This is a genomic window from Dyadobacter sp. BHUBP1 (assembly GCF_050587785.1).
Classification (GTDB): Bacteria; Bacteroidota; Bacteroidia; order Cytophagales; family Spirosomataceae; genus Dyadobacter.
This window is the reverse complement of the sequence record NZ_JBOBIH010000003.1, coordinates 403,701-865,073: the sequence shown is the minus strand read 5'-3', so window position 1 is coordinate 865,073 and position 461,373 is coordinate 403,701. Positions and strand designations below refer to the sequence as shown.

Genomic DNA, 461,373 nt, shown 5'->3' with positions numbered 1-461,373 from the left:
CACAAAAAAGATCCTTTCCGACTCCAAGCAGCTTGAAGAACCCAAAGATCCGGATAACGACATTACCTTCCAGCTTTACAGCCTGGTCGCAAAAGAATCGGATGTAGAAACCATGCGCCAGAACTACCTGAACGGCGGCTACGGTTATGGACACGCCAAGCAGGCACTTTTTGAATGCTTTATGGAAGTATTCGCTGAGCCGCGCCGCATTTTCAATTATTATATGGAAAATACGGAGGAGCTGGAAGGGATTCTCGTGGAAGGTGAAGCCAAAGCGCGCGAAATAGCCCAGGATACAATCGGCAAGGTAAGAAAAGTGCTCGGTTTCAGTTCATGACGGATGCGGTACATAGCATAGTGCGCGCCGACCAGGAGCTGTTTTTATGGCTCAACGGCTTTCACACGCCCTGGCTCGACACGGTGATGTACTGGGTTACCTACAAATTCACCTGGGTTCCGCTGTACATTCTGCTGATCGCACTAACTATCCGCGCCGAAGGTTGGAAAAAAGGTGGTTTCATCGTGATTGCCGTGGTGCTGGCGGTCGCCTTGGCCGACAAGGTTACTTCCGGATTTATGAAGCCCTACTTTTTGAGATTAAGGCCCTGTCACGATCCTACAATCACCACGGTAATGCACCATGTGACCGACTGCGGCGGCTTGTACGGCTTTGCATCATCACATGCATCCACCAGTTTCGCATTAGCGATCGCCTGGTTTAGTCTGTTAAAAAATCAGGTGCCGCAAATGGCTTTTTTGTTCCTCTGGGCGGTCGTTTATGCGTATAGTCGCGTATATGTAGGCGTACATTACCCGCTCGACATCCTCGTCGGAGCATTGGTCGGGCTGCTGGTCGGATACTGCGTCGTACAGCTTTATTATATTTTTTTAAAAAGATACTATCTTAATTAACTGGTTTTATTTAATTTTGCGCAAATTTTAGTTTGGCCATGGGTTCATTCAATACAGTAAAAATATTTTCGGGGAGTCAGTCCGAATATTTGGCCAAAGACATTGCCAGGTATTATGGTAAGGAACTGGGAGGCTACACGTTGCGGAAATTCAGCGATGGTGAGTTGTCACCAAGTTTCGAGGAGTCGATCAGAGGTTGCGATGTTTTTTTGATCCAATCTACATTCCCTCCTGCCGATAACCTGATGGAGTTGCTGCTGATGGTGGATGCGGCCCGTCGTGCTTCGGCGCATTATGTGACGGTGGTGATCCCCTATTTCGGCTATGCACGCCAGGACAGAAAAGACAAGCCACGCGTGGCGATTGCAGCGAAAGTCGTTGCGAACCTCCTTACGGCAGTGGGAGTTGACCGCGTGATGACCATAGACTTACACGCCGGACAGATCCAGGGCTTTTTAGACCTGCCTGTCGACCACCTCGAAGGAACCTCGATTTTTGTTCCTTATATCAAATCCCTGAACCTTAAAAATCTGCTGATCGCATCGCCTGACGTAGGCGGCGCCGCACGCGCACGGAATTTCGCCAAATTCCTGAACGCGGACATGATCCTGTGCGACAAGCACCGAAAACGCGCCAACGAAATCGCGAGCATGCAGGTGATCGGAGATGTGGAAGGGATGGACGTAGTGCTGGTAGACGACCTGATCGACACGGGTGGTACGCTTTGTAAGGCAGCCGAGATTATCATGGAAAAAGGTGCGACATCCGTCCGAGCGATCAGCACACACGCGATCATGTCGGGCAAGGCGCATGAAAATATTGCCAATTCGGTGCTGGAAGAGCTGATAGTAACAGATACTATCCCTCTAAAGCAACAGAATGATAAAATCCGCGTACTGTCTGTTGCAGAAATTTTTGCAAAGGCAATAGGGCGGATCCGCGATCACGAATCTATTAGTTCATTGTTTATAAATTCTCAGTAAATTTTCTTTTTATTTAACTTTCTTATAAAAATCTTATGAAAAGTCTTGAGATTGTAGGGTTTAAAAGAGCGAATCTCGGCAAGGTGGAATCACAGAACTTGCGCGCTCAAGGATATGTTCCATCTGTGTTGTACGGAGGAGCCGAACAAGTGCATTTCTATGCTCCGGCTATGTTGTTCCGTGAATTGCTTTTCACACCAGATATTTTTAACGTTACCCTGAACATCGAAGGTACCCTGTACAATGCGATTCTTCAGGAAAAACAATTCCACCCTGTGAATGACTCGTTGATCCACGCGGATTTTCTTGAAATCATTCCTGGCAAGGAAATAAAAGTTGAAGTTCCTGTTAAATTGACAGGTACATCCGCCGGCGTTATGAAAGGTGGTAAAATGAACCAAAAATTGCGTAAATTGCGCGTACAGGGTCTTGCGGAGAACATCCCTGACTATGTAAATGTTGATGTAACTGAACTGGATTTAGGAAAATCTGTGAAGGTTGGTGCACTCAAAGCTGAAAATTTTGTTATATTGACAGCGGCAAGCAACCCGATCGCATCAGTTGAAATCCCACGTGCGCTTCGCGGTACACTTGGCAAGTAAGTATTTTATTTTTCATGGCTAATAGATGCAAACGTGCCGACCATTGGTCGGCATATTTGTTTATAGCCAGTTCCGGATTTGCTCAACCAGTACTTTATTGATCCGGACATAACTCTCATGTGTCCAGCCTCCGATGTGCGGTGTAAGCACCACGCGATCCGACGCACATAAATAATCAAAAACGTTCTGTTGCTCCGCCGTCAGCTTCCCGATCTTCTCATTTTCAAGCACATCCAGGCAAGCACCTCTGATTTTACCACTCTCTAGTGCCTCGGTTACCGCCTTTAATTTCACCACTTCACCTCTGGATAAGTTCAATAAATAAAATGGCCTGGCGAAGCTGCGAATAAACTCGTCATTAACCAGGTAGCGGGTAATGTCCGTCAATGGAATATGCAGGCTGAGAATGTCGGCTTCGCGCTGGATTTCCTCTATTGACGATTCGGTCGCGAATGCGTCGCCGTAATTGTCACGGTATTTATCATACGCAAGTACTTTGCAGCCAAAACCGCTGAGCCTCTTCGCAGTAGCAGAGCCATTATTTCCGTAACCGATCAACCCGACAGTTTTGCCCATCAACTCCACTCCCCTGTTGCCTTCACGGTCCCAGATTCCGTTCCGTACCTGCCGGTCGGCGCGCAGAATGTTGTTAAAAAGCGCCAGCAGCATACCAACTGCCTGTTCTGCAACGGCGTCACGGTTGCCTGTACCCGCATGAAATACCTCGATATGCAGCGCTTTGGCCACATCCAGGTCGATCAGATCGAGCCCCGCGCCCGCCCGTGCGATGAAGCGCAGGCTTTTCGCATTTTCGAGCATTTCACGATCCAGGAAGGTCTTACTGCGGATCATAAGCCCGTCGTATCCGGGCAGTGCGTTCTTTATGTCTTCTCTTTTGTATTCTGGATGGTAATCGTATTCCCACTTTTGCTCGGCCAGCATCTCGAATAATGACGGATGCATGGAGTCTGCGATCAGGATTTTCATAGTAGCACAGGATTTTTTGTAACTTGCCGGTTGAACCGTCCGGCAAAAGTAATACAGAATTACGCAGGAGAACACATAGAACAGCATTTACCTACATGAGCGAACAACACAGTGATAAACCGGTTATCGGGATCACAATCGGCGATTATAACGGCATTGGCCCGGAAGTAATCCTTAAAGCATTAGAGGGGAACCAGTTATCAAAATTGTGCACACCAATCATTTACGGCTCCCTGAGAGTATTGAACCAGTACCGCAACCTGCTTGAAATGAAAGACTGGAATCTGCACGGTATCCAGAAACCCGAGCAGGCCAACCATAAACTCACGAACGTCATCACTTGCTGGCACGACCACCAGACAGAAATACAGCCCGGCAAAATTACCGCAGAAGCCGGCCAGGGTTCTTTTGCCTCATTAAAACGCGCCGTAGAAGACCTGAAAGAAGGGAAAATACAAGCCCTCGTTACCGGCCCTATCAATAAGGACAACATTCAGAACGAAGATTTTAAATTCCCCGGCCACACCGAATTCCTCGCGCAGGCATTCGGCAAGGATGATGCGCTGATGTTCATGGTGGCAGGCGACCTGCGCGTAGGCGTTCTCACCGGCCATATCCCCTTGCAAAACGTTCGCGAACACATCACGGCGGAAAAACTCACCGCCAAGATCGAGCAGATTTTACAGTCGCTGAAAGGGGATTTTGGTATTAAAAAACCTAAACTGGCAGTGCTCGGCCTTAATCCGCATGCCGGCGAGAATGGCTTGCTGGGCTCGGAGGAAATCGAAATCATCCAGCCGGTGATCAAGCAGTTTAAAGAAAAAGGCCATTTGGTAGTAGGGCCCTTCCCCGCTGACGGCTTCTTCGCTGCCGGTACTTACCGCCAGTACGACGCCGTGCTCGCGATGTATCACGACCAGGGCCTGATCCCATTTAAAACACTGGCATTCAACGAAGGTGTGAATTTCACCGCCGGACTTTCGGCCGTGCGCACCTCGCCCGACCACGGCACAGCTTACAATATTGCAGGCAAAAATATCGCAGAACCCGGCTCGTTACTCCAAGCGCTGTACCTGGCCTGCGACGTATCCAGGTTCCGTATTTTCAATGCCGATATGGAAAAGAATGCACTGATCTCGAAGCCGCAACCATCTGAAAGTCAACATCCGGCGAAATCGGGTGGCAAGCAGCGATTTAATTAACCCGTTCCTTAACCGGAACCAACGCACATTCTTATGTTAAAATCAATGACCGGATACGGTGTATCCAACATCGAATCCGAATCGATCAATGTCACGGTGGAAATCAAGACATTGAACTCTAAATTCCTGGATATTTATTGTCGCGTACCACGCAATTACTCCGAAAGGGAGATCGAAATCCGTAACCTCATTACCCAGTCGCTGGAACGCGGTAAAGTGGAGTTTACGCTCACTGTCCAGCCAGTGGGGAAGACGGTCGCTTCGACTTCGGTGAACAGGGCGCTAGTCAGCGCCTATTACCAGGATCTGTCGCAAACAGCGACCGACCTGGGCTTTACACCGGATTCGACAGAACTGCTTCGCATTGCATTGCAAATGCCCAATGCATATAACAACGAAACGGTGGACGAGACCAGCAAAGAAGACGACTGGGCGCAGATCAAAGTGGCCGTGATGGAAGCGCTCCGTAAATGTTCTGTTTTCCGCGAGCAGGAAGGCCGCATGACCGCCGACAAATTCGCTGAATACATTGCTACCATTCAGAATCTCCTCGACCAGGTGGCCGAACAGGACAAAACCCGCATTCCGGCTGTCCGTGAACGCATCGAAAAACAGATGAGGGATTTGCTGACCGACGATAACTTCGACCCGAACCGTTTCGAGCAGGAACTGATTTATTATGTCGAGAAATTCGATATTTCGGAAGAGAAGATCCGTCTGGCAAACCACCTTACCTATTTCATTGAGACGATGAAAGCTTCGGAAAGCAACGGTAAAAAGCTCAATTTCATAGCGCAGGAAATCGGCCGGGAAATCAACACCATCGGCTCGAAAGCCAACGACGCCACGATCCAGCACCTGGTGGTCCAGATGAAGGACGAGCTTGAAAAAATTAAGGAGCAAACGATGAACATTATCTGATGCCCGGAGAGAAGCTTCCTCTTTCCTTCTTCTCCGATTATGATACCCGTACTCTCGCGCAGAAATTGTTGGGCTGCGAACTGGTGCATGAAAGCCCGGACGGCCTTACGAGCGGCATAATTGTCGAAACGGAGGCCTATTTGCAGGATGATCCTGCGTGCCATGCATTCAACCGGCGTACTCCACGCACTGAGCCGATGTATGGCATCGCCGGCACGGTATATGTCTACCTGATTTACGGCATGTACCAATGCTTCAATATTGTCAGCAATGCCGAAGGTACCGGGGAAGCGGTGCTGATCCGTGCATTGCAGCCTACGGCCGGTATCGAACTCATGGAAATGCGCAGGCTGATCCGGCCCGGAAAAACACCCGGTATGTCCCCGACCGGTAAGATAGCCCTTAAAGAACTTTGCCGCGGCCCGGGCAAACTGGTGCAGGCCATGGGCATTGAGCGTGACAAACATAATGCGACCCTTCTCACCGGCGAAGCATTGTACCTCCGCGCACCAGTCGCTGCTCCTCAGGCGATTACAGCCGGCCCTCGTATCGGCATTAATGTCGGCCGCGAACTTCCTTACAGATATTACATAAAAGACAATATTTTTGTAAGTAAAGGCTAATGGCCCGCGTCTTATTAAACCAGCCTTCGACAACCCGCTACGCACCTAACTATCAAGAGATCAGTGCTATATGAATGAATTCTACAAACTAGTTCTCCTCTTCTCGTTAGGATGCATTCTCTCTTTTAGCCAATGCACTTCCACCGGACAGGGCAACGGCGCAAAAAGAAGTACCGAAGTAGTGGAATCCAAGCCACAGGAAGGCTTTGCCGAAGACACTGTCCTCATTCGCAAATACCATAAGCTCGCTTCCGAGTATTTGTTTCAGGATGCGGAAAAGTCAATGTTCTATTCCAAACATGTACTGCGCCTTTCTCAAAAACACCAATGGGCGAAAGGGAAGCTGCTTGCCTACAACCTGCTGAGTACCTATTATTTGCTGGATGGCAGCTACGACGTTTTGCGGGAGCTTTCCAATGAAACGATTACCCTATCGAAACAGTTGAATATGCCGATGTTCACTGCTCATGGCAAACGTTTCCTGGGTGAAAGCTACTCCGAATACCGCCAATGGGACTCTTCCCGGATCAACTACGAGCATGCCATACAGATTTTCACCCAACTGAAAGCCGATAGCTCGCTCGCGTTGAGCATCGAGAACCTGGGTAACTGCTACCGTGAGAAAAGTAGGTACGATGTGGCCATGAAGCTGTACAACCAGTCGTATAAGATGTTCGATAAAATGAACTCAGACTGGGGCCGTGCTACCGTTCTGCAAAGCATTGGTTACATGAATGTGCGCACGGCCAATTATGCAGTAGCCGAAAAGTATTTCTTGCAAAGTATTGCGCTGTTCCGCAAAATCCAGAATCGATACGGAGAGCTGAACTGCCTGAACGACCTTAGCAATATCTATTATTACCAGAAGAAATACGACAAGTCCATTGAGGCCGGCCTCAGGGCATTGACTTATTCTAAAATCTATCATTCCACCCAGCAAACCAACTGGGCACTCGTAACGCTTTCCCGCTCTTACAAGGCAAAAGAGATGTATGATGTTGCCTTGAATTACAGCCAGGCGGTCAACTATACACGCCGGATGATCCATGACGAGACGATCAAGCGCCAATACACGATGTACCAGCTGATGTACGACAACGAGCTGATGGACTCCGAGATCCAGCAGAAAATCATCAGCGAGCAGCGCACCGTGCAGCGGTTCCTGATCGGCTTCTCCTGCCTTGTTATTCTGTTTGCAATTTTCCTTTGGTTCAATAACAAAAAGCTCCGCAGGAAAAATGCTGAAATACAGGCCGCACTCATTGAAGGGCAGACAATCGAAAGAAAGCGCGTCGCAGCCGAACTGCACGACCATCTGGGTGGCACATTGGCATCGCTGAACTGGTATTTGTATGGAATTGATAAAAAAGTACTTTCCGCAGAAGAACAAAAGATCTACGAAAGCGTACACCAGATGGTCGGGGCCGCTTATAAGGAAGTAAGGAGCCTTTCCCACAACCTGATGCCTGCTGAGCTCGAAGAACACGGACTGATCATGGCCCTGCAACGGCTTATCAGCAAACTGAACGAAAACAAGAATATCGCATTTACATTCAACCAGAAAGGGATGAACAACCGGCTCAACAACAAGATCGAGTTTGAGCTTTACAGCATTGTATTGGAATTGACCAACAACATCATCAAACACTCCGGCGCCACCGAGGCAACAGTTGACCTGACTGAAAACCTCAAAACGATTGTCCTCGTGGTGAGCGATAACGGTACCGGGATGATCGAACCGAGCCGACAGGGAGTTGGTTTGAGAAATATCAAAAGCCGTGTGGAAAGTCTGCACGGTAAAATACAGATTCACAGCGAGGACCAAAACGGCATTCGTGTCGAAATCGAGATTCCCAAAGTAATCATCAAGTGATTTCCCCCCGCAACGAGACTGTAACGGCACATTTGCTCGTTACATTTTATAGAAAAGATTGAAGCACCCTCATGAATGTTACCGAAAAGGCTCAGGAATTCATTACCGAGAGCAAAAATAGTCTCTATAACGGCTCGTTCGTCAAACTCTCGCTCGGCAACTACCACGGCGCCGACGAAAGCCTGAAAAATATCTACATCAAGAAAGTCCTTATCAAGAAAGAGCCGCGGTTAAGCCTTACTTACCGCCACAAAACACGGGACATTACCAAAAACCACACGTACGAAGAGGTGATCGGGATGCTTGCGCAATGGCTCGGCAGCGATTTCCGCGTGGCGACTTTACAAATGACGGATTCGGACGTGCTTTTTGAAATGCACCCCAGCGGCAAGGCTACCTTGAAGAAAAAGGCCGTCGCCAACCGGGATGCGCCTTCTCTGAGCCACGACAAGAACAAAAACCGGCTCATTTCATCCAACGGCAAAAGCTACCTGTTCGATCTCAAAATCACCGATCAGCAGGGTAATGTGTTCCATAATGCCCAGGACAAATTCCGGCAGATCAATCATTATATCGACATTCTGAGCAGCCTGATTAGGGAAATCGACCCGGAAAATACAGTCAGGGTGGCGGATATGGGCTCGGGGAAGGGTTATCTCACATTTGCCTTATACGACTACCTTAAAAATGTACTGAAACTCACGCCGGAAGTGACCGGCATCGAATTCCGGGAGGATCTGGTGACATTATGCAACCAGATCGCTCAAAACGCCGGTTTCGAAGGACTGTCATTCCGGGAAGGTACGATCGACCAGTTTGATGCTGCCGGCACGAATATCCTCATCGCGCTGCATGCCTGCGACACAGCCACCGACGACGCCATATTCAAAGGCATCCAGGCCGAATCCGATCTGATCGTAGTCGCCCCCTGCTGTCACAAGCAAATCCGCAGGCAGATCGAGAAACATAAGACTGAAAATGACGTCAGTTTTCTGACCCGGCACGGTATTTTCCTTGAAAGGCAGGCGGAAATGGTAACCGACGGTATCCGCGCGCTGGTACTGGAATATTTTGGGTACAAAACGAAGGTGTTCGAATTTATTTCCGATGCCCATACCCCTAAAAACGTCCTGATAGTGGGAACAAGGGGCAGCCGGACGGAAAAATCGCAGGCGGCAGCGCTCGAAAAGATCCGGGAAGCCAAGCGGTTCTTTGGCATTGAGTACCATCATCTTGAGAGATTGACCGGCATTTGAAGCGTCAAAAATGCCCCTTTTTCCCTTCGTAGTAGCTATATTTGCAACTTTTTGTGAACTGAATAATTAATTATGTGGAATAAAATAGCAACTTACATCATCCGCTACCGGCTTTTGTGGGTTGCATTAGTGTTAGTATCGACGGTCTTCATGGCCTATGAAGCCAGCAAAATTGAACTCTCCTACAATTTCGCACGCATCCTGCCCTCCAACGACCCCGTAGAGAAAGAATACCAGGACTTCCGCAAGCTTTTCGGCGAAGACGGTAGTGTGATGGTGATCGGCTGGCAGGACCCGCAGCTTTTCGAGATCAACAAATTCCGCGACTGGTGCAAACTCTCGCAGCAAATTAAGGAGACGGAAGGTATCAAGAACGTGCTTTCGTTGGCCAATGTTTACAAAATCGCCCGCAACGACAGCCTCACCCGTTTCGATTTTTCCCCGGTTATTCGCGATATTCCCAACACCCAGGCAGAGGCCGACAGCATTAAAAAAGAGATTGCCAACCTCCCTATCTATGAAGGGTTGGTACTCAACAGCAAAACTAACGCGACGCTGATCGTTATCACCTTCAACGATAAGGAGCTCAATTCGAAACGCCGTCTGACGATCGTCGACGATATTGAAAAAATGTCCGAAACGTTCGCCGCCAAATACAATACCGATCTGCATTATTCCGGGATGCCTTATATCAGGACAGTGAATATGAAAAAGATCTCCGGTGAAATGGAGCTTTTCATGGGGTTGGCGGTATTCGTCACGCTGCTCATTCTCTGGGCTTTTTTCCGCTCGTTCCGCCTTACTTTGCTCTCCATTGTAGTAGTGCTCATCGGCGTGGTATTCTCAGTGGGAATTTTGCATTTATTTAACTACAAAATCACCGCCCTCACCGGCCTCATACCGCCGCTACTCATCGTCATCGGGGTCCCCAACTGCGTATTCCTGATCAATAAATACCAGGCAGAGCTCGTGTCGCATAACAACAAGGACGAGGCATTACGCGAAATGATCCGGCAAATCGGATTATCGACCTTCCTGGCGAATATGACGACGGCGATTGGTTTCGGTGTGTTTTATTTCACCAATAGTATTCTGCTTGTGGAATTTGGTGTGGTGGCAGCCATCAGCGTGATGGTCACTTATGTGCTTTGCCTGGTGCTACTGCCGATTACCCTGCATTACATGAGTACACCCAAGCCCCGCCATTTGAAGCACCTTGAAGGAAAATGGGCATTCGGGTTCCTTAGGATGGTTAACAGCCTGGTCCACAACCGCCGGAAAGAGATTTACATTGCCATGGTGGTATTGATCGTCGTTTCGGCGTTCGGTATGACCAAGATCCAAACGATCGGTTATGTGGTGGATGATTTACCCAAAAAAGATGTGGTGTACACCGACCTCCGCTTTTTTGAGAAGAACTTCAATGGCGTATTGCCTTTCGAGGTGATGATCAATACCCAACAACCCAACGGCGTGTTTGCGGACCAGGCCAGGACTTTGTACAAGATCAAGGCTTTGCAAAACGAAATGGCGAAGTTTCCCGAGTTCTCGAAACCGGTTTCCATTGTCGAGGCATCCAAATTCCTCTACCAGGGCTACCGCGGCGGCGATGCCAAATATTACGCGCTGCCCGGCGTATTGGAGCTGAATAAAATGGCCCCTTATCTGCAAAGCCAGCAAGGCGCAGCAAAGCAGCTGACTTCATTCCTGAACGAGGATAAAAGCGTTACCAGGGTTAGTTTTCAGATGGCCGATGTTGGTTCTGAGCGCATTAAGGAGCTGATGGCCCGCATCCGCCCGAAAGTCGATTCGATTTTCAGTCCAGAGCAATACAAGGTGGGCCTCACCGGCCACAGCCTGGTGTTCCTGAAAAGCAACGATTACCTGCTCAGCAATTTGTACGAGAGCCTCATCATTGCGATCGTCCTGATCGCGATTGTGGGCATGGCGCTTTTCCGCTCCATCCCTATTATCCTGCTATCCAAACTCCCCTGCCTGATCCCGCTCGCGTTGACGGCCGGTATCATGGGCTATTTCGATATTTATTTCAAACCGACGACGATCCTGATTTTTAGCATTACGTTCGGTATCGCGTCGGACGGAACGGTTTACTTCCTGACACGTTACCGCGAAGAGCTGTACAAAAAAGGCCTTACCCCGTCGAAGGCGGTGACCGCGTCTATTTTCGGGACCGGTTTGAGTATGATCTACACGGCAGTGATCCTTTTCTGCGGGTTCTCGATTTTCGCGGCGTCCAGCTTCGGCGGAACGGCTGCGATGGGTGTCATGGTGTCGATCACTTTGCTGGTGGCGATGTGTACCAACCTGATCCTTTTGCCTGCATTATTGCTGTCAATTGCCAAACGTCAGGGAAAAGATGTGAAACCGAGCTAAATGGAGTTCAAGTTTTATGAGTTTAGAGTTTAAAGTCTACGAGTTCAGAGTTTATGAGTCCAAAGTTTAATTATGTTTACTTTAAACTCATAAACTTTGAACCTATAACTCTAACAACTCCAAAACTCCTGTCACCAAATGAAGAAATTCTTTACAGCGCTATCCCTTTCCATTACGGGGATAGCGTTTCCCGTTTCGGCCCAAACCGACTTCGAAGCCGACTCTATCTTTATCCGTAAAATTTACAACACGGCACTCGGGGAAGGCAAATCCTACGAATGGCTCCGGCACCTGACCCAGCAGGTCGGGCCGAGGCTGAGCGGCTCGGAAGGTGCTGCCAAAGCTGTCGTTTATACCAAATCGGTGATGGAAGGCGAGCGTTTCGATCATGTGTTCCTGCAAAATGTGATGGTTCCGCATTGGGTGCGCGGAGCGAAGGAGAAAGCGCAGATCATTGTTGGCAAACAAAAAACGGAGGTTCCCATAGCGGCACTGGGCGGTTCGATCGCTACTCCCAAAGGTGGTATCAAAGGCAAAGTAATCGAGGTGAAGAGCTTCCAGGAGCTTCGCGACCTGGGCACCGAGAAAGTAAAGGGTAAAATTGTGTTCTTCAATCGCCCGATGGACGCTACCAAAATCAATACCTTCGAGGCCTACGCAGGTGCGGTAGAGCAACGCGCCGCGGGCGCGAGCGAAGCCGCCAAACTGGGTGCGATAGGTTCCATTACCCGTTCCATGACAACGCGCCTCGACGATTTTCCACACACGGGCAGCATGCGCTACGCGAGCGGCGCGCCGATGATCCCGGCGGCGGCCATCAGTACAAACGGCGCCGAATTGTTGTCCAGAACATTGAAAGCAAATCCAGAAACAGAGTTCTATTTCGAACAAAGCTGTGAAACACTTCCGGATGCGCCGTCGCACAATGTGATCGGGGAATTAAAGGGGCAAACCACTCCCGACAAATACATTGCGGTAGGTGGTCACCTCGATTCGTGGGACTTTGCCCAGGGCGCGCATGACGACGGCTCCGGCTGCGTGCAGTCCATCGAGGCGGTGCGCATTTTAAAAGCATTAGGCTACCAGCCCAATAACACGTTGCGTGCGGTTATGTTCATGAACGAGGAGAATGGGATGAAGGGAGGCGTTACTTACGCCGATTCTGTCAAATCCAGAAAAGAAATCCATATCGCTGCCATTGAATCCGACCACGGAGGGTTTTCACCCCGCGGCTTCGGGATTGTAGGTACACCAGAGCAAAAAGCCAAAATCCAGCGATGGACAAAACTATTTGCGGCTTACGGGGTTCACGAACTGGGACCCGGCGGCGGCGGCGCGGATATCGGACCGCTGGCGCAGCAGGGTACGGTGCTATTGGGGTTAATGCCCGATACGCAGCGGTATTTCGACTACCACCATGCGGCCAACGATAAGTTTGAGGCTGTCAGCAAGCGTGAATTGGAGCTGGGAGCAGCTGCCATGGCTTCTATGCTGTACCTTATCGACAAATATGGCCTTTAGGCCATCCCTTGTCCCAGGGACTGAAGTCCCTGGATGGAGATGTGTCGGGCCGCTGGCCCTTGTTAACGGCGAAGGGGACTTTTAGTCCCCTTTGCTATTCCAGTTTTTCGAAGGTTTTCTCCATCCATTCTTCGGGGATGTCGTCCAGCGCCTGTTTAAGCTTTTCGGCCCAGATTCTCGATATCTCTTCCATATCTTTCTGTTCGTAACGGTGTTCGACGATGGCGAAGCTATCCTTTTTGTACAATACCACATCGATTGGAAAATCGACATCGTTGTTGCTCACGCGTGTGGAGTCGAATGAGAGAAACCCCGCTTTCAGCGCCTGTTTCATCGTCGAATTTTCATTGAGTACGCGATTCAATATAGCCTTCCCCTGACCGGAGTTACCGATGATTACATACGGCGAGCCTTCGTCAAGCTCCACCCAGTTGCCTTCCGAATAAAGGAGAAACAGCTTGTGCTCCTTGTCGTCTTTCAGCTGGCCGCCCACAATGGTATTAAGGTTAAATTTCAAGCCCGACCTTTCCAGGCTGGCCTTATCTTCTTCGGCTACCCGTTTGATCTGCTCTCCAAATGCGTTTACAGCCTTGTACAGCTTGTTGTAAACGACGCCTTCGCTGATCAACTCTTCAAAATAATGCACCGCTTTGTCGCGTACGGACCTCAACCCGCTGGTCATAATGAACATCGAATAGTTGTCCTGCTGGGTGACATACATCTTCTTTTTAGTAGTGGTATTGGTACCTGCGGTGATCCGCGTATCGGCCAGGGCAACGAGGCCTTCTTTTACTTTTATTCCTAAACAATAAGTCATTTTTCTGCACTTTGAACCGGCCCAAAAATACCAAATCACATTCTGAACATCACAACAAATCCCTTTTTCATCGATATTTAAAGCCAAATAAGTCCACACCGCCGCCATGATCCACACCGTTCACCTGTTTGCCGAGCTCGACGAACACCTTATTGCATTACTTAAATCCCTCAAGTCCGAAGATTGGGAGAAACCGACCGTCGCCCGCCTGTGGAAAGTCCGCGACGTCGCCGCGCATTTGCTCGACGGCAATATCCGTGTAATCTCCATGTACCGCGACGGCCATTTCACCGCGCCCGACCGGGAAATCAACAGCTATGACGATCTGGTAGCTTATCTGAACCAGTTGAATGCGGATTGGGTAAAGGCCTCGAAACGAATGAGCCCTGCCCTCCTTACCGAATTGCTCGAAAGTACCGGCAAACAATATTCACAAATCATGGCAGAACAGGACCTGGAAGCCGATGCGATTTTTTCGGTATCCTGGGCTGGTGAAACCGTTTCCAAAAACTGGTTCCACATTGCCCGTGAATACACCGAGAAATGGCATCACCAGCAACAGATCCGCGATGCGGTAAATAAACCCGGCATTATGACGCCCCGGCTGTTTCGTCCGCTCATCGAAACCTTCCTGCGCGGGCTCCCGTACACGTACAGGCACACGCAGGCGCCCAAGGGCACGGCCATACGCATCCGAATTGAGCTGGACGAGCAGTTTGAATGGTTTTTGATTAAAACAGAAAATGGCTGGATAATCGATGAAAGTTCCGGAAAAGCACCCGAAGCATCGCTTACCCTCGACGCCGATACCGCCTGGAAGCTTTTTACCAAAGCCATTAAACCGGACGAGGCATTAACAAATGCACATTTAACTGGAAATAAAGAACTTGCAGGCATTACATTAAACCTTATTGCAGTAATGGCCTGAAAACTAAAAACCTCCGCTGGCCATTCAGCGGAGGTTTATGTACTATTATTCCAAAATTCTAATAACCTTATTTCAAGCTTCCTGTAATGCTTTCAGGCGAAACACCAACCCGTCCATTTCGTCGGACGGCCGGAGCTGGCATGAAAGCCTGCTGTTACTGTCGGCATTCGGCAATGTATCCAGCGTATCGAGCTCCTGGTCATTGGATTCCGGCAACTTTTCCTTGCCTTCCAGCACTTCGATATGGCAGGTTGCACAGAGGGCCATTCCGCCGCAGGTAGCCTGGATGTCGTATTCGTATGCTTTGAGGATTTCCATCAGGTTGAAGCCCATATCGGTGGGTACTTCCAGCGCCTGGCGCTCTCCTAAATCGTTCTCTATGAATATATTGATCATGGCTAAAATGGATTAACACCGTTAACAGTGGTGTATTTGAAACTTAATTTCTGATCGGGGTAAACGTATTTGAATGCGCTCTGCATCATAATTGCCGCTTCATGAAAACCGCACAAAATGAGTTTCAGCTTGCCCGGATAGGTATTGATATCACCGATCGCGTAAATGCGCTCGACATTTGTGGAATAATCGAAGGTGTCCACAATCACCGCCGACTTCTCGACGCCCAGACTCCAGTCGGCAATCGGGCCGAGTTTGGGACTAAGACCAAAAAGCGGGATGAAATCGTCGGTGGGAATCGTGGTAACTGATTTATCATTTCCCAAAATGGATACCTCTTTAAGCACGCCATTACCCCCGAGTTTGTTTACCTGTGCTTGCAGAATGAGGTCGATTTTGCCCTTTCCGGCCAGGTCATACACTTTTTCGGCCGAATCCGGCGCGCCGCGGAAGGTATCACCCCGGTGTACGAGCGTAACGCGGGAGGCGATATCAGCGAGGAAGATCGTCCAGTCGAGCGCGGAATCACCGCCACCGGCCAGCACCACATTCCGTCCGCGGAACTGCTCCGGCTTTTTCACCATATAATGCACGCCCTTACCTTCGAAATATTCGAGTTGCTCCACGGCCGGCTTCCGCGGCTCGAAGCTCCCGAGCCCTGCCGCAATAACCACCACCTGGCAATGCACGTCCGTTCCCTCGTTGGTTCGTACCACATAACTGCCGTCGTCCTGTTTTTCGAGTGCTTCCACTCTTTCGCCCAATGTAAATCCCGGTTTGAACTCCTCGATCTGCTTCATGAGGTTGTTCACAAGATCTTCGGCAATGATGGCCGGCGCACCGGGAATATCGTAAATAGGTTTTTGGGGATAAATTTCAGCAAGCTGGCCGCCCACTACGGGCAGGGCATCGATGAGGTGGCAACGCATTTTGAGCAATCCGGCCTCGAAAACCGCGAAGAGCCCTACCGGCCCCGCTCCAATGATGCAAATATCTGTATGGATCATAATTCAATGTGAATGAGAACTTTGGAAAAATTTGATATTCCAAAAGTAGTGCTCATTCACATAGTTAGCCAATCACAATTGGTTATCCGCTATAACCAAAAGTTATAGCACTAGCCCTCTGTGATCATAAATTGCAGCATATCAGGCAATATTTCGATCTCCACTTCTACGGGCACTTCGATTTTCAGCCGCTCGTCATCGATATGTGCGTCTTTTCCGTCCCAGAAAATCTTCACCTTCCTGGCGCGAATGGTCGAAAAACTGAACTCCTTGTCCTCATCGTTAATGCGGCTGAGCAGAAACGACTCGAATTTGCTGCGGCTTTCTTCCGAAACCATCACCACATCGAGCATCCCGTCGCCCGGATCGGCCTCACCCGCGAGCACGAGGTTTGGCCCGATGGAGCGGATATTCATGATTTCCACCATCATATAATTACCGGAATGCTCCACACCGTCAGCCACAATAGTGCAGGGCCGGGCTTCATAATTTTGCACGATTTCGAGCAGTACGGCACGCGCTGCTTTGAGCTTTTCCTCAGCGGTATCGCCGATATCGCCTTCTATTTTGCTCATTACCTTCATCAGGCGCGGGAAAATACCGTAACCAAATGCTTCCAGGAAAAACAAGTCTTCGCCCACGCCATGTACGCGGCCGATATCGAACGGTTTGAGCCGGTAATGATGCCAGTGCGGAATAATTTCCTTTGGATGCCCTTCAATCTGCAATGCGGTGGCGATATTGTTGGCGGTCCCATGCGGCAATAAGGCCAGCGGGTATTGCTTGTCGAGCCGCTTGCGTTTCATGAGCGCTTTGGCCGCCCGCCGGACAGTTCCGTCTCCTCCGGCCACGATCAGGAAATCGGTGTCATTTTCGAAAGTATCCCAGCCTTCCTCCTTTACGGACGAATAGGTGCATTCGAAGCCTTCTTTCTTAATCAGTTTGACCAGCTCCTTCTTGGAAAAGTCATTATCCCCGGCTGTCGGGTTGTGTAAAAGGGTCGTTTTTTTCATATCAGGATGTATAGCATACCCCGGCTTTATAAAAAACATACCAGGCATAATTTTATTAATAATCACCCGAAAACGCTATACGTTATGAAAATCCTGGTAACGAACGATGATGGAATATACAGCCCGGGCCTTGCGGCGCTTGCCAAAATTGCCTCGCGGTTCGGAGAGGTGAAAATAGTAGCCCCGGATGTGGAACAATCCTCGATGGGTCACGCTATTACGGCGTCCAGGCCGCTTTCCTATAAAAAGTCCCCGATCGAATTCGAGGGTATCGATGCCTACCGCGTGAACGGCACACCTGCCGACTGCGTGGCATTGGGGCAACACTTGTGGGACAAACCCGACGTGGTGCTGTCGGGTATCAACCTGGGACCTAACCTGGGGAATGCGATGTGGCATTCGGGCACGCTAGCAGCAGCCAAACAGGCAGTGCTCTTCGGCATTAAAGGCATCGCATTGAGCACGCCTACCGACGTCGAACCCGATTTCGAGAAACTCGATCCGTTTGTGGAAAAGGCGCTGGACCTGCTTTTCAAGAACCCGCACCTGAATCTGGTGAATGTCAATTTCCCGCACGACCCCAAAGGCGTGCGCTGGACACGGCAATCGGTGCGGCTGTACGACAACAATATCGTCCCGGCGCTCGATCCGATGGGCCGCAAGCATTACTGGTTTACCGTGGTTCCGCTGGAACCCGCCGAAGAAGGCACCGACCGCTGGGCCATTGAAAATCAATTCGTCTCCATAACTCCCCTCCGCCTCGACCTGACCAATGAAGCGGAGCTCATGAAGGCGCAGCTGGCTTACCCCATTACATAAGTAAATCCAGCCACACCACCACTTTGAAAGTAAAGTGTGGTTAGAATTATTTGCAAAACGTTTCTTCTATAACCCCGATCCCGCGCCCCAATCCGGTGCGGGATCTTTTTTGTTCAAGTCTTTTGCAAAACCATTAAGGGGTAGAATGGGAAAAATGTAGTCTTATCTGCAAGACAGACGTATTTTTACAAATTCCTGAATCCAAGAAATCAGTTTTTCCTCATCATGAAACAAACCAATATTGGCAACTATCGCTGGGTTATTTGCGCATTACTCTTCTTTGCAACCACTATCAACTACATCGACAGACAGATTCTTGGATTATTAAAACCTACCCTCGAAACAGAATTCAACTGGACAGAAAGCGACTACGCGAACATCGTGATGGTTTTCGCTGGCTGCTATGCCGCCGGTTATATCGTGTTCGGTAACATCATCGACAAGATAGGCTCGAAACTCGGATACGCCGTTTCCATTATCATCTGGAGTATCGCTGCGGTGGCGCATGCATTTGTGAAAAGCACATTCGGCTTCGGGGCTGTGCGTGCCATACTGGGCCTCGGCGAGGCAGGTAACTTCCCGGCGGCGGTAAAAGCGACGGCAGAATGGTTCCCGAAACGCGAACGCGCGCTCGCGACCGGTATTTTCAACTCCGGTACGAGTATCGGGGCCGTAGTTGCACCTATTCTCGTCCCCTGGCTATTAAGTACTTACAGCTGGCAGGGCGCGTTCATCATCACCGGCGCAATTGGCTTTATCTGGTTGATATTTTGGTGGTTGATGTACGAAATACCTTCCCGCCACAAGAAAGTAAGCCCCGAAGAATATGCGTTTATCCACAGCGATAACGAAGCCGGCGACGGCGAGAACCAGAAACCCATTCACTGGACCAAGCTGGTAACGCTTCCGCAAACGTGGGTTTTTATTATCGGAAAATTTCTGACAGACCCGGTATGGTGGTTCTTCCTTTTCTGGCTTCCATCTTACTTCGCTACCACATTTGCATTGGATCTTAAAAAGCCTAGTCTGCATTTGGCGATCGTCTACACAGCGACCACATTCGGGAGCATCGGCGGCGGTTATCTGTCGTCCTATCTGATCAAAAAAGGCTGGACGCCGCTCCGTGCCCGTAAAACCACATTGCTCGTGATGGCATTCGCCGTGATGCCGATTATCCTCGCACAATTCGCGACGGACATATGGACTGTCGTAGGCATTATCGCCATCGCTACTGCTGCGCACCAGGCCTGGAGCGCGAACATCTTCACCATTGTATCCGACATTTTCCCGAAACGCGCAGTAAGCTCAGCGGTAGGTATCGGCGGTATGGCCGGCTCCCTCGGCTCGACATTCTTCCCGCTGCTTGTAGGCGCATTACTCGACCATTATAAGGGAACAGGTAACATCGGCGCGGGCTACAACATCCTGTTCATCGTTTGTGGGCTCGCCTACATCGTTGCCTGGCTTGCCATCCATTTCCTTACGTCCAATATGAAACCGGTGGAAGAATCGTTAAACAACTGATCTACCAAAAATCACCAAGCTGTTAATATTGCTAGCATAGCATTCTGATGAAGAAGTACCATTATCCCCTTTTGATCCTGGCTGTTTCGTCCATGTTGGTGTATTGTAAAACCAACAAGCAAACCAGCCAGCAAACCTCCTCGGCCACGACAACTGTTGCAAAGGAGGAGAAACCCTCCTCAAATGCCGGAAAGTCTCCTTTTATCCCTGCCTCCGAAACCATCGGTAAAATGGTCATCGAGGATGGTTTTGAAGTCAGACTCGTTGCCGCGGAGCCGCTCGTGAGTGCGCCTGTGGCTATGCAGTTCGACGACAAAGCCAGAATGTGGGTCGTAGAGATGGTAGGCTACATGCCCGACACCATCGGTACCGGCGAGGACATCCCGAATGGTAACATCGTGATCCTCGACGACAAAAATAAGGACGGCGTTTACGACGACCGAAAAGTGCTGATCGACTCGCTCGTGCTTCCACGCGCCATCTGCCTGATCGAAAATGGTATCCTCGTGGCCGAGCCGACCAATCTCTGGTTTTATGAACTGAAAAATGACCAGGTGGTCAAAAAGACGCTTGTAGACCCTAAATACACTGAGGGCGGCAACGTGGAGCACCAGCCCAATGGCCTTCTGCGTGCGATGGACAACTGGATTTACAATGCCAAATCCGACAAACGATACCGTCATATCGGGGGCAAATGGGTAATCGAGCATACCCACTTCCGTGGCCAATGGGGCATTTGCCAGGATAACTACGGCCGTCTTTATTATAACAACAATTCCCAAAACCTCCTGGGCGACTATTTCCCTGCCGGCCTCGGTGCCTGGAACAAAAACCAGCGAGGTGTTGCCGGTTACAATGAGAAATCGGTAGCCAATAATAAGGTATACCCACTGCATCCCACACCGGGTGTGAACCGCGGCTACATGAAGAATGTCCTGGACGACAGCCTGCGTTTGAATGAGTTTACAGCAGCTGCTGCTCCCGTCATTTATCGCGGTGATCTGTTTGGAAAAAACTACGATTTCAATGCATTTGTACCGGAGCCTTCCGCAAACCTGATCAAACGGGATTTTCTGAATGAAAAAGGATATGTGGTAAAAGGTGATATCGCTTACAAAGGCAGGGAGTTCCTCGCCAGCACCGACGAGCGTTTCCGGCCTGTAAGCCTCTACAATGCACCCGACGGCAGCCTGTTCGTACTCGACATGTACCGCGGCATTATCCAGCACAAAACTTACCTGACGCCTTACCTGAAAGACCAGATCGGCAAGCGCGACCTGACGCAGCCCCTTTCGGCAGGCCGCATTTACAAGATTGTTCCAAAAGGCTCGAATCCTAAACCGGTAACCATTCCGGATGGTGCCCAGGAATTAGTGAAACTGCTCGGCCATCCGAACGGCTGGGTCCGTGACCGGGCCCAACAAAAATTGATCGACGGCAAATACAACCAGACGGTACCCGCGCTTAGGGAAGCTATTAAACAAACAGCCGACCCATTACTGGCCATCCACGCATTGTGGACACTCGAAGGTTTGAATTCCCTGAAACCCGAAGAGGCACTGAGCTGGATCCGGCAATCGGCCTGGACTTTCCGAGCACAGGGGCTGTATGCATCCACGTCGGTGATCACCCCTACTTCCTACCAGCAATTTGCCACCGCATTTGACGGCATAGTCGACTCGGGCGATACACTCGCGGCGCCTTACATTGCATTCCTTGCCAAAAGCATCGAAAAGTTTGACCAGAATGCATCCCGCGGCCTGCTCAACAAGCTGGCCGCCAAATACCCGAACAACCGCTACGTGTCCGACGCAATTATCAGTAACTTGCAGGATCAGGAAGAAACCTTTCAGAGCGCCATTTCTGCCACTGTGTCCGATCAGAATGCGGTGCTCAACAAGCAACTAACACGCGTAGTGACTGCTGTCCGCAATGCACAGGGTAACCGCAACCCGGAAATGCTCAAAAAAGAATTTCCAAAAGGCGAGGCATTATTTACTTCAGTATGCCAGACCTGCCACGGTGCCGACGGCGGCGGCGTAAAATCACTCGCACCGCCATTGAACCAATCGGAATGGGTGACCGGCAACAAGGATAAACTCATTTCCATCGTCCTTTTCGGCCTTACCGGCCCGGTCAAGGTGAACGGCCACGTGTACCAAACACCGGAAGTAAGTGGCGACATGCCCGGCATCGGCTACGACAAAGGCATGCCCAACGAAGACATCGCACAGCTGCTGAGCTTCATCCGCCGCTCATGGCGCAACAATGCCGATAAGGTAACCACTGAAGAAGTGACCAAAGTCCGCACAAAACTCACCGGCCGCGAAAAAGCATTCACCGAAGCCGAACTGAACGGCATTTGATGGTATGTTGTTGATTATGAATGAAAGGCGCCTCGAAAGGGACGTCTTTTTTTGCTAAAAGAGGGTTATGATATCCCTTCTAGCGAAGTTTGACTGTTGGGTGGGAGTAGCGAGGAATCTGCATGACTTATCAGGCCAAGCAATAGACTAATTTCCCGGTCGGTAAAAACGATCACTCTGTCGCACTCAGGGCCTACAATGGACATTCTTACGTCGCTTCCCTCGAAATTGGCCATATTATTTACGAGCTTTTCAAGTTGTATTCTCAAAGAGTCTTGCCGGGCATTTAACAGCCGAAGCTGGTAAATGCCCAACAAATGCACTCTTGGAAGAATTGAAGATTTATTGTTTCTCCGGACAAAGTCTATCAACTTGGCGTCGCCAGTATTATCGAACTTCATTAAAATGATGAGTCCTAGCAGTTCTTTTTCAGTAAGTTGCCGAATTTCGCCGTTCATTTCCTTAAATCCCTAATACTCTAATCTGTCTAAATCTCCGGACCTTTCAACAACCACCTCCCGACCAGGATCACATTTACAATCACCGTCGCCAGCTGATTTTAAAATGAAAGCAAGCCCATTTAACAGGTCAAAAGAGATAAACTTCTAGTTGGCTGTCTTATTTATTTCAAATGAGCAGTGCTTGTAAGTTAGTAAGCGATTGCCGTCAAAGCCGACAATCGCATCTTCAACCTCCGACTTCGCTATGTCACAGCTTCCCTTCTTTTTAAAAAGGCCTCGCTCCCAAATTTGGCCGTTTTCAGAAAAAATATTTGCATTAATGGTGGTGGAAGTAACCGACACAAATTCTACCCATACGCCACCGTCGGGGCCACCTTTCCAAACCGCAGTTTCCGGTACAGTTATTGGCCTCGACCGTCCAGTTTCGCTGCAACCCGAAATCCAAACTGTCAGCGCTCCGAGAATAACCCATTTCATGTAATAAGAATTTTAGCACTGCATCGCTAACAATTTAATACAAATCAAATTTTCAGCAAAAAATGTCACAAATATGAGACATTCCACTACCTTTGTAAAATCATGAAAGACACTGAGCAAAGTATTATCGAAGCTGCGATCCTGATTTTCAACGAGGATCTCTCTGCACCACTGGAAAAAGTGGCGGATCAGGCGCAGGTGACCCGCAGGACTTTGCACCGGTATTTTAAGGACCGGAAGGAGTTAATGGATAAATGCCAGAAGGAAATCCGCAGAGCCTGTGCCGTAGCGATGTTCAATGCATATAATACGACCGAAAATCCCCGGGAGCGGCTCGAAGCGATGTTTTATGCCGGACTCGATTGCGGTTCCAAAAACACTTTTTTACACAAACTACACACGTTGCACGACCATAAACACCAGGCAGCCAATGAAGCATGCTCCAAATATGACCATACATTCGAGCTCTGGAAAACTAATCTGCAACGGCTGCTCACCGAGGGCGTGATCAACCAGGCCATGACCGTCGACTGGATCCACAATTTCTTTCAAAGCGTAGTAGTGGTATTCATTAACTCGCAGCAAAAAGGGACGCTCGGTCGCGCCGAGGCACGCGAACTCGCCTGGTTTTCATTTAGTAAGGGAATAGGTATTTAAAATTTTTTGTCCAACCATGTCTCATTTTTGAGACATTTATGCATTTCAAACATGACTAATCAACAACTATTCGACGTCGCGATTATTGGCGGCAGCTACGCCGGGCTTTCGGCTGCCATGACATTGGGCCGTGCCCGCCGTAAGGTAATCATCATCGACAGCGGAAAACCCTGCAACCGACAGACGCCGCATTCGCACAATCTCATTACCCACGACGGCAAGACGCCCGCCGAAATCTCGGCCCTCGCACGCGAACAGGTACTCGCCTACCCGACCGTACAGATGTGCGCCGGCCTGGTTACGCAGGTAACAGGCGCGGACGGCGCATTCACCATGGCCGTGGACGAGGAACATACATTGCAAGCCAAAAAACTGATTTTCGCCACCGGTATCCGCGACATCATGCCCGATATCCCCGGCTTTGCCGAAAGCTGGGGTATCAGCGCCATCCATTGCCCTTACTGCCACGGCTACGAATACAGCGACGCCCGTACCGGCGTCCTTATGAATGGCGAAATGGCATTGGAATACCTTAAAATGATCCGCCACTGGACCGCCGACCTTACCCTCTATACCAACGGCCCCGCCACATTCGACGAGGCGACGCGCCAAAAAATGCTCGCATTCGGTGCAGAAATCGTGGAGCAGCCCGTTGCCTCACTGGATCATGAAAACGGTTACCTGAAATCGCTCCGCCTCGCCGACGGTACTACCCGCGACATTACCGCCCTTTACCACCGCCCCGCATTCGTCCAGCATTCGCCGATACCCGAACAACTCGGTTGCGAGCTCAATCCGCAGGGCTTTATCAAAGTGGATGAAGCACAAAAAACAACCGTAGCCGGCATATACGCAGCCGGCGATAACAGCGGCGCATTCAGGGGGTTAACCGGCGCTATGGCCGCAGGAACAACCGCCGGCGCAAGGCTCAATCACGAATTAATCAATGAAGAGTACTGATTGGCTTGTTGCAATATGGTAGATTTGTGGTTATCGGCAGTCGGCCATCGGCTGTCGGCTGTCGGCGGTTAGCTGCTGGCAATCGAATTGTCATTTTTGTTTTACTAAAAAAGCCGACGGCCGAAAGCCGAAAGCTGACTGCCACAATATGTTCAAAACCTCCGCCCCCATTATCATTACTTGTTACAAACGCCTCGCGCCGTTCCTCGAAAAGGAGGTGACGGCATTGGGCTACCGGGTGGAAGAGACATTTGCTACCGGCGTCCGGCTGCGGGGTACGGTCAACGACTGCATTAAATTGAACCTGAACCTCTACTGTGCAAGTCAGGTGCTTTACAGCCTGGGCACATTCAACGCCCAGCACCCAGACGATGTATACCGGTTTTTGTCCAAAATGCAATGGGAGAATATCCTGGCCGACGACGCGTATTTCTCGGTTACCAGCAATGTGATGACCGCGACAGTGAACAACACCATGTTTGCGAACCTGCGCGTGAAGGACGCCATCGTGGACAGGCTCCGTGACAAAAAGGGCGTAAGGCCGTCGACCGGCTCGGAGCTGAAAGGAGCCGTAGTGCATTTGTTCTGGAAGGACGATCGCGCTGAAATCTTCATCGATACTTCCGGCGAAACGGTGGCGCGGCACGGCTACCGCAAAATTCCCGGCAAGGCACCTATGCTGGAAGCCCTCGCGTCGGCGACGATCCTGGCCAGCCAATGGAACCGCAATTCGGCATTTATCAACCCCATGTGCGGCTCGGGTACGCTCGCAATCGAAGCGGCGCTGATTGCCACCAATAGCCGCCCCGGGCTTTTCAGGGACAATTACTCGTTCATGCATTTGCTCGGTTACGATGAGGAAGTGTATTTCAGCGCGCAGGATAAGCTGGAAGCGCAGATCATCGAAGCGCCTAAAATGCGCATAATTGCCACGGACTACGATCAGAACGCGGTTACCAATGCCAAAAAGAACGCAATCGCAGCCGGCGTAGCCGATATGATCGAGTTCGGGCTCTGTGATTTTGCGGACACCGAAGTGCCACGGGATACCAAAGGTGTCTTCTTCGTAAACCCGGAATACGGCGAGCGCCTCGGCGAAATCAGCGAACTTGAAGAAACTTATGGACGGATTGGTGATTTTATGAAACAAAAGTGTGGAGGATATTACGGATATGTGTTCACCGGAAACCTCGATCTGGCCAAAAAAATTGGTCTTAAAGCCAAGCGCAGAATCGAATTTTATTCCGGTAAAATCGATTGCAGGCTGCTGGAATACGAACTTTACGAGGGTTCGAGAAGAGTATAGTCCCAAATCCGCGAAATGCTGCTAAACATAGTTTCTCGCTCGATAACTTTGGCACAATATCTCGATAACTTTGGCACAATATTTAGATAATATAGGGCATAACCATTTAGAAAAATTGTCATGAAACAGTCACAAAGTTCAGGAACCATGCCGCAAGGCCAGGTCCGGAACAGGCCTGAAAACAAAGACAATCTGGATAGCAGGCATCGTGAGGAAGAAATGGTAAAAGGTAATCATATTACCAGCAACCAGAAAGAGAATCACAGTCTGGGAAAACAGCGAAGGTAGCATTCGATGCACCTTATTAAATGGTTCCTAAGTTGAGACGAAGTCCGCATGAAACGAACATCCGGACTTCGTTTTTTTGTGCTTGTTTATAATGTCCTTTGGCAGAAATTACTGTAACGGTTATCTCGTTTTCATTGACAGCGTACACGAGGCCATGTTCTTGGTTAATCCTTCGCGACCAGAGACCTGCCATATCGTACTTCAACTGCTCCGGCTGCCCGGTACCGGTGTACGGATGTTCAGTGAGCTCGTCGAGCAGTTTACGAAGTTTTATGAGCGCAGGCTTGTTCCCTGACTTTTTAAGCTTTTCAATCCCTTCCAACGCCTTGTCAGTGAAAGCAAGCTGATAACTCATAATCCAAGCAGTTTATCCAAATCCGCCTTATTTACTTTTTTGGTTTTCCCGGCACGGTACTGCTCTATTCCTTCCCTGATCTCGGCCACGACTTCAGGGTCCATGAAGTAACGGTCCTTTTCACTCACCGGTGTCAAGGCATAGGCTTTTCCCTTCCCTCTCTGTATGATGACCTGCTGATTATTATCGGCGAGGTCCATATATTTTTTTTGATTGTCGCGGAATTCGCGTGAGCTGATCACAAGCATCGTTTTTCATTTTTATGTACCAATTTGATACACAATTTACACACAATTAATTTCATTTCCCACGGCTAACATACCCCCACCGTCTCAATTCCCAGCAATTTCCCCAGCTTATCCCATGCTGTTCTATCATATTGATTCTAAAATTGTTGCCTTTTAACAAAGCACCAATTCGGCAGTCTTACTCACAGAATGTATAGATATGACACTATATTTTGCTTCAAAAATTACCTTCGCCGGCCATTGCTCATCCAATTTTCGGCCCGATTGTACGTTCCTATGCTGAATTTCGGTCGATAGACCGATATTTACATTAAAAACCAGAACCGATGAAACGATACCTGATGGCGCTCACCCTCCTGATCGGCGCTGTATCCTGTGATTGGATCGGCAATACGCCGAGTTTTGGGGATGATTTCATTACTTATGATATCAAGGCAGGCAACCATGAAGTAGAGCGCAACCTGAATACGCTGTTTACCGGCTCATCCATGCGTTTTCAGGCGCTCTTCGATAGTAGTTGTATTTATAAAACGAGCGTTCCTGAAAACCAGAACGATATCAATAAACTATACGGATTTTCGGACTGCAGTTCCCAGCACCATAACAACAGTGCACGTTTCGGTTGGAACTGGCGCGAGGGTGCGTTACGTATTTACGCGTACACATACGTGAATGGCGTCCGCCAGGAACGGGAACTTGGTACGGCCGAATTGAACGAAGTCACCAGCTTCCGGATCGATATCCGGGAGAATACTTACGCGTTCACCTACCATGGAACCGAAACCGTGATGCCACGCCATTGCTCGGGCGGCGTGGGCGTAGCTTACAAACTGCTGCCCTACTTTGGCGGTGATGAAGTTGCCCCGCACGACATCCGGATCAAAATCAGGAATTTGTAGGATTGGATTAAACCATATTCTAAAAACTGTCTTCCACATCCGGGCGGAAATTCCCCAACCACCTCCCGAACCGGGGTTTTAAACTGGCTTTTCTCTCGCAACCGACGAATAGTTCCTGCTTTCAGGCAGGTCATTACGAAAAACAGCCCACGGAGGTTTTGACTGGTATAATTTTTGTGCGACGCACCTATCACACACTCGGGAAGACTTGTACACACACTAGGAAATTTTGTGTCTCAGCGAGCTGACCGTATATATTCCGGCGCACCGAAGCCTGTTGGCCGACGCCCGACATTCGGCATATTCCTGATTAGTGCCTACTTTACCCAAAAACATGATCCTTATTGTCGACGACAGGCCGGAAAACATCTTACCGCTTAAAAAAATCCTGGAACTCCACAATTTCAAGACCGACACCGCGGAGTCAGGCGAGGAAGCCTTGAAGAAGGTGCTCAATAAGACCTACTCAGTGATCATTCTCGATGTACAAATGCCGGGCATGGACGGCTTTGAAGTGGCAGAAGCCATTGCAGGCTTCGGGAAAGCGAAAGACACACCCATTATCTTCCTTTCGGCCGTCAATACAGAAAAAAAATTCATCACAAAAGGCTATACCTCAGGCGGTATCGATTACCTCACCAAGCCCGTCGATCCCGACATTCTGTTGTTGAAAGTAAAAACGTTCTACCGGCTTTTCGAACAGCAGCAGGAACTCAAGGCCATTCAGGAATCGCTCCGGCATGAAATCGATATCCGCAAACATGCACAGGAAGAGCTGGCAGCCAGGATGGACGAGCTTCGCTTCATTCTTGAATCGCTGCCGCAGATCGCATTCACGATCCGTAATGATGGGAAGATCGAATATGTAAACAGGCATTGGTTTCAATACGCTGCCGATGCCGGCGCATTTCCGGAAACTCACCCCGATGACCATACTTATAAGCGTTGGAATGAACATTTCCTGAATGGTCTTGAATTTTCCGGAGAGGCCCGGTTACGGCAGCTGGATTCGGACGATTACAGGTATTTTCTGCTTAAGATCATCCCAGTTCTGCAAAATGGCATCATTGTGCGGTGGGTAGGCACTTTTACCGATATTCACCAGCAAAAGATGGCGAACGAGTTGCTGGAACATAAAGTGGAACTCCGCACTAAAGAACTTGTCGATAAAAACTCCGAGCTCGAAACAACGAACCACGAATTGCAGCAATTTGCATGGGTGGTATCCCATGACCTGAAAGAACCGCTTCGTAAAATTCAGACTTTCAGCCATTTGATTAAAGACAAATACCTATCCGGCAACGAAGAGGCGATCTCTTATCTCGACCGGTCGATCAGCTCTTCGGCCAGAATGTCGCGGCTCATCAGCGATCTGCTCGACTATTCACGACTCTCTGTGACTGCCTATTTCCAGCCTACCGACCTGAATGCGCTGGTAGATGAGCTGCTTGCCGATTTCGACGAAACAATACGGGAAAAGAAAGCCAGCATCCGAAAGGACACTCTTCCGGTGGTGGAAACGATCCCGAGCCAGATCCGCCAGGTATTCCAGAACCTGATCAGCAATGCCCTGAAATTTTCGAGACCCGATGTGGCACCTGTCATCGATATTCGGTGTGAGATTATTGAAGAAAAGAACCTTTCCAGCCTCGCATCGGCCGAAGGTCCCTATTGCAGGATTACCATTGCAGACAATGGCATTGGCTTCGACGTGAAGTTCCTCGACCGGATATTTGTCATTTTTCAAAGGCTCAACAACATCAATGCCTACGAAGGAACCGGGATCGGACTGGCCATCGCCAAGAAGATCATGGACAAACACAATGGCATTATTTCCGCCCGGAGCACCGAAAACCAGGGTTCCGAATTTATTCTTATACTTCCGTTCGTGCAGGAACATGCGCCGACGACCATTAAAACCGACATTTAGCTGACGCCCATTTTATGAAGAAAGTTTCCAATTCGATCGTCCAGCAATTACAGATCGTATTTTCCTTCTCCATCCTGCTTCTTTTTTTCAGCCTTTTGGCCTCTTATTATGCCACACAGAAGCTGATCAATAATTCAGAGCTGGTCAACCATACGAATGAAGTGCTCATCGAGGCCGAGGCCGTCATGTCGCATATGAAAGATGCGGAGACCGGCCAGCGGGGCTACCTGGTTACGTCCGACCCGCAATTCCTTGAGCCCTACGAAGGCGCTTACGAGAAAACCACTAACAGCTACAACAATCTGTTGGAGCTTACTGCCGACAATCCCGCGCAGCAAAAAAACCTGCGAGAGGTAAAAGCGCTTTATGAAGCCAAATTCGGCCAGATGCAGAATATCATCGATATGGCGAAAAAGGACCCCAATTTCGTGCACGATACCGATGCCCGTCTGCGGGAAATGGTTCGGGGGAAAAAGATTATGGACGACCTCCGGCTCAATACGGAGCGAATCAAGGAAGAGGAAAGTGCCAGGCTGGCCGAACACCTCGAACAGCAGCAGATCTATATCAAATACACGCCCATTCTGGTGGTTGTAGCCGCACTTATATCGATCCTGATCACCATCTCCTCCTACCTGCGCATTCGGAAAGATATTGGTAAGCGAATAGCACAACAACAGCTCGACGAGGAAAAGTATGCCGAAACAAGCCGCCGGATCAGCCATATCGAAAAGGTTACGCAAAGAATCTCAGAAGGCGACTATTCAGCACGCAGCATGGACGAATCCGACGATGAGCTCGGCCGGATTTCCACTGCTTTGAATAACATGACCGGCTCGCTGGAGCAAACTTTCAATGATTTGCATAACCAAAACTGGCTGCAAGCGGGAGAAGTAAAAATCAACGACGCGATACGGGGCGAACGTGTGCTCAAAAAACTATCCGGAAATCTCATCAATACGCTGGCCGGCTATGCCGGGGCGAACCTCGGGACTATCTATATTCTCGATGCCGACTGGAATTTCCGGATTACCGGCAGCTTCGCGGCTCAAAATGCACCGGAAACCATCGTGCCGGGACATGGCCTATGCGGGCAGGTTATCGAAACAAAGAAGCCGGTCCTCGTACGCGATGTACCTGCGAACTACCTCAAAATAACATCCAGCCTGGGCGAAACCAGCCCTGCTGCGCTCGCGATCCTCCCGCTCGTGTATTCCTATGAATGCATAGGCGTGATCGAACTCGGATTCTTGAAAACCCCGGATGATCTCACTATGCGTTTCCTGGAAGAAAACCTTGAAACAATGGCCAGCGGAATCAATTCCGCCATCGACTATGTAAAACTTCAAAACTTCCTGGAAGAAACCCAGGCCCAGGCCGAAGAGCTGCAAACGCAGCATAACGAGCTCGAAAACCTGAATGCGGAGCTCGAAGCACAATCGCAGAAACTGCAGGCTTCGGAGGAAGAGTTGCGCGTGCAGCAAGAGGAGCTGCAGCAAACCAATGAGGAATTGGAAGAACGGAGTGGCCTGCTGGAAGAAAAGAACCTTGAAATACAGAAAAAGGCGGAGGAGCTGGAACTCACCACCCGGTACAAATCCGAGTTCCTCGCCAATATGTCGCACGAGCTTCGGACACCGCTGAATTCGATCCTGCTTTTGAGCCGGCTGCTTGCCGAAAATGACGACAAGAACCTGACCAGCGACCAGATCGAATATGCGACGGTTATCCAGTCATCGGGCAACGGCTTGCTGGGCCTGATCGACGAGATCCTCGACCTATCGAAAATCGAGGCCGGGAAGATGGAACTGGATTACGTGAGTGTATCCTTGAAAGAGATTTACGATGACATGAAGGGGCTTTTTGCTCCGATCGCGCGGGAAAAAGGGCTCGAATTCTCGGTTACCATCGCGAACGATGTTCCGCCGGTGATCGAGACGGACAAAATGCGGATGGAGCAGATCCTGAAAAATCTGATTTCCAATGCATTGAAGTTCACCGCACAGGGATCGGTGGATATTACCATCAAGCTGAACGACGGAAATGATAAAATGCTGTGCTTCGTCGTCCGTGACACGGGCATAGGCGTCCCGCCTGAAAAACAACACCATATTTTTGAAGCATTCCAACAGGCCGACGGCTCCACGAAGCGCAAATATGGCGGCACGGGGCTGGGATTATCGATCAGCCGGGAGCTGGCCAAGTTGCTGGGTGGAGAAATATCGCTCACAAGCGTGCCTGGTCAGGGCAGCGAGTTCACGCTGTTCCTGCCCATCGGACCGGCGTACATTGGTTCCGAACCGGAAAAGGCCAATTTCTTCGAAAATTACCAGGAGGAAACCGCAACTAAACCGTCTCCTGCGACGCAAAACCGGTTTATCAGCACCGTCATTCCGGAAAGTATCCCCGACGACCGCTTGACGGCAAAAGATGCCGCGAAAACGATCCTGATCATCGAAGACGATACACTTTTTGCCAAATCACTCCTGGATTATACCCGGAAACAGGGCTACAAGGGCATTGTAGCCGTACGCGGCGACGAGGGCCTTGAACTGGCACGGACGTTCCGTCCCATGGGTATCCTGCTTGATATTCAACTGCCGGTGGTGAGCGGATGGGACGTGATGGACCAGCTCAAAAACGATCCTGAAACGCGACATATTCCGGTACATATCATGTCGTCGCACCGGATGAAAAACGAGAGCTTGCAGAAGGGTGCAATCGACTTCATCGACAAGCCGGTGGCGATCGAGAAGATGGAGGAAGTTTTCCGGAAAATCGAATATGTGATCAGTAAGAAATCGAAAAAGGTGCTCATTGTCGAAGACAATTCAATGCACGCCAAAGCATTGGCCTACTACCTGGGCACATTCGACATTCATTCGGAGTTGAAAAGCGATATCAATGAAGGTGTCAGCGCGCTTTCCAACAACGAGGTCGACTGCGTGATCCTCGACATGGGGATTCCCGATAAGAAGGCCTATGACATGCTCGAAGAGGCGAAAAAGAATCCCGGCTTTGAGCACGTACCGATCATTATTTTCACGGGCAAAAGCCTTTCCATGACCGAAGAGCTGCGGATCAAACAGTATGCCGACTCGATCATCGTCAAAACCGCACATTCCTATCAGCGGATGCTCGACGAGGTGTCACTGTTCCTGCACGTGGTAGAGGAAAACAGGAAAAATGCCCGCCAGAGCGTCGACGCTTACAAGCTCGGCGGACTCGGGGAGATTTTGAACAATAAAACAGTACTCATAGCCGATGACGACGTCCGGAATATTTTCTCACTTTCGAAATCATTGGAAAATTACAAAATGAATGTCCTGACGGCACTCGACGGCAAGGAGGCGTTGCAAAAGCTCCGCGAAAACCCGGAAGTCGATGTAGTACTGCTTGACATGATGATGCCGCAAATGGACGGCTACGAAACCGCAAAACGCATTCGCGAAAATCCGCATTGGCGCAACCTGCCGGTGATCGCCGTTACCGCCAAAGCCATGACCGGCGACCGCGAAAAATGCATTAATGCCGGCGCTTCTGACTATATTACGAAACCAGTGGATATCGACCAGCTCATGTCGCTGCTGCGCGTGTGGCTTTATGAAAAATCCTGACCCCGCACCATGGAAAAGAAAAAGATCATGATCGTCGATGACGACGCCCGGAACATTTTCGCGCTCAGGGCGACCCTTAAATCGAAGGGGTTCGACTGCATTTCCTGCTCCGCCGCAACGGAGGCGCTCGACATCCTGAAAACCAGTGAACCGGTGGATGCCGTGCTGATCGATATGATGATGCCCGAAATGGATGGTTACGAGGCCATTCCGCTGATCAAGGACCTGGAAAACAGGCAATCGGTACCGGTGATTGCCGTCACGGCACAAGCCATGGTAGGCGACCGTGAAAAGTGCCTTGATGCCGGTGCTAACGATTATATTTCCAAACCGATTGATGTCGACAAGCTTTTGAAGATACTTGGTAACATCTGATCCCATGATTGAAGAGGAAGACATCGATCTTTTGCTGAATGACTTGTTCGATCTCTACGGATACGATTTCACGCGGTACTCTCGCGCTTCGTTGAAACGCAGGATCACCCGGCTCTGCTCTCTCGATAAATTCCCCAGCTTCGCCGAGTTGCGTTACAAGGTCCGCAACGATCCGTCGTATCTCAAACGATTCGTAGAAGAAGTGACGGTCAATGTCACCGAAATGTTTCGTGATCCTGCATTTTACAGGTCCCTGCGCGAGGAAGTACTTCCGGTATTGGGTACCAAGCCGTTTGTCCGTATCTGGCATGCAGGCTGCTCAACGGGCGAAGAGGTATATTCCATGGCCATCCTGCTCAAAGAGGCCAATCTTCTCCGGCGCTCACTGCTGTATGCGACCGATCTCAATCCGAGCGTGCTTGAAAAGGTCAGAAAGGGCATATTTCCACTCTCGCTGATGAAACAATACTCCGAAAGCTACATTTTATCGGGTGGCACCGCGGATTTTTCTACTTATTACACGGCCCAATACGGACAAGCCAAGTTCGACAACGAACTTTCGGAAAAGATCATTATTTCGACCCATAACCTGGTATCCGACAGCTCTTTCAATGAATTCGATCTGATTCTCTGTCGTAACGTACTCATTTACTTTGACAAGGAATTACAAGACAGGGTCCTGCAACTATTCGATGCGAGTCTCGGCACATTGGGTTACCTTGCATTAGGGACGAAAGAGACCCTGAAATTCTCGGCTGTACAACACAAGTTTAAGCAACTGAACCGGGAGAAAATATGGAAGAAAATCATTTAAACCATACTTGCGAACTCCTGTTGATCGGAGGCTCGGCGGGGAGTCTGGAGGTCCTGTTCAGGCTGCTTCCGTTGTTACGCGCCGACTTGCCGTTCCCGGTGGCGCTGGTATTGCACCGCCGTAGTTCCGGTGATTCCTCCTTATCCGAATTGCTGGCTTCCAAAACCTTAAATCCAACCCAGGAAGTTGAAGACAAAGAACCTGTTACACCCGGAACGATCTACCTTGCTCCTGCCGATTACCATCTACTCATCGAACATAACCGCACTTTTTCACTGGACTATTCCGAAAAAATCAATTTCAGCCGGCCGAGCATCGACGTCACGTTCGAATCGGCTGCTGAGGTCTACGGACCGGGGCTGGTGGCGATATTGCTCTCAGGTGCTAATGAGGACGGTACCAGCGGTCTCACTGCCGTAAAGAAAGCCGGAGGTATGGCTGTCGTGCAAAATCCCGATACCGCCCAAATGCCCTTCATGCCGCACCATGCCCTTACCCATCTGCACATCGACCGTGTGTTCGATACCATAGAAATGGCCGCTTTCATCAACTCATTGAGGCAGGCTTACTAACCGATCGTTGATTTCTACCACAAAAGCGAGATCCAGTCTTTCTTTTTAAACAGGCTATTGAGGAAATTTGTATAGAGTTTAAAACAGTAAGATCATGGCAAAGCCCAATAAAATATACAGCATTTTATTCAACAAATGCCCCCAATGCGGCGAGGGCGACTTTTTCATTACAAAAAGCGCCTATAATCTGCGGAATTTCGACAAAATGAACCGCCATTGCCCTCACTGTGGTGCCGACTTTGTGCCTGAACCGGGGTTCTATCAGGGCGCATTGTATATCAGCTATGCCCTCTACGTGGCATTCATGGTGATTTACTTCCTGATTTTCGTCAATTTTTTCAGACAATACCTCGATTATTTCCTGGTAAGCATCATTCCAATCCTGGTTATCCTGACACCGCTCTTTTACCGCATGGCGCGCCGCACCTGGCTTGCGTTGTTCATCAAGCCGGTGTCTTCCGAAGAACGGGCGTAAAGCATTTATAAGGCCGGGCTCTTCCGGAAATCTTCCGGCGTCATGCCGGTTTCTTTCCGGAAGAACTTGGTAAAGTAGGAGTTATCGTTGAAATTCAGCTTGTAAGCGATTTCCGAAACGGTCAGATCCACGTTGATCAGAAGTCTTTTTGCCTCCAAAACGATCCGGCTGCGGATCAGCTCTCCCGCCTGCATTCCCAGGTGCTCTTTACATAGCGCATTCAGGTGATTAGGCGTCACATTCAGCATTTCGGCATACTGGCCGGGCAGTCGCAGTTGGTCGTAATGCTTATCGATGAGGCGGATGAAGTTCCGTACCGTCGCATTCTTCCCCTTTTCAGCATTCTTTTTGCGGTCTACCGAATCGCTCTGTTCGATGATCAGGAAAATTTGGAGTAGTAAAACACGCACCATATCGTCGCGCCACGCCGTCGCGCGGGCATTTTGGCTCAGCAATTCCTCGAACAGCCTGCAGACATGCGCGCGAATCGGTTCGGACAGCATCAATACATTATTGCTGCTATCCTGATCGAGAAAAGAGAACGAATCGAGGTATTCCGGTTGCAGCAGGAAGGATTTGAAAAAAGTATCCGAGAAATTGACCACGTACCCTTCCATTTCCCCTTCAAAATCCCATGTATGTACCTGTCCGGGAATCATGAAATAGATCTGATAAGGCGTAGCTTGAAAATGGTGGAAATCAATCGTGTGCCGGCCACTGCCTTCGGTAAAAAGTACCAGATGGTAGAAACTGTGGCGATGCGGAAAAACAAGGCTCTGATGTTCATGAACATAATCCGAAAACCGGGCGATCATGATATGGTCTTCGCGGTATTCGGATAGCGGGCCGATGTCGAGCCGTGGAAATGAACCGTGCATGGCAATTCGAAAATTGGGTCAGAGTTGGCAATTTAATGCTAATTCGTGATTTGACGCCTCTTCTGTATCTTGCATAAGTTTCAAAACCCTTTTCTGTCCGATGCGGAGAGCGCTTGCATTATGTATGGCATTGTTACTGCTTGCTGCGGCATCCCGGCAGGAAAGCATTGGCGTACAAAACTGCACGGACCGCTTTCGAACCGATGCCCCGGCATTTGCCGCCGCCGTAAGACAAATGCGGATGGCGATCGAAAAAATAGATACTTCCGATGTCCAGAGCATTGCACATGCAAAACAAAAGCTGAGAGAAACCCGGCTGGCTTACAAGCGGATCGCATTTTTCCTGGACTACTTCTTTTTTACCTCGTCGCGCATCTACAACCGGCCGCCCAAGAACGAAATCGAGGAGCCACACCTCGAATACGGAGCTCCTACCGGGCTCCAATATATCGAAGCGCTGTTGCTCGACAATCCCGGTTTACATAAGGAGGAAATCGTGCAACAATGTCGGTTTCTCGAAACTTCGGCAGAAGATCTGCCCGCACTGCTCTACAATTTCAAAACCACCGACGCGCAGGTACTGGAAAGTGTGCGCCTCGAACTGATCCGTGTCATAACACTGAGCATCAGCGGTTTCGATGCGCCATTACTTAAAAGCGGCCTCGACGAAGCGTTGGTTTCACTTCAAGCGCTTCACGAAGTATTGAATCCCTATTTAATGCATTCCGATGAAGGCTCGGTCCGAAAATTGCTGATTTCCTGCGAGATTTATCTTACCGGAAAAACGGATTTCGACCAGTTCGACCGGTTGTTCTTTCTGACTAACTATGCGCTGCCATTGCAGGAAAGTCTTGGCCTGATGATCAGCGGAATGGGTTTGGAGGTCAATGAGAAGGGTATTTTAAATTACAACGCCCGGAACATTTTCAGCCGGGATGCTTTTGCAGAACCTGCTTTTACCGGAGGGGCCAACACCAATCCTGCATTTGCCGAGTTAGGTAAAAAACTATTTTTCGAGACGCGTTTATCGTCCAACGGCACGCGCAGCTGCGCATCGTGCCATAACCCCGCTCTGTATTTTACCGACGGGCTCCCCCGCAGCATAGGCATTCACCCTGGCCAGGCGGTGCGGCGGAATGCACCTTCCTTATTATATAGTGCATTCCAACACGCTCAATTCTGGGACGGACGCGCCAAAACGCTGGAAGAACAGATCCGCACGGTGATCCGCGACAGCCTCGAAATGAATGGCAAGCCAGGAGAAGTGATACGAAAACTGGCCAGAGAACGCCCCTATCGCCGTCTGATCCGAAAGATATCTCCGAAGCGGGGGACTTTGAGTGATACGATCATTTACAAGGCCATTGCGGCCTATGTACGCACTTTGCAGCCATTCAATTCGGATTTTGACAGGTACATTGCGGGAGATAAAGCAGCACTCACGGATCGTCAGGTGAATGGCTTCAACCTTTTTATGGGTAAGGCTCAATGCGGCACGTGCCATTTCGCACCGCTTTTCAACGGGCTGATCCCGCCCACTTACACGCTCACGGAGTTTGAAATACTGGGCACTACCGCGTCGGATGATCTGCTCCACCCAAAAACGGATCCCGACCAGGGGCGCTTCGAAACCCGCCCTACCCCCTATTATCGCGGGGCATTTAAAACGCCCACCGTTCGCAACGCCGCCGTAACAGCTCCCTACATGCACAACGGCGCTTTGGGAAGCCTCGAAAAAGTCATGGAATTTTACGATAAAGGAGGCGGGGCCGGCCTGGGTCTCGATATTCCTAGCCAAACGTTACCGGCAATACCGCTTAATCTTTCGGACCAGGAAAAGTCTGACATCATTGCCTTTCTACATTCACTTACCGACCGTCTATGAAAACATATTTACCCGCCTTCTTGCTGTTCTTCGCATTCATCGCCGCACAGGCGCAAGGTACGCTCCTGCGCGGCCCCTATCTTCAGGTAGCGACGCCCACGAGTATCGTTATCCGTTGGCGTACCGATAAACCCTCCGAATCCGTCGTCAGAATTGGCGGCAGCTCGCAGTCACTCGCCCAGACTTTTGCCGACGATACCCCTGTTACCGAGCATGAAGTGAATGTCACCGGCCTGCAAGCGGAAACACGTTATTACTATTCCATTGGTTCGCAAAGCGCAGTTTTACAAGCCGGAGAGCACAACTATTTCCAGACTTCCGCCGTGGCTGGGAAAGCGGGAAAATATCGTTTCGGACTGTTGGGTGATTGCGGCACGAACTCTGTCATACAAGACGAAGTGCGGGCAAGGATGATGGACTATCTCGGCTCCAACTACATGAATGCCTGGCTTTTGCTTGGTGATAACGCCTATTCTTTCGGGCGTGATGCCGAGTACCAATCCAATTTTTTCAACCGGTATAAAGACAACCTGCTAAAAAAATATCCGCTCTTCCCCTCACCGGGTAACCACGACTACGACAACGACAATCCGGCCCGGCAGAACGATCATAAGGTCCCCTACTACGATGTTTTCACCATGCCAACCCGGGGCGAAGCAGGCGGTGAACCGTCCGGTACCGAAGCATTCTATTCTTTCGACTATGGTAATGTCCATTTCCTCTCGCTCGATTCGTACGGCCGGGAAGACAACGCGACGCGCCTGTATGACACGCTCGGCAGGCAGGTACAATGGATAAAAAAAGACCTCGCGGCCAACAAAAACAAAGATTGGGTCGTGGCTTACTGGCACCATCCTCCCTACTCGAAAGGCTCTCGGGAATCGGATGGCGATCCCGAAATGACGGCGATCCGCCAGAATTTTATCCGGATTCTCGAACGCCTGGGGGTTGATCTGATCGTTTGCGGGCATAGTCACGTGTACGAGCGGTCGCGCCTGATGGGCGGTCATTACGGGTACAGCAACACTTTCGACGCGTCCAAACACATCATTGACGCCTCTTCTGCCCGGTACGATGGTTCGGACAATTCGTGCCCCTACATCAAAAACTCCCCTCAAAGCCGGGGAACGGTATATGTGGTAGCCGGTTCCGGGGGCCAACTCGGCAATCCAAAGCCCGATTTCCCACACAAAGCCATGTATCATTCCGACGCCGAACACGGCGGAGGGCTTATGCTGGAAGTGGAAGGCAACCGGCTGGATTTGAAATGGATCGCAGCAGACGGCGTAATCCGCGATAAATTCACGATGGAAAAGGGCGTGAACAAGGAAACAACGCACGAAATCGCACGCGATCAATCCATCGAGCTTAAAGCCTCGTTTGTAGGCAATTATGTATGGAGTGATGGTTCAAAAACACGGACGATCACCGTAAAACCTACTGAAAGTACAGATTATACGGTGAAGGATGGCCGGAACTGCGTTCAGGATGTGTTTCATGTAAAAGTGGCCGCTCCTAAGCCTGATCCTGCCACATTCATTGGTTTCAATGCAAAGAAGGACGAAAAGAACCTGGTAACATTGGCCTGGATAACGAGTGCCGAAAATGAACTCGCCTATTTCGCTGTACAACGATCTACCGATGCCAAAAACTTTACGCAAATAGCAAAGGTCCCCGGCGGCCCAATCTCGCAACAGAACAAGAATTACATGTTCGAGGATAGTGAAAGCACTAAGTTGCCTGTAAACGCGCGCTATTATTATCGGGTCGTTGCGACATCAACTGACGGACGACTGCTGTACACTCCCATCATGCAGGTTTCTCTTTTTGAAATTGTACTTGCAGCCGAGCCAAACCTGTCGCTCGACGTCGAAATCATCCCTAACCCATCAACGGCAAGCCAAATGCAGATCCGCATCGCCAGACAAACCACGCAGGTAGCCGAACTGACGCTTACCGATGTTTCAGGAAGGACATTAGATACCCGTAAAATGACGATCAGCCAGACGCCCGTCACGTTCCTGCCCGGCCAGCTCAACACCGGGATTTATTTTCTGAAAGTGAGCATAAATGGCCGGCGTACCGTCAAAAAGCTGGCGATTCAATAGCGATCATTTCTTGACAAACCTGCGGGTATGCTCGGCACCGTCGGCATAAATACAATCCGACACCAACGGAAGAGAGGTTGCTCAATGCTAAAATGGTCCTCAGGCTATCGCTGTCGCCAATAGTGAGATGGTTGCCGATGGGAGTCTGATCATCGAACGCCCACAGAACCGATCGTTGATAACGAGTTCGGCGGGACGTTGAGCAAGTGCGGCATACGGCAACAACGCCACCAGTAGGAGGTAGAATTTTCACAAAAAGAAGGGTTTATGTTTACCAAAAGCTTTTCAGGCTATTATAGCTAAAAACCTTTGAAACACAAGCCCTTATTTGTAGCATTAGTTTTGCATTTCATATACCGGCAGGTGACCTGAACGTGCCTATACCGGCTACGCCTCCGTGCCGGACTTTTTGAGAATCAACGCAGAAATGAGTGTAACCACCAGCCCTACCGGCAGGATTTCTGCATAAGTCCAGAGAATAACCATCAGCGGGTTCTGGTACATCTCTTTGTATCCGGCCAACTCAACAACCTTCGCGTCAAGCTCGGCGGCCGTCGGCCCCTCGGTCTGGAACTGTTTCAGTAAATGCGCCGTGTATTTATCCATGAAATCGGGGATAAAGAGATAGTAGTCAATCAGCCAGACGATCACGTACACCGTAGAGGCTACCGATGTAATATACAGCCCGATTTTGAATGCCTTTCCGAAAGACACCGAGCCGCCGTTGTACTTGTCGCGATAGTTTTTGATCCCCACAAAAACCATGGAAAACGACAGCAACATAGCCGCATAACCCAGCAGCATGTTGCCTTCGAAAGCCTCCTTCTGATAGCAGACCGCCATCGAGCAAACCATGAAAGTTGACACCAGCGCACCCGAAATCAGCCCGCAGATAACGATGATCCTGTTCATATCATTTGATTAAATGTCCGATAATGCTGCGAAATTGAAGCGTATAGGCCGTTTTAGAGTCATACTTTCGGGTGATTTTACATTCGACAGGTCTTTTGGTCAGATGTTGTCATGAATGGTCAGGTGTTGTCATGAATGGTCAGGCGTGGTCAGAAATGGTTGGGAATTTTAATCTAATAAGACGTTGACAACACATGACCACACTTGACTACACTTGACAACACTCGACCATACTTGACCACATTTGACTACACTTGACCACACATGACTACACTTGACCACACATGACTATTCCTGACCATACCTGACAACACTTGACCACCATCGTTCCCATACCGCATCAGACGATAAGCCCAAGGCGCCTCGCGCGCTCGACAGCCTGCGTGCGGTTGCGGACTTCGAGTTTTTCGAAAATCCGTGAGGAATGCGTCTTCACCGTATTGAGCGATACGAACAACCGGTCGCCGATTTCCTGATTGCTTAACCCTTCGGCCACCAGCTGCAACACTTCCAGCTCACGGTGACTGATCCCCAGCCGCGTCCGCTCCGATTCATTGACGGTAAATTCATTGACCGCTGTTACATACACCGCCCGTTCCACGATCCGTGTCTCCACTTTGGGCGTGGTAAGCTTGTGCGCGAGCCAGATGCCCAGTCCGGTGAATAGCAACGCAATGGCGCCTACGTAAATTTCGATAATGTGGTTCATGACCAGAAACCGCAGTTCGAGCCACCGGAGCACAAAAAGCAACAAGGCAAGCGATACCCCATAGAGTAGCTCCTGCCTGTGTTTGTGGTAAAAAGCGGTGATCGTTTTGGAAACCATTTGTAACCAGTCTGTTGGTTTACCAAAAATAAAAATTTTCGGACACCGGTCTAATTCGAACGGGAGTTTTCCAGACGGCTGTTTTTGTGATTATGTTTCAGAATGACATCCTTAACACCTTCGCAAAGGTTTTTAACCCGATGGTAGGAATCTCGGCTGTTTTCCTCTTTGTCTAGATACACCATCAGTTCGCCAGGTGACGATTCAATGGTCAATCGGGTTTGGTCCGGTAAAACGGTGACAACCTTGGAGTCCTTCTCCGGATCGATCCGCACGGTCGAAAGGTGCTCGTTCAGAAACTCGCTCACATCAGGCGACAGGTTGTCATCGAACTGGGCCTTGAAGCGGTAGTAGTCGTCCTCATCCTTTACGGCAATGCTAACATCACCATTATTGCAGGAAACGAGCATGACGAGCATAATCATCGGAGAGATCAGTAGTGATTTCATTTTCATGGCTAAAAATTGTTTTACAAGGTACTATGCAATATATAGTACTGATCTTAGATCTGCAAGAGGGATGTGATAAGCGGCAATGCCGGAGCGACTTATCAACTTCAAAAAAACGCCCTTAGCTGCGATTGTATGGCGTTTTGTGTTAAATTGGCTAAAACTAATCCTGCAACCGCCTTGAAAACAACCTTACTTCACTCCTTAATTTGCCGGTTCACGAAACATTCCCGCTTGACCTTGGTCCTTGTTTTTGCGATCCTCGCAGGTACAAACGTATACGCCCAAACCACCCCAAAAGAAGATTCCCTCTACATCCGCGAACACTATACCAAAATCGAGCGGCAGATTCCGATGCGCGACGGTGTGAAGCTTTTCACTTCCATTTATCTGCCGAAGGATATTTCAAAAAGCAAAACCTACCCCATCCTGCTCAACCGTACGCCTTACAGCGTGGCGCCGTATGGAGAAAATTTATACAAAACCGCGCTCGGGCCGAGCATGCTCTTTGCGCGGGAAGGTTATATTATTGTATACCAGGATGTAAGAGGCAAACTCATGTCGGAGGGTGATTTCGAAGCTTACCGCCCGTTTATCCCTGTCAAGAAAGGCAAAACGGATATCGACGAAAGCTCCGACACTTACGATACGATCGAATGGCTCATTCAAAACATTGAGGGAAATAATGGCAAAGTGGGCACCTGGGGCATTTCGGCGCCGGGGTACTATGCTACCATGACGGCCGTGGACGCGCATCCCGCATTGAAAATCGCTTCACCGCAAGCACCGGTTACCGACTGGTTCATGGGAGACGACCGGCACCACAACGGCGCATTTTTCCTGATGGGTACATTTGCATTCCTGTCGTCGTACGGTGCTCCGCGACCCGTGCCGACCCCCAAAGCCTCGCCGCAGTACTCCTCCTACGGCACACCGGATTCCTATGAATTTTACAAGAAAATGGGGCCGCTGAAAAACTTCAACGAACAGATTTTCAAAGGGCAGAACCGCATCTGGAACCAGATGATGGAAAATGAAACCTACAACGATTTCTGGAAAGCCCGCACGCCGGTACCGCATTTGAAGAACGTCAGACCGGCCGTCATGGTCGTGGGCGGCTGGTTCGACCAGGAAGATTTGTACGGGCCGCTGAAAACTCACCAGGCTGTGGCATCCCAAAACCCGCAGACGCCGAGCTGGCTCATCATGGGCCCGTGGATTCACGGTGGCTGGGCGCGGGGCACGGGAGAGTCGCTGGGAAATATCCGGTTTGGTGCTAAAACCAGCACATTTTACCAAAAGGAAATCGAGCTCCCGGTTTTTAACCATTACCTGAAAGATCAGCCGGATCCCAACCTGCCGAAGGCCTATATTTTCGAAACCGGGGCAAACGAATGGCGTAAGTACGACCAGTGGCCGCCGAAAAATACCGTGGAGAAAAAGCTCTACCTGCATCCGGACGGCACATTATCCTTCTCGCCCACTATGACGACCATGCAGGCAGGCGCGAAACCGGCTTTTCACGAGTATCTCAGCGACCCGGACAAGCCGGTACCGTACACCTCCGAAATCCGCATTATCCGCGGCAGCGATTTTATGTACGAAGATCAGCGCTTCGCCGCCTCGCGACCGGACGTGCTCGTGTATGAATCTGAAATTTTGAAAGAAGACGTAACCATTTCCGGTAATGTATTTGCCGATCTTTTCGTATCCACAACCGGCACCGACGCAGATTTCATAGTAAAACTCATCGATGTTTACCCCGGCGACGCGCCGAACGACAGCCCTATTAACCCAACTATGAAAATGGGTGGCTTCCAGCTGCTGGTCCGGGGTGAGGTAATGCGTTCCAAATTCCGCAAGAGTTTTTCCAAACCCGAGCCTATGAAGCCGGGCAAGATCGAAAATGTGAAATTCGATATGCAGGATGCCGCGCACCGTTTCAAAAAGGGGCACAAAATCATGGTGCAGGTGCAAAGCTCGTGGTTCCCGCTCGTGGATCGCAACCCGCAGAAGTTTGTAAATATTTACAAAGCCAATGCGTCCGATTTCCAGAAGGCCACACACCGGGTTTACCTCTCGGGCCAGGCATCCTCGTACGTGGGTGTGCGGGTGATCGAGTAACAACAAAAAAACAGCCCCGGCCGGGGCTGTTTTTACTTACCGATGCTTGCATCGAACTTAGCCCCGGTGCCGCTCTCCTTTAATCCCGCGACCATCTTCTTTACCGACTCCATATCTTTTTCCAAACGGTGGATTACCGCGTTCTTTTCGTTAAGCTCCTTCACCGCTTCGATCAAATGTGGGATTAGGCCTGTATAATCAACCGATTTGAACCCTTCTGAATCGGTTGTAACAAGCTCGGGAAAGATCTTTTCGACTTCCTGGGCGATCACGCCGGTTTGAAGCCGCCGATTTGCTTGCTGGCTCTTCCAAAAATAATGGTATCCTCCCAACTCGCTGATCTTAGTCAAACTGCCAGTCAAAGGAGAAATATGATATTTCAAACGGCGATCGGAATATTCGTGCATTTTGCCGTAGAGGTACAGATCTTTATGAACCCTGAGGTCTTCACTGATGTCCATCGCTCCATAACATTCCATATTCTGCTGTATCCTCACACTTCCATTTTTAAACATCTTAATAAACCAGCCGGCGTCATTTGAATAAAAGCCCACCGCTCCTTCGTCGATGGTCCCGACGAAAAAATTGGATTTGTAACTGGGGCTGTCGAGCCAGAGTCCGGCAGTTTGCCCGGCGCTATGGCGCAACCGCATTCTTCCTCCAACGTCGAGAAGGTGTTCGGGATTGGTAACGCCGGCGCCGATCCCGACATTTCCGTTTCTCAGGATGGTCAGTGCGTTGGACCGGTTGACATCGCTTGTTCCATTACCCACCTGGAAAATTCGGTTGAGAGGGCTCGATGCCACGACCGGGTCTGATTGGTTATTGTAAGCACCCAACGCAACGCCGCCAAAAGATTTGGCGATCGTACCCGCTCCAATGGCGGTCGACTGTGCGCCCGATGCAATCGCAAGCGAACCCATGGCCACTGACTTATAACCGGTGGCGTGAACGCCCGTGCCCAATGCAACGGTTCCTTCGGCAGCCGCCTCCGAACCGCTCCCTATCGCGACGGCGTTTTCTGCATTGGAAAACAGATAAGAGCCGATCGTTACGGAATTAATGCCTGAGGCAAACGACATTTTACCCATAGAAATCGCCCCCTCCCCGGAAGCCTTGGTATCCAATCCGGTGGCAAAGGAATAATTCCCAACCGAGGCATCATTCCAATACGAGGTACTATTTATATCCAGCGCCCCGGCCCGGAAAGCTGCCTTGCGGGGATACCAGATCAGGTTGGCGCCAGCTTGCAGGCCGGGAAGAACAGGTCCTGCACCCAGGATGCCTTTCTGTACGACCGGGTACCCGTTCATCCATTGCTTCGATACCATTGCATAGGGGACGCTCTGCAACTGCGTCGTGCCCATGTCTGTGAAACTATCAGCCCCGCCATTCCCATCGAGCTCCGATTGCAGGAAAAACTCCTTGGAACCCCAGTCGATGCTGAGAAAGGCATTCGTTCCCACTACAAGGTTGTAGATGCCCGCCGCGTTTGTTTTCGGGGAATCGGTTTGCTGGTAAACAACCGGGCCGTCGGGCGCATTCTCGTGGATTGTAACGCGCACCGAAACGGTCGCATTGGCGATCACATTGCCTGCTCCGTCGCGTGCAAGTCCCTGGTAAGCAAACTTGAAGGGATTCTGAGCGGGAGCAACCGCCGCCGTAAGCAGCACCAGCGACAGGCTGCGAACTAACGCCCTGCACCGTAAAAAAAACTCGGTGCGCTGCATCATAAAGCTTTGGGGTAGATTTCTTGTTCTCATATAGCTTTCGTTGATTAATGTTCCGGTATTACAGATACGGGAGCATTTTATCAGTCGCGATGATGAAAAACATATATAATGTGTAAACGGATGGCCCAAAAAACCGAACGGCCAACGACACGGCTGCGAAGATTCCCTCAGCCTCAAAAAAGCTTCAATTTGAATCCTACAAAAGACTTCCAGTAATACGACGCTCGGTTAAAACTAGATAGATTGCAAACCTTGCTCCGCCTTTTTCAAGACAATCGTGAAAGTACTCCCCGCTCCCAGTTCGCTTTCGACGGTGAGTGTGCCGTCCTGGGCTTCCATAAATTCGCGGCTGATTGCGAGGCCCAGGCCGGTTCCTTCCTTGGTGGAGCCCGGCACACGGAAATAGCGGTCGAAGATCTTATCCTTGTATTCCTGTGAAATGCCCTGCCCGCTGTCTGCTACTGCAATGCGCACAGCTTGCTCGTCTTCTTCCAGGATAATGCGGATGCTGGAATGGTCGTAAGAATAGCGGATCGCATTGGACACCAGGTTGGTAAGTACCCAGGCCGTCTTCTCCGAATCGGCCAGCACGCTGGCGCGCAGGCCTTTGTCCTCAATTTGCAGCCGAATGTCCCTGCTTTCTGCCTGGATTTCGTTGGCCGCAATGGCATATTGCACGATCTCCCGGACCGACGTGCCGGCGATATTGAGCTGTATCTTCCCGCTTTCCACCTGAGTAATATTCAATAGCTCACCGGTAATTTTCAACAGTCGGTCGGCGTCCTCACGGATGCTGTCGAGCAGGCTCCGCTGCTCGTCGTTGGTGTTGCCCACGCCCTCGTTACGAAGGAGATCAAGGGTTATTTTAATGGAAGAAATAGGAGTTTTGAGCTCGTGTGAGACGTTGGCAATAAAATTCGTCTTAGCAAAATCCAGCTCTTTATACGGCGTCACATTACGCAGAATGATCACATGGCCGATCGAACGCGGTTGCTGCTCACCAGTCGGCACGATGGAAATATCGACGTATTCTTTTTCAAAATAGCTTTCTTTCTCGTCGGCGTAGATTTTCATAGCGGCACTTTGGCCGTTACCCTTTGCCTGCGGTTCGAAAAGGTCTTTCACCAGCGAGCGGACGAGGTCGTTGTGCAGCGCAACGTCGGTCGCATTGCAGCCAACCAGCTCGGATGCCTGCAAGCCCGTTACCTTTCTGGCAACTTCATTGGCAAATATCACCTTCCGGTTTTCATCCAGGCCTATTACCGGGTCGTGCATGTTGTCGATCAGCGTTTCTACCCGTTTCTTCTCGATCATCAGCTTCGCCAGATTGCTGTTATTGTACTCTTCCAGCTTCTCGGCCATCGTATTGAACGACTGCGCCAGCTGTCCGTATTCGTCGTGGCTACCGAAATGCACCCGCTCCGTATAATTTTCATTGGCTATCTGGCGGATACTTTCGGTGAGCTCACGGATTGGATTAGCGATGTTTCCCGGCAGGTTCACAAACAATGTAAATGCAATTATGAAGCACAATGTGCCCGTGATACCGATCCACACCATAGAGCTTTTGGCCGTCTGGCCAGCAATATGGCTTTTGCGGTTGATCGCGTCGAGGTTAATGCTCATAATTTCCAACACATCGTTTCGGATCAGCGCTATGATCTCCTTGTCGCGGACGTTGATTTTCAGTTTTTCAAAATGGCCTGTCAGCTGTGCGGTAAGCTCTCTTTCCCCTATTTCCGTGATATTCTTCTGCTGCGCTTCGAGGTTCTTTTTAAATAGATCCAATGCCCCGGCATGTACTTCCAGCTCGTCGAGTGCATGGAGCATCTGGCGGGAGTATTCCAGCGAATTATGGTTGGCAATAAGAATATTGCGCGAATCGGCTGAAAGCAGGCTCACCTGCCTGATCCCCACCACGGCCAGCACTGTGATCATGGCGAAAAGCAGGCCGATGCCCAGCCTCAGTTTGGTTTTGATCTTCATTTCAGGAAAGTATTACGAGGTCAATGTCGGAAGAAGACATTTTATTTAAAAGCCCGTTAAACACATTCGTGGCCAGAATGACCTTGAAAAGGTTCAAATGGGGCTTTCCGATACATATAGTGGTGATCTTGTTCTTTTCGGCCACTTCCACGATCGTTTTGGCGACGCTGCCGCTCTCCATTTTGATCACATTCCCACCCAGCTCGGTAGCCAGTTTGAAATTGTTGATCAAATGCCGCTGCTTTGCGAGTCCAATGCGGCTCGCCGATTCGCCGGGTGTCTGTACGTACAACAAGAACCAGCTGCTATGGTAGTAATTGGCCAGCCGGGCCGTTTTACGGATCACATTCCGGGCCGTCTTTTCATTACTGCTAATGCATGCGAGAAAACGCTCGTGTTTGAGCACCATGCCGGGCTGTATTTCGCTTTCTACCTTCCGTTCCACCTGGGAAGCCACCTCTTTCAACGCCAGCTCGCGGAGCTGGAGAATGTGCTGCGGCTTGAAGAAGTTTTGTAAAGCAGCCTGGATCTTCTCCTCCCGGTAAATTTTACCTTCTTTCAAGCGGGTAATGAGCTCGTCGGCGGTAAGGTCGATATTCACGACCTCGTCGGCCAGGCCCAGTACCTTGTCGGGAATGCGCTCGGCCACCTCCACACCGGTAATCTCGCGCACTTCCTGGTTCAGGCTTTCGATATGCTGGATATTCACGGCCGAAATCACGTTGATCCCCGCTTCGAGGATATCCAGCACATCCTGCCAGCGCTTGGCATTTTTACTACCTTCAATATTCGAATGTGCGAGCTCGTCCACGATCACTACCTCCGGCCGCAGGGTAATCACGGCCTGCACATCGAACTCTTCCAGCTCTTTCCCTTTGTAAAACAGCTTCCGTCGCGGGACCACCGGCAGCCCATCGAGCAACTCGTGGGTTTCTTTCCGGTTATGGGTTTCTATATAACCGATCTTCACGTCGATGCCCGTACGCAGGAGCGCGTGGGCCTCCTGCAACATCCGGTAGGTTTTGCCCACTCCGGCACTCATACCGATGTATATCTTGAATTTGCCCCTCCTCGACTTTTTGATCAGTTCCAGGAAATGTTCGGCGCTGTTTTCCATTGTGCTATGAGTTGAGGGTCGATGAGTTCAAAGTTGCGGGTAGTTCCTTGCCAGGCTGTTTAGTTTAATGCAAAGATCAAGGCGGTGGTCAGATAGGTTTTGTTTTTGGATAAATCATTGCCCTTGCCATTGAAAATCGCATCACGGCTGCTAAGGTTACGCGCCTCGATGCGCCACAGGACCTGCGGGGCGATCTGATAATCGAAATTGAGCGATGTTCCGAAGGTCTGGAAGCCATGATCCGTACCGGTGGCGATGATCACACCATTTTTGTCATGGTAATACTCGCCTCTCGCCGCGACATTAATCCTGGAAGAAGGCGAAAAGCGCAGGATCATTACCGGCACGTAAACGGTGTTGTACGCGCTGCTGCCCTTCGCTTTCTGCTCGCTGCCAATGTCGAAGCCGGTGGTAAGGCCCCATTTGTCCGATAGTTGGAACACCCCGTAAATGTTATGGTAATACCGCATTTGCCGGGTGCTATCCGGCTTGTCGCTACCGACGAACGTGCTGTAATTCAGCGTAACGGCTGCATTGGGTTTAAAAGTGACCTGTGTACCGAATGCGGGCGTCGAGTTGCCATCCATCCGCTGAATCCGCTGCCAGCCATTAAGGTAGGTTGCCCCGAGGTACCATTTCGAGTCCTGGGTAGTGTATCCCAATTTTACGCCGGTTTCGAAATAGGGCGTATTTTCCGCTACCAGACTGCGCGTCAAGGCCCAGTTGTCCTTTCCAATCGCGCTTTCGAAGCCAATGTGTGACGGCATAATACCTGCATCGAGCCAGAGATTGTGGTCTTTCGCAATCTTCACACCCGCATTCGCCTCGAAGACGTTCCTCAGCACGCCCGGCTCCGCTGCGTAGTTCGCATTCATATAAGTCCCGGCCGCCAACGCCAGGTTCGCCCGCACACGATCGCCCGTGTAAGAACCTTTCAGAAACGCCAGATTCAGATTCACCTCGCCGGTGCGGTTGTGGTTATAAATAAAACCAGGCATGGTGTGGTTGTCATTTTTGCGGAAATCGTGCAGGTAATACGACTCTACATAAGCGCTCACCGCAAATGGTGATGCATTGCCGGCGGCAGCGGTCGAATCCTGGGCATTAGCGTGTGAAACGGAGACACTGGCAAGCGCACTTAAAATCAAGGTTTTCATAAAATGGTAATCTGTTCAATCCTAGCCGCGCGGTAAGAAGAAGCTTGGCCCGCTGCGACGGCACTGGAAACGGGCGGCGTTTTTAATGGGTTATTTCAATTGATCCAGCGCGAGGTTCAGTTTCAGTACATTGATCTTCGCCGGACCGAACATTCCGAACAATGGTCCGCTGACGTGCTCTTTCACCAGTTGCTCCAACTTTTGCTGCGGCAGGTTACGAACTTTCGCAATACGTTGTAATTGCACCAGCGCGGCTTTTTCGGAAATATCGGGGTCGAGGCCGCTGCCGCTGGCAGTTACCAGCTCCACGGGGATGTCTGCCTTTCCCACGCCTGGATTGTGTACCAGGAACGTATCGATGCGGGCCTGCACTACGCCCAGGTACTCTTCATTGGAAGGCCCTTTGTTGCTGCCGCCGCTGCCGGCCGCATTATAACCGACCGCCGAAGGCCGCGAATTGAAATACTTGTCCTCCGTAAACGACTGCCCGATATTGGCATAATACCGTTTCCCATTTTGCTCGATCAGCTCGCCTTTACCATGGTTCGGAAAGAGCTGGGCCATACCCAGAACCGCCAGCGTATACACGCCTGAGAAGAATATCAGCGTCACGATCGTCAGCCGGATCGCTGGGAGAATGTGTTGTTTCATGGTTTTTATATTTTTATTTTTGAGAAAAAAGAAATCTTATGGATGCCGTGTTAAGGATTCAATCTTCGGAATTCACTGATGAATTGATCGAGAAGATCAAGGCGTTGATTCGTGTGAAAGAAAACTCCGAGATCACCATCAGCATTAGTGAACGTTCATCCAAAGGAATCCTTCGTGAGGAAACCCGGGAAGAATATTTTGCCCGTTTGGAGAGAGCCGTTGACGATCTCGAAAAAGGCAATGTGATTACTTTCAACGGAGATTCGCTTGAACTATTCATCAAACACCTCGAGGAAAAAGAATGAAAAACACGGTTTTCGATCCTATTGCGTTCGAAGACCTTGCCCGATGGTCCAAAATTGAACCCAAACTGGTACGAAAGGTTTTCGAGCTTATTGCCGACATTCACAAGCATCCATTCGAAGGGCTTGGCAAACCCGAAGGATTGAAACACCAGTTCAAAGGATATTGGAGCCGTAGGATAACTGATGAACACCGTTTGATTTACAAAGTCCTTACCTCCGGAGAGATTTACGTGATGAGCGTCCATGGCCACTACGAGCAATAACTCTAAAACCAAACACTCACAATCAAATCAATCGCCTTAATCCCCGCAAAAGGCACCAGTACCCCACCCAATCCGTAGATCAGCAAGTTCCGTCTCAGCAATGCACTGGCACCGATGGGTTTGTAAGCTACGCCTTTTAATGCCAGCGGGATGAGTAGCGGAATAATCACTGCATTAAAGATAATCGCCGAGAGTATCGCGCTTTCAGGCGTGTGGAGGCGCATGATATTGAGTCCTTGGAGGGCCGGAATGGATGCGATGAACAATGCAGGCACGATGGCGAAGTATTTAGCGACGTCGTTGGCAATGCTGAATGTCGTAAGCGTACCGCGGGTCATGAGCAGTTGTTTCCCGATTTCGACGATTTCGATCAGTTTGGTCGGGTCGTTATCCAGGTCGACCATGTTGCCGGCTTCTTTCGCGGCCTGGGTGCCGGAGTTCATGGCGACACCTACGTCGGCTTGTGCAAGGGCCGGCGCGTCGTTGGTACCATCACCCATCATGGCTACCAGTTTCCCTTTTTGCTGCTCGGCTTTGATGTAATTCATTTTGTCTTCCGGCTTGGCTTCGGCGATGTAGTCGTCGACACCGGCTTTTTCTGCAATGAATTTGGCTGTCAGCGGGTTGTCCCCGGTTACCATCACAGTTTTGACGCCCATTTTACGCAACCGTTCGAAACGCTCCTGAATGCCCGGTTTGATAATATCCTGCAACTCGATCACCCCGATGATCGCCTCATTTTCAGCCACTACCAGCGGCGTACCGCCATTGCTGGAAATGTCCCTTACTTTCTCTGCGATATCGGTCGGAAATGCGTTGCCCGCTTTCTCGCTCAATTTGCGGATCGCGTCCGACGCACCTTTGCGTATGCGCGTGTCCCGGAAGTTCACACCGGAACTTCTCGTTTCAGCCGTGAATTCTATGAATGTAGGATTTTCGACGCGGAGCTGATCAGGGTGCAAATCAGCAAGCTCGATAATTGATTTTCCCTCAGGGGTTTCGTCTGCCATGGAGCTCAATGCGGCTGCTTTAATGAAGTAGTTTTTGTCGATGCCTTTGGCAGGCCAGAAGTTGGTCGCTTTACGGTTACCGATAGTGATGGTACCGGTCTTGTCGAGCAGCAGGGTGTCGATATCACCAGCCGTTTCCACGGCCTTACCGCTTTTAGTAATCACATTGGCGCGCAATGCGCGGTCCATACCCGCAATGCCAATAGCCGAAAGCAAACCGCCGATCGTTGTCGGGATCAGACAAACGAACAACGAAATGAAAGCCGAAATGGTAATGGGCGTGTTCGCGAAATCGCCGAATGGCTTCAAGGTGATGCATACGATAATGAATACCAGGGTAAAACCGGCCAGCAGGATCGTCAATGCAATTTCGTTAGGCGTTTTCTGGCGGCTGGCACCTTCTACCAAAGCAATCATTTTGTCGAGAAAACTTTCGCCCGGCTCCGTAGTGACTTTTACCTTAATGCGATCGGAAAGCACTTTGGTACCGCCTGTGACGCTGCTTTTGTCACCACCCGCCTCGCGGATAACAGGAGCGGATTCGCCGGTAATGGCGCTTTCGTCAATCGTAGCTAAGCCTTCGATGATTTCGCCGTCGGTAGGGATAATGTCACCCGCTTCGCACAGGAAGATATCTCCCTTGCGCAGCTGCGAAGAAGGGACGACTTTAACCTCATTTACATACATTTCACCCACAGTCTGGATCCATTTGGCGGGTGTTTCCTCGCGGGTTTTACGCAGGCTGTTGGCCTGTGCTTTGCCGCGCGCCTCAGCAATGGCTTCGGCGAAATTGGCAAACAAGAGGGTAAGCAAAAGAATCAGGAATATCACGAGGTTGTAAACCACACTCCCCTGCGACTTCTCGCCCGATATGACCCAGATATTCACAATCAGCATGACAAACGTACCGATCCAGACCGTGAACATCACCGGATTGCGGAACATGATCCGGGGATTGAGCTTCACAAAGGACTGCGCCAGCGCCTCCCGTACGAGGTCTCCTTGAAAAAGGGATGTATTTTGAGCTTTCATTTCTGCTATTCAGTTAATTAGTGCATTGAAAAATATTCGGCGATCGGCCCGAGGGTCAATGCGGGGAAAAAGGATAATGCGGTGATGATCACGATCACAGCGAACACCATGATACCGAATGTACCGGTATCGGTTTTGAGCGTTCCGGCGCTCTCAGGGACATGCTTTTTGGACGCGAGGATGCCTGCAATCGCTACTGGACCGATGATCGGGATGAACCGCGAAAGAATAAGCACGATGCCGCAGCTGATATTCCACCAGGCGGTATTGTCGCCCAGCCCCTCGAAGCCGCTGCCATTGTTAGCGGCTGAGGAAGTATATTCGTACAGCATTTCGCTGAAACCGTGGAAACCGGGGTTATTTAATGTACTGGCGGTCAGTTCCGGCATTGAAACGCCCAATGCGGTGGCAGCCAGGATCAGCAGCGGGTGCAGCAAGGCGACGATCATCGCGATCTTCATTTCCCTGGCTTCAATTTTTTTTCCCATCAATTCAGGCGTACGACCGACCATCAGACCACTGATAAACACGGCCAATATTATGAATATGTAAAAGTTGAGGATCCCCGCACCCGCGCCGCCGTAAAATGCATTGGTCATCATAGATAGCATCTGAGTCATTCCCGACACCGGCATAAAGCTGTCGTGCATAGAGTTCACAGATCCTGTGGAGATAACGGTAGTGGCTATACTCCAAAACGCAGAGGCAGTAGTCCCGAACCTGGTCTCCTTTCCCTCCATTGCGCCGGAGCCCATATCGACGCCCATTTGCGCGATTTTAGGGTTGCCGTGTAACTCGGTGACGATCGTCGGGACGGTCAGCAGCAAAAAGCCCAGCGTCATCACGCCGAAGATCATCCAGGACAATCTTCTTCTTTTGACGTAATAACCCAATGCAAAAATCATGGCCAGTGGAATAATCAACTGGCCGAACATTTCGGTCATATTCGTGGCGTAACTCGGGTTTTCCAGCGGGTGTGATGAGTTGGCCCCGAAGAACCCGCCGCCATTCGTACCCACGTGCTTGATCGGCACAAATGCGGCCACCGGACCGGTCGAAACCTGCACGGTATCGCCCTGCACAGTGTACATGGTATCCTTGCCGTTGAATGTCATCGGCGTACCGTTGGCTAGCAGGATCAATGCGATCACGAATGATACGGGCAGGAGAATGCGGGTGCAGGACTTTACAAACAGGTCATAAAAGTTGCCCAGCTTGTCGGCTGTGCGCTCTTTGAGTGCGATGATGACAACAGCGGCGGCGGCCATACCCGTGCCTGCGGTCACGAATTGGAGGAACATCAGGAACAGCTGTCCGAGGTAGCTCATGCCCGTTTCACCGGAATAGTGCTGCAGGTTGCAGTTAACAACAAACGAAATGGTGGTATTAAACGCCAGATCAGCCGATTGCGACGGATTACCATCCGGATTAAGCGGGAGCCAACCCTGGTTCATCAGTACGAACATGCCCAGGAAGAACCAAACCATGTTGATCGTCAGCAAGGCGAACAAATGCTGTTTCCAGTTCATCTCAACATTCGGGCGAATACCGCTCAAACGGTAAAACCCCCGTTCCAAGGGGCCAAAAATGGGATCCAGGAGTGTCCTTTCTCCTCCATATACTTTCGCGATGTACTTGCCGAATGGCACCGCCAGAGCGACCGTTACGACGAACAACGCGATAATGCCAAATAATTCAGTGTTCATTGGATCAGGTGTTTTTTAGAATTTTTCAGGCTTCACGAGCACATAGCACATGTACACGAAGACCAGGATCGAGACGATGAATAGCGCAAGCATGGTTCAGATCTTTTCGAAGTAGTGAACGGTTTTGTAAAACAGGGCGAAACTCAGAGCGCCGGCTGCCAGAAGAAGGAGTGTTGTCATTGTTTCTAAATTTTTTATAAACTCATGACACCATATAGCAACTCCTGTTCCGTCGACTTAAGTCGACGGCATGGGTGTTGATTTACAGATAGATGCTTTTTATGCGCTGTTTTGGGCATAAAAAAAGCCTATCAAAATGATAAGCTTTTTTATCAGAATGGAAATGCCGGCACTATTGTGGCAATCTGAGCTTGTACTCGTCGATCTTGCGGTAGAGCGTTGCGATGCCTATTTCGAGCAGCCTGGCGGCTTCGGCTTTGTTGCCGTTGGTGTAATTGAGGACTTTTTGCAAATGCAGTTTTTCGGAGCTGGCAAGCGAGAATGCCGACATGTTTTTCCCGCCGTCTTGCTTTGGATGTTGCATTTCAAAAGGCAGGCTCTCGATATCCAGCACGGGGCCGTCACTGAGGATTACGCTACGCTCGATCACATTTTTAAGCTCGCGGATATTGCCGTTCCAGGGATTTTTCTCCAATGCATGGATAAAGTCCTGCGACAGCGAGGTAATCTTCTTATTGGTTTTCAGTGCAAACTGCGTGGCGAAATTGTTCGCAAGCGCGCCTATGTCGGCTGATCGCTCCCGTAACGCGGGCAATGTGATCTGGAAAACAGAAAGCCGGTAAAATAGATCGCTGCGGAACTCACCTGCCTCCATTTGTTTGGGCAAATCACGGTGCGTAGCTGCAATCACCCGCACATTCACTTTGGTGGGATGCGTCTCCCCTATCTTGATAAATTCCCCCGATTCCAGCACGCGCAGCAGCTTGGCTTGTAATTCCGGCGCCAGTTCCCCTATTTCATCAAGGAAGATGGTACCGTTATTCGCTTCCTCGAAAAGCCCTTCTTTGTCACGCACCGCGCCCGTAAATGCGCCGGCCTTATGCCCGAACATCTCGCTTTCCAGCAAGTCCTTCCCAAATGCCGAGCAGTTAATCGCCACAAATGATTTCTTGGCCCTATTGCTGGCCTGGTGAATGGATTGAGCAAATACCTCCTTCCCCGTACCGGTTTCACCCAGCAGCAGCACGGTCGTATCCGTAGGTGCTACGCGGCGCGCAAGGTCAATGCAAGCTTGCAAATTTCTGGATTTGCCGATAATCGCATCAAATGACCTCCTTTCACCCAACTGTTTTTCCAGACTGGCCACCCGGCGGTTCAGTTCGGTTTTTTCGATGGCCTTATACAGCAACGGGATGATCTTGTTGTTGTCGTCGCCCTTGGTAATGTAATCGAACGCACCGTTTTTAATGGCCTGCACGCCGTCGGGGATATTGCCATAGGCTGTCAGCAGGATCACTTCCAGCAAGGGATATTTTTCCTTCAAACCCTTCGAAAATTCGACGCCATGCCCGTCCGGCAGCTTCACGTCACAAAGCACCACATCGATATCCGACTGGTCAAGCTTTTTCCAGGCCGTTTTAATGTCACCTGCTTCGACCACCTCAAAGCCTTCCAGCCTGATCACGCGGGCCATCAGGCCACGCAGTTTTTCCTCGTCGTCGACGATTAGTATCTTCTTCATGCAGTCTGCTTGCCCCGGACTTAAATCAGGGGTTAATGAAATGGCTAATGATAATGGTTGGGATGCAGGCAATAAGCCCAATAGTCGTATATCACCCGTATCCTCGCTTTCAGTTCCCCGAAGCTATTTTCCTTCTTAAAAAAACCCTGAATGGTCGACTCGTACGCCGTCTCGATCACGAGTGGGTTATCGGCCGTGCTCAGAAACACAAACGGGATCGATTTCCTGCGCAGGTATTCGTTCTTGTCAATCCGCTCGCGAAGTTCCAGACCGTTCATGACGGGCATATTGATATCGCAAATGATCAGGAATGGCTGGTCACGCGTGGTTTCGAGGTAAAGCAAGGCTTCAACACCGTTACTGAAAAATAAAAGCTCGTTGGGTATGTCAAGCTCCTCCATTACGCTTTTGATTAGAAACTGATCATCGGCGTCGTCTTCGATTGAAATAATGGGTCCTTTGATTGACATTTCCCGTAGCTTAATGACTAAAATCCTCGTTGCAAATAACGCAATAAATGCTTCCAATACCAATCGACCAGTGATTGTGTCAAAATCCGTCGCGCGTAGTTTTTCATCCGTTCCGCGTAGGCTGCGACAGAAAATCACTCCTTAGTTTTGCATCAGAATCAAAATCAGCCATGAAAACAAATCAAACCATGAAAAAACAATTTCTAACACTGTTAACAGTTGCAGCGATGTTCACAAGCTGCACCGACCACGATGGCCCTGTCAGCACTACCAACTACCATCTCGATGAAACCTCGGTCGCGGAATGGAAAGGTTATCTCAAAACGGGTTACTTCAATGAAGGTACGATCGAAGTGGAAAGCAACAGTCTGGTAATCGAAGCGGGTAAAGTAAAAAGCGGGGCATTTACCCTCCCGCTTGCATCGATCGTCAATCTGAACCTGCCCACCGACGAACTGAAACACCAACTGGTTCACCACCTGCAAAGCGCCGATTTCTTCAATATGGCGCTCCACCCTAACGTAACCTTTGAAATCATGAGCGTAGCACCCTACAACGGAGGCGGGCCTGGTGTGGTTTCCGGGGCGAATTTCGAGGTGACAGGTCATTTAACACTGTTAGGCAAGAGCAATCCGGTCACATTCCCTGCCCGGATCGATCTGAACGGCGACTCCTTCCAATTGGAGGCAACCACCACGTTCGACCGCACACTATGGGGCATGAATTATGCCACAGAGCCCGGCCTTCCGGACGAAGCGTCCATCAAACCGGGCATCGAGGTCCATCTGAAACTCTCTGGTAACAAGATCTAACAAAGAGAGAACTGGTCAACACGAAGCCGTCGCAGATTTGCGACGGTTTTCCCATTTTAAAGGAACATCCCTCCCGAAACTTCGATCCGCTGACCGGTGATCCAGCGCGCGTCTTCCGAACACAGGAACGCTACCACACCACCAATATCATTGGGCTCGCCCACGCGCCCCAGCGCGGTAATGCTGCTGATAAAGTCCGTCAGGCCAGGGTGGCTGTCGAACGACTCGCTGTTGAAATCGGTATAGATCGCGCCCGGAGCCAATGCATTTACGGCAATGCCCCTGCCGCCCAGTTCTTTGGCCATATAGCGTGTGAGCGTGTCGATCGCCCCTTTCATGGATGCGTACGCAGCGTACCCGGGCGTGGAAAAGCGTGCGAGGCCCGTGGAGAGGTTCACGATCCGTCCGCCGTCCGCCAAAAGCGGCAATGCTTTTTGTGAGAGGAAATAAACGCCCTTAAAATGCACGTTCATCAGGTCATCGAAATCCTGCTCGCTGGTTTCTGCAAATGCGGAGGGACGGCTGATACCCGCATTATTTATCAGAAAGTCGAAAGAAGTGCGATTCCATTTATCTTTCAGAATGACGGAAACCTGAGAAAAGAAACTATCGAAGGACTTTACATTCGCTGTATCCAGCTGAATCGCGGCCGCTTTCTGGCCCAATGCCTCAATGGCCGCTACTACCCCGGCTGCTTCCTGCGCCTTGCTGCGGTAAACGATGATCACATCGTTCCCTTTCTCTGCCAGACGCAGCGCCATATTTTTTCCCAAGCCACGGCTGCCGCCGGTTACCAATGCTATTTTACTTGCTGATTCCATCTTTTTCGTTTGTTTAAAATTGATGGAACAAAGGTACCCGGTGCTAGCCTGCCGGGTTTGCGGCTTTCAAATCAAAACTTACGAAATTCAAATCTAGGCCCTGAATGCACGCGGGCTGAGTGCGGTGTGTTTCTTGAAAAGGTTGTTGAAATGAGAAGCTTCCTCGAAACCCAGGCAGTATGCGATCTCCGACACATTCCAGTCGGTGTGCTTCAATAGTATCTTCGATTCCTTGATGATACGCTCCGTAATGAGCTCGGTAGTGGTTTTTCCGGTAGTTTCCTTCAAAACCTTATTGAGGTAATTGACGTGGATCGAAAGCTGGTCGGCATAGTCCTTGGCTGAGCGTAAACTCAATTTCTGATGCGGCGGCTCCACCGGAAACTGGCGTTCGAGCAGTTCGATAAAGAGCGACGATACACGTTTGTAGGCATTTGTTTCAGTAAAAAGAGTGGTTGCAGGCTGCAATTTCTGTCCGAAATGGATAAGCTCGATCACATAATTGCGCAGCAAATCATATTTGTAGGCATAATCCGACTCGATTTCGCGGAACATCTTCCTGAAAATGTATTTAATATCGTCGATCTGCTCGTCGTTCAGGAAAAAGATCGGATTTCCGCCGGGTTTGAAAACCGGCAGTTCGCGCAGGCGCACGCCGCTGTTGTCCTGTGTGAGGAAATCTTCTGAGAAAATGCAGAAAAAGCCCGCCTGGTTCTCGTCCTGCGGCACATAGTTGTAGGGTATCAGTGGCGTCGCAAAAAGTAACGCATTATGCTCTATATCAATCACTTTATCAGCATACTCCGCCCTATTGCGCCCAATAATCAGGCTGATTTTATAATAGGCCCGGCGGTTGTAGGGCATTACCCTGTTCTTCGCCGCCACACGATACAATTCATCCGTCCTGAAAATATTGAAATGCCCCACCTCCTTCTGAACCTGCGCAGGTATCAGCATGGAAGTGTCCCGATAAAATTGTTCGATAGTCGCGGATTTCGTCATGGAGCAAAGTTACGAAATTCAATTTTGAATGATTGAATGATTGAATGACCGAATGACTGAATGACTGAATGACTGAATGACCGAATGACTGAATGACTGAATATGTGAATGAGTGAATGAGTGAATGAATAAAATAGTCATTTGAACAGGGGTGGTCATGAATTGACAAGATTAATTTAAACACCACACCCAACCACACCTGATTTATTCACTCATTTGCTCATGCAATCATTCAATCATTCAATCATTCAATCATTCAATCATTCAATCATTCAATCATTCAATCATACTCCACAAACGCCTCGTCCTTATAGCACCAGAGCCACTTTTCCCCCGGCTCGGCTGAGGAGGCTACGGGGTGGCCAGTGCGGTGGAAATGCCTTGTCATGTGCTTAGACGGCGAGCTATCGCAGCACAGGGTGGCGCCGCAGGTCTGACAGGTGCGCAAGTGTACCCACCAGCCATCGACCTTCTTACATTCCTCGCATACCAGCTCGTCGGCTACCTTAATCTCCTGAATATCTTCTATATGCTTACAAACCTGGCTCATTATACTTCGCTTAGATATTGGTGAACAAAACTGATGGACATCGACCCCTCGCCTACCGCGGACGTCACGCGGTTCATCGCACCTGCACGTACGTCGCCCGCGGCAAAAATGCCCGGTGAGCTCGTTTCAAGCAGATAAGGATCACGATCGGCCTTCCAGATCTCCTTGAAATGCTCGTAATTCTTCATTTCACGGCCTGTCTCAATAAAACCCTTCTTGTTTTTGATGATTTCGAGGCCTACCCATTCAGTATAAGGCTTGGCACCGATGAAAATGAACAGAGCGTCAGCCGAAACGGTGCGCTCTTCGCTCGTATTCAAATCTACGAGTTTCAGTCTCTCAAGGTGGCCGTCGCCCTGTGCTTCGACGATTTCCGTGCAGCCCAGCACACTGATATTCTCCGTACCGGCGATCTGGTCGATCAGGTACGACGACATGGACGACGTCAGGTCATTTTTTCTGATCAGGATATACACATTGCGTGCGAATTTCGACAAATACATAGCCGCCTGCCCGGCCGAATTGCCACCGCCCAGCACATACACATCCTTGTTCCCGCATGAGCTCGCTTCGGTACTGGCCGCTCCGTAGTAAATACCTTTTCCTGTAAAATCCTCTACCCCGCTGGTATCCAGTTTACGGTAATCGACGCCCGTCGTGATCACGACCGCCTTCGCATTCACTTCACTGCCGTCACCCAGCACCACAGTTTTATATTTATCCTTCAACTTAATCTCTTTCACAAACTGTGGAGACAGGAACTCGGTCCCGAATCGCGTCGCCTGCGTGATCGCGCGACGCGTCAGTTCGGCACCGCTCAAACCGGTCGGAAAGCCGAGGTAATTCTCGATCCGGGAGCTCGTACCGGCCTGTCCGCCAGGCGCTTTCCTTTCGATCAATAACGTACTTAAACCCTCCGAAGCACCATACACCGACGCTGCCAGACCTGCCGGGCCCGCCCCGATGATAACCACATCGTAAATCTGCTGCTTCGTCTTGGGATTCAGGCCAATGCGCTCGGCAATATCGATCAGCGACGGCGTTTTCAGCAAAGAACCATCTTCAAAAATCACTACCGGAAAATCGACCGGGCATAGGTTATTGCTCTCTGAAATCTGCCGACCGGTTTCGTTCGATTCGGCGTCCAGCCACAGGTAAGGCACCAGGTTACCCGCCAGGAAGTCCTTGATTTCATGCGCTTTGGGCGAGAATTGATAACCTATCACTTTAATACCCTTGAAATCGGGGCGGTAGTTGCCCTGCCAGTCGCGGAGCAGTTCGTCGATCGCCGGGTAGAGCTTTTCTTCAGGCGGGTCCCAGGGTTTCATCAGGTAATAATCGAGCTGGACATCGTTGATCGCCTTGATGGCCGCCTCGGTATCCGAATAGGCCGTAAGCAATACCCTTTTGGCGAACGGGAACATTTTCATCGCCTTTTGAAGGAAATCCACCCCCTGCATCTCAGGCATCCGCTGATCGGAGATGAACATCGCCACCTCGTCGCCGCGGTTCTGCAATTCGAGCAGGCTTTCCATTGCCTCGGCCACGGAAGTCGTACTTAATATCCGGTATTTTTCGCGGTAATGAGATTTCAGGTCGCGACTGATCGCCCGGAGCACCTGCGGATCATCGTCAATCGAAAATATAATAGGCAGAGCCATGGGAGCCTTTTTTAAATATGAGTTGAGAATTAAAATTATCCATTAAACGGGAAACATACCACAAACTCGGTGCGGCCGGTTTGGGAATGCAGCGTCACGGTGCCCCGGTGCTGGCGCACGATCCGGTTCACAACGTCGAGGCCCAATCCAGTGCCTTTCCCGACCGACTTGGTGGTAAAAAACGGATCGAAGATCTTCGAACGTATCTCGACCGGAACACCCGGGCCATTATCGCACACAGTTACCTTCACAAATTCCTTGTCACGCCGCGTAATGAGCGTCAGTTCCGGATTCGGTTGATTTTCCAGGGCGTCGATCGCATTATCGATCAGGTTCGTCCAGACCTGGTTGAGCTCGCCGACCATCGCTTTCACAGGCGGCAAAGTCAGGTCAAAATCCTCCGTCACTTTAATATTGCCCTTTTTCAATTTATAGTTCAGCATAATGAGCGTGTTACGGATACCAACGTGAATATCCACGTACTCGCGCTCGCCCCCGCGGTCCATATGTGTGAAGGTTTTCACAGATCCAACCAGCTCCGCAATGCGTTTGGATGCCTCCTGAATGTCCGCCACCATACGCTCGGTCGTCAGACTGTTGTTGATCCAGGTCAGCACAGGCGATAAGTCTTCGTGGTTGATTTTGCTTTTCAGCATTTCCAGATCGGCTTCTCCTACCCCGAACTCGACGAGATTATCCGCAATATCCTCGCAGCCCTCGATATTATTCATGTCGAGCCAGTCGAGGATTTCGTCCTCCTTCTCCGAGCGCTTCATCATGGACAGTACCGGTCGATTGGTATTGTTGAGCAAGCTCACCATTTTACTGTTTAAAAGGTCGATTTCCTCGTGCGACAAATGGATCGAAAGCAGCGATTTGAACGAATCGGGCTGCATCAGCAAATGCTCTTTCAACGACGCGGAACTCCGCACGATCGCCGCTGCGGGGTTATTCAGTTCATGGGCCAATCCGGCCGAGAGCTTGCCGAGCGCCATCATCTTCTCATTCTGCTGTTCCAGCTCCGTGAACTCTCTTACGCGCGAGGTCATCACGATCACCAGCGCCTGCGTGAGCTCGTAATGCGAGGTCACAAGGTCCCGCAATAACTCTTTCGGAAACGTCATCAGCTGGGCTGTTTCGAGGCACACGCCGTAAGCAATGGCTATTTTCCCACGCGAAAACGGTAGAGCGCCCGTGACGGTACCCGGCAAAAGTTCGGCGATAATTTGTTTGGTATTATTTTGAAGCCGGTACAGTTCGATCCGGCCCGAAAAAATGACATGCGTGCCCACCAGCGGTTCCCCAGGCCTGATCATCATATCGCCCTCCTGCAATTCGTAATGCTGGCTGCGATCTATCATCCATTGTAGCTGGTCTTCCGGTACTTCGCGAAAAACCTCGATGGCTTGCAAATCCTTTACGCCGATATCCTTCATAATAGAACCAATGCTTGTGATCAATGCAGCCAATTTCGAAATAAATCGGCATTAAAGCAGCGTTTTTGAGATTTACACCCGGACATCAGTCACTATCGTAAGGAATGTGCTCACTATCCTTCGGTACGATTATTGCTTTCATTGGCTCCACAACGAATTGATAATGAAAGTGGAGCGAAAGATACACATAGGCACCTCAGGTTGGAGCTACAAACATTGGAAAGGCATTTTCTATCCGGAAACGGTAAAGCCTGCGGACTACCTGGCATTCTACGTCCGACATTTTCCGGTTTCGGAGATCAACAACAGCTTTTACAAAATGCCGACCAAAGAGATCGTGGCGAAGTGGGTCGATACGGTACCCGAAAATTTCCGTTTCTGTCCTAAAATGAGCCGGTACCTGAGCCATTTGAAGAAGCTTCACGATCCAAAGGAGCCATTGGAGCGCTTTTTCAGTGTTTTCGGTCCATTTAAAAAACACCTTGGCCCTGTACTCATTCAATTGCCTGCCAATTCCAGGTACCATGCCGATGTAGCCGGCGCATTTTACGAGGAAAACGATCAGTACAAAGATTTCCGCTTCGCGCTGGAAGTACGGCATGCGTCCTGGTTTTCGGAGGAAAGTATCCGGCTGATGAAAAAGCATCGCATTACGCTCGTTTTTTCGCAAGCCGACCGTTTCCCCTACCAAGAAGAAATTACTGCCAAAGACATTTACGTGCGTTTCCACGGACCGTCGTCGCTGTACAGCTCGTCCTATTCCGACGACGTACTCGACAACTACGCCGAAAAATTCACCGCCTGGGCCGACAACGGGCATCAGGTATGGGCATTTTTCAACAACGATGTCGGCGGATACGCCCTGGATAACGCCAGGAAATTGCAGGAACTGGTCGACGCCAATATCCACGAACTGGCACGTTGAAATTGAATGATTGAATGATTGAATGATTGAATGATTGAATGATTGAATGATTGAATGATTGAATGATTGAATGATTGAATGAAATAAATAAGAACTTGTAAATAATCATATGATCTAATTGATACTCGTCTCGTTGAATCGCTTATTCAGTCATTCAGTCATTCAGTCATTCAAAATTATCATCCATTAACCGCATCGCCGCCATGAGCCTTACCAAATACAACGAAAAACGTTCCTTCGACAAAACGCCGGAGCCGAAAGGCGGCAAAGCGGCCAAAGACGAGCTCATTTTCGTGATACAAAAACACGACGCCACGCGCCTGCATTACGATTTCAGGCTGGAAATGGATGGGGTACTCAAAAGCTGGGCAGTACCGAAAGGCCCGTCGACGGATCCGTCGGTCAAGCGTCTGGCGATGATGGTAGAAGACCACCCTTATGATTACAAGGATTTTGAAGGCATTATTCCCGAAGGAAACTACGGCGCGGGAACGGTGATGGTCTGGGATTTCGGCACTTACGAGCCTTTGGAAGAAAAGAACGGCCAATTGAAAGGTGTTAAAGGCAAAAAGGCACAGGAAAAACTCGCGTTGAAAGAACTGTATTCCGGCTCTTTAAAAGTACGGCTGAACGGCAAAAAATTGAAGGGGGAATATGCTCTGGTGAAAACAAAAGGCATGGAAGACAATGCCTGGCTGCTCATTAAGCACCGCGACAAATATGCCTCCGAGGAAGATATTACCGAAAAAGACCGCTCAGCTGTATCCCGCAGGACTCTGAACGGTATCGAGAAAGCCGGCGACGCAGTTTGGGAAAGTAACCGCGAAGAGAAGAAATCTTCAAAAACCAAAGGGTCTGTTAACTCAAAAGCCGAAGCCAAAGATCCGGCGGAAGACGCAGCAGAAAAAAAAAGTCCGGACGTAGACATAGCGGACATTCTGAAAAAGGGCAAAAAGCAAAAGTTTCCGGATGATATGCAGCCCATGCTGGCCACACTGGTCGACGGACCGTTTGACGATCCCGGTTGGGAATACGAGGTCAAATGGGACGGATACCGGGCATTGGCATACCTGAACAAGGGCGAGGTACGCCTGCAATCGCGGAACAGGAAATCGTTCAACGACAAGTTTTATCCGATTTACCAGCAATTGCAAAAATGGAAGATCGACGCCGTGATCGACGGGGAAATTGTGGTCATCAACGAAAACGGTCTCTCCGATTTCAATGCATTACAAAACTGGCGGAGTGAGGCGGACGGAGAACTGGTCTACTATGCATTCGACATTCTGTGGATGGAAGGCAAGAGCCTCATTCATTTGCCGCTAAGCGAACGGAAAGCCATTTTGCAAAGCATTGTAGATGAAAACAGTCCCGTTCAGCTGGGGTACAGCATCGCCGCGGATGGCAAGGCATTCTTTGAGGCGGCACAAAAGATGGGGCTGGAAGGCATTATGGCCAAGAAATCGGACAGTGAATATTACCCGGGCATCCGCACGCGCGACTGGCTCAAAATCAAGATCAACAAGCGGCAGGAGGTGATTATTGCGGGCTATACCCTGAACGAAGGCTCCTCCAAGCTATTCAGCGCATTGCTTTTAGCCGCTTACGACAAAGGCGAGCTGCGTTATGTCGGCAAAGTAGGCACGGGTTTCAAAGAAAAACAACAGAAGGAAATGATGGCGCTTTTCAAACCATTAGTTACCCCTAAAAGCCCGTTCAAGGAAACGCCCGACTACAATAAACCCTCGCGCTTCCGCCCGAACCCGCCGCATGCGAACGCGACCTGGCTAAAACCGGAGCTGGTATGCGAAATCAGTTTTACCGAAATCACCCAGGATGGGGTGTTCAGGCATCCGTCGTTCGAAGGTATGCGGGAGGACAAATCGGCGAAGGAAGTGGTGCGCGAAATAGAAAAGCCGGCTGAGGAATTGATCGATGAACCCGAAAACACAGGGAAAGAAATCATTAAAAAGCCGGCCAAAGCCAAAAGAAAAAGCCTTTTGAACCCGAAGGATGAAACGCAGGTCCGGAAAATCAATGGGCATGAGGTCAAGTTCTCGAACCTGGGGAAACTCTACTGGCCCGACGATAAAATCCAGAAACGCGAATTAATCAACTATTACTACCAGGTCGCGCCATTCATCTTGCCTTACCTCGAAAACCGCCCGCTGTCCCTCAACCGCTTTCCCAATGGCATTAAAGGCAAAAGTTTTTACCAGAAAGACGTCACAGGCAAAGTACCCGACTGGATCGAAACGACACCTTACATCTCGGAGGGCGAGCACAAAAATTTCATGCTCTGCAACGACGAGGCCACATTGCTGTATATGGCCAACCTGGGGGCCATCGACGTGAACCCCTGGAACAGCCGCGTGGAAACTCCCGACAATCCCGACTGGTGCCTGCTCGACCTCGACCCAGACACCGGCAACACATTCGAACAAGTGATAGAAACGGCGCAGGCCATCAAAAGCCTGCTCGATTCCCTGAGTGTACCCTCCTATTGCAAAACCTCCGGCTCAACCGGCCTGCATATTTACATTCCGCTCGGCGCCAAATACAGCTACGACCAATGTCAGCTCTTTGCCGAATGGGTGGCGGGCCAGGTACAACAGCAGCTCCCCGATTTCACCAGCGTGGAGCGCCTCACCAAAAACCGCAAAGGCAAGCTCTACATCGACTATCTTCAAAACCGGCCCAAGGCCACACTGGCCGCGCCCTATTCGGTACGCCCAAAGCCCGGCGCTACCGTTTCGATGCCGCTGCATTGGGACGAGGTAAAGAAGGGATTGCAACTGAAAGACTTCACGATTTTCAATGCGATGGAACGTATTCAGCACGAAGGCGACCTCTTTAAGCCGGTTTTGGGCGAGGGTATCGACCTCGAAGAAGTGATCGGCAAAATGGATTTAACTGCCGGCTAAAAGTCAAAATCCTCCTACTTTTTGTTAATAAATAACCAGCAAACCCCTCATTGTAGTAGTAATGTAGGGGCGATTTTTCCGTGAAAACATTTCACTTGTGCAATATGAGGTAGTAATGTAGTAATGCTTTGCTACCCTGCTGCCTCTTTGTGCTCCTACCTTTGCCAGCGATACCACAAGTATTACTTTTTCAATAATTAATTGGGCAAAGATCATTTGCCGCTTCTACTAATTTTTAATACTAACATTTATGAGCAAAAGATTTGTACTATTATGTAGTGTGCTGATGCTATATGGCCTGGTACAGACCGCCTTAGCCCAAAGCCGGGTAATCAAGGGTAAAGTGTCTGTCAAAACAAAGGGCGAAGAGCTGGTAGGCGCTACCGTGGTAGTAGAAGGCACCAACTACGCGACTATCACCGACGCAGCCGGTAATTACTCGATCGAGGTGCAACCCAACTCCGTATTAGTAGCCAGTTTCATCGGGATGGTCACCCAAAAAGTCCCTGTGGGTAACCAATCCGAAATCAACTTTCAACTCGAAGAATCCGTCGATAACCTCAACGAAGTAGTAGTGGTAGGCTATGGTGCGCAAAAGAAAAGCGTCGTTACGGGCGCTATTTCGAGCGTGAAGGCCTCCGATTTACAATCAATGCCGATTAACCGTTTGGAAGAAGCGTTGCAAGGCCGGACTTCCGGCCTTACAATCGCTTCAAACTCCGGTCAACCGGGTTCGGCCGCGACCGTGCGGGTACGCGGGGTCACGACACTGAACAACAACGATCCATTGTACGTGGTGGACGGTGTGGTGGTCGACAACGGCGGCATCGGATATCTGAACCAGTCTGATATTGAGTCGATTGAAGTACTAAAAGACGCTGCCTCGCAAGCCATTTACGGCGCACGGGCTGCCGCGGGGGTGATTTTGGTTACCACTAAAAAAGGAAAGGCGGGCGGCATTCGGGTAAATTACAATGGCTACATCGGCGTACAGGCACCTGCACGGAAACTCGACCTGCTAGACGCTACCCAATATGCGACGATCCGCAACGAAGCGGCCGTGAATGCAGGCCAACCGGCTCCATACGCCAACCCTGCGGCATTCGGCAAGGGTACCGACTGGCAGTCTTTGATCTTCAACAACAGCGCCAAACGCCAGAACCACGAGCTGAGCATCAGCGGCGGCACGGACAAGTCAACTTTCTATCTTTCATTCGGTTACCTCAACCAGGAAGGCATCGTTGCGACCGACATTTCAAAGTACAAAAGAACCAGCATCCGCCTCAATTCGGAGCACAAACTGGCGAAATGGCTCACATTCGGCCAGAACCTGGGTTATGCGCACGATAAATCGGTGGGGTTAGGCAATACCAACAGTGAATTCGGAGGGCCATTGAGCTCGGCTATTAACCTCGACCCTATTACACCGGCAGTAATCACTGATCCTGCAGTAGCCAACGCGGCGCCGTATACCAACAAAGGCATCCGTCGCGATGCGAACGGTAACCCTTACGGAATCTCTCAGGCGGTAGGCCAGGAAATGAGCAGCCCGCTTGCGTATATCAAAACACGTCTGGGTAATTACAGCTGGTCGGACAACGTCGTGGGTAATGCTTACCTGATGGCCGAGCCGATCAAAGGCCTGCAACTGAAATCGACCATCGGTAGCAAGCTGGCGTTCTGGGGCAACGAGAGCTTCACTCCTATTTCATGGCTGAATGCAGCTTCGGTGAGCTCACAAACGAGTTTCAACCGCACCAACAATCGCCGTTTCGACTACAATCTGGAAAACACCATCTCTTACACCCGCCCTATCGGCCTGCATAATGTGAACGTGCTTGTAGGACAAGGTGCCTACCTGGATAACAACACCAGAATGACGAGTGTGACATTCTTCAACGTCCCGGCCGACAACTTCGATGACGCTTCTCTGAACTTCAAAGTACCGGCCGACCAGCGTAACTCCGACGGCTCTGAGGGCGCAAAACACACCGTAAGCTCGCTTTTTGCCCGGTTGAACTATGATTTTGATGAAAAATACCTCGTGCAGGCATTGGTTCGCCGTGACGGCTCTTCCCGCTTCGGTTCGAACCACAAGTACGGTGTCTTCCCCTCATTCTCCCTGGGCTGGGTGCTTTCGCGTGAGGCTTTCTTCCCCACCAACAATGCGGTTAACTTCCTGAAATTCCGCGGAGGTTACGGCGTGGTGGGTAACGACGGCATCGGCGACTTCGCTTACCTGTCGACCATCGGCAGCGGCCGTAACTACACCATTGGTACCTCGGGCAGCTACATCATCGGTTACAGCCCCAATGCACCCGCCAACCCGGATCTGAAATGGGAACAGACCAGCCAGACCAACATCGGTTTCGATGCGACGATCTTCAACAATGTGAATGTGACTTTCGAGTGGTTCAAAAAAGCGACCAAGGATATTCTGCAAAATCCACGCATTCCGGGCTATGTAGGCGCCATTTCCAACCCGGCCGCCAACATCGCCGATATGAAAAACACAGGTGTAGAATTGGAATTGGGCTTCCGCAAACGCCTCGGACAAGTTGATTTCTCCGTCAACGGAAACGTTTCCTATATAAAAAATGAAGTAACAAACCTGGGTAATGGTGTGCAGTATTTGTCGGGCGGCGCGAGCTTCCAGGGAGCGCCCCCGATTACGCGCACCCAGGTGGGCCAGCCGATCGGCTCCTTCTTTGGTTATCTAGACCAGGGCATTTTCCAGACGCAGGAAGAAGTGGATTCACACGTTTCCGCCGAGGGCAAGAAAATCCAGCCGAATGCCAAACCGGGCGATTTCAAATGGGCCGACCTGAATGGCGACGGTGTGATCACCGAAACCGACCGTACGTTCATCGGTAACCCTACCCCGAAATGGAACTATGGCTTGACTTTGAATGCCGCTTACAAAGGTTTCGACATCGTGGTATTCGGCCAGGGCGTTGCAGGTAACCAGATCTTCCAGGGGCTTCGCCGCCTCGATATCGCCAATGCCAACTGGCAAACCGACGCCCTTGACCGCTGGACAGGCCCGGGTACTTCCACCACTTTCCCACGCATCGTGAACGGCGACCCGAACAAGAACTTCCAGAACCCGTCGAGCTTCTACCTGGAAAAAGGCGACTTCTTCCGTCTGAAAACGCTGCAAATCGGCTACTCGCTGCCTACGGCAATCATCAGCAAAGTGGCCATGAAAAAGGCACGTGTGTATGTAATGAGCCAGAACTTGTTTACCCTCACCAAATACACCGGCTATGATCCGGAGATCGGCGGAAGCGTGCTCAGCATCGACAAGGGCATTTACCCGCAGGCGCGCAGCTTCATGGTGGGCTTGAACATTGGTTTTTAATTGATTAATACAAATAAAATGAAATTGAGATATAACAAATTCGTGACTGCCCTGGCCTTGACGGCCGGTTTGCAGCTCATGTCCTGCTCCGACAGTTTCCTCGACGTGAAACCCAAAGGGCTGAACCTCGAAGCGAACTATTACCGTAACCAGGAAGAGGCATTCAACGGCCTTGTGGCTGCCTACGACGTGGTGGGCTGGCAGGGTAACGGCTACGTTTCCACGATTGCTACCATGAATGCAGCTTCCGACGACCACTACGCGGGCGGCGGCGGCCCGAGCGATATCATGGATTTCCAGGTCATTTCCAACTATACCCTAAACCCGACCACCGGACCACAGGGAGAGCTATGGAGAAAAGGCTTCTCGGGCGTGTTCCGCACGAATGCCATTCTTGAAAAACTCCCTGGGGTACCGATGGATGAAACCCTGAAAAAGCGCTACACAGCCGAGGCCAAATTCCTCCGCGGGTATTTCTATTTCGAACTCGTAAGGTTGTTCAAGAATGTGCCGCTATTCACCCGCACGATTTCCACCCAGGAAATGTACGATGTGCTGCAAGCAACCCCGGCGGAAGTTTATGCACAAATCGAAAAGGATTTGTCGGAAGCTATCGCCGATCTGCCGGTTATCATCAATGTGGCAACGGAAGGCGGGCGCGCAGGACAAGGGGCAGCGCATGCGATTTTGGGTAAAGTGTATTTGTATCAAAACAAATTCGCGCAGGCAGCACAGGAACTGGCGAAGGTAAACGGTACCCCGGGTGGTAATAATGCCTATGGCTACAAGTTGCTCGACAACTTCGGCGACCTGTTCAAGACCAAGAACAAGTTCAACAGCGAATCTATTTTTGAACTTTCGTACACCAATACCTCCGCCGGCGGATGGAGCTGCGTGTCGTGTACCGAGGGGAACGTGATGAATATCATTACCGGCCCGCGCGGCTATAACCGCAAGTCGGATGCCGCACCGGATTATGTTTCCGGATGGAGCTTCCTACCGATCACACCGTCGCTGTTCGAAGCCATCCATTTCGACCCGCGTTACAAAGCGACTGTGGCCAACCTGGACAGCCTCGAAAAAGCAGGCGCTGTGAGTTATGAGAAAGGTTATATGAATACGGGTTATTTCCTCGAAAAATTCGCGGGACGGCAATCCGACCGCTGGACCGGCGCCGGTGCCCCCGAGCTGAACTTCCCGCAGAATATGTACGATACCCGCCTGGCCGATACCTATTTGCTGGAAGCCGAAGCCCTCGTACGCGGCGCGGGCGACCTCACACGTGCAGCCGCCCTCCTGAATGCGGTACGCGCCCGTGTAGGCCTGAAACCGGTGGCTGCCACATTTGAAAACATCAAAAAAGAACGTCGCCTCGAACTCGCCGGCGAAGGCCATCGTTGGATGGACCTCGTGCGCTGGGGTGATGCACCTGCCGTGCTCGGGCCAAAGGGCTTTGTAGCCGGCAAGCACGAAATTCTTCCGATTCCTTTGCTGGAACTGGAAAACACGAAAATCGAGCAGAGTAAAGAATGGGGCGGAACAAGGTAGCGTGTTCCACACCCAGATCAGAAAGGCTTGGAGCACTGCTCTAAGCCTTTTCTTTTGACTCGTCGATATGAAAACCGAGAAAAAAGTTGAACATATTCACCTCGGTGGGCAGTTGCAATTTCTTGCGCAACCGGTAGCGCCCCACCTCCACCCCTCTCAGCGAAATGTTCATGAGCTGCGCGATTTCCTTACTGGACAGATTCATGCGCAGGTAGGCGCTCATCTTCAACTCATTGGGCGTCAGGTTCGGATATTTCTCTTTCAACGCAATGAGAAAATTGCTGTGCACGCTATCGAAATGCTTGGAGAACTGGCCCCAGTCCTTATCGACCTTGTTTTCATCGGCCACGACCTTGATCATCTTTTTCAGGTCATCATTAATCTTCTCGTCCTCAGCTGTTTTGGTGATTTTAACCAGATCCGTTTTGAGTTTGGAAAGCAACTCCGCTTTTTGCACCAAATGCATGGCTGATGTGGCCAGATCGGTGTTTTTGTGCAGGATTTCCGCTTCCAGCTTTTCGTTTTTGAGCTTGATGATCTCCTTTTCGTTCTTTTCGAGCTCCAACTGATGCAGGTATTGCAGCCGTTTCTGTTCCTCCAAATGCTTTTGCTGCTGTCGCAGGAAGCGTTTTTCCTGCCATTTATAAAACAGCCAGGCCAGACCTAGAACCAGAATTCCATAACCGAGGTACGCCCAGATCGTCCGGTACCAGGGCGGCAAGATCATAAACGAGTAACCGGCTATTTCCGATTCGCTGCCGAAATTATTGCGCGCCTTTACTTTAAACGTGTAATATCCCGGCGGCAAATGCGTGTATTCCTTCGAAGTACGCGCCGACCAGTTCGACCAATTGCCGTCAAAACCGTCCAGGAAATAGGCGTATTCAATGCTGGATTGCTGGCTGAACAGGGTGGAAGAAAACTCAAAACCCACGGAATTCAAGCGGTTTGCCACACGAGGTACCTGATCTTCGGATTGCTTCTTCACCTCATTCACTTCCCCGAAATACCCGCCGAAGAGTAATGAATCCGTACCGAATGAGCGCATCGCGCTGATCTGCACATCGATATGGCTCTTATTCTGCTTGTATTTTTTGTAATTGATATGATAAATACCTTTCTCGCTCCCTATGAGGATATTTTCTTCATTTAATGGATAAATATATTCGAAACCGGAGACCATTTTGTGATTGATCTCGGGGAGGAAGATGATCTTCGGACTACCGCCGCTCATGTCGAGCACACCCAGTTCTTTCCCGCGTACAAACCAGACGTTACCAGCGTGATCTTCTTTCAGATAGCGTACGCCGAGATCCTGAAATATCCCGTTATAATAGGAGGAAGCTATAAATCGGTCGGTAGCAGTATTGTATTCGTAAATGCCCTTTTCCGTAGCGACCAGGATCTTGTTTTTGACCTTGTATATATAATTATTGTTCAGCGAAAGCGGCAGTCCATCCTTGTGCGTGTACCGGCGTGCCCGTGACTTTCCATAGTCCGACAATGTCACCCTGTACACCCCTCGATAGGGATGCGACGTCCAGATCACATTTTCCTCACGGACGTCGGTACACAGGAAACGAGAGGCGACGTCAAAGCCCGAAACCGCGCCCGAAGGCCGGAATGTACTACCATCATATTCCAGGAAATTGACTCCATTATAATTCCCTACCGCTACTCTTTTGACCGGGTAGATCCGCGAGAGCGGCAAAAAGCCCCAGAAACCGTTGCGCTTCTCGATCGGTCGCGCCTGCTTACCTTCCACTTCGAAAATACCCTCGTGGTGTGCCATCAAAAGCCGGCCATTGATCTCGGAAAGACCCCATACCTGCCCTCGCGAATGCTCTACGTAGGTAAATGCACCTTTGACATAACTCAGGTCGCCGAACTGCCCCACTTCCACCGAATACAAGCCATTGGACGTACCTACATACAAGCGGCCTTTGTAAATCACGGAAGCATACCCGGCTTCATCTTTGGTCGCCGCAGGGTACATGGTTTTAATGGCGTTATCGTAAGCAACGAAGTCGATGCCGTTATCAAGCCCCAGCCAGAGATTTTTATCCTGATCCCCGAAAACGCTGAGTACATTATTGTTCTGCAAACCATCGGCCCGCGCGAAGCGGTGCACAAACTCGCCCTCGTTGGTGACGATGTAACAGCCGCCCAGGCTTGTAGCGAGGGCTATCAACTTGTCGTTCACGCGCGTTGCGGCATATATGCGCTCGCCTTTTATCCGGTCAATGAATGCGGATTGCAAGCGGGCGGCGCGCTCGCCCGACAGCTTGTACAGGCCCGCATCCATTGTGACGAGCAGTGCATTCTCCTTGTCAACAGGCAGCAGACCCGTCGTGAGGTATTCGGCAGGTAGCCCACCCGTCGTGATCCAGGGGATCCAGCGGCCATTGTCGTAGCGCAACAAGCCGCTCGCTGCGTCCTGAGCCACGGCAATGCCATTGCAAACACCCATAAAGCGCCAGTGCGAGCCGCTGCTGAACACACTGACCGCTTTATCCTGATACACAAAAATGCGGTTGCTGGCCCTGAAAAACACGCTTCCATTGAGCACAGCCACATTCCAGATGTCGGCAAAACCACGGTCGCGCTCATGCACGAGGTCGCGCAGGGAGACATAATGCAAAGCGCCTCGCTGGTCGGGCGTGAAGTAGCCGAATTCGTTCTCACCGCCAATGTAAATGCGGTTATCCGTACCAATTTCCAGCGACCGCACCTTCGTTTTATTCGGCAACGGATAGGTTCGCCAGTAAACGCCGTCAAAAGTGAGCAAGCCCTCATTGTTGGCAAAATACATCACGCCGTTCTTTCCCTGGCGGATCGCCCAGTTCTGGGTTCCGGCATGGTAGGTTTGTTTGGAATAATTAACCACTTCGGGCAAGCCGATGGTATTTTGGGCATGCAACCGCGGGATAAACGGGACGAGAAAAAGCAGAGCGGCCACCCGTATCATATTACAGCATTGCAGTACTCCGATGTGGGGATTGACGTAGTGGAGAACTGCGACAGGGTATTTATTTCGCAATTTTTGTAGGGTTGTTGTAGTAATGTAGTAGCCCGATACGCACATTGTTGTGCAGGTTGCCCTACATTTGGACTCGCAATATATTACATTATTTTCAGTGTATTTCAATATGAGTTGAGAGTTCAGAATTCAAAGTTCAGAGCTCAGAGTTCATGAGTCGAAGGTGCACTGGCCTGTCTCGATGAACTTCTGAATTTTAACCCATAGACTTTAAACCGCAGCGGCAGACCGCTCATACATTCTAAACTTAAAAGCATGAAATTCTTCAATCCTAAACCTGCATTATTGCTGAGCATTTACCTCCTAACCGGCCTGGTAGCTTTCGGGCAGTCGAAAAAGGTCGATTTCTGGCTGACCAATCTGGATAAATCGGCCCTATTTCAGCAGCAGGCTGCTTTAACTTTGAATAGACATGAAGTTCTCGAAGTGCCGGTTGTCAGTATCAATGCAAAGAAGAGATTTCAGGAAATCGACGGCTTTGGCTTCACCCTCACCGGCGGCAGCGCGCAGCATTTGATGGCTATGAGCAAAACTGCCCGTGCCGCATTGCTGAAAGAACTTTTTTCAACAACCGGTAACGGCATAGGCATGGCCTACCTCCGCGTGAGCATCGGCGCCTCCGACCTGAATGAGAAGGTATTCTCCTACGATGATCTTCCGCAAGGCCAAACCGACCCGGAAATGCAGCATTTCGATCTCGGTCCGGACCGCAACGATGTGATCCCTATTTTGAAAGAGATATTGGCCATTAACCCGAAAATGAAAATCCTTGGCTCGTCCTGGTCGCCGCCGGTTTGGATGAAGGACAATGGAGACACCCGCGGCGGAAGCCTCAAACCGGAATGGTACGACGCATATGCTAAATATTTTATGCGCTACATTCAAGATATGCAAAAAGAAGGGATTCGTATCGACGCTATTACTGTGCAAAATGAACCATTACACCCCGGTAACAACCCGAGCCTGCTGATGCTGGCGAAAGACCAGGCAGTTTTTGTTAAAAACCATTTGGGCCCTGCATTCGAGAAGGCTAAAATCAATACAAAAATCATCGTTTACGACCATAATGCAGATAAACCAGAATACCCGATCTCGATTCTCGACGACCCGGAAGCCAAAAAATACGTGAACGGTTCGGCATTCCACCTCTACGGCGGCACCATCGATGCGTTGTCGAAAGTCCGCGACGCACATCCCGACAGGCACCTCTATTTCACCGAGCAATGGATGGGCGCTCCGGGTAATTTTGAAAAAGATTTCCCTAACCATATTAAGAACCTCACCATCGGCGCCACGCGAAACTGGGCCCGTACCGTTTTGGAATGGAACTTGACTAGCAACCCGCAAAACCGTCCCTTCACCGACCGCGGAGGTTGCGACCGCTGCCTGGGCGGCGTGACGATCGACGGCGACAATATCACACGCAATGCCGCATATTACGTCGTCGCGCATGCTTCCAAATTTGTGCTCCCGGGTTCCGTCCGGATCGACTCGGGTACGAATGCGACAATCGGCAGAAGCCCAGACGACAAATTGTTGAATGTAGCGTTTCTGAGGCCCGACGGCAAGAAAGTGTTGATCGTCATGAACGATTCGGATACGGAAAAGAAATTTACGATTCGGGACGGAGCGAATTTCGTGGTCGCCAGCTTAAAAGCTGGGTCCGTTGGGACGTTTGTGTGGTGATGGTTTGTTTAGGTTATCTAAAATGCAATCTCGCGCGAACGTCCGCTGAAATCGATCAACACAACCTTCTTCAATCCATCACGCGGCAAGGTTGCAATTCGGCTCGACTGTGATAAATATCCCGAACCATATGCTAATTCAAAACGCTTCGAACGGCCATCCGCATAGGTTGCAATCAGGATAGCATCCTGAGAAACTGGCTTAATGTAAACCATTTTCTCCCCTGTCCCAGCTGCAAACGCCAACAAAGGCGCATTGTTTTGCGCGGCGAGGACGAGCGAGCTGCCATCACCTAATTGTAAATGCGCCATTCCCTTGGCATCGCCGGGGACGAAAACACCGCTCTGCGCGGCTGTTAACGGTTTGAAGCCGCCTTTGCCATTACCCAGCATGAGAAGTCCGTTCAATCCGTCCAGCCGGCCACTGATTGACTCAGTAGCATGGCTGTTGCCCGATAGCAACAGATCCAGATGACCGTCGTGGTCGAAATCTTCTGCGAGCAGACCATATACAGGACCCATTTGGGCTGCCGATGGCAGGTTTCTCCATGCAAACTTTCCGCCTCCCTTGTTTTCGAGCATGACCGATTGCATGGCTTCACAAACCAGTTTACGGGCGCCTTTCAGTTCTTCGGGTTTGAAAATGTCCGTGATTTTGGCTTTGGAGTAGTCGGCGTAATAGACGAAGCGCTTTTTGAGGAAGTTCATCTGGCTTGTCATTTCGTCGCGCGGGTGCGCAGGATACAAGTCGTTGCCGATGTAGCGGACCATTACCGGATCCATCGTCCCGCTTTTGTCGAAATCCTTGGCCAGTAATGTCAGAGGTTTGTCAATAGAGGGCTTTCCTTCACTGTTCAACCCCACATTGCCCAGCACATAGTCGGTATCCCCATCCTCATCGAAATCGCCGGAAACGATGCTGTTCCACCAGCCCGTCGTGTTTGTCAGGCCAGTATGCGCGCTCGCGTTGATCAGTTTGCCCTGATTATTTTTATAGAAAACAATAGGCATCCATTCGCCAGCGACGATGAGATCGACCCAGCCGTCCCGGTCGAAATCGGTCCACAATGCAGTGTTTACCATTCCAATACTTTGGATTTCAGGACAAATCTGCTGTGTTACTTCCGCAAACTTGCCTCCGTCGTTCCGCAATAAGTAACTTTCGCCGGGTACCGGATATGCACCGGGAGAAAGTCTGCCGCCCACAAAAAGATCGAGGTCGCCGTCGCGGTCAAAATCAGCTGCATTTACTGTGGAACCGCTGGCAAAGAGTGGTGGTAGTGCCTCCGCATTTAGCTTAAAATTACCTTTTCCGTCATTAATGTAAAGCCTGTCCTGGTAGTAACGGGAACCGGCTTCAAACTCATTGCTGCCGCTCACAACATACAAATCCTGGTCACCATCTCCATCCGCATCGAAGAAAAGCGTGCCCATATCCTCCTCATACTTCTGGCCGGTTATCAGCGTTTTCGAAGTGAAGTGTTGTCGTTTGCTCTGCACAAAAATACGACCTGACTGGTTAAATGCTCCACCCACATAAAAATCGTCGAGGCCATCGCCATTCACATCTGCCACCGCAATGCCGGGGCCGCTTTGGGATAGCAAATGGGGTAACAGCGGCTGTATTTTGAAATCAATGTAGAGATCATCTTTGTGCCGAAAATCAATGCCGCTGTTTTGCAATGCTGCGAATAGAGAACGGCTTGCCTCCGCCGCCGGACGATTTACGGATGCGTTGCCATTTGCGTGATCCAGTTCGAGGATCTGGTCAGCCTTTACATTTTTCAACACCTGAATCTTCGAATCGGGCCAGATGATCATCAGGCTATCCATTTGCAGAACATTACCAAGTCCGAAATGTTCACGGTTCGGTTCCGTCGCCGACTGGTAGCCGCGGTAAGGCGAATGCTCAGCATACTGCTTCCCTTTGGCAGTCCAAAGCCAGATTTTCGCTCCAAAACCATCGCGATTCAGGGCGGGGCCTTTCAGTTTGACTGTCAATGAATGTTGTTCGGGTTTCCGCTCCGAATGGTTTTCATACAAAAACGCTTCGCGGTCGATGTTATTCATCGCTACATCCAGGTCACCATCGTTGTCGAAGTCGGCATAAACGGCGCCATTCGAAAATGAGGGAATATCAAAGCCCCAATCGGCTGATTTGTTGGTGAATGTAAGGTCGTGATTATTGGAAAAAAGGTAGTTAGGCACGTGCGCACCTTCGACTTTCTTCAATGCATCGGCTAACTTGCGGCTGTCACCACTACCCGAACGCATCTGCATTTCGTACTCGGCCATGCGGTAAATCACGAAATCCCGATTGGTAATGTCCTTAGGATAGCCATTAGTGATCATCAGGTCGCGGAAACCGTCGTTATCATAGTCAGCAAACAACGCCCCCCAGCTCCAATCGGTGGCTTCCACGCCGGCATACCGCCCTATTTCACTGAATGCAGGCTGGCTTCGTCCCGGAACTTTGCCCTCGTTGTGCTGCAGTGTATTTCGCATGAATTGCGGCTCATAACCCATGCGCAGTTCCGACAAATGCCGGTCATAGTTCATCAGCCCGAACATATTCTTGCGGCGGACCGGATCTTCGGGCAGCATATCCACTGTGATGAAGTCGATGAGCCCATCGTTATCGATATCCGCCGCGTCGTTTCCCATCGCTGAGTAGCTTTGGTGTTTGAAATAAGCAGCTATTTCATTTTTAAATGTACCGTTCTGCTGGTTGATGTAGAGCAGGTCGTTGGAAACGTAATCATTTGAAATGTAGACATCCGGCCAACCGTCGTTGTTCACATCGGTAACTGCAATACCCAGTCCGTACCCTTCTTCCAGAATGCCTGCTTCCCTCGAAATGTCGGTAAACGTGCCGTTTCCATTGTTACGAAAAAGGCGGTCGGCATTGGCTGACGAGCCGTCGCTTACCTTCGCGCGGATGTTGTTCGGCCCGCGCATGTTCATCACATTTGTGGCGAGGTAGGCATCCAGGTCGCCATCGTGATCGTAATCGAAGAATGCGGCTTGCGTGGTGTTGCCGCTGTAATCCAACCCATAAGCGCTGGCTTCCTCCTTAAATGTGTTGTTTTTCTGATTGATGAAGAGCAGGTTCGATAGTTTGCCTGCCTGCGCAGGTCCCGCGCGGCAAACGTAAATATCCAGAAAGCCGTCCGCATTGATATCCACCATCGCTACGCCCCGGGCCCAGCCTTCGGGAACTTCAATGCCCGATGTTGCGGTAATATCCTCAAATTCAATTCGCTGGTCTTTACTCTTGTTGATGTACAACCTGCTCTCGGTCATATTGCCGGTGAAAAACAAGTCGGTAAGTCCATCGTTGTTGATATCGCCTGCACCTACCCCGCCGCCATTGTAAAAATATTCGTAGGTGAGAATGTTGAGCTGGTCGTCCTCATGGAGCCGGTTATTGAAATGAACACCGGTTTCGTCCGGAGAAAGCAGTTCGAACAGCTTTTGATCGTCTTTGCCGGAAGTACAGGCTCCAATAAGCCAGGCAATACAAACAAACAGGGATAGCGGGCGGATCATGGGCGAATGTAATTACTGTGACCCTGCGGTAGATGCGGCGTGGATTTTAGTAAAAAACCGGACTTCATACAGCTCCTGATTTTTTCCGGGAAGGTAAGGCTTCTGCGCCTTTTTCAATATCAAATGCTCATCCGACAATTTCACAATCTGAAACCCGCTCAGCCGATGGCCCGTCGAATCGGTATAAACAAGCGAATCAGCGGTCGGAAGCTGGTAACGGTAAGTTTTAAACTTCTCCTTTTTTCGCTCGGTCATTACGCCATCGGCGCCATACTCGAACGTCGACCAATGCTCGTCGAATGCATTATTGGTAAAACTGAACCCATTCACAAAGTTACGGATCGAATCCGTCCGCCATACGCCTTCAAGCGCACGCTCGCGGGTCTGGCAGGATGCGAGGAGGATGGTAAGTAGGATTCGGGTTAGACGCATTGTGTTTCTAATTTTGAATGACTGAATGACTGAATGACCGAGTATTTTTCTTTCAATCATTCAATCATTCAATCATTCAATCATTCAATCATTCAATCATTCAATCATTCAATCATTCAATCATTAATAATTACTATTCTGCTTCAAAACCCCATTACTCAAATCCACCTCGCGCTGGGGAAGGGGGAAATAATAGTGTTTAGGTTTGATAAAATTGCGGCTTGGCTTGAACGGCCCGCGGGCGATTTTATAATGTGCTGCGATGTCGATCAGTCCGGCTTTATCCCAGCGCATCAGATCCTGGTGACGCTCGTTTTCACCGGCCAGTTCCACGCGGCGCTCGTGCATGATATCGGCCATTTTCGCACCGGTTTTAGCGGCTAGCCCCGCACGTTTCCGCACTGCATTCAATTCGGTATCGCCACTTTGACCAGAACGAATTTTCGCCTCAGCCACGAGCAGATACACGTCCGCCGAGCGCAGGAAAGGGGCGTTCAGGCTTTGGCTCATGTCGCCGGCATCGGTAAAACTGGTGTATTTACGGAACGAGTAGCCGGTTACGCGGGTCATATTCGCCGCGAAAGTTGTCGTTCCCGCCGAACCGCGGTTAACCTTGTCACCGGGACTATAAATGGAGTAAGAGCGGCGAGGGTCGCCTTTTTCGAACTCCTGCACGAGGTCTTCGATCGGCTCGTGGAAGCCCCATCCACCGAATGCCTGCGGCGTGTGGTAGAAGGTCGGTGAGTTGTCGGTCGTCCAGCCGGTTTCATATTGTAATGAAAACAGGATCTCAGGGTTGTTCTCGGTCGTGAGCTGGAAGTTTTCGTCGTAGTTGGTTGCGAGTTTGTAAGCGGCATTTCCAATCACTTTCTGTCCCGATTCGATTGCCTTCGCCCAGTTTTCCTGGTACACATACAATTTGGTCAAAAACCCGTTCGCCGAGCCCTGCGTTACGCGGCCCGACTGCGCATCGTCATAGCTTACCGGTAGCAGCGCAGCCGCCTTCTGGAAATCCGATTCAGCCTGGGCGCGTACCTCGGCAAGAGTTGCTTTCGGTTTGTTATAATTATTGTTCAGCGCATCTTCTTCGAGAATGATAGGCACTTCGCCGTAAATCAGCGAAAGCCGCCAGTATACAAATCCACGAAGGAAATACGCCTCGCCCAAACTGCGGTTACGCAATGCCTCGTCCATCGTCACTTTCGGGGCGTTAATCAGCACCGCATTCGCACGGGAAATCACCTCATATTTGGTCGACCAGGTCGCGAGAATGTGCGAGTTGGCCGCGTCGAAAGTGAACATTTCGAGGGAAGTCTCGTCAGAGTGGTCGCCGGCTCGGTTCATATCGTCCGAGCAGTTATCGAAAGTATACTCCGTGTGGGCAAAACCGTCTTCGTTCAGCAGCGGAGCGTAAATGGCGTTGGTAGCAGCCACCACGTCGTCGCCATTGCGCCAGAACTGCTGGGAGGTAACCTGTCCGTATGGCGTGCTGTCGAGCAGGTCGTCGTTACAACTGGTTGCGGCCATCAGGAAAAGCCATCCGGCCATTACATATATCTTTTTCATATCGTGTTCTCTTTGAGAGCTGGTGTGGGTTGATTAAAAGGACAAAGTTGCGCCGATCGTCCAGGTACGTGCCTGCGGATACTGCGCGTAGTCAACATTCAGCTGATTGTACAATCCTGCTGCCTTGTCTCCGCCTACATACCCCAGCTCGGGGTTCAGACCGGTGTATTTGGTCAGCGTAAACACGTTCTGTCCGGTAACGTAAATCCTTGCCTGGGTCAATTTCACTTTCTCGATCACAGTTTTAGGGATGGTGTAGCCTAATGTGAAGTTTTTCAGACGGAAGAAATCCCCTTTCTCGATAAAGAGATCTGAAGGACGGAAGTTGCGGTTCGGGTTGTCGATACTCAGGCGCGGCACGGTGTTGCTGGTACCGGCGCCATTCCAGCGCTCGCCAGCCTCTTGATACAAATTGAACGAATAGCTCGCGTCCAGGCCCTGCATACGGTCGGCGTTGAAGATCGAAACGCCGCCAACACCTACGAAGAACAGGTTAAAATCAAATCCTTTGTAGTTCAACCCCGCATTCAAACCATAGTTGATTTTCGGCTGAGGGCTTCCGATGATGGTCCGGTCCTTGTCGTCAACAATGCCGTCGCCGTTCAAATCCAGGAAGCGGACATCGCCCGGGTGAATCTGTCCATTGGTTTTGCGCGAATCGTTGGCAATGTTAGGGTCGCCATCGATTTCAGCCTGGCTTTGGTAGAGGCCGTTGGTTTTATAGCCGTAGAACGTACCATAAGGATTGTTCTCATACGTACGCACGATCTCCTGCTGGCCGCGGCCGTACAGCTGCGAAGCGAGGAAGCCGCCCGGGGTGGCGAGTTTTGTAATGCGGTTTTTAATCAATGTTGCGTTACCACTCAGATTCAGGGTCAGATCGCCGAATGAATGACGGTATGACGCCTCGATTTCCACACCCTTGTTGCGCAGCTGACCGATATTCTGGTCGGGAATAATAGAAGTACCAATCGTTCCGATAGACGGCGGCGCCAGCAGCATTTTCTTGGTATCCTTGATGAAATAATTGACTGACAAATACAATGCATTCTTCCAAAGCCCCGCTTCCACACCGAAATTGCTCATTTCGGCCGTTTCCCAACCTATTTGCAGGTTCGCCAGACGGCTTTGCGCGGCACCCGAGACCGGGTTTTGTGTGCCGCCTGCACCCAATGCATAGCGGTACGACGAGTTGATCAGGGCCAGATATTGCAATGAATTTACATTCTGGTTACCCAGCTGGCCCCAGCCGCCCGTCAGCTTGAAGTTACTGAACACCGGCAATGCATTCTTGAAAAAATCTTCTTCTGACAATCTCCATCCCAACGAGAATGCCGGGAAATAGCCCCAGCGATTGCCAGGCGCGAATTTGGAAGAACCATCTGCACGGAATGTGGCCGTTAGCAGGTAGCGATCCATAAGCGAGTAATTGGCACGACCGAACCACGAAGCCAGCGCGTCGTAGCTGCGGTTACCGTCTTCTCCCGCCACCGATACGATTGTTCCCGCATATTGCAGATAGCGCAGCGTAGGGTCCTCGCTCGCAAAATCGCGGCCGCGTTGCTTGGATGAGATGCTGTTGAACGTCTGAGAAGTGTAACCACCGACAAGGTTCAGGCTGTGCGCACCGACTTTCTTGTCATACGAAAGGAAATATTCCTGCAAAAACGACCAGTATTTGCCATGCGTCAGGTCCAGCTGATTGTAAGAATTGGTACGGAACTGATCGTTGATTTTTACGTCAAAATTTGTGCTTTCCGAAAATGTCGCATCCATAGCCAGGTTGGCGCGCAGTTTCAGGTCTTTCAACAGTTCCAGCTCGCCGGTGAGGCTACCCAGAATGCGGTTGCGGATATTATTCTGATCCTGCGTATCGACCGTGAAAATGGGGTTGTTAATATCCCCGAACGCTCCTATGCCCTTGGTTGAACTGTAAGAACCATCGGCATTGCGGATCGGGAGGCCCGGATGAAAACGAATGGCGCTCCAAAGCAAACCGGTTTGCGAGGAAGTCGTATTCGGCGCCGTATTATGCGTGTTCGTGAATTGCAGGTTCTGCCCTATTTTCAGCCTCGAACCGATCTTGTGATCCGAGTTGACGCGGAATGTATACCGTTTGTAATAGGACTTGCCGATAATACCTTTTTCATTATAATAACCACCCGAAATCGAGAATGACGAATACTTGCCGCCCCCGCGGATCGCTGCGTCGTAATTTTGGGTAACCCCTTGCTTGAGCAATGCATCCTGCCAGTTGGTTTTCTGGGTTTGGTACTGGGCATCTTCCCAAATCGGTGGCACGGGTAAGCCGTCGTTCTTATAAGCTTCGCGTTTCAGCGCCGCCAGGTCGGGCGCTTCCAGCATATCAAGGGTTTTAATGCGGTTGCTGATACCCGCATAGCCATTCAATGTTACACTAATCGGCTTATCGAAAGTGCCACGCTTGGTAGTGATGATCACTACGCCGTTTGCCGCACGTGTTCCGTAAATAGCGGATGCAGATGCATCTTTCAGGATTTCAATGGACTCGATATCGTTCGGGTTCACGTCGTTCATAGAACCGGCAGGAACGCCGTCGATCACCACCAGCGGGTCGGCATTGTTCACTGTTCCGAAACCACGGATCTGGATCGTACCTGCATCGCCCGGTGCACCGCCGTTACGGATCACGTTCACACCCGCCGCACGACCCTGTAACGCCTGCTGCGCCCCTCCCGATGGGAGATTCTGAAAATCAGAACCTTTTACAGAAGATACCGCACCCGTTACATCCTTCTTTTCCTGCGTTCCGTACCCAACTACCACCACTTCTTTCAACGCGCTCACATCGGGAGCCATCGTGATGTTGATGACGGAGTTGTTGGCGACCACCGCATCCTGGCTGACATACCCGATGAAGGAAAAGCGGAGTGTGGCGCCATTATCCGGCACATTGAGTTGGTACTGACCGTTCTGATCAGATGTGGTGCCTTGCTGGCTGCCTACAATGAGAATATTCACGCCCGGCAAGCCGTCGCCTTTCTCGTCCACTACCTTCCCGGTAATCGTCCGATCGGCTATGATGCCCGCTGTTCTGGCGCTAAAGGGCGCTGCGCTTTGCGGGTCGTTCTTTTTTCTGAGTAATATCCTCGAATTGCCCACTACCTCGTAGGAGACATTGAGCGGTGTGAGCAGCTGATCGAGTACACGGTTCAGTGACCCCTGAAGCTGCTTTGCCGCCACTGTGCTCCTGCCCTGGATACTGCCCGAGCTGTATACGAATTTGACGTCGGCCTGTTTTTCAATTTGACGCAATACCTGCCTGATTTCCAACGATTCGACTTTTAGCGAAATCTCTTTATTCAGCAACTCCTGGCTATAAACGCCGTGTGCCATCGATATTCCGCAGCATATCAAAGCAAGCAAAAGTTGTTTAGCGCTAGTACTCATGACTTTGTAAACAACCCTTTTGTAGGGTATTTTTTTATGCATAATTTTAAAGGTTTTTGTGAACTGAACAACTCAAAAACAAACAGTATCCTTCTGCCAGGAAGGGTATTCAAAACGGCCGGACATGTTAGCGCATGGCCGGCATTTTATAAAACTTACTTTCTTTCATTCCTTAATTGCCGCACCCTTCACCCGAAATAAACAGCGAAGCACCGCGGCGCTCATATTCTGCATTCACGGCCTTACAGATCAGGTCGAGCTGATCGAACATCGGTAGTTCGTTAAGGTCGCCCGTGAAGAGGCAATTCCTCAGGACGTCGCCCTCGACGACAATATCAATTCCGTAGGTCTTTTCCAGCAATGCCAGCACATCCATTGCAGGTATTTCGGCAAACTCAAACCGCGTGCCGGTCTCGGCCGGTTTGACGGCCACCGGATTCTTCACAATGCCCAGTTCCATTTTCCGCGATTCCTTATCGAATATCACCTTCTGGTTAGGCGTCAGTATGAAGCCGTTCTTGCTGGCCGTCTTACTGCCGGAATTTTCATAAACGGAAACACGTCCGGTAGCCACCTGCACCTCGATCGAGCCGGCTCCATCGTAAGACTTCACATTGAAACTCGTCCCCAGAACCTGTGTAGCCAGATTTTCCGTCGAAACGATAAACGGCTTGGTCACATCTCTTTTTACTTGAAAAAAGGCCTCACCGTGCAGGTAGACTGTTCTTTTCCGTTCTCCGAAATGCTCGGGATAGCTGATCCGGCTGTTGGGTTGCAGGATTACCACGCTTCCATCCTCCAAAGTGAGCCGCTGGGGCTTGTGCGAGGTATTGCTTACGGCAAAACCTTCGCTATCATCGTTCCAGGCCCAGATTGAACTCAATACCGGGAAATAAGCAGCCCGTTTGTGGCCATTGTACCAGAATACGCCTGCCAGCAACGCCACCGACGCGGCAGCGGCGGCCCACCAGCCTATTTTTACGGACTTTCTCGTCGTATTGGCCAGAAGCTTCTGCCGGATACGCTGGCCGATCTCGTCTTTTTCAGCCAGCAGCACCTCGGAGTCCTGCACGGGATTCTCTTGCAGGTATTGCTCCACCTGCAAGTCCTCTTCCGCCGTGGTTTCCCCGGCTATATATCTTTGTATCAGTTGGTCGTAGCTTTCAGGTGTCATTTACGGAGGCGTGTATAGGTTTTAGTTGCTGGAATAATACATCCAGAGATTTTCTCTCAATGCTTTCAATGATTTGGTTATATGGTATTCCACCGCTTTTTCAGAGATATGGAGCTCCTCGGCAATGTCTTTTACCGGACGATTTTCAAACCGGCTCAACTGGAACACCCGGCTGGTCTTCTCGGGAAGCTTGCGCATCACTTCGTCCACCGCACGCGAAAGGTCCGAGAACTGCACGATGTCGTCGGTTGAATAGGTCTCCTGGATTTTATTGAGGATCAGGTACTCCTGATATCGCCGCCAGGTAATCTGTGACTTGATAAAATTCGTGACCCGGTATTTCATTGCTATCACCAGGTACGTTGCCAGGTTCCGGATTTCGGTATCCGACCGCTTGTTCCACAGGCTTTCGAATATATCGTGCACCAGTTCTTCCGACTCCTCCTTCGATCCCACCTGATGATAGGAAATGCAGAACAGTTTGTACCAGTAACGGTCGTAGATCTCCTCGAAAGCACGCTTGTTGCCTTCGCGGAGCTGTGTTACCAGCTGTTCGTCGGTTAGAATTTTAGTCATCAGGGTGCTCCTTTACTCGGATCTGTATGTATAGTCAAACAACTTCCGTCAATCCCTAAAACGGTTTATCATTTTTTTGAGAAAAATTATTTCAGCAGAAATTGCCGGAACTCCGAATCGATCTGAAATTCGGTCACGCCATAGGCCAGCATACGCTCGCAATCTTTTTTTGCGTCGGCCATCATGTCGGCCGATTTGCGGTAATGGTATTTGTTAATTGCCGCTATCACGCGGATGTTATGCTCCTGCGCCCAGGCCACGTCCTCGCGCGTGAGGCTGGCCGGCCTTTCGAACAGGTAGTAATGATCCGGCCGGTAGCCGGGCTTTTGCATATTTCCTTCCAATTGCTTCCGGGAACAGCTAAGCCGTACCTTTCCTGTAAAAAATTCGGTGGATTCGTCGGTTCCAATCATGATCGCTGTTTCGCGAAGATGGAAGCGGTCCAGCAAGGCGACCAGCCCGGAGAAGAGGACAGAGTCCAGTCCGGCGATCTTGTTATCGAGCATGACAGCCATTTTATTTTCGGCGCAAAACCTGAATACATCTTCGAGGAGCATTGGGTGGTTACCATCCAGCTTGCTGGCCAGTGTGCGGGCATCCGTCCATTTTGTCTCCGTTACCTTGCGTGGATCGCCATAAAACCGTTTGAAATCAGCATCGTGGTTGGCGATCAAAACACCGTCGGCCGTTAGGCGCATATCCGTTTCGACCATCTTGTAGCCCTGTCGGGCGGCTTCCTTCAATGCCGGCAGCCCATTTTCCGTAAACGTGCTATCCACCACCCCACCCCGGTGGGCGATCAAACGGACCGTCGTATCCTGGGCATATACGTGGGCAGAGTACCTGAATGGAACAAAGGCGAGAATCAGCGAAAAGAGTTGCTTCATGGGAGATCTTTTTGAGATTGCAAAGGTATCACCGCCGAGCTTCCGAAAACACCCTTAACAATAACATAAAGTCCGTAAAACGGGCTAATCGGCATGTGATTTACCGATTGATAATTCGGTTCAGCCTCTCATTCAACAAGTTTGGGAAGGTCAATTTTAGGTGGTTGATTTGTAACAGTCAGCCTGACCTGCTATACACATCACAGGCTGTTACACACACCTACTCGTGAAGCACTATGCACATACTTAATTTTTGTACTACTGGTTTTCATAAATAATAAAGGGCCTTCCGGCCCTTTATTATTTATGAAAACCAGTAAAGTCAGAAATTAAATCAAAGTCTCTGCCATTTGGAGGAAAATCGCTCTTTTGTAGTATTCGGGGTCATACTTAACGAGTACTTGCGTGCCTTTGCGGAGAGAGTCATATTTGGCAAAAGGAAGAACCTCCCGCATCTCCGTTACAAAATCATTACCAGCCTTTGGTTTTACCTGCACCTGCACCTGAAACTCGGGCAGATTGTTGAGGTATTCGCCCGTCGGCCGGATGGCCAGAACGGTAGCGTTCGCCTGAACGCCTTGTTTGAGAATCTTCTTCTTTCTCTCTTCTGCGATCCGCCTGCGGATAGACGATAAAGTCCAAAAAGCTACCATGCAGACAAGAATAAGTGTAGCGCCGATTTCCCTGTTATTAAATTCCACAGCTAAATTTTAGTTAAGAGTGTGATGCCCAAAAATAATGGAATAACTCTAAAAAAAGTACTATTTCATTTATTCAACGGTCGATCTTGTGATCAAAAGGCAAAAGTCATTCATTTGAGCCAAGTATTTCATGGTAAAAAGCAATTCCCGTAAGGCGGTTCCGCTCCGGGCGAAGTAGGACGAAGGGTTGTTTTAACATGATTTTTTTATAAAATTTATTAAAATAATTACTAATATCATAATGGCACGATTTTCCTGCGTCCTAAAACCAATTGATCAACATCTTATTCACCATGTCCATGGAAATCAAATCCAACCACTCAACCGGAAACCGCCCGGAGGGCGACCGTATCCTGGATGCACCATATGTATTCAGCGATATTCCTACTTACCTTGAACAGCTTAGATCAGAAAAATCATGGGCGAAAAATGATCGGAACGCCATTACCGTCTACAAATCAGACAAAATCACTATCGTGATCGCGATACTCAAATCGGGCGCGATCGTTAATGACCATTCGATTGACGAATGGCTCACATTCCAGGTATTGGCCGGAGAATTGAAAGTTGAAACCGAAGGACGGGTATTTTACACCACAGCCGGTCAGATGATGTCCTTCCATGCTCATCTGCCCCATTCGATCAAGGCGATGGCGGATTCTGAAATACTCATTACGACTTATAAGGAATGACTAAGTTCCTGGGCGAAGAGCCCAGACGATCAGACAACTTGTCGGGAACATCGGCAACAAGCAAATTGTGATGAAAATCGGAGATAAATTATTAAAAGAGCTTTCCAAGCGTTACGAGCCGGAAAGCACGGTCGACAAAAAGTTTGGAAAGTACGATCTTACCTTTCGCACGGACAAGGAAGGTAATCCTGTAATGCTTTTTATCGGCCACCGCAATGAAAATGGCCGCATCACAGGCGACCGATTCACCACGGTCATCGCCCGCGATCCGGCGGGCAAAGTGATCAAAGATCATTGGGACGCGAAAGGCCGCGCATGACGGGTATCATTTTTGTTCATAAGGCCTATCAACAAACAAAAGATCCTTATGAATCGACTAAAAGTTAACATGACAATGCTGAGCCTTGCCGCCTCGACAATGCTGGCATCGTGCGATACTACTAATAACCGTAAAACGACCATTGAAGGCTCGGGAAGCCGATCGGAAACGACGCCTAATGACAGTAGTGGCGCCATGAGCAGAAAAGATATCGGTGTTGGCGCCGACAATCAGGATGATTCGCTCGGCTATCCCAGCAACCAGTCTAATCTGAATGCCGATTCCACGCGAAAGAAACATGATGATACGGTTAGACAACCGAAACGTAAAAATTAAAAGAGAGGCCGGCGATTTGCCGGCCTCTCTCGTTTGCTGATAAACTGTAATCTGATTTTTAATGATAAGCGTTTTCTGCATCGCGAAGTCGCTTGATCGTATCGTGGCCGCTTTTCAGCGTCGCTTTCTGACGGGTAATCAGCGCACGGAGCTCGGGTGTCAGTTCGTCGGATTCAAGTGCCGAATTATACGCTTTCTGCGCCGCATCTTCCCCGAATTCCGAATTTTCCAGTGAGGTTTTGCGGCCATCGCTGCTGAATGCAGCCCGGACATCCATCCAAACCCTGTACAATTTACCTGATACCATTGTTCCAGTGGCGGGCTCACCGCCCAGTGCGGTAACCTCGCTGCTCAGTTCGGCTACATTGTCACGGCTGTGGTTTGCGAGACTGTTATAAACCGAACGAAGGTCAGTGTCGGCTGCATCCGTTTCATCATAAGCTTTTTCGTAGCCTGCGATACGGTCGTTGTTGATCAGGATCAGATCATTCAGTGTTTCTATGATTGCTGCATTTGCCATGATTATTCATGATTAGTGATGCAGCATTAATAAAAATTATTGTTCCAAACCGCTTACATGCGGCCTGACGTGGTCAAGTCTGTGATTTGTGGATGTTTTTGCGCCGTATATGCAGGCAATCAGCCGCTTGCTAACTCAGGTAGGCTATTTTTCGCTCAGTTTTCTTCGCACCTTGCTTAAAAATTCAGGAGAAAAACCGAGGTACGAGGCGATGTAATGCTGCGGAACGCGCTGCGGAATGGCAGGATACCGGGCGAGAAAATCAAGATACTTCTCAACGGCACTGGTAGAAATGGTTCTAAACAATCGCTCTTGCGTTTGCGCGAGATTGCGCTGTACCATGAGCCGGAACATCCGTTCGAAACCGGGGACAGTCGCCAGTAGCTTCTCCTTAGTTTCAGGTGTGAGAATGAGCACTTCGCAGTCTTCGAGCGTTTCGATATAAACATGGCTCGGGGTCTGGTTATGGAAACTGGTAATATCACTTACCCACCAGTCCTCAATGGCGAATTGCAGCGTCACCTCGGCTCCTGCACTATCGATAAAATAGGTACGGATACAGCCTTTGAGAATATAGGCCTCAAACTGACAAACTTCCCCTTGCTGTAAGAGGAAGGTCTTTTTGGAGTATTTTTTGAATTGGAGGAGCGAATCGAAAAATTCTAGATCTTGTGGCGTAAATGGCAAACACCTCAGAGCGTAGCTGTTAATTTTTTCAAACATATTTGGTTAATCGGTTAGCCACGAGCGGTTAGACACGGGCCGTTAGCCTCCGCCCAACGCATGCCGTATCTCAGAATACAATAGCCCGCTGCCGCCGCCGAAGTGGCGCAGGCAGACTATCCTCGGGTCGATGGATTGACAAAGCGAAGTGATTCTCTCGCCCGTTTCCTCATCCACACCGACCCCCAAAAGTACTAAATCGACCGAATTTAAGCGCAGTAATTCCTCAGCTTCTTCCAAAGAACCGGCAGGTATTCCATGCCAAAGTTCGTTCTGATTGATCAACCGGATAATTGTTTCCAGGATTTCGGGATGGTTGGCTACTGCCAGAATATTGATTTGCGACATATTACCAATCAATTCAAGTTCATATTCTACCACTTTTCAGGAACCTCGATCACGAGCAGAGAACTTTTCTCCAGCACTTTCACCGACACCGCAGACTCGGGCCAGAAACCGTAACCGTCACGTGTCGAAAGCAACTGCCCATTCAACTCCGCTTTCCCGTCAATCACAAACATATACACGCCGTTCCCCTCCTTTTTTAACTGATATTGGGCTTCAAAACCCGCATCAAATTCTGCCAGGTGGAACCATGCATCCTGGTTGATCCACACTCCGTCATCGTTAGGGTCGGGCGACAAGATTTGCTGAAAACGGTTATGCCGGTCACCGGAAGCGTATTCCATCTGGTCGTAGCGTGGCGCCACATTCAGTTTTTTGGGATACAACCATATTTGTAAAAATGTAACGGGTTCGTCCGGGTCCTTGTTAAATTCGGTATGGTAAACACCGGTGCCAGCGCTCATGACCTGAATTTCTCCCCGACGGATGACCGCCACATTACCCATGCTATCCTGGTGTTCCAGGGTGCCTTCCAGCGGAATCGAAATGATTTCCATGTTGTCGTGCGGGTGCCGCCCGAAACCTTTGCCGCCGTTGACGGTATCGTCGTTTAAAACCCTCAACGCTCCAAACTGGATGCGTTGAGGATCGTAATTTCCGTGAAAACTGAAAGTCTGTGCACTTTGGAGCCATCCATGGTCGGCGTAAAAGCGCGACGCTGCCGCGTGTAATACGGAATTTTTCATGATTACTTCAAAATCGTATTGTTCACCAAGTGGATTTCCTCCCCTGAAATCGTGTGCGGCCGGCCGGGGTAAATCACTTGGTTGACCGTCGCATTCATATCTTCCAGGATCGTCACGCTCTCCTGTACCCGCGATACTGGCACGTGGGGGTCTGGGTTACCGGTCGAAATAAACACCGGCGTCTGTTTAAAATCTCCGTTGTAATTGTCGATCTCCAACTCCTTGCCTACCAGCCCGCCTGTAAAAGCGATGATTCCCCCGTACCTACGGGCATTGCGCGAAGTATATTCCAACGTAAGGCAAGCTCCTTGAGAAAAACCGGCGAAATAAATCTGATCGGCAGGAATTCCTGCTGCCTCTATTTCAGCCACCACATTCCCTACCAATGTCAGTGCCGAATCCAATGCAGGCTGGTTTTGCGCAACCGGCGCCATGAAACTGTAAGGATACCAGCTATTATTGGTAGCCTGGGGTGCATAAATCGCAAAATCGCTCAGATTCAAAACCCTTTGGAGGGAGATAATATCAGCGGCGGTCCCACCCCGGCCATGCAGCATAATGATCGCCCTTTTGGCCTGTTGAATGGGTAACCCACTCGTAATGAATTGTTTGCTATGGGTATACATGATGGATTTTAATTTTGAATGATTGAATGACTGAATGACTGAATAGTAGTATTCGGTCATTCAATCATTAGTCATTCGACATTAATTAAGTACCGGCAACACTTTCACGATTTGCTCTCTGCGAGGTTCGTATTGAGGAGGCAACATTAAACCTGAACCCAATTGCTCCACAGTCTCGTCGGTTGCAAAGCCTGGATTGTCACTTGCGATTTCGAACAAAACGCCTCCTGGTTCGCGGAAGTAGAGCGAGTAGAAGTAGTTTCTGTCAATTTTATCGGTGATCTGCAAACCTGCGTCCAGTACTTTTTTGCGGAACTCCATCAGAATATCGTCATTGGCAACGCGGAATGCGATGTGGTGCACCGAACCTTTGGCCACATGACCCGCCCTTTCACCGGGAGCTTCCACGAGGTCGACGATATTGGCATTCTCAACCGCGTCGGTCACAAACCGGAAGCGGTTCACATGCTGTTCAGCCAGGCGGTAACCGAAAATGTCGGTCAATACTTTGGCAGTCTCTTCGATATTGTTCGTCGTGATAGTCACATTATGAAAACCACGGGTCGCATATTCCGCCGCTACTTCTGAAGTTGTCCATGGAATACGGTTATCGGTAATTTTGGGGACCGTCAGTTCAAATTTCAAACCATCGGGATCCAGGAAGGTCAGATACTGTTCCCCGAATTTCTCGGCAGGTTTGTTGTAAGTGATTTTATTGGCCTCCAATCTTTTCAACCAGAAATCCAGGCTGCCTTCGGGCACCGAGTAACCGATCTCGGTAGCCTGGCGGGTTCCGCGGCGTCCGGCAGGGATCTGGTTGCCCCATGGGAAGAAAGTCAGGATCGAACCGGGCGTCCCGTTTTCGTCGCCGTAATAAAAGTGGTAAGTATTAGGATCGTCAAAATTGACGGTTTTTTTCACCATTCTAAGGCCTAATACCCTTGTATAAAAATCGTAGTTGGTTTTAGCGTCACCAGCGATAGCTGTAATGTGGTGGATGCCGTTGATTGTATTTTCCATTGTCTTGTTCAGTTAAGATGTTTCTTTGTTTTTGATGATACAAAGGTATATCCCCGGGCAGGGGCAGGGCATTGAACTAGGACAAGAAAAACGGAATTTGGAAAATTATTCGAGCGGGCTCAGCAAACTTAACACCGCATCCTCTTCCACTACCCTGCCGGCCGCTTTGGCCGCTTTCAGGTAGACGCTCATCGGATATTTCCCATCGAATGCAGGGTCCGTTTCTACCATCGGTACTTTCAGGCGCGCGTGTTTAAGGCTTGCAAGATCCGACAGCGACACGTAACTCAGCTCCGGATTGCCCTGCCCCAGGTCGCAAAGCCCGAAAGCGATATTATTAACAGGATCGAGCTCAGAAAGCAGCCAAATGGCCTTACCATATTTGGAATGCAACTTCACAACGGGTGCATGATCCTTCGCAAGCTGGTTTTGTACCTCTTGCGCATTGTGGACCATTATTTCAATCAGGTTTTGTGGAATCATTTTTGACATGAGGCAAATTTAAAGGTTTTGCCCGGGGACGGAGTGCCAGGGCGCCATAAAATAAATGGAACCAGCCGCGGCTGTGTTTCGGATCACTTATTTGCCTAAATTTCGATGAGAATAGTCCTTCAATAACTTATCGGAAACTGATTATGCGCTCCTGATAGGAATGTAGAGGCAGCCTTTGGCATTTTAAAACGTGTTTCAAACAAACTAACTCGGTCCATTCATTTAAAAAGTAACGTATGAAAAAAAAACTACCACTCCTTATTTTATCACTAATATTAGTCACATCACACCAGATCTTATCCCAGGTTGTAATATCTTTTCCAACCGAAAGGGCCGTTTTTCAGCGCAACAACGCAAATGAAGCAGACGTATATATAGGTGGGTATATCACGCAGCCCTACCAGAAGATCGAGGTGCGGCTGACGCCCCGCGTGCCCGGCGAGGGGGAGCCTTTTCCCACAGGCGGAGGTTGGGCAACGCTCGATGACCAGATTTCGGCAGGGCAGTTCCTCGGGTCTGTGCATCTGAAAGGCGGCTGGTACCAGTTGGAGGCGCGGGGTGTGGCAAATGGCGGAGGTACTTCGGCAATCGCTACGCTCTCCCGGGTAGGCGTAGGCGAGGTATTCGTTGTAGCAGGCCAATCCAATGCGACGGGTGGCGACTCCAATCCGAACGGTCCCGGCGCAGCTCATGATCAGGTAAACAGTGTCAATTTCCAGAATGTAGATCCGGTAACGTCATCCATTACTCCCTATTCAAACGTCCAGCTCCCCTGCCCCGAGTTTGTACACCTTGATGCCAACGTCAAAACGGCTCCGTTTGGTAACTATGCGTGGTGTTGGGGTTCTTTTGGAGACAAGATTTATGAGAAACTACACGTGCCGGTGATGATATTCAACAGCGGCTGGTCGAGCACCGGGGTCGACAACTGGAAACAAACCATTGATCCCAACGGCGTAACTACCAGCGCATTCGGCTACACTTTCCCGGCGGGGCTTCCATTCGGGCATTTACGGCTTGCATTGAACTATTATATTGCCCAATTAGGCGTGAGAGCGGTTTTATGGCACCAGGGAGAATCAGACAACTACCTTGAACAGCCGGGCGATAATACTTACAACCGGTACCTGTCGGCGCTTTGGGATGTGGTCAACGCAAGCCGCAACGTCACCGGCAAACCGAATCTCGCCTGGGTTGTCGCGCGTGCTTCGCGGTTTACCGTCAACGGTGCCACCCGCGTTTCGGCCAATGTGGTAAATGCCCAAAATGAACTGATCAACAACGACGGTCTCTACCCGCACGTGTTCCAGGGGCCAGATACTGACCCCTATTACACCATTGAATACCGCCACGACGAAGTACACTTCCGCGGCGACGGCGTTACCCCCTCTCCCGATGGACAGATCTATTCAGGACTCATTTCTCTTGCCGGCTTTTGGGCGGACAAAATCACGCCCGATTTCCTCAGCCAGTCCAACCCCTATGCCGCGACGCCCCCACCGGCTGTCGACGCAGCAAACGTACCGGGCGGTTCGCAGGTTACATTTACTGGCCCTTCGTTGCCGGGTGGCTACCAATACAATTGGCTCAACTTCGGCGATTGCAACCAGGTACAAAACACTGCTCAGCAATGGACGGTCGGAGCTGGTTTGTATAAACTCAAAGTGATTGATTCCAACCGCAACACCGTTTTCTCGCCTGCATTGAATGTATTGTCAACCCCGCTGCCGGTTACCTGGCAATCGTTCAGCGCGCGTATGGGCAATAACGGGCGCGTAACGCTCGACTGGGCGACGGCTTCGGAGATAAATGCCTCACACTTCGAGGTGCAGCGGAGTAACGACTCCCGGACATTTGTGACCATTAAGACCGTCAATGCCATGGGTAATTCCCGAAACACCTCTTTTTACCAATATGAAGACGAATTTCTCCCCAAAGGCACCTATTACTACCGCTTGAAGGAAGTTGATGCAGATGGCCGGACTGACCTGACGCGCATTGTAAGCATTCGCGTCGATGGGAATGAAACAGTACGTGTTTTCCCTAATCCCGCCTCGGATTTGATCACGGTAGAATCCGGTCAGGCATTGAACGGCATTGCTATTTTTAACAGCGCGGGGAAACTGGTGCAGAGTGCCCAAACCGGAGAAAAAGTTATTCGCCTGAACATTGCCGACCTTCCAAAAGGTCTCTATGTGATATCGGTAGACGGTCGCGAGCTGAAAATCGTGAAATAGAACTCCCCTAAATCACCGCAAAAGCCCCGCGCCGGTATTCGAGCGGGCTCATACCACGGTGCTTTCTAAAAGTCTTAATGAGATGGCTGTCGTCTGTAAAACCCAGTTCGGCAGCTATTTCATTAATACGCATATCACTGTGTTTCAAGCGGATCTCCACCAATGCGATTTTATAGTTGATAATATATTGCTGCAACGTCTCGTGCGTATGCTTTTTGAAATACTCGCTGAGGTAATTGAGGGAAATATTGAAATGGGAAGCGATACGCTCGGCCCGCAGCATTTCGGGGTTGTAAATATTTTGGTGAATGTAATGGATAATGTCCAGGGAAGTGTTCTGCGCAAGCTGCGTCTTCTCAGGAATATGGGTGGTAATATTCCTTGCAACCACCGTAAGCAGGGTATTGAGCAATTGCTGGACAAGCTCTTTATGCAGCGTCTGCCGGTTGGCATACTCCTGCCTGATCGCTTCCATCAATGCCCTTACGAGCGGCTTGTCGTGCTGGTTCCTGAGAATGCAGCCTTGCAAGTGATTATTGTTATGGAAGATATATTCCAATTTATGGATCCAGTCGCCCAGATTACTATACTCATCGCGCGCCTTTTGAGCATTCAGATAGATATTATTGAAGCGGATAAACATAAATGCCGTCGTCTCTTTCACCTCGGTATAATGCAAATCCATCGGCATCGCCAAAAACAGGTTTTCCTTCTGATACCGGAACTCGTTCTGGTTAATATGGTATATCCCCGTTCCATCGAACATATACACCAGTTCGATAAAAGTATTCTTATGCTCCTTAATCGGGCATTCGTCGACCGTCACGAGCAGGACATCGAAAGGTTGATGGATATGATGAATACGCATACCCGCAAAGGTACCGATTTAACCCAAATTTTTACAACTCACAAAAGCGCCCTGCCGGCGAAATTTGCAGACATCAAATCAAAACAATGCAAATTATGAAAGCCATCAAATTAGCGAAAAACGGAGGGACTGAAAACCTGATATTCACTGAAATACCGACACCTGAAATCAAGGAAAACGAAGTACTGGTACGCGTCAAAGCCATAGGCATCAATCCGGTCGACGCCTTTGTAAGGACCCATCCATTCGCCCTGGAAATGTTCCTCCAACCTCAGCCCGGCGAAACGGTCATTCTTGGGTGGGACATTTCGGGGGTGATCGAAGCCGTCGGCAAGGAGGTCACGCAATGGAAAACCGGCGACGAGGTATTCGGGATGGTCAATTTCCGGGGACATGGTAAGGCATACGCCGAATACGTGGCGGCTCCCGCAGACCAGCTCGCATTGAAGCCGGGCAACATTACGCATGAAGAGGCTGCCGCCGCCTCGTTGGCCGCACTCACGGCCTGGCAGGCGTTGGTTACTTATGGAAAAGTAAAAGCGGGGGAAAAAGTATTGATCCACGGGGCTGGCGGGGGCGTCGGACATTACGCCGTGCAAATTGCCAAGCATTTCGGCGCTTACGTCATCGGCACCGGCTCCGACGCCAAAAAAGACTTCATTCTGGGCCTGGGCGCCGACGAATTCATCGACTATTCGGCTATCAAATTCGAAGATGTCGTTCATGACGCCGATATTGTGATCGATTCGCTCTTCGGTGATCATATATTCCGTTCTCTGGAAGCCGTGAAGGAAGGCGGCCGGCTCATCGCGCTACTGGTGCCTTTCACGGACGAAAAACTGATCCGGAAAGTGCAGGAGAAGAAAGTATATGCCCACACGCTCAATGTTGCTTCAAACGGTGAGGACATGCAGCAACTCGCCACGCTCCTCAAATCCGGAGAAATACGATCCCACGTTTCTGCTATCTACGCATTTGGAGACATTGCGAAGGCGCATGACGAAATAGAGGCCGGCAAGACCCTTGGCAAGATTGTGCTGACTTTACCTTAATGCGTATCATGCCCTTTTGGCGTGCTACATTTCCGTAGTACGCCAGTTTGGCATTTACAATCGGCTGGATAACTTTTTGAACGGGCTTTATCAAAACGATATCCAGCAGCTATGGACACCTTTTCAAGTATGATCATCGGCGCGGTTGATCAGATCAAAAATGCCGTTGTAAAAATCGATATATTCAAGACAATCAATGGGAAAATACGACCCGCAGGGTCCGGCTCGGGGTTCATATTCTCTTCCGATGGGCTCATTTTCACCAACAGCCACGTAGTCGACGGCGCGGAGAAAATTATGGTAAGCCTTTTGAATGAGAACGAGATAGAAGCAACACTCGTAGGCAAAGACCCGGACACCGACCTGGCTATCCTCAAAATATACGCCCAGGGTTATTCGGTAGCCAAGTTTGGCGATTCGGGGGCATTGCAGATCGGGCAGTTTGTGATCGCGATCGGCAATCCTTACGGCTATCAACATACGGTCACAACAGGCGTAGTAAGCGCGCTCGGCAGGACTCTGCAAACACAATCGGGGCGGTTCGTCGACAATGTAATACAGTCGGACGCGGCATTGAACCCGGGAAACTCCGGCGGTCCGATGATCAACACCGATGGTGAAGTAATCGGCGTAAATACGGCTGTCATTCAGGGCGCCCAAGGGTTGAGCTTTTCCGTGGATATTAATACGGCGAAGGAAATTGCACGACAACTTATCCGTGACGGTAAGGTATTCAAGGCATATCTGGGTCTCCAATTGCAGGATGTCTCCCTGAATGAACGCGTTCGCCAACACCACAAGCTTCCCAACCACGAGGGAATCTTCATCACGCATATTGAACCGAACACTCCGGCATCGCGGTCGCAGCTTATGGAGGGCGACATTATCGTCTCATTCAACGGCAAGCCGGTTCGTAATTCCAATGAACTGTTCAAGGCGCTCACAACGCGCGACATCCTCCGTGTTACCGACATTTCAGTGATCCGGCACACGGAGCTGCTCAACTTTATTGTGGTTCCGGTTGAGAAGAAGGTTTAGTATCGCGCAAATGGCTATAAGGTGTTTCAATCAGTTTGATTTGAAGCACCTTTTCCATTTTACAAATGGTTTGCAACGTAAGGTTTTCTGAGCCTTTCAGGATTTTGCCGATGTATTGCGGCGAGCAGCCCATCATTTCAGCAAGGTCTCGTTGCGTCAGTCCCCTTTTACGCAAGGTTCGCAAAACAGCCAGGGCAATGTCAGACGACACATCCAGCCAATATTCATTCGCCTCCCGGAATGCCGCTTCTTTTATCCATTCGGTATCCGGCACTGCCATTAGTTTTAACTTAGTTAATGCGTCCATCACATTTCAAGGTTTTAGAACAGCTCAAACAGCCCAAATTCATCTTTTTGATCTCCCTTCAAGAAACCACAAACTTCTTCCAGTTTCTTCAACTCTTCATTCAAGTGCTCGCGTTCATTCATAGTTCTCGTCAGTTTGATCGCGCCACCGCTTACCACAAACCGATTCATACCCAATCTGATCGCATAAATACGTAACCAACTGTGCTTCCTAAATCCCCTGGCTTTACTTTTTTCAAAGTTACCCAAACGCCACGCCTCTGGATGTAACGGTCTGAAAATCCCAGATAAATTCACAGAATCGCCTCGAACGCCGGCACGCGCAGCTGCTAACAATGTTCTGTTAAGTCTATGCGCTTCTGCTTTGGTAATCTTTACAGCTTCCTCGACCGACATATATTCCCAAAATCTCAATAAATCGCCGTAATGCTCCTCAAAAAAACATTCGAGGTATGTCATATCTCTCCAAAGCCGGAAGGTTCTCGAAAATTCATGATCGGGCTCACCCGCAAACTGAACAGCATACAAACTATCCGGCACCACTTCAAATATACCGTTTATCTCCATAAAAAATAAACTTATAGGTTTACACTTCGGCCCCTCATTTATTCTTGATACGGTAAGATCCAGTTTTGGTAACAGACTTCTACAAACCCAAAAATCAAACGGTCCCAAACAATGTCTTTCAATTCACGCGATGAAGCAGAACGCCTGATTTACGCTTTGAGACACTTTGAAACCACTTTTTCAATTTTAATGGAATGAAAACCGACACTTTGCGTGTTGTGCAACCTGTTGCAAATAGTTTGACGAAATTTTTAACAGGTTATGAACTGGATTACTATTAATAGTGAAGAAGAAGTAGATAACATTTATCAATCGGCCGATTACTCTATTATTTATAAACATAGCCCCCGTTGCGCAACCAGCCTCATGGCTTACCGGCAACTTAAATCAGAAGTAAATGCCGCTGCCGACATTCAGATACCCATTTACATTGTGGACGTCATCCAGAACCGCAAAGAATCCCAGGCGATTGCAAGTAGCTTTGGTGTTGTGCACGAATCTCCACAAATTCTGGTCGTGAAGGGTGGACAGTGCATTTACGACGCGTCGCATGAGGACATTTCCCTGCGGGATTCGCTGGCATCTTTGAACTGAAAACCAAAAAATAGCTCGTAAAGAGTGCTGTTCCAGCGCGTGTTGAAAATATTTTTATGGATTATATCCATTCGTTAGGAATAATTCCATTATATTTGTTCCATCAACAAACAGGAACTACGACGACCTGCACAATTCAACCATCAAAATGGTATGGATTTTGTACCAGGCAGATACGTCGAAACTTATTAGCACTTCATCACAAACAGACGCAAAAGAGCAGCCCAGAGCTGCTCTTCTTGTTTTACCAGATTTTTTAAATCGTCAGGCATTATATATTACCGGACGCACGCGGTTCCAGGCGGGCAGCCCATTTTTGGAGCAGCAGTACCAAATCGTCCAGAATAACCGGCTTGCTAAGGTAGTCGTCCATTCCCGCTTCGAAGCACTTGTCTTTGTCCTGCTGCAATGCGTTGGCCGTCATGGCGATGATAAATGGATGTGCAATATTCCGCGCCCTGATCTGCCGTGTCGCTTCCAGCCCGTCCATTTTCGGCATTTGCATATCCATCAAAATAACGTCATAATCGATTTTCTGTATCTGATCGAGCACTTCTAAGCCATTTTGCGCCAAATCGGCTTGGTAACCAAGTTTGCTGAGCGTATTCATGATTACGATCTGGTTCACTTTATTGTCCTCAGCCACCAGGATTGCCATCGGGTGCCGGCTGGCAAAATCGGCGTGAAGTTTCTTTTCCACATTGTCAATTCCGGACGTAGTTTCTTCCAGCTCGGGCACATCCGGAGCAACTTTTGCGGTAATCCAAAACCGGAAGCTGGTGCCCTTGTGCAACTCGCTTCTCACTTCAATACCGCCCCCCATCAGCGCGGTCAGTTTTTCACAAATCGCCAGGCCCAGGCCGGTGCCCCCGTACTGCCGCGTTGTGGATGAATCGACCTGTGAAAAAGGCTTAAACAATTTGTCCAGCTTATCTTCCGCGATTCCAATGCCGGTGTCTGTGATCTCAAATCCCAGTTTGGCCTCCCTGTCCTCGCGCCCGATCACATACACGTGTACCCGAACCTCGCCTTTAGGCGTAAACTTAACCGCGTTGCCTACGAGGTTTGTCATAATCTGGCCAAGCCTCAAACGGTCACCCACGATACGTGTCGGCACGTTTTCCTCAATTTTCAACGTCAACTTCAGCGGCTGGGTGGCGGTTTTAGCACGGAAAAGATCCATTACTTCACCAATGCAGATCTTCAAATCAAACTCCTTTTCTTCGAGCTCCATGTTACCCGATTCAATTTTGGAAACATCGAGAATGTCGTTGATCACATTTAGCAAATCCCTACCGGACGTCTGTATGGATTTGGTGAAATTACGCTGCTCCTCGGTCAGCTCGGTTTCGGCAAGCAGCGAAGCAAGGCCAATCACCCCATTCATCGGCGTCCTGATTTCATGGCTCATCGTCGCCAGGAATGCACTCTTGGCCCTATTGGCCAATTCCGCCTTCTCTACTGCCATTTGCTGTTCGCCGATCGCCCGTTCGAGCTGCTTTGTCCGCTCCTGTATCTGTTGCTCAAGGACTCGTTTTTGTTTACGGATCGTATAAGTCCGGATCTGATAAAGGGCCAGAATCAGCGCGACAATCACTGCGACGGTCAGCAACCGGAACCACCAGGTGAGCCAGAAGGGTGGCGTGATGATCAGCTCTATGGCGACACCCTTTTCATTCCATAACCCATCGTTGTTGGAGCCTTTCACCCTGAATACGTAAGTACCGGGATCGAGGTTGGTGTAAGTAGCCGTGCGCTTGTTGCCGCTATAATTCCAGTCGTCGTCGAAACCTTCCAGCATATATGCGTACTGGTTCTTTTCCGCGACGGTGTAACTCAATGCCGCGAATTCGAAGGTGATCACCGACTGGTCGTGCCGAATCGTAATGGATTTGGCTTCACTGATCTGTTGATCAAGAATATGGTCGATGGCTCCCGTAACGACCGATCGGTTAAATATCTGAAAGTCAGTAATGTACACAGGCGGCACAAAATCGTTGTAGCGGAGACTGTCGGGGTAAAAACTGATAAAACCATTGATACCGCCAAAGAACATCTCTCCGTCGGCTGTCTGAAAGCGGGAGTTGTCCCGAAACTCATTGCCCGGAAGCCCATCAGCAATGCCGTAGTTGCGAAAACTGCTGGTCATGAGGTTAAATTTAGAAATGCCCTTATTGGTGCTCAGCCAGAGATTATTTTTATTGTCCTTCTGAATCCCAAACACCACATTACTCGCAAGCCCGTCCTTTTCGCTGAACGACTTGAATGTCTGTTTTTTCTGATTAAAATAGCAAAATCCACCTCCTACGGTCCCTACCCAGAGATCTCCGTTTTCAACTTCCAGAATCGATTGTACTTTGTTGTGGGAAATACTAGCGGGGTCATTCGGCCTGTTGCGGAAATGTTTGAAACCACTGCGATCGGGCAGCAGCAAATCGAGGCCATTGAACGTCCCTACCCAGATGTTCCCCTTTTTATCCTGAAAAATAGTGGTAATAATATCGCCGCTGATACTCGCCGGATCGGTGATGTCGTGCCGGTAGTGCGTATATTCTTTTGTTTTGACATTGTAAAAATTAAGGCCACCCTTCCAGGTACCGATCCAGAGATTACCATCGCGGTCGCGCATCATATTGTTGACGTCCGCGATTGACAGGCTATTGGGATTACCTTCTTCGGGTAAATGGTGCTCGATCGCACCGGTTTTGACATTCAGAAAATCAAATCCGCCATTGTGGAATCCCAGGGCAAGCACGTCTCTGGCGAGCCAGACCACGGAAATGACATAGTCATTTGAAATAGAACGCGGGTCGCCCACCCGGTGCCGGTAAAATGTAAAATTCTTTGTTTTACGGTTGAACCTGTTGAGCCCCCCTCCATCGGTCCCGATCCAGATATCGTCGCCGGTACTGTCGCCGCAAATGGCCAGTACCGCATTGTTGCTAAGACTGTTGGGGTTACTAATCATCCGTCGATAAGAATCAAACTTTGGTCCGAACTTCGGCAAGTAAGATACCCCACCCGAATAGGTACCGACCCACATGTTCTCCGCATTGTCGTGGTAAATCGTGTATACCGAATTGTTGCTAAGCGAAAAGCGGTCATCAGGATTGTTTCTCACGGAGAAAAAGCGGTCCATAGCAGGGTCATAAATGCTGATACCTCCATTCTCAGTACCAATCCAGAGCTTACCGGTGCCATCCTGGGCCATAGAGAGGACATCATTGTGCCCCAGGCTCCACGGATCGGCGGGCTTGTGTTCAAAACGTTTTACAATGTTGTCAGACGAATCAATAATCGAAACGCCTCCGCCATGCATTCCCACCCATAAATTTCCTCTCCGGTCATAACGCAGCACTTTGATCCAGTCGGATTTCAATGCGTTGCCCGTACTACCCACATGAGTACCTCCTCCGCTTGCGCGCGCACCGTGCTCGTACGCCGCGAGCACGCCCGATTGCACATCGAGTTTAAACAGCCCGTTCTCCGTACCAACCCATAACACGTATCCCTTTCCTTCCGCAATACTGGTCACAAATTCACTTCCCTGCCCGACATCCCTTCCAGGATACCTAAACAGCTGGTAGGTTCCGCGGCGCCGATCAAACAGGTAAAGCCCCTGGTCCGTCCCCAGCCAGAAACGATTACGGCTATCCCGAAAAATAGTATTGATCGCCAGATTGCGCCTCGGATGCGGAAAATGAACGAAGTTGTCCGTTTCCCGATCATACTGGTCCAGGCCAGTGGAGGTTCCCACCCACAATTTGCCCTCCTCGTCTTCCAGCAGTGACAATACAAAACTGTCATGAATAGAAGCCGGATTGCCGGGATCGTGCTTATAATGCGTGTATTTATAGCCATCAAACCGGTTGAGACCGTCTTCCGTTGCGAACCACATAAAGCCCCTCCGATCTTTCAGGATCGCGCTCACATGGCTCTGGGAAAGCCCCTGGTCCGTAGTAAGCCGCCTGAACCTGGGCCTCAACTCCTGTGCTAAAACCTGCTGAAAGCATAGGATGTAAAGCAGCACAACCTTGCAAAATATGGCCTTCATGGCACTTCATCAATTCTGGATAAGAAACGTCGATTATCGGTTTAAATGTAGAAAAATTATGACCCAATGCAACATAGAAACCAATTCTTACTCTTTGGGCTATACGGATATTAGCCATTTATGAAAAGAACACTACTCAGCCTGCTAATTCATGGACTTTCCTTTGCCGGCTTCGCCCAGACCTTCACGGTAAGCGGCCTTGTTAAAAATCAACAAAATGAGGCTGTCGGGTTTGCCGCAGTTTCCATCAATCAATTCAAAGATTCCACCCTGGTAAAAGCCGATGTCGCCGACGAACAGGGCTCTTTCAAGATAGGCGGTATCCCCGATGGTAAATATTTCGTACGCATTTCGGCGGTAGGCCTACAAATGTACCACTCGGCGGTGTTCGAGGTGGCCGGCCAGGACGTAAAATTGCCTGCAATCTCCATGTCACCGGAGTCTAAGCAACTGAATGAGGTAAAAGTAACCGGCACCAAACCACTCATCGAAGTCAAGAACGACCGGATGGTTTTCAACGTCGAAGCAAGTATTAATGCTACCGGTTCCAATGCGCTCGATCTTTTGCAACGCTCGCCGGGCGTACAGGTCGACAGGGATGAGAATATCCTGGTACGAGGCAAAACCGGCGTCCGCATTTACATCGACGGCCGTCCCTCCCCTTTGGCAGGAAAAGACCTTGCTTCCACATTAAAAAGCATGAATTCGGCTGACATAGAAGCCATTGAAATCATCACGAACCCTTCCGCCAAATTCGACGCCGCGGGCGATCTCGGTATTATCAATATCCGTCTCAAGAAAAACGCCAAGCTGGGCACCAACGGCAATGTCAGCCTTGGAGGCATGTTTGGCATAACACCTAAATACAATGCGTCGCTGAACCTGAACCATCGCGACAAGAAGCTCAACCTATTCGGCAATTACGGTTTCAACCAGGGCGCATGGCACAACACGACCTACGACGACCAGATCCTCAACCAGGTAGCTTACAACAAATTGTGGCATGGCATCTGGCGCGACACGACGCATAGTGCCAAAATCGGGGCCGATTATTTTATCAATTCCAGAAATACCATCGGTTTCAGTGCCAACGGCCGTATCAGCAACCACAACGGCGGCGGAGAGAGTGAAACTTTCATCAGCAAACGCAACAATCTGACTGCCGATTCGCTCATCCTGTCGTCGCGGACCTCGAACCCAGAGAAAAACAAAAACCTGAACGTGAACGTGAATTATCGCTATGCCGATACCACCGGGCATGAACTGAACATCGATGCCGATTACGGCCGGTTCTCTTCGCGGGGGATCAGTTACCAACCCAACCAATACCACTTTCAAACAACCAGTGACGAACCTATCGAACGGAATTACGTTTCGAAAACACCTGTGGATATCGCCATTAAATCCTTCAAAATCGACTATGAACAGCCATTCAAAAAGGGAAAACTCGGGTACGGTGTGAAGTTGTCGGACGTAAAATCGGACAACACATTCAATTTTTTCAATGTTTTTCAAAATGTTGAAGTGATCGACACCAATCGCAGCAACCGCTTCAAATACCTCGAACGCGTATACGCAGCTTACGTCAATTACAATGTTTCCCTTGGTAAAAAATGGGACTTGCAAGCCGGTCTCCGCGCCGAGCACACCAAATCATTGGGCGACCTGACCAGCTACAAACATAACGACCTCGATAAAGTCGATACGACTTATCTGAGCTTCTTCCCAAGTGGGGCCATCTCGTTCCGCGCATCCAAAAACCACACCTGGAACCTCAATTACAGCCGACGTATCAACCGCCCGAGTTATCAGAACCTCAACCCTTTCGAATACCGCATTGATGAGCTGGTGTATTCAAAAGGGAACCCGTTCCTGAAACCCGAATACGCCAATAGTTTCAAACTCTCGCACGTGTACAAGGGCATACTTACTACCTCGTTCGGGTACCGGCGCACCAGGTTTCCGGTTGTGGGTTTACGCATTCCTTACGATAGCAGCCGTACCTACTTCATTACCGAGAACCTCGATTACTCGCAAGGTTTCAGCCTGGACATAAGCATTACCACACCGATCACGAAATGGTGGGAGCTCAATTTCAATATCAGCGGGTACCACAACCTCTGGAAGGCCGCACTGGATAATGGCGTGGTGGTCAACAACCGGACAACGGCATTCAATCTCAATGGCCAGAATACTTTCAAACTCAAAAACAGCTGGACGATCGAGCTATCCGGCTGGTACAATTCGCCCTACCGCCGTATCGATTACAACTGGCAAATGGGGATGGTGGACATTGGCGTCCAGAAGAAATTCTGGAAGGATAACGCCAGCTTGAAAGCAACATTCAGCGACATTTTCCATACGGCGCGCGGCGGGTACACGTCGGCCTATGCGGGTATCGAAACGCGCCTCCGGTTCCGTTTTGAGGGCCAGATGCTGCGAATCAACTTCAATTACCGATTTGGAAGCAAGGAGATCAAGGCCGCGCGCAGCCGAAGATCCGGGTCCGAAGATGAGTTGAACCGCATCAAGGGCTAAATATATCTCCACACGCCAATTAATATTAATTCTACTTGCGTTTAATGAAAATGCGTACGTTATATTTGTAGGAAAGAAACCCTACACATCTTGCCTCTCAAAGATTCAATCTATCGAACATGGATCAATTTATCCGGCGACCCGTCAGTGTTTCCGATGAATGCACGTATATTCCATTCGGTATGCCTGATATCAACGTTCGCGCTGTTATATAATGTACCATTCAACTATGCGATAGGGCTGCCCAAAATAGCATTGGCCAGCCTTATTGTGTTACTGATCACGATGGGGCTGTATTATGCCTCCCGCTTTAAAAACATGATCAGTATCAGCACATTGATCGCCAACATTGTTGGGTTATCACTGTTCCTGGTCAACTATTTCCTCAACTCCGGCCTGCGCGGGCCTACCGACCTGTTCTTCCTGCTTTTTCTGCTGCTCAGCATCGCCATCAGCCCTGTCGATCAGTATAAAGTATGGATACCGATCAATGTCACAGTGCTGATTATCCTCAATCTCATCGAATTCTATTATCCTCACCTGGTGCCGGACACGTACACTACGCGGGCCAACCGGTTTGTCGACCATATGTCGGCCTACGCAGTGGTTGCAGCGATCACTTATTTCTGCATTCACTATATCAGGGGGAGTTATGAAAGCGAAAAGCTATCCACACTCGAAAAATCGAAGGCGATCGAGTTGCAGAACGTCCGGATTGTCAAGCAAAATGAAGAGCTCGAAAAACTGAATGCGGAGAAAAACAAGCTGATGTCCATTGTCGCGCACGACCTGCGTTCGCCATTGGCCAGCATCCAGAATTTCCTGGAACTGCTTACCCAACACGAGTTGGAAGAAGAACAAAAGCTCGACATCGAAAACGAACTCCTCAACTCGACCAAAAACACGTTGGCAATGCTCTCCAAGCTGCTCGACTGGTCGAAATCACAGCTGCACGGGGTTTCGGCGCATATGGAATATCTGAATGTGCAGTCGCTTTTCGAGCCTACCCTTAACCTGGAACGTAACATTGCAGCCCGGAAGAACATCACCCTGGAATACTATTTCGACCCTTCGGCCAGTATTTACGCCGACAGCGACATGATGCAGCTCATCCTACGGAACATCGTCGGAAATGCCATCAAGTTCACGGGCACAGGCGGCCACATTATGGTGAGAGCCGAAACGCAGGGCAACTACTGCCTGATTTCTGTACAGGACGATGGCATTGGAATGTCGTGGGAAAAACAGCAGTCCGTCTTTTCGCTCAATGTCGAGTCGACTTTCGGTACCGATAACGAGAAAGGGGTTGGTCTGGGCCTGATGCTCTGTATGGAATTTATCAAGGCCCAGAAAGGAAAAATCTGGTTGGAAAGCACGCCGGGAGCCGGAACTTGTTTCTACATCTCGGTGCCGATGTACGACAAAAACAAAACACGCCAACCCAATTTGCTCTGATTACCCGCAACCAGGCACGTCGGCGAGGTGGTAGTAAATCTGCAACCCGCGCTCACGTCCGATTCTTATATCTTCGTCAGCGCCTTTTGACTCCCCTTCCAGTCTGAGGATCGCATCGCATTTTTGCAAAAGGCGCCCGGCCACCGGATACAAAATCTCTTCATAAGGCTCGTCGCCCGGCACTTTGGAACCGGCGAGTTTGAGTAACGGCAACGCCACCCATTCCCCGATCACCGGCAAATGCCCGGCGCGGAACAACTGCAACGTCACCGATTCGAGCTTATCGAGGTTTTTACGCATTAAAGCGGGGTCGTCATTCGTCCCCGACCGGTACGGCCCGGCCACCAGGATCATTAATCCACTCATGGCTAATGTGATTTAAAGTGAAAAGGTTTTATTAAAAATGATCAGATATACTACTTTTGGCGAGCATAAACACTATTCAAGGCTAATAGATTTGATTACTTTTAATCAATTTTGATTATTTTTGACCAAAAGTAAGCATTTACGATGAACTTTCAAGAACGTAAGAAAAAAATTCTCGCTGCGCTGGACAACGCCGAGAGCCTCACCGTGTTCGAACTGGCCGAAATACTGGAAGCTTCACCGGCAACGATCCGCCGCGACCTGGGCGACATTGCGGAAGAAGGATTGCTGATACGCACGCACGGGGGCGCCATGAAAATAGAAAACCCTGTGCTGACAGGGTTTTCTGAGAAGTCGGGCGTGAATAATCCGGCCAAGGAGCAGATTGCCGAAAAAGCGACCTCTTATGTGCAGGATGGCGACATAGTCTTTCTCGATTGCGGCAGCACAGTCTTTCAAATGTGCCGCTTTTTGAAGAAGAAAAGTATTCGCGTGATAACCAACTCCCTGCCTGTTCTGGCTGAGCTTATTGATGTCCCCTCCATCCAGATTAACCTGATCGGCGGGGAACTGAACAAGGCACGGAAAGCCATTCACGGCGACAAGGCAGTCCAGCATATCAACGGCTACCATGCGCACAAGGCGTTTATCGGTGTGGACGGCTTGTCCGCAGAAAACGGCCTCACCGCGCACAGCGAGTACGAATCAACCATCACCAACGCATTTATCCGCAATGCAGGCCAGGTAATGCTGCTTTGCGACGGCTCCAAAATCGGCAGGGATAGCTATGTAAAGTTCGCCGAACTTTCGGCCGTTCACACACTTATTACAGACGCTGGCGCCGACGCCGAAAAGGTAGCCGCATTGCAGCAAGGCGGGCTAAATGTAGACATCGCGAGCTGAATATGAGATTTCAGGCTAGTCAGACGAGTACCGCGCCACCGTCAGTAACGAGGATTTGTCCGGTAACGAAAGGCTGTTTCATAAGGTAAATATAAGTTTGCGCCACCTCTCCGGCCTCGCCCACGCGGCGCACGGGTAATCCAGCCGCGATCTGTCCGTAGAATGCATCCCGCTCTGCATCATCCATTGACGACCACAAATTTGTACGGATTACGCCGGGCGAAACCAGGTTCACGCGTACCGGCGCCAGCTCTATGGCCATAGCCCGCGTAAAACCGTCCATCGCGGCGCAAATGCTCGCGCCTATGGACCAGCCCGCGTTCGGGCGCGCACTCACAATCCCGCCCGTCAGCACGATCGATCCACCCGCATTGATCCCCGGTGCAGCATATTTAACCGCCATGAACGCGCCCCAGTATCGGAGATCGAAAAACGCGCGTGCCGTGGCAAGTTCCGTATCGGCTATATTGCTTAGCAAAAGGCTTTCGCCAGCCGTGAATACGAGGTGGTCCAACGTGCCGATTTCTTCAAAAAGCTGCTTTACAGATGCTTCGTCGGAGAGATTGCATTGCATTCCGAAACCATTACCCGGCAAGTCTGCCACTGCATTTTGTACCCGCGCCGCATTGCTTGATACGATGATCACATTTGCGCCTTCTGCCGCTGCCGCTTTGGCCGTAGCCAGGCCCAGTCCCGAGCTACCGCCCAGGATCACTACTTTTTTCCCATTGAGAGAGAATGCTGCATTCAAAGTTTCCATTTGTACCGATTGTTTTGACAATACAAATCTCCATTACCGGGCTGCCAAAGCACTTAACAAATGGTAAAAACGATTTTCAGCGCAGGTTTCTCCGAATACGGCTAAGCGACTGTGGCGTAATGCCCAGGTAAGAGGCTACATCGGAAAGCGGCACGCGTGTGGCGATATCGGCCTGGCGCGCAAGAAATTGCCGGTACCGCGCAGCCGAATCCTGACCGAGATACGCATTACGGATCTGGATTTTTTCGAGCAGCGTCCGGTTGGTAATCGTGTCGATCACCGATTTCAGGTAAGGTAAGCGAGTGTAAAGCGCCCACAAACCGGCTTTGGTAATACTCAGTACCTGCACGTTGCAGGCGGCGCAAATGCTCTCGTGCGCCGTCACGTGGTTATTGAAGCTATTCAGGATCGTGCAAAACTGATTTTCCTTCAAAAAGTAATGCGTTACCTCGTTGCCTTTCTCATTGGTAACCATAATCCGCAGCACGCCATTCAATACAAAAAACATTTCCTGGCAAATTTTCCCGCCCTTGAACAGCACATCGCCCTCGCAGAACTGCTGCATGGTAAATGCACTCAGGATCGCTTCCTGATCTGCTGGCGGAATCGCGTGGGTGAGTTGGAGGATCGAGATCAGGCGCTGCGGCATGGTGCTTTTTTAGAATATCATGTCAAATATAATACGCTCCAAAACAAAAAGCCCTGCGCTTAGGAGGCGCAGGGCGATGTAATAGTCCGGTTCAGGTTTTAGTAACCTTCGTTCTGGTACATTTTCTCCGGGTTCAGCTTGGTTTCGTCAAACGGAATGGGATAGTAACGGTCTTTTTTGCCAAAGTTGCTGAGCTTCGCGATACCGAAATTCTCTTGCTTTTTACTTTTGAAATAGGCCACGAGCTCATCGGTCGTAAAGAAGCGCAGCAAATCGAACCAGCGATGGTTCTCGAATGCAAGCTCCACGCGGCGTTCATGCAGGATAGCGAGTTTCAATGTCGGGTATTTGGCTGCGTAATCTGCATTGGCTTTCGAAGCTGCGTATTTCGGCAAGCCGGCACGCTCGCGGACCTGATCGAGGAAACTGATAGCGGTCGGTTCGTCGCCCAGTTGCATATGCACTTCGGCGAGCATCAGGATCACATCGGCGTAGCGGATCAGGATCCAGTCATTGCCGCCGTAACCGTTGGTCGTTGCTGCCGGGCTGGCATCGCGGTATTTGGTGATAAAATAGTCCTTTACGATCGGGTCGTTGGCAAATTTGATCGAAAAGTCTTTTCTCAGATCACCTTCCTCATAATCCTGCACGAGGTCAGGCGTAACATTACCGCCCGAACCCGACGACGCGAACAATGAGTTGATCGTCTCTCCTTTGGCCTGGTTGTTACGGGCAATCGAAGATGAGAAGTTGATATCGCCTTGCTTGTTCACCACCTGAAAGATCGTTTCCGCATTCGTCGACTTCTTGGCCACGTCAAATACATCCACATAAGGCACTTCCTTCAAATCCCCGAAAGTGCGCAGGTTATACGACGCCATCAGGTATTTTTTGGCCTCATTCAGATTGGCGGTGCGGTTGGCAGCATCCAGGGTGGTCGCCATAGTGAGGTACACTTGGCCTAGCAATGCATTAACGGCAGCTTTCGTTACCTTACCCTTCGTGTTGGCAGTCTGCTTATCCGGCAAAGTCGAAGCTGCGGCGTCTTTCAGGTCCTGCGCGATCTGGTTGTAAACTACATCCTGTTTCTCACGAAATGTTGCGGCCGTTACCTCATCGGTGCTGAGCAATTCTTTGGTTACCAAAGGCACGTCGCCCCATTTGCGCACGAGGTGGAAGTAGGTCAGCGCCCGGATGAATTTCGCCTCGGCCTTATATTGCTCTTTCAGATTGGCATCTGTAAACGTCACGCGCTCAATGCCGGCCAGTACCTGGTTGCAGCGCGTTACCATCTGAAACAACGTCAGCCAGTGATTTTTCAAATAGGTATTGCTGGGTAACAGCGAAAAATCGTTGAACTGGAACGGCTCGCCCGCATTCGACTGGTTATCGTTACGGCCGGTGTTGTCCGACCGTTCCTCGCTGAACAGTCCGCTGTTTTCCCCGATGCCGTTGCCATCGCGCAGCGAGTTATAGATACCATTCACGGCCAAAGCCACGTCGTCGGGTGTCCGGTAAAAAGTGGGCGCCGACACTGCATTCGGGTTTTCCTGATCGAGGAAATCGTTGGAACACCCCGCGAGGGCTGCCAGTCCGAATGCTGAAAACAATGTATTGAAAATGTATTTACGCTTGATCATCTCTTCTGCTGCTTAAAATGTAATACGGGCACCGATGTTGTAGGCACGCACGAGCGGATATTTTCCATAGTCGACGCCCGGAGTCAGGTTAGCCCCGTTGTTGTAATCCACCTCGGGGTTATAGCCCAGGTATTTGGTCAGAGTGAATGCATTATCCACGCCTACGTACACCCGCAATGCGCTGATGGCATTGTTGGTCAGGCTGCCGATGCTGTTCATGTTGTAGCCCAACGTCAGGTTGGTACATCTTAGGAATGAGCCGTCCTGCAAATAGAAGGTCGACAAACGCGTGCTGTTGCTTTGCGTCCCCCCGCGTGAGGCGCGGTACACGTGCCCGTCACCCGGCTGCGACTCCGAACGGTAGCGGTTAGCCACTTTGGCATACTGGTTACCCGAGCCTTCCATATTATAGAGATAATAATCCTGTCCGTCGAGCACCTTGTTGCCGTAGGTTCCGTTGAACGACGAGCTGAAATCGAAGCTCTTGTAACTTGCCGTGATCGCAAAGCCATAAGTGAATTTCGCATGCGGCGAACCGATCACCCGCTTGTCGGCATCGTTTACAACACCATCGTTGTTTACGTCTTCGAAATATAAGTCGCCCGGACGAAGCGGGTTGGTGGAAGCCGTAGAGCGCGCAGGTCCTTTGAGCTGGTAACCAGCCGGGAACGACTGCGTAGAAGCATTGTACGCCGCATTATCAGCAGCAATATTCTCCATATCCTTCTCGCGCACCATTCCTTTCACCTTGAAACCGTAGAACATACCGATCGGCTGGCCTTCCTGCGTGATGTGCGTCAGGTAGGAACGCTCGGCGCCGTTGGTAATGATCGTGCTCGCACCACCCATATCGAGTACTTTATTCCGGTTCACGGAAATGTTACCGGCGATGTTCAGGTCAAAATCCTTGGTCGAAGTCACGCGGGCATCCACTTGCAGGTCTATACCCTTGTTCTGTACTTTCGAGTTTCTGAGGTTGGTCAAAATTGTCGAGGCACCGGAAATCGCCGACAGCGGCTGGTTGAACAACAGGTTGAACGAGCGACTGATGTAGTAGTTCGCCATGATCGACAAACGGTCGTTGAACAACCCCAGGTCAGCCCCGAAGTTATACTGCGAGGTCGATTCCCAGCCCAGGTTCAGATCTTTGATACCCGTAGCCCACAATGCGGTATTGACCGAACCGTTTCCATACACCACACCGCCGGGGGCTGCCATGGTTTGAAGGAAGTTGTAATTACCGATGTTGTTATTACCACTCAATCCCCAGCTTGCACGCAGTTTAAGTGTAGAAGTATTGCCTAATGCATTTTTGTAAAAGTCCTCGTTGGAAATGTTCCAGCCGGCAGACACCGACGGGAAGTTACCCCACCGGTTATTCGGGCCGAAACGTGAGGAACCATCGGTACGGAAAGTGGCTGTCAGATAATATTTGCCATCGTAGTTATACGCTGCCCGCGCCAGGTATGAAAGCAGTGTCCAGTTCACTTTACCGGTTTGGTCGGCCCCGGTATTCAGTGCGAAAAAGGTAGCATCTGCTCCTTTTCCGGTTATTTCTTCGATGCGGTCATTAGAAAATCCGCGAGCAGTTACAGAAACGATGTCACGGTTGTTTTCCTGGGCCGTATAACCCACCAAACCATCTATACTGTGCTTGCCGAGTTGTTTTTTGTAATTCAAAGTAAACTCCGCCAGTTTGTCCATTTGCGTGGTCATCTGCGATACTGCATTCGCGGCAGCAATCGCCTGCGGTGATCCCGGAGGATTCGCTCCGCTGCTCAGGCTGGTAGGAGCATAGAACTCGTACTTCTCATTATAGGTCTGCAAACCGAGGTTAACCTTGAAATTCAGGTCGGGAATAATCTCGTACGTAGCAAAACCACTGAAAGTACCACGCTGCCCCCTGCGGTTGATATGCGTTTCGGTCGCCAATGCCACCGGGTTTTCGATCGATTGATAGCCATAAGCCGAGCTCAGCGAGGCTGCCTCGTTTTTTGCCAGACTTCCATCTTCATTATAGGCTTTGAATATCGGCATGTAAATCAATGCGCCAAGGATAGGGCCTTTATCGAAGCGCCCTTCCTGCACCTCGCGGTTGGTATTATAGGTGAATGCGAGGTTTGCACCTACTTTCAGCTTCTTGTTAACATCCGCATCTAGGTTCGTCCGGAAATTGGTCCGGTGCTGGCCGGTGCTTAGAATAATACCCTGCTGGTTGAGCTGACCGCCGCTGATCGCGTACCGCAGGCCATTCTTTCCGCCTGAAAACGAAATATTATGGCGGTGCACCGGCGCATTGCGGTAAAGTTCGTTCTGCCAGTCGGTATTGTATTTCGGAGTAATCAGCTTCTGATTCGCGAAATCATACAAATCGGTAGGGATGCTTACAGAACCCGCATTGCCCACGTTTTTGATACGGGTTGCATTGTCGTCGGAGTACATGCCGTCGTTCCAGGTCTTACCCGCATTCACCATCAAATCGCGATAGCTCGCATTGCGGCCGTCGATCATCAGCTGGCCAAATTCGGAGGCATTCAAAAGATCGACCTTCTTGCTCAGCTGGTTCACGCCAAACTGGTATTCATATTCGAGCCGGCCTTTGCCTTCCTTACCTCTCTTGGTGGTGATCAGCACGACCCCACCCGCAGCACGTGAGCCGTAAATGGCAGCCGAAGCAACGTCTTTGAGGATGTCGATCGACTCGATATCGTTCGGGTTAATGAAAACGTCGTTACCAGCCGGATAGCCGTCAATCACGTACAATGGATCCGAACTCGCATTCACCGAACCCACGCCACGCACACGGATCTTCGTGCCCACGTAAGGCGCGCCGCTTACCTGCGAGATCTGCACGCCGGCCACTTTACCTACCAATGCCTGCCCGATAGTGGGCGTACTGAGGTTCAGCTCTTTTGCTTTAACGCTCGAAATAGCGCCGGTAAGGTCGCTTTTGCGCATTGTCGAATAACCTACCGCTACAAACTCGTTCAGCATCATCGCATTCTCTTTCAAAGTGATGGCCAACGGCCCGTTGCCCGAAACCACCACCTCCTGCGCGATGAAGCCCACAAATGAAAAAACCAACGTAGCGCCGGAGCTCGCGTCAATCGAGAACGTACCCGCAGCATCGGTTACGGTACCTTTGTTGGTTCCTTTTTCCAAAACCGTCACACCGAGCAACGGCTGACCGGTCTCATCCACCACCTTACCCGTCACGGTCAATGCACGGGTCGGCCTTTCAAACATCATCCGGCCCTTACCGGAAGCCACTGCATGCCTGCCCGGACTGAAAACCAGGATACCTGTCATTACCAACGGAACAATTGGCAGTATCAGTTTCTTCATAATAATTTTAAAAATTTAACAAAAACAAGAAAACACGCTGCAATTCACTTTAAAGCCCATCTATTTCGTGCTCAAAAATCGAGCGTAAAAGTATTTTTGGACTATTAAGCGAATCGAACGTGTTTATTATGAAAATGTAAAGTTTTCAAGAATCAGAAGTAACCGATTACCATACTACACGCACCTGATGGACATTGCTCTTGCGGGACGACGTCACCGCGATGCCCTTCGAAGAACCACCTGAGAATATGAAGCCTTCCAGCTCATCGGCTTTGTCGATATCCACCGAGTTAAGTACCCGCCGGGTGATTGATTACATCCATGGCATCGACCGTCAGCCGGATTTCCTTTACTGTGTCATGCAGGGAATCGCCCTTCTGGCTAAATTAGCGCACCATTCCTACTTCGCGGTCTCCGTACAAATACACTTTCCCATCCAGATAGGACGCGCCCTGGCAAGCGCCGAGCGAATCGACGGTGTCGGAGGAAACAAGTGACACATCCGGCTTGTCTGGTACAGTAAATGCGAGAAGGATTACAGCAGCCATCGACGCCGCGGCCAGGAATTTCAGTAGTTTCATTTTGATGTAGGTATTAAAAAAATTGCGGGTGCAGAGCAACGCCCCGTACCCGCTTGAAAAAGTCGAATTATTACCAAAGCGGTTGTTTTAGCTTCACAAAGTAGATCGTGTTGCGATCGACTGCGCCGGTGGCAGGCAGGATTTTCTGCGCATACACGCCGCCTGCATCTACCACGCCGAAATCGTCATCGTTCGAAATAGCAACGGTAGTGGAATTGATAATCGCTATTCCCTCCGCTTTGTCATGCGGGTAAAGGGTCTGCATGTCGGTCATCAAATCCGCCACGAGCGTCTTGGTTACGGGTTTGATGCCATTCGCAGCCAGGTTGGAAGCGGTTTTCAACTGCTCTACGGTAAGTCCGCCGTACAACTTGCCGTTCACCCCATTAGCTGGGTCCGAAATATCGGTAGCATTACCCAGGTCGATTTTATACACTTTTTTGATTACCGTTGCGCGGTTGGCATTGGTAGCGTATTCACCATCGCGTTCGAGGACGAGGAATGTCGTATTGTCTATCGCCACGATTTCGCTGTTCGCCTGCAAATTGGCGCGGTCGATGAGGTATACGTATTCCTTGCTGACGCCGGTAGTAATGTCAAAGCTCAGGATGCGCGTCACGAGAGAACCCGACACATCTGACGCCGACGGATTGTACAACGGGAATTGCATGATACCGACGAGTGTTTTGCCGTCAGGCGTAATTGTAAGTCCCTCCATTCCGCGGTTCGGACGTCTTTTGGCGAAAACCAGCGGGATTTTACGGCCGCCCAGGCCATTCCCGAATGGATTGATACGCTCAATTGTCTTACCGCTCGCATCGAAATGCACGATATGCGGGCCATATTCGTCGCTCACCCAAAAGGTGCCATCCTTCGCAAGTGCGAGGCCTTCCGAATCCAGCCCGTCGATGCTGTTGGGCAGCGCATTATTGTTCACATCCAGCGCCAGTTCTCCCGTGTACCCGAATCCGGGAGGGTTAGGGAGGCCATTCAACTTCGTACCATTCTCGTTTTTCAGCTCAATAGTCTTTTCCAGCACCAGCTGGTTACCTATCAGCCGGAACTTGCCGATTTGCGGCGCAAAGCCCGGATCTGCGAATACTTTGGAATCGGCAACCGTCCCATCGATATTGGAACCGCGGTCGGTGAGCAGGTAAAATGCCATGTGGTCGGTCGGGTCCTGCATCACAGCGGACCCGAAGCCGCCGTTATAAACCTTTACATTACCGACCTGCGTAACAACTGTCGGATTTTGCGCTTCTGCCTTGTCGGGGTAATGTTCGGTGGGGAGACCGTGGTCTGTGCAGCTATTCAATATCGCGACGGCCGTGGCTGTCGAAATAAGGGAAAGTAAAAAGGGTTTCATCTGTGTCCAGGTTAGTTTGCGTAAAACTACACCGGCCGATTTTACCCAAAAGTTAATTCACAATACTTCAAATCAACATATTGTTAAGGCCTATTTCCGCGCTTTACCCCTGAAACTGGGCGGCTGAACGTAAAATTCGACCGTGGCTGCCAACCCGGAAGTGCGTACGGGAACGGCATTTTGCACCATCTTATTGGAAATATTCTTGCGGTAACCGCCAAAAACCTCTACACCGGCAAAATTCCCGAATTTACGGTTATAAGAAATGCCCATATCGACGTCAATCCGGCGGCATACGTCGGGGGTACCTTCGGCTACACGGTTAAGGTAATACGTCCGAGTAACGGCTTCAGCTTTGAAATAGAGCCGGTCGTTAGGCGAGAGGTTATGCCGCCAGGCCATTTTCTTGGGCAGCATAATTTCGACGCCCTCTTTCTCCGAGAGATTGTAGTTAAAAACAAAAACAGGCAGGAATGTCAACTTATAGCTTTTGTTGAAAATGATCCCTGCACCGATTTCCTTGTTGGGAGAGGTTCTTTTCAAATAGGAAGCTGAAACCGTGTAGTTCAGCGGAATTTCCTTTGCGGAAAGCATCGCGAAATTACCCGTCTTGTTAATATGCGAGGTCAATAAAATCCAGGATGTGCTATCCAGCCTGATAAACGAGTTCACATCCAATGCAAACGTGCGGAGGTTCCACCCTTCGAACTTTTTGGCCGGATTTTCGCCACTGCTCTTGAATTCAAGCTGTTCCGTGCGGTAATTGGGACCGAGAACAACCGCGAAGTTCTTTTTATTGACCATAGGCAACCACGCTCGGACATACATTTCTTCGTTTGTAAAAGTCTTGGTACCTCCGTTCGCGAACCGATAAACCTTTCCCGGCGCATGCGTCATGCGGAAGGTAATCCATTTGGACGGAGCCATACCCGGCAAACCGGGCTTCTGGGCACAACAAACCATGCTTATGCCCCACAAGGATAAGAAAAACGCAAATGCCTCCGGCTTCCGAAATTGCATACTTCGCCTGTAAATGGTTGTAATAGTTCTAAGTTGCACTAAATTACTCGCTATGAGCCGGTAACGAAGCAATGTATAAATTAAGTTCCGCACCTGAATCCGGGCGGGAACGCATCACTTATATACGTCTGGCCGACATGAATTAATAAACGACCAGGAAACCATTTCAGATATACGAATCTGTTTATTTTAATGGAGGCGAATGCATCAGTACACACTCCCAAAAAAGAAAGTAAGCGAAAACGGGGCCACAAAAGGCATTGTTTGAAAACTATAAGCATCGATTTGAAAGTATTAATCCCGATAGCAAGCTGCCTGCTAATTTTGTGATCGAATTAAACCCCTTTTTCTGACATGATACAAGCAAAAGCATACGCAGCCCAAACCCCCGAGACCGATCTGGCTCCGTGGGAATTTGAAAGAAGGGATGTCGGCCCGCACGACGTTCAGATCGAAATCCACTATTGCGGCGTCTGCCACTCCGATCTTCACCAGATCAAGAACGAATGGTTTCCGGGCGTATTCCCGATGGTACCGGGCCATGAAATTGTCGGAAAGGTCACGCAGGTAGGCGCACACGTGAAGAAGTTCAAAGCAGGTGATCTAGCCGGCGTTGGCTGTATGGTGGATTCTTGCCAGGTTTGCGAAAATTGCAAGGACGGCCTGGAACAATACTGCCTCGAAGGCAATACGCAGACCTACAACAACCTCGACCGCAGCGGTGTACCCACATATGGTGGTTATTCCAATACCATTGTAGTGCGCGAGGAGTTCGTCCTTTCCGTTTCCGACAAATTGCCGTTGGCAGCCACAGCTCCATTGCTGTGCGCGGGTATCACTACTTATTCCCCGCTGCGCCACTGGAAAGTAGGCAAAGGTCACAAGCTGGCGGTACTTGGCCTCGGCGGCCTTGGCCACATGGGTGTAAAATTCGGTGTTGCATTTGGTGCCGAGGTAACCGTGCTTAGCACCTCTGCTTCGAAGGAGCAGGCCGCAAAAGACCTTGGTGCACATCATTTCGTGGTTACCTCCGATCCCGAACAGGTAAATGCTGTTAAGGGCAGCTTCGATTTTATCCTCGATACGGTTTCCGCGGTGCACGATATGGATCTCTATCTGTCGCTGCTTCGCACGAACGGAACGTTGATCAATGTCGGTGTCCCGACCGAGCCATATTCCGTTCAGCCATTTTCACTGCTGACCGGCCGTCGGAGCATGGCAGGTTCAGGTATCGGAGGCATAGCCGAAACACAGGAAATGCTGGACTTCTGTGCCGAGCACAACATCGTATCCGACATCGAGCTGATTGACATCAAGGATATCACCGCTTCCTACGCACGCATGCTCAAAGGCGACGTTCGATACCGGTTCGTGATTGATATGGCTACTTTGTAAGATTCTCCCCCGGCGTCGAAACGGTGCCGGGGTTGTAAAAACTCATCATATTCCTTCCAGCACAATCATTCTCCGCTCATGAATGGCATTCCTGTAATTCTTGATTCTCAATTCGATCTCCCGAACATCCTCACGACATAATCCCGGTTTCACTTTCTCTATTTCCAGCTCAACGATGTGTTTTTTGGCTTCATATTCGTAATAAGCCAGACGCCCATGCGCACTCAATAATTTCCACGCAATAAATGTAAGATACCCGAAAACGGGCGCACAAACAGAGATAAGTCCTTTCAGCTCAAATTCTGGAAGTTGAAGAAATAGTGTGGAATAGAACGAGGCAACCGCAGTAACGGTACTGTTAGCTTTACTAACCGGGCTCCTTTTCCTGCTCTTCTGTAAATGCATTTATTTCCAAAAATCTAACATTTCTTTGTCAAAATCTTTCGGGGGATGTTTTCTGAATGTGATCGTCTTGCCATTCTCAGGGTTATAGAATGTAACTTCATCCTTGAAAAAAATAGAGAAGGCCTTGACGACTGAATATATCCCCCAGCTACCTGTTCCTATCAGCACGGCCCAGGAAAAATAATTGGTCAACTCTTCATAATTTATCGGGCTCATAAAAATGTCGTTTAGTTGATTAATTACCTTTGTTTCAAGCAAATGTATAATATGCCTTATGCCATTCAAAGCAAATAAAATACCGTTTATCCTACGGTGACCTAAGTAGCTGTTTATAAGCAAAAGTGCCGCCCGGAAAATGTCCGAACGGCATACTACTTCGAAAGTGATGTAACAGTTTTACTCTCCCAGAAAATCAATCGCTTCATGCACGAACCGATCGGCGTACTGGCAGAATGCGGCATGGCCCGCGTCGGGGTATACCACCAGGTTGGCGTTCGGAATACTCTGCGAAGCATTGATGGCATTGATCACCGGAACCGGTACATCATTTTTCCCTTGCACATACAACACCGGCTGTTGGATCGCTTTCAGCTCATTCAACGCGTCGGGAGAAGGCTTTGCCCAGGCGAGTACCGCCGTCAGCTGCGCACCGCCCGCCTGTTGGCTAAGAGGTTGGTCGCGATCGATTTTACGTTGTTGAATGCGCTGGTACGACGCTTTTCCGGCATTCAAGCTTGCTTCGGACTTGGTGAAGCCGAATGTCAGGAAGGTTTCTTCGGGGGTAAGATTGGCCGTCGATGCGATGATATTCGGCAGATTCGCAAGCCCTTCGCTTCCCTTCGGCCCTGTACCGGTGAGAATGGCTTTGTGAACTAACGATGGTTCGGTGAGGAGGATTTGCTGGGTAATGAAGCCACCCATCGAGAAACCCATCAGGTCTACTTTCGTAAAACCCATTGCCTTAATAAACGCCACGGCGTCGGTGGCCATTTCTCCAATGGTGGCAGGTACCTGGCCCGTAGAACTTCCCACGCCGCGATTGTCGAACAAAATCACTTTATGTTTCTGCGCCAGCCCATTGGTAATTGCAGGATCCCAATCGTCCATCGAGCTGCCAAGTGACGCCAGCAGCACCAGCGGAATGCCGGGCTGATCGCCGAGGACGCGGTAGGCATATTTCACACCACCTGCTTCGACAAATTGTGTTTTAGCCGTCTGATGGTAGTCTACTGCTACCGGTGTTGGTTGATTGCCCGAGGCCTCATCATTGTTGCAGGAGAGAAGCCCGAATGCGAGCAAAGCGGAAAAGAATACAGATTTTAAAGAAACACCCGTGTTGATTTTCATCATTTTAATTGTTTGGTATGTGAATGATTGACGGGTCAAAAGTAGGTTCACATACCAGCACGGGAAATCGGGATAACGCCCAAATCGGCGAAACAGCCTTTGAAATGGACAAGGCGCTGTCTTAAATGGCAAACGTCGGAAACTCCGACGCTTTCGTTTTAACGGGAAGTGTAAGGCCCGTGAATGGATTTAATTTTCAGCTGCTCGTCACGGTCATCCAGTACAAAGACCCGGTAACTATCTCCCCCATTGGCCACCCGCACGACCACGTGGCCGCTATCGCTTTTCAAACGGTTGAGCAGCTCGCCGATGACGAGTTTGTTGGCTTCCAGCATATCCGTTGCAAACACATCCCGCTCACCCGGATAGATGCGCTGCGAAAAAATACGGTCTAGCACATCGTGTCCGGGATGATCCGACGACCAGACAGGGATTATCGCCACGCGCGGCCGCAATGCGCTCAGCAGGAAGTCATTTTGGGAATCCCGGTTGCCATGGTGGTCCAGGATATGAACATCCACAGGGCCCACTGCCTTCGCCACGGGCGTTTCTACATCATGCCAGGCCGGAACACCCGGCTGCAAAACGCCCGGAGTATCTCCGCCGGTAAAGTAATTAAACTTCCCGTAGCTGATCCTGGTGGCAATGCTGCACATATTTTCACTCGGATATTGCTCGGGTTTCAGGTCTTTCAATTCAGGAAAATGCCTGCGCGTCGTTGTCCCCACGCCTGTCCAGATTTCGCCGTTAGCTGAAATATTCCGCACTTCGAACAGATTTTTGTACTTCTGAGGATCATGCAGCAACACGATCTGGTCATTCCTCCCCGGAACGCTTACCTCTACACGCAACCCTTTGTTCTTTACCTGCCAATCCAGGAACGTCCGGTAATTCTGCATCATAGCGTCCTCTGATGGTCGCGGATAGGAATAATCGGGCCAGCCGCGGTCGATGATCTTTTTCACCGGCACAAACTCCGCCACCTCCGTAATACCTGCCAGCGCATATTTACCCGGTTCCGACCGCTTGGAAACGGATGTCGGTGTTCCCATATGATCGTCGTGAAAATGCGTAATCAGTGCATAATCCACTACCGGTGCTTTGGAAACCTTGCGAATATACCGCGCTATCCACTCGCCGGGCTGGCGTTCGGCGCCGGGTTTTGCCTTCGTGTTACGCGGGCTTTGCGTGCGCGCCTCCGTGGGATCGAGCGCACCCGCATCCACGAGAAACGTTGTCCCATCCGGCAGGATCATGAATGTTGCATTACCCATACCGGTGTTGATATGATGAATATCCATTTCTCCCTCCTGCCAGGCAGGTAGGGACTGGCCGACAGTTTGCGAGGAAACGACCGGCGCATTGAAGCCCAGCCAAAGAATGGCCAGGCCTGCTTTTACAATAGTGGTGTATCTCATTTAGCTTACTGAAAAGGGGTTAATCTTGTACCTCCAAAGCATGCAATTTGTCAAACTCCCGGATGGTTTTCCTGATTTGCTTACGGTGTACGCCGCTGTACTGAATTTGCAACGCACTGGCTTTCTCAGGTTCGAGGTTCTTCAATTTCCAGTACTTCGGGTGCGTCAGGCCAATGGGCGGCCTGAACTCCTCTTCTTTCGGATCTTTAATCAAAACATCGACCTGGATACTTACTTTCGAGAGGTCGTCGGCTAATACGCCCTCTACTTTTACTTTCACGGCTCTTCCGGTTTCTAAAACAAATATTTTTTCGTGCGTCATCTCACATCCAAACTTAATTCGGCGCCAAAGGTAAGGAGCCGAATCAAGATAGAGGATGCTTTAACAAAATCTTAATTTTCACTGGACGTCCCACCAGTTCCTCACCGCCTGAGTATCACCCCCTATCCGCTTGGCAGCACTTTCACTGTTTTGTGCATTGCTGGCGCGTGTGTTGCTGGGGTATTTCAACCGTTTGGGCACATCGGTAACATCCGGATCGAGGCTACCCGACGCCGGAGGGATAAACAGCGCGGCGCCATCCGGCTTCTTCGGATCGAGCCGCAGGCGTTCCAGCCACGATTGCAACCCTTGCATATACATAGCGATCCACTTCTGCGTACCGATTACGTTTTTCCAGGTCCCCGCTGTGTAGGGCACGGCTTTCAGGTAAGCTTCCACAGCTTTCGCGTCGGTAATGCCCCATTGCGCCATCGACGCCTTCACGGCCTCGTTGTACAGCGTTTCAGGTGTGTCGCTCCCCACATTCATTCCGCGTGCGGCAGCTTCCGCTTTGATAAATGCAACCTCCGCAAAAGTGATCATATAACCCTTTGCCGAACCACTGTAAGCAATTACGCCCGGCTTCGAGAGGCCGATCATCGTCGGTGAATTGGCTTCGGTACCATACACTTTACCGATGTATTTGCCATTGGTTTCGTCAGGGCGTGCAAAAATTGGCAAACGTGGATCATTAACCGATTGCAGGTATTCTACCAGCGTGGATGTAACCGCAAACTCCACCAGCGGGCGTTCCACATCGTTGTAGGGGAAGCGATTGGTCGTCGTGGCCACATTGTAAGGAAAATACACATCCTGGGCAGTGCCGGTCAGCGTATTCTTGGCAGCATCCTCAATAACTGCCTTCGCTTCCCCGGGCGCGGCATCGGCCATACGCATAGCGATGCGCATACGCAGCGCGTTCGCGATCCGGATCCACTGCTGTGCGTCGCCCTTAGCCATAATATCACCACGTATCACGCCGGAAGACGTCCCCGAAAGCACATCGATCTGCGTTTTCAGGGAGCTGAGTAATGCCGTATACACATCCTTTCCCTGGTCGAACATCGGCTGCGGAATATGCTCGCCCTGCAATGCCTGTGTGTAAGGAATATCGATGTAAACGTCGGTAAGCACGTGAAAAATCCAGGATTTCAGGATTTCGGCCACGGCCAGGGTATGCGCGCTTTTTTCTGCCGGATGGCGGTCGTAATAGTTGCTGATCTCTTTCAAATCCATCAGCGGACCGGCGTAAAGTCCTGCCCAGAGGCCGTCATTGGTGAACAGGAAACGCCCGTCGGAGGTCTTGTCGGTGCCCATCCAGTATTGCGAAAGCTCCATCCCGATCCGCCCGTTGAAATAGGAATCGTACATCAGGTCGCTCGCACGCTTTTCGGCATTGGAAAGCAGGAATTCCGGCTGTGTTTCACTCGACCGCGCCGGGTCGGTATTCAGCGATTCGAAGTTGTCGCATCCTGTGAAGCCCAGCAGGATGGCAAGCAGTAGTAATATCTTGTTTTTCATATCATTCGATTTAAAATCGGATCAGAAAGTAACATTCAAGTTCACACCATAGCTGCGCACGGCCGGCAATGCACCGCCTTCAAAGCCGATCTGGTTACTGATGGAATTAGTAATATTGGCCGGGTCGACATTCGGCGCATTGCTTTTGATCAGCCAGAGGTTCCTTCCCGTAAGTGTCAAACGCAATGCCTGCATACGGATCTTTTGTGCCCAGCTGTCGGGCAGGTACCAGCCCAGCCGCACCTCGCGGAGGTAAATGTAGCTGCCGTCATAAAGATTAGCCCTGCTGATGCGATTACCACCATCAGCATTAAAGTGGGTCCGGGCGGGCACCACAATGTCATTAGGCGATCCATCGGCTTTCACGCCCGGATTCACCACGCCGTTTTCGCGGATACCATTCTCCGCTGTTTCTTTCAGCATCCCCGATTTGTTTCCGTACAAATTGGTATACGAAAAAAAGTCACCCCCCTTTTGAAAATCTACCAATGCCGACAGATAAAAATTCTTGTAGCTCAGCATATTCGACAAGCCTCCGATAAAATCCGGATTGGCATCCCCGATGATCACCGGCGTGGGTGTCACATTGTAAGTCCCGTTGTCGGCCACGGTTTTGTTGCCTTTCGAGTCGTATACGTAATCCGTGCCCAGCATAGTGCCGAGAGACATTCCTTTCTGGGCCACCATCGATACCTTGTTCGTACGGCGCTCGGTACCGATAATGAACCGTTCGATGCCTGCAATGTTATCGCCGGTACTGTTCAGGTCGAGGACAATGTTCTTGTTTTTAGAAAAATTAAGCCCTACCCGCCAGCTGAAATTAGTAGTCTGTACAGGTGTAGCAGACAATGTGAGCTCGATACCTTTATTCTGCACCGTTCCGCCATTCACAACTTTGGTAGTAAACCCGCTCTCGGAAGGGATCTGCACATTCCAGATCTGGTTCTTGGTCTTGCGGTTATAATAGGTAAAATTCGCGCCGAGGCGGTCATTGAAGAATTTGAAATCTACGCCTGCTTCCGTTTCCGACGACAGTTCGGGTTTAAGTCTGCTATTAAAAAGCTTGTCCGAAGTGCTTTGCAAAGGATAAGTATCAAATGGCGCTACATAATCATAATACCTTGACACCGAGTACGGATCGGCATCGTTCCCCACGCGTGCATATGACAAGCGCGCCTTCCCGAGCGTGAGCCATTTGGCGCCGGTAACAAGGTCGGAGAATATAAACGAACCGGCCACCGACGGATAGAAATACGAGTAATTACCGGTCTGCTTCAAGGTCGAAGCCCAGTCGTTACGACCGGTGGCAGTGAGATAAAGGAATTTATTATAGCCCAATGTCACTGAGCCGAAAACGGAATTAATTTGCTTATTTCCATAAGAATTGGAAACCGTAGCAGGCGTCACCGAGTTTTGCAACACATATACCATCGGATTTTGCAACCCGCCATTTGTAGTTCCGGCGTCGGTACTCGATTTGATCCTCAATATATTCCCCCCGGCCACTGCCTCCAATGTGAACTTCGAGTCGGCAAAGCTTTTGTTCACGTTCAGTGTTCCCTGGTAATTGTTTTCATTATTAACCACCACCCGTTTGGCATAGGACCCTACAAAAAAGCCTTTCGCGCTCCTGACCTCGTCGAGGTGGTTGAGGTAGTCGGAGAAAACGCGTACATCGGCAGAGAGCCAGTCAGTGAGCTTGTAGGTAAGCCCCGCATTCCCGAAATACCGGTTATTCTGGTCGGTATTGTAGTTTTCGTACTGGTTCCAGTAGGGATTTTGGGTAAATGCAGGTTTCTGGATATTCCAGGCCGTGCGGTTCCAGGACTGCTCCGTACCGTCGGCATATTTGTAATTGCGCAGGTAAGCATCGTCGATCTGCCGCTGCCCGAACATCACATAAAACAGCATTGGGTTGTTGCCAAAGAAACCCGTCCCCGGCCGGCCTTTGGAATGGTCATTCACATAGTTGATCCCCCCGCTGAATGTGAACTTGTCGGTGAATTTGTAGACTGTATTCAGACTGATGAAAAAACGGTTCAGGTTACTGCCCGGATAGATGAAATTCTGCCTGGTCTGCCCTGCCGAAAAACGGATCGATCCGTTGTCGCCGCTACTGGCGACCGAGAGGTTGTTCGAGAATGTGACGCCGGTTTTGAAAAAATCCTTCGCATTATCGGGATGCGGGCTCCACGGGGCTGTTTTACCAAAATTCGGGTTGTTACGGTCCTGGTCCCACGACCAGTAATGCCGCACCAGCTGCCCTTCCATCTTCGGCCCCCACGATTCGTCGGTACCGTAGTCGGGAATGAGGTCGTAACGGCCCTTGCCATCGCCGTCATCGTAAGTGCCACCACCCGGCAGGAAGCCCGACGGGTTCTGATTGACATATAATTTTGTAAAACTCGAACTTCCCCCGCCCCCGTAGAGGTTCTGAAATTTGGGCAACAGCGATACCTGATCAGCCTGAATGTTCAAGTCATAATTCAAAGAAAGCTTGCCTGAGCCCTTGCCGGTTTTGGTGGTAATATAAATGACCCCGTTCTGTCCACGACTACCGTAAAGTGCCGTTGCCGCCGCGCCTTTCAATACCGAAATATTCTCGACATCGTTGGGATTGATGAGCTGTGCCGGGTTACCATAATCATAACCGCCACCGCCAGTCCCCTGCCCGCCCGTAACGCCGTACGAGTTCAGGTTCATGTTGGCCATCGGCACGCCATCGACAATAAACAGCGCATTGTTATTCCCCGAGATAGATTTCAAACCCCGGATCGTCACCCGCGACGAGCCGCCCATAGAGCCGCTGTTGCCGCCGATCTGCACGCCGGCCAGTTTTCCCTGCAAGGAATTGATATAATTCACTTCCCGCGCCTCCTGAATACCCCCGCCCTCGATCTGCTGCACAGCATAGCCGACATTTCGCGTGCTGCGCTGGACCCCGAGTGCCGTTACCACCACTTCCCCGAGGCTTTTTACGTCCGCTTTCAGCTTGACTATCACTTCGGTCATACCAGCGGGTACGTTAACGTCCTGGGGCACATGACCGATCGATGATACGGTCAACACCTGATTACCGGCAGGCAATGCAATGCTGAAATTCCCGTCCGCATCGGTATTGGTACCGTTGTTGGTACCCTTCACGAGCACGCTCACGCCAGGTATACCCGCACTGGATTCATCTGTAACCTTTCCCTTCACACGCCTATCCTGCCCGGCTGCTTCGTACGCACAAAACAACACGGCCAGTAAGACCGATAAACAACTTCGTATCGATTGCGTCATATTTGCAAAATTTAAAGATTAAATATTCTTTAAAGGCGAAATCAAAATACGTATACTGATAGGCACTTGGAGAAGATGATGGAAATCGACGACTGGGGTCAAAGTGTCGACGAATCAGCAAAACAAGACTGGTTTTCAGGTATTAAAATATGGAAAGTGAGCCCGTGGCCCTCCGTCGAAGTGGCGTAAATATGTCCGTGGTGGTTTTGAAGGATCTTTTTGCACATAGCCAGCCCGATACCCGTCCCTTCAAAATCCTTCTTGCCATGCAGGCGCTGGAAAAATTTCAAAAATCTGCTCGGCATAAACCTGCTCGAAGCCCATGCCATTGTCGCTGACCTGCAAATAGTGGTAGGCGCGAAACAGGGATGCTCACTTAGAAAGGCAGGCTCACCGTTCGTTTTAACCCCTTCCAATAAAGTCCCAGATTTCGGGCATACTTCCTTCCCTTTCGTTCCAGGCGCGGATGTTTACCTTCGGCGCCCAGGCTCGGGCGGAATGCATCATTATAAAAGCAGGAGGTGGACAGAATCACGATCGGAATTTCGCGGAGTTTTCATCCCTTTTAATTTCCGTCAAAAATTGCTGCCTGTTCATAAGGGGCATGTTGAGATCTAGGAAAATAAGATCGGCATTGAGTTCACCACCGTGAATCCGTTTAAAGCCTCCCTGGCGCTGTCCAGGACAGTGCAGCGAACCGGTTTTCGGGTACTTTCAAGCGCGCCAGAAAGATTTCCTGATCATCTTCGTCATCATCGATGAGAAGAATATTCTGATAGAGCATTTAATAGGGAGCGTGAAAATCCCTGCATATTAAACTACAACAATACCTAAACCAAACAAACCTTTGCTGTGAATCAATATACCGTATATTTTGTGCTTATAATTGCTAAAACCAACCGAAAACCATATGTCATTCCAGGGATACCTCAAAACCATTCTCGCCAAAACCGGCAAAGGCCCCGATGATTTCCGGAAACTTGCTGAGGAAAAAGGCTTCACCGCCAACGGACAAATAAAAGCCAGCACGAAGGCTGGCGACATTGTTCAATGGCTCAAAATGGATTATGACCTCGGCCAGGGACACGCGATGGCCATTTATGCATTGTTGAAAGGTATTAAGGACGAAAATAGTGACTAACAGCTCATGTTTACCGGATGTCCTGGAAACGCCCCTGAGCGAGGTCGCCGGTTTCGAAGCCTTTCTTGAACCAATACATCCGTTGCTGCGAGGTACCGTGCGTGAAGGCGTCCGGCACCACGTAGCCCTGCGATTCTTTTTGAAGCTTGTCGTCGCCGATAGCGTTCGCGGCGGTGAGCGCGGATTCCAAATCACCAGGTTCGAGGATTTTATCCATCTGATTGGCGTGGTTAGCCCACACACCCGCGAGGAAATCGGCCTGTAATTCCAATTTAACGGACAGCTTATTGTAATCGGCCTCGCTCAGCCTTCTCCGCTGCTCCTGCACTTGCTGCGAAATGCCCATCAGGTTCTGCACATGATGCCCTACCTCATGCGCCACCACGTACGCCACCGCGAATTCGCCGGGCGCGTTGAACCGGTCGCGCAGCTCATCGCAAAAAGTAAGATCAATGTAAACCTTATGATCAGCCGGGCAATAGAATGGTCCCATGGCCGATGATGCCCCGCCGCAGGCACTTTGCGTAGCATTTGAGAACATCTGCAACACCGGTTTTTCATATTCGGCATTGTTCTGTGCGTAAATCTGCGTCCATACATCTTCGGTACTTCCCAACACAGCCGATACAAAATCCGCCGTCTTGTCGTCCGGGCGTGGCCCTGGCTGCCGGGTTTCGGCTTGTTCGGTTTGTGCGCCTTGAATGTTTGAAAGTATTTCCTGCGGGTCCTGACCGGTAAGCAGCCCGATAGCGACCACGATGATTACCCCTATGCCACCCAATGCAACTTTGCCCCCGCCGGACATTCCACGGCGGTCTTCCACGTTGCTGCTTCTGCGTAAATCCTGCCAACGCATGTTGTTGATGTATTTTAGGTTAAAAATTGAATTTAATACGGACCCGGTTTCCGAACCCTGAGCACCCAAATATAGAAATAATGCCAGCCATGAAAAGAGCTGTGCCGCGATAATTTTACAATGGCCCCTCCGCTGTACAAGTATTGCTGTGAAAGTCTACAATATGCATATTCCGTAAAGGCTTTTCTCCATACAATAACTTGTAGAGCCGTTAAATAAGTAATTCCGAAACATTGCTCAATAAATTCTTCGACCGATAGGCGATGTATTTAAATTTAGGCAACCAGAAGTTAATTAAATCGGCCTATGTCTTACACTAAACCTTACTTTGCAGGATTCGAATATCACTCCACGGAGGTCTGCAAGTTTCTGCAGGCGTACAGCACGTTCACATTGATGCTGACCAACGGGGCGATCATCCACCACCAGCCCGAACACGCACTGGACTTCCGGCGCTGGCTTAATCACCACCAGATCGAGGACATTCGCGTGTCCATCCGAAACAGCGACCCGGCGGCGATTACAGAGCAATAGCCCGTTGACTCCCCAACACTCAACCCCCGACGTTCCTCTTCTTTCCTCTTCTCTCTTTCCTCGCAGCCATCCCGGCCAAATCATCCAGACCTGCCTCACAGGCTATGCAAACGGAGTATCATTTTACATCAATCCGCGATCATATTTTTGAACTTACCCATTGTATTTTTACACAAAATCAATAACTCTTCACGCTAGCAAGGCGGCTTTTCAGTACCGCAAAGCCTGCGCGGCTCCATCACTGAACAAAACATCGACAAAAAAGCGTATAACGGTACAGCCGGCGGCTTTTGCTATCTTTTAACCAGGAAGCCGGGAAGAGTTTTAAAGGGTATCATTTGATATGAGGCATATTAAGTTTTTCACTCTGTGGATGTTGCTAACCGGGCATTTCTTTTCGTGTACCCCCGAACTGCCCGAGGATGTAGAGGTTGCGATGAAAGCGCTGCCCGATAAGCTGGATTACAACCAACATGTAAAGCCCGTACTTTCCGACAAATGTTTTGCCTGCCACGGACCTGATAAGGCGAAGCAGAAAGGCGGGCTACGGCTCGACATGCCCGAATCCGCATTTCATAAAGTCTCCAAAAACTCCGGACTTACCGCCATCGATCCCGGCGATCTGGCCGATAGCGAATTTTTCCATCGCATCATGTCCTCCGATCCGGATTACGTCATGCCCACGCCCGAGTCGCACCTGAGCCTCTCTGCACGTGAGAAGGCCATTTTGATCCGGTGGATAGACGAAGGTGCCGGATACAAGCCGCATTGGGCATTCGTAAAGCCCGAAAAGCCGGATGTGCCCGAAACACGGCATGATAACCGGGCAGTTAACCCGATCGACCACTTTGTGTTCCAAAAACTGGAAGAGGAAAAATTGCAACCTTCGGCGCAGGCTGAAAAAGAAATATTGCTCCGCCGCGTTTCGCTGGACCTCACCGGCCTTCCGCCGACGCTGGCAGAAACGGATGCGTTTTTAAAAGACAATTCGGCGAATGCCTACGAAAAACAAGTCGACCGGCTGCTGGCCTCGCCGCATTATGGCGAAAAAATGGCCGTTGACTGGCTCGATCTCGCCCGTTTCGCCGATTCGCATGGTTATACAGTTGACAGGCTAAGGGATATGTCGCCGTACCGCGACTGGGTGATCAGTGCATTCAACAAAAACATGCATTACGACCAATTCATCCACTGGCAACTCGCCGGCGATCTCATGCCCAACCCGACGAAGGACATGCGCATCGCCACCGCTTTCAACCGCAATCACCAGCAGAACATGGAAGGCGGCATTATCGAGGAAGAATTCCAGACGGAATACGTGGTGGACCGTACCAACACTTTCGGTGATGCGTTCCTCGGCCTGTCGATAGGCTGCGCCAAATGCCACGATCATAAATACGACCCCATTTCCCAGAAAAACTATTACGAGCTGTTCAGCTTCTTTAATAATGTAAAAGAAGCCGGACAAATCTCCTGGGACGATGCATTACCCACCCCTACCATGCTGTTGCCGACCGCAGCACAAGAGCGAATGCTCCGGTTTATCCAAACCAGGATCAACACCGAAGAGCAGCAGCTTGCAGCCGCCCAGCGTAATGCAGAAACCGGTTTTAAACAATGGATGAATGACGGTAAATACCGGAACCTGACCAAAGAGCCACTGCCAAAGGCCGGTTTACAGGCTTACTATACCTTTGAGAACGGCTCACTTCGCAACGCGGTGAACACCAGAGAAACAGGCGTGATGAAACGGGAGGCAGGCTCTCCGGGCGGCGATCCGGAATTTGTAGCGAAGTCCGATGGCAAGTCACTCCGGCTCGATGGCGATGTGTACCTCGACCTTGGCCAGAACGGCGTGTTCCGTAAATCGGAGCCATTCAGCGTGGGGATCTGGGTAAACATCCCCAAAGAACTGCATGAAGGCGTGATTCTGCACAAAAGTCAGGCGGAACGACTCTACAATTTTCGGGGCTATCATTTATATCTTAAAAACGACCACCTCGAACTGAATATGGCGCATACGGCCCCGTCGGACGCGCTCACGAGGGTCAGCAAGCAGCCCATTCCGAAACAACAATGGGTACAGCTCACAGTCACCTACGATGGCTCCTCCAAAGCCGCCGGATTCAAGTTGTATCTAAACGGGCAGGAAGCCGCAATGGAGACTACGATGGACCAGCTGACCAAGGATATCCTGTTTAAATCTTCCGTTCAGCCCGGTTTGCAGATCGGCGCGTGGTGGCGGGGTTTTGGGTTAAAAAATGCCCAGGTGGATGACATTACCGTCTATAACCGCGAATTAACGCCATTTGAAACGGCCATACTCGCCCGTAAATCATCCTGGTCAACCGTGGGCGCCAAAAGTGCCGCACAACTAACCTCGGCAGAATCCGGTGCATTGAAAAGCTATTACATTTCCGCGGTCGATCCTACGACGGCGGTGGCGCGCACAGCCTTGCGCGATGCCCGCACGCAGCTCTCGGACTCTACCGAACAGATCCGTGAACTGATGGTCATGCAGGAAATGCCCAAACCCAAACAAGCGCACATCCTGCTCCGCGGGAATTATGACGCATTGGGCGAAAAAGTGTTCCCATCGACACCGGCTTCGATTTTGGAATTCCCAAAAAACCTGCCCAAAAACCGCTACGGGCTTGCGCAATGGCTCACGCACCCGGATAACCCGCTGACCGCACGCGTGGCCGTGAACCGCTATTGGCAGAATTTCTTCGGTACCGGGCTGGTCAAAACGACCGAGGACTTCGGTAACCAGGGCGAGCTTCCTACCCATCCGGAACTGCTCGACTGGCTGGCGGTGACCTTCCGCGAATCGGGTTGGGATGTAAAGAAACTGAATAAATTGATCGTCATGTCGGCGACCTACCGCCAGGACTCCCGCACGAGCAGGGATATACGCGAGCGTGACCCTGAAAACCGCTTGTACGCACGGGGGCCCGCCAATCGAATGTCAGCTGAAATGATCCGCGACAATGCATTGATGGCAAGCGGACTGATGAATACTAAAATTGGCGGCGCGAGTGTAAAACCCTACCAACCAGAAGGGTTATGGTCGATCAACAACACTACTTACACGCCCGATTCGGGCAATGCGGTGTACCGCCGGAGCCTGTACGTGATCGTGAAGCGCTCGGTACCAAACCCAACGCTGGCAACGTTTGACGCTACTTCGCGAAGCTTCTGCGTCGTGCGCAGGCAAAAAACAAATACGCCACTGCAAGCCCTGGTAACGCTCAACGACCCGACGTTCGTGGAAGCCATGCGTGTAATGGGTGAGCAAATGACCCGCATTCCCGACGCGCGGCAGTCTATTACCGCCGCCTACCGCAAGCTCACTGGCCGCAAACCGCCTGTGAAGGAGGTAGACCTCCTGCTGGCATTGCGGAAAGTGGAGGAAGACAAGTTCCGGAAAGATCCCAAAAAGGCTGAGGGCTGGCTGCATACCGGCCAGTATACGGCCGATCAAACGCTCGATCCCGCATTGCTTGCCGCCAACAGCGTGGTAGCGAGCACCATACTCAATTCAGACGCCGCCTTAACCAAACGATAACCATGCAGCACCATCACGAAGAAGAGTTCCGCCTGCATACGCCCGAGTTCAACGAGCTGCACCGGAAACTGGACCGCCGCCGCTTCCTCACCCAGACGTCCCTCGGATTGGGTGCCATGGCCGTGGGGTCACTTTTCGGGCTCGACAGGCTGTATGGTTCCGCATCGCGGCAAGCAGCGGCACCTTCGGGCGACCTGGAATCCGAAATACTCAAAGCATTACCCCACATCGCCCCGAAAGCTAAGCGGGTGGTGTATTTGTTCATGGCCGGCGGACCATCCCAGTTCGAAACATTTGATTATAAACCCAAACTGATCCAGATGGCAGGCCAAAACCTGCCCGATTCTGTCCGGAAAGGCCAGCGGCTTACGGGAATGAGCGCCAGCCAGAGCGTATTGCCCATGGCTCCGTCTATTTACGGTTTCAACCAGCATGGCAAAACCAAAACCTGGGTAAGCGAGCTGCTGCCTTATACAGCCAAGGTGGTCGATGACCTCTGCATTGTGAAATCCATTTATTCGGAGGCCATCAACCACGACCCGGCCATTACCTTTTTTCAGACGGGCAACCAGCTTCCGGGCAGGCCTTCGATCGGCTCTTGGGTGAGTTACGGGCTCGGTACCGACAACAACAACCTGCCCACTTTCATTGTACTGGTTTCCAAGAATGCCCCGAAAGACCAGCCGCTTTACGCACGCTTGTGGGGAAATGGCTTTCTCGAATCGCGGCACCAGGGCGTGCAGTTCCGTTCGGGCAAGGATCCGGTACTTTTCCTGAACAACCCGGAAGGTTACGACGGCCATGACCGGAAGGAAATGCTCGATTACCTTTCCAAACTGAATCAGCTTCAAAACGACGCATACGGCGACCCGGAGATCAATAACCGCATTGCGCAGTATGAAATGGCCTTCCGCATGCAAACTTCCGTGCCCGATGTAATGGATACTTCCGCCGAGCCCGATGATGTTTTTGAACTCTACGGCCCCGACAGCCGCGACCCGGGCACCTACGCGGCCAACTGCCTGCTGGCCCGCAAGTTGCTCGAAAAAGACGTCAAATTCGTGCAGCTGTACCACCAGGGCTGGGACCAGCATGGCGGCCTGCCGAAGGCTATTGCCCAGCAATGCCAAGCCACCGACCAGGCCACCGGCGCATTGATCATGGATTTGAAACGCCGCGGCCTGCTCGACGACACCCTTGTGATCTGGGGCGGGGAATTCGGCAGGACCGTTTATTCGCAAGGCAAGCTCAGCGCCACGGATTATGGCCGTGATCATCACCCGCGCTGCTTCACGATGTGGATGGCCGGTGCCGGCGTCAAATCCGGGATCAGTTACGGAGAAACTGACGATTTCAGCTACAATATCATCAAAGATCCTGTACACGTCCACGACTTCCACGCTACCCTACTGCATTTAATGGGCGTCGATCACGAACGGCTCACCTACAAATTCCAGGGCAGGCGGTTCCGGTTGACCGATGTTCACGGGAAACTGGTGAAGGATATTCTGGCGTGAGGCATTGTTTTCAAATTACGCCGACTGCCATACCGAGGTAGCCTTGCTGGTTTTCCGGTGGTCTGACTAAGAGGTTATTTGGGTTTGATTAATGTGAATGAGGTTTTTACAAAAAATCCTTTGCCGAAAAAGCCGGTTTTAATTGGATGGCCAACTTGATTGTAGGTTCCTGGATTGCGTATCATAGATCTGCCTAGGCTAGTCATTCCGCCAATGCTCAACATCAACCGATCGATTTTTACGCCTAATGAAAGTGAAACTCCGGGAATAAAGCGTTTGTAACCAAACGCATTCCAATTCATGTACGTCCGGGTCAAATCCTCGTCCATAAAATATCTTTTTGTCCGCGCGGCAATCAGCCAATCTATTTCAGCCCTACCGTCCACGAAAAACAATAATTTGGAAACGGACTTAATGTAATATCTCAATCCAGCGTCGACCGTAGTCCAAAGATGCTTTTCATCCGTGCCCTGGACTTCCAAAACAGTATTGCATTGACAAAGCATATTTTCGGGCACGTCTTCCTCCGTGAACCGAAACCCAGTTAGAGCCGAGAAATGTGGGCTTAGATAGCTCCCCGCCCACACTCCTGCGACCATAAATAGTTCGTCTTGAAATTTGTCTCCCACCCCGGTGCTAACTGCAGTTGATCATAGTATTTTTGTCGTAGAAATTCCTGCCGGTAGATGCAAATATGCCTAAATCCATGCCTCGCTTATGCTGATCGCCCGCAGGCGAACACAAACAACATGGGACAAAAATCGCTATCGGAAGTACTAATCAAATTTCATCTTTCGGTTTGTTAGCGTAATCTAAATGCCGTAATGGCGACTTTTCCAAAGAAACCTTTGGACATTATGCCGGTTTTCATTGCGTAGTGCACCCGGTTATGAACACCTGGATTCCGAACCATAGTACGGGTCACATTGCTGTATACTCCGAAACTTAGGGCCAACCGTTTCCATTTGGAACCAAAAGCGAACGACAGACTCGGCGCCAAATGTGAATATCCCATTGCGTTCCAATGATGGTACGTTTTATCATTGATTTTTTCTTTCGCGAGGATCAGCCAGTCGGCATCTGCCTTTGTATCGAAGAAAAAAGAGACCGGCGACTTTGGATTTAAATAATATCTCAGCCCCACTCCCACAGAGCCCCAATAATGTTTCTCGTCCTGCAAAATTACAGCTCCCGTGTAGCTGCACTCGCAGAGCATGTTATTGGGGACATCTACTTCAGTATAGCGAAGTTCTCCAATTGCGGCGACGTGACGGTTCAAATATTTTTCTGCCCATATAGTTCCTCCCCATAAATAATTGGATTTTAGTTGCGCTATTCTTCCCGGTGGAACCTCTGGCTGATCGTAGTATTTTCTATTGTAAAAGCTTCTCCCCGTCGATCCGGAAACACCAAGATTCCAGTTCTTGACAACCTGTGCTTTGCCCACAACCGGCAGCAAAAGTGAGGAAATTGACAGCGTCGAAAGTAATAGTGTTAGTTTCACAGCCATTCGTCGGTTATTCAAGGATTAATTTCGACTTCATTACCTTCTCATTTAAGTTTTCCGATTTCGTCGCATGTAAATAATAGGTACCGCGAGGCAGGTCTGATACGTTAAGGTCAAGTTTGTTTCCTTCTCGAAAACCTCGCTTATCATAGATTTCCTTGATCACAACTGAGCGGACAGGCGCGATAGACTTCTCTGAAAACAGTTCAACTTTAGACGGCATGGCGGCCGGCAATGCCGTATTAGCAAACTCCACAGTCACATTATCTTTTGACCAACACCTTAGTCCTGCTGTACCAGATCGGATACTCCTGACCATTCAGGATCCGCCGCTCATCTTGCGCCAATACATTAAACCAGTTCACCAACAGAGAGAGAAATAAAAACTTTTTCATGAGTATTAAGTTTGGAGGATGAATAAACCTATTTCTAAGGCATATTAAACCCAACTCAACCGTTCCTCTCTATACGATTCTCAACTGGTGCCTTTGGATATACAATCGGCAAATCACTTCCTCCAGAGTAGAGTATCCAACCCATTTCCTCGTCTTTCTTTCGAAATGCAACTCCAGATGAAACCCTTGAAGCAATACCTCATTATTTCTTCCCTGCTGACTGCTCCGCTGCTTGCAACAGCCCAGCAAGCGAACGTCAACCTCGACTGGGCGCCGCAGAAAAACACCGAGCAGCTGGTGCCTTACGGCGGAAATGTCATTTCCCCGGAGGTGAAAGATAATCATACTGTAACATTCCGGCTTAAAGCGCCCGATGCGCAGAAAGTAGAACTGACGGGCGGGCCGATTCTTCTGGCCTTGAAAAGCAAAGCCAATATCCCTTTCACAAAAGACAACGAGGGGCTGTGGACGCTGACCGTGGGCCCGGTAACCCCGAATATCTACGTGTACCGCTTCCTGATCGACGGCGTGGCAGTGGCCGATCCTAACAATACGCTTACGGGCGCTTCGAACCAGCCCGGGTACAGCAACCTCGTCGTACACGGGAGCGGGCCCGCTTATTACGACGCACGCCCGGTGCCGCACGGCAGCACTACCAGGCACATTTATCATTCCGACGTCCTGAACGGCGAACGGGAAATGTTTGTGTACACCCCGCCTGGCTATGATTCTAAGAAAAAATACCCGGTTCTGTACCTGCTGGGTGGCAGCGGCGAGCTGGCTTCCGGCTGGATGCTCGACGGGCGGGCCAATCTGATTGCGGATAACCTGCTGGCGGAGGGAAAAATCGTGCCGATGATCATCGCGATGCCCAACAACCAGGTCATTCACCGCAACGATCCCAAACACCTCGAAAAGACCTACAAGTTGTTTGAAGAAGAACTGCGCAAACAGATTGTACCTTTCGTAGATACGCATTACAGCACTGTGAAACACCGGAAAGGGCGTGCTATTTCCGGACTTTCGATGGGTGGCAGACATACCGAAGCCGTGGGTTTCAATGCGATAGATTTGTTCAGTTCTTTCGGGATATTGAGCGCGGGCGACCTGGAACCTGAGCAGTTGAATCCCGCATTTTTCAGCGATCCTAAAATCAAAGACAAGGTCGACTACCTGCTGGTGGGGCTCGGGAGCGGAGAGCTGGACTTTGTAGGGAAAAGATCGGCAGCCACGCATGCAGCTTTGGATAAAGTGGGTGTCAAACACGATTATTTCATCGGCGGCGAAGGCGCGCACGACTGGGGCACCTGGCGATTGCTGCTGCACAATAAATTACTTCCGGGGCTATTTCGGAAAGGAATGAGCGAATAGTTAGGTGTGGTCAAGAGTTGTCATTTGTAGTCAGGTATGGTCAGGTGTAGTCAAGAATAGTCATTTGTGGTCAGGTGTAGTCATTAATAGCAATACCAATTAAAAACAATACCTGACAACACCTGACTATAAATGACTCTTCCAAGCCATTTGCTCATCGTCCCGGCGACCCGGTCAGTCATTCAGTCATTCAGTCATTAAAATATGAGCTATTTCAATATCGACGCCGCAAAGGCGCAAACTTTCGATGCGATTGTTGTGGGAACCGGGATCAGCGGCGGCTGGGCGGCGAAAGAATTAACCGAAAAAGGATTGAAAACCCTCGTGCTTGAGCGCGGACGCGACGTGAAGCATATTGTAGATTATCCTACTACGAATATGATGCCCTGGGAGTTCGAGCACCGCGGATTGCCGCCATTGGCAGTCAGGGAGGCAAGCCCGATGGCCAGCAAGCACTACATTTTCCGGGAAGATGCGATGCATTTCGTTGTGAAGGATTATGAGCACCCGTATGTGCAGGACCAGCCGTTCAGCTGGATGCGCGGCTACCAGGTAGGCGGCCGCTCGCTGCTGTGGGCCCGGCAAACGCAGCGGTGGTCGGACTATGATTTCGAGGGCCCCGCGCGCGACGGCTTTGCGACCGACTGGCCGATCCGCTATAAAGATATTGCGCCGTGGTATAGCTATGTGGAGAAGTTTGCGGGTATTTCGGGAAACAAGGATGGCCTGCCGCAACTTCCTGACGGCGAGTTTCTTCCGCCGCACGAAATGAGCTGCGTGGAAAAGCATTTCAGCGACAAAACCGCGAAAAACTACAAAGGCACGCGGCCTGTGATCATCGGCCGTGCAGCACATATTACCGACCCGCAGCCAATCCACACCCAGCAAGGCCGCGCCAAATGTCAGCACCGCAATATGTGCCAGCGGGGTTGCCCATTCGGCGGGTATTTCAGTACCAATGCAGCCACGTTGCCCTGGGCCGAGAAAACGGGCAATCTTACATTAAGACCGCATTCGGTGGTACATTCGGTGATTTACGACGAAAAGAAAAAACGCGCCACGGGCGTGCGCGTGGTGGATGCGCAGACAAAGGAAATGACCGAGTTTTATGCCAAAATCATTTTCGTAAATGCCTCAGCCATTAACTCAAACCTGATTTTACTCAATTCCAAATCGAGCCGTTTCCCTAACGGGCTGGGCAACGACAGCGGGATGCTGGGCAAATTCATCGGTTTTCACAATTACCGCGGCCGCATTACAGCCGATTTCGACGGCTTCCACGACCGCACCACCGACGGACGTCGGCCAAATGGCGCCTATATTCCGCGTTTCCGCAACGTTTTCAAGCAGGAAACCGATTTCCTCCGCGGATATGCCGCCTCGTTTTCAGCTTCCAAAATCGGGAATGCGAATGAAGGCCTCGGCGAATCGCTGAAAGCCAGCCTGTTCGCTCCGGATGAAAGCGGCTGGTCGCTCGGTGCCCAAATGATGGGTGAGGTGGTTACCAAAGAATCCAACTTCGTGACGCTGCACGACAGCCTGAAAGACGACTGGGGTATTCCTCAGCTGCGCATGAATGTGTCGTTTGACGACAACGACATGAAAATGGTCAAAGATTTTTACACCGAACTCAGCGAAATGCTCGATAAGGCCGGTTTCAAAAACATCAAAACCTCCGATACCCACCGTAACCCCGGTAGCGAAAACCACGAAATGGGCGGCGCCAGAATGGGTAAGGACGCCAAAACCTCGCTGCTCAACAAATGGAACCAGATGCATCACGTCCCCAACGTGTTCGTCACCGACGGCGCTTGCATGACTTCCACCGCCACACAAAACCCATCGCTGACCTACATGGCGCTCACCGCACGGGCGGCGGATTATGCCGTGGCCGAAATGCGGAAAGGGAACATATGATTCTAATTTTGAATGATTGAATGATTGAATGAGTGAATGAGTGAATGAGTGAATGGATTAATTTCTTGTCTGAGGCAATTATTCAACCTTACTCAACTATTTAAAGAATCCATTTCGGCAGGTGCCCCAAAACCGCATGACTATGAATGATTTTTCAAGAGTATAATGACTTCCCATGACAATTCCTTACTATTCATTCACTCATTCACTCATTCAGTCATCCAGTCATTCAACATTAAAAGCAACCGTAACGTACCACATTCCCCCAACCGACGGTCCGCCGAGGAACGAGACATAATATTTGTTCAGCAAATTGCTCGCGCCCACTTTGACCTGGCTTTTCAGCCTGGGAACGCGGTAGGTCACCTGCGCGTCGAGGCTGCTGTATGACGGGACGTTGCCGGTTACGAGGAAAGTCTGCGAATAGTAACCTGACTGCCATTTGTACGAAACCGTGGCGTCGAGGCGATCGAGTAAATTGGTACGGGAAACAGAGCCGTTCCATATCCACCTCGGTGTGTTAAAGCCGTCTTCGAGGCCGTCCTGGTTTTCAGCATTTTTCAGTTTGGCGAACGTAGTGTTAAGCCCGAAAACCCATTTCTTTTCCAATTGGTAATTCATCCCTACACTGAAACCGTAGTTGTTGATGATCGAGCGTGAGTTAGTGTACATGCGGTATTGCGCCTGGCGGGCCTTGTCATACAGATCGTGCGGGATAGCGGCCGCACCGGTCGATACCGGTACATTCATGTTGGTCTGTGCTATAAAATTGCTGTACCGGTTGAAGTACAAATCTGCATTCACAAACAATGCCCGATCGAAGAAAAGCCCTTTGTAACCCGCTTCCCACGTTCTGGTGTGTTCGGGTTTCACGTAGGTGTAGGGGTTCTTTTTAAGCAAACCCTTATTCTTCTCAATCGCGGCATCCTGTGTGAGGCCATTCTGATTGATTTCATTCAAAACAGCCTGCTGGAAGCTGGCAATGGAATTGGCGAGCCAGGCATTCTCAAAAATGCCCTGCGACATCACCGGCAACCCTCCTACCCGCTTCACACCACCGCTGTTGACATTACTATATGCCTCGAAAATGCTCGGAAAGCGATAGCCCGTCTGGAATGAAACACGGATATTGTGGTCGTGCGCCGGGCTGTAAACGGCCGATAAGCGCGGATTGAATGTTGTTTTGAAATAGTCGTTCTTGTCCATCCTCAGGATCACACCGAGGCGTATTTGTTTCTGAAATAATTCCTTATTCAAAGAAACAAATCCACCTGTTTTGCCATAAGTAATGTTCTTGCCATCCTTTCCCGGCTCTGGGTTGACGAAATAATTGCCGTCCGGCACAATGATATAAGTCCGGTGGTCGGCACCGAGGAGAATATCGAGCCCGTATTGGTCCTTCCAGGCTTTGAGGTACTTTTCGGTGAGGCTTACCTGCGCTTCGGCGTGCACAAAATCCGCCTTCACGCGCAATGCGGCGCCAAGATCCCAGTTGTTGACGTCCTGTAACTTGCGCAGCTGCGCATTGAAGGCATCCGTGCCTGGCGTATATCGGCCCGCATCTGCGATAACGCGGGCTTGCCGCATTGCATCGGATACCGCTACTCCGCCGGTGACGGCACTGTTGAAGCCCTTGCTAAAATCGGCATACCATTCGTTGTCGGATTTGTAGCTGCGGTCCATATTCTCGGCCATTGAACGCAGGTTGTAAGAGCGGCCGGTATTCTCCGAATTGACATATAACCTGGCCTGCACCGAAGCCGACTGGTATTGAATTCCATGTTGCTGCACGAGGTAGTTTTCGAGCCGGAACCGGTTGGCGCGCTGGTATACATTATCAAGCAGGCCCAAATGATAGGTGTAGGTCAGCATCGCGCCGGGCGCCACTTTATAATAGAGGCCCAGGTCGCCTTTGATATTGTGCAAATGATAATCCACCACTTCGGATTCCTGGTAACCTGTACGGCTCACTACGTAGCGCTTGCCGTCGAGTGTAACGGTCTTGCGGTTGGAGCTTTCATTACCATATTTGTTCACGGGATCACTCGCCGGGTTGTCTGCGCCGAACAGCTGCGTACTGTTGTTGGCATTGCCGTTCAGCTCGGTCTCGTCAGAGGCAATCCAGTCGTAGCCCTTTGTGAAGGCTCCGTTGATTTTAAATGCCAGTTTGGGAGTAATGACTTTGGCAAAACGAAGGGTTGTTTCGGTAAACGGCCTGGCTTTGCTATGGCTGTCGTTCAGGTGATTGACGGCCGTTTTCTGCTGGATCGACAGCCCCTCGGAATTGAATGGGTTTTTGGTAAAAAAATTGGCAAGGCCATTTACGGTGTTCATCCCATACAATGCGGAAGCTGTACCAGGCAGTATCTCAATGCTTGCGATATCCAGGTCCGTAGGCCCGAGTGCATTGCCGATCGCGCCACCGATATGCGGTGATTGCACGTCCATTCCATCGGTCAGCTGCGCGAAACGCACGTTGGTCGTATTCGAAAACCCTCTCGCATTCAACACCTTGAAACCCATCGAAGGCGTGATCATATGCACGCCCTGCACATTTTCCAATGCATCGAAAAACGACAATGCAGGTGCTAGAGCGGTAGCTTTGGCACTCACTTTCTGCACGCTCACCGGCGACACAAGAATGCTTTCGATCACCCGAGAAGCTGTCACCACGACCTCATCGAGCGAACGTGCTTTCAGGGTGTCAGACTGACTTTGAGCCCTAAGTTTGAATGGCAGTATTAAAACTAACGCGGTAAAAAGTCTTTTCATGAGCGCGATGCGAGCGATATATCCAACTGGAAATATCGCAAAGTAAAAGAAAATGATTGAATGATTAAATAGTCATACGTAGTCATTGGTGGTCAGGAATAGTCATTGCTGTGTTTAAAAACAATACCTGACAACTCTTGACAATACCTGACTATTCACTCAATCACTTATCGCTACGGCGACCCGGTCACTCATTCCTCATTCCACCTTCTCAAACTCAAAATTCCCCTTAATATGCTTATTCAAAAACGTCCCCTTCGAGCCCGAGGCTTTCATGGCCTGGTACACTTCCCAGGGGACGTTTTTGTAATCATACACCATCCCCGAGACATATACGATGCGTAAAGTCTGCTTCTCCTCGTTGTAGATCATCTGTGCAACGACTGTGGATGGCATAACGGCATTTAGTTGAAATCATCCAGCTTTTCGCGTAGATCGTCGATTGCCTTGGATGAAATCTTTGACTCCGTAAAGATAGATTTGACAGTGGCTTTACTTCCATAAAGGCCTGTATTAGCCCTGACATCGACATCGAGCATAGCGCCGTTGACGGTCACGCCGGCGAAGAGCCCTTTGGCACGTGAATAGGAATATACTTCCGCTTCCAGCTTGTAATCGGTCGTAGCAGAGGCATTTTTGCTGACTGGCCCGGCGGCTACCGATACATCACCACCGAGCGTATAGTCGCCTTTTTCGATATTCATCAGCGTTTTATCGCTTTTAAAAACCAATACCAGGTCCACCGCCTGCACGCCGATCTGCGCGCCTACGCTACCGCCTGTAATGGTCACAAACACGGGATCGCTCCACTCGCCGTCTTCGCGTTTTACCATCGCGAGGCCCTTGCCATGCTTTCCGCCGACGATGAGTCCGCCATTGATCATCCTGGGAATAATGATAATGCCTTTGGAAGCTTCAATCAGTTGCGGCGGGATTTGTATGCCGTTGAAATCGCTGAGTACCGCTGTGGCGGCGTTGATTTTGTCTTCTTCTTTATTCTGTGCGAAAGAAGGGGCGGAAAACGCCAGTGCGAGCATTAGGACAGCCTGCGTTTTCATGGATTTTAGGTTGTTGAGAAACATAAATGGATGTAATTAATGGGTATAAAAAAGTACTTCAAGGATCGTGCCTGCCGGCCTTTGAGGGCAGCATTCCGACAACAGAAACCTGTATCCGGGCGCCGACAAGCGTTCATCCGCAACTTTTAACGCAACAATGCGCCATTTCTGATCCGTTGGTATGATTTTGATGACAGAATTACCGGAAACAATGTCAATCTCAACCCTGTTTACTATGGATGCCAAAGCAATCAGTCTGAGCGAAACCGATGTAAAACCCGTTGTGGATTTGTTGAATGATTACCTCGCCAACTATCATATCCATTACCAGAAACTGAGAGGCTGCCACTGGAATATCAAAGGGCAAAACTTTTTTACCTTGCACGTGAAATTCGAAGAGTTGTATACCAACGCGCAGGAAACGATCGACGAAATTGCAGAGCGGGTATTGACCCTGGGCAAGCCGCCGCACAGCCGTTTTATAGATTACATCAACGAATCTGAAATCAAGGAAATCAATACGATCGGCATGAAGGACCTCGACATGGTGGACGCCATACTTGACGATTTCGGGAAGCTCATCAGCCTCGAACGCGAGCTGCTTTCCGCCACCGAAGAAGCCGGCGACGATGGTACCAACGATATGGTCAACCGTTTCATGCAGTTCAAAGAAAAGAACACCTGGATGCTGCGCTCGTTCGCCGGGAAGAAATAAACGATACCTATGCACACCCTGGGCCGCGTTCTGGAATAGAGCGCGGCTTTTTTTGCGCATTGCATTTTGCATCGGATTGGTTTATTTGCGGTAATTCTCAATACTTCCTGTCCTATGCGTCCCATTCCCGAATTCAAGATCGGCCCGTTTCCGTTGTTCTCCGCGATCCGCTTTGCGCGCGATCCGCTGCGTTTTTTACGACAAGGCTTCGACGAATGCGGGGATACTTTCAAGATCCGGTTGTTCAGGGAATTCATTGTTACCCGCGACCCTGCCTTTTTCCGGCACGTACTGCAACAGCACCATAAAAATTTCAGAAAGGGAAATTCGGTCAAAATGCTCAGGCCTGTACTCGGGAACGGCCTGGTGATCAGCGATGGGGACTTCTGGTTAAGGCAAAGGAGGCTCGTGCAGCCCGCATTCCACCGCGAGCGCTTGCAGGAACTGTTTCTCACCATGGGTGAACTGGCGGCTGCATTCATCGAAGAACTGGAACAATTCCGGGATAAAGAGGCCGTCGATATCGATGCCAAAATGATGGGCATTACCTCCGATATCGCGCTCAAAACCTTGTTCGGGAATATGAATACCGAAGACAAGGAGCAGATTTACAGGCAGGTAAGCCGCACGCAGACGTACCTGGTCACGCGTGTGCGCAAGCCTTACCGCCTGCCGCTGATGGCCATTAATGGTGAGGACCGGCGCTTCAAATCCGACCTGGCGTATTTCAACAGCCTGGTTTACGACTTTATCCGGAAACGACGCCTGTCCGGCGAGACGCCCAACGACCTCCTCCAACTCCTGCTCGACAGCACCGACGAAGAAACCGGAGAGCAAATGAACGACGAACAAATCCGCGACGAGGCCATTACCATGTTTGCGGCCGGTCACGAAACCTCGGCGACGGGACTCAGCTGGCTGCTTTGGGAGCTCTCGGCCCAGCCGGAGATTGTGGCGAGGATCCGGAAGGAAAGCGAAATTTTCGACAAGGTTCCCGGCTTCGAGCAGCTCATTCAAATGCCCTACACCCGACAAGTTGTAGAGGAAGGGCTTCGCCTATACCCGCCCGCGTGGACCATGACGCGCGAGAGCACGGTCGATCAGGAAATCGAAGGTTATGGTATTCCAAAGGGAAGTTCCGTATTCATGTCGATCTTCGAGCTGCACCGCAATCCTGATCTCTGGGAAAATCCAACTGCATTCAACCCGGAAAACTTTCAGGCCGAAACCGTCAAAAACCGGGCAAAATTCAACTACCTGCCATTTGGCGCCGGGCCACGGATTTGCATCGGACAGCAGTTTGCCCTGATGGAAATGCAGCTGGTACTGGCGGCCCTTATAAAACGCTTTGATTTTGTGCGCGAGCCGGGTTTCAGTGTAGGAATACATCCGCAGATTGTTTTAAAATCGACCAACGGTATTAAATTGTACATCCGATAAGCCGACTCTGAACGAATTTTATGCACGAATCCATTATTCTCTACCTTTCGTTGGTGGTAGTGATCATGTTTCTGGTCATGCTGGCGCAAAGGATCAAAATCGCTTACCCGATTGTGCTCGTTCTCGGCGGGCTTGTGCTGAGCGTCATCCCTGGCCTGCCGTCGGTAGAGATCGATCCCCAACTGATATTTCTTATTTTCCTGCCACCGCTGCTCTACGAAGCAGCCTGGCAGACGTCCTGGAAGGATTTCTGGAAATGGCGGCGTGTGATCGGCTCGTTCGCATTCATTATTGTGATACTCACCTCGTGCGTGATCGCGTACGTATCGCAGGCGGTCATACCCGGGTTCACGCTCGCGCTGGGCTTTTTGCTCGGCGGCATCATTTCGCCGCCCGACGCAGTAGCTACCACCTCTATTCTGCAGAACGTGAAAGTACCCAAGCGCCTCATTACCATTGCCGAAGGCGAAAGTTTACTGAATGACGCATCGTCGCTGATCGTCTTCCGGTTCGCATTGGTCGCGGTCGCTTCGGGCAGTTTCGTCCTTACCGAAGCGATAGGCAGCTTTTTCCTGGTCATCGGAATGGGTTTTGCGATCGGTCTCGGCATTGCGCTCATCTTCTATGCCATCCTCCGCTGGCTCCCCACCACGCCGAGTATCGACACAATCCTGACATTCGTAGCACCTTATGCCATGTATATCGCTGCGGAGGAATTCCATTTTTCAGGCGTCATTGCCGTCGTCACCGGTGGGCTGTTTCTGTCCCGCAACCAGCACAGCATTCTGAGCCATTTGAGCCGCATTCAGGGCATAAATGTATGGTCGACAGTCGGCTTTGTGCTGAACGGCATCGTCTTCATGCTCATCGGGCTGGAACTGCCCGTGATTATCCAGGGCTTTGGCGAAGCGTCACTCGGCGAGGCGATCAAGTATGGGCTGATCATTTCCGCAGTTGTAATAGTTACCCGCATTGCGAGCACGCTGGGCGCATCCATTTTCACGGTGTTCATCAGTCGATTTATCAAAACCGCTGACAGTAGCCCGGGGTACAGGATGCCTATAATTTTTGGTTGGGCCGGTATGCGGGGGGTAGTTTCACTTGCTTCGGCATTGTCGATCCCACTACTGCTCGACAACGGTCAGCCATTTCCTCAACGGAACATGATCCTTTTTATCACCTTCGTGGTGATTTTGGTAACGCTGGTTTTTCAAGGACTTACGTTACCGGCGGTAGCCCGGTGGATGCAGGCAGAAGACCGCGATTACGAAATCCCAGCGCAAGAACAGGATGTGATCATCCGCCGCAAACTCGCGAAAGCCTCGCTGGATTTGATCAACGAGAAATACGCCGATGAAATCGACAGCCACGAACTCCTGCGGGGACTAAAATTGAAACTGGAAAGCGACCTCGGTTTTTTAGATCACGTAAGGGAATTTGAAGAAGGAGAAGCCGGCCATGCGTATATCGCAAGATATCAAGATATTAACAAGGAGTTACTGGCATACAAAAGACAAATCCTGCGCGAGTTCAACAAAAAAGAGACTTACGAAGAAGAAATCATCCGCCAGCACCTCGCCCAAATCGATTTGGAAGAAGAGAAGGTACGGCAGCAGTTTTTGCATATTGAATGAGTTGCGTTGGAAAGGGGAAAACTGTCTGGAATAGTCAGGTGTGGTCAGGAATAGTCAAGTGTTGTTTTACCTATTTGCAATTATGAATGACTGCGCGTGACAATACCTGACCATTAATGACTACTCCTGACAATACCTGACCGTCAATGACTACTCCTGACAATACCTGACAACACCTGACCATTCCTGACCATACATTACCCCAACACAAACTCGTGTACCGGCAGCACCGCCGATACCATCTTCTGCTCACCGCGTTCGCGATCAAAGAAATAATCCAGCCGCCCGAGGTTAATACCCGCAAAACCGACCTGATTGATGGTTGTTACCTTACCGTCCAGGTTAAGGATATTCTCTGGCTCTTTCATAAATGTATGCGTGTGGCCACCGATGATGAGATCGATATTGCGTGTGGATTTGGCCAAAACCTGGTCTGATACTTTATTTTCTTTGTATTTGTATCCCAAGTGCGAGAGGCATATCACGAAATCGCAATGCTGTTCATTTTTAAGCAGCGAAGCCATTTCGTTAGCCTTCGCGATCGGGTCGAGGTAAATGGTTTCCAGGTAGTTCTTCTTGTTTACCAACCCTTCCAGCTCAATGCAAACCCCGAAAACGCCGATTTTCAGCCCCTGTTTTTTAAATACCTTGTAAGGCTGCGTCTTCCCTTTCAATTCAGTGTTATTGAAATCATAATTACTGACCAGGAAGGGAAAGTTTGCGTGTGGGAGCTGCTTTGCGAAGCCGGCAATGCTGTTGTCAAAATCGTGGTTACCCATTGTTGCAGCGTCGTAACCCATCTGGCTCATGATCGTCAGTTCCAGCTCTCCGCCATACAAATTGAAATACGGCGTTCCCTGAAAAACATCTCCTGCATCCAGCAAAAGCACATTGGGCTGTTCAGCGCGGATTTGCTTCACCAATGCAGCCCGCCTTGCCACGCCACCGAGTCCCTGGTTGCGCGAACCATCCATCGGGAACGGATCGATGCGGCTGTGTACATCGTTGGTGTGGAGAATGGTAAGCTGCACGACCGAATCGCGCCTGGCGAAAGCCGGCACGGAACCCAAACCCAATGCAGCGGCAGCCAGGCCGCCCTTTTTGAGGAAATCCCTCCTATTTATCTGATACAATTCTTCCATCGAGCTGAGCGGTTATTTTCTTGCCCTGAAGCGTCAGGTCACTGATATTTTCAAACAATGCTTCTCTTACTTTCTGATTGATCTCCCGGCGTTCGAGCGGGTTACGGAGGCATTCCAGGTCGTCGCCACCGTCGGCAAGATAGTCGTAGGTGAGCAGATTGTAGGTCTTGTTAATGTCAAACGGTTCACCGCCGATGGTGACGTCATAGGCTTTATTGTCCCTGATTTTCATCCGGATACCGGCCACGGGCTCACCATCTTTTTTAGCAATAAAATCAATCACCTGCTGTACATTCGGCCCTGACAGTTTGAGTACTACCATTTCATTTTCAAACGGCATCAGTTCGAAAACATGGGAAACGGTGATATTACCTTTCGGAAATGTGGTGCGCAGGCCGCCTTTGGTTGCGAGCGTGAATTGGATGGTAGGGTCTTTCTTCAAACCTTCTTTGAGCATGGCATCGGCAAAGAAATTGCCCATGAGCGTTTCGGGGTCCGAAGGTTTGGTGAGCGCCACGTCGGTCTGTCCGACGACCCGGTTCATTTCGGCCTGCATTTTGGCCTTATAGGGCTGATAGTACCGGATTATAGCAGAATCGGCACCGACCTGCTGGTCGATGCCGTACTGTTTGTATTCGGTTTTGGAAACGGAGAGACGCTTCTGGCAGGAAGCCATCAGGCAGAGGCCAGCGAGCAATACTACACCCTGTTTGAAAGGAGTTTTCATAGTGTAATTTAAAAACCTGAAATTACATCTGAAACTCCGTATTTCCTTCTACCAGCCGTCGTTCTGCCGCAGATTCGGGTTAGCGTCGATCTGCGATTGTGGTATAGGATAAAGTTCGAGGCGCGGCGAATAAGGTACGAGCACATTGTCGACGATCTGGTCGTCGGTCATCGCTGCGATCTCGTCCTTCAATGTTCCCCAGCGCCGGATATCGAACACGGTATTAAACTCGCCGCTTAGTTCCAGCCTGCGTTCGGTGCGGATCGCGGCACGCAATGCTGGTACGCCGGCCGCCTTGGAAGGTGCCGCCTTCGCACGGGCACGGACGCGGTTGAGCAGGGGAAGCGCTTCGGCGGGTTTGCCCGTTTCCACCAACGCTTCGGCGAGCATCAGCAGCACATCCGAAAACCGCATTTCGATCAGGTCCGCGCTATACCCCTGCACAGGAGCCCCCGCCGGGCGAGCTTCCCGCGCAAGTTTGCCGAAGGCTATACCGTATTTGAAATCATCGTGTGAAAACGGCTCTTTGGTCCGCTGGTTCAGGTAATGCGAGGTCGTCGGGTCGTAGATGATGCTGTCGCCGGGCTCGGCCCCCGCACGCGCGCCGCCTGTGAACGCATAACGTGAAACGAGCGTGTAGTCACGGCGCGTGTCGGTTTTATCGAACAGTTTGTAATAATCATAAGTCAAACCGTAGTTGGTTTGCTCATCTCCGTTCACCAGACCTGACGGGAACAGGTGGAATGGCAATATATTCCCGTTCTGGTTCGAAGGATTGACAAAATAACCGAACGACAGCACGATTTCACGGTTGCGCTCGTTGGCCAGCGCAAATACATCGGCGAAGTTGGGCAGCAGTTCCATATCGTATTTTTCCTCGTTTACAGGCCCCACCAACTCACTCAGTTTTTCAATAGCCTTCTGATAGTTTTCCGTCCTGTTCAAAGGCTTACCTGCCATGGTCAGGTACACTTTACCCATCAACGCTTTCACTGTACCTGCTGAAACGCGCCCCAGCTCCGCTCCGCCGCGCGAATCCGGAAGGATGGTTTCGGCAAATGCGAGATCGGCCAGGATAGCTTCATATACTTCTGCGTCGGTCGCACGGGGTGCGAAAATGAGGTCCTTTTCTTCAAATGACCCGATCTCCTTCAATATCAGCGGCACGCCTCCAAACAGCCTTACCAGGTTGAAGTAGGCGTAAGCTCTCAGCACGCGTGCCTCGGCAATGTAAGGGTCCGCTTCCTCTTCTTCACCGGGAACGGCCAGCTTCGCATTGTCGATCACGGTATTGGCACGGTAAATAATCTTGTAAAACCGCGCCCAAACCGATTCGAATGCACCCGATACCGGAGTATGTGCAAAACGGTAGTAAGGATCGGAACCTGGACCGAGAATGCCCGCCGTCGCATACCGGTGGCCGGATTCGGTCAGAACAAAGCGATTGAAAATGTCGGAATGATCGGTCGTAGTCCAGGCCTGGTATACGCCGATCGTCGCCTGATTCAGACCGTCCTCGTCCTTGAATGCCACATCCTTGCCCAGCGACGAATAGGGCGACTCTTCGAGGTTATCTTTACAGGCCGCAATGCCCAGCAGAGCCAGCAGCATCACGGATATCTTGATATGTATTTTCATTTTTTCAGATACATTGGTCAACACTAGAAATTGCACGAGAAGCCTATGGTGTATGAGCGCTGCGCAGGGTATGCACCGTAGTCAATTCCCTGTTGCAGCAGTGACTGCGCGTAGGAGCTCACTTCAGGATCGAAGCCGGAATAATTGGTCAGGGTCCATAGGTTGGTGCCTGTCACAAAAAGCCGTGGGTTCTGGATCGGGCCGAGTCTCGGGAATGTGTAGGAAACCGTGAGCATTTTCAGTCGGGCAAAACTGCCGTCTTCCAGCATTACCGAGTTGATATCCCCTGAGGCGATCCCGCGCTGCACACCCGGATATTTCGGGTTGTTATGCGGCTTGGCTTCCGTGTAGCGGTGCTGGAACCATTCTTCCGACTGGTTGAACCCTACCCCGCCGTAATCGACTACCCCATTGCTGATGTAGAACCGTGTGAGGTTGAGCACGTCATTTCCAACGGAACCCGTAAACAATGCATTCACCGCGAAGTTCTTCCAGGTGAAGTCGTGGCTCCATCCGAATGTGAAATCCGGCGTCGATTTGCCTAGCACCACGCGGTCGTCGGCGGTAATGATGCCGTCGCCATTGATATCCGAGTATTTCCATGCACCGTAAAGCGGGCTGCCTTTTGATCCGGCAGGCGCGGGCCCTTCGAACGTCGCAAATTTCGGGTTACCGTTAGCGTCGAAATCGTCTTTTTGACTCAGCCCGTCGACCCGGTATCCAAAAAACTGCCCTACTTCCTGCCCTGGAATCAGGATGCCCGAAACACCACCCAGCAGGTTACCGTTGATATTCACGTAATCGGGCTGGGTGCGGTCGCCCAAGTCGACCAGCGTATTTACGTTTCTTGAGATGTTGACGCGCGTCGAATAGGTCACATTTTTCTTCTGAATAATATTTCCCTGGACACTCAGCTCCACACCGCGGTTGCGCATGGTTCCGTAGTTGTCGATGATGGTTCCCACGCCCGCTTGAGTTGGCACTTTGCGCGGTTGCAGCAGATCGGAAGTGACTTTGTTGTAATAATCGAAACTTAGAACGATCCGGTCCTTGACCGCATTGAAATCCACCCCGACGTTGAACTGCTTCGTCCTTTCCCATGAAAGATTCGGATTGGCGATCGTATTCGGAAACACGCCGGTATTAATTACAGCGCCATCGCCTCCGGGCCCCATTTCATAGAAACCGGCACTGTACAATGACAGCGACGAGTAGGGCGAAATGGCCTGGCTGCCAGTTTCACCATAAGACGCGCGGAATTTGGTATTCGTGACAAAGGTAACGCCCTTCATAAACTCCTCCTGGTCGAGATTCCAGGCCACCGCTACTGCCGGGAATATACCGTACTTTTTGTTCTCCGCGAAGGCGGAAGCACCATCCGCACGGACCGAGGCATTGAGCACGTATCTTCCTTTGAAAGTATAGTTGGCCCGCAGGAACCCTGATTGCAAAATGCGTTTCTCCTTGTACGAGGCGATCACCTGCGAGGATGCGGTACCGATATTATCGACACCGAAAAACGGCACATCGAAGCCCGACGAGTTGGTGTTGAGGAATTCAACAGTCTGGTCGTTATATTCCACACCCAGGGTAGTATTGAGGTAGTGGTTCTTCCGGAAGGTCTTTTCGTATTGGAGGTACGAATTGAAGTTGTAGCTATATGTATTGGCCGTATTATTGCTCCCTTTCCCCTTTACTTGATTTCCTTCGGCCGTTGATGGCGGCAGGAATACCTTGCGGCGTGTAAGGTTCTGGTTACCCGCCAGGCTCACGACCAGTTGCAGCCCGTTAGCGATCTTGAAATAATTCTCGATGTTCAGGATGGAGTAATCACTCTGCGTCACATCGGTTTTCGCCATCAGCTCATTATAAGGATTGGAGAAATAGTAACCCTGATAGTTAGGGATACCCAAACTATTGTTGCCCAGGTAGTCCAGTTCCAGCGTGGGTGCCGCGCGCAGGCCGTCCATGAGCCCGCCCGAAGTCGGCCACGCACGTGAGGCAGTCACGGCGCGGTTGTTTTTTTGCCGGGAGAATGAAAGCTGGCCTTTGACGGTGTACCAGTCATTGATCTCATTGTTCACATTGACCCGCAAACTTGCCCGGTCGTTATTCGAATTGATAATGGTACCCTTGTCTTTGAGATAGTTACCAGAAATATAATACGACGACTTAGGGCTGCCGCCTGAAAGACTCAGCGTAATATCCTGCCGGAAACTCGGCTGTGTGATGGCGTCCACCCAATCCGTATTCGTCATGCTGCTGTCCAGGTTTTCGAATGGCGGATTGCGATTAGTAACGCGGAAACTTTCGTTGATCACTTCGGCATACTGCCGCGAGTTCATCATCCGGATCGGATTGGCAACCTGGCCGAACGAAGTCTTGTTGACGAGCTCCACGCGGCCCTCGCCCCGCTTACCCGATTTCGTCGTGATCAGGATCACCCCATTTGCTCCGCGGGAGCCATAAATAGCTGTGGCAGAAGCATCTTTCAGGATCTCCATACTTTCAATATCGTTCGGGTTGATGCCGTACAAACCGTTTTGCGTGTAGGACCCATAGAAATTAGTCCCCGCCTCCCGATAAGGGGGCATCGGGAAGCCATCGATGACATACAGCGGCTCATTATTCCCGCTCAGCGAGTTATTACCGCGTATCCTCACTACCGCCGAAGCACCCGGCTCACCTGAACTTTCCACGACTTGAACACCCGTAGCCCGGCCTTGAATCGCCTGGTCGATGGTATTGATCACCGCCGATTTATATTCCTGAGAAGCCACCCGCGAGGTCGAACTCGCCAGGTCGCGCTTGCTCTGGGCTCCATACCCTACCACCACCACTTCCTTCAATGCCTTGGCTTCGGGAACGAGTTGCGCATCGTAGGTACTAAGGCCGGTGATCGGCACTTCCTTCGTGGTAAAACCGACGAAACTGTACACCAATATGCCTCCATTCGCAGGAACTTTCATCTGGAAAGAACCATCCGGCTCAGTAATGGCCTGGATCTGGGTCCCTTTCACCAAAACCGCCACACCGGGCATTCCTGCACCCTTTTCATCTTTTACCACACCTTTGATCTCGCGTGCATTGGGACCTGGGTCGGTAGCTCCCGCGGGTCTCTGTGCCGCGGCGGAGTCGGGCACCACATTCTGTGCCGGTCGGGTCGCGTTTGCATTGCCGGTCTGGGCGGGCTTGGCAGTGCTGTCGGGTTTATTCAGTGAATCTTTCTGAGGGGCTGGTTTGGTCAGCGGATCGAAGTTCTGCGAGGGTTTCACCAGCGGTGAAGAGGAGGATTTGGATGCAGAATCGGTGGTATTTCGAGGCTTGGGGAGGGTATCGGAGGCCGGTCGGGTTGATGCAGGATCGGGTTTCGGGACCGGGGTGGTGAGCGTATCGGGCTTGGCCTTTCGGGTTGAATCCGGCCCTACCTGCTGTGCGCTACTTCGGGATATCGGGCCGGAAAACAGTAACAGGAAGAAACCGATCCTCAGGAAAATGAGCGGGACCGAACATGGTACAGGCTCATTGGCTCGTTGAGTTTTTCTCATATCAATCTTGGCTAAGTGACGGGCCAGTGCCCGGAAAATTATGTTGAATAGCCAGTGCCCGACAAAAACCATACCGCTATGTTCCCCCGGGTGATAAAACGGTCACTCCTGAGCTCCCAAAAACTTCTATAACACAATTAAGAATTACATCTACACAACTAACCTATGCAACTATATGAAAGTCGCCCTTCCAACAGCTTACTCCACTGCAAATCTCCACTTGGTGGTAATTTTTCAAATATCTATGAAACGCGTCCTATTATTTTTGGAAACATCCTGCTTACGATTACATTTGTCAAAACGCCCACAAGGGGCGGGTTTGAATTTTGCCTAGTTTAAAGGAGTGTAAAAACCAACTTCGACCATGCGCCAGGAACAACTGCTAACTGCCGACTATATTGAGTCTCAGATCGGAAACGTAATCGAATACTACATCCGTTGGGAATTTGAAGAAGATCCTTTTTACGGCAAAGCCCGGATTAAAGGTCTGGTAGACGACGAGGCAGGCGGGTTGAAGATCATCTGTGATGTGATCGAGGGAAGCGACCTCGAATTAGCTTACGAACAGGAGGAAGTATTCATGTACTCCGACCATCACCCGATCTACACCGGCCAGCTCCCGGAGATCTATTCGGCCAACTGGGTAAACACCGACGGCAAGAAGAAAAAGCAGATTTTTATCGCACCACCCAATGAGAACGCCAAAGAGTTTGCCATTTCGCAAACGAATAGCAAGGTGGTGGTCAAGCGAATATATTAATGACTGAATGATTGAATGACTGAATGATTGAATGACTGAATGACCGAATATTCGAATTATTCAGTCATTCGGTCATTCAAAATTCCTTCTCTTAATTCTTCACAATCTTCTTCGTCAGCACACGGTCTTCAAACTCTGCTTTGACAACATACAGCCCTGATGGGTAGGTGGTCAGATCGAAATTGTAAACATTGGAAGCCACTTCTCCGGTAATGACGGTCTCCCTTATTTTCTGCCCCGCAACGTTGTAAATCGAGACGGATTTCAGCTTCTCAGGATGCGGGTAGAACTGCACCGACACCTGTCCGCTCGTCGGGTTGGGCGTCACCAGGAAGCCTGCTTCTTTCAGGTTCGGATTCACCGTCACAGTCCGGATATTGATGTCGTCGAGGTAAATATCATTTTCGTTGCCGTTGGTATTCAGGAATGCGACGAGGATTTCTCCCTGACCGATGAAGCTGCCGATATTGATCTCTTCTCGCCGCCATTCGTTCACGCCCGGCGTAAATGCGGTACGCGTGGCCGCACTGCGGGTAATGAGGCTCGATCCCCATTTTTTGTAGATACTTGTGTAAGTCTGTCCGCAATCTGTACTGATAAGTACTTGCAAGGTATCCCACACATTACCCTGAGCTGACGCATTCGTGTAGGTCGCGGCTGCTACCTGAAACGACACAAATGCAGAGTCGACCCCGGCGATCCGTACCGTCGGCGAGCGCAGGTAATCGCGCTGTCCTACTACCTGGTTGTCAAAGTTCCCTATTTTCACCGAAGCGCTGCCGGTTTTGGATGCGGAGGTCGTCTTTTCCCAGGTCGAGCCACCGTCTTCATTCACAATATCCCAACCCTGTGGCGCAAAGAGCCCCTCAAAGCCTTCTTTCACCGGAGCGGCAAACGGCTCGTAGTAGACGAAATCGAGACTCAAAGCATCATTGGAAGTATCCTCATCGGCCGCGCCGTTTGGATTGGACGTAGTGATACTCAGCACGTGGTTACCTTCCACTGTGGTAAGAGCAGGTAAAGTCACGTTTGTTTGGGCGTAAGTGGCCAGCGAACCGGTCCAGTTGTAGCTCTGCGCGGTTCCATTATCGATTGCCACGTGGATCTTCACCGACGTAAGCGTTTCACTTCCCTTGTTCACCAGCGTGATTTGCGGCGTGAGCGAGTTACTGCAAATGCGCTGCGCGGGCTGGCGTATCGCTTTCAGGGAGGCGTCTTTTTTCTTCACATCCACCGGCGTACAGCCATTGGAAAGCGCCAGCAGTGAACGATAAGTACTGAACGCCGTTTCCATTCTCGCCACCTGCATTTTAGTAAACATAAACAAACAGGCATCGGGCGTGTAATCCATGTAATTCTGGTACATGATGCCCGGTGAAGTGGTCGTGCAACGGTCGGTGACGATACCCGTCTGGCAGGTGGTCGTGCTGTTGCTTTGGTTGGGGGTATCATCTACCTCGTCGGTACCCGTACAAGCGCCATTATCGTCACCCCAAATGTGGTACAGATTAAAATAATGGCCGATTTCATGGGTCAATGTTTTTCCCTGGTTGAAACCCGCAGCACTTCCACCCGGCAGTGACGCGTAGTCGATGGCCACACCCTGTTCGTCTTTTACACCGTCATCCGGAAAAGTGGCATAGCCCAGCGTGGAACCTGACAGGTCGCAAATCCAGATATTGAGGTATTTATCGGTATCCCAGGCATCGGCGCCGCCCGATTCGGCGTGCTTTACCTGATTGGTGGTATAGTCAAATGAATTGCGTGAGGTCGTGTAACGCACAATCCCGGTCGAGGGCGCGTCGTTGGGCGTACGCTGCGCGAGGCAGAACTGAATGCCCGACTGCCCGAAAAGCGATTTGAAATAGGAAGGAACCTTGGCGGCCCCTGCATTCGTCCCGGCGTAATCCTTATTGATCGTATCAAGCTGGGCCATGATCTGCGCGTCGGTCACCATCGATTGGCGGCTAAGCACGACATGGAACACGACGGGAATCGTGACCAGGCCGGTTGTCCGCATCGACCTCCCGGAAGCAACCCTTTCCCTGATGAGCTGTTTTAAACGTAGCTCCCGCTGGTCGAACATCAGTTTGAGCGCGGGTTTATCGGTAAACCGTTTTTGGAGGAGCTCCATCGATGCGCAACGGTCCTGCGCCTGCACAGCGCCGGCATTCACGCGGAGAAGAAAGAGGAGAACAAAAAGGGATTTGAACAGGAGTATAGTATGTCGCATTGAATTTCCGGGGAACTGAGTAAATGAATCGGCCCGCTAGTTACAGACTGACTGCGGATTTATTCACCTACTACGAAAAAAAAGTCCCTCCTGATGCGAATGCAATATTATTTAATTTGTTTTTAATAGGAGGATACACTTATAACCAGAAAAAATTGCCATTTCCCATGCAGGAGGTGCCCGCCAGCAAAGCCATTCGCAAGATCATCCATATCGACATGGATGCATTCTACGCCTCGGTGGAGCAGCGCGATTTTCCTGAATACCGCGGCAAACCGCTGGCCGTCGGCGGCTCTCCTACCGGCCGGGGTGTGGTGGCCACGGCGAGCTACGAAGCCCGCAAGTTCGGGGTACGATCGGCGATGCCTTCGCGGCAGGCGATTCAGCTATGCCCTCACATTATCTTCGTGCACCCGAGATTTGAGGTATATAAATCCGTTTCCAGAAGTATTCGTGAGATTTTCTCCCGCTATACAGACCTGATCGAGCCGCTTTCGCTGGACGAGGCTTACCTGGACGTAACCGAGGACAAAATGGGCATCGGATCAGCGGTGGAAATCGCAAAGCAGATCAAGAAATCTATTAAAGAAGAGCTGAATCTCACCGCGTCCGCAGGTGTGTCGATCAATAAATTCATAGCTAAAATCGCGTCCGATATCAACAAACCTGATGGATTAAAATTCATTGGCCCGTCTAAAATTGAGAGTTTCATGGACCAGCTGCCGGTCGAGAAATTTCATGGCGTAGGAAAGGTCACTGCCGACAAAATGAAGGGAATGCAGTTATACACCGGTGCGGATCTCAAAAAGCTGTCGGAAGATGAACTCGTTAGCCATTTTGGAAAAACAGGCCATTTCTTCTACAAGATCGTGCGCGGGATCGACGACCGGCAGGTACAAACGCACCGCGAAACCAAATCGCTCGGTGCCGAGGATACCTTTACTTACGACCTCACCACGCTGGATGAAATGAACAAGGAGCTCGACCGCATCGGCATTACAGTAGCCAACCGACTCGAAAAGAACCAGTTGAAAGGCCGGACAGTAACATTGAAGGTGAAATTCAGTGATTTTACCCAAATAACCCGCAACCATTCCTTCGCCCACCCCGTCGGTGACCTCGATACCATTACCGACACCGCAAAGCAATTGCTCGAAAAGCTCGACCTGGAAGAAAAAGCCGTGCGGCTGCTCGGAATCTCGCTATCCAACTTTCATGAACCTGAGATCAAGTCGCGGAAATACAAAGATCCCGAGCAGCTGGAACTCTTCCCGTTTGGATCATAGCAGCAGTGCATCGACCCGGTGCGCCTGTACCATGTTCTCGCATTTCGACCAGGAGAATATGGTGAAGCGGCCATCTTGTGAGGCCACGAGTGCGATCGAATCGCGCTGGTCGTACACAAACTGCGCCGCCGACAAATGCCGCGTGCCTCCGTTCTGCACCGGATGCACCACCATGGCCGTATTACCAATAATCGGTTCGGTAATCAGGATTTCCTCCACCGGCTTTGCATCCTGCGCCCGGCCGATTTTGGCACCGAATGCGAGTAGTTCGTATCGGTCGTTGATGATCGTAGCACCGTCCACTGCCGTAAGCCCGGCCATATTATGCACTGCCGAACTGAACTGGTTCTGCCAGGTAATGGGGTTAGGATCTTCGACGTATTTGCGGTGCAGGTCGGCCAGCTCGGAGAATGGCGGCTGCACGTCATAGGTAATCGGGTGGATGATCGATTCACGCCAGCGGTCCTTGCCTTTGGGAACCACCAGCAGTATACCGCCGCGCTCATGGCTGCGCATGGATGCGGCCAACTGCACGAGCAGGTTAGGATAGTCACTCCATAATGTCGTTGACGAAAATCCCATCAATGAATTGATCAGCGAAGGACAATCTTTTACTTTACGGCTCTCCTCATTGACAATCTTCACCTGGTCGCCTTTGAGCACCGCCACGTTCACGAATTTACCAAAGCCCTCTACCCTGCGATGTTTCACCACCAGCATCCCCGGCTCGATCACTTCCAGCACGAAGCACAATCCGGGAATCACGCGTGTGGTACCCCAAATGCGCAGCTCGCCGTCTTCGAGCCACACGCCCAGGTGTATGCCAGAGCGCTCGACGGCGGGCGCGAGCTTGGTGAGCACGTTGGCGGTCAGCGCGAGTTTTTCCGCGAAAACCAGCGGGTGTTCGGCGGCTTGTGGCGGCAGGTAGGCGATAGACACTTTCGGCGAACGCCCTTCCTCGCGGCGCAGGCTCGCCCAGAATGTCGTATCGATAATTGTTTCAATAATGCGGGCATCGGGACGGGGCGCAAGCTCCTGTTCGTAGTATTTGGATACCGCCTCGTGATGCCGCTCGAAATGGCTCGCAACAAGCCCGGCAACCGAGCGGGCTGCCTTATAGGTAGTTACAGGTACGCGATCACCTGCTTCAATCGAAAATATATCGGAATTCGTAATCATTGTCTGGCGGTTTACTTTTGAACAACGACTTGTTTTAAAAAGTTGGGTCACGCGTCGATTGTCGGCTTTTTTTCCTGCGGTTTCCAACCTTTCCCGTGACCGGGGCATCGTATTAACCGGCGGCTTGCCGGGAATTAATTGAAGTCACGGACAGTTGTTTCGCCAGATAAGCGTTAATTTGCGCGTTAATCCGAAAAACCCGGTTTCGGTTTTTTTTACTTCCGGCGTACGGCGAGTATGCCATTATCTAAGAATGAAAACGTACCTCAGATTATTATCTTTTGCTCAACCGATTGCCCGTTTTGCTGTCCCGTATATTATTTGTACCCTGCTGGGAGTAGTATTCAATACCCTGAACCTGGCCCTGCTGGCGCCGCTCCTGAATACGCTCTTCCTTAACCAGGGTGGGCAAGCGGACCCCAGGCCGGAAAACGGTTGGCTCGACCCCACGGGCATGCTCAACTATTATGCGCAGCAGGCCAATTTGACTTTCGGGCCGCACGGCGCGTTACAGGTCGTATGTGCGGTAATCGTCGGCTCTGTGCTACTTTCGAATATCTTCAAATACTTCTCACAGCGGATCATGGAAAACCTCCGGATCCACACCCTGCTGAACTTGCGCAAACAAGTATTTGACAATGTAATGGACCTGCATGTGGGCTATTTCAGCAACCAGCGCAAAGGGGATATTATCTCAAAAATCGCATCCGACGTGGGAGTCGTACAATTTTCGGTTACAAGTACTTTACAGGTAGTGTTTAAGGAACCGATGCAGTTGCTTGCATATGTGTTTATGCTTTTCGCTACGTCGGCCAAACTGACGTTTTTTGCCATCCTGGTGATCCCTGTTTCCGCTTTCCTCATTTCAAAAATCGTGAAAAGGCTGAAACAGCAGGCCGCGCTGGCCCAACATTACTTCGGGCTCATGATTAGCTACCTCGACGAAGCGCTCACCGGGATCAAGATCATCAAGGCGTTCAATGCGACCGAGGCTATCAAAGACAAATTCAACAAGGAGAACATCCGCTATTCCGACCTCGGGCGCAAAATGGCCAAACGCCAGCAGCTCAGCTCGCCGGTGTCCGAATTTTTGGGTGTTACCATGGTCGCGATTATCGTACTGTACGGCGGCTCGCTTATCATTGACAATAATTCCGACCTCGACGTGTCCAAATTCGTCGCTTACATCGGCATTTTCTCGCAGGTAATGCGCCCTGCGAAAGCATTGACCGATTCTTTCAGCACCATCCACGCAGGGATCGCCGCCGGCGAGCGCGTACTCGAACTGATCGACGAGAAGCCGGAGATCCGTGACGCGCCGGATGCGGTGGATATGCGGGATTTTAAAGAGTCCATCCGGCTGGAAAACGTTTCGTTCTCCTACCCTTCGCGGCCGGTCCTTCAATCCATTAATGTGACCATTCCAAAAGGCAAGACGGTTGCATTGGTAGGGCCTTCCGGCGGCGGAAAATCGACCCTGATGGACCTGCTTCCCCGGTTTATCGATACCGACGAAGGCCATGTGCTGATAGACGGCGTCGATGTGCGGCAAATCAAACAGGAATCGCTATGGTCGATGTTCGGGCTGGTGAACCAGGAGTCGATGCTGTTCAATGACACGATCTTTCAGAATATCGCCTTCGGAAGCCCGGACGCTACCATGGAGCAAGTGGAGGCAGCAGCCCGGATTGCCAATGCACATGAATTTATAATGGGAACCGAGGAAGGCTATTACAGCAATATAGGAGACCGGGGGATGAAGCTTTCGGGCGGACAGAAGCAGCGCATCTGCATCGCCCGGGCCGTATTGAAGAACCCGCCGATCATGCTTCTCGATGAGGCGACCTCGGCCCTGGATACCGAGTCGGAAAAACTGGTGCAGGAAGCATTGAACAACCTGATGAAAAACCGGACTTCTCTTGTAATCGCACACCGCCTGAGTACCATCCAGAGCGCGGATACGATCCTGGTGCTGGAAGAAGGCAAGATCATCGAACAAGGCAGCCACGCCGAGCTCATTGCGAAAGACGGGCTGTACAAGCGCCTGATCGATATGCAGCAATTCACCGATGTGTAAATGGAAAACCTGCCGCTGATATCCATTGCCTTGTGTACCTACAATGGCAGCGCATTTCTCCGCGAGCAGCTGGATTCGGTAATTGCACAACGATATACCCGCTGGGAGCTGCTGGTAGTGGATGATTGCTCTACCGACGCCACGCCTTCCATTTTGGAAGAATATGCGGAAAAGGATGCGCGCATCAGGCTGCATTACAACGAGCAAAACCTCGGTTACAATAAGAACTTCGAAAAGGCACTGGGCCTCTGCCAGAGCGAGCTGATCGCGATTTGCGACCAGGACGACATTTGGCATCAGGAAAAACTGGAAAAGCAGGTACGCCTCATCGGCGACCATACCCTGGTTTACCACGATTCGGAGCTTATAGACGCCGGGGGCCGGTCCATGGACCGGCGCATTTCAGATAAGCTGAACTTCTACCGCGGCAATGCGCCCGAAGTGTTCCTGTTTTTGAACTGCGTCTCGGGCCATAGTATTTTGATGAAAAAACAGGTATTGCGAAAATCATTGCCATTCCCGGAGCGCTTTCATTACGACCAATGGCTGGCATTCAATGCAGCCTGCCTGGGCAGCATCGATTTTGCAGAGGAGGCACTCGTGCAATACCGCCAGCATTCGGGCAACAACACCGATATACTCGCATTGAAAACGGTAGCCCGGAGTACCGATCAAAAGGTGCTGGAACTGGAAAGGGAAAGTCAGTGGCTCCGGCTTTGCGCACGGCAGTGTACGGGCAAGGCACACGAGCTGATCAATGCATTGTACAATCAGAGTCTCAGGCGTAACGATGGCTTTTTCAATGCAAAATTTGGAATGCTCGTCTGGAAACACCGCGACACACTGCTCCGGATTTTGAAGAAACCGGACACCAGCAAGTTTTTTTATGCGCTCAGAAAAGCATGGGGCGTAAAGGCAAAAAAATAACAGTAAAGTGAACAACCAACCCGATTTCGATATTCCCGGCACACCCTACCCACTCGTTTCGATTGCATTGTGTGTTTACAACGGCGAAAAGTACCTCGAAGAGCAGCTCGATTCGCTTGTAAACCAGACCTATCCGAACATCGAGATAGTTGTCGTGGACGACGGCAGCAAGGATCGCTCCCGCGAGATCGTGCGTGCCTACGCGGAGCGATACCCGGTTTTCAGGATCTTCGATAACGAGATGAACCTGGGTTATGTAAAAAATTTCGAAAAAGCGATTAGCCTGTGTGAAGGCGAATACATTGCGTTATGCGACCAGGATGATATCTGGGACCTGGAAAAAATCAGCAAACAGGTAGCGGGTATCGGAGAGCATTTGCTGATTTACCACGATTCTGCTTTTATGGACGAGCAAGGCCGGCAAATGACCTGGAAACGGAAAATGTCGGACATTATCCACCTCTATCGGGGTGATGATCCCAAGGTTTTTCTGTATTTCAACTGCGTGTCGGGACACAGCATTCTCTTCAAACGTGACCTGCGCGACGAGTTTTTGCCATTCAATCCGGACCATTTTCACGACCACTGGATTGCCTATGTGGCCGCCAACCTGGGCAGCATCGAGGTGATCCCGGAAACGCTGGTCAGATACCGTCAGCATACCACCACTTCCACCGACATTCTCAACAAGCGGAAGAAGATCCGGAAGAATTACCACGAAAACCGCGACATCAAAAAGTTACGTCGGGACCTGAAATGGGTGCAGCAATGCGCTACGTTCAAAAAGAACCGCGACCAGCCGTTCCTCGACCGGCTTCGTACTTTGTTCGAGGAACGGCTCGAATCGTTCTTTTCGTTTGAATACGCCGGCATTATCCGCGATAATTACGAGCAGTTGTATTACATTCCGGTTTATAAAAAATCGAAGAAAGCTGCTTTCGTATACCGGCAGATCTGGGGTTTGCGTGCTAAACTGCTGTGGGCCCGCTTTTTTGCCCGTCCGGAAGTGGAAGAATATGTAGATGTAACTTCAAAAGGTGACGAAAAGCTTTAAAAACCACGCGGCGGGGCATCTGCTTCGTTTTGGTGCTGTGCCAGAGCATCGTCTGAATTTGCCAGTAGCTGTACTTCCAACGTATCATTTGCTCTATGAGCTTCTCGAATGACCTTTTTTCGATATCATACATTTCATTGCCCCGCATGACGGACGTCGTCAGCGGCAAGGCATAACTCCATTTTTTGTGCAGTTTCAGGATGTGGTCCAACCATTGCCGGTTAAAATTCCCTTCTGAGGCATGCTTCATCAACACTTCATAGGTCACCATGACCTTGTAATGTGGAAATACGCTCAGGCAGAAGTCGAGGTCATAACCGTGAAAGCCGGTAAGCACTTTGCCGTCAAATGGAAATCGAAGGGCTATATCGCGTCGGGTACAAAACCAAAGACCATCCACGCAGACCACCCGGCTAAGCCGCTCATTGCGCGGGTTATGATAGGCATGAATTTCCTGCTTGTCATCAAACTTGTAGCCTTGAAGAACATTCTGATACGACCTTTCTTCCGAATGGAATTCCAGTTGATACCAGCCTGCCGGCGCGAGGGACTTGTAACCACCGCCAGCTACACCCACAATGCCGATTTCCGGATCGCGCTTAAAGATTTGCTCAACGACGCTTCCCCAATTTTCAGTCCTGATTTCAATATCCTCGTGCATGAAACACACCAGATCGAACCTGGCTTTCTTTGCTCCTTCATTGTAAACGTCGCAAATCCCACGCCTTGCTTCGCGGTTGTCGATGGCGATTATTTCGTGAGTAATGCCAACGGTATCGCGGATATTTTCAGAAACTTTGGACAACTCGGTCTGATCGGCCGAGCAAATAACGATGGAGATCATGGCTTATACTTGAATTGCAGCCAAAAATAAGGCCAAATTCAATAATCCGGACGTAGCGACCCATTATTCCAGTAGAATATGACCACTTCCGGCATTTATAGGTAATCAAAAATCAACTTTGCCTTTCAATGAAACGAATACTTATAGTGCTGCTCCTCGCCTGCGCGACATCGTCGTTTGCCCAGGTCAAGTTTGCCCGCCTCTTTTCCGATCACGTAGTTCTTCAGCGCCAAAAGCCGATTCCCGTGTGGGGATGGGCCAAACCCGGCGAAAAAGTGAAAGTGACATTGGCGGGACAATCTATGGATACAAAAGCGGATGCATCCGGCAAGTGGCGGGTGAATTTCAAAGCCCTGGAAGCCGGCGGGCCGCATTCGTTGCAGGTAAGCGCCAAATCGGGTAATGCCACCGTGAACGACGTCCTGATCGGAGAGGTCTGGCTTTGCTCGGGGCAATCGAATATGGAGTGGCCGGTTTCGGCGGCCAAAAATTATGAGGAGGAGCGCAAAAACGCCGAGTTTCCGCAGATCCGCCATTTCCGCGTCGACCACCTGGTGACGCTTCAACCCGAACAGGACCTTTCAGCCGGGGAATGGAAGGTAGCTAGTGCGGAGACCGTCGGCGGCTTCACTGCCGTGGGCTTCTTTTTTGCCCGCGAGCTCTATCAAAAACTGCACGTACCGATCGGCCTCCTGCATTCGTCGTGGGGAGGCTCTCAAATAGAGGGCTGGATCAGCAAGGAAGCCATGCTGAGCAATGAAGAACTGCGCTCTTATGCTCAAAACCTGCCCAAAACGTGGCAGGAAGCGGATGCAATTATGGATAAGAAGCTAAAAAAGCAGCTTTTCAAGAATGCATCTTACGAGCCGACCTGGGAGGATGAAAAGAAATACATTTCGCCGGACGTAGATTTTACCAGCTGGCAAAAAACCGCCGACGGTGTGGGGCAATGGGATTGGAAAGGCCTTATGGGTTTCCGCGGCAAAGGTTACATGGCCAAAGAGGTATCAATCCCTTCCGACTGGGCGGGGAAACAAACGACCCTTTCACTGGCAGAAAACGACGGACCTGTTGAAGTGTATATTAACGGCAAACCCGTCCATGAAAGCGCTGCGAAAGGCGCGCGGAAAATACAGCTACCCGCCGGCACATGGAAGGAAGGTAGAAATATCCTGACCCTCAAAACCGGCAATATGGTAGGTGCCTCGTGGTTTGGTCCCGGGCTGATGGGTTCGGCTAATGACCTCTACGTGGAAGACGGAAGCCGCAAAACGAGCCTCGCCAAAGACTGGTACCTGATGCCCGCGTTCGCCGAAAAGCACGAGTACGCCCACCTGATGAACAATGTGGGTACCACTATTTACAATGCCATGATCGTGCCGTTGCTCCCGTTTGGAATACGCGGTGCGCTTTGGTACCAGGGTGAAAGTAATGCAGGTCGCGCTTACCAGTACCGCCAATCGTTTCCGCTCATGATCAACGACTGGCGCAAGCTTTGGAACGATGATTTCTCGTTTTACTGGGTACAATTATCCAGCTTCGGTACCGATCGCGACAGCAACAAGGGAAGCAACTGGGCTGAGCTCCGCGAGGCTCAAAACATGACGTTGAGCCTCCCTAAAACCGGTATGGCCGTCACTACCGACGTAGGTAATCCCTTCGACATTCACCCGACCAACAAACAAGACGTAGCCCACCGCCTGGCAACCCACGCTTTGAAACAGGATTACGGCCAGAACATCCCTTACGCTTCCCCGCTTTACGATCAAATGCAGGTGGACGGAAATAAGGCCATTGTTTCATTTAAAAATGCGGAAAACGGTCTCACGATCAAGGACCGTTACGGATATTTGAAAGGCTTTGAAATAGCAGGTGACGATAAGGTTTTTCACTACGCGAAAGCGGAGATCCAGGGTAACAAGGTGATCGTTTCGAGCCCGAAAGTGGGCAAGCCCGTCGCCGTCCGCTACGCATGGTCGGATGCACCGGAAGATGCCAACCTGTACAATACCGATGGCTTCCCGGCCAGCGCATTCCGTACCGACTCCTGGCCGGGTATTACCGTGAACGCCCGCTTTGAGTAACCTTCTTTCTATATCTGACTCTTGAAGTTTGTATGTTAAAACCCTTATCGTGGTGTATCGGCGGCCTTGCCTTGATACTCGCCGGCGCACGGACAGTTTCTGACCAAAAAGACGACAAACGCGAGTGGCGTGAGTACCTCGGCGGCCCCGACCGCAATCATTTCTCTTCATTGACGCAGATCAATAAGGATAATGTCAAAAACCTGAAAGTGGCCTGGACCTGGTCCATGCCTGACTCGGGACAAACCCAGGTAAACCCGATCGTGGTAAACGGCGTGCTATACGGGGTTACGGCCACCGTGCAGGCTTTCGCCCTCGATGCGGCCACAGGCAAACAGCTCTGGCTATTCGGTGATAAATCCAAAAACGGCTCCAATACCAGCCGTGGTCTGACTTATTGGGAAGATGGGGACGATAAACGCATCCTGCATGCAATGGGCTCCTATCTGTACGCCCTCGACGCGCGCACGGGGAAATTAATCGAGCGCTTTGGCGACAAGGGGCGCATTGACCTCCACACCGGGCTTCCCGAAAGCGCTAAAAACAAATACATGGTTTCCAACACGCCGGGGACAATCTTCGAGGATCTGATCATCATGCCGTTGAGGCTTTCGGAAGAGTCAGACGCGGCTCCGGGCGACCTGAGGGCATTCAATGTGCGTACAGGTAAGCTCGCCTGGACGTTTCATACCATCCCATATCCCGGCGAGTTTGGCTACGAAACGTTTCCGCCCGACGCGTACAAAAACACATTCACCGGTGCCGCCAATAACTGGGCGGGCACGGCCATCGATCGCGAGCGCGGCATTCTGTATGTACCCACCGGATCGGCGGGTTATGATTTTTACGGTAGCAAACGCAAGGGGGCCAACTTGTTTGCCAACTGTCTGCTCGCGCTCGACGCGCGCACCGGCAAGCGCCTCTGGCACTACCAGACCATGCACCACGACCTCTGGGACCGCGACCTTCCTGCTCCGCCTAACCTGATTAGCGTCACGCAAACCGGAGCTGACGGTAAACCCCGCAAGATCGACGCGGTGGCGCAGGTCAGCAAGCAGGGTTACGTATTCCTGTTCGATAGGCTGACAGGTAAGCCGTTGTTTCCGATCAAGGAAGTTGCCGCGCCAAAAGACGCATTACCCGGTGAATATCCATGGCCCACCCAGCCCGTACCGAGCAAACCGGTACCCTACGCACGCCAAGCCTACACCCTGACCGAGAATGATATCAGCATCCACGCACCCGACCGCGATTCGTTGAAAATCAAATTTAAAGGCTACAAAAAAGCCCTTTTTGCAGCGCCAAGCAAAGAAGGTACGGTAATCCTGCCCGGCTTCGACGGCGGCGCTGAATGGGGTGGCGCAGCTGCTGATCCGGACGAGGGAATCCTGTATGTGAACAGCAATGAAATGGCGTGGATCCTGACGATGAAAGACACGCCGAAAGAAAGCGAGCTATCCAATCTGAGCCCCGGCGAGAAGGTTTACACCACCTATTGCGTAACATGCCATGGGCCTCAGAGGAAAGGTAATGCCAAAAGCGGCTATCCATCTCTTATCGACATTGGCACACGCCGCGATAAGGCGTTCGTAAACCAGCTGGTAAGTTCAGGGAAGGGCATGATGCCCGGCTTCACGATGCTGACGACCGATGAAAAGCAGGCATTGGTGTCATTCCTGTTTGGAGATGAAAAAGTGGAGGCTGTTTCTGAAACGCCTGTTTCGAAGAAGATCTATCTGCCCTATCAAAGTACCGGTTACAACAAATTCCTCGACGCCAACGGCCTGCCTGCGATTTCGCCGCCGTGGGGCACACTCAGCGCGATCGATTTGAACACCGGCAAGTTCCTTTGGAAAATCCCATTTGGTGAGGTGGAATCCCTTAAAGCGAAAGGCGTCCCGACCACCGGTACCGAAAACTATGGCGGACCGGTGGTAACGGCCAGCGGGTTGCTTTTTATCGCTGCCACGAAAGACGGAAAGTTCAGGGCGTTTGATAAAAAAACCGGCGAATTGCTTTGGGAAACACAATTGCCGGCTGCGGGGTTTGCTACACCCGCCACGTATGAAGTCAATGGAAAGCAATATGTGGTGATAGCCTGCGGCGGTACAAAGCTCGGTACTAAAAAGGGGAACCAATATGTAGCATTCGCATTGGAATAGTCAAATTCCGGCCATCCACTCGCGCATTTTCTTCCTGCCCGCTTCGTCGGGCAACCGTCCTTCTCCGGCGCCGAGATTGTCTACCAGGTGCTTCACATCAGAAGTACCTGGTATCACGCAAGTGACCGCATCATTGCTGATGATATATTTCAGAAAAAATTGCGCCCAACTTCTGATATCGTAATCGCCGGCCCAGGCGGGCAGCTCCTTTCCTTTCACCGCCCGGAACAAAGCGCCCTGCTCGAATGGCTCGTTGATGATCACCGCCACGCCTTTGTCTTTGGCAGCTTTCAGCAGGCTTTTTTCCGCATTCCGCGAACGTATCGAATAGTTGAACTGTACAAAATCGATGTTTTCCGATTTTACAATCTGTTCCAGGCGCGTGTGAGAAGCATCGGTATAGTGGGTAATCCCAATGTAACGGACCTTTCCGGCGGCTTTCCAATCCCTAAGTGTTTTCAGGTGGGTCTCCCAATCCTGTAAGTTGTGCACTTGCATCAGATCAATCTTTTTTCGCCTCATTTTCCGCAACGACGCATTCATCTGATCGATCCCCTCCTGCTTGCCGGTTGTCCACACCTTTGTGGCAAAGAAAAATTGTTCATTCAGCTTCAAATCCGTAGTCAGGTCGCCGATTACCTGCTCCGCTCGCCCGTACATGGGTGAAGCATCGACGACTTTCCCGCCCATTTCCTGCATTTTTTGCAAAACCTCCTTCAACGGTGCGCGCTCGGAAACACCGGCTCCGACATCGAACTGCTGCCAGGAGCCCAGGCCAACTACCGGCAGGCGTTCGCCGGTCGACGGGATCTTTCTTTCCAAAATCATTTTGAGGTCGTTATGGGCTGAGGAAGAAAACGGGCTCAATGCCAGTCCGGCACCGGCGGCAGCCAGTCCGGCCAGCGCCTCCCGTCTTGAAAAAATAGGCTTCATTGGCTGGTTTATGGGTTCTAGAAGTGTTCAAGTTACGAACAAATCGCATTGGGCGCACCTGAAACGCCAAAAATGAGAAAAGGAGCCAGGATACACCTGACTCCTTTTGCTGCATTTCACACCAAATCTGAATCTATTACTTTTTTTCGATGGATACTCCGATCTTGTAATCTTCCAGCTTGGGTGACTTGGGAAGTTCGGGGTAAGGAAGTACCTCCGAGACAGTCAGTACATACTCTGTTCCTCCCAGCTTGAAACCCTGTTGGTTCTTGGAATCACCCTTGAATTCGAAATTCACATTAACCTGACTCGAAGCATCGGATATCGCGAGCACCAATTTCGCGCTTCCCATCGAAACGCAGTTGGCGTTCACCGGGCAGCGGCTGTCGGTCACCTCTTTGAGCTCCACTTTCAGATCGCTGCCGGAAGTACGGACCGTTGCTGCTTTCTGGTAGGTCAGGCTGGTTGGATTCAGGTCAGCCTGAGGTGCTGCGTCGTCCTTCTTGTCGCAGGAAATAGCTGCAAAACAGATCAATGCGAGTAAAATCGTTCTTTTCATGCCAATAGTAGTTTGAATTATAATGCAGAGAACCCGAACAGCGACCGATGGTTGTAACCGATTTATAAAAAATTACATTTCTTGTAGTATACCGACGACGATTGGCTCGATTATTTTGATAATTCTCGTTCCCATGACCATTATTTAACCATCTGTTAATTTCCCGTATTTATTTTTACGGTTAGACACCCAAAATCAGCGAGATACCTAAAATCAGGAAATATGGTCTGGTACGAAGAAGAAGTACAAAGAGTCGAAAAAGAACGGTCCGCGTTAAATTATGAACCCGATACGATCTTCTACGGAAGTTCGAGCTTCACACTGTGGACGGGATTGTACCAGGATTTTGCGGAACTCAAACCGATCAACCTGGGATTCGGCGGCTCCACGCTGGCGGCTTGCGTATGGTTCTTCGAACGTATTATGACCACCGTGACGGCCCCGACCCGCATGGTCATTTACGCAGGCGACAACGACCTGGGCGACGGCCGTCACCCCACGGAGGTACTGCTGTTCTACCGCCAGCTGATCGCATTGATTCGGGGGCGTTTCGGGGAGATTCCCTGTTTTTTTGTATCGATAAAACCCAGCTTGCAACGATGGGATATCATCACCTCGATCAGGGCTGCCAATGAGCTGATCCGCGAAGAAACCGAAAAGGACCCGCATCAGCATTATATCGATATTTTCCCGCTGATGGTGAACTACCAGGGTTATCCACGGAAGTCGCTTTTCGAGGCGGACGGGCTGCATTTGAGCGCAGATGGTTATGCAATTTGGAAGAAAGTGATCAGTGAAAACATATATGCCGTTAACGGGGCACTTCAAAAAACTTCTTAAACAAACCTCTTCGCCATGGAAAGAGCGTACCACAAGTGGTTTAGTCCGATTTTGGATAAGTCGATGGAAATGCTTGTATTCGGTCACTCGGGAACCCCCGTCATATTTTTCCCGACACGCTCAGCCCATTTTTATGATTTCGAAAACTGGCGGGTCATCGATGCGATGAAAGAAAAAATCGACGCCGGTTATATACAGGTCTACTGCGTCGACAGCATCGATAGCGAAAGCTTTTATTCAGATGCCCCTCCTCCGCTGCGCATTGCCCGCCACATACAATACGAAAAATACATTCTGGAAGAAGTAATCCCGTTTATTCGCATACAGAACAAAAAGCGCGAGCTCATAGCAGCAGGTTGCAGTCTTGGAGGATACCACGCCGTCAATATCGCATTCAAGCATCCCAACATTTTCACAAAAGTCGTAGGCATGAGCGCGCGCTACGATCTTACACAGGCGCTACCCTATTTCGCCGACCTCTTCGACGGGTATTTTGATGAAAACGTTTACTACAACATGCCCAATCACTTTGTTCCGGGCATTTCGGATCCCGAGCTGCTTCAACAATTGAGGAAAATGGAAATCACGCTCGTGATCGGACGCGAAGATATTTTTCTGGACAATAATCGCCATTTAAGCGACTCGCTTCACCAGCTCAACGTACCCCACCAGTTTTACATTTGGGACGATGAAGCACACCGCCCGAGGTACTGGCGGGAGATGGTGAAGATTTACTTGTAGTTCCGCCTACCAGTTGAGTAACGCCCATTCGTTCGTGGATCCGGAGGTCAGCAAAAAAGTCTTTTGCGAAGCGAGATAGAACATTTTATCGATCGAAAACGGCAAGTCCATTGAGTCGATCCGTTGCAGCCTGTCCGTCACTTTGATGACATCGATGCCGTGCATTCCTTTGTTAAGCACCAGATAATCCTCCGCGAGTTCGAACGACCGGAGCGCCGAGGAGATAGAAGCCATTTCGGTAAAACTTTTGCTGTCATATTCAAACATTTTGATGTAACCCAAGCCTCCAACGAACAATCTTTTACCGTCGCCTGAAAAAGTTATTTGATAACATGTATTGGGAAGCTCACTGATTTTGATCGTTTTGCCAAACCCGTTCTGATCAAATGGCTGTGCGAAGAGTTCTCCGTGATTGGTTCCATAAGCAATCAGGTTTTGCAGGGGGTGCAAAGCCCTGCAAATCGGGTCTTTGCCTTTGGTCTTCGTCGCAGCATGTTCGCTGGCATGCCCTTCTTCGCACTTCACAATTGAGATTTTCTTTCCTGCAAAGGCGATCCACGTACCGTCGTGCGCCTCATAAAGCAGCGGTAGCGTGTCGGCTGTTTTGTAAAGACCGGAGCCCTCGACTCGCAGATAGTCCTCTTTTGAAAGCAACCGGCAACCATTTGTCTGTCGCCTGGTTTCATTGTAAACGGAATCGGTAAGCCTGTCGTCGAAAAAGCTTCTCCATTTGTAGGCGATATCCTCATCGGAGGTTTGCCATATCAGATCCATGGCTCCATTCGGCCGAAGAAGCAGTATTTTCCAGCGGTCAGCCATTAAAAAAGCGCCGCTACTTTCCAGCGCATGCGCCAGCTGCAATTGCACGTCGAGCGGCGAGGGTATTACTTTCGACAAGATCAAATTCATAAGATTCTGATTTTCAAAATACACCGTTCGTGTAAAGACTGTCCGTTTTCAACCTCCTTACTTCCTCCTGAAACGCCTCTGAGTTCTTTTCCCCGTCAACAGTGATCAGGTAATCTGTCACGCGGAAATCTTCGATCGGCACATCGTGATATTGCATGCATGGCTGCACTTCGCGGACATATGAGTAGCCGTTTCCGCTTTGCTGCAAGCATTCGAAGAATACCAGCCGTACAAATGCAGATTTCGATGAAAGTAGCTGCACATCATAATCTGCGAGTACATGCTGATCGACCGCGAACGGTTTTGAGGTAAATTCCAGGGTTTTGTAGAGGGTCTGCTGCACTTCGCTTTGCTTATCGAACCAGCATTCCAACTTCACATTGACGAGCGCCGGCGTGTTGTTGACAATGTGCAATGTGAGCGGGCCGTGCTTTTGGGTTGGAAACCAGGCATATAAATTCTGCGCTCCGCGCTGGATGGTCGGCAACAGGAAAAATAGCATTGGAATGCAAAGAATTGCCAGCCCAACGGTTTTGTTTTTCCAGAACAGGACTGCCAGTAGCACCACGCCAAGCAGCCCTGCCAGATAGAAGATTCCGAGCGCCCACCCCACCGAACTGTCGCCGGCCGGGGTAGGTTTCAACAGGTAGTAAACTACCGTAATCAAAAGAATAACGCAGAAAATACCCAGCAATGCGAGGTAAGTGAACTTGATCATCTCAGGTATGTGTGTATGTGTGAGTGATATTCCTGTCAGACTTCAAAAGGGAGGTCGTACTCCCTCGTATTAGGCTTCGAACTACGCGTTTTAACGATAATGCGCGCTTTGAGCGGACTTCCCAGCACCAGGAAATATTTCACGTACTGATCTTCGTGATAAGTCCAGGATTTGTCTTCCAGTAAATATTCCGAAATGCCTTGCTTGCCGGCTTTGTAAGCCCATTGCTCTACGATATTGGGTTCGTAGGTGACGTAATGTCCCATGCATATGATCTGCACACCAGGCTGCGCGTTGTTGCCGAGTTCCGTGCAGCTTTCTACGAGTACATTAATGCTGGAATTGTCTTCGAGGTCTTTTACCGACCATTGGTCGAGTACGGTTTTAACATTGGCCATAATAAATGTCCTGATTTTCGTTTTAATGAGGGCTGTAAAGAAACAGCGCCGGTTGAAAATCAGGATAATTCAATTATTTATCGGCCACTATAAACTACTTAGCGCCATCAGGGCTGATTTAACGTATATGCCTTGCTAACCCGCCGGATCTTGCCGTCACTTTTGGTCATGATGTATAACTCCCCGGTAAAGCGGTTATATTCAATGCGGATATCGACGCGTTTCGAACCGGACATTTCGACCAGGTTCGTGTCCTTTCCGTCGCGCACGATCATCATCTCATATACCGACTGGTCGCTCAACCGGGCATCGATGTTAGCATAAAAAATACGCCCATTCACAATATCCCCGAAGATGTATTTGTTCCTTAGGGCCGCTATCGGGCCTTCATACACGTAACCGCCGCTGATTGCATTTCCGTCGATATGATCGTATTGTAAAAAGGGCCTTTCAAACTTACCGGTTTCCGCTGCGGGTGCGGGGTACACATTTTTGAGGTCTTTGGAAGAAATGCCAAAGTTTCCTTCACGCACATTCCAGCCGTAATCGCCGCCTTTTACGATCACATTCACCTCTTCAAAATTCGACTCGCCCACTTCCGCGCTGAACAGCCTTCCACCATGCCATGCCAAACGGTGCGGGTTGCGGAAACCGTAGGCATATATCTCTTTATAAATGTCACCGGGCTCATTCACGAACGGATTATCGGCCGGAATGCCGTAATGCCCGTTCTTGCTATTGCTCCCAAGAGGATCGATACGGATGATCGTGCCGAGCAGCGAATGCAAGCTATGGCAAAGCTGGGGATATTTGCTGATCGTGGAGCCGCCGTCGCCAGTACCAATATATAGTAAGCCATAATCCTTGTCCCCTTTCCCTGCATCGGGATTGAAACCAATATCCTGCGTGCCGTGCACCACATTAGGCACATTGATGCGGAGTAACTCCCTTCTTTTCCCTTTGAAAACCGGACTTTTAACATCATCGGTTTTCCATTCCGAAACCACCCATTGTAATGCTACTTTAATGGAGTCGTTGTACGAATAATCGGCAGGCTTCCCTTTCGGAGTTTCCGTATGGGTAATATAAATCAACCCGTTTTGAAGGTAATCCGGATGGAATGCGAAGCTGCCCAGGCCGGTACCCAGGCCGGGTTCGTTGACAAAATCTTCGATATCCTTTCTCAGATCGACGAAAGTCGTTACCTCCTTTCCGCTGATCCGGTAAATCAGCCCGCGCTGGTCGCTCACGTACAACGTGCCGTCTTGCGAAGGGTGCGGGCGCATGTTCGCGATACGCGTGCGGGGCATTTTATCGCTCGATGGCGGGATCGTCACGTAGTCTTCCAGTTCTATCCTCAGACCGGTTTTGATTACTGGCTGGGTTAGACGGGTATTTGAAGCCGTATCGATTTTTACTTCAAGCGGGGCGATGTTGTGCGCCTTCGTTTCTGAGGCAATGTAGCCGAGAATCGACCGGATTTCTTCGTCCTTCAAAAAATCAAACGGCGGCATAATCATCTTGTACCGTTTGGAAAGGCTCACAGCCCGCGCATTACCTGACTTGATCGCATGGTTCGGGTTCTTAATAAATGCGATCAGTTCCTTTTCCGAGAGCACATTTGTAACACCGCCCAGGCGTGGCCCGATCTCCTCCTGCTCCATGGCGTGGCAGGAAACGCAATGCGTGGTAAAGAGCTCCTTGCCTTGTGAATCGGTGCTGGCAAGCTGGCTGCCGACAGGCGTGGATTGTTTTCTGGCGGCGCAGTTAAAGAGAAGGAACGAAGCTGCGGCCATGCAGCAAACAGAACGTAGAACTAAGGTCATCCAGTGATGGGTTAGGCTTTTTTAAATACGACGTTAAAGTTAGCAACCGACCCGGAAACAAAAAAAGCCGGATCGCTCCGGCTCAGTCACTGACTCATGAAGGAATACTATGGTTATCCTACATTTCTTCCATCTTTATCGAGTTTCACGAGGGCATTTTCCTTGCCGTTCGCTACTTGCAATTCATAATATTGAGCTTTGTCCGGCTCGGTTACCAGAAATGCTTTCTTAACCGTCCATCCTTTAAAGTCATCGCTTTTGATTGTCTTCTGAACCCCTTCCGGCAGGTCCTCGGTTTTTACGGCTACCTTCTCCTTTTGGTCTGCCTTCGTTGTTTTCTGAGCAACCGCTTCCTTATGTGCTGAATGATCAGCCGTCGCCTGATTGGCCGTTTGAGCCCGAACGGAAGTAAACGAGATGAGCGCCAGGGCAAATGCCGATACTACTAGCTTTTTCATAATCCTTGTTTTTTAGACAACTATTAATGTTTTTGACCTCGTGCATTCGCACTGTGCTTATCTAGTTAAACAGGATTATGCCAAAATTTACAAAAATCTGATTATGAATTAATTACAAATATCCCACAAGTTTAATAGTGTTTACCTAAATCCACGGTTTGTGGGAATTTGTCTTCAAAAAACCTCAAAAACGAAAACTGCCCGTACTGTAACAGCACGGGCAGTGACCAGATAGTCGGCTCAAAATCTGCTACTTGTCGTAACCAGGGTTCTGAACCAGTTTCGCATTCCGGTTGATCTCGTCGCGGCTGAACGGACGGAAATACATCTTATCCACCCACGTACGGTTTTCGTGCGATTTGTCCTCGGTTGGTGTGTAGGTATAGTCGTAAACGGTCGGATCGTAATGGTACGGCTCTCTCATCGACTTGCCCGGCTTGAACTTACCGATCACGGTAATGAACTGCAACGAACGGCCCAGCGTAGTTGGAGCGATCATCCAGCGACGTGCATCGTGGTAGCGTTGCTCCTCGTAAGCCATTTCAATGCGTTTTTCATGACGGTAAGCTTCTTTCAAAGCAGCACCCGAGACTTTCAATGCCGGCATACCTGCGCGGAAACGGATCTTGTTCAGCCATTCCAATGCAACGGCATCCTGTCCCAACTCAATGCTCGCCTCGATGTAATTGAATACCACCTCGGTTACGCGGAAGAACGGCCACGGGATATTCTGACGATCGGTATTGTCGTACAATGCAGGGTTCGGGTCGATGAACTTGCGCATGTAGTAACCCGTGCGGCTTCCGTTCCAGTCTTCGATCGTGCTGCTGCGGGTATCAAGCCCCTTACGGTTGAACAATACGCCTTTCTCGTCGAGCAAATCATAGGAACCGGTCTGGATCTGATTAGCAGGGTCTTTGGCATCGGAAGGACGTGGCTTCCACGGAGCGCCATCATACATTACCGTTGCATAGAAACGCGGATCCCGGTTTACGTAAGGATTAGCCTTGTGAGTAGGATTGGTCCACGAGAACGGCGTACCGTCCATCATTTCATAGTCATCCACAAGCAAACCGATTGGCGTGTTACCCGCCCAGTTGTGATAACCGTTTGGACCGTTGTTCAAACCGGTCTGACGCGCTCCATCCGACGTCTGGCTGGCAGTGAAATAACGGCCAAAGATAATGTCGTCACCACCGGAAGCATCCAGTGTTTTATCGGCGCTGTATCCGGCCATAGCTATTGAAATGTAGTTGGTCTTACCTTGCGCCGCGGTAACGGGAGCAGTCAGGTTAAGTTTGTAGCCTGCTTTCAGATCCAACGCCGCTTTCGCAGCAGCCTGAGCGACTGTCCAGCGCGCCTTGCGATCGCCGGTGGTATAACCCAGGAACTCAGGATTTGGATAGGCAGCTATCAATGCAGATTTTGCTTTGGCAGTAGGAACGTCATGCAGGTCGCTCGCAGCATACAGCAAAATCCGGGATTTCAACGCCAATGCGGAAACTTCCGAAGCACGTCCCTTCTGCTCTGGCTTGCCTTTCAGCAATGCGGCAGCACTGTCGCAATCCGCTACGATGAACTTCACGCATTCCTCGAAAGTATTCCGTGCTACGGAGTAATCTTCGTTCAATGCATACACTTTCGTGATCAAGGGCACCGATCCGTAGTAGCGTACCAGCTGTTGGTAGTAATAGGCGCGTAGGAAGTGTGCCTCACCCTTCAGACGGTCTTTCAAAGTCTGGTCAGTGAAAGTAGAAGTCGGCAGCGACTGGATCGCCTGGTTGGCGGCGCGGATACGGGTGTACATAGGTCCCCATCCGTAAGTATCATCTACCCAACCCAGGTTGGAAGGGCTTAAACTCCCCTCGTTCACTGTGTTGATGTTACGACCTGTGTGGGTGAATACAGCTTCGTCTGTGAGCGATGCCAGCATTTGCTCGCTGAAACCACCTTGCTGCAAGCCCTGATAAATACCTGTCACAAATCCTTCGGCCAAAGCGCCGTCTTTCCAGACCTCATCGGTAGGAATTTCGGTGGGCGGTGTTACATCCAGGAAGTCAGTGTCGCACGACACCAGCCCGGATGTGGCCAGAGCCGCCAGAAAAATCCAATTTTTATAACTCAGTTTCATTTTTTTAATCTTAGAAAGTTACACGTACACCTGCATTAAGAACTCGCGACTGCGGATAGTATTGCCCGTTGGTAGAAGTCGCTTCCGGGTCCCAGATCTTGATCTTGTCGATCGTAAACAGGTTCAATGCGTTTACATACACGCGCAGGTTACTCACACCGATCTTCGAACCAAGCTCCGAAGGCAGGTTATAACCCAGCTCGATGTTTTTCAGACGCAGGTAGTTATTGCTTTTCAGGTAATAGGTGTTTGCACCTGCATTATCGAAGTTGGTATAATAAGTGTTGTTACGGTTAGCCAGGCGAGGATCGGTCGAGCTTGGGTTGTCGATCGTCCAGCGGTGATCGTAGGCGTATTTCAGGTAGTTACCAATGTCACCCGACTCGGTTTGTCCGATGTACTGCAAGCCGCCCATTGTTCCCTGGAAAAGGATAGACAGGTCGAAAGACTTGTAGCCGAGGTTGATATTCACACCGCCGGTGAATTGCGGACGGTTGGTTTTTTCAGAACGCACTTTGTCATCAGCGGTAATTTTGCCGTCGCCGTTGATGTCCTTGAACTTCATATCGCCCGGGCGGAGTGTTCCGGTAATGCCGCTGTAATCCAATGTATTTGCATCGATGGCAGCCTGGTCCGCGAAAACACCGTCGTATTGGTAAGCAAGGAATGCCTGGTAAGGCTTTCCGGTTGTGCGCTGGTATGAAGGAGCGCCCGGTGTTTCATCCCAATACTTGATCGTGTTTTTAGCATAACCCCCATTCACACCCACCGAGTAGGTAAAGTTATCGATCGCGCCGTCGTAGCTCACTTTGAATTCCCATCCTTTGTTTTGCAGCTTACCCAGGTTTTGAGGTGGAAGCTTGCCATCGATACCCGCGCTGGAAGGCGTAGAGCCCGTTTTCGGGATCAGGATCTTCGAACGGTTATTGATAAAGTAGTCGATTTCAAATGCAATGCGGTCTTTCCACAAAGTACCTTCGATACCGAAATTGGAGTTGTTGGCAACCTCCCAGGTAAATGTGTTGTTCGCAACACGGCTTTCGAGCAAAGTCTTAGCTACCTGGTCGTTGATAATGTACGTACCAAAGCCCATAGTATTCAGGTATTGATATTCAGCCAACGTTTCTGTTCCGAGCAAGTAAGGCTCGGCACCCATTTGTCCCCATGAAGCACGCAGTTTCACGTTGTTCACGAAGCGGATATTGTTTTTCCAGAAACCTTCTTCGGAAATACGCCAGCCTGCCGATACCCCCGGAAAGAAACCGAAACGACCGTCTTTCGGGAACACGTAGGAGCCATCCGCGCGCCACAGGAACTCGGCCAGGTATTTCTCTTTGAAATTGTAACCCACGCGACCGAAGTAGCTCAAACGTGCACGTTTGTACAGGTCACCATTGTTGGTACCTGAGTTGCCAATGTTCTGCTCTGGTGTACCACCCGCGAAAAGCTGATCAACCACCGGCGAAATGAAGTAACGGCGGTAAGCGAAGAAACCGTCCGCATCCACAGTCTCGCGCTGGATGCCCACCATGGCGTTGAAGTTGTGCGAGCCGATGGTCTTCTCGTAAGAAGCCTGGCCGGTCAGCTGAATGGAAAGCTCCTGTGAAGAAGTTTCTGTCAAACGCGGATCGCTGAATGTCGACCGCACGGTTCCTGTCAGGAACGGGGTTACGCCATCTTCTTCATAGGTCTTTTTATCCCAATAATAAAGCGTCCATGGCTTCTGGAACGATTTCTGGCGACGCATTTGCTTATCTATCGCGGCCATTGCCGTCACTTTCAGGCCCGGTACGCCGGGAACGTCGATGTCCAGCTGGCCGTTGGTCTGGATGTAATCGCGCTTGTCGTTGTTGTAACCCGTTGTATTGGTTGTAATCACCGCAGGGTTCTGACCGTTTTCGATATCCGGACCAGGACGCCCGTCCGGCCAGATCGCGATTTCGGTAGGCTTGCCACGCATCAGCATACGGAAAATATCGCCCGCGCCACCGCCATTCGGGAAGCGACGGAACTCTTCCCGCATTACCACACCGAGCTTTGCGGTTACGTATTTGTTGATCTTCGTGTCGAGGTTCACACGCATGTCGTACTGCTTGTAACCTGTTGCCGAATTCACGTAGTTACCTTCCTGATTGATATAGCCCAATGAAGCGAGGTATTTGATGTTCTCGCTACCACCGGTCAATTGCAGGTTATGGCGTTGCTGTGGTGACCAATTGCGGATCACCGAGCCGTACCAGTCGGTATTCGGATGGATCAGCGGGTCGGAGCCGTCGCGGAACTTCTGGAGGTCGGTCGGGGTGAATACCGCGCTCAGTACATTACCATTATCGGTACGGGTGTAAGCACCGTTGGCATTGAAGCCTTGCAATGCACCTTGCCATTGGTTCACAGGCAGGTTGTCGTATATCTGCAATTCGTTACGGATGGTCGCATATTCCGCAGCATTCGACATTTTAGGCGTGCGCGTAGGCTGGCCTATACCCAGGTTCAAGTCATAGGAAAGTTGCGGCTTGCCACTCTTTCCGCGCTTCGTCGTGATCAGGATAACCCCGTTACCTGCACGTGAACCGTAGATCGCCGCAGCCGCATCTTTCAGCACCGAAATACTCTCGATGTCGGCAGGGTTCAGGCGATCGAGACCGCCTGAACGGTTGGGAACACCGTCCACCACGATCAGCGCATTGCTGTTACCCAATGAGTTGGTACCGCGGATCCGGATTGCCGAGCCGTCGTAACCTGGCTCACCGCTCGATTGTACCGCTGAAACACCCGGCAAACGGCCACCCAATGTGTTTGAGAGGTTGGTCGAAGGTGCTTTTTGAAGCTCAGCTCCTTTCACGGCCGTTACCGAACCGGTCAGGGTTGCTTTCTTGGCAGTACCATAACCCACGACCACGACTTCGTCAAGTGCCTTGGTATCCGTTGCCATTTTCACGTCCAGGCTGGTTTTGTTGCCCAGCGGGATCTCCTGTGTAATGTACCCGATGAAAGAAAACACGAGCGTCGCCGTACCCGGCGCATTCACAGTATAGTTCCCCTCAATGTCCGTTACCGTACCTGTCGATGTCCCTTTGACCAGGACGCTCACGCCGGGCAACCCCTGCCCCTGCTCATCATTCACTTTTCCCTTCACCGTTACGTCCTGAGCGTACGCACCAGTCATGACCAGCAAGGTCAGCAGAAGGGAGTAAAAGTACCGCGTTAGGCTACGGTACTTTTCCCGTTCAGAAATCATCATAGATTAAGTATAGATAGATAGTAGATAGTTAAAAAAATTATAAAAAAAAGAAAAGATATTACAACTGGGTTTCATGCATAAGCCATTGTTTTTCAACAAGTCAGATAAGTGTCTACCATACACAATTTGTCTTACTTAAAATTCCTATAATCCTATTCTTAAAATCTCACTCGTAACCGGAGGGCGATTTATTTAAACTTGACAGGGGAGATAAACTCGAAAATGTTATATTTCTTAATCCGGCAATACCGAGATGGATTATATGAGTAACCGGATGTACAAAAAGATATGAAATTATTTACATAAACAAGCATTCCTGCTTTCTGAATATGTTTTCTTGAAAAATAACCACTAGTTACTTGACGTATACCATTAACCGGTCTCTATACGCAGCAACTAGTTCGATATGCAACAAAAAACCGCTTCCATTGCGCGGAAACGGCATTTTATGAAGATAGTAATACCAATTTTGCAGAAACTTACGTGATTTTTGCAGACGTAAAAGCCGCCATGCGCTGCTAAACGGTTGAATCTTTTAAAAATTATATTTTACAAGATAAAAACACGATTAGCGGGCTGTCCAACCGCCATCGACTGTCAGAATGGAACCTACCATGTAGCTGGCCGCATCACTGGCTAAAAAGATGGCGGCACCCTGGATTTCGTGCAAATGCCCCCAGCGGCGTAGCGCCGTAGCACCCAGGATAATATCGCGTGCATCATCGCTTTCGGCAATGGGGATATTCATCTCGGTAAGGAACGGACCGGGGCATATGGCATTCACCATAATATCGTAAGGAGCAAGCTCCAATGCCAGCGCACGTGTCATTTGCACGATGGCCCCTTTACTAGCAGTATAAGGTGTACGGTTGGCGAGCCCCACCAGCCCCAGCGTACTTGCCAGGTTGATTATGCGGCCACTGTGCCGTGCTTTCATATGCGGCGCGACAGCCCGGCATACCAGCCAGGTACCGGTTACATTCACATCCATAACGTGTTTGAAATCTGCCGGGGACAGCTCGTCGATCGGCCCGCGGATGTTGATCCCCGCACTGTTGATCAGAATATCGATCTTCCCGAAACTTTCCAGGGCAAAAGCCACCATGGCAAGCACCTGCTGTTCGCTGGTAATATCGCCGGCATAAGAAAGCACACGCGTCCCGAATGAAATACACAGTTCGGCGGCGCTGCGCTCACCGTCGACAGCACTCCGGTTGACCAACAAGATAGCACAGCCCGCGGAAGCCAAACCGGCCGCCATAGCCAGGCCAAGGCCTTTGGAACCTCCCGTGACAATGGCGACCTTTCCGGTAAGATCAAATTGTTTGATGCCTGGCAAAACGTCCTGTACCATGGCGATCAATACTGATGGAATGCTTTGGAAACAAATGCCAGTACTTCCGGCAACGACTCGCGCCAGTAAGTCCATGTGTGCCCGCCGTCGCGTACACGGAACTCGTGCGGCACTTCTTTTTTGCGTAACGCAATGTGAACGAGACTATTCCCTTCATACAGAAAATCATCGTCACCGCAATCGATATACCAGCGTACGGCCTTTTTCTGATCTTCGGCGATGTTGTTGATCAGTGCCAGCGCGCTGTGCCGGTTGTAATATCGTTCGACCGTCGAATCGGCGATATTCGGATTATTCCGGATCAGGTTCTTTTTAGCATCTTCCACGGTGATCGGGCCGGTGGATGCGCTGAGCGGGCAGGCCGATGAAAACAGCTCGGGATGGTGTAGTGCGTACATAAAGCTTCCGCCACCTCCCATCGAAAGCCCGGCAATGGCGCGATAGCGCTTTTCACTTTTAATGCGGAATTTCTTCTCAACATACGGCATGAGCTCAGTGAAGAAGAAGTCCTCGTAGTTCCAGTCGCCCTTCACGTCATTGAAATACCCTCTCCTACCCGTGTTCGCATCCGGCATGATGATGATCATCGGTGTGGCAGTCCCTTCACTGATTGCTTTATCGGCAATATGCAGCACTTCACCGAACTGTACCCAACCGGTATGGTCGTCGCCAGCGCCGTGCAACAGGTACATCACGGGATAACTCCGCTCGGAGGACGCGTAATCTGGCGGCAGATAAACGGCAAACTTCCTTTCGGATTTAAGCACCTTGGAGGGCAACGACAGATTATCGAGCACCTTCCCCGTCTGGGCAAGCGCCGGGACAGTCAGCATTGCTGCTAACGCGATCGCAGAAATGATCTTCATACCAGGAATAGTTGGATTTGGGTTGAAACAACAAAAGCGGGAGATGTTCTGCATCTCCCGCCCGGTACGAAGGTTTTTATTTCTTCCTTATTTTCATTGCGACAGGGTCCCAATGAACGATCTTTTTGCTGAAATAACTTTCATTACACGCCAGCACTGGAGCCGCCGCACGGAAGCCGAATACCGGGTCTTCAACGGTTCCAACACTACCTTTTTTCACATTTTCGAAGAAGTCCCTGAAATGGTTAGCGTGCGCGTCATCCTCTTTCGGTGCTTCAAACCGCACTTCTTTTACGGGTTCCGCTTTCCGGGTATCTTCCGGATATTGAGCATCATATTGCTTCTTAAACTCTTTCTGCTGCGCTTCTGAGAAGGTATTGAAGCTATCGTAACCGCCCATACCAGGCGCTTTGGGCAGTTTCTTTTTCGTGAGTACCAGGTTGTTTTCGGTAAATTCAATCTGCCCTTCAGTGCCGATGATCCGGGTATTGTTCGCTATGGCGCCCGCATTCGCAAAGTTTACGCGGAGTACCATCTGGAAATGGGCATGAATATCGGTTTTGGGGTAATCGAGGATCGAGACGAGCACATCTGGCACATCGCGGCCGTCTTTCCAGTAGCTAAGTTCCCCGGACGACATCACGCGCTCGGGGCCGAGCGAGTTGGTCACAAAATGCACGCCGGTAATGAGGTGCACAAAGAGGTCTCCACCCACGCCGGTACCATAATCCTGGTAGTTTCTCCAACGGAAAAAGCGTTTTGCATCGAATGCACGCTTGGGCGCATCGCCCAGGTAGGTATCCCAATCCACTGTACTCGGCGAAGCGTCGGTCGGAATGGAGTAGTTCCATGCGCCGATGGCATTGAAACGGTCGTTATTGGATTCCACATAGTTGATCTCACCGATCTCACCCGCCTGAAACAAGCGTTTCGCCTCCTTAAACGAAGCCGAGCTGATCCGCTGGCTACCAACCTGCATCGTTTTGCCGGATTTCTTCCAGGCATCAATCACGGACAGGCCTTCATTAATGTGGTGCACCATCGGCTTTTCACAGTATACATTCTTACCGGCCTGCAGTGCAGCTTTGGTGATGTGGTCGTGCCAGTGGTCGGGCGTCACGACTAGGACTGCGTCGATATCCTTTCTTTCGAGTATCTGGCGATAGTCGCGCGTTGTAAAAATATCCTTTCCATAAAGCTCCTTCACCCGGGTGAGACGACCGTCGTACAAATCGGCGGCAGCGACGAACTCCACGTCCTGGGAGCTACGCAGCGCCGCTTTAGTGTCGCTGTGCCCCTGGATACCCATTCCTATCGTCGCGAAACGGATCTTGTCATTGGGACTGATTTTTTTGAGGTCCCTGATAATGTGAAAAGGCTTGGCAATGCTTTCCGTGGCTAACAGTGCAGACGCGGCTGTTACATTTTTGAGAAAACTACGGCGATTAGGCTTCATTTGAAGAATTTCAAAGGTTTAAGAAGATGATTTCCCAATTTAATCAATTCGCGATTCGATGCACAGGTAATTCAAAAATATGTACATTTTGCAGACGAATTCCCCACCCACTAATAACTAATGTTCCATGCACGCCGACCAGCGAAAAAAACTGACTAATGAACTGATTGATCTCATCAGGGGCGGAAACGCTCACGTTACCCTCGATGAGGCGCTTGCCGGTATCCCGGCCAACCTGCGCACCGTAATTCCCGATAACCTGCCGTACAGTATCTGGCAACTCATGGAGCACATCCGGATCGCCCAGAAGGATATTGTAGACTTTTCCATTTCAAAGGATTATAAAACGCTCATCTGGCCCGACGAATACTGGCCCGAGCCAACGGACAGTGTGAGTGATCAGCAATGGGAAGAAAGTCTCAGGGAGATTAACGACGACCAGCGACGATTTTTCCAGCTGTTACAAAATGAGAAAAAGGACCTTTTCAGTCCCCTGCCATGGGGCAGCGGGCAGAATATCGTCCGCGAAGCGATGCTGATTGCCGACCACAACTCCTACCACCTGGCTGAGATCATCGTAGCCCGCCGCTTGCTCGGCATCTGGAAGTAATGCTAAAGGGAAGCGGGCGACATTTGAAATGCCGCCCGCTTCCTTTCAGAGTTCTTCAATCATAATATCCTTGTAAAATACTTTGGCTTTCCCTCCTCCGTGGATTTGCAGGCCTATCAATCCTTTTTGCGGAATGGATTTATCGGGTTCCGTATAATCGACCGTTTTTGTGCCGTTCAGGAAAAGCTGAATGTGACCGTTCCGGCTATGCACTTCGTAGTTGTTCCAATCGTTCCGTTTTACGATTTTCTCGACCAATGCAGAGTCGGGAGCAATCAATGTTTTGTTCCGCCTCGATTCATCATAAAGACTCGCCCAGTATTTATCGCCCAGATCGGCCTGATAGCCCGTCATTTCATAAGGCGGATTTTGCAGCCGTGCGCTATGGAACTGAACGCCCGTGTTGATAAAGCCTTCGTGGCCGGTCAGTTTAAATTTAACCTTCAATATAAAGTTGGAATACTCCTTACGCGTACACAGGAATTCGTTATGAGGCACGTTCTCTTCCAGTGAGCCGCCGGCAATACTGCCGTTTTCAATTTTCCAGGTTTTAATCGTGTCTCCCTCCCACCCCTGGAAAGTTTTCCCGTCGAAAAGCGAAACCGGCTTCCCAGTCGGCTGGATCATGATACACCCGGCGAACGCCAGGGCAGCAGCGCAGGCAAAGTAGAATGGTTGTTTCCTCATGACACAATCGGTTTGGGGCTAGTATGCTTTTTTCTAATGATGGTTAAAGCGATTTCGGCGAGGTTTTTACTTGAACGGGCGTCACAAGTAACCACCATTGCTTTTAACCTAATATCCGTACTTTTATAACGTGTGACTGCCTCTAAATGCCGAGATACGTAAACCTGAGCAAGTTTTTACAATGACAAATAGTACCCTGAATGAGCCTGAGAACGATTTGCTGCTGGCAATCGAACGGTTTAAACTTGTGGCAAAAGCTACCCATGACGTGGTCTGGGACTGGGACCTGGCGAGGGGATCGGTCTGGTGGAACGAGGGGATGCAGGAGATTTTCGGCTACCGCCCGGAAGATATCGAGAGCGGGCCCAACTCCTGGTTCGACCGTATCCACCCCGACGACCAGGAGCAGGTGGTGAAGAAGATTTACCAGGTTATCGAAAAGGGAGAAAGCAACTGGTCGAATTTCTATCGGTTCCGCCGGGCTGACGGCTCATATGCGCACGTCCACGACCGCGGGTACACGATCCAGGGCCGAGGCAAACCCGTACGCATAGTGGGCTCGATGATGGATATTTCGCAGCAGCTTCGATCGGATAAAGCCAGGGAAGAAAGCGAGGAGAACCTCCGGTTCGCGATGCAGGCAGCCCAGCTTGGCACCTGGAACCTTAATCCCATCGATAAAACAGCGTTGTTCAACGACCGTTGTAAAGAACTATACGGCTACCCGGCCGATACAGAGATGCATTATGAGGGCCTGGTCCAACTTATACATCCCGATGACCGCACGAGAGTGATCGAGGCCGTCGAACGTGCGCTCGACCCGTCAGTGAGGGCTATTTATGACGTCCGCTACCGGGTTATCGGCGCCAGCGACCGCAAACTTCGCTGGCTGCATTGCACGGGGCAGGCGTATTTCGATCAGACCGGCACTCCCTACCGTTTCTCAGGCATCTCCCGCGAAATCACAGCCGAGGTTACAAGTCAGGAGAAAATAGCCTGGGCCGACCAGCAGGCGGCCATGACCATCGAAGGCTCGGGAGCGGGGTCGTTTATGGTGACGCTGGCCACTAACGAGATTATTTACTCACCTACCATGGCGCGGATTATTACCGGCAGCGAGGCGGCCAATATGACCCGGGATATTCTGCTCGCAAGCCTTCATCCCGATGACATCGGCATCCGCGATCGTGCCTATACAGAAGCAGAAGACAGCGGAGAACTGCGCTACGAAGCCCGATTTATCTGGAATGACTCTTCTGTACATTGGGTAAGAGTACTGGGACGGTACTTGTATGATAGCATGGGTAAAGCTATTTCACTGTCCGGCATTGTGATGGACATTACCGACCGCATTGAATCGGAACAGCGGCTGAAAGTGAATGAAGAGCATTTACGGACCCTGATTGAACAGGCACCTGTGGCTACCGCATTGTTTGTAGGGAAAGATATGGTCATTGATATCCCGAACGAAGCGATGCTCAAAGTGTGGGGAAAAGGACGCTCGGTAATAGGCAAGCCGCTTCGGGAAGCATTGCCAGAGCTCGAAGGGCAGCCGTTTCTCGGTATTCTCGACCGCATTTACAAAACCGGTGAAGCGCATTCGGAGCAAGGGGCGAGAGCCGACCTGGTGGTCGATGGCCGGCTGCAAACATTTTATTACGACTACACTTATAAACCCCTGAAAAATTCGAGAGGCGAGGTATATGCCATCCTGGACATGGCTGTGGACGTGACCGAGCAGGTAATGTCCCGGCAGGAGCTCGAACAGAGTGAAGAACGGTACCGGCAACTGGCCAGCGAGCTGGAACGGCGGGTGGGCCAGCGCACCGATGAATTGCACCAGGCCAATATTGAGTTGGTCAATTCCAATAACAACCTTCAACAGTTTGCCTACGCCGCCAGCCACGACATGCAGGAGCCGCTACGGAAAATCCAGTCGTTCGGTTCACGTCTGCTTTCGACCTATTCCGACAAGCTCGATGACAACGGCAAATACATGCTGAACCGCATTCAGGATGCTTCAAAAAGAATGTCGGCGATGATCGACGACCTGCTCGCCTATTCCCGCCTCACCACGCGCGAAGGCGAATTTGGCGAAATAAGGCTGGATGAAATCGTACATTCGGTGCTGGCCGACCTGGAAATATCGATTCAGGAGCAAAAGACCGATATCATTGTCAACGACCTGCCCGTTGTCTGGGGCAATGGCCCGCAGCTTGCACAGCTTATGCAAAACCTGATCAGCAATGCGATCAAATACCGGCTACCCGACCAACAATCGGTGATCAGGCTTTCGTACCGGGCTGTGAGTGAAGCGGAAAAGGCGACGTTACCAAAACTTTTGCCTGATCATCCCTACATTCGCCTCGAAGTGACCGATAACGGCATCGGCTTCGACGAGATTTACCTCGATCGCATTTTCCAGATGTTCCAACGGCTGCACGGGCGGAGCGAGTTCTCGGGTTCCGGTATAGGCCTGGCTTTGTGTAAAAAAGTGGTTCAAAACCACCACGGTTATATTACGGCCCAAAGCCAGCCAGGAAAGGGAGCCACGTTCATCGTATACCTCCCGCAGCCGCGCTGAGCCAGCCTGGGTTATCGCTTTTGCCAGATATCTGCAAATTCTTCGGGATGGCGGCGGAACTGTCCGTGCACGTACTCGCATAGGGGCAGCACCTGCAACCCGTGTTCACGGGCGTAAGCCACCATGGCGTCGAGCATCTTGCGCGCCAGCCCGCGGCCTTCCATCGCCGGGTCCACCTCGGTATGGTACACGGTCAATGTGGTTTCACTTAATCCTATCACCATTTCCCCCACCTGCTTGCCATCCTCCTCTGCGTAAAAAGCTCCCCGGCGGCGGCTATCGAGCTTGAATTTGATCTCTGCCATAAATTTTTGTTTAAAGTGCGTCACGTTCAGGGCAAATATATCCATAATTTTGCCGCCCCAATCGCCTTACGCCATGAACCTCTTCCCCGTCTCGAATTCCAACCTTTCGCCCGTTCATCTGGGTCATTTTATTCAAAGGCATTATTTTCCTGAGCAACAGGTCGAATGCCGGATATTGAAAACCGGGATCAGCGACACCTACCTGATCCTAACGCCCGGCAGACGCCACATTTTTCGTGTTTACAGTTTTCAATGGAGGACGTTGACGGAAATTTCGGAGGAACTGCGCCTGCTGGAGCATTTGCACCAAAATGGCGTGGCCGTTTCCTATCCGGTCGCCGATCTCTCCAAATCATTCATACATACCTTCCAGGCACCGGAAGGTGAACGTTTCGGTGTGATGTTCTCCTTTGCCGAAGGCGAAAAGGTGCTCAATTTCGATCCGGAAACGCATTATCGTGTGGGAAAACTCATGGCCGAAATGCATTTGCTGACCAAAGACTTCCCTTTACAGCGCGTAACCTACACCGCAAAAGAGCTGCTGATCGACTCGCTTGCACGATTGAGCAGGTTTCTGCCTGCCGACACTGAGGAAATGCAGTACATGAAGACGGTACAGGGATACCTGATCGATGAATTACAGAACGCGGATCAATCCCAGGTACGAAAAGGGGCCGTCCATCTCGACCTGTGGTTCGACAATATGAATGTTACGACCAATGGCGACATTACCTTCTTCGATTTCGACTTTTGCGGAAATGGCTGGCTCTGCCTGGATATGGCCTATTATATGCTCCAAATTCATTCCACGGAAAAGGACGATGCTGAACGTGAACTGAAAACGGCGCAATTCATGAAAGGCTACGAGTCGGTTACACCGGTGAGTGATGAAGAAAAACGGCTGATCCCGATGCTGGGAATCTGCCTGTATTTCTTCTACCTGGGTATACAGTCGCAGCGCTACGACAACTGGTCGAATGTGTTTTTGAATGAAATTTACCTGAAAAGGTTCATCAACCTTTTACTCAAAAAATACTTTGACTATCACCAGCTCGGACAGAAGCTAGCCTCATAAAAAGGCCGGCAAATGCCGGCCCATGCTTTCTATACTGCCGTTTCGACAATCTTCTTCATCTTCGTAAGGCTCGTTTTGGCTACCTCCAATGCATCCTGGGCCCAGTAGTCCTTATTGAACACTTCAAAAGACAGAATGACAGGCTTGTCCGGATCTTTAAGGCTTTGAATCACATTTTTCCAAGGTGCAATACCATCGCCTACATACACGCGGTCCGCGTCTGTGATCTGCTCGCGCGGCGGTGTTTTGGGGTAATCGTTTACGTGGAAGATCTCTATCAACGGCTTGCCTACATCCTTAATGGCATCCATTCCGGAGCCACCTTTGTGCAAATGGTAAACATCCATGAGCAACCGCGCCGAGGGATGCCCCGATTCGACCGCTACATATAATATCTCTCCTACCCGGCTGAGGTTTTTAGAAAAGCCCCATAGTTCCAGGTGCGGCACAACGCCGGTCTTGTCACCTAATTCAAGGATAGTACGGTAACGCTCCGCTACGCGTGCAAGATCGAGCGAAGCGCCGGTGGTAGCACCCATGGGTGGGGCCGCTACGCGCGGGCAGCCAATGGCAGCAAGTTGCTCCATTTCTCCTTTCAGCTGGTCCAATGCTTTGGCACGTGCTGTTTCGTCGTCCACGATCCAGGTCGCAAAACCGATCGCGTCCTCCACTTTCAATCCGAGGTCACCGATCATACGTTTGGCTTCCTGCAACGTACCGCCGCCTTTGAGATACTCCTGCAATGTGCTGATCCATATCTCGACAGAACCGTAACCTGCTTTCGCCGCTACTTCCAGCTCCTTGCGAAACCCGAGCTTCTGGCCGCGCAGCGTACTCATATTAAGGGAATAGATAAATGGTTGGGCTTTGGTTTTCGCAGCTTCGGCGGGAACGATGCCCGCTGCGCTCACGGCAGCGATCGAGGATAGTGCTTCTCGGCGATTCATTAAATATGTGCTGAATGGTTAACTGATTTAACTGTAAAGTGGTTTTCCGGAATTTTTTACCGCAAATGAATGTAAATTGATTGCTTACATATCGCATTCAACCTCCTATGGAACCAGATCATTATATTATTCCTGCCCAGACAAAAATCGGTCACGTCCATCTCAAAGTTGCCGACCTCGACCGTGCCATCGACTTCTATTGCGGCTTACTCGGCTTCGAAATAACCACCCGCTATGGTACGCAGGCAGTTTTCATTTCCGCTGGCGGTTATCACCATCACATCGGCCTGAATACCTGGTACAGCAAGGGCGCACCGCCCGCGTCGACCCACGGCGTCGGCTTGTTCCACACCGCGATTCTTTACCCTACCCGGAAAGACCTGGCCATTGCATTGAACCGTCTTTTGAAAGCCAACTATCCGCTTACCGGCGCCAGCGACCACGGCGTTTCGGAAGCATTATACCTGAACGACCCCGACGGCAACGGCGTGGAGCTCTACTGGGACCGGCCTCAGGACCAGTGGGAATACCTGCCCGACGGCTCGATTGAAATGTATACGAAGAGTTTGAATATTCCAGGATTGCTGGCAGAACTAAATAAATAGGCAGCTATAAAATATCCAGATGGATCAATATGGCCAGTTCAACAGCCTTCATTTTCGCACTGTTTAACTGGCCTATCCTATTACCTAACCTGGTTTTGTCAATAGTCCGAATCTGGTTCGCCTTTACCTTTGACTCATTACGTAAGCCACCTTCATTTACATCCAGCAAAACTTCGAACGGATAAATTTTAGCAGTACTTGAAGTCACCGGCAGCACCGTAACGGTGGCACCATACTGATTATTAACATCATTCGAAACAATGAGAACGGGACGCGTTTTGGCTGTCTCGCTACCTACCACAGGATCGAGTTTAGCCCAGAAGATATCTCCCTTTTGCATTACAAATTTTCAAAATCCGCGTGTTGAAAATCATTTGTAATGGAAAGATCCTCTTCCCGCGTGGCTTGGTAACCCTCTTTCAATATTTCTTCAAGGGGATGGCGACGCTCACGGGCAATTTTCTCTTCAATTGCCTCTTTGGTGAATCCATTCTCTTCCCGTTGAAGCGAATGAATGAAGTTGACGTCGGAGTCGGAAAGTTCTATTTTTACCGTTTTCATGTGTGTCATTTTTTCAAATATAACACTTATAGCTGCTCAATCCAATAAACTCCCCTCTCCCTTCTAGTACTTCATCAACAACGTCAGCAACTTACGGTCCAGCTTATGCCCGTGCCAGTCTTCGTAAGCCACATCCTCGCGCCGTGAATCGAGCACGCCGAAATCTCCGGCGAATTCCCAAAGCGAGAAACCGATACCATTCGACGAAAGGACATCGAGCACGTCGTTGAACCAGGCCAGGAAAACGTTATGCGGTGTTTTGTTCCAGCAGCCGCATTCTCCACAGTGTACACCCACGCCCTTGCCGACGAGTTCTATCCAAGGCTTATAGAACTTTTCGAGCATTGCACGGCTCAGATATTGATCTCCTACCTGCCCCGGCCATCTGGGTTCCGGCGCGTTGTCGGGGTCTTTCATGGCCCACGGCGCTTTGTAGTGCGAGATAATGCCAGGATGGTACCCGCGGCAGCTCTGAGCGATGTCGAGATCGGCCAGCTCGGGGATTACCGACGTGCCTACATCGTTCCCGTCAGCAATGATCAAATGCCCCGGGTTTTCCTTTCTAATTGCTTCTGACGCCGCGATAGCCACTTTCCGGTAAACATCACCAGGCACCGACGACCGTTTGGAATGCTGGTCGTTCATATCGGCGCGCATGCTCGGCTCATTAAGCAAGTCAAAGCTAATGCGTTTCCGGGACGTATTCTTGTACCTTTTGGCCCACATATTCCAGTGAAAACAGAATGCGTCGAGTGCTTTCTGGTCGGTCCAGAGATTGTAGGGTTCATTAAAACCCGCGTTAATACAGTACCCCGGTGCACGGTGCAGGTTCAGGCTTACATGTATATTATGCTTGTGCGCGGCGGCCACGAGCTTATCGATGCGCTCCACGGCTTGCTCGTCGATCTGGTAAACTTCTTCCGGCGTAATGCTGCGACTCCGATCGAATTTCAGGTAGGCCGGGTAAGCCATCGGGATACGCACAAAGTCGAAACCCCAGTCGGCCATCCATTTGAACTGCTCTTCGGTAGTTGCCTTACGGCCTTTTGCCGGATCGGGCGCAAAGAAATCGAGCAGGTTAAAGCCTTTCCATTTGGGCAGCTTATTCTGCGCGAACTGGCCGAAGGCGGCTTCGCCCAGGGTGACCTGACCCGCCGAAGCCGGGCCTGACACAGCAAAACCGGGCGCGAATGCGGCCCCGGCTACTGCAATGGAGGTATTTTTAACAAATGTCCTGCGATGCATGCCGTTCGAAAGTTATTCGTGGTAACTTCCTACTAAACACATCCCGGCAACGGTTATACTGATAATACCCGACGCTGGTCTAACGCGCTCTGGTCGAATAACCGGATCTACCGTTATAGTTGTAATACATAGTCGATTTCTTGTCGCCGCCGTCGTTCAAGTATTTGGCTTTCAGTTTCTGATGCAGTTCTGCGGGTTGCTTTTCACCGTTGACGATCAACTCCTCGTCGCTGAGCTTGAAAGACAGATCGTCCTTATCCTTCACCAACCCCGCACCCGTCAGTTCTTCAATCACCGCTTCTTGCCGTTTCAAATAAACTTCGCGCTGTTTTTCAGCCTCACGCCGCATTTCCTCGGCTTGTTTGCGTTGTCCTTCGGCTTGCACGCGTTGTTCGGCAGCGTGTTCGCGTTGCTTCTCAGCTTCACGGCGCATCAGGTCGGCCTGTTTGCGCATATCTTCGGCAGCTTCGCGCTGCTTTTCAGCTTCCAGTCGCATTTTTGCCGCTTCATCGCGATTCGCATTGGTATTCAACCGCATTTGGTCTGCGTAGTCGCGCTGCTTCTTAGCATCCAGACGCATCTGGTTGGCATATTCCCGTTGCTTCTCCGCTTCCAGGCGCATTACATGTGCCTCTTCGCGTTGCTTCTCGGCTACCCGACGTTGCCCTTCGGCGATCTTACGCATTTCCTGTGCCTCTTCCCGCTGTTTTTCAGCAAGCTCATGCTGTGCTTTCACCTCTGCCATGATCTTGTCGATCTCCGGCTGGTACTTCGCGTAGTCGCTCGCTGCGATTTCCTGATCGTCTACAAAGAGCGAGATAATCTTGTCGTTACGCTTTACGATCTCGTACTGTTTATTGTTACGTGTAACATTATACGTACTGATTCCCTGCTGCGGCGTATACACATTTGCGGCATGTATTTCCGTTCCTTCCGACCGCCGTTTCTTTTTCGGCAGTGTATCCGGTTTCTCAATGAAGGGATTTTGCGCTTCAGGCGAGGGCAGAATCTTGATCTTCCCTGGCAAAAGCTCCTTCCCATTAGGCCGGACTTCTCTCACGAAAGGTGCTTTCCGGGCTGGTGCCGGTTTCTTCGGCGCAGTGGCAGCCGACAGCGCAATCGCCGCCGCCAGGCTGAATGTTACAAACAGTTTTTCCATGGCATTTAGTGATTTATTATTGTTATTGATAATACGTTTGATCCTGTCCAGCAAATGATTGCGTTTTTTGGAAAAAGCCATTTCAAAGGCCGGCCGCGACTGGTTATATTCCTGGAACGAGACAAGCGCATGAATGAACGATGTCTTGTTCTGCATGACGCCGATCGCCAGATCATCGCAGCAATGTTCACGTTCCTCCCGGATCAACCTGGAAATCCACCAGACAGCCGGATTAAAGAAAAAGACGTTTTCACAGAATATCTGCACAAGGTTGATCAGGTAATCGCGGCGGCGGATGTGCGCCAGTTCGTGCAGCAAAATAGCTTCTACCTGCGCAGCCGGTAAGTTAGCCAGCATACCCAGCGGTACAAGCACCACTGGTTTCAAAAAACCAATAACCATCGGTACCGCTACCTGCACCGACTCGCGCAGCTCCACTTCCTGTCCGATCCCCATCCTTTCGGCCAGCTCATAAAACCGCACGATCCATTTCATTTCCGGTGTTGAAACCTGCTGCGCGACCTTTCTCAGGTACAACAAGCCGCTCGCGGCCAGTATCGATTTCAACGCAAAAATCAGGAACCAGACAGTTACGATCAGTTTTGCGTTCGAAGAAAAAAAGTTGACAGCATCCTGTACCCAGCCGTTCTCCGTCACTACTGTTGCCGCTACAATGGTAACGACATTGGCGTCGTCTGAAAACACGGTATCCGTTCTCCAGGGCATTGACTGAGCTACCACCGACGCCGTTTCAATGCCCGTATTTTTCAATGTAAAGACAAACGTCGCAGCGGTTGCCACAACGAAAAGCAGCATCACCAGCGACAGCATATTGTACCGCAATGCAGGCTTGCTCTTACGTGTGCAAAGCAGAATGCCGCCGGCTACGATCGCGGCAATGAGCGCCTGCCACAGCGAATGCATTAGTGTCAGGCAAAGCGCACGGACCCACTCGTGGGCAGTCGGCTGATCAATGATATTCCAATTCATGGCTAACGGATTGAAATGGTTGGTGATTACTGATCCAGTTTTTTCAGGAAATCTTTTATTTCACTGAGTTCCTCGGCAGAGGTATTCTTGTTACCGAAAAGCTGCATAACCAGGCTTGAAGCCGATCCTCGGTACATGGAGTCCACGAAACGCTCCAGCAATGCAGATTTCGTTTTGTCCTCCGGCTCGGCGGGACTGTAAATATGCTTCATACTGCTCTCGTCGCGGATCACGATACCCTTTTCGGCCATGATCTGCATCAGCTTCAAAGTAGAAGAATACTGCACCGCCCGTTTCTCTTCATTGAGTTTGTCATTTACAAACCGTACCGTTGAGGGCCCGTATTCCCAAAGCACTTGCAGTATTTCCAATTCTGATTTTGTAGGTTCCATCCTTTGATTTTTCATTCAACTTTTCAAAGGTAGGAAAAATTTCGTACGAAAAAATTTTTAATAGAAAATTTCTAGATTTGTTAAACAAAATCACACTATCATGTTCACGAAAAACATCACTCCTGAGACTACTTCGGTGACGATCGAGCTTCCTGCTGATTTTATTGGGAAGAATGTAAAGGTTACCGCGATGGTCGAAAAGAAAAAAGATATTGAAAAATTGAATCCAACCGAACGGTTGGAGCTCATTAAAAACACCTACTCAAAGTTTCCTCGCAGAGATCTTTCGAAATTCAAATTTGATCGCAACGAAGCAAATGACTTTGAGTAACGCTTTTCTGGATTCCAATATCATCATTTACCTTATAGATAATCATCAGGAAAAACACGATACAGCCGAAGCGTTGATCGCAAATATTCCGTATGTCAATGCCCAGGTATTGGTGGAAGTGGGTAATGTATGCAAAAGAAAATTGAGCTACACCAAGCATGATATTTGTGAATTGTGGTATCACCTGATGACGCACTGCCAGTTAGCCCAAATCACCGAAAATACCGTGGCCGAAGCCATATATCTCACGCATAAATACGATTTCCAACTCTTCGATGCGATTATTGTGTCGAGCGCGCTAGAAGCCGGTTGCAGAATTTTGTATTCAGAAGATATGCAGCACGAACTTGTAGTCGAAGATTGCCTGACGATCATCAATCCGTTTCTGAGTTGCTGAATTCCCGATCTTTGAAATTCATAATTACCCCTTTGCAACTGCAAAGCGCCCTCCGGAGCTGTCCTGTCATATTTGTATCATCAATCACGAACAAAAATGACAAGCAAAATGAAAACTCCTAAAACATGGTTCATCACCGGAGCATCGAGAGGTTTTGGACTGGAAATTACAAAGGCAGTACTTGCAGCCGGCGACCAGGTGGTGGCCACCGTTAGAAGCAAAGCGAGCGAACTGGCCGCACAGTTTGATAATAATCCGGATTTGCTGGTAGTAACCCTGGACATTACCCAGGAAGAACAAGCCAAAAGAGCGGCTCTGGCAGCTATCGAGCGTTTTGGCAAGATAGATATCCTTCTCAATAATGCAGGTTACGGCTTGCTCAGCGCGGTGGAGGAAGCAACGGCGCAGGAAGTAAGGAATAACTACGAAGCGAATGTGTTTGGTACGCTGAATGTAACCCGGGCAGTGCTGCCTTTGATGCGCAAGCGACGTTCCGGTCATGTGATCAATGTTTCATCCGTCGGCGGACTGAGCGGTTATGTTGGCTGGGGCATTTATGGCTCGACCAAATTCGCCATCGAGGGCATTACCGAAGCGCTCGCTTTGGAACTGGCCCCGCTGGGCATTCACGCAACAGTGGTAGCACCCGGATTTTTCCGTACCGATTTCCTCGATTACTCGTCCCTCACCCGCACCTCCAACGTGATTGCCGATTATGACGATACCGTTGGAGCTATGCGGACTTTCGCGACGGAAGTGAATAAAAAACAGCCGGGAGATCCCAAAAAACTTGCGCAGGCGCTGATCAGGCTCGGTAACGCCGAGAACCCTCCGGTTCATTTGCCATTAGGTACCGACACGCTTGAACGCTTCCGCGCCAAAACGGCCGCATTCGAGAAGGAGATCGCAGCATGGCACGACGTCATCACCGGAACAGACCACGACGATGTGGCCGCACAAAGAGAACTCGTTTAACCACAACCGGCGTTATGGAAATGCTTTGCTGCTGCAAGGCATTTCCCTTTTCCTAAAAAGTCATTCTTCTCCGAACCTATGCCCGATAAAACACTCGATGCGAAAACAATCGATCTGCTCCGCGACTTACCCGAACTCATCCCTGTCATGCGCGATAGTTTTGAAGAATGGACAATCCGCACTTTCAACCGCGAGCAGCACGAATGCCGCAATTACCTCTCGCCAAACCGGCGGGATTTTTATAAAATACTGCTGGTCACCGGTGGTGCGGGCATTTTTACGATGGGTCTGAATACCTATTATATTGATGAGCCCACAATCCTGTTCATCCATCCCAACGACATTATTTCCTGGAAAAACCTCTCATCCGAACGGGAGAATAATCTGTCGGCAGGATATTATAGTCTTTTTAAAAAGTCATTTATCCAGAACCATCCTCAGCTGAAAGCGACAATCGATAAGTTCGGGCTGTTTTCGGAGAAAGCTAAAAGCGTGATCCGCCTCGCTGGCGCGGATGTGGCTGTGCTCACGCGCTTCTTCGCGCGTATGCAGGAGGAGGAGCTATTAGGCGATGCGTTCAACGAAGAAGCAATGGGCGCTTATTTACAATTGCTCATGGTGGAAAGCGCGCGAATCGCCCACTACCCCGAACCAGACAACGTCTCCGAAGAATATGGTCATATTCACCGCTTTTTCGATCTTCTGGAAAATGAAACGGCGCATATCAACATCGAGACACCCATTCGCATTAAGACAGCCAAAGAATTTGCCGAAAGTCTGAGCATTCATCCCAACCATCTGAATGCCCTTTTGAAAAAGCACACAGGACAGAACGTAAGCACGCACATACGCAACCGGTTGTTGGAAGAAACAAAGGTGTTGCTCATACAGACCGACTGGGCATTACAGGATATCGGTTATAGTGTCGGTTTTGCCGAGCAACCCAATTTCAACTTGTTTTTCAAAAAAAACACCGGGCTGACGCCGGCAGAGTTCCGCCGCAACTATCGTGCCTCCTGAAAACAAAACAGGTCGCGAAGCGCATTGCCCACGACCCGTTTTCAAAATTAACTTATGCACCCAGCGCTTTGCGCGCGAATTCAACGCATTTAGCGGTTTCCTTCAATGCATCCGAACCCGCCGGAATCTCATATTCGAGCTCGATCGTCGCAGGAAACTTGTATTTTTTCGCACGCATCATTTCGAGAACTGCGACGATCGGCGTGTCGCCCTGGCCCCACACCACGTTGGCACCGCCGTGTTCTTTGTTTTTGCGGTCCTTAACATGCATACTCACAATGTGATCGTGCTTCGCTTCGAGCAACGGGAACGGATCATAGCCCGCAGCCACATAATGCCCCATATCGAAGTTCATCGCATTGTATTTCGACTGGCTCAAAGCAGTGTCCCACCAGGTCGGGGTTTGCTGGGTGTGGCCATGGTAGCCGCAATAGACCTTGTTTTTAGCGGCAATGTCACCAAGACGTTTCGTCTGCGCGGGATCGTTCGGCAGCTCTACATTCGCCTGGTTAGCACCCAGGGCTTTCGCCGCACGGAACGCGTAATCCACTTCGGCATCGGTGCTGGTCGCATTCAATGCATTGGGTTTGAAACCGTAAATGCTCACGCCCGCGTTGTTATACATTTTGCGAAGCTGTACGAACTTATCCATGGAGACCTTTGCACGCCATTCGGCCATTTTGGTCGCATACTCCTTTTGGATGGCTTTTTGCTCGTCCGTCATTTCAGGCCGTTTGCCATCAGGGCCGGGTGCCAGGTTCGGGCGCGGCGGGGCTTCCGGCGCTCCTGCGAACGACTCGCCAGTAGGGCCCATCAGCTCAATAGCGCTGATATTGGTTTCAATACAGTATTTCAAAATATCCTCGGCGCTGCCAGGCAGGCTCCGCCACGAATAGGTAATGGCCCCTACCTGCACGCCGTTGAACAGCGAATTGGGTTTGCCGAGCTTTTTAATGTAAGCTGGCGCGCCGAAAATAGGCGTACGCGCCATTACGAAACCCGCCGCCGCGAGGGCCGACGTGCCAAGAAAACGGCGTCTTGAAATGTCCAGGTCTTCCATAAAGTCAGGTTGGTTGTTTAAATATGGTTTAGTAGTACCGTCCGACATACTTGTTCTCCACGATCAGCTTCTTCATTTTCGCGGGGTCGATCGGCCCTTGCTGCGAATAGACGATCTTGCCGCCTGGTTCTACAAGTATGGTATACGGTAAAGCGCCCTGCCATTTCGAATCTACCGCTTCGATGAGCTTGTATTTGTCCTCGATATTGAAAATATAATTTTTGTTGGAAGCAAACTTGCCTTGCAGGAATTTCAGCGCCTTGTCTTTTTTATCGGGGTTATCCGCGCTGATCGAGATAAATTCGAAATCCCGGCGGCGGTACATATGGTGCATGGCCATAAAATCCGGGAACTCGGTCACACACGGCCCACACCAGGTTGCCCACACATTAATGAGTCGCAGTTTGTCCGATTTGTTCTGGATCAGCTCTTTCAAACCTGCTTCGTCGATGGTTTCCAGCGTCACCGGCTCTTTCGCCCAGGCCATTTGCTCTTTCTTCACGTTATCCTCCTTGGACGCCCATTTCATCGAGCAGCCGAACGTCTTGGTAGTAGGTACAGGCACCGGTTTTCCGGCCAGCAATGCCTCAATGGCATTTTTCGCGTCCAGGTTTTTGGGCGTGCCCGTAGGCTTCTCCACGTCGTCGATCCGGCCGTTGTACTGCAATTTCCTGGCCTTGTCGAAAATGAAAATATGCGGTGTAGCGACGGGACCGTATGCCAATGCGGTCTTCTGGTCGTCGCCGTCGTAGAGATAAGGGAAATTGTAAGCCATATCCTTCGCCCGGAGCTTCATTTCGTCAAAGGAGTCGCTCAGGTCGGTGTAGCCCAACTCGTCAAGCAGGATCGCCTTCGGGTCATTGGAGGAAATGGCTATTACCGCAACCTTTTTTGCCTTATAATCGGAAGTAAGTTTCTTGATGCGTTCCTCATATGCCTGGGCGGTTGGACAATGGTTGCAGGTAAACACGATTGCCAGAATATCCGCACCTGCAAAGCTTTTGAGTGAATATCGCTTGCCGTCGACGCCTAGTAGGTTAAAATCCGGAGCCTGGGCCCCTATTTTCAAAGTCTCGGGCTGGTCGGCCGCAAACGCCGCCACCGCACTGACGCACAATACAATAACAAAAATCAGTTTCTGAAACGCGCGCATAGTTCTGGTTTTTGGTTGAGTTATGAATTTAAACCAAAAGCGGGCGCGTTACAATAAAATACTGGTTTTGTACTATTGAAATTCAGCTCATTAAAAAGGAAGAAACTGAAGAGCGGGGGAATTTTGGCATTGGAGCAGGAGACCCCGTCGGGGTCGCGCAATGCGGTCGATGTATTTCTTGCTATAAACAGGAAGCCGCTCTGCGGCGGTCTTTGCATTATCGACTCTGCCGGTAAGCATGGACGCCTGATGCCGGAGGCATCCCCTGTTTGTAGAAACCCGTATCAACACATGACAAAAGGCCCCGGCGGGGCCTCCTATCGTTACAATCCATTTTCATACGCCTACTTCCATCTATAATCCACTTAAAAATCCAATTTTCAAACGGTTGAGGTAACCGCAAGTTTTTTGAGACAACTGAAAACCTGCTGACACAGGGCTGTCACAATGGTTACTTAGCTTTGCATCAACTTCAAACCAAAACCCAAAACCAGACATGGCCACAACAACGTCACTCAGAGGATTCGCAACTGTCAATTTCTACGCAGCCGACCTCGATGCCGCGAAAAAATGGTATTCAGAAGTATTTGAAATCCAGCCTTACTTCGAAAAGCCAGGTTATATCGAGTTTCGTGTGGGCGATTACGAACATGAAATGGGCATTATCGATGCCAAATGGGCACCTCCTAATGCCGCAGGGACGCCTGCCGCAGGGACGCCTGGCGGAGCGATCATTTACTGGCATGTCGATGATGTAGAAGGAGCTTATAACAGATTGCTGGATTTGGGGGCCACTACTTATCAGCCGGTTATTACGCGAGGCGAAGGATTTGTGACGGCTTCCGTAGTCGATCCGTTCGGCAACATTCTAGGCGTGATGTACAATAAGCATTATCTGTCAATTGCAAATGGAAACTAAAAACGGAATTGAGGCCATCACCGCGCCAGGTAGCGAAGAATGGCGCGCCTGGCTGGCAAAAAATGGCACAAAAAAGGACGCTGTATTTCTGATTATTTACCATAAAGACAGCCCCACCCCCAGTATCGGCTATAAAGATTCCATCGAGCACGCATTGTGCTACGGCTGGATTGACAGCAAGGCCATCAAGCGCGACGCGGAAAGCTTCTATCTCACATTCACGAAACGTAACCCGAAAAGCAAGTGGAGCATCGTGAACAAAGAACGCGCCGCCCGGATGACCAATGCGGGCCTGATGCGTCCCGAAGGCCAGGCGATGATCGACCTTGCAAAGGAAACGGGTGCCTGGGACGCCCTCGAAACCGCTGGCAATGCGGTGATCCCCGACGACTTGCAGCAGGCTTTCGACGCTAATCAGAAGGCATTCGAAAACTTCGCCAGATTCGCCCCTTCTTCCAAAAGGCTGATCCTGGAATGGATATTGAATGCAAAAAGGCCTGAAACACGCGAAAAACGCATTACGCAGTCGGTGGAAATGGCTGCACGTAACGAACGCGCGAATCACCCGCGCTGAAACTTTTTTCGCCTTTGATACCTTTGCTAGCATGAATGCCCGCATTCATTGACCATGCAAACTGATATCAACATGTCCGCCCCACAACTAACCGGCCTGCAAAAACGCGCTTCGAAATACCTCAATAAAGCAATCTCCTACCAACTCCGGCCGGGCGAAGTCATTGAAGGCTATTTCTCGGGCTTTGATCCCAACTCCATCGACCGGGCGGTGATCCAGATGTCGAACGCAGCGGATAAAACCACGTTACCGCTGATGACGGTGCTGAATTATTTTGAAGGTGTTGAGGATGAGGAATAGACCGCAAAATTTGCAAACCGAATGCAAATCATGAAAAAGGTGCAGCGCACCGCAAGACTTGTAGACCGAATGCAAATCACGACAATGCAAAGGTGCAGCGCACCGTAACAAAAGCGTTATAGGCTAACAAAAATTCGCCATCGCATTTCTGACCGGCCGGAAGCCTGCGAATAGGCGGCACGAAGCCAGAGCTTCGCGCCATTGTTACCTTGAATAATTTCTATTGATGCCTACGTCCACCCTACTTTCCTCCATTGCTCTTGCTCCATGGCACTTGCGCCGTACTTCGCAAATACGCGATCAACTCGGTCACCTCTTTATCGGAAAGGTTATCCAGCAGCCCGGTCGGCATCATCGATGATGGCGTTACCTCGCGGGTTTGAATGTCGGATTTGTTGATCAAAACAGCGTCTTGCCCGACTATGCGCAACGTAAGCTGCCGGTCGGTTTCTTTGGCGACGTTGCCTACGTACGTACGCCCGTCGCGCGTGGTGATGACGACCATTTTGTAGTCGTCCTGAATTTCGCCACTGGGGTCGAGGATATTACCCAGGAGGTAGTCGAGGTTGGCCCGATTGGAGCCCGTGAGCTCCGGACCGATGATGCCGCCTTCGCCATAAAGTTTGTGGCAAGGAGCACAGGTGCGTTGAAATACCAGGCGGCCCTGGGTTTTGCTGGCTTCGGCTACTGCCTTGTCGGTAAGAAGCGTACGATATTTTTTATAGGTCTTTTCATCGAATGCGACGTGGTCGATAGGCCCCCATACTTCCACAAAACCGCTTCCGACCACTCGCCGGAGCTGGCGGGCGACGTAGATCGGTACGTCCTTTTTAGGAATTACATTCTTCGAAATGGCCTGCGTAAGGAGCCAGCCTGATTTCGGGCGGGAGGCAAGCGTCTGTACGGCTTCTGATTTTTCCTGCGTATTGAATTTCGGATAGGCCTCGATAAGCTGCCTGGCCAATGGCTCGCTATCGTATCCGGCCACCGCACGGATCGCGTCGAGACGCAATGCATTGTCGTTCAACAGTGCGGGAAGTTCAGCTGCGAGCTCGGGGCGCTGGCGCGCGGCGAGGGATTGGAGGGCCTTTTTGCGCTCTGCCAATGCGGCGGATTTATTTTTTAATGTCGCTAAGGCAGTTTTCGCAGATTCGGTGTCGCCAAAATGACGGCCGAGGTCTGCGGCAAGCCGGGCAGTGGGTTTGTCTGCCTGCTTCAATTTGGCGTAAACGGCGTTCCAGTTTTCAGGCGTTTTAATGTCGGTCCGGCCCTCGAGACCGTCCCGCATACCCGTCAGGATATCCACCCTGTTCGACGTCGATTTACCGGCGGTTGCCACCAGCGTATTGATTTGGTCTGCATCTACCAATCTCCTGGCTATAAACTGGGTTACCATCGGAACCTTACTCCCCGCGGCCAGTTCCAACGCTTTGGCGGCATTGTCCTTTACCAACGGCTCGATCCCAAACCAGACCATCTTCGGGAGATTATGGTCCTGCGCATCCTCTGCGTGCGTAAGCAAGCCTTTGGCAATAGCCCATTTTGCATTAGAATCCAGTCGTTGCAGGGCCGAGGCCAGGTAGAGCCTCACCACAGGCGACGGATCACTTACCGCCATTTGCGCAAACTGGCCGGTAACGTCCGTTCCCGGTTGCGCATCTTCGCACAAGAACTGGATCGCCTAGGCCCGCACGTGGGCATCCGCATCAGACAGCGCCTGTTTCAATACTGCACTACTCAGGTTATCAGTCACTTTCAACGCCCACATGGCACGAAGGCGGTTGTCGGCGTTGTCTTTGGATTGATATAATGCATTCAGTTTTGCCACCGCATCTTGCGAAATCTTGCCTGTCGCGGCCCGACTTTGCAAAATCACGCGGGCGCGGCGGGCATGCCACTCACTTTTGCTTGTTTGCAATGCGGCGAGCTCTGCATCTGAAAGTTTGTTGAGATCGTCGTAGCGCCCTTTCCAGTTTTCGGCGAGGGAGTTTTTGGGCATAACCCTGTAAATCCGTCCGGTTTCGGAGTTGAGCACATCCGAACCGCAAATGTCGGCGTCATGCCAGTCGAGGATGTACATGCCTCCCTCGGGCCCTATTTCCATGCTGAAACCGACCCATTGCGCATTGTTGGCCATCAGGAAATCGTCGCTATGCTTGCCCGAAAAGCCCGAACCTTTGGGCACGAGTTGATCTGAAAGAATACCGTGTTCGTGGATGTTAGCCATGAATATCTTGCCGCGCTCCGAAGACGGGAATGCATCGGAAAGGTAAATACGCGCCCCGCCATGCGCCGACCGGTGGCTATGATCGGCGATAGTCTTGATATCGTTGTACACATAAGGATTGAAATGCTGCCCGCCCTGCCGGTGGTAAATGCCGCCCGGCACCACATGCCACAAATGCGGGATCACACAGGCGGTGATAAACAGCTGGCCTTTTGCATCATAGTCAATGCCCCAGGGATTGCTGAAACCGTGAGCCACCACTTCAAATTTACGCTTCGTAGGATGGTACCGCCACACGCCGCCATTGATATCGACACCGTCCTCCACCTCGATATTCTCGGGAAAGGCATCGTTATGCCGGTACAATTTACCTTTTCCAACCGGCTTGCCCACTTTGGAAGGTGTTGCGAAGCCTTGCAAACCGTAAAGCCAGCCATCCGGCCCCCAATGGAAGCTATTGAGCGTTTCGTGGCGATCACGAATACCCCAGCCGGTCAGGCGGACTTCGATATCATCCACATCTGCCTTGTCGTCTCCGTTTTTATCGGGTACAAAAAGCAGGTTGGGCGGCGCTCCGACGAACACCCCGCCAAAACCGACCGCCAGTGCAGCCGGAAACGCAATGCCTTCCATAAATACCTTCCTGCTATCGGCCACGCCATCGTGATCAGTGTCTTCCAGGATCAGAATGCGGCTGGTACCGGCGTTGGAAAAGCCTTTGCCGCGCGATTCGTAGTCTTTGTTCTCGGCAATCCACATCCGGCCGCGGTCGTCCCAGCAGAATGCCATCGGCTGGGTCATCATCGGCTCGGAAGCAAATGCATTGACCTGATAACCGTCCTTGACCGTCATAGCCGCCACCGCTTCCTGCGCGCTTAGAAATTTGGCCTCCCTTCCCTCTTTCTGGGCCAATGCCCATAGGGCCGTGGTATTATACTGCCCCGTATTACCGATGAACTCGCCGAAAGTTTTATTCAGTTCAACATCCTTAAAATCACCCGTGTAAACGACCAGTTCATGCTTGATGGTCTCGGTTTCTCCTTTTTTAATATGCCAATCACCTTTACGCGCGCGTGCAGGTCCTGCGCCCAGCTGCCCGTCCACACGCCAGGTGTTCGGATAGCCTTTGTTGGATGGATGGTCCAGAATCGCAATGTGCGCCAAATCACTACGGCCTTCTACCTGCATACCGATATCCACCCACATGGCGGCCTGTCCTTCTGCTTTTTCGTTCTTTTGGCGGGCCGCATTCATCACCGCACCTTTGATGCCCTCTTTCCACGGCATACGCACAAAAAGGCCGCCGTAGTCATATTTGCCGATCGTTACGTCGGTTTTGGCCTCGCCGCTCCATTCCAGGTCCAGAAGATACTTCCCGTCTTTCACCCGCATCGACCAGTTTTGTGTCTCGGTCAACACGGCTGTGCCGGTGGAATCGAGCAGGTCGTAGACGGTTTGCCATTTCACTTCCGTACCTTTTGCCTTGATTACGCCGGCCGATACTTTTTTCCAATAACCATCGCTTGGGTGGTGGAAGTAGTCACGGCCATTCACGCGGGTGTAACCCCAGTAAATGCCTGTCTGATGCTTATGGTGCCCCGGACTATACTCAGTTAGAGCGCCTTTGCCGTCGGGAGCAACGAGTGGGTGCAGGTAAGGCCGAAAATCGGGTTTTGCATTCTGTGTTAATATTGGTTTGGTGTCGTTGCCCCTGAAAATACTGATTGTTTCGCCCTTGGCATCCTGTACAGCACGCAGTGGCGTGTCGGCAGAATGAGGCGCCACATATTCCATTGCGGGCCGGTTAAAATCATCTTCAAATGCAAATAATACAAAAGCAAATAACAGCGGTAGCAACCTGAGCAAGTTCATGAGCAGAAGTCCTGGGTTTAGGATTAAATACGGATGCAGTATGACCATCCCGATATGCCGACATAAGTAAAAAGCCCCCCGGAATTACTCAATATTTCATGTTCCTGCTTGTTTACTTCAATTTGATTCAAAGAAAATGCCTAACTTGAGGGTAACACAACACCCATCAACAGCCGCGCCATGACATCCTTGAAACTCTTCATCCTCTTCATTACGATCACCATGATGCATAATCACGGGATCATTTACCGCACCAGTTCGAAACGTTCGACACTGCGGCCGCGGGAGACAATGGAAGATCGCATTAAACCCAAACCCGCAAACATGCTCGGCACCTGGCGCATTTCCGGCGTGAGTATCACCGAGCGTGGAATCGTTCAGCCCGACGGGCAACCGTTGAGACAATTCGAGGCGGGTGATAAACACAGTATGTTGATCTCGTTCTTCCCAGACAGTACTTTCACCAGAGTGGGGACGGCAGGCGAATACACCGCCGGGAGATGGGATTTTGATACGACTGCCCACACCATTTTCCTTACCTTTAACCGTAAGACGGAGGAAATAGGCGTATTCTTTTCCTACACCGGCAATGGAATGCGATTGATCAACTTCGAATATTCGCCCAACGAAAGCGTTTCGCTGATCGAATACGGTCACAAGCTGCTGCGCTTCCAGGATGATCCTTATTTTGAAAAAAACAACTGGTGGCGTGTCAAACCCGCGAAATCGGAAAGTGACGGTCAAATCCGCGCCAGACTGCTCAACTATCTGGCCCATACGGCATCGATCCTCAGCAGCGCGCAGGTCCGCGAGCAGGATTATATTTCCATGGAGTTTTCCCAGGGCATTGTGAAGCTTTATAATGTGGGAGTCGGAATAGTAAAAAAAGACAAAATCCCGGCTACCTGGCTGGGCTCATTCTACTCGGTCGAAGAGGCGCACAAGGCCTATGATATGTTTGAGGATTATCTCTTTACAGCCAAACACAAGAAATACCAGAGCGGCAACTGGGTGCGCGATGATCATCACATCCTTGTCGACATTCACAATGGCATGAAACAAAAATAGCAGCGGCGCCTCGGCGCCGCTGGCACGAAGCTCCTGCTTCGTGCATACCATTCGCAGGCCTCCGGCCGGTCGATACCGCGGCCGTTTGATACCGTTTGACGATCGCTTTTCGGTGCTGACCGGCCGGAGGCCTGCGAATAGTGGGTGCGAAGCCTGAGCTTCGCACCATCCTTACAAAATATAGAACTTCTCGGGCTGGAATGCCTGCGGCACGTGCTTGTCCCGCATCATCTGCTTCAAATCACGCTCGATATTCCGCGAGATAGACAGCACAGGCGTATCGGTCGGCTTGTTCTCGAACGGATCCTGCAAATGGATCGCCATTTTTTCGATCAGGAAGAAACACGCGGTAATCACTACCAGAACCGGTACCATGAGGAAACCGAACAGCTGCACGAGCCCGAACGGCAACAGAAGGATGAAGAAGTGTAATGCCAAATGAATGTAAAGGCTGTAAGTCGACGGAAACACCGTGTTCTTGATCCGCTCCGACTTACCCATATGGTCGCACAAGCGCGTAAGCGTCTGATCGAGCTCTACTTGTTGATACGGATTCAACCAGCCTTGTTTCAATGCATTATTCAAATCACGTGCGTGCAACTGCACGAGCCCGACGTGCTTGTTATCGAAGTCTTTGAGGTATTCCAATTCTTCCTCCGACACAAACTTGCTGATCATCGGCATCGGGTCGTCGCGCCGAAGCCCCTTGCCCAAAGCATAACACCAGGCGATCTGGCGTTTGATCATCCGTTTTTTGAAACCATCGATCCTATCCGGATCCAACGGGTCCTCCATTAATGACAGTATCTGGCGCGCAAACGTACGGGAGTCGTTCACGATAGCTCCCCATACGATCCGGGCCTCCCACCAGCGGTCATAAGCCTGGTTGGAGCGAAATGCAAGCAGCAGCGAAATAATCGTCCCGAGCACACTGTGCACCGTCATCGGGATCGAAATATTAGTAATATGGAAATTCTGGTAAATGATCTCGATCGCAATACCGTAGATCGTCACGAACAGGATTTCGTATTTGATTTTACCAAAAATATAGCCTATGGGAATATTCTTTTTGAGAAGCATAATTCACTGATATTTACCTTTTTCACAATCTCAATAGTCAAAACAAGAGTACCTTACCGGTAGCTGTCGGCGAGCGACGTAGCCCGCACCATATCGGCGTTGATCATCGTGTAGCCCGTCTTTTTCAGCACCGGCAGTGCGTCCAGACTGCTCCGGGTCAGCTTGGGAATGCCATATTGCCCGGAATAAGCGATGTAATCGGTTTCGTGGTATTCAAGAAAATTTTTCAGGAGCGCGAGCTTGTTACCGTAGAAGAAATCGATCTTAATACTGGTCAATTCCGGATAGGTATCTTTGAGTATTCTGCACTCCTGCCAGAACTCCTCCGGAACGAGTTCATATTCTTTTTCGCGGTATGTGGAAAAGAGCAGGTCCTGGATGTCGTCGGCCACGTGGAAAAGGTGCGTGAAGACTACTCGCACCTCGTCGCGGATATCTCTCACAATGGCTTCAGCGATTTGAATGCCTTCATTTGTAAAGTCCGTTGGTATCACCACTGTTCTCATATAAATGCCGTCTGTTAAGTTAACAATGCGTTGATAATCAATCAACAATGCAATGTTACAGCGGAGACATTAGCCCTGTTTAAGAGCTGCATTATAATATAGTGAGAGACTTATTAGAATGAAGTAAGAATATTAAAATGAGATAAGAACACTCAAAAGTACTTGAAAGGCAGGTAGGTGGTGAAGCGTGTCCCTTCTCCCACCCTGCTCTGTACGTCGGCCTTACCCTGGTGCATCCGTATGATATTGTGGGTCAGCGGCAAACCAATCCCGTAACCTTTGTACCGGGCCGTGTTGGAGGCCCTGAAAAACGGTACGAATATCTGCCCTATCTCTCGGTCGGGAATACCAATGCCCTGATCGGTGATCTCGACGATCACATATTTAGCGTCAGCGCTGATCTTAATCGTCACCGGCTTATTGTCGGAATATTTGCAGCTGTTGAGCACAATATTGGAAAAAGCAGCTTTCAGTAATGCCAGGTTTCCGTTCACAGTAAGCTTTCGCTCATCGTCGGGCAAGTTATCGAAATCAATGGACACCTGGTTTTCCGGGATAATGCGATCGGCAGCTTCTTTCACCGAAAGGATCAGTTCGTCGATCCGCACCTCTTCCCATTGCTCTTTCTTTCCGTCAAAACCGGTTTGAGCGAGACTGAGCATGCTGTTGGTCAGGTGTTCGAGCTTTTCGACTTCTTTATAAATATTCAAAAACGATTCCTTTGCCGCATCGGGCAGGCCCGGCATTGACATACCCAGCTCGGCCTCCCCGCTCACGACTGTCAACGGCGTCCGGAACTCGTGGGACGCGTTGCTGACGAAGTTGTTCTGCATTTCAAAAGTTACTTCCAGCCTGTCGAGCATATCGTTGAAAGTCCTCGAAAGCGCCTCCACATCGTCGTCGGTAGGCTCCACCACGAGCCGTTGATGCAAGTTATGGGCATTAATACCCTTCACATTGCGGATAATGCGGCGGATCGGCTTGAAGATTTCGTTGGAAAACAGCTTCCCGAATGTGAACACAAAAACCATCGCAATGAAAAAACCGATCAGCAGCAGGTTTTTCAGGTTATTCATTTCCTGCATGCCGTAAGTGTCGAGCGCCGACGACACCACCATTATATCCCGATTATCCCGCGCAACACGAAGCACCACATAAGAAGTGTCGTGGTTGAAAAACCTGACCGGAATATCGTGTTGAGCAGGTTCATAAAACGACGACGGCAATGCAAGCCGTTTTTTGGTCGCTTCGTCGGGCTGCCCAGGCAAGATGCGGTGTTTTTCGTACGGCAGACTACCCAGATGCCGCTCCTTGATATCGTAATAGATGGATGAGAGAGATTTGTTATCCTGCAAAGCCGCATGCCCCACGATATCCGACCGCACTTCGAGACGGTGGAAAAAGCTTGTAGCAATATTTTCAGAAGCAAAAAAATAGACAAATACGCTCAACGCCAGGATAATACCAGCAGATAATGCGGTAAAAATCAGTGCGATCTTATTTTGAATCTTCATACGACTGACGAATCACATATCCCATCCCAAACACAGTGTGTATCAGCTTAATATCATGATTTTTATCTATTTTTTTCCGGAGATAATTGATATACACATCCACGACATTCGTCCCCAGATTGAAATTGATATCCCACACATTTTCCAGGATTTCCATTCTATTCAGTACACGGTTGGTATTTGAAAGGAGGTATTCCAGAAGGCGGAATTCCGTGGCTGTCAGTTCGATCGGCTGCCCTCCGCGTTTAACCGTCTTCGTTACTTTGTCGAGCACGAGGTCGCCCAACGTTAATATTTTGTCGTTTTTCTCCTTTTCCGGTTCCTTACCGCGGCGAATAAGCGTCCGAAGCCGCGCTTCCAGTTCAGCTAATTTGAAAGGCTTGGTCATGTAGTCGTCTGCTCCCGCGTCGAGGCCCGATACGATGTTTTCAGTCGTACCAAGCGCAGTCAGCATCAGGATCGGCGTGGTAACCTGTGCCTGGCGCGCACGGCGGCAGACCTCCATGCCGTTAATGATCGGGATCATCAGATCTAGAATAATCACGTCGAACTGGTGCTGTAACGCCATTTGCAGCCCCGATTGCCCGTCCATGGCGATTGTGATCTCATGGCCGTTGGCGGTAAGGCTGCGCTGGATCAGGGATATCACGTTAGGCTCATCTTCAATGAGCAAAAGCTTCATGGGTAACTTGGAAAACGGCATTGCAATTGAGGTTTTAAAGTGTAAGGTATAAAAAAACCGCTTGGCAATACATTTTTCCAACATTTCCGTGCTTGCTACCATTTCAATCCGCGGGGATTACTGTTAAATTGTCAATCTTTTCACACGCAACGTTCCCATACCTTGGCTACACTTCTACCATGCACTCCTAACGGACTCAAAATCTGCGCGAAATGCCTCGCCGCATCCGTCCTGTTTATCCTTTTGGCTGCCTGCAGTCTGTATGCTGCAGATTTCAAAGTGATACTCACAGGCAACACAGCCGACTTTGAAAATCCCGCCGACATTTTTCCGATTGTCGAAAACTACCTCGCTACCAAACCGGGCCCATTGCTTTGGGTATTTAACGGAGATTCCTTTCCCGAGCAAATGACCATCGAACAGGTCGCTGAATGGAAAAGAAAGGCCAATGCCCTACTCGACCGCAACCCGGAGCTCCATATGCTCCTCAACCAGGGCGACCGCGAATGGCTCAATTCCGGCAAGGAAGGCTGGCAACGGATCACTGCGTTGGACAAAGCGCTCGACCGCGAAAAACACCAGCGTTTTCAAGTATTTCTGGGCCATGGCTGCCCTGGCCCGTGGACGGTTTCTTTCCCCATGCTCGAAGTAGTGGTGATCAACTCCCAATGGTGGAACCACCCGCATGATAAACCCAAACCCTCCTCCGACGCTTGCACCATCGCCGACACCGACAATTTCGTAGAAGAACTGGAAGGTATTCTTGATGAGACGACCGATAAAAACGTGCTTGTGCTCTCCCACTTCCCCATTGAGTCGCTGGGAAATTATGGCGGGCGATTTTCGGCAGCATCCTATTTCTCCCCTCCGCTGATAGGCAACGCATTGGTAGGCTTCCGGCAGAACATCGGTACCAGCCGCGACATTTCGAATGCCAACCTGGGCCTGTATCGTTACAAAGTGAATGGCGTATTGCAGGATTACAGCTCGGTGATCCTTGCCTCCGGACACGAACGAAACCAGTCGGTTGTACAAAAGGATAAGAATTTTTTCATTAACAGCGGCGGAATCGCCGGAGGCTCATTCATCGCGCATAGCAGCAAGGCCGCGTTAGCGTCATCATCAGCGGGTTTTGTAGAAATAACCTATTCTTCAAATGGCTATGTGAGCTATCAGCACTGGTCGGTGAGCGGAACTCAGGTGTCGAAAAAGGAAACTGGTCCGATATTCGCATCGGCATGTGAAAATGCTGGCAAAGGAATTACTAACACGCTTTTCCAGCCCTGTAACCCGGTAATCAAGCCTTCCGACAAAATGGACACGCCGCGACCCGAGCCAACCACCGTGGCGGCGGGCAGTGAATACGCCAGCAGGCGTTTCAAGGAAAAATGGTTTGGGAAACATTACCGCGACTCCTGGACCGTGCCTGTTAAAGTCCCGTATCTCGACATGGACACGACCTTCGGTGGGCTGGTCATAGCCGGAAAAGGCGGCGGCCGGCAAACGACCTCCCTGAAACTCGTGGCGGGTAATGGAAAGGAATATGTCTTCCGCTCGGTAGACAAAGATCCTTTCCGCGCGCTCGCCTACGAGCTGCGCGGGACGGTCGTCTCGCAGGTACTCAAAGACCAGACCTCCACCCAGCAGCCCTATGGCGCCATGGCTGTGGCGCCGCTGCTCGACAAGATCGGGATCCTGCACGCCAGTCCCGAACTGTTTGTTCTACCGAAAGACAACAAATTGGGCGCATTCAAAGCGCAGTATGGCAACCTTTTCGGTATGCTGGAAGAGCGGCCGACTGATAAAATTTCAAAATCGAAGGTCTTTGGAGGAGCCAAAGACATTGAAAAGAGCTTCAAGCTGTTCAACAAGCTCTACCATGATCATGACAACCACGTAGACAAAGCCGAATTCGCCCGGGCGCGGATGTTCGACCTTTGGATCGGCGATTGGAGCAAGCACGAAGACAACTGGAAATGGGCGGGTTACAAAACCGCCGACGGGGAGCTCTATCGCCCTATCCCCCGCGACCGCGACCATGCATTCTCCCGCTGGGACGGGATCATCCCCTGGCTCGCCGACCGCGAATGGGGTATGCCTAACGGCGAGAACTTCGCCGAACGCATTCACGGCCTCCGCAGCCTTATGTGGCAGGCCCGCCACCTCGACCGCTTCCTGGGCAGCGAGCTGACCAAATCGGATTGGATAAAAGCTGCCGGAGAAATCCGGAATGCCATTCAAGAGCAGGACATCGCCGCCGCTGTGCACAACATGCCCTCCGAGATTTATGAAAAAGACGGACGCGAAATCGAGCGAAAACTGAAAGTACGCATCGGCGACCTGCAAAAGTATGCCGCCGAATATTACGCATTACTGGCGAGGGAAGTGGACGTGGTTGGCTCCAATAAAGCAGAATATTTCAAGGTAATGCGTGAAAAGAACGGACAGGTAACGGTAACTGTCTACGATGTTTTCAAACAAAGCCGACAAGCCGATACTTCCAAAACCTACTATCACCGCGTTTTCGATCCGGCAGAAACCCGTGAAATCAGGCTGAACGGGCTGGGTGGCGATGATGTTTTCGATATTCAGGGAAAATCCGATCGATCGATTCTCGTGCGCATTATCAGCGGGAGCGGCGAGGATTACATTGCGGACAGGTCCGATGTAAGCAAAGGGCCCCAACAAACCCTCATTTATGAAAAAGATCCCAATCCACTCCATGAGCTCGGCACGGAAGCACGTGAGGTGAAGCCAGTCGACGAGCGCTACTACGAATACGACCGCAACGCATTCAAATACAACACCTATCTACCCATTGCATTACTTACCTACAACCCGTTCGTGGGTTTCGCCGTCCACGGCGGCGTCACATTCACCCGCCAACGTTTCGGCAAGCCCGACTTCGCCGCGAAACATTCGCTCAGCGCGTCGGTGAGTGTGAAGGGGAATTATGAGTTCAGCTATAACAACCAGTTCCGGCAGTTGGTGGGCCAATGGGACGGCATTTCGCAGGTGACACTTTCCAGGCCGCTCAATTACAACTTTTTCTTCGGAGTGGGTAACGATACGCCCAAAAGCAACGAGCTGCCTTCCAATTACTACCGCACCCAGTATAACTCGTTCGCGGTATCGGCCGGTTTGCTCCGCCAATTCTGGAAACAGAGCAAAATCGAAGTTACCGGAAGCTATGAGCTCGCCGAGGGCATTCTAAGAAACAACAGCTACCTCGCCGACCACCCGGATATTTTCGGTGTAGAGCAATTGCATTTGATCTTCGCCAAAGGTATTCTCAACCTCGACTTCCGAGACCGTGCCGCATTACCCGAACGCGGCTTCCGCTTACAGCTGACCCAGCAGGCCGGCCATGTTTCGCAATCCCGCAACGACCTGGCCTCGATATCGGAACTTGAAATCGAGCAATATCTGTCCAACCACAGCAAAAACCCGCTCACCCTGGGCCTCCGCCTGGGCGGCGGCATCGCGAAAGGCCAGCTGCCATTTTACAAACTATTCTCGCTGGGCCAGCTTAACGACCTCCGCGGTTTCAAACGCAACCGCTTCACCGGGGAATCGAAGGGTTTCCTCAACACCGAACTGCGCTGGCAGCTTACCGAAACCCGGAACACCTTTGTCCCACTAAAAATGGGTGTGCGGGCATTTTATGATGTGGGAAGAGTCTGGGCAAAAAACGACCCCGGCGGCGCCAACTACTGGCACCAGGGCTACGGCGGCGGATTTTACATCACGCCCTTCCGCGAGCAATTTGCGTTCAATATCAGCGCAGGGACCTCGAAAGAAGAATCGCTCTTGCTGATGATCTCCATCGGAAGCTTTTTCAAGTAGAACAGAGCGCAGCACCAGCCTATGCAGCAAAAGGATATCGATACACAAGCTGGGTCGAACCTCCCGGTTCGGCCCCACCATTTCAAGGCCTCTGGCCGCTAACGTTTCCGCTTTCTATTCTCGACATAATCCTTTACCGCCTCTCGCGTAGTATACCAAACATTTCCCTCCTTGTAAGCGTCGATCTTCCCCTGGCGCGCCAGCAGGCTCACATACTCCTGCCCATAAGGCACTTCCGGCTCCTCCACAATGCGTACGATCGGCTCATATTCATACTCATACCCCGGCAAAGCACTCAAGTAGATATTCAGACTGCGCTCCAATGCCTGCGTCATCAAAACGCACAGCTTCTGGTACGACCCCTTGTTGGCCTGATTCAGGGCCTCATAGTATTTCTTCCTGTCATTTTTAAGAATAATCGCCGGGGGAAACCCAGCGCGCATCAGCAAGAGGTTCATCGCCAGCCGCACCGTCCGCCCGTTTCCGTCGAAAAACGGATGTATCCAAACCAGCCGATGATGGAAAACCGTCGCCAGCAAAATATCATTCAGGCCCATCGGGTTCTCATTCGTAAACTCAATCAACTGATCGAGCAGATCCGGCACCTTCCGCGCATTAGGCGGCGTAAAGTTCGCCCCCACGATGCGCACGCCTCCATCGCGTATGCGCCCGGCAAAATCATCCTCGACGGACCGCATCACCAGCTCATGCAGCGAAAGGATATCGATACCCCGCATAGCATAATCCGGGCTCACCAGGCTATACAGGTATTGGATCGCCTTTTCATGGTTATGCACTTCAAAATGCTCCCGAAGTGACTTTCCTTTAATGGTAATACCCTCTTGCAACACCAGTTGTGTTTCTCTTAAACTAAGCGTATTGCCTTCAATGCTGTTACTATTATAAGTCCATTCCAAGGCCAATCCTTCCCGGATTTTCGCCAAAGCGGAAGAAGGAATAGGGCGACTGCTTTTAATCCGGTCGCGTTTCTCGTACAACCTGTCAAACACGGGCTGTATGTCGAGTATATCGGTGAGTTCTGGCTCAAACATAGCGCTAATATCGGAATTTTTCTTTTTTTATCCTATCCGATATTAAGTACCCCGCAAAAAAAGGGAGAAAAGCTTCTCCCTTTTTAAAACCATCAATCAATCTTAACCGAACCCAATGAGGTTCAATCACTTACTTCGTAGTTACACTTTTCAATTGGAGGCCTACGATAGCGGCTTTCTGAGCAGCGCTATAATTGGTGTCAGGCGTATTTTTCACTTTTTGCGGTGCAGGGCTATCCAGAACTGGTGCCGCAGCAGGCAATGTGTTGTTAACAACTGCTACTTTGGTTTTTTCTTCAATTGTATATGTAGAATTGTTGTTGGCATAAGCTGCGCTAGTGATTGCTACCAAAGCAACGGCTAGCATATTTTTTGCATTTTTCATTGTTAATAGTGTTTTATGTTTTCCTTGTGTTCTCAATCGTATTTCGAGTACAAATATAATACAATATTCTGAAAACAAACGTTCAATGCACTTGACAACAGAATAGTACAACGCCTGCTACATGCAAAAATGCCCGTTAGCAAAACAAAAATTATATAACTATTCAAAGATTCGAAATCTGAAAGTTATCAAATTGTCACTTTTTGACCCTTATAAGATTTTGCACCGCCGAACGCCTATGTTACCTTATTGTTAAGCGCCATTAAACACTTCCATTTTATTCTAAATCAACCGTCCAAAACCAAATTATATTTGGAGTGGATTCTACCAATACCCGAAATCACCGAAGAATTGCCGCACAGAAACCTAAAACCGCGAATTTTTTTTGAAAAATTTTTGAAAAATTTTTCTCCGGATTGATTATTCGGTAAAAATTGGCCCTTTACAAGCCTTTTGACAGGTCGGCAGGGAGGTAAATCGAGCCGGCGGCGGCGGGAAGTCTGGACAAAAATGACCATCTTTGCACCCCCTCAACGGGAACGACAACAGACACGCCGGTCATACAGAAAGCGACCGTGGAAAGGAACCTATGAAAGTTTGCATTGCGGAAAAACCCAGCGTAGCCAAAGATATTGCAGCAGTGATCGGCGCCAGCCAGCGCCGCGACGGCTATTACGAGGGTAACGGCTATCAGGTAACCTGGACTTTCGGCCATTTCTGTACATTAAAAGAACCGCACGACTACACCGAACGCTGGAAATCATGGCGGCTGGAAGACCTGCCGATGATCCCTTCCAGTTTCGGGATCAAGCTGATAGACAATGAAGGCGCTATGCGGCAGTTCGGCGTAATCGAAAACCTGGTTCGCAATTGCGAAGAGGTGATCAACTGTGGTGATGCCGGCCAGGAAGGCGAGCTGATCCAGCGCTGGGTGCTGCTGAAAGCGAAATGTACAGTGCCAGTCAAGCGGCTGTGGATTTCATCGCTCACCGAACAGGCTATCCGCGAGGGTTTCGAGAAACTCCGTGAAGGCAGCCAGTATGACAACCTGTACGCAGCTGGCAGCGCACGCGCAATCGGCGACTGGCTGCTCGGCATGAATGCCACCCGGCTTTTTACCAAGAAATTCGGCGGCGGAAAGGCAGTACTGTCCATCGGACGCGTACAGACGCCTACCCTCGCGCTGATCGTCCAGCGGCAAAAGGAAATCGATGCATTTGTTTCGGAAGAATACTGGGAGCTAAAAACCGTCTACCGCGAAACGGAGTTTACCGCGACCATCGACCGCATTAAGAACGTCGAAAAAGCCAACAAAGGCCTCGCCTATCTGCAACAGCACGATTTTGAAGTAACCGCATTTGAAAAAAAGGAAGGCAAGGAGGGCAATCCGAGGCTTTTCGACCTCACCTCTTTGCAAGTTGAGGCCAATAAAAAATACGGCTATTCGGCGGAGGATACTTTAAAACACATTCAAAACCTCTACGAGAAGAAGTTCGTTACTTACCCCCGGGTTGATACCACCTATCTTTCCGAAGACCTGCACCCGAAAGTCGAAGGCATCCTGCGCGAGCTGACCTATTACAGCCAGTTCACAGCGCCGCTGCTAGCCAATTTGCCGATCCCCAAATCGAAAAATGTCTTCGACGACAAGAAGGTAACCGATCACCACGCCATTATCCCAACCGGCGTTCTTCCTGTGCATATCGGTCAGGATGAAAAGCGCATTTACGACCTGATCACCAGACGGTTTATCGCTGTTTTTTACCCCGAATGTAAAGTATCCAACACCACCGTGCTGGGAATGGTAGGGCAGGTAGAATTTAAAGCCACGGGCAAGCAAATCCTCGAACTGGGCTGGCGGGAATTGTACGTGAACGACAATGCCGTTAAAAAAGAGACCGAAGAGGAAAAAGTAATGCCGATTTTCGAAGTAGGCGAGCGCGGCCCGCACGAACCGCGCGTGCACCAGGGCAAAACTTCCCCGCCCAAAGCCTACACTGAGGCAACGTTGCTACGCGCCATGGAAACCGCAGGAAAACAGGTCGAAGACGAGGAAATGCGGGAATTGATGAAGGACAACGGCATAGGTCGCCCGTCGACACGCGCCAATATCATCGAGACGCTTTTTAAGCGTAAATACATCGAGAAAAAAAAGAAGAATGTATATGCCACGCAAACCGGTATTGACCTGATCGATACCATCCAAAACGAACTGCTCAAAAGCGCCGAGCTCACCGGACATTGGGAACGTAAACTCCGCCTGATCGAAAAAGGCGAATACGCGATGGACACTTTCAAACAGGAGCTGATTGAAATGGTGGTGAAGCTTACGCACGAAGTCAAAAATGAGCGTGCGCGGTCCATTACCATCATTGAGGAAACGCCGCTGGTCGCCGAGAAAGAGGAGAAACCCAAAAAGGAGCGCAAGCCGCGCGAACCCAAAGAAGAGGTTTCGATTGAAACCCTGCATTGCCCCAAATGCAAGGAACACCTTTTAAAGAAGGGCAAAACAGCCTACGGGTGCAGCAATTTCCAGGCTTGCGGCTTTAAGATACCTTTTGAGTTTTTGGGCAAGAAACTAACCGATAAGCACATTTTCGAGCTGCTCAGCAAAGGCAAAACCGCCAAAATCAAAGGCCTCCAGATTCCCGGCAGTGCCGAACCAATCGACGCACGGCTGGTAATGAATGGCGACTTCAATTTTGAAGTCGGGTAGCGCTACATGGGGCTATTGGTTGTTTCTACATAGGGTAAGTGAAAAGTAATACCCGAAATCTGGCATAGCGCCAGAAATTCCGATAATGTGGGCATTGACCCCTTATTCAGTATCCGGTCCGACGATTTTCGTGGGATACCTGCCTCTTCAAGCGCGTCGGTCAGGTTGATCCCTTTCACTTTGACAATTTCCTTGATATCGTCGACCAATTCCCTGGCACGGGCTTCAAATACTGTCGTTTCCATTTGTTGATGATGTTTGGTTTTAGTCTGAAAAGAACAAAACCGTGCCAAAGTTTTCGGGCCGATGGCCTCCTACTAGTCCTGGCGTGACATTTGCTTTCTGAAAAATGAGTATGCCACATCCCCCTCCTTCCTTGAATGAAAAGCAACTTTCGACAGTTTCCTATGAAGTGACTTTTAACTGCAAATCAATATGAATAATGATCGTCAACATGCCGCTACTTTCAGAATCGGCGGAGAAATAGAGATTAACCGTCTGGGATATGGCGGAATGCAGCTTACCGGCCAGGGAGTTTGGGGAGACGCGCCCGACCGGGAGAATGCAAAGAAGGTGCTCCGCGCCGCGGTTGAAGCAGGCGTCAATTTCATCGATACTGCGGATTCCTACGGGCCATATACCAATGAAACACTCATTGCCGATGCGCTTTCTCCCTATCCCAAAGACCTGCTCATTGCCACCAAAGGCGGCTTTGAGCGCACCGGCCCGAACCAGTGGCGTGTGAATGGCCATCCTGAGCACATCCGCCAGGCCATTGACGGAAGCCTCAAAAGATTGAAAAAAGATGTGATAGACCTGTGGCAGCTGCACCGCATCGACTCGCGCTTCCCGGTCGAGGAAACGCTTGGCCCGGTAGTAGATGCTGTGAAAGCGGGCAAAATACGGCACGTCGGATTATCGGAAGTGGATGTGGATCAAGTCAAACAGGCGGAGAAAACAATACCGATCGTCTCGGTTCAAAACCTGTACAACCTGGGCAACCGGCGATGGGAAGACGTACTGGATTATACCCTGGCGCGTGGAATGGCCTTTATCCCGTGGTACCCACTTGCGTCGGGACCCGAAAAGTTGAAACACAAAATTTCAGGGATTGCCGAGAAACACCACGCCACCACCGCGCAGATCGCGTTGGCCTGGCTACTCCAACGCGCCCCGAATATCCTGCTGATCCCGGGCACCAGCTCGTTGAAACATTTGGAAGAAAATCTGCAGGGAGGAAACATCCGGTTATCCGAAGCAGATTTCAAAGCATTATCCTGATCATGAACGACTATCAAAACAAAGTAGTAATCGTAACCGGTGCCGGAAACGGCATCGGCAGCGTGATAGCTACCCATTACGCCCGAAAAGGGGCAAGCGTAGCATTATGGGACCGCGACCCAAAAGGGTTGCGGACTATCCAGGAAGCATTCGAACAGGAAGGCCTCATGTGCAGTTCTCTGGTTATCGATTTGACCAATCCCGACGAAATCGTGACGGGTATCGAGCAGGTAAAGGCAACATCTGGAAGAATAGACGTATTGATCAACAATGCGGGCCTGGGCCGCACAAAATCCCCTTATGACCTTGGCGTGGATGATTGGGACTATGTATTAAACACCAACCTGCGGGGCAGCTTTCTCTGCGCGCGGGAGGCTGCGAGAGTGATGCGTGCGCAGGGCAAAGGCGCGATCGTGAACATTGCGTCCACGCGCGCGCTCATGTCTGAGCCGAACACGGAGGCGTATGCGGCTTCGAAAGGCGGTATCCTGGCATTGACACACGCATTGGCTATCTCGCTCGGCCCCGACCACATTACTGTGAATGCGATCAGCCCCGGATGGATCGAAACGGGGGATTACAGCCAGTTAAAAGCCTCGGATCACGCCCACCACCCGGCTGGCCGTGTTGGTAAGCCCGATGACATTGCCAGAGCGTGCCTGTATCTGACCAATCCTGAAAATGATTTCATCACCGGTGCCAATCTGATCATAGACGGCGGCATGACCCGCAAAATGATTTACGAAGAATAGCAGCTATTTTTCAATCTTTTTCAGCTCGCTGTCCAGGAAACTTTTCGGCAGCCATTTCGTACCGATCATCACACCTTCGATGGTTTTGGTATTGCCGATGTTCTCCAGCGGATTGGCGGCAAGCAGTACCAGATCGGACACATTACCGGCCTTGATGGAACCTGAATTGGGTTTGTTTAAGTAACTCGCCACGTTCACGGTACCCGTTTTCAATGCCTCGTAGGGCGTCAGCCCGGCGTCTACGAGGTATTTCAATTCATGATGGGTAGCAAACCCGGGTACATTCAGTACCTGCGGAGCGTCGCAGCCAAGCATGAGCTGCACGCCTCCCTTTTGGCAAGCCAGGATCAACTTGCGGCGGATGTTCACAAATGCCTCCGCCCGCTCCTTGTTGAATTTGGGATTATTGACATAACTGCTTTTCGCATTCAACCAGTTCTTCTTTTCTTCGGCGGTCATATATTTCCATTCCGGATCATTTTCATAAGCAGAAGCAGGCAGCGGCGAAAGCCAGCGTTCAGCAATGGCCTGCGTGGGTACTACCCGGATATTTTTGTCCTTCAAGCCTTTGATCAATTTAGGGATGCGGGTCGTGTCGGCGGCATAGGCGATCCAGGTCCCGAAAAGGCCGGTTTCCTGCTCGGCCAGCGTGTCAGTACCGGGCACGATGGCTTCCACGAATCCGTCGAGATGATCGATCGAAGAATAACCCGCATCGATCGCAGCCCAGACACCGACGGCAAATGAAACGTGGCCAACCATGCCGATACCAAGCTCTTTGGAGGTTTTGGCAATGCCGGGGAAGGTTTCCTTCGTAAGCCCGGGCAGCAGTTTCAGGTAATCGTACCCTGCCGCCTTTTCTTCCTTCACCATTTCAATGCCCCGGGCGGCTGTTTTCACAGTTTGTCCGCTAAATGCCGGGCCGGTAGTATAGAAATTCGGTCCCAGCACTTCCCCGCTCCGCACTTTCTCGCGCAGTTCGAGGTGTTTGGCATTGCCAAGCATTCCGCGGATAGTCGTAATGCCGTTGGCGAGGTAGAGCGTCAGAACATCCTTCATCGGCCCGAAATCGTCAATCGCGGGCACATGGGCATGCATTTCCGACCAACCTGGCACCAGGTATTTACCTTTGGCATCCACCACCAATGCATTTACGGCAGGCTTCGCGTTACTGCCAATGGAAATAATTTTTCCGTTCCTGACCACTACTGTCTGATCCTTCAAAACCGTCTCGCGGTCCATCGGGATCACATTCACCGATTTGAAGACAATATCACGGTCGACGTTACTGACGGGACCTTGCGCAAAGACAGCATGGGCGCCCATTAATCCGAAAATGAAAATCAGTCTGCGTATCATAGTTTGTGAAGTGTTTAAAAGTGATCAGGAACAGGATCGTTGCACTAGCTCACCATCGAAACATTCTGCGCGTTCTTCTGCGCTTTCAGGCACAGTTCCGTCGCCAGGAAGCAATGCTCCTGCGACATGGCCGTTTCGGTGCGGTTGAGCACGTCATCCACCAGCTGGCGGCCATAAGGCAGCTCCACCTGGCTGCAATCGACGTAGGTTGTTTCTTTATTATTTACCACAAAAAGATGATTCCCGCCTTCGCGGCCGCCGATGTCGATATTCTTGCGGATCTCGATAAAGCCTTCGGTACCGAGCACTGTAAGGCGTCCGTCGCCCCAGGTTTTCAGGCCGTCGGGCGAGAACCAATCTACACGGATATAACCCGCGCCCCCGTTGCCGCGCAACATGGCATCGCCGAAGTCCTCAAATTTGGGATACTGCGGGTGATTGACGTTACCTACTTGCGAGGCTACTACCTGCGCTTTGGTGGAGTTGGTAAAAAACAAATACTGGTCAAACTGATGCGAAGCAATATCGCATATGATACCGCCGAAGCGCTTTTTGTCAAAAAACCACTCGGGGCGCGTGTTCGCATTCATTCGGTGCGGCCCCAGGCCGATCGTCTGCACCACTTTACCTATAATGCCTTCTTTAATGAGCTCTCCGGCCTTCACGGTAGCGCGGTTTTCGAGGCGCTCGCTGTACATGATCGAATAAATGCGCTTGGTTTCTTTCTGCACTTTGCGCACCTCTGCGAGCTGTTCGAGGGTGGTAAGGCCCGGTTTGTCTACCATATAATCCTTGCCAGCCTTCATCACGCGTACGCCCAGGGGCCCGCGCTCATCAGGTATGCCCGAGCTGAGCACGAGTTGAATCGATTTGTCGTCGAGGATTTCCGCCTCCGATTTAGCTTGCTTTGCATTCGGATAGCGTTTGGCAAATGCGGCGGCGAGGTCCGCTTCTTTGGCAAAAAACGAAACCAGCTCCCCACCGCCACGCGTTACCGCCTCCACTTGTCCGTAAATATGGCCGTGGTTCATTCCGATCACCGCAAACTTGATTCGGGACGGTGCTACCGGTATAAAGGGCTGCTCGGCCACGACGGTCTTGATGGACCCGTATGCATTGGGGGTCAGTTGCGGAAACATCGCCAGGCCGGCGGCTGAATAAAGCGAATTGCGCAGGAAGTCACGGCGATTGTCCTGTTGGTCTCTCATTGCTCGATTGGGAATGTAGTGAATACTTAATAAAGCACATTTTGGACAGATATAATGTGCTGGTGATATGGACAATATTCTACGCCTCTCTCCCTGACAACCGCGGTACCGGAATCGTCTATTTATTTCCTACCGAAATCCCAAAAGTAATGCGCGAATCGGTCCGCTTGCGGCCAACCTCCACCACGCTCTCGTAGGAGTTTTCAAAACTTGTCCGCAGCGTGACCCATTTGTTGAGCGGCATTTCAGCCGAAAGGATCGTATTCCAACGCATATTCGACAGGTCGTTCAAAGCCGGTTGAATGAATGTGAGGTGATTGAACCGGAATTTATCCGATAAAAATGAATGCTTCCCTTTGATGCGGAACGAGTTCCGGACGGTTGTTACAGTTGCTTTTTCAAAAAAGTTGGTCGATTCGTAGAGCAGCGCGTCGGTAAGGCTCAGGTCGTGCGACTTGGTTCTGATCACCCGGTAGCCTATCCCCGCACCGGCCATTTGCCGCAGATCGATCCGGCGCAGATTGCTGGTTTCCAATGCGGCCAGACCGAAAACATAGGTTTTGCGTTTTTTAAAAACATCCACAAAAAGATCCACATAACTGTCGCGCTCGGCAAGGACGCCATTCTGCTTTCCGTAGGTAAACCGGGGATTGGTGGCAATGTTGATCACCGGCCCGCTGAAAATCAATTCGGCGCGCAGGACCATCAGGCTCCGGTTGACATTCCCCCTCGTAAAATTGCCGTCGCCGATGAGCCGGTATCGAATCGTGTCGATGAGCACGCGGGGCGGTAATACAGCAGTGTCGGGTTTCGGAGCGGCGACCGAATCGGCCGGAAGAACTTTCAAAGTATCGGTTTTAACATCCTGCGCCCATGCAGGGGCAGTTATCAGCAGCATAACAAGAACGGCAAGCGGGAAGAAACGGAAGCAGATCAGATTTTTCATTAACGCAAATTTTGCAAAATAATGGTGCCAAACGTAACCGCAGTTGTTAATTTGCCTTATGAAAAAGAATGAACCAGCCGTGGCGGCCGCACCGAGCCAGCATAACTATATTTTCCTGGATTTTAACCTCGCAGAGCTCTCCACGACGCACATTCTCAACCACAGCGCCGACATGCCCGCTACCGAGCGCCGGGGCTATTTCGAAATCCAGCCCGACGATATGGTGGTGGATTATGCCGCATTCCGGATTCAATGGGGCGGCGAGGCTTTCAAGGTGGTGGTGAAGCAGAACGACCGCATGGTGAACCTCTACTGCGAATGCACCCGTCCCAAACGCAAGCTTTGCGAACACCAGGTGCAGGTGCTGTACAACATTATGAACCGCAGGGATTTCCGCGCGTTTTTCGACAAAAACATCCGCAACGACCGCCTGCGCGCCCTCGCCGCCGACTACGGCATGGAAGCCGAACCCGATCTGAACCAATACTTTACGATCGAATACGTCAACCGCGAGTTGCGCGTGCTGCCGCTCATCAAGGAGCTTATCCCGATCAACCAGGCCGCTGTTTCGGCTATGCAGGACCAGCTTTTTTCGGATCCTGCGCGGCATTTACCCGAGGCCAAATCTGCCGACGCCAATACCCGTACCATCGTCGCGATCGGTCTTAACAAGTATTACGACCACTTTTATCTGGAAATGTACGACGCGCCGGTAACACGGGAAGGCAAGCTGAAAAACCCGTTTGTGCAGCTCAATCCATTGGAGCAGCTCTGGAAAACCCAGGACCACGACCTGTCGCGGTTTTACACGGCCATTGCGTCGTTCAGCAATAATTTCAGGAAGAAAAACCCGGAAACCGACCTCGCCGGCCTGCGTGCGGTGCTCAAAAATCCCGACAAACTGGATTTTTACTACCATAGCCAGCTGATATCCGACAATATAAATGCAGGCTCGCTGGTGCCCGTGAAACTCGCCCAGTCGGACGTCGATGTGCATTTGACGATCGATAAAAAGGACCCGTTTTTCCGCATTTCCGGGCAGTTGATCATTGATAGTGTTCACCTCGATCTTGAAAATGTAGAGATCCGCTACGATTATTTCGTATTATACAAAGATTCGCTGCATCTGATTGAAAGCGAAGACATACTGAAAGTGTTACACTTTTTCAGACAGCACAACCAGCGCATTTACATCCATGAAACCAAATTCGAGGATTTCCGCCAGAACCTGCTCGCCAAACTTCCCCCGCGCATACGCATATCCTACACGTACGTAAAGCCCGCTACGCCGGCGCAACGCGAGGAACAGGGCTTTGATGGACGCGTGGAAAAGATCATTTATCTGGAAGATTTTGGCAATTACGTGCTCATCACGCCGGTTGTAAAGTATGGCAACGTGGAAGTGCCGCTGTACACGAAAAACGACATTTATTCTGTCGACGGACATGGCAACCCGTTCATTGTGAAGCGTGACCAGGAAGAGGAGCTCCGCTACATGGCCGCCATGATGCGCCAGCACCCGGATTTCGAGTACCAGCTTACAGAAGGCATCGAGGATAAGCATTTCTTTTACCTGCACCGAGCCCGATTCCTGGACGAAAACTGGTTCCCCGACGCATTCGACGAATGGAAAAACCAGGGCATTACGATCCTCGGCTTCAACCAACTCACCAAAAACCGGTTGAATGTAAACAAGGCAAAGGTTTCGATCCACGTCAACAGCGGCATCAACTGGTTCAATACCACGGCTACCGTACAGTTCGGGTCGCAGAAAGTGACGCTTAAAAACCTGCATAAGGCTGCTAAAAACCGCAACAAGTACGTAGAGCTGAGCGACGGAACATTGGGTATTTTACCGGAACAATGGCTCGAAAAATTTGCCAGGTACTTCGAAGTCGGCGAGATCGTGGGCGAGGAAATCCACACGCCGAAAATCAGCTTCGCGGCGGTGCATGATATGTACGACGCCGAAATGCTCGACCGCGAGGCGCGGGAGCAGATCGCGTTTTACGAATCCAAATTCACGGATTTCGACTCGATCAAGCCGGTGCCGGTGCCCAAAAGGCTGAAAGCGAGCCTGCGGGGCTACCAGAAACAGGGCCTCAACTGGCTCAATTTTCTCGACGATTTCAATTTCGGCGGATGCCTGGCGGACGATATGGGTTTGGGTAAAACTTTGCAGATCATCGCATTCATTTTGTTGCAAAGAAAAAAACAGATACGGAACACAAACCTGGTCATCGTTCCCACTTCACTGGTTTTCAACTGGCAGGCCGAGGTCACCAGGTTCGCACCGGACATTCGGATGCTTACCATTTACGGTGCCGACCGCGTAAAGGATATTACCGATTTCGACAATTATGAAATAATACTAACCTCTTACGGTACGCTGCTTTCGGACGTGAATTTTTTAAAGAAATACCATTTCAACTACATCATCCTCGACGAGTCGCAAGCCATCAAAAATCCTGAATCTCAGCGCTACAAAGCTGTGAGGCTGCTGCATGCGCGCAACCGCATTGTGATGACCGGTACGCCGGTGGAGAATAATACCTTTGACTTGTACGGGCAGCTTTCGTTCGCCTGTCCCGGCCTGTTGGGCAACAAAACGCAGTTTCGTAACCATTTCTCGGCGCCGATTGACCGTTTCAAGGATGCCGAGCGGGCCGCGGAGCTCCAAAAGCGGGTGAATCCGTTTATCCTGCGGCGCACCAAGCAGCAGGTGGCGTCGGAACTTCCGGAAAAAACGGAAATGGTGATCTACTGTGAAATGGGCGAAGAACAGCGGCGCGTATATAATGCCTACGAACTGGAATTCTACACTTACCTCAATACCACCAGCGAAGGCGATATCAAGCGCTCCCAATTACATGTGCTGCAAGGGCTTACCAAGCTGCGCCAGATATGCGATTCGCCCGCATTGCTTCGCGACGAAAAGTTTTACGGCAATGCATCGGCCAAAATCGACACGCTTGTGGAGCAGATCGAAAACAAAGCACCCGAGCATAAGATCCTGATTTTCTCACAGTTCGTCTCCATGCTCGACCTTATCCGGCCCGAACTGGAAAATCGCGGTATCGGGTACGAGTACCTTACCGGCCAGTCGCGGGACAGGGCAGCGAGGGTGGAAAGCTTCCAAACCAACCCCGACGTACGCGTTTTCCTGATTTCGCTGAAAGCCGGCGGTACCGGCCTCAACCTCACCGAAGCCGATTACGTGTACCTGATCGATCCATGGTGGAACCCGGCCGTTGAAAACCAGGCCATCGACCGTTCACACCGCATCGGGCAGGACAAGCATGTGATCGCCGTGCGGCTCATCTGCCCCGACACGATCGAAGAAAAAATCATGGAATTGCAGGAGACGAAGAAGGACCTGGCCAATGATCTGATCAAAACAGATTCCGATATTCTGAAGTCACTGACCAGGGACGATCTGCTGCAGCTGGTAGCGCGCTAGTCGAGGTTTTTGTCGATTTCGTTGATCAGGTATTCTTTCGGGTCATTGAAATACTCCCAGAAGAATATGCCCGCGAGCTTGTTCTTTTTCACATACTTGCATTTCCCTTTGACCGACTTTTCATCTTCGTAGGTGATAAGCACTTTAGTGGAATCGTTGAACAGGTACGGCGCTTTGGCCTTTTTGTCATAGTATTTTTTGTAGCCATTCTGGTCGATAATGGTGTCTTTCAGCTTGGTATAACCGCCTCCTTGCACGGATTTCACGCGTTTTGTGCCTAATCCATGATTATCAACTGTTTCGGCTTCCCAACCTTTGCCGTAGAAGGCCGCTCCGAGCCCGATCTTGCCCGCAGGTACACCCGCTGCAATAAAATTCTTCACCGAGCGATCGGCGGATGAGCCTTCGCCGGACGAATCGTAGTCATACAAGTTGGTATGGTGCCCCACCGTGCCATTCCGGCCGCCATAATCGTAGGTCATGATCAGCACATAGTCGAGGTGCACCTGCGCGAGAGCCATTTCAGTGTGCTCGATAAATGATTTCGAGCCGCCCACTGCGGTGGTAAGCAGGTATTTTTTCCCCTTTTCTTTTTCGAGCAAATTCAGTTCATCGCGCAATGCTTTGAACATCAGCGTAAAATTCTGTTTGTCCTCCGGCCGGAAGATATTGCCTTCCTCGCCGCGCATACCGGGATATTCCCAGTCGATGTCCACGCCGTCGAGGTCGTACTCGCGCACGATGTCGACACTGGATTTTGCAAATTTCAAACGGGAAGATTCGGTCAGCACGGCGTCCGAAAAGTTTTCGCTCCACGCCCATCCGCCGATCGAGATGATAACTTTCAGGTCCGGGTTTTTCTTTTTAAGTCCATTCAGCTTCCTGAAATTGATGGAATCGGTGGCGAGGTTGGTAAGGACTGCCATGCTATCCTGCACATTGACAAATGCATAGTTGATGTGCGTCAGCTTTTCAGCATCTATTTCCTCCACATTCACGAGCCCGCGGAACCCGCCTACGTAGGCGTTCACAATATATTTTTTCTTTTTTTGCGCCGAAACAGCGCCGGAAATGAGCAGGCACAGGGCAAGGGCTATGCAAGAGAAGCCCGAAAACGGCTTCAAAGAACAGCATTTCATAGAGGTCAGTAAATTTAGGTTCAGGATATATCAATAAAGGAATATTCGCTTCGATATTACTTCCTTGCCCATATCGGTTACAACCACATAAATGCCCGCCGGAAGCCGACTAAGGTCAACGCGTCCCTCCTGCCTGACTTTCTTCACATTATGAACCTGCCCCGCAAGATCATAAACAGATACCTTCGCCTCTGCGGCCCCGTTAAGATCGACAACAAGCGTCCGACCTGTCATATAAATCAAATACCGCGCTTGCGGGGTCTCCACCGCCGTGATGATCGAAGCGGCGCGCACGATCGCCAGCAAGCTGTAAGGCGATTCTCCCCCTGCATTCACGGCCTTAATGCGGTAAAAATAGTCGGCAGCTTCGAGCTCTGTCCGGTCCTCGTATTGCAGCACGGTCGCAGCTACTTTGCCTATCGGGACAAAGTTACCCTCACCTTTCGCACGTTCGATGACGATTTCGGTTGCATTGGCGGACGGTTTCGCCCAGCGCAGCTGGATCAGGTCCGGGGCGGTAGGAACCGCTGTCAGATTTGCAGGCGCATCAGGCACCGGAATATTCTGCGTGGTAGCAGAACCGGTATTGCTATATGCCGAAGGCCCGACCGCATTGACGGCCCGTACCCGGAAGGAATAACCAGTCGCAGCCAACAGACCAGAGCTCTGGTAGCTGGTCACATTAGCGGCCAGGTCGGCGATTTTGGTAAAAGTAGTCCCGTTCTGCGAGCGCTCTACCTGGTAACCACTCTCATTGCTGGCATTATCGGTCCATTTCAAATTTATTTGCGAAGCTGAAATTGCTGTGGCCGTCAGGCCCGAAGGCGCATTGGGCACTACGTCACGTGTGGTCGCATTCGCAATATTGGAATAGCCCGATTTCCCGGCGGTGTTCTTCGCAAGTACGCGGTACCAGTAGCGTGTTGCCGGTGCCAGACCCGTGTGCTGGTAGGTCGTTACGTTAGCCCCGAGGTCGGCGATTTTGGTAAATGACAATGCGTCCGTTGAGCGTTCGAGCTCAAACCCGGTTTCATCGTTCGCATTATCCGTCCAGCTCACATTAATTTGTGTGGAAGAGGCGCTATTGGCCACGAGAGCCGTCGGCGCTTTGGGAATCGTGATGACTACCAGTGTTGTAGCGTTGGCGACATTAGAATAGGCCGACGCTCCGGAAGCATTCCTGGCGCGCACGCGGTACCAGTATTTGGTGGCCGGTTTCAGCGACTTATCCTGATAAGCCATGGTATTGGCAGCCAGATCAGCTATTTTCACGAATTTCGTCCCGTCCGTAGATTGCTCTACCTCAAAACCCGTCTCGTCCGTGGCAAGGTCCAGCCACCCGAGGTTGATCTGGCTTGCGGAACCAGCTACCGCTACAAGCGTGGCGGGCGCCTTGGGAATGGCCGCAAGGGCACCGAATGGGCGTAAAAAGACAATGAAAACTAATGCTAACGACGAAAATGCGTGTCTGGTAAAGGTTCGGTTCATAGATTCGGGACAATAGGGAGGCAAAAATAGAGGTTAAATGCAATTATGCCACTTCTTACAACCATCCACGCCGTTTAAACCACACATAAATCCCGAAAGTGATCCCGCCCATCAGGATCATTACCGCCGGATAACCCCATTTCAGCCGCAATTCAGGCATAAAATCGAAGTTCATCCCGTAAATACCCACAATAAATGTGAGCGGCATAAAAAAGACCGAAAACACGGTGAGCACGCGCACGATCTCATTGGTTCGCTGGGAGGAAATCGAGAAGTAGACCATCACCAGGTGGTTCATGTTCTCAAATAGCGTGTCATAAATATTGTGCAGTTTCACGTACAAATCCCGTGTGTCGCGTGTATAGGTATTGGAATGGCCCGGCACATCTATCTTGTCTACAATTTCGTGGGAGAGCATCAGAATACGCCGCGTGACCTCCACCCTTCGTCTGAGGTAATACAAACCTTTCAAAAGCGACGCTTTACGTCTTTTGAGAAACATGTTTTCTTCATAGTACTCGATATCCTTCGTCAGTTTCAGCGACGGAGCCTCGTAGGTGGCAATGCAGCTTTTAATGATCTCGTTCACCAGGTGTACCGTATCCTCGCACGAATGCTGGTCAACCTGTTGCTTACGAATGACTTCCGGCGCGCCCCAATCCTTTTTATGCATGGTAATGACCCTGTCCTTCGTCATGAAAATCGCCAGCTTGTTGGTCAACTCGGCGACGGTATCCGCCTCAGTCCCGACTTCCTCGCTGTGCATCCTGAAAATAATGAATACATAAGTGCCTACATCCTCGTATTTTGGCAAATGGTCGGGTTGCAGCCAGTCTTTGATCGATGAGGCGTGTAACCCGTATTTTCCCCTGAGCAGCTTTAACTCCTCCTCATCGGGGGCCGTTACGTCGAGCCATTCGAAGGGGTATTGGGAGGGATCAGCAATTGTCTGGATCATAGAGAACTAAGACTGAAATTAACGACATTCAATTGACGGTTGCGGTCAATGTACCGGCTTTTCCGGTTTCGAATCGAGGATGAAGCGCAGGGACTGGTCCCGCGTGAAGAATGCGACCATCCAGTTGTAAAGAGTTTTCACCTGGTTCCGGTAGCGGATCAGCGAAAACAAATGTACCACGAGCCACAGAAAATAAGCGATAAAGCCCTTGAAATGCAAGCCCGGCAAGTCGGCCACCGCCTTGTTGACGCCGATGATCGCCATCGTGCCTTTATCTTTGTATTCAAATGCCTTCGGCGAGCGCCCCTCCTGCCATTGGGACAGGTTATATGCCAGGTTCCTCCCCTGTTGAATGGCTACCTGGGCGAGTTGGGGATGCCCACTCGGAAATTTTGCGTCGGCGGTCATCAGACACACATCCCCGATGGCAAAAATATCCTCAAAACCTTTCACTCGATTATAAGCGTCCACCAGTACACGCCGGCCCTTGCCGAAAACTTCCTCGGGCAAGCCGGGCAATGCGGTAGCGGTCACACCTGAGGTCCAGATCAACGTTTCGGTTTCGATGGTGTTGCCGTTGGCAAATGTGACGATTCCGTTGTTATAATCCTTCACCGCGTGATCCAGCAGCACCTGTATTCCCAGCCCACGAAGTTCCGCAAGCGTTTCCTCCTGCGATTTTTTGCTCATTGGATTCAATACCACGGGCAGCGCATCTACGAGGTAGATTTGCACTTCTTCCCTTTTCAATTCGGGATAATCCTTTTTGAAAATACTCTTATGCATTTCCGCCAGCATTCCCGATACTTCCACGCCGGTCGGGCCTGCACCGGCCACCACAATAGAAAGCAGCTTTCTGCGGACAGCAGCGTCGGTCTCTTTGGTGGCTTGTTCTTTCAATCTGAGAATATGATTCCGCAATGCGAGCGCGTCCTGCACGGTTTTCATGGGTACCGCATTTTTCCGCACATTCTCCATGCCAAAATAGTTGCTTTCGGTACCAGTCGCGAATACGAGGTAGTCGTAGTTGATATCGCCGCTTTCGGTCGCTATTTTCTTTTCTTCCGGAAAAACCCTTTCAAAGCCTCCCAGACTGAACCGGAGATTGGGCTTGTCCTGAAAAAACTTGCGGAACGGATAGCTGATGTTGGAAGCTTCCAGAAAACCGGTCGCCACCTGGTACAGCAATGGCGGGAAGAAATTGTAGTTGTTCTTATCCACCAGCACAATTTGAAACGATTTATTCCGGGATAGCTTCTGGGCAAGGTTAATACCTCCGAAACCTCCGCCTACGATCACCACCTTTTTAGAATCCATAGCACGATACGTTTGCCGGCCGGCATTTGCGGCCACATCGCGTGGCTTGCATTAATAACCATGCCGACCACCTTTCGAAGCATCAAAACAGACCTTTGCGGCCCAAACGCATACACTCCACTGTGAAAATCTTTACTCATTTGCCAACATCAGGCCGTGCTTTCCGCCCGCGCCAGCCATTGGCATATCCTTTTTGACAATGCGCCGCATCCACAAAAACAATTAAGCATTATGAGCTTCGAGATAGACACCCGCGGGCAGACGCAAAGCGCGCAGCCCGGCATAGAAGAGGTTATGGATCCGGCACCGGTCGTGATTCGCGAAAACTACCGTGGCAGCGGCAAACTGAAAGGTAAAACAGCCCTCATTACAGGAGGCGACAGTGGCATAGGCCGCTCGGTAGCGGTGCATTTCGCGCGCGAAGGCGCGGACATTGCCATTGTGTACTTCGATGAAAATCAGGACGCTGCCGATACCAGGGCTATGGTGGAGGCCGAAGGAAGAAGTTGCCTGCTCATACAGGGAGACATCCGCAGCGAGGCGTTTTGTAGAGAGGCGGTAAGCCGTACGGTCAATGAATTCGGGAAACTGAATATCCTGGTCAACAATGCTGCAGAGCAGCATCCGCAGGAAAGCGTCGACCAGATTTCGCCAGATCAGTTGAGCGATACCTTTGCGACTAACATCTTCTCCTTTTTCTACTTCACGCAAGCCGCGTTGCCGCATTTGCAGCAGGGGGACACAGTTATCAATACTACTTCCGTTACGGCCTATCACGGCAGTCCGTCGTTGCTGGATTATTCATCCACCAAAGGCGCGATCGTCGCTTACACGCGGTCGCTGGCGGGAAATCTGGCCGAAAAGGGCATCCGGGTGAATGCGGTGGCGCCGGGGCCGATCTGGACACCGCTCATTCCCTCTACTTTTGATTCAGAGCGGGTAAAAAAATTCGGTAAAGACACCCCGTTCAAGCGCCCGGGGCAGCCTTGCGAGGTAGCCACTTGTTACGTGTTCCTGGCCAGTGAGGACGCCTCGTACATGAGCGGGCAGGTATTACACCCCAACGGCGGACAGGTGGTGAATGGTTAATCCGGCTTGTGAAGCCATTTGCGGACCGCCGCCTCGAGCGTGTCTTTCAAAACGGGTTTAGTGAGGTAATCGTCCATACCGGCCTCGATGCATTTCTCGCGCTCGCCTACCACGGTACCCGCTGTAAGCGCGATGATCGGCACGTGCGGGCTTCCCGCCTGCCTGATCTCGCGCGTGGCTTCATACCCGTTCATTTCCGGCATTTGAATGTCCATAAAAACGATGTCGGGGCTCGTTCTCAGGAATGCCTCGATCGCTTCCCGTCCGTTTGCTGCCTCGATCAACTCGCTGCCGGGCAATATTTTACCCAGCATCGATTTAACCAGCAGCATGTTGATCTTGTGGTCTTCCGCTATGAGTATTTTCACCTCTCCTGTTTCGTAAGGTTCTTGGGATAGTTTTTCCTGCGATACTGTTTTGGCGGGCTTTTCCGGAATTTTTGTTTTGAGTCCCAGATCGGACAGCGCATGAAAAAGCTGTTGTATTTTAACTGGTTTTACCAAAAAATGCCGGATATCCAACTCGTTCCCAAAAGCACTCAGCGCTTCCTCATCAAACGAATCGTTCAGCAATATGACGGGCTGCCGGCCGGCCTTGCCTTCCAGCTTTCGTAGCATCCGGATCGTCTCGATCCCGTCCCGCCCCGGCATCTGACAATCCATGAGTATCACGTCATATCCTTTACCCGTAACCAGCAGGTCATATGCCTCTTCGCCGCTGCGGACGTAATCCGCAGCGATCCGCTTGTTCGCCAGCATATCTTTCAAAATCTGCCCGTTGTGGATATTATCGTCGACCACCAGCACATTTTCGATCTGCTCCACATTCTCCCATTCAAACCGGTCTTCCCCTTCGATGGCGCGGAATGTAACGTCGAAAAAGAAGGTGCTGCCGTGTTCGAGCTTGCTCATTAATTGCAGGCGGCTGTCCATCAGCCCGAGGAGACTATTGGAAATGGTGAGGCCAAGCCCTGTACCTCCAAACCGCTTGGTGGTGGAGGAATCTTCCTGTGAAAATGCCTCGAAAATGCGACGCTGATTTTGAGGATCGATACCGATGCCCGTATCGCGGACCGAGAACCGGAATGTATAGTCAAGGCCGCTTACCTTTTGCAGAAGTTCTATTTTCAGCTCGATTTCCCCGCTGCTCGTGAATTTGACTGCATTGCTGAGCAAATTCACAAGGATTTGCCGCAGCCGCACGGAATCACACCAGACGAACTGCGGAATGTCGGCCGGGATGTTCAGCAGCATTTCCAGGTGTTTCTGCTGCGCCTGGTAAGTCACCATATCAGCTACTTGTCCGCAAACTTCCAGCAGATCGGTCTTCTCCGGAGTCAGTTCCAGTTTGCCGGCTTCAATTTTGGAAAAGTCGAGGATGTCGTTGATAATGTCCATCAGCGAATTGGCCGACTGAAAAACCATCGACATGTATTGCTGCTGGGTTTCGTCCAGATTGGTTTTCATCAGCAGATCGGTAAATCCAACCACACCATTCAGCGGTGTGCGGATTTCGTGGCTCATATTGGCCAGAAACTCTGATTTCAGTTTGCTGGCCGCTTCCGCATGTTCCCGGGCTTCGAGCAGTTCGAGTTCCGCGCGCTTCCGGAGGGTAATATCGCGGATCACCGCCTGGATAATCTCGGAGTCGTTGACCTTCATCAGGTTAAGCAAAACCTCGGCAATAAACGACTCCTTCGATTCGCCGAAACGCCTGTATTTCCACTCGAAACTGTGTGTGCCCTTTTCATAAACCATCTGCACATGCCTGTGACCCTCGCTTTTGTAGTCTTCCATGCCGATCTCGTTCAATCCCGACAAATCGCCCATCGGCATTTCCCTAAACATCTCGACGGAATCGATTCCAAACATTTTCAATGCGGCTTCATTACAGTCCAGGTAGCCCGTATGGTCAAAAAGGATTACCGCATCACTCGTGGAATCATACAAGGTCCGGAATTTGACTTCCGAATTCTTGATATCCATCTCCGCCTGTTTGCGGTGCGTGATATCCTGAAACGCCCCGTAAACACGAACGCACACGCCGTCTACCATTTCGGCCTTCCCGATCGACCTGACCCACAACTCGTTCCCTTTTGCCGTTACCAACTGCAACTCGCTGTCCCAGGGCGTTCCATAGGCCAGCCCCTCGGCCACAGCCCTGGTGATAACCTCCCTGCTATGTCCTTCTTTATAAAAATGAATCGCGGTATCGGTATTCGGAACATAATCCGGTGGCACTTCATGGATTTCCTTGGTGGTAGGCGACCAGTAGAGCTCTCCCGTGCGTGCGTACAGCTCCCACCCTCCTACACGCGCAACACTGTTCGTCTGCTCCTGAATGTCCTTGATCCGCCTCAGCTCCTGGTCTGCCGCTTTACGGGCAGTAATATCCCTTTCGACGGCTATGAAATGGGTGCAGTTACCATAATCATCGAAAACAGGTGTCACTTTAAGGTCAACCCAGTAGCTCACCCCGGTTTTGGTATAGCAAAGCACTTCCTCCCGCACAACCTTCTTCTCTTTGCAATGCAGCAAAATTCGGTCGAGGGTATCGGGGTCGGTTTCAGGGCCTCGCAATAAAACCAGCGGGCTCATTCCTTTTATCTCCTTCCGCTCGTAACCGGTGTGCGTTTCATAGGCTTTATTAACCCATGTTATATACCCCTTACTGTCTGTTATAACAATATAGTCTGTCGTGTTGGAAGCGACGATAGCCAGCTCTTTAAGGCGCTCACGGGAGTTTCGCAGTTCGGTAATGTCGTGGCTTGTCAGAATGATTTCCTTGCTTACCGGATCGATATTGGCGCTGGTATTGCTCCACGACCACGATCCATCCTTGTGCCTGATCCGGTGCTCTACACCGCCCGGCACCGGTACACCGGTTTCGGCGGTAATGCGCAAGGCCTCGAAACAGATGTGGAAATCGTCAGGATGAATGAATTCGGTGAACGGCCTTCCGACAGTTTCTTCAATTGTATGTCCATACATCGACGTCCAGCTCGGCGATACATAACTGAAAATGCCAGCCGGGGAGATTGTGAACAGCACATCCTGCATATTGGATACGAGCACCGACAGATCTTCCTGTACTTTGAGCTGCTGGGTAATATCGTACCCGATGCATAATATCTCCTCAACTACCCCATTTTCGTCGGCAATGCCTGTGAATTCCCATTGCGTCGTTTTGACCCCGTCCAGCGACGAGTACTTCCGAAGGATTACCGGTTGAGGTATTCCCGGGTTAATAAAGCATTGCTCGCCCGCTTGCAGGCACTTTTCGATATCCTCCGGCACAATGTCGCCAAGAGATGATTTGCCAATGATCGCGTTTCTTTCCAGCCCGTAAAACTCACAGAAATGGTCGTTGACATATTTGTAGTTTCCTTCCAGATCAATACTCGTCACATAAATCGCATTGCTATTCAGGAAAGACTGATAGAGCTCGGTGCTGGTAACTAAACCTGGCAGTTCGGGCAACAGGTTATCGCGTCGGAAACCCGACAAAACGAGCCAACCATATGGTTCTGCATGTGCATAAATGGAGGTAACTGCCAACCGCAATGCCTGTACGTTATCACGAGAAAGTCTGACAATGCCATGGCGCGGCTCCTCGCTTTCGGGAAAACCCGCTAGAACATTCTTTATATGGAATGAAAAAGAAGCATTTTCAAAAAGTGAAGCAGGCACGTCGTTGCCCTGTTGAAAACCCGGGCCTGGCGCGATCGTTTGCTGCAATTTCTTGTCAGCCCAGTAATCGTCCGGCTTTGAATGCCTCCATATTAATAATCCGTCTGTGGCCGAGTCCTGGATAAAGTCAAAAATGCGCTCATCCTTTTGCAGCAGCTTCAATAGCTCCTTCCTCAGGTCATTCATTTTAAAAGAACTTACAATTAGAAACGTCAGTAGTGTCCGTACAATATAGCAGTTATTCGACTATTTTAAGGATTATAAGCCCACGTTAGAATTAATTTTATCGAATGCGAATGTCAATTCCCCACCCGCATCTTTCACTTTACATTATTTACAAAAAAGCCCCCTTTCCGGACTATGGAAAAAGGGCTTTATGCTTAATACGCTGCTAGTCTTTCTTTTTAGGGACTTTCGCACCTTCCTTGCGGGCTTCGGATAAACCGATGGCGATGGCTTGTTTTTTAGAAGTCACCTTTTTTCCTGAACCGGATTTCAGCTTTCCTTCTTTTTGCTCATGCAAGGCTTCCTCCACCTTTTCACCAGCTTTTTTCGAATATTTAGCCATGATATTATTCTTTAGGTGTTGATGTTTTTTAATTTTCGCACCTGCCCGGCGCGACTTTTTACTTCATCAAAATATGTACCAATGCACCTGATCCTATTCAAATCCCAGATCTATTAATCATGAAGAAATTATTATTTCTATTTCAAATAATCGGCATCCTGCTCCCGGCCGGGTTATCCGCCCAAAATACCGGTTCGATCCTGCTCAAAAACGCCACGGTGATTGACGGCACGGGTTCCGTACCGCAGTCCCAAACCGATATCCTGATCACCGCCGGGCAGATCGCCGCCATTCAAAAAGGGATTAGAACCAATGGTGCCCACGAAATCGATTTGAACGGCAAAACCGTCATGCCCTCGCTCATCTGCGCCCACGCGCACGTGGGAACGCTTAAAGGCACGACGTCGTCTGCCGACAACTACACCCGCGAAAACCTGCTGCGGCACCTGAAAAAATACGAAGATTACGGCGTCAGCGCCGTGTTGGCCTTGGGTACCGACCGTCCGCTGATATTCAACGGCTTTATCGACTCCACCCAGGCTGGGCTGCTCCCGGGAGCAAGGCTGTATTCGGCAGGCTACGGCTTCAACACGCCCGATCCGAATCCCGGCTCATGGATGAACCTGTTGCTGCGCCCCACCACGCCCGAAGATGTCCCGGCGATGATGGAAAAGCTGGCTGCGGTAAAGCCCACAGTCGTGAAGATCTGGGTCGACGATCACGGCGGCCATGCACAAAAAATGAAACCTGAGATCTACCAGGCCATTATCCGCGAGGCACACAAACACAACATCCGCGTAGCTGCCCACCTCTTCTACCTCGAAGACGCTCGCAAACTCACCGAAGCGGGAATAGACATCATCGCCCACAGCATCCGCGACAAGGAAGTAGACCAGAGCCTGCTGACCAAAATGAGGCAGAAAAACGTGACTTACATACCTACGTTGTCCCTGGACGAGTATCAGTTTGCCTACGCCGGCAATCCCGAATGGATCAACGACCCATTTTTCAAAGCCTCGCTCGAACCGGGTGTTTTCGAAATGATCACCGACAAGGCTTATGCCGAGAAAATCAGGAATTCGCCGGATTACCAGCGCAATATGTCGGCATTCAAAACGGCGATGATCAATTTGAAGAAAATCCACGACGCAGGCATCAATGTAGCTCTCGGCACCGATTCCGGCGCGTTCCCTGTTCGCACGCAGGGCTTTACGGAGCATTTGGAAATGGAGCTGATGGTAAAAGCCGGCCTCACACCTGCGCAAGCCATCACGATCAGCACCCGCAATGCGGCCGCCGCGTTGCACATCGACCAGGAAAAAGGCACCCTCGAAAAAGGCAAAAAAGCCGACCTGCTCATCCTCTCCGCCAATCCTCTCGACGACATCCGGAACACAAGAAAGATCGAATCCGTTTGGAAGGAAGGAAAAGAGGTGAGTAAAGGGCCTGTGAAAAACTGACAGCAAAATGGAAAACTCTTTGATGGTTAAGCCTACAATATCCAGAGCCGCATTCTGGGATGTCGATTTCGATCAAATCGACTTTCAGGAAAAGGACTTATTTGTAATGGAAAAAGTCCCCAACTACGGAACTTGGGACGATTTTATTAATGTAATCCGGTTTTATGGGGTCAATCGGTTCAAGAAACGGATCATTTTTGCTGCGTATCTCAAAAAGGATGTTCTCAATTTCATTTGTGTCGCATTCGACCTCCATATAAACGATTTCAAAAGTTACACAAGGAGACAGTCGCAGAATCAACCCTGGAACTTTTGAGACTTGTGTACTTCGAGGACGCCGATCCTCAAGAGGATCCCATTGATTTGTTAAACGTCACCTGGTTGGAAGTAAAAGCAAGCCTCCGGGACCATGTCAGGAATTATACACGTAGCTTTTTGGAGTAACCATAACACACCACGTAACCATGAACATCACACAACCGCACACATACCAGTTCCAGGACGACGGCAGCATTCCCAACAGCAAATATCCGCTGCTGGTTTACCATGGCGCTTTCACGGGCAGTGATGAGGAGGGCGCGGCCTGGCTTGAAAGGCGCTTTGCTGAGAACAATTGGACGAATTCATGGCGAAATGGCGTATTTCCCTATCATCATTACCATAGCATCACCCACGAAGTCCTGGGCGTGTACCAGGGCAGCGCATTGCTGCACATGGGCGGGGAGCGTGGCGAAAAGCTGCAAGTGACAGCCGGCGATGTGCTGATAATACCCGCCGGGGTCGGGCACAAGAAACTGGAAGCATCGGCGGATTTCGCAGTAGTAGGAGCTTATCCGGATGGTCGAGATTATGACATTCTCCGCGGTGAACCCGGCGACCGGCCGCGCGCATTGGAAAACATCAGCAAAGTCCCCATTCCACTTTTTGACCCGATTTGGGGCACACAGAAAGGTTTATCCAAAATATGGCGCTAGCTTTGATGCCCAAAACACTCCTTACTATGAACATTAAATTCAAAAGACTGGATCACATTATGCTCTGCATCCCGCCGGGCACCGAGCAGCAGGCACGGGAATTCTATGGCGGAGTATTGGGCCTTGAGGAACTGACTGACCTGGGCTACCCGCTACCCCACGGTGCGATATGGTTCCAGATGGGCGATATCCAGCTGCATATACGGGCGGAGGATGTACACGGTATGTCTCAACGTCACCCGGCATTTGAAGTGGACAATCTGGAAGAAGCCCGTGCGCTGCTTGAAAAGCACGGCATTGCCATTAAAAACGATAGCAAAATCCCCGACCGTAACCGCTTCTCTTTCCGCGACCCATTCGGGAACCGCATCGAACTGATTGAAATGATCGCATAAAAGCGGGGCGCCCCACTGGTACCGCCCCGCATACTTATCATCTGAGTTTTTGATGCTAGGTTGAAATGTCGGTATACGGATTGCTGATCGTCACCACTTCCTGATTGATAAACTGGATCAGGTTCTTGTTCAGCCGCTCCTTGTGCGTCACGAACAGACCGTGCGGCGCACTTTCGTAAACAATATACTCGGCACCTGGCAGCATTTGAGAGGTACGCTCGCTGCTCACGTTAATGGGTACCGTCTTATCATCTTCTCCATGAATAATGAGCACCGGGACATCGAGCAACGATATTTCATTGCGAAAATCGGTGGCGCTGAAACTGCGGATGCATTGCGTAGTAGCGCGCCCTGAACCTTGCAGGGCCAGCATGCTGTGCCATTGCAGCAGTTCATCACTTACCGCATTGTTCAGAAACGCATTTCCATAAAAATCCCTGGCGAAACCTGCCAGAAACTTCGGCCGGTCGTCCTCTATCTCTTTCACAAATCCATCGAACACGCCCTGCGGCACGCCCTCTGGGTTGTCGTCGGTTTTAAGCATATAAGGAAGCACAGTACTGATCAGGACAGCTTTCGAAACCTTGCTGCTGCCATATTTGCTCAGATACCGCACTACTTCGCCTCCACCCATCGAGAACCCGACGAGTGTCACGTCGTCCAGACCCAGCGTGTCGATCACCGATTTAAGGTCGGCGGCAAGCGTGTCGTAGTCGTAGCCATTCCACGGCTTGTCAGACTTTCCGAAGCCACGGCGGTCGTAGCCAATGCAGCGTATCCCGTGTTTAGGTAAAACATTAAACTGATACTCCCACATTTCATGGCTGAGCGGCCAACCCGAAACGAATATGGCGGGTTTGCCCTGCCCTACCTCGTGTACAAAGAGCTTCACCGACTCCGCGTTAATCCCCGTTTTTGATTCTATAAATCTCATGACGCTTCGTTTTTAGGTTTTGACTAATACAAAACTGAAACGCCCCACAATAAAGACTTATGCCAGGTGATTGATCAGCGAACCATCCACCCGGCGTATTCCGGGATTGTCACTATTTTACCGGTGGTTGGGGAGCAATAGGAACACCGGGGAAGAAGGTCGGCAGCAGCGACCATGTCGGATTAAATACCGACTTATTTAGTTAACGAAAACCGAAAAAGCAGTAAATGGAAAAAGTAATCCTAAATTTGCAGTCACTTTCGACGCAGAAGACGTTCACTTGATGTTAAAGTTTGTTTACGGTTTTTTAATAGCTATTGTCATTCTCGCAGGGATTACCGAGGTTGTATTAAGGGTAAAATATGGCTTTTGTAATTCGCCTCTTTATGTATCTGATCCTGATTTTGAATATATATATGCACCTAACCAGGACGTCAAAAGGTTCGGTCAGGTGCTGCGTACCAATAGCCTCTCCATGCGGAATGAGGAGGTACTGCCCACCGATAGCCTCGTGATTCTGCTGATCGGCGATTCGGTGGTCAACGGCGGAAGCCTTACCGATCAGGACAGCATTGCTTCCACCCTGCTCGAAAAACGCTTTTTAAAGGATTTCAACAAGCGGGTGCGGGTGCTGAACATCTCCGCCGGCTCCTGGGGGCCGGATAATATCGCCGCTTACCTCAAAAAATACGGTACTTTCAAGGCCAAACTGATTTGCCTCGTGACGAGCAGCCACGACGCCCACGACATTATGTCCCATCAAAGCCCGGTGGGGATCGATCCCGGATGGCCCGACAAACAATATAAGGTAGCGCTCTATGAACTTTGGGATCGGTACCGCTGGATGTTCTTCTATTTTCTGGATACCCTTTTCCTGACGCCTGAACCGGAGAAAAAGGAAGAGCATATTGCAATTGTAAAAACCGAAGTAACGGACAGCTCGCACGTAGCAGCCGATGCGAAAGCCGCTGAGGACACGGTTGAAGCCAGAAAGCTCAACGAAGCGGGTATCCGCAAGCCGGGTCTGATATTCAACCCGGGTTATGAGCAGCTCTATGAAATCGCCCGGCAGCAGAATATCCCGATGTTCATTTACCTGCATCCGGAAATTTCCGAGATCGACCTCGGCCATTTCAATGACCAGGGGCAGGAGATCATTGCATTTGCCAAAGAAAAGAATATCAGGCTGATAGATGAATTCCAGTTCGGTGTATCGAAGGAACGTTACCGGAAAATGGATGTCGTACATTTCAACAGCAGCGGGCAGGCCTTCCTGGCTGATAACCTGTACCCATTGTTTCAGGAATACCTTAACCTTCGGAAATGATGCGCGTACTGATTGTTCACAACCAATTATGGGCGCATTACAAATCGAAGCTTTTCAGTGAGATCGACCGCGCTATGAAGCGGGCCGATCCGGCCGACGAATTGCTTGTCGCCCAGATCGCATTGTACGAGGCGAGCCGGAAAGTCATGCAAAATGACGATACGATCGTCTACGATTATCCTTACAAGGTCCTTTTCGAGCGAAGCCTCGACCAGGTAGGCTTCGGCGCACGGCGCGAAGCGCTTTTCAGGATCTTCAACGAGTACCGGCCCGATGTACTCAATATCACCGGCTATTTCGACTGGGCGCAGGTACTGCTCATGTTTTATGCGCGCGCAAAAGGTGTGAAAGTGGTGATTTCATCGGAATCTTCCTCCGCGGATCATAACCGTTCCGGTTGGAAAGAGGCGATCAAGAAAGTAATTGTGAGCCGTGCCAATGCATTTTTTTGCTTTGGCAAAACATCGGCGGAATACCTGGAAAGTCTGGGCGTTGCGAAAAGCGCTATCAAAGTGCGCAATGCGGCGGTGATCGATGAGCAGGTAATCCGCCAACGGTACGACGAAGCCCAAAAAGAGCTTCATGCGACTGCGAAGCCTGTTTCAAAGAAATTCGTCTACGTGGGCAGGCTCGCGCCTGAAAAGAACCTGGATACATTAATCCGCGCATTTGACCATACTGTGAGGCAAACCGGCGCCGACTGGCAGCTGCTTTTTGTAGGTGACGGCCCTGAAAAGGAGAATCTGGAAAAGCTGGTGGCCGGTTCCGGTGTTGCCGGTAAGGTCATTTTCGCCGGGGGATTCCCGTGGTACCAGGTGCCGGGCTGGCTGGCACAGAGCGATGTGTTGGTGTTACCCAGCAAATCGGAGCCGTGGGGACTGGTAGTCAATGAGGCGATGGTATGCGGAATGCCCGTGATCGTGTCCGATACCTGCGGGTGCGCGGGCGATCTGGTGCAGGATGGCGTAAACGGTTTCACTTTTAATCACACGCAGCAAGCCGCTTTGGAAAAGCATTTAACGTTTTTCATCCAAAATCCCGACCGCATCGCCGCAATGGGCCAAGAATCTTTGAAATTGATTGCTCCATTCGCATCCGGACCGGTGGCTGTGCAAATGTCCGAAACGTACCGCGACCTGGCCGCCCAAAGACAGGAAGCATAACGAACACAACTATACATTAAAACCCAAGCATGCGAATACTCAATATTTGTGCATATACATGGGCGATCGGGGGCCCGGCCCGCATTATCTATGACCACACTACCGAGGTCGTAAAGCAGGGCCACCAGGTCGATATTCTGAGCCCAATGACACCCGGTGAGAAAATGTACCCCGTGCCCGAGGGCGCGCGACTGATCGCAGTTGCACGTACGACGCCGGTAAGCAACTTTTACCGGGAATTTTCCGTCGAATTGTACAAATACCTGAAAAAGCACATCCACGAGTACGACGTGGTACATATGCACGGGATCTGGCATTTTGGTAGCCTGGCACCGTTCCTGATTCCCTCCAAGGCGGTTAAAGTCGTCACCATCCACGGCCTGCTCGACAAATGGGCGGTCGCGCATAGTAAATGGAAGAAGGACCTGGTGACTTTGTTATACCAAAAAAGGCTGCTTGGTAAAGCCGATCTGATCCAAATCAACAACACGGACGAAGAAGCGGACGTGATCCGTTACCTGGGTTACCGTCCGAAAAACATGGTGATCGTGCCTAATGGCATGAAGCTCGACGAGTATAACCGCGCCAACTTGCCCGCTAAGGGTATTTTCAGGGCTAAACATGGCATTTCACCCGACCAGCAAATGGTACTGTTCCTGGCCAGGCTGAACATTAAGAAAGGCCTTGACCTGCTTTTACCTGCATTTCAGAAAATTCACGAGCAAATACCGGACGCCCAGCTGATATTAGCGGGGCCCGACGACGGTTACCAGGTAGAAACCGAAGATTTTATCCGAAAGCATAACCTCGGAGGCCGCATTAAGCTCGTAGGAATGCTGACCGACACCATCAAAAAAGAGGCATTGGCCGATGCCGATCTATTCGTTTCACCCTCCTATTCCGAAGGATTTTCGATTGCGGTGCTTGAAGCTATGACCTCAGGCGTGCCTGCACTCGTGTCCGACCGCGTAGGTTTCGGCGACTACATTGCGCGCTACGATGCGGCTTACCTGACCCCGCTGACCAGCGATGGCGTGGCGGATGGCCTTCTTAAAATATTACAAGACAAGCCTTATGCGGAAGGTATCGCAAATCGAGCTTACAAGATGGTAACTGAAAATTTTGACATCCGCGTGGTTGCCAACCAGCTATTGGAAGAATACAAGAGAGTTCAAAAAAAGTAACTACATTTGCTATCGAATGTAACCGCTGACCGGCGCCGGGATACAGGTCTGTTTTAATTCAAATATGGTCGATTTATCAGTCATCATTTTAACGCACAACGAATCCAAGCACATCGGCCGGTGCATTCAAAGCCTGTTACAGGTTACCGACAAGATTTTCATCGTCGATTCGTATTCCACCGATGATACGGTGGCAATCGCCGAAAGCCTCGGCGCTATCGTGGTACAAAATCCCTGGGTTTCCTACGCTTTCCAGTTCAATTTCGGCATCCGGAATAACCCGTTCCAGACGGAATGGCTCATGCGCATGGACGCAGACGAGTACATCACGCCTGAGCTCGCGCAGGAGCTGAATCTTTCGATGCGCAACATTCAGCAAGACGTATCAGGCCTCTACGTGAAACGCCGGGTCATTTTTATGGAAAAATGGATCCGACGGGGCGGGTACTACCCGATCTGGCTGCTGCGCGTGTGGCGGCGCGGGCTAGGCGTTTGCGAGGAACTGTGGATGGACGAACATATCAAACTCAGCAGTGGCACCACCGCTCAATTGCAGTACGATATCGTCGATCATAACCTTAATAACCTCACCTGGTGGACCCAAAAGCATAACAATTATGCAATCCGCGAGGTCATCGACCTGTTGAACATTAAATATAACTTTGATAGCAAAGAGACTGTGGAGCCCAGTTTCTGGGGAAGCCAGGAGCAGCGTACACGTTTCCTGAAAATCAAATATGCCAATATGCCGCTGTTTACGAGGCCGTTTATCTACTTTACATACAGGTACTTCGTTAAATTGGGCTTCCTGGATGGAACGAAGGGGCTCATATGGCACGTTTTACAGGGGTTTTGGTACCGTTTTCTGGTGGATGCCAAGATTTACGAAGTGTATCACCGTGTAGGACGCGACAAGGAAGCTATTATATCACATTTCAGGACGGAATATGGAAAAGACCTCAGAAACCCAAACCAATCTGTCCGTTTATAACAACGACTGGTATAATCCGGGCGGCTATCCGAAGCTGGTGATATGGTATTTGCTGAACCGTTTGTTCATCCACACACATATTCCCTACCCTTCGGCATTCAAGGTGGCACTGCTCCGTTTGTTCGGCGCGAAGATCGGCAAGGGGGTGGTAATCAAGCCTAAAGTGAATGTGAAATACCCCTGGTTCCTGCAAATAGGCGACCACGTATGGATCGGCGAGAATGTGTGGATCGACAACCTCACATTGGTGACTATTGAATCAAACGCATGCCTGTCGCAGGGAGCGATGCTTCTGACGGGTAACCATAATTATAGAAAAAGCACTTTTGACCTGATAGTGAAGCCCATAACGCTTGGCGCAGGCTCCTGGATCGGTGCGCAGGCGACAGTTTGCCCGGGCGTCCAAGTAGGCTCCCATGCGTTGCTGACCGTCGGATCGGTGGCTACAAGCCATATGGAGCCTTATGGAATTTACCAGGGAAATCCTGCGAAATACATCAAAACAAGAACTATAACCAATTGAAAGTAAGCATACTTACTGTTGTATATAATGGCGCGGCCACGATCCGCTACTGCATTGAATCCGTGCTCGGACAGGATTATCCGGATATCGAGTACATCGTCGTGGACGGAAACTCCAAGGACGGGACCCAGGAAATCGTGCGGTCATACGGTGAAAAAATCGCCCGTTTTTTGAGTGAACCCGACGCCGGAATTTACGATGCCATGAACAAAGGCATACAATTAGCAACCGGTGACATCATAGGAATCCTGAATGCCGACGATTTTTACGCGTATCCGTCGGTAATCAGTGAAGTGGCCGGAGTGCTGGCATCCAGCAACGCCGACGCTTCCTATGGCGATTTGGAATATATTGACGCGAACGATGCAACGGTGGTGCGCAGAAAGTGGGTCTCTGGTGCTTATAAAGTGGGTGCGTTTCTGAACGGATGGATGCCGCCACACCCCACCTTTTTCGTCAGGAAAGAGGTCTACAACACACACGGGCACTTTCGCCTTGATCTGGGAAGCGCAGCAGATTACGAACTGATGCTGCGGTTTGTACATCGTGAAAACATCAAGCTTGCTTACCTGCCCAAGGTCCTGGTGAAAATGCGGGCGGGCGGAGTCAGCAACAGCACACTAAAGAACCGTATCGCGGCCAACCGCAACGACCGGCTGGCCTGGAAAGTCAACAATCTGAAACCGCGGTTTTATACTTTGTGGTTAAAACCTTTAAGAAAAATTATACAATTTATTTAGGGCCGGAAAGTCAACGCAAGTACCTTAAACCAGATAGTAAATATTTTGATATTCAGGCATTTGCATATTTCAATTATTGATTTATATTTCGACATTTGATTTGGATTTTTCGATCCGTCCTCAACGCACTTCCTAATTTGACAGGCACATGGAACTACAACTACCTCTGCAAATATTGACTGAAGGAAACGTCAATACGCTTGTCCATCACGACATTTATCAATGCCTTCTTTCCTTTTTGATCGGATGCTTTCTTTCGATCATTTCGATACCGATTATCATTAACCTCTCCAACCTGCTGCATTTGACTGCAAAGCCGGGTTTCAGGAGCTCACATGAGACGGAAACGCCCACTTTAGGGGGCATTGCCATATTTGCAGCCACGCTGATTGCCTACTTCCTGTGGCCGCATTCGGAGAATATCCTCGATTCGAACCTGATCAGCCTGGCCATGACAGGTGTGATCATTCTGTTCTTCCTTGGGATTAAGGATGATATCCTGGCAGTGGACCCGACCAAGAAGCTCATTATCCAGATTTTTGCGTCGCTGATCCTTGTTGCGATGGGTAACTTCAAGGTCGATAATTTTTACGGTATCTTCGGCATTCACGGCGTTTCGGACTTTATCAGCATCCCGCTTACCGTTTTCATATTCATCGCGATTATCAATGCGATCAACCTCATCGACGGGATCGACGGTCTGGCAGGTGGTATCAGCCTCATCGCCGGCCTCGGGTTCGGGATCTGGTTTATCGCCAACGATCATTTCTCGTTCGGCTGCCTCGCATTTGCGATGTCGGGTTCGCTACTTGGTTTCCTTCGTTTCAATTTTTCCAAAACCAGCAAGATTTTCATGGGCGACACCGGTTCGCTGATCGTCGGCTACCTGCTTTCGATCTTCGCAGTGGAATTCCTCTCGCTCAATGTCGGTTACCTGCACGATCCTAATGCTTATTTCAATGCGCCGATTATCGTTATGGTACTGCTCATTGTACCGATTTTCGATACGCTGCGGGTCTTTATTGTCCGTATTTTCAAAGGCGGCTCGCCATTTGTCGCCGACCGTAACCACATGCACCATATTCTGATCGACAACGGCCTGAACCACTTCTGGGCATCGTTCACCCTCTGGATGGTGACTATCGTGAATACGGCATTGTTTTTCACATTCCATGGCGACATTACCAATACGGCTTCGCTGTACATTTACATCGGCATGTTCGGATTGTACATGGTGTTTGCCTATTTTCTCAAAAAACGCATTGCTTCGGTCAAAGAGCGTAAAAAATTGGTCAAAAGCCCATCATTGGCCGACGACGACCTCTCCACTTTCCAATAAATGATGTAACCGCGTGTCTCAAAAAAACCGCAATGAAATTCTCGCGAATACCTTCTGAGAATTCATTGCGATGAACCGATTGTTTGTACCTTGCACGAAACATCGTCAACTTAAGTATGAACAAAAAGATTAGAAAAGAAGACGCGCTGTACTACCATTCCAAGGGTAGGCCAGGAAAAATACAGGTTATCCCCACCAAAGAAACGAGTACCCAACGCGACCTTTCGCTTGCCTATTCGCCCGGAGTGGCAGAGCCTTGTCTGGAAATCGCGGATAATGTAGAAAACGCTTATCAATACACCGCCAAGGGCAATCTGGTAGCTGTTATCAGCAACGGTACCGCTGTACTTGGCTTGGGTGATATCGGTCCGGAAGCTTCAAAACCTGTGATGGAAGGAAAAGGGCTGCTCTTTAAAATATATGCGGATATCGACGTTTTCGACATAGAACTCAACACCAAAGACGTCGACGAGTTTGTCAGAACGGTCAAGATACTCGAACCTACTTTCGGCGGTGTCAACCTCGAAGACATCAAGGCCCCTGAATGTTTTGATATTGAAGCCCGACTTAAAAAAGAGCTCAATATCCCCGTCATGCACGACGACCAGCATGGAACAGCGATTATCAGCGCCGCAGCCATGCTGAATGCATTAGTGCTCGTCGACAAAAAGATCGAAGATATCCGCGTGGTCGTCTCGGGCGCGGGTGCCTCCGCGGTATCGTGTACGAAGCTTTACCTCGCATTGGGCGCCAGTCCGAAGAACATCGCTATGTTCGATACCAAAGGCCACATCCACAACGGCCGGACCGATTTGAGCGATATGAAAAAGCAATTCGCGACAGATAAGGCATACGAATCACTGGAAGAAGCCATGGTAGGCGCCGACCTGTTCCTGGGGCTTTCCACCGCCAATATCGTTTCGAAGGAAATGGTAAAATCCATGGCGAAAGACCCGATCGTGCTCGCAATGGCTAACCCCAACCCTGAAATTCCTTATCCCGACGCGGTGGAAGCACGTGAAGACGTGATCATGGCTACCGGCCGCTCCGATTATCCGAACCAGGTGAACAACGTGCTGGGCTTCCCGTACATATTCAGGGGCGCGCTCGACGTACGCGCGACGGAAATCAACGAGGAAATGAAACTCGCAGCCGTGCACGCCCTGGCCGATCTGGCCAAAAAGCCGGTTCCGGACATCGTAAATCTGGCTTACAATGAAACCAATATCGTTTTTGGTAAAAACTATATTATTCCCAAACCGGTAGACCCCCGCTTGCTGACGACCGTGGCCCCTGCTGTGGCGAAAGCCGCGATTGAAACCGGCGTGGCGCGCAGGGTAATCACCGACTGGGATGCTTACGAACAGGAACTTTCGAGCCGTTTGGGACTCAACGAGCAGATTTCGCGCGTGATCCTCAACAAAGCGAAGCTCGCGCCTAAAAAGGTGGTTTTTGCAGATGCGGAAAACATCCAGGTATTGCGCGCCGCTCAGCAGGTACGCGACGAAGGTATCGCAACCCCTATTCTGCTCGGTAATAAAGAAACCATCCAGCATTTAATCCGCGAAAGCAAGCTTGACCTGGCCGACGTGTCGATCATCGACCCTCGTGCGCCGGAGAGCGAGCCGATGATCGAAAAATATGCTGCGAAACTGTTCGAAAAGCGCCAAAGAAAAGGCCTCACGCCGATCGAAGCGCGCCGTACGATGTATTTCAAAAGCTATTTCGGCTCGATGATGGTCGAAAACGGCGAAGCGGACGCGTTCATTTCGGGTCTCACAAGGACCTACCCCGACACGATCCGCCCCGCGCTGCAAGTGATCGGTAAGCAGGAAGGCGTCAACAAAGTGGCCGGTATGTATATTTTGCTCACACCGAAAGGCCCCTTGTTCTTCTCCGACACGACCGTGAACCTCGATCCGACTGTCGATGATATCGTGGAAATCACCGAACTGACTGCGAAGGCCGTAGAGCGTTTCAACATCCAGCCGCGCATTGCATTGGTAACCTATGCCAATTACGGCAGTGCCAAAGGCGCCGACGCCGAAAAAATGCGGGATGCGACCGCGATCCTGAAAAAACGTAACCCGTCGATGATTGTGGAAGGGGAATTGCAGGCGCACCTTGCATTCAATACCGCCTTGTTAAAGGAAAATCACCCGTTCAGCGATTTGGTGGACGGCGGCGCGAATACCTTGATTTTCCCGAATCTTTCGGCCAGTAACATTGCTTACAACCTGCTGAAAGAAGCTGCGGAACTCGAAACGATCGGACCAATCCTGCTGGGCCTGAAAAAGCCGGTACACGTGCTGCAATTGGGCAGCTCGGTGCGGGAAATCGTGAACATGGTGGCGATTGCCGTCGTGGAAGCGCAGATGAAAGGCAAGTAACGTTTTTTTGATATTGTTAAAATTAAAATAGCCCGGATCGCTCCGGGCTATTTTGCTTGAATGCGTTACCTGATTTACGGTTTCAACTTCACAAATGAAGGATCATAAAGTTTAGAATGGATCTGCTTCAACTTCGTCTCAGGGAATTTAACCACCTTGCGATCGTAAGTCATCAAACCATTGGTCTCCACTTCCACATCGGTCGTCTGCGTGTAAACCGCCGCTGAAAGCCCCTTTTTAATCAAAGGTTCGAAACGGTCGATAAACGTCGCATAACGGTTATAGAGCTCCTCCTGATTTTTAAAACTCTGATAACCCCAGTTATCTTTTTGCTGCCAAACGTGCTGATCCACTGGCAAGCCGAGGCCACCAAATTCTCCCAAAACAATAATTTGCTTCTGACCAAACAAATCGGGGCGCGGCATGACCGGCGCGGGATAGTTGTGCAAATCGATAATGTGCCCTACCGGCTCGAAGTTTCCGCCGCTGGCGCTGTTTACCAGGCGCGAGGGGTCGTACTGCATGGTCCAGTTAGTGATCTCAGCCGTTTTAAATTGTCCCCACGCCTCGTTGAACGGCACCCAAACGACGATTGACGGGAAGAAACGGTTGGCATCCATAATGGCCTTCCATTCTGTTTTGTAAATATTTTCAGATTCCGGCGTACGTTTTTTGTCGGTTTCGTTGCCTGTAATTCCCGGACGCATTTCCCAGTTATTACCCAGGTCACCGCTCGGCATATCCTGCCATACGAGCATTCCAAGCTCATCACAATAGCGGTACCATCTCGCGGGCTCCACTTTCACGTGTTTGCGGATCATGTTGAAGCCCATTTCCTTAGTTTTCAGAATATCGAACTTCAATGCCTCGTCGGTAGGCGCGGTGTAGAGGCCATCCGGCCACCAGCCCTGGTCGAGCGGGCCATATTGGAAAAGGAACTTGTTGTTCAGCGTCATGCGCTGAACGCCGTTCTCATCCACCTGAACCCCTATTTTACGCATAGCGGCGTAGCTTTTCACCTCGTCCACCGGCTTTCCATTACGGGTAAGCGTCACCGTCAGATTGTAGAGGTTCGGAGAGTCCGGCGACCAGAGTTTCGCATCGCTGATGTTCAGCGTAGCAGACTGGTTGGCCGCTACCTCCTGTTCAGCTACTTTATTTACGCCGTCCCAGGCAGTAATTTTCACTTTATCAGCCGCTCCTGCGCTTGCAACTTCTGTATTTACGGTTAAAGTTTGTTTATCAATGTCGGCCACCGGTGTGACTTTCGTAATATGGCTTGTTGCAACCGTTTCCAGCCAAACCGTCTGCCAGATACCGGTAACCGGCGTGTACCAGATCCCATGCGGATTCTTGATCTGCTTGCCGCGCGGCTGCGGGCCGTCGCTGCTCGGGTCCCACACTTTCACGGCGATTTCCTGCTGCTTTTTCTTCACAAGCAGGTCGGTAATATCAAAGCTGAACGGATCGTAACCGCCCTGATGGCTTCCGGCAGGTTTGCCGTTCACGAATACTTCGGCTTTCCAGTCGACGGCTCCGAAATGGATCAACACGCGCTGGTCTTTCAGTTTCGGTACAAAATCGATTAAGCGCTGGTACCAGAGAATGCTATCTTTGCCCACAGTTCTGCCCACGCCCGACAATGCGGACTCAACGGCAAACGGGACTAATATCTTACCATCGAAGCTGGAAGGTTTGGTATCGCCGGCGCTTTGGGGAACGATCGCGTAGTTCCACAGACCATTGATATTCTGCCAATTCGGTCGTACCATTTGCGGACGGGGATATTCGGGAAGCGGGTTTGCTGCCACCACCTTTTCCGCCCAGGGCGTTACGATCCTGCCTTGCACATACTTCCAATCAGCGGTTTGCTGCGCATGAGCCGGACCATACAGGCTGCCCAGAAGAACTCCCAGGCCAAGCACTACTTTTTTCATCAGTTTTCGGTTTTTTAATAAATTTTAATCAGAACTACCAAAAGTAGCGGTAGAATGTGCTCTACTGCTAAAAAAAAGCACTTTTCGCGCATTCTACGCTTACTCCACCGATTATCAGCCTGATAGGGATATAGGATTTTAGTTACTAGATTTGAAATTATCACTCAAATTACTATCCCATGAAAAGACTTTCCCTTACCCTGTTGATCACCTTCTCATGCATTTCTGCATTCGCGCAGGATTTTTCAGACAAGACCACGCTCGTCATACACGGGGGCGCAGGCACGATCACACGCGCGAACATGACACCCGAGCGTGAAAAAGCATATCGCGAAGCAATGAATACCGCGTTGGAAGAAGGTTATGAGGTGCTCAAAAAGGGCGGTACCAGCGTGCAGGCTGTCGAAGCGGCCATTCACGTCATGGAGGATTCGCCGCTGTTCAATGCGGGTAAAGGCGCTGTGTTTACGAGCGAAGGCAAAAATGAGCTGGATGCAGCCATTATGGAAGGCAAAACACTGAAAGCAGGTGCGGTAGCCGGTGTTACGACCATTAGAAACCCGATTTCAGCGGCCATTGCGGTAATGGACCAATCGGTGCATGTGATGATGGCCGGCAAAGGTGCCGAGCAATTTGCGAAAGAGAAAGGGCTGGAAATCGTCGATCCGTCGTATTTCTACACCGAGGCCAGATACAAAGCATTGGAACGTGCCAAAGCACAGGAGAAGACGGAGCTGGATCATAATGCGAAAGAGGAGAATGGAGGAAGGGAGAAACAGGAAGTTAAGAAAGCTCCCAAGACTGGCCATCATTCCGCGGAGGACCTCATTTTTACAGAAGGGAAAAAATTCGGAACGGTGGGCTGTGTGGCATTGGATAAATATGGTAACCTGGCGGCGGGAACTTCCACGGGCGGCATGACCAACAAGCGGTACGGCCGCGTCGGCGATGCACCGATCATCGGGGCCGGCACTTACGCCAACAATGCTACCTGTGCGGTTTCGGCAACGGGGCATGGCGAATATTTCATCCGTTCCGTCGTTGCCCACGACATTTCGGCGCTCATGGAATATAAAGGACTTTCCCTGACAGATGCCGCCAACGAAGTGGTGATGAAAAAGCTCGTCGAGAGAGGCGGCGAGGGCGGTGTTATCGCAGTCGACCGGAATGGCAATGTGGCGATGCCGTTCAATAGCGAAGGAATGTACCGCGGCTACATTAAAAGTGACGGCAAACGTGAAATATTGATTTATAAGGACTAGCAGTTTGTTTTCAGGAAGCCATACAAAAACGCGCCTTCCGCGCGTTTTGAACATATACTACGATGTAACCTCACGGCTTCTTTTTCCTCTATATGAAATCAGTTTACAGCATTCTCTTACTGATCCTGCTTTCGGTGACGTTCGCAAAGGCCACCCACCTAAAAGGGGGCGAGATTATGGCGACGTATTTGTCAGGGCAAAGCTACAAAATTAAGGTAAGGCTATATATCGATCAGCATTTCGGCGGCACGGGTGAAACGGCGAATACGATCAGCGTATGTATGGGCGATGGAAATGTGGTTGATCTACCGCGCGTAGTAAGCGGTATTGAGCCACTTCCGGGAAATGTGATCGTCGCGGAATACGAGGGCAGCTACACCTATGGAAGTTCCGGCATTTATCAGATATCCTATGCGAACGACCAGCGGAGCGCTGAAATTCTTAACCTGCCCAATTCGCTTGGTACCAGCCAATTCATCTGGACTGTGATCAACACGCAACAACCAAATTCCACGCCGATATTGCCCTACCTTTCCTTCGAAGCAGGCGTGCGGCAGGTTTTCTCTGTTGATTTAAAACCAACTGTTGCGGATAACGACAGCATTACCGTGCGAGCAGTTCGGCTAAGTAAACCTTCGCCGGGGACTTGCGGCGTACGAATGCTGGATCATAGCTATTTATTTCCTAACGAAATCAGCGCTACCGGCACATTTAAAGTGGATGCAGCGCAGAAAAAGCTGGTTTGGACGGCACCCGAAGTGGTGGGCAATTATCTTTTTGCCGTGGTTGTTACGGAATGGCGCGACGGTGTTAAAATTTCCGAAAGCTACCGGGAAGGAATGGTGACCGTGATCGACAAACCAGGAGACACCGTTGAAATACCACCCTACGAATCATCGGAATATGGTGGTGTGATCACTTCTACGCCGGCCGTATCATCTTCGGAGGTGTCGATGGCTATCCAGGCATACCCCGTGCCTACCGAGAATTTTGTGACGGTAAAAGCATACAGCAAGCAACGGGCGATCATCCGTTTGCAGCTGATTGATATGAATGGCCGCATTTTGACTGAGATCGCCAGCAAGACACCCGAAATTTCCGTACAGGAAGTATTTGATATGCGTAACCTGACGCGAGGCATGTACCTGATCCGGGCAAGCAACGCGAAAGACTCGGTGACGCAGAAAGTACTAAGATAATGCCGACCGTTTGTAATGGTATCCGGTACGAATGTCGTCCTATGGAGTATAGTTGTTTTAGGTGAAATACAATTTCACGTATTACCATAGGTTAATTATTAACAGAAAAGCGGCAGGTCCTATAATCTGCCGCTTTCTTCTTGAATGCAGGTTGGACAACCTATTCGTTTCCTATTTCTTCACCTTTCCGTCCCAATGCGGTGATCTTATCCTGGAACAATCTGCTTTTCAGTAACATTTCCTTGATCATCGCAGCATGTGAAAAGGTAATCATATGACCCGCATTGTACAGGAAAATATATTGGGCGCGTTTGCTTTTGATATGTTTTTTGGCAAAATCGATGTTCGTCGGATCCGCTATCCAGTCGTTGCCGCCCTGGATCACAGTGGTGGGGACGCTGAGTTGCTCCCATACCGGCAGCATTTTACGGAGCTCATCGGCGTGGCTGTATTTTTCGGCCGTTGCCGCGTTGAATGCTCTTGGCAGGAAAAGCTGTATAAAACTCATCCTGCCCCATTTGGAAAACCAGAAGAAACGCTCGGTTTCAGGATCGATCACCGGCGAGACCATGATAAGCTCTTTCACCTGGTCGGGCGCCATGGCTGTCAGCCGGGCCGCAATCGGCGCCCCATAAGACCTCCCCAGTACGATTACCTTCTGATTACTTTTATTCAGCGAGAATACCGGAAGCAACGCATGAGCCTGTGTTTCGATTGAAGTTACATACCGCCGTTTTTTTAACCGAGATTTACCGTAACCTACTCTATCGACCGACACGATATGAAAATGCTTTTGCAGATCCTCGTCGTCCATCAGGTTCATATATCCCCACAGCGATCCGGGAGCACCGTGAATAAGCAGCAACATCGGGAGCGTATCAGGCCCTATGCTGGCCAGCGAAAGTGAAAGTGTGTCGTTCTTGATGAAGATTTCCTTCGGCCTGACCTTTTTATCTGCATAATGCCTCCGCACTTCCTTGGCTGAAATAATGTACCGCGAAAAGCAGGAGCTTAGTGAAACGGATAAAGAAAGGAACAGGACAACCGAACGAAGTAATTTAAAACTTAACATACGCCGTAAAGAATCTTGCCTTATTTCCTAAATTCACAGGATATTTCAATATACGATTTTATCGGGAGAAAAAACTGATCAATGGCCTTTTTTAAAAAGAAGATGCCACTCTCAAAATTTTTCGGTGCATTTCGTTGTTGGATACTCAAAAGCAATGCCAGCAATGGTTTAACGGTATTGGTTAACCTCTATTTTAATGACAGCCACCCAGCAAGCACTTTTCTTTGAGCGCCTGTCCGCGCAGAACGAAAAATACCGGTACAAACTGCCTTCAAGGCAGGACGCGGGGAAATTTATCCAGAACCTGATCAATTTCCTCTTCCCGATCAGCAAGGATTGCCCAAGCTGCCCGGCCAAGGACCTGGCCATGAAATATGCCGATTTGCGCCACGACCTGAGCTGCATGCTGCAACCGCTCCTGCCTCAGCTTGAACGTGACACAGAGGAAATACTGGACGAAGTGTTTACGCAAATCCCCGGTGTTTACGAGGCGCTCCTCACCGACGCCAAGTCTATTACCGACAACGACCCTGCTTCCGTCAGCATCGAAGAAGTGATTTCGGTGTACCCTGGGTTTATGGCCATTGCCACCTATCGCTTTGCGCATTCCTTTGCCAAGAGCGGCATTCCGCTGCTTCCGCGCATGCTCACAGAGTTTGCCCATAGTCAAACAGGGATCGACATTCACCCGAATGCGACCATCGGCCATTCATTCTTCATCGACCACGGCACGGGAGTGGTGATCGGAGAAACGACCCACATCGGCAATAATGTGAAGCTCTACCAGGGCGTTACGCTCGGCGCGACGCACGTTTCGAAGTCGCTCGCATCACACAAGCGTCATCCGACAATTGAAGATAATGTAGTGGTATACGCCAATGCGACAATTCTGGGGGGAGAAACCGTGATCGGCCATGACTCGATCATCGGCGGAAATGCCTGGCTAACGAAAAGCGTACCTCCATATTCACTGGTTTATCACCAAAGCAAAATAGAGATACGCCAACATTCTTCGCCTTCTGTTACATAATGCTCCGGATGAATCTCCGGATGCCTTCCATATACACAGGTTCGGCCTGCGGGAATGCGTAACGAGGCTGGGTGGTCATGGTAATGCTGATAAACCCGAAGGTAAGGCACCACCATTCATAATACGTTTTGGTAACAAGCTCCCCCGATTTCGGGCGAAGGCCTGCGATCATTTCCCAGACCGGGTTGTCCTTGATGCTCATCGCATGTGAATACGCTTTCTTCGAATCACAATAGGCCCCTTCGAGATTGAACATTACCTGAAAAACTTCCGGGTTTTCGACCGCAAAATGCCAGATCGTCTGTGCCACTTCCACCAGTTGTTTCTGGGGGTTACTGAAATGCCCTTTTATCTTCACAAACTCCGTCTGTAAGTAGTCGAATCCTTCCATACGGATGGCTTCCAGGAGCTTGTCTTTACTTTCAAAATACTCGTAGAGAATAGGAGGGCTGTATTCAATCACATCAGCAATTTTGCGAATCGAAACAGCCGTCCATCCATCCTCGCGGGCTATGTCCTTGGCTGTCTTCACGATGTCTGAGCGTACCTGTATTCTAAGCCGCTCTCTTCGCTCTACTATTCCCATGCTTAAAAATGTCTTTTAGGATTGATTCAGAATGATATGTTTTCAAATATAAGGATATACCCCTTACACTTCAAGACCATGCAACCGGTGACCATGAAAAAAGTCCTTCGAAATTTCTTTACCTTTTCTACAAACGCCGTCCATTAAATCTGACAGCCGATTCAGAAATTTAATGCTGATAAAATTTTTTTAAGCCGTTGGAAAGCTTATATTTCTGAACGCCGCGAGAGCCCGTTCCGCTCAATTTTCTCCACTAACCGGTAATTTGCCTCTTGTGCGCGCAGCTTCCCGCGGGCATCGTCGGTAATGCGTAAATTATTCTGATAGAGATCCAGTCGCACCGATTTCTGGTTGTCATTCACATAGTTTCTCAGCACGGTGCGCATCTGGTTTTTCAGTGTTTCGTCCAGTACGGGGAAGCAAATGTCTATCCGCCTGTGCAAGTTCCGGTGCGTCCAGTCACAGGATGTGAGGTAAATTTCGTCGTTCCCGCGGTTACCAAAATGAAATATCCGCGTGTTTTCGATGTATCGGTCGACGTGCCTGCTCACCACGATATTGTCACTGATAGAAGGCAGGCCTGAGATCAATCCGCAACTCTCGCTCACGATCACATGTACGGGCACACCAGCCTGACCAGCCTGATACAACTTGTCGATCAGAATATGGTCCTGCAACTGGTTGATTTTAATGGTAATGAACGATTTAAGCCCAGCATTGCAGTTGGCGATCTCCCGGTCCATCAAGTCGAGCAGCCGCTTTTGGAGATTAAACTGCGTAACCTGCAATGTATTGAATGGCAAATACTTGTACTTCTTCGGCTCGTCCTGGGTGGACAAATACCCGAAAAGCAGTTCCAGCTCATTGGTCAGTTCACGATGCGAGGTGAGCAATGCATGATCGACGATCTCACGGCTTGTCAGCCGATAAAAACCACCGGTGCCTAGAAATGCATAACGCTCCCACCCCTTTTGGACCTTGCGCTTTACCAGCGCCATTTTCGCATGCACTTTCAGTCCCGGTACACTCAGGAGGATCTTCACCCCCGCATCGCGCATTTTTTTAGACCACTGCAGGTTTTCCTGAATATCCAGTTTGGTATTTAGCTCCAGATAGGTTGTGACGCGCTTCCCGTTTTTGGAAGCACTGATCAATGAGTTCAGAATAAATGAATTGGGACTGATCTTATACAACGAAACATGGATCTCGCGCACGTGCGGATCCACAGCTGCCTCGTTGAAGAACCGTACAATCGGTTCATAAGACTGGTAAGGTAAATGCAGCATTTGGTCGGCCCGTTGAATGGCCTCGAAAACCGACTTCGTTTCCTCGAACTCGGGGTTCTGAACCGGCCGCTGGTATGGATAGTCGAGCCGCCTGGACAATACCGGAAACCTGGCCAGATCCTGCATGAACAGGTAATCACCGCGTTCATGGAAGTCGTTCATCGGAATCGCCACCTTTCCTACCAGGTATTCACGCACATACAGCGGCATTCCAGATTCATAGAAATACTGCGATGGCTGCACAAAATTCCGCTTTTCAAGCTGTTTCAGAATGCGTTGCGCAACCTGCATCGGATATTCGTCCTCGATCGTCAACTCGGTTTCCCGTTCGACACGCAATGCATAGCTTTCCAGGATATTATACCCCGGAAAAAGCACCGGCAAGTTTTCGCGGATCACATCCTCCAAAAATGCCACGTGGCGCCTCCCTTCCCATTCGGGCAATTCCAGAAACCGGCCGTAAGGCTCCGTAGGCACATTCACCGACGCATACCAGTCTTCCTCGGCGTCTTCCCGGTGCTGCATCCGCACGATCAGGTACAGCTGTTTTGATTCAAACGCGGGTGTTTTGAGCGTACGGCGGCTGTCCAGGAATACGGGCTGTAAATAACGAAACAGCTTATCGAGAAAAAAACGTCTCACAAATGCGGCATGTTCGGACACAAATGCTTCGCGGTAATACAAATGCACGCCTTGTTCGAGCAACGCGGGCAGGATTCCGGATATCAGAATGTCGTTAAACTCGCGGAGCTGGTTTTCAACCGTCTCGTAAACATGTTCGAGGAGCGACTCCGGGAAGATGTTCAGTTTGGAACGGATATCGTTGCTGACTTCCCCCATCGCGAGCAGGTTCGGGATACGTACCCGGTAGAATTCCTTCGTTTGATAGGCATAGATACCCAAAAACCGCAACCGCTCCCTTACCGGTACCGTTTCGTCATTTGCTTCCAGCAGCAACCTGTAATTGTTCGAAAGCCAGCTGAGATTGGTATCAAAGTAAGGATAGGCAACGTCGATCATTGAGTGTGGTGTAAAAGATCCAAAATTTGGTACAATATAAATACATTTGGCGGGTAAGGGTATAACTTTGCAATACAAAAAGCAACGTTGTCAGATAAGTTTACGAAGCTATATCCTCATTTAAAATTATCATCAGATCACTATGCGTTATCAATTATTAGGCCGCTCGGGTTTACGGGTATCGGAAGTTTGCCTTGGAGCCATGACGTTCGGAAAAGACTGGGGCTGGGGAGCGGACAAGCATGAAAGCTTCAAGATTTTCGAGGCCTTTGCCAACGCAGGCGGCAATTTCATCGACACCGCGAACCGGTATACCGAGGGTACCTCGGAAAAATATGTAGGCGAATTCATCGAAAGCGACCGCGACCATTGGGTACTGGCTACCAAGTTCACTCTAAAAGACCGTAACGACGATCTGAATTTCGCTGGCAACCACCGCAAAAATATGATGCGTTCGGTAACATCGAGCCTCAAACGCCTCAATACCGAATACATTGATCTTCTGTGGGTACACATGTGGGACAATACCACGCCTGCCGAAGAAGTGATGCGCGGCCTTGACGACCTCGTCACCCGCGGATTAGTGCATTACATCGGTATTTCCGACACACCGGCCTGGATTGTCTCGCAAGCCAACACCATTGCCGATTTTCGCGGCTGGAATGCATTTGCAGCCATTCAGTTCGAATACTCTCTCCTGCAACGTACGCCCGAACGCGACCTGCTACCCATGGCAAAAGCCCTGGACCTTGCCGTAACCCCCTGGGGAGCGATCGGCGGAGGCGCATTGACGGGCAAGTACCTGAGAGGCGAAACCGGCCGGGTACCCGACCATAGTACCCGCAGAAGCGAGCACAGCAGTCTGATTGCACAAACAGTTGTGAACGTGGCCGCCGAACTTGGCGTAACCCCTGCCCAAGTAGCGATCAACTGGACGCGCCACCGCGATCAGGTCATGATTCCGATCATAGGCGCTTCCAAAGAGAGCCAGCTCGTAGATTCACTAGGCTGTTTAAACTTCCGCCTCCCGGAGGAAGCCCTGCAAAAACTTCATGAAGTGAGTAAAATTGAACTAGGCTTCCCGCACGAATTCCTGAAATCCGACGGAGTGAAGGAGGAGGCGTTTGGAGGACTGTACGAAAGCCTTGATAATCATCGAGGGTAGAGTGTGTACTTCGGCAATCGGCAATCGGCCGTCGGCTTTAAACTATTCGAAAGCCGATAGCCGATTGCCGAAGTTTACTTATTTCCCCCACTGCTCCGGCGCTACTCTCCATTTAGCGAGGCTTTCAAGTTGGGAAGCGTCGATGTACTTGTGCTCCAACGCAACCTCGATCAATGCATTGTAATTGCTGATGGTGTCGAGCTGGACGTTTTTCGCAGTGAAATTGTCGGCCGCTACCTGGAAACCATAGGTGAATATCGCCACCATTCCTGCTACTTCGATACCGGCTTCGCGGAGTGCGTCAACCGTTTTCAGAGAGCTTCCGCCGGTCGAAATCAGATCTTCGATGATCACCACCGACTGCCCTTTTTCCAATCTGCCCTCTATCTGATTACCCATTCCATGCTTTTTCGGCTCAGGGCGTACATACGCAAAGGGCAGTTCGAGCAGGTCAGCTACCAATGCACCCTGCGCAATCCCGCCGGTCGCAACGCCTACTACCGCCTGGGCATTTGGATATTTTGCACGGATCAGCTCAGCCAGCGCCTTTTTGATGAAGGTGCGGGTATCAGGGTATGACAATGCCATGCGGTTGTCACAATAAATCGGTGAAAACCAGCCTGAGCTCCATTGGAACGGCTTTTCGGGACTGAGTTTGATGGCCTGCGCTTCCAAAAGCAGCTCGGCGATTCGTTTGGTAATATCCAGATCGTTCGACATTATTAATCTTCGGATTCTTCCTGTTTGTTATGGTTGGTTACTAAAAGCTTATCTATGCGGCTGCGGTCCATATCGATGACCTCGAATTCGAAATGCCTCCAATTGAACTTCTCGCCGGTTTGAGGAATGTTTTCCAGGACGTGCAGCACAAAACCGCCGAGCGTATTAAAGCCTACCAGCTCCCGGCGCTCATTTTCCTGGATATTGATATTGAAATATTGAATAAAATCATCGAAAGGCAACTGCGCGTCGATCAGGTAGCTGCCATCCTCGCGTTTTACAATTTCGGAGGCCTCTTCGATGTCCTCGGAAATATCACCCACCAATGCATCCATAATATCATGCATGGTCACCACGCCGAGCGTACCTCCGTATTCGTCCACGATAATGCCGTAATACACGCGCTGCTCCTTGAATTTTTCGAGTGCCTGATAGGCACGGTTGCTTTCCGGCAGATATACCGGATCGCGCATAATGGTATTCAAATGCTCCATTTGCACTTCGAGGTCGGTAGCTATCAGATCCTTAACATACACCAGCCCTACTACGTCGTCGACATTACCGCGGCAAACCGGGTAAATGGAGTGCCGGGCGTCGAGTATCTTCGCCTTATTTTCCTCTACAGTATCTTCCAGGTCGAGCCAGACGATTTCCTGCCGGTTGGTCATCAATGAGGTCACCTTGCGGTCGCCGAGCTGGAATACATTATGCACGATTTCCTGCTCGATTTCTTCGAAAACGCCTCCGGAAGTACCTTCCTGGATCAGGCTTTTGATTTCCTCCTCGGTTACCGCATTCTCACTTTGTTTGATATTCAAAATCCGGATGATTAAATCACTCGAAAAACCCAGCAAAGCAATAAAAGGAGCCGTTACTTTTGAAAGCAGGTTCATGGGCGTAGCCATTACCTTCGAAATAGCTTCCGGATTGGACATCCCGATGCGTTTGGGAACTAGTTCTCCCAGCACGAGCGACAGGTAAGTAATCACTACCAGCACCGTACCTACCGCGAGCGAATGCGCATAAGGCACCAGTGCGGGCACACGGGAAATGATTTGCTCAAAATCGGCAGTAATATTGTCCCCACTGTACATACCGGTCAGCAAACCGATGAGCGTAATACCGATTTGAACGGTGGAAAGAAATTTGGTAGGTGAATTCGCGAGGTTTAATGCGGCTTTCGCGCTCGAATCGCCATTCTTGGCGGCTGCTTCCAGGCGCGATTTCCGGGAGGATACCAGTGCTATCTCAGACATGGAAAAAAGGCCATTGAGCAGCACCAGCAGTAGAATTATAAGGAGTTCCAAGAACTGTTTAGTTGTTACAAATACAAATTTATCAATAATAATCTCTGCCTAAACTAAACTCTTTACTTAATTTTGCGATCCATTCACGTACCCATTCCAAAATGATCATTTTTTTCGACGACCGTCCAGTCAGAATTGTACGGACCAATCAGTTGTCTGCCGCCGAAACATCGCGTTTTGAACATATCGTAGATCTCAGGCTTGAAAAGTTGCAGAGAAGCATGCTGACAGGTCACGTCCTGTTCCTGAATTCCACTACTACCAGTGCCATTCAGGTGATTCAGATGCTCGAAAAAGAGTTTCCGAAAGACATGCTTTCGATCACGATGGCTACGCGTGAAAAATCGGAGGTTGAGGACAAAATCAAAGCACAGTATAAGGTGATCAAGGCCGCAGGCGGCGTGGTGGTGAAAGATGGCAAATGGCTCTTCATGTACCGCCGCAAAATGTGGGACCTGCCCAAAGGCAAGCTCGATAAAGGCGAAAATTCCAAAGTAGCGGCTACACGCGAAATCGAGGAGGAAACTGGCGTGAAGGCGCTGATCCGCGACAAAATTTGCACCACCTGGCATACCTACACGCTGAACAACAGCCGCATCCTGAAACGCACTAAATGGTACTTGCTCGATTGCCTAGACGATTCTCAAATGGCCCCGCAGGCCGAAGAGCAGATCGAAAAGCTGGATTGGTACGAGCCGTCTGAAGTAAAACCGTTGCTGATACAATCATACAGCTCGATCCGCTACGTGGTCGACAGCCTCAATAAGATCCACAATCTGAAAGAATCCTGAAAAGCGGTTTCCGAGTAGTTTAAGTATTCTGTTCGGCCTTGTTTAGTTCGGATAATGAATAGGGAAGAAAATTGTCCACGGCCTGTCCGTAACGGTGCAGGTCGCGGATAATACTGGAACTAATCGGCGCCAGACTGGGCGACGTGATCAGAAAAACCGTCTCGATCTCCTCATACAAATACCGGTTCACCTGTGAGATGCCGTTCTCATATTCAAAATCGGTCGTATTCCGCAGCCCCCTCAACAGAAACCTCGCCCCCAGTTCCCGGGCCGTATGGGCCGTCAGGTCGTCGTAGGTAATGACTTTCACATTCGGCTCGGAGGAGAATGTCTTTTCAATCATATCCTTCATCACTTCCAGCGGGAAATAACGCTTCTTGGTAGCATTGTTACCGATCCCGATCACCACCTGATCAAACAGCCGCAGGCCACGCAGGACAATATCCTCGTGACCCTTGGTAAAAGGATCGAACGAGCCCGGAAATAATGCGATACGAGTCATAGGAGGAATTTTAGGAGGAAATGAGATAAGTATTGAACAATCCGAAATACCGGTGACCGGGCACTTCGGCACATTGCGGGCTATATTTCAGCGTTGTCGGCCGGGTACCCATATGCAAGTTCGGGAAAAACCTTGAAAGCTCCTGATATGATTCCGATGTCGGCGTGATTTCTCCGTAGCAGAGCACTTTGATCTCCTCCGGCAGGATATTGAGCTGGCTCAATGTGAACAGGACAATGTAAGCAAGCTCCTGAACCTGAGCATATTTAAAGCGGTTGCAAAGCAGCAGTTGCTGGCTTTCGCTTACCACCAGCGTGAAATGATCTTTTTCGAAATACAACGACATCATCCGCATTTCCTGGTGCTCCACATGGTTCACCAGAGACCCGATGGCCAATGCGCTCGTAAGGTGATAGAATGTGACCGTCGACGAGCTGAAATGGTTCACAACCCAGTCGTACCAAAGTTCCTGAATGCTGAAAACATTCTGCGCGTGCACCAGCGGCAAATCGTGCCAAAGCACTTTTTCGTGCTTCGAAACTGGGTTGCCCAGGGCAAAACTAAGATATTCGTAAGCCGATTCAGCCCGGAACAGCACATTGGGCACGAGCGTGAACGCATGAGAGTTCACTGTTACGCGAACATTATTCCAGTTGTTGGACGACCACGACAAGTGTCCGCTGAAAATCCGTTTTAGCCGTTCGAAAATTTCCGTAGGTGTGAGTGCATTCTCAAAGAAATAGTCTTCCAGCCAGATGCATTCCATATTCTCATCCCTGACGATGCAAAAGCGGATACGCCGCTCATCCAGCTCGATACAGAGCGTACAAAGCGGGATACTGGCCGCATCGAAGGAATTATCTCCTACCAACAGCGTCGGAATAACTTCTATTAACTGGTTTTCAGAATTTGCCACGTGGTCGGGTGGTATTGTTTAATGTTTATGCCGGCGTTAGTTTCCGGAAATATACTTGTTGAGTTCAAAAATTCCAGCCAGCGAGCCTGCCATATTCAGGACGCGGTGCCGCTGTTCCGGCTGAAACGCGGTGATTTCTTCCCAGGTCAAGAAACGAACATCACGGATAATCTGCCCGTCGGCTGCCAGTTCCGGATCAAAGCCCGACATCAGACTTCCCTCAAAGGATCTAATTTCAAAAAACAGCTCTACTGCGTGCAGCGGATCCGCAACATGCTCATTGACAAACAGCAACTCTCCAATCACCACATCCAGGCCCGTCTCCTCCCGGAATTCGCGGACCAATGCGTGCTCAGCCGTTTCGCCGAAGTAAACACCACCGCCGGGAGGCGACCAGAATATGCCGTCGGGCCCATAAAGTGCCTGGTTCACAAGCAAAATACGGCCCTCATGCACGCAGATCCCGCACACGCGCACACGCACGGAGCCCCCGTAAATAGTCCCTATGTCGGCATTTAGCGCTTGCAAAAGCTGTTTTTTGAACGGGCAAAGATAACCATCCGGCCAGAATAGGCAAGACATAATTCTACCTCTCCGTTTCCGGCAGGTCGGCTACGGGTGGTCAAATGGTAATTCCGCCGGAAAACGAAAGAAGGATCAGGAGTACGGGCTTCCGGAAATGTAGCTTTCGAGCGTATTAATATGCTCTTTCTGCTCATGTATGATCGCGGAAACGATGTCGTTGATCGAAATGATGCCCACCAGCTGGCCGTCGCGGTTCACCGGCAAGTGCCGAATGTGCTTGTCGGACATGATCTGCATACATTCTTCGATTTTCTCGTCCGTCTCCACGGTAATCACCTTGCTGGTCATTACGTCGCGGATCAGCGTGTCCCTCGAACCGCGGCCCTGCAAAATCACTTTGCGTGCATAGTCGCGCTCGGAAAAAATGCCGATCAATTCATTATCTTCAAGTACCAAAACTGCCCCAATGTTCTTCTCGGCCATGAGTTCCAGAGCCTCAAACACTGTGTTGTCCTGCGTAACCGACCAAATCGCATTGACAGGCTTGTTGCCCATTACATGTTGTACCAGCATAGATGTTTAGGTTTGGGATTTTCAGATAAGGGAGTCTAATATATGGATTTGACCTAATAAAGTCCAATAAAATATGAGTATTATTTTGTTAAAAAATCGGTTTTTGATAATCGAAATCCTTGCGTTAGATTCGTTCCATGGACACCGACAAACTTTTGCCTTCCCAGTTACTGCGCGGACAATTCCCTTTCAGGCCCACCGAGGGGCAACTTCGTTTCTTCGAGAAGACCAATGATTTTCTGATTGAAGAAAAGGGGCTTGAACGTTACAGGGACTGTTTTTTGCTCAAAGGTTACGCGGGGACGGGTAAAACCACGATCATCAGTACGCTCATTAAGGTGTTGAAAAACTTCGGCTATAAGTCGGTACTCCTCGCTCCCACAGGCCGGGCAGCAAAGGTGATGTCAGGCTACTCCGGAAAGATCGCACTCACGATCCATAAGAAGATTTACAAGCAGACAGCCGATGCGTTTTCAGGCACATTGACCTTCCAGCGGCAGAAAAATTACCACGACAATACCCTGTTCATCGTCGATGAAGCGTCCATGATCACCGACGATGCCGATTTCGGGAGCCGCAGCCTGCTGGCCGACCTGGTTGAATTTGTATTTGAAAACCCGGGCAACAAGCTGATGCTCGTCGGCGATACCGCCCAGCTGCCGCCGGTCGGAAAGGAACTAAGCCCCGCATTGGACGGCGATTATCTGGAAAGGACATTCTATATGTCTGTTTTTCAGGAGGAATTAAAGGAGGTCATGCGCCAGGACGAGCAATCCGGCATTCTTTTCAACGCCACCCAGCTACGCAACCAACTAGGCTCCGAGGCGGCTGATATTCATATTACCACCCGCTCCTACCGCGATGTTTTCAAAATGACGGGCGAAAAACTGGAAGAAGGCCTCCGATATGCGTACGATAAATATGGTACTGAGAACTCGATTATTCTGACGCGTTCCAACAAAGCGGCCGTTCAGTACAATGAATACATCCGGCGGGTTATTAATTTTTCGGAAGACGAGCTCGATGCCGGTGACCGGTTGATGGTCGTTAGAAACAATTACAATATCCTTGATGAAGACTCCCCCGCCGGCTTCATCGCCAACGGCGACTTCGTGGAGCTGCTGAAAATCCGCAAAACCCAGGAAATGCACGGCTTCCGGTTTGCCGACGTGACATTGAGGCTGACTGACTACGAAAAACAGCCTGAATTCGACGCGAAGATTTTCCTCGACACGCTGCATTCACCCTCGGCATCAATGTCCGCAGAAGACAACAAGAAGCTCTATGAGAGCGTCCAGCAGGATTATTTTTATATCAAATCCAAAAAAGACCGCGTCGAAGCGTTACGAAAAGACCCGTATCTGAATGCATTACAGGTGAAGTTCGCCTACGCGCTCACGTGTCATAAGGCGCAGGGAGGACAGTGGAGCGCGGTGTTTATCGATCAGGGATATTTACCCGAAGAGCAAATTAATACCGAGTTTGTCAGGTGGCTTTACACGGCTATTACCCGTGCCACTGACGAGGTCTTCCTGATGAATTTCCACCAGCAATTTTTCAAATAGCCATTGTCAGGCAGGCACTGAAGCACGCTGCAATCGGTCATTGATAGCTAGTCCCAACCCGCTGGAAGGCACCAGCTCCGCTTTAATTTCCGAAACAGCCAATGCATCCAGCTCCCGCAGGTATGCGAAAAGATTATGCGCAGCTTCTTTCAAATCACGGTTTGGGCTGAGCAAACGCTGGTATTTCCGGTCGGCTCCTTCCAGGTACCGGTCGAACATCAAATAGCCGGTTTCCGCACCGCCGGGTACGATTTCATCCCTTCTGTACAAATGCAGCGGTTTTCGGGGGGCATAATGGCTTTTGAGCATTCCCGGCGCCTTGGGATCGGAGGTGGAATGCGGCATCAGCACCACCGGCCCAACCAACGATTCTATTTCATTGATATCCAAACCTCCGAGGCGGTACACAATGGTTTCATCATTTTCAAAACCTAAAATCGTCGACTCGATACCCACCTCGCATTCACCACCGTCGAGAATATAAGGAATGCGGTCGCCGAGCTGCTGCGCTACATGCTCAGGCTTGGTAGGGCTAATGTAGCCGAACGGATTCGCGCTTGGCGCTGCAAGCGGGAAGTTGAGTTGGCTAAGCAGTTCGAGCGTAAGCGGGTGATTGGGAATCCGCACCGCCACTGTATCGAGCCCCGATGTCACCAGGTCGGGCACAATGTCTTTTTTAGGCAACAACAAAGTCAGTGGTCCTGGCCAGAATCGGCTGGCCAGCACCCGGGCCTTTTCGGGGATGTCCGACACGTAGATAGCCGCTTTCTCGATGGAATCAGTATGGATAATGAGCGGGTCGAATGCGGGCCGGTTCTTTGCTTCGAAAATAGAAAGTACCGCTTTTTCGTTCAATGCATTGCCCGCCAGCCCGTAAACGGTTTCGGTAGGAATGGCTACTAATTCGCCTTTTATCAGAAATTCTTTTGCGACGTGGAGATCGCTGCCTGTAACTGCCAAAATATAATTCTGTTTTTAAAATACAAAAATACGGCGGCGCGGAAGAAATCCGAATATCCGCATTTAGATTGTTTTTAAATAACTCTGGAATGTCGGAGACTTGGCACTGCGTTACCTGATACGTGTTTATATTTATTGGTTAAATAGTACTATCTAAACAACCCTTTACTATGTTTCAAATCAAAGAACAACCTACCGTTTTCGACGTCGCGATTATCGGCTCGGGCGCGGGAGGCGGAATGGCAGCTTATCAACTTGCCAAAGCGGGTGCCAAGGTGGCTCTTTTGGAAGCAGGTGGATATTTCGATCCTGCCGATCCAAAATACATTACTCAACTGAAATGGCCTTACGAATCCCCACGCCGCGGCGCAAGTACCCACCGCCCTTTCGGTGATTTCGATGCAGCCTGGGGTGGATGGGAAATCGAGGGAGAACCCTATACACACAAAAACGGAACGCAATTCGACTGGTTCAGATCCCGTATGCTCGGAGGCCGTACCAATCACTGGGGACGCATTTCCCTGCGTTTCGGTCCAAAAGACTTTAAACGAAAAAGCATCGACGGCCTTGGCGACGACTGGCCGATCAGCTACGACGATGTAAAACCTTATTACGATCAGGTAGACAAGCTTATCGGTGTTTTCGGGACCGTAGAAGGTCTGGACAACGAACCGGACGGCATCTTCCTTCCTCCGCCGAAGCCACGCCTGCACGAGCTTTTCCTTAAACAGGCAGGTAAAAAGGCAAATATTCCGGTAATCCCGTCACGTCTGTCGATCCTTACCAAACCGATCAACGATCAGCGTGGTGTTTGTTTTTATTGCAGCCAGTGCGCACGCGCGTGTCAGGCGTATGCGGATTTCTCGTCATCATCGGTATTGTGTATTCCAGCAATCAAAACCGGTAACGTAACCTTGATCAACAATGCGATGTGCCGCGAGGTGCTGACCGACCCTTCAACGGGACTGGCAACCGGCGTTTCGTACATTGACCGGGAAAAACTAACCGAGCACACTGTTAAGGCGAAAGTGGTGGTACTCGCCGCCTCGGCCGCAGAATCTGCACGCTTGCTGCTCAACTCGAAATCGGCCCGTCATCAAAACGGTCTGGCGAACTCCAGCGGCGTGGTAGGTCGTTACCTCCATGATTCGACCGGCGCATCACGCGGTGCATTCCTGCCCCACCTGATGGACCGTAAGCGCTATAATGAAGACGGCGTAGGCGGTATGCACGTGTACACCCCGTGGTGGCTTGATAACAAAAAACTCGACTTCCCCCGCGGTTACCACATCGAGTACGGCGGCGGTATGGGCATGCCTAGCTATGGATTCGGCTCCGGTATCGAGAACTTGAATGGTAAATATCCGACCAAAGCCGGTGTTATGAAAGAAGCGGGAGGTTACGGTGCGTCGCTGAAGGAGGATTACCGTCGTTTCTACGGTGCCAACATCGGCATGGCAGGTCGAGGCGAAGCGGTGCCTGACTATAATAACTACTGCGAAATCGACCCGAATGTAGTCGACAAATTCGGTATTCCGGTATTGCGCTTCCACTACAAATGGTCTGACTACGAGATTAAGCAGGCAAAGCACATGCACGATACTTTCGAGGAGATTATCCATGCATTGGGCGGCGTAGCAAACGGAACCAAGCCGGGCGCGGATACCAACTACGGTCTGGCAGCTCCTGGACGCATCATCCACGAAGTAGGAACTGTTCGAATGGGCGACGATCCGAAAACGTCCGCATTGAACAAGTTCTCGCAGGCACACGACGCTAAAAACGTATTTGTGGTAGATGGTGGTTCGTTCGTGTCTCAAGCCGACAAAAACCCAACCTGGACAATCCTGGCGCTCTCCATGCGTGCCTCAGAATACATTATCAATCAGGTTAAACAGAAAAATATCTAACATTTGAACCCTGTTCAAATCATAAGCATATGAAACGCAGAGATTCATTAAAGTCACTGACCCTAAGCTCGCTGGGGATAGCCGCATTGAGCCCTCAGGTGGCCCTTGCCGAACAGCGGGACCTCGAAACTCAAAACCCACCGGAAACCCCGCTTAAAATTCCGGGAGGACGCACAAAAGAAGAAGCGATCCGCGATGCTAAACTGGCCAAAGAGAAATTTTTGACCACGGCCGAACTGGCTACTATCAAAGTTTTGGTGGACATTATCATCCCAGCCGACGCAACTTCCGCCAGCGCATCCCAGGCGGGTGTAGTGGAGTTTATCGACTTCATTGTGAAGGACATGCCTCAACATCAGACGCCGATCCGTGGCGGCCTGCGCTGGCTCGAAAGAGAATCACTCAACCGCTTCGGCAAAGGATTTACATTGGCCACCAAAGCCCAGCAAATCCAAATCGTAGACGATATCGCATACCCTCAAAAAGCGAAGCCTATTCACAGCCAGGGTGTCGCATTCTTCAATTTGATGCGTAACCTGACGGCTTCCGGTTTCTACACATCTAAAATCGGTATAGCCGACCTGGGTTATAAAGGCAACACGCCGAATGTATGGGAAGGCGTTCCGGAAGATGTGTTGAAGCAATATGGTTTGAGCTACGATTGAGCTTCCTGTTTTCATACGAAAAACAACAGCCCCGCCTCTGCCTGAGGTGGGGCTTTTTGTAAACAGGTCGGCACAAAATGCTTTGAACACTGGAAATGAGATGATACCTTTGAAACAGTTAGCATAGCTAATAAAAGAATTCACTCAACGTTTAAACACTTTCAAATATGAAGAAGATTTACCTGTTAATCTCAATTTGCCTTTTTTCTCAATTCCTAAATGCGCAGAGCTGCAACGCACCTGAATTCACAAGCCAGCAGCAACTTGATAACTTCAAAATTCAAAATCCCGGGTGCAAGACAATCTCGGGAAGTGTGTTCGTCTCGGGGGCCGACATTACAAATCTGAATGGCCTCTCCAATATAACCCATGTTATGGGCGACGTGACGATCATTAATAACCCAACACTTCCAAACATGAGTGGATTAGGCGCGTTGACGGACATAAACGGCCGTCTAACGATCAATAACAACCCCGCCTTATTAAATGTAGACGGACTCGGTGCTCTCACCAACATTTACAATGGGATTAATGTAGAAGGAAATCAGTCGCTTACAGATCTTTCGGGCTTGCAATCCCTTTCCTATGTAAATAGTTACCTGAGAGTCGTTTACAATCCGGTTTTAACCAGTGTTGAAGTATTTAATAAAATTACTTCTGTCACCGACTTCCTGTCGGTAGGTGCCAATCCTATGCTGGAAAGCCTGTCCGGTCTTCGCAATATTACCACTGCCAATTCAGTTTCCATAGCCCTGAATGACAAACTATTGAACCTCGATGGCCTGAAATCACTGACAAGTACCACAGGTTATCTTTACATCGGATACAATCCCTTGCTTACCAACCTGCAAGGCCTCGGCAATTTGAAAAATATCGGCTACTATTTAAATATCACCAACAACAATGCCCTTACTTCGCTAACCGGACTGGATAGCCTTGAATTGGCCAGCCAAATCCAGATTCAGAACAACCCAAACTTATCTGAATGCGCAATCCGCTCCATCTGCGCAATCCTGAATGCTAATGCAGCATCTTTCTTTGTGACTTCCAATGCCACGGGATGCAATACCGGGCAAGAATTGGCAACCCAATGCGCTAAGTTGCCAATAGACCTGGTCAGTTTTTCAGGTGAAAGTAAAATGGAGGGAAATGTGCTCAAATGGGTAACAGCCTCTGAAATAAACAACAAGGGCTTTGAGGTAGAAAAGAGTTCTAATGGCAAGTCATTCCAAAAAATCGGCTTTGTGAAGGGCAGTACAGATAGCTGGCGAGCGCTGAATTATTCATTTACCGACCCAACTCCCCATTCATTAACTTACTATCGCCTGAAACAGATCGATTGGGACGGAACTTCCACCTATTCAAAAATGGTCGTTGTACAGAGTAAAGAACCAGCCGTCGCAGTTTACCCGAATCCTTCACGCGGCCGCCTGAGTATTCGCGCGAAAAATCAGAACCAGCCGTACTATATCAAGGACGGGCAGGGCATTATCGTTAAGGAATCCCCGGTCCTTCCCGATAAGGAAATTTCAACAGAGTCATTGCAGGACGGCATCTACTTTCTGACCGTCGGTTCCGAAGTATTTAAGATTTTAGTAGTTAATGACTAGAAAACTTCTGGATTCGATTCACTTATTTTGCACACTCTAAAACAAATTCGCATTCGGCCACATGCAGATATCCGACAATATAAAAGATTCATATTCAAGTCAATATGACGAAAACTCCGTAAAGTGGCGTAACACCGGCGCTCGCTATAAGGCGCTTAACATCGTTGAGCTTTCCAAATCGATCCAATTCAAAAATGTATTGGAGGTAGGTGCCGGAGAAGGAAGCATTCTGAATTGGCTGTCGCAATGGAATTTTTGCGATGATTTGAACTGCATTGAAATTTCCGAAAGCGGTATCGAGTTGATCAAATCCAAGAATATCAGGAACCTCAAAAGTGTCCTCCTGTTCGACGGGTACAAAATCCCCTATCCCGACAACCATTTCGACCTGGTCATTTGCTCTCACGTATTGGAGCATGTCGAGCATGAGCGGGTTTTGCTGAGGGAAATCAAACGAGTGTCGAAATACCAGATATTTGAAGTACCGATAGATTTTTCATTCTATGTGGATCGGAAATTGGAGCACTTTCTTTCCTACGGCCACATCAACATTTACACACCGTCATTATTCCGGTTTTTGTTGAAATCTGAAAATTTTGAAGTCATAAAGGATATTACCTACCTGTATGACGACGAAGTCTTACAGCTCATGTTTAAAAAGAAGAATTCCGCTTATTATATCACAAAAATCAAATTTGCGATCCTCTCCATGGTACCTTATTTGCGAGGTATAAAGCCCAGTTCCTATGCAGTGTTAACAAAAAAAACAGAGAAACAGCTCTCGATTTTTTAACCTACTAAGTAGCATATATAAAAGCACAGCCCCGTTTCGGTTTTGAAACGGGGCTGTGCTTTTATATGATTTAACCTGAAATCAATACAGTTTCTGACGCTGCTGTTTCACGGTTTCATCCGTCAGGAACTCATCGTAAGTCATCAGCTTGTCGAGAATTCCTTTTGGTCCGATCTCGATAATGCGGTTCGCGACAGTTTCCACGAACTGGTGGTCGTGCGAATAGAATAGCAGGCATCCGGTGAAGTCGATCAGGCCGTTGTTCAATGCAGTGATCGATTCGAGGTCGAGGTGGTTGGTAGGGTCGTCGAGTACGAGTGCATTCGCCCCGGAGAGCATCGTGCGCGAGAGCATACAACGTACTTTTTCACCTCCGGAAAGTACTTTCGCCTTCTTCAACGACTCTTCGCCGGAGAAAAGCATCCGCCCCAGGAAACCGCGAATAAAGCTTTCGTCCTTCTCGTCGGAATACTGGCGCAGCCAGTCAACCAGGTTCAAATCCACATCGAAGAACTGTCCCGGATCTTTCGGGAAGTAGGATTTGGTGATGGTAACACCCCAGCTAAACTCGCCCTTATCGGCCTTATCCACTTCACTTACAATATCAAACAATGCACTGATCGCCAGTACATTTCGGCTCACAAACGCAATTTTATCTCCTTTATTGACGGTAAAGCTGATGTTGTCGAACAGCTTGGTTCCGTCCTCGGCGGTTTTGGAAAGCCCCTCCACGCGCAAAATCTGGTCACCCACCTCACGCTCGGATTTGAATGCGATGTAGGGATACTTGCGGGAAGATGGCTTAATATCGTCAACAGTCAGTTTTTCCAGCAATTTGGCGCGGGAAGTTGCCTGCTTCGATTTCGAAGCATTCGCGCTGAACCGGCGGATAAAATCCTCCAATTCCTTACGCTTGTCTTCCGCTTTCTTGTTGGCATCCTGGCGCTGTTTCAATGCCAGCTGGCTCGATTGGTACCAGAATGAATAGTTACCCGAGAACAGCTGCACTTTGCTGAAATCGATATCCACCACATGCGTACAAACTTCATCGAGGAAGTGACGGTCGTGGGAAACCACAATGACCGTGTTCTTGAAATCTGCGAGGAAGTTTTCGAGCCACAATACCGTTTCAACGTCAAGGTTGTTGGTAGGCTCATCAAGTAAAAGCACATCTGGATTACCGAAAAGCGCTTGTGCGAGCAGGACACGCACTTTATCGTTCGCGTTCAGATCGCCCATTAATGAATGGTGCAGGTCTTCGCCCAAACCAAGACCGCTCAAAAGCTGGGCGGCTTCTGTTTCGGCTTCCCATCCATTCAAATCAGCGAACTCTGCTTCGAGGTCGGCTGCTTTTTCACCATCCTCGTCCGTGAAATCCTCTTTCGCGTAAATGGCTTCCCGTTCTTTCATTACTTTATAAAGACGCTCGTGCCCGAGGATCACCGTATCCATGACGGTATACGCATCGAATTCAAACTGGTCCTGTTTCAGGAACGTCATACGCTCGCCGGGGTTCATGCTTACGCTACCGGTCTGCGGCTCGATTTCGCCTGAAAGAATCTTTAAAAAGGTGGATTTCCCGGCTCCGTTAGCGCCGATCACGCCATAGCAGTTACCAGGGACAAACTTTATATTTACTTCGTCGAACAATACCCTTTTACCGTATCGCAGCGATACGTTCTGAACCGTAATCATCTGTAAATTGATTATTTATGAATGAGACCGCAAAATTACAAAAATCGGGCTGATTTAGCATCCTTGGGCGAACTAAATGCAAACAAAACAGGCCGGTAACAAACCGGCCTGCCTATTAAAATCCAAGATTTCCTTTAATCAGGGGATCACGCGCAAGGTATGCGCACCCTTGGCGACACTCACTTTCGCGCCCTGCTTTTTTAATGCCGGGGTATCGCCCTTGGTCACCGACCAGAACTCCACACCGCCATTGCCGCTGCCGTATTCCAGATATTCAAACACGGAAACCGCGAGGTTAGAGCCATCTTTATCAAAAGCGACGCTCTGAGGGTAAATGCCGTCGAACGGATAATCCGCTACTTTGGTCAGCGCGCCGGTGTTGGCCACCTTATATAATGATAGCGACGCTCCGGTACCTGCACCTGCTTCTGCCCATGGCGAGCCGCTCTTGCCTGCATTAGCCGTTACGAGCAGAGTACCATCGGGGCTCAATGCAAATGAACCGGTATTTAACCCAACCGGAGCCTGGCCCGCCACTTTGTGCTCAACCGCGCCATCCATTGAGAAGTCGATCACGAAAACTTCACCTTCACCAGCGCCCTTACCCTGCGGCCCTTTCGCGTCGAGAACGAGGTAATGCTTGCCATCGGCCGTAAATCTTCCGAAAGAAGGGTCAACACCTACTTTTACCGGCTTGCCTACCATTTCCACATTTTTCAGTTTTCCTGCTTCGCGAATCACTTTATATAGACCCACTTCATTGGAATTATCGAGCGTGAATGCGATGAAATCCCCGGATGGATGCCATGAAATGTCTATGATACGGTTAGTGGTATCCAATGCGGCAGGCAGATTCAGGAAACGTGCGGGTTTGCCGTCCGGACCAGCCTCGATGAACACGAGCTCTTTGCCGGTATCATTAGTCGCCAGAATCAGTTCATTTTTGTTGACGTCGATAGAAGTCGGCTTTTTACCGACCGGAAAACCGAATTTTGCCTTCGGCGCCGCCAGGTTGCTGATATCGACCACAAACAGCTTCTCTCCAACCGGAAACTCCTTTGAAATGTCTTTGTATTCCCCTATACCATCCTCCGGTCTGATCCGGTTTTCGAGCACGAATGCGAGCGTTCCGGTCGGTGATACTGCCAGCGTTTTGGAGTAGCCCAGCGCTGAATTTGATACCAGCGCACTTCCCAGGCCTTTACTCCCCCTTTCGATCGGGAATTTAATGGTAGTAAGCTGGTCTTTCGATGTGTTGTCTCTTAATAGCTTACCATCAACCAATGCGGAAGCTGCCAGATCGGCATCAGACGCTACAACCAGACCACGGGCATTGAATGTGATGGGTGATTGGGCTACCGCCGGGATGCTTCCCAACGCAGCCAAACCAGCAAATAATGCTACTTTCTTCATGGAAAAGAATTTAAGTTTTAGGTGGTTTGAACAATTTGAGCTTACATCAAAAAGAACCTTGCAGGGGCGTTTATACCTGTGCAAGGTTCTTTTCAGAACGCGCAATATACAATAAAAAGAAAAACCCCGGCAAGCATTTGCCGGGGTTTCGGGTCACAGGAAGTAAAAATTACGCTGCAACAGCAAGTCCGTTGACGAATTTCGCCAGTTTAGACTTCTGGTTAGAAGCTTTCTTCTTGTGGATGATATTTTTCTTTGCCAAACGATCCAACATTGAAGATACAGTTTTGTAAACTTCAACAGCTACTGCCTTATCAGTCGTTTCACGCAATTTTTTGATGTATGAACGGGTAGTCTTGTGCTGGTAACGATTACGCAAACGCTTAGTTTCGTTAGCGCGGATTCTTTTTAAAGCTGATTTATGATTTGCCATTTGTAATGAATATTTTTCTATTTCTCATTTCGGTCTGCAAAAATAGAAATTGCTTCCCAAAACGCCAAATTTCCTCCCAAAATATATTTTAATTAAAATAAACCTACTTCGGCATGCGCTGCACATCCGAGGCCAGGTACTCCTCGATCCGCGATTCCAGCTCACTATAAGGGATATTGCTGTGCAGCTCTCCCTCCACTGCCAATGAAATTTTACCGGTTTGCTCCGAAATCACAATAACGATCGCATCCGTAGCTTCGCTCATACCCATCGCAGCACGGTGGCGGAAACCCAGCGACGACGGCACATCCACGCCATCGGCCACCGGCAGCACGCAGCGTGCCGCTTTCAGGACTCCATCCACAATGATCACCGCCCCATCATGCAGCTCGCTGTATTGATTGAAAAGCGACACCAGCAGCGGCTTGGAAACACGCGCATCGAGCATCTCACCGGTTTCAACATATTTACCCAAATCGTCGCGCTTGTTGAGCACTATCAATGCACCGGTAAAGTTTGCGGCGATGGTCTTGCTCGCGTCGATCACCTCTTTCAGGTTTTTCACCTTAAAGTCACGCATGGAATTGCCGATGATCTTTTTGAGAAAACCATTATTGGTATAAATGGTCGACTTGCCGATAATGAGCAAAAAACGCCGGATCTCCTGCTGGAAAATCACGATCAATGCTACGGCACCAACCCCCATGAAGTATTGCAGGATGGCTGTCAGCAGCCCCAAACCGAGCCCTTTGACTACCAGATAGAAGACGTAAACGAACAAATACCCGAGAAAAACCCTGCTTGCAATACTTCCCCGAACAAGGGTATATACCTGATAAAGAAGAATGGACACTAAAAAAACATCCAGGATATCAGCCCAATTGATGTTCAGAAAACCCACACGCATACGAAAGGTGATATTTTACAGCGACTAAATTACTATTTTAATTCGGATAGTTACCTGCGGCCATCCACAGTTTTACCGCTTCCACGGCAGGTTTCACGTCATGCACACGGAGGATCGACGCTCCCCGCTCCAATGCCAGCGTGTTGAGCACCGTTGTACCATTTAACGCTTCTTCGGGCGAAATATGCAAGGTTTTGTAGATTGTCGTCTTACGCGAAATGCCCACCAGTACCGGGTATCCCAGTAATTGGAACTGTTTGAGCTCCCGCATCAGCTCGAAATTCTGTGCGATGGTTTTCGCAAATCCGAAACCCGGATCGATGATCAGGTCCGCGACTCCCTTACTTTGCAACAATGCAACTTTCTGCCTTAAATCCCTGAGGATATCCGGCACTAAACGTTCGTAGTCCGTCAGATTGTTCATCGTTTGCGGCGTTCCACGCATATGCATTAATATGTACGGTACACGCAGGCGGGCAACGGTTTCGAACATGGCGTCATCGAGCGTTCCGCCGGCGACATCATTAATCATATGCGCGCCTTTGCGAATGCCTCTTTCGGCTACTTCGGCCCGAAAGGTATCAACAGAAATGATGAGGTCGGGAAAAAATTTAGCAAGTGGCTCCACGGCGGATTCGATGCGGTCGCCCTCCTCCTCCGCGCTCACCTCCCGAGCGCCGGGGCGTGTGGAATAACCGCCGATGTCGATCATACCGGCACCTTCGGAAAGCATCTGTCCGGCCTTTTCGACAATCTCGTCCGTCGCACCAACCCGGCTCCCGGAGTAGAATGAGTCGGGCGTGATATTTATAATGCCCATTACCGCGGGTGCCGACAGATCGAGCAGCGTGCCCCGGATATTGAGCGTTTTTTTACTAACTTGCAACATAAATTCTTTTCAAAAACAGGCAAAGGAATGAATATCAAAGCATTTTCTTCCTACCGTCTGAAAGTCTCTAACTCATTTGAAACAGTGAAATCCACAGAATCGGAATATCAGGAAATCATTCAGTATTGCCAAGATCTTTTTACAAAAAAAAACAAGGACTACGGGACATCCTGGCGTATCCTTCGGCTTCCCTCGATTACCGATCAGATCTTCATCAAGGCCCAACGCATCCGCACTATCCAGGACAAGGGTGTACAGAAAGTGAATGAGGATGTGTCATCCGAGTTTATCGGGATCATCAATTATTGCGTCATGGCGCTGATCCAGATCGCGGCCACAGAGCAAAACCAGGATATCGACGATTCAGCATTAACAAATCTTTACAATTCTCAGGTGAACGAAGCGAAGGAATTGTTGTTTAATAAAAACCATGACTATGGCGAGGCGTGGCGCGATATGCGTGTGAGCTCCATGACTGACATCATTCTCATGAAACTGCTAAGGATCAAACAAATAGAAGACAATCAGGGCCTTACACTCGTTTCCGAAGGCGTAAAAGCCGGTTACCAGGATATTATCAACTATTCGGTATTCTGCCTGATTAAATCGAACGCCTTACAGACCAACTAACAAAGACACACCCAAACCGCCGTCCAGTTTGCAATGAAAATCTTTGCCCAGATCTCACGAGTCGTAGTAGGATTACTTTTCATTTTCTCCGGAATCATCAAGCTGAACGACCCGATCGGGACACAGTACAAGCTGGAAGAATATTTCGAGGTCTTCGCGACGGACCTCCCCGCGCTACATGATTTTTTCATGGCGCTCGTGCCGCTGGCACTGTACTTCTCGGTATTTCTTTGCACGGCGGAGGTTGTCCTGGGTATTGCATTACTCGTCGCTTACAAACCCAAAACCACCTCCTGGCTGCTGCTGGCGATCATAGTTTTTTTTACATTCCTGACATTCTATTCGGCTTATTTCAATAAAGTGACCGATTGTGGTTGCTTCGGCGCGGCAATCAAGCTTACACCATGGACGTCGTTTGGCAAGGATATATTCTTGTTGATCCTGATTCTGGTGATCGTATACTACCGAAAGAAGTTCAAATCCTACCCTACCGGCATTATCGTCGTTATCTCGACGCTGGTTTCACTCGGCGTTGCCATTTACTCGTTGCGCCACTTACCGATCGTCGATTTGCTGCCTTACCGTGTGGGCGCGAGCATTCCCGCGCAAATGAAGCCTTCCGAGCCGCTTCGGTATCTATATGTTTTTGAAAAAGATGGCAAAACACTGGAATATGAGCAATATCCGAGTGACACTACACTGAAATTCAAGGAAATGGTCGTGCTGAATGAGGATGCGAAACCGAAAATCACGGATTACAAGGTCTGGAATGACGCAGGCGATTTTACGGAAGGCACCTTTCAGGGCAAAAAACTTTTCCTGATTATCAAAAGCCTCACCGACATTAATACCGCCGCATTACCGGATATCAACAAGCTGATCAATGCTGTAAAAAGCAAAGGTGTGGAACCGATCATCCTTACTTCGGGAAACAGCGCCGACATCGAGAATTTTCTCTCGCAACACCAGCTTACCGCCCCTTACTATTATGTGGATGCGACGGTTTTGAAAACCATTTCACGCTCCAACCCGGGCCTGTGGCTTTTGAAAGACGGTATTGTGAAAGGCAAATGGCATTACAACGACACCCCGACTGCCGATGAGGTAGTGAGCCTTGTCAAATAATGTGACTTTAAATGAAGAATATAATACTCGTCGGGATGATGTCTTCCGGCAAAACTACGCTCGGCAAAAAGCTCGCACGGGCATTGAATTACCAGTTCGTAGACCTTGACAAGCTAATCGAGAAAGACCAGGGAATGGAGATTTCCGCTATTTTCTCGCAGCAAGGGGAAGCCTATTTCCGGGAAGTCGAAAGCCGGATTTTGAAGGAAACGGCCACACAAAAAGGTATTGTGCTCGCTTCGGGCGGGGGCACACCCTGCTTTTTTGATAATATGAAGGTAATCAAAGGAATGGGCGTCAGCATTTTCCTGGATGTTCCGGCCGAAGATCTTGCAAGAAGGATCCAAAACCATGGCAAGGACGACCGCCCTATTCTTTCTGGCGCGACGTCGCTCGTCGACACGCTGCAAAACCGCATTACAGACCGGCTCCCGTACTACACACAGGCAGACTTTACATTGAAGGGCGAGATAGATGTCAGTCATCTATTGGACGTGCTTACGCCCTTGTTATAACTGAAAAAACCTGCGCTAAGCAGGTTTTTTCAGTTTAATATCTATCCCGAACCTCATCAGAAAAATACGCCGCCTGTCAGCATTACGTTAACCGGCCGATTGGTAATCTCCACGGATGCGTAGCTATTGGGATTGTTCAGATAATAAGGCGTATATGCGGATTTATAGGTGATAAAGGTTCCCGCCAAATCCACAAAGAAGCGGTCGGTACGTACGCCTACACCCGCCGAAAACAGTAGCTTACTTCGGTCGATCCCGTCTGTACGGTCCAGGTAAGGATCTGCAATATAGGCTCCGCCGATACGCGCGCGGAAGATATTGGCCCTAACCTCTCCTCCCAACCGGAAATTAACAGTGTTACGGAAAGTGTCTTTAATTTCCGCCTTTGTGTCGTTCTTGAAGTCACGGTTACCGTCGGCATCCAGAAAACTCGTCTTCGCCCGCATGCCGCTATAACCAACATACTCAATGGTCCCAGTTATAAATCCTTTATTCTGGAAGAACACGGTCCCCCCCAGGTTGCCACGCATCGGCCCTATCAATGTGTATTCAAAATCATTTGCCGCAATGGGAAGTGAATTGTACGGCGGTGTAATCAGGTTCCCATCCGCATCTTTCACTTTTCCGCCGACGAAGCCCGCAGCTACGCTTTGGCTAAATGTTTCTTTAAGCGCGCTTATCGTCGGGCTGATCAGCGTTCCACCGATCTGGAACATCGGATTGAACTTGTAGATGGCTCCCAATGAGGCATTGAACCCGTTACCGCGAACTGTAAAATCCTCAAATTGATCGATGTAGGTCAACGAGGGACTGTTTATATAGTCATCGCTAAACCGGGAAGAATAGTCATATTTGATCCTGCTGAACCCGATATTTCCGCCCAGGTAAAATTTATCATCCAGGTTGCCCGCGTAAGCAAATGTCCACTGCGACGTGGCACCTTTGGAAGTAAAGTCACCCGACTGGTCCACCACGCTTTGCCCGTCAATCGCCGTAAACGGCGGTCCCGAGGTCGTTGTTGGATTAATCAGGTACATCTGGTAATAGGCTACGGGAATCGAGTTGGCGATCGGGTTGCCTGCGGCGTCGTTTTTCAGACCGTCTTCCAGCTCCTTGATGGTGTAAGGAGGGTTCGCATTATTGACCGTCTCCAATACATTGTCAATATAGGCGCTGTTGTTGTTCCGTCCGCCGTACAGGTAGCCGTTTTGAAATGATTGCTGCCGGGAAAAAGATACACCGAATGACGAGCGTTTCCACTTCCGTTGAAATCCCGGCTGGCTCGCGAACACGAGCGACGCCCCCTGAAATGGACTGAATTTGACCTTTCCATCACCGGAATACTTTGAACTATTGCCCAGATATTCGCTAGTTGTATTTGCAAATGTGATACCTGGGCTCAAAGTAAATTCATTCCGGTTATAAAATCCCAGACCCGCCGGGTTTCCGTAAATAGAACTGGCGTCGCCGCCGATGGCTGCATGGTTTCCGCCCAGCGCCTGGAAGCGTGCAGATCCGTTCTGGTTAATTTCTGAATAGCGAAGTGCGTCGGTAGCGTATTGTGCGAATGCCGCTGATGAAGTGAGCAGCGAAAAGAGGAGCGCAATTCCTGAGGATGTTTTCGACATGGCGGTTAATACTTAATTCAATACAATTTAAACGAAAACCCTGCAAAATTATGACATCTTGCAGGGTTTGACACGACTATCTCTTTTTCAGGATATTATCTTGGACCTCTCGAAGAACGGCTTGAACTACCGCCACCGCCACCTCCGCCACCGGATGGTGCGCTGTAACTTCTTGAAGGAGCACTGTACGACGGCTGACTGTAAGTCCGGGTCGGTGCACTGTATGATTCGCTTCTCTGGTTCGAATAGCTTCTGCTAGGCGTCCCATAATCCTGGGTTCTTGCTGGTGTACTGTACGATGGTGCACTGTACGAAGATGAGGAAGAGCCTCTCGAAGATCGCGGGGACGAATAATAGCTGGCGCCATTGGTGTTTCCGCTTTCGGAAGAGTAGTTACTGGCATTGGCCGAACGAGGGCGTGAGTAATATACATTACCACCACTGGCATCCACGACACGCGAACCATAGGACTCCGCATTCGTTCTTCCGCCATTCGCTACTGCACTACCACGGCTTGAGCGTTCCGATCTTGGCGAAGAATAATATGTATCGCCTGAGATCACACGGCCACCATCGCGGCTTCCCCTTGTAGCGGTTTCTGAACGTGTCCGCGACGAGTTTACAAAATTAGAGTTGTAACGTTCACTGCTGCGGTTTCTGCTCGCGTCGACCACACGCGGCCCGTAAGTTCTCGTATAGCCTCGGTCGGAATTGTTGATCACGATCACCGGACGGCTGTAAGCCCATGGCGAATAACCGTAACCGCCGTAGAAGCCATCGTAGTAACCTCCACCCCAGCCGTACATGCTGTTATAACCCCACGGGCTGTATCCCCACGGACTGTAAAACGGATCATAGCCATAGCTTAACATGCTGCCATAGCCCCATGGTGAATAACCCCATGGAGAATACCCAATCATCGATCCGAAGCCGAATCCGAAGTAAGGACGCATTCTAAACCCGCTGTAACCGAAGTTGAGTGACAGACCTGCGTAGCTGCCGGGCCAATAGGAGCCCAAACCGCCGTAATAAGGACTGTTAAAATTCGCTGCATTATAGCCGTCGACAAAACCGGCATTATAGCCCACGTCTGTCGATACCTGACGTTTTACTGCTCTGGACGAAAGGTAATTTTCGTCGTAATAGTCCGCTGTACCGTTTTCGGAATAGTTGCCTGTATAGGTATAATCCGGATTGTCCGAACGGGATACTTCCTGATCACTTCCCCGGTCAGCCAACACAAGTCCTCCGCCGGAGTTTCCCCCGTAGAGATCATCATATCCGCCGCCCGAGCGCGATGCATACTGATTTGAAGTACATCCCCAAGCTCCCAGCAGCACCAGCAAAGACAAATATTTTGCTTTATTGAACATACTCATGGCTTTTAAGGATTAAAAGTTTGTTGCTAATATAGATATAAAAACGCATTCTCCCTGTGAAGTAAACGTCCGTAACTATACATTAATTCCAAAGTTAACATAAAAAACTATCTTTGCAACTCCCTTGAAAAAAGGCCTGAATTAACGTAATACTCCATTTCAATTCCAAAATAATACAAAGTAATGAGTAAAGCCTTGCCCACACGAAGTGAAAACTACTCCGAATGGTACAATGAATTAGTGAAACGCGCCGACCTGGCCGAAAACTCACCGGTAAGAGGTTGTATGGTGATCAAACCGTATGGGTACTCGATCTGGGAAAAAATGCAGCGCGCGCTGGATGACATGTTCAAAGAAACAGGCCATACCAATGCCTATTTCCCGCTTTTCATCCCGAAATCGTACCTCAGTAAGGAGGCTTCACACGTGGAAGGGTTTGCCAAGGAGTGCGCCGTAGTGACGCATTACCGCCTCAAAAACGATCCGAACGGCAAAGGCGTTATCGTTGACCCGGAAGCGAAACTGGAAGAAGAACTGATCGTTCGCCCGACTTCGGAGACGGTCATTTGGAGTACTTATAAAAACTGGATCCAGTCGTACCGCGACCTGCCGCTGCTGATCAACCAATGGGCGAACGTGGTGCGTTGGGAAATGCGTACGCGCCTGTTCCTGCGCACGGCCGAGTTCCTGTGGCAGGAAGGCCACACCGCGCACGCTACCGCACAGGAAGCAATTGCGGAAACAAAGCAAATGCTGGAAGTATACGCACAGTTTGCCGAAGAATGGATGGCTGTACCCGTTGTCAAAGGAGTGAAAACTGCTAACGAACGTTTTGCCGGTGCGGAAGACACTTACTGTATCGAAGCGATGATGCAGGACGGAAAAGCATTGCAGGCCGGAACTTCCCACTTCCTGGGCCAGAACTTCGCAAACGCATTCGACGTGAAATTCCAGGACAAGGAAGGTAAGCTGGATTATGTTTGGGGAACTTCATGGGGCGTTAGTACACGTCTGATGGGCGCGCTCATCATGGCGCATTCCGACGACGCCGGCCTCGTATTGCCTCCAAAACTGGCACCTATCCAGGTGGTGATCGTTCCTATTTACCGGAACGACGAGCAACTGACGCAGATTTCCGAGAAAGTAGCGGAAATCACCAAAGATTTGAAGAAACTGGGCATCAGCGTTAAATACGACAGCAGTGACAATGCGAAGCCAGGTTTCAAATTTGCTGAATATGAATTGAAAGGTGTTCCTGTGCGATTGGCTATGGGCGGCCGTGACCTCGAAAACGGTACGGTGGAAGTGGCACGCCGCGATACCAAAACCAAGGAGACGGTTTCGGTGGAAGGCATTGCAGTTTATGTACAGAACCTGCTCAACGACATTCAGGAGTCTATTTACAAGAAAGCGCTTACATTCCGCGAGGAGAATACCCATAAAGTAGATTCTTTCGAAGAATTCAACCATATTCTCGATACCAAAGGCGGGTTTATCCTAGCGCATTGGGACGGCACTTCCGAGACCGAAGAGAAGATCAAGGAAGAAACGAAGGCAACCATCCGGTGCATTCCTTTGAACCAGGAGGCAGAGGAGGGCGTTTGCATTTACTCGGGCAAACCGTCGAAAGGACGTGTGGTATTTGCCCGGGCATACTAATTTTCATTCTCAATGCATTCGTGAAAAAAGATTCACGAATGCTTTTTCAAACCATCTAAATATAGAATTATGAGTCAGGCAAAGGCTGGTGACAAAGTGCAGGTACATTACAAAGGTACCCTGCCGGACGGACAACTTTTTGATTCCTCCGAAGGACGTGAGCCTTTGAGCTTTACGCTGGGAAGCGGACAGGTGATCAAAGGATTTGACGATGGTGTAACGGGCATGGAAATCGGCGACAAAAAGACAATCAACATTCCTAACGCCGAAGCTTACGGCCCGGTGAACGACGAAATGGTCATCCAATTCGACCGCGCGCAAATCCCTGCCGACATTCCATTAGAGGTTGGCGGTACATTGAACATGCATCAGGACGGCGGCCAGGTCATCCCGGTTGTTGTAAGGGAGGTTACTGAAACTTACGTGGTACTGGACGCTAACCACCCGTTGGCAGGTCAGGATCTTATTTTTGAACTGGAGTTGGTAGGTATCAACTAATCAACGTAATCTATGAAACGCGGTCGGCACCCGGAATTCCGGGGTTGACCGCGTTTTTTATTCAGCCCATTTGAGACTGAAACTTTCAGGTTTTCCTCGGGAGAGTTTGAGTAAAATCTGACGCGCAGCCAAATCCTGCAACATCCGTTCCGCCCTTTTTTCGGAGATATTGATGATTTTTGAGAATGCTTTGGCCGTTACGGAATCTGTTTCTTTCAGGTAAGTGATCAATGTCTTCACATGCCGTGTGGCCAATAACTTCTCTGTCTCCGGATCAGTCCCGTTGTAAAGCAGCAGCCTTGGGATAGGCATGCTTTTATCCTTCACACGAATGTAAATAATGCGTTCGCCTTTCTCATTCAATGCGTGATGCGGCTTGTCTTCACTTTCATTAACCGTCACCCACAACACCTTCCTGCCGTCCAGGTTCTCCGATTTGATCTGAACCACTAATTCCGGTTCAATGAGTTTCACGAGCGCCTTTTCAAGCTTTTGTAACTCCCGCAATTCCGATTGCACGCCCATAATAGCGCCGTGATCCGCCACACCGATCAGCAGGTTTCCGCCGGAGGTGTTGGCAAAGGAAACAATGGTTTTGGCAATTTTGAAAGGACTGTCAACCGTCCGCTTGAACTCAATCGTGAGTCCCTCCCCTTCTTTAATTAACTGAATGATACTTTTATCCATGCATTTAAATCAACCCGTATTTCTTGCCCGGCATCGACCGGACCATTCCCTGGAATTCGAGGTTCAACAGCAGCGTGGCCAGCCGGTTCAAATGAATGCCTGATTGCCACGCGAGCTCATCGATTTGCATCGCCCCCCGCTGCTTTAACAGCGAAAGTACCTGGCCCTCATCCTGTGTAAAACCTTCGAAAGTCATTACTGCCTGCTCGGAGGTATCTGCCTGCCTTGCATCGGGCATTCCCTCACCCCAACCCAGGGCGGCGGCCATATCCGCCACCGACGTGAAAATCGAAGCCTTATGATCACGGATCAGAAAATTACAACCTTCGGATTGCGGTTCATGGATACCGCCCGGCACCGCGAACACCTCCCGGTGGTAGTTCTGCGCAAACTCAACGGTGATCAGGCTGCCGCCTGTCCGCCCCGATTCCACTACTATGGTAACATCACTGAGCCCCGCAATAATTCGGTTCCGCGCCGGAAATCTCATAAAATCCGGCTTTGTTCCCAATGCGCTTTCCGTAACGATCCCCCCGTTGTTCTGCATTTCGAAAGCGGTTCGCTGATGCACGGCCGGGTAGATCACATCCAACCCGCTGGCCATGACTCCCAGCGTGGCCAGGTTGTTGCGCATGCAATGCCGGTGGGCAGTGATATCCACACCATAGGCCAGGCCGCTGACGACAAGCGGCTGATAGGGCACCAGATCCCGGATGATATTTTCCGTCACCGACTTCCCGTACTCGCTGATATTCCGCGTGCCTACGATTCCTACCGTGCGCGGCCAGTTAAAGTCGGTGTTGCCTTTGGCATAAAGGGCAATGGGTGCGTCGTAAAGCGGCCGGAGGCGTGCCGGGTATTCCGGCTCATGAAAGAAAAGTAATTGGGTTCCGGTTTTGCGGCATTGAGCAAGTTCCCTTTCGGCCAGTTCCAGCGTGTTTTTACCCAAAACAGCCTTTACGATTTTATCGCCGATACCGGGGATTTTGATGAGCTTTTTATAATCCGCATGGAAAACCTGGGAAGCGCTGCCACAGTAGCTGATGAGTTGACGGATCGTCACAGCCCCGATTCCGGGCGTATGCATAAGCGCGAGGATGCAGATTTTTTCTGCGTCGGAGGATGATTGCATAGTATAGTGTGTAGGTTGAGTTCGTGGGTACCGGCGCCTGGCATGCATTTTGCGAGTATACGTCAGCAGTTCATTTTCAAAAATAAACAATAATCTGAAAACCATATATGGAAAACCTCGAAACCGAAGTAGCCGAAACCGAGCAGCATTATGAAGGTATGGGCGCCACCTGCCATCCTGAAGGAGTTTATTACCGCGTATGGGCGCCGCATGCCGAAAGCGTTTCGGTCATGGGAAGTTTCAACGACTGGGATGCCTCTGCTACTCCGCTCCAACCGGAAGAAAACGGCATGTGGGGTGCGCTGGTCGGAAATTCGAAAGAAGGGGATGAATACAAATATGTCCTTAAAACGCCCGCCGGGGAGCTGCTCCGCAACGATCCCTATGCTTTAAAAATGACCAATTCAGCCGGCAATTGCATCGTCTACAACCACGAATCTTTCGATTGGGGCGATGTTACTTTTCAAATGCCCGGCTGGCAGGAACTGGTTATTTATGAGCTTCATGTAGGTACTTTTCATGTGAAAGAAAAAGGGCAGGTCGGCACGTTTTATACGGCTATCGAACGGATTCCTTACTTAAAAGACATGGGTTTCAATGCCGTGGAGCTGATGCCCTGCTCGGAGTTTCCCGGTTCAAGGTCATGGGGCTATAACCCGGCCAATCCGTTTGCGATTGAATCCGACTATGGCGGCCCGGATGGCTTGAAAGCTTTTGTAAAAGCCGCGCACGAGGCAGGAATTGCGGTAATCCTCGATGTCGTGTACAACCACTTCGGCCCGTCGGATCTTGATCTCTGGCAGTTCGACGGCTGGCAGGAGAACGATGGCGGAGGAATTTATTTTTACAACGACTGGCGCTCCGAGACGCCCTGGGGCAATACCCGCCCCGATTACGGCCGTGGCGAGGTGCGGCAATACATTCACGACAATGCCCTGATGTGGCTCCGCGATTACCGTGTCGACGGTCTGCGCATGGACATGGTTCCCTACATACGAAATGTAAAAGCCAATGGTAATCCCGGCGACGATATCGCCGAAGGCATTTCGCTCATGCAATGGATTAACAAAGACATCCGCGATAGCTGCGGCAATTGCATTACCATCGCCGAAGACATGCATTCGCTGGATTTCATCACCAATTCGGTCGAAAACGGCGGCCTGGGGTACGGGTCACAATGGGATGCGGAATTTGTGCATTCGATCCGCGACGCCATTATCACCGCCAACGACCAGGACCGGAATATGGACAGCGTCGCAGCAGCTATTACCAACCGTTATAATGACGACGCTTTTCAGCGCATTATCTATACCGAGTCGCACGACGAAGTGGCGAACGGCAAGGCGCGCGTGGCCGAGGAAATCGCCGATGGCGACGTGAATAATTGGTACTCTAAAAAGCGGGCTGCATTGGGCGTCGCGTTGGTGCTTACCTCACCGGGCATCCCGATGATATTCCAGGGACAGCCATTGCTGGAAGACAAATGGTTTTCCGACAGCGATCCGATCGACTGGTCGAGGCTCGAAAAATTCAGCGGCTTCGCGGCATTGCACCGCGACATGATCCACATCCGCAGAAACTGGTTTGGCGTAACCAAAGGTCTCCAGGGACAGAATGCTCATATTGTTCGTCAAGACAACGAGAAAAAGGTGATCGTGATGCACCGCTGGGACGAAGGCGGCCCGAAGGACAGCGTTATGGTCGCATTCAACTTTTCGACCGAGACATTTTCCGACTACAAAGTAGGATTCCCGAGAGCTGGCAAATGGCACTTAAGGTTCAACAGCGACAACGAATATTATGACGCCGACTTCTCGAATACGGGCGTTTTCGACGTCGATACCATGGACGGTGAAATGGACGACTGCGGGCAGTTCGCATCGCTGCAAATCCCGCCTTACTCGGCTTTGATCTTTTCGCAAGAGGAATAAAAGGGAGAAAGGGGAGGAAGGAGGGAAGAGACTAAGGATTTTCTCAGTTCCCCTTACTTCTTCCTCCCCTTCCTCCCTTTCCTCCGTTCTCCCTTTCCTCCCCTTCCTTCATCCTCCCCTTCCTCCTTACTTAATTGTCCTGAAAATACGGTCCCAGCGAATCTTTTTTAGGAAACTGGTTGGATTGGGATCGATGGACATCCAGACAAAAACGGCCTTTCCAACAACGTGATCTTTCGGCACAAACCCCCAGTACCGGGAGTCGGCGGAATCGTGGCGATTATCTCCCATCATGAAATAATAATCCTGCTTGAATGTATAGCTGGTTATCTGCTTACCGCCGATCATGATTTTGTCCTTTTCCACCACCACATTTTCATTGCCGTCGAAATTGCGGATGATATCGCCATAAAGCGCAATATTGACCTCGGTCAGCGGAACCGTCATTCCCGCCTTCGGCACTGCAACCGGTCCGTAATTATCCTTATTCCAGTCGATTGCATCACTTGCCGGAAACAGATAGGGCTCTTTCAGGCCTTTCTCCATCCACACGGGTTGTACCCGCTTCACAAAGTCATAGGTTTTCAGCTTTTCCGCTAATGCGGCGGTCGTCTTCACGACATAACCCGGCTCATCGTTACCGGGAATGCTGTCTCCGAAGGTTTCTGTAAACTGGGCGTAATCTACGATCCCATTTTTGCGAAACACATTCTCTTCATTCACAGCCGTTTTTACTGAAACAAAATATTCATTTTGCATCCGCACGGGCGATGCCTGGGCGCGTCCGTTCACATACACCTGCCCGAGGCGTACTTCCAGTTTATCGCCCGGAATACCCACGCATCGCTTGATATAATTGGAACGCAGGTCAGTCGGATGCGGGTGCAGGTCTGGCAGCACCCGGCTATATTTCTGGTACATGTCCGGATGCTCGGCCGGCAGGTAGAATACTACCACATCGCCATTCTTAATATCCGTAAAGCCAGGCAAGCGGTATTGTGGGAGCCGGATCCAGTCGAGGTAGGAAGGAATCTCTGTGCCCCATATTGTCTGGTGCGTGAGCGGCACCTGCAATGGGGTAATGGGCGTCGTTGTGCCGTAATGCAGCCTGCTCACAAACAGGTAATCACCCACGAGAAGACTGTTCTCCATGGAAGGCGTGGGAATCACAAATGCACTGAAAAACAGCCAGCGGATCAATGTGGCAGCAATGACGGCGAATAATACCGAGTCGAACCATTCCCGGAAGGCCGACTTCTTTTTCGGAGTGCTTGTGGGCTTTGAAAGTATTTCTGCAACGGACATGAAAGGTATCGTTTAGCGAAGCATATGCTATGCAATATACCTTTTATCTCCATAAGTCTATAATGATTATATAATATTAATTTATATATAATATCAAAAAGAAAGGGAAAGATCTCACCCGATCCTTCCATTCCCTGTTGGCTATTTCAAAACGCTAGTTGATAACTCTGAAAATACGGCTCCAGCGGATTTTGTTAAAGAAGCTGGTCGGATTCGGGTCGATAGACATCCATACAAACACTGCCTTACCCACGATGTGATCCATCGGAACGAAGCCCCAATAGCGTGAATCGGCCGAGTTATGGCGGTTATCACCCATCATAAAGTAATAATCCTGCTTGAAGGTGTAGCTGGTAATGACCTTGCCACCGACTTTCACCGATTTTTCATCTACTACCACATCTTCATTGTTCTCATAGTTTTTAATAACCGGGCCATACATCGCCACATTTTCAGGTGTCAGCTGCACCGTCATACCTTCTTTCGGAACGGTAATCGGTCCGTAGTTGTCGCGGTTCCATTTGAAAAGCGACGAATTGGGGTATAACATCGGCTCAGTAATGCCATTATCCGTTTTCACGAGTGTAATGCTTTTCACAAAGTCATAATTTTTGAGCTTCGCGGCAATCTCCGTAGTGGTGAAAACCAGGTAGCCCATTTGCTCATTCCCTTTGATCGTATCATTCTCGCCGTCGGTAAAAGAGTTGAATTCCGAAATACCGTTGTCGCGGAACACCTTTTCTTCATTCACTGCGGTGGTAGTAGCCACAAAGTACTCATTCTCCATTCTGGGAGGGTTTTCCATCGCTTGGCCGTTGGCATATACCTGCAAATCACGCACCTCTACCTTATCGCCCGGAATACCGACGCAGCGTTTGATATAGTTGGTTTTCAAATCAACCGGGTGCTGCAATTCGGGTGGATAGTTGAATACCACCACGTCGCCTCTTTTCACCTCGCTAAAACCCGGCAAACGGTATTGCGGCAATTGGATCAGGCTTGTGTAGGAAGGGATATTGGTTCCCCAGATTGTCTGGTGCGTGAGCGGTACTTGCAAAGGCGTTTTCGGCGTGCGGGTACCATAATGCAGCTTGCTCACGAAAAGGAAGTCACCCACCAGGAGGCTATTCTCCATCGACGGCGTCGGAATGGTAAATGCTTCAAAAAACAGCCAGCGGATCAGCGTCGCGGCGACTACCGCGAATAAAATGGAGTCAAACCATTCCCTTGCCGGTGACTTCTTTTTTTTGGATTCAACTGAACTGGAAGTCAACTCTCTATTAACAGCCATGCGATGATTGATAGTTAGAATACTTTAAATTTTGAGAAGGTCATTCATCCCGAACACGCCGAATTTGCCCGGAAGCCATTCGGCGGCAACCACAGCGCCGAGCGCAAACCCCTGGCGGTTGTGGGCTGTGTGGGATATTTCGATGGTATCCACTTCGGATTCGTAGCGGACGATGTGGGTACCGGGCACTTCGCCGCGGCGTTCGGCCAGAATTTGCAGGTAACCTTCCTCATTTTCAGGAGCCAGCTTCCATCCTTCGACGTTCTCCATTTCCTCGATAATGCCTTCCGCAAGGGTAATGGCTGTGCCACTTGGCGCGTCGAGTTTGTGAATGTGGTGAACTTCCGTCATTGAGCTCTGGTATTCGTGCCCGTTCATGAGGCGCGCCAGCATCCGGTTGAGCCGAAAGAACAGATTAACACCAATACTGTAATTGGAAGCGTAGAAAAACGATCCCGACTGGGCCTTGCAAAGCGCCTCCACTTCTGCACGGCGGTCGAGCCAGCCTGTGGTGCCGCATACGATGGGCCAGCCTTTTTTGAGGCAATAAATGATATTTTCAAATGCGGATTCCGGTGAACTGAACTCGATGGCCACATCTACATCGGCAGTTTGCAGCTTGTCCATATCCGCACGATTTTGCACATCAATTTTCCCCACGATCGAATGTCCTCTTTCAACGGCAATTTGTTCGATCGTCTTTCCCATCTTTCCGTACCCCAGTAATAGTATTCTCATTAATCTGTTATTTGAAATCAGTACTCTTTTAAATCATTTAAAATTGAAAACCATCCGCACGCCCGGCGTAGGGTCCCGCATCATCGGCTGGTTCAGCTTCGGGCTCACGTTCAAAGTCAGGTCGTCCGAAAGGTCGAAAGTCTTCAAATGCGCCGCCACATTGGCTTCAATGATCGATAGCGTGTAAATCAGGCCGGTTACGATGATGGCAAAGCCGCGGTTCCGCCGCCAGTAATTCTTTTGCCGGACAATCTGGCTATGGGTCGCATCGCGGTACTCGCTGCTGGTGTTCAACAGGTTTCTGACCCTTACATTTACAGTGGCGTCGTCGCCCGCCAGTTCTTTTTTCCGGTTTCCGTACTCCGGATCGTTCTTATCCAACACGTAAAACGACTTATACGCATCGAGAAAATCATGGTATTTGATCGTATTCAGGTAATAGGTATAAAGCCCTCCGCCGAATGCCAGGTACACGATAGGCGCTTTCCAGTAATCACGGTTGTAAATCTGCCCGGCACCCGGTATCAATGCCAGCTTGGTAGCCGTTTTCGGTACCGGCATCCATTTCTTTTTAACGTTTTTTAACGAATCTGCCTGGGCCAGAGTAGTGCTGTCCAATGCGACAGCCGGCAATTTTTCGGTTTTCAGACTATCCTTTTTACCCTCCGTCTGTGCTGCAATCCGATTTGAAACCAGCAAAATCAACCCTAACAATACCCAGTTTTTCAACGTTTATTTGAATTTCAGTGTTTCTAAAATCTTCTTCAGTTCATCCTGAGAGCCAAAAGGGATTTTAATCTCACCTTTATGCTGCTCATTGCTCTTGACAGACACTTTTGCCCCGAAAAAGGACGAAAGCTGGAACTGTAACGACTTTATTTCCTGATTAATTGTCGGCTGTTTTTTCGACTCGATGGGGATATTGCTCACCATTCCGAGCTTGCGCACCTCGTCTTCGACCTTCCTTACCGACCACCCTTCTTCGATAATCTGATTGAAAATTTTCAACTGGCTCTGGTCGCTGTTGATCGTAATCAGCGCCCGGGCGTGGCCCATGCTGATCTTGTCGTCTCGCAACGCGGCCTGGATAACAGGGGGCAGTTTGAGCAGGCGGATATAGTTGTTCACCGTCGTCCGGTTTTTGCCCACGCGCGCGCCCAATTCCTCCTGTTTCAGACTACATTCGAGAATCAGCCGCTGGTAGCTTAATGCAATCTCAATCGCATTCAGATTCTCACGCTGAATATTCTCGATCAGCGCCATTTCCAGCATTTGCTGGTCGTTGGCCGTGCGGATATAAGCCGGAATGGTGGTAAGCCCCAGCGAACGCGATGCCTGTAAACGGCGCTCACCCGAAATCAACTGATAGGAATCTTCCGAAAGCTGCCGTACGGTAATCGGCTGGATAATCCCCTGGACGCGGATAGAGTCGGCGAGTTCTTCCAGCGACTCCTGGTCAAATTTCGTCCGGGGCTGGTAAGGGTTGGCCTCGATCTGGCTCACATCGATCTCATTCATCGAACCGATGATCTCGGCCGGTGAAATGCGTGTGTTGGTTCTGGGCGTATTGATCTTCTCGGAGTCCTGCAGAAGAGCCCCTAGTCCTCTTCCCAGTCCGGTCATTTTTTTCGTCTTGCTGCTATTCTCCATTGCCTGTTCGTACTATCGTGATCAGTTCACCCTGTCGGAGAGCAAACCGTTTTTACTGAGAATCTCTCTTGCAAGGTTCAGGTAGCTAACAGCCCCTTTGCTATCCGAATCCTGCGCCATGACAGGAATCCCGAAGCTCGGTGCCTCACTGATACGTACGTTACGAGGTATGATGGTGTTGAAAACAAGAGATTCGAAGTGGTTGGTAACCTCGGTCACCACCTGGTTGGACAGACGCAGGCGGAGGTCGTACATCGTGAGCAGGATGCCCTCGATGATCAGGTTGGTATTCAGTCGCGACTGAATGATCGTGATGGTGTTCAACAGCTTGCCCAATCCTTCCAAGGCAAAATACTCGCATTGCACAGGAATGATCACCGAATCGGCTGCGGTCAGGCTGTTGATCGTGATTAGGCCTAGTGAAGGAGAGCAGTCTATAATGATAAAGTCATAATCATCGCGCACTTCGGCGATGGCGTCTTTCATGCGGTGCTCCCGGTTTTTAAGATTGATCATCTCGATCTCCGCCCCTACCAGGTCGATATGCGACGGCAGCAGGTTCAGGTTAGGAAAATCGGTTTGCAGGATAATTTCCGAAGTCTTCGCCTGCTCTACCATGCATTCATAAATGCTGTTTTCCATCTCCTGCGGATTGAAACCGAGCCCGGACGTAGAGTTCGCCTGCGGGTCAGCATCGATAATGAGTGTGCGGAATTCTAGCGCAGCCAAACTGGCCGCAAGGTTAATAGCTGTGGTGGTTTTCCCTACGCCTCCCTTTTGGTTTGCAATTGCAATTACTTTGCCCATGTATTCATTTGAGTTACCAATGTCAAATTTCTATTATTCGGGCCAATCTACCAAAAAATGTTCCACGGAGTTTTCAAGAAAACACCAAACTAGTTAATAATGAGACATTTAAATGATATTATTATTTAATTAAAAATAATTAGGACTGTAAAAAGGGTGAATGTTTCACGCCCACACCTGCGTACCTTCCGTACAGTTCTTGCACATCTCTATCTCTGAACGAGATCGGATCAACGAGGCCCGGAAATCACGGTACTTCTTCCCTTTCCAGAGCTGGCGGAAAGTCGACGTTTTCATATCGCCCAATTTATATTCGGCATCTTTGTCGAAGCAGCAGGGCACTACTGCGCCGTCCCAGGTGATCACGCATGAGTGCCACATTTTCCAGCAGTGGTCTACGAATTTGTTTTTAATGGAATACTTGCCGTCGGCCTGCACCTGGTAGCGAGAGTATTTTTCAATGGTGGGTATCAGATCGGAGCCTTCCTCGTAGTCGTAAATCTGAGCCGTTTTCAAACCTACTTCATCCACACCCATTTCCTCGGCCAGCGTCTTCACGTCCTCGATCTGGTGCTCGTTGGGCTTTACGACCAGGAACTGGAATATCACATGCGGCGTCGCAGATTTCAATTCTTTCTTCCATTTGATGATGTTACGCGTTCCTTCCAGTACTTTTTCCAGGTTTCCACCGACACGGTATTGCTGGTACACGTCCTGCGTAGTCCCGTCAATGGAAATGATCAGGCGGTCCAGCCCCGATTCCACAGTTTTACGCGCTTTCTCGTCGGTGAGGTAATGCGCATTGGTGGAAGTGGCCGTGTAAATGCCTTTATTATGTGCGTACTGGACCAGTTCGAAGAATTTCGGATGCAGATACGGCTCACCCTGGAAGTAGAATATCAGGTATAATAAGGTATCTGCAAGCTCGTCGATGGTTCTTTTGTACAGCTTTTCCTCCATCATACCCGTCGGCCGGGTGAATGAGCGAAGGCCGCTGGGGCATTCCGGGCAGCGCAGGTTGCAGGAGGTAGTAGGTTCGAAAGAGATCGCGATCGGCATTCCCCAATGCACGGGATTTCCCGTCATCTTGGAATAAAAATAGCTCCCCAATATCTGCATCGCATTCCAGGCGCGCTTCGGCGTCACTTTCGACATCAGGTTCAGGCCATCCTTCAAATTCTTGTTCATATGCTGTGCATTCAGCGATCAGCGTGCGCCTACCGGCCTGATGATCAGTTTAAATAGCGTTGATAATTACAATACAGCGATTCCGGTGGTGTACTTGATCTCGGAAATTACGAAATAACTGCTGATGTGTAACACGCTGGACAGGGCAGAAAGTTTATGCTGATAAAACTGATTGTAAGCCTCGCCGTCCTCGACGACCACTTTCAGCATGTAATCGAAGTTCCCGGAAACGACCGAGCATTCGAGCACTTCCGGCATTTTTACAATGGCCTGGTTGAAATCTTCGAAGCTCTCCTTCCGCTGTTTATCCAGCGTCACATTACAATATACCACCAGACTTTTCCCCAGTTTCCGACGGTTGAGCAGGCACACATATTTATCGATAAACCCCTCTTTTTCAAGCTTTCGTATGCGCTCGTGCACCGGCGTTACCGACAAATTGATCTTGCTGGCGATCTCTTTGATCGTCATCTGGGCATTATTTTGTAGTAAATCCAGAATCTTGCGGTCGGTCGGGTCTGGTTGCATAAAGTATTTTTTGTGGCTGCGGGCAGGCTGTGAGCGTTACTGGCAGAAATTTTTCATACAGTTGAGGTCAAAAATAGTTTTCTTTTCTGTCTTTTCGAGCCGTTATAGTATGTTTTTCTGCCGGAAATTAATTTTGAACTCATTAATCTAAACTATAAACACTGCACATACCGATGATCATTGGTGTCCCCAAAGAAATCAAAAACAACGAGAACCGGGTAGCTTTAACGCCCGCAGGAGTCACAGAGCTACGTAAGCACGGACACACAGTGTACGTGCAGGCAGAAGCGGGCAAAGGCAGCGGTTTCACCGACGAACAATACACACATGCAGGCGCCAGCATTCTCCCAACCATCGAAGAAGTTTACGGCATCGCCGAGATGATTATAAAGGTAAAAGAGCCCATTGCCAGTGAATACCCACTCATTAAAGAAAACCAGCTCCTCTTCACCTACTTCCACTTCGCTTCCTCCGAGCCCCTCACCCACGAGATGATCGAGCGTAAAGCTGTTTGCCTTGCTTACGAAACTGTCGAAAAAACAGACAGAAGCCTTCCGCTACTCGTTCCGATGAGCGAAGTAGCCGGTCGTATGGCGATCCAGGAAGGCGCCAAATACCTCGAAAAACCGATGGGCGGATTCGGTATTCTCCTCGGCGGCGTGGCGGGCGTGAAACCGGCGAATGTACTCGTACTAGGCGGCGGAATCGTAGGAACGCAATCGGCAAAGATGGCGGCAGGATTGGGCGCAAATGTCACGATCATGGATATCAGCCTCGCAAGGCTGCGCTACCTGGAAGACATTATGCCTGCGAATGTGGACACGGTTATGTCCAATGAATACAACATCCGCGAGCTCATCCAGGGCGCGAACCTGATCATCGGTGGCGTGCTGATCCCAGGAGCCAAGGCGCCATCGCTCATTACCCGCGATATGCTCAAACTGATGAAGCCTGGTACCGTAATGGTGGACGTGGCGATCGACCAGGGCGGCTGCTTCGAAACATCCAAAGCCACCACACACGAGGATCCGATCTATGAAGTGGACGGAGTCGTACACTATTGCGTTGCCAACATGCCGGGCGCAGTACCTTACACCTCTACATTGGCACTCACCAACGCGACCCTCCCTTATGCAATACAATTGGCCAACCAGGGCTGGAAACAGGCTTGCTCAACCAACGAGGAGCTTCGCAAAGGATTGAACGTCGTTCACGGAAAAGTAGTATTTAAAGGTGTTGCCGAAGCATGGCATTTGCCTTATACGGACGTCAAAGAATTATTCTGAATCAGCAAACCTGACTAGATAAACCCGGCCATTTTTAATGCGCCGGGTTTTTGTTTTCTAAAAATATTACAATTACTTTCTTCAAACCGTTGCGATTTCGAAATATTGTTCTTACTTTTGCGTCACGATTTGAAGGAACATCCGTTCGCTTCTCTGCTCATAAACGGTCTAGTACATTTTAGATCACCTGCCAGCCTCAAAATTTGTCCCGGCTGGACCTACCGTTCACACGCAGAGCCCCACGGATGGTTAGTGGTGGGCTTTGTGCAATCCCTTTCATTTTTTTTACGAGTAAGCCGGAATGCCGGTAATGTGGTCCGATTTTATCGGGACTGATGCATATGTTGGGCTTGCCCCGCAGAATCGTTGTGTTGTTTGCCCTCATTTCCCTCAGATCGGACCAACCGTTCAATTCAAGAATTAATACTAAAAGCAATAGAATGACTACTGAAACTTTTCAAACTTTCGAAGAGCTGGGACTCAACGAAAACATCCTGAAAGCCTTGCAAGAAATGGGTTTTGAAAAACCCTCACCGATACAGGCACAGGGAATTCCGGCAGTTTTGCAGGGCTCTGACGTAATTGGTCAGGCTCAGACCGGTACCGGTAAAACTGCGGCATTCGGTATTCCCGTGCTGGAAAGAATAGATCCATCTGTCAATGCAGTTCAGGCCCTGATCCTTTGCCCTACCCGCGAACTGGCGGTGCAGGTATCGGAAGAACTCGGCCGTCTGTCCAAATTTATGCGTGGCGTGCGTATCGAGGCCATTTACGGTGGCGACTCGATCGACCGTCAAATCCGCTCCCTGAAAAAAGGGGTGCATATCGTAGTAGGAACTCCGGGCCGTGTCATGGACCACATGGAACGCCGTACCCTGAAATTCGACGAAGTTCGCATGATGGTACTCGATGAGGCTGACGAAATGCTAGATATGGGCTTCCGTGAGGACATCGAGAGCATTCTGGCCGATATGCCGGAGGAGCGCCAGACGATCCTTTTCTCGGCAACCATGTCGAAGCCGATCATGTCGATCACCAAACGCTTCCTCAACGACCCTACCTTGATCAAAGTCGTTCGCAATGAGCTGACTAACCAGAATATCGAGCAGGTTTATTTCGAAGTGAAACCACAGGCGAAAGTCGAAGTAATGACCCGTCTGATCGATATGTACCACATCAAGTCCCTGCTGGTGTTCTGTAATACCAAACGCAAGGTTGACGAAATCGTAGAAGACCTGCAATTGCGCGGTTATGCTTCGGAAGGTATCCACGGTGACCTCCGCCAGCAGCAGCGCAGCAATGTAATGAGCAAGTTCAAGGCGGGTGTTACTACTATCCTTGTCGCCACAGACGTTGCGGCACGCGGTATCGACGTAAGCGGCCTGGATGGCGTGATCAACTACGACATTCCGATGGATGAAGAATATTACGTACACCGTATTGGCCGTACAGGCCGCGCGGGTATGTCGGGTAAGGCATTCTCACTGGTCGCCCGCGATGAAAAATACCGTCTGAAATCCATTGAAGGTTATACCAAAGTAAAAATCGAAAAAGGGGTAATTCCTTCGTTCGAAGATATCGTGGGCGTTCGTAAAGCTCGCTTTGTAGAGAATATTTCAAACTCTATCAAAGAAAGCGACGATCAGGATCTTTACAACGACGTACTCGAAATGCTGCACCATAGCGGTTTCACTACCGAGCAAATCGTCGGCGCTATGGCGAAGCAGATCATGGGCGTGCAGAAAAACGAATACTCCGACAGCAACCTCGCATGGGAAGAGCGTCGCAGCGACCGTCGTGAAGGCGGCAACGACCGTTTTGGACGCGGCGACCGTCGCGAAGGCGGCCGCTTTGGTGACCGTCGCGAAGGTGGCCGTTTTGGCGACCGTGGAGGTGACCGTTTCGCACGCGGCGAGCGTGGCGAAAGAGGCGAACGCGGCGAACGTCGCCAGTCGACTCCTGAGCCAGGTATGACCCGCTTGTTCCTGAGCCTTGGCCGCAAAGACCACATCATGCCGAAAGACATCGTGGGCGCTATTGCCGGCGAAGCTAACATCCCGGGCAAAACCATCGGTGCGATTGATATTTATGATAAATTTACGTTCGTAGACGTGCCTGAGCGCGATGCACGTGCGGTATTGCGTGCGATGGATGGCAACACCATCAAAGGCAAGCCGGTGCAGATCGACATTGCAAAATAAATTCTGACAACAATTGATTAGTGCGGAAAGGGACTTGTAAAAAGGTCCCTTTTTCGTTTATTTTCAACCATGCAAAACAACGATCAACTCGAAGTATGGCTTCGCGGGCCGCTTCCCGAAATACCCGATTTGCTCCAACCGGTTGCACATGCATTGTTGCAGGCGCGCGAGGAGCTGGGCATATTTGCCCATATTTTCCCTTCCAAACTACTCTGGGAAAAACCCGCCAATGTGGCCTCTGTAGGCTTCCATTTGCAGCACCTTGCGGGCGTGCTCGACCGCCTGTTCACATATGCGCGCGAGGAATCGCTGAGCGAAAGCCAAATGGCGTTTCTGAAAAGTGAGGGGCAGAAGCCGTTTGAGGATTGCACCTACAATCACTTGTTGGATCAGTTCAGCATCCAGCTTGAAAGCGCGTTGAAACAGCTCCGGGAAACCAATCCGGATACACTGACCGAGATACGCTATGTCGGCCGCGCAATGGTCCCCTCCACACATTTGGGGCTGCTTTTCCATGCCGCTGAGCACACACAGCGGCACGTAGGCCAGTTGCTGGTTACAGCCCGGGTATTGATCACCGATCATGCTGGTTAATAGTGACGAACTCACGGGTCAGGACGAATGGGCCATTAATCGGACTCGGGTCGCACATTCAAAAGCCGCTGTAACCAGGTTTCTGGTTCGACCCTTTCCGCATTTGGATCCGTGTTATCAGGCTTGGCGTTCGCCAGGTGTCCCAGGTCCGGCTGCCCGGCATTGATCCAGCAAGTATACCAGATATCACCCACCATTTGCACCGAAGCACGCATTCTTTTCTCCACTTGCCCGGCAAGCATCCGATGGTACTTTTCAGAAAATTCGCGCGACTGCATTCGGGTAAGCACATTGTTTCGCAGCTCGAAACTGTACTTTTTATCGGCTTTGAAGCCTTCCGTCAGCTGTTTTTCGAACAACAGTACGGAATCCATAGCCGCATGCGAGTCCGCGACAGCCTTCCAGATATCTTGCGCAATATCCTTCCGGTAAACCGCCGGGCCGAGCCACATATCATAATCTTCCGCAAAAAGCTCCGGCAGCCGCGATTCCCAAAAACCGTGAATGCCGTCCTGGCCCGTAAGCTGGCCATTGTAATTGCGCGTAGTGTGCAGCGGCACGTGAGCGTCGGCAATGTAGTGCCCCAGGTCGGCCGAAATGCGGAGAATGCGGCTGGCATTTCTTTCTCTGAATGCGGCCGTCAATTGCAAAGCTGCCAGCTGAACATGCCAGGGCACGATCCCATGTTTGCGAAGACTGTCCTCTCCTATTTTCTGCACCGCAGCCTGCCAATATTTCGGTAATACGGCCAACGCGCTGTCACCGTACACATCGAGGTCAATAAAATGCCGCTCGGCTTCCCCCACCACGGCATAGCGCCGCCTGTCGGGATTGACGGCATTCTCCGAGAGGTAATCAATGTACTTTTTAAAGAAACACTGCATTTCGACCGGAAGCCTGAAAACCGCCAGCCGGTTGATCCGCTTGTGCGCCCAGAAACCCCAATTGCTTTTTAGATCGCAAAAAAGCGCCGTGAAGGCGACAAGAAGGCTGTATTTCAGGACATTTTTGAAAAAAAACCGATTTTTTTCAAATTTTTTTTGCTGTGAAAGAACAAATGGCGCCATACAATATTCGGAAGGTGTTTTTACTAGTTTTTACACCTATTGAGACGTCATTTGCAAAAAAAGTAACAGAAACCGGCTTTTTCAAAACTGGTTTTTCTCAAACGGGGACTTTTTGCTACCAAGCGGCCCTGTTAGCTAGCTGAGAGACAGCATTGTTAGAAAATTTTACAAAAATTATACTCAGAAGAATATTTCGGAAAGTAGATTTTGGGGGGATGTTTCTTTTCTTAATTATTAAATTTTCAAAATTATTTATATTTAATATCCAAATAATACAATAATCGATTTAAGTTTTACCTTTGTAGCAAGAGAAATAGATAATTGCATTTATTGAATTTGCTATAATGAAAACTAGAAATAAAACATTAGGATATTTAGTCCCTATTTTCGCGCTTTGCGTATTCATGCTGGTTATTTACGGTGCTTACGTACCGCACAAACCGGCCGAAATCCAGCGAGTGGTTTGTATCAAGTTTAAACCGGGTACCACCTCTCAGGAAGTTGAAAAACACCTGCGCGATTTTGCGACAATGAAAAAAGCAGTAAAAGATGTCGTAGCCTACTCGGCCGGACATGTGCAGAAATCGGATAACAACGGTGAGCAATTTGATGTGATTCACTACCTGACTTTCCGCACCAACGAAGCTGCCCAGGAATACACGCTGAATGCCGACAGACTGGCATTTGTGAAGGCCAACGAAAGTCACTGGGACAAAGTGTTGGAGATGAATTCCAACATCGAGAAGTAATTAATAATAGTAATAGGAGTGAAAATCTTAAAGAGAGCCGGGCATCCCGGCTCTCTTTTTATTGGCACGATTACCAGTTGATCGGGTCAAGCCCCTTGCTTTCCAGGTATTGGTTGGCCTTACTGAAATGCTTCGTGCCAAACCAGCCCCCGCCATTGGCCGACATCGGTGACGGATGCTTGGCTTTCAATACATAATGCTTCGAAGCGTCGATCACCGCTCCCTTCTCCTGCGCATACCTGCCCCAGAGCATGAAAACGACATTGCTTTTTTCGTCTGAAATGCATTTAATAACGGCATCGGTGAAACGCTCCCAGCCCTTTCCCTGGTGGGAACCCGCGGCAGCCGCCTGTACGGTTAATGTTGCATTCAAAAGCAGCACACCTTGCTTCGCCCAACGCTCGAGGTTGCCGGTTTGCGGAAACGGCTTACCCATGTCCTGCTGGATCTCCTTGAAGATATTGATCAGCGAAGGCGGCATCCGTACGCCGTCGTTCACCGAGAAGCAGAGGCCATTCGCCTGACCTACCCCGTGATAGGGATCCTGCCCGAGGATCACGACCTTGCACTCGTCGAAGCTGCAATAATTGAATGCGTTGAATATCTGCTTGGCAGGTGGAAATATCTGTTTGGTCTGGTATTCTTCCCTAACAAAAGCCGTCAGCGCGGCGAAATAGGGCTTCTCAAATTCGGGCGCGAGCCGCTCTTTCCACGACTGCTCAATTTTTACATCCATGCTGTTGAATTTGTTTTGAAAACCAAATATGTGTTTTTTGATTTGGTTTTATCAGCATTTGATCACTATTTTCGTTCTTAATACTTTCCAACACCCTCGATCTATATGGTTTCCAAAGTTACAGATGGTGTCAAAGTCACCGTTTTGACGGAATATCAACCCGATTACTCCAATCCGGGTCAGGATCATTTTGTGTTTACCTACAAGATTCTGATTGAAAATCATAGTGAGCACACTGTCAAACTGTTAAGGCGGCATTGGCTGATCTACGATGCCAATGGAACGGTGCGCGAAGTGGAAGGAGCCGGCATTGTGGGGCTGCAACCGGTGCTGGAACCGGGCGATGTACACGACTATGTTTCGGGCTGCAACCTGCGCACCGATATGGGTAAAATGGCCGGTACCTACCTGATGGAACGTGTGCTCGACGGACGCCAGTTCCGCGTCGTTATCCCCGCATTCTCGCTCGTTGCGCCGTATCGCCTCAACTGAATCACCGGCCGCACAACGGCCTATTTTAAAATTCGACTGCATTGATTGCTGCTTATATCAAGTACCTTTTGCGCTCCGGAAACGAGCATTCCATTCATTCCCCATTCCTGTTCGAGCTTTATAACAATGTGATCGCCGTCCGAAAGGACGACAATCCTGAATATGAAGCCATCCGTTCGTTGCGCAAGGAATTGCTGCGCTCCAACGAGCAAATCGAAATACTCGACCTGGGCGCGGGCTCACGTGTGAACAAATCCAATCTGCGGCAGCTCAAAACCATCGCAAAAAACGCAGAAAAACCCGCCAAATTCGGTCGGCTTTTTTACCGGTTAATCCGGCGTTTTCAACCGGCGACCATTCTCGAACTCGGCACTTCGCTTGGACTTACTACATTATATATGTCGAAAGCCAAACCCGATGCGAAACTGATCACCTTCGAAGGCTGTCCACAAACTGCCGCGAAGGCTCAACAGCATTTCGGGCGCCAGCAAGCGGATAACATCGAAGTCGTATTGGGCAATATCGACGAAACGCTTCCCCAGCGCCTGAAAACACTCAACCAGCCGATCGACTTCGCCTATTTTGACGCCAACCATCGCTATGAGCCGACGGTACGTTATTTCGAACAATGTCTTCCGCATGCTCAAAACGGTTCGTTGTTCATTTTTGACGATATATACTGGTCGGAGGAAATGACAAAAGCCTGGGAATACATCAAAGCGCATCCCCGGGTAACAGTCACAGTCGACTTGTTCTGGATCGGCCTGGTATTCTTCCGAAGCGAGCAGGCGAAGGAGGATTTCACCCTGCGCTTTTAATATTGTACCGTTAAGTATTCCAGTACACCTTTAAATAATTCAGAGAGTGGAGCAAAGCGCGGTTCATAGCAAAGTTTGTTAACTTTACCTTCCCTCGTCTCAGCTTCCATGACAACAAAATCCATCCTTAATTCCCTGGCAGGCAAGGGAATTATACCCGACCAGCAGGCCGACGCCATCGCATCTTTTGAAGGCAAAAAGGCCTTTTCCATTCACTGGGAATTACGATCTGTGCTCTATCTTGGTATCCTGTTTTTCAGCTCCGGCACCGGGATCCTTATCTACGAAAACATCGACACAATCGGTCATCAGGCTATCATAGCAGTCATAGCGCTCATTACCGCCGGTTGTTTTTACTACACTTATAAAAACAGCCTTCCCTATTCACATGAAAAAGTTTCGAACCCCAACAAGCTGATCGATTACGTGCTGCTATTGGGGTGTTCGACATTTTTGGGGCTGGAAGGCTACCTGCAATACCAGTACAACCTTTTCGGCACCCGGTACGGGCTGGCGGTCATTATCCCAACCATCGTGTTTTTCCTCTGCGCCTATCGTTTCGACCACCGCGGTGCATTGTCGATGGCTATTACCGGTCTGGCTTCATGGCTCGGGCTTACAATTGCCCCACTTTCAGTGATGGCCGATAACGACTTTTCGGACGGCAAACTGATCATGCCCGCCATCGCGCTCGGGTGCGTGCTCGCGGCTGTGGGCTGGGTTTCCGAAGAGCGAAATATTAAAAAGCATTTTGCATTCACCTACATGCTGATGGGAGGTAACCTGGCCTGCATCGCAGCCCAGATCGGGCTGTTTAGCCATAGCCCTAAAATCCTCTATTTTCTCATTGGCATCGGACTTTGCTATTTCTTTATTCATCGCGCACGGCATGCACAATCGCTGCTGTTCCTGCTAATGGGCACCGTTTATGGTTACAGCATCATCACCTACACCATTTTCGACAACCTCGGGCCCGATGCCGCATTTGGATTGGGCATATTCTACTTTTTCTTTTCAAGCATTGGCGTGATCTATTTCCTGTTGAACTTTAAGAAATTCCTTGGGATCAAATCCGGGATCAAAAAATGAAAAAGGCATACAACGAAACCTGGGTCGAAAACCTGTACGTTCAACGCCAGGCAGCAGCATGGAAATCGAAAAACCTCCTTACCGGCCAACAGGAGGAAGAGGTAAAAACGCAATTTGTCGAAAAGTTTTACCGCCCCGGCATATTTGTCAAGATCGGGCTCTTCCTTTTCGGGGTAGTCGCATGCTCGTTTTTTGTCGGATTTCTGTCGCTCTTCACTTTTGATACCCGCTCCGAAATTGGGTTTTCGACACTCAGCCTGATTTGCTGCGCGTGTTTCGTTTTCACTTTGGAATATTTGATTAAGACCAAAAACCTCTTCCATTCCGGCGTCGACAATGCATTGCTGTACGCGGCGATAATAGCGGCAATGGTGCCTGTATTCCTGCTTTTTGAACACGCGCCGGTGTGGGCCTATTGCCTGATTGCGCTGGCCATCATCGTCCCTGCCACCCTGCGCTACGCCGACCTGCTGGGTCCGGTCGCGATTTTTGGGTTAATATTCACGGTCATGGCCGAATTGATGATGAAGTTCCCCCTGGGCAAGGCCCTGTTGCCTTTTGCAGTAATGATACTATCGGGAGCGATCTATGCAATGGCCCGCAAAAACGAGAACATTTATTATCGCGAATGCCGCCAGATCTTCCAAGTACTGGCATTGGTGACCTTCTACCTTGGCGGTAATTATCTGGTGGTAAGAGAATTGAACGCGCTCATCGGTGGCCTGAACGTGTCGGTGGCTCCGCAAATCGCATTCGCCCCATTGTTTTACTTTTTCACGCTCATTATACCGGTCTCTTATGTATTTTTTGGGTTAAAAAAGGCAGACCGTATTCTGTTCGTTATTGGATTGATGGCCTTCGCATTCTCTGTTTATACCTACAAACATTATTTCTGGATCCTGACAGCCTCGCAAGGGCTTGTGCTCGCGGGCGCGCTCATGATTGCGGTAGCGATAGCGCTGATCAAATATTTCCATACAATCAAACACGGTATCTCCGACGAGCAAAACCGTAAAAACAGCCTTGAAAACCTGCAAGCGGTCATTGCAGCCCAGCAACTTGGTGTTACACCTGCCGATCAGGGCCTTGAATTCGGCGGTGGTACATTCGGCGGAGGAGGCGCAGGCGAGGCTTATTAATTGAACAAAAATTTAGATCTTGCAGCGGTTACATTACCTATCACCGAAACTTTGATCATGAAAAAATTGCTTGCCCTAACACTCCTAACCCTTTGCTACTACCACACTCTCGCCCAAACCACCGCGCGGCAGACCTCCGCTCCGCGGACAAGCGGTAATCCCGTCTTCCCGGGCTGGTACGCCGATCCCGAAGGTATCATTTTTAACAAGACATACTGGATTTACCCCACCTACTCGGCGCCCTATCATAAGCAGGTGCATATGGACGCATTTTCGTCCAAAGACCTGGTAACCTGGAACAAGCATTCCAACATTATCGATACCTCGGCCGTAAAATGGGCCAAGCGCGCGATGTGGGCACCGTCGATCATCGAAAAAGACAAGAAATACTACCTCTTTTTCGGCGCCAACGATATTCAGAACGACCATGAAAAAGGAGGAATCGGTGTAGCAGTGGCCGACCGCCCCGAAGGCCCGTTCAAGGATTACCTCGGCAAGCCGCTGATCGACAAGTTCCATAACGGCGCACAACCGATCGACCAGTTTGTTTTCAAAGACAAAGATGGCCAGTATTACCTGTTTTACGGTGGCTGGAAACATTGCAATGTCGCCAAACTGAAAAGCGATTTTACCGGTTTCATTCCATTTGAAGATGGCACAACGTTCCGCGAAATCACGCCGGAAGGATATGTGGAAGGCCCGTTCATGTTTATCCGAAATGGTAAATACTACTTCATGTGGTCGGAAGGCGGTTGGACAGGCCCTAACTATTCTGTGGCCTACGCCATTGCCGATTCGCCCTTCGGGCCGTTTGAGCGTGTAGGCAAAATCCTGCAACAGGATCCGGCCGTAGCAACCGGCGCCGGTCACCACTCAGTAATCCAGATTCCGGGCAAGGATGAATGGTATATAGTTTATCACCGCCGCCCATTGACCGAGACGGACGGCAACCACCGCGAAACTTGTATAGACGTCATGTCTTTCGATGAAAAAGGAATGATCAACCCGGTGAAAATCACACGGGAAGGGGTCAAACCTGTGCGATTAAAATAAAAACAACTAAACCCTGTGCTGAAAACTCTCCTCCCGGGCAGGCTCTCCCAAAGGGCCGCCATACACTTCTTGTTATTATTTATTACAACGCTACTGTCAGTGACTTATAGCAGTGCGCAGCGTTTCAACCCTGTATTGTTCAGCAAGCTGCCGCAGGACTACCAGCTCTACCCTCGCGACGCTGCAAGCGAAGCGCAGGTCCCCATAGTCGGCGTCGTAGAAGCGCCGGGTTGGAAATACGTCTCGGTTCAGGTGTTGCGCAATGGCCAGCCCTATCAATACGAGCGGTCGGGCATTCAGTACAGCGCCAATGCAAAAGGCACTTTCAGCATTGAAGTGAAGATCAAAGCCGAACGGGCGAACTACGATTTCAAAGTTTTCCTTTGCAGGGATGCCGACTCGACGCTGCTCGTCACCCGCACGAGGGTGGTGAGCGGCGATGTCTATATATTGTCGGGGCAGTCCAATTCGACCGGCTTTTTCGGGGAAGGCGATACGAGCATGTTTTGCAGGACGTTCGGTAAGATCACAGGCACGCTCAATACGGAGGCTTATAAAGAAGCAGACACGCTATGGACACTTTCCAACATGCATTCCTACAACAATGGCGTGGGAACAATGGGTTTTGAAATCCAGAAGCAGCTAGTGGAAAAGACGGGCATCCCCAATTGCCTTATCAATGCTGGCTACCACTGGTCTTCGGCCTATTCGCATTCCATACGCACGGAAAACAACCCAACCGATTTTACCAATGGCTACGGCAGAATGTTGTATCGCGTCCGGAAAGCGGGCGTCGCAGGTGCTGTGAAAGCGTATATTTTCAGACAGGGTGAGAGCGAAGCCTACGGCGAGGGAGGTAATTGGGAAGGACATTTCGATGTTTTGTACAAGAACTTGAAAATGGATTTTCCAAGCCTGCAAAAGTTGTACGTTTGTCAGATCGACATTATTTACCACCCTTCGCTCATAGGCGTTCTGATACGGGATTACCAGCGACGGCTTCCGACTATTTATCCGGATATTAACAGTATCGCGACCGTAGGCACCACCGGTTTCGATGGCCTACACTACAACCGGGAAGGCAACAAGCAAAGCGGCGTTGAGCTTTCGCGGCTCATGCTCCGCGACTTTTACGCATCCGCCGATACCATTAATATCACCTCTCCCAATCTCAAAAAGGCATTTTACAGTTCCCCGGAAAAGAAGGGTCTGACGCTCGTATTCGATGAAGGACAGGAATTGAAATACCCCGACCCTTACAAACACCCGGGCGGGCAGGTACTGGATCTGAAAGATTTTTTCTATCTCGATCACCAGGCCGGCGCGGTGGCAAGCGGCAAAGCGGAAGGAAACCGAATCATCCTCGACCTGAAAACCGCGCAAAGCGCTTCAACACTCAACTATCTGCCTCCTTATATTGAAAAAGAAAGCCCTTATCACCCGTTCACCGGTCCGTATATTACCAATGCGAAGGGTATGCGTGCATTTACCTTCTATGATGTCCCTATTGCAACTGCGTTGCCGCCCACCGCTCTCACCGCGCTTGCCGGGGAAAAAGGTAATATCAGGCTTTCGTGGCAACCGGTCTCCGGCGCGAAAGGCTATATCCTGGAACGCAAAATGGGCGATGCCGCAGGTTACTCGCCTGTGGCCCGGATAAGCGGCAGCACTGCGGAATGGCTTGATCAACCGGGTGAATCTGCGGTTCCTATCCTGTACAGGCTGATAGCCGTCAGCGACCTTGCCGAATCCACGCCGGCATACGCGGAGGTAGCGCCTACATTGATATTAGGCACGGAACAAGACCAGGACACACTTTTTGACATATTTCCCAACCCTGTTCTTCGCGGGGAAGTGGTGAGCGTCAATTTTAACAGGCCGCAAACAGGCATTATGAGTCTGATTGGCTTGAATGGCCAACTTTTAACGGAGCGAAAAATTTCGGGTAGTACGAAGGCCTCCTTCCTGATTCCAAAGCAGGTTTCAGGATTGCATTTGATCCGATTTGAATCGAATGGAAGATTTTTTACTAAAAAACTATGGATCAGATAATTTGGACATATAATAATAAGCGTTGTTAATATCGGGCTCCTGAATGGAATTCCATTCCGGGAACTCCATCCGGGAACTCCATCCGGGAATTCTTGCAGCTATTTTTGACTTTATACGATAATGGAATGATTTTTGCTGCCCGGTAGCAAGGCCAACGTTTCTCTATCCTGTCCGACATTAGCCCTGAACGATATGCACATCAACAGTTATGAAGAGCAGATAAAACCTGAATTGACCAAGTGGCAGCTGAAAATGCAGAAGCGGCCCAATTTTATCGACAGGACTTCCAAGAAATTTCAGGATAAAATCAACGACATTATCCCCGACAAAGTACATGACATCATCACGGGTACCATCAAACAAATGGTGCGCGGCGTACTCACGGGGGCCGAATATACCACCACCCAATCCATCCCCGGAGCGTCGCTGGAAGAAATGGAAACAGCCGTTCGCAAGAAAATCGAGTTTTACAAAAAAGCCGGCGCTGCGGAAGGCGGCATTACCGGCGCAGGCGGTTTCTGGCTTGCACTGGCAGAATTTCCTATCCTGATAGGCATTAAAATCAAACTACTTTTCGAGATTGCAGCATTGTACGGAAGGCCGATCAATGATTACAGGGAACGGCTTTTTATACTCCATATTTTTCAACTGACGTTTTCGAGCCAGAAAGGCCGGCAAGAGGTCTTTTCGCAAATGATCCATTGGGATTTGCGCAGCAAGGATCTGCCGACCGATATTCACGAATTCAACTGGAAAAGATTCCAGCAGGAGTACCGCGATTACATTGACCTGGCAAAAATGGCGCAACTGATTCCGGGAATAGGAGCTGCTGTCGGCGTGATCGTCAACTACCGGCTGCTCGACCAGCTCGGCAAAAACGCGATGAATGCCTACCGCATGCGATGGTTTGAAGAGCGGATATTGGGAGCCTACGGTAGCCCCGACCATGACCGCCTGATAAATAAAGTTTAATACAATTGTACCGATTGAATGAGCGCTAAAAAGAAGCAATTTGTATACGGCAAGAATCTGGATAATGCCTTACTGGCGGTTTATAATGCGTACGTTTTCTTTATCCGTTTTTTCCGCGAGGTTTTCAGAGGCCGGATGGAATTCCAGGAGATTGTCCGGCAATGCTATGCGATCGGAAACCGCTCGCTGGTGCTGATCAGCCTTACGGGTTTCATTACCGGGATGGTATTCACCAAACAATCGCGTCCGTCGTTGTCCGAATTCGGGGCTACTTCCTGGCTTCCCTCGCTGGTAGCGATCGCGATTGTCCGTGCGCTGGCACCGCTGGTTACCGCGCTCATCAGTGCGGGTAAAATCGGATCGAGCATTGGTGCCGAGCTGGGCTCCATGCGCGTAACGGAGCAGATCGACGCGATGGAGGTTTCGGCCGTTAACCCATTCAAATTTTTGGTGGTAACCCGCGTGCTGGCCTGCACGATTGCCATTCCCGTACTGATGTTCTACTGTGCGCTCGTCAGTTTGCTGGGCGCATTTCTGAATGTGACATTGAACGAAGGAACGAGTTTTATCGCCTTTTTCGAAAGCGCGTTCGAGCAGATTACATTCCTGGACATCTGGACCTCCGTCGCAAAGGCGATCGCTTACGGGTTCACGATCGGGATCGTAGGCAGCTACCAGGGTTATAATGCCAGCAAAGGTACGGAAGGTGTCGGTAAGGCGGCCAACTCGGCTGTGGTGACCTCCATGTTCCTCATTTTCATCGAGGAAGTGATCATCGTACAGGTATCCAATTATTTCAGAATTTAAAATGGAAGAAGATTTCAAACCCGGCGAACCGGTGATCGAAGTACGCGACCTGTATAAGTCATTCGGCGATCTGCACGTGTTGCAGGGTGTAAACCTTACAGTGAACAAAGGTGAAAATATGGTCGTGCTCGGCCGGTCGGGTACCGGGAAATCGGTACTGATCAAGATTATGGTGGGCTTGCTCAAACAAGACCGCGGTGATTGTATTGTTCTTGGCAAAGAAGTCTCCCAGCTGGAAGGCAACGATCTGCGCGATTTACGTCTTAAAATCGGGTTTTCATTTCAAAACAGCGCATTGTACGATAGTATGACCGTGCGCGAGAACCTTGAATTCCCGCTTGTACGAAACATTCCCAACCTTACGCGAGCCGAAATCGACGAACAGGTGGAATATGTGCTCGATGCCGTAGGTCTGCTGCAAACGATCAATCAGGTACCGGCAGAGCTTTCCGGTGGCCAGCGCAAGCGGATCGGCATCGCCCGGACGCTCATCCTGAAACCGGAAATTATGCTCTATGACGAGCCCACAGCCGGGCTGGATCCCATTACCTGTCTTGAAATCAACGAGCTGATCAACGAAGTGAAGGAAAAATACCAGACGACTTCGATCATCATCACACACGACCTCACGTGCGCACGGGAAACGGGCGACCGCATTGCGATGCTCCTTGACGGCAAGTTTTTGAAAACAGGCACTTTTGAAGAAGTATTTGATACCGACGAAGAGCGGATCAAGAGTTTTTACGACTATAATTTTATTCAGTAATAATGGCAACATCAACCAAACGCTCCATTAACGTAGGCCTTTTCGTCATCATCGGCATTCTCATTTTCGTGGTGGGGATACTCACAATCGGGAGTATGAAAAAGGTTTTTTCTTCGGCCATTACCGTCAAATCCATTTTTGACGATGTGAACGGTCTGAAAGTCGGTAACAACATCTGGTACTCCGGGGTGAAGATCGGGACGGTGAAAAGCATCCGTTTTCTGGCCAACTCCAAAGTGGAGGTAATGCTGAATATCGAGGAAAAATCGCAGGAGTTCGTCCGTAAAAATGCCAAGGCAAAAGTCAGCACCGACGGTCTGATCGGCAATAAAATCATCGTTATCTACGGCGGCACGCAAAAGGTGCCTTCTATCGAGGATGGCGATGAAATAGCGGTCGAAAAAATTGAAAGTACGGAAGAAATGCTGGCGGTGCTTTCGGAGAACAACAAGAATTTACTCGGTATTACCAGCGCATTCAAAACGATCAGCAAGAATATCCTGGCCGGAAAGGGTACCGTAGGGATGCTGCTGAACGACGAGCGGCTTTACAACGACCTCGACCAAACCCTGGGTGCGATGAAAAAAGCATCTGTAAATGCGCAGGCATTAACCGCCTCGCTGGCCGGGTATACGTCGAAACTGAACGAGAAAGGTGGCCTCGCCAACGATTTCGCGACCGACACCGTGATCATGAAAGACCTCCGCGGGACAATCGCACGTCTCAACGAGACCGTATCCTCCGCCAATGTAATGGTAAACAACCTCAAAACAGCTAGCGCCGACCTTAACTCAAACAAAACCAGCCCATTGGGCGTATTGCTGCATGACGAAGCCACGGCAGCAAACCTGAAAGAAACACTGAAAAACCTGGAAAGTACTACCGAAAAGCTCGACGAGAACATGACAGCGCTTCGCTCCAACTTCCTTTTCCGCAGGTATTTCCGTAAAAAAGCCCGGCAGGATGCCCGGCAGGATGCCCCGCAAGATGCCAAAGAGGGCGCTCAGCAACCCGCCAAAGAAGAGGTAAAAGAGCAGGAGAACCAACAATAATGTGATAGTTTTGCAGAAAGCGGTTATATTGTCGAAGTATTTCTTCGAATTATACCTTACCAATCCCACTAATTGAGCTTCTGCAAAAACTTTAACACAAACCGATGGCCTTACAACTCAACCCCGCCCTGGACCTTGCCTACATTGACCAGGCCTACGGAGAAGATCCTGTAATCCTGTACATGATTTTTGATGCATTTCTGAGCGATTCGGTTCCGCGCTGGCGGTCCTTACAAGGGGCTCTGGAGTCGGGCGACCTCAAAGAATCGGCCAGTATCGTGCATGGATTAAAACCTTCGTTTACCATGACCGGCCTCACGCACGTGCGCCCGAAGGTAGAAGTGCTTGAAAAAGCCATCAAGGACGACGAGCCGATTGAACAACTGCTGGAAATGTACCGCAATATTTCAGCGGAGATCGAAGAACTGATCCCTGTTCTTGAAACGGAATCCGAACGGCTGAAACAGTTGTAAATTAATGGAATGCATGGATGAGCGCATAGTCTGAGGCTATGCGCTTTTTCTTTTAGATTTCTCCCAGGCTGCACTTTGCGAACCTTTGAAATACCGCCGGATACCGGCCAGCACGGCGTAGTTCATCATGCAAAAATAATAGGGCACAAAAAGCGCCTTTACCTTGATCTTTCTGGTTTCAAGTATCCACCCTGCCAGCGCAAGCCCGTAAAAACCGATCTGCCCTGCAAGCAGAAGATCGTAAATCACGCCCCCGGATTGGATCACAATTAAAATATTGAGTACGAATGCCAGGATCATCAGAAACGGCGTCACCGTCCAGCGGAGCACGCGGTGGCTGATATACTGGAAGGAAAGCAGCGGGTCGTGAAACGGGTTTAGCAATTTTTGCAATCGCAGGATCGACTGGATCCCGCCGGCAGCAATGCGCACCTTCCTTTTCAGTTCCTCTTTAATGTTCTCCGAGGATAGCTCGGAAGCATACGCATCAGGCTCATACACAATGCGATAGCCTTGCTCGGCTATTTGCATTGAAATCATAAAATCGTCCAGGATCGTATCGGGCTCCACCGAGCGGTATAGCGACCGCCGTACGCTGAACAACTCCCCTGCCGCCCCTACCACCGAGTACAGCTCGGAATCCCACTTTTTGAGTGTCGACTCATACTTCCAGTAAAAGCCTTCACCCGCCGTCGCATCCGACAATGCGTCCTGCATTACCCGCTTCTCACCCGACACCGCCCCCACTTTGGCGTCGGCATAATGCCTTGCAATGAGCAGCAATGCGTCCTGGTTCAGGAAGGTATTGGCATCGGTAAAAACGACTACTTCCGTATTTACTTCCTTCATCGCCCGGTGCATGGCCAGAATTTTTCCGCTGCGCACAGGCGTATGCATGAGTTTGATTTGCGGGTAACGGGCCACCAGATCGGGCGTGCGGTCGGAGGAACCGTCGGTAACGAAAATCAGGCTCAGCTTACCCGCCGGATAGGACAGTTGCAGCGTATTCGCGATTTTTTCTTCGATAATGCTTTCCTCATTATAGGCCGCGATCACCAAAGTCAGCGTCGGGAATTCCTGATCCAGTCCCGGAGCCAGCCTCTGGCCCTTGAATGCCCTGCGAATGCGGACGAAAATGTACAGCACGATGCCGTAACCGAGGAATGTGTAGAAAACAATAAACAGACTGAGCCAGAAAAGTATCTTCATAATCAGCGGGTCAACGGGAAACCCAGGTTTTTGCTATCGGGATCGTTTTTGAAATGCCAGGTAATGGCGCGCCAAAAAACGGGAATGAAACTGTATTCTTTGTTCTTGGTATACTGAATGATATTTCGCGGGACTACCGCCAGCATAAAATACCAGCAGAACACAAAAAACCTGAAACCCGGCGCGTTTTTCCGGATGAACAAAATGCGGTTGCGGTTCATGAAAAATTCTTTCAGGGCAGTCCGCTTGCCTACCGATACCGATTCCTTGTGATAAATTAATGCATCGAGGTTCACATGGACTTCGTAACCTGATCTTTTAATGCGTTCACACCAGTCAAGCTCTTCGTAATAAAGAAAATAGTTCTCGGCCATCCCACCTACTTTCTGCCAGGCTTCGCGGCTGATCATCATCGCTGCTCCGTGCGCATAGCCTGTCGGGCCGGAGAGAAAATCGTATTGTCCCCGGTCCTGCTCGAACTGCCCGATGCACGCATTGCGGCAGGTGTAGTAGTTCATCGGGGTGTAACCCGTGTATTGCAGCATTCCCGGCTGGTCGAAATAATGGATCTTGGGAGAAATCATCCCGATTTTGGGGTTGGCTTCCATGGTATCAACCAGCTTGCCGATCAGGTCTGCGGTGACCTCGGTGTCATTGTTGATCAGGAAAAGATAATCACCCGTGGCGTGGGCAAGGCCTATGTTGTTCCCTCCGGCAAACCCGGTGTTAAGGTCCGAGCGGACGAACAGGATACCCGGATACCGCTCCTGCCATTCAGGCACAGGGTTTGCTTTGCTACCGTTGTCGACGACGACGATTTCCAGATCCGGATAGGTATTGACCTCCGCCAGCGATTTCAACAAATCTTCGGTAACCTTCGGCTGATTGAAATTCACCGTTACGATGGACACTTTTTTCATGCGCAAAACCAGGTCGTCGGTATTACCGGACACGAAGGAATATTTTTATTGATTTGTAGAACTATTTCAAATTTAACAATAAAAATATAGCTTTAACCAAAATCCGGGAATGATCGCGTTTTTTTGCAAAAAACATCCTGAATGCATCCTGACAGCCTTTCTTACGAATAAACCATCCCAGCGTGCAACTCGACCGTAAGCTCAACGACCAAGACTCCAACCCAAACTCATCCGGTTCTCAGGGGCAGGATATTGTTAGGGTAGAAAAGAAGGTTGCCGAGCTGATCGAAGCGATCGAGCAGGCCGATATCGACACGCATCTCTCAAAGCATTATCAGAAAGAAATCGCGGATGCATTTCACCGTTCGGCGGCTACCCAGAAAAAACTGGCGCCGTTCAGGGAGCTCGACCAGGACAACAACCTCTCACGGGAGGAGCTACTCGAAGGCCTTGAAAAGCTCCTGGCCGAAAATCAGTTCGATAGCCGGATCAATGCGCCCAAACAGACCAGCATGGTTCAGAAAGGTGTGATGTTCATTCTCGCGATCCTGCTGATCATCGTCGGCTTTGCGATGATTATCATGCCCGCGCCGCCTAGTTTCGAGCTTTTTACAGTGTATTACTTCAATATCAATGACGGCGTGACGATCATGGACCTTGTCTCGCTCCTGATTATTTTTGGTGGAGTACTTTTGTTTGTATTAAACTTCAACAAAAAATGATCAGCTTCGCCGAGCCGCAAACCACCGTCAAAAAGATTCTGCTCGTGGAGGATAACCTGCTTTTCCGCAAGGTTATCGAACATGCCCTATTGAAAGCAGGATACAACTGCGTGCTGTGCGAATCGGCGACGGAAGCTTTGAATATGCTGCTCGTGGAAACGCCGGACCTGATCCTCTCCGACTACGACATGCCTGAAATGAACGGTTTCGATTTCCGGCAGGCCGTATTGCTCAACCCGAATGTCAGCGATATCCCGTTCGTTTTCCTGACCTCATTCACCGACAACAACCTGGTACTCGAAGGCCTGAATATGTCGGCGTTGGACTTCATCAACAAGGAAACGCCGATCCCGGTGATCATTACCAAGCTCAACAACATCATCAAAACCCTTGAAAATGAGCACCTAAGGTCGGTAAGGGAATTAAAAGTGGCTGCCGAAACGCTCAATGTCAAATCGATCCCGACGCACGCGCCGACCGTGAGCGGTTACCGGATCTTTTACTGGCACAAGGGTTACCGCGGCTATCCCGGCGGCGATTTCATCGATTTTGTGCAGGTCGACAGCCGTTTCTGCTTCGTATTTCTGGGCGATATTATGGGTAAGAAATGGAAAGCCTGGTTTTTCACATTCGGTTTTCTCAGCTACATCCGCGCCGCGATCCGCTTCTGCGTGCTCGATCAGGATTTCGAGCTGGTAACTATCGTACAAAAGATCAACAAGCTGATTTGCCTCGACGAAAGTTTGCAGAATATCCTTTCCAGTCTGTCGCTGCTCCTGCTCGACACCCGCACGGGTGAGGTGCATTACACAGGCGCGGGAGACCTTCCGCTTGTCAGCTATGCTTCCGGAACCGGGAACATTTCGACCATCCAGTCCACCGGGCTGCTGCTGGGTTTGCTGGAAGACGGCCTTTACGACAAACAGACAGTAACCATGAAGCCGGGCGATCAGCTGGCCATCTTTACCGACGGCATGATCGACATTCCCTCGAATGGCTCAAAGAGAAGCGACTACCCGTTTTTTGTAGAAAAAATATCCCCATACCTGGGAAAGCCCGATAGTTTCGGGCTCATTAGGAAGCATGTGCTTGACCTGATTGACGATACTAACCAAATGGATGATGCGAGCATCATTTTTATAGAAAAACAATAGCCCTTTATGATACTGAAAGTTCAGGAATTAAACCGCGTGGTACAGGCCACGATTTTACCGGAAGAGGCCAGTCTTTCGAATGCGGAGGCATTCAAAGAGGAAATGATCACGATTATCGGCAACGGCGTGCGGCTGGTGATCGTCAGTTTCGAAAACGTGAATTACATCGACAGCTCGTTTCTGGGAAGTCTGGTGGTGGCGTTGAAATACGCCATGCCTCGCAACGTCGATATTTACCTGGTTTCGCTCAAACCGGATGTTAAGAACCTGCTCACGCTCATCCGGATGGATAAGGTGTTCAGGATATTTAACAATTATGAAGAGGCGCTGAGAACACTTAGCTAGTTTATGAGGGAGGATTCGGATCAGATCACGATTGTTTTCAAAAGTAGCCGGGAGGGCATTCCCGGTACACTGAACCTGTGCCTTGACCATATCCGTCAGAAAACGGGTACTTCCCCACTCCATGAAGACTTGTTAGCCAAAATCAAATGGGTACTTATGGAGCTGCTTACCAATGCGGTGAAGCATTCGGGCGAGCGGGAATCGGTACTCAAAATCGGCCTGACAATGGACGCTGTGATCCTCGAAAAAGAAGATTACGGCAAGCCGCTGGTTCTTACCGGCCAGGACAAGAAAAAAATCATGTGGCCGCTGGAAGAAATGGTCCGGCCGTTGGATTTCCCCATTTACCACAATGGTATGGATTCGCTCTGTGTGCGCACCGACGAATCGGGCCGGGCGATATTCTTCATCGAACAGCTCGCCGAACTGGAAATGCCCGCATTGCTGTCGGACACCAGCGAGCATTTCGGATTACTTATCATGACCAAGGCTTCCGACGAATTCGCGTACGAACACGAGCCTGAAACGGGGCTGAACCGTTTTATCAGTACATTCTATTTCACCCAGCCACTCCCATGAAACACCGCTTCGAAGTTCTGGACATTTTTCGGGGCCTGTTTGCTTCACTGGTGTTCCTGTTCCACCTCGGGCCATTTGCCAATACACCCATTCTGAACAACCGTTTCGTTGAGAATTCGGACATGTTTGTCGATTTCTTCTTTGTGCTCAGCGGGTTTGTGATCGCGTACAGCTACCAGTCGCTGGCCGACTGGAGCCAGTTCAGGTTGTTTCTCAAAAAACGGGTCTACCGCATTTATCCGTTGCATTTCGTCATGCTGCTCGCATTTGTGGGTATGGAAGTGGCCAAAAACATGCTGAGCCCATACGTTAAGGTTAACAACCTTGTAAACCCGGCCAACAATATCTATACCTTTTTCACTTCGCTTTTCCTGCTCAACTCTACTCCGGTGCCGGGCGTGAAGGATGTGAGCTGGAATATCCCGAGCTGGTCGATCAGCGCGGAAATGATGGCCTACCTGGTTTTCGGCAGTCTGGTCGTTTACATTCACCGGAGCAACCAGTTCCGCAGCCGCAATGCCTGGTATGGCCTGATGATCGTCGTCTCGCTCACCGCGCTCTGGTCGGTATCCAACAGCTTCCAGATTAATTACAGCTTCGATTACGGCTTTTTGAGAGGTATTCTGGGCTTTTTTTCCGGCGTACTTTGCTTTAATCTTTTCAGCAACACACACGCACAGGTACGCGAGTGGTCGCCGGCATTATTTTCCATCACTGAAATAATCGCGCTAAGCCTGATCGGCCTCAGCATTTATAATGGCGAGGTTATGAAACCATGGGGCGCCGTTTTTGAAATACTGTTTTTCATCTGCATTTACACTTTTGCTTATGAGAAAGGCATTATTTCAAAAGCGTTCAAAAGCGTGAAGCTGCTGCACAAGCTAGGACAATACTCCTACTCGATTTACATGACGCACGCCTTACTGATCAGCCTTTTCAACGTGCTGTTCATCCGCATACTGAAGTTTCCACCCGAAGCCTATTCTTACCTGTTCATTTTCAACTTCATACTGATCTATTTCGTTTCGGCATGGACTTACAAGCATATTGAAATGCGCTTTCAATACAAATCGCCGAAAAAAGTGCAGGAAGGAGAAATGGCCCGCAAGTAAATTGCTTGCCGGCGGCCGTCAACCCTCATTCACGGCTGGATCACCTGTTCGAGGTGGTAATGGATAATGTCGGCAATATCGTCGATGCGGTTCTCCCAGGTATTCTCTGCCGCGATCGTCACCCGCGTCTTGCGTTGCCCGGCGTCGTCGGTTCGCAGCGCGGTACAGATAGCCTCCGAAAAGCTCCCGGCATTTTCACAAAACGTCACCGTACCTTTGGTAAATTCCTTTAAATCAGGGTTAAAATCAGTGGCCACCACAGGCTTACCGGCACCCATGTATTCGAAGAGCTTCAATGGAAAAATACTGCTGCTTACCTCGTCCTTTTTGAAAGGAATCAACGCCACATCGAAACCCTTGATCACCGCCGGCACATCGTCATAGTCGATCGGGCCGGGGAAATGCACATTTCCGGCGGTAAAGAACCACTCGGGTACAAGTTCCCTGGAAACCGGGCCTGCCAGCACGAAGCTCTTCCCGGGGTTGGCCAATATTACCTTTTGCAGCAAATCATAATTTATCCGTTGGTCAATAGTGCCCAGATAACCGATTACCGGCTTTTTCAATGCGTCAATGGCTGGGTGTACCGGTAAATCGGGGCTCAGTGCCTTGCTGCTACGGCCCAGGTCGGCCGCATTTGCCACAAAATAGCAGTATGGGTTCTGCTTTTTCTTTTCCTCGTACAACCGCTTGCTGTTGCAAATCACGACATCGCTCTGTTTCAACAGAATACCCTCGGAAACAACCTCGTGGCGTCGGTGAGACGGCAGCGCCACCGGACCGAGGCAATGGTATACTTTCAGCTTCGGCGTGAGGCCGTCGGCGAGCGAAGGATAATGGAAGTTGAAGGAATTGATAAAGATATAATCCCTGATCTTGTACGTGTTGAGAATGCTTTTAAGCTTGATACGAACCAGGAACTCATTGAATTTCAACGCAGCACGAAATAACCCAGTCTCCGGCAGGAAGTTGACCGACAACAACACCGGCGGGATGATCACTTTCAGGTTGGGGATACCGGTTTCGATCAGCGAATGCCCGGTGAGCGAAAAATGCGCCTTACGCAACTGGTAATCGGTCGTTTTGCGCAGCCTGATAAAGTCCCTCAGCGTAAATGGATTCTCGATATAGTACACCTCATTTTCCCGCGCGAGCAGCCTGGCCATCGTGTAGTTAGCGGATTCCATGGGTGCGTCAAACCGGGCTAGGCCAAAGATGATGATCTGATGTCCTTTCAGTTTCATTGGCAAGGCGTATTGGTAGATTTACGTCAGAGCGTCCGCCCGGAACCGGGCGCTGTCGTAATTTAAAAATTTTTACAATACATCCTTTATTGAGCCTTGTGAACCATCAGCTTTCCCCACCACACCCTGACCAGGTTGACCGCCTCAGAATAACCAGTCGTGAATACACTTAAAAGGCTGAAAGGCTGAAAACGGTTAAGTCCCCAGTAGCCGATGCCCACCCCAATGAGCGTCGGTACCACGCCGGCAATCGCGACCCCATAAATGCTGCCCGTCAGGTAAATACCTGTTACAGAGGCGATGACGCTTCCTGCAAGCATAATCAGGACCTTGATAAAATTGATTTTGGGCTGATGGATAACATCGAGCGTCAGGGCAAAAAAGCGGTCGAGCGGGTACAGGAGCGCGAACGTCATGTACAGGCGCATGATATTGGCCGCCTCGGAATTAATGTATTTCTCCCCGCCTATGATATGAATCGCGACATCGGCGAGGATCACCGCGCCGATACAGGCAGGTAACAACGCCATGGTAATCAGGCCCGCGTAACGCTTCATTGTTTCGATCACCTTCGGGCGGTTACCTTCATTGTATGCAGCAGAAAGCTCGGGCATACCCGTTGCCGCAAAGCTGCGGAGCGGTATTTCGATGATTTCCATCAAACGTTGTCCGAGGTTGAACACCGCCAGTGCAGCCGGGCCAAGCATGAAGTTGATGATCATGGTATTGGAGGTCCCGAAAAGATTGGAACTCAATGTAGTACCTACCGAAAATTTACCAAAATGAAAGATTTCCTTAATGCATTCGCTGGTGCGGTCCTTGAAATTGGCAAGCCTGGACCAGCCCATGACAATCGTGAAAATGCTCGTCAGCGCTGCGCCGCCTAAATAGGCGTAGATGATATTTTGCAGATTGGCGGTTTTGGTGAACGCCATAACCACTACAAAAAGGATGAAAAAGCCCTGGCTCAGAAAGCGGATGCAAAGCAGCTGATCGAACCGCTGCTCGGCCTGCACCACACATGAGGCGATGAAATACGGCAGCGACGCAATGTAAATAATGCCGAACCACTCGACAAACAGCACCACAGAAGGGTTTTTGAACCAATCCGAAAACAGGAAAGCCGGGATATTGATCAGCGCCAGAATACCCGTAATGGCACCACCAATAAACCAGGCCGAACCTACCACCTCGCGCTTTCGTGCCTCGCCTGCGCCCGCGTAGAATTTGATGAAAGCCGTGGTGAGGAAACCTGACCGGAATGTGTCGACCAGAAGCAGTATCGACAAAAAGAACACCCACATCCCGATGCTGGCAACAGGCAATGCGCGGTAGAGGATGATCATATTGAGCATCCCCAGCACGGACATAATGCCGTTTCCGGCCAACGAGAGAAAATGTTTGTTCCTTAATTTCTGTAAAAGCTGAAAGGCCATCCGGTCGTGCACAAGATTTGGAACCAGACGCAATATGCGAAGTAATTTTACAATATTTTTGCACAAAGCACGAATAATGTTTTAACTTTCATCCCAACTGCCCGCCGCATGGGCCAGCTTGATTGTGAAGATGTACAAAACCTACTGATTGCCAGAATATGAGCTTATTGGGCTTACCTAAATGGATTTTACCGCACCTTTTTACAAACAAGCGTTTCGAAGATCTTACCGAAGGCGAAATTCAGGCTTTGCGGGAACGGATCAGCCGGTTCAGGGAGGAAAACCCTGAGGTCTCGGTGGTTATCCCAGCCTGGAACGAGGAAAACAATATCTATCGGACATTATCGTCGCTTTCAGCAAGCAATACGCGATATAAAGTCGAAATCATCGTCGTCAACAACAACTCCACCGACGGCACTCAAAAGGTGCTCGATACGCTGGGCGTGCGGAATTACCTCCAAACCATCCAGGGGACACCATTTGCCCGGCAAATGGGTCTCGACCACGCGCGCGGCAAGTTCCATCTCTGCGCCGATTCCGATACTTTCTATCCGCCCGACTGGATCGACCTGATGGTGGAACCGATGGCAAAAAACATGGATATTACAGGTGTTTACGGCAATTATGCATTCATACCACCAGCCGGACAGGGACGAATGGGGCTCTGGATTTATGAAAAGTTTGCCGGCCTGATGATCCGGATCCGTAAGAAAAACCGCGAGTACCTGAATGTCTACGGCTTCAACATGGGGTTTGTGACGGAGGTAGGCCGCAGAACGGGCGGTTTCAAGGTCAGCGGCTCGCGGGTTTATGCCAATATCGTAGGAAGTGATTTCCAGAACGAAGCCGAAGATGGCCGCATGGCCCTGAACCTGAAAAAAGAAGGAAATCTGAAACAGGTTACCAGCTCCAAAGCGACGGTTTTCACCTCACCACGTCGTCTGCTCGACGACGGCAGTATTTCCAAAGCATTCTTTAATCGGGCCAAGCGACAGTTGCAAGGCATGCGCGACTATCTCTCGTAATATGACTCAGTACCATTTCCCCGATACCACCTTACTGATCACCCACTACAACCGTAGCGGCTCGCTCGAACGGTTGCTGGCCACATTCGAGTCGCTTGGCTGCAAGTTTGCCGATATTGTCGTGTCCGACGACGGAAGCAAGCCCGAACACCTCGAAAAAGTGCGGGCGCTTACCGACCGTTTCCGGTTCCGGCTCATTACCACACCGAAAAACCGCGGCCTGGGCAACAACATCAACAAAGGCCAGGATGCGGTGCAGTCCGAATATACGCTATATGTACAGGAGGATTTCCAGCCTTCCGATATTTTCCCGTCGCATTTCCAGGACGCGCTCACGTTCATGCGCGAGGATCCGAAATGGGACATTGTGCGGTTTTACGCCTACTTTGCCTACCCGACTCTGAAACCCTTTAAGAAAGGTTATTCGGAAATGGTGTACCGCTTCTGGGACATGAATCATTTGAAGTTTTACTATTACAGCGACCATCCGCATTTGCGCAGGAGCACATTCCTGGAAAAATTCGGCCGCTATCCCGAAGGCATTAAAGGCGACCTGACGGAATACAAAATGGCTGTCAGCTTTTTACAGAAAAAAGGCAAAGGGCTATTTTACAACGACTTTACCCAATTATTTTACCAAAAAAACTCCTCCGACGAACCCAGTACCATGGAGCGCGCCAACTGGAAACTAAGCGAAAACCCATTGGTGAAGCTTGCCCGGCTGGGATACCTGCGCTACCGGTGGCTGAAAAATACGCTGGACCTGGTTTTCATGAAATAGACTGCCCACATGAACAAGGAATATTTCTTCGGGGACGTGACATTGCTCATCACCCACTACAACCGGAGCCAGTCGCTGGAACAGTTGCTTCTCTCTTTTGAAGCGCTGGGCTGCCGGTTCGGCGACATTGTCGTGTCGGACGATGGCAGCAAGCCGGAGCACGTCGATTACCTGCTTCAATTGCAGAAAAAGCATGGATTCAGGCTTATTACCACGCCACAGAACAGAGGTTTGGGCAATAATATCAACAAGGGCCAGGACGCCGTTCAAACGCCGCTGACCTTGTACGTGCAGGAAGATTTCACGCCGGCCGCCATTTTCCCCGAAAGCTTTACCCACGCGCTGGACATTATGCACGAAAAGCCAGAAAACGATGTGGTGCGGTTCTATGCCTATTTCGAATATCCTTATTTGAAAAACCCGCGAAACGGCTACTACGAAATGGATTTCAAAATATGGAAACCGGGCTACCGCAAATTTTACGCGTACAGCGACCACCCGCACCTTCGCAGGAGCAATTTTTTTGAGAGGTTTGGAAGGTATGTGGAGGGGCAGAAAGGAGACGTTACCGAATACCGGATGATGATGTCTTTTCTCAAAAATCACGGCAAGGCCTATTTTTACAAGGATTATACCGGATTGTTTGTACAAAAAAACTCCGAGTCCGAACCCAGTACCATGTCGCGCGAGAACTGGCGGCAGACAGACCGGTTTCCGGTGAAACAAATCCGGGACCTTTACCGGCATCTGAAGTTTAATTTTGATTACCTGACCTGAATATAGTCTAGGTTTATTCCGATCTTGACGCCATATAACCCAACGTTCCTACTTCTGAGATATGCCGACCCGTATAACAAATGACTCATTCAGATGGTATTACGCGAGCATTTACCTCGGACTGGTGCTGATCTTCGGTTCCCAGTATTTTACCTACAAAAATGTCCGCGACCTCTCGCTGAACAACGAGCGGCTGAATGTGACCATCGGCGTGCTGAACCAGACAGCCAATTTCGGGCTCGTAACGAAGGATTTTCAGTCGAACATGCGCGGGTACCTGATCACACGCAACGACGACCTTCTGACCGACAACTACAACAAAAAAATCCAGCTTGTTGGTATTACCGACACGCTGTTCAACCTTGTCAAAGACGACGGTGTGCAGACCAGGCGCGTGAAGGAGCTGCTTGGGATATCGAGCCAGATCGTTGCCTATTCGCAGAATGTGATCAGCATTTACCGAACCCAGGGAACCGAACAGGCTTTTTCCAAAATACAGGAAGGCGAAGGGATCCGGCTTAACAATTTATTGACCCGGAAGATCAATGAGATCGACGATTACGAGAACCGTAACCTGGACCAGCGGCGGAAGCTGGTTTCCGATACCCAGCAGAATTCGATCCTTTTCATTTTACTGACCGGCGCCGTGGGGTTTGTTCTTACCATCCTTTCCATTGTGTTTCTGAATCTCGACAAACGCAAGCAACGCCAGTTCCAGAAAGAAATCAAAGAAAGGGAACGTACAATGAGCCAGTACCTGGAGGCTATCCCTGACGGTGTGATGGTCATCAATAATGAAAGGAAGATCGAGCTTTTGAACGAATCGGGACGGGAAATTCTGGGAGTGGCTGGCGAAAGGCCCGAGACGCTCGAAGAACAGGTCACGCGTATCAAACTGCTCGATCCTACCCGGTATCACGTCCGTTTTTCGGCCGATACCTTGCCGGTAGCGCGTGCATTACAAGGCGAAAAACTCGCGGGTAATAAGATTGATCTTGTCAAGAACGATAAAATATACCACCTTGAAACAAGCGTACAGCCGGTAATCGGCCTCGATGGGCAGATCAAGAGTGCGATTACGGTTTTCAGGGATATTACCGAGCGCGCCAACTACGAAGCGACGCTTGAAAAAGCCCGGATCCTGGCCGAGAAGTCGGTGCGTGTGAAGGACATATTCCTTTCCAATGTCAGCCACGAGATCAGGACGCCGCTGAATGCGATTATCGGGTTTACGAACCTGCTCCTGGGCGAGGTTACCGATCAGAAGAGCCTCGAATATGTGGGCTACATTCAGTATGCAGGTAAAAACCTGCTGGAACTGATCAACGATATCCTGGATTTCTCCAAGATCGAAGCCGGGCAGATCCATCTGGAAAAAACGCCTGTTTCCATCCACGAACTGACCGACTCGGTTTCGGCCATTATGCACCACCGCGCGGTGGAGAAAGGTATTACTTACGAAGCGGTGCTGTATGACGGACTGCCGGAGTTTGTTGAGACCGATAAATTGAGGCTTACCCAGATATTGCTTAATGTTTGCGGCAACGCGGTTAAATTCACCGAGCGCGGCAGCGTGAAGCTCCATGTACAACCGATCGGCGAACCAGTGAATGATATGCAGAATATCCGTTTCAGAGTGGTGGATACGGGCGTCGGCATTCCGAAGGATAAACTCAAAGAAGTGTTCAATCGCTTCGTGCAAGCCACCGAAAGCACTACCAGGGTATTTGGAGGTACCGGACTGGGATTGAGCATCGTAAAATCGCTGGTACAACTTTTTGAAGGAACGCTGAACCTCGAAAGCGAGCTGGGCAAGGGCACTGTTTTTACCATGGATTTTCCATTCAGGATCGTGAAGGAGGCCGAACTGGAAGAAGAACAGGAAAAAGAGATCGATGTCACCACATCCGTGACGGCACTGCACATTCTGGCAGCGGAAGATAATTTACTCAACCAGAAGCTGCTGAAAGCGATTTTCGAACGCCTGAATATCCCTTTGACGATCGTAAACAATGGCCAGGAAGCGCTCGATAAATTGCGGGAAGAGACTTTCGATATGGTACTAATGGATATCCAGATGCCGGTGATGGACGGCTACACGGCCATTAAAGAAATCCGGCGGACGATTTCCACTACCATCCCGATTATCACCATGACCGCCCACGCGATGGTCGGTGAGAAAGAAGAATGCCTCAGTATCGGCGCCAACAGCTATATTTCGAAACCCTTCAAGGAAAGTGAACTTTTATATACCATTGCACATCTTGGAAACAAAGAGCATTACGAGACACCACAATCCCCAAATTTTACTCAGCAACCTCCGCAAACTAAAATGACAGACTCCATTCTAAATCTTGACTATCTCGCTGAAATCACCGGAGGTGATCAGGAGCTGCGCGACGAGTTGATCGCAATGTTCGAAAAAGACAGCCAGGTGCAGCTTACAAACATCTCCGAAGCATCACAAGCCGACGACCTGGAACGGCTTCGCCAGGCGATCCATAAATTCCGGTCCTCGCTATTTTCGGTAGGATTGCTCAATACCGCCAACCAGTACAAAGAACTTGAAGCAACGCTGAAACAAGGAAAATGGACCGACGATCTGAAACAGAAGTTGGTCGATTTGAAAGCAGAAGCGGAAGCTGGTTTGGCGCAGCTTAAACTGCTTTAATAGCTTTGTAGATTTCTCCGACGCTGTTTTCCCACGTATGCGAGCTGGCAAATGTACGCCGGGCCACGGTACGTGCTTCCGAATTTTCGGTTAACGCAAGGTCGATAAGCCGTACGTAGTCTTCCTTTCCATTTCCGAGGTAAACATGATCGGCGAATACGCTCATGGCATCTGTGGCGGTAGCGACCACCGGCCTGCCGACAGCGAGATATTCGTCGATTTTACGGGGATAATTACCGATTGTGACCTCATTAAGCAGTTGCGGGTTCACGCACACGTCAAATGCATTGATGTAGGCCGGCAGGTCTGCTATATTGCGCGAGCCGGTGAAGGTCACGTTCGGAAGCTTGTGCAGGCTACTTTGTAAGAATTCATTGTCTTCGGGCCCTACAAGTACAATATTCCAGTCGGGGCGCTGCTGTGCGATATATTCAAGCAGCTCCATGTCCAGCCGGATACTTTGCAGCGCTCCTACGTACCCGATGCGCGGGCGCGGGATCCTGCCTATATCCGCGGGCTCGGGCGCCTGGTTACCGGCCATAAAAATATCCAGGTCGCAGCCCTGCCCCACGTAAAATGAATGCGGATTGTATTGGGCGCAATAATTGGCCAGGTACGTCGAATTGGCCACACAAAGATCGCTTTTGGCAATCAGCTGCGGTTCCAGCCGGGCACCGTGTTTGCGCCAGTAATCCACTGCCAGCATGTAATCACGGGAGTAATAGACAGACAGTCGCGGTTTGAGCAGGTCTTTCAGGAAAAAGCTGCGGAACATATCATTGTCATTGAAATGAATATAGTCCATGAAGCCGAGCCGCTTCACAGCACGGGCAATCGATCCCGCGAAGAGCTGGTTATTCCTTTTATTTAAAATATCAAACATCATTTCCGGCAGCCAATTGATCGACTCGATCATTTTATCGGGATACAGCACCCAAAGGTTTGGCTGCACCTCTTCAAGACCGTCGGCTTTGCCGTAAACCACTTTCTTTCGCTTCACGATCTTAGGATCCTCGCCATTTTTGAGCAGGGTGATGCGGTCAAGCGGGGAATTGACATACAGTACCCTGTGATTTTTGCTGAATTCCAGGGCAATGTTCTTGCAGTTACTTCCTATTTCTACATCCCAGGCCTGTTGTCCCGTAATGACAATATCCATATGGCAATAGTTAGCGCGTGGGATCAAATAGCCCCACCCTCGTTGAGATTTGGTTACTTGTAATAGCGGTCCTGAATTTTCGTATCGAGCTTCCCGAACACTGCCGGAAACCGGGCAAGATCGAGCTTGCGGGCAAACAGTTTTCCCGATGCTCCCATACGTTCCAGGTCATCTTCGGTGAGCACTTTCGGGCTCGCTTGCCCTTCCGACCAATCAATATACCTCAAATTATCATTCACGAGTGACGATCGGAATGGAGAATTGTACAAAATAGTTTGAAATATAATCTCATCAGGAGCCCAGGTCAGTTTGAAAAACTTCACAACCCCGGGATGTCCGTTCAGATATTCCAATATGTAGCGCACCGCATCCAGCGTAAGGCTCATCCACTGCGACCGCCCTACCGGTTCGAGGCCGGCGGGCATCCTGCGCGCCGGAAGCAGTCTGTTCATCCATTTCTGCACCAGGTATTTCCCGGGAAAATTGTAGTTGGTCAGGTGGTATTTTGTCAACCGCGGAAGCGCTTCAGTCCATTCGTTGCGGACGGAATAGTATTCCATAAAATTCTTCCCGGTGTTCCGCGCAAAGAAATCGTGGATTTCCGACGGCGGTTGCAGTGGATAATCTGCGCCGCTGAGCAGGTTTACATAATCAAAATCAATACCTGAATCCACGATTGCCTGAAACCCGTGGATCGTCGCTTCCACGATGCTGTACGCTCCCCAGCCGACATCCACGCGGTCGGGCACTAGCATGATCCGCTCGCGGTCCCGCAAGAAGGAAAAGGCCCGAATGTCCGCCTTCCGGTCCAGATGAACAAAACACCACGCATTCCGATGTTCAAGTGCGTCGATGAGTTTCAACAGTTGGGCCGGTGCCGCATGTGCGAGTATCAGGTGGGCGATTTTCATACGGTATGGCTCGCTTTCTGCTCCCGCTCGTCGAGAATGCGGGTAATGTTGATGATTGCCGCCGCCAGGTAGAAATAGATATTGGACGGAAACTGTACCAGTGCTTCCTGCGGATAATTGCCGACATTATAGGCAAACACGACCAGCAGCATCGCCAGGCAATAGGTTTTCAGTTCCGGGTTCCTGATCAGGAAATAGTTGTTGATACCCTCCCGTAAAATAAAAAACATCAGCAAACAGAACAGGAACAGCCCCACCCAGCCCAGTTCCACGGCAATGCGGACGTACCCGCTGTCCGGTGGAAAGTTGGCCAGGTACGATTGCGGTGCGAACCGCTGTCCCCACGCGCCCGTAGCGCCCAGCCCGCCCCCGATCGGGTGCGTGAGGATGTAGGGCTGAATGCGTTTCTGGTTGTTCTTTCGGGCCTGGAACGAGATATCGTCGTTCGGCTTGAACGCCGTCTGAAACCGGACAATGTTGGAATTGGTAGTGGGCACAAAAATCAGGAAAACAAAAAACAGGCCCGCTATGCCCGAAAAAATGAGTACCTGCCGGTTGATCCTCAAAATCACGAAAAGCACCATCGCCGCGGGTATCAGCACATATGCGCCCCGCGTACCCGAGAAAAGCATCGACGAGAAAAACAGCGCGATCATCAGCGCAAGCACTATCCGCTGCCAGTTTTTCTTTACGAAGGTGAGCAATGCAATGCAGATAATGCTGCTGACCACCATGTTGTAGGAGAATGCAACCGGATCGGAAAAGATCGAGAACTTACGCCAATGGCCGGAGATGAAAAGCAGGTCGGCAACGCCTTCCGAATCAAGCCAGGCTTGCTCTGCGTCGGAGAAACCGATGTATTCCTGCTTGTAGGCATACAATGCGGCAAACAGCGCCAGTCCGAGCCAGAGTTTGAGCAAAAATCGCAGGAACTGAATGGTGCGGATCTGGTACATGAACACGAAGTAGGTCAGCATCACGATCGCCACTGCACGAATGGTGTATACCCACGCCAGACGCGACTCCGCCGAAGGATTAGCCACCTGGATCAGGTTGTAAACAATCCAGATCAGGATCATCACGCTGATAGGCCCTTTGAAAACCTTCCAGTTGGGCCTGCGTTTCTGGTGAATGAAAAAACCCAGGATAAGCAATCCCTGGATACCGTCCATGACAGTTCCAAGCGGAAAATTCACACCGAGCCGTCCGATGAAAAACAATAAATAGGCCAGCAGAAGCAGCACGGTAATACCAAATTCGGGGAACGCAACAATGCCGTACACCACGGGAGGGCCGAACATCAGCGCTAAAATGCCCACGCCGGCAACAATGCCCTGGTAAGCGATCAACGTCCCGAATGCAACCGATATCAAAAGCAAAATGACCAGCCCCGTAAGTTTGCGATCAAAGAGCGCCCGCAGTCTTTCCATGCGGCTCAGCCCCTGGCTGCTTTTCCCGGGAATATGTATCTGAATGTTTTCCACTAAAAGAACAGAATTTTGAAAAACCAGATAAATACGCTTACCAACGCCAGCAACAATGCCGCCTGACGTATTTTTTGCTGCATTGGCGTGAGCTCGTTAAAGCCCCGTTTGCGCCCGCTGACTTTTTTATCCGGATAAATTTTCATAACAACCGAGCGTTAACCCTGAGTCTTATCCTCCTGTCGGGTAGCTACCGAAATCTTGTTCGCACGGCGCGCATTGACCAGCGCTGTGAGTTGATAGAACATGAATTTCGGGATATTCACAAGCGATTGGTAAATCTTCGGATCGGTAGGCGAGCTTTTCAGCGCAATGTAAAAACCGAGCACAAAGACGACCAGTCCGATCAGCCATACCAGCGATAACACCGGCGCGATCAGCAGATGGAGCAGCATAAAAAACACCGACAGCAGCAGGAAAATAAACAAGGGCGGCCGCAGCAACACCAACCCGAAAAGTACCTGGTTGAGACTGAAACGGGTAATGCCTTTGAACAGAATCTTGAACCCGTAAGCAAAATATTTGAACCAGGTGTTGATCCAACGTGCCCTTTGCTTGACCAATTGGTCGGAGCCCGTCGTCTTTTCGTCATAAACAATGGCTTTCCCGGCGAATGCAATGCGGTAACCCCGGCTCACAATTCCCTCTTGAAGGACTTTGTCGAAACCGGCACCGGTTACGTCCAGATGCCCCAGTACCTTCTCATATAACCCCGTGCTGAACGCCATTCCCGACCCTGCCAGGGTAGCCGAAGAGCCGGCCCCGAACAGCACTTTCCCATCGTAGAAGTGATAGTAAATATCCCGCGCAGCATCCAGACAAGCTAAGGTGGTATCCAGGTTTTTGGCTTCTCTCACTCCCTGCACCGCCTCATAACCCTGGTTGAAATAGGCATTCAGCTCATTCAGGTATTCTGGATCGGTGAGATTGTCGCTGTCGATGATCGTCAGATGCGTGTGCGGGCGGATAAACCGCCGGATCGCATAGAAATGCGAGCGGGTATTGCTCCCCAGAACCTGCTCCGGGCGCAGCAGGAGCACTTTGTCGGTCGGAAAATGCAGATTACTGATGTCGCATTTATCGGCCACTACATAAACATGATAACGATCGTAATTCAATTGCAGCAGCGAACCTACCACGGCAGGCAATTGCGCGGTATACTCGTAGGCCGTCACGATAATACCGTAATCGGGGAGCGTACTGTCAACGGCAGGCCTGCGGAATATTACAGCCTTTCTCAGGCCATAAATCAACAGCAAAAACACCGGAAATACGAGGTTATACCCGATCCCCACCTGAATCACCAGTCCTATCCATTCCAGGATTTTCATGCTTCTACCGGTTTAGCCACTTTTCCGGCTTGTTCGGGAATGCTCTCGGTATTGGTAAGCACCCAGCCCGCAAATTTCCCGTTCAAGCTATCGAGGTACTGTATTTTGGATTGATCATCCGAGCCAATGGAACGACCTGCGGCGAACACGGAAACGACCAGATCCGAGAACGATACCCATTCCTTGGCCCTGTTCATGGCCCGCAGTGAATCCGTTTCAATCAGGATAATGTCGAAACGGGCTTTCAATGCTTGCAAACGCTCTCCAATTACTTTTTCATCGGCCAGTTCGAGTACGGAAATGTCACCGGTTTTAGCGCCCAGAATGGTTATCTGCCCCGGCGTCGCTTCCGGCAGGTTGTTTGATCTGACAAAATTCTCAAACAGTGTACTGTCCGGGTTTAATTTGGAAATATCCGGCTGGGCGAAGTTTCCGTCTATAATAAGTACCGTCTTATTGATCTTGGAAAATGCCCACGCCAATGCGATCACAAATGGGGTTTTACCTACGCCATAGCCCAGGCTGGTAATGGCAATGATCTTCGGGTCGCTCATTTCATTGTCGAGCTCGTACCGAATCGATCGCACCAGGTTCTTGTAAAGCCGCACAGCCTTGTCATCGGACGCATTCATGCCGGAAAGGCTCAGGTTCGAGTCCTTATCAAGCACATTCAGATAACCGAGCACGGGCTTGCCTGTTTCGTTGGCAAGTTGCAGCGGGTACCGGATCGATTTGTCGAGGTAGAAAAGGATAAAGAACACAAACACGCAGAATGTGAAGCTGATCACACCTGAGAGGATCACCAGCACCATTTTCTTCGAAGCCTGCACCTCGCCCGGCATGGCGCGCTCGATCAGGCGCAGATACACAGGAAAGCTGAATTCGAGGCTGGCCTCATTGTACCGCTGCAATGCTTCGATGTATTCCTTACTCGCAATGTCGATGGACGTTTCATATTCCTGGATCTTGGCTTCGTTCGGTACCAAACCGTCGAATTTACGGTTCAGGCGGTCGAGCTCGCCCTGGATCGATGCCACGCTGTTCTTCGCCAGTTCCAGCGATATTTCCATGCCCAGTTTCTGTGTTACCAGATCCTGCTTGACCACCATCGGATTGTAGGCATACTTATCCGTGGCTTCATTGATTTCCTCCGAAAGCCGGCTTCGCAGCGAATCGAGACTGAATTTGATCCGGTTGTCGAAATTGCTCAGAATGTAGCGTTCGTTCATCGCTTTCAGGTTGCTTTTCGTAGCGATGATCTTTTGATTAATGTCCGTCAAAGCGCTCTCGAAATACTTCCGCTCAGTCGGGTTGAAGCGGCTGTCGATATTGCCGATAGCGGCGGTGTAGGCGATAATGTCCTTTTGAGCGATCTGGCGGCGGGTTTCAAAATCGGCCATTTGCCCGTAAATGCTTTTGGCCTGCTCGTTCAGGTTCAGTACCCGGTTTTGTATTTTGAAATTCTTCAACATATTCATCCGGTCATTCAACGCCTGCAACTTTTGCTGCATAAAGTTGGCCAGAAAGTCGATCGTCTTCTTGTTGTTACCCACCACGCGGGAAGAATTATCGGAAATAAACTCCTGCGCGAGCGTGTTGATCACATATGCGGCGAGATCGGGATGCTCTGCTTCATATTGAATGTCGATGTAATCTCCTACTCCGGTGCGATAAATGATCAGCTTTTCGCGCAGGGAATTTGCACCATAGCCCATTTCGGTGATGATGTCATTCAGCTTTTTTTCGTCGGGTTTCCACAAAAAGAGCTCCTCGCGCTTCTGGTATTTCTGGCTGATGAGCGCTATGGCTTTCGCTTTATCGGCCTTGCTCATTTCTTCCAGTTCGGGCACGGGTTCGCGCCAGGTGGAGTCCTTCAACCCCTTCAAATCGTTCAGGATTAATCGGTACGACACCTGATCGAGCGTTCTTTTCAGGCGCATGACCTGAATCAGGCTTTCGAACTTGCGTGCAATCTGGTGGTCCTGCTCATCCCTGGCGCGGGTTACAACCTGGTCGGTTTTGTCGACCAACCCGGTCGCAATACGCGCATGCGACTCATAGGTATCCGGCAACCGCCGGACGAGAAAATAGCAGACAATAACGGTGATCAGCGGAACCAGGATCAGTGTGATCTTATTCCTCTGCAGTAATCTCAGAAACTGTACAATCTCCGTCATTTGATATCTTCTAATTTTTGTCCTAACAATTCTTCCAGACTGCTTTTTGCAATCAGAACCTCGCTTTCGGTATTGAGCAGGTTCTGCGCATGGTCCGTTTGCATCACCAGCACCTGGTTATATTTTTCCAGCGTCTCCTGCCCCATCTCGAAGCGCTTCTTCACACTTTCGAGCATACTTTCGACATCGAGGGCCGCATTCGAGCGCACCCGGTATACCGCCTTTTTCTGGATATAAGTGAAATACCTTTTCTTGACCTCAGCCTCCATATTCAGGTCAAATGACTGCTTATCGTATTCGGCCGAGGCCAGTTCGCTCTTTGCCTGTTTCACCATCGCCGGCTTTTGGAGAATAGCCCCGATATTCACAAAAAAACCGAACTGATAAGTAAAAGGAAATGAAGCCGATACCGGCGTCGCACGGTCGTTTTTAGGAACGTACAAATAGGAGAAGTTAAAAATATCGAAATACGAAAGTTTCGCCTTTTTGACGCCCGTTTCGGCGGCATTGACGTGCGCCTGGTACATCTTGATTTTGGGATAGTTGGCTTTGCAAACCGCAATCAACTTATCTAGGTATGCGTAGTCCACGTCTTTGCTCAAAGATTCCTGGGCATGGGCGCTTTGGATCGTTAATAAAAGCAGGAGCCCAAAAGCGGCATGTTTTATCGGCATATAAGGCTAGAATATTTATTTAAAATCGGTTTCGCTTGACTTTGCGACGATACAAAATACTTTTGGTAAAAATATTACTACATCTTACTAATCTAGGCAAAATGTCGTTATCCGCCCAAATCCGGAATAGTCCGGGGCTAAAAAAAATTGTCCACTGGATGCTGATCCCAACCAATCAGGCTCGTCCAAGGCTTTGGGTCCGCGTATTTTTGAACCGTTTCTTTCATAAAAGGGGCAAAAACGTCATCATCCGCCGTTGGGTGAGGATGGACGTGCTGCCTTTCAACCCTTTTTCCATCGGCGACAATTCGATGATCGAGGATTTCAGTACAATCAATAATGGTGTGGGGGCTGTAAGTATTGGTGCCAACTCGCTTGTGGGCCTGGGAAATGTCATTATCGGCCCGGTTACAATCGGCAACGATGTGATCCTTGCCCAGCATATTGTCGCCAGCGGCCTGAACCACAACTATCAGGATATCCAGCAACCGATTCACAAACAGGGCGTCAGCGTAGCACCTATCATTATTGAAGACGAATGTTGGATCGGCGCCAATGCCGTGGTCACAGCAGGTGTTACCATCGGCCGGCATTCGGTCATCGCCGCCGGGGCCGTCGTCACCAAAGATGTTCCGCCTTATTCGGTTGCCGTAGGAAATCCCGCACGTATTATCAAAAAATACGATCCCGAATACAAAGACTGGGTGAAAGCGTCGTGACATACGTTTTGACCCGTCACACATTCTCTGACTGCAACAGCGCGGGGAATGTTTTCAGGATGATTTTCATATCCATTTTAAACGAAAATTCCCGGGCATAGGTAATGTCAAGCTGCGTACGCTCCTCTTCGGTCATGTCTGACTTTCCCTTGCCTCGTTTGGTTACCTGCCATAAGCCGGTAAGGCCGGCGGGCCCAGCAAAGCGCAGGATTTTATCGTCGGTGGTCATTTTCTCTGCTTCATACAAAGGCAGCGGGCGGTTACCTACCAGCGACATATCCCCTTTGAGAATGTTGAACAGCTGAGGAAGTTCATCAATGCTAGAGTTTCTCAGAAAACTTCCCAGGCGCGTGATACGCGGGTCATTCTGAAATTTCATGAATGCAGCTTTCTGGTCTTTCTGAAATTGGTATAGCTTCTCGCAAATCTCCTTTCCGTCATGGAACAGCAAGCTTTTGCATTGATTTCCCGCAAGGCACTCATCACAAAGCCCCTGCGTTTCGATCTGGGCTGCGGGCTCGGCTTTGGAATACATATTCAATGCCGCCATTTTCCGGATCAACTGGTCAGCGTCGGTCCGCATGGTCCTGAATTTATACAGATCGAAAATCTTGTAGCCGCTCCCTACCCTTTTGGATTTATAAAAAACCGGCCCCTTCGAATCCAGCTTGATCAGGATCGCCACGATAATGAATACCGGCAACAGGAGAATAACCGCCGTACCGGTCGTGGCAATGTCGATTACCCGTTTCCATAGCGGCGTCTTGTGCCCCTGCGACCCTATTTTCTGAGATGCTTTATTGGCAACGTACCACTGCCGCTTTTTGAAGTATTTGATACGGGTAATAAGGTCCCCGTCGTCGAAATTCACGGAAAAAACATCGTCCGCATGTCTGGCGCGCGCCAAATCGATCGCCTGGCGCGAAAGTCGGTCTACCAGCAGCACGAAAGGGATATTACCGAAGCCGGCGCTGCTCCGGATCGTGTCGAGCAGCTCTACACCGCCGCTCGCGTCGTGCGCTACGATCACATCCGCGGGATAGTTTTCTTTTAGTGCTTCCAGTGCACCGGCAGGGGTATCAAAATACTCCACCTGAAGGTATTCCTCAAATCGCTCGGTAAAACGGAGGTATTCCTGAAAATTGTGATGGACAAAAATAACCCTGAACTGGGCAACGTAGGTTTTGCCTGCCGTTACCGTTTCTGTCGTTGTGCCGGCCAGTTCCATGATATCGTCGTCTTTTATGAGAAGCGTTTACTGCGCCGCAATACGGCGTTGATCTTCGCATGCACCTCCATCGGATTGAATGGCTTTACCATAAAATCGTCGGCGCCGAGGTTAAGGCATTGAATGCGCTCACTGCTTTCGTCGGAGCCGGAAAGTATGATAATGGGTATTTCAGAATACAAATTACTGGCTTTCGCCACTTTCAGGAACTCTTTGCCGCTCAGATTGGGCATATGAAGGTCAGCGATGATCAGATCGGCCTGGTTGCCTTCTTCCAGCCACAGCATCCCTTCGGAGCCATCGCTTTTGATCACCACATCAAAATCTTTCTTGAGGAAATGTTCCAGTATCTTGGTAATGCTGGGTTCATCGTCTATAATCAACAGATTCTTTCTATTGTCCATAGGTTGAGTATAAGTGGGCAAATATTCGATATCTCACAGTGAAAAACAACAGGCAATTATTTCGTAGAATTAGTCATAATACTTGCCATAACAAAATTTAGACCAGAAAATTGCATCACTCGCCAACGCGTCGCATGGAATCAGGTCTAAAAATAGCATCAAGCGACTATGGGGAGAAATTACAAGTTCAGATTTAGTAAAAAATCAAGAGATGAGTAGTTAAGAGCTTGTAGTAAAATTAAATACTGCGGCGTAGATCGCAAAAAATAACCGTCCAATTTTGGGAAAATTTTAAAATTACTTCTACAAGTCTAAGAATAACCGTCTGATTTGAACCGGATTATTGGGACTGCCTAAATTGTAGTTGTATTTCAGCAAGGGAAGTTACAGGAAATCCCTTGGTGCGGGCGGGCGCCCAGGCGGGGCCATTACTGATGATATGGATTGCTTCCTTGCGAAGCTCTTCAGGTCCATTGGCTACAAAACCCGACAATGCACCTGTGGAACTGACGATAAATGTCACCACTACCTGCCCGGTTGTGGCAGCAAAGCCTGTGCTTTTTTCGAGATAAGTGCGGTACGCAGGCCAGCCCTGTGCCGGTATTGGGGTGGGTTGATCAGGCTCTGCAACCAGTGTGATAGGTGATTTTTTACTGCTAATCGACGATCCGGTGACAACCACCTCATTCAGTATTTCTCCTGGATTCTCCGGAACGGTGTCAGCTGTCTTGTGAGATACAAGCAAGGGTTTCGAAGGCTCAGTCTGTGAGCGGGCAGCTGCCGATTTACCCAGGGCGCGTAACGTTCCGGACGCAGGAAGGGCCTTCGCAGGGTCCGGTGCGGGCTGCGCAGGTGTAGGTTGATTCAAATCCGAATGCGTCGGCGGAACGACAATTTGCTCTCGCTGCACCTCCGCATCAGCGAGAGCATCCGGTACAAATGCGTGGGGTTTCAATAAAGATTCAGGATTGTGCACTGGTTTGCTTGCAACAGCTTGGCCCCTCGTTTTACTAGCGGCAGGTTTGGACGGTATTTTCGGAGGCGGAACGACTACCGGCTCGGGAGCTTTTGTAAATTTGTCATCCGCCTGAACAGGTTTCCTGGCCTCTGTCGCCGTCTCATCCCCGTATGTAGTCGAATCTTTTTGCACTACAACTTGATTATCGCCTAGAAAAAACGTCCAGTAAGCAAACAGCACCAGCAGAACTGAGGCTGCCGAGGTATAAACCCACAATGGCAAACCAGATTTTCTTTCGCGCGCTACGCGCTCATGCAGGCGCTCACGCAGATCCGCGCGCATACCCGCAATATCCGAATGTGTGACGCGCCATGCGAGGTAGCCTTCGTAAGCCTCGGCTACCAGCGGTTCATCGAGCATACGTCCCTCGAGAGCACGTTGTTCTTCTACCCGCATCGTCCCGCTGTAATAGCGCTCAAAATCATCGAAATCGGGAATGAGGTCGTTAGTTACTGCCATGGCCTTCAATGCAAATTTTCAGGTTCCGCTTTCCGTTCTGGATATAACTTTTCACTTTGCCCATGTCAAAACCGGTTTCCCCGGCAATATCGCGGTAGCATTTGTCCTGCATGTAAAAAAGCTCGATCGTAATCCGTTGCTCGTGACTGAGTTTTTGAATGCATTCATCCAGTGCGTCGAGCTGTCCGTCGAGGAGTAGTGCAGCATCCTCTGTCTGCGTAATCCAATGCAATTCGTGTTCGGCTTCTTCGGTATGCTCGAAACCCGACAGAACGCGTACCGAGCGGAGTTTCATTAAGCAATGGTTTCTCGCCACGCTATGCAGCCAGCTTTTGAAGTTGGAGACTTCGTGCTGCCTTAAATCGATAACAAGTTTTTCAAAAATCTGCATGACCGCGTCCTTGCTATCCTCTTCACTGCGCAGGTACTGAAAACAAACACCAAACACCATTTCCATGTAAGGCTCATACAGTGCGCCTAACACGGTAACATCGCCATAGCGCCGGTAATCCGCCAGCCGCTCGACCTCGGCTACCGGTTCATTGCCCTTCAAACGAAACAGTTTCAAAAACTTCACGTGCGCATTTGGAAAAGTTTTCCAGCTTTCTGAGTACTGGATGCGGTTCAATCAAAATTCCATAAAAAAAATTTAAAAACTTTTATGGAATGAGTAGAAGGCGCGCATCCAGCGGGTAAATAAAAAATCAGGAAACCATGAAAACCAGAGTAACCATTCTATTAGCCGTGATTTTGAGTGCATTTGCATTCCTGCCCGAGCGGCAAATCCGGGGTACCGTTACCGACGCCGCTAACGTGCCGCTCGCCGGCGTAACCGTTTCCCTGCAAGGCGGCGACGCCACGACCGTCACCGACCGCTCTGGGTATTTTTCGCTCAACGTACCGAAACTTGCACAGGCCTTAGTGTTCAAAAAAGCCGGTTACCAAAATCTGACGGCCCCTATCACCTCTGATTCGGTTTTGAAGATTATCCTTATTCAAAAGGCAGAAACGTTGCGTGAGGTAGTGATCGCCGGCCAGCCAATGCTCATGAAAAAGACTAGCTCTCACTCGGTTGCCGCCGCTCCGGCGACTTTCCACGGCAGTGTCAGGCAAATACCCGTTGAGACGGAAAGCTACAAGCCCATCAACGAAAACGGCTTTTTGTCTGTCGGCCAACAACCTGTTACCACATTCTCCATCGACGTCGACCGTGCCGCTTATAGTAATGTGCGCCGCTTTTTGAACAACGGTCAAATGCCGCCCGAAGACGCCGTCAGGGTTGAAGAAATGATTAATTACTTTGATTATAACTATCCGCAACCTGCCGGCGAACACCCTTTGGCCATTACCACGGAAACTACCGATTCGCCCTGGAATCCGGGATTGAAACTGGTACACATTGGCTTGCAGGCCAAAACGGTTTCTACCGAAAATTTGCCTGCATCCAACCTGGTTTTCCTCATCGACGTTTCTGGCTCGATGAGCGATCCGAATAAACTTCCGCTACTCAAACAAGCCTTCAAGCTGCTCGTCGACCAGCTGCGTGCCGAAGACAAAATCTCCCTGGTCACTTACGCTGGTTCTGCTGGCCTGGTGTTGCCCCCAACTGCCGGAAACGAAAAAAAAGTAATTAAAGACGCACTTGACAAACTGGAAGCTGGCGGCTCAACGGCGGGTGGTGAGGGTATCGAGCTAGCTTATGATCTGGCCAAAAAGCATTTTCTTCCAAAAGGCAATAACCGGGTAATTCTCGCCACCGATGGCGATTTTAATGTGGGCATTTCCAACGAATCGGAGTTACAGAAATTGATTGAAGAAAAACGCAAAGCCGGCATTTTCCTCAGTGTAATGGGCTTTGGAATGGGGAATTATAAAGACAGCCATGCGGAAACCCTGGCCGACAAAGGCAACGGCAATTATGCTTACATCGATAACATTCAGGAGGCGCGGAAGGAATTTGTACAGGAATTCGGTGGCACACTGTTTACGATCGCCAAAGATGTCAAAATACAGATCGAGTTCAATCCTGCGCAGGTACAGGCATACCGCCTTATCGGCTACGAAAACCGCGCATTGCGGAACGACGAATTCAACGATGACAAGAAAGATGCCGGCGATATGGGCTCGGGACATAGCGTTACATCCATCTACGAAATTGTGCCCAAGGGTACTCACAGTTCGTATATCGGCACAACCGACGCATTGAAATACCAACAAAATAATGCTGATGCGGCCGGCAATAGCAATGAAATGATGACCGTCAAAGTCCGGTACAAAAAGCCTGACAGCGATAAAAGTGTCCTTTTCGATCTCCCGATAAAAGCCACGTCAGTTGCTTTTGAAAAATGCTCTGAAAACCTGCGATTTGCCAGCGCCGTGGCGGAGTTTGGTCTACTGCTGCGTGGTTCCGAATATAAAGGAAAAGCCACGTACACAGATGTGATCCAGTGCGCGCGAGGCGCATTTGGGAAGGATGAGGAAGGTTATCGGGCTGAATTTGTGCAATTGGTCAAAGTCGCGCAGAGCCTGGACGGCGCGCAGGAGACGACGCGGAAGTGACGGGCAATTAAGCCAAAACAGTGAGGTAGCGCTTCTACCTGGCTGTTTTGGTTAACATTTGTGGCGAGCTGATGTGCGGAACTCGGCATCACTCTTCTTTCAGCGCCTTCAAAATCAAATCCCTTCCGATGTCGCTGTACTGCAGCGACAACGCTGCTTCGCGGCCGGGATCGCTCATTTTACCCCAGGTTTTACGGAGAATGTCGATCATTTTTTCTTCGGTCATTTTGGCGATCAGATCGTCGTATTGGTATTGGAGAAAAACGAGGCAGAGGGCATTTTCCATTGTCTGTACGTCGGTATCACTTTTGAGGCGCTGTTTAAGGACAATCTGCTTTACCCGGTTGATCGTCTCCTGGTCGTAACCAACGCTTACAAGAATTTCAGCAGCGATCCCGGCGTGGTACTTCGACAGGTCGCTTCGCCATTTGAGGTAGCCTACGCGGCCGTCGGGATAACTTTTGCGCGCAATCTCCCAGCGCCCGATATGCTGGCATCGCGATGCCAGGAGCAGGCTTTCGTCGGCCTGCGGGTCCAGCTTCGTGACCCATTCATAGAGTTTCAGGGCATAGAAGTATTCAACCGGGTATTCTACATTTTCCCACACGAGGTGCTCAGGAGAACGTTTGTTGTAATCGTCAAAAAGTTCAAAAGCCTTGTCGAGCTTGCTCATAGTGATTTAGTATAGATAAATGTTATTGTACCGCCTTAAATTTCAGCGCAATGGTAGTCATCCTCGGATAGTCGTAGGCAGTACTTTGTGTTTTCATGACGAATGAGTTTTTTCGGACATCATCGGGCCGCACCGTCCATTCTCCTTTGCCTCCTCCCTCCGGCGCGCCAATCGTGATATTGTCATCGTTAACCTGCCATTTAAGCAAAAAAGGTGTGGACTCTCCTTTGAAAACGCCTGAGAAGACGCCATCCTTTTTCACCTGGACGGTTTCCATGTACCGCTGAAAGTCGATTCCTCCGAATTGCTGCGTCATCTTTCCATCCTTGAAGGTAACTGCGTCGTTGACAACAATTTCCTCGATTTTCCACTGCGGCACGGCAGTGAGCAATTCAGCAGCTTCATGAGGTGTCCCCGCCGGTCGATCACAAGATATTGCAAAGATTACTGCAAAAACAAGGAATGTAATAACGAAGGAGCTGCGAAAAGGCATGATAATCTCTGGTTAATGCGCTAGACGCAAATATAACCACAACGGCTCCTGACTTTCGATTTAAATTGAGGGAATTTATCACGTACCACAATCATAGAATTTATGAAAATTGCGTGGAAAACGTTCGAAGTCCTGAAATGAAATGCGGGATGGAATGGGCGGCGAAAGGAAGTACTATGATTTGAGAAGCTCTCTTAGCAGCGGTATTTCCAGGGGTTTTGGCAAAAGCTGGATAATGTGGGGGTTGGCTTCGGCCTGCTCAATATCGGAGGCATCTACGGTAGACGAAATCATAAACAGGCGTATCCGCTTTCGTACCGCCTTGGGTAACAGCCCGTACTGTTCGGTAAATTCGAAACCATTGAGCCCCGGCATTTGCAAGTCGAGCAGAATCACGGTTTCAGGCATGTCGGCGCCCTGGGCACGGAGATGGTCTATCGCCTGCTGCGCTGAGCTAAACGTCCTTACCGTTTCGGTCAAACCACTTTTCAACAGCAGCTTTTCCTGGGTAAACTGATCGAAAACACTGTCGTCTACGATAATAAATTCCATTTTTCTAGCAAGAGAAGGGTACAGATATCACATTACAACCCACGACAACTGGATGCTTCCTATCTCCACATATTCCTATTTTGTAGAAATAGTTGTCATAAATAAGCTACAAAGGTTCTAAATCTAACTGAAAAATCGGCAAATATGACATAATACTTTCGTCGGGCCATGATTTTAGTACAAATTCGGTCACTTATGCCGGAAGTACCTCTGTTAACCCGCGAGCGGCCGCTGACTTAGTTCTTCATTGGCCTAATGCACGGCCATCGTTGAGTGGTGAGAGCTGACGGAGGTGGGCTATTGGACGTAAAAGTTACAGAATAGTTTCCTGACTCCCAAGACAATATCCCGATTTCGATTCAACGTGTCTCGCCCTCTATATGTTGCCTCCTTTCATCAGGCAACGGTGAGGGGAGACCACCATTTCCAGACTTGCCCTTTTCGGAAACAAGACGCGCGCCAGACGTATTACAGCTTTCAGATCGTAATCGATAAAACAACAAAATTCCGAACGCACAAATATGGCGTTCGGAATAAGCACTAACACACACTTTTGATGTACAGATCTCCATCAAGTCATTAAAAGTATTTAATTTTATTCTTTAAAATAACCAGATAGAACAACCCGAGCCAACGCTGAATTAGACGTTTCATCTTTATGCACAAATTGAGTAAAAATATAATGAACCGAAGCGCTGGTTTTTCTTCAATAAATAGGCTTGGGTTTTGATGAATACAAATTCACCACAACAATAGAGGTAACCGCTGTTATTACTAAACCTATTAATAATATTTTTTTCATATTGACACCTATATTTATTTTCTAATTAATTTCATTTCATCAACACCTTCCAAATCAAATATTATTTCATTGCAAGTTTGACTAATTAAATTAAAACCGTATTTTACCTTCGTTCCATTGGAAAGCGAACCTTCTACGAAAAGTGAGTCGTTTTCGACTCTCCAATTATCTTCCGATTTGAAATAAGTTCCAAATAACAATCCTTTACCTTCTTTGTAATTTCCATTACTTTCAAATACTATTTCCTGTGGGCCGCTGTGCTCCGAAACGAGCTCCGCATTCCAGGTCCCTTTAATATTATCTTTTAATGAGGATGGGACACATTCCTTATCATTTCCGCAAGCGGCGATCAGTATTGAGGCAAAAGTAACGCTGAACAATCTTGCTATCATCGATTGAGAAGTTAGAGATTTTACTTAGACAACTCAGTGACGGCGTGGCGACAAGGGAAGGAAGCAAAAGGCGCTCACGCCATCATCCTGAGTAACTCACTGTCATAATGTGGTTAACGTGCAATGACGATTCTATAACCACTGGACTGCCCATTTTTACGAGACAGTTTCACTACATAGGTTCCGGAGGGCAGATTTTTGACGTTGACCTCCTTCGCCGGCACTGACGGTGATGTATATACTTCACCCCCCTGTGCATTGTATATTTTGATACTTGATACGCTATTCCAGTCCTCTGTGGATTTGAAATTCAACTTGTCGCTTACGGGATTGGGGAATAATGTGTATCCCGTCTTCAAATCAAATTCCACTCTTTTAATCTGACTGAAGGCAAACGTACCATCCTTGTCCACCATTTTGAGACGGTAGAAATTGTTTCCACCCATCGGGCTATCGTCAACAGTGGCGTAGTGTACTTCCACTGAGCTTTCACCTTTTGCTGCTATTGACTTCAACTTATGCCAAGCCTTGCCGTCACCGCTGCGCTGGATTTCAAAATGGTCGCTATTAGATTCCTCCGAGGTTGACCAGACAAGTGTGGTCGTGTTACCTTCACGTGCTGCGGAGAAATCGATCAGATTGACGGGAAGTGCCTGATTAGTTGTGCCAACTATCCTCTTTCTCGGAAGATTTAGTTCCAGATTAGTCCAGAAAGCTGTGAAAGAAGTCCCATCGTAAGGTCTTATGCTCATCCTATTAGTGCTCAGTACGGGTCCGGAGAAATTGAATGTTCCCGTACCTAAAATGACACCATTGCCCGCTGGTATGTCGTTTTCAAAATTTCGTGTAAGATTGAAGCTAAATCCAACCCAGTTACCTGGTTGTGGGTTTTGATTCGGTGGTGGGTTCTTTGAAAGCGCCCCCCCGCTGGAATAGGCTGGATTAAAGGTATAATTTGTACTTTGTATCGTAACTCCAACCGGGACTTCTACATCGGACCTTATATTCATGAACTGCCAGTTACTGCTGTCTGGATTAGCCACATCGTAATTTATCCCCCGTATGGCTCTTACATCAAAAGTGTAGCTTGTCTTATTTGCATTGAACACTCCATTCTCATACGATATCTGTATCGTCACTTGTGCATGCACAATTTGCTGAAAACCAAGGACAAGAGATAGAAGTGCAACCCATTTTTTTAAAGTTCTGGTCATAGTATAGGTGTTTTAATAATTAATTAATGTAGAATAAATGTCTTGATAGAAACTAGTATTGAATAGGGATCCGTCGACTCCATCTACGAATCCGTCCATGTTAATATCGGCTCGGTCGTAGGTGTTATATACATCAGCTTTGAATTGTACTTTAAGAAAACTGCCATCAACGCCATCGACGAAAAAATCCTGCATAGCATTCAAATCGCCTGGAAGCATACACCACATTCCGTTTTTTTGAACCATCTGCGGAGGGTCGCCAAACGCATTGGAAGCTTGCGACAATGAGGTCGTGAAATCATAGCTAAGTGATGCTCCGGCACCAAAATTCATTATTGGATTACTCAGGACTGTCAAATGATTGCGATGCTTAATGGCCAACCTAACTGAGCCGGATTGGGGATTAAATGTCGGCACTTGTCCGTTCCTATCGACAATACTGCCGTCCGGTTTCAGCAGGAGACTTTTGCTTTGCAACACAGTTTGAGGCGATGATCCGCTCCTAACCTCCACCAGTACCCAATCGACCACTTCGCCGGCCGGTCCTGCCACACTATTAATGTTTGGATACGCGCTAGAACTTACGTAGGGTGCAGATGTGGGCAGAAGCCCTGTACCTCCATATTTCTGCAAGTCATTTTTCATTTTTGTGCCCATTGTTGGCATGGCACCCTGCAGGGCAACTTTAAGACCGAGTTGAACGTTGCTTGCACAAAGCGTAGTAGTAACTTTTACCTGCGCTGTAGAATTATCCGTGTTATAACATGGCACGGCCGGATCATATATAAATGCGTAGTATGTCCCTGCGCCTACTGCGGCTGGATTGCCTATCGGAGAACCCGTGTGCGTTGCATTATTAAACCAGACAAGTTGAGTATTAAGAGGAACGTTGGCATTCAGGGTCGTTTTCGTTAAGTCTGCCGTTGATGCCGGGCATGTGTTCGATATGGTTGCCGGCTGTACTGAAACCTGAGCCATGCCAGCTTTACAGCAAGGCGTCTCAAACGACACTGTAACAGAGGAGGTGGAAATGTCTGTTGAATAACACCCGAGTTCATTACTGTAAAAGAATGCATAGTAGGTGCCCGGACTTGTCACTGTCGATGCCGCTATCGGAGAGCCTTGGTGGCTATTATTATTGAACCATCTGACCCGACTATCATCCGAAGCAAGTGCAAGTTTATTTTTTAACCAGAAACTGGTTGACGGACATGTTACTGCGACGGTAGATCCCTGAGTTAACGGGACCTGTTGGGGACTGTGGGTAACCATCACTGCCGCCGTGGACTTCGTGTTTGGATCTAAACTGTAACAATCATTTGCGTTATGATAATAAAAGGCGAAATAAGGGTTCGCATTAACTCCTGCATGTTCCGTAATAAACTTGCCAATATTTGGGGCAAAGCTATAAGCCGCACCTTGCTTCCAAACGATCTCCGCTCCTACTGGCCAGGGAGCCTTCACCAACAAATCCAGATTTACTGTTTCGCACGGATACATAACACTTGGCTTTGGACTATAAAGCTGAACCTGTGCACCCGGAGGAAGTATACAATCTAGCGGCCTGTATGCAATATCAAAATTCACAATTCCAGTTCCAGCCGCAGTATTACCCGAAAGTATGAAAATCAGCGTGTCACTTGTTGCTGTGAATTCGGCAATCATCTCCTGCCATTGATTCTTTGCCAACGCTAAGTCTACTATCGCTCCAAAAAGGTTGTTGGGATTGCTCGGTGTCTCTATTTCCAAAATAGCTTCGGAGCCAAAATTCGTACCCAACGAACGGGTCGCCATTACTGCATAGCGCATTTTGTACTTTTGCCCAGGAATGAAATCTCCCACTTTAAACTTAACTTTTCCATCAATGGACGAGTTGGCAGTGCTCGTTAAACTCAAAAAAGTTACCGAATTGCTATTAACAGCTCCGGTTTTCTTGCTACTTGGCGGCCGTTGTACATTTACTAAATTACCATTTGAGTCCGCCCATTTTCCCGCACTTCCGAAGAAAGAAGTATCAGATACACTCACACCTGTTGGGCTCGATACAACCGTATATGCAGGATGTGGAATGCAGTTTGAACATCTGGAAGAAGCTCCGGTTTCTGGAAATGATTGTGCAAATGTAAACGTGTTGTGTTGCAAGAAGAACAGCAATAATAGTGTGATGGATAGTAGATACCTTTTCATGTTGCATGTCGCTTTTTAATTGAATACACTTTTCACTTCATTTCTGATACCTGATAAATTCGGGCGATTCAATTTTGGCTTTGTTTTATTTTAATGATTCAAATCTACATCCACTATCCCATCCAAAAAGAATTCGATGAGTAAGTGGTAGCGATTAAAAAACCATCGGTATTTCTTGTAAAAGGTGTAATTCCAAGACCGTAATTATCAATAGAAGCCTCAATATGTTTGTGATTTTGGAAAAAGAACGCCGCGGCAAAATTGCCACGGCGTTGCTTAACTTTATACCCTATAGTAATATGATGCGAAGCCGATCGTGTACGCCTAGTTCCAGTTGGGGCGGAATATGATGATGAGCACGATGAAGATAGCTGTGATTACCACCGGCACAGCCATTACCCAGGCAAGGATTGACGCCGTCGTGAGATCTCCCGTATATAGATAGTATATGGAAGCCATGATCACCGCACCGATCGAAATCATAACGATCCAGAAGTAATGCCGGGGTTCGTCGGGCTCTCTCTTCATGACTATGTAGTACAAGTAGTAGCTGCCCACCGCCAGTACCGCGGTGCAATCGATTAAAAGGCCTGTCAGATAGAGTCCCATTGCAATAGTCAGTTTTTGATGAATAGTTAGGTTACCACTGGTGTCTTAAACAAATGTTGTCCAGACGGCCAGGTAATAAAAATAGGATGTGTGAACGGCGAGCTATCAGTGATTAAATGGTCAAATTAGTTGGGTTGTGTTGAAAAGTGTTTGACGACTAGCGTCGGGCTCCATTATTTCCGTTAGTCAATTCATACATGCCTTTTATTCATCAATATTTACTTTGATTTTCCTTATGGCTACCTTACGTGATCAGTGGAAAATCTACTCCTTACATGCGTCATTATCAGCTCATTTGGCTCGTTTGTTTTCTTTGGTCTTTTACGTCCCGAGCGCAGTTCGTTTTTCAGAATCTCAGGGAAGAGGACGGGCTCAGCGCGAAGGATGTACGGTGTTTATATAAGGATCCGGACGGATTTCTGTGGATCGGCACAGCCAACGGGCTTAACCGCTTCGATGGAAACACCATCAAGTGTTACGATGATCTGCGGGCGGACCATCATGTGGAGGTGAAATGCATTCTTCCAATCGACGGCAACGACAATTTGCTCGTCGCTACTTCCCGCGGCCTGAAACTCTTCAATAAGGCAACCGGCAAGTATCGGGCCGACCAACGCTGGAAATCACTTGCAGGCAAGCCCATCCTGTCCGTCAAGGAAGACGGCGAACACAGGCTTTGGTTTATCTGTCGCTCCGAAATCTTCATCTACGACGGCGCAAAAATGTGGGAACTGACAGATTTACTTCCGTGGACCGGACGCATGGCCCGTCAAGACCTTGCTTTTGCCGCTGAAAGCGCTTTTTGCTGGGACGCCAGGAGAAAGGGGTTCTGGGTGGGCGGACATCAATGTTTTTTTATCGATTTCAAAAACAAAGCCGTATATGACAGCACGCATAACCCTCACCGCTGGCCTATTTTAAAGCATAAGTGGGTAACAGCCATTGCACTCGACAGAGATGCCAACTTGTGGTATAGCACAAGTGCCGGATTTTCCCTTCATTTCTCCAAGCCCGACGTTGCCAGTGACACATCTTACCTCTATCTGGATAATGTCCGCTCAACGGATGGCGCCAACTATCTATTTGTCGATAGCCAAAACAGACTGTGGGTTTCGACCTGGATGTATGCAGCTTATATGAAAGAGCCCGGGAAACCTATCCGTAAGCTATTTTACAGCCAGGACGATGCCTTCTCCATCGGCTATGGTTTCTTTTATCATATTATAGAGGACGATGAAAACGATCTCTGGTTCGCTACATTAAACGGGCTTAGTAAATTGACTTATAACAACCCGTTTGAGACAGTTTACAGATTACCGAGCAGACCATTCTTTCTCCAGGTCAACTTTGCGAGCAATAATACACTCGCTGCCAGAAGCGATACCATTCTGGCCATGAAGGAAGACGGCATTGTGCTTTTTACGGAAAGGGAAAAGACCTTTAAACAATACATTGCTTCAAAGGAAGTACTGTTAAGGAACAGGTTTTCGGGCTGCGCCTATTCAGCCGGGACGTGGTGGTTTGGCGGCGACGGCGGTTTATACAGCCTTCGTAACGGCGATAAAGAACTCCGCAGGTTTACACATAGCAAACTTCCAAAGCCTTTTTCCCCCGGCAATTTCGTGGTCATTGATAATCGGGGAAGAGTGTGGTTTCAAGTCTTTAAGGAGGGGCTGTACAGATTTGACCCAAGGACGAATAGCTGCGACCGGTTCGATGGTACAGATGACCGGTTCGGCAACTTCAATTACAAGTTTTGCCGGAGTGCGTTAAAATTGCGCAATGGTGATATCCTCTTCGCTATGAAAGGCGAGGGCATTCTCCGCTATTCTGAGCAAACGCAACGATTTTCCGTTATTCCCGTTCCTGACAAGGACAACTTTCATGCCATGCAACTTCTTGAAGACCGGGCAGGCAACTGGTGGGCCGCGGTTTGGGAGCGTGGATTATTCAAACTCAATGACCAGGGCCAGTATTTGGACAGTCTGACGCCGCGAAACGGATTTGTCACAACCCAAATCAATAGCATTGCACTTGATAAGCGCGGTGCCATTTGGGCTGCTGGCCCGAGCGGGTTACTCTTCTTTTCCCCCAACACCAAGAAAGTAACGCGCGTCCGTATCAACCTGGGAAAGACTTTACAGGATTACTGGAATTACGTGCTTGCCACTCCCGATCACATCTACGCAGCCATGCTGGATCACATTGTGGTGATAGATCCCATGAAGTTTGCCCGCATACCTGTCAAAAAGCCACCCCATATTACCTCTGTGAAAGTTTTTGGAGAGGAAATTGCCGACTTCCTTCCAACATCGTTCGTTCTTGCACCGGAGAGAGGTTTTATTACGTTTCAATATGCTTCTTTAAAACATCGGGATATTCCGTCGCTGCAGTACAGTTACCAGTTGACAGGCATCGACCAGAACTGGGTGAATGCGGGGCGCAATATGAGCGTCAGTTATAATAGCCTCACACCGGGAGACTACATATTCAAAGTCCGCAGTACAGACGAGCACGAACGATGGATGAAAAAATCGGCCATTGTAAAGATCAAAATATTGCCCTACTGGTATCAAAGCTGGTGGTTCTTTATTCTTGTTGGCTGTGTCTCAGGCGCTTTTTTCTTCCTGACATACAACAGTTATATAAACCGGAGGCAGAAACGCAACTTCTCAAAGGCGATCGAATACTTTGTCAATTCGGTTTACGGCGAAAATTCTGTTAATGAGATATGCTGGGACATCGTACGGAGTTGTTGCTCGCAATTACGCTTCGAAGACTGCACAGTTTTTCTTTGGGACCAGGATAAAAAGAAACTAGTACAAAAAGCCACCTATGGTTCAAAAAATCCAGGTGAGTTTGAAATCGTAGATCCCCTTGAGCTAAACCTGGGAGAAGGGATTGTGGGCGTTGCGGCTGAAAACAAAAAGGTAATAAACATATCAGATACGTCACGTGACGCCCGATACATCGCTCAGGATGCGAACAAGTTCTCCGAAATAGCCGTCCCCATTCTCCACGAGGGGAAGCTCATTGGCGTGTTGGATTCAGAGCACACGAAAAAGAACTTCTTCACAGAAGAGCAGGCGCGTACGTTGGTGACGATCGCTTCCATTAACGCGAACAAAATCGCCGAAGCGCAGGCGGAAGAGGAAGCAGCGAAAAAGGAAACCATGCTCCTGGAAATCAATCGGATGCTGGCAGAAAGCCAACTAATGGCCTTGCGGGCGCAGATGAACCCGCATTTCGTGTTCAACTGCCTCAATAGTATCCAGGAATGCATTGTCACACAGAAATACGGGGAGGCAAGCAAGTATCTCAACAAATTTTCGAAGCTCTTTCGGATGGTGCTCAATAATTCGGATCGAAACCTGGTGTCAATCGAGGAGGAGAAGAACGTGCTTCAATTATATCTGGAACTTGAACAAATGCGGTTCGAACAAAGCTTTGTCTACCACATTGACATAGACGAGGACCTGGAAGCTGACGATATCCTCCTGCCTTCGATGCTGCTGCAACCGTACGTCGAAAATGCTATATGGCATGGACTGATGCATAAAAATGGCTACCGCGAATTGAAAATCTCCTTTGAGCGCATTGACGAGGAAATATTCCGATGCACAATTGATGATAATGGAATCGGACGGAAAAAATCCTTCGAAATCAGAGAGCGGAATGCTACTACCAAACGACACAAATCCAAGGGCCTTCAGATTGCCAAAGACCGTCTCACGCTGATAGACCGGCAGGGCCAGCATGCTTCGGTAGAAATCGTTGACAAGTATGCCCCTAACGATGTTGCGACCGGCACCATGATTGTGATCGAGCTCTCGACGTCCCTGGATCACACCTGATTAGCACTTAAAACACCCATCTTACACTATAAATACCCCCGAGCTATGCTTAAAACACTAATCATTGATGACGAGCAGAAAGCACGCAATGTTCTGAATCATTACCTCAGCAATTCCATTGCTCAGGAAGTCGACGTCCGGCATGCGGAATCGGTTGAAGCAGCGCTGAAAGTGCTGGAAGGTTTCCAGCCCGACATTGTTTTCCTGGATGTGGAAATGCCACACCAGAATGGCTTTGAATTTCTCATGGCCCGCAAAAACCCGCCTTATGACATCGTGTTTACTACCGCCTTCAATCAATATGCCATTCAGGCCATCCGGTTCAGCGCATTGGACTACCTGCTGAAACCGGTCGACCCGGAAGAGCTGCAAACCGCCATCGATCGACATATCGAAAAAGTGAAGAGTAAACCGAAACAGGAAACACAGCAGCTATACGACAACCTGGTCCATAACATAGAGAAAAAGAACATCAGGGAATTCCGGCTTGCGGTACCATCCAGTGAGGGTGTATTCTTCTTTACATTAGATGAAATACTGAGATTGGAAGCTGATAAAAACTACACAGCCATTCATCTGATCGGAAAACGGCCATTTCTTGCGAGCAAAACCTTGAAACACTTCGATGAGATGCTGGGAGAGTTCAATTTCATCCGCACACATAAATCGCACCTGGTGAACCCGAAGTATATCAAGCAGGTAACACACAATAATCAGTTCCTGCTATTGTCAGATGGTTCGCGGATAGAGATTTCACGCCGCAAAAAGGAGCTCGTCCAGCAATATCTGAAACTGAAATAAGAGCTTACTTTACCTGCTGCGTAAAAAGCCGTTTCAATGTTTCCTCGGGGTCCGTACAAAAGCCCGGGTGAACTTTGGACGTCTGCAAAACGGTGCTGCGCGTGGCAGTAAGCCAACGAAACCGCGAGGCTACGGGTAACGCGGCAATAGGACTCCCGCATTGCCGGTTACCCTCGCAGATTTGTCTGAATGCATTGAGATAATCCTCCACCTCGGCTAAATCCGTATCGGGTGCAAAAGCGCTCAGGCGATGTCCATTAATTTCCGAAATGCAAGCAAGAAAACCACGCGAAGGACAATAGAGCACCACGCCCACGTTCATGAACTCCTCCCGTTCCACACGCGGCACAATGCGCAAAACTGCATATTCGTATAAAAATCTATCTGGCATCCCGGGCTCCTTTCACAAAGATTTCAGATGCTGACAGGCGGGCCTGCAAATAAGAAATGTAGGCCTGCCGATGCTCATCGGCAGACTCAAATGGTGAATCTCTCAGCCAATCGTCGGGAATAAGAGATACCACCGCCGGAATAACACCGTCGGCCAATCGTTCGCTGAACTCAGCATTCACTTCTTCCAGCATTGATGCACTTCGCAGCAGTACGTGGTCCTTTATTTGTGTAAATGGCCTTTTCGCCTGCTCTTCCCAGTTTTGCCACGAATGATGAAAGTAAAGCGCGGCACCATGATCGATCAACCACAGTTCCTTATGCCACATCAGCATGTTGGTATTGCGGGCGGTACGGTCGACGTTGGTCAAAAAGCTGTCAAGCCATACAATCTCGGACGCCAGCCGCGGCTCCACCTTTGTCACAACCGGGTCGAATGTAATGGCGCCCGACAGGTAATGCATCGCCAGATTGAGGCCGGTGCTCGCTTTGAGCAAATCCTGGATTTCTTCGTCGGGTTCCGTCCTTCCGAATCCTTCATCCAGATTTGCAAACACGATTTCGGGAACTTTAAGTCCCAGGAAACGGGCGAGTTCCCCTCCTATCAACTCTGAAATCAATGCCTTTGTACCCTGCCCCGCACCTCTGAATTTCAATACATACAGAAAGTCGTCATCAGCCTCCGCAATGGCAGGGAGCGAACCACCCTCGCGAAGCGGGGTAAGATAGCGAAGTACATTCACGGTTCGCAAGCTGAAAGTATTGTTGTTCACTTGAAGCAGGTAAGTCTGTTGAAAGCGCCGAAGTTAGTCATTTTGCGCTCTTTTTGCAGGATTAAACGTCGGGCGTAGGTTAAAAAAGATTTATTGTAATTCAATGCATTCATTTTGTAGAAATAATTTGGATATATCATCTCCGATCCTATATTTGTAGAACTAGTTATAAAACAAACCTTCCTCATCATTTGATAAAATACTACCTGAAACTTCTGCTGGTTCTGGCCTGCTGTGGAGAAGTTGTACCATTTTGCGTAGCTCAGCCCTCGAATGCAGTCTATCCCGACAAGCAAACCAATGGAGGCACTGCCGCAGGCGGCGGCCTCACCGGGAGCTTTTCGGTTGCCAATCCAGACAATGCCAGAAACACTGCCGGAAATACCAAACCTAACAATAATTATGCGCTGCTCACGGCCACGAGTACGCTGGGAACTTCCTCTGCATGGATTCAGCTCGAATTCCCTTCGGAAGTAATCGCCAGTACCGGTGCTCCTATGACCGTATATGTACGTACCAACAACAACAGCAGCGCATTGCTCGGTGGGGGTGTGGAGCTTACTGTACATGACAAAAATGGAGTCCAGATAAGCACTCAGTCTGCCGATTACAAAACTTATTACACCCCTGATGGCTCAGTATTTCTGGCGGTTACTCCTACCGCCACATTTAAGTACGTGAGAACGAAGCTTTCGTCGCCCGCCGCGCTAGGCACCAACACCTTGCAGGTATATTATGCCTTCTACGGGCCAGGAGCTACCAATACATCCAACCCCTACCCTTTTAATGTCGCCGATTGTGGTAGTCCGAATGTGTCCACCAAAGACTATTCCGGCATCACGTTGGGGAGCTTCGACGTCCTGAATGCCGGAAATGCGATCGATAATGACCTGAATTCCAAATCCTCGTTTGTCTCGACGGGTGTGGCTCTGCTCAGCGGACATATCAAACAGACGTTCTTTTTCAATGGTGTTTCCAACAATGCAGACGCCGTACGGGTTATTCTGTCGCAAAGTGGGTCGTTCCTGGCGGTAAACCTTGCTTCCGCCGTTACACTACAGGCCTACAACGGCGGCACGCCGGTAGGAACTTCTACGTTGGTCAGCGCGCTGCTGGATGCTGACTTGCTTGGGCTTTTGGGCGGAAATAACAACCAGGTCGCTTTTTATTTTGCCCCCAGGAATACAGCAGGCTCGTCGGTGATATTCGACAGGGTAGAGCTTGATCTCAACATCGGTGCGCTCGGCGTCGGGCTTGGCAGCAATGGCCTTAATATTCACGATGTACGGCGTTCACCGGACGCTCCCACGGCAGCAAGTCCAAAAGCCTGCAGCAATATCGGCACGGCGGCGTTGTCGGCCCTGGCACCGCAGTTGGGCATTTCGGGGATCGGCAGTTTTTCGTACACCTGGTATACTACGGCGCACGGCACCGGCTCGGTCTCAACTGCACAAAACTGGACAGCCAGCGGCCTCAGTACGCCCGGTACCGCGTCCTATTACGTGGACATAACCAAGTCGGGTTCAGGCTGTATTGCTTCGCCCCGGAAAAAAGTGGATATCCTCGTGTCGAGTCCGCCAGTTCCGCCAGGCGTAGCGCTCACCCCCTGATCACTCCAAATTCAAACCATCTTTTATAATTGTTCATTTTATCATTACAATCATGAAAAAACTGTTTACCACCCTCCTTGCAGTTGTGTTCTTCTCTTGCGTGGCACAAATTTCCAAAGCCGGCACCTATTATGTGGTGAACGGGCAATCGTTCTCGCTCTCGCCCGCGGCCGGATCCAATTTCTACCAATATCTCTGGACGCTCGATCCCGGTGTAGGTCAGGTGATCGAAACGCTCGACCAGGCAAGCGGCGGAGTGCTCACCCACACTTTCTCGGATGCCGTTACCTCGCCCAGCATTCACAAAATCACGCTGGGTGTTATCGAAGTGCTCGATGGCTGTTTATCCAATGTCGTGGAGCACACCATCATTGTGCTTCCCACTCTTACTGTAAGCATTACGGCTGATAAAGAGAATTTCTGTACGGATAAATCAGTAGCGGCTTCCTTGTCGGCGACCGTTTCTGCCACAACTGGCCTGGATACCTACGGCGTAACGATTTCCCCGTTTGCATGGAGCAAGGGCGGATCGGTAATCAGCGGACAGACGGCCTCAACCCTGAACGTAACCGAAGCCGGTATATACAGCGCCATCGTTAGTTACGTACTCCCTACAACAGGCGACTTTATTCCCACGGCTTCGAAACTGACCGGCTCGGTAACCGGCGGAACAAAAGAAATCCTGCATAACCTGCCTGTACCGACTGTCCCTGCCATCACACTTAACTAATTTGATTGATCTGAAAAAACAGAAAGCGGCAGTCATGCGCTACTCCTTTTTCATATGGATGCTTCTCGTGTCCGGCTGGGCCTCTGCGCAAAGCCAGGTCAGGGAAGTATTCATGTGCAAGGATGCTACTTTACGGATCAGAGCCGAATCTACCGGGGCGGTACGGTACGAATGGTTTCTGGACAATCAGGTGATCACGGGGGCATCCTCGGCCGAGTTGCGCGTGAAAAATGAAGGCACTTATAAAGCAGTAGGCGTCAATGCCGACGGCTGCGAATCCGGGGAATCGGTTTACATAGTGGTCAAGCATCACAAACCTTCGGCAGTCGATGATATTGCGATGGGAAAAGTAAATACGCCGGTAGTAATCGACGTGCTGAAAAACGACCTTTCCGAATGCACGGCATTTAATCCGGCCTCGCTCACAGTCGTGGAGAGCCCGGCATCGGGCACGGTAACAAGCGCGAACGGATTAATAACGTATACCCCTGATCGTGATTTCAAAGGCCGCATAACGATCGGATACACGGTGAGCGACCAGTCCGGACAGCTTTCGAATATTGCGCAAGTCGAAGTCGATATCGTTTCCGACCCATTGCCGGTAACACTGGCCTATTTCGACGTCCAGAAAAAAGAGACCGCGGCATGGCTCGAATGGCGAACCACTGAAGAGACCAACAGTGCCTATTTCGACGTGCAGAGAAGCACAGATACCCGCGACTGGCGCGTAATGGACACGGTGAATGCGGCATTTGAAAGCAACACAGCCAGAAACTACACTTTCACCGACAGCATTCCCGAACCGGGATTGAATTACTACCGGCTGAAAATGGTCGACGCCGACGGCAGCGTTGCATTCAGCGGTATCCGCTCGCTAAGCTTTCCCGAGTTTTCGTGGGCAGAAGTTTATCCCAACCCGGTCGACGATCTGTTACGTATTGTAATCCGCAACCGCAAAGTGAACAACGTCAGGGTGATCAGCCATTCAGGAGTTGTAAGGCTTTCCCGGCCGGTCACATCACCCACTTTTACAATCAGTATGAAACCGTATCCGATCGGCATGTATTACATTCATTTCGAGCAAGCCGACGGAGCTGTCAGGATATTCAAGTTGATGCATAATTAAATCAGGCCCTGGCCGATGCCGGGGCTTTGATTTTCACAATGCTTCAAAAACCGGCTTACCTCCCGATTGCAAGCTGATATTCCGGACGGAGCCCGTGCCACGGAAGCCAAATGCCAGGCCCAGAATCTTGATCGGGCGATTTGGAACCGGAAACTCAAAGGCCTGCCGGTCGTTAATTGAATAGCGGATTTTGCCGCCGGAAGCCGCGCAGGAGACCCGCACCCAATCCGAAAAGTCAACTCCCAATGCCGACAGGTCTGCTTTTTTACCGGATAGGTAGTCATCCACACTCATCAGGTAGAGGTCCGAAACACATCCTTTTACCGACAACGGTATCACAATCGGTGCATCATCGGTAAGCAAAGAAATATAGGTCAGCTGGCAGGCCGCCGCGCCTTCATTGTATTCATTTTTTATTTCGGTTAAAAAAGAAAAGTCACTAAGCGCCACCGGTTCGAAATTACCTACATTGAAATACTTGATTAAAGGCGGCTCCGGTTGTAGCGCGATATTCTTCTGCTCAATGGTTTTCGTACTCGTTCCAATGCCGTCGGCACGCAGGAATTCTTCTTTTTTCAGGTAAACCGGCATTTTGCGCTGGTCAATCAACCCTGACCAGCCGTCGGTTCCAACCAGCAGCTTATGTTCCTGAACGATCTGATCTCCGATCACCAACTTGGCTTTATAGCTACCGGGCTCGTAATACACCGAAGTGTGCTTATGAAGGTTTTTGTCGACAAGGACACGCCGGGTATCGTCCCAGGATTGCTGGATAAATACTGAATCCGTCGGTGAAGCTGTTGCGTCATAGGTAAATATGACAGAATTGGGGATACCGCGTGTTACCGGGCGGCTGTCGAAAGTGTAAGCACTTTTTTCCAGCTGCGGCTCTCCTTTATCGAATGCAACCATACTGACCAGAATAACCGTCACCACCGCAGAGGCGATCCACGCCACCTTCTTCCAACTTCGTATATTCTTCGAGGTGACCACCAGGGGAAGCTCCTCGTCAGGCTCCGTAACAACAACCCTATTTTGTTTTACAAAAGCACGCCAGTCGCCCGCCCCCGCAAAGCGCGCCAGCGTGTTCAACGTAGTTCCGCTGGGCAGGTGGTGATATTCTGTCCTGCCCCATATACGCCGGAGTGTGCTCGTGCTGAGCGACACACCGGTTTCGTTGAGAATTAGTTCGCTCAGGTTCTCAAAATCGGCCGTCTGCCAGCTGTCCGCCGGGCCCCAGCCCAGCTTGTCTTCAATGACAGCTTTGCAACGCTGCAGTTCATTTATTTCAGAAACCATTGTAGATGAGCATGATAAAACTTGACAAAACTTGAACAGAACTTGAAAACGACGTTACCGGCGGGCTCATTATGTTTGAACCATCAAAGCAACCGGCCAGCCGGCCGTGTACGCTAAGCGACCAACAAATATTTAAAAGATGCACAAATTAAGCTATTTATTGTCCATTACATTATTGCTTGTTACAGGCACGCTTCAAGCACAGACGGTTTATGTCAATGCGGCTACGGGTAGCGATGCAGCTGATGGCAAAGTCGCAACACCAGTAGCGACGTTGCAGCGTGCCGTTGAACTGGCAAAGACATTCAAGCCGGGTGAAAGCGTTACTATCAAAGTTGCGCCCGGACTTTACACGCTGCGCGACCAGGTCGTAATTGATAAGCGGAATACGGAGGAAGCATGGCTCGCCATTGAAGCGGCGTCCTTGCCCGATGATGCGGATTGGAAGCCCGCGCAAATGCCGGTAATCCAATCGATATCGGCGAACAACAGCAAAACCCAGTTCGAGCATGCCGTCGGGTTTCTTGTCGCAGCTGATCACGTGCGCATCCGCGGGCTGAAGTTTATCGGCAACAGCAACCCGGGAGTGCAGTACTATTACCCGGTAAACCGCAAAGATTCCACATTAACCGGACTGGACATTTCGCAGTGCTATTTCATCGGAGAGCGCAATTCCGCGCCCATTCAGGGAAGCATTTGGGCGCACGGCGCTGGCATTCACATCGACCATTGCATTTTTTATGGCACTAAGAATGCGCTGCTCCTTTTTATGGCCATCAGGGATTTTTCTCTTAAAAACTCCATTATAGTCGGCGCTTATGAGTCGGCAATATGGTTTGGTGCATTCCACGGGCCATTCATATTCGAAAATAATATTGTTGCCAACTCCGAATATCTGTGGCTCCGTGCGGAGAAAACGTACCCGAAATATCACTTCAAAAATTGCCTTTTTACCGGAATGCAGCACGAAATGGGTTACTACGGCCAAAACAGCGCAACGCCGGCGGACAGTAACGCACATTCCGAAGAACACGTCTCGCGCACAGGCAAGCTGCTGCTCAGCGAAGTCGCGACGAAAGGTTTACCCCACGACTACCTTCATCCCTTACCCAATTCTGCCGGAAAAGAGCTTAACGCCGGTATTTTCAAAAAGTAGGTTCATTCTAACACGTTTGCATTATTAGCCATGAAAAAATTAATTCTAGTTGCTCTCTCCGCCATTACCTTCGCTGCATTGGGTCAAAAGAAAGCCAGAACCACCGAAAAAGACTCCGGCAACTGGATAGCCCTCACTGCCGAACATTGGGATGCACCTGGCGCCAACGCCGAATTTACGACGTATGATGGCCGGCCGGCGCTGAAAGTACTCCCCAAACCAGGCCAGGTCGTCTTGAAGAATACTGTATTTTCGAACGGCACCATCGAGTTCGACTACATTCCCACCGATCAGCGGTTTGCGTCATTCTATTTCAGATACAAGGATAGCAAGGAAACCGAGCTTTTTTATTTCCGTACCCATCGCGCGGGCGACTCTACGGGCATTGAAGCTGTACAGTATACACCCGCTATTGATGGCGTGAACCTCTGGGACTTGCTGCCGCACTACCAGGGAAAAGCCAATTTTCAGAACAAAACCTGGAACCATGTAAAGCTGATTGCATCGGGTTATCAGCTGCGGGTGTTTGTGAACGATATGCAGCGACCTACCATGGAAGTGCCACGGATGGAAGGCAATATTTCGGAAGGAACGCTCGCATTCGAAGGCGAGGGCATTGTTTCAAACCTGGTAATCAAGCCCGGACAGACCGAGGGGCTTCCCGCGTACGAGGGCACCGATCCGGTTGCGCATGACCCGCGTTACCTGCGCAAGTGGCAGGTGTCCCAACCTGCTGCATTGCCGAAAAATGTGGATTTCAGCATTGATTACGCACCCAAAGCAGAAACGATGTGGGAAACGATATGGGCCGAAAGAAGAGGAATGATGAACCTGACGCGTAAGTTCGGCATGAGCAAGGAGCGTCGCCTCGTTTGGATGAAGGTCAATATCAATTCCAAAACAGACCAGAAAAAAAAGATCGCGATGGGATTCAGCGACGACGTATGGGTGTTCCTGAACGGCCGCTACCTGTATGTCGATAAAAACACTTTTGGCGCGCCCATCATGAAAGAACCTGCGGGCAGGTGTTCCATTGAAAACACCGCATTTATAATACCCTTCAAAGCCGGGAAAAACGAACTGATGGTGGCCCTCGCCAACGATTTTTACGGATGGGCATTGATAGCACGCCTGGAAGATATGGATGGGCTTACCTTTGAATAATCTATGAAGGAAGGAGGAAGGGGAGGAAGGAGGAAAGGGAGGAAGTTTTCATAGTCTTCCACCCTCCCTTTCATCCCTTTCCTCTACTGATTTGTCAGCACGATTTTACCAAACTGCCTGCCTTCGTGCATGTAATCGAAAGCTAGCTGCGCGTCCGATAACGACGGATATATTTTGTCTACGACAGGTTTGATCTGATGCTTCGCCGTAAATGCGAGCATATCCCGAAACTCCTGTAACGTCCCCATCGTCGTGCCGAGGATCGACAGGTTTCGCCAATACACTTTATTGGGGATAATGTTGCCGATTGGGCCGTCGGTGCCGCCGAAAAACACGATCCTGCCGCCCGGCTTTGCGATGTCGATCAGGGTACCGAAGCCTTTGCCCGAAGCGCTATCCAGTACGACGTCGAATCCGCCTGTTAACTCTTTCGCTTTCAGGAACCAGTTTTCTTCTTTGTAGTTAAACCCATCGACCGCGCCGAGCGCTTTGGCCTTTTCGATCTTCTCCTGCGAGCTGGAAGTAACGTACGCTTTAGCACCTGCTGCGATCGCATATTGTAAAGCCAGCAAAGCGGTACCCGCACCAATACCGGTGATCAATATCTGCTCGCCAGGTTTCAGCGCCGCCCGTGTAAACAAGGCACGGTAGGTGGTAATGCCTGCCAGCGGGAGCGCTGCCGCTTCCGCATCGGTAAGGTGCGCCGGCTTCTCATGGATATATTGGGCATCCACGGCAATGTATTCGGCAAAGGTGCCGGGTTCCGGGTTACCCAGGATTTTGAACTGGTCGCCGAATGCGGCCGGATTATGGCCCCAATCGTGGCTGGGGTTGATGATCACCACCTTCCCGATCCAGGCCGGGTCTGCATTCGCACCGGCTTCAACCACTGTGCCCAGGCCGTCAGAACCCAGAATAAGCCCTCCTTTCGGACCGGCGTATTGGCCTTTCTGAATCCACACGTCGCGGTGGTTCAAGGAGGAATAGGCCAGCTTGACAAGCACCTGGTTTTCACCAGGCACAGGCGTTTCCACTTCTTTGATAATGAGTGGGGCATTGGTATCGGTCAAAAATACTGCTTTCATAAATTAAAACGATTTTGTGTTTGACAATGCAAATTTGTACCGATTTTTAAGCATATTTACAGTACAATTTTTCCAAAATCCGGTATATTTTTCGCAGCCATGAAAGAAAACCTGCACGAACCCTTCGAAATTATTTACAAGGAGCTCGACGAATGTCCCAAACCGACACATCAGCACAACTTTTTTGAATTGATCTACATTCTGGAAGGTACCGGCGTGCAGGAGATCAACCATCATACTTTCCGGTACAATGCCGGCCATATGTTTTTGCTCACCCCCGAAGACACGCATTCTTTCGACATCGAGACGACTACCAAGTTTGTTTTCATCCGCTTCAATGATGTGTATATCAAGCGGAATACGTCCTTGGCGAGCGCCTCACAAAGGGAGGACCTCTTGCAAAGACTGGAATTTATCTTGCAGAATGCCAGCCACCAACCCGGGTGCATTCTCAAAAACCAGACAGACAAGCGCATTGTCAAGCCGCTTGTAGAGGCGATAATCCGCGAGTACGTCAACCGCGATATGTACAACCAGGAGCTTATCAGGCAATATGTCAACACGATGATTATCCTGGTAGCCCGCAATATTGCCATGTATCTGCCCGAAAAGATCACTGAATGCAGCGAAGAAAAGGCCATTGACATCCTTCAATATATTCAAGCCAACCTATATCACCCCGAAAAGATCAAGGCCGCCCACATCAGCAGCCACTTCGGAATATCGGAATCCTATCTGGGAAGGTATTTCAAGAAACACACCAATGAAACAATGCAGGAATACATCGTCAATTCAAGGTTAAAACTGGTCGAAACCAGGTTGTTGCACAGCGACATGCGTATGAACGAAATTGCCTCCGAGCTTTCATTTACAGACGAAAGCCACCTCAACCGGTTTTTCAAAAAGAGCAAAGGAATGAGCCTGGGTGAATATCGTCGCAAGCACCGGGGAATGACAAGCACATAGATTCCCCGAAGTTCCTGGAACAGTATTTGAAGAAGGTTCAAATCACTAAACTAAAAGCCACCGCCCATGAAGCCGCTTAAAACGTTCGTACTTGCCCTGACATTAGTCATTCCCTCCTGCACATTTGCGCAATCCGGCGATGCTTCGACTCGATCATTGAGACAGGAGCAGAAATACCAGCGCAAGACGAAGAGGCATCAGGTCAAAACAGCCGATTCATCGGACCTGAATGCGATTTTGAAGGATTCGGCCAATGCGGAAACCGGCCCGATACTTAATGATAATGGGGCCATTAACTCGTCCGGCAGCATCGACGGCAACCGCAGCAGTACCGGTCGGCCGGGCGCCGATACCACGTCCTACACGGTGAAGCGGAAAAGGACTCTTATTAAAAAGCCGTAAATTGGATTTTTATGACAAAACAGGCCGCGGATCGAAAATCACACGGATGTGTGTGATTTTACCGTCATGCACTTCGTACCAGCCGGCAGTCAGTACATTCTTGCCGCCCATATCGATCTCATAAAGTACCGAAACCGAATCCTCATCGTAGAGCAGTTTCTTCACATGATAGCGCAGTTTCATCTTCGACATCTGCCTTACATATTCGTCCCTTCCCTCCACACTCCCGAGCACTCCTTCGAACCTCACATTCTCGTCCATGAGCTCCCCCGCTCCCTCAAAGTCACCATTGTTCAAAGCTTTGAGAAAAGCCGATACCGTGGCTGCACTCGCAGCCGCGCTTAAATACTTATTTACTTGCTCCATGGTTACATACGTTTGTTTTGAGCAACGCCAGCGAAAATGATGCCAGAAGATTGGGGGCTGCTACCCAAGCCGCTTCAAAACCTTCTCCATCCGCTTGCGTTTTGATTCTTTTTCAAAATCACCCAGGCGACTGGTAAGCGTCTTCACGAATATCGCCTTGTGCGCTGCGCTGATCACCGGTAATGCATTCTCGGCATACATCGGAAGCTGGTTAGACGGACAGCTCAGCATTTGTTCATTCAGTAAGGGGAGCGTCTGATCGGCATAGGCGGGAATGCCGCTGAGCTTGATGAGAATGGCGACAAAATTGTCACGGGTAATTACGGAGCCTTTGTCGGCAACTGCGGCAAGTTGGGGAACCGCCGCAAATACAACTTCCGGTTTTTCGCGCGCAATGGCGTTCAGGGCTGTCATGGCGCCCCACTGCATCCGGTTGTCCTTGCTTCCGAGCAACGCGGCGAACTGATCGGCGTAAGCTGCTATTAACGGAGGCATCCGTTCGCCAATTTCATAGAGTACTTTAATGCAGTCATGGCGGACGTCCTTACTTTTATGGCTCAGGTTTTCAATCAGATCAGCAATGGCACTACCATCGCCATTTGTGGCAATTTCGATGGCTAATTCCTGATTAGGCACTTCATCACGACGGCCCAGCGAGGTTGCAAGTCTGGATATTACGGTCATAGACATTTGAGTTAATACGCCTTTCCACTACTTTTCCGCTTACGATCGGGATAATGCGCATCGATCAGTTTGATTGCCTCCGCCTGTGTTAGCGCTGCGAAATTACGATAACGGTGATGTACATCAATAATTTCTTCTAGTGCTGCGTCGACGAGCGGGCGGTTCTCCCAGCCTTTCAGATCCGCGAGTACGATGGCAAGGCAACCTTTTTTGTAGGCGATCTGCCCGATCACATGCACGAGCGTATTGCGTACGCGTGCCGTGCGGTCGTGTTGAAGCTCGGCCAAAAGCGGCAGAATATCTTCGGGGTGCTTGCGCCCGCGCAGTTCGATACCATGGCAAATTTCTCTTCGGATTTCCTTGTCCTCATGGTGCAGATACTCCCCCGCCCATGCCAGGACCGGTGTAGGATTTACCTCGCCCATTTTTTTCACCGAACCGATCACCGCATTTCTCGGCGAATGATGCGGATCTTTCAATCCTTCGTCGAAATAATATCGAACTCCTTCGAAGTCCCATTTACCGATTTCGCCCGCCGCATTGATCACCGTTTGTCTGACCTTGAAATCCGGATCGGACCTGAATTCGAAGAGCATAGCCAGGATCGCGGGGCGAAGGGTGACGTCCCCGGAGTATAACCGTCCCGTCACCAGGTAAGCCGACTTTCGAATGTAAGTATCGTCATCTGAATAGAGCAGACGTACTTTTTGAAGATTATAGCTTAGCAATGCATCCTTAATTACTCCTTTGATCGCAAGTACGCGATCGGCTCTTTCGGACTTTGGTAAATCATAAAATGCCACTGGACTGGAAGAAGCTGGTCAAAAAAATCCCCGGCGAAAGCGGGCCTGCCGGGGGATGCTGTATAAATAAACGTTGAGTAAGAGACGATGGGTGCAAATAATAAATAACTCAACAACTACAAATTACTTCTATCAGGCTACTAATTTATCGCAAAAATTGTAGATTCCGCAAAAAAATGGTCACAAACCCGCAAAAGTTCGTCAAAAAAGTACCGTTTTGCACTTTTAAGTGCTGAAATCTCCGGAATCTCAACCTTGGTTTTAACAAAAAAAAGCCGGCCCACGAAATGAAGGGCCGGCTTTCAGTAGTTAATGCTTGTAACCTACTTCTTCTGCTGTGACAGGAAGGTGATCAATGAAGCAAATTCCTCATAAGACAGCTCATTGGCCAGCCCCGGAGGCATCATCGAAGTTTCCAGTTCCTTGCGCGAGGTAATATTAGCTACTTTAATGGTGTTCACCTGGCCGGTAATGTCACGGATCACCAGTTTTTCAGCCGATTCTTCCGAAACAAAACCCATGTAGGTTTTATCACCTTTGGTAGTGATCATTACCGAAGCAAAGCCCTGGGAAATCGACGCATTCGGCTTCAAAATCGACTCCGCGATCTGCTCGCGGTTCATGATCGAGCCGATCTGCCCCATGAATGGCCCCTTCATCACCTCATTGCGGCTCAGACTGTGGCAGGCTACGCACCCCTGTTTGGTGAACAGCTTCCGTCCCGTGGCAGGATCACCCTGGATTTTCGCGATCGCCAGCATCACATCCTCAATCGATGACTCTCCTACTTGCCCTTTTTTATTACGGATCTTTTCCAGGTCGACTTTCACCTCCTCTTTCGCAGCGGCTACTTCTTCCCCACCGAACTCGGTAATACCCATGCGGTTCCGCGCATTCAGATCGGCGAAGAATTGTTTGTCGCTTGCAGCGTTAAATTCTCTCATCAAAAAGTCTTTCACCTTCGCAGACGACTCCCATTCAACGGCCTTATAATATGGACCATGCGTATCAGGGCGTGTGCTCCACCACCATGAACCGTCGTAATCAGCTTCCTTTTTATAGATTCTGCCCAATGTCATCAGGATCTGTTCTTTCAACCCCTTATCGCTGGTTTTGCCATAAGCGGCGATCAATCCGTCGACAGCCTTGGGATCGTGCATGTAGCGCAACGCCCACAATGCGATCGTGGAGTTTTCGGTACCGATTGCTTTCACACAAGCATCTACCGCATTCAATGCCACAAGCGAGCGCACCGCGATGTGCGGAGTTACGATAGCCGAATTCGGCGTTGCGTGGGGACCTTCGGTTCCTTTGGCAGGTGCTACAAAAGAGCCTGGCACTTTCACTTTCAGCAATGCTTCTGCGCCTTCCGGTCTGCCCAAACGGCCTAACCCGATTGCCGCAGCCAGTTTCTCCCGCGCATTACCATTTTCGAGCGCTTGCAGGAATGGCTCTACGGGCACTTTGGCGATATAAGGCTTACGATCGGCCAGTGCACGCAATGCGTATTCGCGCATATCGCTTTCGGAAGCAAGTTTCGCAAGGTTATCAATACCTTCCGTTCCGGCTGCCTGCGCGTAAGTGTACATACCCGCCACGCGTACGTATAAAGGAGCCTTCTTGTCCCCGGCAACAGCCCATGCCGCTTTCGCCGCATCTTTTGCAGGGCGTTTCAGTAATTCCTGCTGCGCCGCCAGACGCTGCACAGCACTTTCCGACCGCAACAATGCCGCCAGCTGTTTCACCGATGACTTACTGATGTCTTTAAATGCCTTATACTGCCATCCCTGTGGCACCGCACGGGAAATAAAACCTTTACCCGGGTTACCCGAATATCCGGCGCCATCCCAGGCCGCCAGGTAAACACGTCCCGAAGCATCGATGTCCAGGTCGGTAACCTGTGAAAGCTTGATGAACTCCTCCTCCTTTTGCTGGAACGTAGGACCATCCGGCGTCACGCGGTGCACATACACCTGGCTGCGCCCCCAGTCGGCCATCATTGGTACACGGTTATATTTGGCCGGCCAGGTCGGGTCATCCAAAAAGAGCGAACCTGTGCCCGAACCTCCCCCAAGGTCGATCAAAGCAGGAATGATCTCTTCGGTAAAATTCTTGAACAACACCGGGTAACCATACTCCCCTGACTGGATCTGGTTGCTGAAACGAATGTTCCAGCCGCCGCCGTCGTTGGTGTTGTCGCGGGTAAAGATGTTCATATAAGGGTCAATCGCCACGTCGTAAATGTTACGCAATCCGTGGGTATATACCTCCATTTCGGTGCCATCGGGGCGTACGCGAACGATACCGCCCCCCAATTGGGTCATTTTCTTGCCCGAGCGGTCGAGCGCGTCGTGGAACCCGAAGTCGCCCACGGCAATGTAGATCCACCCGTCGATGCCCATGCGGATCCCATTAGTAGCGTGGTCTGTGCCACGGCTTTGGAGAAATTTGGGCGAACATATATTTTCTACCAGCGGCTTAGCGGGTCCGTCGGCTGACCCGTCGTGGTTTTTGTCTTCCAGCACCACCAGGTCCATTCCGGAAGCCTTTCCGGTTTCTTTGGAAAAAGTAGTATGCAAAACAAACACCTGGTCACCCTGCGCAATGATCCCACGAGGGTTATCCAGCATGGCAAACGTGGTGTGCTGGTCTACTTTGCCGTCATTATTCGTATCGACAAGCCGCACAATGCTGCCTTTTCCGGGGGTTTTGCCCAGTGAGCCTATCATATCGACACCCACAAATACCTCACCGGTAGGCGCCACAGCCAGACAGGCGGGACTTGGCGTAAGATCATGACCTGCAAAATGCGTTACATTCAGTTCTGCCGGCCATGCGGCAGCGTTAGGAAGGGAGTCGGCTTTGGCCAGATTCCGAGTTTCGGATCTTTCCTCTTTTTGAAGGGTGCCCGTCGTCGACCATAGCATAAGCAGGAACGCCGAGACGCTTAATGTAATTTTTAACATAAATAGTTTAACAAAAATAATTTCAACCCTTTCATCAAGAGCTGATTGGTACAGTACACAGATTCTTAAAATAGGATGCAGGTCATAACTACTCTAAAAACCCGCAATATAGCCCTCTATTTTCTCTGGTAAAGCGCGAAGCGCATGAAAAGCTCCGGTAAGGCCTCCTGCTGGCCATGCAGCGTAGTGAAATGAAAGTGGCGGTCAATCGACAGCCCTTCTACATCGACAATGCGGCATTCCTTGCTCTGCAATTCTTTCAATACGGCATGCACCGAAATGAACGCCATACTGTCGGAATGCAGGATGTACAATTTCATACTTTCGCTGCTGCTCAGCTGCATTTCCACATTCAAATCACCCAGCCCAAGCCCGATCGACTTCAACGCATGGGCAATCACTTCCAGCGTACCCGAACCCGGCTCGCGCAGCAGCAGCGGAATGTCACATAGTTGTTCGGCATTCACTATGCCCGTAGCCGCCAGCGGATTTTTGCTGTTCGCCACAAGAACGATCTCGTCGTTCAGGAACTCGGTATACTTGATAGCCGCATTCTTGGAAAACCCCTCGATCACCCCCAGATCGATCTCCTTATGCTGCAATGCATGTTCGATCTCCTCGGTGTTTTTGGTGGTAAGCGTCACCTCGATGTTATGGAACTTTCGATGAAATGCAGCCAGAATCGGTGGTAGAATGTACTGGGCGGCTGTCGTGCTCGCCCCCAGCCTCAACTTGCCGCTATTGCGCTGTGAAAGGCTGCTGATTTCAAATTCCAGATTTCTGTAAATATCGAAAATCTGCTCGGCATGATGCAGTAGTATTTCCCCGGCTGCTGTGAGACTGATCTTCGACCCATTCCGCTCAAACAATTTAGTTTTTAACTGGTTTTCCAATTCATGAATATGCTTGGTCACCGCTGGCTGGGTAATAAAAAGCTCGGCGGCGGCTTTGGTAAAGCTCAGGCGACGGGCGACGGTTTGAAAAACTTGTAAGCGGAAGTCGAAGACCATGAAGCAGCTGTTCTGTGAATATGCAAAAGCAAAGAAAACGCTTTCCCGACAAATGCCCGCACGCATTGTCCGGCATTGGCACCGGGTGTCCGCTTTCGGACAACACATTTTTCCAAAAAATGCATTCAAACAGCCTGTAAGCCATTTCTCAATAGCGGCACACCATTTGTTATACATTTACAGAAATAATAAAACCCTTATGAAAGGAACCTATCTGGGAGAGTTTGAAGAAGTAGTGCTGCTGGCAGTCGCGATACTGGCCGGGGATGCGTACGGGGCGTCGATTACCAACGAAATCGAACAACAAATGGGACGGTCGGTGAATCTTGGAGCCGTACATGCGGCCTTGCACCGCCTGGAAGAGAAAGGCCTGCTGTCGTCACGCCTGGGCGGGGCTACGGCTGAACGGGGCGGGCGGAGTAAACGCTTTTTCACTATCACGATGGCCGGTACCAAAGCACTGGACAATATTCGTGAGATCCGCAACCGTATGTGGAGTGCCATTCCTAAACCCGCCTAAACCATGAAAGCCCCTATTCAACCACCCAAATGGGCTACACGCCTGCTGCATGGATTCTGTGCGCCGCACCTGGTAAACGACCTGGAAGGTGACCTGCTGGAACTGTTCTCTCAGCGTGCACGCACCTACGGGCCACGCGAGGCGCGCAGGCGTTACGTACGCGACGTGTTCAGTCTGATACGTCCTTTTGCATGGAGAAAAGAGCCCGAAAAATATCCCAAACCTGCATTCACCCAGTCAGCCATGATCCGTAACTATTTCAAAATCGCATTCCGCAACCTGGCCAAACACAAAATGTTCTCCATTATTAATGTACTGGGGTTGTCGGCGGGTATGACCGCCTGTTTCCTCATCGCATTATACGTGCATTTCGAGCTGACTTATGATGCTTTCAACCAGAAAGCCGACCGCATTTACCGCGTTGCCGCAGACATTAAAACCAACTCTGAAACGCTCCGCTACGCGATCAGTCCGTGGGCGATGGCATCCAACATGCAAAATGAATTTCCCGAAGTGGAAGCTTTTGTACGGGTACAAAAAGAGGAGACGCTGTTCCGGAAGGGCGATCTTAAATTCATTGAAGAAAACACCGTACTCGCCGATTCAACGCTGTTCAGTGTCTTTGATTTAAAATTATTGAAAGGCAATCCCAAGACGGCCCTGACAGCGCCCCTGAGCCTGGTTTTGACCGAAACCGCGGCCAGGAAATACTTCGGTGCCGCCGATCCCGTCGGTCAGACGCTGCTGCTAGGTGACCATAGCGAGCCAGCCCAGATTACCGGCGTCATGCAGGACCCGCCGACTAATTCGCAGATCAAAGGAGACATTTTCGTCTCTATGAGCACCTACACTGCACATCAGGACAAAAACATCGAACGGGAATGGGGCAGCTTCGGCGCTATCGCATTCGTGCTCGTCAAACCCGGTACCGATCCCGCTGCCATGGAAAGGAAGTTCCCTGCATTTGTTCAAAACCATGCCGGGAAGATGATGGCCGAACAACAAATGCAAATCAGCCTGAGCCTCGAACCGTTAAGGGACATTTACCTGCATTCAACTCGCCCGGCGGAAGAATCGGGCAGTGCCGATAACCTTTACATTTTCAGTGCCGTCGCGCTGTTCATTATGGTCATCGCCGGCATCAACTTCGTAAATCTGACTACCGCACGTTCGGTGGAGCGGGCACGGGAGGTGGGTATGCGCAAGGCGGTGGGTGCTGCCAAAGGTGCCTTGGCCCGGCAATTCATCACGGAATCGGTACTGATATGTATGATCGCTTTTGTATTGTCCATGGCTATTACGGCTGCCTTGTTGCCATTTTTCAACATACTCGCCGGCAAACAGGTCAGTAAGGGGATCGTCCATGAAATACCTTTTGCGGCAATCGGATTAGTCCTCGCGGGGTTGATCGGAACACTGGCAGGCGTTTACCCCGCTTTTGTCCTCTCTTCCTTTGAACCGGTGAAAGTCCTGAAAGGTCGTTTCACAACGAGTTCGAAAGGAGTTATGCTCCGAAAAGGACTGGTGACCGTGCAGTTTGCCATTTCCATCGTTATGATTATCGCTACGATTGTCGTGTACACACAGCTCGATTTCATGCGCAGCCACGACCTGGGCTTTAACAAAGACCAGACGTTGGTTATCCAGGCCGGCACCGGCCGTAACCGCGATGCCTTTAAGGAGTCCATTCTGGATTTCACAGGGGTGCGATCGGCAGCGGCCTCTGCGGCCGTGCCCGGCAGCTGGACTCCGCAGGCATATTCAAAAGTGGAAAACAGCAGTGGCGAAATGCAGGCCGGCAATCTCGATGTTTACCGGGTGGATTTCGACTTTATCCGGCAATATGGATTACAGGTTGTAGCCGGGCGCGCGTTCTCCAAAGCATATGCGACCGACAGTACCCAATCGCTGATGATCAATGAGGCAACGGCGAAAGTACTGGGCTACCGTTCCGCCGGAGAGGCCATTGGCAAAAAGTTTGAGCAATGGGGCCGGAAAGGGGTGATTATCGGAGTTGTCCGGGATTTTCATTTTAAATCATTGCAGGAAAACATCAAACCGCTGACCTTCCGCATTACCGACTTTTGGAATGGCAACCTGCTCTCCGTCAAAATAGACGGCGGCAATGTGAAACAAACTCTTTCAGCGATCGAAAATCAGTGGAAAAAGGCGAATCCCGATAAGCCATTCACCTATTATTTCCTGGACGAATTCTACGACCGCCAGTACCGCGCCGACGAGCGTTTCGAAACGCTCTTCCTGAATTTTGCCGGATTGGCGATCTTTATATCCTGTCTGGGGTTGTTGGGACTTGCCTCTTACTCCACCGTTCAGCGAACAAAAGAGATTGGTGTCAGGAAAGTCATGGGGGCTTCGGCAGCCAGCATTGTCGGACTGTTGTCCAGGGACTTCCTTCAACTGGTAGGCATTGCATTCGTAATCGCGGCCCCGCTAGCGTGGTTCGCGATGCACCGCTGGCTGGAAGGTTTTGCCTACAAAACCGATATCCGTGCGTGGATTTTTGTTGCGGCGGCATTGCTTTCCACGTTTGTCGCCCTGGCTACCATTAGTTTCCAGAGCATTCGCGCCGCGTTGATGAACCCGATAAAAAGTTTGCGCAGTGAATAAAATCCCCAATAGCGAACCGCCCAAATGGGCCACCCGGCTGCTGCATTGGTTTTGCGCCGACCACCTGGTTAACGACCTCGAAGGTGATTTACTCGAACTCTTCGCGTACCGCGCACGCACGCACGGAATTCGCGAGGCGCGCAGACGGTACGTGCGCGACGTATTTAGCCTGATACGCCCTTTTGCATGGAGAAAAGAAGCCGAAAAATACCCCAAAAACGCATTCACCCAGTCAGCCATGATCCGTAACTATTTCAAAATCGCATTCCGCAACCTGGCCAAGCATAAGACGTTCTCGCTAATTAACCTCATGGGATTGTCGGCAGGTATGACCGCCTGTTTTCTGATTGCATTATACGTGCATTTCGAGCTGACCTATGATGCATTCAACAAAAAGTCCGACCGTATTTACCGGCTTTCAACCGACATTTCATACAGTGGCGGCATGCTGCATTACAGCATCAGCGCCTGGCCATTCGGGCCCAATTTGCAAAACGATTTCCCCGATATAGAAGCATTTACCCGCATCAGTAAGGAGAATTACCTTTTCCGTAGGGGCGATTTGAAATTCAATGAACCACAAACCATCCTGGCTGATTCTTCGCTTTTTCAGGTGCTTGATTTAAAACTCCTGCAAGGCAATCCCAAAACCGCATTGCAGGCGCCATTCAGCGTGGTACTCACCGAAAGTACTGCTAAAAAATACTTCGGCGACCGCGACCCGATGGGGCAGACGCTGCTCGTCGGCGACGCCGGGGATGCCGCACAAGTGACAGGTATTATGCAGGAGCCGCCCATGAACTCGCAGATCAGGGGCGACATTTTCATTTCCATGACCACCCATACCCGGCACTATAACACTGCCGTAAACGAAGAATGGGGCAATTTCGGCACCACTACTTACCTGTTGTTGAAACCCGGCACTGATCCGGCGGTACTTACCAGCAAGTTTCCGGCATTTATCGAAAGGCATACCGGCGCTTTCCTCCGCCAGGAAAAAGTATCGTTCACTTTCGTCCTCGAACCGCTTCTTGACATTTACCTGCATTCCGACCGTGAGGCGGAGCAGTCAGGTAGCCTGACCAATATCTATACATTCACCATTATCGCCGTTTTCATCCTGCTCATTGCCTGCATTAATTTCGTGAACCTCACCACCGCCCGCTCGCTCGAACGCGCCCGCGAGGTAGGTGTGCGCAAGGCGATCGGTGCGGCAAAAAGTGCGTTGGCGCGCCAGTTTATCTCAGAATCCCTGTTGATGTCGTCGCTCAGTTTCGTTCTTGCCGTCATACTTTCGGCCGCATTAATCCCGCTTTTCAATCGACTTTCGGGCAAAACGATCAGCAACGGCATTGCGGAAGAATTGCCGTTTATAGCCATCTTGTTCGGTGCCTCCCTGCTGATAGGGCTGGCATCGGGCATTTACCCAGCGTTGGTACTATCGTCGTTCGAGCCGGTGAAAGTATTGAAAGGCAGGTTTGTAACGAGTAGTAGCGGCAATTTTCTGCGAAAAGGGCTGGTTACCGTGCAGTTTGCTATTTCCATTGCATTGATTATCGGCACAATGATCGTCTACACACAGCTCGATTTTATGCGGAGCCATGAGCTGGGCTTTTCTAAAGACCAGACGTTGATAATCCCGTCGGGTACGGGCAGTGGCCGCGAGGCATTAAAGAATGCATTGCAGCATGTGAACGGTGTGGAGTCCGTTGCGGCATCGTCGTCGGTGCCGGGTGGCGAAAACTCGGACGCGCATTCGAAGATCGAGAACAGCCGGGGCGAAATGCAGGCGGCTACACTGGACGTATACCGGGTCGATTTTGATTTTATTCCTCAATATGGATTGAAACTGGTGGCCGGCAGGCCGTTTTCGAAGGAATTTACTACCGACAGCACCAAAGCCCTGGTGATCAACGAGGCAGCCGCGAAGCTGCTGGGGTACAATGCGCCGGCACAGGCGATAGGCAAAAAATTCAGTCAATGGGACCGCAAGGGAACCATTATCGGCGTGGTGAAGGACTTCAATTTCAAATCTTTACGCGAAAAAGTAAAACCCCTCACCTTTCGCCTGCTTGATCCGTGGAATGGCGACTGGCTATCCATCAAGCTGAATGGCAATCACATACATCAGACCCTGGAAGCCATTGAAACACAATGGAAAATTCAGCATCCCGACCGCCCATTCAGCTACTTTTTCCTCGACGAGTTCTACGACCGCCAATACCGCGCCGACGTTCGTTTTCAGGAACTTTTCATCAATTTCGCCGTGCTGGCCATCGTCATTTCCTGCCTTGGCCTGCTTGGTTTGGCATCCTTTTCTACTGTGCAGCGCACGAAGGAGATTGGTGTGCGTAAAGTAATGGGTGCTTCGGCGGTGAGTATCGTCGGGTTGTTGTCGAGAGATTTCATGCAGCTGGTGGGTATCGCATTTGTGGTTGCCGCACCCGTAGCCTGGTTCGCTATGCACCGCTGGCTGGAAGGTTTTGCATACAAAACCGAGATCAGCCTCTGGATTTTTATCGCGGCAGCTCTGCTTTCAGCCCTTGTCGCCCTGGCTACCATTAGTTTCCAGAGTATTCGCGCCGCATTAATGAACCCGGTGAAGTCGCTCAGGAGCGAGTAGGCAGATGTTACATCGGTCATGCGTGGTCAGAAATGGTTAAGAGTTGTTATGAGTTGTCAAGAGTGGTCATGAGTAGTCAGAAATGGTCATTTATTGTTTTATATTGGATGAAATCCGCATCGTACCTAATATTTGATCCATTTCTGATAATACCTGACAAGACTTGGCCATTTCTGACAATACCTGACTACACTTGACTACCTCTGACCACTCATGACCACACTTGACCATTTCTGACTACACTTGACAACATCTGACCACTCATGACCACACCCAACCCAAACCGTCGCCGTTTCCTTGGCCAGGCCGCATTATCCGCCGGCGCATTCACATTCCTGACGCCCGAAATGCTTTTCGGTGCAGCGCCCAAAGCCTATACCGTCCAGCAGATTATCGACCTGATACTCAAAGAAGGCAACCTGAAACCGATCCCGGATACGGTCGACACCATTAAATCCGGCAATGCCAACCAGACCGTAACAGGTATTGTGACCACGATGTTCGCCACCGCTACGGTCATCGAACAGGCCGCCAAACTGAAAGCCAACTTCATCATCGCCCACGAACCGACTTTCTACAACCACCGCGACGATCCGGAATGGGTAAAAGGCAATGAAGTTGTCAAAAAGAAGCAAGCCCTGCTCGAAAAGCACAAGATCACGGTATGGCGTTTCCACGACTATTGCCATTCCCTCAAACCGGATGCGATCCGCTACGGTGTCGTCAAAAAAGCTGGCTGGACGCAGTACTACAAAAATGAAACTCCCGCATTGACCATCCCTGCCACCACGCTTGGAGAACTCGTAAAGCACCTCAAAACGAAACTAGGCATTCAGAAACTCCGTGTGATCGGCGACCTGAGTCAATCCTGTTCCAAGCTCGCCATTATGCCAGGCGCAGCCGGCGGCCAACGGCAAGTATCCGTGGCTGTCGCCGAAAAGCCGGACGTGCTCATCGTAGGCGAAACGCCGGAATGGGAAGGTGTCGAATACGCCCGCGACGGGCGGCTGCTAGGATCGACAATGGCGTTGATCGTGCTCGGTCATGCCGTGAGCGAGGAACCTGGAATGGAGTATTTTGTGGAATGGCTGCAGCCGAAGATTTCAGGGGTTAAAGTGACGCACGTGGCGTCCGGGGATCCGTTTCAGTGGGTTTAGTCTCGAATAATGGTTAGTAATGCAAGAGCCGGTGAGAAATAATCCATCAGCCAATAACTCTGGGCTGACGCCACGGGGGTTGAGAGTCCTTGAAGGAAGGTAGTGCGTAGCCCATTTAATAATTCGGCTCCTAATTTCTAAAAACCAGGAGCCGAAATACTTATATAAATGACTATGCTAAACAATCATCCCATGCGGGTCAATCACAAACTTCTTGGCCGCGCCCTTGTCAAAATCCGCATAACCTCTCGGCGCGTCCTGTAAAGTAATCACCTCCACATTCACTGCTTTGGCTATTTTAATTTTATCGTACAGGATCGCGTTCATCAGGTTGCGGTGGTATTTCATTACCGGGCATTGGCCAGTATAGAATGAGTGGGATTTGGCCCAGCCCAGACCGATGCGGATGCTGAGGCTGCCTTCCTTGGCGGCCGAGTCGCGCGCACCGGGATCGCCGGTGACGTAGAGGCCCGGAATACCAATAGCGCCCCCCGCCCTGGTGACGGCCATCGCGGTGTTCAGGACCGTAGCCGGGCGCTCCTCGACCGCATGGGCACCGTGGCCACGGGCTTCAAAGCCGACGCAATCGACGAAGCAATCCACTTCGGGCACACCTACGATTTCAGCAATGGCCTGTTCCAATGGCGTGTCCTTTGTAAGGTCGATTACCTCGCAGCCAAAGCTGGCGGCCTGCGCGAGGCGCTCGGGGATCATATCACCGACGATCACGACCGCGGCTCCGAGCAGGTGGCAAGAGGCCGCGCAGGCGAGCCCAACCGGACCAGCGCCCGCTACATACACGATCGATCCCGGCCCAACGCCAGCAGTGACGGCCCCGTGGAAGCCGGTCGGAAAAATATCGGAAAGCAGGGTGAGGTCCTTGATATAGGCCATACCCTGGTCTTTGTCGGGGAATTTGAGAAGGTTGAAATCGGCATAGGGCACCATGACGTACTCGGCTTGCCCGCCTACCCAGCCGCCCATGTCCACATACCCGTATGCAGCGCCCGGGCGCGAGGGGTTTACATTGAGGCAAATGCCGGTTTTACCTTCCTTACAATTACGGCACCGGCCGCAGGCAATGTTAAAGGGGACTGACACCAGGTCGCCGATTTTAATGAACTCGACGTCGCGGCCCGCTTCAATCACTATGCCGGTGATCTCGTGGCCGAGCACAAGCCCGGCCGGGGCGGTAGTGCGCCCACGGACCATGTGCTGGTCGCTACCGCAAATGTTGGTGGAAACGATTTTCAGGATTACCCCGTGCTCGCATTTGCGGTCGCCCAGCGCGAGTTTCGGGTACTCGATCTCCTGCACTTCGACCTCGCCGGGCCGGATGTAAGCTACTCCATGGTTCTGGCACATAAGCTAAGATTTAAGGGTTAGTACTCAATCTTTGATCATTACAAGATCATCTTACAATTATCAAAGTCAAGCGCACACAAGCCTTAATTTACTCCTACACAAACCATAAAAAGTTACAAATCACCCTCCGATTGTGCCAGAGGGCGATTTCAGGAAATGAATGGGAGAATAATATCTCTCAATGCTTCACCGCCAGGATAATTCCCGTTGCCCACACTTGTTTGGTAACCGAAAGATCCCGCCGGCTATCGAGGTATTCGATGAGCTTCAATGCTTTCTGATCGTGCCCTTCGGGCCAGTTGGGCTGCGGGAGCATATCGTCGATAATATAGAATGCGCCAGGATTGAGCATGTTCAGCACTTCGTTCAGCAAAAGGTATTTCCCGTGCCAGGTATCGGCGAAAATGTAGTCGTATCGCTCGTCAAGGTGCGCATTCACCCAGTCTTCGCCGTCGGTATGCACGAGTGTAAGGCGCGGGTCGCCGCCGAGGTGGTTTTCGGCGATTTCGAGGAAGCGGTTGTCGTTATCGATCGACACCAGTGTCGAATGCGCGTCCATGCCATCCAATATCCAGGCGGTGGACAAGCCTGTGCCCGTACCAAGTTCGAGGAACTTGCCACCAGGTTTGGAAGCAGCCAGGGTTTTGAGTAACGAACAGGTGTAAATGTCGGAAGCCATTGTGAAACCAGAGGCTTTGGTGGCCTCGTCAATGGAAAGGTAGGCCGCCGGTAACGGCTGTCGGATGTCCTGATTCATGAGCGGTTTGGTGGCGGATATTGGGATGGCAAGTTACAAACTTTACCGCTTACTAAATTCCATTGGTAATGACGCATTTATACAATAGTAAAGTAGCGCAAACCCCTACTTTTGTCCACAACTTCTGCCATTGCTTTTCTGCATAATCAACTAAAACTCAACCGCAATGAAAAAGCATTTCCTCTCTTTAATTGCATTTGCACTGATCGCAGGCCTGGTCGCCATCGACGCCTGTACCGACCACGGTGAGCCGGTTCCCGAGCCCACTCAATTCAGCGTTTCTCCCTTTGTCAACGGGTTACGCGCACCTATCGGAATGGTAATCGACGAGCAGGGACGTTTCTGGGTCACCGAGGGCGGCACCGGCAACAACGACGGCGCATTGGTAATGATCACGCCTCAGGGTGTCAAGACCACCGTTGTGGCAGGCTTTCAATCCATTTTTAACCAGGGTAATGTCGAAGGTATCAGCCATTTATACTATGAAAACGGCACAATATACCTGCTTCACGGCGTCGAGGGCTTTCTCTACATTATCGACGTGTCTGGCTTTACTTCGGGAAATCCGCCTATTGACAAGAACACGATTCCCAAAGAGAATATCAGGGCCTATGTGTCGACCCTCAATCTTACGTTTGACAACAACTCCAATGCATTCAGCCTGACCAAAGGGCCTGATGGACACCTTTACATTGCCGACGCCGGTGCCAACGCAGTGATCAGGCGCGATAAGGACACCCATACGCTCAGCCTGTTCACCACTTTCCCTCCCGTGGCGCCCAACAGGGATCCCGTTCCTACCGGTATCGTATTCGACGGCACTCAATTTGTGCTCAGCAGCCTTACCGGCTTTCCGTTCTCACCCGGCGCAGCTAATGTTTATCAAGTGAATACCAGCGGTGTAATGGTTCCTTACAAATCGGGCTTTACAACGCTTACGCATCTGGTGTTGACCGTTAACAACAAGCCGCTGCTGCTGCATTATGCCGACTTCACGATGCCTCCGGGTGGTCCGGGCAATCCTCCGGGCTTCAAAGCCAATACCGGTTCGGTACTGAACGAAGATGGAGCCGTGCTGTTCAGCGGGCTCGACAGGCCGACGGATATCAAACGCTGGGGCGACCGTACTTTTTACGTCCTTAGCCTTGGCGATGGCACAATCAAGAAACTGGATTACTGATTTACAATACATTTCATAACGAACAGGCAGGCATTCGCTCGAATGGCTGCCTGTTCGTTTTCAAAATAACGGCCGCTCCTTATCTTCGGCCTCCCTTGGATTCACCACCTTTGCAGGTGGATCGTCGGGCATGGTATCGCCCAGCAATTTACCCCAGGGTTTCAGCTCGTCGATGCGATCGAAAATGATTTTCAATACTGCTACGAACGGGATTGACAAAAACATCCCGCTTACGCCCCAGAGCGTGCCGCCAAGGAGCACTACCAAAATGGAAATCAAGGCATTAACCGATACCTTGGAAGATACCACGCGCGGTACGATGATGTTGTTATCCAGAAACTGGATCACCGTGTAGGCGCCGATGATTAGTAACGGTGTGGTGTATCCGTCTTTGGTAATAAAGGAAATCAGCACCGGCAATGCGATGGCGATAATGCCTCCGATGTAGGGGATCAGGTTCAGGATCGCGCCGATCACGCCCAGCAGCAGCGCATACTGCACGCCCAGGATGAGCAGTGCTATGGAGTTCAGCGTTGCTATAATCGTCGTTTCGATCATTAACCCAACAATATAACTCTGCACTGCACCCTTGGTTTCCTGCAAAATTTCCGCTACCTGCTCGGAATTATTTTCATCAAAAACCTCAAATATAAAATTGAGAATCAATGGCTTGTAAAACAGCAGGAGAAAAATATAAAGCGGTATGAGTACAAAAAAACTGATGATACCGAAAAGCGTGTTCACAGTCTTCCCTACGTATGTCCGGCTGTTGTTAATCGCCTCGTCGAGCATACTCATTTGCTTTTCTGTAGAAATGCCGAATGTGGATGACAGCCATTGCTGCAAATTCCCGAGCAGTTTGATCGTCTTTTTTTCCAATTGAGGAATCATGTCACCGAACTGGACGATCTGCGACGAGAGGAAGAACATAATCCCGCCCACCACCAGAACGGCGATAAAAATGGTGAGCACAATAGCGAAGATCTTATTGAAATTCCATTTCTGAAAACGGTTGTAAACCGGGTTGAGCAATACGGCGATCAGCCCTGCAAACGCAAATGGGACGATAATTTCCTGCAATTGATTGAGGATGTAAAAAAACAGGTAAAGTCCGATCAGTACCATCGGCGCTTTGATATAAAAGGGATAACCATCCCGCACCGAAAACCAATCGGGTAGTTCGGGAGCAGGGGCATGTTTGCGGCTTTTGAAAAATAATCCCATATATGCGGCTTAAAGGATGATTTACGTGGACTAAGGCCCAGTAATTCCTATCTATCAATAAGCGTGCCGGAGAGCAGGGTTCTCTTCCTCCCACCCCATAACCATCTCATTGACATATTTCAGCCACAGCCGCTTCCCGTTCGCGTTCCAGTGGCCGTCGCTTTTATGGTACCATTCGGGATGATGACTGAGCTGTGTATTTAGGGATAACAGCGGGGTTTTCAGGTGTGGATTTTGTTCCACCCGGGTGATCTGACGGTTGTGCGGGTGACGCCCAGGCTCACATACAGTCACTTTATTGGGAATGAAGCAAAAATATACCTCTGCAAACCCGGCACGCAGGTAATGCGCACGAATGCGGTTCATGTTGACGACAACACTGTCGATGTCCGCATCGGTCAGCGGTGTGAATGGAGATAGCACGCTGTGCGGGTCGGCTTCGATCTCATAGAACAGATGCCGCCTGTCCCGCGAAATGAGCGAACCGGGATGCGTGCGACCGAACCAGGAAAGCATCATTCCGGCCTTAATTTCCTTGCATTTCAATGCGACATTGGAGTTGAACAGCAGGAATTCCAATCGTTCATTGATCTGATGGTTTAATATATTTTTCCAAAAGGCGCTGCCGGTTTCCGAATCTACATGGGTAACCGGCCGGGTTTTGCCCCGGATCTGAAAACCCCGGTGAATATAAAGTTCGGCATAATGCTCGCGCAGGCGCTCCTGGATCGTTCTTTCAATTACCTCGATCACCAGAATGGAATGCACTTCCGGATCAAGGGACACCGTATCGACCCCGGTGCCGAGCCAGATGTGGCGGTTGCGGCGGCCGGCATAAAAACTGGTGTCCATGGTGGTGAAGCTATCGCCGATCGTATACAGATCCACGTTCTTCGACCGGTTCCCCGGCTTGTCGCTTTCATCAAGGCCGTCAATTTCCGCCCAATGCGTTTCCTTGAATTGCTCCAAGTTGGAAATGTTATAGAGATCGCCGAAGCGGTACTGATCGGGAATGAAGCCCCGGGAATATAACTTACGTTGCAACCGATCAGAAAGTCCTATCCAAAGTATGATGCCTGATACCAGCATAATACCTATGCGTAAACAGGGAAAAAGGGTTTTCATACATCAAAACTGAAAGTAGATAAATTGGTTGCTCCCGAACACACCCCACAAATAGCACAGCAATGTGGCTACACCCAGCGATGGCCAGAACGACCGCCGGGCAGGCACATAATCGGGCAACAGGTGTTCTTTCAAAAACAGAAGCACAATCAGCAGCAGGCAGAACCCCGTTTCGCCGCCGCTGATGGGCAGGTCGGGCAAGTTCCATAATGAAGGCTTTGCAAGCCTGTTCAGGATCACGAGCGCGTCGCCCACATTGTGCGCACGGAAGAAAATCCAGGCAAGTGTGACCACCAGGAATGTAAAAACCGTTCGTAACCATGAGGCCTGCAAAGAATAATCCGCATCGGAATTGGCTATTCGCGAGAAAATGAGCAGGCAACCGTGGATCGCACCCCAGATCACGAATTTCCAGTCGGCACCATGCCAGAGCCCACTCAGTAGGAAGACGACCAGCAAATTCAGATATGTTCGAAAGCGCCCGTGGCGGTTTCCACCCATTGGGATATAGACATAATCTCGAAACCAGGTCGACAGGGAGATGTGCCATCGCTGCCAGAACTCCGCTATTGACCGGGCAAAATACGGTGAACGAAAATTGACCATTAACCTGAATCCCATGGTTCTGGCCGCCCCCAGCGCAATATCGGAGTAACCCGAAAAGTCGCAATAGATCTGGATACTGTAAAACGCGGCGGCAATAGCCAGGCTGCCGGCATTCTGTGTTTGGGGATTGGCGAATATCGGGTCGGTGACCAATGCGAGCCTATCGGCGATGACTACCTTTTTGAACATTCCCCACGCCATCCACCACAACCCGGTCCGGAGGTTGTCCCAATCGAAATCCATCTGCTGCCTGAACTGCCACAACACATTCTGCGGGCGCTCGATCGGGCCGGCCACCAACTGCGGATAAAACAGCACATATAATGCATAAATCCCGAAGTGGCGCTCGGCGCGCTGGTTGCCGCGATACACCTCGATCGTATAGCTCATCGACTGAAATGTATGAAAGGATAAACCGATAGGCAGCGCCAGACCGGGGTACAGCCCGGCCATGGTGTCAGCTGCGTAGTCGATGCCTGCAATGGACATCAAGGCGGAAATATTGGTGTTCAGAAAATCAAAGTATTTGAAAAAACAGAGGAACCCGACATTGAACAGGACACTCAAAGCAAGCATAGACCTGCGGAGATTCCCCGATAGTCTTTCAATACCCATCCCGGCCAGGTAGTCAAAAACGATGATTACTCCCAGCAGCAAGAGGTAGGCCGGAATAAATGAGGCGTAAAAATAGGCGCTGGCCGTTAGGAGTGAAAACCAACGCCAGCGCCCGGGCAATGTGTAATAGGTAGTAGTAACGAATAAAAAGAAAACAATAAAATGAAGGGAATTGAAAAGCATGTGTATAGAGCCCTGAATAATTAACCTGGGCTAAAACAAAGCATAATCAGGGCTCTTCAAAGAAAAAAGATTGCAAAGGGGTTGGGAGAATTATCAAAAGGAAAATGAGGAAGGGCGGCCCGCGCAGGGAGAAAGAGTAATTGCTTTTTTTGCACCTAAAATAAACTGATCTGCCCCCCGCCCTCACTGTGCCCTTGCAACGGAATCGTATCGATCACTTCATACTGCCTGCGCTTCTCATTATATTTCCGGATCGCAAACGAATCACAAAGAAAGCCGGCCTCATACTCCGTAAAGATCGAGTAAGCCAATGCAATCCACTCGCGCGTGAGCCTGCGCCCGATAGACATGTGCGGATTCTTCGACTCATCGGCCCATTTTTGCATGTACTGCTTTTTAAACTTCTTATCAAAAGCCTTCATAATCGCCTGGGTGCGCTCGCGGATGGCGTTGGACGATTCCTCGGTGGGCTTGATGTAGAATGCAGAGAAATTGGCCCGGTCGAAGTCGGCGAAACCGGAGAAATTGAGTTGGAAAGGCGTTAAGGGCGTAACTAACCTTGTGTACTCTGCCAGAATCAAAGGGTAATCTGCCTCAGCGGCATCGAAGCCATCGAGGGAAATGTGGCCGTCGGCGTTAGCGCTGCCGTAGCTTTTGCCGATGGCATTGCGGTAGTCTAATTTGAAACCGCGGACGTCCTCAGCGATGAGTGGCGGGGGCATGATAGCGAGGGAATATGAGCAGATGCGCGACGCGATTAGCCGTGCATCTGGTGAAGAAGCTGCGTCAATCACCTTTCTTTCCTTTTTGAAGTGATACAATATCAATAATATCCTGCGGTCTATTAGAAGCCTTCTTGTTTGCTATCAACTGGTTAAGACCAATAAATGCAACCTCGATTGAATCGATATCAATAATGCGTTTGTGCTCAACTGCCTCAGAAAATCTCACACCATCAATCGACGTCAGAATATCAATCCTGAGTGGTGGGTACCCGATTTGGTTAATGATATTTTCTTTCAGAAAATCCTCTTTCTGATATCCCAAAGATGAAAATCCGAACTCGGCTAGAACCGCTAGCATCTTTTCAGCATTGCTTTCCGAAATATTAATCCAGATATCCAAATCGCCGGTAAACCGTGGCCTCCCATGAAAAGCCATCGCATAGCCACCCACAACGAGATACTCGACGGCATGCTTGTTCAGTATCTTTATAAAATCTTCAAAATCAGACGCTAGCTGCATTACTTCATATTTCGTTGACTAAATACTGTCTTATCCATGCGCTGAGACGGCTTTAACATTTGATTGACCAAAAAGGTAACGGCCGCGATCCGCTCCTGCGGTGTTTTACTCAGCCAATATTTCAAATCATCGTCGGCCTGATCGACAGCCTTCATGTCGACCTGACGCTTTACCATTGCAATTTTTCGCATCATTAGAAGGTGGTTTCTGTTTTACTATGTGACACATACCATCGTAGCTCCATTATTCCTTCATTTTCTCAAATTATGCCTTCATTTTTTAGCAAATGAACTGATAATTCCGCTGATACAACATAACACAAGTCACTAAAAATCAAAAAGTTACGTAGATTAATCAATATTTTTAGACTGAATTATTAGTTCATTTTTCGCGAAATATGCATTCATTTTGTGAAAATGAATGCATATGAAGGAATAAATTGCTTCAATCCTTCGGGTCGATCTTTTTACAATTTTTCAGTCTAGCATGAGTATTCACGTGGCTGCGCAATCGTCTTTACAAAAACAACTTCTAACAATGCGCCATAGATTTTTAATTTCCCTCCTGTTGCTGGGCCTGTCATTCTCCTCCCATGCTCAGCAAACCGCCAACAACCCGGACCGCGTCAAATGGTTTCAGGACCTGGGATTTGGGATGTTCATTCACTGGAATGTAGACGTTTCACTCGGGACGGTGATCAGCCACTCGCTCGCCGGGGCCTCCGACGATTATGTGAACCGGTATATCAAAGAATTGCCGACATTCTTCAACCCCAAAAAGTTCGATCCCGACGAATGGGCCACGATGGCGCGGCTTGCGGGGATGAAATATGTCGTTTTCACGACCAAGCACCACGCCGGGTTCTGCATGTTCGATACCAAAACAACGACTTTCAATGTGATGAACACGCCCTTCAAACGGGACGTGGCGAAGGAGATCATCGAGGCATTTCGCAAGCAGGGCATTGCCGTCGGGCTGTATTTTTCGCCGGAAGACTTCCTGTTTTTCCACCGGAACGGCATCCCGCTCGGCCGGTTACAGGATAAGCGCCAGTTCCCGATGAACAACCCCAAACTGATGGAATACGACAAGGCACAGATCAAGGAGCTCCTCACCAACTACGGCAAAATCGACATTATGTTCTTCGATGGCCCTGGCGACGGCTTGCGCGAGTACGCGTGGAGCCTGCAACCCGAGCTCGTGATCACACGTGACGCCATGAACACGCCCGAGCAGAATATTCCCGACAAAGCCTCGCCCCGCCCGTGGGAAGCCTGCTACACGATGGGGACCGACTGGCAATACAAACCCACGAACGACCCGCACAAATCGGGGACCGAGATCATCAATATGCTCATCGAAATCCGCGCCAAGGGCGGCAACTTCCTTTTGAACGTCGGCCCGAAACCGAACGGCGAGATCCAGATCGAGCAGGAAGCCCTCCTGCGCGAAATTGCCCTCTGGAACTTTGCGAACGGAGAGTCCATATACGCCGTCAAACCGCTCCCGGTCATCCGCGACAAGGACATCTGGTTCACGCAATCCAACGACGAAAAAGCCATTTACGCATTCGTCACCAAAAAGCGTGACGATGAATGGAAATATGGCCAGCGCCGGGAGTTCCTCTTTCCGATGATCGAAGGTACCGCCTCCACCAAAGTCGAGGTACTGGGTTACGGCAGCGAACTGGTAGAATATGTGAACAATTTCGATGCTTCGATCCGCTACGCTCCCACTCCGCTCGGCCTTGCGGTGAGCGCGGTGAATGGTCAGCGGTTTTACACGAACCGGACCTGGCCTAATGCTGTGGTTTTGAAGATTTCCAATGCAAAGTTCAAGGCTCCGGAGGAGAAAAAGACTTCTAAATCAGGGATTGACGGGGCGCAATAATACGCTGCGCTGTTAATACATTTGAATGGAGGCTGCCTGGGTGGTCTCCATTTCTTTGTTTGAAGTAAATAGGGAACGTGAGTAACCACAAATGTGCCGCAAGGCCTTACTAATTATCCATTGGTCCTACGCTGCCTTTCGTTCTTCGAGCTTTTGGAAGAAAAAAACCAGCTCGCGGAATGTGCAGAACAGGTCGCTTGCTCTTGGGTTGTGGCCTAGCTCGCTTTGCGAGATCATGAAGCCGGTATAAATCGTCCAGAGGTCTTCGATCCATTCTGCGGGGGCGTTCATGCTTAGAAGGTCTTTCACGTGCTCGGCATAGGTGAGCGTGGTCGAATCCGGGGATTCGGGGGATGTTTGTTGATTCATAGCTTACTTGTTTTGGGATAAAAATGCCCTGTCTTCAGGTGTCCCAGTGTAAGTAAATCACACTCGGGGTGCTTTCGCTGGCCCCACACCATAACAGGGCAATGTTTTTAATGTGTTTCATAGTTTTACTTGTTTTGGGAATACGAATATTTCGAAGAAATTGGTAACATGCAATAAACAAAAAGACCAATTTTCTAATGGCGAGCCGATCAAGCCCCATTAAAAACTTGATTTTTCGCCAAACCAAATCGTGCAAAACATGGCTCCTCTTAACAGCAATCAAAAATACTATCCGTTACAAAGACATCTTGACAGTAAAAGAAACGAGAATACTCTTCAAGTGACAATGTCCTTTGAAGACATAAATAGACTGATTGAAAAGGCAGGAAAAGGTAGCCTACCTAGAACGGCCTATGAGTCCAAGTGCATTTTGGGGGAATGATATAGGTAGACCTACTCACGCACAAAAAGTAGCGTGGCCTTCAATTGGATGGAAGGTGATCAGCCGAGTTATCTCGACAGATAAGAAGACAGGTCTCGTGATATTTGCTTTCAGCGAAAATGATTTTCCAACCAATCCCACTACGAAGCTCAGAGAAGCGAATCCTCGTGCAAGTAAACAATCAAAACCAACCGTCTTTAAGAATTATAGCACGTCAAATTTTTTAGGCACACATGCAGTTACGGATATTTCACAAGCGATAGGCCATTTTAGAGCGAAGTCGAACCCTCAGGATCGGTATTCATCGTTTGATTATTGTTATAATTATTTCTACACAAACGAAGACCCAACCAATGAGTTGGAAAAAAGCTGCTTGGTTCTTGGATTTTACCTTGCGAGTTGGGGGATGCTTCGTGGGTCCAGTTTCTTACTTGAAAAGAGTGCGGTCCATTTCAAGCCCCTCATTAAATACCTCTCGACTATTAAGAGAAGTACCTGGGAAATAGATGTTGATTTTTACTCCACTGAAAACATAGAAGAGATTATCAGGATTTATTCAAATGTGAAACAACTAGTGATCTCCAATCGAGAGGCCCATTTGACACTGGTGACAAAAATACTGCTTGGTGTATTCGGGTTTATACCTGCATTTGACCAATATTTTCCAATACGTTCAAAAACATCTATCGCAACGAGCGGTGTGGTTTTACTCGGGTGAACTCTACGTCTCTAAATTTCATAAAGCATTTTTATGATATTAACAAAAAATCAGATAGACGAAGTCGCTTGCAAAACTTATACCGTTAATTTCTTAACTGGATTGAAAACAAATATAGAATATCCAAAGGCAAAGATCATTGATATGTATGGATTTACGATCGGATCGCGATCGTCGCTTAATGACTAAACTAAATATACAGTTCAGGTAGTTGACCCAGGTAAACTTTCGACGCCCTTTCTCTAATTTCCAGGAGATCTCTTTTTGAGAAAATGTATATGAGCTGTCGTTTTTCGTAACATTTGCCAGTAGATAAGTCCAGCTTGTGATTCAGTTCCATATTATGGGCATGAGGAATCGACGGGAACGGATCAGCATCATATCTGTGGATCACCCAAACAGTTCCCTTGTGCTTAAACCTAGCCTTTTTCTTCGTGACAAAATCGGAGGGAATTTTGCTTTCATCAATTTCCACAAACCTTGACAAAATACCAAAATCAAACTTTAATAAATCAGTTAGAGCATGGTCGTAAGTTATTTCCAGATCCCAAATATCTCCAATCCATTCCATGTCAGCATTATCAGCGTAAAGCAAATACAATGCATCCATTACATCACGATCGCTTATCTTCATCGATCTTACAACCGAAAGCTCATTAGCCAAATTCTCTTTAAACTTGTAAAATTCCTCAGTGCTCATCTCTTAATTTTGAATACCTATGTAAATCGATTCTGTCGCCACGTAACTGACTACCCTGAAAACATGAAACTATTCGAAAAATACGCCAAACTACGGCAGAAAACCTATGTTACCTCTCTGATCACCAAATCAGTAGTAGGCAGCATGGCGTTGGAAAACCAACAGGTTCCAGAGGCGCAGGTCAATGCGATCGTGACCGCGCTCTTGCAGGAAACGGAATTGCGAGGGCGCCCGTTCGAATAGTGATCCATGTTTATAGCTTCAATTAACAATTTAGTACCGCTTCCACAACGTTCTCTAAAACTTCACGATACCGATTTGGCACCTCATTCCTACTCGATCCCAACAACGTCCTGGGATGCTTAGTCTGAAAAGTAAGCCTCGGCAAAGACCCGTCGCCCGTGGAAAGCTTGTACAAATATCCATCAGCCAATATAGTTTCCCGCGTTGGGTTGAACACTGCATTAATGCGCCCGTCATATTTCGAGCCGGTAAGGAACACGACGATATCGGGCTTTAAAATGGCGATCTCGCTTTTCAGCAATTCGAATCCTTCCTTGTTTCGCTCTTGCAAATCATATGAAGGCGTTGTGCTGTTGCAGTCAAACTTGGAAATGTTTGTCCAAAGGAAACCGTTTGTATTACGGGTCACTAAGGGGTTATCGCAATTGCAATTATAGAATACAGATCGGTTGAAATTCCAGAATGGGCTCCGCAAATAGCGTAAAGGCTTGCCATCACGGTAGTCGGCAGACTTGCCGAGGTTGAACTGCCGGTAGGTCGTCATCAACTCTTCCACCGTCGGCTTCAAATTCATCTGCCCCCAGCTATGCGTCTCCTGGCCAACGAAAAGAATCTTTCGGGCCATCGTCACGTATTCGTCATACACATGCATGAGCAGGGGCGCGGAAACATTGTCTTCCCATTCCCGGGCATAAATGGATTGCGTGTAAGTCTGATAACATTGCGCGAGCTGCGCATTGAGGAATTCGGCTGTCATGATTAAAGGAGGTTACGACGCTAATTAGAAATAATTCGGACGGAAGTAAAACCGTTGAATAAGTTTCGACTCGGACGAGGTCAGCCGTTTTGATAGAGTATATGATAGAGTAAATAAAGGTGCAAATGAGCGAACATACGAGAGTGCAACTAATGGAGCAAATGAGGAGTAACCGCAAAAGCCAGTATATTGGCTTCCATAACTTTGAAGCCTGGATAAAATGACCACCGAAATCACCAACAACTATCCCGCCTAGAAGCCCAACACAACATCCAAATCCTCTACGTCGTCGAGAGCGGGAGCCGGGCTTGGGGGTTTGCTTCGGCGAATAGCGATTGAGATGTGCAGTATATTTATGTGCACCGGCCGGAGTGGTATTTGCAAATCGACGATGAGAAGATGTACTGCGACCCATCCTCGCATGCGACTGGATACGCACAACGGACACGATGGCACCGACCTAGTTTGCCAAACTACTCGATAGCCAGGTAAAAGACACTGCCGTGCGGAGCGAAATCGACGCCCTGCTCGTCCGCAAATCGGGCGGCGAAGAACTCAGCGAGGAGCCGCGCATCCCGCTGCTGCACGATTTCCTGACTGAGAGACTCGCGTTTTACAAAGAATATGTAAAGCAATTGCCACGGATGACAATGCCCGACACCGATGCATTGAACGCACTTTTCAGGGACACCCTGGCGGAGGTTTGGAATGCAAATGTAACCGTTTGATCATCGGTCAACCGTTTGGACATTCTTCTACTACATTCGCTTGCCTTTGCAATTCAAATTACCTTCTATTGCAGCATACTTGACGAGCTAATAATTCTACCAGTCAGGACTCAACATTTCTTCCGGGACTTCAACCTCTGAAACGGGTCGTGCCGATCTGCTTTTGCAGCAGCCGGGCATTACCGAACGTGGGTTCTCCGAGCCTGTTTCAGCCCACTTGTCCGCATGTTTCATTTTAAACAAAACAAGCTATGAAGAAAATGTTATTCCTGCTCGCTCTTATCGGATGCAATCAGCCTGGCAATGGCTGGCCTGATCCTGTTCCCGGCCTGCCATTCGAGGTCGCGACGGCCGAAGATTCGGCCAGAACGAATAGCCCTTTTATGCGCATTCACCCGATGGGGCACTATCCGGAGATGATTCATGACAATATCGAACAGCAGCCGATGCTCAAAATAGAAGAATGGCTGTCTTCACCAACCTCGCTGGCCGACTTCGGGCGTATCCTCAAACCGGGGCAAGAGATGGAGATGGTCGCATTCGGAGGAGGACTGACGGCCGGTGTGATGAATGGCGGCATTACCCGGGAAAGTCAGCAGACCAATTACACCAATTTGCTGGCCCATCAAATGGGAATCAAGAATTTCGAGATGCCGCTTTTTGATAACGAACATTACAATGGCACTGGCTATTACGTATATCGTAATACGGAAAGCGGGTATCCCCAATGGGACCGGGTGGTGAACAATACCATTCCGACCTTGCCGGGAGATCCGCCAACCATGCCGGAGTATCTAGGGAAGATTTCTAATTACGCAATGCCTGATGGGAGAGCTGAGTGGCTTATACATGGCGACGCATGTGAGAACTGCGAATTAAATAAAACTATGATCCCATGGTTCAAAAGGTACATACCCAGATATTCATCCCAGGCATTTCAGAAAATCAGGGAAGATGTGCCTTATAATTTCGCCATTCTTGATGAGTTTTTCGACCGCTGGATGACTGGAATTAGATTGACAGGGCAAATAGGGATGTATGATATAGCTTTTAATGGCTCCATTCAACTTTCGGGAAAAATCACCGACTATGCCCTCAACGGCGTATTAAACAAAGGTCAAAAAGGCGTGATATTTACAGTTCCCCGCTACCAGGATCTACCTTACATGAACTGGTATTCGAGCCAGGAGCTGGCAAACAGAGGATGGGGTATTTATATTAGTTTTAATCGCAATGGCAATGCAGATCAGCTTTTGGATGTCTCACGACCCAGCTCCATGATCCCGTCCGCCAAATTGCATCACCTTTTCGAAAATTTCAGTCGTGGCGGGGAATTTCGGGTCAATTTCCAAGATGTAGAAGTGATAGACGAAGGGGAAACTTTCAGTTCCGATCCCCGCCCATACAACGGCAAAATTAGGGAATACGCGGCGGAAAAAGACCTCGCCGTGATAGATCTCTTCGACCTTTATCAGCGCATCCACCAGGGAGGATACAAAACAGATGACGGTATTGAAGTGGATGGAACCGCTTACGGTAACTTTTTTTCGTCGGACGGCATCTATCCGACGCCGTTCGGACAGGCTATTATTACCAATGAGGTTATCAAGGCGATTAACAAGCATTATGGTGCTAAGATTCCATTGATAGATATTGCCGAATTCGTCAGAAAGACAGAATTTCAAAAATAACATTCATCAACCAACATAGAAATGAAAACACTTTTCATGTGGATATGCGTATTCACCTGCTTCATCTCCCATATTTGCGATGCGCAAATAGTATCGTTATCTTATCCGGTCAATAACAGTGTAATCCAACGTAACACCCTTAACACCGCAACTGTAACTGTCGCAGGTCAACTTATTTACGGCGACCTTACTGTTACAGTCAGTTACAGATTCCGTCCCGTAAGCGCGACCGGTGTTCCGGGGGTACCCGGCCCGGCAACCAATCTTAGCCTCGCACCCAACGGCATGTTTTATGCGCTGCCAGTATTAAGTAAGGGCTGGTACTTGTGTGAAATCCTCGTGAACGGCGTTGTCTATACCGCTAACAAATTTGGTGTGGGCGACGTATTTATCATCGCCGGACAATCCAACGCCCAAGGTGTTAAAGATGAGCAATATAAGCTACCTGCCGGCTCGGGTATACCTGAATGGGTCGTAGGAGCGTCCGAAGACAAAACTTGTACTAAAAAACTACCCGAATCGTTCACCAACATGTTTCCGCTGAACACTGCTGATGATGCGAAGCGGCATGGCCCTTTGGGGCCGACAGGAAATAGTATATGGGCTTACGGAGTTCTCGGCAAGCTAATTTCCGACGCTAATGGAGGAATGCCGGTGGCATTCTTCAACGCGGCTACGGGAGGATCAAGTGTAACCGAATGGAAGCAGGGCGCCGATGGCGTCGAAGCAAAACATCCCTACACAGGAGCACAAGTTTGTTTGGGTCACAATGGAGGCTCCGTGATTCCAAAAGACTATTACGGCCAGCCATACACGGCGCTGAAAACCGCTTTGAATTACTACGGATCGCTGTATGGTGTCCGCGCTGTACTCTGGCACCAAGGCGAAGCTGATGCAGACGCAAATGTAGACCCGGTTTACAAAGCAAGCAGTGCCGCCGACTATCAGGCAAAACTGCAAGCGGTGATTGCCAAATCCCGATCTGATTTTGCGGCGCCTAACCTCACGTGGTACATTTGCAAAGCAACTATCAGCAAGTTTGGACCCATTAACGCGACGATTAGAACAGGACAAGGCAATACGCCAACTGGCTCCACGGTTCTTCCAGGCGCAGAAACAGACTATGTGAGTGGAAGTGCGGGAGCTACAACTGTAAGCGATGGTGGCGACGAATATCGTAAAGACAGCACCCATTTTTATGAAGGCACGGGACAAATTAAAGGCCTTACTTGGCTCGCTGGCAAATGGGCTGCGACCATTGGTGCTCTCAGCAATCCCGTTGCCGCCAGTTACGTCCCGCTGCTTATGTATTCCAAGAATAACGATTGGCGAACGCTTACCGCTCCTTCCGGAGGCGTTCAGTATCATTGGAATTCCACCCACATCAACAACCAGGGTGTCGCTGGCGGAACGTCCAGCGCGTATACCACCGATCAAAATTGGTTTGGTATGAAATGTTACATGAAAGATGCAATCGGGAACTGGCACGTTTCTGCTTCGATAAATATTGGACAATACTTAAACCAACGAAAAGGAGCGGATCTTACCGAGGCATCAACCGAACAACCCGGCTTCGAATTGAACGCCTACCCCAACCCATTCACGCAAAGCTTCACCGTAGCATTTGATGTGCCGGACGATAATAGTTATGTCAAACTAGAAATAATTAACCACCAGGGAACTGTTGTAAAGACTGTGCTGGATAATCCGCACGCGAAAGGCAGATGGCAGTATCCTGTGAAAGAGCTGCCTGACAACCCGGATGGACTGCTGTTTTGCAGGTTGAAGGTGAATGAAAGCTACACCATCAAAAAGTTGGCGCGTGTGCGCAACTAAACAAAAAGGCCCGTCACGATCGCTCGCGACGGGCCTCTATTTGAGAAGCGCCTTCCTCCCTTTTCCCTCTCCCTCCTAAAATATTATTTATTCCGCTCTTCAATCCACTTCCGTGCATTCACGAATGCTTCCATCCACGGCGAAACTTCATCTTTGCGCCCTTCCGGATAATGTGCCCAGTGCCACTGGAACAGCGAGCGCTCGATATGCGGCATGGTTACCAAATGCCGGCCGGTATTGTCGCACAAAATGGCTGTATTGTAATCCGAGCCGTTCGGGTTGGCAGGATAGGTCTCGTATCCATATTTAGAAACGATATTATACTCACTTTCAGCCAAGGGTAACTGGAAGCGGCCTTCCCCGTGCGATACCCACACGCCCAGCGTGCTACCCGCGAGCGACGAAAGCATTACCGAGTTATTGGGCTGAACGGTCATCGAAGTAAAAATACTCTCGTGCTTATGACTCGCATTGTGCAGCATTTTCGGCTTCTCTTGGTGATCCGGATTGATCAGACCAAGTTCAATAAAGAGCTGGCAACCGTTACAGATTCCGACTGAAAGCGTGTCCTCCCGTTTGAAGAAATTTTCAAGCGCGATTTTGGCTTTCTCATTATACAGGAATGCGCCTGCCCAACCTTTTGCCGATCCAAGAACGTCAGAGTTAGAGAAACCGCCCACGGCACCAATAAACTGGATATCTTCCAAAGTCTCACGGCCCGAAATGAGGTCAGTCATGTGAACATCTTTCACGTCGAAGCCAGCCAGGTACATGGCATTGGCAAGCTCGCGTTCGGAATTGCTTCCTTTTTCACGTAGTACTGCCGCTTTCGGACGCGGCTTCGAAGGGTCGATTACAGGCTTTTTGCCGTCGAACTGAGCCGGGAATTTGTAGCGCAGCACGTGGTGCTTATAGTTGTCAAAACGCTCTTTCGCCAGGCCGTTACCGGTTTGTTTCTGATCTAACAGATAAGAAGTTTTGAACCAAACATCGCGTAGATGGTCGATATCGAAGTCCCATTTGCCTGTGGCGTCTTTCACTGTCAGTGTAGAAGCCAGGTTCACGGTTCCGATTTTGTGAAATGCAATGCCGTTTTCCGCAAGTGCAGCTTCTGCCGATTCGTCAGCCTGGAATACGATACCGATATTTTCCGAGAACAGTTTCTCGATAATATCCTGATCGCCAAGCACCGACAAGTCAATGGAAGCACCCAGATCGCGGTCGGCGAAGCACATTTCGAGCAGAGTGGTGATCAGACCGCCGCTGCCTATATCGTGACCAGCCTGGATTTTACCGGCTTTGATCAACTGCTGGATTGCATTGAACGTCGCTTTGAATTGCGCCGCGTCCTGAATGTCCGGTGTTTCAGAACCGATCTTGTTCAGTATCTGGGCAAACGACGAGCCACCAAGTTTGAATTTGTCGCCCGAGAGGTTGATATAGTAAATAGAACCGCCCGATTTGCGCAATACCGGCTCTACAACGGCTGTAATGTCGTCGCAATGCCCGCCGGCCGAAATGATGACGGTACCCGGCGCGATCACATCGCCGTCTTTGTATTTCTGTTTCATCGACAGGGAGTCTTTTCCTGTCGGGATGTTGATACCGAGGCTGATCGCGAAATCAGAGCAAGCCTGTACTGCTTTGTACAAACGTGCATCCTCGCCTTCGTTTTTACAAGCCCACATCCAGTTGGCTGAGAGAGAAACCGTCGCCAGCCCGTCTTTCAATGGCGCCCAAACGATATTGGACAGCGCTTCTGCTACCGCGTTGCGGCTACCTGCTGCCGGATCGATCAATGCTGAAAGCGGCGCGTGGCCGATCGAAGTTGCGATACCATCCTTACCCTGGAAGTCGAGTGCCATTACGCCGACGTTGTTCAAAGGCAATTGCAGCGGTCCCGCAGTCTGCTGTTTGGCCACATGGCCACCTACGCAACGGTCAACCTTGTTGGTCAACCAGTCTTTCGAGGCAACAGCTTCGAGTTGCAGCATTTGTTCAAGGTACTCGTGCAGTTTAGCAGTGTCGTACTGAACCGCTTCGTAAGTACGCTCCACGGTTTTGTCGCGCATGTAAGTTTTCGGTGAGCTACCGAACATCTCATCCATCGCCAGGTCCATCGGCTTGGCACCGGTGGTTGACGATTCGAATGTGAAACGGTGATCGCCCGTCACCTCTCCCACCGTGTACATCGGCGCGCGTTCGCGGTCAGCGATGCGCTGGAGGAAATCGATATCGTCCTGGCTGATCACGAGCCCCATTCTTTCCTGGGATTCGTTACCAATGATTTCTTTGGCAGAAAGTGTAGGGTCGCCTACCGGCAGCTTGTCGAGGTCGATCTTACCGCCTGTTTCTTCCACCAGCTCGGACAAGCAGTTCAAATGCCCGCCCGCACCGTGGTCGTGGATGGAAACAATGGTATTGTTGCCGCTTTCTACCATTCCGCGCACGGCATTGGCTACGCGTTTCTGCATTTCAGGATTGGAACGCTGGATTGCATTCAATTCAATACCTGAACCAAACGCGCCGGTATCCGCAGACGAGACAGCTGCGCCGCCCATCCCGATCCGGTAGTTTTCACCACCCATTACCACCACCTTGTCGCCGGTGGCAGGCGTATGTTTTTTGGCCTGATCGGCTTTTCCATAACCAATACCACCGGCCTGCATGATTACTTTGTCGTAACCCAGCTTGCGGCCGTCTTCTTCGTGTTCGAATGTCAACACAGAACCGACGATCAGCGGCTGACCGAATTTGTTGCCAAAATCAGTAGCGCCATTGGATGCCTTGATCAAAATATCCATCGGCGTCTGATACAGCCATTGACGCTCTTCAACGCCTTTTTCCCACGGCCTGTTTTCTTCCAATCGTGAAAGCGCGGTCATGTACACAGCCGTACCCGCGAGCGGGATCGCGCCCTGGCCGCCTGCGAGGCGGTCGCGGATTTCGCCACCTGAGCCTGTTGCAGCACCATTGAATGGCTCCACCGTGGTCGGGAAGTTGTGTGTTTCCGCTTTCAATGAGAGTACGGACTCAAAGTCCTTGATTTCGTAGTACTCGGGCACATCCGGACGTTTCGGTGCAAACTGCTGCACCACAGGACCTTTCAGGAACGCTACGTTGTCTTTATAGGCCGAAACGATCGAGTTCGGGTTCGTTTCGGAAGTCTTGCGAATCAGTTTGAAGAGCGATACCGGCTGTTCCTGACCGTCGATCACGAATACGCCATTGAATATCTTGTGGCGGCAGTGCTCGGAGTTCACTTGCGAGAAACCAAACACCTCGGAGTCAGTCAATTTGCGACCCAGCTTCTCGGCGAGACCGTTGAGGTAATCAACCTCCTCATCGCTCAATGCCAACCCCTCTTGTTTGTTATAGGCACCAATATCGTCGATTTCCTGAATGGGCTCAGGTTTGATATTGATCGTGTAAATATCCTGGTTCAATTCGCTGTATTTCTGCGAAAGCATCGGATCGAAATCCGTGAAATCGGCGCTTACTTTCTTGAATTCCTCGATGCGTACAATGCCTTCCAGGCCCATATTCTGGGTGATTTCGACGGCATTGGTACTCCACGGCGTGATCATAGCAGCGCGCGGCCCGACGAAAAAATCTGTGAGAACGGTCTCCTTGCGGAGTTCTGCGCCGCCGAACAGCCAGCTTAATTTAGAGGAATCGGAGGCAGTGAGCGTTCGCTCGGTTTGTAGTGCAAAGACGGTTTCGTCCCCGCCAGTGAAGAAGTAAATCATGATGTCCAATTAAGGCGCAAAGGTACGATAAAAATCGCCGAAGGCCATAGGAAGAATGAAAATTGGTGTTGCATTATGGTAACAGCAGCGGCAAGGTGTGTCGTTCCCGGTGAGACACAATTTTCAGTCACCAAATGATAGACACGAAGTCACGGTAGCTTTTGAATTTGGGGGCTTTGCTGATTAGCTCAGCACCTTCACTAATGCTGGTGGCAAGGATTAAACGGTCGAAGGGGTCGCGATGATCCGGAAGGTCCGGAAGTAATTGATATGCGGCCAAATGAGAATTTAAAATAGGGACAATTTCAATCCGGGCGTTTTCGACATCTTCCAGAAAGCCTGACAAGGATTTTCGCAACGCGAGTTTGCCAATTTTTAGTTTAATAGCAATCTCAAATAAACTCGCGGAGCTCACCACAACTTTGTTTCTGGGGTTTTCAATGATTTCCCTGGCTTTGAACGACATTTGGGTATGCCCCTCGATGAACCAGAGTAAAGTGTGTGTGTCCAGCAAAAATTTCATCTACATATATTCTTTCAAATCATCTAACGGTTCGTCAAAATCCGGCGCCAGTTCAATTGTTCCTTTTCCTATACCGAATGGACGCTTAACCGGCGCCGCCACAGCAGCGTCAGCTTCTTCGAAAATAACCTTCACTTTCGGTTTTACGGCTACGTCCGGTTTGTGATCTAAAGTCACTTTTCCGTTTTCGTAAATACCTTCGATTATCGTATGCATAACTGGGTCAATTTGCCTAACCAAATATATAAAATTGAACGGATTTACTCAATATGCCAGCAACCTCCCGCAAGCCACCACCGCCACCCATACAATAATCGAAACACCTCCGCAAACCCGTGCCGCATACGGAAGCTCTCCATGTGCACCATGGCGCTTGAACGGCTTGTAGATAACCCGGTGAAATACAAACACATTCAGCGCGGCAACTGCGATCAAACCGACTTTTGTCCAGAAAACCGGATCGACTCCCAGCGCTTGTGCATTGGTCAGGAACAACAAAATTCCCGAGGGAATAATTAAAACCAATCCGCGCTGCGACCAGGGAAGCAAGTGCTTTGAAAGTGCAGTAACAGGCATATTACGCGAAAAACCCAGCAGGCGCAGATCAAAAAGGAACGCTGCGCCTACCAGGAGTACAATACCCAAAATATGAACTATTTCAAGGGCCGGATACAGCCATAGCGATTGGCGAATGCCTACGGCCCACGCCGATTTTTCCAGCCATTCGAGCCATTGATGATACGACGGCACGCCTAACGAAGCTCGTACTTGTCCTTACCCACAAAAATGCGTTCAGCGCGCATTTCGTTTTTTTCGGTTTTATGCGGATAGGCCACAAACCGAATTGTCGTACCCTTTTTAATCATATCCGCATTCAACCCGCGCGACTCCATTCGGGTCACCGGCGCGAGATACACGGTGGTAAGCTCTTTATTATACATGACTTTGGCGAGCACGTGCGGGTTTTCGTAGGTAAGGTCCTCGATTTTGGCTTTAAAATCTGTCGGCTTGGTCTGGTCATAATCGGCCCAACCGTGGTGCAACACAGTGAACGAAGCGCAAATAAGCAGCGCAATTGCAAACGAAACGTTTTTAAAACTAGCCATAACCTGTTGAGTTTAGTGTAGTTAAAAGTAACCAAATCATTGCATTTTAAAAAACCGGTCCAAATAGGAAGTCGCTGAACGGACCGCGAAAATGTTTTCCGTTATATTTGCCCATTCACCAATCCAACATTTTGTCTTGAAACACCTGCTTCTTTTCGCGATGCTCCTTGCAGCCACCCACACTTTCGCACAGGACGGCCGGTTGCCGCTCGACTCCAAAAACAACATCAGCTACACCGATTCGGGACTGCCTCAATACAGCAAGGCCCAACTTCATCAAAAAATCAGGGACTGGGTGGAAAGGCGATTCGGCAATGCGGAGAATGCCATTACCAGCGACGACACTCAGGCAGGCATCATACTCATTACCAGCTATATACCAGTAATCCACTCCGATTATCAGTACATACGGTTTGACCTCGGCGTTCAATACAAAGACAGCCAGTACGACGCACGCATTACTACGCTGGATGGAGTATCTGCCGAACACAGCCCGGTCAGATTGACCGCCAAAGAGAACGACAATATCATCGCCAAAGAGCAGATCGTCAAAACGGAAAGCAACCGCAAAAAACGTAAAGAGGCCGAAACAGCGCTTCAAATAGCAAAAGCGGATAATGACGGCATCAACACCTCGCTGTATAACTTATTGGCTGACCTCAAATCCCATATTACCCAGCCAAAATCAGAATAACCCAAGGGCATTATTTCAACCCTTTCCACTTCTTGATCAGCATTTCAGCAATCACCTCATACCCTTTATCGGACGGGTGCAGGCCGTCGTAGGTCATATCGATGGATTGCTCAGGATAGGGATACTCGTCCGTTTCCGGATTGAATGGCACGTCGATATAATCAGGGTACTTGAAATCTTTATAGGCGCCGCTTTGCGGGTCTTTCAGGCGCTTGAAACGGACCATGTTGTCCAGATTGATGCCGCTGTTATGATACAGATCCACAACGGGTACCTTTTCCTTCTTCCCTATTTCCACAACCGCATTCGCAAACTGCTCCAAAGTCTGACCATTCTTAGGTTTGTACGATCCGAACGCATTGTTTTTATAGCTGTTAATATACACGAAGTCTCCCCGTTGCATGGGCGTGATCAGGATAATCTTTGCCTTCTTATTAAGGTGCTTCAATTTATCGGTAATGACCCTGAACGCACCATAAACCGTTCCGCTCCCCTTTCCCTGCTCGTAATCTGCGATCGTGCCGAGCGGCTTCCCCTGCCACCAATCGTTCGTTCCCAGAAAAACCGTGTAAACGTCTGCCTCGACAAGTCCCAGTGACTCGATTTTGTCAGCAATGTTCACAGATGTCCACCCGTTGTGACCCTGGTTGACATAAGTAACCTGTGGAAATTTCTCTGAAATCAACGTCAGGTAGCCCTTTGTGACGCGATTCCCGGTTTCGTTCTGGTGGTCATTCAGGTAAGTAATCGAATCGCCAATAGCCACCCAGGTGATTTTGCGTGGTTTGGAAGCCGCAAAGATGATTGTAAGCGCAAGCAGAAGCAGAAATCTTTTCATCAGTTTCAAGCGATTGGAATTTTCCTAAAAGTTAAGTCAAGCATTCAGACGTTGCAAATTTGCCGACCATCCCTCGAAAAAACCCTGCTCCATTTCTCAGTCATTGTGGCATAATTCCCGAAAGGCGGTCAAATTTAATTCAGGATAACTAAATTTATTCTACACAAATGAGACACCAATTTAGAATCTGGTTTTTTCCAATAAAAAGTATCCGTCAAAGTTCAATTAATTTAATTAGTTACAAATCAGCCAATTAAAAAATACTATTCTTGTAGAACTCTATTTATAATTGAGTCACCAACCGACACATGCAAATCACAAGATTCAAATCTGGCCCTAGTAAAACATCGAGTTATCGAATTTGCTTTTAATAATGTGTAGCATTAATATTACAACATCTTGCAAGGTGTGGGACAGCCGAAAACCACTAGAAACGAGTAGGCAACAAAAACACTAACCTCATCAATATCATGGTAGGAATTGGACTTTCTCTTACTCAGCTTCTTTTGTGGCTTGATTCTATTCTTCCTAATGTTTCTGTTATCCTTACCTGGTAATAGACTACGACATTAAAAAGCAACTAGGCCGTACTCCTCAGGAGACGGCCTAGTTGCTTTTGATACGATAACAAAAATGCTTCCGCGCTCAGGCAAAAAAGCTTGGACGCTGCAGATATTCCGGATGCCAGCTCGCGTCACGGCGGCGCAATGCACGCGCAATGGTCAGGATAGCCTCTTCGCGTTCACGTTGATGCTTATCTGAACCCCGGGCTGCGAGGTACTCCCCTACGATCTCCCATTCAAACGAATCGGTGCGTGAGTCGTAAATCCCCACAGGAACACGGTTTTCATCCGTCAGCATCAGGCTTTGCACCAACTGTGCTTCTTCTTGTGTCGGGCAGCCAATGTGCTGGTACTGCTCATTTAAAGTATATATGACCGAGTACCGGTTTTCCGAATAACCTTCTTCTTTTAGTGGTGCGCGGTCTGTGAAAAACTGACCCAGGAATGCCCGGAAACCTACCGGCGCATTTTTGCTTTTACTCTTTTTTACTTGTTTCATGGTATTGAATTTTACTGAATGCCTTCAAGGCAATATTTTCAGGAGGTTTTTAGTCATCTATTAATACGCCCCTCAATAATGGTAAAGTACTAAACAATATCAATCAGTCACATTACATCATCAGAACAATATTTTACATTACCGATACTAACTATTATTGTTTATCAATAGTTTACAAATTTAAAAATTCCCTCTCTATTTGCGCAAAATTCTTCATATTGGCATTTTAACTTATTGAAATAATCCTATTCAATACCCTTCCCAATTGATCTGTCGCTGCGATTGGCGCAAAAAAAATCGCCGACGGGCTATGCTTTCCCGCCAGCGATCGATCACTGTTTGGTACAGGTTGATGTTGCATACAGTGACGCAGCTTTCCGGCTTATGCCTCCTGCATATATGCTTCTTCGATGAGCCTTTTAATATCCTCTTCGCATTCCTTCACACGAAGGGAAATACTGGTAGCCAGCCAGATCGTGGATCCATGGCTATATCCCATATAGTACAGGATCTTCTCCACACTTACGTTCAGGCTTTCGTCGAATTCGCCGGTAACTTTAATGAATGGCATCATGGTCTGAGGATTTTTGATTTACTTAAATATAATCAATTTACTTTGATTATACCTATTTTTTACCAAATAATTCCTATAAAATTTTCATCTGAACGCAGCATGGTATAGGGTAATATCGGGACGTTGAGTTGAATGAATCAGGCTTTTTCCAGCAGTTCTTTCAAGACCAGCGCCTGATTGCGGTCTTCTGTTTTCGCGGCAAAAAGCAGGGTAACTACTTTATGATCTGCAACGGTCTCGCGCAATGCAGTTAGCGCGTCGGAATCTTTCAGTTCTGCCCTGTAACGGGCACTGAACTCGTCCCATTCGTCCATATGCGCGTGAAACCACGTTCGCAGCTCGTTGGACGGCGCTACTTCCTTCATCCAGCGGTCAATACCGGCCGCTTCCTTTGTGAGACCGCGCGGCCACAGGCGATCTACCAGTATACGGTAGCCATCGGTGTCCGCAGCGGGTTCGTAAATGCGTTTTGTTTTGATTGTCATCGGCTTTCGATTAAAGGTATCACAACCCTCTAAAGTTAGCCATGTCTGCCGGTTCCCGGCCATTGTTGAAGCTCTATTTTTATCCGGACTTCATTTTCCGCCGGATTTGCAGCATTTCACGCCATTAGTCAGTTCAGGTTCCTGAATGCGCTGGGCGATTTGCCCGTTTTGGTTTTAAAGATTTTGGTAAAATGGGAAGGATGCTCAAAACCGAGGTCATAGGCTATTTCGCTGATCGACTGTTCGGTCCCCCACAAAAGCGATTTTGCTTTGTCGATCATCCGCAAATGAATATGCTCCTGGGTAGTTTTGCCCGTAAAGCGGTTGAGCAGATCAGACAAGTAATTCGGCGAAAGGTTCAGCTCAGAAGCGAAGTACTTAACATTGGGCAAGCCCGTCTCGATCAACGTGTCCCTGGCAAAATAATCGTTCAACAGTCGTTCAAAATGCTGCACGAGGTCGTTGCTCACCTTTGCACGGGTGTAAAACTGGCGGTCGTAGAACCGGTCGCAGTAATTGAGAAGCAGCTCAATATTGCCGGTAATGAGCCGCAGCGTGTGCTTGTCGATATTCTGGGAATATTCCCGCTCGATCTTGTCCACGCAGTCGCGGATAAGCTGCTTTTCGTCCTCGGAAATGTGCAATGCTTCATTAACATCGTAGTTAAAAAACGAGTATTGGTGTATCTTTTTTCCAAGTTCGGTGGCATTGAGCAAATCGGGGTGGATAAAAAGCGCCCAACCCTCCTCGACGCCCGTTTCCTCAATGCTGCCCGTTATGACCTGCCAGGGCGCGGTGAACATCAGAGAGCCCTCACTGAAATCGTAATGCCCTTTCCCATACTTTAGAACTCCATGAATGCGCTTGCAGGAGATCGTGTAAAACCCAAACCGGAAGGCCGTCAGCGCGCGCGGGCATTGCGCGTAAAACCGGGTGTTATCGATCAGGCTGATCAACGGGTGTCTGGGCCTGGGAGCGCCAACATAATCGTGCAAGCCGCTGATGGTTTCGATATCAAGGTACTGGCTGGTCATAAACGGAAAAACAGCTGAGTGTTAATGCTAAATATGGCTGGCAATCAGGTTTTTGATCGCAAGGTCGTCCATTTCTTTCCGGGCCTGGAGCAGCTGCACTGCGTCGGCGCCAACCGGGTAACGCAACTGCTGTGAACCGTCGCTGGCCGCTTCGAAAATAGCCTCGGCCACTTCCCATACGCGTTCGGACATCGGCCAGTTATCGACCTGTCCGGCAAAAGCGTCGTAGGCAGGCATATAATCCAACAGATCGCCCGCACCAAAAGTTGCCAGCGACCGGCCTGCAAAATCGGTTTTATAACCGCCCGGCTCCACGATTTTCACCTGAATGCCCAGCGGTTCGAGTTCGTATTGCAGCGACTCAGACAGTCCCTCCACCGCATATTTGGTAGCATGATATAATGTAGAGAACGGAAAAGCGATGCGGCCGCCCATCGAGGCCACGTTGATGATCACCCCGCTCCTGTTGCTACGCATATACGGCAACACCGCTTTGATCACCTCGATCACACCAAACACATTCACATCGAATTGCTGCCGTACCACCTCCGCCGGAGCCGCTTCCAGCACGCCCAGCGAGCCAAATCCTGCATTATTCACCAGGGCATCAATGCTGCCGAAGCGCGAAATACCTTCTTCGACTGCCTTTTGTATACTTTCGACGTCTGTCACGTCGAGGCGCACCAGCGCCACACGGTCAAGCGCGCGCAGTTCCGTTTCTTTTTCCGGCGAACGCATCGAAGCGATTACATTCCATCCGTTTTTATGAAATAACCGTACGGCATCCTTTCCAAATCCCGAAGAAGCGCCTGTAATCAAAACTGTCTTTGTCATCATTTTGGTTTGTTTAATTGATGGATGCAAAGTTGGCGGGTACAGGGCCGGCCGGCTTATAGATTTCTATGCAAGTCTTATACTTTTCAACGGACCGCCCATTTGATTTTCCCTTCGAACGGATCGCTATTGACCACATATTTGCTACCCTTTTTGGTGAGAACAAGCTCCTTTACCCGCTCCTGCCCGGGCAAAAAAAGCTGCACTTTGGCCCTAGCGCCGCCCCCGTAACGCACCAATGTAATGCGCGACCAGTCAATATCCCCCGTCGACTGCGCAACCCCCACATGCGGAAGCACTGCTCCCTCACGCACCATAATTACCACATCCAAATCCCCGGCTGCGATTTCGTGCCAGCCGCTTGCGTAAGTTTTACCGGTCTGGTAATCGGTCCAATGCCCTTGCGGCAGATATACGCTGCGCGTTTTGCCGTTTTCAAAAAGCGGTGCAACGAGTAGGTCCGAGCCCAGCATGTACGCATTATCCACCAGCCACGCTCCGGCGTCGTCCGGGAACTCGACGAGCAGTGCCCGCACCATCGGCAAACCTCTCTCCGATGCGAGTTTCGATTGGGTATAAATGTAGGGCATGAGCTTGTACTTCATCTCTACGGCTTTTCTGAAATAGTTTTGAAAGTCCTCGCCATATTCCCACGGCTCCTTGGGCGCTTGCCCGTGCGTACGGCTGTGCGATGCGAGCAGTCCCATCGGTAGCCAGCGGCGATAAAGATCTTCCGGTGTTTTCATGGTAAACCCGCCGATATCGTGGCTCCAAAACGTAAAACCGGAGAGTCCAAGTGACAGACCACCGCGCAGCTGCGCTTCCATGCCTTTGTTGGTCGTTTCGGCGTCGCCTCCCCAATGGATCGGGTAGCGCTGGCTACCTGCCCACGTGCTGCGTGCCCATATGATATTGTCACCGGTCATTTTACGGGTCAATTCGGAGACGATCTTGTTATATCTCAGCGGATAGAGATTATGCTCATAAAAACCGGTTCGTCCCGACGCGTAAATGCCTGATAGCGGCGCTGCCTCTCCAAAATCGACCTTAATGGCCGAAACACCGAGTTTGAGTAACCCGGCTATTTTACCCTCATACCATTGAACTGTATTCGGGTTCGAAAAATCAAGTACTGCGTCCTCATAAGGCAACGTTCCGTTGGCATTTTTTACGGCTAAACCGTTCGCTACGATCTCGGGGTAAAGGTCGTTCTTAGGCACAAAATAAGGTAGCTGCCATAGCGAGGTACGAAACCCCTGTTTTTTCAGGTCAGCGATCATCCCTTCCGGATCCTTGAATCGGCTCGGTGCGAACCGGTAATCGCAACGCCAGTCGGTTTCAAACCAGCCGGTATCGAAATGGATCACGTCGGATGGAATGCGGTTTTGGCGAAGTTTGGCGGCTACATTCCGGCCATCCTGCTCGGAGAAATACGTAATGCGGCTCATCCACAGCCCGAACGACCACAAAGGCGGCATCGAAGCCTTGCCGGTAAGGTCGGTGTAGGCATCCAGAATGTCTTTGGGCTGCCCAAGGAATACAAACAAATCGAGGTTTTCGTCCCCGATCTGCATCGCATTCGACTCCCCGTAAGTAGCCCCGAAATCGCAGGTAATGGGCGATGTGGTGTGCATGAACATACCATAACCGCGTGAGCTCAGGTAAAATGGAATGGGTTTGTACATGGTCTGCGTTTCGACGCCGTTCGGATCGTGGGTCCAGAGCACCAGTTTCTGCCCGTTTTTGTCCAGACGGGTGAATGACTCGCCGCAGCCGAATATCTTCTCGTCAGGCGAAATGGAAAACACCGCTGCCACACTGCGCGAATAGTCGGACGCCCTGCGGACAAACGAAAAAGGCAACGTAGGTGTGTAGGAAGCCTTGCCATCGGCCTGGCTGCGGGTTTGGGTCAAAACCTTGCCATGGGTATCGCGGATAAGGATCTTCCAGGGGTTTTCATAAATCGTCACCGACCCGTAAGTGCCGGTGTATTGATGCCCGCCGCTAACCTTACTGTACTTCCATGAAGCGTCCTTCGCGGGCTCGCCTGTGAGCATGAGCGATGGGCCCGACGCAGGCCCCTGCGCACCCGTGTTGGCACGTATCCGTACTGTACGCGGGGAGGTGAATTCGATGAAAAATGGCAGAACAGGATCCTGGGCGTATTCAATGGACGGGAACTCGTTGCTGAATGAGCGCTTGTAGCTCAGCATCGAGTTATTGAAGTTGTGGGCCGAAAACGGTTCATTTCTTTTCCATTTGATCTTCCCCGCACCCGTGGTAGGATCAAATGCCGCGAGGCTGTCAGCGAAGAAAATGGTGTTGGAAAAATCCCGGAAATCGCCGCTGATATCGACCGGCTCGTTGACCAGTTTGCTATGCTGGGCATTGGTATAGAAACTGGTGAGCAGCGATAGCAGAAGGCTGTAAGCTATAAGCTGTAAGCCGTAGGCTATGTGCTTTAAGCTATAAGCCTGAGGCGTTGAGCTGTTAGCAATGTATTGTAAGCGGTAAGGGGACCTGCGAACTGGATTCTTTAAGTGGTACATGGAGTGCTTTTCAAAGATGATACCCGGCATCAGCGGGTGATAAATTTCCTGGCAGCCGACTGCCCGGCAGGGCCGCCAGGAGCCTGATCAGGAAAAAAATGGCGGCATTCGGAAGATTTGTCCGGCCACCGGCGGGCAACCCGGCAATAGCATTGCGAGCACCCAACCGATGGCGGATAATGCGTTTTTCGGCGTATTACCTATTTTTTCACAATCCTGAAATTGTCTACGCTGCCATTGAAGGAGGCGATGGCCACGTCAGGCGTGTTGAACAGCACTTTCAGGTCAGTGATTTTGGAGACGTCGGCAATCGTAGAGCCCGAAGCATTCTTGAATTCGGAAAGCTCGATGACCGCCGTTTTCCATCCGTTGGTCTGGTAACCTGCCGAAGCATATTCAGTAGAGTTCCAGGGCTGGAATGCGTACACATACTCGCTGCCGCCGGCGGTAATGGTAATGTCGTATTTACCTGCCTTCCAGGGCTCCGCAATGTTATGTTCAAACTTGAATTGCCTGCTTGCAGCGTCACCCGCCGCTAGCTTGAAATCGAAAGTACAGGTCGAAAATACCCAGCCGTCGTTGTAGCCGGCAGCGGGCAATTTGGTTTGCTTGATCCTGGAAAACTTCCCCGAAATGGCCTGCGCATCGGTTGCGGCAATGATCGGCGCACCGCCCCAGCATACTTCCGCATTCCAGGTAGTAGCAGGCACATCAAAATTCACCATATTTCCGGTGACGGCGTCGTTCATTTTAAAGCTCGTTTTAGCAGTACCAAACTCTCCTTCGACGGTAATGATGTCTACCGCCGCCGTAGCGGGCATTTTGGCCGTGATTTGCTTCACAGTCGAGCTCACCACCTGCAAGCTGGTACTGCCCAGTTTCACCGATTTGATATTATAAAAGTAATCCCCGTTGATCACCACCGTCCCATTGGCCTTCACAAACTCGGAATACAAGCCCGAAATGACCGGTACCGGCGCGGTCAGCACAAAATCGTAGGTAGCTTCGCCCCCTTTGGTCACGACTTTAATTTTGTTGGGCACCCCGGCGTCCACGGCTTTGGTAGGCGCATTAGCAGGAATGGTAATAATGATATTTGAGTTGCTGCCCAGTGCCGAGTTGAAGCTCGCTTCAAAATCATTGAAATATACTTTCAGCACGCTGCCCAGGTTCTGCCCCTGGATCACGATCAGGCTACCCGGCTCAGCAGCGGTCAGCGAACTGTCGGCTTTCGTAGGGTCAAGCAGCCGCACATTGCTGATAGCCGGCGCGCCGTCGATATCATCGTCATTACAGCTCTGGAACGATAGCAGCATTCCTACCGACAGCAGCAGTCCCAGCCCTGTTTTGCATATATTTTTGAAATTCATTGTGATCACGGATTTGGATTAGTCAACTAATTTGCTGAAATCAAAAGCAACCGGCTCGTTCTTCAGCGAAGGCGCATTCACGATCTCGCTTTCAGGGAATGGCAGGTACAGCGTGGCGTCGGTCAGCGGATAATACTCGGCCGGCGAGTAAGTCACATTGTATTTTTTGGGATTGATAGAGCCCGCTATGTAGGTCATCGTGTAGCTTTCCTTGTGCTGTGCGGCCGTATAGGCTATGGCTTTGGCAGGATTGAAATAGTACCAGCGTACAATCTCGTTCCACGAATTCCCCTCGAACACCGTTTCGATCCTTCTTTCCCGGAAAATATCCTCGAAAGTCACCGAGGTTTTAGCGGGCATACCGGCACGTTTACGCACGGCATTGAAGTACTCCAATGCTTTCGGATCGGAAGTGGTGGCGCTGTTACCGAGTACGGCGTCGGCGTAGATCAGGTATACTTCCGCAAGGCGCAGCATGTAGGAATTGATATTTGCAGCCATGAAGCCCCCAAGTCCGCCATTGTCCGCCGGAGAACCGATAATGTACTTTTTAATAGCCGACAATGCACCGGGACGGTTGTATTTCAGCCCGCCGGTCGCCTTTTTAATATTAGGATAAACATCGGTATCGAACATCGCGATCGCCTTTCTGCGCAACGAATCCGCCGGGTTTTCAGTAAAATACTTCACCAGGTCGGCCGACAGCCCCTGTGCTGCTCCCCAGCCGTCGCCTTGGTCGGTAATGCTTGCGTCATAGGCAAAATACGCCTGGAATGAGTTGTTCACACCCCAAGGGCTGCTCACAGGCATCCATTGCAGGGAGAAAAGGCTCTCGGGATTGTTCTTCGACGCATTGTGGTTGGCGCTCTCGAACAGCTCCGCATACGTAGGTGCGAGCGCGAGACCGCTTTTCGTGATCACGCTTTCGGCATAGTATTTGGCGCTATCCAGGTCCGACTGTTTGCGGGTACCGTTCTGGTTCAGGCCAGAGCGCATGAGGTACATGCGTGCGAGCATTCCCTCAGCCGAATATTTGGTGAGCCGGCCCTGCACGGTCGTTACCGGCAGGTTTTCGGCAGCAAAGCGGTAATCATTGATAATAAGTTTCCACACATCCTCGATCCGGTTGCGAACGGGCGGCGTGTTGAGCTGCGCCACATTGTCGTACACAATGGGAACCGCTCCCCAAGAGCTCACCAGGTAATAATAGGCCGTAGCGCGCATGAAACGGCATTCGCCCAGGCCTTGCGCTTTCACGGCCGCTGATGCGGTACTGCCCTGGGCTTCTTTGATCGCCTTATAGGCGTTGTTGGCCTGCGCGATGATTTTGTAAAACGACTTGTAGCCCGGCAAAAGCGTATTCACGTCAGTCGACGGAATGGCGTGCTTGATATAAGCCGTGCGGTCGTTGGAATTCAGGTTACCGGCGCGGGCTTCCTGGAATGCCATACTGGCCTTGTCGTTGAAATCGAACCAGACGATATTGTAGAGCGGCCCTGTTCCTGCCAGGATCTCATCATCGGTTTTGTAAAAGTTACCCGAGGTCATCGCGTCCAGCGGCGGATGGTTGAGGAATTCCTCGCCGCATCCCTGCAAGAGCATCATCGCTCCGATTGCCGCTATGAATCTGTATTTGAATTGCATATGAATATCTTTTTTAAATAAATGTTGGAGCTGACGGCTTAGAAATCAGCCAGCAAACCGAATGAATACATGCGTACCGACGGGTAACGGCCCGTATCGATGCCGGCCATCACAGTACCGCCGTAGTTTACCATCCCGATTTCCGGGTCATAACCCTTGTACTTGGTGATCGTGAAAAGGTTCTGCGCCCCTACCGATGCCCGCAAGCCTCGGATGAAGAAGTCTTTCAGCATTGATTTCGGGAAATTGTAGCTGATCGTGATATTTTTCAGGCGTACGTAGGTGCCGTCCTCGATGAAGTTGGTATTCATGCGGTTGTTGGCGTTGGGGTCACCTGGCGCGATGCGCGGGATCGTATAGCCCGGGTTGGTGAGTGTCACCGTTTCTGCATCGGCTGCATTGTAGCTGCTTGGTTTGGCGTAATTAGCCACCGATTTCCACTGGTTGCCGAACACGCCGCCGTTGCCGGGTATTTCGGCCCGGTAGCGCGGGTAATTGAGAATCTCGTTTTTGAAGCTTCCGGTCAAAAATGCATTCAGCTCGAAATTCTTATAGGTCACATTGTTGTTGAAACCGAGGGTAAATTTCGGCCACGGGTTACCAATCACCGTGCGGTCTTCGGCATCGATCACACCATCGCCGTTCAGGTCGCGGAACTTGGTGTCCCCTGCCCAGCTGCCCGTCGCCGGGTTGATCGTCAACTGGCCGTTCGAAGTCTGGATCGCGTGATTTTTAATATCGTTGGCGTCCTGGAAAAGGCCGTCGGCGATGTAGCCGGTGATCATGCTGGCAGGCTGTCCTACCTCCGTTTTGAAACCTACTGAAGTGGCATTCCAGCTTGGTGTGATCGGGTTCAGCAGTGAAGTCACCTTGTTACGGTCGAACGAAAGGTTAACCCCCATTTTCCAGTAAAAACCACCTTTATCGATATTGACAGTATTCAGCGTAAAGCCGATACCGCGGTTTTTCATCGAACCTGCATTCACCGCAGGCCAGCTCAGGTAACCCGGCGAGTAAGCGATATCACCGCCGTAGGTGAAAGGATAAGAGTTAACCGTAATAAGGCTGGTAATGTTCTTGATGTACGCATCCACGATCAGCTCCACGCGGTTGCCGAACATGTGCAAATCGAGCCCGCCGTTGATCACGTCGTCCTTTTCCCAGGTCAGGAACTGGTTGGCGAAATTGGAGGCCAGGAAGCCGGTTCCCCATCCGGTAGGCACAGTTTGCAAGGTCGAATAGATCGCATTGCCTCCGCTGCCCTGGTTACCCGAGCGTCCTACCTCGAAACGCAGTTTCAAATCGTTGATTTCCTTCACATTTTTCAGAAAAGGCTCCTCCGACACACGCCATGCCACCGATACGGCCGGGAAATTTCCCCAGCGGCGGCCTTCGCGGAAGGAAGAAGAACCGTCCCTCCGGTAAGTTCCCTGCAAGAAATAGCGTTCGTTGAAGCTGTAATTCACCCGGGCAAAATACGACTCACGCGAGCCGCCGCCCTTGCCGCTGCCATTGCTCACGTTGGAGATCACGGATGCGTCACCGCCCGAAAGCTCTTCAATGGTATTGGAAATAAACTTCTTACGCGTACCGGTAAGCGACTCGTACGCGTTCTCCTGCGCCTCGTGACCTGCCATCAGATTAATGCCGTGGCGGCCGAGTTTTAAATCATAGGTTAATCGGCTATGCAAACTCCACCAGGTATTGGTATTCACCGAGCGGGTCGATGTGGCTGCATCCTGCGAGACCACATAACCACCGATGGTATACGACGGGTGGAATGAATAGTATTTCAAAAATTCGGCGCTGCCGTTCGCTTCGGTGTGCCAGGTAAGGTTTTTGGCCAGTTTCACATCTGCAAAAAGGCTTCCCAAAATCGACGTCCGGCGGTTGTAATCGTTGTAGATCTTCGAGATCATGACCGGGTTGGTAAACTGGAACTGCGTGGAAGTTGGCCCGCCCCAGCTGCCGTCGGGGTTGGTAACCGGCACGCTCGGGTTCTGGTCCAGGGCCAGCTGGATAATGCCCCCGTTGTTGGTATTCACTTTCTCTTCGGTGATACCCACACTCATATTCGCACCGATTTTCAGCCAGCTGCGCGTCTGGTTTTCAAGGTTCAAACGGCTATTGTAGCGTTTGAAACCCGAACCTTCTACAATCCCTTTCTGGTTGAAATATTCTCCGGACAAATAGTAGGTCGATTTTTCGGTACCACCGCTGAGGCCCAGCGAGTATTTTTGAAGGGTTGTCGGGCGGAAAAGCGCGCTTTGCCAGTCGGTACCATTGCCCAGCACCGACGGATCGGCAAACTGCGGCTCGCTCGCCGTGCTGCCCACCGCCGCAGCTTCGTTTCTGAACTGCGCATATTCCCGCAGATTCATCACATCGATATGCTTAGGTTCCGCCTGAACGGTCACCAGTGAATTGAACGTGATCTTCGCCTCTCCCGCCTTGCCGCGCTTGGTGGTGATCATGACCACCCCGTTGGCACCTACAGCACCGTAAATGGCGGTAGCCGAAGGACCCTGCAACACGTTGATCGTCTCGATATCGTCGGGGTTAATGCTCGAAAGGATGTTCGAAAATCCGGTAGGACGATTGTTGGGGTCGTCCTTCATGTTATCAGGCTTGATCTGCACACCATCAATCACATATAGTGGCTGCGTGGTACCTGTGAGCGAGCTCAGACCGCGGATCAATACCGACGGCGCCGCACCCGGCTGGCCGGAGTTTTGCTGCACCAGTACGTTCGCCGCACGGCCCTGCAAGCCCTGTTCGAGCGAAGTATTGATCGTTTTGCTCAAATCCTTACCCGAAACGGTCACCTGTGAGCTGGAAACGTCTGTCTTTTTCATCTCGCCGTATCCTACTACCACGACTTCGTCCAGGGCGGAAATGCTTTCTTTCAGTTTAACGTCGATTTTGGTTTTGTTTCCGATGGCCACCTCCTGCGTCTCATACCCGATGAAGGAGAATACGAGCGTACCGCCCGATGCCGCTTCAATCGAAAACACCCCATTGGTATTCGTGGTCGTACCGTTGGACGTGCCCTTCACCACGACGCTCACGCCGGGGATCGCATCACCTTGTTCCAGGGCAACGACTGTCCCGGTAATGACTCTTTTAGCCTCCGACTGCGCCAATGCGCCGACGGCCGTACCCATGATCCCGAGTGATAGAAGGAGAGGTCGCAGCAACCCGGCCAGAAAGCGCAAACGCCGCTTTGCCAGCCTTGTTTCGTACAAATTTTGTTGCATGTTGTTTTGTTTTAAAAGTGACTATTGCTTCATCCGATTTAGACATTTCCGATATCCCGGGGTTGCGCACCGGACAATGGGACAAATCGAATGAATAGTTGGACAAATGTGTCTCTTAAAACCATGCAGCAAGGGATCCAAATGTTTACAAATAGGGCATCATTTGTAAACCAGCGCGAAAAATCGGGCTATTTTTTCGCCTTTTATTCCAGTTTAATAATGTGCAAGTGGTATAAACGGATGAGCAAGTAATGAGCAGGCATTAGCAAACGGATATAAGAGTATCGGAGTGACGCATTGTACTATTCCAGTATTAACAACCCGGAAGATCGCAACAAATGCTACCCCTGAATTGGATTTTCCGACCGTTCCCGAGCCGCCCTACGCCTCCGCGGCTTGCTTTTTACGGTACTCGGTAGGCAGCATCTGATACTCCTCTTTGAAGAGCTTGGTAAAGTATTTTGGATTGTTGAAGCCTACCTGATAGGCGATCTCGGCGACGGTCAGCTGGCTCTTTTCGAGCAAGCCTGCTGCCCTGCGAATACGGATAATGCGGATGAATTCGACCGGTGTTTTACCCGTTAGTGAAAGTATTTTTTTATACAAATAAACCCGGCTCATCGACATTGCCTCGCTGAGCTGCTCGACGGTGTATTCGGCGTTGGCCAGGTTCTGCTCGACTACTTTTACGGCGCTGTTCACAAACTGCTCGTCCATCGACCGCACCGCCACCTCGCTCGGGCGGATCTCGATGTGCTGCTGGAACTGCTTCTGCAACTGCTCCCGCTGCAAGATCAAGTTAGAAATCCTGACCTGCAAAATATCCAGCCTGAACGGCTTGGTCACATACGCGTCGGCACCGGTCTGGTATCCTTGCAGTTGTTGCTCGTCCTCAGCCCGCGCAGTGAGCAATACTATCGGAATGTGCGATACGCGTCGGTCGGTCTTGATACGTCGGCAAAGCTCGATCCCGTCCATTTCCGGCATCATCACATCGCTTACGATCAGGTCCGGGATATGGTCGAGGGTCACATCCAGGCCGGTCCGGCCATTTGCGGCTTCGAGTATCCGGTATTTTTTCTGAAATACTTCTTTGAGATACTCCCTGAACTCGTCGTTATCCTCCACAAGCAGGATCAGAGGCTTTTCCTTGCCCTCTTTTTCCTCGGCAAGGTCAATATCGATGGTCGCCAAGTCCGCGGAGGCCGGCTCTGCTACGTACGTGGGTACCTCACGCGTAGGGCTCTCGCGCAAGGGCAAAGTGACAGCGAATGTACTGCCCTTGCCCACTTCGCTTTCCAGGTCGATCCTGCCACCGTGCATTTTGACAAACTCGCTGGCAATAGAAAGCCCGATGCCGCTGCCCTGGTTCATGATGTGGCCGGGCATAGGATGCTGGTAAAAACGGTCGAATACCTTCTGCTGCGCTTCCGGCGGAATGCCGATGCCGGAGTCTTCGACGCTTATTTCCAAAGCCTCCCCGCCTTCGTGCTCCACCGTCCGCAGCCGCACGGTCACCTGCCCGTTTTCGGGTGTGAATTTGAATGCATTCGATAGCAGGTTATACATCACTTTGGACAATTTATCCTGGTCAAAATCGGCATAGCGCGATTCTACCGAACTTTCAAACCGGTAGCGGATGTGCTTGTGCTCGGAAAGATCGGAGAACGTCTGGGTGATTTGCCTTACAAACTGCACAATATCGCCGCGCTCGGGCATGAAACGGGTTTCCTCTACTTCCAGCTTCTTAAAATCCAGCATCTGCGTTACCAGGTTGAGCAGCCGCTGCGCATTGCGGTGCACAAGCGAGAGCTGCCGGTGCACGGTGTGATCGGAGCGGATGCCGCGCAGCAGGCTTTCGAGCGGCGTGAGCATGAGCGTAAGCGGCGTGCGGAACTCGTGGCTCACATTGGTAAAAAACTTGATCTTCATCAAATCCAGCTCGTGCATTTGCTGGGCATACCGTCGCTCCTGTTCCAGCTTGAAATTCATCCGCTCCCGTTCGATCAGAATCCAGCGGGCAATCATCAATGCACATGCTATCAATAAAAAATACAGCAGGTAAGCCCAGGGGGTCTGCCAGAAAGGCGGCAGAACCCTGATTTCCAATCGCCGTTCGGTCACAGCACCACCTTCTTTTGTTTTAACCTTAAACACGTAACTGCCCGGGTCAAGGTTGGTGTAAGTAACGCGGCGGGTGTTATCGGCCTCAAACCACTGGTCGTTAAACCCCTGTAAAGTGTACAGGTAATGGTTTTTCTCAGAATGCAGGAAGTTCAGGGCTGCGAATTCAATGGTGAATACATTCTGGCTGTGTTCCAGCACAATGCGATCGGTGGTTGAAATGGATTTTTCCAGAATCTGGCTGCCATCCGCGAGCGTTCCGGGACGAATGCTTTTATTAAATATTTGAAAATCCGTAAGCACTACCTTCGCAGCCGTACGCTCGTCCGTCACCTGCGCGGGATCGAAAATCGAGAAACCGTTGGCCCCACCGAAAACCAGGTCTCCTGAATGCAACCGCAGCGCCGCGTTCTCGTTGAAGCCGCGGCCTTGCAAACCATCGACCTCATTGAAGGTATGTACCTGAAAGCCCGTAGGAACACCGCCGGCGCCCCGTTTGGTAACCTGCAGATTGACGACTCCTTTCGGGGTACCGAGCCATATTTGCTGGCGGGCGTCGACTACTACGGTCAATATCGAATTGTCAGGCAACCCGTGACGTGTATCGTAAGTTTCAAATGCATTTCGCCCGGCATCGTAGCGGTTAAGGCCTTCGGAAGTCCCGATCCAGATGGCGCCGGTACTGTCCAGCGCGAGCGACATGACTGCGTCGCTGCTAAGGCCGGCAGTGTCACCCTTGGTATGCTTATAATGCACAAAACGACCGGTTTGGCGCATCAGTACATCGATTCCGTTCGCGGTCCCTATCCACAGATTGCCCTGCTTGTCTTCCAGCATGGCCGAAATGTAATCGGAACGGACCGAATTGGGCGCAAGGTTGCGGTAGTGCCGGAATGTCTTCGATGACCTGTCGAACAAATCCAGGCCATCGGCCATGGTACCGACCCACAACCGCCGGCGCGAATCTTCGAATATCTCCCATACACGGTCGTCTACCAGACTCGTCGAGTCGGCCGGATCGTGCAAATAGCGGGTAAATCGCTGACCATCAAAGCTATTAAGCCCCCCGAAATAGGTCCCAATCCACAATACATCCTGCCGGTCGAGAAAGAGACTGACAATCACATCGTTACTCAAACTATTAGGATCACCCGGCTTGTTCCGGTACTGCCGGAAGCTATTGTTCCTTCGGTCATAGTAAATCAGGCCTCCGCCATTGGTACCAACCCAAAGATTGCCCTTGCGGTCTTCGGCAAACACGTTCACATCGTCAAACGGCAGGCTACCTGCATCACCAGGCAAATGCCGGACAAGCGAAAACCGGAAAATATGCTCGTGGTAATTACAAAAACCCTGCTTGTAGGTACCTGCCCAAATCATGCCCGTGGCATCTTTATACAATGCCTGGATACTATTCTGGCTGATCGTTCGCGGGTCGCCCGGGTTAGAATGCAGCGTGGATACCCTGCCTGTGGCTTTGTCGAGAATGTTGATGCCGCCATGGTCTGTGCCGATCCAGATGCGTCCGTCGGGCCCGGAGATCATTGCGCTCACCGCATTATTGCTGAGCCTGAAATCGGGCCCGGCCGTGCCTGCCATACGGAGGATATTCTTCTTAAAATCGAAATTGAATGCGCCGACAGCCGCCTTGACAATGTATACCCAGGGCTCGCCTTGCCCGTCTACAAATACCTTGTGGTTGGAGAGCTTGCCCAGGTTACGGCGCTGCAACAATGTGCTTTGAATATCGATCGCGTGCGTGGCCGCATTCACGCGTGCAAGAAAGCCGTCGTCGCATACGACCCACAGGTTTCCCTGCGCATCTTCGTCGAAATCTGATATCGCCCGTGTGCCCGGCACATTCTGCGTAGGCCCAAATTTGACTTTAACAAGCTGTTTGGAAGCCGTACGGTATTTCAGCAACCCAAGCTTGTTATGACTGATCCAATAGTCGCCCGAGCGGGTTTTGATAATGCGGTTGAAATCTGCGTCTTTCAATCCGAAATGCTTTGCAGCGCGGTTCGCATTGCGATCGATCGCTTCGGTAACCGGGTCGTAAATATCGAAGCCGAGCAGGGTACGAATCCAGATGTAGCCTTGGGGGTCTTCAAACAACGCAGTCACCTGATGGTCGGAAATGCTGGCCGAATCGGCCGGATCGTGTTTGAACACACGGAATGAATAGCCGTCGAAACGGTTTAGCCCATTGGCCGTGCCGATCCACACGAATCCGCGGCTGTCTTTTAAAAAACAGTTAACCTGATTATGGGACAGCCCCTTTTCGGTGTTATAGCGAACAAATTGGTAATCTGCTGGCCGTGCCGCGTCAGGCTGAGCAATACTACCTCTCACCCAACCGATAATCCCTGCCAGGATCAGCCACCAATTGATTGTCCACCGATTCATCCCCGTGAAGGTAGCATCGTTTTTCTTCAAATGGAACTCAAAATTGTTATCTCAAACCGGCAGAACGGGTAGAGTGACGGCTGTGGATAGACTAGGCCATCCTGCCGGTTCAGGTACGATCCGGCAGGAACCTGTATGTTCAATCTGCTGACTCATTACTCCGTCCGCAGGCTTTTTACCGGGTTCATCAAGGCGGCTTTGACACTCTGAAAGCTGACCGTCAGCAACGTCACCGCCAGCGCTCCCATACCCGCAAATGCAAAAATCCACCATGACAGCTCGGTTCTGTAAGTATATTGACGCAGCCAGTTATTGAGGAAGTAATAGGCAACCGGCGAAGAGATCACGAAGGCGATCAGGGCCAGAACGATGAAATCCTTCGAAAGCAATCCCCAAACATGCAGCACCGATGCCCCGAGGACTTTCCTGATGCCGATCTCTTTCGTACGCTGTTCGGCGGTAAAGGCAGCCAGCCCAAACAGGCCCAGACAGGAAATAAAAATGGCCATCATGGTGAACACAAAGCCCAGATAACCCATCCTTTCTTCGCTGGCGAATTTCAGCGCATATTCCTGGTCGGCAAATTTATAATCGAAAAGCGCGGAGGGTACCAGCTTTTTAAAAACGGCTTCCAGTTTGGGTAATGCTTCCGATACGCTCACATTTGGATTAAGACGGATATTGATCCAGTCCTGCGTATTTTCCAGGAAGAATACAGTTGGAACGGCGGACTCAAAAGGCGACGTAGCAACCATGTCCTTGACTACCCCCAGGACGAGGTATGGCTTTGGTTTACGCCAACGCGGCCCCCATACCACAGTCTCCCCAACCGGATTTTTAAGCCCCATCTGTTTTGCAAAGGACTCATTGACGATAAAGCCTGACGAATCGCTCGCGTATCGTCTGTCGAAGTCCCTGCCGGCAATAAATTCCCAGCCCACTGTTTTTCCGTACTCCGCACTGACCGGCAGCGTCCCGCACCCTCTGGGGCAAGTTATTTCTTCTCCCTTTCGGGAAAAGCCGGCATTCCACATCGTAATTTCCGTCACGGAACTCCTGGATTCTGCTACTTCCTCGACCACACCGGTATTTTTCAATTCCTGCCGGAGCAGGTCTGTCTTTCCTGCAAAATCGGGCGTCTTTTTCCTGATCTGTAATAATCCGTTCCGGTTATAACCGACCGGCCTGTCTTTGACATGCTGAATTTGCCTGTATATCAGCAGCGTACTGATAACCAATATGAGGGATACGGTAAACTGAATAACGACCAACACATTACGCGGCATGGCGGCCCGGTTTCCTGCGCCCACCGCGCGCTGCACGACCATCCCTTTCAAAACCTTTACCGGCTGAAAACCAGACAAATAAAAAGCCGGATAGCTACCGGCGGCAAGGCTGGTCAATCCGATAAAACCAAGGCTCGCCAACCAGAAGCGGGTGTTTACCCAGGGAAAGTCCAGCCGCTTGGAGGTTATGTTGTTAAACCAGGGTAATGAGAGATTAACGATCAGAATCGCAATGGCAAATGCTAGCAAAACGACCAGAAATGATTCACTTAAAAACTGCCCGACGAGTTGTCCGCGCAGGGAGCCGACAGCCTTGCGAATGCCCACCTCCTTAGCCCGGTTCATGGAACGGGCCGTTGCTAGGTTCATGAAATTAATACATGCCAATAGTAAAACAAATGCGCCGATAAGGCCGATCAGCCATACCAGCTGTACCGGCCCGGTATCGTCCAGATCGTAATGACCATACAAATGCCACCGGCTCATCGGAAGCAGGCATATCTGCGGATGTCGGGCCAAAACATCTGATGTCCCTTCCAGTTTTTTGAGGTTGTTGAGCTCGATATCCCTGATGGCGGCAGAGACCTGATTGATGTCCGCCTCAGGCCGAAGTTGTACGACAACCGACAGGAACCAGTTGTCCCACTGTTGCTGGCGGACCCAGGGGTTGACGGAAGTCCATAAATCGAAGGGGGCAAAAAAGCGGATGTCATTGAATTCGGTATTACCTGGCAAATCCTCATAAACGCCTGTTACTTTTGCGTCCATGCTCGCGTCAATCCTGATCAACTTGTTCATCGGATCTTTGTCGCCGAACATAGCTCTTGCCGCCGAAGCCGATAGTAAAATAGAATGCGGATCGGTGAGCCCTGCCCAACTGCCCCGGAGCATCTTTAAAGAAAGCATTTCGGCAATGCCTCCTTCGATGAAAAGTCCCTTCTGGCTCAGCTTCTTATCACCACTTGACAAAATGTAATCTTGCGACTCCCGGGTAATCAGAATATGCTTAAAGTAGCCCGCATAATTCGATTTGAGCTCGGTTGCCACCGGGTAAGGCAGCATCACATTGGAATAGCGGGTCCCGTCGTCGGTTCTCGTCCCCCGCTCGGTCACCTTGGCAATGCGGTCGTAGTTTTTGTGATAGGTATTGAAAGTCAGCTCATCCCATAGCCACAAACCATTGAGTATCACGACGGCCATACCGACAGCCAGCCCGCTGATATTGACAGCGGAATAGGCTTTGTTCTTGACCAAATTACGAAAGGCGATTTTGAAATAATTACGGATCATAGCGAGGTTACCGGGACAGTAATCTCACATCAAAATGTAATGCCAGTACAAAAAAAGGCTTCTACGGCGTATAGATCGGCAGAAAAGCAGGGCTCCACCGTTCAGAATCGGACGGAACCACGTCCGTGATTGGACACCGGGTTCGCATGGTTCGGCCCCGAACCTGCCCCATCTTCACCTGAACGTTGAAACCACCGACTCATAAGCTGGTTTCAACGACACTTTCCGGCTTTCTACCGCCTCTGCATTGCCCGTTGCAGCCGCACCCTCTACTTTCGTTTCACTCGGTTCCGGCCGAAAATCATTCAACAGTGATATTTAACCAAAACTTGAAATCATGAAAACGAAACTCATTTTTTCCACTGCCATAGCGGCCCTGAGCGTCGGCATCCTGCAAACAGGATGCGAGAGCAGAAAAAAAGCCGAAGCCAAATACGAGGCCGACTCGCTGAAAGACGACAAAGTCGCTTACGATACCGCTTACAAAACCGAGCAGATCGCCGAACCCGTGTTGGCTCCATCTGAAAGGCATTTCGATACGGCTGTGAAATACCTGGATGGAAAAGAGTACAAAAAAGCGACCACAGAGATCGGCGAGGGTATTGTCGCCATCCGAAACGAAGGAGCGACGGATAAAGGCGAGCTGAAAGCCGAATTTTCGAAATCCGTCAAACACTTGGAGCAACTGCAAAAACTTGCCAGGGAAGGCAAGCTGACATCGGCCGAGCTCAAAAAGGGCTTTTGGCCAGCGGAAATGATGGTAACCCATTACGCGATCGAAAAATGGGAAAGTATTCCCGAATTCGAAGTCAAATCCAACGACCATCTGCGGACCGCGCTCGACGGCCTGGAAAGAAAAACAGCCGACAGCGAAGCGTCCATAAAACAAGAAGGTAAAAAGCTGATCACTGAAACACGCAGCCTTTTAAAAACAGCCGAACGTGGCGCGGGGGCCGATGTGCAAAAAGCCCGGGATGATCTGAAACACCAGACCGCAAAGCTGAAAGCCTATATCAGGAAAAACATCTGACGGCTCAAAGTACTTCCATATCAAACTTTAAACCTGCACTATTATGAAAACCAGCATTCATGCATTGGTAGTTACTGCCCTTTTTGCCATGGCCGGCTGCGCCTCGGTAAAGGTAGACCAGGTCGATTCGGCCCACCTGGCCAACTATAAAAAATACACCTGGGTAAAACCGGAAGAAAAAACCTCGCAGCTTCCCCAGCTATCCAATACGATCACCGAAGAGAATATCCATTCGGCGGTAAAAACCGAGTTCGCCAAAAAAGGCATCGTCGAGGATGACCAGCATCCGGACCTGCTTTTGATGTACCACATTTTCACCAGCCAAAAAACCGAGAATGTCCCTAATCCTCCTGTCTATCCCTATTATGGCTATGGCTTCGGCCCACGCGCTTACTACTTTCATGGCCAGTTGATACCGATAGCCTACGCGGGTTACTACAATCCGTGGAACACAGGCTACCACCAGGAACATTATACCGACGGCACGCTGATTATCGACGTGATAGATGCCAAAAACAACGAGCTGCTCTGGCGGGGGTCTATGGAAAATCCTGTGAACGACGCAGGCAGCCTCAGCAAGCAATTTGCGAAAGAGGCGATGCAGATCCTGGGAAAATACCCGGATGCGAAATAAGGCATATCCTTAGCCGAAATAATCCGGCAGGAAGCGGATCTTAGGCTTAATCAGGCTTGCCGCACCCTTCACCAAAAACCGGTTTGAATGTTTTGTTTGATTGCCTTATCCGGTTAGTTCCGCCTACGGGTGTCTTTGCCATCAGGTTGCCCTCCTCCGGCAATCTGGTGGCAACTTGCCATTCGCACCGAAAATTAAATCTATTTGATAAATAATTCTATGAAGCAGAATGGGGCAAAAAGCTCCCAAAAGGCACTGGACTTGGCTTTACTGCCCACAAAAGCTTTCAGGCTTACTAATTATACACCTATCCTACTTTGTTTGCACCCAGGTCAATATTTTATCAATATAACCAGGTCCTTCCGGCTTGCTACCTTCTGGACTACCCAAGTAATGGTTACAGCCTACACAGGTGTCATATACTAAATTGGTCTTTCCAAGGCGCAGAAATTCAAGCCGGACATAATCCAGCCCGTAAATGGGAGAACTATCGTCCCGGCTGGCAGCGATCATATAGATAGGTATCGATAATTTACGCAGCTGCTCAAAGGGAATCAGGGTACCAAAACTGGCCCAACGCAGGTAAGAATGGCCTCCCACTTCTCTATCGGTCGCGGTCGGATTTTTATAGATGTCGGCAATACGCTTAAAGGCAGCTTCAACACTATCCTGAGCCTGCTGATGGGTTAGCTCGCCTTTGGCGGCTTTGATGCGCCAGCTCATGATTCCATCGTACAGTTGATTAAGCCCGCTTCCAACGACAGATGCGATGTGCGTAACGCGCTTGTCTTCAACGGCCAGCGATGCAACTACCTGCCCGCCTTCGGAGTAACCGTATGCGATGATCTTTGTCCTATCCCAAAAACCATGGTTAATCAGATAGCTCATAACGGCCTGAGTGGCTTGCACGCGCCATTGCAAACTAAGGCGTTTTGTATATTCCTTGGAAGGCCTGTGGGCGAACAAAACCTGCGATGGGTTCTTTTGATATTCTGCGACGGTTAGATCGAGAGCCAGCGTGTCACAAAACGAGGTGCCGGGTTTGCCCAGGATGATATAATGATACTTCTCTTTCGTCTTTCCGTATAATTCTTCATTGAAAGTAGTGGGCGTGGTTACAAATTTTTTCCCTTGAACATACAGGCATAAAGGAAGTCCCCCGCTGCCGTTGACTTCAATAAACAGTGGAGCTTTTCGACGAATATTCACCGTATCAACATAGAATTGAATCAGGCCTAGTTTCTTGTCTTTTATGGAAAACTCCTTCAAACCGTGCCCGTCGGGAGTTACCGACTGAGCCATTAATATATTTTTGAATAGCAGCAGCGCAACTAACAATGGTGTAACTCTCATAAAACTGATAAGTCGAATGAATGTGGCCTGCCCATAGATAGGCATAATAACTGAAACAGCAGTTTGCAGAATTTTACTCGCCATCCTACTCTTTCTGTTGGTATACACGCGCTCGGCAAACTCTTCCGGGACCAAGCTGCAATCAGCCTTCCACGATTTGGCCGTCGGCCATATAGATCCTACGGTCGGCCCGGCGTGCGAAGTCTTCATCATGCGTAACGACCAGAACCGTTTGCTGCCTTTCCTTAGCCAGCTCTTTGAACAGGCCAAATACGGTCGCACTGTTGGCACTGTCCAGGTTACCGGTAGGCTCGTCGCCCATCACAATCGAAGGATCGTTGATCAGCGCCCTGGCAATGGCGACGCGCTGCTGCTGCCCACCGGAAAGCAGTGCGGCCCGCTTGGCGGCCTGGCTGTCCACGTCCAGCAGTTTTAATAAATCCATAGCCCGCTGCTCGATCTGATCCTTGGGGTACAAGCCCAGCTTACGGGCCGGCAGCATGACATTTTCCAGGGAAGTAAATTCGGGAAGCAGGTAATGGAATTGAAACACAAAGCCGATATGCTGGTTACGGAATGCGGCGAGCCACCTGTTGGTCTTGCCTTTCATCTGTTCTCCATTAATGATGATGCTGCCTTCAAAGTCGGTATCCATCGTGGAGAGCAGGTATAATAAGGTTGATTTCCCGCTGCCCGACTTACCCGTAATAGCAACGAATTCGCCTGCCTTCACCTGGAAGCCGACATCTTTGAGTACCTGGTTGCGGACAGGTTCTGTAAAATACTTATTCAGTTTTGCGACTTCGAGTATGTCCATAACTATCCTCTTAAAATGGAAATAGGGTCCATCTTTGCGGCTTTCCTGGACGGCAAATATCCCGACAAGGCCGTCGTCAGTATACCGAATGTGAAGCCGGTGATATAATAAACAGGCTTGAAACTGACCGGCAAATGATCGAGCGTGATCATTACGTCGCTGTTAAACGGGACTTTGGATACCGCATAGGAGATCAAAAAACCAAACACCAGGCCCATCACCGCGCCGGCAGCCCCGATCACCAGCGCCTGCGTTAAAAAGATGCCCCGGACATCCGAATCGGAAAAGCCGGTTGCTTTCAGGATGGCAATCTCCTTCATTTTTTCATAGATCATCATCGTCAGGATATTGAATATGCCAAAGCCTGCGACCAGCAGAATCGTACCCGCCACCCCATAAACGATCATTCTTCTCAGCACATCCCCTTCCAAAAGAGAGGCGTTGTCCTTTTTCCAGTCCGAGCCTTGATAATGGTACCTTGCCTGCCACTGCCCGGACATTTCCGGGGCCAATTCTTTGTCGAAAAGTTTGACTTTAATCTCTGTCAGATAGGATGCGGGAACACCCAGCAGTTTCTGGACCGTTTTGATGCTGGCATAGCATTGCTGCTTGTCGATGTCGGTGAGGCCTGTTTTGAAAATCCCGGCTACTATCACCGCGAAATTCCCCCCTTTTTCAGTGGTAATAATAATCTGGTCGCCCGTTGTCACGTTCAGCCGTTTGGCCAGGCCGACGCCCATCAGGATGCTGTTGGTTTTAACATTGACTTCCTCGTAGCTGCCTTCGATGACTTTACCGGACAGATTAAATAGCTGATCTTCCCTTTCCAGGTCGACGCCGTTGATTTTGCCGTTTAGCGAAGAAGAGCCAAGCCTGAAAAATACCTGCGTGGTGATCGCCCCCGAGGCGGCCTGAACACGCGGATCGGCCCGCAGCTCCCCCAGCACCTGGTTAACATCTTTTAAATTAAGCAGAATGTCTTTGGGTTTCTGATGGTGTACCTGGTTGATAGCGCCCGGGAAGCGCCTGTCCAACAACGATTGGTCCGCTATCTGCACTTCATTGTACATCCGAAGGTGGGGAGACTGCTGGAAAACCACATCCTGGGTATACTCGTTGGTCCCCTGGATAAAGCTCACCATAAAAATGAACACGGTGATACCGAACGCAACCCCCGCGGTGGCAACCAGGGTCTGCCGCAGCTTAGCCTTCATATAAGTGGCGGCGATAGATGCCGACAAAGCGATATTAGTGAGCCGCTTTTTCATATCCGTTATGGGGCTTTTTCATAAACAAGGTCACCGGCTTTCAGCCCGCTTTTAACCTCAGTCCATTGACCGCTCCTTACGCCGGTATTCAATTTCTGTTTAACCACCTTCCCGCCAGGTCCTGCCGCCCATACCGAGTCGCCCGGCAGTAGAAAAGTGCTGGGTATGGCCAGCGCATTGCCCTGACGTATGAGGATATTAGCCTCCACCGAAGATTGGGGAAAGAAACCAGCGGTGCCGGCTACATTGGCTTCCACCTTGAAACTGCGGTTTTCTTTTTGGATTACAGGCACAATCTTGCTTACCGTTGCGGTGAACTGTTTGCCAGCAAAGGCATCGGTCTCAAAAAAAACCTTCTGCCCCAGCTTCACCTGGGCAATGTCCCTTTCATCGACCAGCAGTTCCAGTTTGAACCGGCCGGCGCTGCCCGTCAGCATGATCGGCTCGCCGGCCGCCGCAGTACCGCCTTCGGTATGGTAAATGCTGAACACTTTGCCGTCAATGCTGCTGGTAAGCAAATGGGTTTCCCTAAGCTCGCGCAGCTGCGCGAGCTGGCGGCTCACCGAAAGCACATTTTCCTTTTGATCGTCGAGCAGCGCCTGATACTGGTATTGCAGGTTGTTGTATTCGGTCAGGCTTGCCCGGGCCTTGATGGTCCGATGCTCTGCTTCCTGGGCCGGAACAGCCTTCTCTGCAGCAAGTTCCCGGTAATTTTGGGCTTCTGCCGAATCCTGTTCGTATTGCTTCCTGGCCAGAGCCGCTTTCTGCCGCAGCTCCCGCGCCCTTGCCGAGCTGTCGGATGCATTTTGGCGCGCGAGCCGGAGCTGTTTGCCGAGTATGTCCAGCTGGGCATTTTGACTGGGCTGGCCCAGCACCGCCAATACCTGGCCTTTTTGGACCTGATCTCCCTGCGCAACCAGGATTTTCAGTATACGCTCGCTGGAGATGGCCTTCATCACCTCGTATTCTGCGGGCATGATCTCTCCGGAAGCATAAACAGCTTCATTGATGGCTTGGGTGGTCACCTTAAAACTTGCAGGTTCCTTTTTGCATGAAGACAGGGCTATCAAGCCTGCCAGCGTCAGTATACAAAACTTTTTCATACACCTAATTGCCTTGTAAGTATTCGAGTTCAACGATTTGGGTCAGGCATTGCAGTTTGGCTGCCAGGCGCTTACGTCTCACGACAGTCAATTCGTCCTGTAACTGCTTCATTTGTATCATATCCATAATGCCCTTTTGTAATTTCTTGGTCGAGAGGCCTATATTTTCCCGGGCAAGCGCTTCCTTTGTTTGCAGGGTTGCAAGCTCCTGCAAGGCACGGTCGTAGCCGATTTTTGCGGTCAGGAAGGCCTTGTTCCCACTATTGATACCAGCCTGTCGTTCGGCCTGAGCCAGCAGCACACTTTCCTTGTCCTTTTTGAGCTGATAGCGCATCCGCGGCACATCAAAGATGGGCATTGAAAGCCGGAGCCCCACATACCCGGAGGAAAACCATTTCGAGCGTGTGATAAAACTGGCTTCACTGCCAAAACCAAGCCGGCTATAACCGCTGACGAAAGATAGTTTCGGATATAATGCGGCCGTGGAATGCCTGACCACGGCCCTGGCGATGTCAACCGTCAGGCTGTCTTGCCTAAAATCGGGTAAGCGTTGAGCACTAAAATCAGTTTGTGGAGCGGCTTCCGGAAGCGAAACACCGCCCGTATCGATCGAAATTGAATCGGCGAGCGGAAAGCCCATCCAGAATTTAAGGTCCAGCAGCGATTGCAGGTAAGAAGCCCGTATACCGGCCGCTTCGTCGCCCAGGTCTTCAAGCAACGCGAGCGACTGATTTACCGCGATCTGATCCGTAATGCCCTTCTCAAAGTTCAGCGCGATTAACCGGTGGCTTTCCTGAAAATCCCGGACCCTGCCTTCCGCTGTATGGTAATCCTGCTGGTGCAAGACGGCAGCATAGTAGGCCATGCGGACATTTTTGGCCACCAGTTTTTGCCCTGAATGGTTCTGACTGGCCTTTAACTGCTGTTCGAGCATGGAAGTTTTGATCTGCTTCCATCCTTCTGCATCGATTAGGCTGAGATTAGCCTGCAACCCGGCATTTCCCATCCAGGGCGTTCCCAGACGGACAGGAACAAATGTGCCCTGGGGCTGGCCCAGCAGCTCACCCGGGAATACCTGCACGGGGATTTGCCAGTAATGATCCAGCGAGACCGAACCGGTGACAGTCGGCAGCAACCTGGCTTTCGACTGACCGGCAGCTGTTGCGGCAACCGCCAACCGTTGGCGCCCCACCGATAAATCCTGGTTATGGGCAGCAGCATATTCCAGACATTTGTCCAAAGTCCAGACGGATTGAGCCGCGCAGATCTGCATCGACATCGTCGAAAGCAGCAACCCCAACCCTACCACCAATAGCTTGTTCTTTAAGTTCATCATAAAAAGAACCAAAAAGTTAAAATTTTAACCATCAAGCTCAATCGTCCGCTTCCAGCGCTCGAGAATGATAGGAAATTCGACCAGCAGCATCTTGTAAAGAATAGCAACTTCACCCAGTTCCTTGTCGAACTGGTCCTGAATACCGCGCGCCTTCCGGACATCGTCCAGGATACCAAAAAACTGCTGGTAACGGGAGGTCATCTCCTTCTCATTGAAAAGGCTCCGCATATTCACAAAGAAAAAGCGCCTGCGCTTTCCGCCGACTGTCCGGAAGCTGGCCATACCCGACGCTGTCAGCATTTTAAGTGCGTTCGACACGGCACTTTTGCTCACCTTAAAATACTCGACTAAATCCTCGAAAACAGCGCCTTCCTTACCCGTAAGTAGTAGGTACGTAAAAACTCTCGCTGCTACCGGTGTGAGGCCCATATGCTCAAGATGGCCACTATGCTGCTCGATCCGCTCTCTATGTTGTTCCAAAATAATTGATTAGGTGACTAACGGTCAAAGTAATAGCATTTGGTTCTCAAAAACAAGAACCAATGATTAAATATCTCTTACTGCCAGCACCGTAACACGAAATAAGTCCTAAAAGCCCCGCAATCTTGATGGAAACCGAACATTAGTTCTAAAAATTTGACGATTTCTGCCCTAGAACTCATTCCCACCTCCCGTTATTTGCCCAATAATATCATATTATTTATTCATTAAATCATAAAACAGATATGCTCGTTTTTGACCCACCCGATTTGAGGCCGCGCATTGCCGGATGCCTTATGGACTTCCGGGAGATATCGAAAGAGGTAGCTTACACCATCCCGAAAATGATTAAACCATTAACGTCTTGAAAGAATGAAAAGAAAATTACTCAGGTTGTTGAAATCGGCCTTCGCTGTTGCCGGACTGCTCCTGTCTGTCCATACACTCTCGGCACAGGCAATAAACGCCACTGTCAAGCTCAATAAAGATATCTCGTATCAGAAGATTTCGGGTTTTGGAGGATTTGTCAACAGCCCGCAATTCGGCTACAACCATATGAGTGAGGCTGAAATCAGGAAGATGTGGGGAGCAAACAGCGAGGCGGGCTACAACATAATGCGTATATATATACCCATCGGCGAGGCCAACTGGCCGCAAGCCCTGGCCACGGCGCAACTGGCACACTCACTCGGTCTGAGAATATTCGCGTCTCCGTGGTCAATGCCCTCGGAATGGAAAACCTATAATACACAGGCCTCACGATACACCGACGGAAACGGAGTGGTACGGCCAGTATATTTAAAAGAAGAAAACTACGCACTCTATGCTCAGTACCTGGATAATTTTGTTACATACTTGAAAAACAACGGTGTCGAACTGGAAGCGATATCACTCCAGAATGAGCCCGACTACCAGGTTGACTACGCCGGTTGCATCTGGACGCCTGCTCAAATGGCCAATTTCATTAAAAATCATGCTGACAAGATCAGCTGTAAAGTAATTGCTCCCGAGAGCGTAGGCATCACAGATAATTACGCCACTGCCTTCCTGGATCCGGCTGTGCTCCCCAATTTCGAGATTTTTGGCGGTCATCAGTACGGCGCGATCCAGACGGGCCATCTGAATGTACAGGCCCAGGGAAAAGAAGTGTGGATGACGGAATATCTGATCAACTGGAACGCAGATGGCGGTTCGCGCAACTATGACTGGCAGCGGGATGCCTTCGATTTTGCTACCAGACTCAATGATGCCTTGCTGGCTAATGTCAACGCCTGGGTGCACTATGCAACAAAACGCTACTACGGGCTAATGGGCGACGGCCAGTTTGGTACGGTGGCCGGAGAAATTACCAGGCGTGGCAACGTGCTCTCCCACTATGCGAAATTTGTCACCGGCGCAAGGCGTATTCAAAGTATATGGAATGACAATACCAGTATGCTGAATGGTTCGAGCTATATTTCCGAGGCAGGTGATAAAGCTTTCGTAGTCATCATCAATCCGTCGGCTAATACCTATGACCTTTCGGTTGACTTGCCGTTTTTGTCCAATGCAGGAAAGGCTGTGACAACGACCCAAACCGCCAGCATGGTTGAAACTCCGGTGGCCTTCACAGAGCAGACGGCCCGTCCGAAAGTAACAATCGGCGCGTCCAGCATTACGACACTGGTATTTGAAAAAAGCGGTGAGCGGTCGGTTTCTCAAATGACCAGCGAACTGATTCATTATGGAAAGATTGAAAACCAGACAGTGACCAATCCGGCGTTCGGAACCGGCTATCAACTTAGTGGAAAAACAGCCACTATCAAATTCGACCAACAGCTTGTAAGTCCCAACAGAACGGCAGAAAACGGCTACCTGCAATTAAATGAAAAATTCAACAAACTGGTTTTCAGGGTAGAAAATCTCTCCTCTACTAACAACTACTCTTCCAGCAATACAACCCTGTATTACGTCAATAGTGCCGGGGCAGTCAATTCCCATAATTATGGAAGTGTTAACTTTTCAAGGAGGCAAAACTTCGACTGGGTTTTTGACATTTCAGAGAACGTGCTTGCTGACGGATGTAGTGGCATTATCGGTATCAGTAATGGCAATTACAGTTCAATACTGACCTTCAAATTCGCCAATGTGTACTTGTCGGTCGGCAATGAAAGAGGTTACAGGTTCTCCGGCCCGTACAGCGATACCGACAGCTATCTTCTGGACTGTCTTGACGATGCCGGCTACACTTCACTGGACCTGAAAAATACCACGGGTATCACGCCCCAGACCGACTGGCACGCTGCCGCCGCCAACAAAAACGCTGTATTCTATACGCAAGACGCTCAACTGAGCGAAAAAAATAACGTTGTTTACCAGAATGTATGTGAAAAGCTTGAAATCAGCGACACTGGTGCGGACTTCTATCCACCAACCGGCTTTACGGCAACCGCTGCAACATACACATGTACTTTGAATGGATTGAAAATGCTTGTACTGCCATTCGAAGCCGATATACCTGCCGGTGTAAAAGCTTATACCGTCGAATATACGGACCCTAAAATAACCGGAAAGATTATCGTCGGCGGCAAAATACCGGCCAATACCCCGGTACTGGTCAATGGCACGGGCACCTTTGCATTTGTGGGTTCGGGAGCCATAGCCGCTTCGGCGAATTTAAGGTCGGGCGCAAATTCAGAACTCGCGGGCAGCGCGGTACGCAATATGCAGGTTGGCATCACAGGCGCAGTCTACATTGGAATCCCTGCCCCTATTGGCGGATATTATCTTGACAGTACAAACGGCGCGCCCGTATTCACCCGGGTTACCGCCTCTTCTCAGCCAGGCATCCGCTCCTTTGACGCTTACCTGGCGCCAGGACTTTCGACGACCGCACAAACCCTCGAGCTTCTTTTAGATGAAACTGCTCTCCCCGTTCGCATGGGCAGCTTTACGGCAACGCCTTCCGAGAGGGCGGTACGTCTTGACTGGACCACTCACGGTGAAAAAGACAACGCAGGCTTCGATATCGAACGTAGTACCGATGCGCGCAGGTTTGTGAAAATAGCCACGGTACAGGGCTTCGGTGACAGTGAGACAGATAACCACTATCAATGGGTCGACCACTCGCCTCTTCCTGCCAGGAGCTATTACCGCCTGAGACAGAATGACCTGGACGGCACTTTTATCTACTCGGTGATCAGGGCCGTTAACAACAGCGGTTTCCCATCAATTACCGTCTACCCAAACCCCGTCAGTACCCTGCTAACCCTGGATTTGAAGGAAAATAAAGTGATCGGCGAGCTGGTGATAACCAACGCGCTGGGGCAAAGCGTGATCCGGTCGAATTCGGCACAAGGCGGAACTATTCAGATCGATGTCTCCGGGCTGAGCGCGGGAATCTACTTCTACCGTCTGGATAATGCCACTGGTTCATTTATCAAGAATTAATCAGAAAGCTGACCACCATGTAGCCCTGCAACGCCATGTTCCATTGCTCTTTAAGTTGCGGGTGCCCAATACGACAACATCCCGGGAAGGCGGCTTTCCGGGATGTTGTCGTATTGGGCCAGGATTCAGTCACACGTGCGCATTGCCAGCTTTCCTATCTCCGTGGCCGACGCCCCATTGATATTCCCATGGATGAAAATGCCATGCGCTCAAAAAAACTTTGTTATCTATATTCGTCGAATTTTTTCTATCATGCGGAGGTTTATTCAACGTGGCTTTCAGCGGTATAAAAATGCACCTACTTTACGCGTCTTCTTTACGGGTTTTCTTTTGCCTCCTCTTCATTTTCAACACTTCCTTCAGTCAACCAATACAACCCAGACGCAACACTGCCCCCGGCTACGAGGTCAGGCACTTCACAGACGAAAATGGCCTTCCGCAAAACAGCGTTAAATCCATCGTACGCGATTCACGCGGGAATATCTGGCTGGCTACCGAAAGAGGCCTGGTCCGGTTTGATGGCAATCGTTTCGTAACATTTGATAACCTTGGCAATTCCTTTGCGGCGCGAAGCATTTCAGGCTTCTATCTGGATCCGCAAGGTAGAACCGATGGCCTGCTGGCGATAACCAACAACCGGGCCTGGATCCGGATCAAGGATGGCAGAGCCACGATCGATACTTCTTTGAAAGGTTATCCGTTGCAAAGGCCGATGAATATTTCAAAAAGGCTTAGCCAGAATGTGATCGAAGCATTGCCCGATCTCAATGAAGCAGCCCTGACATTTTACCGTCAAACTATCTGCGTCATCTACCCTGCACCGGCCGCGCGGTATTTCGTGTATGACCTCAAAAACATCGGTTATTATGTGAGCAACAAGATAACCAGGGTCTTTCCATTTCCGGATAAAAGTTTTTTCCGATTTTTCCGCCTGGGTGAATGCCTTTATTACCTGGACGAGAATTTAAAACTAACCCGTTTTTCAGGAACCGCCCGCCGGACGGTACAGTCGATGCTTACCGGGCCGGTTTCCACGGATCCTGACTATCAATCCACAAAACAGCACCAGATTTTTTGGAACAGCCATTCCGACCAGGCATTTATCTATACCGGCCGGCGGCTGTACATTCTGCAACCGGCCAAAGATGGCTCACTGGCCAGCAAGTTGGTTCTGGATGGATTCGATTTTAAGGACAAGGATATTAAAACCATCTTTTTCGACAATGAGACGAACAGGCTGTTTCTGGGAAGTCAGTTGCATGGCCTGTATATTGTTTCCCAAAAACAATTTCGCACGATCGTCGATCCTTCCGCAAAATCCGACAACGTTTTTTACGGACAAACACTACTTGACAGCAACAGGTTGGGCACGCTCACCGGGGCTGTTTTCTCATTGGACAGCGGCAGCCTGGGTATGCCTGCGCGGCGCTTGAAATTGATAGAAAAAACAATTGATTGGGACAAGTACTGCATCGTCAAAGACCGCGAAGGTACATTCTGGAGTAAACGAAGAGAGACTTTGTACAGGTTTGACGCCAGTGGCAAACGCGTCATTGCCAGCTGGAAAATGGCTGATGAAATAAAACAGCTTTACCCGGGCATAAACGGTAAGATCTGGATTGGTACTAACTCGCTTGGTCTTTATTACATTGATCCGTCGGTGCCCGGCGCCCAGCCGCGCTTTTTCGCAGGGAAACATTTATCGAGCATCTCCTGGATTCAGCATCAGACAACCGAAATACTGTGGCTTGGAACGGGAAAGGGCCTTTACCGCATTCATTTGCCCTCCAAAAGATTATCCCGAATTAACAAGCTTGCCGACAGCTACGTACGAAGCCTCTACATTCCCGACGGCAGCGACGAAATATGGATTACTACATACACTGACGGCATATTTCTTTTAAAAGATGGAAAACTGACCCAGTTCCCCCTCGACAAAGGGCAATACCTTGCCGGCGCCCATTGCATCGTCGAGGATAAAAACGGCTACTTTTGGATAACTACCAATAAAGGGCTGTTTCAGGTGAAGAAGGCCGATTTACTGGCTTATGCCTCCAAGCCATTCGATTTATATTACCACTATTATGCCAAAACAGCCGGCTTTAATACCAACGAATTCAACGGAGGTTGCCAGCCATGCGCCCTGAAAACACCGGGAGGTATGGTGTCGCTCCCCTCGATCAATGGCCTGGTGTGGTTCGTCCCGGAGCTGGTAAGACCGGAGGTTCCCAAGCAGCAGATTTACATCGATGAACCCGACGGTGATGACAGTACGTTCGCATTTGACCGGAGCAGGATTTCCGTTAAACCCGGTGTCCCCCAAATCGTACTAAATGTGACTACACCCTACTTTGGCAACCCGTATAACCTGAAAATGTCATACAGGCTCTTCAAAGGCGCCGAACCCATGACCGACTGGAAAGTACTGGACGAAAGCAGAAGCATTGCAATTCCGTTTCAGGGAGGAGGAAACTACACACTGCGTGTACGTAAGGCCGACGGGTTTGGCATGGGCAACCATAGCGAGCGGGATTTCGCCATTTTCGTCGAAAAACAGTGGCATGAAACCTGGTGGTTCAGAGGGTTGGTTGCCGCGGCGATTCTGCTGCTGTTTTACGGGATATTAAGACGACGCGTAAAAGCTGTTGAAAGGCAAAAACAGGCCCTGGAAATCAAGGTAAAGGAACGAACAGAGCATTTGGAAAAAACACTCGGCGTATTGAGCGAATCCGAGAAACAGCTTGAACAGCAGGTGCGGTTGCATATGCATATGATTGCGTCCATTTCCCACGATATCCGTACGCCGGTAAGGCACATGTCCTACGCGCTGGATTATAGTCAGGCACTGATTAACGATCATAAGCTGGACAGTGCGATTAGCTTTATCAGGCAGTTGAAACAGGCCGTCGAAAATATGTACCACATGGTAGACAACCTGGTCAATTTCATTAAACCGGAGGTGAGCGGCGCGGGTAATACCGTGACTTCCGTGAAACTGAGTGATTTGATCAACGAAAAGATTTCGCTGTTCAGGCAGATCGCAGCAGCTAATAATGTCGATATTCAGGTGGACCTGGCCCCGGAGGAGATCGTATTTACCGATCCCAAACTCCTGAGCATCATTGTCCATAACCTGATCGACAACGCCATTAAGGCGCGTGACAGAAACACACTTAGAATTTATGTCCTGCACGAAGATACCGACCTGCGACTCATTTTTGAGGACGGCGGCCCCGGTATGCCACCCGAGCTGATGAACTGGCTCAATGTGGCCAGTCCTGAAGACGCAAACCTGCCAGCAGGTTATGAAGGTCTCGGCTTGCTCTTGTTAAAACAGATATCCAAATTATTGCGTTTAGACATATACGTCACAAACACCCCGGGAGCCTCCGTTCATTTGATCTTCAAAAAAAGCAATTTGCCTAAAACGACGCTATAAATGGTCAGCGGTGCTTTGTTCGAGATACCAGAACTTTTTGGCAAGGTCCACGATGTTGTCTACACCCATTTTCTTAAAAATGCGGTTCTTTTGGGTTCCTACGGTGGAAATCTTGACATTCAGTTCATCGGCTATCGATTTAAGCCACTTGCCTGTGAGCAGCAAACCAAGTACCTCACGCTCCCGCGTAGTAAGCGCCGCCATGGGGTCCGGTTGCATCGATTTACCCTCCATCAGAGTGCTGAACATTGCCTCTTTTAACTTTGGACTGACATACTTTTTGTTTTCCAGTATCATACGGATGGCATTTGCCGTCTCCGAATCGAAGCTGTTTTTGTGCAGGAACCCATTGGCGCCCCTATGTAAGCAGATGGGCGCATTGGTGAGTTCGTCTCTCCCAGAAAACACGAGAATTTTCAAATCCGGCTGCACCTCCCGGTAAGCACCGATCATTTCCGCCCCGCGGCTCCCCGGAATGGCCAGGTCCAATACCATCAAGTCGACCGGGGTTTTCGCCAGCACTTCGAGCCCTTCCTGAAAAGAATACGCAAACGTGATGGTGGAATTTTCGACGACTGTTTTAATAATCGCTTGTATCCCTACGGATACCATAGGGTGATCGTCAATAATAAGTATGTGATACATATCGGGGTTGTAGAAGGCGGTTTAAATTTCAAGGTAAAGGTAACTCCCTGAGCTTACTTACTGAAAAATTCGTAGCAATTAGTAGTAATATTTCGATTTCCATTGCTACCTGGCCTCTCTATGTTTACACATCGATTTGTCGAAACCTAAGAAGTTAGCGATCGATACGAACGATTTCAATACAAATATTTTAAACTCATCGATAGTTGCATGAAAACAGAACATCTATTAATCGGCATTTCAAAGAAAAAGGTTTCTACTGCGCTATTTGCGGCTGCGCTGTTGCTCGGCTCTTCCACTGCTTTCGCGCAAGTCAAGATCGGAACTAATCCGACGACCATCGAGCCCAATTCCAACCTGGAAGTGGAGGCTTCCACCCCCGGACGTAAAATGAAAGTGGACAAAACAACCGGCCAGGTATCCATCGCCGACGGCACGGAGGGCGCCGGGAAGGTTTTGACTTCCGATGCAGCCGGCGGGACGAGCTGGCAATACCCCTTGTCTGGTGCGATGGTCAACGGAACCACCGGAGGACAGGTAACTGTTACAAACACAGGAACATTTGCTACCTATTCGGGCGCGACGATAACGTTACCCAGACCTGGCACCTACATGGTCACTGCACAGTGGACAATGCCTACCGCCGCCACAACTTATCCTGTTGGTAACCAAGCTTTTGTTAACACGGCCTTATCGACGAGCCCTTCCACATATGACCCCGTTGGCATAGCAGCAGAGTGGTTGGTTATCGCAGGCGGGGCCTACCACACTACACCCTCATTCAGAGTTACTGTTGCAGGGCCTCAAACGCTTTATTTCTGGTTTCAAACCGGCTTCTTTTCCGGTGAACTAAGGTTTACCGAAACCTACGCAATCGGGCCATTTTAGCACGCTTTGACAAGCCTCTGCCAACAAGGCATCTAGAGAAAACGCATTTATCTCTCAATCAACTTCAATACTGCGCTAATGAAAAAACTATTACACAAAGCATTTTGTGTGGCTGTATTTGGAATGCTTATGTTCCTTGCTCCGTCAACTATATGGGCTCAGGTAAAAATCGGTCCGAATCCAACTACGATAGACCCCAACGCCATGCTGCAGGTAGATGCGGAAGCCCCTGGCAATCGTGCGGGCATTTTGCTCCCCAGGGTAGCATTGGCTGCAACGAACATTGCCGCTCCTTGCGCTAGCCACGTAGCCGGTATGTTCGTTTACAACACGGCGAGTGCCGGAAGCGGCAACACGGCAGTCTACCCCGGGCAGTACTATAATGACGGGACTCAATGGGTGAGAGCAACCTCAATACCTGTTCAGAGAACCTGGCAGGCGTTCACAGAAGGGATCGACAGAACATACGGTACCACTTACACAAATTCCCTGCCTTATGAAATCGTGGTGAATGCTGGCGCACATAGTGCACTTTTTGTGGGGGAAAGAGTCATTCTGAGCGGTTTCGTGAATGGGGTTAAAGTTACATCGTCCACTGGTACTGGCAATGGGACCCTGGGAAACACCGCAAGTGTCAGTATTATTGTCCCTCCCGGTGCTACCTATCACATCGACCTGTTTGAAGAAACTCCCACCAGCTTATGGCAGAATGACCATTGGACTGAGTTTAAATGATGGAGAACGGCTGCACTGCTACCGATTGAAATAAAAACCAGCATTGACTCAATCGAGGTTGTTTCAATTTCCACCCTATAACGGCGCGCAATTAGGATCACCTAATGCCATTAAACAGACCAATCAATGACACAAAACTATACCATTTCATCCCGAAAAGGATGGATCAGCACGGCCGTTTCGACTGCCTTGCTTCTGCTTGGGCAACTGGCCCAGGCCCAGGAAGGCAGCCAGGGGAATACCACGATCTTCGGCGGTGCCCAGATGACTTTTTTCAGTAACCATAATTTCGTGACCGGTGGCGGGGGCGCACAGCCGGGCGTAATCCTGACCGAGCGCGCAACGGGTAACTTCGGTGTGCTAAACTTTGCCGGTGACAACCTTACCTCCACAGGCGCTTCGGATGCGGGTTACGTAGATGGGTACGTGCGCAAATACGGCGCGGGAAGCTTTGTGTTTCCTGTGGGCGACAATGGTTTTCTCGGCCAGTTTGCGGCTTCGGCCGACGGCGTGATGGGCGCTTACTTTCACGCCGATGCGAATACAGCCGTTACCAGTAACCTTTTCACCGGATCCGATTATGTGGCCCTCCCCAATGGAGGCCCATTTGCGACCAGCAGCATGGGCACTAATGTCAATGTTGTAAGCACCGTCGAATATTGGGACATAGACGGACCGAATGCGACGCCGCTCACACTGACCTGGGACGCCGGAAGTGCGATTGGCCCATTGACCGGCAGCGACCTCACCAAGCTGACGATCGTCGGCTGGAATGGGACGGAATGGGTGGCGATACCGTCCAAAGTTGATACTACATCGGTACTAGGTGGTACCAGCGACCTCACTGCCGGCTCGATCACCACCATCTCGCCACTCGCACCCGACGCCTACACAGCATACACATTTGCATCGCTCATTTCGCCGCTGCCGGTCACGCTCACCCGGTTTACCGCAGCTGTGGAAAGTAGAACGGTACTCCTCAACTGGTCGACAACCGAAGAAGCCAACAGCGACCACTTTGAAATCGAACGCAGTCAAAATGGCAAGCAATGGAGCCGCATCGCCTCCGTGGCTTCGCAAGGCGACAGCAGGGTGCTCGTGAATTATTCCCACGTAGATGCCAGTCCGTTGGCGGGTCAGAATTTTTACAGGCTTAAAATGGTCGATCGCGACGGGACGTTCGCGTATAGCCTGATCCGTAGGGTCTCATTTCAAGGTGAAGGAGGCGTAGCGCCGTATCCGAACCCCGTCGTGGACAAAATCCTTATTCGGCAATATGAGCTGGTCAGACAGTTGGATATTGTAAACACCAGCGGCCGGAAGGTGATCAGCAACCAGCCGCCGTCAGCGGCCGGAATTGATGTAACAAAGCTCCCCCGAGGCATTTACATCGTTATCATGACCCTGTTTGACGGCACTATCAGCACACACAAAATAGCCGTTACCAGGTAATAACGGGGATGAAAGTCCGGGCGGCGACAGCGCTGCCCGGACTTCCCATTCATTCGTACCCCTGATTGCGCAAGCACCATTCAGATGCACAACCCACCTACCATGACAATACTGATCGTTACCGATAATCATTTGTTTTCCCTGGCATTACACGCAATTATCAAGAATCAATACCCTGACGGAACCATTATCGAAACTGAACGCCTCAGGAACGCCATCGCGCTGTCGCAAGTGTCAAAAGTCGATGCGCTGTTCCTGGATATCGGCGCAGCCGACGCAAAGAATACAGACCTGATAGACGACTTCAAGAAAGCAAATCCACAGGCGGCCGTACTGGTGAACCTGGGTGACCAAACCCAGTTTATGTACAAATTTATCCGGGCCGGTGCCACGGCATTGTTCTCAAACAAGTCATTACCCGAAGAAATTAACGAGGGACTCAGGCACGCGGAAAGTCACACCCGATATATCAGCTCGGATGTCCAGCAGCAACTGCTATTCCATATTGTGGCGAAGCCCATCAACCGCACGCTGACCAAGCGGGAAGAAATGATGGCCGATTTGCTGATTGCCAACAAGTCACATCAGGAGGTAGCCGCGATCACCGGAACCAGCTCCAAAAGCGTGGGATACTACAAACGCCGGATTTTTCAAAAGCTGGAAGTAGGCAATCTGCTCGACCTTGCGGTCAAGCTCAACAAAGTCCTGATCAACGATGAAGGCGGCAAATAACTATTGCTCAGGCCAGACATTCCTCAATTGACCAACACTTCGCCAGGCAAGGCCCAATATGCACACACGACGGCATTATCCACTAAAACCTGCTGCCTATGAGACAAAGAAACATCTGAAAATTGCACCCAAATCTTGATTATTCATTTAACTATCAGTTATGCAAAAACGATTTCTACTGTTTCTGGCCCTTTGGGGCTGGACAACCTATGCGGCGCCGGCCCAAAAACCTCTGGCCCCCGCATTGCCTCCGCCGACTCAACGACCTGCCGAGCAGGTGACCAACGATCAGGCTTCGCAATGGCTCAAAAATGCAGCCGGCACGGGATTCGTCGAAAACCGGGGACAGTTGGTCAACCAGACGGGAAAACCCAACAAGGCCGTCAAATACCTGTTGAACCTGCCCCATATGAAGGTACAGCTGCGTCAAACAGGTTTCAGCTACGATACCTATAGAAAAAACAAGTTCCACCGCGTCGACATCGAGCTCCTTGGAGCGAACCCGGCGGCGGCGATCACCACCGGTCCCGCGACATCCGAGCCTATCAATGTGATCGGCGAAAATGGGGATTTTTATGGTATCCGCAGCTTCCAGACCGTTACCTACCACGACGTTTATCCGGGCATTGACCTGGAATTTGTTGCCCGCAAGGGAACGGAAAAGCCGGTTGAGTACAACTTCATTGTCCATCCTGGGGCAGATCCTTCCCTGATTAACCTCAAATACAAAGGTGCTAACCGGACTGTTCTCCAAAACGGCCGGGTTGTGATGGAACTGAACCATGGGAAGTTAAGCGAAAAAATTCCGGCTAGCTGGCTTGCACAAACAGGCAGGAAACTGAATGTCCGTTATCAGTTCCGGAAAGATGATGTATATGCCTTTCATGTACCGGCCTATGATAAGCGTAAAACACTCATTATCGACCCTACCCCGCAACTGGAATGGGCGACCTACTACGGCGGAACAGCTGTGGATCAGATCGCGGCTGTGGCAACCGATAATGACGGTAACATTTATGTAACTGGGAATACAGCCAGCACTGCCGGCATTGCTACTGCCGGTGCCTATGATGGGACTTATGGCGGCGGTGTAACGGGAACGACTCCAAACGAGGACGCCTTTCTGGCTAAATTCAACAGCTTGGGGCAGCGTATCTGGGCCACTTATTACGGGGGAGCCGGAAGGGATTTGGCCTCCGCTATAACCGTCCGTAACAATGTGCTGTACATTGGCGGAACAACCACCAGCACCGGTATGGCAACCGCCGGCGCCCATCAGACTACTCAAACCGCGGCGGACCAGAATACCGGCTTTCTGGCACGGTTCGATGCCACCACAGGCCAACGCACGTGGGGAAGCTATTTTGGAGGAAGCATGGCGTTTTTTCCTTCCAGGATCGTTGTCGACGACCAGAGCAATTTCTATGCGTATGGAAGTTTCATCACCGGTGGCCAAAATCCTCCAGGCATAGACATCGCTACACCCGGAACATTCCGGCCGACCCTTCCCAGCCTCATTGTCATTAACCAGATCCAGTCGGCCCTGGTGAAGTTCAATGATGCGGGCGTAAGGCAATGGGGTACCTACATCGATTTCAGCCAGGTTACTAATGCTACGATTTCCTATTTAGGCGCCATGGACCTCGATGCCGATGGTCAGATATACGTTTCGGGAGCGACCACCAGTACAGACCTTGCCGCCAATGCCTCGCAAGGGCAAACTAAAAACGGGTCGACCGATGGCTTTTTATTGAAAATCAATAAAACTAACGGTCAACGGACTTGGGGACGTTATTTCGGCGGCGTTCTGGGCGACTATATACACGATATACACATCGATAAGGCTGGGCAGACCATCTACACTGTTGGGCAGACGAAGAGTGCTTCGGGGATCAGTACTCCCGGGACCTTTATCGAAACTATGCCAGCCGGACTTGAAACTTCGGGACAATTGGTAAGAAGTACTTTTTTCGCCAGTTTTGATTTAAGCGGGACGCAAAAAATGGGTACATACCTGACGACTTCGATTTCGGCTATGACAATTGCCACCAGCATCACGCAGGATAACGCGGGTAACCTCAACATTGTTGGCCAATCGAACGATGCCGGTGCCGCTTTGGCTACCAATTGTTCTTACAAACCTGGGCCTGTTGGAAGCACGGATGTGTTTATGAACCGCTTTACGCCCCAAGGACAACGCGTTTGGGGTACTTATCTGGGAACGACAGGGGTCGATGCTCCTTATGGATTAGGAAACATAGCCGACGCCAGAGGCAAAAGCATCTCGACGGATCCGCAGGGTAATATCGTCGTCGTTTACAACACCACAGGTGCCAACGCGGCCACACCGGGCGCCTACCAGGAGACCTATGGCGGCGGGACCAACGACGGCGTCATTGCCAAATTCAACGACGGCTCGCTGCCCGATAATTTCGCGGTATCGGCCAGCACACTGGCCCCCATGACCCAAACTGCCTGTGTACTGGGCATTCCAGCGGTAATCGAAGGCAATGCGGTGGGTGTAACCTCACCGGCAACCTACACGGGAAAGGTTTTTTATCAATGGCAAAAAGCGGACAGCCCAACCGGCCCGTGGCAGGATATGCCCGGGGAGGTTTTTAAAGATCTGCAACCGCTAGCCTCCCAGACGACGCTTTATTACCGGCGGCTAGTGAAGGTCAATGCCGAACTTTGTTCGCAGGCGACCGTGGATAGCTCGCAGGTAGCCTCGGTCGTGATCAGCAGCAACGTGTCACCGATCGCCAATGCCGACGGCCCTCAATGGTTCGTTTGCGGAGCGGGCGCCAACACCGTTACATTGAACGGTACTGCTACCGGAGGTTCGGGTTCGTACAGCGCTTACCAATGGTTTACGGGCTCCACCAGCACCGGGACACCGGTAGCCTCTACCGCTTCGTTTACCACACCGGCCATCACGCAGGCAACGACCTACACCTTGAAAATCACCGACACGGCAGGTTGTGTGGACATCGATCAGGTGACCGTCGTTCCGGCGGTAGCTAATGCCGGTACAAGCCAATCGGTATGCCAGGGCAGCGGCGGTGTACAGATCGGTTCAACTCCGGTGGCCAGCCCCTCGGTAAGCTACGCGTGGACAAGCATTTCGGGCGATCCGGTCAGCAGCCTGAGCTGCACCAGCTGCGCGCAGCCCATTGCTAATCCTGCTTCCGCAACCACCTACCGCCTGACTGTAACGGTTACCCAGAAGAGCGGCGCTACGTGCAGCAGCACCAGTGATGTGACCGTGACGCCGGTAACAGCGCCTAATAATACACTGGCTTTTGCGGGTGCAGATCAGACGATCTGTAAAAACACCTCTACTACCCTGGGCGGTACTGCGGATAATACGTTCGCGTATACCTGGACACCCGGGCAATACCTGTCTTCTTTACAGGTAGCCAATCCTGTTTTTAATGCAGGGACCGCGGCCGTCACAGGCGGAGCAATCAATTATACGGTTACCGCTACCAGAAATGGCTGCGCATTCACGGACCAGGTACAGGTTTCGGTCCTCAACAACCGTATCACCGACCAGGACGAAACCATTTGCGGTCCCGCCTGGGTTTCCCACCTGGACGAAAACAATGCTGCCGGTGCTACCTATACATGGAGTATCGTAAGCGGCGACGGCACCATTCTGCAAACCCGTAATGGCGGTAAAGATGCCTATCTGAAAAGCAATAGCGGCGTTACGCGCTTCCGCCGGACGGTAACATTGAACGGTGTTAGCTGTACGGCCGATGTACTAATCCAACCCTGCACCGGGCCGGGAGCGACTTGCGACTTCGAAATCCTGACTTTGTCGGAGCAAGGATGTCCCAAAGTATTTGGCAGTACTGCATTGCGGCTGGGCAGTTCACTAGGCAATCCCGCCGACTACAACTTCTCATGGAGCCCCGCCAATCTGGTGGATAATGCCAATGCACAGACGGTAAATATCACTTCGACCGCCCAGGCTACGATCACGCTCACGGTGACCAATAAATACGATGCTTCGATCGTATGTCAGAAGTCGATCGTGATCAACCCACCGGGATGGGCATTGCCCGCATTCCCCACACAGGACAAATATACCTGTCCGAATGTCCCTGTGCAGATAGGCAACGCGCCTGTGGCAGGCTTTACCTACGCATGGACGCCTGCGCTGGGCCTGAGCAATCCAGCCATTGCCAACCCGATAGCGACTGTTGCCAACAGTCAGACCTTCGCGGTGGTTGTAACCGAAACAGCTTCCGGTTGTAAGACCAATGCCGAAGTTGTCGTGAATTCGTCTGCCCCTGTTGCCAATGCAGGCAATGACCGTGCGGTATGTAACGGCGCGACGGTAACACTCGGTACCGCTGCCCCTGCCGGCACTAACTGGACGTATTCCTGGGAGCCAGCCAACACCGCCTGGACTAACGGTACGGGGCCAACTGATGCGCAACCTCAGGTACAGTTTGCATTCGCGACGCCTCAGAGCTACATCCTGACGGTAACCGATCCGCTTTCAGGTTGTGTGGACAAGGATACGGTTGTACTCAGCAACACGGTTGCTACCGGCGAATATGCAGGAGCAGCGGTTACCACTTGTCAGGGAGCTGCCGTACAATTGGGCCGCGATGCGGTGCCATTCGCCCAATACGAATGGTTTATGGCCGATGGCGTAACGCCGGCCACCGGGCTTAGCTGCACGACCTGCGCTACGCCGACTGTCACCAACCCGACCGCTACTACGACTTACACAGTGAAGGTGAGCTATCCGGGATGTAATACCCCGCTGAGCGATCAGGTGACCGTTACGGTTAACCCGGTCAATGGTCTTGAACTGGTTGACCAAACCGTTTGTCCTGCCGGCCCGATCGCCATCGGCTACGGTGCAGCAGGCAACCCCGCCGCCCCCGCGGGCGCTACGTATGTATGGGCTCCCGCAACCGGGCTGAGCGCGACCAACGTCGCCAACCCGACCGCTACCGTCACCAGCGAGATGACCTACACTGTCACAGTGACTTTGCCCAGTGGATGTGTTTTCACCGACCAGGTGAAAGTCAGCCCGTCGGCCAATGCAGGTTCTGATGCCGTGCTTTGCCCTGGCGAATCAACCGTGATCGGGACCCCGGCCGTGGCAGGTGCTACCTACTCTTGGACAGGCGCAGGCATCGTCGGCGCGGCCAATGTTGCCCAGCCGACCGTCAAACCGGCCGCTACCACTACCTACACTGTTAGCGTGACCTTAAATGGCTGTACCACCACCGATCAGGTTGTGGTGAGCGTGAACACGCCTGCCGACTTTGCCATTACCGGTAATACCGCGATTTGTGAAGGCGGCCTGGCTACGCTCTCGTTGGCCGGTACTGCTCCTGCCAACACCACCTGGCAGTGGAGCCCGCTGGCGGGAGTATCTAATCCAAACGGTACCTCTACCACGGTAGCTGCTACTTCTACGCAAACCTACCGTTTGACACAGACCAACCTGACCACCGGTTGCAGCAACTACAAAGAAGTGGTAGTGGTAGTTAATCCAAATACCATTACCGCGACTGTCGACAATGTGGCACTTTGCGAGGGTACTTCGGCGGCATTGCCTTTGAATGTAACCTCTTCGGGCAACTATTCCTACGTATGGAGCCCGTCTGTAGGTCTTTCCAATGCATTCATCGCCAATCCGACGGTTACCACCGGTTCACCAGGAACTTATACGGTAACAGTAACCGACAATGCCAGCCAATGCCAATTGGTGAAACAGGTGAATGTCGCGATCAATGCACCTGAGGCGTGTTTCGCGCCGGTAACCCTGACGGGTAATGTATTTCATGATGCTAATGCATTGAAGGATGTGACTGTCAACAGTACAGCTACCGACGCGTCTATCCCGACCGGCCTGTACGTGACTCTGGTCGATTCGACAGGCGCGGCTGTGAAAACGGTGCCTGTGAATGCAGACGGTACTTATGACTTTGGCGTGACCGCTCCCGGCGATTACAGCATTGTGTTGCACCAGACTCAGGCCGGTTCTACTACGCCAAGCCTGCCTGCGGGTTGGGTGAATACAGGCGAGAACCTGGGCGCAGGTGTGGGTAGTGACGCAGGCGTAAATGGTATCCTGACCGGCATAACCGTGGCAGGTACGAATGTGACCAATGCCAACTTCGGCATTCAGTTGCCTCCGGTAACCACTGGCGGGACCGAGCCTACCCAACCAAACCCAGGCGGCACGACGACTGTCGATCTGACCTCGCATTTCGGACTAAGCGATACCGATGGAACTGTGACATCGATTACGTTCACCGAATTCCCTGACAATGTTACTACGATCACCATCGACGGTACAACCTACGTCGCCCCGGGCACAACGCCTGGCGCTGGTCAGCAAGTTTGGCCGGGGAATCTCACTGTCCCCGCAACCAGTCTGTCTGTTCTGGTCGACCCTGTCGATGGCGGCGCTGTTGTGGAAATCCCGTTCTTTGTGACAGACAATGGCGGTCTGGAAAGTAACGTCAGCACCGTAACCGCCGATTTCACAGTTCCGACTGTGCAGCTTTCGGGCAACGTATTCCACGATGCGAATGCATTGACTGACAGTACCGTCAATACAACCGGATCGGTAACGACCATTCCAGCAGGCTTGTATGTGTCGCTGATCGACAGCACAGGGGCTGTTGTTGCCACCGTAGCAGTCAATGCTGACGGTTCTTACGACTTTGGTAACGTGGAGCCAGGCACTTACAGCGTGGTGTTGCATCAGACAGCAGCCGGCTCGACGGTACCAAGCCTGCCAACCGGTTGGAATAACACCGGTGAGCATTTGGGCGCGAATACAGGCAGTGACGGAACGGTGAACGGTATTTTGCCAAACATCGTCGTAACCACTACCGATGTGACCAATGCCAACTTTGGTGTGCAGCAGCCGCCGGTTACGACTGACGAGGCCTTGCCTTCTTCGCCAAACCCTGGCGGCACTACCACCGTGGATATTTCGGGTGATTTCAATTTCACCGATCCTGATGGAACCGTGGAAACCATCACATTTACTCAGTTCCCTGAAAATGTGACGACCGTAACGATCAATGGTACAACCTACGTCGCGCCAGGCACGACCCCGGGAGCAGGCCAGCAAGTATTCCCTGATTCGGGCGTGACTGTGCCGGTAACAGGCTTGCAGGTGCTCATCGACCCGATCGATGGTAACCCGACTGTGGACGTGCCATTTACGGTAACCGACAACGGCGGTTTGGAAAGCAACGAAAGTTCGGTAACCAAGCCGTTTACGACTCCGATCGTCAGCCTTTCAGGTAACGTCTTCCATGATGCGAATGCATTGACTGATAGTACCGTCAATACCACCGGTTCGGTAACGACCATTCCAGCAGGCTTGTATGTGTCGCTCATCGACAGCACAGGGGCTATTGTTGCCACCGTAGCAGTCAATGCCGACGGTTCTTACGACTTTGGTAATGTGGAGCCAGGCACTTACAGCGTGGTATTGCATCAGACAGCAGCCGGCTCGACGGTACCAAGCCTGCCAACCGGTTGGAATAACACCGGCGAACATTTGGGCGCTAATGCCGGAAGTGATGGAACGGTGAACGGTATTTTGCCAAACATCGTCGTAACCACTACCGATGTGACCAATGCCAACTTTGGTGTGCAGCAGCCGCCGGTTACGACCGACGAGGCGTTGCCTTCTTCGCCAAACCCTGGCGGCACTACCACCGTGGATATTTCGGGTGATTTCAATTTCACCGATGCCGATGGAACCGTGGAAACCATCACATTTACTCAGTTCCCTGAAAATGTGACGACCGTAACGATCAATGGTACAACCTACGTCGCGCCAGGCACGACCCCGGAAGCAGGCCAGCAGGTATTCCCTGACTCGGGCGTGACCGTGCCGGTAACAGGCTTGCAAGTGCTCATCGACCCGATCGATGGCAACCCGACTGTGGACGTGCCATTTACGGTAACCGATAATGGTGGGCTGGAGAGCAACGAAAGTTCGGTAACCAAGCCGTTTACGACTCCGATCGTCAGCCTTTCAGGTAACGTATTCCACGATGCGAATGCATTGACTGACAGTACCGTCAATACAACCGGATCGGTAACGACCATTCCAGCAGGCTTGTATGTGTCGCTCATCGACAGCACAGGGGCTATTGTTGCCACCGTAGCAGTCAATGCCGACGGCTCTTACGACTTTGGTAATGTGGAGCCAGGCACTTACAGCGTGGTGTTGCATCAGACAGCAGCCGGCTCGACGGTACCTAGCCTGCCAACCGGTTGGAATAACACCGGTGAGCATTTGGGCGCTAATGCCGGAAGTGATGGAACGGTGAATGGTATTTTGCCAAACATCGTCGTAACCACTACCGATGTGACCAATGCGAACTTCGGCGTACAGCAGCCGCCGGTTGCCGATCCGAAGGATTACCTGATCGATCAGCCTGTTACTGACGCCATGATACCGCTCAACGGTTCGCACGTGAGTACAGGGGCGGGCACAACATCGCCCGACGGGCTCACCGGCGCCGATCCTGAGGACGGCACACTGAATGGCGATAACCATGACAGGACAATAGTGATCACGACCCTGCCCGACCATGGCGAGCTGTACTACAACGGCGTGCTGGTAACAGCAGGACAAGTAATCCCGAACTACAATCCTGACTCGCTGGCGATCAAACTTACAGGTACCGGCTACACCAGCATTACTTTTGAGTACGCTTATGTGGATGAAGCCGGTGAACAATCTCCGTCTGTTCCTTATACGATCCGCTGGGAGAAACCGCTTCCGGTAACGCTCGTGTCGTTCACCGCGACCGCACGTGAAAATGCGGTTGAGCTCAACTGGGCGACTTCGGAAGAAACAAACTCAGAGCGTTTCGAAATCCAGCGCAGCACCGACGGCAAGGTCTGGAAGGGCATTGGCGATGTTCAGGCGGAAGGTGAGAGCAACGTGAAAAAGAACTACACTTTCACGGATCATCAGCCGGAGGTCGGAGTTGGCAACGCCAATCTGTATCGACTGAAAATGGTTGACAAGGACGGGACGTTCGCATTCAGCGCAATCCGCAGTGTCCGCTTCGAAAGCAAACTGGAAAGCAGCATCTTTCCAAATCCGGTTATGAGTGAGCTCACGCTCAAAGTGACCAGTTGGAAACAGGTGAAAGCCATCCGGATCGATAATCTGGCAGGCTTACAGGTTTACAACTCCGGACCGGTCGATTCCGGCAAAGTAGATGTGAGCAAGCTCGATGCGGGGGTGTATATCCTGCGCATCACACACACTGACGGGTCGGTCCACACACACAAATTCGTTCATATCAAATAGTGTATTACGCTCATTAGTAGTTAACAGACGCTCCGGTAGCCGGTACACGGCTTACTGGAACGTCTGTTTCAAAAGTTTATCTCAAAAGATTCTCTTTTCAAATCCCTCCCTGCCATGAAGATATTGATTGTCGATGATCAGACGCTGCTCCGAACAGGAATGCGGCTACTGCTACAAACAATTTGCAACGACTATCGTCTTTTCGAGGCGCCCAACCTCGAAACGGCACTGTCTCTGCTGAGAAACGAGAATGGTATCGAACTCGTGATCAGTGAGATCAAAATCGACGGGATAATTACGCCGAACCTCGTGAATATTTTCAGGGGAGCCAAACCAGATGTTTCGATACTCCTCTATTCAGGATTGGCCGAACGGCTATATGCCTTGCCAGCGATGCGCTCCGGCGCTGACGGGTTTATTATGAAGCATTCCAAACCCAGTGAGTTGGTCCGCGCGATCATGATCGTGGCTTCCGGCGGCAAATATATGAGCTTGGAACTGCAATCATCCCTGTTGCCCAAGGTCGATGCAGGTTACAAGATAGAAGAGTTGGAATCGATCGACAGGCTCTCCGGCCGCGAACAGGTTATCATGGGCCAGGTGGCACTGGGTAAAAGCACCAAGGAGATTGCCTGCCTGCTCAATCTCAAATGCAACACCATCAGCACCTATAAAAAACGGATCTGCAGAAAAATGAATGTGACCGACAAGTTTGAACTGTACCAGAAGTCTCTTGCCCTCTAAGTATCTTTATCAGCCAAATTCTGGCATTACGATACCATTTTTATCCATATCATCAGCAATACCAAATTCTTCCGCAGGGTTAAAAAACGTATTACCGAACAGCGGGGCGATAGCCACTGCATGCCTATTGACAATCTTAACCAGAACCTTACAGTTTTTCAACTGACTCCACGCCTGTACGCCGCAAACTTCAAGACATCGGTATACGAACTTTCCCAGGTATGGTATATCACCTGCCCTGCCGCCTCTGACTCCGGAATGAAAGATTTCATGCCCTCCGAAAAAGAAGTTGACGCCTTTCACATTTATTTCCAAAGCGGCGGTGACAAATAAGTTGGCACAAGTATAAATGTGCGCCGCTTTTATTGCTCCTGTTTCCATAATGAATTATTTTTTCTGTTATGTAGACAATAAGTATACCTTATGACCTGACACGTATATAGGCTGGTATCAAAGAAAAAAGAGCCGCAGGTCGGGTTTACAAATCCCCAGGATGATGAAGAATGTACCAGAAGTCGTCAGCCAGTATGTCGCGGCCCTGCCGTCTTACGAGTAAATGGGGCAGAATTGCGCCTCCCATCGCTCCGAGAATCGAAGGAATAATACTTTTTTTAAAAAATCACTCGATTTTTTTGTAGTATTTCCGCGACATGACAGAGAGTCCATTTTTTGAGAAAGTGCATCTGTGCTACCCAATGACACATTCCTAGCGTAAGAGCAGGCATAATTCAAATAAATACTACCAATATTGTATAGTATATCTACATAAATGAGATATTGCGTAGAATTTATTTTATTGTATCATTGAGTCTCGTTTTGTAGTTTCACTTGTAAAATATTTCTATTAAGATCGTCCCGGGAACGATCGAGATCCAAGAATGTTCTACAAGCACCTGCAATTGAAAAAGTAAGCCAAAGGTTTTTGCCATTCGTAATCCTTTCATATAACCGGACAGATAAACATCATGGCAACTTCTACTTCAATTCCTACTGCAACTGACCATTTGACGCTTGCGTACCAGGGCGAGAGAGCTCCTCCGTCCCGTAATAGAGTGCAGGTCTAACTCCGCTAAAGCACTTGCTGCACAAGGCAAAATTTTCGCAACAAGCATAGATCCACCCAAACAGCCAGCTGTGTTGGTTGTTATTGTATTGTCTTGAACGAATGCCAAAGTTACCATTGGCGGTTTCTCTTACGCGCTTTTGCCAACTCAGCAGCGGTGCATCATTTTGTTCGTATATATACATTCGTTAACAAGCAGTTCGCCTTTGCCCAGGAGCCGTAAAAGGGCCACCAAGGTCTGTTATACCCTGAAAGACCAGGCGATCAGATTTTATTAATCAATCCAACAAACGCTATGGAAAAAATGTTACCCAGGCGCGCTCTTACGAGAGCTGTCAAACAATCCGGGCTTGTTCGTTTATCAACTCAGATGCTTCTGCTGTCGGCATTTGCTCTGCTCCCTTTTCTCTCTATCGCGCAGGTAGTTTCGCCGGACACTTCATTGTTGCCCTGTAACACACCTACCGCACTGAACCTACCGACCTATCATATGAGCATTGTTCCCAATGCAGGTTTGACTGTCTGGACAGGCCGGTATGGTGTATCCCTGTCGGCGGTCAATAATACGCCTAATGCCATCAGTGCCAGCACGACAGACTTCGCAAGTTTTGTCGCCGTGCTTACCGCCGCGGGCGGGTTACGCCTGACTGTGCAAAGCGATAATGGTTATTATCCTGCCGGGTATTTCGCCGGTTTTCAGATTCAGAACTCGGGCCTTGCAGGCGCCTCGCTGCTGGGGTCGCTGACGGTGCGGACCTATCTGGGAACCACTTTGCAGGAAGAATATACCGGCCCCGGCGGCTTGCTGACGGCAAACATCGTCAATACCGACGGCAGAACGACCGTCGGCTTTTTGACTACCAAGAACTTCGACCGGATCCAGATCGATCAGGCATCGTCATTGAGCGTTAACCTGGGTACAACCGAGATCTATAATGCCGTGGTCACCAAATTTTGTGCAGAATCCACGCCTCGTCCTTGTAATCTGGTCGAACAGTGGAATAACCCGACCTTCCCGGTATATGTAAACACCGACAGGACCGGTATCAGTACTAATGTGGCCTGCGTAAACTGCGCAGTGAGAAATACAAATAATCTGGTCAATTCGGACGCAACGGATTATGCGGAAATCGACCTGGTTGCTTCGGTAGCTTCGACAGGATCGGTTTCGATCAAAAATACCAAGACGGTATACCCCGCCGGGACATTCGCCGGCTTTGAGATAGAAGACCAGCGAACGCTCGGGGTTGCATTTGCGGCAGGTCACACGGTTACAACTTACCTCAACGGTGTACAGCAGGAAACTGTTTCAGACGGGGGGGCTTTGGGCAGCGCCGGCCTTTTTACTTCTTCCGGACACGCTATCACCGGTTTTAAGACCAAATTCGCCTTCGATGAAATCCAGTTCAGCGTCTCCATGCTGGGTGCGGTACAGGTAGCGCCTATCCGGGTGTACGGGGCCGTGACCGAGCGGTTCTGCGAAGGACCTGCGTTGGCATGTAATACCAACACCAAGCTGGTCAAACCGGATTATCCTGTCTTTGTCGACACCCGCAATACCGGAATTGATGCCACCGCCTGTGTGCAATGTAACATTGTAGCGTCCGGCAATGCGATTGACGCAGATCCGGACAATTATACCGAGCTG

387 protein-coding genes (2 of these 387 running past the window's edge) are annotated in these 461,373 nt (G+C 50.2%); 171 read left to right on the top strand and 216 right to left on the bottom strand.

The annotated features are described in order from the left end of the window. The 4 genes in view from trpS to ACQ4MZ_RS15820 are tightly spaced (at most 38 nt apart) and all read left to right on the top strand, a layout consistent with a single transcriptional unit that may run on beyond the window. A protein-coding gene (gene trpS, locus ACQ4MZ_RS15835; RefSeq protein WP_430846091.1) for a tryptophan--tRNA ligase crosses the window boundary here: on the top strand, positions 1–337 show its final stretch. 641 nt of this gene lie to the left of the window's left edge; the window shows 337 of its 978 coding nt (coding positions 642–978); the start codon falls outside the window, past its left edge; the stop codon is at positions 335–337. Further along, the gene (locus tag ACQ4MZ_RS15830) at positions 334–912 is read left to right on the top strand and encodes a phosphatase PAP2 family protein (protein WP_430846089.1); all 579 of its coding nucleotides are present in this window, start codon (positions 334–336) and stop codon (positions 910–912) included. Before trpS ends, ACQ4MZ_RS15830 begins: the two co-directional genes overlap by 4 nt. A 38-nt stretch (positions 913–950) precedes the next feature. Continuing rightward, positions 951–1,895: a ribose-phosphate pyrophosphokinase gene (locus ACQ4MZ_RS15825; RefSeq protein ID WP_430846087.1), complete on the top strand. Its 945-nt coding sequence runs from the start codon at positions 951–953 to the stop codon at positions 1,893–1,895. A gap of 35 nt (positions 1,896–1,930) precedes the next feature. Beyond that, positions 1,931–2,497, top strand: coding sequence for a 50S ribosomal protein L25/general stress protein Ctc (locus ACQ4MZ_RS15820; protein WP_430846085.1), 567 nt, complete (start codon positions 1,931–1,933; stop codon positions 2,495–2,497). Positions 2,498–2,557: 60 nt separating this feature from the next. Here the strand turns inward: ACQ4MZ_RS15820 and ACQ4MZ_RS15815 are convergent, their stop codons facing one another. After that, positions 2,558–3,571, bottom strand: coding sequence for a 2-hydroxyacid dehydrogenase (locus ACQ4MZ_RS15815; protein ID WP_430846083.1), 1,014 nt, complete (start codon positions 3,569–3,571; stop codon positions 2,558–2,560). An 8-nt stretch (positions 3,572–3,579) separates the two neighbouring features. Here ACQ4MZ_RS15815 and pdxA point away from each other — a divergent pair, with 8 nt between their 5' ends. The 7 genes from pdxA to ACQ4MZ_RS15780 all read left to right on the top strand — a co-directional run bounded on the left by pdxA (position 3,580) and on the right by ACQ4MZ_RS15780 (position 13,274). Beyond that, positions 3,580–4,686 carry a 4-hydroxythreonine-4-phosphate dehydrogenase PdxA gene (gene pdxA, locus ACQ4MZ_RS15810; RefSeq protein WP_430846081.1) on the top strand — a complete coding sequence of 369 codons (1,107 nt, stop codon included), beginning with the start codon at positions 3,580–3,582 and terminating at the stop codon, positions 4,684–4,686. A 33-nt stretch (positions 4,687–4,719) separates the two neighbouring features. Next, positions 4,720–5,607, top strand: a complete 888-nt coding sequence (locus ACQ4MZ_RS15805; RefSeq protein WP_430846079.1) for a YicC/YloC family endoribonuclease — start codon at positions 4,720–4,722, stop codon at positions 5,605–5,607. Beyond that, entirely contained in the window at positions 5,607–6,230 is a 624-nt protein-coding gene (locus ACQ4MZ_RS15800; RefSeq protein WP_430846077.1) for a DNA-3-methyladenine glycosylase, read from the top strand. Before ACQ4MZ_RS15805 ends, ACQ4MZ_RS15800 begins: the two co-directional genes overlap by 1 nt. A gap of 70 nt (positions 6,231–6,300) precedes the next feature. Further along, the gene (locus ACQ4MZ_RS15795; RefSeq protein WP_430846075.1) at positions 6,301–8,103 is read left to right on the top strand and encodes a tetratricopeptide repeat-containing sensor histidine kinase; all 1,803 of its coding nucleotides are present in this window, start codon (positions 6,301–6,303) and stop codon (positions 8,101–8,103) included. 71 nt (positions 8,104–8,174) lie between these two features. Next, positions 8,175–9,359, top strand: coding sequence for a class I SAM-dependent methyltransferase (locus ACQ4MZ_RS15790; protein WP_430846073.1), 1,185 nt, complete (start codon positions 8,175–8,177; stop codon positions 9,357–9,359). A gap of 72 nt (positions 9,360–9,431) precedes the next feature. After that, positions 9,432–11,753 carry an efflux RND transporter permease subunit gene (locus ACQ4MZ_RS15785; RefSeq protein ID WP_430846071.1) on the top strand — a complete coding sequence of 774 codons (2,322 nt, stop codon included), beginning with the start codon at positions 9,432–9,434 and terminating at the stop codon, positions 11,751–11,753. Positions 11,754–11,891: 138 nt separating this feature from the next. Further along, on the top strand, positions 11,892–13,274 hold the full coding sequence (locus tag ACQ4MZ_RS15780) for a M20/M25/M40 family metallo-hydrolase (protein ID WP_430846069.1): 1,383 nt from the start codon (positions 11,892–11,894) through the stop codon (positions 13,272–13,274). 94 nt (positions 13,275–13,368) lie between these two features. Here the strand turns inward: ACQ4MZ_RS15780 and ACQ4MZ_RS15775 are convergent, their stop codons facing one another. Next, positions 13,369–14,091, bottom strand: a complete 723-nt coding sequence (locus ACQ4MZ_RS15775; RefSeq protein WP_430846067.1) for a peptidase — start codon at positions 14,089–14,091, stop codon at positions 13,369–13,371. Positions 14,092–14,197: 106 nt separating this feature from the next. Between ACQ4MZ_RS15775 and ACQ4MZ_RS15770 the strand changes: the two genes are divergently transcribed. After that, positions 14,198–15,019 carry a maleylpyruvate isomerase N-terminal domain-containing protein gene (locus ACQ4MZ_RS15770; protein ID WP_430846065.1) on the top strand — a complete coding sequence of 274 codons (822 nt, stop codon included), beginning with the start codon at positions 14,198–14,200 and terminating at the stop codon, positions 15,017–15,019. 72 nt (positions 15,020–15,091) lie between these two features. Here ACQ4MZ_RS15770 and ACQ4MZ_RS15765 read toward each other — a convergent pair whose 3' ends face one another. The 3 genes from ACQ4MZ_RS15765 to ACQ4MZ_RS15755 all read right to left on the bottom strand — a co-directional run bounded on the left by ACQ4MZ_RS15765 (position 15,092) and on the right by ACQ4MZ_RS15755 (position 17,435). Then, complete coding sequence (locus ACQ4MZ_RS15765; RefSeq protein WP_430846063.1) at positions 15,092–15,415, bottom strand: 2Fe-2S iron-sulfur cluster-binding protein; 324 nt, start codon at positions 15,413–15,415, stop codon at positions 15,092–15,094. A gap of 2 nt (positions 15,416–15,417) precedes the next feature. Then, positions 15,418–16,422 (bottom strand): NAD(P)/FAD-dependent oxidoreductase, encoded by a 1,005-nt coding sequence (locus ACQ4MZ_RS15760; protein ID WP_430846061.1) that lies wholly within the window; start codon positions 16,420–16,422, stop codon positions 15,418–15,420. Positions 16,423–16,532: 110 nt separating this feature from the next. Continuing rightward, positions 16,533–17,435: a diacylglycerol/lipid kinase family protein gene (locus ACQ4MZ_RS15755; protein WP_430846059.1), complete on the bottom strand. Its 903-nt coding sequence runs from the start codon at positions 17,433–17,435 to the stop codon at positions 16,533–16,535. An 84-nt stretch (positions 17,436–17,519) separates the two neighbouring features. Here ACQ4MZ_RS15755 and surE point away from each other — a divergent pair, with 84 nt between their 5' ends. From surE to ACQ4MZ_RS15740, 3 genes are all read left to right on the top strand, one after another. Continuing rightward, positions 17,520–18,254 carry a 5'/3'-nucleotidase SurE gene (gene surE, locus ACQ4MZ_RS15750; protein WP_223407897.1) on the top strand — a complete coding sequence of 245 codons (735 nt, stop codon included), beginning with the start codon at positions 17,520–17,522 and terminating at the stop codon, positions 18,252–18,254. A gap of 225 nt (positions 18,255–18,479) precedes the next feature. Continuing rightward, entirely contained in the window at positions 18,480–19,778 is a 1,299-nt protein-coding gene (locus tag ACQ4MZ_RS15745) for an MFS transporter (protein WP_430846057.1), read from the top strand. Between the two features lie 47 nt (positions 19,779–19,825). Beyond that, positions 19,826–22,144, top strand: a complete 2,319-nt coding sequence (locus ACQ4MZ_RS15740) for a DUF7133 domain-containing protein (RefSeq protein ID WP_430846055.1) — start codon at positions 19,826–19,828, stop codon at positions 22,142–22,144. 605 nt (positions 22,145–22,749) lie between these two features. On the opposite strand, the gene ACQ4MZ_RS15735 is transcribed toward ACQ4MZ_RS15740, so the two are convergent. After that, positions 22,750–23,082: a hypothetical protein gene (locus tag ACQ4MZ_RS15735; protein WP_430846053.1), complete on the bottom strand. Its 333-nt coding sequence runs from the start codon at positions 23,080–23,082 to the stop codon at positions 22,750–22,752. 102 nt (positions 23,083–23,184) lie between these two features. Between ACQ4MZ_RS15735 and ACQ4MZ_RS15730 the strand changes: the two genes are divergently transcribed. The 4 genes from ACQ4MZ_RS15730 (at position 23,185) to ACQ4MZ_RS15715 (ending at position 26,293) form a co-directional block, all read left to right on the top strand. After that, entirely contained in the window at positions 23,185–23,739 is a 555-nt protein-coding gene (locus ACQ4MZ_RS15730) for a TetR/AcrR family transcriptional regulator (RefSeq protein ID WP_430846051.1), read from the top strand. A gap of 51 nt (positions 23,740–23,790) precedes the next feature. Then, entirely contained in the window at positions 23,791–24,699 is a 909-nt protein-coding gene (locus tag ACQ4MZ_RS15725) for an NAD(P)/FAD-dependent oxidoreductase (RefSeq protein ID WP_430846049.1), read from the top strand. Positions 24,700–24,847: 148 nt separating this feature from the next. Continuing rightward, positions 24,848–26,005, top strand: a complete 1,158-nt coding sequence (locus ACQ4MZ_RS15720) for a THUMP domain-containing class I SAM-dependent RNA methyltransferase (RefSeq protein WP_430846047.1) — start codon at positions 24,848–24,850, stop codon at positions 26,003–26,005. Positions 26,006–26,125: 120 nt separating this feature from the next. Next, a complete protein-coding gene (locus tag ACQ4MZ_RS15715; protein ID WP_430846045.1) occupies positions 26,126–26,293 on the top strand; it encodes a hypothetical protein in 168 nt (55 codons plus the stop codon). A gap of 16 nt (positions 26,294–26,309) precedes the next feature. Here the strand turns inward: ACQ4MZ_RS15715 and ACQ4MZ_RS15710 are convergent, their stop codons facing one another. Both ACQ4MZ_RS15710 and ACQ4MZ_RS15705 read right to left on the bottom strand, forming a co-directional pair. Further along, complete coding sequence (locus ACQ4MZ_RS15710; protein ID WP_430846043.1) at positions 26,310–26,648, bottom strand: Txe/YoeB family addiction module toxin; 339 nt, start codon at positions 26,646–26,648, stop codon at positions 26,310–26,312. Beyond that, positions 26,645–26,896: a type II toxin-antitoxin system Phd/YefM family antitoxin gene (locus ACQ4MZ_RS15705; RefSeq protein ID WP_430846041.1), complete on the bottom strand. Its 252-nt coding sequence runs from the start codon at positions 26,894–26,896 to the stop codon at positions 26,645–26,647. The genes ACQ4MZ_RS15710 and ACQ4MZ_RS15705 overlap by 4 nt, the downstream gene beginning before the upstream one ends. A 326-nt stretch (positions 26,897–27,222) precedes the next feature. On the opposite strand from ACQ4MZ_RS15705, the gene ACQ4MZ_RS15700 reads away from it, so the two are divergent. The 7 genes from ACQ4MZ_RS15700 to ACQ4MZ_RS15670 all read left to right on the top strand — a co-directional run bounded on the left by ACQ4MZ_RS15700 (position 27,223) and on the right by ACQ4MZ_RS15670 (position 35,578). After that, entirely contained in the window at positions 27,223–27,795 is a 573-nt protein-coding gene (locus tag ACQ4MZ_RS15700) for a hypothetical protein (RefSeq protein WP_430846039.1), read from the top strand. 334 nt (positions 27,796–28,129) lie between these two features. Next, positions 28,130–29,725, top strand: coding sequence for a hybrid sensor histidine kinase/response regulator (locus ACQ4MZ_RS15695; protein WP_430846037.1), 1,596 nt, complete (start codon positions 28,130–28,132; stop codon positions 29,723–29,725). A 14-nt stretch (positions 29,726–29,739) separates the two neighbouring features. Next, a complete protein-coding gene (locus tag ACQ4MZ_RS15690; RefSeq protein WP_430846035.1) occupies positions 29,740–33,342 on the top strand; it encodes a response regulator in 3,603 nt (1,200 codons plus the stop codon). A gap of 9 nt (positions 33,343–33,351) precedes the next feature. Further along, positions 33,352–33,717, top strand: coding sequence for a response regulator (locus ACQ4MZ_RS15685; protein ID WP_430846033.1), 366 nt, complete (start codon positions 33,352–33,354; stop codon positions 33,715–33,717). A gap of 4 nt (positions 33,718–33,721) precedes the next feature. Then, the gene (locus tag ACQ4MZ_RS15680; RefSeq protein WP_430846031.1) at positions 33,722–34,531 is read left to right on the top strand and encodes a CheR family methyltransferase; all 810 of its coding nucleotides are present in this window, start codon (positions 33,722–33,724) and stop codon (positions 34,529–34,531) included. Then, positions 34,513–35,103, top strand: coding sequence for a chemotaxis protein CheB (locus ACQ4MZ_RS15675; RefSeq protein WP_430846029.1), 591 nt, complete (start codon positions 34,513–34,515; stop codon positions 35,101–35,103). Before ACQ4MZ_RS15680 ends, ACQ4MZ_RS15675 begins: the two co-directional genes overlap by 19 nt. Positions 35,104–35,197: 94 nt before the next feature. After that, positions 35,198–35,578, top strand: a complete 381-nt coding sequence (locus ACQ4MZ_RS15670; RefSeq protein WP_430846027.1) for a DUF983 domain-containing protein — start codon at positions 35,198–35,200, stop codon at positions 35,576–35,578. 5 nt (positions 35,579–35,583) lie between these two features. Here the strand turns inward: ACQ4MZ_RS15670 and ACQ4MZ_RS15665 are convergent, their stop codons facing one another. Continuing rightward, positions 35,584–36,456: an AraC family transcriptional regulator gene (locus tag ACQ4MZ_RS15665; protein ID WP_430846025.1), complete on the bottom strand. Its 873-nt coding sequence runs from the start codon at positions 36,454–36,456 to the stop codon at positions 35,584–35,586. A 100-nt stretch (positions 36,457–36,556) separates the two neighbouring features. Here ACQ4MZ_RS15665 and ACQ4MZ_RS15660 point away from each other — a divergent pair, with 100 nt between their 5' ends. Both ACQ4MZ_RS15660 and ACQ4MZ_RS15655 read left to right on the top strand, forming a co-directional pair. Beyond that, positions 36,557–38,341, top strand: a complete 1,785-nt coding sequence (locus ACQ4MZ_RS15660; protein ID WP_430846023.1) for a cytochrome-c peroxidase — start codon at positions 36,557–36,559, stop codon at positions 38,339–38,341. Continuing rightward, complete coding sequence (locus tag ACQ4MZ_RS15655) at positions 38,338–40,449, top strand: metallophosphoesterase (RefSeq protein WP_430846021.1); 2,112 nt, start codon at positions 38,338–38,340, stop codon at positions 40,447–40,449. The genes ACQ4MZ_RS15660 and ACQ4MZ_RS15655 overlap by 4 nt, the downstream gene beginning before the upstream one ends. A gap of 387 nt (positions 40,450–40,836) precedes the next feature. On the opposite strand, the gene ACQ4MZ_RS15650 is transcribed toward ACQ4MZ_RS15655, so the two are convergent. From ACQ4MZ_RS15650 to ACQ4MZ_RS15640, 3 genes are all read right to left on the bottom strand, one after another. Beyond that, positions 40,837–41,361, bottom strand: coding sequence for a DUF4199 domain-containing protein (locus ACQ4MZ_RS15650; RefSeq protein ID WP_430846019.1), 525 nt, complete (start codon positions 41,359–41,361; stop codon positions 40,837–40,839). Positions 41,362–41,701: 340 nt separating this feature from the next. Further along, positions 41,702–42,187, bottom strand: a complete 486-nt coding sequence (locus ACQ4MZ_RS15645) for a response regulator transcription factor (protein WP_430846017.1) — start codon at positions 42,185–42,187, stop codon at positions 41,702–41,704. A gap of 50 nt (positions 42,188–42,237) precedes the next feature. After that, positions 42,238–42,642 carry a hypothetical protein gene (locus ACQ4MZ_RS15640; RefSeq protein ID WP_430846015.1) on the bottom strand — a complete coding sequence of 135 codons (405 nt, stop codon included), beginning with the start codon at positions 42,640–42,642 and terminating at the stop codon, positions 42,238–42,240. Between the two features lie 228 nt (positions 42,643–42,870). Here ACQ4MZ_RS15640 and ACQ4MZ_RS15635 point away from each other — a divergent pair, with 228 nt between their 5' ends. Beyond that, positions 42,871–44,760, top strand: coding sequence for a CocE/NonD family hydrolase (locus tag ACQ4MZ_RS15635; RefSeq protein ID WP_430846013.1), 1,890 nt, complete (start codon positions 42,871–42,873; stop codon positions 44,758–44,760). Between the two features lie 32 nt (positions 44,761–44,792). On the opposite strand, the gene ACQ4MZ_RS15630 is transcribed toward ACQ4MZ_RS15635, so the two are convergent. From ACQ4MZ_RS15630 to ACQ4MZ_RS15610, 5 genes are all read right to left on the bottom strand, one after another. After that, a complete protein-coding gene (locus tag ACQ4MZ_RS15630; protein ID WP_430846011.1) occupies positions 44,793–46,523 on the bottom strand; it encodes a tail fiber domain-containing protein in 1,731 nt (576 codons plus the stop codon). 204 nt (positions 46,524–46,727) lie between these two features. Then, the gene (locus ACQ4MZ_RS15625) at positions 46,728–48,479 is read right to left on the bottom strand and encodes an ATP-binding protein (protein WP_430846009.1); all 1,752 of its coding nucleotides are present in this window, start codon (positions 48,477–48,479) and stop codon (positions 46,728–46,730) included. Position 48,480: 1 nt separating this feature from the next. Further along, complete coding sequence (locus tag ACQ4MZ_RS15620; protein WP_430846007.1) at positions 48,481–49,596, bottom strand: sensor protein KdpD; 1,116 nt, start codon at positions 49,594–49,596, stop codon at positions 48,481–48,483. Between the two features lie 59 nt (positions 49,597–49,655). Continuing rightward, complete coding sequence (locus tag ACQ4MZ_RS15615; RefSeq protein ID WP_430846005.1) at positions 49,656–50,753, bottom strand: porin; 1,098 nt, start codon at positions 50,751–50,753, stop codon at positions 49,656–49,658. A 90-nt stretch (positions 50,754–50,843) separates the two neighbouring features. After that, positions 50,844–51,404, bottom strand: a complete 561-nt coding sequence (locus tag ACQ4MZ_RS15610) for a K(+)-transporting ATPase subunit C (protein WP_430846003.1) — start codon at positions 51,402–51,404, stop codon at positions 50,844–50,846. A gap of 38 nt (positions 51,405–51,442) precedes the next feature. On the opposite strand from ACQ4MZ_RS15610, the gene ACQ4MZ_RS15605 reads away from it, so the two are divergent. Together ACQ4MZ_RS15605 and ACQ4MZ_RS15600 are read left to right on the top strand one after the other, a co-directional pair. Continuing rightward, positions 51,443–51,709: a hypothetical protein gene (locus ACQ4MZ_RS15605; RefSeq protein WP_430846002.1), complete on the top strand. Its 267-nt coding sequence runs from the start codon at positions 51,443–51,445 to the stop codon at positions 51,707–51,709. After that, on the top strand, positions 51,706–51,972 hold the full coding sequence (locus ACQ4MZ_RS15600; protein WP_430846001.1) for a Txe/YoeB family addiction module toxin: 267 nt from the start codon (positions 51,706–51,708) through the stop codon (positions 51,970–51,972). The genes ACQ4MZ_RS15605 and ACQ4MZ_RS15600 overlap by 4 nt, the downstream gene beginning before the upstream one ends. A gap of 2 nt (positions 51,973–51,974) precedes the next feature. Here the strand turns inward: ACQ4MZ_RS15600 and kdpB are convergent, their stop codons facing one another. The 5 genes from kdpB to ACQ4MZ_RS15575 all read right to left on the bottom strand — a co-directional run bounded on the left by kdpB (position 51,975) and on the right by ACQ4MZ_RS15575 (position 57,892). Beyond that, on the bottom strand, positions 51,975–54,014 hold the full coding sequence (gene kdpB, locus ACQ4MZ_RS15595) for a potassium-transporting ATPase subunit KdpB (RefSeq protein ID WP_430846000.1): 2,040 nt from the start codon (positions 54,012–54,014) through the stop codon (positions 51,975–51,977). A gap of 17 nt (positions 54,015–54,031) precedes the next feature. Beyond that, on the bottom strand, positions 54,032–55,720 hold the full coding sequence (kdpA, locus tag ACQ4MZ_RS15590) for a potassium-transporting ATPase subunit KdpA (protein WP_430845999.1): 1,689 nt from the start codon (positions 55,718–55,720) through the stop codon (positions 54,032–54,034). A 15-nt stretch (positions 55,721–55,735) separates the two neighbouring features. After that, positions 55,736–55,813: a potassium-transporting ATPase subunit F gene (locus ACQ4MZ_RS15585; RefSeq protein ID WP_090379866.1), complete on the bottom strand. Its 78-nt coding sequence runs from the start codon at positions 55,811–55,813 to the stop codon at positions 55,736–55,738. A gap of 259 nt (positions 55,814–56,072) precedes the next feature. Further along, entirely contained in the window at positions 56,073–57,422 is a 1,350-nt protein-coding gene (locus ACQ4MZ_RS15580; protein WP_430845998.1) for a sigma-54-dependent transcriptional regulator, read from the bottom strand. A 44-nt stretch (positions 57,423–57,466) separates the two neighbouring features. Continuing rightward, positions 57,467–57,892 carry a response regulator gene (locus tag ACQ4MZ_RS15575; RefSeq protein WP_430845997.1) on the bottom strand — a complete coding sequence of 142 codons (426 nt, stop codon included), beginning with the start codon at positions 57,890–57,892 and terminating at the stop codon, positions 57,467–57,469. Positions 57,893–58,080: 188 nt separating this feature from the next. Between ACQ4MZ_RS15575 and ACQ4MZ_RS15570 the strand changes: the two genes are divergently transcribed. After that, positions 58,081–58,704: a YceI family protein gene (locus tag ACQ4MZ_RS15570; protein WP_430845996.1), complete on the top strand. Its 624-nt coding sequence runs from the start codon at positions 58,081–58,083 to the stop codon at positions 58,702–58,704. Positions 58,705–58,760: 56 nt separating this feature from the next. Here ACQ4MZ_RS15570 and ACQ4MZ_RS15565 read toward each other — a convergent pair whose 3' ends face one another. The 5 genes from ACQ4MZ_RS15565 to ACQ4MZ_RS15545 all read right to left on the bottom strand — a co-directional run bounded on the left by ACQ4MZ_RS15565 (position 58,761) and on the right by ACQ4MZ_RS15545 (position 64,198). Then, positions 58,761–59,525: an SDR family NAD(P)-dependent oxidoreductase gene (locus ACQ4MZ_RS15565; protein WP_430845995.1), complete on the bottom strand. Its 765-nt coding sequence runs from the start codon at positions 59,523–59,525 to the stop codon at positions 58,761–58,763. A 93-nt stretch (positions 59,526–59,618) separates the two neighbouring features. Beyond that, on the bottom strand, positions 59,619–60,527 hold the full coding sequence (locus ACQ4MZ_RS15560) for a helix-turn-helix domain-containing protein (RefSeq protein WP_430845994.1): 909 nt from the start codon (positions 60,525–60,527) through the stop codon (positions 59,619–59,621). Positions 60,528–60,807: 280 nt separating this feature from the next. After that, positions 60,808–61,077 carry a UBP-type zinc finger domain-containing protein gene (locus ACQ4MZ_RS15555; protein ID WP_430845993.1) on the bottom strand — a complete coding sequence of 90 codons (270 nt, stop codon included), beginning with the start codon at positions 61,075–61,077 and terminating at the stop codon, positions 60,808–60,810. After that, positions 61,077–62,738, bottom strand: a complete 1,662-nt coding sequence (locus tag ACQ4MZ_RS15550; protein WP_430845992.1) for an FAD-dependent oxidoreductase — start codon at positions 62,736–62,738, stop codon at positions 61,077–61,079. The genes ACQ4MZ_RS15555 and ACQ4MZ_RS15550 overlap by 1 nt, the downstream gene beginning before the upstream one ends. A 35-nt stretch (positions 62,739–62,773) precedes the next feature. Then, a complete protein-coding gene (locus ACQ4MZ_RS15545; RefSeq protein ID WP_430845991.1) occupies positions 62,774–64,198 on the bottom strand; it encodes an ATP-binding protein in 1,425 nt (474 codons plus the stop codon). 139 nt (positions 64,199–64,337) lie between these two features. On the opposite strand from ACQ4MZ_RS15545, the gene ACQ4MZ_RS15540 reads away from it, so the two are divergent. From ACQ4MZ_RS15540 to ACQ4MZ_RS15525, 4 genes are all read left to right on the top strand, one after another. Then, positions 64,338–65,099 (top strand): DUF72 domain-containing protein, encoded by a 762-nt coding sequence (locus tag ACQ4MZ_RS15540; RefSeq protein WP_430845990.1) that lies wholly within the window; start codon positions 64,338–64,340, stop codon positions 65,097–65,099. Positions 65,100–65,302: 203 nt separating this feature from the next. Continuing rightward, complete coding sequence (gene ligD / locus ACQ4MZ_RS15535; RefSeq protein ID WP_430845989.1) at positions 65,303–68,023, top strand: DNA ligase D; 2,721 nt, start codon at positions 65,303–65,305, stop codon at positions 68,021–68,023. 250 nt (positions 68,024–68,273) lie between these two features. Further along, positions 68,274–71,384, top strand: a complete 3,111-nt coding sequence (locus tag ACQ4MZ_RS15530) for a SusC/RagA family TonB-linked outer membrane protein (RefSeq protein ID WP_430845988.1) — start codon at positions 68,274–68,276, stop codon at positions 71,382–71,384. An 18-nt stretch (positions 71,385–71,402) separates the two neighbouring features. Further along, the gene (locus tag ACQ4MZ_RS15525; protein WP_430845987.1) at positions 71,403–72,932 is read left to right on the top strand and encodes a RagB/SusD family nutrient uptake outer membrane protein; all 1,530 of its coding nucleotides are present in this window, start codon (positions 71,403–71,405) and stop codon (positions 72,930–72,932) included. Between the two features lie 40 nt (positions 72,933–72,972). Here ACQ4MZ_RS15525 and ACQ4MZ_RS15520 read toward each other — a convergent pair whose 3' ends face one another. Then, positions 72,973–75,972 (bottom strand): ligand-binding sensor domain-containing protein, encoded by a 3,000-nt coding sequence (locus tag ACQ4MZ_RS15520; protein WP_430845986.1) that lies wholly within the window; start codon positions 75,970–75,972, stop codon positions 72,973–72,975. A gap of 255 nt (positions 75,973–76,227) precedes the next feature. On the opposite strand from ACQ4MZ_RS15520, the gene ACQ4MZ_RS15515 reads away from it, so the two are divergent. Continuing rightward, entirely contained in the window at positions 76,228–77,658 is a 1,431-nt protein-coding gene (locus ACQ4MZ_RS15515) for a glycoside hydrolase family 30 protein (RefSeq protein WP_430845985.1), read from the top strand. A 17-nt stretch (positions 77,659–77,675) separates the two neighbouring features. Here the strand turns inward: ACQ4MZ_RS15515 and ACQ4MZ_RS15510 are convergent, their stop codons facing one another. The 8 genes from ACQ4MZ_RS15510 to ACQ4MZ_RS15475 all read right to left on the bottom strand — a co-directional run bounded on the left by ACQ4MZ_RS15510 (position 77,676) and on the right by ACQ4MZ_RS15475 (position 89,971). After that, on the bottom strand, positions 77,676–81,206 hold the full coding sequence (locus ACQ4MZ_RS15510) for a VCBS repeat-containing protein (protein WP_430845984.1): 3,531 nt from the start codon (positions 81,204–81,206) through the stop codon (positions 77,676–77,678). 12 nt (positions 81,207–81,218) lie between these two features. Continuing rightward, a complete protein-coding gene (locus ACQ4MZ_RS15505; protein ID WP_430845983.1) occupies positions 81,219–81,638 on the bottom strand; it encodes a hypothetical protein in 420 nt (139 codons plus the stop codon). 123 nt (positions 81,639–81,761) lie between these two features. Further along, positions 81,762–83,204, bottom strand: a complete 1,443-nt coding sequence (locus ACQ4MZ_RS15500; protein ID WP_430845982.1) for a RagB/SusD family nutrient uptake outer membrane protein — start codon at positions 83,202–83,204, stop codon at positions 81,762–81,764. 33 nt (positions 83,205–83,237) lie between these two features. After that, the gene (locus ACQ4MZ_RS15495) at positions 83,238–86,675 is read right to left on the bottom strand and encodes a TonB-dependent receptor (RefSeq protein WP_430845981.1); all 3,438 of its coding nucleotides are present in this window, start codon (positions 86,673–86,675) and stop codon (positions 83,238–83,240) included. Positions 86,676–86,805: 130 nt separating this feature from the next. Beyond that, positions 86,806–87,807 carry a FecR family protein gene (locus tag ACQ4MZ_RS15490; protein ID WP_430845980.1) on the bottom strand — a complete coding sequence of 334 codons (1,002 nt, stop codon included), beginning with the start codon at positions 87,805–87,807 and terminating at the stop codon, positions 86,806–86,808. Between the two features lie 21 nt (positions 87,808–87,828). Continuing rightward, positions 87,829–88,383: an RNA polymerase sigma factor gene (locus ACQ4MZ_RS15485; protein ID WP_430845979.1), complete on the bottom strand. Its 555-nt coding sequence runs from the start codon at positions 88,381–88,383 to the stop codon at positions 87,829–87,831. 86 nt (positions 88,384–88,469) lie between these two features. Beyond that, positions 88,470–89,270 carry a glycerophosphodiester phosphodiesterase gene (locus ACQ4MZ_RS15480; RefSeq protein ID WP_430845978.1) on the bottom strand — a complete coding sequence of 267 codons (801 nt, stop codon included), beginning with the start codon at positions 89,268–89,270 and terminating at the stop codon, positions 88,470–88,472. Positions 89,271–89,599: 329 nt separating this feature from the next. Then, positions 89,600–89,971, bottom strand: a complete 372-nt coding sequence (locus ACQ4MZ_RS15475) for a hypothetical protein (RefSeq protein WP_430845977.1) — start codon at positions 89,969–89,971, stop codon at positions 89,600–89,602. A gap of 293 nt (positions 89,972–90,264) precedes the next feature. Here ACQ4MZ_RS15475 and ACQ4MZ_RS15470 point away from each other — a divergent pair, with 293 nt between their 5' ends. The 3 genes from ACQ4MZ_RS15470 (at position 90,265) to ACQ4MZ_RS15460 (ending at position 91,318) form a co-directional block, all read left to right on the top strand. Next, positions 90,265–90,663, top strand: a complete 399-nt coding sequence (locus ACQ4MZ_RS15470) for a hypothetical protein (RefSeq protein ID WP_430845976.1) — start codon at positions 90,265–90,267, stop codon at positions 90,661–90,663. 70 nt (positions 90,664–90,733) lie between these two features. Further along, complete coding sequence (locus tag ACQ4MZ_RS15465; protein WP_430845975.1) at positions 90,734–90,982, top strand: hypothetical protein; 249 nt, start codon at positions 90,734–90,736, stop codon at positions 90,980–90,982. Positions 90,983–91,030: 48 nt separating this feature from the next. After that, positions 91,031–91,318 (top strand): hypothetical protein, encoded by a 288-nt coding sequence (locus tag ACQ4MZ_RS15460; protein WP_430845974.1) that lies wholly within the window; start codon positions 91,031–91,033, stop codon positions 91,316–91,318. Positions 91,319–91,376: 58 nt separating this feature from the next. On the opposite strand, the gene ACQ4MZ_RS15455 is transcribed toward ACQ4MZ_RS15460, so the two are convergent. The 7 genes from ACQ4MZ_RS15455 to ACQ4MZ_RS15425 all read right to left on the bottom strand — a co-directional run bounded on the left by ACQ4MZ_RS15455 (position 91,377) and on the right by ACQ4MZ_RS15425 (position 95,790). Next, positions 91,377–91,838: a PA2169 family four-helix-bundle protein gene (locus ACQ4MZ_RS15455; RefSeq protein ID WP_430845973.1), complete on the bottom strand. Its 462-nt coding sequence runs from the start codon at positions 91,836–91,838 to the stop codon at positions 91,377–91,379. Between the two features lie 144 nt (positions 91,839–91,982). Further along, positions 91,983–92,561 carry a Crp/Fnr family transcriptional regulator gene (locus tag ACQ4MZ_RS15450; RefSeq protein WP_430845972.1) on the bottom strand — a complete coding sequence of 193 codons (579 nt, stop codon included), beginning with the start codon at positions 92,559–92,561 and terminating at the stop codon, positions 91,983–91,985. A gap of 42 nt (positions 92,562–92,603) precedes the next feature. Then, the gene (locus ACQ4MZ_RS15445) at positions 92,604–92,909 is read right to left on the bottom strand and encodes a response regulator receiver protein (protein WP_430845971.1); all 306 of its coding nucleotides are present in this window, start codon (positions 92,907–92,909) and stop codon (positions 92,604–92,606) included. A 26-nt stretch (positions 92,910–92,935) separates the two neighbouring features. Then, a complete protein-coding gene (locus ACQ4MZ_RS15440) occupies positions 92,936–93,652 on the bottom strand; it encodes a pirin family protein (RefSeq protein ID WP_430845970.1) in 717 nt (238 codons plus the stop codon). A 2-nt stretch (positions 93,653–93,654) separates the two neighbouring features. Beyond that, a complete protein-coding gene (locus ACQ4MZ_RS15435; RefSeq protein WP_430845969.1) occupies positions 93,655–94,278 on the bottom strand; it encodes an alpha/beta hydrolase in 624 nt (207 codons plus the stop codon). An 81-nt stretch (positions 94,279–94,359) separates the two neighbouring features. After that, complete coding sequence (locus ACQ4MZ_RS15430; RefSeq protein WP_430845968.1) at positions 94,360–95,298, bottom strand: ring-cleaving dioxygenase; 939 nt, start codon at positions 95,296–95,298, stop codon at positions 94,360–94,362. A 105-nt stretch (positions 95,299–95,403) separates the two neighbouring features. Continuing rightward, positions 95,404–95,790 carry a DUF2958 domain-containing protein gene (locus ACQ4MZ_RS15425; protein WP_106595257.1) on the bottom strand — a complete coding sequence of 129 codons (387 nt, stop codon included), beginning with the start codon at positions 95,788–95,790 and terminating at the stop codon, positions 95,404–95,406. 236 nt (positions 95,791–96,026) lie between these two features. On the opposite strand from ACQ4MZ_RS15425, the gene ACQ4MZ_RS15420 reads away from it, so the two are divergent. Further along, positions 96,027–98,027, top strand: a complete 2,001-nt coding sequence (locus ACQ4MZ_RS15420; protein ID WP_430845967.1) for a T9SS type A sorting domain-containing protein — start codon at positions 96,027–96,029, stop codon at positions 98,025–98,027. Between the two features lie 7 nt (positions 98,028–98,034). Here ACQ4MZ_RS15420 and ACQ4MZ_RS15415 read toward each other — a convergent pair whose 3' ends face one another. Continuing rightward, positions 98,035–98,895, bottom strand: a complete 861-nt coding sequence (locus ACQ4MZ_RS15415) for an AraC family transcriptional regulator (protein ID WP_430845966.1) — start codon at positions 98,893–98,895, stop codon at positions 98,035–98,037. Between the two features lie 95 nt (positions 98,896–98,990). Between ACQ4MZ_RS15415 and ACQ4MZ_RS15410 the strand changes: the two genes are divergently transcribed. Together ACQ4MZ_RS15410 and ACQ4MZ_RS15405 are read left to right on the top strand one after the other, a co-directional pair. After that, positions 98,991–99,947 (top strand): NADP-dependent oxidoreductase, encoded by a 957-nt coding sequence (locus tag ACQ4MZ_RS15410; protein WP_430845965.1) that lies wholly within the window; start codon positions 98,991–98,993, stop codon positions 99,945–99,947. Between the two features lie 111 nt (positions 99,948–100,058). Beyond that, complete coding sequence (locus ACQ4MZ_RS15405) at positions 100,059–100,985, top strand: S1C family serine protease (protein WP_430845964.1); 927 nt, start codon at positions 100,059–100,061, stop codon at positions 100,983–100,985. On the opposite strand, the gene ACQ4MZ_RS15400 is transcribed toward ACQ4MZ_RS15405, so the two are convergent. Both ACQ4MZ_RS15400 and ACQ4MZ_RS15395 read right to left on the bottom strand, forming a co-directional pair. Next, a complete protein-coding gene (locus ACQ4MZ_RS15400; protein ID WP_430845963.1) occupies positions 100,954–101,292 on the bottom strand; it encodes a helix-turn-helix domain-containing protein in 339 nt (112 codons plus the stop codon). The genes ACQ4MZ_RS15405 and ACQ4MZ_RS15400 overlap by 32 nt on opposite strands. Positions 101,293–101,306: 14 nt before the next feature. Then, positions 101,307–101,858 carry a hypothetical protein gene (locus ACQ4MZ_RS15395; protein WP_430845962.1) on the bottom strand — a complete coding sequence of 184 codons (552 nt, stop codon included), beginning with the start codon at positions 101,856–101,858 and terminating at the stop codon, positions 101,307–101,309. Positions 101,859–102,119: 261 nt separating this feature from the next. Between ACQ4MZ_RS15395 and ytxJ the strand changes: the two genes are divergently transcribed. Next, positions 102,120–102,452 carry a bacillithiol system redox-active protein YtxJ gene (gene ytxJ / locus ACQ4MZ_RS15390; protein ID WP_430845961.1) on the top strand — a complete coding sequence of 111 codons (333 nt, stop codon included), beginning with the start codon at positions 102,120–102,122 and terminating at the stop codon, positions 102,450–102,452. 271 nt (positions 102,453–102,723) lie between these two features. Here ytxJ and ACQ4MZ_RS15385 read toward each other — a convergent pair whose 3' ends face one another. After that, on the bottom strand, positions 102,724–106,506 hold the full coding sequence (locus ACQ4MZ_RS15385; protein ID WP_430845960.1) for a two-component regulator propeller domain-containing protein: 3,783 nt from the start codon (positions 106,504–106,506) through the stop codon (positions 102,724–102,726). A 120-nt stretch (positions 106,507–106,626) separates the two neighbouring features. Here ACQ4MZ_RS15385 and ACQ4MZ_RS15380 point away from each other — a divergent pair, with 120 nt between their 5' ends. Beyond that, the gene (locus ACQ4MZ_RS15380; protein WP_430845959.1) at positions 106,627–109,044 is read left to right on the top strand and encodes a TonB-dependent receptor domain-containing protein; all 2,418 of its coding nucleotides are present in this window, start codon (positions 106,627–106,629) and stop codon (positions 109,042–109,044) included. A 156-nt stretch (positions 109,045–109,200) separates the two neighbouring features. Continuing rightward, positions 109,201–110,499: a sensor histidine kinase gene (locus ACQ4MZ_RS15375; RefSeq protein ID WP_430845958.1), complete on the top strand. Its 1,299-nt coding sequence runs from the start codon at positions 109,201–109,203 to the stop codon at positions 110,497–110,499. Here ACQ4MZ_RS15375 and ACQ4MZ_RS15370 read toward each other — a convergent pair whose 3' ends face one another. Next, entirely contained in the window at positions 110,500–110,865 is a 366-nt protein-coding gene (locus ACQ4MZ_RS15370) for a DUF4406 domain-containing protein (RefSeq protein ID WP_430845957.1), read from the bottom strand. 144 nt (positions 110,866–111,009) lie between these two features. On the opposite strand from ACQ4MZ_RS15370, the gene ACQ4MZ_RS15365 reads away from it, so the two are divergent. Then, positions 111,010–111,768, top strand: a complete 759-nt coding sequence (locus ACQ4MZ_RS15365; RefSeq protein ID WP_430845956.1) for a DeoR/GlpR family DNA-binding transcription regulator — start codon at positions 111,010–111,012, stop codon at positions 111,766–111,768. Between the two features lie 19 nt (positions 111,769–111,787). On the opposite strand, the gene ACQ4MZ_RS15360 is transcribed toward ACQ4MZ_RS15365, so the two are convergent. The 7 genes from ACQ4MZ_RS15360 to ACQ4MZ_RS15330 all read right to left on the bottom strand — a co-directional run bounded on the left by ACQ4MZ_RS15360 (position 111,788) and on the right by ACQ4MZ_RS15330 (position 121,129). Then, positions 111,788–112,528 carry an SDR family oxidoreductase gene (locus ACQ4MZ_RS15360; RefSeq protein ID WP_430845955.1) on the bottom strand — a complete coding sequence of 247 codons (741 nt, stop codon included), beginning with the start codon at positions 112,526–112,528 and terminating at the stop codon, positions 111,788–111,790. Between the two features lie 76 nt (positions 112,529–112,604). Then, the gene (locus tag ACQ4MZ_RS15355; RefSeq protein ID WP_430845954.1) at positions 112,605–113,177 is read right to left on the bottom strand and encodes a Crp/Fnr family transcriptional regulator; all 573 of its coding nucleotides are present in this window, start codon (positions 113,175–113,177) and stop codon (positions 112,605–112,607) included. Positions 113,178–113,275: 98 nt separating this feature from the next. Further along, complete coding sequence (locus ACQ4MZ_RS15350) at positions 113,276–114,817, bottom strand: RagB/SusD family nutrient uptake outer membrane protein (RefSeq protein WP_430845953.1); 1,542 nt, start codon at positions 114,815–114,817, stop codon at positions 113,276–113,278. 12 nt (positions 114,818–114,829) lie between these two features. Next, positions 114,830–118,162: a SusC/RagA family TonB-linked outer membrane protein gene (locus tag ACQ4MZ_RS15345; protein WP_430845952.1), complete on the bottom strand. Its 3,333-nt coding sequence runs from the start codon at positions 118,160–118,162 to the stop codon at positions 114,830–114,832. Between the two features lie 386 nt (positions 118,163–118,548). Beyond that, positions 118,549–118,743: a hypothetical protein gene (locus ACQ4MZ_RS15340; RefSeq protein WP_430845951.1), complete on the bottom strand. Its 195-nt coding sequence runs from the start codon at positions 118,741–118,743 to the stop codon at positions 118,549–118,551. Between the two features lie 70 nt (positions 118,744–118,813). Next, positions 118,814–120,109 (bottom strand): esterase-like activity of phytase family protein, encoded by a 1,296-nt coding sequence (locus ACQ4MZ_RS15335; protein WP_430845950.1) that lies wholly within the window; start codon positions 120,107–120,109, stop codon positions 118,814–118,816. Between the two features lie 90 nt (positions 120,110–120,199). Further along, positions 120,200–121,129: a DUF6268 family outer membrane beta-barrel protein gene (locus ACQ4MZ_RS15330; RefSeq protein WP_430845949.1), complete on the bottom strand. Its 930-nt coding sequence runs from the start codon at positions 121,127–121,129 to the stop codon at positions 120,200–120,202. A gap of 354 nt (positions 121,130–121,483) precedes the next feature. On the opposite strand from ACQ4MZ_RS15330, the gene ACQ4MZ_RS15325 reads away from it, so the two are divergent. Further along, the gene (locus ACQ4MZ_RS15325; protein WP_430845948.1) at positions 121,484–122,524 is read left to right on the top strand and encodes an NAD(P)-dependent alcohol dehydrogenase; all 1,041 of its coding nucleotides are present in this window, start codon (positions 121,484–121,486) and stop codon (positions 122,522–122,524) included. A gap of 45 nt (positions 122,525–122,569) precedes the next feature. Here the strand turns inward: ACQ4MZ_RS15325 and ACQ4MZ_RS15320 are convergent, their stop codons facing one another. From ACQ4MZ_RS15320 to ACQ4MZ_RS15285, 8 genes are all read right to left on the bottom strand, one after another. Continuing rightward, positions 122,570–122,929 carry a hypothetical protein gene (locus ACQ4MZ_RS15320; RefSeq protein WP_430845947.1) on the bottom strand — a complete coding sequence of 120 codons (360 nt, stop codon included), beginning with the start codon at positions 122,927–122,929 and terminating at the stop codon, positions 122,570–122,572. Beyond that, a complete protein-coding gene (locus ACQ4MZ_RS15315; protein WP_430845946.1) occupies positions 122,930–123,145 on the bottom strand; it encodes a hypothetical protein in 216 nt (71 codons plus the stop codon). It abuts the gene before it with no gap. A 180-nt stretch (positions 123,146–123,325) separates the two neighbouring features. Then, a complete protein-coding gene (locus ACQ4MZ_RS15310) occupies positions 123,326–124,279 on the bottom strand; it encodes an alpha/beta fold hydrolase (protein ID WP_430845945.1) in 954 nt (317 codons plus the stop codon). A 155-nt stretch (positions 124,280–124,434) separates the two neighbouring features. Next, complete coding sequence (locus tag ACQ4MZ_RS15305) at positions 124,435–125,694, bottom strand: ComEC/Rec2 family competence protein (protein ID WP_430845944.1); 1,260 nt, start codon at positions 125,692–125,694, stop codon at positions 124,435–124,437. Between the two features lie 19 nt (positions 125,695–125,713). Then, positions 125,714–125,974 carry a hypothetical protein gene (locus ACQ4MZ_RS15300; protein WP_309985027.1) on the bottom strand — a complete coding sequence of 87 codons (261 nt, stop codon included), beginning with the start codon at positions 125,972–125,974 and terminating at the stop codon, positions 125,714–125,716. Between the two features lie 120 nt (positions 125,975–126,094). After that, positions 126,095–127,537: a SusD/RagB family nutrient-binding outer membrane lipoprotein gene (locus ACQ4MZ_RS15295; protein WP_430845943.1), complete on the bottom strand. Its 1,443-nt coding sequence runs from the start codon at positions 127,535–127,537 to the stop codon at positions 126,095–126,097. Between the two features lie 21 nt (positions 127,538–127,558). Further along, the gene (locus ACQ4MZ_RS15290; protein WP_430845942.1) at positions 127,559–130,822 is read right to left on the bottom strand and encodes a SusC/RagA family TonB-linked outer membrane protein; all 3,264 of its coding nucleotides are present in this window, start codon (positions 130,820–130,822) and stop codon (positions 127,559–127,561) included. Positions 130,823–130,920: 98 nt separating this feature from the next. Next, the gene (locus tag ACQ4MZ_RS15285; protein ID WP_430845941.1) at positions 130,921–131,112 is read right to left on the bottom strand and encodes an ATP-binding protein; all 192 of its coding nucleotides are present in this window, start codon (positions 131,110–131,112) and stop codon (positions 130,921–130,923) included. Positions 131,113–131,732: 620 nt separating this feature from the next. Between ACQ4MZ_RS15285 and ACQ4MZ_RS15280 the strand changes: the two genes are divergently transcribed. Next, the gene (locus tag ACQ4MZ_RS15280; RefSeq protein ID WP_430845940.1) at positions 131,733–131,963 is read left to right on the top strand and encodes a DUF4287 domain-containing protein; all 231 of its coding nucleotides are present in this window, start codon (positions 131,733–131,735) and stop codon (positions 131,961–131,963) included. A gap of 10 nt (positions 131,964–131,973) precedes the next feature. Here the strand turns inward: ACQ4MZ_RS15280 and ypfJ are convergent, their stop codons facing one another. After that, a complete protein-coding gene (gene ypfJ / locus ACQ4MZ_RS15275; protein WP_430845939.1) occupies positions 131,974–132,819 on the bottom strand; it encodes a KPN_02809 family neutral zinc metallopeptidase in 846 nt (281 codons plus the stop codon). A 306-nt stretch (positions 132,820–133,125) separates the two neighbouring features. Between ypfJ and ACQ4MZ_RS15270 the strand changes: the two genes are divergently transcribed. The 3 genes from ACQ4MZ_RS15270 (at position 133,126) to ACQ4MZ_RS15260 (ending at position 138,438) form a co-directional block, all read left to right on the top strand. Next, on the top strand, positions 133,126–133,353 hold the full coding sequence (locus tag ACQ4MZ_RS15270) for a hypothetical protein (RefSeq protein WP_430845938.1): 228 nt from the start codon (positions 133,126–133,128) through the stop codon (positions 133,351–133,353). A 343-nt stretch (positions 133,354–133,696) separates the two neighbouring features. Beyond that, complete coding sequence (locus ACQ4MZ_RS15265; RefSeq protein WP_430845937.1) at positions 133,697–136,921, top strand: DUF1553 domain-containing protein; 3,225 nt, start codon at positions 133,697–133,699, stop codon at positions 136,919–136,921. A gap of 2 nt (positions 136,922–136,923) precedes the next feature. Then, positions 136,924–138,438: a DUF1501 domain-containing protein gene (locus ACQ4MZ_RS15260; protein ID WP_430845936.1), complete on the top strand. Its 1,515-nt coding sequence runs from the start codon at positions 136,924–136,926 to the stop codon at positions 138,436–138,438. 74 nt (positions 138,439–138,512) lie between these two features. Here the strand turns inward: ACQ4MZ_RS15260 and ACQ4MZ_RS15255 are convergent, their stop codons facing one another. The 3 genes from ACQ4MZ_RS15255 to ACQ4MZ_RS15245 form a co-directional block, all read right to left on the bottom strand. Next, positions 138,513–138,920 (bottom strand): hypothetical protein, encoded by a 408-nt coding sequence (locus ACQ4MZ_RS15255; RefSeq protein ID WP_430845935.1) that lies wholly within the window; start codon positions 138,918–138,920, stop codon positions 138,513–138,515. Between the two features lie 320 nt (positions 138,921–139,240). Next, positions 139,241–139,942, bottom strand: coding sequence for a hypothetical protein (locus ACQ4MZ_RS15250; protein WP_430845934.1), 702 nt, complete (start codon positions 139,940–139,942; stop codon positions 139,241–139,243). Positions 139,943–140,208: 266 nt separating this feature from the next. Beyond that, positions 140,209–140,340: a hypothetical protein gene (locus ACQ4MZ_RS15245; RefSeq protein ID WP_430845933.1), complete on the bottom strand. Its 132-nt coding sequence runs from the start codon at positions 140,338–140,340 to the stop codon at positions 140,209–140,211. A gap of 177 nt (positions 140,341–140,517) precedes the next feature. On the opposite strand from ACQ4MZ_RS15245, the gene ACQ4MZ_RS15240 reads away from it, so the two are divergent. Beyond that, positions 140,518–141,711: an alpha/beta hydrolase gene (locus ACQ4MZ_RS15240; RefSeq protein ID WP_430845932.1), complete on the top strand. Its 1,194-nt coding sequence runs from the start codon at positions 140,518–140,520 to the stop codon at positions 141,709–141,711. 204 nt (positions 141,712–141,915) lie between these two features. Beyond that, on the top strand, positions 141,916–143,628 hold the full coding sequence (locus ACQ4MZ_RS15235; RefSeq protein WP_430845931.1) for a GMC oxidoreductase: 1,713 nt from the start codon (positions 141,916–141,918) through the stop codon (positions 143,626–143,628). A gap of 225 nt (positions 143,629–143,853) precedes the next feature. Here the strand turns inward: ACQ4MZ_RS15235 and ACQ4MZ_RS15230 are convergent, their stop codons facing one another. From ACQ4MZ_RS15230 to ACQ4MZ_RS15220, 3 genes are all read right to left on the bottom strand, one after another. After that, a complete protein-coding gene (locus ACQ4MZ_RS15230; RefSeq protein WP_430845930.1) occupies positions 143,854–146,400 on the bottom strand; it encodes a TonB-dependent receptor in 2,547 nt (848 codons plus the stop codon). A gap of 198 nt (positions 146,401–146,598) precedes the next feature. Continuing rightward, complete coding sequence (locus tag ACQ4MZ_RS15225) at positions 146,599–146,796, bottom strand: KTSC domain-containing protein (protein WP_106595227.1); 198 nt, start codon at positions 146,794–146,796, stop codon at positions 146,599–146,601. Positions 146,797–146,804: 8 nt separating this feature from the next. Further along, positions 146,805–147,458: a lipid-binding SYLF domain-containing protein gene (locus tag ACQ4MZ_RS15220; RefSeq protein ID WP_430845928.1), complete on the bottom strand. Its 654-nt coding sequence runs from the start codon at positions 147,456–147,458 to the stop codon at positions 146,805–146,807. 235 nt (positions 147,459–147,693) lie between these two features. Here ACQ4MZ_RS15220 and ACQ4MZ_RS15215 point away from each other — a divergent pair, with 235 nt between their 5' ends. The 3 genes from ACQ4MZ_RS15215 to ACQ4MZ_RS15205 all read left to right on the top strand — a co-directional run bounded on the left by ACQ4MZ_RS15215 (position 147,694) and on the right by ACQ4MZ_RS15205 (position 151,247). Then, the gene (locus ACQ4MZ_RS15215; protein ID WP_430845927.1) at positions 147,694–148,173 is read left to right on the top strand and encodes a Dps family protein; all 480 of its coding nucleotides are present in this window, start codon (positions 147,694–147,696) and stop codon (positions 148,171–148,173) included. A 114-nt stretch (positions 148,174–148,287) separates the two neighbouring features. Continuing rightward, on the top strand, positions 148,288–149,613 hold the full coding sequence (locus ACQ4MZ_RS15210) for a cytochrome P450 (protein WP_430845926.1): 1,326 nt from the start codon (positions 148,288–148,290) through the stop codon (positions 149,611–149,613). Positions 149,614–149,633: 20 nt separating this feature from the next. Further along, positions 149,634–151,247 carry a Na+/H+ antiporter gene (locus ACQ4MZ_RS15205; protein ID WP_430845925.1) on the top strand — a complete coding sequence of 538 codons (1,614 nt, stop codon included), beginning with the start codon at positions 149,634–149,636 and terminating at the stop codon, positions 151,245–151,247. 197 nt (positions 151,248–151,444) lie between these two features. Here ACQ4MZ_RS15205 and ACQ4MZ_RS15200 read toward each other — a convergent pair whose 3' ends face one another. The 4 genes from ACQ4MZ_RS15200 to ACQ4MZ_RS15185 are packed head-to-tail and all read right to left on the bottom strand — an operon-like array spanning position 151,445 to position 158,302. After that, positions 151,445–152,389, bottom strand: a complete 945-nt coding sequence (locus ACQ4MZ_RS15200) for a bifunctional metallophosphatase/5'-nucleotidase (protein WP_430845924.1) — start codon at positions 152,387–152,389, stop codon at positions 151,445–151,447. Then, positions 152,364–153,116, bottom strand: a complete 753-nt coding sequence (locus ACQ4MZ_RS15195) for a 5'-nucleotidase C-terminal domain-containing protein (protein ID WP_430845923.1) — start codon at positions 153,114–153,116, stop codon at positions 152,364–152,366. The genes ACQ4MZ_RS15200 and ACQ4MZ_RS15195 overlap by 26 nt, the downstream gene beginning before the upstream one ends. A gap of 48 nt (positions 153,117–153,164) precedes the next feature. After that, positions 153,165–154,754 carry a RagB/SusD family nutrient uptake outer membrane protein gene (locus ACQ4MZ_RS15190; RefSeq protein ID WP_430845922.1) on the bottom strand — a complete coding sequence of 530 codons (1,590 nt, stop codon included), beginning with the start codon at positions 154,752–154,754 and terminating at the stop codon, positions 153,165–153,167. Between the two features lie 23 nt (positions 154,755–154,777). Beyond that, positions 154,778–158,302, bottom strand: coding sequence for a SusC/RagA family TonB-linked outer membrane protein (locus ACQ4MZ_RS15185; protein WP_430845921.1), 3,525 nt, complete (start codon positions 158,300–158,302; stop codon positions 154,778–154,780). A 364-nt stretch (positions 158,303–158,666) separates the two neighbouring features. Here ACQ4MZ_RS15185 and ACQ4MZ_RS15180 point away from each other — a divergent pair, with 364 nt between their 5' ends. Beyond that, the gene (locus ACQ4MZ_RS15180; RefSeq protein ID WP_291202302.1) at positions 158,667–159,062 is read left to right on the top strand and encodes a hypothetical protein; all 396 of its coding nucleotides are present in this window, start codon (positions 158,667–158,669) and stop codon (positions 159,060–159,062) included. 91 nt (positions 159,063–159,153) lie between these two features. Here the strand turns inward: ACQ4MZ_RS15180 and ACQ4MZ_RS15175 are convergent, their stop codons facing one another. After that, on the bottom strand, positions 159,154–161,295 hold the full coding sequence (locus ACQ4MZ_RS15175; RefSeq protein WP_430845920.1) for a M43 family zinc metalloprotease: 2,142 nt from the start codon (positions 161,293–161,295) through the stop codon (positions 159,154–159,156). Positions 161,296–161,462: 167 nt separating this feature from the next. Between ACQ4MZ_RS15175 and dinB the strand changes: the two genes are divergently transcribed. Beyond that, entirely contained in the window at positions 161,463–162,581 is a 1,119-nt protein-coding gene (gene dinB, locus ACQ4MZ_RS15170) for a DNA polymerase IV (protein ID WP_430845919.1), read from the top strand. Here the strand turns inward: dinB and ACQ4MZ_RS15165 are convergent. Beyond that, on the bottom strand, positions 162,576–163,760 hold the full coding sequence (locus ACQ4MZ_RS15165; protein ID WP_430845918.1) for a putative sensor domain DACNV-containing protein: 1,185 nt from the start codon (positions 163,758–163,760) through the stop codon (positions 162,576–162,578). The two genes, dinB and ACQ4MZ_RS15165, sit on opposite strands and share 6 nt — an antisense overlap. A 253-nt stretch (positions 163,761–164,013) precedes the next feature. Here ACQ4MZ_RS15165 and ACQ4MZ_RS15160 point away from each other — a divergent pair, with 253 nt between their 5' ends. From ACQ4MZ_RS15160 to ACQ4MZ_RS15150, 3 genes are read left to right on the top strand one after another with little or no spacing between them, the layout of a single operon-like run. Beyond that, on the top strand, positions 164,014–165,837 hold the full coding sequence (locus tag ACQ4MZ_RS15160) for an ABC transporter ATP-binding protein (protein WP_430845916.1): 1,824 nt from the start codon (positions 164,014–164,016) through the stop codon (positions 165,835–165,837). Continuing rightward, complete coding sequence (locus tag ACQ4MZ_RS15155; protein WP_430845915.1) at positions 165,838–166,764, top strand: glycosyltransferase family 2 protein; 927 nt, start codon at positions 165,838–165,840, stop codon at positions 166,762–166,764. Between the two features lie 7 nt (positions 166,765–166,771). Further along, a complete protein-coding gene (locus ACQ4MZ_RS15150) occupies positions 166,772–167,818 on the top strand; it encodes a glycosyltransferase family 2 protein (RefSeq protein WP_430845914.1) in 1,047 nt (348 codons plus the stop codon). Here ACQ4MZ_RS15150 and ACQ4MZ_RS15145 read toward each other — a convergent pair. Further along, entirely contained in the window at positions 167,733–168,662 is a 930-nt protein-coding gene (locus ACQ4MZ_RS15145) for a glycosyltransferase (protein WP_430845913.1), read from the bottom strand. The genes ACQ4MZ_RS15150 and ACQ4MZ_RS15145 overlap by 86 nt on opposite strands. Positions 168,663–168,790: 128 nt before the next feature. Here ACQ4MZ_RS15145 and ACQ4MZ_RS15140 point away from each other — a divergent pair, with 128 nt between their 5' ends. Further along, positions 168,791–170,746, top strand: coding sequence for a sialate O-acetylesterase (locus ACQ4MZ_RS15140; protein ID WP_430845912.1), 1,956 nt, complete (start codon positions 168,791–168,793; stop codon positions 170,744–170,746). Positions 170,747–170,778: 32 nt separating this feature from the next. Continuing rightward, the gene (locus tag ACQ4MZ_RS15135) at positions 170,779–172,908 is read left to right on the top strand and encodes a PQQ-binding-like beta-propeller repeat protein (RefSeq protein ID WP_430845911.1); all 2,130 of its coding nucleotides are present in this window, start codon (positions 170,779–170,781) and stop codon (positions 172,906–172,908) included. Here the strand turns inward: ACQ4MZ_RS15135 and ACQ4MZ_RS15130 are convergent, their stop codons facing one another. Both ACQ4MZ_RS15130 and ACQ4MZ_RS15125 read right to left on the bottom strand, forming a co-directional pair. After that, positions 172,909–173,841: an aldo/keto reductase gene (locus tag ACQ4MZ_RS15130; RefSeq protein ID WP_430845910.1), complete on the bottom strand. Its 933-nt coding sequence runs from the start codon at positions 173,839–173,841 to the stop codon at positions 172,909–172,911. A gap of 136 nt (positions 173,842–173,977) precedes the next feature. Beyond that, the gene (locus tag ACQ4MZ_RS15125; protein ID WP_430845909.1) at positions 173,978–174,400 is read right to left on the bottom strand and encodes a hypothetical protein; all 423 of its coding nucleotides are present in this window, start codon (positions 174,398–174,400) and stop codon (positions 173,978–173,980) included. 222 nt (positions 174,401–174,622) lie between these two features. Here ACQ4MZ_RS15125 and ACQ4MZ_RS15120 point away from each other — a divergent pair, with 222 nt between their 5' ends. Together ACQ4MZ_RS15120 and ACQ4MZ_RS15115 are read left to right on the top strand one after the other, a co-directional pair. Beyond that, complete coding sequence (locus ACQ4MZ_RS15120; RefSeq protein WP_430845908.1) at positions 174,623–175,240, top strand: GDSL-type esterase/lipase family protein; 618 nt, start codon at positions 174,623–174,625, stop codon at positions 175,238–175,240. A gap of 15 nt (positions 175,241–175,255) precedes the next feature. After that, the gene (locus ACQ4MZ_RS15115; RefSeq protein WP_430845907.1) at positions 175,256–175,981 is read left to right on the top strand and encodes an esterase family protein; all 726 of its coding nucleotides are present in this window, start codon (positions 175,256–175,258) and stop codon (positions 175,979–175,981) included. Positions 175,982–175,987: 6 nt separating this feature from the next. On the opposite strand, the gene ACQ4MZ_RS15110 is transcribed toward ACQ4MZ_RS15115, so the two are convergent. The 10 genes from ACQ4MZ_RS15110 to ACQ4MZ_RS15065 all read right to left on the bottom strand — a co-directional run bounded on the left by ACQ4MZ_RS15110 (position 175,988) and on the right by ACQ4MZ_RS15065 (position 189,338). Then, positions 175,988–176,890, bottom strand: a complete 903-nt coding sequence (locus ACQ4MZ_RS15110) for a hypothetical protein (protein ID WP_430845906.1) — start codon at positions 176,888–176,890, stop codon at positions 175,988–175,990. A 13-nt stretch (positions 176,891–176,903) separates the two neighbouring features. Next, entirely contained in the window at positions 176,904–177,608 is a 705-nt protein-coding gene (locus ACQ4MZ_RS15105; protein WP_430845905.1) for a hypothetical protein, read from the bottom strand. Between the two features lie 35 nt (positions 177,609–177,643). Continuing rightward, a complete protein-coding gene (locus ACQ4MZ_RS15100; protein WP_430845904.1) occupies positions 177,644–178,006 on the bottom strand; it encodes a hypothetical protein in 363 nt (120 codons plus the stop codon). A 107-nt stretch (positions 178,007–178,113) separates the two neighbouring features. Next, positions 178,114–179,832 carry a PQQ-dependent sugar dehydrogenase gene (locus ACQ4MZ_RS15095; protein ID WP_430845903.1) on the bottom strand — a complete coding sequence of 573 codons (1,719 nt, stop codon included), beginning with the start codon at positions 179,830–179,832 and terminating at the stop codon, positions 178,114–178,116. Between the two features lie 113 nt (positions 179,833–179,945). Then, positions 179,946–180,290 (bottom strand): hypothetical protein, encoded by a 345-nt coding sequence (locus ACQ4MZ_RS15090; protein ID WP_430845902.1) that lies wholly within the window; start codon positions 180,288–180,290, stop codon positions 179,946–179,948. 250 nt (positions 180,291–180,540) lie between these two features. Further along, positions 180,541–182,421, bottom strand: coding sequence for a RagB/SusD family nutrient uptake outer membrane protein (locus ACQ4MZ_RS15085; protein ID WP_430845901.1), 1,881 nt, complete (start codon positions 182,419–182,421; stop codon positions 180,541–180,543). Positions 182,422–182,431: 10 nt separating this feature from the next. After that, positions 182,432–185,662, bottom strand: coding sequence for a SusC/RagA family TonB-linked outer membrane protein (locus ACQ4MZ_RS15080; RefSeq protein ID WP_430845900.1), 3,231 nt, complete (start codon positions 185,660–185,662; stop codon positions 182,432–182,434). 568 nt (positions 185,663–186,230) lie between these two features. Beyond that, positions 186,231–187,016 (bottom strand): SDR family NAD(P)-dependent oxidoreductase, encoded by a 786-nt coding sequence (locus ACQ4MZ_RS15075; RefSeq protein WP_430845899.1) that lies wholly within the window; start codon positions 187,014–187,016, stop codon positions 186,231–186,233. 5 nt (positions 187,017–187,021) lie between these two features. Continuing rightward, positions 187,022–187,882: an alpha/beta hydrolase gene (locus ACQ4MZ_RS15070; protein WP_430845898.1), complete on the bottom strand. Its 861-nt coding sequence runs from the start codon at positions 187,880–187,882 to the stop codon at positions 187,022–187,024. Between the two features lie 76 nt (positions 187,883–187,958). Beyond that, positions 187,959–189,338 (bottom strand): Gfo/Idh/MocA family protein, encoded by a 1,380-nt coding sequence (locus ACQ4MZ_RS15065; RefSeq protein ID WP_430845897.1) that lies wholly within the window; start codon positions 189,336–189,338, stop codon positions 187,959–187,961. A 127-nt stretch (positions 189,339–189,465) separates the two neighbouring features. On the opposite strand from ACQ4MZ_RS15065, the gene ACQ4MZ_RS15060 reads away from it, so the two are divergent. Continuing rightward, on the top strand, positions 189,466–189,948 hold the full coding sequence (locus tag ACQ4MZ_RS15060) for a DinB family protein (RefSeq protein WP_430845896.1): 483 nt from the start codon (positions 189,466–189,468) through the stop codon (positions 189,946–189,948). A gap of 45 nt (positions 189,949–189,993) precedes the next feature. Here ACQ4MZ_RS15060 and ACQ4MZ_RS15055 read toward each other — a convergent pair whose 3' ends face one another. Next, a complete protein-coding gene (locus tag ACQ4MZ_RS15055; protein WP_430845895.1) occupies positions 189,994–190,635 on the bottom strand; it encodes a 3-keto-disaccharide hydrolase in 642 nt (213 codons plus the stop codon). A gap of 181 nt (positions 190,636–190,816) precedes the next feature. On the opposite strand from ACQ4MZ_RS15055, the gene ACQ4MZ_RS15050 reads away from it, so the two are divergent. Further along, positions 190,817–193,219 carry a PAS domain-containing sensor histidine kinase gene (locus ACQ4MZ_RS15050; RefSeq protein ID WP_430845894.1) on the top strand — a complete coding sequence of 801 codons (2,403 nt, stop codon included), beginning with the start codon at positions 190,817–190,819 and terminating at the stop codon, positions 193,217–193,219. Positions 193,220–193,230: 11 nt separating this feature from the next. Here the strand turns inward: ACQ4MZ_RS15050 and ACQ4MZ_RS15045 are convergent, their stop codons facing one another. Then, entirely contained in the window at positions 193,231–193,569 is a 339-nt protein-coding gene (locus tag ACQ4MZ_RS15045; protein ID WP_430845893.1) for a GNAT family N-acetyltransferase, read from the bottom strand. 28 nt (positions 193,570–193,597) lie between these two features. Here ACQ4MZ_RS15045 and ACQ4MZ_RS15040 point away from each other — a divergent pair, with 28 nt between their 5' ends. Then, on the top strand, positions 193,598–194,599 hold the full coding sequence (locus ACQ4MZ_RS15040; RefSeq protein ID WP_430845892.1) for a phosphotransferase: 1,002 nt from the start codon (positions 193,598–193,600) through the stop codon (positions 194,597–194,599). 29 nt (positions 194,600–194,628) lie between these two features. Here ACQ4MZ_RS15040 and ACQ4MZ_RS15035 read toward each other — a convergent pair whose 3' ends face one another. Then, positions 194,629–195,546 (bottom strand): sugar phosphate isomerase/epimerase family protein, encoded by a 918-nt coding sequence (locus tag ACQ4MZ_RS15035; protein WP_430845891.1) that lies wholly within the window; start codon positions 195,544–195,546, stop codon positions 194,629–194,631. A 107-nt stretch (positions 195,547–195,653) separates the two neighbouring features. Between ACQ4MZ_RS15035 and ACQ4MZ_RS15030 the strand changes: the two genes are divergently transcribed. Further along, entirely contained in the window at positions 195,654–196,151 is a 498-nt protein-coding gene (locus tag ACQ4MZ_RS15030) for a VOC family protein (protein WP_430845890.1), read from the top strand. A gap of 4 nt (positions 196,152–196,155) precedes the next feature. On the opposite strand, the gene ACQ4MZ_RS15025 is transcribed toward ACQ4MZ_RS15030, so the two are convergent. The 5 genes from ACQ4MZ_RS15025 to ACQ4MZ_RS15005 all read right to left on the bottom strand — a co-directional run bounded on the left by ACQ4MZ_RS15025 (position 196,156) and on the right by ACQ4MZ_RS15005 (position 200,498). Beyond that, on the bottom strand, positions 196,156–196,491 hold the full coding sequence (locus tag ACQ4MZ_RS15025; protein WP_430845889.1) for a type II toxin-antitoxin system PemK/MazF family toxin: 336 nt from the start codon (positions 196,489–196,491) through the stop codon (positions 196,156–196,158). Continuing rightward, positions 196,491–196,712, bottom strand: a complete 222-nt coding sequence (locus ACQ4MZ_RS15020; protein ID WP_430845888.1) for a hypothetical protein — start codon at positions 196,710–196,712, stop codon at positions 196,491–196,493. The genes ACQ4MZ_RS15025 and ACQ4MZ_RS15020 overlap by 1 nt, the downstream gene beginning before the upstream one ends. 63 nt (positions 196,713–196,775) lie before the next feature. Beyond that, positions 196,776–197,957, bottom strand: coding sequence for a glycoside hydrolase family 5 protein (locus ACQ4MZ_RS15015; RefSeq protein ID WP_430845887.1), 1,182 nt, complete (start codon positions 197,955–197,957; stop codon positions 196,776–196,778). Between the two features lie 79 nt (positions 197,958–198,036). Beyond that, positions 198,037–200,106: a M56 family metallopeptidase gene (locus ACQ4MZ_RS15010; protein WP_430845886.1), complete on the bottom strand. Its 2,070-nt coding sequence runs from the start codon at positions 200,104–200,106 to the stop codon at positions 198,037–198,039. 26 nt (positions 200,107–200,132) lie between these two features. After that, on the bottom strand, positions 200,133–200,498 hold the full coding sequence (locus tag ACQ4MZ_RS15005) for a BlaI/MecI/CopY family transcriptional regulator (protein ID WP_291202201.1): 366 nt from the start codon (positions 200,496–200,498) through the stop codon (positions 200,133–200,135). A gap of 100 nt (positions 200,499–200,598) precedes the next feature. On the opposite strand from ACQ4MZ_RS15005, the gene ACQ4MZ_RS15000 reads away from it, so the two are divergent. The 4 genes from ACQ4MZ_RS15000 (at position 200,599) to ACQ4MZ_RS14985 (ending at position 203,221) form a co-directional block, all read left to right on the top strand. Beyond that, positions 200,599–200,829 carry a hypothetical protein gene (locus tag ACQ4MZ_RS15000; RefSeq protein WP_430845885.1) on the top strand — a complete coding sequence of 77 codons (231 nt, stop codon included), beginning with the start codon at positions 200,599–200,601 and terminating at the stop codon, positions 200,827–200,829. Beyond that, entirely contained in the window at positions 200,816–201,226 is a 411-nt protein-coding gene (locus ACQ4MZ_RS14995) for a PIN domain-containing protein (RefSeq protein WP_430845884.1), read from the top strand. The genes ACQ4MZ_RS15000 and ACQ4MZ_RS14995 overlap by 14 nt, the downstream gene beginning before the upstream one ends. 108 nt (positions 201,227–201,334) lie before the next feature. Next, complete coding sequence (locus ACQ4MZ_RS14990) at positions 201,335–202,201, top strand: oxidoreductase (protein ID WP_430845883.1); 867 nt, start codon at positions 201,335–201,337, stop codon at positions 202,199–202,201. Between the two features lie 78 nt (positions 202,202–202,279). Beyond that, the gene (locus tag ACQ4MZ_RS14985; protein ID WP_430845882.1) at positions 202,280–203,221 is read left to right on the top strand and encodes an AraC family transcriptional regulator; all 942 of its coding nucleotides are present in this window, start codon (positions 202,280–202,282) and stop codon (positions 203,219–203,221) included. Positions 203,222–203,273: 52 nt separating this feature from the next. Here ACQ4MZ_RS14985 and ACQ4MZ_RS14980 read toward each other — a convergent pair whose 3' ends face one another. Beyond that, positions 203,274–204,281, bottom strand: a complete 1,008-nt coding sequence (locus ACQ4MZ_RS14980; protein WP_430845881.1) for a sugar phosphate isomerase/epimerase family protein — start codon at positions 204,279–204,281, stop codon at positions 203,274–203,276. Between the two features lie 28 nt (positions 204,282–204,309). Continuing rightward, positions 204,310–205,434, bottom strand: a complete 1,125-nt coding sequence (locus tag ACQ4MZ_RS14975; protein WP_430845880.1) for a redoxin domain-containing protein — start codon at positions 205,432–205,434, stop codon at positions 204,310–204,312. Positions 205,435–205,930: 496 nt separating this feature from the next. Here ACQ4MZ_RS14975 and ACQ4MZ_RS14970 point away from each other — a divergent pair, with 496 nt between their 5' ends. From ACQ4MZ_RS14970 to ACQ4MZ_RS14960, 3 genes are all read left to right on the top strand, one after another. Then, entirely contained in the window at positions 205,931–206,353 is a 423-nt protein-coding gene (locus ACQ4MZ_RS14970) for a VOC family protein (RefSeq protein ID WP_430845879.1), read from the top strand. Beyond that, positions 206,343–206,927 carry a YdeI/OmpD-associated family protein gene (locus tag ACQ4MZ_RS14965; RefSeq protein ID WP_430845878.1) on the top strand — a complete coding sequence of 195 codons (585 nt, stop codon included), beginning with the start codon at positions 206,343–206,345 and terminating at the stop codon, positions 206,925–206,927. Before ACQ4MZ_RS14970 ends, ACQ4MZ_RS14965 begins: the two co-directional genes overlap by 11 nt. A 72-nt stretch (positions 206,928–206,999) precedes the next feature. Beyond that, positions 207,000–207,227 carry a hypothetical protein gene (locus ACQ4MZ_RS14960; RefSeq protein WP_223404352.1) on the top strand — a complete coding sequence of 76 codons (228 nt, stop codon included), beginning with the start codon at positions 207,000–207,002 and terminating at the stop codon, positions 207,225–207,227. A 241-nt stretch (positions 207,228–207,468) separates the two neighbouring features. On the opposite strand, the gene ACQ4MZ_RS14955 is transcribed toward ACQ4MZ_RS14960, so the two are convergent. Next, positions 207,469–208,896, bottom strand: coding sequence for a c-type cytochrome (locus ACQ4MZ_RS14955; protein ID WP_430845877.1), 1,428 nt, complete (start codon positions 208,894–208,896; stop codon positions 207,469–207,471). Positions 208,897–208,908: 12 nt separating this feature from the next. Next, positions 208,909–211,326, bottom strand: coding sequence for a PVC-type heme-binding CxxCH protein (locus ACQ4MZ_RS14950; RefSeq protein WP_430845876.1), 2,418 nt, complete (start codon positions 211,324–211,326; stop codon positions 208,909–208,911). A 180-nt stretch (positions 211,327–211,506) separates the two neighbouring features. Here ACQ4MZ_RS14950 and ACQ4MZ_RS14945 point away from each other — a divergent pair, with 180 nt between their 5' ends. Continuing rightward, entirely contained in the window at positions 211,507–212,394 is an 888-nt protein-coding gene (locus ACQ4MZ_RS14945) for a hypothetical protein (RefSeq protein ID WP_430845875.1), read from the top strand. A 171-nt stretch (positions 212,395–212,565) separates the two neighbouring features. Here the strand turns inward: ACQ4MZ_RS14945 and ACQ4MZ_RS14940 are convergent, their stop codons facing one another. From ACQ4MZ_RS14940 to ACQ4MZ_RS14925, 4 genes are all read right to left on the bottom strand, one after another. After that, positions 212,566–213,474 carry a bestrophin family protein gene (locus ACQ4MZ_RS14940; RefSeq protein ID WP_430845874.1) on the bottom strand — a complete coding sequence of 303 codons (909 nt, stop codon included), beginning with the start codon at positions 213,472–213,474 and terminating at the stop codon, positions 212,566–212,568. A gap of 53 nt (positions 213,475–213,527) precedes the next feature. Beyond that, a complete protein-coding gene (locus tag ACQ4MZ_RS14935; RefSeq protein ID WP_430845873.1) occupies positions 213,528–213,980 on the bottom strand; it encodes a hypothetical protein in 453 nt (150 codons plus the stop codon). A gap of 152 nt (positions 213,981–214,132) precedes the next feature. Beyond that, positions 214,133–215,494: an ATP-binding protein gene (locus tag ACQ4MZ_RS14930; RefSeq protein WP_430845872.1), complete on the bottom strand. Its 1,362-nt coding sequence runs from the start codon at positions 215,492–215,494 to the stop codon at positions 214,133–214,135. After that, the gene (locus ACQ4MZ_RS14925; RefSeq protein ID WP_430846412.1) at positions 215,478–216,176 is read right to left on the bottom strand and encodes a response regulator transcription factor; all 699 of its coding nucleotides are present in this window, start codon (positions 216,174–216,176) and stop codon (positions 215,478–215,480) included. The genes ACQ4MZ_RS14930 and ACQ4MZ_RS14925 overlap by 17 nt, the downstream gene beginning before the upstream one ends. A 162-nt stretch (positions 216,177–216,338) precedes the next feature. On the opposite strand from ACQ4MZ_RS14925, the gene ACQ4MZ_RS14920 reads away from it, so the two are divergent. Then, complete coding sequence (locus tag ACQ4MZ_RS14920) at positions 216,339–220,022, top strand: BamA/TamA family outer membrane protein (RefSeq protein WP_430845871.1); 3,684 nt, start codon at positions 216,339–216,341, stop codon at positions 220,020–220,022. A 98-nt stretch (positions 220,023–220,120) separates the two neighbouring features. Here the strand turns inward: ACQ4MZ_RS14920 and ACQ4MZ_RS14915 are convergent, their stop codons facing one another. Together ACQ4MZ_RS14915 and ACQ4MZ_RS14910 are read right to left on the bottom strand one after the other, a co-directional pair. Next, complete coding sequence (locus tag ACQ4MZ_RS14915) at positions 220,121–221,074, bottom strand: Fic family protein (RefSeq protein ID WP_430845870.1); 954 nt, start codon at positions 221,072–221,074, stop codon at positions 220,121–220,123. 130 nt (positions 221,075–221,204) lie between these two features. Beyond that, on the bottom strand, positions 221,205–221,459 hold the full coding sequence (locus tag ACQ4MZ_RS14910) for a hypothetical protein (RefSeq protein ID WP_430845869.1): 255 nt from the start codon (positions 221,457–221,459) through the stop codon (positions 221,205–221,207). 589 nt (positions 221,460–222,048) lie between these two features. Between ACQ4MZ_RS14910 and ACQ4MZ_RS14905 the strand changes: the two genes are divergently transcribed. Further along, on the top strand, positions 222,049–224,175 hold the full coding sequence (locus ACQ4MZ_RS14905) for a DNA topoisomerase 3 (protein WP_430845868.1): 2,127 nt from the start codon (positions 222,049–222,051) through the stop codon (positions 224,173–224,175). Positions 224,176–224,177: 2 nt separating this feature from the next. Here ACQ4MZ_RS14905 and ACQ4MZ_RS14900 read toward each other — a convergent pair whose 3' ends face one another. After that, a complete protein-coding gene (locus tag ACQ4MZ_RS14900; protein WP_430845867.1) occupies positions 224,178–224,420 on the bottom strand; it encodes a transcriptional regulator in 243 nt (80 codons plus the stop codon). Positions 224,421–224,610: 190 nt separating this feature from the next. Between ACQ4MZ_RS14900 and ACQ4MZ_RS14895 the strand changes: the two genes are divergently transcribed. Further along, a complete protein-coding gene (locus ACQ4MZ_RS14895; protein ID WP_430845866.1) occupies positions 224,611–225,456 on the top strand; it encodes an aldo/keto reductase in 846 nt (281 codons plus the stop codon). A gap of 2 nt (positions 225,457–225,458) precedes the next feature. Next, complete coding sequence (locus tag ACQ4MZ_RS14890; protein WP_430845865.1) at positions 225,459–226,208, top strand: SDR family NAD(P)-dependent oxidoreductase; 750 nt, start codon at positions 225,459–225,461, stop codon at positions 226,206–226,208. A gap of 3 nt (positions 226,209–226,211) precedes the next feature. Here the strand turns inward: ACQ4MZ_RS14890 and ACQ4MZ_RS14885 are convergent, their stop codons facing one another. From ACQ4MZ_RS14885 to ACQ4MZ_RS14875, 3 genes are all read right to left on the bottom strand, one after another. Then, a complete protein-coding gene (locus tag ACQ4MZ_RS14885; RefSeq protein WP_430845864.1) occupies positions 226,212–227,567 on the bottom strand; it encodes an amidohydrolase family protein in 1,356 nt (451 codons plus the stop codon). A 44-nt stretch (positions 227,568–227,611) separates the two neighbouring features. After that, positions 227,612–228,775, bottom strand: a complete 1,164-nt coding sequence (locus ACQ4MZ_RS14880; protein WP_430845863.1) for a Gfo/Idh/MocA family protein — start codon at positions 228,773–228,775, stop codon at positions 227,612–227,614. A 118-nt stretch (positions 228,776–228,893) separates the two neighbouring features. After that, entirely contained in the window at positions 228,894–229,721 is an 828-nt protein-coding gene (locus ACQ4MZ_RS14875) for a DUF481 domain-containing protein (protein ID WP_430845862.1), read from the bottom strand. Positions 229,722–229,779: 58 nt separating this feature from the next. Here ACQ4MZ_RS14875 and ACQ4MZ_RS14870 point away from each other — a divergent pair, with 58 nt between their 5' ends. Next, a complete protein-coding gene (locus ACQ4MZ_RS14870; RefSeq protein ID WP_430845861.1) occupies positions 229,780–233,181 on the top strand; it encodes an SNF2-related protein in 3,402 nt (1,133 codons plus the stop codon). Here ACQ4MZ_RS14870 and ACQ4MZ_RS14865 read toward each other — a convergent pair. Genes ACQ4MZ_RS14865 through ACQ4MZ_RS14850 form a run of 4 tightly spaced genes read right to left on the bottom strand, consistent with a single transcriptional unit; the run spans position 233,178 to position 238,083 of the window. Then, positions 233,178–234,320 carry a glycoside hydrolase family 18 protein gene (locus ACQ4MZ_RS14865; RefSeq protein WP_430845860.1) on the bottom strand — a complete coding sequence of 381 codons (1,143 nt, stop codon included), beginning with the start codon at positions 234,318–234,320 and terminating at the stop codon, positions 233,178–233,180. The genes ACQ4MZ_RS14870 and ACQ4MZ_RS14865 overlap by 4 nt on opposite strands. A 30-nt stretch (positions 234,321–234,350) precedes the next feature. Further along, entirely contained in the window at positions 234,351–235,808 is a 1,458-nt protein-coding gene (locus ACQ4MZ_RS14860) for a fibronectin type III domain-containing protein (protein ID WP_430845859.1), read from the bottom strand. 55 nt (positions 235,809–235,863) lie between these two features. Continuing rightward, positions 235,864–236,766, bottom strand: coding sequence for a magnesium transporter CorA family protein (locus ACQ4MZ_RS14855; RefSeq protein WP_430845858.1), 903 nt, complete (start codon positions 236,764–236,766; stop codon positions 235,864–235,866). Between the two features lie 45 nt (positions 236,767–236,811). After that, a complete protein-coding gene (locus tag ACQ4MZ_RS14850) occupies positions 236,812–238,083 on the bottom strand; it encodes an NAD(P)/FAD-dependent oxidoreductase (protein WP_430845857.1) in 1,272 nt (423 codons plus the stop codon). 231 nt (positions 238,084–238,314) lie between these two features. Here ACQ4MZ_RS14850 and ACQ4MZ_RS14845 point away from each other — a divergent pair, with 231 nt between their 5' ends. Beyond that, positions 238,315–239,172: an SDR family oxidoreductase gene (locus tag ACQ4MZ_RS14845; RefSeq protein ID WP_430845856.1), complete on the top strand. Its 858-nt coding sequence runs from the start codon at positions 238,315–238,317 to the stop codon at positions 239,170–239,172. Here the strand turns inward: ACQ4MZ_RS14845 and ACQ4MZ_RS14840 are convergent. Beyond that, positions 239,169–243,047, bottom strand: a complete 3,879-nt coding sequence (locus ACQ4MZ_RS14840; protein ID WP_430845855.1) for a PAS domain S-box protein — start codon at positions 243,045–243,047, stop codon at positions 239,169–239,171. The two genes, ACQ4MZ_RS14845 and ACQ4MZ_RS14840, sit on opposite strands and share 4 nt — an antisense overlap. Before the next feature lie 205 nt (positions 243,048–243,252). Continuing rightward, a complete protein-coding gene (locus ACQ4MZ_RS14835; protein ID WP_012779878.1) occupies positions 243,253–243,429 on the bottom strand; it encodes a DUF6496 domain-containing protein in 177 nt (58 codons plus the stop codon). A gap of 119 nt (positions 243,430–243,548) precedes the next feature. On the opposite strand from ACQ4MZ_RS14835, the gene ACQ4MZ_RS14830 reads away from it, so the two are divergent. The 4 genes from ACQ4MZ_RS14830 to ACQ4MZ_RS14815 all read left to right on the top strand — a co-directional run bounded on the left by ACQ4MZ_RS14830 (position 243,549) and on the right by ACQ4MZ_RS14815 (position 246,258). Further along, complete coding sequence (locus tag ACQ4MZ_RS14830) at positions 243,549–244,889, top strand: amidohydrolase family protein (RefSeq protein ID WP_430845854.1); 1,341 nt, start codon at positions 243,549–243,551, stop codon at positions 244,887–244,889. A 7-nt stretch (positions 244,890–244,896) separates the two neighbouring features. Beyond that, positions 244,897–245,205, top strand: coding sequence for a DUF6922 domain-containing protein (locus tag ACQ4MZ_RS14825; protein WP_430845853.1), 309 nt, complete (start codon positions 244,897–244,899; stop codon positions 245,203–245,205). A gap of 148 nt (positions 245,206–245,353) precedes the next feature. Beyond that, a complete protein-coding gene (locus tag ACQ4MZ_RS14820; protein WP_430845852.1) occupies positions 245,354–245,863 on the top strand; it encodes a cupin in 510 nt (169 codons plus the stop codon). Positions 245,864–245,889: 26 nt separating this feature from the next. Beyond that, positions 245,890–246,258, top strand: coding sequence for a VOC family protein (locus ACQ4MZ_RS14815; protein WP_430845851.1), 369 nt, complete (start codon positions 245,890–245,892; stop codon positions 246,256–246,258). 55 nt (positions 246,259–246,313) lie between these two features. On the opposite strand, the gene ACQ4MZ_RS14810 is transcribed toward ACQ4MZ_RS14815, so the two are convergent. Further along, positions 246,314–247,192, bottom strand: a complete 879-nt coding sequence (locus ACQ4MZ_RS14810) for an alpha/beta fold hydrolase (protein ID WP_430845850.1) — start codon at positions 247,190–247,192, stop codon at positions 246,314–246,316. A 283-nt stretch (positions 247,193–247,475) separates the two neighbouring features. On the opposite strand from ACQ4MZ_RS14810, the gene ACQ4MZ_RS14805 reads away from it, so the two are divergent. The 8 genes from ACQ4MZ_RS14805 (at position 247,476) to ACQ4MZ_RS14770 (ending at position 256,849) form a co-directional block, all read left to right on the top strand. Continuing rightward, complete coding sequence (locus tag ACQ4MZ_RS14805) at positions 247,476–248,519, top strand: hypothetical protein (RefSeq protein WP_430845849.1); 1,044 nt, start codon at positions 247,476–247,478, stop codon at positions 248,517–248,519. Beyond that, complete coding sequence (locus tag ACQ4MZ_RS14800) at positions 248,516–249,682, top strand: glycosyltransferase (protein WP_430845848.1); 1,167 nt, start codon at positions 248,516–248,518, stop codon at positions 249,680–249,682. The genes ACQ4MZ_RS14805 and ACQ4MZ_RS14800 overlap by 4 nt, the downstream gene beginning before the upstream one ends. 29 nt (positions 249,683–249,711) lie before the next feature. After that, a complete protein-coding gene (locus ACQ4MZ_RS14795; RefSeq protein WP_430845847.1) occupies positions 249,712–250,866 on the top strand; it encodes a glycosyltransferase in 1,155 nt (384 codons plus the stop codon). A 64-nt stretch (positions 250,867–250,930) separates the two neighbouring features. After that, positions 250,931–251,857, top strand: a complete 927-nt coding sequence (locus tag ACQ4MZ_RS14790) for a glycosyltransferase family 2 protein (protein WP_430845846.1) — start codon at positions 250,931–250,933, stop codon at positions 251,855–251,857. Then, positions 251,814–252,380: a putative colanic acid biosynthesis acetyltransferase gene (locus ACQ4MZ_RS14785; protein ID WP_430845845.1), complete on the top strand. Its 567-nt coding sequence runs from the start codon at positions 251,814–251,816 to the stop codon at positions 252,378–252,380. Before ACQ4MZ_RS14790 ends, ACQ4MZ_RS14785 begins: the two co-directional genes overlap by 44 nt. Beyond that, a complete protein-coding gene (locus ACQ4MZ_RS14780; RefSeq protein ID WP_430845844.1) occupies positions 252,377–253,120 on the top strand; it encodes a glycosyltransferase family 2 protein in 744 nt (247 codons plus the stop codon). The genes ACQ4MZ_RS14785 and ACQ4MZ_RS14780 overlap by 4 nt, the downstream gene beginning before the upstream one ends. Positions 253,121–253,268: 148 nt before the next feature. Continuing rightward, positions 253,269–254,459: an MraY family glycosyltransferase gene (locus ACQ4MZ_RS14775; RefSeq protein WP_430845843.1), complete on the top strand. Its 1,191-nt coding sequence runs from the start codon at positions 253,269–253,271 to the stop codon at positions 254,457–254,459. Between the two features lie 116 nt (positions 254,460–254,575). Next, on the top strand, positions 254,576–256,849 hold the full coding sequence (locus tag ACQ4MZ_RS14770) for an NADP-dependent malic enzyme (protein WP_430845842.1): 2,274 nt from the start codon (positions 254,576–254,578) through the stop codon (positions 256,847–256,849). Between the two features lie 74 nt (positions 256,850–256,923). Here the strand turns inward: ACQ4MZ_RS14770 and ACQ4MZ_RS14765 are convergent, their stop codons facing one another. Continuing rightward, positions 256,924–258,786 (bottom strand): glycoside hydrolase family 2 protein, encoded by a 1,863-nt coding sequence (locus tag ACQ4MZ_RS14765; RefSeq protein WP_430845841.1) that lies wholly within the window; start codon positions 258,784–258,786, stop codon positions 256,924–256,926. 179 nt (positions 258,787–258,965) lie between these two features. Between ACQ4MZ_RS14765 and ACQ4MZ_RS14760 the strand changes: the two genes are divergently transcribed. Next, entirely contained in the window at positions 258,966–260,048 is a 1,083-nt protein-coding gene (locus ACQ4MZ_RS14760; RefSeq protein ID WP_430845840.1) for an isoaspartyl peptidase/L-asparaginase family protein, read from the top strand. 92 nt (positions 260,049–260,140) lie between these two features. Next, complete coding sequence (locus tag ACQ4MZ_RS14755; protein WP_430845839.1) at positions 260,141–261,247, top strand: T9SS type A sorting domain-containing protein; 1,107 nt, start codon at positions 260,141–260,143, stop codon at positions 261,245–261,247. Positions 261,248–261,407: 160 nt separating this feature from the next. On the opposite strand, the gene ACQ4MZ_RS14750 is transcribed toward ACQ4MZ_RS14755, so the two are convergent. Beyond that, positions 261,408–262,319, bottom strand: coding sequence for an alpha/beta fold hydrolase (locus ACQ4MZ_RS14750; RefSeq protein ID WP_430845838.1), 912 nt, complete (start codon positions 262,317–262,319; stop codon positions 261,408–261,410). Between the two features lie 196 nt (positions 262,320–262,515). Here ACQ4MZ_RS14750 and epsC point away from each other — a divergent pair, with 196 nt between their 5' ends. Beyond that, complete coding sequence (epsC, locus tag ACQ4MZ_RS14745) at positions 262,516–263,349, top strand: serine O-acetyltransferase EpsC (protein ID WP_430845837.1); 834 nt, start codon at positions 262,516–262,518, stop codon at positions 263,347–263,349. Here the strand turns inward: epsC and ACQ4MZ_RS14740 are convergent. Beyond that, a complete protein-coding gene (locus tag ACQ4MZ_RS14740) occupies positions 263,342–263,935 on the bottom strand; it encodes a TetR/AcrR family transcriptional regulator (RefSeq protein ID WP_430845836.1) in 594 nt (197 codons plus the stop codon). The genes epsC and ACQ4MZ_RS14740 overlap by 8 nt on opposite strands. A gap of 206 nt (positions 263,936–264,141) precedes the next feature. Further along, the gene (gene ppk1 / locus ACQ4MZ_RS14735; RefSeq protein ID WP_430845835.1) at positions 264,142–266,241 is read right to left on the bottom strand and encodes a polyphosphate kinase 1; all 2,100 of its coding nucleotides are present in this window, start codon (positions 266,239–266,241) and stop codon (positions 264,142–264,144) included. Positions 266,242–266,383: 142 nt separating this feature from the next. On the opposite strand from ppk1, the gene ACQ4MZ_RS14730 reads away from it, so the two are divergent. Further along, entirely contained in the window at positions 266,384–267,406 is a 1,023-nt protein-coding gene (locus ACQ4MZ_RS14730) for an aldo/keto reductase (RefSeq protein WP_430845834.1), read from the top strand. A 78-nt stretch (positions 267,407–267,484) separates the two neighbouring features. Here ACQ4MZ_RS14730 and pyrE read toward each other — a convergent pair whose 3' ends face one another. Beyond that, entirely contained in the window at positions 267,485–268,126 is a 642-nt protein-coding gene (gene pyrE / locus ACQ4MZ_RS14725; RefSeq protein WP_430845833.1) for an orotate phosphoribosyltransferase, read from the bottom strand. 2 nt (positions 268,127–268,128) lie between these two features. Next, positions 268,129–269,433 carry a hemolysin family protein gene (locus ACQ4MZ_RS14720; RefSeq protein WP_430845832.1) on the bottom strand — a complete coding sequence of 435 codons (1,305 nt, stop codon included), beginning with the start codon at positions 269,431–269,433 and terminating at the stop codon, positions 268,129–268,131. A gap of 101 nt (positions 269,434–269,534) precedes the next feature. On the opposite strand from ACQ4MZ_RS14720, the gene ACQ4MZ_RS14715 reads away from it, so the two are divergent. After that, complete coding sequence (locus tag ACQ4MZ_RS14715; protein ID WP_430845831.1) at positions 269,535–270,224, top strand: NUDIX hydrolase; 690 nt, start codon at positions 269,535–269,537, stop codon at positions 270,222–270,224. Positions 270,225–270,243: 19 nt separating this feature from the next. On the opposite strand, the gene coaD is transcribed toward ACQ4MZ_RS14715, so the two are convergent. The 4 genes from coaD to ACQ4MZ_RS14695 all read right to left on the bottom strand — a co-directional run bounded on the left by coaD (position 270,244) and on the right by ACQ4MZ_RS14695 (position 272,722). Beyond that, positions 270,244–270,726, bottom strand: a complete 483-nt coding sequence (gene coaD, locus ACQ4MZ_RS14710) for a pantetheine-phosphate adenylyltransferase (RefSeq protein ID WP_430845830.1) — start codon at positions 270,724–270,726, stop codon at positions 270,244–270,246. Between the two features lie 10 nt (positions 270,727–270,736). Next, positions 270,737–271,642 carry a DUF3822 family protein gene (locus tag ACQ4MZ_RS14705; protein ID WP_430845829.1) on the bottom strand — a complete coding sequence of 302 codons (906 nt, stop codon included), beginning with the start codon at positions 271,640–271,642 and terminating at the stop codon, positions 270,737–270,739. A gap of 36 nt (positions 271,643–271,678) precedes the next feature. Then, complete coding sequence (locus ACQ4MZ_RS14700) at positions 271,679–272,224, bottom strand: NUDIX domain-containing protein (RefSeq protein ID WP_430845828.1); 546 nt, start codon at positions 272,222–272,224, stop codon at positions 271,679–271,681. A gap of 75 nt (positions 272,225–272,299) precedes the next feature. Beyond that, positions 272,300–272,722, bottom strand: a complete 423-nt coding sequence (locus ACQ4MZ_RS14695) for a CBS domain-containing protein (RefSeq protein WP_409012754.1) — start codon at positions 272,720–272,722, stop codon at positions 272,300–272,302. Positions 272,723–272,877: 155 nt separating this feature from the next. Between ACQ4MZ_RS14695 and ACQ4MZ_RS14690 the strand changes: the two genes are divergently transcribed. Next, on the top strand, positions 272,878–274,305 hold the full coding sequence (locus ACQ4MZ_RS14690) for an ATP-dependent DNA helicase (protein WP_430845827.1): 1,428 nt from the start codon (positions 272,878–272,880) through the stop codon (positions 274,303–274,305). Positions 274,306–274,311: 6 nt separating this feature from the next. Here the strand turns inward: ACQ4MZ_RS14690 and ACQ4MZ_RS14685 are convergent, their stop codons facing one another. After that, entirely contained in the window at positions 274,312–275,265 is a 954-nt protein-coding gene (locus tag ACQ4MZ_RS14685; RefSeq protein ID WP_430845826.1) for an L-threonylcarbamoyladenylate synthase, read from the bottom strand. A gap of 170 nt (positions 275,266–275,435) precedes the next feature. Here ACQ4MZ_RS14685 and ACQ4MZ_RS14680 point away from each other — a divergent pair, with 170 nt between their 5' ends. The 4 genes from ACQ4MZ_RS14680 to ACQ4MZ_RS14665 all read left to right on the top strand — a co-directional run bounded on the left by ACQ4MZ_RS14680 (position 275,436) and on the right by ACQ4MZ_RS14665 (position 280,243). Further along, a complete protein-coding gene (locus ACQ4MZ_RS14680; protein WP_430845825.1) occupies positions 275,436–277,175 on the top strand; it encodes a GMC family oxidoreductase in 1,740 nt (579 codons plus the stop codon). 29 nt (positions 277,176–277,204) lie between these two features. Next, positions 277,205–277,840 carry a gluconate 2-dehydrogenase subunit 3 family protein gene (locus ACQ4MZ_RS14675; RefSeq protein ID WP_430845824.1) on the top strand — a complete coding sequence of 212 codons (636 nt, stop codon included), beginning with the start codon at positions 277,205–277,207 and terminating at the stop codon, positions 277,838–277,840. A gap of 167 nt (positions 277,841–278,007) precedes the next feature. Beyond that, the gene (locus tag ACQ4MZ_RS14670) at positions 278,008–279,450 is read left to right on the top strand and encodes a T9SS type A sorting domain-containing protein (RefSeq protein ID WP_430845823.1); all 1,443 of its coding nucleotides are present in this window, start codon (positions 278,008–278,010) and stop codon (positions 279,448–279,450) included. Between the two features lie 61 nt (positions 279,451–279,511). Beyond that, positions 279,512–280,243, top strand: a complete 732-nt coding sequence (locus tag ACQ4MZ_RS14665) for a class I SAM-dependent methyltransferase (RefSeq protein WP_430845822.1) — start codon at positions 279,512–279,514, stop codon at positions 280,241–280,243. Between the two features lie 81 nt (positions 280,244–280,324). Here ACQ4MZ_RS14665 and ACQ4MZ_RS14660 read toward each other — a convergent pair whose 3' ends face one another. The 5 genes from ACQ4MZ_RS14660 to folP form a co-directional block, all read right to left on the bottom strand. Beyond that, positions 280,325–281,938, bottom strand: a complete 1,614-nt coding sequence (locus ACQ4MZ_RS14660) for an ABC-F family ATP-binding cassette domain-containing protein (RefSeq protein ID WP_430845821.1) — start codon at positions 281,936–281,938, stop codon at positions 280,325–280,327. Positions 281,939–282,076: 138 nt separating this feature from the next. Further along, positions 282,077–283,351 carry a WD40 repeat domain-containing protein gene (locus tag ACQ4MZ_RS14655; protein WP_430845820.1) on the bottom strand — a complete coding sequence of 425 codons (1,275 nt, stop codon included), beginning with the start codon at positions 283,349–283,351 and terminating at the stop codon, positions 282,077–282,079. A gap of 169 nt (positions 283,352–283,520) precedes the next feature. Beyond that, the gene (rpsT, locus tag ACQ4MZ_RS14650; RefSeq protein WP_019944067.1) at positions 283,521–283,784 is read right to left on the bottom strand and encodes a 30S ribosomal protein S20; all 264 of its coding nucleotides are present in this window, start codon (positions 283,782–283,784) and stop codon (positions 283,521–283,523) included. Positions 283,785–283,887: 103 nt separating this feature from the next. Next, entirely contained in the window at positions 283,888–284,691 is an 804-nt protein-coding gene (gene cdaA, locus ACQ4MZ_RS14645) for a diadenylate cyclase CdaA (RefSeq protein ID WP_430845819.1), read from the bottom strand. A gap of 37 nt (positions 284,692–284,728) precedes the next feature. After that, positions 284,729–285,580, bottom strand: a complete 852-nt coding sequence (gene folP, locus ACQ4MZ_RS14640; RefSeq protein WP_430845818.1) for a dihydropteroate synthase — start codon at positions 285,578–285,580, stop codon at positions 284,729–284,731. A 27-nt stretch (positions 285,581–285,607) separates the two neighbouring features. On the opposite strand from folP, the gene ACQ4MZ_RS14635 reads away from it, so the two are divergent. From ACQ4MZ_RS14635 to ACQ4MZ_RS14625, 3 genes are read left to right on the top strand one after another with little or no spacing between them, the layout of a single operon-like run. Beyond that, complete coding sequence (locus tag ACQ4MZ_RS14635) at positions 285,608–286,210, top strand: DUF1599 domain-containing protein (RefSeq protein ID WP_430845817.1); 603 nt, start codon at positions 285,608–285,610, stop codon at positions 286,208–286,210. 33 nt (positions 286,211–286,243) lie between these two features. Beyond that, complete coding sequence (locus ACQ4MZ_RS14630; RefSeq protein ID WP_430845816.1) at positions 286,244–287,335, top strand: BT_3928 family protein; 1,092 nt, start codon at positions 286,244–286,246, stop codon at positions 287,333–287,335. A gap of 11 nt (positions 287,336–287,346) precedes the next feature. Beyond that, on the top strand, positions 287,347–287,850 hold the full coding sequence (locus ACQ4MZ_RS14625; protein ID WP_430845815.1) for a shikimate kinase: 504 nt from the start codon (positions 287,347–287,349) through the stop codon (positions 287,848–287,850). Between the two features lie 56 nt (positions 287,851–287,906). Here the strand turns inward: ACQ4MZ_RS14625 and ACQ4MZ_RS14620 are convergent, their stop codons facing one another. Continuing rightward, positions 287,907–289,478 carry an OmpP1/FadL family transporter gene (locus ACQ4MZ_RS14620; RefSeq protein ID WP_430845814.1) on the bottom strand — a complete coding sequence of 524 codons (1,572 nt, stop codon included), beginning with the start codon at positions 289,476–289,478 and terminating at the stop codon, positions 287,907–287,909. Between the two features lie 95 nt (positions 289,479–289,573). After that, complete coding sequence (locus tag ACQ4MZ_RS14615) at positions 289,574–290,851, bottom strand: hypothetical protein (protein ID WP_430845813.1); 1,278 nt, start codon at positions 290,849–290,851, stop codon at positions 289,574–289,576. A gap of 189 nt (positions 290,852–291,040) precedes the next feature. Here ACQ4MZ_RS14615 and proS point away from each other — a divergent pair, with 189 nt between their 5' ends. Both proS and ACQ4MZ_RS14605 read left to right on the top strand, forming a co-directional pair. Then, complete coding sequence (proS, locus tag ACQ4MZ_RS14610) at positions 291,041–292,516, top strand: proline--tRNA ligase (protein ID WP_430845812.1); 1,476 nt, start codon at positions 291,041–291,043, stop codon at positions 292,514–292,516. A gap of 69 nt (positions 292,517–292,585) precedes the next feature. Continuing rightward, positions 292,586–293,014 (top strand): FKBP-type peptidyl-prolyl cis-trans isomerase, encoded by a 429-nt coding sequence (locus ACQ4MZ_RS14605; RefSeq protein WP_430845811.1) that lies wholly within the window; start codon positions 292,586–292,588, stop codon positions 293,012–293,014. 57 nt (positions 293,015–293,071) lie between these two features. Here the strand turns inward: ACQ4MZ_RS14605 and ACQ4MZ_RS14600 are convergent, their stop codons facing one another. Further along, positions 293,072–293,701 (bottom strand): AlbA family DNA-binding domain-containing protein, encoded by a 630-nt coding sequence (locus ACQ4MZ_RS14600; protein WP_430845810.1) that lies wholly within the window; start codon positions 293,699–293,701, stop codon positions 293,072–293,074. Between the two features lie 4 nt (positions 293,702–293,705). Next, a complete protein-coding gene (dprA, locus tag ACQ4MZ_RS14595; protein WP_430845809.1) occupies positions 293,706–294,833 on the bottom strand; it encodes a DNA-processing protein DprA in 1,128 nt (375 codons plus the stop codon). A gap of 107 nt (positions 294,834–294,940) precedes the next feature. Between dprA and ACQ4MZ_RS14590 the strand changes: the two genes are divergently transcribed. Then, positions 294,941–296,764, top strand: coding sequence for an alpha-amylase family glycosyl hydrolase (locus ACQ4MZ_RS14590; protein ID WP_430845808.1), 1,824 nt, complete (start codon positions 294,941–294,943; stop codon positions 296,762–296,764). Between the two features lie 126 nt (positions 296,765–296,890). Here ACQ4MZ_RS14590 and lepB (ACQ4MZ_RS14585) read toward each other — a convergent pair whose 3' ends face one another. From lepB (ACQ4MZ_RS14585) to ACQ4MZ_RS14550, 8 genes are all read right to left on the bottom strand, one after another. Then, on the bottom strand, positions 296,891–298,069 hold the full coding sequence (gene lepB / locus ACQ4MZ_RS14585) for a signal peptidase I (protein WP_430845807.1): 1,179 nt from the start codon (positions 298,067–298,069) through the stop codon (positions 296,891–296,893). A gap of 154 nt (positions 298,070–298,223) precedes the next feature. Then, the gene (gene lepB / locus ACQ4MZ_RS14580; RefSeq protein ID WP_430845806.1) at positions 298,224–299,360 is read right to left on the bottom strand and encodes a signal peptidase I; all 1,137 of its coding nucleotides are present in this window, start codon (positions 299,358–299,360) and stop codon (positions 298,224–298,226) included. Between the two features lie 24 nt (positions 299,361–299,384). After that, a complete protein-coding gene (gene dapB, locus ACQ4MZ_RS14575; protein ID WP_430845805.1) occupies positions 299,385–300,098 on the bottom strand; it encodes a 4-hydroxy-tetrahydrodipicolinate reductase in 714 nt (237 codons plus the stop codon). A 33-nt stretch (positions 300,099–300,131) separates the two neighbouring features. Then, a complete protein-coding gene (locus ACQ4MZ_RS14570; RefSeq protein WP_430845804.1) occupies positions 300,132–300,827 on the bottom strand; it encodes a DUF5683 domain-containing protein in 696 nt (231 codons plus the stop codon). 3 nt (positions 300,828–300,830) lie between these two features. Beyond that, complete coding sequence (locus ACQ4MZ_RS14565; RefSeq protein WP_430845803.1) at positions 300,831–301,748, bottom strand: ParB/RepB/Spo0J family partition protein; 918 nt, start codon at positions 301,746–301,748, stop codon at positions 300,831–300,833. Positions 301,749–301,769: 21 nt separating this feature from the next. Continuing rightward, positions 301,770–302,555: a ParA family protein gene (locus ACQ4MZ_RS14560; RefSeq protein ID WP_430845802.1), complete on the bottom strand. Its 786-nt coding sequence runs from the start codon at positions 302,553–302,555 to the stop codon at positions 301,770–301,772. Positions 302,556–302,720: 165 nt separating this feature from the next. Next, entirely contained in the window at positions 302,721–303,743 is a 1,023-nt protein-coding gene (locus ACQ4MZ_RS14555; RefSeq protein WP_430845801.1) for an SPASM domain-containing protein, read from the bottom strand. Positions 303,744–303,809: 66 nt separating this feature from the next. Then, the gene (locus ACQ4MZ_RS14550; RefSeq protein ID WP_430845800.1) at positions 303,810–304,271 is read right to left on the bottom strand and encodes an Lrp/AsnC family transcriptional regulator; all 462 of its coding nucleotides are present in this window, start codon (positions 304,269–304,271) and stop codon (positions 303,810–303,812) included. Between the two features lie 173 nt (positions 304,272–304,444). On the opposite strand from ACQ4MZ_RS14550, the gene ald reads away from it, so the two are divergent. The 3 genes from ald (at position 304,445) to ACQ4MZ_RS14535 (ending at position 308,352) form a co-directional block, all read left to right on the top strand. Further along, complete coding sequence (ald, locus tag ACQ4MZ_RS14545; RefSeq protein ID WP_430845799.1) at positions 304,445–305,557, top strand: alanine dehydrogenase; 1,113 nt, start codon at positions 304,445–304,447, stop codon at positions 305,555–305,557. A 440-nt stretch (positions 305,558–305,997) separates the two neighbouring features. Next, on the top strand, positions 305,998–307,758 hold the full coding sequence (locus tag ACQ4MZ_RS14540) for a DEAD/DEAH box helicase (RefSeq protein WP_430845798.1): 1,761 nt from the start codon (positions 305,998–306,000) through the stop codon (positions 307,756–307,758). A 69-nt stretch (positions 307,759–307,827) separates the two neighbouring features. Further along, entirely contained in the window at positions 307,828–308,352 is a 525-nt protein-coding gene (locus tag ACQ4MZ_RS14535; RefSeq protein WP_430845797.1) for a DinB family protein, read from the top strand. Between the two features lie 35 nt (positions 308,353–308,387). On the opposite strand, the gene ACQ4MZ_RS14530 is transcribed toward ACQ4MZ_RS14535, so the two are convergent. Continuing rightward, positions 308,388–309,419: a zinc dependent phospholipase C family protein gene (locus tag ACQ4MZ_RS14530; protein ID WP_430845796.1), complete on the bottom strand. Its 1,032-nt coding sequence runs from the start codon at positions 309,417–309,419 to the stop codon at positions 308,388–308,390. 344 nt (positions 309,420–309,763) lie between these two features. Here ACQ4MZ_RS14530 and ACQ4MZ_RS14525 point away from each other — a divergent pair, with 344 nt between their 5' ends. Further along, entirely contained in the window at positions 309,764–310,168 is a 405-nt protein-coding gene (locus ACQ4MZ_RS14525; RefSeq protein ID WP_430845795.1) for a Dabb family protein, read from the top strand. 70 nt (positions 310,169–310,238) lie between these two features. On the opposite strand, the gene ung is transcribed toward ACQ4MZ_RS14525, so the two are convergent. Then, positions 310,239–310,904 (bottom strand): uracil-DNA glycosylase, encoded by a 666-nt coding sequence (gene ung / locus ACQ4MZ_RS14520; protein WP_430845794.1) that lies wholly within the window; start codon positions 310,902–310,904, stop codon positions 310,239–310,241. Between the two features lie 105 nt (positions 310,905–311,009). On the opposite strand from ung, the gene apaG reads away from it, so the two are divergent. The 11 genes from apaG (at position 311,010) to ACQ4MZ_RS14465 (ending at position 321,617) form a co-directional block, all read left to right on the top strand. Continuing rightward, a complete protein-coding gene (apaG, locus tag ACQ4MZ_RS14515; protein ID WP_090386807.1) occupies positions 311,010–311,396 on the top strand; it encodes a Co2+/Mg2+ efflux protein ApaG in 387 nt (128 codons plus the stop codon). 41 nt (positions 311,397–311,437) lie between these two features. Beyond that, a complete protein-coding gene (locus tag ACQ4MZ_RS14510) occupies positions 311,438–312,214 on the top strand; it encodes an O-methyltransferase (RefSeq protein ID WP_430845793.1) in 777 nt (258 codons plus the stop codon). 108 nt (positions 312,215–312,322) lie between these two features. Continuing rightward, entirely contained in the window at positions 312,323–313,303 is a 981-nt protein-coding gene (locus ACQ4MZ_RS14505; protein WP_430845792.1) for a DUF2157 domain-containing protein, read from the top strand. Continuing rightward, complete coding sequence (locus tag ACQ4MZ_RS14500; protein ID WP_430845791.1) at positions 313,300–314,442, top strand: hypothetical protein; 1,143 nt, start codon at positions 313,300–313,302, stop codon at positions 314,440–314,442. Before ACQ4MZ_RS14505 ends, ACQ4MZ_RS14500 begins: the two co-directional genes overlap by 4 nt. Positions 314,443–314,499: 57 nt before the next feature. After that, positions 314,500–315,495 (top strand): glycoside hydrolase family 43 protein, encoded by a 996-nt coding sequence (locus ACQ4MZ_RS14495; protein ID WP_430845790.1) that lies wholly within the window; start codon positions 314,500–314,502, stop codon positions 315,493–315,495. 99 nt (positions 315,496–315,594) lie between these two features. Further along, positions 315,595–317,547 (top strand): sialate O-acetylesterase, encoded by a 1,953-nt coding sequence (locus tag ACQ4MZ_RS14490; protein ID WP_430845789.1) that lies wholly within the window; start codon positions 315,595–315,597, stop codon positions 317,545–317,547. 192 nt (positions 317,548–317,739) lie between these two features. Continuing rightward, entirely contained in the window at positions 317,740–318,519 is a 780-nt protein-coding gene (locus tag ACQ4MZ_RS14485) for an EcsC family protein (RefSeq protein ID WP_430845788.1), read from the top strand. 18 nt (positions 318,520–318,537) lie between these two features. After that, positions 318,538–319,326 (top strand): MlaE family ABC transporter permease, encoded by a 789-nt coding sequence (locus ACQ4MZ_RS14480; RefSeq protein WP_430845787.1) that lies wholly within the window; start codon positions 318,538–318,540, stop codon positions 319,324–319,326. A gap of 1 nt (position 319,327) precedes the next feature. Continuing rightward, on the top strand, positions 319,328–320,092 hold the full coding sequence (locus tag ACQ4MZ_RS14475) for an ABC transporter ATP-binding protein (protein ID WP_430845786.1): 765 nt from the start codon (positions 319,328–319,330) through the stop codon (positions 320,090–320,092). Positions 320,093–320,094: 2 nt separating this feature from the next. Continuing rightward, on the top strand, positions 320,095–321,144 hold the full coding sequence (locus tag ACQ4MZ_RS14470; RefSeq protein WP_430845785.1) for an MlaD family protein: 1,050 nt from the start codon (positions 320,095–320,097) through the stop codon (positions 321,142–321,144). A 104-nt stretch (positions 321,145–321,248) separates the two neighbouring features. After that, positions 321,249–321,617 (top strand): Hpt domain-containing protein, encoded by a 369-nt coding sequence (locus ACQ4MZ_RS14465; RefSeq protein WP_430845784.1) that lies wholly within the window; start codon positions 321,249–321,251, stop codon positions 321,615–321,617. A 36-nt stretch (positions 321,618–321,653) separates the two neighbouring features. Here ACQ4MZ_RS14465 and ACQ4MZ_RS14460 read toward each other — a convergent pair whose 3' ends face one another. Together ACQ4MZ_RS14460 and ACQ4MZ_RS14455 are read right to left on the bottom strand one after the other, a co-directional pair. Then, a complete protein-coding gene (locus tag ACQ4MZ_RS14460) occupies positions 321,654–322,826 on the bottom strand; it encodes a glycosyltransferase family 2 protein (protein ID WP_430845783.1) in 1,173 nt (390 codons plus the stop codon). A gap of 2 nt (positions 322,827–322,828) precedes the next feature. Continuing rightward, complete coding sequence (locus ACQ4MZ_RS14455) at positions 322,829–323,779, bottom strand: glycosyltransferase family 2 protein (protein WP_430845782.1); 951 nt, start codon at positions 323,777–323,779, stop codon at positions 322,829–322,831. Between the two features lie 149 nt (positions 323,780–323,928). Between ACQ4MZ_RS14455 and ACQ4MZ_RS14450 the strand changes: the two genes are divergently transcribed. From ACQ4MZ_RS14450 to ACQ4MZ_RS14430, 5 genes are read left to right on the top strand one after another with little or no spacing between them, the layout of a single operon-like run. After that, positions 323,929–324,468, top strand: a complete 540-nt coding sequence (locus tag ACQ4MZ_RS14450; protein WP_430845781.1) for a hypothetical protein — start codon at positions 323,929–323,931, stop codon at positions 324,466–324,468. After that, positions 324,465–325,622, top strand: coding sequence for a SpoIIE family protein phosphatase (locus tag ACQ4MZ_RS14445; RefSeq protein ID WP_430845780.1), 1,158 nt, complete (start codon positions 324,465–324,467; stop codon positions 325,620–325,622). Before ACQ4MZ_RS14450 ends, ACQ4MZ_RS14445 begins: the two co-directional genes overlap by 4 nt. A 6-nt stretch (positions 325,623–325,628) precedes the next feature. Next, on the top strand, positions 325,629–325,967 hold the full coding sequence (locus tag ACQ4MZ_RS14440; RefSeq protein WP_430845779.1) for an STAS domain-containing protein: 339 nt from the start codon (positions 325,629–325,631) through the stop codon (positions 325,965–325,967). A 3-nt stretch (positions 325,968–325,970) separates the two neighbouring features. Beyond that, positions 325,971–326,546 carry an ATP-binding protein gene (locus ACQ4MZ_RS14435; RefSeq protein ID WP_430845778.1) on the top strand — a complete coding sequence of 192 codons (576 nt, stop codon included), beginning with the start codon at positions 325,971–325,973 and terminating at the stop codon, positions 326,544–326,546. Further along, the gene (locus ACQ4MZ_RS14430; protein WP_430845777.1) at positions 326,543–327,658 is read left to right on the top strand and encodes an acyltransferase family protein; all 1,116 of its coding nucleotides are present in this window, start codon (positions 326,543–326,545) and stop codon (positions 327,656–327,658) included. Before ACQ4MZ_RS14435 ends, ACQ4MZ_RS14430 begins: the two co-directional genes overlap by 4 nt. 29 nt (positions 327,659–327,687) lie before the next feature. On the opposite strand, the gene ACQ4MZ_RS14425 is transcribed toward ACQ4MZ_RS14430, so the two are convergent. Further along, entirely contained in the window at positions 327,688–328,902 is a 1,215-nt protein-coding gene (locus ACQ4MZ_RS14425; RefSeq protein WP_430845776.1) for a glycosyltransferase, read from the bottom strand. Between the two features lie 86 nt (positions 328,903–328,988). Continuing rightward, positions 328,989–330,338: a lipopolysaccharide biosynthesis protein gene (locus ACQ4MZ_RS14420; RefSeq protein WP_430845775.1), complete on the bottom strand. Its 1,350-nt coding sequence runs from the start codon at positions 330,336–330,338 to the stop codon at positions 328,989–328,991. A 158-nt stretch (positions 330,339–330,496) separates the two neighbouring features. On the opposite strand from ACQ4MZ_RS14420, the gene ACQ4MZ_RS14415 reads away from it, so the two are divergent. From ACQ4MZ_RS14415 to ACQ4MZ_RS14400, 4 genes are all read left to right on the top strand, one after another. After that, positions 330,497–331,363 (top strand): glycosyltransferase family 2 protein, encoded by an 867-nt coding sequence (locus ACQ4MZ_RS14415; RefSeq protein ID WP_430845774.1) that lies wholly within the window; start codon positions 330,497–330,499, stop codon positions 331,361–331,363. 1 nt (position 331,364) lies between these two features. After that, complete coding sequence (locus ACQ4MZ_RS14410) at positions 331,365–332,144, top strand: glycosyltransferase family 2 protein (protein WP_430845773.1); 780 nt, start codon at positions 331,365–331,367, stop codon at positions 332,142–332,144. A gap of 9 nt (positions 332,145–332,153) precedes the next feature. Next, the gene (locus tag ACQ4MZ_RS14405) at positions 332,154–332,921 is read left to right on the top strand and encodes a glycosyltransferase (RefSeq protein ID WP_430845772.1); all 768 of its coding nucleotides are present in this window, start codon (positions 332,154–332,156) and stop codon (positions 332,919–332,921) included. Between the two features lie 61 nt (positions 332,922–332,982). Beyond that, positions 332,983–335,592, top strand: a complete 2,610-nt coding sequence (locus ACQ4MZ_RS14400) for an ATP-binding protein (protein ID WP_430845771.1) — start codon at positions 332,983–332,985, stop codon at positions 335,590–335,592. Here the strand turns inward: ACQ4MZ_RS14400 and ACQ4MZ_RS14395 are convergent. From ACQ4MZ_RS14395 to ACQ4MZ_RS14365, 7 genes are read right to left on the bottom strand one after another with little or no spacing between them, the layout of a single operon-like run. Further along, positions 335,579–336,751 carry a glycosyltransferase gene (locus ACQ4MZ_RS14395; protein ID WP_430845770.1) on the bottom strand — a complete coding sequence of 391 codons (1,173 nt, stop codon included), beginning with the start codon at positions 336,749–336,751 and terminating at the stop codon, positions 335,579–335,581. The genes ACQ4MZ_RS14400 and ACQ4MZ_RS14395 overlap by 14 nt on opposite strands. 53 nt (positions 336,752–336,804) lie before the next feature. Then, positions 336,805–337,662, bottom strand: coding sequence for a beta-1,6-N-acetylglucosaminyltransferase (locus ACQ4MZ_RS14390; protein ID WP_430845769.1), 858 nt, complete (start codon positions 337,660–337,662; stop codon positions 336,805–336,807). Continuing rightward, the gene (locus ACQ4MZ_RS14385) at positions 337,659–339,146 is read right to left on the bottom strand and encodes an O-antigen ligase family protein (RefSeq protein ID WP_430845768.1); all 1,488 of its coding nucleotides are present in this window, start codon (positions 339,144–339,146) and stop codon (positions 337,659–337,661) included. Before ACQ4MZ_RS14385 ends, ACQ4MZ_RS14390 begins: the two co-directional genes overlap by 4 nt. Then, on the bottom strand, positions 339,146–339,292 hold the full coding sequence (locus tag ACQ4MZ_RS14380; RefSeq protein WP_430845767.1) for a hypothetical protein: 147 nt from the start codon (positions 339,290–339,292) through the stop codon (positions 339,146–339,148). Before ACQ4MZ_RS14380 ends, ACQ4MZ_RS14385 begins: the two co-directional genes overlap by 1 nt. A 12-nt stretch (positions 339,293–339,304) precedes the next feature. Continuing rightward, complete coding sequence (locus ACQ4MZ_RS14375) at positions 339,305–340,477, bottom strand: glycosyltransferase (protein ID WP_430845766.1); 1,173 nt, start codon at positions 340,475–340,477, stop codon at positions 339,305–339,307. After that, the gene (locus ACQ4MZ_RS14370; RefSeq protein ID WP_430845765.1) at positions 340,474–342,654 is read right to left on the bottom strand and encodes an exopolysaccharide transport family protein; all 2,181 of its coding nucleotides are present in this window, start codon (positions 342,652–342,654) and stop codon (positions 340,474–340,476) included. The genes ACQ4MZ_RS14375 and ACQ4MZ_RS14370 overlap by 4 nt, the downstream gene beginning before the upstream one ends. Further along, complete coding sequence (locus tag ACQ4MZ_RS14365; protein ID WP_430845764.1) at positions 342,651–343,328, bottom strand: TolC family protein; 678 nt, start codon at positions 343,326–343,328, stop codon at positions 342,651–342,653. The genes ACQ4MZ_RS14370 and ACQ4MZ_RS14365 overlap by 4 nt, the downstream gene beginning before the upstream one ends. A gap of 101 nt (positions 343,329–343,429) precedes the next feature. On the opposite strand from ACQ4MZ_RS14365, the gene ACQ4MZ_RS14360 reads away from it, so the two are divergent. Beyond that, entirely contained in the window at positions 343,430–344,047 is a 618-nt protein-coding gene (locus ACQ4MZ_RS14360; RefSeq protein WP_430845763.1) for an acyltransferase, read from the top strand. 16 nt (positions 344,048–344,063) lie between these two features. Here the strand turns inward: ACQ4MZ_RS14360 and ACQ4MZ_RS14355 are convergent, their stop codons facing one another. The 4 genes from ACQ4MZ_RS14355 to ACQ4MZ_RS14340 form a co-directional block, all read right to left on the bottom strand. Then, positions 344,064–345,275 (bottom strand): sugar transferase, encoded by a 1,212-nt coding sequence (locus ACQ4MZ_RS14355; protein WP_430845762.1) that lies wholly within the window; start codon positions 345,273–345,275, stop codon positions 344,064–344,066. Between the two features lie 14 nt (positions 345,276–345,289). After that, positions 345,290–345,679 carry a response regulator transcription factor gene (locus ACQ4MZ_RS14350; protein ID WP_106595073.1) on the bottom strand — a complete coding sequence of 130 codons (390 nt, stop codon included), beginning with the start codon at positions 345,677–345,679 and terminating at the stop codon, positions 345,290–345,292. A 340-nt stretch (positions 345,680–346,019) separates the two neighbouring features. Next, positions 346,020–347,156: a hypothetical protein gene (locus tag ACQ4MZ_RS14345; RefSeq protein WP_430845761.1), complete on the bottom strand. Its 1,137-nt coding sequence runs from the start codon at positions 347,154–347,156 to the stop codon at positions 346,020–346,022. Further along, positions 347,143–347,784: an RNA polymerase sigma factor gene (locus ACQ4MZ_RS14340; protein ID WP_430845760.1), complete on the bottom strand. Its 642-nt coding sequence runs from the start codon at positions 347,782–347,784 to the stop codon at positions 347,143–347,145. Before ACQ4MZ_RS14340 ends, ACQ4MZ_RS14345 begins: the two co-directional genes overlap by 14 nt. An 86-nt stretch (positions 347,785–347,870) precedes the next feature. On the opposite strand from ACQ4MZ_RS14340, the gene ACQ4MZ_RS14335 reads away from it, so the two are divergent. Then, positions 347,871–349,715 (top strand): YfbK domain-containing protein, encoded by a 1,845-nt coding sequence (locus ACQ4MZ_RS14335; RefSeq protein ID WP_430845759.1) that lies wholly within the window; start codon positions 347,871–347,873, stop codon positions 349,713–349,715. An 88-nt stretch (positions 349,716–349,803) separates the two neighbouring features. Here ACQ4MZ_RS14335 and ACQ4MZ_RS14330 read toward each other — a convergent pair whose 3' ends face one another. The 7 genes from ACQ4MZ_RS14330 to ACQ4MZ_RS14300 form a co-directional block, all read right to left on the bottom strand. Then, entirely contained in the window at positions 349,804–350,388 is a 585-nt protein-coding gene (locus ACQ4MZ_RS14330; protein ID WP_430845758.1) for a DUF4202 domain-containing protein, read from the bottom strand. 22 nt (positions 350,389–350,410) lie between these two features. Next, complete coding sequence (locus ACQ4MZ_RS14325; RefSeq protein WP_430845757.1) at positions 350,411–350,881, bottom strand: hypothetical protein; 471 nt, start codon at positions 350,879–350,881, stop codon at positions 350,411–350,413. A 174-nt stretch (positions 350,882–351,055) separates the two neighbouring features. Further along, on the bottom strand, positions 351,056–351,433 hold the full coding sequence (locus ACQ4MZ_RS14320) for a response regulator (protein ID WP_430845756.1): 378 nt from the start codon (positions 351,431–351,433) through the stop codon (positions 351,056–351,058). Positions 351,434–352,249: 816 nt separating this feature from the next. Next, positions 352,250–352,627 carry a hypothetical protein gene (locus ACQ4MZ_RS14315; protein ID WP_430845755.1) on the bottom strand — a complete coding sequence of 126 codons (378 nt, stop codon included), beginning with the start codon at positions 352,625–352,627 and terminating at the stop codon, positions 352,250–352,252. 113 nt (positions 352,628–352,740) lie between these two features. After that, positions 352,741–353,841 (bottom strand): T9SS type A sorting domain-containing protein, encoded by a 1,101-nt coding sequence (locus ACQ4MZ_RS14310; RefSeq protein ID WP_430845754.1) that lies wholly within the window; start codon positions 353,839–353,841, stop codon positions 352,741–352,743. 12 nt (positions 353,842–353,853) lie between these two features. Beyond that, positions 353,854–356,028: a hypothetical protein gene (locus ACQ4MZ_RS14305; protein WP_430845753.1), complete on the bottom strand. Its 2,175-nt coding sequence runs from the start codon at positions 356,026–356,028 to the stop codon at positions 353,854–353,856. A 324-nt stretch (positions 356,029–356,352) separates the two neighbouring features. Continuing rightward, positions 356,353–356,637 carry a hypothetical protein gene (locus ACQ4MZ_RS14300; RefSeq protein WP_430845752.1) on the bottom strand — a complete coding sequence of 95 codons (285 nt, stop codon included), beginning with the start codon at positions 356,635–356,637 and terminating at the stop codon, positions 356,353–356,355. A gap of 275 nt (positions 356,638–356,912) precedes the next feature. Here ACQ4MZ_RS14300 and ACQ4MZ_RS14295 point away from each other — a divergent pair, with 275 nt between their 5' ends. Beyond that, a complete protein-coding gene (locus ACQ4MZ_RS14295; protein ID WP_430845751.1) occupies positions 356,913–360,491 on the top strand; it encodes a sensor histidine kinase in 3,579 nt (1,192 codons plus the stop codon). Between the two features lie 45 nt (positions 360,492–360,536). Continuing rightward, positions 360,537–361,292: a LytR/AlgR family response regulator transcription factor gene (locus ACQ4MZ_RS14290; RefSeq protein ID WP_430845750.1), complete on the top strand. Its 756-nt coding sequence runs from the start codon at positions 360,537–360,539 to the stop codon at positions 361,290–361,292. A gap of 4 nt (positions 361,293–361,296) precedes the next feature. On the opposite strand, the gene ACQ4MZ_RS14285 is transcribed toward ACQ4MZ_RS14290, so the two are convergent. Both ACQ4MZ_RS14285 and ACQ4MZ_RS14280 read right to left on the bottom strand, forming a co-directional pair. Continuing rightward, entirely contained in the window at positions 361,297–361,683 is a 387-nt protein-coding gene (locus ACQ4MZ_RS14285) for a DUF3037 domain-containing protein (protein WP_430845749.1), read from the bottom strand. After that, positions 361,673–362,455, bottom strand: a complete 783-nt coding sequence (locus tag ACQ4MZ_RS14280; protein WP_430845748.1) for a HipA family kinase — start codon at positions 362,453–362,455, stop codon at positions 361,673–361,675. Before ACQ4MZ_RS14280 ends, ACQ4MZ_RS14285 begins: the two co-directional genes overlap by 11 nt. A 191-nt stretch (positions 362,456–362,646) precedes the next feature. On the opposite strand from ACQ4MZ_RS14280, the gene ACQ4MZ_RS14275 reads away from it, so the two are divergent. From ACQ4MZ_RS14275 to ACQ4MZ_RS14265, 3 genes are read left to right on the top strand one after another with little or no spacing between them, the layout of a single operon-like run. Continuing rightward, positions 362,647–364,065, top strand: a complete 1,419-nt coding sequence (locus tag ACQ4MZ_RS14275) for an immunoglobulin domain-containing protein (RefSeq protein WP_430845747.1) — start codon at positions 362,647–362,649, stop codon at positions 364,063–364,065. Between the two features lie 52 nt (positions 364,066–364,117). Further along, positions 364,118–364,795 carry a hypothetical protein gene (locus ACQ4MZ_RS14270; RefSeq protein ID WP_430845746.1) on the top strand — a complete coding sequence of 226 codons (678 nt, stop codon included), beginning with the start codon at positions 364,118–364,120 and terminating at the stop codon, positions 364,793–364,795. A gap of 34 nt (positions 364,796–364,829) precedes the next feature. Beyond that, a complete protein-coding gene (locus ACQ4MZ_RS14265) occupies positions 364,830–365,921 on the top strand; it encodes an Ig-like domain-containing protein (protein ID WP_430845745.1) in 1,092 nt (363 codons plus the stop codon). 33 nt (positions 365,922–365,954) lie between these two features. Here the strand turns inward: ACQ4MZ_RS14265 and ACQ4MZ_RS14260 are convergent, their stop codons facing one another. Beyond that, positions 365,955–367,220: a hypothetical protein gene (locus tag ACQ4MZ_RS14260; protein WP_430845744.1), complete on the bottom strand. Its 1,266-nt coding sequence runs from the start codon at positions 367,218–367,220 to the stop codon at positions 365,955–365,957. Positions 367,221–367,359: 139 nt separating this feature from the next. Here ACQ4MZ_RS14260 and ACQ4MZ_RS14255 point away from each other — a divergent pair, with 139 nt between their 5' ends. Both ACQ4MZ_RS14255 and ACQ4MZ_RS14250 read left to right on the top strand, forming a co-directional pair. Then, complete coding sequence (locus ACQ4MZ_RS14255) at positions 367,360–368,376, top strand: hypothetical protein (RefSeq protein WP_430845743.1); 1,017 nt, start codon at positions 367,360–367,362, stop codon at positions 368,374–368,376. A gap of 30 nt (positions 368,377–368,406) precedes the next feature. Beyond that, positions 368,407–369,540 carry a hypothetical protein gene (locus tag ACQ4MZ_RS14250; RefSeq protein WP_430845742.1) on the top strand — a complete coding sequence of 378 codons (1,134 nt, stop codon included), beginning with the start codon at positions 368,407–368,409 and terminating at the stop codon, positions 369,538–369,540. An 83-nt stretch (positions 369,541–369,623) separates the two neighbouring features. Here the strand turns inward: ACQ4MZ_RS14250 and ACQ4MZ_RS14245 are convergent, their stop codons facing one another. Further along, positions 369,624–370,625, bottom strand: a complete 1,002-nt coding sequence (locus ACQ4MZ_RS14245; protein WP_430845741.1) for a quinone oxidoreductase family protein — start codon at positions 370,623–370,625, stop codon at positions 369,624–369,626. Positions 370,626–370,724: 99 nt separating this feature from the next. On the opposite strand from ACQ4MZ_RS14245, the gene ACQ4MZ_RS14240 reads away from it, so the two are divergent. Both ACQ4MZ_RS14240 and ACQ4MZ_RS14235 read left to right on the top strand, forming a co-directional pair. Continuing rightward, entirely contained in the window at positions 370,725–371,591 is an 867-nt protein-coding gene (locus tag ACQ4MZ_RS14240; RefSeq protein WP_430845740.1) for an AraC family transcriptional regulator, read from the top strand. Positions 371,592–371,657: 66 nt separating this feature from the next. After that, positions 371,658–371,993, top strand: a complete 336-nt coding sequence (locus ACQ4MZ_RS14235) for a hypothetical protein (RefSeq protein ID WP_430845739.1) — start codon at positions 371,658–371,660, stop codon at positions 371,991–371,993. 9 nt (positions 371,994–372,002) lie between these two features. Here ACQ4MZ_RS14235 and ACQ4MZ_RS14230 read toward each other — a convergent pair whose 3' ends face one another. The 5 genes from ACQ4MZ_RS14230 to ACQ4MZ_RS14210 form a co-directional block, all read right to left on the bottom strand. Beyond that, entirely contained in the window at positions 372,003–372,359 is a 357-nt protein-coding gene (locus ACQ4MZ_RS14230) for a nuclear transport factor 2 family protein (protein WP_430845738.1), read from the bottom strand. 60 nt (positions 372,360–372,419) lie between these two features. Further along, positions 372,420–373,043, bottom strand: coding sequence for a HEAT repeat domain-containing protein (locus ACQ4MZ_RS14225; protein WP_430845737.1), 624 nt, complete (start codon positions 373,041–373,043; stop codon positions 372,420–372,422). Between the two features lie 11 nt (positions 373,044–373,054). Beyond that, on the bottom strand, positions 373,055–373,846 hold the full coding sequence (locus ACQ4MZ_RS14220) for a HEAT repeat domain-containing protein (RefSeq protein WP_430845736.1): 792 nt from the start codon (positions 373,844–373,846) through the stop codon (positions 373,055–373,057). 323 nt (positions 373,847–374,169) lie between these two features. Further along, on the bottom strand, positions 374,170–376,812 hold the full coding sequence (locus ACQ4MZ_RS14215) for a DUF7133 domain-containing protein (RefSeq protein WP_430845735.1): 2,643 nt from the start codon (positions 376,810–376,812) through the stop codon (positions 374,170–374,172). Between the two features lie 116 nt (positions 376,813–376,928). Then, entirely contained in the window at positions 376,929–377,822 is an 894-nt protein-coding gene (locus ACQ4MZ_RS14210) for a LysR substrate-binding domain-containing protein (protein WP_430845734.1), read from the bottom strand. 199 nt (positions 377,823–378,021) lie between these two features. On the opposite strand from ACQ4MZ_RS14210, the gene ACQ4MZ_RS14205 reads away from it, so the two are divergent. The 4 genes from ACQ4MZ_RS14205 to ACQ4MZ_RS14190 all read left to right on the top strand — a co-directional run bounded on the left by ACQ4MZ_RS14205 (position 378,022) and on the right by ACQ4MZ_RS14190 (position 384,750). After that, entirely contained in the window at positions 378,022–378,342 is a 321-nt protein-coding gene (locus ACQ4MZ_RS14205) for a PadR family transcriptional regulator (RefSeq protein WP_430845733.1), read from the top strand. Between the two features lie 3 nt (positions 378,343–378,345). Next, positions 378,346–380,970, top strand: a complete 2,625-nt coding sequence (locus tag ACQ4MZ_RS14200) for an ABC transporter permease (RefSeq protein WP_430845732.1) — start codon at positions 378,346–378,348, stop codon at positions 380,968–380,970. Next, on the top strand, positions 380,963–383,593 hold the full coding sequence (locus ACQ4MZ_RS14195) for an ABC transporter permease (protein ID WP_430845731.1): 2,631 nt from the start codon (positions 380,963–380,965) through the stop codon (positions 383,591–383,593). The genes ACQ4MZ_RS14200 and ACQ4MZ_RS14195 overlap by 8 nt, the downstream gene beginning before the upstream one ends. A gap of 263 nt (positions 383,594–383,856) precedes the next feature. Further along, positions 383,857–384,750: a Nif3-like dinuclear metal center hexameric protein gene (locus tag ACQ4MZ_RS14190; RefSeq protein ID WP_430845730.1), complete on the top strand. Its 894-nt coding sequence runs from the start codon at positions 383,857–383,859 to the stop codon at positions 384,748–384,750. Positions 384,751–384,927: 177 nt separating this feature from the next. On the opposite strand, the gene fdhA is transcribed toward ACQ4MZ_RS14190, so the two are convergent. Next, on the bottom strand, positions 384,928–386,115 hold the full coding sequence (fdhA, locus tag ACQ4MZ_RS14185; protein WP_430845729.1) for a formaldehyde dehydrogenase, glutathione-independent: 1,188 nt from the start codon (positions 386,113–386,115) through the stop codon (positions 384,928–384,930). A 178-nt stretch (positions 386,116–386,293) separates the two neighbouring features. Beyond that, positions 386,294–386,872, bottom strand: a complete 579-nt coding sequence (locus ACQ4MZ_RS14180) for an O-methyltransferase (RefSeq protein ID WP_430845728.1) — start codon at positions 386,870–386,872, stop codon at positions 386,294–386,296. Between the two features lie 166 nt (positions 386,873–387,038). On the opposite strand from ACQ4MZ_RS14180, the gene ACQ4MZ_RS14175 reads away from it, so the two are divergent. Further along, positions 387,039–388,052 (top strand): ScyD/ScyE family protein, encoded by a 1,014-nt coding sequence (locus ACQ4MZ_RS14175; RefSeq protein ID WP_430845727.1) that lies wholly within the window; start codon positions 387,039–387,041, stop codon positions 388,050–388,052. A 60-nt stretch (positions 388,053–388,112) separates the two neighbouring features. On the opposite strand, the gene ACQ4MZ_RS14170 is transcribed toward ACQ4MZ_RS14175, so the two are convergent. From ACQ4MZ_RS14170 to ACQ4MZ_RS14145, 6 genes are all read right to left on the bottom strand, one after another. Continuing rightward, positions 388,113–389,276 (bottom strand): AI-2E family transporter, encoded by a 1,164-nt coding sequence (locus ACQ4MZ_RS14170; protein WP_430845726.1) that lies wholly within the window; start codon positions 389,274–389,276, stop codon positions 388,113–388,115. A 54-nt stretch (positions 389,277–389,330) separates the two neighbouring features. Beyond that, positions 389,331–390,320: a hypothetical protein gene (locus tag ACQ4MZ_RS14165; protein ID WP_430845725.1), complete on the bottom strand. Its 990-nt coding sequence runs from the start codon at positions 390,318–390,320 to the stop codon at positions 389,331–389,333. Between the two features lie 84 nt (positions 390,321–390,404). Continuing rightward, positions 390,405–391,805 carry an MBOAT family O-acyltransferase gene (locus ACQ4MZ_RS14160; protein ID WP_430845724.1) on the bottom strand — a complete coding sequence of 467 codons (1,401 nt, stop codon included), beginning with the start codon at positions 391,803–391,805 and terminating at the stop codon, positions 390,405–390,407. A 155-nt stretch (positions 391,806–391,960) separates the two neighbouring features. Continuing rightward, complete coding sequence (locus ACQ4MZ_RS14155; protein ID WP_430845723.1) at positions 391,961–392,527, bottom strand: 2'-5' RNA ligase family protein; 567 nt, start codon at positions 392,525–392,527, stop codon at positions 391,961–391,963. Positions 392,528–392,591: 64 nt separating this feature from the next. After that, complete coding sequence (locus ACQ4MZ_RS14150) at positions 392,592–393,050, bottom strand: nucleotidyltransferase (protein ID WP_430845722.1); 459 nt, start codon at positions 393,048–393,050, stop codon at positions 392,592–392,594. After that, positions 393,050–393,244 carry a hypothetical protein gene (locus ACQ4MZ_RS14145; RefSeq protein ID WP_430845721.1) on the bottom strand — a complete coding sequence of 65 codons (195 nt, stop codon included), beginning with the start codon at positions 393,242–393,244 and terminating at the stop codon, positions 393,050–393,052. The genes ACQ4MZ_RS14150 and ACQ4MZ_RS14145 overlap by 1 nt, the downstream gene beginning before the upstream one ends. A 343-nt stretch (positions 393,245–393,587) precedes the next feature. Here ACQ4MZ_RS14145 and ACQ4MZ_RS14140 point away from each other — a divergent pair, with 343 nt between their 5' ends. Beyond that, positions 393,588–394,940, top strand: coding sequence for an alpha-L-fucosidase (locus ACQ4MZ_RS14140; RefSeq protein ID WP_430845720.1), 1,353 nt, complete (start codon positions 393,588–393,590; stop codon positions 394,938–394,940). A 126-nt stretch (positions 394,941–395,066) separates the two neighbouring features. On the opposite strand, the gene ACQ4MZ_RS14135 is transcribed toward ACQ4MZ_RS14140, so the two are convergent. Continuing rightward, positions 395,067–395,309, bottom strand: a complete 243-nt coding sequence (locus ACQ4MZ_RS14135) for a hypothetical protein (protein ID WP_430845719.1) — start codon at positions 395,307–395,309, stop codon at positions 395,067–395,069. Between the two features lie 374 nt (positions 395,310–395,683). Here ACQ4MZ_RS14135 and ACQ4MZ_RS14130 point away from each other — a divergent pair, with 374 nt between their 5' ends. After that, positions 395,684–396,469, top strand: a complete 786-nt coding sequence (locus tag ACQ4MZ_RS14130) for a hypothetical protein (RefSeq protein ID WP_430845718.1) — start codon at positions 395,684–395,686, stop codon at positions 396,467–396,469. A gap of 190 nt (positions 396,470–396,659) precedes the next feature. Here the strand turns inward: ACQ4MZ_RS14130 and ACQ4MZ_RS14125 are convergent, their stop codons facing one another. After that, positions 396,660–397,169 carry a hypothetical protein gene (locus ACQ4MZ_RS14125; RefSeq protein ID WP_430845717.1) on the bottom strand — a complete coding sequence of 170 codons (510 nt, stop codon included), beginning with the start codon at positions 397,167–397,169 and terminating at the stop codon, positions 396,660–396,662. Positions 397,170–397,232: 63 nt separating this feature from the next. Here ACQ4MZ_RS14125 and ACQ4MZ_RS14120 point away from each other — a divergent pair, with 63 nt between their 5' ends. Next, positions 397,233–397,412 (top strand): hypothetical protein, encoded by a 180-nt coding sequence (locus tag ACQ4MZ_RS14120; protein ID WP_430845716.1) that lies wholly within the window; start codon positions 397,233–397,235, stop codon positions 397,410–397,412. A 22-nt stretch (positions 397,413–397,434) separates the two neighbouring features. Here ACQ4MZ_RS14120 and ACQ4MZ_RS14115 read toward each other — a convergent pair whose 3' ends face one another. Beyond that, complete coding sequence (locus ACQ4MZ_RS14115; RefSeq protein WP_430845715.1) at positions 397,435–398,169, bottom strand: hypothetical protein; 735 nt, start codon at positions 398,167–398,169, stop codon at positions 397,435–397,437. Between the two features lie 270 nt (positions 398,170–398,439). On the opposite strand from ACQ4MZ_RS14115, the gene ACQ4MZ_RS14110 reads away from it, so the two are divergent. The 4 genes from ACQ4MZ_RS14110 to ACQ4MZ_RS14095 all read left to right on the top strand — a co-directional run bounded on the left by ACQ4MZ_RS14110 (position 398,440) and on the right by ACQ4MZ_RS14095 (position 402,424). Continuing rightward, entirely contained in the window at positions 398,440–398,508 is a 69-nt protein-coding gene (locus tag ACQ4MZ_RS14110) for a DNA polymerase beta superfamily protein (RefSeq protein ID WP_430846410.1), read from the top strand. A gap of 164 nt (positions 398,509–398,672) precedes the next feature. Next, positions 398,673–398,897 (top strand): DNA polymerase beta superfamily protein, encoded by a 225-nt coding sequence (locus ACQ4MZ_RS14105; RefSeq protein ID WP_430845714.1) that lies wholly within the window; start codon positions 398,673–398,675, stop codon positions 398,895–398,897. A 251-nt stretch (positions 398,898–399,148) separates the two neighbouring features. Then, on the top strand, positions 399,149–400,588 hold the full coding sequence (locus ACQ4MZ_RS14100; RefSeq protein ID WP_430845713.1) for a hypothetical protein: 1,440 nt from the start codon (positions 399,149–399,151) through the stop codon (positions 400,586–400,588). Between the two features lie 21 nt (positions 400,589–400,609). Continuing rightward, positions 400,610–402,424 (top strand): sialate O-acetylesterase, encoded by a 1,815-nt coding sequence (locus ACQ4MZ_RS14095; protein WP_430845712.1) that lies wholly within the window; start codon positions 400,610–400,612, stop codon positions 402,422–402,424. 83 nt (positions 402,425–402,507) lie between these two features. Here ACQ4MZ_RS14095 and purL read toward each other — a convergent pair whose 3' ends face one another. The 5 genes from purL to ACQ4MZ_RS14070 all read right to left on the bottom strand — a co-directional run bounded on the left by purL (position 402,508) and on the right by ACQ4MZ_RS14070 (position 407,802). Beyond that, positions 402,508–406,173: a phosphoribosylformylglycinamidine synthase gene (gene purL / locus ACQ4MZ_RS14090; protein ID WP_430845711.1), complete on the bottom strand. Its 3,666-nt coding sequence runs from the start codon at positions 406,171–406,173 to the stop codon at positions 402,508–402,510. Positions 406,174–406,300: 127 nt separating this feature from the next. Beyond that, positions 406,301–406,696: a type II toxin-antitoxin system VapC family toxin gene (locus ACQ4MZ_RS14085; protein WP_430845710.1), complete on the bottom strand. Its 396-nt coding sequence runs from the start codon at positions 406,694–406,696 to the stop codon at positions 406,301–406,303. Beyond that, positions 406,697–406,912, bottom strand: coding sequence for a hypothetical protein (locus tag ACQ4MZ_RS14080; protein ID WP_430845709.1), 216 nt, complete (start codon positions 406,910–406,912; stop codon positions 406,697–406,699). It lies immediately after the preceding gene. Between the two features lie 48 nt (positions 406,913–406,960). Further along, positions 406,961–407,446: a DUF6644 family protein gene (locus ACQ4MZ_RS14075; RefSeq protein WP_430845708.1), complete on the bottom strand. Its 486-nt coding sequence runs from the start codon at positions 407,444–407,446 to the stop codon at positions 406,961–406,963. Positions 407,447–407,448: 2 nt separating this feature from the next. After that, positions 407,449–407,802, bottom strand: coding sequence for a DUF6152 family protein (locus ACQ4MZ_RS14070; RefSeq protein ID WP_430845707.1), 354 nt, complete (start codon positions 407,800–407,802; stop codon positions 407,449–407,451). 136 nt (positions 407,803–407,938) lie between these two features. On the opposite strand from ACQ4MZ_RS14070, the gene ACQ4MZ_RS14065 reads away from it, so the two are divergent. After that, positions 407,939–408,496, top strand: coding sequence for a DUF4468 domain-containing protein (locus ACQ4MZ_RS14065; RefSeq protein WP_430845706.1), 558 nt, complete (start codon positions 407,939–407,941; stop codon positions 408,494–408,496). Between the two features lie 10 nt (positions 408,497–408,506). Here ACQ4MZ_RS14065 and ACQ4MZ_RS14060 read toward each other — a convergent pair whose 3' ends face one another. The 13 genes from ACQ4MZ_RS14060 to ACQ4MZ_RS14000 all read right to left on the bottom strand — a co-directional run bounded on the left by ACQ4MZ_RS14060 (position 408,507) and on the right by ACQ4MZ_RS14000 (position 429,558). Then, entirely contained in the window at positions 408,507–409,334 is an 828-nt protein-coding gene (locus ACQ4MZ_RS14060; protein ID WP_430845705.1) for an SGNH/GDSL hydrolase family protein, read from the bottom strand. Between the two features lie 645 nt (positions 409,335–409,979). Further along, positions 409,980–410,396 carry a hypothetical protein gene (locus ACQ4MZ_RS14055; RefSeq protein ID WP_430845704.1) on the bottom strand — a complete coding sequence of 139 codons (417 nt, stop codon included), beginning with the start codon at positions 410,394–410,396 and terminating at the stop codon, positions 409,980–409,982. 382 nt (positions 410,397–410,778) lie between these two features. Beyond that, positions 410,779–410,970 carry a hypothetical protein gene (locus tag ACQ4MZ_RS14050; RefSeq protein WP_106595025.1) on the bottom strand — a complete coding sequence of 64 codons (192 nt, stop codon included), beginning with the start codon at positions 410,968–410,970 and terminating at the stop codon, positions 410,779–410,781. 137 nt (positions 410,971–411,107) lie between these two features. Then, positions 411,108–411,455 (bottom strand): DUF488 domain-containing protein, encoded by a 348-nt coding sequence (locus ACQ4MZ_RS14045; protein ID WP_430845703.1) that lies wholly within the window; start codon positions 411,453–411,455, stop codon positions 411,108–411,110. A gap of 128 nt (positions 411,456–411,583) precedes the next feature. After that, positions 411,584–412,489, bottom strand: coding sequence for a helix-turn-helix domain-containing protein (locus ACQ4MZ_RS14040; RefSeq protein WP_430845702.1), 906 nt, complete (start codon positions 412,487–412,489; stop codon positions 411,584–411,586). Between the two features lie 27 nt (positions 412,490–412,516). Then, entirely contained in the window at positions 412,517–413,326 is an 810-nt protein-coding gene (locus tag ACQ4MZ_RS14035) for an SDR family oxidoreductase (RefSeq protein WP_430845701.1), read from the bottom strand. A gap of 83 nt (positions 413,327–413,409) precedes the next feature. Then, entirely contained in the window at positions 413,410–415,872 is a 2,463-nt protein-coding gene (locus ACQ4MZ_RS14030; protein ID WP_430845700.1) for a TIM-barrel domain-containing protein, read from the bottom strand. Between the two features lie 200 nt (positions 415,873–416,072). Beyond that, complete coding sequence (locus ACQ4MZ_RS14025) at positions 416,073–417,242, bottom strand: glycan-binding surface protein (RefSeq protein ID WP_430845699.1); 1,170 nt, start codon at positions 417,240–417,242, stop codon at positions 416,073–416,075. Positions 417,243–417,260: 18 nt separating this feature from the next. Continuing rightward, positions 417,261–418,886, bottom strand: coding sequence for a RagB/SusD family nutrient uptake outer membrane protein (locus ACQ4MZ_RS14020; RefSeq protein WP_430845698.1), 1,626 nt, complete (start codon positions 418,884–418,886; stop codon positions 417,261–417,263). 38 nt (positions 418,887–418,924) lie between these two features. After that, the gene (locus ACQ4MZ_RS14015) at positions 418,925–422,143 is read right to left on the bottom strand and encodes a SusC/RagA family TonB-linked outer membrane protein (protein WP_430845697.1); all 3,219 of its coding nucleotides are present in this window, start codon (positions 422,141–422,143) and stop codon (positions 418,925–418,927) included. Positions 422,144–422,524: 381 nt separating this feature from the next. After that, on the bottom strand, positions 422,525–426,703 hold the full coding sequence (locus tag ACQ4MZ_RS14010; RefSeq protein WP_430845696.1) for a hybrid sensor histidine kinase/response regulator transcription factor: 4,179 nt from the start codon (positions 426,701–426,703) through the stop codon (positions 422,525–422,527). Positions 426,704–426,828: 125 nt separating this feature from the next. After that, on the bottom strand, positions 426,829–429,249 hold the full coding sequence (locus ACQ4MZ_RS14005) for an ABC transporter permease (RefSeq protein WP_430845695.1): 2,421 nt from the start codon (positions 429,247–429,249) through the stop codon (positions 426,829–426,831). Between the two features lie 174 nt (positions 429,250–429,423). After that, positions 429,424–429,558, bottom strand: a complete 135-nt coding sequence (locus ACQ4MZ_RS14000; protein ID WP_430845694.1) for a hypothetical protein — start codon at positions 429,556–429,558, stop codon at positions 429,424–429,426. Between the two features lie 28 nt (positions 429,559–429,586). Here ACQ4MZ_RS14000 and ACQ4MZ_RS13995 point away from each other — a divergent pair, with 28 nt between their 5' ends. Then, complete coding sequence (locus tag ACQ4MZ_RS13995) at positions 429,587–430,279, top strand: hypothetical protein (protein WP_430845693.1); 693 nt, start codon at positions 429,587–429,589, stop codon at positions 430,277–430,279. A 43-nt stretch (positions 430,280–430,322) separates the two neighbouring features. After that, positions 430,323–430,913: a DUF4136 domain-containing protein gene (locus ACQ4MZ_RS13990; RefSeq protein ID WP_430845692.1), complete on the top strand. Its 591-nt coding sequence runs from the start codon at positions 430,323–430,325 to the stop codon at positions 430,911–430,913. 312 nt (positions 430,914–431,225) lie between these two features. Here the strand turns inward: ACQ4MZ_RS13990 and ACQ4MZ_RS13985 are convergent, their stop codons facing one another. The 6 genes from ACQ4MZ_RS13985 to ACQ4MZ_RS13960 are packed head-to-tail and all read right to left on the bottom strand — an operon-like array spanning position 431,226 to position 437,270. Continuing rightward, entirely contained in the window at positions 431,226–432,350 is a 1,125-nt protein-coding gene (locus tag ACQ4MZ_RS13985; protein ID WP_430845691.1) for an alpha/beta hydrolase family protein, read from the bottom strand. A gap of 58 nt (positions 432,351–432,408) precedes the next feature. After that, complete coding sequence (locus ACQ4MZ_RS13980; protein WP_430845690.1) at positions 432,409–433,083, bottom strand: ABC transporter ATP-binding protein; 675 nt, start codon at positions 433,081–433,083, stop codon at positions 432,409–432,411. A gap of 2 nt (positions 433,084–433,085) precedes the next feature. Next, a complete protein-coding gene (locus ACQ4MZ_RS13975; RefSeq protein WP_430845689.1) occupies positions 433,086–434,351 on the bottom strand; it encodes an ABC transporter permease in 1,266 nt (421 codons plus the stop codon). Between the two features lie 5 nt (positions 434,352–434,356). Next, positions 434,357–435,454, bottom strand: coding sequence for an efflux RND transporter periplasmic adaptor subunit (locus tag ACQ4MZ_RS13970; RefSeq protein WP_430845688.1), 1,098 nt, complete (start codon positions 435,452–435,454; stop codon positions 434,357–434,359). A 4-nt stretch (positions 435,455–435,458) separates the two neighbouring features. Beyond that, a complete protein-coding gene (locus tag ACQ4MZ_RS13965; RefSeq protein ID WP_430845687.1) occupies positions 435,459–436,790 on the bottom strand; it encodes a TolC family protein in 1,332 nt (443 codons plus the stop codon). A 24-nt stretch (positions 436,791–436,814) separates the two neighbouring features. Further along, a complete protein-coding gene (locus ACQ4MZ_RS13960; RefSeq protein ID WP_430845686.1) occupies positions 436,815–437,270 on the bottom strand; it encodes a GbsR/MarR family transcriptional regulator in 456 nt (151 codons plus the stop codon). A 372-nt stretch (positions 437,271–437,642) separates the two neighbouring features. Here ACQ4MZ_RS13960 and ACQ4MZ_RS13955 point away from each other — a divergent pair, with 372 nt between their 5' ends. Both ACQ4MZ_RS13955 and ACQ4MZ_RS13950 read left to right on the top strand, forming a co-directional pair. After that, positions 437,643–440,699: a T9SS type A sorting domain-containing protein gene (locus ACQ4MZ_RS13955; RefSeq protein WP_430845685.1), complete on the top strand. Its 3,057-nt coding sequence runs from the start codon at positions 437,643–437,645 to the stop codon at positions 440,697–440,699. A gap of 292 nt (positions 440,700–440,991) precedes the next feature. Then, positions 440,992–444,138, top strand: coding sequence for a two-component regulator propeller domain-containing protein (locus ACQ4MZ_RS13950; protein WP_430845684.1), 3,147 nt, complete (start codon positions 440,992–440,994; stop codon positions 444,136–444,138). Here the strand turns inward: ACQ4MZ_RS13950 and ACQ4MZ_RS13945 are convergent. After that, a complete protein-coding gene (locus ACQ4MZ_RS13945; protein WP_430845683.1) occupies positions 444,133–444,783 on the bottom strand; it encodes a response regulator in 651 nt (216 codons plus the stop codon). The genes ACQ4MZ_RS13950 and ACQ4MZ_RS13945 overlap by 6 nt on opposite strands. A gap of 210 nt (positions 444,784–444,993) precedes the next feature. Between ACQ4MZ_RS13945 and ACQ4MZ_RS13940 the strand changes: the two genes are divergently transcribed. The 6 genes from ACQ4MZ_RS13940 to ACQ4MZ_RS13915 all read left to right on the top strand — a co-directional run bounded on the left by ACQ4MZ_RS13940 (position 444,994) and on the right by ACQ4MZ_RS13915 (position 458,662). Then, complete coding sequence (locus tag ACQ4MZ_RS13940) at positions 444,994–445,671, top strand: hypothetical protein (RefSeq protein ID WP_430845682.1); 678 nt, start codon at positions 444,994–444,996, stop codon at positions 445,669–445,671. Between the two features lie 78 nt (positions 445,672–445,749). Next, entirely contained in the window at positions 445,750–446,406 is a 657-nt protein-coding gene (locus tag ACQ4MZ_RS13935) for a hypothetical protein (protein WP_430845681.1), read from the top strand. 126 nt (positions 446,407–446,532) lie between these two features. Next, complete coding sequence (locus ACQ4MZ_RS13930; protein WP_430845680.1) at positions 446,533–447,858, top strand: T9SS type A sorting domain-containing protein; 1,326 nt, start codon at positions 446,533–446,535, stop codon at positions 447,856–447,858. A gap of 102 nt (positions 447,859–447,960) precedes the next feature. Beyond that, on the top strand, positions 447,961–448,590 hold the full coding sequence (locus ACQ4MZ_RS13925) for a LuxR C-terminal-related transcriptional regulator (RefSeq protein ID WP_430845679.1): 630 nt from the start codon (positions 447,961–447,963) through the stop codon (positions 448,588–448,590). 160 nt (positions 448,591–448,750) lie between these two features. Then, entirely contained in the window at positions 448,751–457,918 is a 9,168-nt protein-coding gene (locus ACQ4MZ_RS13920) for a T9SS type A sorting domain-containing protein (protein ID WP_430845678.1), read from the top strand. 114 nt (positions 457,919–458,032) lie between these two features. Then, entirely contained in the window at positions 458,033–458,662 is a 630-nt protein-coding gene (locus ACQ4MZ_RS13915; protein ID WP_430845677.1) for a response regulator transcription factor, read from the top strand. A gap of 9 nt (positions 458,663–458,671) precedes the next feature. Here ACQ4MZ_RS13915 and ACQ4MZ_RS13910 read toward each other — a convergent pair whose 3' ends face one another. Next, entirely contained in the window at positions 458,672–459,043 is a 372-nt protein-coding gene (locus tag ACQ4MZ_RS13910; protein WP_430845676.1) for a hypothetical protein, read from the bottom strand. Positions 459,044–460,095: 1,052 nt separating this feature from the next. On the opposite strand from ACQ4MZ_RS13910, the gene ACQ4MZ_RS13905 reads away from it, so the two are divergent. Beyond that, on the top strand, positions 460,096–461,373 hold the beginning of the coding sequence (locus ACQ4MZ_RS13905; protein WP_430845675.1) for an Ig-like domain-containing protein. It continues 2,874 nt past the right edge of the window; 1,278 of the gene's 4,152 nt are visible here — the first part of the coding sequence; the start codon lies at positions 460,096–460,098; its stop codon lies beyond the right edge, outside the window.

Excerpts from the sequence above, each read along its gene's own strand:
- ACQ4MZ_RS15830 (WP_430846089.1), top strand. The coding sequence starts at position 334 with ATGACGGATGCGGTACATAGCATAGTGCGCGCCGACCAGGAGCTGTTT.
- ACQ4MZ_RS15825 (WP_430846087.1), top strand. The coding sequence starts at position 951 with ATGGGTTCATTCAATACAGTAAAAATATTTTCGGGGAGTCAGTCCGAA.
- ACQ4MZ_RS15820 (WP_430846085.1), top strand. The coding sequence starts at position 1,931 with ATGAAAAGTCTTGAGATTGTAGGGTTTAAAAGAGCGAATCTCGGCAAG.
- ACQ4MZ_RS15815 (WP_430846083.1), bottom strand. The coding sequence starts at position 3,571 with ATGCTGTTCTATGTGTTCTCCTGCGTAATTCTGTATTACTTTTGCCGG.
- pdxA (WP_430846081.1), top strand. The coding sequence starts at position 3,580 with ATGAGCGAACAACACAGTGATAAACCGGTTATCGGGATCACAATCGGC.
- ACQ4MZ_RS15805 (WP_430846079.1), top strand. The coding sequence starts at position 4,720 with ATGTTAAAATCAATGACCGGATACGGTGTATCCAACATCGAATCCGAA.
- ACQ4MZ_RS15800 (WP_430846077.1), top strand. The coding sequence starts at position 5,607 with ATGCCCGGAGAGAAGCTTCCTCTTTCCTTCTTCTCCGATTATGATACC.
- ACQ4MZ_RS15795 (WP_430846075.1), top strand. The coding sequence starts at position 6,301 with ATGAATGAATTCTACAAACTAGTTCTCCTCTTCTCGTTAGGATGCATT.
- ACQ4MZ_RS15790 (WP_430846073.1), top strand. The coding sequence starts at position 8,175 with ATGAATGTTACCGAAAAGGCTCAGGAATTCATTACCGAGAGCAAAAAT.
- ACQ4MZ_RS15785 (WP_430846071.1), top strand. The coding sequence starts at position 9,432 with ATGTGGAATAAAATAGCAACTTACATCATCCGCTACCGGCTTTTGTGG.
- ACQ4MZ_RS15780 (WP_430846069.1), top strand. The coding sequence starts at position 11,892 with ATGAAGAAATTCTTTACAGCGCTATCCCTTTCCATTACGGGGATAGCG.
- ACQ4MZ_RS15775 (WP_430846067.1), bottom strand. The coding sequence starts at position 14,091 with ATGACTTATTGTTTAGGAATAAAAGTAAAAGAAGGCCTCGTTGCCCTG.
- ACQ4MZ_RS15770 (WP_430846065.1), top strand. The coding sequence starts at position 14,198 with ATGATCCACACCGTTCACCTGTTTGCCGAGCTCGACGAACACCTTATT.
- ACQ4MZ_RS15765 (WP_430846063.1), bottom strand. The coding sequence starts at position 15,415 with ATGATCAATATATTCATAGAGAACGATTTAGGAGAGCGCCAGGCGCTG.
- ACQ4MZ_RS15760 (WP_430846061.1), bottom strand. The coding sequence starts at position 16,422 with ATGATCCATACAGATATTTGCATCATTGGAGCGGGGCCGGTAGGGCTC.
- ACQ4MZ_RS15755 (WP_430846059.1), bottom strand. The coding sequence starts at position 17,435 with ATGAAAAAAACGACCCTTTTACACAACCCGACAGCCGGGGATAATGAC.
- surE (WP_223407897.1), top strand. The coding sequence starts at position 17,520 with ATGAAAATCCTGGTAACGAACGATGATGGAATATACAGCCCGGGCCTT.
- ACQ4MZ_RS15745 (WP_430846057.1), top strand. The coding sequence starts at position 18,480 with ATGAAACAAACCAATATTGGCAACTATCGCTGGGTTATTTGCGCATTA.
- ACQ4MZ_RS15740 (WP_430846055.1), top strand. The coding sequence starts at position 19,826 with ATGAAGAAGTACCATTATCCCCTTTTGATCCTGGCTGTTTCGTCCATG.
- ACQ4MZ_RS15735 (WP_430846053.1), bottom strand. The coding sequence starts at position 23,082 with ATGAAATGGGTTATTCTCGGAGCGCTGACAGTTTGGATTTCGGGTTGC.
- ACQ4MZ_RS15730 (WP_430846051.1), top strand. The coding sequence starts at position 23,185 with ATGAAAGACACTGAGCAAAGTATTATCGAAGCTGCGATCCTGATTTTC.
- ACQ4MZ_RS15725 (WP_430846049.1), top strand. The coding sequence starts at position 23,791 with ATGACTAATCAACAACTATTCGACGTCGCGATTATTGGCGGCAGCTAC.
- ACQ4MZ_RS15720 (WP_430846047.1), top strand. The coding sequence starts at position 24,848 with ATGTTCAAAACCTCCGCCCCCATTATCATTACTTGTTACAAACGCCTC.
- ACQ4MZ_RS15715 (WP_430846045.1), top strand. The coding sequence starts at position 26,126 with ATGAAACAGTCACAAAGTTCAGGAACCATGCCGCAAGGCCAGGTCCGG.
- ACQ4MZ_RS15710 (WP_430846043.1), bottom strand. The coding sequence starts at position 26,648 with ATGAGTTATCAGCTTGCTTTCACTGACAAGGCGTTGGAAGGGATTGAA.
- ACQ4MZ_RS15705 (WP_430846041.1), bottom strand. The coding sequence starts at position 26,896 with ATGCTTGTGATCAGCTCACGCGAATTCCGCGACAATCAAAAAAAATAT.
- ACQ4MZ_RS15700 (WP_430846039.1), top strand. The coding sequence starts at position 27,223 with ATGAAACGATACCTGATGGCGCTCACCCTCCTGATCGGCGCTGTATCC.
- ACQ4MZ_RS15695 (WP_430846037.1), top strand. The coding sequence starts at position 28,130 with ATGATCCTTATTGTCGACGACAGGCCGGAAAACATCTTACCGCTTAAA.
- ACQ4MZ_RS15690 (WP_430846035.1), top strand. The coding sequence starts at position 29,740 with ATGAAGAAAGTTTCCAATTCGATCGTCCAGCAATTACAGATCGTATTT.
- ACQ4MZ_RS15685 (WP_430846033.1), top strand. The coding sequence starts at position 33,352 with ATGGAAAAGAAAAAGATCATGATCGTCGATGACGACGCCCGGAACATT.
- ACQ4MZ_RS15680 (WP_430846031.1), top strand. The coding sequence starts at position 33,722 with ATGATTGAAGAGGAAGACATCGATCTTTTGCTGAATGACTTGTTCGAT.
- ACQ4MZ_RS15675 (WP_430846029.1), top strand. The coding sequence starts at position 34,513 with ATGGAAGAAAATCATTTAAACCATACTTGCGAACTCCTGTTGATCGGA.
- ACQ4MZ_RS15670 (WP_430846027.1), top strand. The coding sequence starts at position 35,198 with ATGGCAAAGCCCAATAAAATATACAGCATTTTATTCAACAAATGCCCC.
- ACQ4MZ_RS15665 (WP_430846025.1), bottom strand. The coding sequence starts at position 36,456 with ATGCACGGTTCATTTCCACGGCTCGACATCGGCCCGCTATCCGAATAC.
- ACQ4MZ_RS15660 (WP_430846023.1), top strand. The coding sequence starts at position 36,557 with ATGCGGAGAGCGCTTGCATTATGTATGGCATTGTTACTGCTTGCTGCG.
- ACQ4MZ_RS15655 (WP_430846021.1), top strand. The coding sequence starts at position 38,338 with ATGAAAACATATTTACCCGCCTTCTTGCTGTTCTTCGCATTCATCGCC.
- ACQ4MZ_RS15650 (WP_430846019.1), bottom strand. The coding sequence starts at position 41,361 with ATGAACAGGATCATCGTTATCTGCGGGCTGATTTCGGGTGCGCTGGTG.
- ACQ4MZ_RS15645 (WP_430846017.1), bottom strand. The coding sequence starts at position 42,187 with ATGGTTTCCAAAACGATCACCGCTTTTTACCACAAACACAGGCAGGAG.
- ACQ4MZ_RS15640 (WP_430846015.1), bottom strand. The coding sequence starts at position 42,642 with ATGAAAATGAAATCACTACTGATCTCTCCGATGATTATGCTCGTCATG.
- ACQ4MZ_RS15630 (WP_430846011.1), bottom strand. The coding sequence starts at position 46,523 with ATGAGAACAAGAAATCTACCCCAAAGCTTTATGATGCAGCGCACCGAG.
- ACQ4MZ_RS15625 (WP_430846009.1), bottom strand. The coding sequence starts at position 48,479 with ATGAAGATCAAAACCAAACTGAGGCTGGGCATCGGCCTGCTTTTCGCC.
- ACQ4MZ_RS15620 (WP_430846007.1), bottom strand. The coding sequence starts at position 49,596 with ATGGAAAACAGCGCCGAACATTTCCTGGAACTGATCAAAAAGTCGAGG.
- ACQ4MZ_RS15615 (WP_430846005.1), bottom strand. The coding sequence starts at position 50,753 with ATGAAAACCTTGATTTTAAGTGCGCTTGCCAGTGTCTCCGTTTCACAC.
- ACQ4MZ_RS15610 (WP_430846003.1), bottom strand. The coding sequence starts at position 51,404 with ATGAAACAACACATTCTCCCAGCGATCCGGCTGACGATCGTGACGCTG.
- ACQ4MZ_RS15605 (WP_430846002.1), top strand. The coding sequence starts at position 51,443 with ATGGATGCCGTGTTAAGGATTCAATCTTCGGAATTCACTGATGAATTG.
- ACQ4MZ_RS15600 (WP_430846001.1), top strand. The coding sequence starts at position 51,706 with ATGAAAAACACGGTTTTCGATCCTATTGCGTTCGAAGACCTTGCCCGA.
- kdpB (WP_430846000.1), bottom strand. The coding sequence starts at position 54,014 with ATGAAAGCTCAAAATACATCCCTTTTTCAAGGAGACCTCGTACGGGAG.
- kdpA (WP_430845999.1), bottom strand. The coding sequence starts at position 55,720 with ATGAACACTGAATTATTTGGCATTATCGCGTTGTTCGTCGTAACGGTC.
- ACQ4MZ_RS15585 (WP_090379866.1), bottom strand. The coding sequence starts at position 55,813 with ATGCTTGCGCTATTCATCGTCTCGATCCTGGTCTTCGTGTACATGTGC.
- ACQ4MZ_RS15580 (WP_430845998.1), bottom strand. The coding sequence starts at position 57,422 with ATGAAGAAGATACTAATCGTCGACGACGAGGAAAAACTGCGTGGCCTG.
- ACQ4MZ_RS15575 (WP_430845997.1), bottom strand. The coding sequence starts at position 57,892 with ATGTCAATCAAAGGACCCATTATTTCAATCGAAGACGACGCCGATGAT.
- ACQ4MZ_RS15570 (WP_430845996.1), top strand. The coding sequence starts at position 58,081 with ATGAAAAAACAATTTCTAACACTGTTAACAGTTGCAGCGATGTTCACA.
- ACQ4MZ_RS15565 (WP_430845995.1), bottom strand. The coding sequence starts at position 59,525 with ATGGAATCAGCAAGTAAAATAGCATTGGTAACCGGCGGCAGCCGTGGC.
- ACQ4MZ_RS15560 (WP_430845994.1), bottom strand. The coding sequence starts at position 60,527 with ATGACGAAATCCGCGACTATCGAACAATTTTATCGGGACACTTCCATG.
- ACQ4MZ_RS15555 (WP_430845993.1), bottom strand. The coding sequence starts at position 61,077 with ATGAGCCAGGTTTGTAAGCATATAGAAGATATTCAGGAGATTAAGGTA.
- ACQ4MZ_RS15550 (WP_430845992.1), bottom strand. The coding sequence starts at position 62,738 with ATGGCTCTGCCTATTATATTTTCGATTGACGATGATCCGCAGGTGCTC.
- ACQ4MZ_RS15540 (WP_430845990.1), top strand. The coding sequence starts at position 64,338 with ATGAAAGTGGAGCGAAAGATACACATAGGCACCTCAGGTTGGAGCTAC.
- ligD (WP_430845989.1), top strand. The coding sequence starts at position 65,303 with ATGAGCCTTACCAAATACAACGAAAAACGTTCCTTCGACAAAACGCCG.
- ACQ4MZ_RS15530 (WP_430845988.1), top strand. The coding sequence starts at position 68,274 with ATGAGCAAAAGATTTGTACTATTATGTAGTGTGCTGATGCTATATGGC.
- ACQ4MZ_RS15525 (WP_430845987.1), top strand. The coding sequence starts at position 71,403 with ATGAAATTGAGATATAACAAATTCGTGACTGCCCTGGCCTTGACGGCC.
- ACQ4MZ_RS15515 (WP_430845985.1), top strand. The coding sequence starts at position 76,228 with ATGAAATTCTTCAATCCTAAACCTGCATTATTGCTGAGCATTTACCTC.
- ACQ4MZ_RS15510 (WP_430845984.1), bottom strand. The coding sequence starts at position 81,206 with ATGATCCGCCCGCTATCCCTGTTTGTTTGTATTGCCTGGCTTATTGGA.
- ACQ4MZ_RS15505 (WP_430845983.1), bottom strand. The coding sequence starts at position 81,638 with ATGCGTCTAACCCGAATCCTACTTACCATCCTCCTCGCATCCTGCCAG.
- ACQ4MZ_RS15500 (WP_430845982.1), bottom strand. The coding sequence starts at position 83,204 with ATGAAAAAGATATATGTAATGGCCGGATGGCTTTTCCTGATGGCCGCA.
- ACQ4MZ_RS15495 (WP_430845981.1), bottom strand. The coding sequence starts at position 86,675 with ATGCATAAAAAAATACCCTACAAAAGGGTTGTTTACAAAGTCATGAGT.
- ACQ4MZ_RS15490 (WP_430845980.1), bottom strand. The coding sequence starts at position 87,807 with ATGACACCTGAAAGCTACGACCAACTGATACAAAGATATATAGCCGGG.
- ACQ4MZ_RS15485 (WP_430845979.1), bottom strand. The coding sequence starts at position 88,383 with ATGACTAAAATTCTAACCGACGAACAGCTGGTAACACAGCTCCGCGAA.
- ACQ4MZ_RS15480 (WP_430845978.1), bottom strand. The coding sequence starts at position 89,270 with ATGAAGCAACTCTTTTCGCTGATTCTCGCCTTTGTTCCATTCAGGTAC.
- ACQ4MZ_RS15470 (WP_430845976.1), top strand. The coding sequence starts at position 90,265 with ATGTCCATGGAAATCAAATCCAACCACTCAACCGGAAACCGCCCGGAG.
- ACQ4MZ_RS15465 (WP_430845975.1), top strand. The coding sequence starts at position 90,734 with ATGAAAATCGGAGATAAATTATTAAAAGAGCTTTCCAAGCGTTACGAG.
- ACQ4MZ_RS15460 (WP_430845974.1), top strand. The coding sequence starts at position 91,031 with ATGAATCGACTAAAAGTTAACATGACAATGCTGAGCCTTGCCGCCTCG.
- ACQ4MZ_RS15455 (WP_430845973.1), bottom strand. The coding sequence starts at position 91,838 with ATGGCAAATGCAGCAATCATAGAAACACTGAATGATCTGATCCTGATC.
- ACQ4MZ_RS15450 (WP_430845972.1), bottom strand. The coding sequence starts at position 92,561 with ATGTTTGAAAAAATTAACAGCTACGCTCTGAGGTGTTTGCCATTTACG.
- ACQ4MZ_RS15445 (WP_430845971.1), bottom strand. The coding sequence starts at position 92,909 with ATGTCGCAAATCAATATTCTGGCAGTAGCCAACCATCCCGAAATCCTG.
- ACQ4MZ_RS15440 (WP_430845970.1), bottom strand. The coding sequence starts at position 93,652 with ATGAAAAATTCCGTATTACACGCGGCAGCGTCGCGCTTTTACGCCGAC.
- ACQ4MZ_RS15435 (WP_430845969.1), bottom strand. The coding sequence starts at position 94,278 with ATGTATACCCATAGCAAACAATTCATTACGAGTGGGTTACCCATTCAA.
- ACQ4MZ_RS15430 (WP_430845968.1), bottom strand. The coding sequence starts at position 95,298 with ATGGAAAATACAATCAACGGCATCCACCACATTACAGCTATCGCTGGT.
- ACQ4MZ_RS15425 (WP_106595257.1), bottom strand. The coding sequence starts at position 95,790 with ATGTCAAAAATGATTCCACAAAACCTGATTGAAATAATGGTCCACAAT.
- ACQ4MZ_RS15420 (WP_430845967.1), top strand. The coding sequence starts at position 96,027 with ATGAAAAAAAAACTACCACTCCTTATTTTATCACTAATATTAGTCACA.
- ACQ4MZ_RS15415 (WP_430845966.1), bottom strand. The coding sequence starts at position 98,895 with ATGCGTATTCATCATATCCATCAACCTTTCGATGTCCTGCTCGTGACG.
- ACQ4MZ_RS15410 (WP_430845965.1), top strand. The coding sequence starts at position 98,991 with ATGAAAGCCATCAAATTAGCGAAAAACGGAGGGACTGAAAACCTGATA.
- ACQ4MZ_RS15405 (WP_430845964.1), top strand. The coding sequence starts at position 100,059 with ATGGACACCTTTTCAAGTATGATCATCGGCGCGGTTGATCAGATCAAA.
- ACQ4MZ_RS15400 (WP_430845963.1), bottom strand. The coding sequence starts at position 101,292 with ATGGACGCATTAACTAAGTTAAAACTAATGGCAGTGCCGGATACCGAA.
- ACQ4MZ_RS15395 (WP_430845962.1), bottom strand. The coding sequence starts at position 101,858 with ATGGAGATAAACGGTATATTTGAAGTGGTGCCGGATAGTTTGTATGCT.
- ytxJ (WP_430845961.1), top strand. The coding sequence starts at position 102,120 with ATGAACTGGATTACTATTAATAGTGAAGAAGAAGTAGATAACATTTAT.
- ACQ4MZ_RS15385 (WP_430845960.1), bottom strand. The coding sequence starts at position 106,506 with ATGAAGGCCATATTTTGCAAGGTTGTGCTGCTTTACATCCTATGCTTT.
- ACQ4MZ_RS15380 (WP_430845959.1), top strand. The coding sequence starts at position 106,627 with ATGAAAAGAACACTACTCAGCCTGCTAATTCATGGACTTTCCTTTGCC.
- ACQ4MZ_RS15375 (WP_430845958.1), top strand. The coding sequence starts at position 109,201 with ATGAATGCACGTATATTCCATTCGGTATGCCTGATATCAACGTTCGCG.
- ACQ4MZ_RS15370 (WP_430845957.1), bottom strand. The coding sequence starts at position 110,865 with ATGAGTGGATTAATGATCCTGGTGGCCGGGCCGTACCGGTCGGGGACG.
- ACQ4MZ_RS15365 (WP_430845956.1), top strand. The coding sequence starts at position 111,010 with ATGAACTTTCAAGAACGTAAGAAAAAAATTCTCGCTGCGCTGGACAAC.
- ACQ4MZ_RS15360 (WP_430845955.1), bottom strand. The coding sequence starts at position 112,528 with ATGGAAACTTTGAATGCAGCATTCTCTCTCAATGGGAAAAAAGTAGTG.
- ACQ4MZ_RS15355 (WP_430845954.1), bottom strand. The coding sequence starts at position 113,177 with ATGCCGCAGCGCCTGATCTCGATCCTCCAACTCACCCACGCGATTCCG.
- ACQ4MZ_RS15350 (WP_430845953.1), bottom strand. The coding sequence starts at position 114,817 with ATGATCAAGCGTAAATACATTTTCAATACATTGTTTTCAGCATTCGGA.
- ACQ4MZ_RS15345 (WP_430845952.1), bottom strand. The coding sequence starts at position 118,162 with ATGAAGAAACTGATACTGCCAATTGTTCCGTTGGTAATGACAGGTATC.
- ACQ4MZ_RS15340 (WP_430845951.1), bottom strand. The coding sequence starts at position 118,743 with ATGAAACTACTGAAATTCCTGGCCGCGGCGTCGATGGCTGCTGTAATC.
- ACQ4MZ_RS15335 (WP_430845950.1), bottom strand. The coding sequence starts at position 120,109 with ATGAAACCCTTTTTACTTTCCCTTATTTCGACAGCCACGGCCGTCGCG.
- ACQ4MZ_RS15330 (WP_430845949.1), bottom strand. The coding sequence starts at position 121,129 with ATGCAATTTCGGAAGCCGGAGGCATTTGCGTTTTTCTTATCCTTGTGG.
- ACQ4MZ_RS15325 (WP_430845948.1), top strand. The coding sequence starts at position 121,484 with ATGATACAAGCAAAAGCATACGCAGCCCAAACCCCCGAGACCGATCTG.
- ACQ4MZ_RS15320 (WP_430845947.1), bottom strand. The coding sequence starts at position 122,929 with ATGCATTTACAGAAGAGCAGGAAAAGGAGCCCGGTTAGTAAAGCTAAC.
- ACQ4MZ_RS15315 (WP_430845946.1), bottom strand. The coding sequence starts at position 123,145 with ATGAGCCCGATAAATTATGAAGAGTTGACCAATTATTTTTCCTGGGCC.
- ACQ4MZ_RS15310 (WP_430845945.1), bottom strand. The coding sequence starts at position 124,279 with ATGATGAAAATCAACACGGGTGTTTCTTTAAAATCTGTATTCTTTTCC.
- ACQ4MZ_RS15305 (WP_430845944.1), bottom strand. The coding sequence starts at position 125,694 with ATGAGATACACCACTATTGTAAAAGCAGGCCTGGCCATTCTTTGGCTG.
- ACQ4MZ_RS15295 (WP_430845943.1), bottom strand. The coding sequence starts at position 127,537 with ATGAAAAACAAGATATTACTACTGCTTGCCATCCTGCTGGGCTTCACA.
- ACQ4MZ_RS15290 (WP_430845942.1), bottom strand. The coding sequence starts at position 130,822 with ATGACGCAATCGATACGAAGTTGTTTATCGGTCTTACTGGCCGTGTTG.
- ACQ4MZ_RS15280 (WP_430845940.1), top strand. The coding sequence starts at position 131,733 with ATGTCATTCCAGGGATACCTCAAAACCATTCTCGCCAAAACCGGCAAA.
- ypfJ (WP_430845939.1), bottom strand. The coding sequence starts at position 132,819 with ATGCGTTGGCAGGATTTACGCAGAAGCAGCAACGTGGAAGACCGCCGT.
- ACQ4MZ_RS15270 (WP_430845938.1), top strand. The coding sequence starts at position 133,126 with ATGTCTTACACTAAACCTTACTTTGCAGGATTCGAATATCACTCCACG.
- ACQ4MZ_RS15265 (WP_430845937.1), top strand. The coding sequence starts at position 133,697 with ATGAGGCATATTAAGTTTTTCACTCTGTGGATGTTGCTAACCGGGCAT.
- ACQ4MZ_RS15260 (WP_430845936.1), top strand. The coding sequence starts at position 136,924 with ATGCAGCACCATCACGAAGAAGAGTTCCGCCTGCATACGCCCGAGTTC.
- ACQ4MZ_RS15245 (WP_430845933.1), bottom strand. The coding sequence starts at position 140,340 with ATGAAAAAGTTTTTATTTCTCTCTCTGTTGGTGAACTGGTTTAATGTA.
- ACQ4MZ_RS15240 (WP_430845932.1), top strand. The coding sequence starts at position 140,518 with ATGAAACCCTTGAAGCAATACCTCATTATTTCTTCCCTGCTGACTGCT.
- ACQ4MZ_RS15235 (WP_430845931.1), top strand. The coding sequence starts at position 141,916 with ATGAGCTATTTCAATATCGACGCCGCAAAGGCGCAAACTTTCGATGCG.
- ACQ4MZ_RS15230 (WP_430845930.1), bottom strand. The coding sequence starts at position 146,400 with ATGAAAAGACTTTTTACCGCGTTAGTTTTAATACTGCCATTCAAACTT.
- ACQ4MZ_RS15225 (WP_106595227.1), bottom strand. The coding sequence starts at position 146,796 with ATGCCATCCACAGTCGTTGCACAGATGATCTACAACGAGGAGAAGCAG.
- ACQ4MZ_RS15220 (WP_430845928.1), bottom strand. The coding sequence starts at position 147,458 with ATGAAAACGCAGGCTGTCCTAATGCTCGCACTGGCGTTTTCCGCCCCT.
- ACQ4MZ_RS15215 (WP_430845927.1), top strand. The coding sequence starts at position 147,694 with ATGGATGCCAAAGCAATCAGTCTGAGCGAAACCGATGTAAAACCCGTT.
- ACQ4MZ_RS15210 (WP_430845926.1), top strand. The coding sequence starts at position 148,288 with ATGCGTCCCATTCCCGAATTCAAGATCGGCCCGTTTCCGTTGTTCTCC.
- ACQ4MZ_RS15205 (WP_430845925.1), top strand. The coding sequence starts at position 149,634 with ATGCACGAATCCATTATTCTCTACCTTTCGTTGGTGGTAGTGATCATG.
- ACQ4MZ_RS15200 (WP_430845924.1), bottom strand. The coding sequence starts at position 152,389 with ATGGAAGAATTGTATCAGATAAATAGGAGGGATTTCCTCAAAAAGGGC.
- ACQ4MZ_RS15195 (WP_430845923.1), bottom strand. The coding sequence starts at position 153,116 with ATGAAAACTCCTTTCAAACAGGGTGTAGTATTGCTCGCTGGCCTCTGC.
- ACQ4MZ_RS15190 (WP_430845922.1), bottom strand. The coding sequence starts at position 154,754 with ATGAAAATACATATCAAGATATCCGTGATGCTGCTGGCTCTGCTGGGC.
- ACQ4MZ_RS15185 (WP_430845921.1), bottom strand. The coding sequence starts at position 158,302 with ATGAGAAAAACTCAACGAGCCAATGAGCCTGTACCATGTTCGGTCCCG.
- ACQ4MZ_RS15180 (WP_291202302.1), top strand. The coding sequence starts at position 158,667 with ATGCGCCAGGAACAACTGCTAACTGCCGACTATATTGAGTCTCAGATC.
- ACQ4MZ_RS15175 (WP_430845920.1), bottom strand. The coding sequence starts at position 161,295 with ATGCGACATACTATACTCCTGTTCAAATCCCTTTTTGTTCTCCTCTTT.
- dinB (WP_430845919.1), top strand. The coding sequence starts at position 161,463 with ATGCAGGAGGTGCCCGCCAGCAAAGCCATTCGCAAGATCATCCATATC.
- ACQ4MZ_RS15165 (WP_430845918.1), bottom strand. The coding sequence starts at position 163,760 with ATGATTACGAATTCCGATATATTTTCGATTGAAGCAGGTGATCGCGTA.
- ACQ4MZ_RS15160 (WP_430845916.1), top strand. The coding sequence starts at position 164,014 with ATGAAAACGTACCTCAGATTATTATCTTTTGCTCAACCGATTGCCCGT.
- ACQ4MZ_RS15155 (WP_430845915.1), top strand. The coding sequence starts at position 165,838 with ATGGAAAACCTGCCGCTGATATCCATTGCCTTGTGTACCTACAATGGC.
- ACQ4MZ_RS15145 (WP_430845913.1), bottom strand. The coding sequence starts at position 168,662 with ATGATCTCCATCGTTATTTGCTCGGCCGATCAGACCGAGTTGTCCAAA.
- ACQ4MZ_RS15140 (WP_430845912.1), top strand. The coding sequence starts at position 168,791 with ATGAAACGAATACTTATAGTGCTGCTCCTCGCCTGCGCGACATCGTCG.
- ACQ4MZ_RS15135 (WP_430845911.1), top strand. The coding sequence starts at position 170,779 with ATGTTAAAACCCTTATCGTGGTGTATCGGCGGCCTTGCCTTGATACTC.
- ACQ4MZ_RS15130 (WP_430845910.1), bottom strand. The coding sequence starts at position 173,841 with ATGAAGCCTATTTTTTCAAGACGGGAGGCGCTGGCCGGACTGGCTGCC.
- ACQ4MZ_RS15125 (WP_430845909.1), bottom strand. The coding sequence starts at position 174,400 with ATGAAAAGAACGATTTTACTCGCATTGATCTGTTTTGCAGCTATTTCC.
- ACQ4MZ_RS15120 (WP_430845908.1), top strand. The coding sequence starts at position 174,623 with ATGGTCTGGTACGAAGAAGAAGTACAAAGAGTCGAAAAAGAACGGTCC.
- ACQ4MZ_RS15115 (WP_430845907.1), top strand. The coding sequence starts at position 175,256 with ATGGAAAGAGCGTACCACAAGTGGTTTAGTCCGATTTTGGATAAGTCG.
- ACQ4MZ_RS15110 (WP_430845906.1), bottom strand. The coding sequence starts at position 176,890 with ATGAATTTGATCTTGTCGAAAGTAATACCCTCGCCGCTCGACGTGCAA.
- ACQ4MZ_RS15105 (WP_430845905.1), bottom strand. The coding sequence starts at position 177,608 with ATGATCAAGTTCACTTACCTCGCATTGCTGGGTATTTTCTGCGTTATT.
- ACQ4MZ_RS15100 (WP_430845904.1), bottom strand. The coding sequence starts at position 178,006 with ATGGCCAATGTTAAAACCGTACTCGACCAATGGTCGGTAAAAGACCTC.
- ACQ4MZ_RS15095 (WP_430845903.1), bottom strand. The coding sequence starts at position 179,832 with ATGACCTTAGTTCTACGTTCTGTTTGCTGCATGGCCGCAGCTTCGTTC.
- ACQ4MZ_RS15090 (WP_430845902.1), bottom strand. The coding sequence starts at position 180,290 with ATGAAAAAGCTAGTAGTATCGGCATTTGCCCTGGCGCTCATCTCGTTT.
- ACQ4MZ_RS15085 (WP_430845901.1), bottom strand. The coding sequence starts at position 182,421 with ATGAAACTGAGTTATAAAAATTGGATTTTTCTGGCGGCTCTGGCCACA.
- ACQ4MZ_RS15080 (WP_430845900.1), bottom strand. The coding sequence starts at position 185,662 with ATGATGATTTCTGAACGGGAAAAGTACCGTAGCCTAACGCGGTACTTT.
- ACQ4MZ_RS15075 (WP_430845899.1), bottom strand. The coding sequence starts at position 187,016 with ATGGTACAGGACGTTTTGCCAGGCATCAAACAATTTGATCTTACCGGA.
- ACQ4MZ_RS15070 (WP_430845898.1), bottom strand. The coding sequence starts at position 187,882 with ATGAAGATCATTTCTGCGATCGCGTTAGCAGCAATGCTGACTGTCCCG.
- ACQ4MZ_RS15065 (WP_430845897.1), bottom strand. The coding sequence starts at position 189,338 with ATGAAGCCTAATCGCCGTAGTTTTCTCAAAAATGTAACAGCCGCGTCT.
- ACQ4MZ_RS15060 (WP_430845896.1), top strand. The coding sequence starts at position 189,466 with ATGCACGCCGACCAGCGAAAAAAACTGACTAATGAACTGATTGATCTC.
- ACQ4MZ_RS15055 (WP_430845895.1), bottom strand. The coding sequence starts at position 190,635 with ATGAGGAAACAACCATTCTACTTTGCCTGCGCTGCTGCCCTGGCGTTC.
- ACQ4MZ_RS15050 (WP_430845894.1), top strand. The coding sequence starts at position 190,817 with ATGACAAATAGTACCCTGAATGAGCCTGAGAACGATTTGCTGCTGGCA.
- ACQ4MZ_RS15045 (WP_430845893.1), bottom strand. The coding sequence starts at position 193,569 with ATGGATATATTTGCCCTGAACGTGACGCACTTTAAACAAAAATTTATG.
- ACQ4MZ_RS15040 (WP_430845892.1), top strand. The coding sequence starts at position 193,598 with ATGAACCTCTTCCCCGTCTCGAATTCCAACCTTTCGCCCGTTCATCTG.
- ACQ4MZ_RS15035 (WP_430845891.1), bottom strand. The coding sequence starts at position 195,546 with ATGAATCGCCGAGAAGCACTATCCTCGATCGCTGCCGTGAGCGCAGCG.
- ACQ4MZ_RS15030 (WP_430845890.1), top strand. The coding sequence starts at position 195,654 with ATGGAACCAGATCATTATATTATTCCTGCCCAGACAAAAATCGGTCAC.
- ACQ4MZ_RS15025 (WP_430845889.1), bottom strand. The coding sequence starts at position 196,491 with ATGCAAAAGGGAGATATCTTCTGGGCTAAACTCGATCCTGTGGTAGGT.
- ACQ4MZ_RS15020 (WP_430845888.1), bottom strand. The coding sequence starts at position 196,712 with ATGAAAACGGTAAAAATAGAACTTTCCGACTCCGACGTCAACTTCATT.
- ACQ4MZ_RS15015 (WP_430845887.1), bottom strand. The coding sequence starts at position 197,957 with ATGCATCGCAGGACATTTGTTAAAAATACCTCCATTGCAGTAGCCGGG.
- ACQ4MZ_RS15010 (WP_430845886.1), bottom strand. The coding sequence starts at position 200,106 with ATGAATTGGAATATCATTGATCAGCCGACTGCCCACGAGTGGGTCCGT.
- ACQ4MZ_RS15005 (WP_291202201.1), bottom strand. The coding sequence starts at position 200,498 with ATGGAACCTACAAAATCAGAATTGGAAATACTGCAAGTGCTTTGGGAA.
- ACQ4MZ_RS15000 (WP_430845885.1), top strand. The coding sequence starts at position 200,599 with ATGTTCACGAAAAACATCACTCCTGAGACTACTTCGGTGACGATCGAG.
- ACQ4MZ_RS14995 (WP_430845884.1), top strand. The coding sequence starts at position 200,816 with ATGACTTTGAGTAACGCTTTTCTGGATTCCAATATCATCATTTACCTT.
- ACQ4MZ_RS14990 (WP_430845883.1), top strand. The coding sequence starts at position 201,335 with ATGAAAACTCCTAAAACATGGTTCATCACCGGAGCATCGAGAGGTTTT.
- ACQ4MZ_RS14985 (WP_430845882.1), top strand. The coding sequence starts at position 202,280 with ATGCCCGATAAAACACTCGATGCGAAAACAATCGATCTGCTCCGCGAC.
- ACQ4MZ_RS14980 (WP_430845881.1), bottom strand. The coding sequence starts at position 204,281 with ATGGAAGACCTGGACATTTCAAGACGCCGTTTTCTTGGCACGTCGGCC.
- ACQ4MZ_RS14975 (WP_430845880.1), bottom strand. The coding sequence starts at position 205,434 with ATGCGCGCGTTTCAGAAACTGATTTTTGTTATTGTATTGTGCGTCAGT.
- ACQ4MZ_RS14970 (WP_430845879.1), top strand. The coding sequence starts at position 205,931 with ATGGCCACAACAACGTCACTCAGAGGATTCGCAACTGTCAATTTCTAC.
- ACQ4MZ_RS14965 (WP_430845878.1), top strand. The coding sequence starts at position 206,343 with ATGGAAACTAAAAACGGAATTGAGGCCATCACCGCGCCAGGTAGCGAA.
- ACQ4MZ_RS14960 (WP_223404352.1), top strand. The coding sequence starts at position 207,000 with ATGTCCGCCCCACAACTAACCGGCCTGCAAAAACGCGCTTCGAAATAC.
- ACQ4MZ_RS14950 (WP_430845876.1), bottom strand. The coding sequence starts at position 211,326 with ATGAACTTGCTCAGGTTGCTACCGCTGTTATTTGCTTTTGTATTATTT.
- ACQ4MZ_RS14945 (WP_430845875.1), top strand. The coding sequence starts at position 211,507 with ATGACATCCTTGAAACTCTTCATCCTCTTCATTACGATCACCATGATG.
- ACQ4MZ_RS14940 (WP_430845874.1), bottom strand. The coding sequence starts at position 213,474 with ATGCTTCTCAAAAAGAATATTCCCATAGGCTATATTTTTGGTAAAATC.
- ACQ4MZ_RS14935 (WP_430845873.1), bottom strand. The coding sequence starts at position 213,980 with ATGAGAACAGTGGTGATACCAACGGACTTTACAAATGAAGGCATTCAA.
- ACQ4MZ_RS14930 (WP_430845872.1), bottom strand. The coding sequence starts at position 215,494 with ATGAAGATTCAAAATAAGATCGCACTGATTTTTACCGCATTATCTGCT.
- ACQ4MZ_RS14925 (WP_430846412.1), bottom strand. The coding sequence starts at position 216,176 with ATGAAGCTTTTGCTCATTGAAGATGAGCCTAACGTGATATCCCTGATC.
- ACQ4MZ_RS14915 (WP_430845870.1), bottom strand. The coding sequence starts at position 221,074 with ATGTTTGAGCCAGAACTCACCGATATACTCGACATACAGCCCGTGTTT.
- ACQ4MZ_RS14910 (WP_430845869.1), bottom strand. The coding sequence starts at position 221,459 with ATGAAAAATGCAAAAAATATGCTAGCCGTTGCTTTGGTAGCAATCACT.
- ACQ4MZ_RS14905 (WP_430845868.1), top strand. The coding sequence starts at position 222,049 with ATGAAAGTTTGCATTGCGGAAAAACCCAGCGTAGCCAAAGATATTGCA.
- ACQ4MZ_RS14900 (WP_430845867.1), bottom strand. The coding sequence starts at position 224,420 with ATGGAAACGACAGTATTTGAAGCCCGTGCCAGGGAATTGGTCGACGAT.
- ACQ4MZ_RS14895 (WP_430845866.1), top strand. The coding sequence starts at position 224,611 with ATGAATAATGATCGTCAACATGCCGCTACTTTCAGAATCGGCGGAGAA.
- ACQ4MZ_RS14890 (WP_430845865.1), top strand. The coding sequence starts at position 225,459 with ATGAACGACTATCAAAACAAAGTAGTAATCGTAACCGGTGCCGGAAAC.
- ACQ4MZ_RS14885 (WP_430845864.1), bottom strand. The coding sequence starts at position 227,567 with ATGATACGCAGACTGATTTTCATTTTCGGATTAATGGGCGCCCATGCT.
- ACQ4MZ_RS14880 (WP_430845863.1), bottom strand. The coding sequence starts at position 228,775 with ATGAGAGACCAACAGGACAATCGCCGTGACTTCCTGCGCAATTCGCTT.
- ACQ4MZ_RS14875 (WP_430845862.1), bottom strand. The coding sequence starts at position 229,721 with ATGAAAAATCTGATCTGCTTCCGTTTCTTCCCGCTTGCCGTTCTTGTT.
- ACQ4MZ_RS14870 (WP_430845861.1), top strand. The coding sequence starts at position 229,780 with ATGAAAAAGAATGAACCAGCCGTGGCGGCCGCACCGAGCCAGCATAAC.
- ACQ4MZ_RS14865 (WP_430845860.1), bottom strand. The coding sequence starts at position 234,320 with ATGAAATGCTGTTCTTTGAAGCCGTTTTCGGGCTTCTCTTGCATAGCC.
- ACQ4MZ_RS14860 (WP_430845859.1), bottom strand. The coding sequence starts at position 235,808 with ATGAACCGAACCTTTACCAGACACGCATTTTCGTCGTTAGCATTAGTT.
- ACQ4MZ_RS14855 (WP_430845858.1), bottom strand. The coding sequence starts at position 236,766 with ATGATCCAGACAATTGCTGATCCCTCCCAATACCCCTTCGAATGGCTC.
- ACQ4MZ_RS14850 (WP_430845857.1), bottom strand. The coding sequence starts at position 238,083 with ATGGATTCTAAAAAGGTGGTGATCGTAGGCGGAGGTTTCGGAGGTATT.
- ACQ4MZ_RS14845 (WP_430845856.1), top strand. The coding sequence starts at position 238,315 with ATGAGCTTCGAGATAGACACCCGCGGGCAGACGCAAAGCGCGCAGCCC.
- ACQ4MZ_RS14840 (WP_430845855.1), bottom strand. The coding sequence starts at position 243,047 with ATGAATGACCTGAGGAAGGAGCTATTGAAGCTGCTGCAAAAGGATGAG.
- ACQ4MZ_RS14835 (WP_012779878.1), bottom strand. The coding sequence starts at position 243,429 with ATGGCTAAATATTCGAAAAAAGCTGGTGAAAAGGTGGAGGAAGCCTTG.
- ACQ4MZ_RS14830 (WP_430845854.1), top strand. The coding sequence starts at position 243,549 with ATGAAGAAATTATTATTTCTATTTCAAATAATCGGCATCCTGCTCCCG.
- ACQ4MZ_RS14825 (WP_430845853.1), top strand. The coding sequence starts at position 244,897 with ATGGAAAACTCTTTGATGGTTAAGCCTACAATATCCAGAGCCGCATTC.
- ACQ4MZ_RS14820 (WP_430845852.1), top strand. The coding sequence starts at position 245,354 with ATGAACATCACACAACCGCACACATACCAGTTCCAGGACGACGGCAGC.
- ACQ4MZ_RS14815 (WP_430845851.1), top strand. The coding sequence starts at position 245,890 with ATGAACATTAAATTCAAAAGACTGGATCACATTATGCTCTGCATCCCG.
- ACQ4MZ_RS14810 (WP_430845850.1), bottom strand. The coding sequence starts at position 247,192 with ATGAGATTTATAGAATCAAAAACGGGGATTAACGCGGAGTCGGTGAAG.
- ACQ4MZ_RS14805 (WP_430845849.1), top strand. The coding sequence starts at position 247,476 with ATGTTAAAGTTTGTTTACGGTTTTTTAATAGCTATTGTCATTCTCGCA.
- ACQ4MZ_RS14800 (WP_430845848.1), top strand. The coding sequence starts at position 248,516 with ATGATGCGCGTACTGATTGTTCACAACCAATTATGGGCGCATTACAAA.
- ACQ4MZ_RS14795 (WP_430845847.1), top strand. The coding sequence starts at position 249,712 with ATGCGAATACTCAATATTTGTGCATATACATGGGCGATCGGGGGCCCG.
- ACQ4MZ_RS14790 (WP_430845846.1), top strand. The coding sequence starts at position 250,931 with ATGGTCGATTTATCAGTCATCATTTTAACGCACAACGAATCCAAGCAC.
- ACQ4MZ_RS14785 (WP_430845845.1), top strand. The coding sequence starts at position 251,814 with ATGGAAAAGACCTCAGAAACCCAAACCAATCTGTCCGTTTATAACAAC.
- ACQ4MZ_RS14775 (WP_430845843.1), top strand. The coding sequence starts at position 253,269 with ATGGAACTACAACTACCTCTGCAAATATTGACTGAAGGAAACGTCAAT.
- ACQ4MZ_RS14770 (WP_430845842.1), top strand. The coding sequence starts at position 254,576 with ATGAACAAAAAGATTAGAAAAGAAGACGCGCTGTACTACCATTCCAAG.
- ACQ4MZ_RS14765 (WP_430845841.1), bottom strand. The coding sequence starts at position 258,786 with ATGAAAAAAGTAGTGCTTGGCCTGGGAGTTCTTCTGGGCAGCCTGTAT.
- ACQ4MZ_RS14760 (WP_430845840.1), top strand. The coding sequence starts at position 258,966 with ATGAAAAGACTTTCCCTTACCCTGTTGATCACCTTCTCATGCATTTCT.
- ACQ4MZ_RS14755 (WP_430845839.1), top strand. The coding sequence starts at position 260,141 with ATGAAATCAGTTTACAGCATTCTCTTACTGATCCTGCTTTCGGTGACG.
- ACQ4MZ_RS14750 (WP_430845838.1), bottom strand. The coding sequence starts at position 262,319 with ATGTTAAGTTTTAAATTACTTCGTTCGGTTGTCCTGTTCCTTTCTTTA.
- epsC (WP_430845837.1), top strand. The coding sequence starts at position 262,516 with ATGACAGCCACCCAGCAAGCACTTTTCTTTGAGCGCCTGTCCGCGCAG.
- ACQ4MZ_RS14740 (WP_430845836.1), bottom strand. The coding sequence starts at position 263,935 with ATGGGAATAGTAGAGCGAAGAGAGCGGCTTAGAATACAGGTACGCTCA.
- ppk1 (WP_430845835.1), bottom strand. The coding sequence starts at position 266,241 with ATGATCGACGTTGCCTATCCTTACTTTGATACCAATCTCAGCTGGCTT.
- ACQ4MZ_RS14730 (WP_430845834.1), top strand. The coding sequence starts at position 266,384 with ATGCGTTATCAATTATTAGGCCGCTCGGGTTTACGGGTATCGGAAGTT.
- pyrE (WP_430845833.1), bottom strand. The coding sequence starts at position 268,126 with ATGTCGAACGATCTGGATATTACCAAACGAATCGCCGAGCTGCTTTTG.
- ACQ4MZ_RS14715 (WP_430845831.1), top strand. The coding sequence starts at position 269,535 with ATGATCATTTTTTTCGACGACCGTCCAGTCAGAATTGTACGGACCAAT.
- coaD (WP_430845830.1), bottom strand. The coding sequence starts at position 270,726 with ATGACTCGTATCGCATTATTTCCGGGCTCGTTCGATCCTTTTACCAAG.
- ACQ4MZ_RS14700 (WP_430845828.1), bottom strand. The coding sequence starts at position 272,224 with ATGTCTTGCCTATTCTGGCCGGATGGTTATCTTTGCCCGTTCAAAAAA.
- ACQ4MZ_RS14695 (WP_409012754.1), bottom strand. The coding sequence starts at position 272,722 with ATGGGCAACAAGCCTGTCAATGCGATTTGGTCGGTTACGCAGGACAAC.
- ACQ4MZ_RS14690 (WP_430845827.1), top strand. The coding sequence starts at position 272,878 with ATGGACACCGACAAACTTTTGCCTTCCCAGTTACTGCGCGGACAATTC.
- ACQ4MZ_RS14680 (WP_430845825.1), top strand. The coding sequence starts at position 275,436 with ATGTTTCAAATCAAAGAACAACCTACCGTTTTCGACGTCGCGATTATC.
- ACQ4MZ_RS14675 (WP_430845824.1), top strand. The coding sequence starts at position 277,205 with ATGAAACGCAGAGATTCATTAAAGTCACTGACCCTAAGCTCGCTGGGG.
- ACQ4MZ_RS14670 (WP_430845823.1), top strand. The coding sequence starts at position 278,008 with ATGAAGAAGATTTACCTGTTAATCTCAATTTGCCTTTTTTCTCAATTC.
- ACQ4MZ_RS14665 (WP_430845822.1), top strand. The coding sequence starts at position 279,512 with ATGCAGATATCCGACAATATAAAAGATTCATATTCAAGTCAATATGAC.
- ACQ4MZ_RS14660 (WP_430845821.1), bottom strand. The coding sequence starts at position 281,938 with ATGATTACGGTTCAGAACGTATCGCTGCGATACGGTAAAAGGGTATTG.
- ACQ4MZ_RS14655 (WP_430845820.1), bottom strand. The coding sequence starts at position 283,351 with ATGAAGAAAGTAGCATTATTTGCTGGTTTGGCTGCGTTGGGAAGCATC.
- rpsT (WP_019944067.1), bottom strand. The coding sequence starts at position 283,784 with ATGGCAAATCATAAATCAGCTTTAAAAAGAATCCGCGCTAACGAAACT.
- cdaA (WP_430845819.1), bottom strand. The coding sequence starts at position 284,691 with ATGCGTGTGGGTTTTCTGAACATCAATTGGGCTGATATCCTGGATGTT.
- folP (WP_430845818.1), bottom strand. The coding sequence starts at position 285,580 with ATGTTGCAAGTTAGTAAAAAAACGCTCAATATCCGGGGCACGCTGCTC.
- ACQ4MZ_RS14635 (WP_430845817.1), top strand. The coding sequence starts at position 285,608 with ATGAATATCAAAGCATTTTCTTCCTACCGTCTGAAAGTCTCTAACTCA.
- ACQ4MZ_RS14630 (WP_430845816.1), top strand. The coding sequence starts at position 286,244 with ATGAAAATCTTTGCCCAGATCTCACGAGTCGTAGTAGGATTACTTTTC.
- ACQ4MZ_RS14625 (WP_430845815.1), top strand. The coding sequence starts at position 287,347 with ATGAAGAATATAATACTCGTCGGGATGATGTCTTCCGGCAAAACTACG.
- ACQ4MZ_RS14620 (WP_430845814.1), bottom strand. The coding sequence starts at position 289,478 with ATGTCGAAAACATCCTCAGGAATTGCGCTCCTCTTTTCGCTGCTCACT.
- ACQ4MZ_RS14615 (WP_430845813.1), bottom strand. The coding sequence starts at position 290,851 with ATGTTCAATAAAGCAAAATATTTGTCTTTGCTGGTGCTGCTGGGAGCT.
- proS (WP_430845812.1), top strand. The coding sequence starts at position 291,041 with ATGAGTAAAGCCTTGCCCACACGAAGTGAAAACTACTCCGAATGGTAC.
- ACQ4MZ_RS14605 (WP_430845811.1), top strand. The coding sequence starts at position 292,586 with ATGAGTCAGGCAAAGGCTGGTGACAAAGTGCAGGTACATTACAAAGGT.
- ACQ4MZ_RS14600 (WP_430845810.1), bottom strand. The coding sequence starts at position 293,701 with ATGGATAAAAGTATCATTCAGTTAATTAAAGAAGGGGAGGGACTCACG.
- dprA (WP_430845809.1), bottom strand. The coding sequence starts at position 294,833 with ATGCAATCATCCTCCGACGCAGAAAAAATCTGCATCCTCGCGCTTATG.
- ACQ4MZ_RS14590 (WP_430845808.1), top strand. The coding sequence starts at position 294,941 with ATGGAAAACCTCGAAACCGAAGTAGCCGAAACCGAGCAGCATTATGAA.
- lepB (WP_430845807.1), bottom strand. The coding sequence starts at position 298,069 with ATGTCCGTTGCAGAAATACTTTCAAAGCCCACAAGCACTCCGAAAAAG.
- lepB (WP_430845806.1), bottom strand. The coding sequence starts at position 299,360 with ATGGCTGTTAATAGAGAGTTGACTTCCAGTTCAGTTGAATCCAAAAAA.
- dapB (WP_430845805.1), bottom strand. The coding sequence starts at position 300,098 with ATGAGAATACTATTACTGGGGTACGGAAAGATGGGAAAGACGATCGAA.
- ACQ4MZ_RS14565 (WP_430845803.1), bottom strand. The coding sequence starts at position 301,748 with ATGGAGAATAGCAGCAAGACGAAAAAAATGACCGGACTGGGAAGAGGA.
- ACQ4MZ_RS14560 (WP_430845802.1), bottom strand. The coding sequence starts at position 302,555 with ATGGGCAAAGTAATTGCAATTGCAAACCAAAAGGGAGGCGTAGGGAAA.
- ACQ4MZ_RS14555 (WP_430845801.1), bottom strand. The coding sequence starts at position 303,743 with ATGAACAAGAATTTGAAGGATGGCCTGAACCTGATGTCGAAAGTGACG.
- ACQ4MZ_RS14550 (WP_430845800.1), bottom strand. The coding sequence starts at position 304,271 with ATGCAACCAGACCCGACCGACCGCAAGATTCTGGATTTACTACAAAAT.
- ald (WP_430845799.1), top strand. The coding sequence starts at position 304,445 with ATGATCATTGGTGTCCCCAAAGAAATCAAAAACAACGAGAACCGGGTA.
- ACQ4MZ_RS14540 (WP_430845798.1), top strand. The coding sequence starts at position 305,998 with ATGACTACTGAAACTTTTCAAACTTTCGAAGAGCTGGGACTCAACGAA.
- ACQ4MZ_RS14535 (WP_430845797.1), top strand. The coding sequence starts at position 307,828 with ATGCAAAACAACGATCAACTCGAAGTATGGCTTCGCGGGCCGCTTCCC.
- ACQ4MZ_RS14530 (WP_430845796.1), bottom strand. The coding sequence starts at position 309,419 with ATGGCGCCATTTGTTCTTTCACAGCAAAAAAAATTTGAAAAAAATCGG.
- ACQ4MZ_RS14525 (WP_430845795.1), top strand. The coding sequence starts at position 309,764 with ATGAAAACTAGAAATAAAACATTAGGATATTTAGTCCCTATTTTCGCG.
- ung (WP_430845794.1), bottom strand. The coding sequence starts at position 310,904 with ATGGATGTAAAAATTGAGCAGTCGTGGAAAGAGCGGCTCGCGCCCGAA.
- apaG (WP_090386807.1), top strand. The coding sequence starts at position 311,010 with ATGGTTTCCAAAGTTACAGATGGTGTCAAAGTCACCGTTTTGACGGAA.
- ACQ4MZ_RS14505 (WP_430845792.1), top strand. The coding sequence starts at position 312,323 with ATGACAACAAAATCCATCCTTAATTCCCTGGCAGGCAAGGGAATTATA.
- ACQ4MZ_RS14500 (WP_430845791.1), top strand. The coding sequence starts at position 313,300 with ATGAAAAAGGCATACAACGAAACCTGGGTCGAAAACCTGTACGTTCAA.
- ACQ4MZ_RS14495 (WP_430845790.1), top strand. The coding sequence starts at position 314,500 with ATGAAAAAATTGCTTGCCCTAACACTCCTAACCCTTTGCTACTACCAC.
- ACQ4MZ_RS14485 (WP_430845788.1), top strand. The coding sequence starts at position 317,740 with ATGCACATCAACAGTTATGAAGAGCAGATAAAACCTGAATTGACCAAG.
- ACQ4MZ_RS14480 (WP_430845787.1), top strand. The coding sequence starts at position 318,538 with ATGAGCGCTAAAAAGAAGCAATTTGTATACGGCAAGAATCTGGATAAT.
- ACQ4MZ_RS14475 (WP_430845786.1), top strand. The coding sequence starts at position 319,328 with ATGGAAGAAGATTTCAAACCCGGCGAACCGGTGATCGAAGTACGCGAC.
- ACQ4MZ_RS14470 (WP_430845785.1), top strand. The coding sequence starts at position 320,095 with ATGGCAACATCAACCAAACGCTCCATTAACGTAGGCCTTTTCGTCATC.
- ACQ4MZ_RS14465 (WP_430845784.1), top strand. The coding sequence starts at position 321,249 with ATGGCCTTACAACTCAACCCCGCCCTGGACCTTGCCTACATTGACCAG.
- ACQ4MZ_RS14460 (WP_430845783.1), bottom strand. The coding sequence starts at position 322,826 with ATGAAGATACTTTTCTGGCTCAGTCTGTTTATTGTTTTCTACACATTC.
- ACQ4MZ_RS14445 (WP_430845780.1), top strand. The coding sequence starts at position 324,465 with ATGATCAGCTTCGCCGAGCCGCAAACCACCGTCAAAAAGATTCTGCTC.
- ACQ4MZ_RS14440 (WP_430845779.1), top strand. The coding sequence starts at position 325,629 with ATGATACTGAAAGTTCAGGAATTAAACCGCGTGGTACAGGCCACGATT.
- ACQ4MZ_RS14435 (WP_430845778.1), top strand. The coding sequence starts at position 325,971 with ATGAGGGAGGATTCGGATCAGATCACGATTGTTTTCAAAAGTAGCCGG.
- ACQ4MZ_RS14430 (WP_430845777.1), top strand. The coding sequence starts at position 326,543 with ATGAAACACCGCTTCGAAGTTCTGGACATTTTTCGGGGCCTGTTTGCT.
- ACQ4MZ_RS14425 (WP_430845776.1), bottom strand. The coding sequence starts at position 328,902 with ATGAAACTGAAAGGACATCAGATCATCATCTTTGGCCTAGCCCGGTTT.
- ACQ4MZ_RS14420 (WP_430845775.1), bottom strand. The coding sequence starts at position 330,338 with ATGGCCTTTCAGCTTTTACAGAAATTAAGGAACAAACATTTTCTCTCG.
- ACQ4MZ_RS14415 (WP_430845774.1), top strand. The coding sequence starts at position 330,497 with ATGAGCTTATTGGGCTTACCTAAATGGATTTTACCGCACCTTTTTACA.
- ACQ4MZ_RS14410 (WP_430845773.1), top strand. The coding sequence starts at position 331,365 with ATGACTCAGTACCATTTCCCCGATACCACCTTACTGATCACCCACTAC.
- ACQ4MZ_RS14405 (WP_430845772.1), top strand. The coding sequence starts at position 332,154 with ATGAACAAGGAATATTTCTTCGGGGACGTGACATTGCTCATCACCCAC.
- ACQ4MZ_RS14400 (WP_430845771.1), top strand. The coding sequence starts at position 332,983 with ATGCCGACCCGTATAACAAATGACTCATTCAGATGGTATTACGCGAGC.
- ACQ4MZ_RS14395 (WP_430845770.1), bottom strand. The coding sequence starts at position 336,751 with ATGGATATTGTCATTACGGGACAACAGGCCTGGGATGTAGAAATAGGA.
- ACQ4MZ_RS14390 (WP_430845769.1), bottom strand. The coding sequence starts at position 337,662 with ATGAAAATCGCCCACCTGATACTCGCACATGCGGCACCGGCCCAACTG.
- ACQ4MZ_RS14380 (WP_430845767.1), bottom strand. The coding sequence starts at position 339,292 with ATGAAAATTTATCCGGATAAAAAAGTCAGCGGGCGCAAACGGGGCTTT.
- ACQ4MZ_RS14375 (WP_430845766.1), bottom strand. The coding sequence starts at position 340,477 with ATGAAAATCCTGGAATGGATAGGACTGGTGATTCAGGTGGGGATCGGG.
- ACQ4MZ_RS14370 (WP_430845765.1), bottom strand. The coding sequence starts at position 342,654 with ATGACGGAGATTGTACAGTTTCTGAGATTACTGCAGAGGAATAAGATC.
- ACQ4MZ_RS14365 (WP_430845764.1), bottom strand. The coding sequence starts at position 343,328 with ATGCCGATAAAACATGCCGCTTTTGGGCTCCTGCTTTTATTAACGATC.
- ACQ4MZ_RS14360 (WP_430845763.1), top strand. The coding sequence starts at position 343,430 with ATGTCGTTATCCGCCCAAATCCGGAATAGTCCGGGGCTAAAAAAAATT.
- ACQ4MZ_RS14355 (WP_430845762.1), bottom strand. The coding sequence starts at position 345,275 with ATGGAACTGGCCGGCACAACGACAGAAACGGTAACGGCAGGCAAAACC.
- ACQ4MZ_RS14350 (WP_106595073.1), bottom strand. The coding sequence starts at position 345,679 with ATGGACAATAGAAAGAATCTGTTGATTATAGACGATGAACCCAGCATT.
- ACQ4MZ_RS14345 (WP_430845761.1), bottom strand. The coding sequence starts at position 347,156 with ATGGCAGTAACTAACGACCTCATTCCCGATTTCGATGATTTTGAGCGC.
- ACQ4MZ_RS14335 (WP_430845759.1), top strand. The coding sequence starts at position 347,871 with ATGAAAACCAGAGTAACCATTCTATTAGCCGTGATTTTGAGTGCATTT.
- ACQ4MZ_RS14330 (WP_430845758.1), bottom strand. The coding sequence starts at position 350,388 with ATGAGCAAGCTCGACAAGGCTTTTGAACTTTTTGACGATTACAACAAA.
- ACQ4MZ_RS14325 (WP_430845757.1), bottom strand. The coding sequence starts at position 350,881 with ATGCCTTTTCGCAGCTCCTTCGTTATTACATTCCTTGTTTTTGCAGTA.
- ACQ4MZ_RS14320 (WP_430845756.1), bottom strand. The coding sequence starts at position 351,433 with ATGGAATTTATTATCGTAGACGACAGTGTTTTCGATCAGTTTACCCAG.
- ACQ4MZ_RS14315 (WP_430845755.1), bottom strand. The coding sequence starts at position 352,627 with ATGATAGCAAGATTGTTCAGCGTTACTTTTGCCTCAATACTGATCGCC.
- ACQ4MZ_RS14310 (WP_430845754.1), bottom strand. The coding sequence starts at position 353,841 with ATGACCAGAACTTTAAAAAAATGGGTTGCACTTCTATCTCTTGTCCTT.
- ACQ4MZ_RS14305 (WP_430845753.1), bottom strand. The coding sequence starts at position 356,028 with ATGAAAAGGTATCTACTATCCATCACACTATTATTGCTGTTCTTCTTG.
- ACQ4MZ_RS14300 (WP_430845752.1), bottom strand. The coding sequence starts at position 356,637 with ATGGGACTCTATCTGACAGGCCTTTTAATCGATTGCACCGCGGTACTG.
- ACQ4MZ_RS14295 (WP_430845751.1), top strand. The coding sequence starts at position 356,913 with ATGCGTCATTATCAGCTCATTTGGCTCGTTTGTTTTCTTTGGTCTTTT.
- ACQ4MZ_RS14290 (WP_430845750.1), top strand. The coding sequence starts at position 360,537 with ATGCTTAAAACACTAATCATTGATGACGAGCAGAAAGCACGCAATGTT.
- ACQ4MZ_RS14285 (WP_430845749.1), bottom strand. The coding sequence starts at position 361,683 with ATGCCAGATAGATTTTTATACGAATATGCAGTTTTGCGCATTGTGCCG.
- ACQ4MZ_RS14270 (WP_430845746.1), top strand. The coding sequence starts at position 364,118 with ATGAAAAAACTGTTTACCACCCTCCTTGCAGTTGTGTTCTTCTCTTGC.
- ACQ4MZ_RS14265 (WP_430845745.1), top strand. The coding sequence starts at position 364,830 with ATGCGCTACTCCTTTTTCATATGGATGCTTCTCGTGTCCGGCTGGGCC.
- ACQ4MZ_RS14260 (WP_430845744.1), bottom strand. The coding sequence starts at position 367,220 with ATGGTTTCTGAAATAAATGAACTGCAGCGTTGCAAAGCTGTCATTGAA.
- ACQ4MZ_RS14255 (WP_430845743.1), top strand. The coding sequence starts at position 367,360 with ATGCACAAATTAAGCTATTTATTGTCCATTACATTATTGCTTGTTACA.
- ACQ4MZ_RS14250 (WP_430845742.1), top strand. The coding sequence starts at position 368,407 with ATGAAAAAATTAATTCTAGTTGCTCTCTCCGCCATTACCTTCGCTGCA.
- ACQ4MZ_RS14245 (WP_430845741.1), bottom strand. The coding sequence starts at position 370,625 with ATGAAAGCAGTATTTTTGACCGATACCAATGCCCCACTCATTATCAAA.
- ACQ4MZ_RS14240 (WP_430845740.1), top strand. The coding sequence starts at position 370,725 with ATGAAAGAAAACCTGCACGAACCCTTCGAAATTATTTACAAGGAGCTC.
- ACQ4MZ_RS14235 (WP_430845739.1), top strand. The coding sequence starts at position 371,658 with ATGAAGCCGCTTAAAACGTTCGTACTTGCCCTGACATTAGTCATTCCC.
- ACQ4MZ_RS14230 (WP_430845738.1), bottom strand. The coding sequence starts at position 372,359 with ATGGAGCAAGTAAATAAGTATTTAAGCGCGGCTGCGAGTGCAGCCACG.
- ACQ4MZ_RS14225 (WP_430845737.1), bottom strand. The coding sequence starts at position 373,043 with ATGACCGTAATATCCAGACTTGCAACCTCGCTGGGCCGTCGTGATGAA.
- ACQ4MZ_RS14215 (WP_430845735.1), bottom strand. The coding sequence starts at position 376,812 with ATGTTAAAAATTACATTAAGCGTCTCGGCGTTCCTGCTTATGCTATGG.
- ACQ4MZ_RS14210 (WP_430845734.1), bottom strand. The coding sequence starts at position 377,822 with ATGGTCTTCGACTTCCGCTTACAAGTTTTTCAAACCGTCGCCCGTCGC.
- ACQ4MZ_RS14205 (WP_430845733.1), top strand. The coding sequence starts at position 378,022 with ATGAAAGGAACCTATCTGGGAGAGTTTGAAGAAGTAGTGCTGCTGGCA.
- ACQ4MZ_RS14200 (WP_430845732.1), top strand. The coding sequence starts at position 378,346 with ATGAAAGCCCCTATTCAACCACCCAAATGGGCTACACGCCTGCTGCAT.
- ACQ4MZ_RS14190 (WP_430845730.1), top strand. The coding sequence starts at position 383,857 with ATGACCACACCCAACCCAAACCGTCGCCGTTTCCTTGGCCAGGCCGCA.
- fdhA (WP_430845729.1), bottom strand. The coding sequence starts at position 386,115 with ATGTGCCAGAACCATGGAGTAGCTTACATCCGGCCCGGCGAGGTCGAA.
- ACQ4MZ_RS14180 (WP_430845728.1), bottom strand. The coding sequence starts at position 386,872 with ATGAATCAGGACATCCGACAGCCGTTACCGGCGGCCTACCTTTCCATT.
- ACQ4MZ_RS14175 (WP_430845727.1), top strand. The coding sequence starts at position 387,039 with ATGAAAAAGCATTTCCTCTCTTTAATTGCATTTGCACTGATCGCAGGC.
- ACQ4MZ_RS14170 (WP_430845726.1), bottom strand. The coding sequence starts at position 389,276 with ATGGGATTATTTTTCAAAAGCCGCAAACATGCCCCTGCTCCCGAACTA.
- ACQ4MZ_RS14160 (WP_430845724.1), bottom strand. The coding sequence starts at position 391,805 with ATGCTTTTCAATTCCCTTCATTTTATTGTTTTCTTTTTATTCGTTACT.
- ACQ4MZ_RS14155 (WP_430845723.1), bottom strand. The coding sequence starts at position 392,527 with ATGCCCCCGCCACTCATCGCTGAGGACGTCCGCGGTTTCAAATTAGAC.
- ACQ4MZ_RS14150 (WP_430845722.1), bottom strand. The coding sequence starts at position 393,050 with ATGCAGCTAGCGTCTGATTTTGAAGATTTTATAAAGATACTGAACAAG.
- ACQ4MZ_RS14145 (WP_430845721.1), bottom strand. The coding sequence starts at position 393,244 with ATGATGCGAAAAATTGCAATGGTAAAGCGTCAGGTCGACATGAAGGCT.
- ACQ4MZ_RS14140 (WP_430845720.1), top strand. The coding sequence starts at position 393,588 with ATGCGCCATAGATTTTTAATTTCCCTCCTGTTGCTGGGCCTGTCATTC.
- ACQ4MZ_RS14135 (WP_430845719.1), bottom strand. The coding sequence starts at position 395,309 with ATGAATCAACAAACATCCCCCGAATCCCCGGATTCGACCACGCTCACC.
- ACQ4MZ_RS14125 (WP_430845717.1), bottom strand. The coding sequence starts at position 397,169 with ATGAGCACTGAGGAATTTTACAAGTTTAAAGAGAATTTGGCTAATGAG.
- ACQ4MZ_RS14120 (WP_430845716.1), top strand. The coding sequence starts at position 397,233 with ATGAAACTATTCGAAAAATACGCCAAACTACGGCAGAAAACCTATGTT.
- ACQ4MZ_RS14115 (WP_430845715.1), bottom strand. The coding sequence starts at position 398,169 with ATGACAGCCGAATTCCTCAATGCGCAGCTCGCGCAATGTTATCAGACT.
- ACQ4MZ_RS14100 (WP_430845713.1), top strand. The coding sequence starts at position 399,149 with ATGAAGAAAATGTTATTCCTGCTCGCTCTTATCGGATGCAATCAGCCT.
- ACQ4MZ_RS14095 (WP_430845712.1), top strand. The coding sequence starts at position 400,610 with ATGAAAACACTTTTCATGTGGATATGCGTATTCACCTGCTTCATCTCC.
- purL (WP_430845711.1), bottom strand. The coding sequence starts at position 406,173 with ATGATTTACTTCTTCACTGGCGGGGACGAAACCGTCTTTGCACTACAA.
- ACQ4MZ_RS14085 (WP_430845710.1), bottom strand. The coding sequence starts at position 406,696 with ATGAAATTTTTGCTGGACACACACACTTTACTCTGGTTCATCGAGGGG.
- ACQ4MZ_RS14080 (WP_430845709.1), bottom strand. The coding sequence starts at position 406,912 with ATGCATACGATAATCGAAGGTATTTACGAAAACGGAAAAGTGACTTTA.
- ACQ4MZ_RS14070 (WP_430845707.1), bottom strand. The coding sequence starts at position 407,802 with ATGGCTAGTTTTAAAAACGTTTCGTTTGCAATTGCGCTGCTTATTTGC.
- ACQ4MZ_RS14060 (WP_430845705.1), bottom strand. The coding sequence starts at position 409,334 with ATGAAAAGATTTCTGCTTCTGCTTGCGCTTACAATCATCTTTGCGGCT.
- ACQ4MZ_RS14055 (WP_430845704.1), bottom strand. The coding sequence starts at position 410,396 with ATGAAACAAGTAAAAAAGAGTAAAAGCAAAAATGCGCCGGTAGGTTTC.
- ACQ4MZ_RS14050 (WP_106595025.1), bottom strand. The coding sequence starts at position 410,970 with ATGATGCCATTCATTAAAGTTACCGGCGAATTCGACGAAAGCCTGAAC.
- ACQ4MZ_RS14045 (WP_430845703.1), bottom strand. The coding sequence starts at position 411,455 with ATGACAATCAAAACAAAACGCATTTACGAACCCGCTGCGGACACCGAT.
- ACQ4MZ_RS14040 (WP_430845702.1), bottom strand. The coding sequence starts at position 412,489 with ATGACCAGCCAGTACCTTGATATCGAAACCATCAGCGGCTTGCACGAT.
- ACQ4MZ_RS14035 (WP_430845701.1), bottom strand. The coding sequence starts at position 413,326 with ATGATGACAAAGACAGTTTTGATTACAGGCGCTTCTTCGGGATTTGGA.
- ACQ4MZ_RS14030 (WP_430845700.1), bottom strand. The coding sequence starts at position 415,872 with ATGTACCACTTAAAGAATCCAGTTCGCAGGTCCCCTTACCGCTTACAA.
- ACQ4MZ_RS14025 (WP_430845699.1), bottom strand. The coding sequence starts at position 417,242 with ATGAATTTCAAAAATATATGCAAAACAGGGCTGGGACTGCTGCTGTCG.
- ACQ4MZ_RS14020 (WP_430845698.1), bottom strand. The coding sequence starts at position 418,886 with ATGCAATTCAAATACAGATTCATAGCGGCAATCGGAGCGATGATGCTC.
- ACQ4MZ_RS14015 (WP_430845697.1), bottom strand. The coding sequence starts at position 422,143 with ATGCAACAAAATTTGTACGAAACAAGGCTGGCAAAGCGGCGTTTGCGC.
- ACQ4MZ_RS14005 (WP_430845695.1), bottom strand. The coding sequence starts at position 429,249 with ATGATCCGTAATTATTTCAAAATCGCCTTTCGTAATTTGGTCAAGAAC.
- ACQ4MZ_RS13995 (WP_430845693.1), top strand. The coding sequence starts at position 429,587 with ATGAAAACGAAACTCATTTTTTCCACTGCCATAGCGGCCCTGAGCGTC.
- ACQ4MZ_RS13990 (WP_430845692.1), top strand. The coding sequence starts at position 430,323 with ATGAAAACCAGCATTCATGCATTGGTAGTTACTGCCCTTTTTGCCATG.
- ACQ4MZ_RS13985 (WP_430845691.1), bottom strand. The coding sequence starts at position 432,350 with ATGGCGAGTAAAATTCTGCAAACTGCTGTTTCAGTTATTATGCCTATC.
- ACQ4MZ_RS13980 (WP_430845690.1), bottom strand. The coding sequence starts at position 433,083 with ATGGACATACTCGAAGTCGCAAAACTGAATAAGTATTTTACAGAACCT.
- ACQ4MZ_RS13975 (WP_430845689.1), bottom strand. The coding sequence starts at position 434,351 with ATGAAAAAGCGGCTCACTAATATCGCTTTGTCGGCATCTATCGCCGCC.
- ACQ4MZ_RS13970 (WP_430845688.1), bottom strand. The coding sequence starts at position 435,454 with ATGAAAAAGTTTTGTATACTGACGCTGGCAGGCTTGATAGCCCTGTCT.
- ACQ4MZ_RS13965 (WP_430845687.1), bottom strand. The coding sequence starts at position 436,790 with ATGATGAACTTAAAGAACAAGCTATTGGTGGTAGGGTTGGGGTTGCTG.
- ACQ4MZ_RS13955 (WP_430845685.1), top strand. The coding sequence starts at position 437,643 with ATGAAAAGAAAATTACTCAGGTTGTTGAAATCGGCCTTCGCTGTTGCC.
- ACQ4MZ_RS13950 (WP_430845684.1), top strand. The coding sequence starts at position 440,992 with ATGCACCTACTTTACGCGTCTTCTTTACGGGTTTTCTTTTGCCTCCTC.
- ACQ4MZ_RS13945 (WP_430845683.1), bottom strand. The coding sequence starts at position 444,783 with ATGTATCACATACTTATTATTGACGATCACCCTATGGTATCCGTAGGG.
- ACQ4MZ_RS13940 (WP_430845682.1), top strand. The coding sequence starts at position 444,994 with ATGAAAACAGAACATCTATTAATCGGCATTTCAAAGAAAAAGGTTTCT.
- ACQ4MZ_RS13935 (WP_430845681.1), top strand. The coding sequence starts at position 445,750 with ATGAAAAAACTATTACACAAAGCATTTTGTGTGGCTGTATTTGGAATG.
- ACQ4MZ_RS13930 (WP_430845680.1), top strand. The coding sequence starts at position 446,533 with ATGACACAAAACTATACCATTTCATCCCGAAAAGGATGGATCAGCACG.
- ACQ4MZ_RS13925 (WP_430845679.1), top strand. The coding sequence starts at position 447,961 with ATGACAATACTGATCGTTACCGATAATCATTTGTTTTCCCTGGCATTA.
- ACQ4MZ_RS13920 (WP_430845678.1), top strand. The coding sequence starts at position 448,751 with ATGCAAAAACGATTTCTACTGTTTCTGGCCCTTTGGGGCTGGACAACC.
- ACQ4MZ_RS13915 (WP_430845677.1), top strand. The coding sequence starts at position 458,033 with ATGAAGATATTGATTGTCGATGATCAGACGCTGCTCCGAACAGGAATG.
- ACQ4MZ_RS13910 (WP_430845676.1), bottom strand. The coding sequence starts at position 459,043 with ATGGAAACAGGAGCAATAAAAGCGGCGCACATTTATACTTGTGCCAAC.